Here is a 461,373-nt window from a genome sequence, read left to right as displayed (position 1 = left end):
CTGCAGCGAACAATCCGAACAACATCTGCCCGCCGGTGTATCGCCAGGCGATGGCACCCGTCCCCGTTCCGCCGCTGCCCGCATCGGCACCTGTCGGCGGGGGCGGCGCATCGCGGTCGATTGCCGGCGGAAGCGGCGGCGGCGGCTTCGGTGGTGGTTTCGGCGGCGGCTTCTTCGGCGGCTTCTTCTCCGGATCGAGCGGCGGCGGCAGCGTGATCGTCAATTCGACCACCAGCGGCGGCGAGCCTCCGGTGGTGAATGTCGACGTGTCGACGACCAGTTCGACCGGTGGATCCTCGACTTCGACCTCGACCGGCGGCACCTCCACCTCGACCGGTGAAGTCTCGACGACGACGAGTTCCAGTTCGAGCACGGGCGAAGTCTCCACTTCCACCGGTTCGGTCAGCACCTCGACGGGCGAAGTCTCCACCTCGACGGGTTCGGTCAGCACCTCCACTGGCGAAGTTTCGACCTCGAGCGGCAACGTCACCACCAGCACCAGTTCGTCGTCCTCGACGAGCACGTCGAGCTCGACTTCCACGTCGTCCTCGACTTCGACATCAAGCTCGACCTCGACCTCGACCTCGTCCTCGTCCTCGACCAGCTCGTCGACCTCAGGCAGCAGCAGCGGCACCGATGTGCCCGCCCCGCCGATGATGGCGCTGTTCGGCATGGCCGCGGCCGCAATTCTCGGGCGGCGCAAGTTCCGGATCAAGCGGGCGGCCTGAGCGCCGATAGCGGCAGCGGTCAGTCGCGCCCGCGCAGGCTCCATTCGCCCTGCCGGTACCACTGGGTAACGACGTATTTGACGCCTGCTTCGACCGGCAGCGCGGCATGCAGTGTCGCGCGATTGGGGCGGCCCTTGCGATCCATATTGTCCCACACAACCAGCATCCCCGGTTCGGGCACAATGGTCAGGTCCAGCGCGGGAAACGCGGTCGCACCGCCGGCCTCGGGTGTGTTCAGATAGACCATCGCGGTCCAGCTTCGCTGGCCACCGCGATGTCGTTCGGTTTGCCAGTGCGGGCGATCGAGCAGGAAATGGTCGCGGTGGTGCCGGTATTCCTCGCCCCGGCGATAGCGTTGCCCCTGCAGCGGTTCGGCATTGGGTAGGCCTATCCCCGTAACCGCGGCAATCCGCTCCGCCAGCGCACGTGTCTCGGGCATTTCCTTGGCGAAGAAATGCGTCGAACTCGTCCGTCCGCGCGGTGAAGCCTTGTCAGTAAACAGTACGGAGGGCTGAATACGGCTGTCGATGATTGCGATCAGCCGGCGGCACTCCGCTTCGTCGAGAAAACCGCGCAGGAGGAACAGGTCGGCTTTTTTGCCGCCACGCGGTTCGATGCGGGGGTCGGCCCGCAGCTTCCGGCGGACGCTGTCGCCGATCCCGCGCATGATGGCGGGATCGGCTTCAGGTTCGGTTGGGGTTCGCCCCAGAAACCGCGACAGGCGACCGATAAGCGTCATCGGCGCCTACCGCTTCCGGTCGGACGGAGTCAGGCCGCCGCGAGCTTGCGCAGAACGTAGTGGAGGATGCCGCCGTTGCGGTAATATTCCATCTCGTTCGCAGTATCGATGCGGCACAGCGCGGTGAAGCTGAAGGTCGAACCGTCCTCGCGGGTCACCTCGACTTCGACGTCCTGGCTCGGGCTGAGATCAGCGAGGCCCTTGATCGTGAAGCTGTCGCTTCCCGTCAGGCCGAGGCTGTTGCGCGTATCGCCATCCTTGAACTGCAGCGGCAGCACGCCCATGCCGATCAGGTTCGAGCGGTGGATACGCTCGTAGCTTTCGACGATCACGGCCTTGACGCCAAGCAGGATGGTGCCCTTAGCGGCCCAGTCGCGGCTCGAACCCGTGCCATATTCCTTGCCGGCAACGACCACCAGCGGGGTGCCGTCTTCCTTGTGCTTCATTGCCGCATCGTAGATCGGCATCTGTTCGCCATTGTAGGTCGTCACGCCGCCTTCGACGCCGGGGACCATCTCGTTCTTGATGCGGATATTGGCGAAGGTGCCGCGCATCATCACGTCGTGGTTGCCGCGGCGCGAGCCGTAGGAGTTGAAGTCCTGCTTGGCGACTTGGTGGCTTTGCAGATAGGAACCCGCAGGGCTGTCTTCCTTGATCGAACCGGCGGGCGAGATGTGGTCCGTGGTGACCGAATCGCCAAGGATCGCCAGCGGCTTTGCGTCGGTGATGTCGGTCACCGGGGCAGGCGTCATTTCCATGCCTTCGAAGAAGGGCGGGCTGGCGACATAGGTGCTGGTCGGGTTCCAGCGATAGGTGTCGCTGGCCTCGACCTTGATCCCCTGCCAGTGCTCATCGCCCTTGTAGACGTCGGCGTAGCGGGTTTCGAACATCTGGCGGTCGATATTGGCCGCGCGGTGCTGGGCGATTTCCTCGTTGGTCGGCCAGACATCGGCAAGCATCACGTCATTGCCCTGCTGATCCTGGCCGAGCGGGGTTTCGGTGATGTCCTTCGTGACCGTGCCAAGGATGGAGTAGGCCACCACGAGCGGCGGGCTTGCAAGGAAGTTGGCGCGCACATCGGGCGATACGCGGCCTTCGAAATTGCGGTTGCCCGACAGCACCGAGGCAGCGACGATGTCATTGCCATTGATGGCCTTGGAAATCGGCGGCGCGAGCGGGCCCGAGTTGCCGATGCAGGTGGTGCAGCCATAGCCGACGAGATCGAAGCCCATGGCGTTGAGATCGTCCTGGAGGCCCGACTTGACGAGATAGTCGGTCACGACCTGGCTGCCGGGAGCGAGGCTGGTCTTGACCCACGGCTTGGGCTTGAGGCCCTTTTCATGCGCCTTCTTGGCGACCAGGCCGGCAGCGATCAGCACATCGGGGTTCGACGTGTTGGTGCAGCTGGTGATGGCGGCAATCACGACGTCGCCGTCGCCGACATCGTGATGCGTGTCTTCGACGTCGACGCGCAGCGGCTTGTCCTTGCCGTAGATCGACTTGAGGTCGGTGTTGAACAGCTCGTCGACCTCGGGCAGCGCGACGCGGTCCTGCGGACGCTTGGGACCGGCGAGGCTCGGTACGACCTTCGACAGGTCGAGCTCGAGCGTCTTGGTGAAGACGGGCTCGGCCTCGGGGGTGAACCACATGCCCTGTTCTTTCGAATAGGCTTCGACCAGCGCGATGGTTTCCTCGTCGCGGCCGGTGAGGCGCATGTATTCGAGCGTCTTGTCGTCGATGCCGAAGAAGCCGCAGGTTGCGCCGTATTCGGGCGCCATGTTGGCAATGGTCGCACGGTCGGCGAGGGTCAGCCCCGCAACGCCTTCGCCGTAGAATTCGACGAACCGGCCAACCACGCCGACTTCGCGCAGCATTTGCACGCAGGTCAGCACGAGGTCGGTGGCGGTCACGCCTTCGGCCATCGCGCCGGTCAGCTTGAATCCGACCACTTCGGGGATCAGCATCGAGATCGGCTGGCCGAGCATTGCGGCTTCGGCCTCGATCCCGCCGACACCCCAGCCCAGCACGCCGAGGCCGTTGATCATGGTGGTGTGGCTGTCGGTGCCGACGCAGGTGTCGGGATAGGCGACCACTTCGCCTTCGGGGTCATTGGTCGACCACACGCCCTTGCCGATATATTCCAGGTTCACCTGGTGGCAGATGCCGGTGCCCGGAGGCACGGCGGAGAAGTTCTCGAAGCTCTTCGAACCCCATTTGAGGAAGTCGTAACGCTCCGCATTGCGGGCATATTCGAGTTCGACGTTCTTTTCGAAAGCCTTGGGGTGGCCGAATTCATCGACCATGACCGAGTGGTCGATCACGAGGTTCACGGGAACCTGCGGGTTGATCTTGGCGGTATCGCCGCCGAGCTTGCTGATCGCATCGCGCATGGCAGCAAGATCGACCACGCAGGGCACGCCGGTGAAATCCTGCAGGAGCACGCGCGCCGGGCGGTACTGGATTTCCTTGCCCGTGGCCGGGTTCTTCTGCCAGTCGACGATCGCCTGGGCATCGTCGGTGCTGACGGTGAAACCACCGTCTTCGAAACGCAGCATGTTCTCCAGCAGCACCTTGAGGCTGAAAGGCAGTTTCGAAACATCGCCCAGCTTTTCCGCCGCCTTGGCGAAGGAGTAATAGGCGTAGTCCTTGCCGTTCACTGTCAGAGTGGAGCGGGTTCCGAGCGTGTCCTTGCCGACCTGGGTCATGCGCGCGTTGATCCTTTCGTTTGTAAGCCGTTACCCGACCAATGGGCGGGGCAGCAGAATGTGCCGCGCCCCTGCGCCGGAACGGGGAAAAATCAAGTGTGCGGCATTGCGGCAAGCGTCGATCGGCGGCGCGGGCTTCGCCTGCCGCTACGGTTTCGTGCATCCGCGCCAGCCTGCATGCCTGGCGGTTCGACAGATCGTTCAGATCGTATCGGGCGGCTGGGCCGGGCGCCTGCCGCGCGCCGCCAGCCAGCACGCGCCCACGATGATCGCGGTGCCCGCCAGGGTCGGCAGGGTCAGCCGTTCGGCGAAGAACAGCCAGCCGAACACCGAAGCCCACAGGAAGCCCGAATATTCGAGCGGGACCAGCACCTGCGCCTCGGCGCGGGCGTAGGCCCAGGCGAAAGCCATCGCCCCGATAACCGTGAGCACCGCCGCCACGGCGAGGTCGCGCAGCGTGTCGCTGTCCGGCATCTCGAACAGGAAGGGGGCTGCGATGCCGAGCAGCAGCACCGACACGCCCGAATGAAAGGTCGCGATCTCGGCCGGGCCGGCAACCTGAGATTGCCGCCGGATCAGGATGAAGCTGTAGGCGTAGAGCATGGCGGAAGTCAGGATCGCGGCCAGCCCGAGCGCGGTATCGCGGTCGAATTCGGCCTGGCCCACCTTGCCACCGATGATCACCAGCGTGCCGGTGAAACCCAGCAGCGAAGCGGCGATCGCCTCGCGACGAATGATCTCGCCCAGCATCGGCCGCGCGAGATAGAGCGCGATCAGCGGCGCGACGAAACTGATGGCGATGGCTTCGGCCAGCGGCAGCTTGGTAATCGCATAGAAGAAGGTCAGTGCCATGAAAGTCGCCACGACCGAGCGTTGCAGATGCAGCGTGAGCACTGCTCGCTGCGGCCAGCGCCCGCCGCGCGCCAGCCACAGCGGCAGCGCGATTCCCGTGGCGATCAGCGAGCGTAGCCAGGCCGCGCTCAGCGCGCCCACGGCCAGCGCCGCGCTTTTCATGTAAGCGTCCATCAAGGCCAGGCTGGCGACGGCCAGAGCTGCCATCAGCATGGGCAAGAGGGCGTGATCGGTGCGCACTGCCAATTCCTATCCGGGGGCAAGCGAGCCGTCACGGACAATTCAGCCTCGTGAAAGCCGGGATATTGGATTAGCTTGGGGCATTGGGCAATTATCAAGCCACACGCGCCGCACCGGTGCGTGGGCGCATCTGGTAGGACATATGACACGTTTTCGTCTGATTATCGGTTCCGCAATGGGCGCCGCGCTGTGCGCGACCTCGGTCTTCGCGCAGGACAGTGCGCCCGAAGACCTGCTGCCGCCGGAACCGGCCCGGGTTACCGAGCCACTGCCCGATTATACCCGTGACGCGCCGCAACCCGCCGCGCAGCCCAGCGTAGAGGAAAGTTTCGACGATATTCGCATGTCGTCGGGCGAAGTGGTCCAGCAATTGCCCGTGCTTGAACGCGAGTGGACGCTCGCGCAGGCGGAGAAGCTGCTCGCCTTCATTCCCACGGTGGCCGACGAAGGGCTGGTCCCCGGTGACTACCGCGCCGAAGCGCTGGCCGCCGCAATCGCGCAGGGCCGGGGCCCGGCGCTCGACGCTGTGGCGAGCGAGATTTTCATCTGGCTGGTCGAGGATCTGCGCGATGGGCGCACGCCGATGGATGCACGGCGCCAGTGGTTCGTGGTCGATCCCGACCCGGACGTGCTGCCCTCGCACCGCCTGCTGGAGACGGCCGTCGAGACGGGCGACATCGCCGGAACGCTGCGCGCGCTCAATCCGGTTTCGCCCGATTACGCGCGTTTGAAGGAAGAGCTCGCCCGCGCGAGCGACCCCGCCAAGCGCAAGCTGATCCGCGCCAATATGGACCGGTGGCGCTGGCTTGCTCGGGATCTCGGCAAGCAATATCTGCTTGCCAATGTGCCCGAATACCAGCTCCGGCTGACGGTCAACGACAAGATCATCAAGCACTACCGCGTAGTGGTGGGCAAGCCCGGCCGCACGGCGACGCCGCAGCTTTCCGAAATGGTCGAGGCGGTGATCTTCAACCCGACCTGGACCGTGCCGCAATCGATCGTGAAGGGCGAAGGGCTGGGCGCGAAAGTGCTCAACAATCCCGGCTGGGCGCGTGCCAACAACTACACGGCGACCAAGGGCGCCAACGGCTGGATCACCGTGGTCCAGCAGCCCGGGCCGGGCAATTCGCTCGGCCTGATGAAGCTCGACATGCCCAACCCGCACGCGATCTTCTTCCACGACACGCCCGCGAAGTCGCTGTTCGCGCGTGACGTCCGCGCGCTCAGCCATGGGTGCATTCGTGTCCAGGGTGCCCGCGAACTGGCGATGACGATGGCCATGCTCGGCAATGCGGAGAGCCGCGAGGATCTGCCTGCGATCCAGCAGGAGGTTTCCGAAATCACCGCGTCGGGCAAGTACACGCGCTACCCGATGGAAAAGCAGTGGCCCGCCTACATCACCTATTTCACCTACGGTGTGGATGTGAACGGCGAGCTGCGCCAGTTCGACGACATCTATGGCCGCGACGCCCCCGTACTGGCCGCGCTCGATGCGCCGCGCCAGGACGACCGGGCCCGCGAGACGAGCGAGGAAGCGGTCGAGATCGTCGACGATCTGCAGACGAGCTGAGGTCGCCCGACCGGGCGTGCGTCAGTAAGCGCTCGGGCTGGTGCGGCTGAACGTCGTTCCGTCCGGGCGGCGCAGCAGGTCGTATTGGGCGATCGGCGGGCTGACGGCGCTGCCGTCCTGCGCGATCCCGTAGCTGCCCGAAACCAGCAGGCGCCCACCCGACAGGTCGATCAGCGCGCGGTCGAACTGTTCGGGCCCCATGGCGAAGCAGCCGTTCGAGCGGCCGAGCCGGCCCCAGCGATCGACATGTCCGGGCGTGGCATAGCTCGCCGGGTGCATCACGATGGCGCGGGGCAGGGCGTTGGAATTGGTTGAATCGAGCCCGTCCAGCCGCAGCGAAGTGCCATAGCGCCCGACATACCAGCTGCGGGTCATGAAGGCCCCGCGGCTGGACGCTTCGCTCCCCTCGATATTCGAATAGCGCTTGAGCCAGCCATCGTGTTCGCCGTCCGAACCCGTACCATGGCTGACGTGATAGCTGGTTACCCGTTCGTTCTCGAGATCGACGAAGTGAAACCGCTTCTGCGAAGAATGCAGGCCGAAATCCGCGATGCCGACAATGTCCCTGCGCCAGATGCTGGTACCCGCCCGGGCCAGTTCGTCGCGCGCGATCACCATCAGCTTCGCATCGCGGGCGGCGGTGGGATTGACCTGCGCGAACAGGCGGGCGGGCAGGGCGGCGGCAGCGGTCGCTGCCAATGAGCCCTTGATAAGATCGCGGCGATTCATGCGCGGGAACCTAACAGTGCGGTGCGGCAGGCGACAACGGGATTGCGGCGGACCGCGCGGTTCATTCGCCCAACACCATCCGGTCCTGCTCGATCCGGACCGGTTGCACCGAGGCAAGAAAGCTCTGGCCGAGCAGCGATACGCCGAGTCCTTCCGGCACGATGATCGCGCGAACGTTGCGCGCTTCGTGACCGCCAAGCGTAACCTGGTCGAGTGTGATGGCCATTCCCGCCACGGGACCGGAAGCGCCCTGCGCTATCGGCCGGATATCGGCGGCGGACCACATCAACCCCGCTGCGCGCGCATCGGCACCGGTCAGCGCCACCACGCTGGCCCCGGTGTCCACCAGCATGTCGATCTGTGCGCCGTTGACCTGCGTTTCGGCGTAGAAATGCCCGTCGGCAGCGCGGGGAAGTTCGGTGGTCCCGGCGACCCATGCCGCGTAGCTGTCGCTGGATCCACCGGAGGTTTCCGCCTTCACCGGCTGTGGGGCATGCGGTCCGTCATCACCGGTTGCTGGCTCGGGCGCGTCGCCGGGCACCAGCGTTGCGCCGAGGAAGGCTGCCACGGCTATGGCAAGGAGAACCGCGATGCGCATCGCAGCACCGTGCGCCGCTTTGGCTTAAAACGGCGTAAAGGCGCTATTCGGCGGCCTGCGCAGGAGCGGCATGCGGATCGAAGGCCACTGCCTCGCCCGCTTCGATCTGGGCGGCCTTGGCTTCGACCAGCGCAACGATATGGTCGAGCATGTCTCCGCTCTGCACGTGGTGATCGGTCACCCCCGACAGATAGACCATGTGCTTGCCATTGCCGCCGCCGGTGATGCCGATGTCGGTCTCGCGCGCCTCGCCGGGGCCATTGACCACGCAGCCGAGCACCGAGAGGCTCATCGGGGTCTTGATGTGCTCGAGCCGTTTCTCGAGCGTTTCGACCGTGCGAATGACGTCGAAACCCTGGCGCGAACAACTCGGGCACGACACGACGCGGACACCGCGGGTGCGCAGGCCGAGCGCCTTGAGCATCTCGTAACCGACCTTCACTTCCTGTTCGGGCTCGGCCGACAGCGACACGCGAATGGTGTCGCCGATACCGGCCCACAACAGGCTGCCCATGCCGATCGAGCTCTTGACCGTACCGCCGATCAATCCGCCCGCTTCGGTGATGCCCAGATGCAGCGGGCAATCCACCGCATCGGCGAGGCCGTGATAGGCCGCGACGGCAAGGAACACGTCGCTTGCCTTCACTGCCACCTTGTATTCGTGAAAGTCGTGGTCCTGCAGCAGCTTGATATGGTCGAGCGCGCTCTCGATCAGCGCCTCGGGGCAGGGCTCGCCGTATTTTTCGAGCAGATCCTTCTCGAGACTGCCCGCATTGACCCCGATCCGGATCGCGCAGCCGTTCGCCTTGGCGGCGCGGACCACTTCGGCCACGCGCTGGCTGCTGCCGATGTTGCCCGGGTTGATGCGCAGGCAGGCCGCGCCCTTGTCCGCCGCTTCGAGCGCGCGTTTGTAATGGAAGTGGATGTCGGCGACGATCGGGACATTCGCTGCCTTGGTGATACGGTCGAAATGTTCGGTCGCCTCGGCGGTGGGGCACGACACGCGAATGATGTCCGCGCCCGCGTCCTCGCAGCGACGGATCTGGTCGATCGTCGCACCGACATCCTCGGTCGGCGTGTTGGTCATGGTCTGGACGGTTATCGGCGCATCGCCGCCGACGGGGACGTTGCCGACCATGATCTGTCGGGACGGGCGGCGCTCGATCGTGCGCCAGGGACGGATGGAAGACATGCCCGGCGATATAGAGCCCTTGGGTTGAAGGGGCAATGACGCGCTGCGGCAGGCGGCATCCGCTTTCTCTACGAGCGGGCGGGCCCCGGCAAGCCGGATCGCCCACGAAAAAGGCGCGGGGAGGATGCCCCCCGCGCCCCTTCCGGCGAATTCGCCTGCTGCGGGGCCTAGGCGCCCGGCGGCAGCGGGTCGGTCGATTTGGCGGCAGCGCCGCGCTTGGGTTTCGGCGTGGGTGCTGCGGTCCCGCCGAGATCGCTGTCCATCTGTTCGAGCTTGCGTGCCGCCCAGTCGCGGCCGCCGAGACCGAAGGCAAGCGCGCCCGCCACCGCGACGCCGGCGATCAGGATCGTCAGCGCATTGGCCGGGATCATCCCGCCGATACCGGTGAACTGCAGGCCCATGAACACGAACAGGATGATCGTCGCCCAGCGCACGATAGTGCCCGCGGTCGACCCGCCCGCATCGCCTGCGATCAGCCGCGCGAGCAGGTTGGCGATCAGGAAACCGAAGGCGATCACCACCGCGCCGAAGATCACCCGGCCGCCCAGTTCGAGCAATTGGTCGAGGATCGCGGTCAGTTCGGGAAACCCGAGCAGCCTCGTCGCGGCAATCGCGAAGAACAGGATGATGGCCACCTGCGCGACGCGGGCGATGATGCCCGACACGGTCGTGCCTTCGGTGACCAGCCCGCTTTCGGCCATGGCGCGATCGACGCCCAGGCCGGGCAGGATTTCCTTGACGATCTGCACCACGAAGCGGCTGATGAGATAGCCGATCCCCAGCAGCACGGCCGCGGCAATGATGTTCGGGATCGCGGCAAAGATCATCCGCAGCATTTCGCTGGCCGGTGCGCTGATCGAATCGATGCCCAGCTGTTCGAGCGCGGCGATCGCCACCGGGATCGCGATCAGAACGTAGACGATGGTGCCGATGGTCCGGCTGATGGTGCTGTTTCCGGTGACGCTGTTGACCCCGCCGCGATTGGCCCATTTATCCAGATCGACCGTCTGCAGCGTGGTGACGACAAGGTCGCGCACGATCCGTGCCACCATCATGCCGATGAAGAAGATCAGGCCCGCCCACAGCAGATTGGGCAGGAATGCGACGACGTTTTCGAGCAGGCTGTCGATCGGCCCGGCGACCCCGCCGAGTTCGAGAATGTTGAGAATGATCAGCAGGCCGAACAGCCAGATCAGCAGGCTGACGATCTTACCCAGCGATTCGCCCAGCGATTGCCCGCTGCCGGTCCCCCGCTTGAAGAAGTCGACGGCATCGACGAGTTTGGCGAAGGCCCATTTGGCAGCGCGCGCGATGAGCCAGGTCACGATCAGCGCGACGATTGCCAGAAGTATCTTTTCCCCCAGCTCCATCGCCACCTGTTCATTGAAACGATAACGGTCGAAAATCACGAAACCTCTCCCCATTGGTTTACGTTACGGAAGGGCTACCATGCATGGCGCGAATCCACAAAATGCTTTCCCGGGTGAAGTGGATAAGCAGCCGTGCTACCGCTCTGGCATGAGAGGATTTTTCGCCCCCATAGCCACCGCGTCGGTTGCGCTTCTCGCGCTGTTCGCGGCCCCTGCAACCGCTCAGGACGCGCCCGGCTGGTCGATCGCCATCCATGGTGGCGCGGGCACGATCGCGCGCGAGAACATGACGCCCGAACAGGATGCCGCCTATCGCGCGGCGCTGCAGCGCGCGCTCGATGCAGGTGCGGCAGTGCTGCGCGACGGGGGCAGCGCGATGGATGCGATCCAGGCGGCGATCGAACCGATGGAAGACGACGCGCTGTTCAATGCCGGGCGGGGTGCCGTGCTGACCTGGGACGGCGATATCGAACTCGACGCATCGATCATGGACGGGCGGACGCGCGATGCAGGTGCGGTGGCCGGCGTAACCGGTATCCGCCATCCGATCGATCTGGCGCGCAAGGTCATGACCGACAGTCCGCATGTGATGCTGGCCGGCACCGGGGCGGAAGCCTTTGCCGCCAGCCACCAGCTTGAAACGATGCCGCCCGAATGGTTCGAAACCACGCGCCGCAGGGAAGCGCTGGAGCGGATGAAAGCCGAACAGCTCAGCGCGCTCGACGTCGACATCAAGTTCGGCACGGTCGGTGCGGTGGCGCTCGACGCCGACGGGAACATGGCGGCGGGCACGTCGACCGGCGGGATGACCGGCAAGCGCTGGGGCCGGATCGGCGATGCGCCGATCATCGGTGCCGGCACCTATGCCGACAATCGCAGCTGCGCGGTTTCCGCCACCGGGTGGGGAGAATTCTTCATCCGGGTCGGTGTCGCGCAGGAAATCTGCACCCGGCTGCGCTATCGCTTCCGTGCTGAGATCGACGCTGCCCAGGCGCGGGTACCGCTCGATGAGGAAGGCATTCCGACCTATCTCGTCCATGCCAGCGAATTCGGTCTAGAAGCAGCGCAGGCGCAGGAAGAGATCGATGCGGTCATCGCGGATGTCGGCAGTCTCGGCGGCGATGGCGGGGTGATCGTCGTCACGCGCGAAGGCCATCCGTTGTTCAGCATGAACACCTCCGGCATGTACCGCGGGCGTGCAACCAGTGCTGGGATGAACGAAGTCGCGATCTACGACGACGAATAGGCGAGCGCCCCCGGCCGGCGGCGTTGCGCGGTCCCGATCCGGTCAGCCGCGGCGGCGGGCTTGCGCGTAGCTGCCGAGCAGCCGTACGCCATTGGTCTGGAAGGCCAGTTCCTCCAGCGCCAGGTCCACGCGGGCATCCCCCGGCGCGCCCTCGATATCGGCGAAGAACTGCGTTGCCGCGAAGCTTGCCCCCTTCTGGTAGCTTTCCAGCTTGGTCATGTTCACGCCATTGGTCGCGAAGCAGCCCAGCGCCTTGTACAGCGCGGCGGGAATGTTCTTCACTTCGAAGATGAAGGTGGTCATAGCCCGCGACCCTTCGAGCAGCGCGGGGTCGAGCGGGTCTTTCGCCAGCACCACGAAGCGGGTGGTGTTGTCGGGCGCATCCTCCACCTCGCGTTCGATGATTTCGAGCCCGTAGAGATCCGCGGCCAGCGCCGGCGCGATGGCGGCGATGTCGGGCTTGCCGCTTTCCGCGACGAAGGCGGCGGCCCCTGCGGTATCGGCATGGCTCAGCCCCACGATCCCGCGCTCACCCAGAAAGCGGTGCGACTGGCCGAGCGCCTGCGGATGGCTGTAGGCGGCTTCGAACGGGCCCGGCCCCAAGGCCATCAGGCAATGCGTGATGCGCATGAAATGCTCGGCCACGATTGACAGCCCGCTGGCCGGAAGCAGGAAGTGGATGTCGGCCACGCGGCCGTGCTGGCTGTTCTCGATCGGGATCATTGCACAGCCCGCCGCGCCGCTTTCGACCGCGGCCAGCGCATCTTCGAAACTGAAGCACGGCAGCGGCAGCGCTTCGGGCGCGAACTGCATCGCGGCCTGGTGCGAATTGGATCCGGGGGCGCCGCCGAACGCGATCGCCCGCGCCGGGTCGGCGGCCGCGGCCGCGCGCATCGAATCGACAAGGGCGAGGGCAGGTTTGGCGAACTGGCGCATGGTCTGCGGGCGTTACGGTCGCGTTCGCGCGGCATCAAGCGCTATTGCGGCCTGCACCCTTGCGAAAGGCGGCGCTGCGCACTAGAGCGGCGCGCAACCATCTGACCAACCGATTTTCGCCGGGTATTTTACGCAATGGACGATCGTTTCAACACCGCTGCTGGCTGGGTCCTTGGCGCTGCTATCGTGGCGCTGGGCGCCTCCATCGTTTCGGGCATGTATTTCCATGCCGATAGCGCCGAGCATCCCGAAGAAGCTGGTTATTTCATCGAGGGCGCAGCCGAGGAAGGCGGCGCCGACGAGGGTCCGGATCTCGGCACGCTGCTGGCCAGCGCCGATGCCGCGGCCGGCGAAAAGGTCTTCGCCAAATGCACCGCGTGCCACACGATCGATCAGGGCGGGGCCAATGGCATCGGTCCGAATCTCTACGGCGTGATGGGCGCGTCGATCGGCGCGCATGCCGCGGGCTTCGCCTACAGCTCGGCCCTGTCCGAGAAGGGCGGCGACTGGACCTGGGAAGCGATGGACGAATGGCTGACCAGCCCGCGCGCTTTTGCCAGCGGCACCAAGATGAGCTTTGCCGGTCTCAGCAAGCCTGAAGACCGCGCCAATGTGATGGAATTCATGTCGACCTATGGCGGGGCCCCGGCCAAGCCCGAACCGGCTCCGGCTGAAACCGAAGAAGTCAGCGAAGACTTCCCCGGCGACGGCCTCGGCCCGGTCGAGGGTGCCGAAGCCGGCGCTGCGGAATCGGCCGCTGGCATGAGCGCCGACCAGCCGGTCGCTGCTGCAAATGCCGCCACCAACACCGATGGCGCGACCAAGGTCGACGAATAAGCCGTCCGGCAGGCTGACTGCTTCAGGAAAGCCCCGCTTCGGCGGGGCTTTTTCGTGGGCCGATCAGCCCTTGAAACCCTGCGCAATCACATACCACTCGCTTGAATCCTTGCGGCTCGCGGGCGGCTTGGCATGTTTCACGGTGCGGAAATGCTGCTTGAGCAGCGTGAGCAGGTCGGTGTCGGTACCCCCCGCCAGGACCTTGGCGAGATAGGTGCCCCCCGGCGCGAGGTTTTCAATGGCGAACCAGGCGCCTGCTTCCACTAGACCCATCGTGCGCAGATGGTCGGTCTGCTTGTGACCGACCGTATTGGCGGCCATGTCGCTGAGCACCAGTTCGGCCTTGCCGCCCAGCGCTTCCTCGAGCGCCCGCGGCGCGTCGTCGGCCATGAAATCCATTTGCAGGATCGTGACGCCTTCGATCGGTTCGACCTCGAGCAGGTCGATTCCCACGACATGCGCCCTGGGCTTGCGCTTGCGCACTACCTGGCTCCACCCGCCTGGCGCTATGCCGAGGTCGACGACCCGGGTGACGCCGTTGAGCAGGCTGAATTTCTCGTCCAGCTCGATCAGCTTGTAGGCGGCGCGGCTGCGGTATCCATCGGCCTTGGCCTGCTTCACATAGGGATCGTTGAGCTGGCGCTGCAGCCAGCGGGTCGAACTGGCCGTCCGCTTCTTCGACGTGCGCACGCGCGTATCGCGATCCTTGCCCGAACGTGACATTATTTATTCCTCAATGCGTTCGGTGCTGGACTGACGGGGCCGCCGCCTCGTTCGCACGCGTGGATCTGGTCAGACATCCTGTTCTCGCATGCGCTGGAGCGCCGCGCGGCTGCGTTCGCCTTCGGCATCCGCAGCGATCAGGCTGCGCAGGATGCCTTCGCGGATTCCGCGATCGGCCACACCCAGCTGTTCCGCGGGCCAGATGTCGAGAATCGATTCGAGGATCGCGCAGCCGGCAATCACCAGGTTGGCGCGGTCGTCACCGATGCACGGCAGGCACTTGCGATCGCCGGCGGACATCCGCGACAGGCGGGTGGAGATGTCGCGCATGGCCTGAGAAGGCACGATCAGCCCGTCGACCGCGCGCCGGTCGTATTGCGGCAGTTCGAGATGCAGGCTGGCCAGCGTGGTTACGGTGCCGCTGGTGCCCAGCAGGCGGATCGGTTCGCGCGATTGCGTGTGCTTGCGGATCCGCTCGGCGAATTCGGCAAAGCTCGCGCTTACGGTTTGCCGCATGGCCGCGTAACGTTCGAGCCGGCTGGCCTCGCTGGCGTCCGAACCCTGCACCGTATCGGTCAGCGATACGACGCCCCACGGCACGCTGAGCCAGTCGACGATCCGCGGGACCTTGTCGCCCGGCTGGACCAGGACCAGTTCGGTCGATCCGCCACCGATGTCGAAGATGATTGCCGGCCCGTCGCCCTCTTCGAGCAAGATATGGCAGCCCAGCACCGCCAGCCGCGCTTCCTCCTGCGCGGAGATGATGTCGAGCATGATCCCCGTCTCGCGGCGGACGCGCTCGATAAAGGCCGGGCCGTTGCAGGCGCGGCGGCACGCTTCGGTAGCGACAGATCGCGCCAGCCGGACGTTGCGCCGCCGCAGTTTCTCGGCGCAGACATGCAGCGCTGCCAGTGTGCGTTCCATGGATTCGTCGGACAGGCGCCCGCTTGCCGCCAGCCCTTCGCCAAGGCGGACCACGCGGCTGAATGCGTCGATGACAGTGAAATTCTCGCCCGAGGGGCGGGCAATCAGCAGGCGGCAATTGTTGGTGCCGAGATCGAGCGCGGCATAGGCCTGCCGGTGCGGCTGCGGGCTATGCGTCGCGGAAACCGCTGGCGCCCGCGCCGCGAAGCCTGCCTCGCGACGGGGCGGATTGCGCCTGTCGCTGCGCTTGCCATCGGGCCTGGAGGGGCGTTTGTAGCGGAAATCGGCTACCTTGCCGGACTTGCCGCCCCGTTTCTTCCCAGGCCCCCTTTTGGTGTCCGGCGGAGGATGATCCGCCATAACTGGAGCTTTCTTTTGTTCTTCCTCCCGCGCAAACCGTTGTGCACGGGGACTTGGCGCCAACGCTAGCCGCGTTGCGCAGACGGGGCAAGTGGCGCTGCCGGCTGCGGGGTTGACCTTGCCTCCACACGAAACTAGATGCGCGGCCTCTCTTCCGGCGCAGCCCGCGATTCTCGCCTGCCCGGACAGCTGATGCCCCGTCGTCTAATGGTAAGACTGCGGACTCTGACTCCGTCAATTGAGGTTCGAATCCTCACGGGGCATCCATTCTCCCAACACCCGTTGCCAAAGCGCGCGATGCGCGGCAAATAGGTTGCAATGGGAGACGGACATTTGAGCGAGACCTTTCCGGAAATCCGCGAAGCGGTGCGGCGTTTGTGCGCGCGCTTCCCCGGCGAATACTGGCGCGAACTCGATCGCGAGCGCGCCTATCCGAGCGAATTCGTCGCCGCGCTGACCGAGGCAGGCTTCCTCTCGGTCCTCATTCCTGAAGAATATGACGGCTCGGGCCTGGGGCTGGAGGCGGCCTGCGCCGTGCTCGAGGAAATTCACCGGTCGGGTTCCAACGGCGGTGCCTGCCATGCGCAGATGTACACCATGGGCACGCTGCTGAAGCACGGATCGGACCAGCAGAAGCGCGAATACCTGCCCAAGATCGCCAGCGGTGAATTACGGCTGCAGGCCTTTGGCGTAACCGAACCCGGTGCGGGCACCGATACGACGCGGATCAGCACCTTCGCCAGGCGCGACGGCGACGATTACGTGGTCAACGGTCAGAAGATCTGGATCAGCCGCGCGGAGCATTCGGACCTGATGGTGCTGTTGTGCCGCACGACCCCGCGCGAGGAATGCGCCAAGCCGTCCGACGGGATGAGCGTGCTGCTGGTCGACATGCGCGAAGCGGTGGGCAACGGGCTGACCATCCGGCCGGTGCGCACCATGCTCAACCATGCGACCACCGAACTGTTCTTCGATGACTTGCGCGTGCCCGCCAGCGCGCTGATCGGCGAGGAGGGCAAGGGGTTCCGCTACATCCTTTCGGGGATGAATGCCGAGCGCATCCTGATCGCCAGCGAATGCATCGGCGACGGACGTTTCTTCATCGACCGCGCTGCCGCCTATGCCGCCGAGCGCAATGTCTTCGGGCGCGCCATCGGCGAGAACCAGGGCGTGCAGTTCCCCATCGCGCGCGCCTATGTCCAGTTGTCGGCCGCGGCCGAAATGGTGACTAAGGCGGCGCGCATGTTCGATGCGGGCGAGACTGCCGGTACCGAAGCGAACATGGCCAAGATGCTGGCCAGCGAAGCCAGCTGGGCGGCCGCCGACATGTGCATCCAGACACATGGCGGGTTCGGCTTTGCCGAGGAATACGACATCGAGCGAAAGTTCCGCGAAACCCGGCTCTACCAGGTCGCGCCGATCAGCACGAACCTGATCCTGAGCCATGTCGCCACGCATGTCCTCGACTTGCCCAAGAGCTTCTAGAACATATAAATTTTCCGAGGAGAGAGAAATGTCGAACGGTCCGCTGACCGGCCTCAGGGTCGTCGAATTCCAGGGCATCGGCCCGGGCCCGCATGTCTGCATGATGCTGGCCGATATGGGCGCGGAGGTCGTGCGCATCGAACGCGCCGGTCACCAGCCGATGAACCCGGTGGTCGAACGCGCCCGGCACCGCGCGGAAGTCGATCTCAAGAGCGCCGAAGGCCAGGCATTCGTCAAGCAGGCGCTGGCGCATGCCGATGTGCTGGTCGAAGGCTTTCGTCCGGGCGTGATGGAGCGTCTGGGTCTGGGCCCGCAGGAATTGCTCGAGGCCAATCCGCGGCTGGTCTACGCGCGGATGACCGGCTGGGGGCAGGAAGGACCGCTGGCCCAGGCCGCAGGACACGATCTCAACTATATCGCCATCACCGGCGCGCTCGACGCGATCGGCAAGCGCGGCGAACTGCCCGTGCCGCCGCAGAACCTGGTCGGCGATTTCGGCGGCGGGTCGATGTATTGCGCGATGGGGATCCTCGCTGCGCTGTTCGAACGCCAGACGAGCGGCAAGGGTCAGGTCGTTGACGCGGCGATCGTCGACGGCGTGACCAGCCTGATGAGCTTTTTCTACGGCCAGCCGCATAGCGCGCTGCGCACGGTCGAACGCGGCGCGGGCCTGCTTGGCGGTGCGGCGCATTTCTATCGCTGCTATACCTGCAAGGACGGCAAGGAAGTCAGCGTCGGTGCGATCGAACCGCAATTCTACGCCGAATTGCTGCAACGCGCCGACGCGCCCGAGCACTTGCGCGAAGCACAGATGGATCCGGGCAGGTGGGACAGCTACGCCGACGATCTGGCGGCGCTTTTCGCAACCAAGACCCAGGCCGAATGGTGCGAATTGCTCGAGGGAACCGATGCCTGTTTTGCACCCGTGATTCCGCTCGATGAGGCAAAGGATCATCCGCACATGAAAGCGCGCGGGGCCTATGTCGAACAGGATGGCCGCTGGCACACCGCGCCCGCGCCGCGCTTCGATCGCACGCCCAATACCGTTCGCGAGAGCGCCCAGGATGGCGAAGAGGTGGTGGCGCGCTGGCGACAGGAGGGCTAGAGGCGCGCGCAAAGGAGAGTTTCCGATGCGCGATTGCACCCAGTTCTACATCGACGGCCAGTGGGTCGACCCGCTCACCGAAAACACGGTAGCGGTCGAAAACCCCGCCACGGAAGAAACGATCGGTCACATCAGCTTCGGCACCGCAGCCGATGTCGACAAGGCCGTCGCCGCCGCGCGGCGTGCCTTCGAGAGTTTCAGCCAGACCAGCAAGGAAGAGCGGCTGACGCTGCTGCGCGCGATCCAAGCCGAGATCGAGAACCGCAAGGAAGAGCTCGCGACCGCGGTCAGCGACGAGATGGGTGCGCCGCTCAGCCTCGCGAACGGGCCGCATGTCGGGCTGCTCGCCGGGCATTGCCAGAAGGCGATCGAGATCCTCGAAGGCTTCGCTTTCGAACGGCAGGATGGGCCGACGCTGCATGTGTGGGAGCCGGTTGGCGTGGTCGGCATGATCACCCCGTGGAACTGGCCACTCAACCAGATCGCCTGCAAGGTCTTCCCCGCGCTGGCGACGGGCAATACCATGGTGCTCAAGCCGAGCGAGATCGCGCCCTTCAATGCCTATATCTTTGCCGAGATCATGCATGCGGCGGGTGTCCCCGCGGGCGTGTTCAACCTGCTCAATGGCGACGGGCCGGGCGTCGGCGAAGCGATAAGCGGCCATCCCGATATCGACATGATCAGCTTCACCGGTTCGACCCGCGCGGGCATCGCGATCGCCAAGAATGCCGCCGATACCGTCAAGCGCGTGGCGCAGGAACTGGGCGGCAAGAGCCCCAATATCGTGCTCGACGATTCCGCTTTCACCAAGTCGGTTGCCAAGGGCACGGTGGCGATGATGGGCAATTCGGGCCAGACCTGCACCGCGCCCAGCCGAATGCTGGTGCCGCATGCACGGATGGCGGAAGCCAAGGCCGCAGCGAAGGAAGCTGCCGAAGGCGTCATTCCCGGCGATCCGAAAGGCAATGCGGCGATCGGCCCGGTCGTCAGCCGTGCGCAATGGGACAAGATCCAAGGCCTGATCGAGAAGGGCGTCGAGGAAGGCGCGACGCTGGTTGCGGGCGGCCCGGGCAAACCCGAGGGGCTGGAGACCGGTCACTACGTCAAGCCCACCGTCTTTGCCGATGTCACCAACGACATGACCATCGCGCGCGAGGAAATCTTCGGCCCGGTGCTGTGTATCCTCGGCTATGAGGATTACGACGACGCCATCCGCATCGCCAATGACACCGAATACGGCCTCGCCAGCGCGATCACCGGCGAGGACATCGAACTCGCCCGCAGCCTTGCCAAGCGCATTCGCGCGGGCCGCGTGGCGATCAATGGCGGCTACGATCTCGGCGCTGCCTTCGGTGGCTACAAGAAGTCGGGCAATGGCCGCGAATGGGGCGAATGGGGCTTCCACGACTTCCTCGAGGTCAAAGCCGTGATGGGGCACGGCTGATGGCGGGGAAGTATTTCGACGAATGGCAGGTCGGCGATACGCTGACGCACGACATCCGCCGGACGGTGACCGAGACCGACAATCTGCTCTTCACCACCATGACGCACAATCCGCAGCCGCTCCATCTCGACGCGGAAGCGGCCAAGGCAAGCGAGTTCGGGCAGATCCTCGTCAACGGGACCTTCACCTTCTCGCTGATGGTGGGGCTCAGTGTCGGTGACACCACTCTGGGTACCCTTGTGGCCAACCTCGGTTACGACAAGCTGGTCATGCCCAAGCCCGTCTTCATCGGCGATACGCTGCATGCGACGAGCGAGGTGATCGGCCTGCGCGAAAGCAAGTCGCGCCCCGATGCGGGCATCGTCACCTTCCTGCACGAAGCGGTGAACCAGCGCGGCGAAGTGGTGTGCCGCTGCGAACGCTCGGCGCTGCTCAAGAAGAAGGCGGGGTGACCGGCGCAGGACCGGTATCCCGCGCCGCGTAACCTTTCGGCTCTCCGTGCGTTTGGCCGCCAAGGGAGATGTCTGCAGTGTCACATGAACCCCACAGCATGGGCGATGTCCTCGGCGAACTCGACGAGCTTGCGGCCAATCACGACGAAGTGCGTGTCGCCGATGTGCTCGACGATTTCGGTGCACGCAGCTTCGGCCCGTTCATCATGATCCCCGCCGTGCTCGAGATCACGCCGGTCGGCGGCATCCCGGGCGTCCCCACCGTGCTCGCGCTGTTCATCGCGCTGATCGCGGTCCAGCTGCTCATCGGCCGCGACCATGTCTGGATGCCGCAATTCGTCCAGCGGCGTGCGGTCGGTTCGAAAAAGCTGCACAAGGCGGTGGGCAAGCTCAAGGGAATGGCGAATTTTCTCGACCGGCACAGCAAGGGCCGGCTCGAAGGGCTGACCAGGGGCACTGCGATCAAGCTGGTCGCGGCGGTCATCATTGCCCTGTGCTGCACGGTTCCGCCGCTCGAATTCCTGCCTTTCGCCAGTACCATCCCGATGCTGGCGATCGCTGTCCTGGGGCTGGCGCTGACGGTTCGCGACGGCGCCTTGCTGCTCGGATCACTGCTGTTCGCCGGTCTGGCCACGGCGCTCGGCCTTGCAACCTACTTCGGCTCGTCGGGCGAAGGCAGCGCGATCCCCTTCCTCTAGCGCGTCGCAAATACCCTGAGGCCTTGACCCCGCCCGGCATGTCGCAGACATTCGGTTGCAATTGGCAATCGGGAGGGGAGAGCCGATGACGAAGACCTTGGGGTGCTGGGTCGCACTGGCGGCCCTGGCGCTGTCGGGCTGCGATTCCATGGATACGGGCGAGCCGACCGAAGACCAGCGCGGTGACGGGACCGCGACGATCGAACTCGCCGAATTTCCCGACCGGCCCTATTGGGGCGATACGCATCTGCACACCGACCTTTCGGTCGACGCCTTCGGCTTCGGCGTCAGGCTGGGCGCGGAAGAGGCGCTCAAATTTGCACGCGGCGACCGGGTGCGTTCGACGATGGGGATGGATGCGCAGCTCGACCGCCCGCTCGATTTCCTCGTCATCTCGGACCATTCGGATGCCATGGGCGCCACGCGCCGGCTCTACGACACGCCGCGGATCCTGGTGCGCGATCCCACGCTTCGGCGCTGGTACGACATGATGCACGAAAGCACGAACCAGTCGTCCATGGCGGTGGCCGAACTCATCACTGCGGCGGCCAATGACACGATCCCCGAAGCGCTGATGGACCCCGAGCGGCAGGCTGTCGCCACACGTGAATTGTGGGACAGCCATCTCGCCCTGCTGGACCGGTACAACCGCCCGGGTGAATTCACAGCCTTTGCGGGTTTCGAATGGAGCTTGATGCCCGATGGCAACAATTTGCACCGGGTCGTCATGTTCCGGGACGGCAGCGTCAAGACCGGTCAGGTGGTGCCGTTTCCCGGTATCGATACGCAGCCCGAGCAGCTGTGGGATTACATGGCCGCCTACGAGGCCAACACCGGCGGACGCGTGCTGGCGATCCCGCACAATTCGAACCTGTCGAATGGGATGATGTTCGATCTGGTCGGGCCCGATGGCGGCGCGATGAGCGCGGATTACGCCCGCCAGCGAGCGCGCTTCGAGCCGGTGGTCGAAGCCACCCAGGTCAAGGGCGACAGCGAGACCCACCCCTTCCTCTCGCCGAATGACGAATTCGCTGAATTCGGCGTGGCCGGGTGGGAGCTGGGCAATCTGCCGCTGACGCGCGAAGCAACGCCCGACATGTATGCCGGTAGCTATGTTCGCAGCGCCTTGCTGCGCGGCCTGACGCTCGAACAGCAGATGGGCGTCAATCCCTATGCTTTCGGCCTGATCGGCTCCACCGACAGCCACACCGCGTTGGCGACGGGGGACGAGGACAATTTCTTCGGCAAGCAGACCAATGTCGAACCGCGTGCCGGACGCGCGCTCGCGTCGCAGAACCTCGGCACGCGCCAGGGGCGCTTCGGCTGGCACTATCTCGCCGGGGGCTATGCGGCTGCTTGGGCAAGGGGCAATACGCGCGCCGAGATCTTCGATGCCTTCATGCGGCGCGAAGTCTACGCCACCACCGGTCCGCGCATGGTGCTGCGGCTGTTTGCCGGGCATGATTTTGCAGCCAGCGATTGGGACGGCGACTGGGTACGCGCCGGTTATGCCCGCGGGGTCCCGATGGGCGGTGATCTGGTCGATCGCGGCCGCGCGCCCGTGTTCCTGGTTTCCGCACTCAAGGATCCCGAAGGCGCCAATCTCGACCGGATCCAGATAGTCAAGGGCTGGGTCGATGCGAATGGCGTCGCACGCGAACGTATCTATGATCTCGCATGGTCGGACATGGCTGGGACACGCCGCCGCGTGGGCGGCGCGATACCCGCAGTGGGCGACACGGTAGTACGGCGCGAGGCGAGCTACACCAATACGATCGGCGCACCCGAATTGCGAGCGACCTGGCGCGATCCCGATTACCGTCCGGGCCAGCGCGCCTTCTATTATGTCCGCGCGATCGAAATCCCCACGCCGAGCTGGGTCCTGTTCGATGCAAAACGCTTCGGAATCGACCTGCCGGCAAAGGTTGTCGAAGCGAATGTAATCCAGGAACGCGCCTATTCCTCTCCGGTCTGGCTGAAGCCGGGCCGATCGTCCGGCGCTGCGGCGTCTCCGGCGGGGCGTGAATGATCCGGCATTGGCTGCGCGACCCGCTGGCGCATTTCCTGATCGCCGGTGCGGTGATCTGGGCAGGGCTGGCACTGGCGGGCGAACCGGTCGATCCGGCCAGCCGGGCGATCGAACTCTCGCGCGAGCGGCAGGCCGGTATCGCTTTCGGTTTCGAGAGAATGATGGGCCGCGCACCCACCGATGCCGAAATGGACAGTGCGATCGAGCGCTGGGTGCGCGAAGAGGTCCTCTACCGCGAAGCGCTGCGTCTGGGGCTCGACGAAGGCGACGCGGTCGTCCGGCGGCGCCTGGCCACCAAGATGGACGAACTCGCTGGCGCGGAGGCCGCCTTGGCCCGACCGAGCGAAGCGGACCTCGAGCGCTGGCTCGCCTCGCATCCGGATAAATACCGCGAGGGCGACAGGTTGACCTTCAGGCAGGTCTATTACTCCAGCGAATCCGCTGCCGCCCGCGCTCTGGCATCGCGCGATCCGGTGGGCGAGCCGATCAGCCTGCCCGCCGAGGCGGTCGCCGTGCCGCTCGCGCAGATACGCGGCACCTATGGCGAGGCGTTCACCGCGCGGCTGGCCGAGCTTGAACCCTCGAGCAAATGGCAGGGACCGGTTGCGTCGGGCTATGGCTGGCACCTCGTCAGCTTGGAAACCCGTAACGCGGGCAAGACACCGCAATTGAGCGCGGTCCGCGACCGGATCGAGGCCGACTGGCGAGCGGCCACCATCGCCGAGCGGCGCCAGCGGGCCTACGCGTTGCTGCGCGGGGCCTATACGGTCGCAATCGAATGATCCGGCTGATTGCGGCGCTGGCCCTGCTGCTGGCGGCCAGCCCCGCGCTGGCCGACGAAATGCGTCCCGTCGCGATCCAGTTCGAGCAGCTCAACGAGACGAACTGGCGGCTCGGCTGGCGGCAGCCGATCGCAAGCGCGGCCGACGAACGCGGCGCCGTGCCGCAGCTGCCCGCCGCTTGTGCGCTGGCGGGGCCGGTAGAGCGCGACATGGCTCCGCTTGCCGTGGTCGGCCGTGCACCGGTGGTCTGCACCGGCAGCGTTGCGGGGCAGCGGCTCGGCTGGCCGGCCTTTCCCGGGCAGGGCGAGGCGATTCTGCGCGTCGCCCCGCGCGAACGGCCGGTACAGGTCCACCGCCTCACGCCGGAAGAGCCCTATGCGACGATCACGGCCAGGCCGGGCGCGGTGCAGGTGTGGCGCAGCTATTTCGCGATCGGGGTGGATCACATCCTGGCCGGATGGGACCACCTGCTGTTCGTCATCGCGCTGGTCCTGCTGGTCAGGCGGCCGTGGCCGGTGGTCAAGGCCGCCACGGCCTTCACGCTCGCGCATTCGCTGACGCTGGCGGCGGTCACTTTGGGCTTTGCCGGGATTCGGCAGGATGTCGTGGAGGCGTTGATTGCCCTGTCGATCGTGTTCCTCGCGGTCGAAATCGCCCGGGGGGCGCGCGGCACGCTGACCCAGCGCCTGCCCTGGCTCGTGGCATTCGCCTTCGGCCTGCTGCACGGTTTCGGATTCGCTGGCGCCCTGCGCGAAATCGGGCTGCCCGAAGGCGAGGTGCCCGCCGCGCTGGTCAGCTTCAACATCGGCGTGGAAGCCGGGCAATTGCTGGTCGTCACGGCGGTGCTCGCCGCCCTCGCGCTGCTGCGCCGTATCCGGCCGGCGGACGAACCGCTGGTCCTGCGCGCCGCCGCCTATCCGGTCGGCATCGTCGGGGCCTATTGGCTGATCGAGCGAATTGCTGCCTGATAGCGGAAATTCCGCGCATCGGGTCAACTTGCCATTCACCCGCGGCATCCTACATTGGCCGGGATGAAAGGAACCCGCGCATGAGCGACCAGAATTCTCCGCCCGAGCCCGAGGGCAACGGCCCCAACCCCTGGGTGAAGAGCCTGATGATCTGGGGCGGGATTTTCCTTGCACTGCTGATGGTTGTGTCGCTGTTCGGGGGCGGATCGAGCGCTCCCGGCGCACAGATCCTCTATTCCGATTTCCGCGACAAGGTTGCCGAAGGCTCGGTCGCCAGCGTCGAGATTTCCGAATCGTCGATCGTCGGCGAGATGAAGAATGGCGAGCAGTTCTCGACCATCCCTGTCGCCAACGACACCACTTTGCCGCAGCTGCTTGAAGACAATGGCGTGCGCTATTCGGGCGTGGAAGCCGACAATGGCAACATCCTCCTCTATGCGCTGATCCAGATGCTGCCGTTCGTGCTGATCCTCGGCATCGCCTTCTTCGCCCTGCGGCAGGTCCAGAAAGGCGGCGGTGCGGGCGGCGCGATGGGCTTCGGCAAGTCGAAGGCCAAGCTGCTGACCGAGCGGCAGGGCAAGGTGACGTTCGACGATGTCGCCGGGATCGACGAAGCGCGCGAAGAGCTCGAGGAAATCGTCGAATTCCTCAAGGACCCGCAGCGCTTCTCCAAGCTTGGCGGCCAGATCCCCAAGGGCGCGCTGCTGGTCGGTTCGCCTGGTACGGGTAAGACCCTGCTCGCGCGGGCAATCGCCGGCGAAGCGGGCGTACCCTTCTTCACCATCTCGGGTTCGGACTTCGTCGAGATGTTCGTCGGTGTCGGCGCCAGCCGCGTGCGCGACATGTTCGAACAGGCGAAGAAGAACGCGCCGTGCATCCTGTTCATCGACGAAATCGATGCCGTCGGGCGCAGCCGTGGCCACGGGCTGGGCAATTCGAACGACGAGCGCGAGCAGACGCTCAACCAGCTGCTGGTCGAGATGGACGGCTTCGAAGCCAATGAAGGCATCATTATCATCGCGGCGACCAACCGCCCCGACGTTCTCGACCCCGCGCTGCTGCGTCCGGGCCGGTTCGACCGTCAGGTCGTGGTCCCCGTGCCCGATATCGACGGGCGCGAGAAAATCCTCGCAGTGCACATGAAGAAGCTGCCGCTGGCGCCCGACGTCAACCCGCGCACCATCGCGCGCGGCACGCCGGGCTTCTCGGGCGCGGATCTGGCGAACCTGTGCAACGAGGCCGCCCTGCTGGCGGCGCGCCGCAACAAGCGCCTGGTCGCGATGCAGGAATTCGAAGACGCCAAGGACAAGGTCATGATGGGTGCCGAACGGCGCAGCATGGTCATGACCGAGGACGAGAAGAAGATGACTGCCTATCACGAAGCGGGCCACGCGCTGGTCAGCCTCAATGAGCCGGCGTCGGACCCGATCCACAAGGCGACCATCATTCCGCGCGGTCGCGCGCTGGGCATGGTGATGCGCCTGCCCGAACGCGACAGCTATTCCTACCACCGCGACAAGATGCATGCGAACCTCGCGGTTGCGATGGGCGGCCGCGTGGCGGAGGAAATCATCTTCGGGCACGACAAGGTTTCGAGCGGGGCGTCGGGCGATATCCAGTATGCCACCGATCTCGCGCGCAACATGGTCACCAAATGGGGCATGAGCGACAAGCTGGGCCCGCTGCAGTACGAGGAAAGCCAGGAAGGCTATCTCGGCATGGGCCAAACCGCGCGCACCATGGGCGGCGCGGAAACCAACAAGCTGATCGACGCCGAAATCAAGGAACTGGTCGAAGGCGGGCTCAAGCGCGCGCAGGACATCCTCAGCGAGCAGGAGGACAAGCTCCACCTGCTGGCACAGGCGATGCTCGAATACGAAACGCTGACCGGTGAAGAGATCAACCAGTTGATGAAGGACGGCAAGATCGACCGGCCGGACGAGCCCAAGGGCCCGGTCGCGGTCAAGCCGGCGTCGGGTGTCGCTGTCCCCAAGGCAGGGCGCAAGCTCGGCGGAGGCCCAGCACCGCAAGGCGCCTGACGCAGGCGAAACCCATCCGCACACAAGGGGCCGTCCGGTATGACCGGGCGGCCCTTTTCGTTTCTCAGGACAGGCCGAGCAGCATCAGCAACATGGCGAACAATCCGAGGATGACGACGATCAGGAAGCTCATCACCCCCAGCCGCCACAGGGCCGAGAAGCGCGACAGCGCGTAAGTGCCGCGCAAGTGCTTGTAGATATGGATCGGCGGGATCAGCAGCGATGCCAGCGCGACATAGCCGGGCGACAGACCAGCCATGCCGGCAAGCGCGATCGCTAGGATCAGCATCGTCATGAAGCTGAGCGAATAGGTGACGAAAATGGCATGGTCATACGCGCGGAAACCGCGCTTCCAGGCGAAGATGAGCCATACGAACGGGATCGACAGCGGGATCAGCAACCAGCTGAACTTGTAGAAATTGGTCTGCAACTTGTAGAGCATCAGGCCCGGGTTCTTGCGCCACTTTTCGACCCCCGCCCGGAACCAGTCGGTGTTCTCCAGATCGCCTTCCCAATTGCGGATGTCGCTTGCATCCACGGCGATTTCCGCGTCCCTCTCGCTGCCGGGGGTCTCGTTCGCAACTTCCTCCGAACCCGCCTCGGCGCCGGTTCGTTCGGTCCCGTCAGCCAGGAAAGGCAGTTCGGTGCGGGCCTGCTCCAGCGCTTCGAGCTGCGCTTCGACTTCGGCCAGCGCCTCTTCGGCGCGATTGCGCTGCGCTTCGGTGGCGTCCGGGTCCGCCGCCCGCTCGGCCAGCGTGTCGCGCCGGGATTCGAGCCGCTCGGCCTGTTCTTCGGTGAGCTCGCTCAGCTGCAGGCTCTTGTCGCCGGTGAGATCGGTAGGGGCGCTGATCCCCGCGATCTGGAATACGGCGAACATCAGGAAAATGGTGAACAGGAACAGCGCCATCGGGCTGACGAATCGGGTTCGCTCGCCATCGATATAGCGGCGCGTCAGCTCGCCCGGCTTGAACACCAGCATCGGCAGCGTCCGCCAGGTCTTGCCGTCGAAATGGATCGCCCCATGCGCGATATCGTGGGCGAAGGCGCTCAGCGTCCGGTGGAGATGGGCCTGCTGGCCGCATTGATGGCAATGGCTGCCCACCAACTGCGTGCCGCAATTGAGGCACGCCCCTTCGGCGAAATGGCCCTTGGCGGTCGGCGCTTCGCCACCCGTGCGGGGCGATACCGCCCTGGCGAACAGACCCCCTTCGACCCCGGTTCCCACGCCTTCAACCACGTCGCTCATCACGCCTCCTGTCGCGGCGCAGGCTACAGGCGGCACAAGCCATGCCGCAACGCAAAAAGGCCGCCCCCGGGGCGGCCTTTCCACAATTCGCCAATACTGCCAGCGTGTCAGCCCTCGTAATCGGCCCCGATCGAGGTCGAACGCGTCGGCGCCGACGCGGTGATCCGCAGCGCTTCGGCCGACTGGCTGAGCGAACCGACTTCGTCCATCTCGTCATCGTCGTCGGGCAGGATCTTCTGCAGATTGGTAACCGCAGCTTCGTGCAGTTCCTTCGGCTTGACCGTCTGCTCGGCGATTTCGCGCAGCGCGACGACCGGGTTCTTGTCGCGATCGCGATCGACAGTCAGTTCCGCACCGCCGGAAATCTCGCGGGCCCGCTGGGCAGCCAGCAGGACGAGGTCGAAACGGTTGGGGACCTTGTCTACGCAGTCTTCGACAGTAACGCGCGCCATGGGGCACTCCGATGCAAATCAAGTGATTCCGGGAAAGCGCGGCTCTTAGGCTTTTGCCTGCCGGCAGTCAAGGATTTGCGCCGACCGCCGGGCGCGCTAAGGCGCATCCCCAATGGCTGAGGCAAGCGTTCCCGAAACCACGGCGGTCTATCGCGATCCGGAGCCGTTTGCGCTCGAGGCGCAGGGACATTCGCTGGTGTTCTATCCCGGCGGCGACGACCGCCGCCGCGCGCTGATGGATCTCGTCGGCTCGGCCACCACCACGCTCGATATCTGCTTCTACATCTTCGCCGAAGACGAGGTTTCGTCCGAGCTGCGCGATGCGCTGTGTGCGGCGGCGCGGCGCGGGGTGGCGGTCACGCTCATCCTCGACAGCTTCGGCGCGTCGGCATCGGACCGCTTCCTCCAGCCGCTGGTCGATGCCGGGGGACGCTATTTCTGCTTCAGCCCGCGGATCGGGCTGCGCTATCTCATCCGCAACCATCAGAAGATGGTGATCGCCGATGGCGAGCGCGCGCTGTTCGGCGGTTTCAATATCGAGGACGACTATTTCGCCCCGCCCGAACAGAACGGGTGGAACGATCTTGCCATCGCGCTCGAAGGGGACGCGGTTGCCGGCCTCAACGACTGGTTTGCGCGGCTGGTCGACTGGACCGATGACGACGCGCCGCATTTCCGCGCCATTCGCCGGGCGGTTTCGCAATGGGAATGGCGTGACGGGGAGGGGGCCGTCCGCTGGCTGGTCGGTGGGCCCACGCGCGGGCTGTCGAGCTGGGCCCGCAGCGTCACCCGCGACCTTTCTCAGGCGCGGAAGCTGGACATCTTCATGGCCTATTTCTCGCCGCCCTACACGCTGCTGCGGCGGATCGCGCGGGTCGCGAAGACGGGGCGGGCGCGGCTGCTGATGGCGGCCAAGAGCGACAATGGCGCGACGCTGGGCGCAACCCGTTCGCTGTATCGCTACCTGCTCAAGCGCAAGGCGCGGATCTGGGAATTTTCCCCCTGCAAGCTGCACACCAAGCTGCTGGTACTGGACGATGCGGTTTACCTTGGCAGCGCCAATTTCGACATGCGCAGCCTCTACCTCAATCTGGAAATCATGCTGCGGATCGAAGACGCCGCGCTGGCCGAACGGATGCGCGAATTCATAGCGCACCAGATCGCCGCTTCCGAGGAGATCACGCCCGCGCTGCACGCCCAGCGCAGCACGCTGTTCAACCGCATTCGCTGGGGCGCGGGCTGGGTGCTCGTGTCGGTCCTGGACTATACCGTGACCCGGCGGCTCAACCTCGGGATCTGATCTACTCGTAATCCTCGTAGTGACGGATCTCGGGGCTGGAGAACTTGGTGAACTCGCTGTGGAACAGCAGCGGGACATTCCCGGTCGAGCCATGCCGCTGTTTGGCCACGATCAGCGTCGCCTTGTTGACCAGTTCCAGGTGCCGGGCTTCCCATTCGGCATATTTCATCCGCACTTCTTCCGACGATGTTTCGTCGGGCGTGTCGGGCTTGAGCGCGTTGTGATAATATTCGGCACGGAAGATGAACCACACCATGTCGGCATCCTGCTCGATCGATCCCGACTCGCGCAGATCGGACAGCTGCGGACGCTTGTCGTCGCGCTGCTCGACCTGACGGCTGAGCTGCGACAGCGCGATGACGGGGACGTGCAGTTCCTTCGCCAGCGTCTTCAGGCCCCGGCTGATTTCCGAGATTTCGTTCACGCGGTTGTCGCTGGCGCGGCCCGAACCCTGCAGCAATTGCAGATAGTCGACGATGACCAGCCCGATGTCGTGCCGCCGTTTGAGCCGCCGGGCGCGCGTGCGCAGCGCGCCGATGGTCAGCGCGGGGGTGTCGTCGATATACAGCGGAAGGTCGGTCAGTTCCTGGCTGGCAAAGCTGAGACGCTGGAACTCTTCGCGGCTGAGCTTGCCCGAACGCAGCTTCTCGCTCGAGATCTCGGCCTGTTCGGCAAGGATACGCGTCGCCAGCTGGTCGGCGCTCATTTCGAGGCTGAAGAAGGCGACGCCCGCGCCGGGCGACTTGCCCACCTCGATACCCGCCTTCTGGTCGTCCATCAGCCGGCGTGCGGCGTTAAAGGCGATGTTGGTGGCGAGCGAGGTCTTGCCCATCGCGGGACGCCCGGCAAGGATCACAAGGTCCGAATTGTGCAGGCCCGAGGTCTTGTCGTTGATCGTGTCGAGCCCAGTGGTCTTGCCCGAAAACCGTCCGCCCGAATTCATCGCCGCCTGCACGACTTCGAGCGCGCCGAAGGCCGCCTTGCGGAACGACTGCGCTTCGCTGCCGGTGGTGGCGCCTTCCGCCACCCGGTAGAGATCGGCTTCGGCCTGCTCGATCTTGCGCAGCGGCTCGACTTCGTCCGAGGTATCGAGCGCGCCTTCGACCAGATTGCGCCCCACGCTGACCAATTGCCGTAGCAGCGCGAGGTCGTAGATCTGCTCGGCCAGTTCGCGCGGATGCAGCAGGCCCTGCCCGTCGGCGGTCAGCTGCGCGAGATAGGTCACCCCGCCGAGCTGCTTGAGCGCTTCGTCGCTTTCGAAATAGGGCTTGAGCGTAACCGGAGTGGCCACCGAATTGCGATCGAGCAGCCGTAGCACGCGTTCGTAGATGCGCTGGTGGACAGGTTCGTGGAAATGCTCCGCCATGAGCGGCGTGGTCAGTTCCTCGATCACCTTGTTGTCGATCAGCACCGCCCCGAGGAACGCGGCTTCGGCTTCGAGGTTGGCGGGCAGGACGGGGCCCTTCGCCGGTTTCGTGTCAGTCGAATCGTCGGCGGGGAAAAGAAGATCGGTTTCGGCCATCGCCCCCTGATGCATGGCCGCGCACCCTGCTGGCAAGTTGCAAAGGGGTCACGGCGGCTGTGGATAGTGGGGACACTGCGCCAACCCCTTGCCGCACCCCGCCTATCTCTGCGAAAGCGGGTGCAAGCATGACCGATTCCGCACCCTCTCCGGACACTCATCGCATCGCGCATATCGAGCTCGATGAGGAAACGATCATCTGGCGCAATGCCGATATCGAGCAGGAACGCCGGATTGCGATCTTCGACCTGATCGAGGAAAACAGCTTCAAGCCGCTGCGCGCGGTCGAGCGCGGGGCCAGCGGGCCCTATCGCCTCAAGCTGGCCGTGCGCGACGGCCGCCTGCTGATGGAAATCGCCGATGAGGAGGAGCGCCTGGTGGAGGAGCTGCTGCTTGGCCTCGCCCGTTTCCGCCGGCCGATCCGCGAATATTTCGCGATCTGCGACAGCTATTACCAGGCGATCCGCAAGGCGACCCCGGCGGAAATCGAAACCATCGATATGGCCCGCCGCGGGGTCCACAACAGCGCCGCAGAACTGCTGATCGAACGGCTGGAGGGCAAGATCGAGACCGATTTCGCCACCGCGCGGCGGTTGTTCACGCTAATCTGCGTCCTGCATATCAAGGGCTGAGGGATGGCGGTGGGCAAATCCCCGCGCCGGCGCCGTTCGCCGCGCAGGTCCCGCGGGTTTTCCGGTGCTGGCAAGGCGTGGCTGGTCGCGCTGCTGGTCGCGGCAATCGCAGCCGGCTATGCGTGGTACGAAGCGCGCAGCTGGCGTCCCGACGAGAGCGCCTGGCCCGACCAGGGTGCGCTGGTCAGCGCAGGCGACGGGGCGGTGGATTTCGACACTCTGGCGGGTCTGGGCGCGCGGTTCGTCTATCTCGAGGCGAGCGATGGGGCGGGGCGGGGCGATATCGCCTTCGCACAGAACTTCGCCCGCGCGCGTAATGCCGGCCTGGCGGTCGGCGCGGCGCATCGTTTCGACCCCTGTACCGTGGCCGACGGGCAATCGGCCAATTTCGTCACCATGGTGCCGCGCGACGGCGATCTGCTGCCTCCCGCGATCCTGTTGGAGACGACCGCGGAGGACTGTCCGGCGCGCGTTTCGGACGCGGCGGTGCAGAGCGAGCTGACGACGCTGGTCAACCAGATCGAAGCGCACAGCGGGAAGCCGGCGATCCTCGGCCCGGACGAGGAATTCGAGCAGGCCTATGCGCCCTCGCGGAGGTTCGACCGGCAATTGTGGCTCACCCGCAGCTGGTTCGAACCCGACTATGCGATGCGACCGTGGCTGATGTGGACGGCCAACCGCTGGTACAAGACCGAGGCCGCGCAGCAGCCGCTGCGCTGGGTGATCGTGCGGCCATGAGGATGACGAGATGACCGACGACGACCTGATCGCAGCCGCACGCGCAGCCGCGCGCCATTCCTATTCCCCCTATTCCGGTTTCGCGGTGGGCGCCGCGCTGCGGTTTGCCGATGGCAGCGTGGTCACCGGGACCAATGTCGAGAATGCCAGCTATGGCCTGGCGCTGTGCGCCGAAACCATCGCGGTATCGAAAGCGATGGCCGACGGGCTGCGCGGCGGGCTTCAGGCAGTCGCGGTGACCGGCCCTGCGGCAGACCCGATCACGCCCTGCGGGCGCTGCCGGCAAGTGCTCAACGAACTGGCGCAGCTGGGCGGGACCGACCCCGACATTCTGTGCGTGGGCGCCGACGAGGTGGTGCGGGTGAAACTGTCTGCCCTGCTGCCGCATGCTTTCGGCCCCGCCAGCCTGACATGATCGGACGGCGCGGCGCGCTCGGCCTGCTCGGCGGACTCGCGGGAACGGCACTGATGCCATCGGGACTGGCGGCGCGAGCCAGCGCCATGCCGCCCCGGCTGCGGCCGGGAGATACGGTCGGCCTGGTCGCCCCGGCTAGCGCGGTCACATTGCCCGCAGAACTCGACCGGGCCGTTCACTGGATCTCCGGCATGGGGCTGGTTCCCAAACTCGCCAGCCATGTGGGCGACCAGCATGGCTATCTGGCCGGGACCGACGCCGACCGTGCCGCGGATCTCGATACGATGTTCGCCGACGCGGAGGTGCGCGCGATCTTCGCGGTGCGTGGCGGCTGGGGCGGGGCGCGGATCCTGCCGCTGCTGGACTGGGCGACCATTCGCGCCAATCCGAAACTGCTGATCGGGTATAGCGACACGACGGCGCTGCACATGGCGATTGCCGCGCGCGCCGGGTTTGCGACGCTCCATGGCCCCAATGCGGCGAGCCGGTGGGACCGCGCAAGCTGGGAGAGCCTGTGGCGGATCGCCTTTGCGGGCACGGCGCCCGTGCTCGGCGGCGCGGCGGCCGAGGATGCCGCGGGCCGGCCCGCCCGCTCGCTCGTCCCCGGGGTCGCCCGGGGCCGGCTGCTCGGCGGCAATCTCACCATCCTGTCGACCATGATGGGTACCGGCTGGCTGCCTGACTTCGACGGGGCGATCCTGTTTCTCGAAGACATCAACGAAGAACCCTACCGGATCGACCGCATGCTTCAGCAATTGCAGCTGGCAGGCGTGCTGGACCGGCTGGCGGGTGTCGTGTTCGGCCAATGCACCCGCTGCAGCGCGGGCGATGCCGATGCGCGGACGTTCACGCTGGACGACGTGCTTGGCGCTCATCTCGCCCCGCTGGGCATCCCGGTGGTGACCGGCTTCAACAGCGGTCACGTGCGCAACCAGCTGTGCCTGCCGGTCAATGTCCCGGTCGAACTGGATGCCGGCGCGCGGACGCTGCGGATGCTCGAGCCTGCCGTGGCCTGACACGCTCGGCTTAACTCGGCGCTGCCGCCTAAGCCCCTGCGCCGAGAGAGATTTTCAAGACCGGAAGCATGTTGCGACGCGCAGGAATGACGGCAGGCGCCGCGCATTGCGAGCCGCGAGGTTCGCTAGCGCCCGCCGTCCAGCATTCTGGTCAGGCGTCGGGCGTGTCGAGATATTCGAGCAGTGCCGCGAGGCAATCGCGCGCCAGCATCTTGCACCGTTCGGGGCTCCAGCCCTGTTCGGGTTCGGGGTTGGCCTTGTTGTCCTTGTAGGGCATCTCGAGCGTCATCGCGGTGGCGCCGAAGCGTTCGGCGACCTGGTTGGTGCTCATCGCCAGATTGGCCTTTCCGCGCGGGGCCTTGGTATAACCCAGCTCGGTCTGGAAGTCGGGCGTGCGCCGGTCGAGGATCGCCTCGTAGCGATAATAGCGGTCGCCCTGCGCATCGGTCCAGCTGGGGATGCCCTCGTAGCCGGCGAGAAAGGCGACCGGGATCGCTTCGTCGCCATGGACGTCCATCGCGAAATCGACGCCGGTTTCGTCCATCCGGTTGCGGATGGCGAGCACTTCGGGCGACTTTTCGAGGGTCGGGTTGTCCCATTCGCGGTTGAGGTTGGTGCCCGCTGCATTGACACGCAGATTGCCCCGCTTCGATCCATCGGGGTTGCAGTTGGGGACGAGGTGCAGGCGGCACCGCTTGCGCAGTTCGCGGCCGACGCTGTCGGCGGGATCGGTCAGCACTTCGAGCGCGCCTTCCATCCACCATTCGGCCTGCGTTTCGCCCGGGTGCTGGCGCGCGTAGAACCACACCTTGGTGTCGCCCTCGCCCATTTCGAGGCAGTCGATCGGCTGGCCATCGAGCGTGGTGCCGAGATGCACGTGATCGACGCCTTCGGCGGCGGCCGCCTCGGACACCAGATCGTGATGGCGTTCCATCGAATAGGGCGCGAAATAGGCAAACCAGGCGATATCGCTGGCGGGGGTGTAGCGAATGGTCAGCGTGCCGCCGCCGATGTCCTTGTCATAGGACGACGATGCACGGCCCCAGTAATCGCGGTCTTCCGAAACGCAGGCGTCGTAATCGGGCCAGCCGCCGGGGTAGGCGCTGTCTTCCAGTCCGGTGATCCGCAGCTCGAGCTCGCGGCCCGCAGCGCCCGCGACGCGAAAGTGGAACCACTGCTTGAATTCGCTGTTCGTGTCCTTCGGGATCGCCAGCATGGCGCTGGCGCCGCTCACCGACAGCACTTCGATATTGCCACTGTCGAAGGCGGAATCGATCCGGATATCGCTCACTCGGTAACCTCTACTTCTATCGTTTCGCCATTGTTGCCGGGGAATTCCCTGAACAAGGCAGAGGCGACCGTCTGGGCGTTCGCCGTTCCGCGTGCAAGGGGGGAATCCTCGGGTGGCTGGAAATCGGCGCGGCCCTCCCACAGGCTGGTGCCGCTCGCCGCATCGGTGATCGCAACCGACAGTTCGGTGCCGAGCCGGTCTTTCGCGCCGCCGCCCAGATTGATGCCGATGCCCAGCCCCACACCCGAACCGTAGCTGCCCGTCGAACCGCCGACGCCGACGCTTACCGGGCTGCGCTTACCGCCGCTGCCGACCAGGTACCGCACCAGCGACACCCGCGCGATCTGGCCGGCGCCCGCGCGGTCGCTTTCGCTATAGCCGAGCCGGCGCAGTTCCTCGGCAACCGCAGCCTTGTAGGGGGCGAGCGCCAGGCTGTCGCTTTCGCCGCCCGGGGCGCTTTCGACGAAGATCGGTCCGCTGCCCAGTTCGGTCACGCGGTCGGGTGCGACGAAGCGGGTCACTTCGACGGGGCCGGACGGGGTGGTGCAGGCCGCAAGCGACAGGGCGGACGCCATGGCCAGGGCTAGGGGGTGGCTTTCATCGTGTGCGATCCTCTGCGACTTTCGAGTATGTCTGACTGGAGCTGCAACGCATGGCACGGCGGATTTGCACCATCGCTGCCGAATTTCCGCAGAACTTGCCCTTCGCGCGCGAAAATCTGCGGCGTTGCCGTAACCGGCGGGTGTGCTAGTCCTTCGCTCCATGAACGAGACGACGAAGGTCCCCGTGCTGGTCACCGGTGGGGCAGGCTATATCGGCAGTCATGCAGTGCTCGCGCTACGCGATGCCGGGTGGCCGGTGGCCGTGATCGACAACCTGTCGACCGGCTTTGCCTTCGCCGTACCCGAGGATGTTCCGCTGTACGAAGGCGATATTTCCGATTCCATCCTGCTCGAACAGATCTTCGCCGAGCAGGGCACCGAAGCGATCATGCATTTTGCCGGATCGATCGTCGTCCCGGAATCGGTCGAGGACCCGCTGGGCTATTACGACAACAACACGGTCAAGAGCCGCGCGCTGATCGAGGCGGCGGTGGAAGGCGGTGTCGCGCATTTCATCTTCAGCTCGACCGCGGCGACTTACGGCACGCCCGAACATTCGCCGGTGACCGAGGACAGCCCCAAGCAGCCGATCAATCCGTATGGCTGGTCCAAGCTGATGACCGAACAGATGCTGGCCGACGCCAGCGCGGCGCACGGCTTCAATTTCTGCGCCCTGCGCTATTTCAATGTCGCGGGCGCCGATCCGCAGGCGCGCACGGGCCAGTCGACCGCGGGTGCTACGCATCTGATCAAGGTCGCCTGCGAGGCAGCCACGGGCAAACGTGACGGCGTGGCCGTTTTCGGCACCGATTACGATACGCCCGACGGCACCGGCGTGCGCGACTACATCCACGTCAGCGATCTGGCACAGGCGCACCTGCTCGCGCTCGAGGCGCTGATCGAACAGCCGGGCCGGTCACTGACGATGAACTGCGGCTATGGCCGCGGCTTTTCGGTCACCGAGGTGCTCGACGCGGTCGACCGGGTGACCAACCAGACCATCACGCGCCGGCTCGAACCGCGCCGCGCGGGCGACCCGGCGGAGCTGGTGTCCGATCCCTCGCGGATAAGGGAAACGCTGCCATGGCAGCCGCGCCATGCCGACCTGGAGCAGATCATCGCGCATGCATTGCAATGGGAACGCAAGCTGTCCGATCTGCGCGGCGAGTGACAGGCGTCCCGCTGGTCGCTCGAAAAGGTCGGCTCGTCGTTCTGGATTGCCCGGCCATCGGCGCCTCGTCTAAAGGGCGCGCTTGACCATGACCTTGCCCTCCTTCCCCGATGGAACGCTCGACGCCGGCCGGCACTTCTATGCGGTGCGTGTCTATTACGAAGACACGGACCTGTCGGGGATCACGTATCACGCCAACTACCTGCGCTGGTTCGAACGCGCGCGCAGCGATTTGCTGCGCCAGCTGAAGATCGACCAGCGGGCAGCGATCGAAACCGCGGGCGGCGCCTATGCGGTCTCCGAGGTCAATCTGAAATACCTGCGGCCCGCCAGGCTCGACGACGATGTGCTGATCGAAACGCGCTGCACCGAACTCAAAGCGGCATCGTGCCGGATGCACCAGCTTGCGTTCAGGTTGGCGGATGAAAAGCGCGAACTTCTGGCCGAAGCACATTTGCGCGTCGGCTTCGTTTCACCCGAGGGCCGGCCCAAGCGCCAGCCCGAAGAATGGCGCGCGGCTTTCGCGCATTTTGTCGAGCAAGGGGACTCATGAGCTCGCTTACTTTTCTCGCCGCCGCGGCACCGACCCGGCTAGACCCGATCCGCCTGTTCCTCGATGCTGACATCGTCGTGCAGCTGGTCATGGCCGGTCTGCTGCTGGCCAGCATCTGGGTGTGGATGATCATCGTCAGCTTCAGCCTGCGCATGCGCAAGCTGCGTAGCCGCACGATCGAGTATGAAAGCGAGTTCTGGCAGGCGGAGAGCTTCGACCGCTTCACGTCCGAGCGCGGCAGCAAGGACATCCCCGCAGCGCGCGTCGCGCAGGCGGCGGTGTCCGAATATCGCCGTTCGACCAAGACCGCGGTGCGCGATCCCGAAGCCCTGCGCGGGCGGATCGCGGTGGCGATGGACAGCCAGATCGCGCTCGAGGCGGACGATATCGCCGAACGCCTCAACTTCCTTGCTACGGTCGGTTCGGTGGCGCCCTTCGTCGGCCTGTTCGGTACCGTTTGGGGCATCATGAACAGCTTCTTCCAGATCGGCGCGCAGGAAAGCTCCTCGCTCGCCGTTGTCGCACCGGGTATCTCCGAAGCGCTCTTCGCCACTGCGATCGGCCTGTTCGCGGCGATCCCCGCGGTCATCGCCTACAACCGCTTCGGCCACCGCGTGGATCGCTACGAAGCGCGGCTGCAGCGTTTCGCCGACAAGCTGAACGCGACCTTCAGCCGCCAGCTGGAAACCCGCTGATGGCGATGGGTCTTGCCTCTGCGCGTGGCGGCGGGCGGCGCGGCCGCGGTTCTCGCCGCCGGCCGATGAGCGAGATCAACGTTACCCCCTTCGTCGATGTCATGCTGGTGCTGCTGATCATTTTCATGGTCACCGCGCCGCTGATGACCGCAGGGGTGCCGATCGACCTGCCCGACAGCCGCGCGGCGCAGCTGCCGAACGAACAGCAGCAGGTCACGATCAGCATCGATCAGGCGGGCTATGTCTATATCGACGATGTCGAAGTCCCGCTGGGGGGCTGCCGCAGGCGCTGGAGAGTCTTCCGCGCGCCGGCGGTGAAGGACCCGACATCACGCTGCGCGCCGACCGTGCGCTCGATTACGGCCGCGTGATGGCGGTCATGGGCGAACTCAACCGGGCCGGGCTCAATCGCATTTCGCTGATTACGAACAGCGCGGCGCCGGCGCCGGTCAACGCCGGTTCATCGGAAGCGGAATAGCCGCACGTCATGGAGAGAACGGCAATCAGGGTAGAGGAGCGGACCGGGCTGGCGGTCGCGGTCATCCTGCACCTCGCGCTGTTCGCCATGCTGTTCGTCCAGGGGCTGTTCCCCGCGCCCACCATCGATCCGCCGCAGCGCATGACGGTCAGCCTCGCCGAAGATGTCGGCATGCAGGCAACCGCGCCCGACCCGGTTACCGAGAGCCGGGCATCGGCAGCACCCACGCTCGACATGGATCCCGCGCCCGCGCCGGCACAGGAGCTGCCGGTCCCGCCGCAGGTCGAACGGCCGGTTCCGCCCGCGCGCACGCAGGCCGCGCAACCGGCTGCGCGTCCTCAGGCGCGGCCCGAACCCCGCCCGGCGACGCGGCCCGATCCGCCGCGCACGCAAAGCCAGCCGCAAGCCAGTCAGCGCAGCGGGGCTCGCGCCTCGGCGACAATTTCCTCGAAGGTTCTGGCGACAGCACGCGCACCAATGAAACGCGGGTGCCCGCGTCGCAGATCGGCGCGAGCGCCAAGGCCTCGCTGTTCCAGGCCGTGGCGCGGCAATTGCGACCGCACTGGCGGCCCGTCGATGGCGCGGACCGCGAAAAGCTGGTTTCGAAAATCCGTTTCCGGCTCAATCCCGATGGAACGCTGGCGGGGGCACCCAGCCTCGTCGGCCAGCGGGGCGAGACCGAAGCCAACCGCGCGCAGGCGCCGCGGCATGCCGAAAATGCTATCAGGGCGGTCCAACTCGCCGCCCCCTTCGACCTCCCGCCCGAATATTACGAGGCGTGGAAGACCGTAACCGTCGATTTCGATTGGAACCTGTCCCGATGAAGCAACCCGCCCTGTTCGTCCTCGCGCTCATGATCGCCTCGCCGCTCGCGGCCCAGAACCAGGATTTGGGGCAGCCCGTGCCCGAAGGAGGCGAGGTCGAGACGATCGACGAAGGCGAAGGCCTTTCGGGGACCGTGAGTTTCGACGGCAATCTCGACGATCTCGGGATCGCCATCCCCGGCTTCGCCACCGACCGCGATGTCGCAACGCCGGCGAACTCCTCGGGCACTGCCGCGCTGGGCAAGGAACTTGCCCGGGTTATCACGGCCGACCTGCGCAACAACGGCCTGTTCAAGCCGACCGGCCCCGACGCATTGCCGCAGCCCAGCTTTGGCGAGATCACTGCACCCAACTGGCCGACCTGGTCGAACCGCGGCGCCGAGATGCTCGTTCATGGTTATGTCCGCGCGCGCAGCGACGACCGGCTGACGGTCGGCTGCTACCTCTACGACATGGCGTTGCAGCAGGAACTGGTCCGCGAAGGCTGGGTCGTGCCGCCGGCGGACTGGCGCCGCGCCGCGCACAAATGCGCCGATATCGTCTATTCGCGGCTGACCGGCGAAAGCCCGTTCTTCGATAGCCGGATCGCCTATATCGCCGAAACCGGGCCCAAGGATAACCGGACCAAGCGGCTCGCGATCATGGACAGCGACGGGGCCAATCACCGGTTCATCACCACGGGGCGGTCGACCGCGCTGACGCCGCGCTATTCACCCGATTACAAGCAGCTGGTCTACCTCAGCTATGTCGACGGCAATCCGCGCATCTATGTCTACGACATCGGTACCGGCCGGCAGACGCTGATCAGCCAGAGCAGCAATCCGACCTTTGCGCCGCGCTGGAGCCCCGACGGGCGCTGGATTCTCTATTCGATGGCCGTGGGCGGCAACACCGATATCTACCGCGTATCGGCCAGCGGCGGCGAAAGCATCCGGCTGACCGATACACCCGGTATCGACATCGGCGGATCCTATTCGCCCGATGGCAGCCAGATCGTGTTCGAGAGCGACCGTTCGGGCAGCCAGCAGATCTACATCATGAACGCCGATGGCACCGGCCAGCGCCGATTGTCCTTCTTCGGTGGCCGCGCAGCGACGCCCGAATGGAGCCCGCGCGGCGATCAGATCGCGTTCACGCATATTGCCGGCGACTTCAATGTCGCGGTGATGAGCCCCAACGGCCGCAACATGCGCACGCTGACCAATGGCTGGCAGGACGAAGCGCCCACCTGGGCACCCAACGGCCGCATCCTCCAGTTCTTCCGCACCGAACGCAACAGCGGCAAGACCGGCCTGTGGCAGGTCGACCTGACGGGTGAGAACCTGCGCCGCCTGCCGACGCCGGTCGATGCCTCGGACCCGGCCTGGGGACCGATCCTGCCCTGACTGCATTGATTAGGAACAAGGATCGCTTTTCGGCGACGAAAACGACTTCACCACGCTGTTTATAAGGGGACAGCCTATGAATACTCGTATTGCTACCGGCCTGATGCTCGCATCGACCATTGCGCTTGCCGCGTGCCAGAAGAAGGCGCCCGAGGAACTGCCGCCGCCGCCGACGGCCACGCCCGCGCCGGCGCCCGCGCCGACCGGCCCCACGGTTGGCTCGCAGCAGCACTTCGTCGACGCCGTCGGGCAGGAAAACACGGTCGTCTATTTCGATACCGACCGCTTCAACATCGATGCCGAAGACCAGGCGAAGCTGCAGCGCCAGGCGCAGTACTTCAACCAGTATTCTGGCGTGACCTTCACCGTCGAAGGGCATTGCGACGAACGCGGCACGCGCGACTACAACCTCGCGCTGGGCGAACGCCGCGCCAATGCCGCGAAAAACTATCTCGTCTCGATCGGTATTCCGGCCAACCGGATCCGGACAGTGAGCTACGGGAAGGAACGCCCGGTCGCGCTGGGTTCGAACGAAGCGGCGTGGGCGCAGAACCGCCGCGCTGCGACCGTGACTATCGGTTGAACCGTACCAGAGGGCTCCCGCCAGGCGGGGGCCCTTTCCCTATGGGGCATTGACGATGGTCAGCGCGCGGCGCTGATGCTCGCGAAAGGCATGCCCGGGCTGATCTGCCCGCCGCGCCCGGCATCGAACCCGCCATGGTCGGCGGCAATCGCGAACGACGCCATCGTCAGGACTGCGACGCAGGCGGAGAAGGTCAGCTGTTTGCTCATCTCAGGTCTCATGCATGGCGCTCTACGGCCAAAGGGTTTAGCGAACGTTGCAATGCAACATTTCGTATTGAAACCTGTTCCCGGCGGTTGCACCTTTTGCCAGCGCGCCTAGATTAACCGCGATGTTTTCCCGACAATCGACTTTTTCGCCCCGTGGCTAAGGCGCGCCGTTCGAACGACTGGGGCTTCCCCGCTGGCGTGGCTACGGTTCCTCGCGCGAGGCGACGACCGTGCGCCTGTGCGACCGACACGGCTGCGAAGAGCCCGGCGAATGCCCCGCGCCCAAGGCGCCGAACAGCCCCGAGCGGTGGATGTTCTGCCAGAAGCATGCGGCCGAATACAATCGCAAGTGGGACTATTTCGAAGGGCTCGACAAGGCCGAGAAGGAAGCCCGCGCGTCGGCCGAACGCAGCGAGAATGCCGGTTACGCAGAGGCGCAGCATTACGGCTGGAGCGGTAGCGGCGACGGCTCGCGCAGCGCCGACGAAATGCGCGCGCTGGAAGTGCTTGAACTGGACGCCGGCGCCGATTTCACGGCGATCAAGAAGGCCTGGCGCGACAAGGCCAAGACGGTGCATCCCGACGTCAAGCCGGGCGACAAGGAAGCCGCAGCCGAGTTCCAGAAGCTGCAACTTGCCTATGAAGTGCTCAAGGCCGCCGAAGACCGGCGCGAATGGCGCGGGTAGGGCGTCCCGCTGAAGGACGAGGGCGCCCGGAACGATAGGGGACGGCCCTAGCTTCCGCTCGGCAACCTTGCGCGCACGGCGCGCGCTACCAATTCGCCCAGATTGTCCGCTTGCTCGGGGTAGAGATAGGGTTCGATCAACTCGGCTTCCATCACCGCCAGCGTGCCCGATGGCAGCCGCACCATGTCGATCCGGGCGTAGAGCAGCGGTTCGAACGGCAGCGCCGCCACCACCGCCTGCGCCGCGGCCAGGTCACCCGCGTCGGGCTTATAGGGGGTCTCGTATCCGCCGTAGAGCGACTGGATCCGGTAATCGTCCGGCCCGGCACGCTTGCAGACGCCGTGGCTGAAGGCGCCGTCGATGAAGACATAGCTGAACTCGCCTTCCTCCACCACGCTGGGCAGGAAGGGCTGGACCATGCAGGGGCAGCCCATGGTCCAGCTGTCGTCGGGCAGCGAATCGCGCGCAAAGCTGTGTTGCCCGATGCCGCCTGCGCCGACCTGCCGTTTCACCACCACGCGATCGGCCGCGAAATGCGCCATCGCGTCCTGCACACCGGCGCGGCCGAGGTCCCTGCGCCACAGCGTCGGGACGATCGCGGCCCCCTGCTGCGCCAATTCGTCGAGATAGCGCTTGTCCGCGTTCCACCGCACCACGGCGGGCGGATTGCAGACGGTCACGCCGCGCTCCTCGATCGCCGCCAGCTTGGCGATGAATTCGTCGGGATAGTCCTGATAGTCCCACGCCGTGCCCAGCATCACCAGCGCTATGCCGTCGAAGGCAGCGATCGGCGCGCGCCAGTCGATCTCTTCCAGTTCGAGGCCCTGCGCCGCCAGCGCCGGTCGCAGCGCGGCGACTTCGAGATCGTGTTCGAACGCGTCTCCCCGGCGCGGGCCATCGCCGGGGAGCGTGTCGGCACAGGCGAGAAAGCCGATCCGGGTCAGACTGTCTCCAGTGCTTGCGTGAAGTCGGCGATCAGATCGTCGGGATCCTCGATACCGATCGAGATGCGCACCAGATTGTCGGAAATGCCCAGTTCCGCGCGGCGTCCCTCGGCCACCGACAGGTGCGTCATCGAGGCGGGATGGCTGGCCAACGTCTCGGTCCCGCCGAGGCTGACCGCCAGCTTGGCGATCTTGAGCGCGTCGAGGAAGCGGAAGCATTCGGCCTCGCCGCCTTTGAGCAGCAGCGAAAAGGTGCTGCCCGCGCCCTTGCAGTGACGATCGTAGATGTCCTGCTGGCGCGCATCCTTGATCATGCCGAGATAGCCGAGCCCTTCGACCTTGGGATGCTGCGCCAGGAATTCGCAGACCTTGGCGGCGTTCTCGCCCGCGCGGTTCATCCGCAGTTCGACCGTCTCGAGGCTGCGCATCAGCATCCATGCGGTGTTCGGATCGCAAATGCCGCCCATGGTGTTGCGCAGCATGCGCACCGGTTCCATCCATTTCTTCGGCCCGGCAATGCTGCCCGCGACGAGGTCCGAATGGCCGCCGACATATTTGGTCAGCGAATAGACGACGATATCCGCGCCCTGGTCGAGCGGGCGCTGCCACAGCGGACCGAGGAAGGTGTTGTCGATCGCGATCGGGCAATCGAGCTGCGCCGCATCGACCGACGCGCGGACCGCTTCGATGTCGACCAGCGCATTGGTCGGGTTACCCGGGCTTTCGAGATAGACCATGCAGACCTTGCCGCCCTGCTCGTCGGCCTGCGCCTGCGCCTTCTCGATCACGGCGTCGATCTCCTCGCGCGTGGCACCGGCGGGGAAGTCGACGTAGGTGACGCCGAACTTGGCGAGCACCTTGGCGACGAAGCCTTCGGAGGCGGCGTAGAGCGGGCCCGAGTGGACGATCACGTCGTTCTGGCTGGCATAGGCGAGCATCAGCACGCAGATCGCGGTCATCCCGCTGGAGAAGCTGAGCGCGTCTTCGGCGCCGTCCCACACCGAGAGGCGATCTTCGAGGATCTCCTGGTTGGGAGCGTTGAAGCGCGAATAGACGAGACCGTCCGCGCCGCCCGGGCGCTTGCCGGTGATGCCTTCGAAATGGCGCTTGCCGTCGGCGGCGCTGGGGAAGGCGAAGGTCGAGGTGAGGAAGATCGGCGGCTTGAGGCTGCCTTCGGACAGCACCGGGTCATAGCCATAGCCCATCATCAGCGTGCTGGGCTTGAGTTCGCGCCCGTCGATCTTGGTGACTTCGGGCTTGGGTGCCATGCGCGGCGAGGTAGGGTCGATATCGTGGTCGCTCATCGGCGAACCTCCTTCCTGATCAGCGCTCCCAGGAAGGCGGGAGCCAAGGCGGATGGTCCGCGGCGCCCGTTCCTAACCTCCGCAGGAACGCTTCTCCGCCGACCGCCGCTGTCGGTTCAATCCTTATGGTGGACCGCTGTTGGTTTCAACTGCGACGAGTCCCGCAAGGTGCGACACATGGACCGCGGCCCTACCGACAAAATGCACCAGAACGCGGAATGGGTGCAGTGCGGCCCGAGTTTTGCGGTGCGGCGGTCGTCACCCGGGTCCCGGCGTGCCGCGCGCGGCGGAGTGCCTGCCTTCTAGACCAGCCCGGCCATTCCCCACACCACGGCGACGATCATGAATATGCCGGCTATGTCCAGCAGCAGCCCCGCCTTGACCATGCGGTCGATGCGGATGTGCCCGGTCGACCAGGCGATCGCATTGGGGCCGGTGCCCGCGGGCAGCATGAACCCCCAGCTCGCGGCAAGCGCGGCGGGCATAGTGAGCAGGATCGGATCGACGCCCAGCGCCACCACCAGCGCGGCGATCACCGGGATGATCCCGGTGGCGGTGGCGACATTGCTGGCAAACTCGGTGATCAGCACCACCATCGCCACCACCGCCAGCGCCACCAGCAGCAGCGGGAAAGCCTCCAGCGGGAGGAGGGCGTTGCCCAGCCAGTCGGCCAGCCCGCTCGCGCTCATCCCTGCTGCCAGCGCCAGCCCGCCGCCGAACATCATGATGACACCCCACGGCGCGCGGTTGGCCTCTTCCCACACCAGCAGCGGCCGCCCGGTGCCATCGGGCAGCAGGAACAGCGCCAGGCTGGCGATGATGGCGATGGTGCCATCGGTCCACGACCCTTCCGGCAGGTAGGGTCCCAGTACCAGCCGCGTCATCCAGGCGGCAAAGGTCAGCGCGACGACGATCATCAGCCGCCGTTCGGCGGGGCCCATCGGCCGTCCATTGGCCACCGCGGCGCGCGCCGCAGCGACATCGAAGGGATGCGCCGAGACGCGCTGGACCCGCGCGACGAGGAAAGCCGCGAGCGGAACGCCGAGCAGCACGATGGGGAAGCCGTAGAACGACCATTCGGCAAAGCTGATCTGCGTACCGATCATCGTGTCCAGCAGCCCCACCGAGATCGCGTTGGTCGGCGATCCGACCAGCGTGCCGAGCCCGCCGATGCTGGCCGCAAACGCGATCCCCATGGGCAGAGCGCCCGCCAGCCCGTCGCGGTCCCCGGCCAGCACCCCGCCGCCCGCGAGGACGGCCACCGCCATGGGCATCATGATGAGGGTGGTGGAAGTGTTCGAAATCAGCATCGACAGGATCGCGGCGGCGATCATGAAGGCCAGCAGCAGGCCGGCCTGTCCGCCGCGCCCGCCAAGCAGGCTGAGGATCCCCAGCGCAAGGCGCCGGTGAAGGCCGGTGCGTTCGATCGCCAGCGCGATGAAGCCGCCGCCCAGCAGCAGGAACAGGATGTCGGAATAATAAGCGCTGGCGGTTTCCTTGGCGCTCATCACCCCGGCAAAGGGCAGCACGACGAACGGCATTAGCGCGGTCGCGGTCAGCGGCAGCGCCTCGGTCATCCACCAGGCGGCCATCAGCACCACCAGCCCGGCGACGATGAATGCCTCGCGCTGCATGCCCGCGGGCGTGGGCAGGAAAATGCTGGCCAGCAGCGCCGCAGCGCCCACCAGCAATCCGATATGTCTGGCCGCCATGTGCTGCGATCTCCCCTTGGCGCGAACTGCTAACAGCGGCCCGCGGGCGGGGCAACGCGCCAAGCGCATGGATGCCCGATACGAAAAGGGCGGCCCCGAAGCGCCGCCCTTTCGCAATGCAGTGTGGCGTGCGCCTTACTTGGGCGCGAGCACCATGATCATCTGACGCCCTTCGAGGCGCGGGAAGGCTTCGACCTTGGCGATTTCCTCGACATCGTCGCGGACGCGGTTGAGGAGATCCATGCCGAGCTGCTGGTGCGCCATTTCGCGGCCGCGGAACCGCAGCGTGCACTTCACCTTGTCGCCGTTCTCGAGGAACTTGACGACATTGCGCATCTTCACCTCGTAATCGTGGGTGTCGATGTTCGGGCGCATCTTGACCTCTTTGATTTCCTGGGTCTTCTGCGTCTTGCGGGCGAGGTTGGCTTTTTTCTGCGCCTCGTAGCGGTGCTTGCCGACATCGAGGAACTTGCACACCGGCGGGTCCGCATTGGGGGACACTTCGACGAGGTTGAGACCAAGTTCATTGGCCTGCTCGACCGCTTCGCGGGTGAACATAACGCCGATGTTTTCGCCTTCGTGGTCGATCACGCGGACTTTCGGCACATTGATCATGTTATCGTAGCGCGGGCCGCTTTTCACGGGCATTTGCATGCTGCGCCGGGGTGGACGGGCTATGGGGCACTCTCCTTTGGTGGCCGTATTCGGAACTGGTTGCGGTAATTGGAAAGCCAGCATGTAGGCATTGTTCCGGGGATTCGGAAGTGTGTTATGCGAATGGGGCGCATATTTGCGCGCTGTTGTTGCCCTCAGGCAGCGCGGTTCCACAGGTTGAAGCGCGCCAGCTGGCCCTTTGCCGGGACCACCGCATCGATCCGCTGCGCTGGCTGGAGCGCCTTCAGGATCGCCGGATCGGCCGCATCCATCCCCCCGGTAAAGGCGCCGAAGGCGGGCAGGATCATACGTCCGCCCGGCTTGCCGCCGGGGCCATCGTTTGCGCTGACCACCGCGCAGGGACGGCGGATATGGCGCTGGCGCACCTTGAGCTGGAGGCGGGGGTGGTAGTGGCCCGACAGTTCCGGGCGGATTTCGCCTGCCTTTGCGCGGTGGCGCAGGATCAGTCCGCCGAGCTCGAGTTCTTCCGCCAGCGTGCCGCCGCAGCGGGCTTCCATTTCAGGATCGTGATTGCCGGTGATCCAGACCCAGTCGACCGTGCGGGTCAGCGCGTGGAGCATCCCCGCGGCATGCTCTTCGAGCCGGGTGGACCCGGCCGAATCGTGGAAATTGTCGCCCAGCGTGATGACCCGGCGCGCGCCCGTTTCGCGGATCGCCAGCGCCACGCGTTCCAGCGTTTCGCGGCTGTCATAGGGCGGAATCAGCTGCCCGTGCCGCGCGAAGAAACTGCCTTTTTCCAGATGCAGGTCGGCCACCAGCAGCGCGCGTTCGCGCGGCCAGTACAGCGCGCGGCCTTCGGTGAGGAGCCATTCCTCGCCTGCGAACGAAAGGGGAACCATGGCTCGCTATTGCCGTAGCGAAGTGGGGATGGCAAGGCTTTTGCCATGACCGACTGGACCCAGCAGACCGAGACCGCCCGCACCTGGTTCGAAAGCCTGCGCGACCGCATCTGCGCCGAATTCGAAGCCATCGAGCGCGAAGCGGGCAGCGATGCCGGCTTCCAGTACGACAGCTGGAACCGCGAAGAGGAAGGCAATGCCGATCCCGGCGGCGGGACGCGCGGCTTGATGAAGGGCAAGGTGTTCGAAAAGGTCGGCGTCAACGTCTCGACCGTGCGCGGCAATTTCGCGAAGGAATTCGCCGCCACGATCAATGGCGCCAGCGCGGACAGCCCGGGCTTTACTGCCACCGGCATCAGCCTGGTCGCGCATATGACCAATCCGCATGTGCCCGCCGTGCATATGAACACGCGGTTCCTGACCACCGGCAAGGCGTGGTTCGGCGGCGGGGCCGATCTCAATCCGCCGATCCCCTATGCCGAGGACACGGACGAATTCCACGCCTGTTTCCGCGCGGCCTGCGCGGCGCACAACCCGACCTATTACGAACGCTTCAAGAAGTGGGCCGACGACTATTTCTACATCCCCCACCGCGGCGTGCACCGCGGGGTGGGCGGGATCTTCTACGACCACCTCGAATGCGAGGATCCCGCCGTCGACGAAGGGGCCGCGTTCGACCGCAACCTCGCTTTCACGAAGGACGTGGGGGAGGCTTTCCTCGACATCTTCCCGCGGCTGGTGCGCCGCCGGATGGACAGCGCGTTCACGGCACAGGACAAGCAGACCCAGCTCGAATGGCGCGGGCGCTATGCCGAGTTCAACCTGGTCTACGACCGTGGCACGCTGTTCGGCCTCAAGACCGGCGGCAATATCGACGCGATCCTGATGAGCCTGCCGCCCGAGGCGGTCTGGAGCTGAACCGGCCACCCGTCCAAGCCGCTGCAATAACAGACAGATAGCCGGGTCGCGTATCCGGCCCTTCACGGAGACCTTTCATGCGTAAATTCGCCGCACCGCTCGCCTTGTTGCTCACCAGTACCGCCTGTACCACGATGGAAGCGGCGCCCGCGCCGGTCGCTGCGGCAGCGGACCGCATGGTCTCGCCGATCCTGACCTCGCCCGAGGCAGTCGACACGCTGACCCATGCGCAGCCCCAGGTCGCGCGGGTCACGCATGTCGCGCTCGATCTCGACCTCGATTTCGACGCCAAGCGTGTCGGCGGGACGGCGGAACTGAGCGTGCTGGCCGCGCCGGGGGCCGAGGAAATCGTGCTCGACACCAACGGGCTCGAGATCGCGCAGGTCACCGACGGGCAGGGCCGCGCGCTGTCCCATACGGTGGGCGAGCCGGTGGCCGAAGGCGGCAAGGGCGCGCCGCTGACGATCCGCCTCGACGGCGCGGAGACGCTGCGCATCGCCTATCGCGCGCCCGCCGATGCCAGTGCGCTGCAATGGCTCAGCCCCGAACAGACCAAGGGCGGGGTGCAACCCTTCCTCTTCAGCCAGGGACAGGCGATCCTCAATCGCAGCTGGATCCCGACGCAGGACAGCCCCGGCATCCGGCAGACATGGGAAGCGCGCATCACCGCGCCCGAGCCGCTCGACGTGGTGATGAGCGGCGTGCGCCAGGGTGAGCCCGAGGATCTCGGCAACGGCCGCCGTGCCTTCACCTTCGTGATGGACAAGCCGGTGCCGCCCTATCTCATCGCGATCGCGGCGGGCGATATCGATTTCCGCGCGATCGGCCCGCGCACCGGCGTCTGGGCCGAACCCGCCACGCTCGACCAGGCATGGCGCGAAGTGAACGACACCGAGGAAATGGTCGTCGCGGCGGAGGAGCTCTACGGCGAATACCGCTGGGGCCGCTACGACATGATCGTGCTGCCGCCCGCCTTCCCCTATGGCGGGATGGAAAACCCGGTGATGACCTTCCTCACCCCGACCTTCATAGCGGGCGACCGGTCGAACAACGGCCTCGTGGCGCACGAACTGGCGCACAGCTGGTCGGGCAATCTCGTCACCAATGCGGTGTGGGGCGACAGCTGGCTCAACGAGGGCGTCACCACCTATTTCGAGAACCGCATCGTCGAGGCGGTCTATGGTAAGCAGCGCGCCGAGCAGGAAGCCGCGCTGATGTTCGCCAATATCCAGGAAACGCTGGCCGAGGTCGGCGAGGATGCCCCCGGCACCGCGCTGAGCACCGATGGCGGTTACCAGCTCGGCAGCGCGATTGCCTATGACAAGGGCGCGTTCTTCCTGCGCACGGTCGAAAGCGTGGTCGGCCGCGACCGTTTCGACGCCTGGCTGCGCCAGTGGTTCGACAACCATGCCTTCCAGCCCGCCACCAGCGAGCTGTTCCTCGCGGACATGATGGAAAACCTGGTGCGGGGCGAAGCCGAGGCCGATGCGCTGATGCTGCGCGAATGGATCTTCGAGCCGGGCCTGCCCGCGAATGTGGCCAAGCCCGACCCGGCGGCATTCGCCGCGGTCGATGCCGCGGTGTCGGCCTATGCCGCCGAGGGCACGATCCCGGCGGGCTATGCGCAGTGGAGCAGCGCCGAGCGCCAGCGCTTCCTCGACAATATTCCCAAACAGCGCACTGCCGGGCAACTCGCCGTGCTGAACGAGGCGCTGGGCCTGTCGGGCACGGGCAATAACGAGGAGCTGTTCCTGTGGCTCGAACTGGCGCTCGCCAATCGCTACGAACCCGCGGTGCCGCAGGCGGAGGAATTCCTCGCCGAGGTCGGCCGCGCGAAATTCGTGCGCCCGCTGTTCCAGGTGCTGTGGGACCAGGACGAATGGGGCCGGCCGATCGCGCAGCGCATCTATGCCGAGACCCGCGGCAGCTACCACGCGGTAACGCGCGGCGGGGTCGACCGCATTCTCGGGACCGAGGGCTAGGTCACACCATATCGGCGGGGCGGACGAGGCGGTCGAAGGTCGGCTCGTCCACCAGCCCCAGCTCGAGGCCCGCCTGCTTGAGCGTCTGGCCGGTCTGGTGTGCATGCTTGGCAATCTTAGCGGCATTGTCGTAGCCGATCTCGGGCGCCAATGCCGTCACCAGCATCAAGGACCGTTCGACCAGCGCGGCGATCTGTTCAGTGTTCGCCTCGATCCCCTCGACGCAGCGGGTGGCAAAACCTTCCATCCCGATTGCGAGCAATTCGACCGAGCGGATCACGTTCGACCCGATCAGCGGCATGAACACGTTGAGCTCGAAATGGCCCTGCATTCCGCCCACCGTCACTGCCTGGTGATTGCCGATCACCTGACCCGCGACCATCGTCAGCATCTCGCACTGGGTCGGGTTGACCTTGCCCGGCATGATCGAGCTGCCCGGTTCGTTCGCGGGTAGCGACAGTTCGCCAAGGCCCGAGCGCGGACCCGATGCGAGGAAGCGGATATCGTTGGCGATCTTGTTGAGCGCCACTGCGAGCGTGTTGAGCGCGCCCGAGAAGGACACCAGCCCGTCCTTCGCAGCGAGCTGTTCAAAGGTGTTGGGCGCAGGCTCGAAGGCGAAGTCGGTGATGTCGCTGATCGCGCGGGCCATATCCGCGGCCCAGCCATCGGGCGCATTGAGCCCGGTGCCGACCGCGGTGCCGCCGATCGCGAGCTTGCGGATGTCGTTCTCCAATGCGCTTTCGATCCGCGCCCGGCATCTCTTCAGCTGCCCGACATAGCCGGAAAATTCCTGGCCCAGCGTCAGCGGGGTGGCGTCCTGCGTATGCGTGCGGCCGATCTTGACGATATCGGCAAAGGCCCGCGCCTTCGCGTCAAGCGCTGCCACCAGCCGGTCGAGTGCGGGCAGCAGCGCATCGCGCGACGCCAGCGCGGCGGCGACATGCAGCGCGGTGGGGAAGCTGTCGTTCGAGCTTTGCGAGCGGTTTACATGGTCGTTTGGATGGACCGGCTCCTTGCCGCCGCGCGTGCCCGCCAGCGCTTCATTGGCGATTCCGGCGATCACTTCGTTGACGTTCATATTGGTCTGCGTGCCGCTGCCCGTCTGGAAGATGGTCAGCGGGAACTGGTCGTCATATTCGCCAGCCCGGATCGCGGTGGCGGCACTTTCGATCGCCTCGGCGAGCGGTGCCTCCAGTCCGTGCTGGCGGTTGATCCGCGCCGCCGCCTGCTTGACCGCCGCCTGCGCGTGGACGATCTGGATCGGCATGCGCTGGTGCGCGGGGAAGGGGAAGTTGGTCAGGCTGCGCTGCGTCTGCGCGCCCCAATAGGCGTCGGCAGGGACTTCGATGGGGCCGATGGAATCGGTTTCGGTGCGCGTCTGGGTCATGGCCTGTCTCTCTCCGGATGATGTGATGCCACAGGTAGGTTCGCTGCACGGCGCATGCCACCCGCAGCGGCCCTGCGTGAAGATTCCATCTGTTCAGGCGGGTGAAGCGCACCTATCTCGAACACATGCTGCGCCAGTACGAACTCGTTGAACGGGTCAAGGAATACGATCCCGACGCCGACGAAGCGATGCTCAACCGCGCCTATGTCTATACCGTGCAGAAGCACGGCACGCAGACCCGCGCCAGTGGCGATCCCTATTTCAGCCACCCGGTCGAAGTCGCCGGCCTGATGACCGATCTCAAGCTCGACCAGGAAACCATCGCCACCGCGCTGCTGCACGACACGGTCGAAGACACGCTGGCGACGATCGACGATATCGAGCAGCATTTCGGCAAGGATGTCGCGCGGCTGGTCGACGGGGTGACCAAGCTGTCGAAGATCGAGCAGATGCCCGAGAACGAGCGCGCGGCGGAAAACCTGCGCAAGTTCCTTCTGGCGATGAGCGAGGATATCCGCGTGCTGCTGGTCAAGCTGGGCGACCGGCTGCACAACATGCGCACGCTGCATTTCATCAAGAAGCCCGAGAAGCGCCAGCGGATCGCGCGCGAGACGATGGATATCTACGCCCCGCTGGCCGAGCGCATCGGGCTGTATGAATATATGCGCGAAATGCAGATGCTCGCCTTCGAGCAGATCGAGCCCGAAGCCTTCGCCACCATCACCCAGCGGCTCGACCAGATCCGCAGCGAGGATGGCGGGCAGGTCGATGCGATCGCGCTCGACATGAAACACGCCTTGCTCGAAGCCGGCATAACCACCGAGGTTTCGGGCCGTGAAAAGCACCCCTATTCGATCTGGCGCAAGATGGCCGAACGCCATGTCTCGTTCGAACAGGTCACTGACATCATGGCCTTTCGCATCATCTGCGAGGACGTGGCCGACTGCTACCGCGCGCTAGGGGTGCTGCACACGACGTGGCAGTTTCTCCCGGGCAAGTTCAAGGATTACATCTCCACTCCGAAGAACAACGGTTACCGCTCGCTCCACACTTCGCTGATCTACGGCAAGTCGATGCGCGTCGAAGTGCAAATCCGCACGCGCGAGATGCACCGGGTGAACGAATTCGGCTTCGCCGCGCACTGGGCCTACAAGCAGGATGGCCGGCCCGACGGGCAGGTCGGCTGGCTGCGCGACCTGATCGAGATCGTCGATGCCAGCCACGATCCCGAAGAGCTGCTCGAGCACACGCGGATGGCGATCTACCAGGATCGCATCTTTGCCTTCACTCCCAAGGGGGCGCTGTTCCAGCTGCCCAAGGGCGCCACCCCGGTTGATTTCGCCTTTGCCGTGCACACCGATCTGGGGGCGCAGACGGTGGGGGCGAAGATCAACGGGCGGCACATGCCGCTGCGCACGCAGCTCAACAATGGCGACGTGGTCGAGATCATCAAGAGCGACAATGCCGATCCGCAGCTGTCGTGGCTGGGCTTTGTCGTGACCGGCAAGGCGCGCGCTTCGATCCGCCGCGCGGTGCGGCTCAAGGAACGCGCCGAAGTGGCGGAAATCGGGCAGAAGCTGTTCGACGAGATCGCGCTGCGCGTGCCCGCGAAGATCGGCAAGAAGGCGCTGCGCGAAGCGATCAAGCGGCTCGAGATGGAGGACGAGGAAGACCTCTATTACGCAATCGGATCGGCCAAGATCGAGGATCGCGCGGTGATGGAGGCGCTGGTCCCTGGCTGCACCGCAGAGCTCGAGAACGAGCCCGACTGGGCCAAGAGCGGCAAGGCGCTGTCGATCCGCGGCCTGACGCCCGGCATGGGCTTCCAGCTGGCCCATTGCTGCCACCCGGTTCCGGGCGACCGGATCGTCGGCGTGCGGCGGCCCAACGAAGGGGTCGAAGTGCACACGATCGACTGCGCACATCTTGCCAACGGGATCGATAGCGACTGGCTGGATCTGTCCTGGGGCAAGCGTTCGCGCGGGGCAGTCGGCCGCATGCGCGTCACGCTCTATGATCGGCCCGGGACGCTCGCGGAAATGGCAGGCATCTTCGCGCAGAACCACGTGAATGTGACGAGCCTCGACCAGACCCAGCTCGATCACCCGTTCACCACTTACGAGATCGACCTGGAAGTGCAGGACGTGCCCCATCTGTCGCGCATCCTCAGCGCCCTGCGGGCCAGCGATTCGATCGCCCAGGCCGAACGGGTGTGAGCGCGCCGCTGGGCATCGACCATGTCCAGCTGGCGATGCCAGAGGGCGGCGAAGACCGGGCCCGCGCCTTCTACACCGCTCTGCTCGGCATGCGTAAAGTGGCCAAGCCGTCCAACCTTTCCCCGGCCGGGTGCTGGTTCGAATGCGGCGCGCTGCAGTTGCACCTGGGGGTCGACCCCGATTTCCGCCCGGCGCGCAAGGCGCATCCGGCGTTGCTGGTCGCCGATCTGGCAGAATTTCGCGCCAGGCTTGCGCAAGCGGGAGCAATCGTCAGGGAAGACAAGCCGATCGCGGGGTATCACCGCTGCTTCACCGAAGACCCTTTCGGCAACCGTATCGAGTTGATGCAGAAGCTCTAGACGGGTCGCAGCGTGACCGCGACCGGGTCGCCCTCGGCGAGTTTCTCGGTCTTGCGCACCGGTGCCTTGACCGGCAACATCCAGCCGCCCTCGTCGCGGGGAAAGCAGGATGTCTGCCAGACGGTTTCACCGATGCATGCCTCGACCTTGAGCGAGCGGAACCCGCGTTTGCCGCCTAGTTCGAGCCGCCACATCGCTTCGGTTGCCGACAGGCTCTCGCCCGCTTCGCCCTCGATTGTCACGAAGAACCAGCTGACGCCGTTCTTCGCGGTCCAGCGCCAGAGCGGCGCGGTGACGGATACGCTCTCGCTCAATCGGCCACCCGGCGCACGGGCACCGGGATGTTGCAGATATCCGCGCCGCCTGCGGGATGGATGAAGAACGGGTCGCGGCGGTTCGCGCGCGCTTCGGCATAGCGCGTGAAGGTTTCGCCTTCGGTGGACAGGTATTCGAACGCAGGCCGCTCACTATCGGGCAGGTCGCTGGCGACGCGCACCGAGACGATGGGCGTGCGCTTGTCCGCTTCCTTGGTAGTGTAGAAGCCCAGCGCGCCCGAACCGCGCGGCAGCGAAGACAAGTGCTCCATCCCTTCCACCACGCGCCCGACCAGCGCGATGTTGCGGTCGAGGTGGCGCGGTGCATGGCCGATAACGGTATAAAGCTCTGCGCCGCTGCCCGTATCGGGCGAATAGCCACGTCCGACGCCGACCATGCCATAGCAATGGACCGGCCAGGCGACCGGTTCGTCATCCGTCATCGCGATCGGCCAGCCGTCGAAAAAGGCATGTGCCCTCGCATAGGGATCGGCCCGGTAGAGGGTGGTGGGGTCGCTGGGTGCCACGCGGGAAGCAGTGGTTTCGAAATAGGTGCGGATCTTAGCGATCGCGGGTTCGTCCAGCCTCGCCGAATACTCGTTTTCGGGCACGGCGGCGAGGTTGGCCGGCACAGCTTTCGCCTCGCCCCCGGCCTCGGGATTGTCGTAGTTCGGATCGCCCCATTGGACGACATAATTGTCCTGCACGCGGTTGACCGTTGTGCCATCGTACCATTCGGCGCGGGCGAGCGTGCGGATGTTCCCGACCCAGCCTTGGCTGAAAGGCGCGGGCATCAGCTGGATCACCACCTTGCGCGCGGTGCCGTCTGGCGCTGAGGCCAGCGTCATCACCAGCAAATCTTCCGGGGCAATGGTGGTCCATTCCGCCGCAGGTGCCTGCGCGACGATTTCGCCCGGCGAAGGCGGCGGGGCCTGGTCCTGCGCCTGCGCAGGAGCAGCGAGCGCGAGCAGCGCGGCGAACGGAAAAAGCGATTTGGTCATCTGCAGGGGAGTGCCACCCGCTCCGGCAAAACGAAAGCCCCCTCTCGCGCATTGTACGGACGGGAGGGGGCCTCGTGGCGGTGTTCGCAGGGGATGCCTGATCCGCGCAGCACCGTCGCGCATGTGGATCATAGCACGAAATCGGGCCTTGGCGCCATACTGCCCGCGCATTGGCTTGCGATTCGCATCGGGCGCCGCTAGACGCGCGGCTCTTTTGCGGCGCTACCGCGCTGTGCGCTTGAGCGCCGATCGGGTTTTGCCCATCGTCCTCGAGCAGCGAAGCGGTAGGGTAGCCAAGGAGAATGCGGAGCAGTGGCCGAGTGGTCGAAGGCGCACGCCTGGAAAGTGTGTATACGGTAACCCCGTATCGAGGGTTCGAATCCCTCCTGCTCCGCCACCCACTTTTTCGAGCGGAATGGCGCCCAGTGGTGCCGATCAGCCGCAGTTCGGCAGGACAATCGGGGAAATTCCGCCTCGGTGATTGCATTCGCTCCGTATCTGTTAACTAGAAGCGGCGCGGGGTCGCTGCGCGTCGTTCGGCGTCTGGATCGCCGCGTTGGCTTTGGTTCGGGGGGCGGAATGAAGGCAGGGCTGGGCAGTCTGCGGCGCACGCTATGGGTCATGGCGGTGGCCTGCGCCCTGATCGCGGGACCCCGCCTGGCCGCGCAGCCACCGGCCGGCACCTGCTTCGCCGTCACTTCTTCGGTCGCCGCGCCCGATCGGTCCGATCTGCAGTGCGCCGGGGCGCCGGCCGGCTATCGCGGCAGCGTCCTGTGGCTGCGGCTGCCGGTTCCCGCCAGCCAGTCCCGCGATGCGTCGCTGGCGATGCACACCACGCGGTTCGAGCGAATGAGCGTGATGTTCGAATATGCCGATACGCTCGGTCCGCGGCAGGCGATCGGCCGGGGGGATTTCGCCGACAGCTGGCATATTGGCGGGCAGGTCGCTTTTCGCGCGCGCGGCGACCGGCCCGCATCGGCGGTCTGGCTGCGGATCGCGGGGCTGGAGGATTACAACCTGCTGTCGCTGCGCATAGTGTCCGCGCAGGCCGCCCAGCGTCAGTTCGAGCTGACGGCATTTGCCATCGGCGCAGCGTTGGCGCTGCTGGGCATAGCCGCCCTGTTCAACATGGGCCTCGCAGCCAGCATGCGGCGCAGCTTCTTCCTGTGGCATGGCGGCTGGGCTGCGACCGTGATGGTCTGGGGCCTGGTCTGGTCCCAGGCCGGACTGGCGGTCTTTCCTGCAGCCGCGGGCACGGTGTCGGCGCGGCTGGCAACGGTGCTTGCCTGCCTGGCGATCATGTTCGCGACCTTCGCCACCGCATCCGCCTTGCGCGACTCGCTGCCCCGCTGGCCGCTGCGTCTGCTGGGTGCGCTCGGGGTGCTTGTCCTCGCGGCAGGCGTCGCCAGCGGTCTGCCCGGCGTCGATATCGGCCAATTCGCGCCGGTGCTGATGATCGGCACATTGTCATCGCTTGCTCTGGCCACCGCCTGTATTGCCGCGGGGTGGAGGAAGGGCCACGGCGCCGCCCGCGACTTGGCGATCAGCTGGGCGATCCCCATGGTGACGCTGGCGATGACCCAGATCGTCGATCTCGACGCGATCCTGTGGGGCGGGGGCGACAAGGTCCTGATGCTGTATGCTTCGGCGCTGCAGGTCGTGTGCCTGACCGGTTTCGCGACCGTGCGGCTGCGCGCGCTGCGGATGCAGCGCGACCGGGCGGTGGAGATCGGCAAGGCCCTGGCCGAACTTGCCGAACGCGATCCGCTTACCGGCCTGCTGAACCGCAGAGGCTTCCTCGGCAAATACGCCGAGGCATTCGGCGGCGGGGCGAGCAGGCCAGTCGGCCTGCTGCTCATCGACGTGGACAAGTTCAAGGCCGTCAACGACGAGTTCGGGCATCAGGCGGGCGACGAGGTGCTCGTGACGCTCGGGCGCCGGCTGGCATCGTTCGAGGAGCGTTTCGGCTGCCGCGCGGGCAGGCTGGGCGGTGAGGAATTCGTTCTGGGGGTGAGCGGGGTTGCCGATGGCGGGCTGGTCGAGCTTGCGGAAACGGTCCGGTCCGAACTGGCCGAATGCGATTTCGGCGCAACCGCGCCGGGGCATCGGATCAGCGTCAGCATCGGCGTGGCGCAGGGCGCGGCCGACCGGCCGTTCCAGGCGCTGTACCGGAAAGCCGACGAAGCACTCTATGCCGCCAAGCGCGAAGGCCGCAACCGGGTGGTCTGCGCCGATCGCGATATCGAGAGCGACCAGGCACCGGCGTTGCAGCAGGTGTCCTGACTGGTTTTTCAGCGCGCGGCTGCACTGGCTCAAGCGTGTGGTAGTCCTGCGGCGACGTCCAAACCGCTACGGCCTCTGCGCTACTCGGGAGCCTGCGCGGCGAGCATATCCATCATGGTGCGCGCGGCATCGCGGTCGGCGGGGTCTTCGAAGGCGACGTCCAGATCGGGTGCGGCATCGAGCATGTAGAGCAGGGTCCACAGCGCGAAGCGGTGGCCGCGATCGCGTTCGAGCCCGAAATCGACGCGCATTCGCTCGACCCCGGCGGGGAGCGCGGCCGGATCGACCTCGGCCAGGTCCTGGGTGCCGAAATAGCGCTGCAGCAGGTCTTCCATCTTCATCCCACCGCGCTAGCGGACCGGGCGGATCGTGCAAGGCGCTTGCACCGCGCTGCACGGCGGCAGAATTGCTTTGGGGAACGGCAATAGGCTGTTAGGGGTCGCGCATGCTTACCATCGACGGTGTCACAGTGCGGCTTGGCGGCCGGACCATTCTCGATCGCGCCAGCGCTGCCGTGCCGGTGGGCGCGCGCGTCGGGCTGATCGGGCGCAACGGCGCCGGCAAGTCGACGCTGATGAAAGCGCTGATCGGCGAAATCGAACCCGACGAGGGCGAGATCGCCAAACCGTCGCGCGCGCGGATCGGCTATATCGCGCAGGAAGCCCCCAGCGGGACGATGACACCCGAGGAAGTGGTACTGGCTTCAGCCACCGAACGCGCCGAACTGCTGGCCGAACTGGAAACCTGCACCGATATGTACCGGATGGGTGATGTCCATGATCGCCTGCTCGCCATCGATGCCTACAGCGCGCCGGCGCGCGCAGCGAAGATCCTGAACGGGCTAGGCTTCGACGAGGAGATGCAGCAACGTCCGGTGGAAAGCTTTTCCGGCGGCTGGAAGATGCGCATCGCGCTCGGCGCGCTGCTGTTTTCCGAACCCGATATCCTGCTGCTCGACGAACCGTCGAACCACCTCGATCTCGAAGCGACCTTGTGGCTCGAGAACTTCCTCAAATCCTATCCTGCCACGCTACTGGTGATCAGCCACGAACGCGACCTGCTGAACAAGGTGGTCGACCATATCCTGCACCTGCAGGGCGGGGCGCTGACGCTGTACAATGGCGGATACGACGCGTTCGAAAAGCAGCGCGCCGAGCGGGCGGCCCAGCTGGCGGCGGCCAAGGCTTCGCAGGATGCACAGCGCGCGCGATTGCAGGATTACGTCGCCCGCAACAGCGCGCGTGCATCGACTGCCAAACAGGCGCAGTCGCGTGCCAAGATGCTGGCCAAGATGCAGCCCGTCGCCGCGATGATGGAAGACCCCACGCTCACTTTCGGATTTCCCGATCCGGCGGAACTCAAATCCCCCATGATCACGCTTGAACAGGCGGCCGTGGGCTATGGCGATGCCCCGCCGATCCTGAAGCGGCTGAATTTCCGGATCGATGCCGACGATCGCATCGCGCTGCTGGGCCGCAACGGCAACGGCAAGACCACGCTGGCCCGGCTGCTGGCTTCGCAGCTCGACCCGGTGGAAGGCGAAGTGAACGCCCCGGGGCGGCTGAAGGTAGGCTATTTCACCCAGTACCAGGTCGAGGAACTGGCCGGTGAGGATACGCCGCTCGACCTGATGAACCGCGCGATGGAGGGTGCGGCGCAGGGCGCCGTTCGCGCGCAGCTGGGGCGGTTCGGCTTTTCGGGCGCGCGGGCGCAGACGCGGGTCGACAAGCTGTCGGGCGGCGAACGGGCGCGTCTGGCACTGGCCCTGATCACCCGCGATGCGCCGCATCTGCTGATCCTGGACGAGCCGACCAACCACCTCGATGTCGATGCGCGCGAAGCCTTGATCCAGGCGCTGAACGATTACTCGGGCGCGGTCATCCTCATCAGCCATGACCGCCACATGGTCGAACTGACGGCGGACCGTCTGGTGCTGGTGGATGACGGCACCGCGCGCGAATATTCCGGTAGCATGGAAGATTACATCGATCTGGTGCTGGGCCGCAAGCCGGCGAAGAACGGCCGCGGCGATGCGGCCAGCAAGGCGCGCGGCAGCAATGGCACCAATATTATTGCCCGGACGCGCATGGCCAAGGCGGAACTGGCGAAGGCCGAACAGGCGATGGCGCGGCTGACCGCCGATGTCGAGCGGCTCGACAGTGCCATCCTCGAACAGGGGACGGCCGGGGCGAGACTGGGCGGCGGGGCGAGCATCGAAAGCCTCCTCGCCCAGCGCGCCGAAGCGGCCGATGCGCTCGCCGAAGCCGAAGCGGCATGGCTGGCCGCCGGGACCGAACTGGAAGCCATCGAACAGGGCTGACACAGAAGCGCTTCCCCCCGAGGCCTTATTCGTTACCTGCGCAGCGTGTCCGCCGCGTCTTTCCGTACAATGGCTTGCGCCGCACTGCTGCTTGTCACCGCCTGCGGTGAAGCAGAACGCGATCCTGCGCGCGAGGCAGTGCCGGTCGTTGCGCAGGACATCAGCGTGCTTCCCGAACAGATCGAGATCGAAGCCATCGGCTCGGCCCGTGCGGCAACATCGGCGGAGATTTTTGCCGAAACGGCGGGGCGAGTGACCGCAGTGCTGTTCGCGGCGGGCGATTTCGTGCGCAAGGGCGAAGCGCTGGTCCGGCTCGACGCGCGGCAGGAACGCCTCGCGGTCGAAGCGGCACGGGTGCAGGTACAGGAAGCCGACCAGTTGCTGGGCCGGTATCGCCGCATCGAGGATACCGGTGCGCTTTCCGAAAGCCAGATCGAAGCCGGCGTGACCGCGCTCGCTTCGGCGCGCGTGGCGCTGGAACAGGCGCAGACGGCGCTGGCCGACCGGACAGTGCGCGCGCCGTTCTCGGGCCACGTCGGCCTGACCGAAGTCGATCCCGGCGACCGCGTCAACGATTCCACGCCGATCACGCAGATCGACCAGCGCGGCACGCTCTATGTCGATTTCCCCGCGCCTGAATCGGTCTTCAATGCGCTGCGTCCCGGCCAGGTCGTCCAGGTCGTGCCTTTTTCCGATACGACGCGGACCATCGACGCCCGCGTGGTGGCGACCGACAACCGGATATCGCAGGACAGCCGCGATTTCATCGTGCGCACCGCCATCCCCAACGAGGGCGACCGCCTGCGCCCCGGGATGAGCTTCCGCGTGGCCTTCACCCGCAATGGCGAAGCACGTCCGGTGGTCCCCGAGGAGGCCATCGTATGGGGCGGGGATGGATCGCACCTGTTCGTCATTCGCGAAGGCGCAGCCAGGCGCGTCCCGGTGACGATCACCTCGCGGCGCGAAGGCGAGGTCTTCGTGGATGGCGAATTCGAGCGGACCGACCGGGTGATCGTCGAAGGGGTGCAGAAGGTGCGCGACGGGCAGGCCATCCGCGTGGTGGGCAGCGGGAATGCGGACCGGCAGGATGTCGAGGTCCGCCAGCCCCGATCGGGCGCTGCTGCAGCCGCCGATGAAGGATAGGGCCGACCTCCCCATGCTGGCGGTGAAGCGGCCGCTGCTGATCGGCGTGCTCAACCTGCTGATCGTGATTGCCGGTATCGCTGCGCTGATGGGCGTCGAGGTTCGCGAGCTCCCCAATGTCGACCGGCCGGTCGTGTCGGTCACCGCCAGCCTGCCCGGCACCGATCTCGATACCGCTGCCTCCGACGTGCGCGAGGCGGTCAGCCGGACGACCCGCGACCTGCCCGAGCGCGTCGAGCAGGTGACGGTGGTCAAGGCGGACCAGGACGCGCAGCCGATCATGACGCTGGCCGTGCTGTCGGACAGCTACGACCAGGCCTCGCTGACGCGGCTGGTGGAAAACGACATCGTGCCCGAATTGCTCGCCGCCGAAGGGGTCGCCAGCATCGAACAGTTCGGCACCCGCGCCCGGCAGATGCGCGTGTCGGTCGACCCGGCACGGCTCAACCGCTTCGGGCTGACGATGACCGATGTCGCCGCGGCACTGCGGGGGCCCCCTTCGACGTGCCGGTCGGCTCGTTCCGGTCGGACGCGCAGGAACTGGTAGTGCGGGCCGAAGCCAGCGCGGTCGATCCAGCGCAGATCGAGAATGTCGTCATTTCGGGCACCACTCGCGTCGGCGATGTCGCGCAGGCGGATTTCGCCCCCGCCAATGCGACCAACTTCGTCCGCCTCGACGGACAGCCGATCGTCGGGCTGGGCGTGGTGCGGCAGGCCAGCTCGAACACGATCGAGATATCCAGCGCCATTCGCGCGGATGTCGAACGCCTGAACGCGCGGTTCGACGATGTCCGGATCGACGTGGTGTCGGCCGATGCCCAATTCATCCGCATTTCGGTCCGCGAAGTGCTGATCACGCTGGCCTTCACCATCGCTGTGGTCATTGGCACCATGCTGGTGTTCTTCCGCGCCTGGCGACCCACCGTCGTGCCCAGCGCCACCATCCCGGTCGCGCTGGTCGGGGTGATCGCGGGCATCTGGCTGATGGGCTTTTCGATCAACTTGCTCACGCTGCTTGCGCTGGTGCTGGCGACCGGGCTGATCGTCGACGATGCCATCGTGGTACTCGAAAACGCGCAGCGGTTGCAGAACAAGGGGCTGGGCCGGCGCGCGGCGGCGGTGCTGGGTACGCGGCAGGTCTTCTTCGCCGTCGTGGCGACCACGGCAGTGCTTGTTTCGGTTTTCGTCCCGATCAGCTTCCTGCCGTCCGAAGCGGGGCGGCTGTTTCGCGAATTCGGCTTCGTGCTGGCCGTGTCGGTGATCATTTCCAGTTTCGTCGCGCTGTCGCTGGTCCCGGCACTGGCGGCGAAATTCGACCTGGCGACTGACGACAGCGCGCCGGGCAGGTTAGCTGGCTGGGGTCATGCGGCGAACCACCGCTATGAAAGCGCGCTGCGCCGGTGTCTCGACCGGCCCAAGCTGGTTGGAGCGGTGTCGGTCGCGCTCGCGGCGCTGGCGGCGCTGCTTTACACCCAGCTCGATAACGAACTGGTCCCCGACGAGGATCGCGGCGTCATCACGATCGATGCGACGGGCCCCGACGGGGTCGGCATCGATTTCATGGATGGCGAGCTCGACGAGGTGGAGCAGGTCATCGCGCCGTATCTTGCCAGCGGCGAGATCGAAAGCACCTTCTCGATCGTCGGCCGCTACGATCCCAATCGCGTCCGGGTGACTGCACAACTCGCCGATTGGAGCGAGCGCGACCGCAGCCAGACCGAGATTGTCGAGGAACTCAACCCGCCGCTGCAGGAAATTCCCGGATCGCGCACCAATGCCCGGGGCCGCGGCACGCTGAGTTTCGGCGGTGGGGGCGACGGTATCGAGGTGGCGCTGACCGGCGCCGAATACCCGACGATCTACGCGTCCGCGCAGGCGCTTGCCACGGCGATCGACACCCGCTCCGAAATCCTCTCCAATCCCGACATTTCCTACCAGCCGACACAGCCGCAGCTCTCGGTACAGATCGATCGCCAGCGCGCTTCGGATCTCGGCGTCGAGTTGGACGATCTGGCGCAGACGCTGCGCGCGATGGTCGGCGGCGACGATCTGGTGGATCTCAACGTCGGCGACCAGGCAGTCCCGATCTTCCTCACCGCCCAGGCCGTGAGTGTCACCAATCCGTCGGACCTGCGCAATCTCTACGTCCGCGGGTCGGGCGGGGCGTTGATCCCGCTGTCCAGCGTCACCGTGATCGAAGAGCAGGGTATCGCCGCCGAACTCGACCGCACCGAACAACGGCGTGCAATCGAGGTCTCCGCGGATATTGCAGCCGGTACGCCGCTGCGCGATGCGGTCGACGAGATCGAGCGGTTGGGCGAGGAAGCGCTGGGGCCGGGGATCGACATGCTGCTGCAGGGCGATGCGGCGAGCCTCGAGGAAGCGTCGAGCGATCTGCTGCTGACCTATATCTTCGCGCTGGTGATCGTGTTCCTGGTGCTGGTGGCGCAATTCGAAAGCGTGACCAGCGCATTGGTGGTACTGCTGACCATTCCCTTCGCGCTTGCCGCGGCAGTATTCGCGCTGTTCCTGTCGGGGGTCTCGCTGAACATCTATTCGCAGATCGGGCTGGTGATGCTGATCGGGCTGATGGCGAAGAACGGCATCCTGATCGTCGAATTCGCCGACCAGTTGCGGCACCAGGGGCGCAGCGTCCGCGAAGCGGTGGAGGAAGCCGCCGCGATCCGCCTGCGGCCGATCGTGATGACGCTGATCTCGACCGTGTTGGGCGCCCTGCCGTTGATCCTCGCCAGCGGCGCGGGTTCCGAAGCACGCCAGTCGATCGGCTGGGTGATTTTCGGCGGACTGGGTATCGCGGGCATCTTCACGCTGTTCCTGACCCCGGTCATCTATCTGGCCATCGCGCGCTACGGGAACCCGCGCAATGTCGACCTCGCCCGCCTGCACAAGGAAATCGACGAGGTCGACGAGGATCTTTCCGTGGCGCAGGTATGAAGCACCCCGGTGCCATTCTGCACGTCGCGCTGGCGATGTCCGGCTGCGCCGGTAGCGAACCGGTCGCAATCGCGCCGCCCATCGCTGCTCCGGCTGTCTATGCGACCGATCTGCCCGCTGCCGGGTTGCAGGAAGAATGGTGGCTCGGCTTCGGTGACCCGGTGCTCGACCGGCTGGTCCGGCGCGGTCTGGAAGCCAATCTCGATATCGATGCCGCGTCCGGACGGCTTGCCGCCGCGGCCGCCCTGTTGCGCGCGGAACGGGCGGACCGGCTGCCGGGGCTCGACGGATCGGCCGAAATCGGAACCACGCTGGTGGGCGAGGGAGAGGATACGGCGGTGGCCGGCCTGTTCGCCCTGTTCGACTCCGATCTGAATGGGCGGCTGGCAGCCGAGGTGCGCGCCGCCGTGGCCGATTACGCCGAGACGAACTATCTGCTGGCCGAGCAGCGCCGGCTGGTCGCTGCTGCGATCGCCAGCCAGTATATCGAATACCGCCGGACCCAGACGCAACTCGACCTGCTCGAACAATCGACCGATCTGCAGGACCAGACGCTGCGCATCGTCACCCTGCGGTTCGAGGCCGGGCTGGCTGCCAATCTGGACGTGCGCCGCGCGGCAGCGGACCTCGCCCAGACCCGGGCTCGCCGGGGATTGGTCGAGATTGCTCGCGCCAATGCGCTCAGCGCGCTCGCGATCCTGCTGGCAGAGCCCCCGGGGCCTTCGCGATCGAGCCGCTCGCCGATGGCTCTCAAATACCCGGATATGGCGCGGGACCGCCAGCGGGCGTGCCCGCCGACCTGCTTCGCCGGCGGACCGATATCCTCGCTGCCGAAGCGCGGCTCGCGCGGGCGGCCGCCGAGATCGGAATCGAACAGGCGGATCTGCGCCCGTCGCTGACGATACCCGGTGAAATCGGCATCGGCGACGGGCTGCTGAGCGGGCTATTCGGCGATTTCCTAGTCGGGATAGCCGCCGCGATCGATATTCCGATCTTCGACGGCGGACGCCGCCGCGCCGAAGTCGCTGCGGCCGAGGCCGTGGCCGAGGCGCGCGTGGCCGAATATCGCGCCACGTTCCTCAACGCGCTGGGCCAGGTCGAGAATGCGCTGGTATCGATCGAGGCCTATCGCCAGCGCAATGCCGCGCTTACCGAAGCGATCGACCAGAGCGAGACCGCGCTCGCACAGTCGAACGCGCTGTACCGCGAGGGCCTGGCCTCCCTGTTCGATGTGCTCGATGCGCAGCGCCAGCTTATCGCCAGCAGGCAGGCGCTGATCGACAGCGAGGCGGCACTGGCCAGTTCCTTCGTCGCTTTTCATTCGGCTATCGGATCGCAGTAAACGCCGCCCGCATTACTCGCGCTGCGGCTGCCGTATCCTAAATCCCCCGCGTCCTTAAAATCACCGGGTTGGAGCCACCGTGTTCGGTGAAGAAATTCTCTTTCGGAACGAACGGCTTGGCTGCTCGCTGATAGACTGCGCTCATCCCGCGCAGGCAACAGGAGGAAAATTATGGCTGAAATTCCAGTCGAGAAGAAATCATCGATGACGTGGCTCTGGCTGCTACTGGCAGCAATACTCGCAGCGTTGCTGATCTGGTGGATCACCGCCGACGAAGACGATGCCGATCCCGTGCTCGCCGAGACCGCCATCGAAGCTGACGCCGACGCTGATGCCGACCCCATGGCGATGACGCTGGCCGCCATCCTGGCCGATCCCCAGTCGTATATCGGACAGGAATTCGCAGGCGAGGTGAGCGTTGCCGGACCGCTGACCGACCGGGGCTTCTGGGTTGAGAACGACGGCGCGCGGATGTTCGCGTTGATCATCGACGAACCCCGCGAAGTCGAGATCGACATCAATCCCGGACAGGAACTGCGCATTTCGGACGGCATGATCCGCGAAGGCGGCGAAGTCTCCGATGTCGAAGGTGTTCCGCTCGATGACGACACTCTCGCGGTTCTTGCCGATCAGGACGTGTTCCTGATTGTCGACGAGGACAATGTCGAGATCCTCGAGCGTCCGTAAGACTAGAAAGGACCTATTATGAAGAACGATGATCGCTTCGGCGAACTCGAAGCCCTCGATTCCTGGCAACTCGTCCATGACGAGCAGGACATCCGTGGTTGTACCGTGGCCTCGGTCACGGGGACGCATTACGGAACGATCGAGGATATGCTGGTGGACAAGGAAAAGGAACATGTCGCAGCCGTACGGCTCGACGATGGCCGGATTGTTGCCGCCGACAATCTCGAAATCAGGGGCCGGGACGTGATCTATCACGACGACCTTGCCGCGTCCCGGGTGAATTACACCAAGGTACGCCGGCCGGCCGTCTGATTTTCCGGCCGCACAGCGGGGGATCGCGATGCGCGGTTCCCCCGTTCCCGGACCCGCCAGAAGGTCGAGCCATCCCGATTGCTCGGCACGCTTGAAGACCCCCGTCCGCCAGGATGGGGGTCTTCGCGTTCAGGCTTTGCGGAGAACAGACTGCCCGAAAGATATCTGCCTTGTGCGCGGTCCCGATCAGCGCGGGAGGCCGCCACCCAGCGCGACGAACAGCGTCGCGCCGTTCTGCAGATAGGCCCGCTGCGTGGTGAGCAATTGCTGCTGGGCGGAGAACAGATTGCGCTCGGCATCGAGCACTTCGAGATAATCGGCCACGCCCTCGCGGTAGCGCAGCCGGGCGAGCCGCGCGATGCGTTCCTGCGCGGCGACCCCCTGCTCCTGCGCGGCGACCTGCTGGGCCAGCCAGCGCCGCCCGGCGAGGCCGTCGGACACTTCGCGGAATGCCGTCTGGACCGCTTTTTCGTACAGTGCGACCTGTTCGGTCTCCCGCGCCCGGGCCAGATCGAGATCTGCCTCGCGCGCTCCCCAATCGAAGATGGGTAGCGAAAGCGATGGGCCGAAAGACCATGTGAACCCGTCCGAACCGAACAGGTTAGCCAGGTCGCTGGAGGCGAAACCCGCATTGCCGGTGAGCGAGATCGTCGGGAAAAAGGCCGCCCGGGCGGCACCGATGTCGGCGCGCGCGGCGCGCAGCTGTTCTTCGGCGGCGGTAATGTCGGGGCGCACCAGCAGCAGGTCCGACGGCAGCCCGGCGTCGAGCATCATGGCATCGTCCTGCGCCTGCATCGCAAGCGGCTGCGGCAGGTTTGCGGGAACGGCGCCGCCCACCAGCACGGCAAGCTGGTTGTTCAGCCGTGCCCGGTCGAGACGCTGCGCTGCCAGCTGCTGTTCCGCTGTCGTCAGCAGCGTTTCGGCCTGACGGTAGGGCAGGGCCGAGGTGACCCCGGCATCGAGCCGCAACCGCGCGATCCGCAGCCCTTCCTGGCGGCTCTCCAGCGTCGCCTGTGCCAGGTCTATCTGCGCATCGGTTTCGAGGATTTCGAAATAGGTCGAGGCGACATCGGCGACGAGCGAAAGATAGAACGCCCGCTGGTTCGCTTCGGTCGCAAGATAACGGGCGCGCGCGGCTTCGGAAAGATTGGCCACCCGGCCCCAGAAATCGAGTTCGAACGAGGTCACGCCCACGCCGACTTCGAAACGGTCCGCCGTCACGGTCGGCGCTGCGCCGGCTATTGCCGCCCCGGTCGGGGTGCGGCTGCGTCCGGCAGCGGCACTGGCCACGGGGGCGGGCAACCTTCGGCTATCCTGGACCCGGTATTGGGCGCGCGCCTGTTCGATGCGCGCGGTCGCCGCCACCAGGTCGCGATTGTTGGCAACCGCAGTATCGATCAGCGCGACCAGCCGGGCGTCGTCGAACCATTCGCCGTAAGACAGCGTGCTGGCGACCACAGTCCCATCGGGACGGTACTCGCCGTCATAGGCAGGAGCGCTCGCCAGCGGCGGACGCTCGTGCGCGGGTGCCATGTTCACGCAGCCGGCAAGGGCCAGCGCCAGCATGCTGGCGGATAGCGGACGCATCATGCGGGTTCTCCTTCGGCTTCGCCGGGCGGAGTGGGCTTGCCCTTCGCCAGTCGGGTTCGGACCAGCAGGTAAAGCAGCGGGATGGCGAAGATGCCGATTGCCGTGGCCGCGATCATGCCGCCCATCACGCCCGTGCCGACCGCGATGCGGCTGGCGGCGCCGGCGCCCGAGGACAGAACCAGCGGAACCATGCCCAGAATGAAGGCGAGCGAGGTCATGATGATCGGCCGCAACCGCAGGCGCGCGGCGGCCTTTACCGCCTCGAGCGGGCTCTTGCCTTCGGCCTCCTGCTCGATCGCGAATTCGACGATGAGGATGGCGTTCTTCGCTGCCAGGCCGATGATCGTGATCAGCCCGACGTTGAAGTAGATGTCGGCGGACAGGCCGCGCAGCATGGTGAAGAGCACGGCTCCCAGCACGCCCATCGGCACGATCAGCAGCACCGACAGCGGCACCGACCAGCTTTCGTACAAGGCAGCAAGCACGAGGAAGACGATCACCACCGACAGTCCGAGCAGCAGCCCGATCTGGCCGCCGGCCTGTTTTTCTTCGTAGCTGATGCCGGTCCATTCGAAGCCGATGCCGTCGGGCAGCTGGCTCGCGAACCGTTCCATTTCTTCGAGCGCGGCGCCCGAGGATTCGCCCGGAGCCGCAGTGCCCGACAAGGTCATCGCCGGATAGCCATTGTAGCGCGACAGGCTGGGCGGACCCGCGGTCCATTCGGCAGTGGCGAAGGAACTGAACGGAACCAGCCCGCCCTGCGCATTGGGGATCCGCAGCGACAGCACGTCCTCCGGCTCCATCCGGTGGGGTGCGTCGGCCTGGACGAGGACCTGCAGCACGCGGCCCTGGCGGTTGAAGTCGTTGGCATAGGCAGAGCCGAAATTGATCGACAGCGCGTTGTTCACATCGTCCATCGACAGGCCCATCGCACGCGCCTGGACGCGGTCGACCTCGACATGCAATTGCGGGGCCGGCGGCTGGTCCTCGGGTCGCAAATTGGCCAGCAGCGGGCTTTGCGACGCCATGCCGAGCAATTGGTTGCGTGCATCGACCAGCGCGTCGCGGCCCACGCCGCCGCGGTCCTGCAGCTTCATCGTGAAACCACTGGCCTGGCCGAGCGACTGGATGGCGGGCGGCTGGATGGCAAAGGCCAGCGCATTGTCCAGCCCCATGAAAGTGCCCATGGCCTGTCCGACCAGGGCACCGGCCGAACTTTCCGGGGCGCTGCGTTCGCTCCAGTCCTCGAGCGGGGTGAACATCATCGCGTTGTTCTGACCCTGGCCGAAGAAGCTGAAGCCGCGCACGACCACCGTCCGTGCGACCTCTTCGCGCGACTGCCAGAAGCCTTCGACGGGTTCGATTGCCTCTTCCAGCCGTTCGCGGGTCGACCCGGCGGGCGACTGGACCACGGTGATGACATAACCCTGGTCCTCGGTGGGCAGGAACCCGCCCGGCAGGCGCGCGAACAGCAGGCCGGTGATCGCGGCCAGCAGGAGGAACACCGCCAGCCCGCGGATCGGCCGGGCAAGGATCGCCTCGTTGGTGCGACCGTACTTCTCGGTCATCCGCGCAAACCACTGATTGAAGCGGTGGAAGAACCGCCCCGATACCGCGCGGGCCCGATCCAGCTGTCCGCGCCAGCCATCGCGCAGCGGACGATCGGCATCGTCGGGCGCGGCTGCACCGTCGTGATCCTGGACGTCTTCCTTCCGCAGGAAGGTGGCGCACAGCGCCGGGGTCAGCGACAGGGCCAGTACGGCAGAGAAGAAAATCGAAATGGCCAGCGTGACCGAGAACTGGCGATAGATCCCGCCGGTCGATCCGGGGAAGAAGGCCATCGGCACGAACACCGCGATCAGCACCAGCGTGATGCCCACGATCGCGCCGGTGATCTGGTCCATTGCCTTGCGCGTCGCCTCGAGCGGACCGAGCCCTTCCTCGCGCATGATCCGCTCGACATTCTCGATCACGACAATGGCGTCGTCGACGAGGATCCCGATTGCGAGGACCATGCCGAACAGCGACAGCACGTTGATCGAGAAGCCGAACAGCCACAGGCCGAGGCACGCCCCCGCCAGCGCGATCGGCACGACCAGCGTCGGGATCAGCGTCGCGCGCCAGTTCTGCAGGAACAGGAACATGACGAGGAAGACCAGCGCCATGGCTTCGACCAGCGTCTTGACCACTTCCTCGACCGAAACCTCGACGAAGGGAGTGGTGTCGTAGGGGATCGACCAGGCGACATCCTGCGGCAGGCCGGCACCGAGTTCCTCCATCCGCAGCTCGATCCCTTCGGCCGTTGCCAGCGCGTTGGCGCCGGTGGCCAGCTGGACCGCCATGCCGGCCATCGGCTGGCCATCGAGCGTGGTCGAGGTGGCATAGGTCTGCGCGCCGATCTCGACGCGGGCGACATCGCCCAGCCGGACGCTTGCCCCGCCTTCGTCCGCGCGCAGGATCACCCGCCGGAATTCCTCCTCGGTCTCGAAGCGGTTGGCAGTGGTGATGGTGGCCGTGATCTGCTGGCCTTCCTGCAGCGGAAGGGCGCCCAGCGAACCGCCTGCAGTCTGCGCATTCTGTTCGCGGATCGCGGCGACGACGGCGCTGGGGGAAAGGTTGTAGGAAGCCAGCTTGTCCGGATCGAGCCAGATACGCATGGCGTATTCCGAACCGAACAGCGTGACGTCGCCCACACCCGCCACGCGGCGCAATTCGTCGATCACCTGCGTCGAGGCGATATTGCCGAGGTCGGTCGAATCCAGCGCGCCCGATTTCGACGTCAGCGCCACGATCATCAGGAAGCCGGCATTGGCCTGCCGGACGGTGATGCCCTGGCGTCTGACTTCCTCGGGCAGGCGGGCTTCGACCGTGCTCAGCCGGTTCTGCACTTCGGTCTGCGCGATATCGATATCGGTCCCGGCCTCGAAGGTCAGCGTGATCGACGCCGTGCCGTTGGAGAGGCTGGAGGAGGACATGTAAAGAAAGCCCTCGACCCCGTTGAGCTGCTGCTCGATCACCTGCGTGACATTGGTCTCGAGCGTGGCGGCGTCGGCGCCGGGATAGACGACGCTGATCGCCAGCGAAGGCGGCGCGACTTCCGGATATTGCTCGATCGGCAGCGCGCGCAGCGAGATGAAACCGGCGAGCAGGATGCCGAGCGAGACGACCCATGCGAAGATGGGCCGATCGATGAAAAAGCGAGCCATGATCAGTCAGCCTTCGCGGCGGGTGCGGCAGGAGCGACGGCGCGGCCATTGGGAGTGTTGGCGATCTGCACCGGCATGCCCGGCTGCAACTTTTGCAGGTTCGACACGATGACCCTGTCGCCCGGCTGGAGGCCGCTTTCCACGACCCATTTGTCACCCACCAGCCGGCCCAGCTTGATCGGCCGCAGCGCGGCCTTGCCGTCCTTGTCGACGATCATCACCGTACCACCGGAATCGGCCACGGTAACCGCCGCCTGCGGGATCGCGATGACGTCGGTCGCCTTGCCCGCATAAATACGCGCATTGACGAATTCGCCCGACAGCAGCAGCCCGTCGGGATTGGGGAATTCGGCGCGCAATTCGATGGTGCCGGTGGCTTCGTCGACGGTAAAGTCGAGGAATTCGATCAGCCCGGGAATCTCGTATTCGGTCCCGTCGGGGAACACCAGCCGGACCTCGACGGCGTCATCGGCCGACAGTGCCAGCTCGCCAGCGGCAATCGCGCGGCGGATCTGCAGCACTTCGGTAGCGGACTGCGAAAAGGATACGTAGATCGGCGAAACCTGCTCGATCCGCGTCATCAGCGTGCCTTCGGGCTGCGAGACGAGCGCGCCTTCGGTCACTGCGGCACGCCCCGCGCGTCCGGCGATCGGCGCGCGCACGGTGGTGTAGCCCAGTTGGAGCGATGCCGATTTCAGCTGGGCCTGGATCTGCGCGACATTGGCATTCGCCTCGCGCGCGGCGGCCTGTGCGGCGTCGAATTCCTGGCCGCTGATGGCGTTTTCCTCGACCAGCGGGCGATAGCGCTGCACTACGGCATTGGCATTGGCCGCCGTAGCCTTCGCACGTTCGAGGCTGGCCTGCGTCTGCGCGTAGCTGGCGCGCAATTCGGCCGGATCGATGCGGAACAGTGGCTGTCCCTGTCCGACGTCGGTGCCTTCTTCATACAGGCGCTGCTGGACGATGCCGGTGACGCGCGCACGCACTTCGGCGACGCGGACCGGTTCCACCCGGCCGGGCAGTTCGAGGACATTGTCGATATCCGCCTCCGCAACGGTGATGGTGCGGACCGGGATTGCCTGGCCCTGCGGCGACTGATCGGGTGACGAGCATGCGGCGGCGGCCAGACCGAGAACGAACAGGAGCAGAGTGCGAAGGTGCGTCATTGGAATTCCTTACATGCGAATCACCCTGCGACGGCGTTCGGCTACTGGCGCGTTTTTACATTTTAGGTACAACTGTAAATTGACATTTTTGCATTGGATGTCGAAATAACCTGCATGGAAGAGAGAGCCTGCAAAATCGCGGCGGCGGGATACGCCGTCATAAGCCAATATGGTGTCCGCCGTGCGACAATGAGCGACATCGCCGCAGCGGCGGGGGTTTCGCGCCAGACAATATACAATATCTTCCCCAACCGCGAGGCGTTGCTGGTCGCGGTGTCGCGGTATCACTTCGCGTCGAAATGGAACGCGATCCGGGAAGGCTGCGACGACGCCGCGCCCCGCGACGCCCGGTTCCGGCTCTTGCTCGAGAAGCTGGTTCTGGAATCGTGGGAATCGATCCAGGCGATGCCGCATGCCGATGAGCTCGAGCTCGAACTGGCCACGACGCTCAAGCAGGAACTGACCGAGGTCCACCTCGGCGCGCGGCGCAATCTGTGTGAATTCCTGCTGCCTTACGAGGCCGATCTCGAACGCCGTTCGATCACCCCGCGCGGCCTTGGCGAGATGCTGCACCATTCGATCGTGGGCCTGAAACTCAGTACGACGACGCGCGCGGAAATCGAATCCGTCGTCGCCACGATGCATGCCTGTCTGATGGCCTTGACCGCCCCCGTTCAGCCTGCGTGACCTCGTCCAGCGGGCTGCGCTCCGGAACGCATAGGGGAATGGAGCGCTGTTTCGCCTGAAGGGAAGGCACATGGCAGCACGCGCATATTGGCAGGGGCAGATCAGGCTGGCGCTGGTTTCGATCCCGGTCGAAATCTACTCGGCGACCAAATCGGGGGCGAAGATCCGGTTCAACCAGATCCACGAACCCAGCGGCAAGCGCATCTCTTACGAGAAAGTCGTGCCCGGGATCGGACCTGTCGACCGCGACGAGATCATCAAGGGCTACGAGGTTTCGAAGGGCAATTACGTCCTGCTCGACGAGGACGAGATCGACGCGGTCAGGATCGAGAGCAAGCGGACGCTGGAACTGGTGCAGTTCGTCGATGCGTGCGAAATCGACCCGCTCTATTTCGAGAAGCCCTATTACGTCGCGCCGCAGGACGAACTTGCCGAAGAAGCCTTCATCGTGCTGCGCGAGGCCCTGCGCAAGGCGAAGAAGGTCGCGCTGGGCCAGCTGTCGGTGCGCGGCAGCGAGAAACTGGTCGCGGTGAAGCCATGCGGCAAGGGACTGCTGCTCGAAACGCTGCGCTATGCCGATGAAGTGCGCGCAGGGCAGGCGTTCTTCGACGATATCGACGATGCCAAGCCGAAGAAGGAACTGCTCGAGCTGGCGAACACGCTGATCGAGCAGAAGAGCGCGCCCTTCGATGCGAGTGAATTCGAGGATCGCTATGGTCAGGCGCTGCGCAAGCTGATCGACAAGAAGGCGAAGTCGAAGAGCAAGACCGCGGTGATCGAGGATGTCGACGATCCCGATGCCGGTGGCGGCTCCAACGTCATCGACCTGATGGCAGCGCTCAAGAAGTCGGTCGGGGAGGAGAAGCCCAAGAAGACCTCGCGGCGTAAGAAGTCCGCCTAGGCTATGGCTGCGCGCAAGAACCCCCTGGCCGAATACAACGCCAAGCGGGATTTCTCGCTGACCCCCGAACCGGCGGGCGAGCCGCTCGCCAGCGAGACCGGCAACCGCTTCATCGTCCAGAAACATGATGCGACCCGCCTGCACTGGGACTTGCGGCTCGAGGTCGATGGCGTGCTCAAGAGCTGGGCGGTGACCAAGGGGCCCTCCCCCGATCCCGATATCAAGCGGCTGGCGGTGCGGACCGAAGACCACCCTATGTCCTATGCCGATTTCGAAGGCGTGATCCCCAAGGGCGAATATGGCGGCGGCACGGTGATGCTGTGGGACCGCGGGACGTGGCAGCCGATCGAGGGCAAGAGCGCGAGCGACCTGGAGGAAGGGCATTTGCACTTCTGTCTCGAAGGCGAGCGGATGAAGGGCGAATGGCTGCTGATCCGGCTCAAGCAGAAACCCGGCGAGAAACGCGAGAACTGGCTGCTGCGCAAACTGCAGGACGACAATGCCGAAGCGGGCGACGGGCTGGTCCAGCGCGAATTGACCAGCGTGCTGACCGGGCGTTCGATGGCTGAGATCGCCAGCGACAAGCAGGGCGAATACCCGCTGGCTGGAAAGAAGGATGATGCCTTCCTTGCGCAGATGCAGAAAGCCTCTGCGCGCAATGCCGGCAAATCCAGGCCCAAACGCCGCAAGGCGGCCCCGCTGCCCGATTACCGCAAGCCGCAGCTCGCGACGCTGGTCGACGACGTGCCCGCCGGCAATCGCTGGATGCACGAGATCAAATTCGACGGCTATCGCACGTTGGTGGCGGTCAAGGGCGATACCGTCCGCGTGTTCACCCGCAACGGCAAGGACTGGACCGACAAGTTCGGCCCGCTGGTCGAGGCGATTGCCGCGCTCGACCTGCCATCGTGCCTGATCGACGGCGAAGTCGTCGCTTACGACGGCAAGGGCAATCCCGATTTCTCCACCCTGCAACAGGTGCTCAAGCGCGGGCACGGATCGCAGGGCAAGGAGGACAAGCTTGCCCTGCATGCCTTCGACCTGCTCGAACTCGATGGCGAGGATCTGACCGGCCTGCCCAATATCGAACGCAAGGAACGGCTCGAAGCGCTGCTCGATTCCGCCGATCCGCCGATCCACGTCGCCGAACATGTGCTGGGCGCGGGCGAACATCTGTACCGCGCGATGTGCGATGCGGGACAGGAAGGGATTATTTCCAAGACCGTCGATGGCAAATATGCCGGGCGCCGCAGCAAGGCCTGGGTGAAGGTCAAATGCACGCGGCGACAGGAATTCGTGATCATCGGGTGGAAGAAGTCGAGCGCGAAGGGGCGCCCGTTCGCTTCGCTGCTAGTCGCGCAGCATGAGGGCGACGACCTTGTTTACAAGGGCAATGTCGGCACCGGCTTTTCCGCCGACGATCTCGACGAACTGGCGGGCAAGATGAAGCGACTGGCGCGCAAGACCCCGCCGGCGGAAGTCGACCGGGCCTCGTCGCGCGGGGTCACTTGGGTCACGCCGAAGCTGGTCGCTGAAATCGCCTTTGCCGAATTTACCGCCGACGGGAATGTCCGCCACGGCAGCTATCTGGGGCTGCGCGGTGACAAGGATGCGAGCAGCGTGCAGCCGGAAACGCCGGCCAAACCGGCCGAAGCCAGCGATGCGGTCAAGATTTCCAGCCGCGACCGGGTGATCTTTCCCGACAGCGGCCAGACGAAGGGCGCGCTGGCGGACTATTACGAAGCGGTGGCGGCGATCATGCTGCCCTTCGCCGCGCGGCGCCCGATCAGCCTGGTGCGCTGTCCTTCGGGCCGGGCGAAGAAATGTTTCTTCCAGAAGCATGACAGCGGCAGCTTCGGCGATGCGGTGCACCCCGTGCCGATCCGCGAGAAGGACGGCGGGCACGAGGATTACCTGTTCATCGACGATGCGCGCGGACTGCTCCAATGCGTGCAGATGGGGACGATCGAATTTCACGCCTGGTGCGCGCGTTCGGATGCGGTCGAACGGCCCGACCGGATGATCTTCGATCTCGATCCCGACGAGGGGCTGGGGTTCGACGAGGTCAAACAGGCGGCGCGCGACATCCGCGCCCAGTTGGCCGATCTCGGCCTGACCAGCTTTGCCATGCTGACGGGCGGCAAGGGCGTGCATGTGGTGGTGCCGCTGACCGCGGCCCATTCCTGGGATGCGCACAAGGATTTCGCCCGCCGCTTCTCCGAGGCGCTAAGCATGGCCGAACCCGAGCGCTTCACCGCCACGATGAGCAAGGCGAAGCGCAAGGGGCGGATCTTCATCGACTGGCTGCGCAACCAGCGCGGGGCGACGGCAGTGGTGCCCTATTCGGCGCGAGCGCGCTCGGGTGCGCCGGTGGCCATTCCGCTGGCCTGGAACGAGCTCAAGGCGATGGAGAACGCACATCCCTATTCGATCGATGATGCCAAGACCCTGCTCGACCGGGCAGCTTCTAAATCATTGCAGGGATGGGGTTTTGCGGAGCAGCGGCTGCCCGATCTTTAGTTGCAGTGCTTTGTGCGCGGCAGAAATGCGGGCACCTTTCGCAGTTTGGGGCTTTGTCGGATAAAAGGAGGCCTTCTTGGGCGAGACCATTTCCGTAAACGGAACCCAGCGTTCCCTTCCCGACGATCCGCGGATCACCCTGCTCGATTTCCTGCGCCGCGATCTCGGCCTGACCGGCTCGAAAAAGGGCTGCGACCACGGGCAGTGCGGGGCCTGTACGGTGATCGTCAACGGCATCCGCATCAACAGCTGCCTGACGCTGGCGGCGATGCACGAAGGTGATAGCGTGACGACGATTGAAGGGCTTGGCACGCCCGAGGATCCATCGCCGTTGCAGCGTGCCTTCGTGGACCATGACGGCTTCCAGTGCGGTTATTGCACGCCCGGTCAGATCTGTTCCGCCACCGCCATGCTCGAAGAACTCGCCAATGACTGGCCGAGCGATGCGAGCGACGATCTCGAAGGAAAAATCGAGATATCGGGCGAGGAAATCCGCGAGCGGATGAGCGGCAATCTGTGCCGCTGCGGTGCCTATGCCAACATTGTCGCTGCGATCCGCGACGCGGCGACGGAGACGAGCGCATGAGGCCCTTCCAGTACGAACGTGCCCGCACCTTGGGCGATGCCGCCAGGCTGGTCGCCGGGGCAGATGCGATGGCGATTGCGGGCGGCACCAACCTGCTCGACCTGATGAAGCTGCAGGTCGAAACCCCCGGCGAACTCGTCGATATCAACCGCGCCGGATTTGCCGAAATCGAAGATACCGACGATGGCGGCCTACGGATCGGCGCACTTGCCACCAACACTGCGACTGCGGTTCACCCGCGCGTGCGGTCCGACTATCCGGTGCTGGCGTGGGCGATCCTTGCCGGTGCGACCCAGCAATTGCGGAACAAGGCGACCACCGGCGGCAATCTGTGCCAGCGCACCCGCTGCTTCTATTTCCTGAATATCGACCAGCCCTGCAACAAGCGCGAACCGGGCAGCGGCTGCGGCGCGATCGACGGGGTGGCCAAGCTGCACGCCGTGCTCGGCACCAGCGACGAATGCATTGCCACCTATCCGGGTGATATGGCGGTCGCGCTCGGTGCGCTCGATGCGACGGTGCAGATCGCTTCGGTCGATGGCGCCGAACGTTCGGTCCCCGTCCGCGATTTCCATTGCCTGCCGGGCGATACCCCGTGGCGCGAAAACGTGCTCGAGGACGGTGAAGTCATTACTGCAGTCACGCTGCCGGCTCCGGTCGCGCGCGTGCAGCTCTATCGCAAGGTGCGCGAACGCTCGTCCTATGCCTTTGCGCTCGTATCGATTGCAGCGATCGTCGAAATGCGTGACGGGGTGATTGCCCGCGCGGACCTTTCCTTCGGCGGCCTGGCGCACAAGCCTTGGCACGATCCGCGGATCAGCGATTTGCTCGAAGGTGCCGCCCCGTCGGCACAGCTTTACGACGCGGCCGCCGACCTGCTGCTCGAAGATGCCCGCGGTTATGGCGAGAACGATTTCAAGATTCCGCTGGCGCGCCGTACGCTCCACGCGGTGCTGGCCCGGGCGGTGGAGGACGCGGCATGACGGTGCATCTCAAGCAGGACGAACCCGACACCTCGAACCGCCTCGACGGGATGAAGCAGGGCGTGATCGGGCAGCCGATTTCGCGTGTCGAAGGCCTCGCCAAGGTTACCGGTACGGCGCCCTATGCGGCCGAATACCCGATCGAAGGCTGCGTCGAAGGCGTCCTTGCCACAGCGACGATCACGCGCGGCGAAATCCTGAAAATCGACAAGGACAGCGTCCTCGGCATGCCCGGGGTCATCGCGGTCATAGACGATCCGCGGCTGACCACGCGCGCGGCGCAGGGCACTGCCAACGAAGCCCCGCAGCAGTCGCCACGCACGGTTTGCTACTGGGGGCAGCCGATCGCACTCGTGGTCGCGGAAACCTTCGAACAGGCGCGCGATGCGGCCAAGCACCTGGCAGTGGAATACCGCCCCGACGATGGCGCGCCGCTGTCGCCGGACGCAGTCCAGCCCGAGGAACAGGAAGACGAAACCGTCCGGCAGGGCGATCTCGTTCATGCAATGAGCGAAGCTGCGCACAGCGTCGATGTCACTTTCACGACCAAGGGCCACGCCTCGGCGGCGATGGAGCCGCATGCCGCGATCGCGCAGTGGGACGGCGATCAACTGACGGTTCATGCGTCGCTGCAAATGCTCAATTACAATATCTCGGAACTGGCCGATGCGATCGACCTGCCCGAAGAAAAGGTGCGGCTGGTGTCGCGTTTCGTCGGCGGCGGGTTCGGATCGAAGCTGGGCGTGAGCGAGGAAACCGTCGCCGCGGCCATCGCCGCCATGCAGCTTGAACGGCCGGTGCGCGTGGTGATGTCGCGCCAGCAGGTATTCCAGTGCATCATGCGTCGGTCCGAAACCACGCAGCGGCTGCGTCTCGCCGCCGACCAGAAAGGCCGGCTCACCGGTTTCGGCCACGAGGCGCTGGTTTCGAATCTGCCCGGCGAAACCTTCGCCGAGCCGGTGCTGCAGTCCTCGCACTTCCTGTATGCAGCGCAAAACCGCAAGCTGATGCTCGAAGTCGCGCGGATCCACCGTATGACCGCTGGCTCGGTCCGTGCGCCCGGTGAAGCGGTGGGCATGCCCGCGCTCGAAGGCGCCATGGATGTCCTCGCCGAACGGGCTGGCATTGATCCGGTCGAATTGCGCCTGCGCAACATACCCAAGGAAAACCCCGAAGAAGGCTTGCCGTTCTCCTCGCACAAGCTGGCCGAATGCCTGCGCGAAGGGGCGGAGGCGTTCGGCTGGGATAGCGGCCCGCGCAAACCGCGGCAGAAGCGCGAAGGCGAATGGTGGGTCGGGACCGGGATGGCCAGCGCTGCCCGGGTTCACAATGTCGGCGAAGCCAAGGCGCGCGTTACGCTCAAGCCCGATGGCACCGCACTGGTCGAAACCGACATGACCGATATCGGCACCGGGACCTATACGATCCTCGCACAGATCGCGGGCGAAATGCTCGGACTCGATCCCGAAAACGTGCTGGTCGATCTGGGTGACACGCGCCATCCGCTTGGTCCCGGTTCGGGCGGTAGCTGGGGCGCATCGTCCAGCGGCTCGGCGGTTTACGTCGCGTGCAAGGCGCTGCGTGAAGAGCTGGCCGATCGGGTCGGCGTTACCGAAACCGAGCTCGATGTTGCCGACGGCAAGGTCGTGGGCGGACAATCGCTGGCGCAGGTGCTGGCGGGTGAACCGCTGGCGCGCGAAGGGCATTACGAGCCCGGCGCCATCGCCGACGATTTCACCGCAGCGGGCTTCGGAGCATTCTTTGCCCAGGTCCGCGTCAACCACTTCACTGGCGAGAGCCGGGTCGACCGGATGCTGGGCGCATTCGGCTTCGGCCGCGTGCTCAACCGCAAGACGGCGCGTTCGCAGTGCCTCGGCGGGATTACCTGGAGCATCGGCGCCGCGCTGACCGAGGCGCTCGAATTCGATCCGCGCGATGGGCATTTGGTGAACTGCGATCTTGCCGAATACCATGTCCCGGTGCACCGCGACGTGCCCGATCTGGAAGTGATCATGGTCGAGGAACGCGATCCTGCGGCCAGCCCGATCCAGGCCAAGGGGATCGGCGAATTGGGGATGTGCGGCGGCGCCGCGGCGATCGGCAATGCGATCTACAACGCCTGCGGTGCGCGGCTTTTCGATTACCCGATGACGCCCGACCGCGTGCTGGCGTGCATGCCCGATTGATGCTGGCCGACCCGGCTCTCTATCCTTCTGCCGACGAGGACCATGCCGCGCTTTACGCCGCGTGCGAACCGGGAACAGCCTTGTGTACGATCGTAGGGATCGAAGGCGGTTTTTCGCGGCGCGTGGGGGCGCAGCTGGCAATTCGCGCCGACGGTTCCACTGTCGGAAGCCTTTCGGACGGATGTCTCGAAGCGCAGCTGGCGACGGATGTATCCGCGCTGCATTCCCCCGAAGTGGTCCGCTATGGACGCGGATCGCCGAAGATCGATTTCCGCCTGCCGTGCGGCGGGGGGCTCGATATACTGCTCGATCCCGCGCCCGACCGGAACGCCATCCGTGCCGCGGTGGATGCTCTGGAGCAGCGCGACCCCGCCTCCCTGGTCCTGCCCGCAACATCGCCGCTGGCACGCCGTACCTATATTCCGTGCATGCAGCTCAACGCACTGGGTGAAGGCCCGGAACTTGCCGCCGTCACGCGGCTCTGCGCTGCGATGGGCGTGCGGTGCCGGCCATTCAGCCGCGCCGATCTGGTAATTGGGCAAGCTGCGCGCGGACTGACGGGCGACCGCTGGACCGCGGGTTTGCTGCTGTTCCACGACCACGAATGGGAAGCGGCGCTGCTCGAGCAGGCACTTGCTTCGCAAATGTTCTACATTGGCGCGCAGGGGGGCGAGAATGCCCGGATCGAACGCGCCATGGCTCTGGCGGCAAGGGGCGTGAGCGAAGAAGACCGTGCCCGCATCCGCAGCCCGATCGGACTCATTCCCGGCTGCAAGAATCCCACTGCGCTCGCGCTTTCGGCACTTGCGGAAATCGTCGGCGAGTACGAGCAGTTGCGTGCCGCCGCTTGATCGAGGGATCGGCATCATCCTGCTCGCTGCCGGGCGCGGTACGCGTTTCGGCGGCGACAAGCTCTCCCGGGACCTGCGCGGCAAGCCGCTGTGGAACTGGGCGGCCCTGGCCGCCGAAAAGGCGGGTTTCTCTCAGCGTTATCTCGTGTGCCGGCCGGATTCGTCGCTGTGCTCGCGCGCGGGGTGGGAGGCAGTGATTAACCACCATGCCGATGAAGGCATGGGCAGTTCGATCGCGGCCGGCGTCGCCGCTGCGGCACCGAAGTGCGAACGCTTGGTGATTGCCCTTGCAGACATGCCGCTGGTCGAACCCGGTCACCTTCGTGATCTTGCCCGGCTTAGGGGAACCGTGTTCACGCGCTATGACGACGGGGCGGAAGGGCCTCCGGCGGCATTCCCCAAGAAAGCATTCGCCGCGCTGCAGACGCTTACCGGCGAACGCGGTGCCAGGCATCTCGACTTGGGCGAAACCGCCACGCTGGTGCCTGCGAATGGTCACATGCTGGCCGATGTCGACACGCCTGCTGCACTCGACGCGCTTTCCCGATAGCCACGCGCCGTTCGCGGCATCGGCAAACACCCGGCCGCCGCTGCGTATCCAGCATAAACATTGGTTGGTTGGGGGACCCGGACTGCACCGCGACCGTTAGGCACGCAGGGTCATTAAGGAACGTGTTGTGCATATTGTATCGGTCGCGCTTGGTGGCTGCCTGAAGGGTGAACCCGTTCGCTATGGGGTCACCGAGGATACTGGTGGACATATCACCTACATCCTTGGCGAGATGGAAGCGCTGGCGCGCCGCGACGATGTCGAAATGGCCGAAATCGTCACGCGGCGGTTCGACGATCCTCGTCTAGGGACGGCGCATGCGCAGCCGGAAGAATGGCTGGGTGCCAAGCTCGTCATCCGGCGAATCGACAGCGGCGACCGCCGGTACCTCGCCAAGGAAGCGCTCAGCGCGGACCGCGACGCTTTTGCCGAAGCGCTGATTGCCGAACTTGCGCAGCGCGAGCGGCTTCCCGACCTCATCCATGCGCATTTCGCCGACGCTGCCGATGTCGCGCGGCGAGTGGAAGATGCCTTGGGCATACCGTTCGTCTACACGGCGCATTCGCTCGGCATGGACAAGCGCCGCGCTCTTGCCAGCCCAAGCGCTGCGATCGATGCGAGGATCGAGGAGGAAGACCGTGCGATCGCGCATGCACGTGCGGTCATCGGTTCGTCGCGCGATGAATGCGAACGGCAGCTGACCGCCTATCCCTCTTCCCGCATCGGCAAGATCCATCGGCTGGTTCCCGGCGTCTCGCGACGCGGCGGCTATGACGATACCCCGGCGCGCGAACTCGTCTCGCCGTTCCTGCGCGATCCGTCCAAGCCGATCGTGCTGGCGATCGCGCGCCCGGTGCACAAGAAGAACCTCGTCCGGCTGATCGATTCCTTCGGTACCAATGCGGTGCTGCGTGAGCGCTGCAACCTGGTGGTCCTCGCGGGCCTGCGCGACGACCTGTCATCGGGCGAGGCCGAGCAGCAGCAGGTGCTGCAGGGCCTTGTCGACGCGATCGACCGGCACGATCTGTACGGCCGGGTCGCCTATCCCAAAGCGCATACGCGCGAACAGGTCGGCGCGCTTTACGAACTCGCCGCGCGGACGGGCGGGGTCTTCGTCAATCCGGCGCTGATGGAGCCCTATGGGCTTACGCTGGTGGAAGCTGCGGCGCATGGCCTTCCGGTCGTGGCGACCAAGATCGGCGGCCCGCAGGATATCATCGGCGAACTCGAGCATGGACTGCTGGTCGACCCGCAGGACGAGACGGCGATCGGAGGAGCGATCGAGCGACTGGTCACCGACACCGCGCTGTGGAAGCGCTGCGCTCGCAACGCGCGGACCAACAGTCTCGGCGTGAACTGGGATGCCTATGCCGCGGGTTTTCTCGCGATTGCGCGCGATATCGTCGCAGCGACGCCCGCCCGCTGCATCGCGCCGGCCAGCCTGCTGGTCAGCGATCTCGACAACACTCTGACCGGTTGCGATCACGGGGTGACCCGGATCGGGCAGTTTTTCCGGCGGCAGCGGGACTTCGGTTTCGTGATTGCCACCGGGCGTTCGATCGTGGAAGCGCGGCGGCTGGTGCGCGATTGGAAACTGCCGCTGCCGCTGGCATGGATCACCGCGGTCGGCACCGAGATCTATGTCGAACGCGATGGCGAACTGGCGCTCGACCAGGGTTTCGCCGAGCGGATCCGGCACCAATGGCATCCCGGCGCGATCGAACGCGCGCTGGCCGGGCTGCCTGGCCTCGTGCCCCAGCCCGATTATGACCAGCGGGCATACAAGCGCAGCTATTATGCCGAGTGTCCGGGCCTCGCCAAGCGGGTCGAGGAACGGCTGCGGCAATGCGACATCCCGGCGCGGGTGGTGTTCAGCCATGACCGTTTGCTCGACATCATGCCTCGGCAGGCGGGCAAGGCGGCAGCCATGCGCCATGTCGCGGCGATGCTGGGTATTCCGCTCGACCGTGTCTTCGCTGCCGGCGACAGCGGCAATGATGCCGATATGCTGACCGCGTGCCGCAACGCCATCCTCGTCGGCAATCATGCCGAGGAAGTCGCGGCGCTCGCATCGCGGCCCAATGTCTACCTTGCGCGGCGAAGCCACGCGTCGGGGACGCTGGAAGGGATACTCGCGCATCACCGGGCGCAGCGCGTCCGTGGACGCCAGGCGGGGAGGGTGCCGGCATGAGCGAGCACGGCCCGATCGGATATTTCGTTCACCATCAGGGGCGGGGCCACGCCGAACGCGCGGCCGCGATTGCCAACGCGTTGATCGAAACGCGCGGCGTGACTTTGTTCTGCGCCCGGGACGACATCTTCGCCGCGCTCGACGAGCGTATAGTGGTGCAAACCATTCCATCGCTGTTCGAACCCACCGGGCAGGAGGCACCGGCCATGGCCGCACTGCCGGCCCCCGATACCGTCCACTGCGCGCCGCTCGGCTGGCCATCGATAACGCAGGCCTTCGCCGCAATCGCGCAATGGTTCGCGGAAGCTCAGCCGGCGCTGTTCATTACTGACGTGTCTGCCGAACTCGGCCAGCTCGCGCGATTGTGCTCGGTCCCGCATGTCGCGGTTCTGCAGCATGGCGAGCGCAGCGATCCCGGGCACATGGCGGCTTATGACAGTGCCGTCGGCCTGTTGGCGCCTTATTCGGAGCGGCTCGAGCAGCATGATCGTCCGGCGGCCATGCGCCGCAAGACGCATTATGCTTCGGGAGTGGGAATCGATTGTTTCGGTTTTCCCGATCGGGCGGAGGCGCGCGCGAAACTGGGCATCGATCTGCAGGAGGATCTCGTGCTCGTGCTTGCCGGCGGCGGCGGGGAGGGCACACCCTCTGCACCGCTGACGCTGGGCGCGCGCGCTGAGCCGGGGAGCCGCTGGATCAGCATCGGCCAGGTGCGCAGCGAATGGCATGAGACGTCGCCCGGTAATCTCGAGCATCGCGGCTGGGTCGACAATCCGCGCGACTGGATCGCGGCTGCCGACCGCGTCGTGTCGTCCTGCGGGAACACCACGGTGCAGATGGTCCTGGCTGCCGGCAAACCATGGGTCGTCATTCCCGAGTGGCGGTATTTCGACGAACAGTTCTGCAAGGCGGAAGTGCTCGACCGCGAAGGGCTGGCGGCGGTTTCGCGCCACTGGCCCTCGCATCCCGCTGCATGGGAGCGCCTCTGGGCCGCGGCGCGCATGATCGATGTCGAAAACCAGCGCTCGATCATCGCTACCAACCCTGCCGAAGAAGCGGCCGAATGGCTCGACGGGCTCGTTCGCGAGCTGTGGCAGGGCACTGAAAACCGCCCCGCGCTGGAGATAGTGGCATGAAGATTTCCGTTTGTACGCTCGCGCATGGGCGCGAAGACCATTTGTGCAACCTCGTTCGCGGTCTCAACCGGTCCCATCGCCCGCCTTGCGAACTGGTGGTCGCGGTAATGCAGGACCAGCGATACGAACTGCCCGAAACGGGGTTTCCCGTTCGGCAGGTGATGCTGGGCAGCGGCGACATCTGCCTGGCAGAGGCGCGGAACACTGCCGCCGAGCATGCAAACGGCGAACTGCTGGTGTTCCTCGATGTCGACTGCATCCCCGCGCCTTCGCTGATCGAGGATTATGCGGCCGCTGCCGAGGCCAACGACGGCGTGCTGATGGGGGAGGTCGGCTATCTGCCAAAAGGCGCAACCGCGTCAGGCATCGATTACGAAGCGTTCGAACGGCTTGCCGTCAAACACGCCGACCGGGCCGGGCCGCCGCGCGACATGGTCGGGCGCTGCGGCGATTACCGTTGCTTCTGGTCGCTCAATTTCGCGCTTTCTGCCCGGACCTTCCAAGAGGTGGGCGGGTTCGACCCGCATTATGTCGGCTATGGCGGCGAAGATACCGATTTTGGTCGGACGGTCGCCGCCCATGACTTGCCGCTGTGGTGGGTGCGCGGCGCGAAGGCCTATCACCAGTATCACAAGCACCACATGCCCCCGGTCCATCACCTCGACAGCGTCCTCGCCAATGCGCAGGTCTTCGCCGACAAATGGGGTGAGCCGACGATGCAGCACTGGCTGCGCGCGTTCCGCCTGATGGGACTGATCGAGCCCGATCCGGCGGGCGGCTGGACCAAGCTGCAGGATCCCGATGAAAGCCACCTGGCGCTGACCCGCCAGCAGGAACATCAACCCTATGCCAGCAGCTCGCTGGTCCTCGAACAGCTTGAATCCCAGGCCAGGCGCGGAAGCGACGCCAGCCGGGCTCCGGCGATGGCGCCTGCATAGCAGCGCTCGTAACCGGCGATCATCGCCGCAATCGACAGCTTCTCGACCGCGCGTGCACGGCAGGCCGCGCGATCGATCCTGCGTACCTTGCGGATAGCGTGCGCCAGCGCGCCGATATCGCCGCCGGGCACCAGAACGCCGCAGTCGCCGACCACTTCGGATAGCGCACCGCGATCGAAACCGGCGATCGGCGTGCCGCAGGCCAGCGCCTCGGCCGCGACCAGTCCGAAGGGCTCGTCCCACAGCGGGGTTACCAGCGCTGCTTGCGCCCCGGCCACTTCGGCGCGCAGGCGATCGCCCGAACGGTGCCCGTGAAATTCGATCCCCTCGTTAAGGAAGGGCTCGACCTTTTCGGTGAAATAGCCGGCATCTTCGACCGGTCCGAAGATCCTCAGCCTGACGCGCGCCTTGCGCGCGGCCTGGATCGCTTCGGCCAGTCCCTTGTTCGGCACGATGCGGCCGACCCAGGTCAGATAATCCTGCGGCTCGCCAAGGGGCGCCCAGCGATCCGTGTCGATCCCGTTCGGGACGACGTCGAGCCCCGCGCAGCCGCGATCGGCCCACAGCGCCTGCTGGTCCTGCGAGGTTACGGTGAACCCGATATTCGGCCGTTCGCGCGTGGCGGCGACCGCGTCGAACATCGCCCCGAACGGGGGGACATGCTGCGACGTCACGCAGGGGATCCCCGCCCGAGCGCACCATTCGATCATTTCCGGAAACAGCGAATTGTTGTGCACCACGTCATAGGCGCCCGCGCCGACGGCGAGCAGGACGCGCTCGAAGGCGTCGCGTTGATAGGCGGCCAGTTCGCTGGTCCCGCGGAACACGCGCCATGGGAGTACTTCGTCATAAGGGGCGGCACAGATCGGCACGAGGCTTTCGTCCTGCGAACCATCGGCGGCAAAAAGGTCGACCTGGTGGCCCGCGGCCCGCAGCCCCCGGCACAGCATGTCGCAATGCGCTTCCATTCCACCTCCGAAGGGTTCGGCGATGGCATGGCGAATATGGGCGAGAACGGCGATTTTCATGAGTGGGGGACCCTGGAGATATATCCTCGAGAAACGCGCGGGTGCGGGCCTGTTCCCGAAAGCTAACATTAATGCAAAGCATGGCCGGAACGCCCGGTTGCGAATTGCATTTGTTTTCGCAGGAGGACGTGATGGCGTTCAGCGCAGAGTTCGATCGCTATCCCCTGACGGGGCGGTTTCTTGCCGGACGGCTACGGCATGAACTGACCGAAGCCGAGAAGACCGAACTGGAGCAGCTGGTCGTGCGGACCAGCACGCTGGAGGATGGCGAACGGCTGATCGCGCGCGGCGATGCCTGCGAGTGGTCGACCATCCTGATCGACGGTTTCGTCCTGCGGACGCTCGACAGTGGCGAGCGGCGCTATGCGGTCAGTTTCCACGTGCCGGGCGATTTCGTCGATCTGCATTGTTTCGCGCTGAAGCGACTCGATCACAATATCGATTGCGTCGGCCGGGCCACGATCGGCCAGGTTCCGCATTCGGAGATCACGCGGGTGATGGCCGAACGGCCGCATCTCGCACGCCTGTTCTGGTTCTCCACCCTCCTGGATGCGGCGATGCACCGCGAATGGATCATGAAGCTTGAACAATTGACCGCGCCCAAGCGCATTGCGCATGTCTTCGCCGAAATCTGGCGAAGGCTCGACATGGTCGGCCTGGGTTACCCCGACGGCTTCGAAACGCCGCTGCGGCAGACCGACATCGCGGAAATGTGCGGCGCCACCGCCATTCACACCAATCGCGCGCTGGCGGACCTGCGGCGCAACGGCCTCGCCGATTTCCAGCGCGGCAAGGTCCGCATCGCGGATCGCAGGAAGCTCGAAGCCTACGCCGATTTCGATCCTGCCTACCTCTATTCCGATGGCGCGCTGGCGTTGAGAAAGACCGGATGAGCCCGCCGCGCAGCCGTTTCGTATTCGTTGCCGGGCTGCATCGGACCGGCACCAGCCTGCTCGCCCGCATCATCGCCGCGCATCCCGCCATCAGCGCGATAGAGAACGCTCCCGTGCCGGAGAACGAGGGCTGCTATCTCCAGGGTGCGATCCCGCACACCGCGCTGGACGGCCGGCCGGGACACTATGCCACCGATCCCCTGCAGCACCACACCGAACAATCGCCGTGGAACACGCTCGAGACGCAGCGCCGCCTCCTGTCGGACTGGGGCGGATGGTTCGACCCGGACAAGCCCTGGTGGCTCGAAAAGTCGCCAGTCAACCTCACCCGCATGCGCCTGTACCAGCAACTCTTCCCGACCGCGCAGTTCATCGTCATCCTGCGCCACCCGCAGTTGATGGCCGCAGCACTCGGCAAATGGGTCACGGACGAACCAGCGGCGCTCCTGCGGTACGGCATCGACGCCTACGACACGGTGGCGCAGGACCTCCCCATGCTCCATGCGTCGCTGGTCCTGCACTACGAGGATCTGGTGTCGCGCCCCGACGCGGTGCGCCGGGCGGTGTTCGCTTTCCTGTCGCTGGAAGACCACGATCCGCAGATCGAACTGCGTGACGGCAATCGCGACTACCGGGTCGGCCAACCGGCGGAGGAAGACGCGGTCCGCCGCATGGCGCGCTGGGGGTATGCGCCGGGCGGGGAGGTGCACGATTTCGCGCTGCGCATTGCGCACCCGCTGCGCAGCGTGCGCGATGCGATATCGGCTGCGCTGGAGCAAGAATTGGAAAGCGAACAGAAAGAACAGAAAGCTAACATCCGTCAATAGACGCGTTCTGATCGGCTTGCTTAACTGTCGGCCATGACTCTGACTGCAAGTTCGGAGGCTCCAGCGTTCCCCCTGACCGGCGATTTTCTTGCCGGGCGCCTGCGGCAGAACCTCAGCCTCGATGATCTGAAATATATCGAAGGGCTGGTCGATACGGTCGCCGAATATGGCGATACCGCGCGCCTGCTTGCGCGGGGCACGAAAACCGACCGCAGCACGATCCTGATCGAAGGCTATATCTTCCGCACGATCGAAAGCGCGGGCAAGCGGTTCATAACCGGGATCCACGTCCCCGGGGATTTCGTCGATCTGCACGGGTTCGCACTGAAGCGGCTCGATCACAATATCGATGCTGCGGGCCGGGTAACGGTGGGTTCGGTCAGCCACGACACGCTGCGCAGGGTCATGCGCGACCGCCCCGGCGTCGCGCGGGCCATGTGGTTTGCGACGCTGCTCGACGCGGCAATTCACCGCAAGTGGATCCAGATGCTCGAACAGCTCGACGCGCCGCGGCGGATCGCGCATCTCTATGCCGAACTGCACACGCGGCTGGAACTGGTGGGCCGTAATGTCTCGCGCGCCCTGCGCACGCCCTTCACGCAGTTCGACATGGCCGACATGTGCGGTGTCAGTGCGATCCATGCCAACCGGGCGGTGGGCAAGCTGCGCGAGCTGGGAATTGCCGAAATCCGCCGCGGCGATCTCTACACCGCCGACTGGGCGGCGCTGAAGCGCTATGCGCAATTTGACCCGGACTACCTCTACGGCGACGGTCCGCTAAAAGTCGAAGAGGACTGGGACTAGCCGTTCAGTTCTTTCGGAGCGTGGACATCGGACAGCGCCTCGGCTTCGGCCCAGGCGACGTCCTGCCGCGGGATGACCGACAGCTGGCCATTGGTCTCCAGCACGACCCAGTTGGCATCGGCGTTGTGCGTGATCCCGTTCTGCCGCAGCGCGGACTTGATCTCTTCTTCGGAAATGCGCGTGCGTAGCATGGCATCGCGCAGATATTCCCCCTTGTGCGTCAGCAAGGTGGGTTCAGCCTTGACGATATTGGCGATGGTCCGGCTGCGCTGGACGAGCTTGGTCGTGATGTACTGGCAGGCTGCGAGGACCACGATCGCGGCGATCGCATCGGCGGTGGCGACATTGCGCAGCAGAACGCCGCTGGCCGCCAAGCTGCCGATCATCACGTTGATGATCCAGTCGAAATTGTTGAGCTCGCTAGTGGTGCGTTTGCCCACCATCCGAACCATGACGATAATCAGCGCATAGAACAGGAAGGCATTGCCGGCGACTTCGACGATCCGCGGCCATCCGGACCAGATATTCAGCACCTCGGCCAACTCAATTCACCTCGTAATCGATCGGCTTGAAGGTTCCACCGTTCGAATCGTAGGCGGAACAGGCGGTCAGCCCGATCACCAGATCCATTTCGCCGCGCAGCACGATCCGGTCGCCCGGCCGGCTTTCCGGCGGCTTCACCGCGATCAGCCCGCTGTCGCCATCAACGGGCACGTTCATGAAGATGTTGAACGCCGTGGGAATGGCATCGGGTTCGATGCCGAAAGGCTTCAGCGCTTCGGCCAGATTGCCGAAACACCCGCGGTGCACGGGCTTGTCGGCGTAGAAATGGCGGAATGTGTCTTCGGAACACGGGGTCAGCAGGAAGTCGTGCTGCTTCACCGTATCCTCGATGATCGTCAGCATCGGGTTCGACCGGTTGGACCACAGCCGGTTGCCCTTGCCCAGCCGCAAGGTTTCCTCGTAATCGAAGGTGCGGCCGTTCGAGATCACTTCGCGTACGTCCTGCGCATTGTACGCCAGCAGGTCCGAAACCTGACGGCCCTCGGGATCGCAGACGGTCAGTTCGGCGCCCCTGGGCAGCTCGAAAGCTACGCCGCTGCGCGGTTCTATACGGTTCATTTTTCCTCCAGTCGGGGATCGCGGAAGGGGCATTCCCAGCCCTCGTCGACCGCGCGGCCACTGTACTGCCGCGCTTCGCTGCTTTCGCCGTGGCGGGCGAGCATGGGGTTGATGTCGCCGGCAAGGTCGCGGTCGCGCTCGAGAATGGCATCGCGCATGCGTTCGTAGCGCCCGTCCTCGCGCAGCGTTTCGAACTGGTCGTGCAGGTTGAAGACCATCGTGGGATAGGCGAAACGGCGGGCCGGTCGTGAGGCAGACGGGTTGAGCCCGACCACGAAATAGGCTTCGCCGCCGAAGCTCAACGAGAAATGCGGGTCGGTCGGATCCGCGCTGACGCTGGTATCGTAGGACTGGCCCAGCCAGTTGTCCTTTTCGGCAAAGGATTGCAGGCGTTGCCATAGCAGCCGTTCGAAGGTCGGCTCGTCGATCTCGTCTGGCTGCTGGAAAATCACCGCCAAGCTGCGCAGCCCTTCAGGGTCGTTGCGATAGCGATCGGCCCATTCAAGGAGGCGGTCGTGAATCCGCAAATCGTCCCATCCGCTGCGCATGTCGTGGGCGATGACCACGTCGAGCATATTGCGGGCCTGTGCTGACTTGGCGCCCACGCAGGGGAAATCCGCATGCGCGACATGCGCCCGGAATTGTTCGGTGATGTCTGCCGACTTCGCTTCGTCGACGGCGAGGAGACCCGGTTTCATTGCGTCGCCCCCCTCTCGGCGCTGCAGACGAGAGCGCTGTCAGGTACGCGGCCCATCGACCAGTTCGCCTGCATGCGGACCTTCGGGTTTGGCGCACACCATATCTCGCCCGACTGGTCGAGCGCGGTGACCCAGAGCAGATTGTGTTCCGCGCCATAGTCGATGACTGCGAAAGCCATGCCGGTGCCCTTGTCGGTCACCAGAACCGGGAGCGGAGGATTGAGTTGCGTGAACACAGAGAAACCTCGCGATAGGGCCGAAACGGATTGCAATGCGGACCGTCATGGTCGGCTGTGCAATGAACGACGCACGCAGTCGGAGCTGCACGCGTCGGTCGGGGAGAGAACGCGGAGCCGATACGATAGTTTCCCGACTGACATCGGTTAGCTTGGCGCATGCGGCGCGGCTCGGTTGCGGGGCTTGCGGACGGCTTGCGCGGCCCCTGATTGACATCGCTCCCGCTGCGCGACATCGCCTGCATCATGCCGAAAGCCTCGCCAACCATAGTGCTCGTCGGGGGCGGGCACGCGCACCTCGGGGTGCTGGCGGACTGGATACGGCGCGGGTCGCCGGAAGCGCGGACGATCATGCTCTCTCTCCAGCGCCAGACGCGGTATTCGGGCATGATCCCCGGCACCCTCGCGGGTGAATATGGCCGGGAAGAAGGATTGATCGATGTCGCGGCGTTGGCAGGGCGCGCCGGGGCCGAATTCGTCGAGGACCGATGCGTCGCGCTAGATCCCGCCGGGCGCACTCTCGCCACCGCGTCGGGGCAGCGCATCGCATTCGATTACTGCTCGATCGACTCGGGCGGCGTGGGGCAGGCGACCGGCACCATCGGCGAAGACCCGCGGATTGTCGATGTGCGACCGATCGGCACGTTCCTGGCGCGAATTGACGAACGGATCGCCGGTGTGGCGCACCGCCCGCGCCATCTGGCGGTCGTCGGCGGCGGCGCGGGAGGGGTCGAGCTCGCTTTCGCGCTGAGACGGCGCTTCGGCAGCGCGCCGCGGATTACGCTGGTAACCGGCGCAGATGGCGCCTTGCCCGGTTTCGGCAACCGTGCCCGTGCGTTGCTGGAACGCGAGCTTGCACGACATGCTATCGGCGCACTGGCGGAAGATGCGAGGGTTGAAGGGGGCACGTTCTACGCCGGCGGCCAGTCCCTCGAACCGCTCGACATCGTGATTACTTCGCTTGGCGCTGCTGCGCCCGAATGGCCTGCGCAAGGCGGGCTGGCGGTCGATCCAGACGGCTTTATTGCGGTCGATCGCCACCAGCGATCCTTGTCGCACCCGCATGTGCTCGCGGCAGGCGATGTGGCCTCGCGGCAGGACATGCCGGTCGCGCGTTCGGGGGTCCATGCCGTGCACAGCGGGAAGGCTCTGGCGGCCAATCTGCGCCATCTGGCGACGGGGCGGGGGCGATTGCGCTCCTATCGTCCGCGGCCCGCGAGTCTTTACCTGTTGTCGACCGGCCCCCGCACGGCCATCGCTATCTATGGTCCGATCGCCTTGCGCGGGCGATGGCCGGGTACACTCAAGCGCTGGATCGACCGGCGCTGGGTCGAAAGCTTCGCAAAGCTGGCGCAGTCGGTGTAACCGGCTGCGGACAGGCGGCGATCCGGCGCACGATACAGGGACATCATGAAAAAGCTTCTCATCATACTGGCGTTGGCGGCCCTGATCGCAGCCTATGTGTTCTTCGGGGTCGGAGACTATCTGACCGTCGACGGGATCAAGCGCGTCGCGGGCGAGGTCGATGGCTATTACCAGCGTCATCCCGTCCAGGTCATCGGGCTGTTCTTCCTGACCTATGTTGCGGTGACTGCGGCCTCGCTGCCCGGTGCGGCGGTGATGACGCTTGCGGCGGGCGCGCTGTTCGGGGTGCTACTCGGTACGGTCGTGGTGTCCTTCGCCTCAACGCTGGGCGCCACGCTGGCGTTTCTTGCCTCGCGCTACGTCCTGCGCGACGCGATCGAAACGCGCTTCGGCGAACGGCTGCGCACGGTCAATGCCGGGCTCGAACGCGACGGGGCGTTCTACCTTTTCACCATTCGCATGATCCCGCTGTTCCCTTTCTTCGTGGTCAATCTGGTGATGGGACTGACGCGGATCAGGCTGTGGACCTACGCCTGGGTCAGCCAGGTGGGCATGCTGCTGGGGACGATCGTCTATGTGAATGCGGGCACCCAGCTGGCGCAGATCGACAGCCTGGCGGGGATCGCGTCGCCGGCCGTGCTGGTGTCCTTCGCATTGCTTGGAATCGCACCGTGGATCGCCAAGGCGATCATCGGCTGGATCAAGCGGCGCAAGGTCTATTCCGGGTTCATCCGGCCCAAATCCTTCGACCGCAATCTTGTGGTGATCGGGGCGGGATCGGCCGGGCTGGTGTCCGCACTGATCGCGGCGACGGTGAAGGCCAAGGTCACGCTGGTCGAAGCGAACAAGATGGGGGGCGATTGCCTCAACACCGGCTGCGTGCCGTCCAAGGCGCTGATCAAGAGCGCCAAGGTTGCCGAGCAGATGCGCCATGCCGATAGATATGGTTTGAAACCGGTCGAACCCGAAGTGCCGTTTCGCGAGACGATCGAACGCGTGATGGGCGCGATCCGGACAATCGAGCCGCATGACAGCGTCGAACGCTACACCGGGCTCGGTGTCGATGTGGTCGAAGGCTACGGCCGGGTGGTCGATCCATGGACCGTCGAAATCGCGCGCAAGGATGGCGGCGTGCAGCGGCTGACCACGCGCGCGATCGTGATCGCCGCGGGTGCCGGTCCGCTGATCCCGTCGATCCCGGGGCTGGAAGCCAGCGGCTATCTGACCAGCGACACGATGTGGGACGCGCTTGCGACAATGGACCGTGCCCCGGCGCGCGTCGCGGTGCTGGGCGGCGGGCCGATCGGGTGCGAACTGTCGCAGGCGCTTGCCCGGCTCGGTTCGCAGGTGACGCAGGTCGAAATGGCCGATCGCGTTCTCGGGCGCGAGGACCCCGACGTGTCGCTCGAGGCGCAGGCGGCGCTTGAAAGCTCGGGAGTGAACGTGCTGACCGCTCACCGCGCACTGCGGGTCGAGACTGGCAAGCTGATCGCCGAGCATGGCGGCGCGGAAGTCGAGATTGCCTTCGATACGCTGATCGTCGCCGTGGGCCGTGCGGCGCGCCTCTCGGGCTACGGACTGGAGGATATCGGGATCGACACGGCCAAGACCGTGGTGACCGATGAATTCCTCGCGACCAAATTTCCGAACATTTACGCCGCGGGGGATGTCGCCGGCCCGTTCCAGTTCACGCATACGGCCAGTCACCAGGCCTGGTTTGCCAGCGTGAATGCCCTGTTCGGCCAGTTCAAGCGGTTCAAGGCGGATTACCGCGTGATCCCAGCCGTGACGTTCCTCGATCCCGAAATCGCCCGAGTGGGCTTGAACGAAGCCGAGGCGGAAGCGCAGGGCGTGGCCTACGAGGTCACGCGCTACGAGCTTGGCGGGCTGGACCGCGCTATCGCCGAGAGCGAGACGCAGGGCTTCGTCAAGGTGCTGACCCCGCCGGGCAAGGACACCATTCTCGGCGCGACGATCGTCGGTGCGCATGCCGGCGAACTGCTTGCCGAATACGTCCTAGCGATGAAGCACAAGCTCGGGCTCAACAAGATCCTCGGCACGATCCACTCCTATCCGACGCTGGCGGAAGCGAACAAATTCGCCGCGGGCGAATGGAAGAAGAAGCACAAGCCCGAAACGCTGCTATCGCTGGTGGAGAGGTATCACACCTGGCGTCGTGGCTAGCGCCGGGGCGGGTTCCCGCTGCGCGCTGCGGCGCTCTTGCGCTGCCGACCTTTCGCGAACATGACAGGCGGATGCTGGGCTCGCTGCCGGGCCGCACGGGCTGAAGCCCAACGGGGAAGCGCATGGAGTTTTTCGACCAGTTTCGCGGGCTGCTAGGCATTGCGCTGATGGTGCTGCTCGCCTGGGCCATTTCGGAAGACCGCAGCGCAAGGCCGACATGGCGCTGGATCGCTGGCGCGCTGGCGCTGCAGGCGGGCCTCGCACTGCTGATCGTCCGCGTACCGTTCGTCTGGGATGCCGTGACGCTGGCCAACGAGGCGGTCGCCGCGATCGAACGCGCAGCGCTCGACGGGTCGTCCTACATGTTCGGCTATCTCGGGGGTGCGCCGCTGCCCTTCGACTTGGCGCAGGGCGCGGAGGCGCCGGTGATCATCGCCTTCCAGATTCTCCCGCTGGTCATCGTCTTTTCGGCGCTGGCCGCGCTGCTGTGGCACTGGGGGGTGCTGCGCTGGCTGGTCGATGGCCTGTCCTTCCTGCTGCGGCGCACGCTTAGGGTCAGCGGCGTGGTCGGTCTGTCGGGCGGGGCGAACATGTTTCTCGGCGTGGTGGAAAGCCCGCTGGTGGTGCGCGCCTATTTCGCGCAAATGAGCCGTGCTGACCTGTTCCAGGTGATGGTGCTGGCCATGGCGACGATCAGCGGTGCGATTCTGATCCTCTACGCCACCACCCTGTCGCGCACGGTGCCCGATGCAGTGGGGCACATGATTTCCGCCTCGCTGATATCGCTTCCCGCAGCCCTGCTGATCGCCAAGCTGATGGTGCCCGGCGAAGCGAGCGCGGAAGGCGAGGAGCCCGATGCCGGCAGCCAGGGCCTCAAGTTCGAATCGAGCATCGATGCGATCATCAAGGGGACGATGGACGGCATGCAGCTGTTCCTTGCCGTGATCGCAGTGATCATCGTGGTGTTTGCGCTGGTGTCGCTTGCCGACCAACTGCTGGCGCTGCTGCCCATGGTCGATGGCGAGCCGCTGAGCCTGAAGCGGACCTTCGGCTGGCTGTTTTCGCCGCTGATGTGGCTGATCGGCGTACCCTGGGCCGAAGCGCAGGCCGCCGGCAGCCTGATGGGCACCAAGGCGATCCTCAACGAATATGTCGCCTATCTCGAGCTTGCCGCACTGCCGTCCAGCACATTCGCCCCGCGCAGCCTGCTGATCGTCACCTATGCGCTGTGCGGGGTCGCGAACCTCGCCAGCATTGGGCTGCTGGTGTCGACCATCGGCACGCTGTGCCCCGAACGGCGTGCCGAAGTCGCGGGAATGGGTGTGCGCAGCTGGATCGCCGGCAATATGGCGACGGCGATGACCGGCGCATGGATCGGGCTGATCACCTGGGTTTGAGCGGATAGGATACGGCCATGTTCGATGCAAAACTGCGCCCGCTGATCGACCCGCCGCTCAACCGGTTGGGCAGCGCGCTGGCGCGGCGGGGGGTGACTGCCAACGCGATCACCTTTCTCGGCCTTGCACTGGGGCTGGCCGGCGCGGCGGCGATTTCCGGCGGCTACTTCGGCGCCGGATTGGGTCTCATCCTCGCCAACCGTCTGCTCGACGGGCTCGACGGCGCGGTCGCGCGGGCGAACGGCCCGACCGCGCTGGGCGGTTATTTCGATATCGTCGCTGATTTCGCCTTCTACGTGTCGGTGCCGCTCGGCTTCGGGCTGGTCGATCCGGCCAACACGCAGGCTGCACTGGTGCTGGTTGCCAGCTTCGTCCTGACCGGCGTCAGCTTCCTCGCCTACGCCGTGATCGCGGCGGAACGCGGCGCGCGGACCGATGCGCATGGCAGGAAGAGCTTCTTTTATTCGACCGGGCTGGCCGAAGGCGGCGAAACAATCGCCATCTTCATCGCCTTCGCGCTGTTTCCTGCGTGGTTCGTCCCGCTGGCCTACGCATATGCCGCGCTATGCGTGCTGACCGTGTTCCAGCGTAGCGCGCTGGCGATCGTCCAATTCAGCGATTGAGCCGTTCGGCAATGGCATCGCGCAAGGCGGCAATGCGCGCCGCATTCGCACCCAGATCGCTCACGCCCACGCGAGAAACCGAGCGAAAATCGATCGCACCATCGGCAATCCGCACGACCATATCGTCCTTGAAGCCGAACCAGAATGTTTCCGCGACCCCTTCGATCCGGCCGGTTTCGGCATCGGCGGTCACTTGGGCGAAACCCATTTCCTCCATCGCGGATACCACCAGTTCCGCGGCTTCGGCCGGGCTGGTCGAACCCAGGGGCAGCGGCGCGAGATCGGGATAGGCGGCGGCAATAACCTGCGCATGCGACCGATCGGCCAGCGGCGACTCGGATTCCGACCAGATTTCGAGCTCGCCCAGCGGCGTGGCGTAGTCATTCAGTGGATTGGCACCCGCAGCGGCACGTTGACCGAGCACGGTTTGCGAGAAGACAGGCGGGTTGGCGGTATCGGTCGCAATGTCGTGGATCGGCGGGATGTCGGCCGCCTGGCTGCGAATGGCGCCCAGAACGGCAAAGATACCGACCGGGACCAGCAGCGCGATCAGCGACAGCAGCCAGCCCTTGCGGGGCTTTCGCAGCAGCACGACGATCAGCGAGATCAGGCCGATAAGCGCCACGATGCCCAGCAGGATCGGCCCGGCCTTGATGGTAAGGGTAAGCAGTCCGGTCCGCCAATCCCACAGGCCGAACTTGGTCCCCAGCGCGGCGATGGCGAAATACACCGGGAGTGCGAGCGCAAGGGCGAAGGCGAGGCGGCTGTGCCAGGGCGTTTTGATCATGCCGCATCGTAGCGCCAAGTCGCGGCGCTGCAATCATGCTAATCGCTGGATATGCAACTGCACCGCGGCAATGGCGTCATGGAAGGCGCGCGCTGGCGTAGGGCGGGCGCGTGTCAGCCGCCCGTCACGCTCATGTGGCGCGCCAGGGCAGGTTCGCTTTGCGCGGCATCGAAGGCATGGCGCAGCGGCTTGCCCGCGAGCAGGCGTTCGAGCGCCTCGTCGAGCGCGGCTTCGCCACCGACGCGCACGATATCACGCAGTTCGACCTTCTGGTCATGGCCCAGGCAGCCATAGACGGTCCCGGTCGCGGAAATACGGATGCGATTGCACCCGGCGCAGAAATTGTTGCTGAGCGGAGTGATGAGCCCGATCCGCGTGCCCGTCTCTGCGACGTCGAAATACCGTGCGGGCCCGCCGGTGCGGTGGAGCGAGGGGACGAGCGTGAAATGGCGCTCGAGTTCCTCGCGCACAGCGTCGAGCGGCAGGTGCGCGGCGGGACGATCGACCGAGACCTCGCCCAGCGGCATGGCTTCGATGAGCGCGAGGTCGAGCCCCCGCGCGCCGCACCATGCAAGCAAGTCGCGCATCTCGTCGTCATTCGTACCGCGCATCGCCACGGCGTTGATGCGCACTGCCAGGCCGGCATCGCGCGCCGCGTCGATGCCGCTAACCACCCGCTCGAACTCGTCGCGGCGGGTGAGCTCGGCAAACCGGTCGCGCCTGAGCGTGTCGAGACTGATGTTGATACGCCGCACGCCGGCATCGAACAGGTCCTGCGCCATTTCGGGCAGGCGCGTCCCATTGGTGGTGAGCGTGAGTTCGTTGAGCCCGTGCGTGCGCAACCGTGCCAGCCGCTCGACAAGTTCGAGCACACCCTTGCGCACCAGCGGTTCACCGCCGGTCAGGCGGATCCGGCGAATGCCGCGGACCACCAGATGACGCGCCAGCGTTTCGATTTCCTCGAATGTGAGAAGGTCGCGGCGCGGGAGGAATTCCATCTCCTCGGCCATGCAATAGGTGCAGCGAAGGTTGCAGCGGTCGGTGACCGAGAGGCGGATATAGTCAATCTGACGGCCGTGGGCGTCGCGCATGCGGGCCCCCTACACGAGGCGGGGCGAGGCCCAAACCGAAATCGGGCGTCGTGCCGGCAGGCGGTCAGCCCGCGTTGCGCAAGCGGCCGAACAGCGCGGGCAGGGGTTCGGAAGAAAGCGCCCGCTCCATGGTCCGGGCAAGCGTGGTCGATACGGTGATCTTCGAAACATGCGCGCGATCGTCGCTGAGGCCGACCGCGATCTCGTAAGTGCCTGCTTCGATCACGAAACTCCCGTCGGATCTGAAGTGGCCCAGCTGGTTGCCGCCGACTTCGAACAGCAGGCTGCGCGTTTCGCCTGCCATCAGCGAGACGCGCTGGAAGTCGGCCAATCGGCGCGCCTGCGCACCGTTCTGTCCCGGGCTGCGCACATAGAGCTGCGCCGTCTCGGTGCCTTCGCGTTTGCCGACATTGTACAGCGTGGCGCTGACGATGATCCGGTCGTGGCTCAGTTCGACCGCGGTTTCGCCGAGGCCGAAATCGGAATAGCCCAGCCCGTGTCCCAAGGTGAAACCCGCTTGCCCCTTCTCCGTCAGCGGCAGTGGCAGGCGGCCCCGCGGCGCGAATTCGCCGGTCAGCACTTCGGCCAGCGCATGGCCCGACATGGTGCCGAGTTGGCCGGCATGCAGCACGCAAGGCAGCTTGGTCCCGCGCGCGTCGGGGTCGAGCGGCTGCGAGCCGAGGCTGATCAGGACGATGTTCGGATTGACCGCATGGAGCGAATCAAGGAGCGTTTGTTCCGCTTCTCCCACACGCTCGCAGTCGCCGAGCGTGACGATCACCGTGCCCACCCGCCGCGCGGCATTGCAGGCCATGCCGATTGCCATGTGATCGGCGTCGAGCAGTCCGGCGGGTCTGGCATCGGCGCGGACCGCCAGGCCGGGGACGAAACTGTGCGCGAGGCCCAGTGCGTCGAACCCGTCGAGCAGGTTGGCGGCGTCACCATGCGCTCCGCCAGTCGGAAGCGCCCGGTCGGTTGCGGCATGCCCGACAACGAGGATTTCGCCCGATGCGATATCGAGCGGCAGCAGCGCGGGATCGTTGCGCAGCAGGACGATCGCGTGGCGCGCAGTGTCCAGCGCGACGGTTCGCGCGTGATCCGCCGACCAGTCGGTGGCGGGGGCGATATCGCGCAGATCGGCGCGGAACAGGCCCAGATCGTATTTCGCGCCGAGTACCTTGCGCACCGCGTCGTCGAGCTGGCGCATGCCGACCCGCCCGTCGCCCACCGCTTTCACGATGCTGTCCACTGCCAGCATTTGGTAAGGCGTTTCACCGGCCTCCTGTCCCGCAGACCGGCCGATCGCGACCCATTCGGCCAGGTCGATCCCGTCGAAGCTGGCGGGGCCGCCGATCGACGGGGCGCCATCCGCAGTCTCGCCGCGGTCATGCACTGTCTGCGCGAGTAGACCCAGCGCGATGCTCGCCGGGGGCGATCTCGCGCAGCACGCCGGCCACCAGCCGGAGCTTGTCGGTCAGTATGTCGGGATCGCGCCGCTCGATCCAGCCAGGCGCGTCGGTGCGCAGGCAAGCCAGCACGCCGTCGCCATCCTGCCCCTCGAATTGCAGGCCGCGCACGGTGGCCGCGGCCAGGGCGCGCGCCAGATGTACTGAAGTGCCCCAGCTTTCAGCCAGTTCCTCCGTTTCGGTATCGCTCGTCAGGACGACCTGGGGCCCCATGAGCCAGTTCATCCCGTGCGCTCGCGCTTCCCCCGCCACGATCTGGGCTGCGCTTTCCACGATGTGCGGCGACCATGTCGCGGCCAGTGCGAGCGGGGCGGGCATGGTGACCGAGGTGCCGCGGCCGGGAACATTGGCCATCAGCAGCGGAATGCCGAGCCGCGTTTCCTCGACGGCCAGGCGTTGCAAGGCAGCCAGCTGGTCTGCGGCGCCCGAACCGAGAAGCCCGCCTACACGGCCCTGCAACATTTCTGCGCGCAGCGGGGCACCTTCGCTATCGCCGCCGGCTTCCGGAATGGGCAACAGGACAAGCTGCCCGGCCTTCTCCGCCGCTGACATGATGGCGAGCAGGTCTTCGACGAAACGCTCGCGTTCGGCGGCGTGATCGGGCGGATGGCGGACCATTTGGGCGGTAGCGTGGTCCTTAGAGGTAAACATCCGGTGTGGATGCGCCGATTGGTCCGGCGCTGTTGCCGAACTGCACCGCAAGGCGGATTTACAGATATAAAAATATCTTTATATCCCCTTCACAATGCGAACCGAACATCTCTTCCGCGCCCTTGCCGATCCGACCCGGCTCAGGATCATGCGCCTGCTTGGCTCGATGGAGCTGGCGGTGGGTGAAGTCGCGCAGGTGCTGGGGCAGAGCCAACCGCGCGTGTCGCGGCACATCGGCATCCTGTGCGACGCGGGTCTGGCCGAACGACGGCGCGAAGGCAGCTGGGTATTCCTGCGCGCCTGCGCCGATTCGAGCGAGGCGCCGCCGCTTTGCGCGGCTATCGGCGATCTGCTGGTCGATGCGGAGGCTGCCGACGCGGCCTTTGCGGAACAGTGCGAGCAGGACCGACGCAAGCTGGCCGCGATCCGTCAGCACCGCGAAACCGAGGCGCAGGCCTATTTCTCGGCGCATGCGGACGATTGGGACGAATTGCGCCGGCTGCATTCCTCGGACGAGGCCGTGGAGGCCGAACTGGCGCGTGCGCTGGGGCCCGAACCGCTTGGGCGCCTGCTCGATATCGGCACCGGCACGGGGCGCATGGCCGAACTGTTTGCCGAGCGGGCAGAGCGGATCGTTGCACTCGACAAGAGCCTGGCGATGCTGCGGGTTGCACGCGCCAAGCTGCAGCACCTCCCGACCGAGCGAGTGGAACTGGTGCAGGGCGACTTCGGGGCGCTGCCGTTTGCCGCGGCGAGTTTCGACAGCGTGCTGTTCCACCAGGTGCTGCATTTCGCGCAGATGCCCGGTGCCGCGCTGGCGGAGGCCGCCCGCGTGCTGCGTCCGGGCGGACGGATCGCAATCGTCGATTTCGCGGCGCATCAGCGCGAGGAACTGCGCAATCGCCATGCGCATGCCCGGCTGGGGTTCGACGATGCACAGATGATGGGTCTGCTCAGCGATGCCGGGTTCGACCCGGCCGCGCCGACGGCACTGGAAGATGGAGAACTGGTGGTGAAGATCTGGATCGCGCCGCGGCGCGTCGATGACCGGAAGGCGGCGTCATGAGCCCGACGATGGACCAGATGCGCGAAGCGCAGCGCGCACTCGAAGCGCCGCTGTTTTCAGGGCTCCCGGGCGATATCGACGTCAGCTTCGAATTCTTCCCGCCCAAGAATGCGACCATGAACGAGACGCTGTGGCAAAGCGTCGAGACGCTGGCCCCGCTCGGGCCGCGTTTTGCCAGCGTCACATATGGCGCGGGCGGGTCGACCCGCGAGCGGACGCACCAGCAGGTCGTTCGCATCCAGAACGAAGCGCGCATTCCTGCTGCCGCGCACCTGACCTGCGTCGAGGCGACCCGCGAAGAGGTCGACGAGGTGGCGCGCCATTACTGGGATGAGGGCATCCGCCATATCGTGGCCCTGCGCGGCGACGCGCCCGACGGGCAATCGCAATATGCGCCGCATCCGGGCGGCTATGCCAACGCAGTCGAGCTGATCGCGGGACTGAAGAGGGTCGCCGATTTCGAGATATCGGTCGCCGCCTATCCCGAGGTCCATCCCGATCTCGCCCGATCGCCAGGCCGATCTGGACAATCTCAAGGCCAAGTTCGACGCCGGGGCGACCCGGGCGATCACGCAGTTCTTCTTCGATCCGCAATGTTTCTTCGACTTTCGCGACCGGGCCGCAGCGGCGGGAATTGACGGCGAGATCGTGCCCGGGATCATGCCCGTGCTCAGCTTCGCGGCGGTGCGCCGGATGTCGGGGCTGTGCGGCACAGCCATCCCGCCGTGGATGGAAGGTCTGTTCGACGGGCTCGACGATCGCCCCGCCGCGCGCCAGCTCGTCAGCGCGACCATCGCGGCCGAACTGTGTCGCCGGCTATATGCGGGCGGGGTACGGCAATTCCATTTCTACACTCTCAACCGCGCCGAACTGAGCTTTGCAATCTGCCATATGCTCGGGCTGCGCGCGAAGGCAGGCCGATGACCAAGCGCGAAGAATTCGAAGCCGCCGCAGCCCAGCGGATCCTGATCAAGGACGGCCCCTACGGTACCGCGATCCAGCAGGCCGGGCTAACGGCCGAAGACTATGCCGCGGGCACCGATCTCGCGCAGGAGCAGAAGGGCAATAACGACCTCGTCAATCTGACGCAGCCGCAGGTTATCCGCCGGATCTGTGACAGCTATATCGATGCAGGCGCGCATATCCTCGCCACCAACACCTTCAACGCCAATCGCATCAGCCAGGCCGATTACGGCGCCGAACACCTGGTCCATGAGATCAATGTCGCCGCGGCGCGGATCATCCGTGAAGCGGTCGATGCGCGGAACGACGGCATTCCGCGGTTCGTGGCGGGCGCTGTCGGGCCGACCAACAAGACGCTGTCACTTTCGCCCGATGTCGAAGACCCTGGGTTTCGCGAAGTGACATTTGACGAAATCGTCGCCGTCTATGTCGAACAATGCCGCGCGCTTGTCGCTGGCGGGGCCGATTTCATCCTGGTCGAGACGGTGTTCGACACGCTCAACTGCAAGGCCGCTATCATGGCCGTGAAGCAGCTGGCGCGCGAACTTGACCGCGACATACCGCTGATGATCTCGCTGACGCTGACCGACCTTTCGGGCCGCAATCTGTCGGGCCATACGGTGGAGGCGTTCTGGTACACCGTGCGCCATGCCAGGCCGCTGACGATCGGCCTCAACTGCAGCTTCGGTGCCGAACAGCTGCGTCCGCATGTGCAATTGCTGTCCGATATCGCCGATACCTGGCTGATGGCCTATCCCAATGCCGGCCTGCCCAACGATCTCGGCGAGTATGACGAACAGCCGGAAACGACTGCGTCGCTGACGCAGGTCTGGGCGCAGAATGGCCGGATCAACGCGCTGGGCGGCTGCTGCGGCTCGACGCCCGCGCATATCGCCGCGATGGCCAAGGCGGTCGAAAACTGCGCGCCGCGTGTGCTGCCCAAGCCTGACCCGGACATGCATCTGGCGGGGCTCGAACCGTTCACGATCGCGGCATGAGCGGCGGGGGCCTCCATGGGGCGGTAATCCGCGAGGCGGAGGCAGCGGACGTGCGCGCGCTCGCGCTGGTGTCGGATGCCACTTTCCTCGAGACCTTCGCCGGGATGATCAGCGGCGAGGCGCTCGTCGCGCATTGCGCGGCCAAGCATGCACCCGATCATCTCGCCGGGCTGCTGGCTGCTGGTGCCCGTGCCTGGCTTGCCGAAATCGACCGGGCGCCGATCGGCTACGCGCTGCTCACCCGGCCCGAACTCGATGCCGCGCAGGACGGCGATATCGAGCTCAAGAAGATCTACCTGCTGTCACGCTTCCACGGCAGCGGTATCGCCGCCGCGCTGTTCGATGCCGTATTGTGCGGGGCGCAGAGCCATCGCCGGCTGCTGCTGGGCGTGAAAGACGACAACCACCGCGCCATCGCCTTCTATACCAAACAGGGTTTCCGGCAGATCGCCACCCGCCGCTTCGATGTCGGCGGAACCCTCTATGACGATGTCGTGCTGGCGCGCGACCTCGACCGGAACTGAATTCATGAGCAATCTGACCACCGCCCGCTTCGTCAATATCGGCGAGCGCACCAATGTGACCGGCTCGGCGCGGTTCAAGAAACTGATCATGGCGGACGATTACGACACCGCGGTCGAAGTCGCGCGCCAGCAGGTCGAAAACGGCGCGCAGGTAATCGACGTCAACATGGACGAAGGCCTGCTCGATGCCGAGCATGCCATGACCACTTTCCTCAAGCTGATCGCGGCCGAACCCGACATCGCGCGTGTCCCGGTGATGATCGACAGTTCCAAATGGGAGGTCATCGAGGCCGGCCTCAAATGCGTTTCGGGCAAGCCGATCGTCAATTCGATCAGCATGAAGGAAGGCGAGGACGCCTTTCTCGATCATGCGCGCAAATGCATGGATTACGGCGCCGCGGTGGTGGTCATGGCGTTCGACGAGACCGGGCAGGCGGACACCAAGGAGCGCAAGGTCGAAATCTGCAAGCGTGCCTATGCATTGCTGACCGGGATCGGCTTCCCGCCCGAGGATATCATCTTCGACCCCAATATCTTCGCGGTGGCGACGGGGATCGAGGAACACGATCGCTATGGTCTCGATTTCATCGAGGCGGTGGCGGAGATCAAGGCGGCGTGTCCGCAGGCGAAGACCAGCGGCGGCCTGTCCAACCTCAGCTTCAGCTTCCGCGGCAATGAAACTGTGCGCCGCGCGATGCATTCGATCTTCCTCTATCACACGATCCCCGCGGGGCTCGACATGGCGATCGTCAACGCCGGCCAGCTCGACGTTTACGACCAGATCGATCCGCAGCTGCGCGAAGCCTGCGAAGACGTGATCCTGATGCGGCGGCCGGATGCCACCGAGCGGCTGATCGACCTTGCCGAAAGCTACAAGGGCAAGAGTGCGGCCGACGAAAAGGCCGCCGAGGAATGGCGCGGCTGGGACGTGCGCCGCCGGCTCGAACACGCGCTGGTCAAGGGCATCGACGCGCATGTCGTGGCCGACACCGAAGAGGCGCGCCAGCAGTTCGACCGCCCGATCGAGGTCATTGAAGGCCCGCTGATGGATGGCATGAACGTTGTCGGCGACCTGTTCGGCAGCGGCAAGATGTTCCTGCCGCAGGTGGTCAAGTCCGCACGCGTCATGAAAAAGGCGGTCGCCCACCTGATCCCCTACATCGAGGCCCAGAAGGAAGCGGGCGCCCGCGCGAAGGGCAAGATCGTGATGGCCACCGTGAAGGGCGACGTCCACGACATCGGCAAGAACATCGTCGGGGTGGTGCTGCAATGCAATGGCTACGAGGTGATCGATCTCGGGGTCATGGTGCCGTGGTCGAAAATCCTCGAAGCCGCGAACGAGAACGATGCCGACATCATCGGCCTGTCGGGCCTGATCACGCCCTCGCTCGATGAAATGGTCACCGTTGCCGAAGAGATGAAAACCGCCGGGATGACCATGCCGCTGCTGATCGGCGGGGCGACGACCAGCAAGGTCCATACGGCGCTGCGGATCGACCCTGCCTATGACGGGCCGGTTATCCACGTGCTCGATGCCAGCCGGGCGGTGGGCGTCGCCAGCCGCCTGCTGTCCGACACGCAGCGCGATGAATTCGTCGACCGGACCGCGGCGGAATATGTCCAGGTCCGCGACACGCGCGCTGGCAAGGGGCAGAGCGAACTGATGCCGTTGGCCGATGCGCGCGCGAACGGTTTCGTGGCCAGCATGGCCGAAAAGCCCGCCGCGCCGCTGCAGCCCGGGCTGCATGTGTTCGATGGCTGGGACCTCGCGGAACTGCGTGAATATATCGACTGGACACCGTTCTTCCGGGCGTGGGAACTGCACGGCACCTATCCCAAGATCCTCGATGACGAGGTCGTCGGCGAAAGCGCCCGCAGCCTCAAGGCGGATGCCGACGCCATGCTCGACGGGATCGTCGCCGAACAATGGTTCACCGCGCGCGGAGTGGCCGGGCTGTGGCCCTGCACCCGTGACGGCGACGATGTCGTGATCGCCGATCCGGCGGGCGCATCGCCTACGGTGATGGCGTTCCTGCGCCAGCAGGTGAAGAAATCGCGCAGCCGCCCCAATATGTGCCTGGCCGATTTCATCGATCCGGCGGGCGACTGGCTGGGTGGCTTCGCCGTGGGCATTCACGGTATCGAGGAACATTCGCGACGCTTCCTCGCCGACAAGGACGATTATTCGGACATCCTGCTCAAGGCGCTGGCGGACCGCTTCGCCGAGGCCTTCGCCGAACGGCTGCACCAGCACGTGCGCACCGATCTGTGGGGCTACGCGCCGCAGGAACAGCTGACGAATGCCGCGCTGATCAAGGAAGAATACCGCGGCATCCGTCCCGCGCCCGGCTACCCCGCCTGTCCCGACCACAGCCTCAAGCCGATCCTGTTCGACCTGCTCGACGCCGAAGCCAACACCGGGATCACGCTGACCGAAAGCTTCGCCATGTATCCCACCGCTGCCGTGAGCGGGTTCTATTTCGGCCACCCGCAGGCGGAGTATTTCGGCGTGGCGCGTGTCGGACGCGACCAGCTCGAGGATTATGCCACGCGTCGCAATGTGGATATTGCCACTGCCGAACGCTGGCTGCGCCCGAACCTGGATTGACCGGGCGGCGCTTATCGCGCAGGGCACTCACGTCGGCTGGGGAAGCGATTCTGCGGCAGGCGCGCACGGGAGAGTTCGGGTGGCGGCGTCCACCCGGCGCCGAAGGAGCAACCGCCCCGGAAACTCTCAGGCTAAACGGACCGTGCGCTCCATCGGCACTCTGGAAAGCGTCGCGCGCCTGCGCGTGGCCACCGAAGGGGTAAGCGCACCCATCCGTGCGCCAGTCTCTCAGGTTTCCCGACAGAGGGGGCATGGGTTTTCGGCGCACCGCGAAGGGGCGCCCCCATGCTTGCGAAGGACGGGACTTGAGCGACGACACCGAAGACACGATTGCCGAAACCGAAACGCTGCCGCTCGATGCGTGGCATCGCCGCAAGGGCGCGCGGATGGTGCCCTTTGCGGGGTACCACATGCCGATTCAGTACGAAGGCATCGTCACCGAACACAACTGGACGCGCAACCAGGCGGGCCTGTTCGATGTCAGCCATATGGGCCAGCTCATGGTCACCGGCGACAAGGCTGCGGCCGAGCTCGAGAAACTGCTCCCCGGGGCGATCGCTTCGCTCAAGCCGGGCAAGGTGCGCTATTCGCTGCTGCTCGACGATGACGGCGGTATCCTCGACGATCTCATGGTCACCAATGCCACGCCGTGGATCGAGGGCGACGAGGAAGCCGGCACCGAAGGGCAATGGGGCGAACCGGCCTATTACCTCGTCGTCAACGGTGCGATGAAATGGGACGATATCGCCCATCTGCGCGAGCATCTCGACGATGATGTCACGCTGACGCACATGGACGAACACGCGCTGATCGCGCTGCAAGGCCCCAGCGCGGCGACCGCGCTCAACCGCGTGATGCGCAACGTCATCGACGACATGGTCTTCATGGAAAGCGTGGTCCATGACTTCGGCGAATGGCCGCTGCGCATCACCCGCGCCGGCTATACCGGCGAAGACGGGTTCGAAATCTCGCTGCCGGCCGAATTCGCGGAAAGCTTTGCCGACCGCCTGTGCGCCGAAATCGAAGTGCGTCCCGTCGGCTTGGGGGCACGCGACAGCCTGCGGCTCGAAGCGGGCCTGCCGCTCTATGGCCACGACATCACCACCGAAACCGATCCGGTGTCTGCCGATCTCGGCTTTGCGCTGACCAAGCGGCGGCGCGAGGAAGGCGGCTGGATGGGCCATGCGCCGGTAATGCAGGCGTTCGCCGAGGGACCCGCGCAGAAACGCGTGGGCATTTCCATCGACGGCCGGATGCCCGCCCGCGAAGGCGCGCTCGTCTATTCGGGCGATACGCAGGTCGGCCGCATCACCAGCGGCGGCTTCTCGCCCACGCTCGAACGGCCCATCGCCATGGGCTATGTCGACACCGCGCTTGCCGCCGAAGGCACCGAACTCGAAGTCGAGGTGCGGAAGAAAAGGCTGCCCGGCACGGTCGCCTTGCTCCCCTTCGTCCCCCATCGCTACCACAGAGGGAAATGATAGAAATGGCCCGCTATTTTACCGATGAACATGAATGGATCGACGTCGAGGGCGACACCGCCACCGTCGGGATCACCGATTTCGCGCAAGGCCAGCTGGGCGACATCGTCTTCGTCGAGCTGCCCGATGTCGGCAGCGTGATCGACAAGGGCAAGGACGCTGCCGTGGTCGAAAGCGTCAAGGCGGCGAGCGACGTCTACGCGCCGATCAGCGGCGAGATCATGGAAACCAACGAGGCGCTGGAAGACGACCCGGCGCTGGTGAACACCTCGCCCGAAGAAGACGGCTGGTTCTTCAAGATGACCATCGGCGACAAGTCGCAGTTCGACGGTCTGATGGACCAGGCCGCTTACAAGAGCTTCTGCGACGGGCTTTGATTTTCTGACGCCCTGCGGGGCCTGAAGGAACCAAGATGCGTTACCTACCCCTGACCGATACCGACCGTTCGGACATGCTCGATACGATCGGCGCGCCCGATATCGATGCGCTGTTCGCCGATGTACCCGAGGCAGCGCGGCTTTCCGGCCCGATCGAAGGCCTGCCGATGCATGCCAGCGAAATGGCGGTCGAAAAGCATATGCGACGGCTGAGCAAGAAGAATCTTGCCGCATCCGATGCGGCGTTCTTTCTTGGGGCAGGGGCATACAAGCACCATATCCCGGCCAGTGTCGATCACATCATCCAGCGCGGCGAGTTCCTGACCGCCTATACGCCCTACCAGCCCGAAATCGCGCAGGGCACGCTCCAGATGCTGTTCGAATTCCAGACGCAGGTCGCGCGGCTCTATGGCTGCGCGGTCGCCAATGCGTCGATGTACGACGGCTCGACCGCGTGCTGGGAAGCGGTGGCCATGGCGGGCCGGGTCGCCCGTGGGAAGAAGCGCAAGGTCGTGCTCTCGGGCGCGCTGCACCCGCATTATGCCGAAGTGGTGCGGACGATGGCCAAGTTCACCGACGACGAGATCGCCGGTGCGCCGCCCAGCCTGACCGCCAGGCCCGACGATGACGGGCTGATTGCGCGGATCGACGGGGACACCAGCTGCGTCGTGGTGCAATATCCCGATATCCTCGGCCGCCTGCCCGACCTCGCGAAAATCGCCGAGGCCGCGCATGACAAGGGTGCGCTGCTGATCGCGGTCAACACCGAACCCGTGGCGCTGGGCGCGATCGCATCGCCGGGTGAGCTGGGGGCGGATATCGTCGTCGGCGAAGGCCAGTCGATCGGCGTCGGCCTGCAATTCGGCGGCCCCTATCTCGGCCTGTTCGCCGTACGCGATGAAAAGCACGTGCGGATGATGCCGGGCCGCCTGTGCGGCGAGACGGTCGATGCCGGGGGCAAGCGCGGCTTCGTGCTGACGCTGTCGACGCGCGAACAGCATATCCGCCGCGAAAAGGCGACCTCGAACATCTGCACCAATTCGGGGCTCTGCGCGCTGGCGTTCAATGTCCATATGACGCTGCTCGGCGAGAAAGGGCTGCGCCGGCTGGCGATGGAGAACCACCGGCTTGCGTGCTTTGCCGCCGACCGCTTGGCCAAGGTGCCGGGCGTGAAGCTGCTCAACGACGCGTTCTTCAACGAATTCACGCTGCTGCTCGATGGCGATGCCCGCAGCATCGTGCGCGAGCTGACGCAGCAGGATATCCTCGCGGGCGTATCGCTCGCACGGCTGTTCCCCGGCCATGATGCGCTGTCCAACGGGCTGCTCGTCGCGGTTACCGAAACCACTACCGAGGAGGACGTGGAAACGCTCGCCTCCGCACTCGAGGAGGTGCTGGCATGAACGCTCCCAACGCTTCAGGCTGGAAGCCCGGCACCCCCGTCGAAGGACACAATGCGATGAGCGGCCCCGACACCGCCACCGGCAACCGTGCACTGATGCTCGAGGAACCGCTGCTGTTCGAGATCGGCCATGCCGAAACCACCGGGGTGGACCTGCCCGAACCGCAGGCGGGCGCCAATCGCCTCGGCGGGTTCGACCGCAAGGATCCGATCGGCTTGCCCGGCCTGTCCGAGCCTGAGACCGTGCGCCACTACACGCGCCTGAGCCGGCAGAACTACGCAATCGATCTTGGCCTGTTCCCGCTCGGTTCGTGCACGATGAAGCATAATCCGCGGCTCAACGAAAAGGTCGCGCGCATGCCCGGCTTCGCCGATGTCCATCCGCTGCAGCCGGTCGATACGGTGCGCGGCGCGCTGGAAGTGATCAACGAACTGGCGCACTGGCTGATCGAGCTTACCGGCATGCAGGGCGTTGCCATGAGCCCCAAGGCCGGGGCGCATGGCGAGTTATGCGGCATCCTGTGCATCCGCGCCGCGCTCGAAGCGCGCGGCGATGCGCGCGAGGTCATCCTCGTCCCCGAAAGCGCGCATGGCACCAACCCAGCCACCGCGGCCTTCGCCGGCTACCGGGTCGAAGACATTCCGGCCAATTCCGACGGGAGGGTCGATCTCGAAGCGCTGAAAGCACGTCTCGGCCCCGATGTCGCGGGGGTGATGATCACCAATCCCAACACCTGCGGCCTGTTCGAACGCGACATGAAGGCGATTTCCGACGCGGTCCACGAGGCCGGCGGCTTCGTCTATTGCGACGGCGCGAATTTCAACGCCATCGTCGGCAAGGTGCGCCCCGGCGACCTCGGCGTCGACGCGATGCATATCAACCTGCACAAGACCTTCTCCACCCCGCATGGCGGCGGCGGCCCGGGTTCGGGCCCGGTCGTGCTGTCCGAAGCGCTCTGCCCCTATGGCCCGCTGCCGTTTACCGCGCGGACCAGGGATGGCGTGGTCCACCTGGTCGAGGAAGAAAACGCCGCCGAATTCGACCACACCAAGGCCTTCGGCCGGATGACCGCGTTCCACGGTCAGATGGGGATGTTCACCCGCGCGCTGGCCTATATCCTCAGCCACGGTGCCGATGGCCTCAAACAAGTGTCCGAAGACGCCGTGCTTAATGCCAATTACATCCTGCGCAGCCTCGAAGACGTGCTCGATGCACCCTTCGGCCACAGCGGGCCGTGCATGCATGAAGCGCTGTTCAGCGACAAAGGCTTCGCCGACGATGTCTCGACGCTCGATCTGGCCAAGGCGCTGATCGACGAGGGCTATCACCCGATGACGATGTATTTCCCGCTGGTGGTGCACGGCGCGATGCTGGTCGAACCGACCGAGACCGAAAGCAAGGCGGCGCTCGACCAGTTCATCCTCGCGCTGCGCAGCGTGGCCGAACGGGCGATTGCGGGCGACGAGACACTCAAGGCCGCGCCCTATTACGCGCCGCGCCAGCGGCTCGACGAAACGCAGGCCGCGCGCAAGCCCGTGCTGGCCTGGAACGACGCCAATCTGACCTGATCCGGCATGCTGTCTGCCGACCCGGCCGGGGTGCACCAGCGCCTCGCCGGGTCGGACCTGCGGTCCGGTGCCCGCGCTAGCGTTCGGGTGGCACCTCGGGTTTGGGTTTGACCGTGATCGTGATCTGCGACAGCGAGATGATCGCGACCCAGAAGCCCAGCACCGACAGGGCGGATGCGCCCATGACCGTGAAGGCTGCGCCCTTCAGCCCGTTCCAGCCCATCGCCACTTCGAGCAGCGAGAGCCCGATCACGGTCGGGATCGCGCGGATCAAAAAGGCGGTGCCCGCGCGGCCCGCGCTGACCAGCAGGGATTCGAGGCTGGCCCCGACCAGCTCTATCGCCCCTGCAATCGCCAGGATCACCATCGTCCAGAACACCCGGAATTCGGGGCCCGCGATCAATGCCAGCGCCGGCCGCCCCAGGAACAGCGTGCCGAGCACGGCCAGGACGCCGGCGATCAGCGCGATATTTGCCATTCGCCGGGCCATGGCGTGGGCCGTTTCCTTGGCGTGGACCAGTTCGGGATAGATCGCCTTGGACACGGTTTGTGCAAGGCTGACGAGCGCCTGCCCCAGCTGGCTCGCGACGCGATAGCCGCCCGCGGCGGTTTCGCCCCCGATGGCGCCGATCAGCAGGATCAGCACCTGCTTGGATCCGACATTGAGGCTGCCCGACAGATTGGTCGACCAGACGAAGCGCCAGGCACCTGGGTGCGCCCGCGGAATATGGCGCAGGCTGATCCGCGACAGGTTGATGCGTTCCAGCCGTCCGGCGGCAATCCACAGCGCGGCGGCGACCGCTACTTCCGCCGCCGCCCAGGCGAGGATGAAGCCGGTCACCGTCGGCATGGCAATGGCTGCTGCTGCGGCGCCTGCGGCCCGGACCACCGGCTGCACCGCTTCGGCGGCGGTCGTGCGGGCATAGGCAAACCGCAGGCGCAGCAGGCCGGTCGGTGTGGTACGGATGGCGAGCAGCGAAACGACGCAATAGCCGAAGGCGACGGGGAGCAGCTCGTCGGGCAGCGGGAGCCATAGCGGCGCGGTGCCGACCAGCACGGCGGCCAGCACCAGGCCGAGCGCAATCGACAGCAAGTCGAGCGCGATGGCGAAACCGGTCGCATCGGCCGGCCCGTCGCCATCGGCGCCCCACCGCACGACGAATTGCCAGGTCTGGAAGTTGGCTATGCCGGTGACCGTCTGGCCCAGCGCGAGGATGATCGCGAAATAGCCGAAATTGTCGAGTCCGAGCGTGCGCGTGGCGAGCGCGAGGTAGACGAGGCTCAGCAGGGCGTTGAGACCGCGCCCCGTCAGGAGCCAGCCGATATTGCGCAGCAGACGATGCATCGTGCGGCCGGTGTCAGGCGGCTGCGAGCCGCTTCGCCAGCAGCTTTTCGGTAACCTGGAACGTGCGCTCGTTGTCGACGTCGATGGCGCAGTGGCCATGGCTCATCTCGATCGGCACCATCGAGAACCCGAAGCGGCGCGAAACCTGCGCGAAGAGCTTTTCCTTCGTTCCCCAGCCGAGGAAGAAGCGGATCAGGTTGATCACGCCGAACGCCTTGGCAATCCGGCGCGGGAATTTCACGAACTGCCCGCCGCCGCGCATGATTTCGGCTGCCGCGAGCGCCTGCGGGGTACCGATCCAATAGGCATTGCAGTTCGAATATCCGCCATCGGAAAATTCGTAGAACCGCGACTGGCCCTGCGGATCGGCGGCACGGACGTCTTCCTTATGCGCCAGTGCAGCCGCAGCGCCTGCCTTGCTGGCAATCGCCTTATCGGCAAACTCGGTGAAGTCCTCGGGCAGCCACAGGCAGTTGTCCGCGGTAGTGATCAACAGCGGATAGTCCGCGCCCTCTGCCCCGGCAAAGACGCTGTCGACCAGATTGAACGCGCCGGGCTTGAACACCAGCCGGCCCTCGGCCTGGAGCTTGGCGATCGAGGGGATGGCGGCGATCTCGTCAGCCTCATGCGCCACGACGCGGATCTCGCCGATGCGCGGGCTGGCGGCGACATTCATCACAACGCGTTCGATCATCGGCATGCCGCCGACGGGAACGACGCATTTCTGCGCGACACCAGCGCGCTCGGCGAGCGGGTCGAGCACGCCCGAACGCTTGCCTGCCATGATGAGCGCGGTGACCTTGCCATTGTTGTCGTGTGTCATGGGCGCGCAAATAGGGCCGAATGGCGCGGTTGTCACTGCCGTGCGCTTAAGGCACGGGGTTGGCGTGCGAATTATCTTCTCTCGCAAGGGTTTCGACAGCGCTTCGGGCGGCGGCGCGTCGCCGATCGTGGAGAGTCGGCCGGTCAGCCTGCCGATCCCGGCCGGTACCGCCTCGCGCACGACCTATGGCGATCTCGGGCTGGGCGAACATGCCGCGCTTGCCAGCCGGGGGCGGGTCGATGCGGGCACGCTGTGCCACCACGACCCGATGTTCCTCGCCGATGGCACCTGCCTGTTCGGCCAATGCGGTGCGGCGCAGACGCATCTGGCGAACCGGGGCGTGGGGCTGGGGGACGTGTTCCTGTTCTTCGGCCTCTTCCGCGAGGAAGGCGGCGATCTCCACCACCGGATTTTCGGCTATCTCGAAGTCGCGGAGATCGTCGATCTTACACGTGCCGCACCCGACTATCTGGTCGAGCGCGGCCATCCGCATGCGCTGGCGCTCCACGCGCGCAACGACGTGATCTATGCGGGTCCCGGCGTGGAAGCCCGGCGGGCGAGCAATGCGCTGCGGCTGACGGTGCCCGAGGGACCGCCCTCGCTATGGCGGCGTCCCGCTTGGCTCAAACACGGCGGGCTGAGCTATCACGACCGCGCCGACCGCTGGCTGCGCGGCGGTCGGCTCAAGAGCGTGGCGCGCGGGCAGGAATTCGTTGCCGATATCGACCGCCGCACGGCCCCGCGCGAATGGCTCGCGCGGGTGCTGGAAGAGGTCAGAGCGTCTTGATGATCGCGCTGAAATCGAGCCCCGCATTATCCTCGGCGAATTGCTCGTAAAGCTCCTTCGCGTGGCGACCGAGCGGGGTCGAGGCATCGGCGGTCTCGGCGGCTTCCATCGCCAGCTTGAGATCCTTGAGCATCAGGCCGGTGGCGAAACCGCCCTGGTAATCCTTGTCCGCCGGGCTTTCGGCGCCGACGCCGGGCAGGGGGTGTAGGCATTCAAGGACCAGCAATAGCCCGAGGACTGCGAACTGATCTCGTAGAACTTCTGCGGATCGAGCCCGAGCTTCTCGGCCATCTTCATTGCCTCGGCGGTGCCGATCATCGAGATGGCGAGCAGCATGTTGTTGCAGATCTTGGCGGTCTGGCCGGCGCCTGCGTCGCCCGCGTGGATCACGGCCTTGCCCATGGCCTGCAGCACCTCCTCGGCGCGGGCGAAGGCCTTTTCGGTGCCACCGACCATGAAGGTCAGCGTGCCGCCATTCGCGGCCGCGATCCCGCCCGAAACGGGGGCGTCGACCATGTCGTAACCGGCGGCCTCGGCCTTGGCGATAACCTCCTTGGCTGTGGCGACATCGATGGTCGAGCAGTCGAGCAGCACCGCACCTGCGGGCGCCTTGCCGATCACGCTGCCTTCATAGACCGACTTCACGATCCCGCCATTGGGCAGCATCGAGACGACTGCGTCGACACCCTGCACGGCCTTGGAAGCATCGGTGAAGGTCGTGCAGCCGCTGTCCTTGGCGGTCGCGAGTGCTCCCTCCGCAAGGTCGAAGGCATTCACGGCATGCCCGGCCTTCACGAGGTTCGCAGCCATCCCGCCGCCCATATTGCCGAGGCCGATGAAGGCGATTTTCATGTTCTCTCTCCGCGTGTTCTTTTCTCGTGGCAGTAAAGGATTATCTCCCCTTCCATTTGCCCTCGCGCTTCTCGACGAAGGCGGCCATGCCCTCGGCCTTGTCCTCGCTCGCGGCCAGGATCTGGAAGATGCGCCGTTCAATGATCAGGCCCTGATCGAGGCTGGTTTCGAAGGCCGCATTGACCATTTCCTTGTTCGCGATCGCGGCCATCGGCGGCATGCTGGCGATCTGCGCGGCGGCCTTGAGCGCTTCGTCGAGCAGCGTGTCATGCGGCACGACGCGCGCGACCAGGTTGCTGCGCTCGGCTTCCGCGGCATCCATCATCCGGCCGGTCAGGCACATTTCCATCGCCTTGGACTTGCCCACCGCCCTGGTCAGGCGCTGCGAGCCGCCCATGCCGGGCGCAACGCCGAGCTTGATCTCGGGCTGGCCGAACTTGGCGTTTTCGCTGGCGATGATGAAATCGGCCATCATGGCGAGCTCGCAGCCGCCGCCCAGCGCGAAGCCGTTGACCGCCGCGATCCACGGCTTGCGCGTCTTCTTGACGATCTCGCTGGTCCAGGGGCTGAAGAAATCCTCGAGGTAGAAATCGGCTGCGGCCTTCTCGCTCATTTCCTTGATGTCCGCGCCCGCGGCAAAGGCCTTGTCGCCCGAACCGGTCAGGACTGCGCAGAGCTGGCACTTGTCCGCTTCATAGGCGGCGAAGGCCTCGGTCAATTCCGCAAGGATCGTGCTGTTGAGCGCGTTGAGCGCCTTGGGACGGTTGAGCGTAATCAGCGTGACCGCGTCACGTTGTTCGACGGTGATGGTTTCGTAAGCCAATGTTCTCTCCACGTCGCTCCTGCGTAGGCAGGAGCCTAGATGACTTGTCGGCCGCGCGGAACCGCAACGGCGTATGGGCCCCTGCCTGCGCAGGGGCGACGGATATCACCGTTCGAGCGGCGTCCATTCCTCGCCCTGGGGAAGCGGGGCGAAGATGCTGTCGATCAGTTCTTCGCTGACGTCCTCGGGCGCTGCGGGGTCCCATTGCGGGTCGTTCGTCTTGTCGACGATCACCGCGCGCACGCCCTCGGCGAAATCGGGCCGGGTCAGCACGCGGCTGGCGATGCGATATTCCATGCGCATGTTGTCGGCAAAGCTGCCGAGCTGTTCGCTCTCGCTCAGCTGGCGCAGCGCGACCTTGCAGGTCTGCGGGCTCTTGCCGCGTAGCGTGGCGAGCTCCTTCGCCGCCCATTCGCTGTCGTCTGCCTCGAGGCTGGCGAGGATGTCCTCGTAGCGGTCCGAGGCGAAGTGCTTCTTGATCAGCGCCGCATTCTCTTCCAGCCGCGCGGGGGCGGGGTGATCGAAAGTTCGGACAGGATACCGCCGATCCGCTCGGGATGCTCGATAATCCGCGCCTTGGCTTGGGCGAGTTTCTCGGCCGGCAGGTAATGCGTGGCGATACCCGCCCAGACGCATTCCGCGCCGTCGAGCCGCGCACCGGTCAGCGCTAGGAACTGGCCGAGCCGCCCGCCCAGCCGCGACAAGTGCCAGCCGCCGCCCACGTCGGGGAACAGGCCGATGCCGCTTTCGGGCATGGCAAAGCGCGTGTTCTCGGTCGCGACGCGATATTTGCACGGCAGCGCGATACCGACGCCGCCACCCATGGTGATGCCATCCATGAATGCGACGATCGGCTTGCCGTATTCGAACATCTGGTGGTTGAGCCGGTATTCGTCGTGGAAGAATTCGCGGCCGCTTTTCCCGCCATCGTTGAGCGCGGAATGGCGCAGCAGATTGATGTCGCCCCCCGCGCAGAAGCCGCGCCCTTCGGCGTGGTCGAGGATGACGGCCTCGACCGCGTCGTCTTCGGCCCAGCCTGCCAGCGCGGCGCTTATGCCATGGCACATGTCGAGCGTCAGCGCATGCAGCGCCTTGGGGCGGTTGAGCGAGATATGGCCGGTGCGGCCATGCGCGTGGATGTTGAGGTTCTCAGTCATGGGGTCTTCTCATTCTGCCGCCGGTCGCGGTCACTGGCGCAGCAAATCGCGGCCCACGATCATGCGCATGACCTGGTTGGTGCCTTCGAGGATCGAATGCACGCGCAGATCGCGCCAGAAGCGTTCGATCGGATATTCCTTGAGATAGCCATAGCCGCCGAACAGCTGCAGCGCATCGTTGACGATCTTGCTGCCATTGTCGGTCGCGAGCCGTTTGGCCATCGCGGAAAAACGCGACTTGTCGGGTGCGTTGTCGGTCACCTTGGCCGCTGCGAGATACAGCAGCGCGCGAGCCGCTTCGAGGTCGGTTGCCATGTCGGCAAGCATGAACTGCGTGTTCTGGAAATCCGCAATGGGCGTGTCGAACTGCTTGCGGTCCTTGGTGTAGGCCACCGCTTCGTCGAGGCAGCGCTGCGCCCCGCCCAGCGAACAGGCCCCGATGTTGAGCCGGCCGCCGTCGAGGCCCATCATCGCAAAGCGGAATCCCTCGCCTTCGTCGCCAACCCGATTGGCAACCGGCACGCGCGCATCCTCGAAAATGACCTGTGCGGTGGGGGAGGCGTTCCAGCCGAGCTTCTTCTCCGGCTTGCCGAAGGAAACGCCCGGCGTGTCCTTGTCGATGACGAGGCAGGTGATGCCCTTGGTCTTGTGTTCTCCCGTGCGGACCATGGTGACGTAGACATCGTTGACGCCCCCGCCCGAAATGAACTGCTTGGTCCCGTTGAGAACGTAGTGATCGCCGTCGCGCACCGCGTTGGCCTTGAGGCCTGCGGCATCCGAACCGCTGCCCGGTTCGGTCAGGCAGTAGCTGGCGATCTTGTCCATGCTGACGAGGTCGGGAAGATAACGGTCCTTCACGTCCTGGCTGCCGAAACTGTCGATCATCCAGCTGGCCATGTTGTGGATCGAGATGAAGGCGCTGGTGGTGGGGCAGCCATAGGCCATCGCCTCCATGATGAGCGCAGCCTCCAGCCGGCCGAGCCCGATCCCGCCGCTTTCTTCCGAAACGTAGATCGCGCCAAAACCGAGTTCGGCCGTGCTCTTGATCACGTCGCGCGGGAAATGCGATTTCTTGTCCCATTCGCCCGCATGCGGAGTGATGTTGTCGGCGGTGAAGCGCTGCGCCACTTCCTGGATCGCGAGCTGCTCTTCGGTAAGCTGAAATTGTCCTGTCATGGCGGGTGACCTAGCGGTGGTGGGGGGAGGTGAAAAGGGCTGCGGCGGTCAGCCTTCGATGATTGCTTCGGCCTCGATCTCGACTTTCCATTCCGGTCGGCAGAGCCAGGCCACGCCTGCCATCGTTGCGGCGGGGCGGGCCTCGCCGAAGAACCGCGCGTGGACTTCGCCGATCGCCTGCTGGTCGGCCGGATCAGTCAGCAGCATGCGCGTGCGCACGACATCCTTCGCGCTGCCGCCCAGGTCTTCGACGGCGCGCAGGATCAGCGTGAAGCAGCGTTCGGCCTGAGCCGCGGCATTGCCCGGTGTCGAGGTGCCGTCATCCTCGATCGGGCCGGTGCCGGCGACCATGATGCGATCGCCTTGGCGCACCGCGCGGGCGAAGCCGAACTGCGCTTCGAAGGGCGATCCGCTGGAGGCGTGGCGGCGCTTCACCCGCAGGTGATCTCGGTGATCTGCCGCGCCTCGTCATAGCGCACGTTCACGCGGTCGGTGCGGTAGTCCATCGTCCAGGCCGAGTTCGGCGGCCCCCAGCGGAGCACCTCGGCGCCGCTTTCGGCAAGGATGGCTGCCCCGGTCCGCTCGGTCGCCTGCTGGCCGACATGGGCCTGTGCCGGTTCGGCATTGCAGCTGCCGCGCATCGCATCGCCGGGATCCGACGGGGAGGGCGCGGGTTCGGAATACCCCGCGCAGGCGGCCAGCGGCAGCGCCAGGACGGAAAGGGCCAGGATACGCATGGGGGGCAACACTCCTATTCGCATTTCTTGAGCGGCATGGGCTCGAACTGGTCGTCGCCAACTGCCGCCGGGGTCAGCCTGCGCCCGTCGTCGGACAGCGTGAAGCGGCGCGCCATCTCCCATGTCTCGCCTTCACCTTCCATCGCCAGCGAAACGACGATGTCCTGCGGGCCTGCGACTTCGATCCGTGTCACTTCGCCGAACGATTCGTAGAACTGCATGGTCTCGGGCCCGATCTCGACGCGCAGGTCGGAAGCCGGATCGCAGCTGCCCTCGACATAGTCCCAAACGCCCCGGAACGCGGCGGGAATGGTTTCGGCAGTGACGGGGCCCGGCGGTCCGGCGCCGTCACCAATCCCGCCATCGGGTTCGACCGGCATCATCGTTTCGGCCGGCTCGGGCGCAGCCGCCTCGTCCGGCCCGTCCGAACAGGCGGCAGCCAGCAGTGCCAGCGGCAGGGCGGCGGTAAGCAGTGATCGTTTCATCGTGTCTCTCTCCCTACCGCCTGCCGCGGCATTCAACCCATCGTCGGTATGACGAAGGCGTTCGATCCGTCGCCGCCACCATCGGGCCAGCGCTGGGTGACCTTCTTGGCCTTGGTCCAGAACTTCAGGCCTTCCTGGCCGTACTGGTCGGTGTCGCCGAAGCCCGAACGCTTCCACCCGCCGAAGCTGTGATAGCTGACGGGGACGGGAATCGGAACGTTGATCCCGACCATACCGACATTCACGCGGTGGGCGAATTCGCGCGCCGCATGGCCGTTGCGCGTGAAGATGGCGACGCCATTGCCATATTGGTGCTCGCTCGGCAGCCGCAGTGCATGCTCGAAATCGTCAGCGCGCACGATTTGCAGGACCGGCCCGAAGATTTCCTCGCGGTAGCTTTCCATGTCGGGGGTCACGCGGTCGAGCAGCGTCGGGCCGACGAAGAAGCCCTTCTCGTGCCCCTGCAGCGTGAAACCGCGGCCATCGATGACCACTTCGGCGCCTTCCTGTTCGGCAGTGTCGATCCACTGTTCGATCCGCGCCTTGTGCTCGGGCGTGACGACGGGGCCGTAATGCGCGTCGGGATCGGTCGAAACGCCGATGCGCAGCGCATTGATCGCGGGGATCAGCTTTTCGCGCAGCCTCTCGGCGGTGTCTTCGCCCACGGGCACGACCACTGGCAGCGCCATGCAGCGTTCACCTGCGGAACCGAAGGCGGCGCCGGCGAGATCGCCCACCACCTGGTCGAGATCGGCATCGGGCATGACGATGCCGTGATTCTTCGCGCCGCCCATCGCCTGGACGCGCTTGCCCGCAGCGACGCCGCGCTTGTAGACGTAATGCGCGATATCGCTCGACCCGACGAAGCTAACCGCGGCGATATCCTCATGATCGAGGATGGCATCGACCATTTCCTTGTCGCCGTGGACCACCTGCAGCAGCCCCTCGGGCGCGCCGGCTTCGACGAACAGTTCGGCCAGCCGGATCGGCACGCTGGGATCGCGTTCGGACGGCTTGAGGATAAAGGCGTTGCCCACCGCGATCGCCATGCCGAACATCCACATCGGGATCATGGCGGGGAAGTTGAACGGGGTGATGCCCGCGCCGATGCCCAGCGGCTGGCGCATCGAATAGACATCGATGCCGGGGCCCGCGCCTTGCGAATATTCGCCCTTCAGGGCCTGCGGGATGCCGCAGGCATATTCGATGACCTCGAGCCCGCGCTGCACGTCGCCGTGCGCATCGTCCACGACCTTGCCGTGTTCGCTGGCGAGCAGTTCGGCCAGTTCCTGCTTGTTGGCTTCGACCAGCCGTTTGAATTCGAACATCACCCGCGCGCGGCGCTGCGGATTGGTGGCCGCCCATTCGGGCTGGACCTTCTTTGCGGCGGCGACCGCGCGGTCGAGCAAGGCGGCATCGCCCAGTGGAACCTCGGCCTGGACTTCGCCCGTCGAGGGGTTCCAGATCTTGTGGGTGCGGGCCGCGGGAGCGCTCGCTCCGCCGACGATGAAATGGTCAAGCTGACGCATGAAAGTTCCTCTCTTTTCTTTGCAACGGCCCATACGCGCGCAAGGTCCGAAAGCAACCGGTATCGGGTGAAACCTTTGCCGCGCGCGGCTAGCCGACCGCCGCCATCATCTGCGCGCACAGGATCGCGCCATAGGTCCCCAGTGCATAGCCCAGCACGGCCAGCAGCACGCCGACGGGGGCAAGCGCGGGGTGGAACGCCGCCGCCACCACCGGCGCCGACGCCGCGCCGCCGATATTCGCCTTGCTGCCCACCGCGACGAAGAAGAACGGCGCCTTGATGATCTTGGCCACGCTCAGCAGCAGGATGACGTGGAACAGCATCCAGATGAAGCCGATCGCCATGAAAGCGGGCGCATCGGCAATCTTGGTCACGTCCATCCGCGTGCCGATCACCGCCACCAGCAGGAAGATGAACAACACGCCGAACTTGCTCGCGCCAATACCTTCCAGCTCGCGTGCACGGGTGAAGCTGGCGGTCAGTCCCGCGGTGGTGGCGATGACCACGACCCAGAAGAACTCGCTCGCCAGCGTAGCGTCCTCGCCCTGCATCGCGGCGAACCAGCCGCCCAGCCAGCCGCCGAGCAGATGCGCGAGACCAACGATGGCGAAGGTGACGCCGAACAGCAGGACATAGTCATTGGCCTTGGCGACGCGTTCGATGCTCGCGGTGTAATCGGCCATCGTGTCGCGCAGCCGGGCGATCGACGAACTGTCCGCGCCCAGCCATTTGTCGACGCGCTCGTGCGCGCCCGCGCCATAGAGCAGGAACACCATCCAGATTTCCGCCACGATGATGTCGACCGCCAGCAGCGCGGCAAAGCCTTCGAGCGGGTAGCCATAAACTTCGAGCATCGCGGTCTGGTTGGCGCCGCCGCCGATCCAGCTTCCCGCCAGCGTCGCCAGCCCGCGCCAGGCGGCCGTATCGCCCGAACCGATAATCGAAGGTTCGAACTGCGCCACGATCCACAGTGCCAGCGGCCCGCCGAGGACGATGCCCACCGTGGCGGTCAGGAACATGACGATCGCCTTGCTGCCGAGGCCGAGGATCCCCTTGATGTCGATCGACAGTGTCATCAGGAACAGCGCGGCGGGCAGGAAATAATCCTTCGCTACCGGCCACAGATTGCTTTCGGATACGTCGATCAGCCCGAAAGTCGTCATCAGGCTGGGGACGAGATAGCAGACCAGGATGATCGGCACGAAGACGTAGAAACGCTGCCAGCCGGGGCGGTCGCGCGTGGCGAATACGAAACCGAGCACCAGGGCAAGCAGCCCGAGAATAATCCTATCGTCGCTGATCATGTGATGCGGCAGCCCTTGTTCTGGAGATGCAGTGTCTAGCCGGCGAAGCGGCCGGTTTCGAAGAAGTCCGAGATCGCCTGTCGCGGCGCCGCGACGTCGAGGTCGCGCGCCGCCAGCCAATCCGCGTCGAAGATGGTGTCGGCATACCGCGCGCCGTCGTCGCACAGGATCGACACGATTGAGCCCGTTTCGCCGCGCGCGGCCATTTCGGCGGCGATGCGCGCGCAGGCCCACACATTGGTCCCGGTCGAACCCCCGCAGCGCCGCCCCAGGCGGGCGCTGACTTCATGGGCGGCGGCGATCGAGGCGGCATCTGCCACCACTTCCATCCGGTCGACGATATCGGGCAGGAAACTGGGTTCGACCCGCTGCCGGCCGATGCCCTCGATCAGTCCGGCAGAGTGGTCCACGCGCGCAACGCTGCGCTCGGCCCAGTGGCGGTGGAAGACCGATCCCGCGGGATCGGCGACGCAGACGCCGGTGTCATGGCGATTGTAGCGCGCAAAGCGGCCGATGGTGGCGGAGGTGCCGCCCGTTCCCGCACCGCAGACGATCCAGCGCGGTACCGGATGCGGCTCGCGCGCCATCTGCGCGAAAATCGATTCGGCGATATTGTTGTTGCTGCGCCAGTCGGTGGCGCGTTCGGCATAGGTGAACTGGTCGATATAATGGCCGCCCAATTCGTCGGCGAGCGACTGCGCCGCTGCGTAGACTTCGCCGGGCGCGCCGACGAAATGGCATTCGCCGCCGTAGAATGCGATGGCGTCGATCTTGGCCTGCGCGGTGCTGCGCGGCACCACGGCGATGAAACGCAGCCCCAGCATGCGCGCAAAATAGGCTTCGGAAACCGCGGTCGATCCGCTCGATGCCTCGACCACTGGGGTGTTCTCGCAGATCCAGCCATTGCACAGGCCATAGAGAAACAGCGATCGCGCCAGCCGGTGCTTGAGGCTGCCGGTCGGATGGCTCGATTCGTCCTTCAGATAGATCGCGATATCAGGCAGCGCGGGGACCGGCAGCGGGATCAGATGCGTGTCGGCCGAACGGTTGAAGTCGGCCTCTATCCGGCCGATCGCCCAGTTCACCCATGCGCGCTTGTTCGTCATGCGGGCCTTGTAGGGCGTGCTGCCCGCGGGGGAAGGGCGCGCACGCCGTTTTCCGCCGTGGCCGCCGGTTTGTATTGACCGCCACGCGCGTTCCGTGGCAAGCGCCGCGCCGCCTCGCGGGTGTAGCTCAATGGTAGAGCAGCAGCTTCCCAAGCTGACGACGAGGGTTCGATTCCCTTCACCCGCTCCACAATTCTGAATTAGCCGCAGAAAACCGCCGTTCCGGAGGCGGTAGTGCGCACACCTTCACCCATAGTTTCTCACACGGCTTCTCACATCACGGCCGTCGCGGCGATGGCCATACCGAACGCGTTCGGCGTACGAGTTCGCTAGTATGCGGCAGAACAGCTACCTTGTTCGCCGCGGCGCGCGATATCACTTCCGCCGCAGAAATCCGGCCGTTTTCCCTTGCAACCGTCCTATAAGTATCGCGCTGGGCACAGCTGACCCGGTCGAGGCGCGTCGCCTTGTCCGTAGGCTGGCCGCGAGATGGGACGAGTTACTTATGTTGATGATGCCGAAAATCGAGCGCGGTCATCTGACGATTGATGAACAGGAAGCTCTCTTCCGAAAAGGGCTGAAGGATGAGCTCGCAAGAGCGACCGCGCATTTCACGGCCCCCATCGCTGCCGAACAACCTCACGCAGGGACGCACAAGATCATGGAAGCGGCCTATCGCATCGTGGCCCGAGTGCCACATGATGCCGCTGTCATCGATCTAGAGACCTTCGAAGCCGAGGTTGACGACAGCTGGACAGAGAATGAAATCCTGTTGCTCTGGAAGACGCTGCATATGCTCGTCACGCCGATGAGCATTAGTCGCACCGAAGCATTGGAGGCGGTGGGCGACCTAGGTGGTCCGCTCAACGATGGCACAGCGAAGGAAGCACGTGCACAGCTGTTGCGTGGACATGCCGAAGCGCACCGCCGTGCATCCCTGATTGACAGCGACGAGGTGAGATCATCTGGCCGGGGGATCGTGGCTCTTCTCGATGACGACATCATCGGGCGGGCTTGGTCGGCTCAGAGTAAGCCTGGTAAGCCAGACGACTGTGCCGGTGAAGCCGTAAGGCCGGATGCCCCATCCATGACCGAGCCGGTGCAGGATAGCATCTACGCGTTCCCGAGCGATCTACGCTTCAGCGAGGTGATGAAGGACGTTCTTGCGGAGCTGATGGAAGAAAAGGGGTGGGAGAAAGACAATGGCCAGCGCGAAGCGGTATGTGAACGTGCCGCATGGATATGCGGTGATAAACGGCTAAAGGACTGGAGCGCGGCCGATGCGAAATACTTTGCAAAAACCGTCGCCAGATTCCCCAACAAATTTTCGTGGGGTAAGCTGAACAAATCAGGGGCAATGGCCGTCCCATTCTGCGAGGATGCCATTCCTTCAAACAAGGGAATGAAGCGCAGTCCGAGGACAATAAACCGCGACCTGAGCATTCTCCAGAACGTGTCGAAACGGCTGGCCAAAACGCACTGGCGCCTGAAATACGGCGACAGGCTCGAAGTTGATTTTCTCGAGTATACGATCCGCGTCGAGGACGACCCCGAAAATCCCGATCGGATGCCATGGACGCCAGACCATCTGAAAACGCTTTACTCGCTGCCTCTTTGGCAGGGTGGCGGCGGAAGCATCGAACGTCTCAAGCCCAGCGGCCGGCCGATGGTTTACATGGACGCGGCATACTGGCTCCCGCTCATTGCGACTTATACGGGCATCTGTCGCGAAGAAGGTTCCGGGCTCGAAATCGATGATTTCAATTTCGCTTGCGAGGTGCCTTACCTGGTCGTCAAGAAGAACAGCCTTCGCCGCCTGAAGACCATGGCACGCGCCCGAGTGATGCCGCTGCATCCTCAGCTTCTTGAGCTGGGATTGCAGAGGTATGTCGAGGCAATCGCGAAGGAACAGGGTCATCAGGTGGGCACATGCACCCCGATTTTCCCTGAGCTATGGTGCAAAGAGGCGAAATATCGCGGAGACGGTAAGAAGGTCCCGGCAATTGGAGGCCGTCGTTTCTACGCTATTGCGTGGCGCTATGCGGCCGACGCTACGCACGGCGTAATGCCGCTGCCTGAAACGAGTGACGGCAAGAAGGCCGATTTTCATTCGCAGCGGACCTACAACCAGAGCGTTCTTGCTGCTCCAGACGTCGCCGAGAAAATTCTGGCCATGCACATGGGGCACGCGCGTAAGGGCACCGGGTCGAAAAAATATGATCGTCGGTCGCTGGCGCTCGGCGAAGTCAAAGAGCTGCGTGAGCGGCTCGATATCATGGTGCGTGAAATGCCGAATGTGACATCGCATATCCCGCGACAGGATCGCGTCAATCTGCTGCACCTCCGGAAGCGATCACGCGTGGGTTCCGCGCCGGGACGTGATGCACAGCGTAAGTTCTGCCAGTAATGCGGGAGATATTGCGATCATGATCATTCCAGGGCCACCCACGAGGCACCATTTGAGGCATGGCCTCGCCAACGACCTGCTGCCATGCGAGCTCATCTATGCAAGCCCACGACGCGAGCGAGTGCCAAGGGTGTTAGTCTTCCGTTCCCGAACCAGAAGCGAATTCATTACCCGGGTCGATATGCAGATGCCCGAGATCGCAAAAGTGGGTTTCCGAGATCGACTAATCACCGATCTGATTCAAATAACCGAGTTGGCGAACTCTGCGTGGGCAAGTTCGCGGATAACGCGGACTGAAGAAAAACCGATCCTGAGGATTGGGCCGAAACCGAAAAGAAAGCCGGCGCCACCGCCACTGGGGTTCAGGACCTTCATCTATTCCCTCTAGAGCCATTGTATCTGGCGGACTTGACAAGCTGCTGATAGTGACTGGGGAAAGAGGGAAGTTCATGAATCAGCAGTCTTTGTCGTCCTTCATCTGGTCGATCGCCGACCTATTGCGCGGGGCATACAAGCGCGCCGACTTCGGCAAGGTCATTCTGCCCTTTACCGTCCTACGCCGCCTCGACCTCGTGCTGGCGGACACGCGCGGGGCCGTTCTGGCCGAGAAGGCGAAGTGGGAGGGCAAGGACATGGACCCCGACGCGTTCATGCGCCGGGCGTCCGGGTTCGGCTTCTACAACGCATCGAAGCTGGACCTGCAGGGCATCCTGGGTGACCCTTCCAACATTGCCAGCAACCTGCACAGCTACATCGATGCATTCAGCCCCGAAGTGCGGGACATCTTCGAGAAGTTCGAATTCCACGCTCAGGTCGACAAGCTGGAAGAGAAGGACCTGATCTTCCAGGTTCTCGAGCGGTTCCTCGATCCGCGCGTCGATCTTCACCCGGACAATCTGACTTCCGCGCAGATGGGCGATGCCTTCGAGGAGCTGATCCGCAAATTCGCCGAGGATTCGAACGAGACGGCCGGTGAGCACTTCACCCCGCGCGATGTCATCCGCCTGATGGTGGAGCTTGTCTTCATTGAGGACGACGCGGTGCTTGGCGGCAGGGAAGGCCTCATTCGCCGCATATACGATCCGACGGTTGGCACGGGCGGTATGTTGTCCGTTGCCGACGAATTCCTGCGCGATGGAAATTACGGCGTCCAGCTGGTGATGAGCGGACAGGAACTGAACGCAGAGTCCTACGCCATCTGCAAGGCGGACATGCTCATCAAGGGGCAGGACGTGAACAACATCGTCTACGGCAACACGCTGTCGGACGATGGGCACGAGGGCAAGACATTCGACTACATGCTCGCCAACCCGCCGTTCGGTGTGGACTGGAAGGGCATCCGCCGTGTGGTGGAGAAGGAGCACAAGGAGCAGGGCTATGCTGGCCGCTTTGGTCCCGGCATGCCGCGCGTGTCCGATGGGTCGCTGCTGTTTCTGCTGCATATGCTGTCCAAGATGCAACCCGAGGCGGACGGCGGTTGCCGCTTCGGCATCGTGCTCAACGGCTCGCCCCTGTTCACCGGCGGCGCTGGTGGCGGGGAGAGCGAGATCCGCCGATACCTGCTGGAGAACGATTTGGTGGAGGCGATCGTCGCCCTGCCGACCGATATGTTCTTCAACACCGGCATCGCGACCTATGTCTGGGTCGTCTCCAACCGAAAGCCGAAGGCGCGCAAGGGCAAGACGCAGCTGATCGATGGAAGCGCTTTCTTCCGCAAGATGCGCAAGTCGCTGGGATCGAAGCGGCGCGAGATCGGCGAGCAGGACCGTGAGACGCTGGTCAAGCTGTTCGGCGACGGCGAGCCGATGGATCTGGTCACGCTACTGAACGCGGACGGCAAGGAGATCGATCGCAAGGTCATCGCTCCCGATGCAGTGACCCCAGATGCACCCACCGGCGGGAAGGCGAAGCGTGCGCCGGTATCGCTCGTGCTTCCGAACGAGGCTTTTGGATATCACCAGGTGACGGTCGAGCGCCCGCTACTGAACGAGTACGGTGAACCGGTTCTGGCGTCGCGCGGCAAGAATAAGGGCGAGTCACAACCGGACACTGCCCTACGCGATACCGAGACAGTGCCGCTAACCGAGGCGATCGAAGAATACTTCGAACGCGAGGTGCTGCCGCACGTGCCCGACGCTTGGATCGACGAGAGCAAAACAAAGGTCGGCTACGAAATCCCCTTCAACCGGTATTTCTACGTTTTTGAACCGCCGCGTCCTCTGGCCGAGATCGACGAGGAGCTGGCCGAGGTGACGGCGGACATTCAGAGCATGCTACGAGAGATGGCGGCGTGAGCTTTCCCGCCTACCCGGAATATAAGGACAGCGGTGTTGGTTGGCTTGGCGAAATCCCGGCTGGCTGGGAGCCGAGAAAATTCCGCTTCTTGTTCGCGGAGAGCGCTGAAAAGATCGACGATACCGTAGTCGGACCAATGCTTGCGGTGTCAGGTTACCGGGGGATCGAGGTCAAGGAATATGAGGATGATAATCAGCGGCGTTCGGATGATGATCTAGTCGGCTATCGCATTGTTCGCCCTGGCCAGCTTGTCGTCAATACGATGTGGCTCAATTACACTGGCCTTGGGGTAAGCGAGCACGAAGGACACGTAAGTCCAGCCTACCGAAGTTACGATATTTCGGAATCTCTTGACCGACGCTTCGTCCATTACATCATGCGCAGCTCAATTCACGTCGATGCTTATACCAGGCTTCTTCAAGGTATTCGGCCGAATTCCCTACAGATGAGCCGAGCAGATTTGATGGACTTCCCGGTGCTAGTCCCCCCAGCAGATGACCAACGCGCTATCGCTGCCTTTCTCGACCGCGAGACGGCGAAGATCGATGCGGCGGTGGCGGCGCAGGAGCGGTTAATCGCGCTGCTCGCCGAAAAGCGCGCCGCGACCATCTCACACGCCGTCACCAAGGGTCTCGACCCCGACGCCCCCATGAAAGACAGCGGCATCGAATGGCTCGGCCAGATCCCGGCCCACTGGAGCACCCCTGCAATTAGTCACGTTTGCGACGAGATTGGCAGCGGAACCACGCCCAGCACAAATGACGAACAGGCTTATGGTGGCGAAGTTTGTTGGGTAACTACCGGCGAACTGCGCGAAACGGGGATCTACTCTACTCGGAAGCGTTTAACTGAGGCGGCCCTGGCTAATTATTCGGCGCTTAAAAAATTCTCACCGGGAACTCTGCTTATTGCAATGTATGGTGCAACCATTGGTCGTTTAGGCTGGCTGGAGTGCGAAGCTGCGACCAATCAGGCTTGCTGCGCTATGCGAACAAGCGAGCCTGATTTAGGCAGGTTTCTTTTTTATGTTTTGCAGGGCGGAAAGCCAGCGCTGATTTTGCTAGGAAGCGGAGGAGGTCAACCGAACATAAGTCAGGAAAAAGTCCGGCAGTTCCGTTTTGCTCTGCCTTCCCACGAGGAACAGAAAACTATTATCGCCTATCTCGATAATGCGTGCAGTCGAATAGATGCCCTTAAAGCGAAGGCGCTTTCGAGCATTCGCCTTCTTAAAGAACGCCGCGCCGCCCTCATTTCCGCCGCCGTCACTGGGAAAATTGACGTGCGCGGCGACGTCGATGAATAGGAACAGGAGGCTGCATGAACGTCGATCCGCTGATCGCTAGCCTGCCGGCAAAGTCCGACAATGAGCGCCGCACAATCCGGGCCCGCGCCGAGGACTGGGTGGCCGACGGCTCTGCCGAACAGCAGGAAGCAGGCCGCAAGGTCCTGGATGCTTTTGCCAAGCTGCAAGAGCGCGAGTCCGCGTCCGATCCGGTCAGCAAGGTTGAGAACGCCTTCGCACGAATGCCGCCGAGCGATCTTGAAGTTTCGCTCATGCAGGTGTTGCTCGATAACCCGGGCGCTACCTCCACCGCGCTGACTGAAGCGATCGGCTGGCAGGACAAAGCCTGGCAGCTACATTTTGGAAAGATCGGCTGGGACAGGCAAAACTACCTATGGCCAGCGCCATGGTCAAAGGCGCGGAACGAACCCTTCAAGGCCGGCATTCTCGCTGACTTCGATGAAGAGACTTCCGGCTTCACCATGAAGCCGGAAGTAGTCGAGGGGCTTGAGCGAATTGGCGTGAAGGGGAAGCAGCGATGACGGGTCAATCGCTCGAGCTGTTCTACGTCGATGGCCGCCCGGATGGCATCGTCACGGCGGAAATGTTCAACTGGACTGGCAGCGTTCTCTTGGCTCCACGCACCGAGCTGTCGCGTATGATCGAGAGCCATGAACAGGCGCGGCATTCCGGCATCTATCTGCTCATCGGGGAAGACAGCGATGGCGCACCGCTCGCTTATATCGGCCAAGCCGAGGACATAGCCCGGCGGATCAAGAAGCACGACGTCGAGAAAGACTGGTGGACGCAGATCGCCATTGTGACGGCGGCCGAAAACCGGCTGAACCCGGCCCATATCCGCTATCTTGAAGCGCGGCTGGTGCAGAAGGCCAAAGAAGTCGGCCGCATTCCGCTGGATAACGGCAACAGCCCCACGCTGCCCAGCCTCAGCCTGGCGGACGTGTCCAAGATGGAGGAGTTCCTCGGCTTTCTCCTGATTGTCTTGCCGGCCTTGCGTATCGATATGTTCGTTGAGCGGAAGCGCCGGGCTCCCGATACAAGGGGCGCGGAGGCGTCGGAATCCTCAGCCGTTGATCCGGCTCTCGACGCTCCCCTATTCACCCTCGAAAATCGTAAGCATGGCCTGAATGCTAAGGCCGTTCTCGACGACGGGGAGTTTATCGTTCTGAAGGGTTCGCTATCTCGCATGAGCTGGAGCGAGGGGTCCGCTGGGCACAGCTACTCCGAAATGCACGAGGAACTGTGCAGAGCGGGCGTGCTGGCAGTTGAAGGCGATCACCGGGTGTTCACCGAAAGCTACGCCTTCAAGAGCCCCAGCGCCGCGGCAGCAATGGTTCACGGACGTCCCGCGAATGGGACTCTGGATTGGCATGAAACGGAAAGCGGCCTGACCTACAAGGATTGGGAGGCTCGACGTCTTGAGACGATCGATGATTTGCTCTGATGGCTAAGCTCCACGAAGAAGCCACCATGGAAGGCGAGATCTGCGGCACCCTGCAGACGAAGGGCTGGCTCTACGATTTCGGAGCCGACATTGACTACGACCGCCAGCGCGCACTTTATGCGCCAGACCTGATTGCCTGGGTCCAGCAAACACAGCCCGAGGTTTGGGGAACGCTGGAAAAGCGGCACGGTGAAGACGGAGCCAGGGACAAACTTCTCGATCGCGTGCGCAAGGTGCTGGACGAGAAGGGCACTCTCGCAACTCTACGCTCTGGCATGGAGATGGTCGGCATCCGCCGCACCATCCGTCTGGCGCAGTTCAAGCCCGCCAGCGGTCTCAACCCGGAAATCACCAATCGCTACAGCGCCAACCGCTTACGCGTGGTTCAGCAAGTCCGCTATCGCCTCGACAGCGAGCATTCGATCGACCTAGTCCTCTTCCTGAATGGCATTCCCACTGCGACCATCGAGCTGAAAACCGACTTCACGCAGAGCGTCGAAGATGCGGTCGAGCAGTATCGCAAGGATCGAGAGCCCCACCCCAAGGGCGGCCGACTGGAGCCATTGCTCTCTTTCCCTGGCGGCGCTCTGGTGCATTTCGCGGTATCCAGCAGTCTCGTCCGGATGACGACCAAGTTGGCAGGTAAGGCCACCCGATTTTTACCCTTCGACCGGGGCAATAAGGGCGGCGCTGGGAACGAACCGTACCCGTACGGTGCTGCAACCTCATACCTTTGGGAACACGTTCTCGCGCAGGACAGCTGGCTCGATATTCTTGGGCGCTACATGGTCGCCAAGCGCGACAAGAAGGGCAATCTGTCGGCCCTGTTCTTCCCGCGCTACCACCAGCTCGATGCGACCCGGAAACTGGTAAAGCAGGTGCGCGATGAGGGCGCGGGCGGTGCCTACCTTATCCAGCACTCAGCGGGCAGCGGCAAGACCGCGTCGATCGCGTGGACCGCGCATTTTCTTTCAGAACTGCACGATGCTGACGACAACAAGATGTTCTCGACGGTCATCGTCGTGTCGGATCGGCGCGTAATCGACGGCCAGCTCCAGGATGCGCTGTTTGATTTCGAGCGCACGGCTGGCGTGGTTGAGACTATCAAGAACAGCGGTGGGGCAAAGAGCGGTCAGCTCGCCGAGGCTCTGGCTGCGGGCAAGAAGATCATCGTCTGCACCATCCAGACCTTTCCTTACGCGCTCGAGGCGGTGCGGGAAAAGGCCGCCACTGACGGTAAGACCTTCGCAGTGATCGCGGATGAGGCCCACAGCAGCCAAGCAGGAATGGCTGCCGCGACGCTGCGCCAGCTCCTGGCGAGTGATGCAGCGGCCAATTTGCAGGATGAAGGCGAGGTTGACATCGAGGACCTGTTGGCCGCGCAGATGAAGGCTCGGGCCGATGACCGCGGCATCACCTACATCGCTTTTACGGCGACGCCGAAGAACAAGACTCTCGAGCTGTTCGGCAGGTTGAAGGATCCGTCCGCGCCGCCTTCCGACGCGAATGGATACGAGGCATTTCACGTATATTCGATGCGCCAGGCGATCGAAGAGGGCTTTATCCTCGACGTGCTGCGCAATTACACGCCCTATGCAACGGCGTTCAAGCTCGCCCAGCAGGGCAAGGATGGCTTGAAAGAGATTGACGACAAGGAGGTCGAACGCTCCGCTGCCACGAAGAAGATCATGCGATGGGTTCGCCTTCATCCGCACAACATTGCGCAGAAGGTCCAGATCACCGTCGAGCATTTCCGTGAAAACGTCGCGCCCCTGCTTGAAGGGCAGGCGAAAGCGATGGTGGTTCTCGGTAGCCGGAAGGAAGCGGTGCGCTGGAAAGTTGCGCTGGACAAATACCTCGCCGACAACGGTTACACGAAGCTCAAGGCACTGGTCGCGTTCTCCGGAGAGGTAAACGACCCGGAGAGTTTTCCGGAACCGGTCACAGAGACGAGCGCGGATCTGAATCCGACGCTACACGGACGCGATATACGTGACGCTTTCGACGACGAGAACGCGCGCCTGCTGTTGGTCGCGAACAAATTCCAGACCGGGTTCGACGAACCCAAGCTATGTGGGATGTATGTGGACCGTAAGTTGGCCGGTGTGCAGGCGGTCCAGACCCTGTCGCGGTTGAACCGTTCGCATCCAGGCAAAGATACCACCTATGTCCTCGACTTCGTGAACAGCTCCGATGCGGTGCTGGAAGCGTTCCGAACCTATTACGAGACCGCTGAACTGGACGGCACGACTGCTCCAGAGATGATCTTCACCCTGAAGGACAAGCTCGATGGAGGGGGCTGGTATGACACGCCTGAGGTGGAACGGGTCATTGAGGTCATTACCTCACCGGGCGCGTCGCAGGGGAAACTGTCGGCTGCTCTACAGCCTGTAGCGCAGAGATTGGTGAAGCGCTTCGCTGAGGCCAGAGATGCCCTGCATTCGGCGAAAGAGGGCGAACAGGACCAAGCTGCGGCTGAAGCGAAAGACCGCATCGACGCGCTGACGCTCATGAAAGGCGACATGCAGCAATACATGCGGCTGTATTCGTATCTCAGCCAGATGATCGATTACGGCCATACGGGGGTAGAGAAGCGCTACTGGTTCTACCGCTATCTGGTGCCGCTTCTGGATTTCGAACGAGAGAACGCCGAGGTCGATCTATCGCAGGTCACCCTCACCCACCATGCGGTGCGCGCGCTTAATCAGGCCGTGATGGATTTGGGAGAGGGGGAGGCCGAACCCTTGAAGCCGATCACTGCTGCTGGATCTGGCTCTGTGCAGGACAAGGACAAGGCAGCGCTTTCGCAGATCATCGCCAAGGTGAATGCGCTCTTCGAGGGCGATTTGACCGACGGGGATCAGCTGAGCTTTGTCCGCAGCGTGAAGGACAAGCTGATGGAATCAGAAACGCTGCGTGCGCAGGCACGAGCCAACAGCGAGGCACAATTTAAGGCGTCGCCAACGATTGATCCCGAAATGCTCGAAGCTGCGATCGCGGCGATGGAGGCCCACGAATCTATGGGTGTCCAAGTGATCAATTCCGCGCGCGTCAGGGCGGGGCTGAAGAACCTGCTACTGAACAATCTCGATTTATACGGCGACCTCCGGGCCGAGGTTGCAGCCGAAGGCTAATGACGCCGCTACCAGCGTAGCGGCGTCATCTTCTTACGCTGCCTCCGCAGGAATTAATACGGTCCTGGCTTCATTGGCGAAGCGCCGAAGCAGGGGCGCACAGATTGCCCGTGGACGCTGGCGGAGAAACGCCTCGCTTAGCGCAACATGCATACCAGCAATAGTGGATGGGACCTGCCCCTCCAACCTCAGCAGGGCAGCCAGCGCAAGCCCGGTGAACAACACGTCCCGCTCGCAGTGATCCTGCAAGTCGCTCCAGCGAATTTCCGACTGCCGGACGCCTGGATCGGCTTTGCCAAGCATCAGTCCTACTGGCACGCCCAGCCGTTCCCGGTAGTTCCTCATAGGACGCGGAACGGCGGCGTCGGTATCGCTCTTGATGTTCGAGAGAGGACGGTCGGCATCCGAGCGCATAAGTGTGGCGGTGCAACAGGCAGCGGACATGCGCTGCTGGTGCTCGCCAGTCGCCGTCCGGCTCGAAAGTGACGTGGGTCGATGCGAACCGGGCCTCATCGTCACTCGTTCGCTCGACCGAGAATGTGGCGAGACAGACAATCGGTCCGGCGGGATCTTCAATTTCGGTGGCGCTGGCTATCCGCACGGTCGAAATTGCCAATGTGTGGTTTGGGTGTTCTAGCATGGGTGTCTCCCCCATGCGCCGCGGGCGGCATCTCCAGAGAGACACCGCCCGCATGCGCCTGAGTTTCAAGATGGGGTTGTGGGTTACGCGGCCATGCTGTCAGGGCCGGTCTGGAAGATCACGACCTGAGGATCCCACGCGGCATGATCGCCGAGCGTGTCCGCCAAGGCAGCATCGTAACGTGCCTGTGCTGCCGCGATGGCCTTCGGAAGCTTCGCCGCCGATGGAACCCGTGTCTCCTGGAGAAGCCACCGGCTATCGAGGCGGAAGCAGCGCGTGCGATCCGTAGTGATCAGCTGCAGGGGCTTTGCCGTGCTGCGTTGGACGATCTCCACTGGCAGCAGCTCTGCCCCGTTCGCTGTTCGCAGCACCAGGACGGTCAAGAGCGGATCGGTGGATGCGATGCTGGAATAGCAATGGATCAGCGTATCCTGCCGATCGGCGATGGCCTTCTGAGCTATTGCGCATAGGATCGCATCGTTGGGCTCATCCACCGCTGCAAATGCCAGCCCGGTTGTGATTGGCGCCTCCTTGGGGAAGCCGAGTTCCTTGCGCAGCGCCATCATGCGGCGCTTGCGATGCTGCACGCCGCGGTCATCCAAGCTGGTGGGGCTGCGCGATGACCACTGGTTTTAGTGTTTGTGGATCGTGGGGAATTTGCACGATCGCCCTAGCGCTCGGCCACGAGCCTCTTTGCAATCGCATCCGTCTGTTCAACCGAAATCTCGGTAACAGGTCCAAACTCGGTGCCGCCACCTTCGAGTGTTCCCGCGACATGAAAATGGACATGATTGATAGCTTGGCCGGCAGGAACACCGTTGTTCTGCCAAATCGCGATGCCTGGCTTTGAGTAAGCATCGTTGATCAAAATGGCTGCGTCGCGAACCGCGATAGCGACGGCGGCGGCCTCGGCGTCTGTCATCTCTAAGATTGTAGGCACGTGGCGAACTGGAAGCACAAGTAAATGCGGATGACCACGTTGCTCGCGCGTGACGAAGGTCGCCGTCTCACCGTTGCGCTTTAGGATGGTATATGGCCGCTCTCCCCGAAGATAGGCGCAGAAAGCGCATCCGCGCTCCTCAGCTGGGGGCTCAATACTCGAGCCTATCATTAAGATGCCCTCAGGGATGACAAGAATGACTGGAGCTCTAATCGATCCAGCTTCTTGTAGTCTTCTGGTCTCACTACAATCCGAAGTTCGTCACAAATTTTGTTGGCTCTCGACGCGATTATAAATGATAGAATAGTGAACCGGATTGCGTCTTGCGCTGGCAACAGATTGGAAAGGCGCGCCTGCCCCCCACCAATCACTGGAATCGATACCGCATCCCCGTTTGCACGTATTGAAATCTCCTCCCAAAGAAGTCTCAGACTATGCCAAAAATTATCGGGGCTCGAATAAGCCTTATTGCTCGCGTCCATCTCGCAATAAGCCAAAAAGAAAATCAAGCGTGCCGCGCTCTTGACAGTAGCAACAGTGCCAACGCCATATTTATTCTGCTTACCATCCTTATGGATCGTATCGACAACGTCTTTGTCGTTCAAAGCTTGTGAGAGTCTGTCGTCAAGTTCTTTCAGGTCACCGCCGAATAGATTCTCAAGAGCTTGGCCTTGGAGGCTGTTTTTGGCTATAATAACTGGTGTTTCGGTATCAAATGTGTCGACCGTGCCAATAACTAGATGTGTGTCTTGCGTAAGCAAGTCGCCCCTTACAATCGATATTTTTGTTTTCGGAGAATCATACTCCTCTTGTATCGGCCTGGGCCAAGACCAAAAAAGACCCGATACTAACGAAATAATTGCCAGCGCGAGCAATACTCCATAACCTTGAAAAATCGTAGATTCGGGGTCGATTATAGAATTTGTTTGGACAACGACAGCGATGCCACCAAAAATAGCAAATGACTTTGTTAGGTAGTGGCGCCAAAACCTACCTGTGCGAAGATCCTGAGTGATCGACATTTACAATCCGAGCTCTTCGTATTTTGATGCAGGATATTGGTGCGGTCCCTTCGAAATATTGCCAGCAAAATACGCTGGATAATTGTCCAAGGCATACATGATAATTTTTGGCTGAAACGACGTCGAAAGGGTGTAGTAATTAGCATCCAAGAGCAGGTTGGGAATGAAGGCTCGATCAACCTTTCGGTCGCCGTCAAGGTTGGCAACGACAATAGGCAATTCTAGCTCTTTGATTACTTCAACCTCGTGCGCCAAAAAGGACACGCCATCGTCGCCTTTGCGCTTGGCATCCTTGCTGCCCAATAGCACCACCTGTTTAGCATTGCCGAGGCGTGAGCGCAGATTCTTCTTGATTGTCTCAGGTTTGCTTGTGTCCCGCGAGATATACAAATCGTGCGCATCATAGAAGTTGAAATCGATCTTCTCGTTGTCGCGCCAGGCTTCCATAAGGCGATAGCGGCCAATGTCTTCACTAGCGAATGCGACATAAGTCTTATTACGGTATGCCAAAGTCACCCCCCTGTATTCTTGGTGTGCACCGACATGCGAGCGTCGAGCAAGGACGGCTATCCCGAGGCCTAGCGGTATTGCAAGTGAAACCGAATTCAACCCGCTGGAATATCGGTGGTTGCCGGTCCGATTTAGTCCAGGATACGCGAGCGTATTCCTGTCTTTGGACCCGGCAGACTGGCAGCAGACATTCTGGCCGAACACGTTCGGTCTTGGCCTCTTTGCGACGAACTCTTGATCTTCTCACACGCTGGGATACATAGCTTCTCACCTTATCGAAAACCCTAGGTTTTCTGCGGTATTCAGGAGGCCGGGAATGAGGATTGGATTCCCTTCACCCGCTCCACCGTCACGTTCGGCATCTATCGCGGTGGCATCCTTATGGCGCCGTCGAGCCGGAACTGATGCGCGTTGATATAGCTGTTGCGGGCGATCTCGCAGATCAGCGAGGCGAATTCCTCCGGATGGCCGAGCCGCTTGGGGAAGGGCACGCTGGCGTTGAGCTGGTCCCACATCTGCGGGTTGCGATCCTTCATCCCGAGCATCAGCGGGGTGGCGAAGATACCGGGCATCACCGAATTGATCCGGATGCCGAGATCCATCAGGTCGCGCGCCATCGGCAGCACCAGCCCGTTCACCCCGGCCTTGCAACTGCCGTAGATGGTCTGGCCGATCTGCCCGTCCTGCGCCGCGACGCTGGCGGTCAGCGTGATGCAGCCGCGTTCGCCATCCTCGTTGACCGGCTGGGCATTGGCCATGCCCAGCGCGGACAGGCTGGCCACGCGGTAGGACGAGACGAGAATACCCTCGGCCCCGAAGGCGTAGTCCTCGGTCGACAGCCGCTTGTAGCAATTGTTCTGCTTGTCCCAGCCGAGCGTCTTGCCGCGCCGGCTGGTCATCGCGCAGTGGACGGTCACGCGTTCCTGCCCATGCGCGGCGCGCGCTGCGGCAAACCCGTCGACGACCGATTGCTCGTCGGTGATATCGACACGGGCGAAGGTCCCGCCGATGGCCTGCGCATGCGCTTCGCCGGCTTCCTCGTTGACGTCGAAGATAGTGACCTTGAGGCCGAGGTCGGCCAGCGCCTGCGCGCTCGCCTTGCCCAGGCCCGAAGCGCCGCCCGTGACAACGGCTGCCATACCCTGCGTGAGTTCCATGTCTGCTCTCCCCCTGTGTTTCGTTGCGGCGCGTGCTATCGCAAGCCGCGAAGCTTAGGAAGGGGGAGGGCACCGCGCCGTGACACCGCTACTGTTTGCCATGGTCGCCAGCTTTCTGGCGGCGACCGGCGCGCGCGACCAGATCCTCGTCGCACGGTTGGCGGGCAGTCTCGGCGCTTCGCCCGCGCTCCTCGTCGTGGCGCTTGCCAGTTCCGCGCTGACTGCAGGCATTGCCGCGTGGTTCGGCGCGCAACTGGCGCAGACGATGTCGGTGAACGCCGCGACCATGTTCGTGGCCATCGCGCTGTTGCTGGCCAGTTTCGAATGCGGCTGGCCCAACCGCGAGAAAACGCCCCGCGAACCGACCCGTTCGCTGGGGGCGATCGCTATCGTCCTGTTCGTCCGGCAATTGACCGATGCCTCGCGGTTCCTGGTCGCGGCCTTTGCGGTGGTTTTCGCATCCTGGCCGCTCGCCGGCATGGGCGGCGCGCTGGGCGGCGGGGCTGCGGTAGCGCTGGGCTGGATGCTGGGGGCGCAGCTGGACGAACGGCTGCCGCTGCGCGGTATCCGGATCGCGCTGGCCATCATCCTGTTCGTCCTGGCGGCGATCACGGGATTGAGCGCCCGCGGGATAATCGGATGAAGCGATTAGTCTGGTCGGCTATAATCGAGAAACCCTACAGCATCTCGCGTGTTGGTGTAGTGAACATCCCAATCGGGTCGATATCATCTCAGCAAAAGGGGTTAATCTTATGGCCGAAGCAGGCGACAATTCGAAAGCCGGTCTCGTCAGCGCACTCAACGGGGCGCTTGCCGACACCGTGGCACTCTATTTTAAGACCAAGAACTTCCACTGGCATGTGGCGGGCCCGCGGTTCCGCGATCTCCACGTGCTGTTCGACGAGCAGGCCGCGCAGCTGGTCGGCACGGTCGACGATCTGGGCGAGCGCGTGCGCAAGAACGATGAATACACGCTCACGTCGATCGGCAGTGTTGCCAAGGCGACCCGTATCAAGGACCAGGACGATGTGTCGCTGACCGCCGATGCGATGGTCAAGGAACTGCGCGACGACAACAAGACGCTGCACGGGCGTCTGCTCGAAGTGAAGGAAGCCGCCGAAGAAGCGGGCGACAACGCCACCAGTGGTGTCGTCGACGACTGGATCGACGAGTGCGAGGAGCGTGTCTGGTTCCTCAACCAGACGAGCAAGTAACCGCGCCAACGTTGACCCAGTAACGGGCACATGATCGGGCCGCCTTTCCTGTTGGGGAAGGGCGGCCTTGGTGTATCAGGGGGGCATGAACACTCCCACGATCATCGAAGGGCGCAGCGACGCCGCCATTGCCGACTGGATTGCAGCGCGCCTGAGCGAGGCGATGGAAGCACAAGGTGGCCCCGTCACGATCACCGTGCCAGGCGGGTCGACCCCGTTCCCGATCATGGCCGCGCTGCTGAAACACGATCTCGACTGGACGCGGCTGGTCGTCTGGCCGGGTGATGACCGCGTGGTTCCCGAAGACCATGCTGCGTCCAACACCGGCAAGCTGCGCGACCTTTTCGAACCGGCAGGTGCCGAAGTGGTCACGCTGACCGAGATGGAAGCCGTGCCGCATTTCGCGCTCGCATGGCTGGGGATGGGCACCGACGGGCACATCGCCTCGCTGTTCCCCAACACCGATCCACAGGTGGACGATCCGCGGCAAGTCGTCCGGCTGACCCCCGATCCGCTGCCGCCCGAAGCACCGTTCGACCGGATCAGCCTGACGCTGCCGGCACTGCTTGCCAGCGCTGCGCTGGTGTTCGTAATACGCGGCGACGAAAAGCGCGCAATTCTTAACCAAGCTATTGCAGGAACACATGATTTTCCGGTTGCGCGGCTGCTGCGCGCAGCTACACAGCCGGTCACATGCTTTACCTGATCCCCAAGCCGTTACACCGGCAGGCGCTGAAAATCGGGCACCGTCTGCGCCACCACTGGCGCCGGGTCAGCGGACGGACGGGAGTGGGGGTGAGCATCGTTGCCCGCGATCTCAACGGGCGGGTGCTGCTGGTGCGCCACAGTTACGGCCCCGAGGGGTGGTACTTCCCCGGCGGCGGCAAGCGGCGCAGCGAAACGCCCGAACAGGCGGCCTTGCGCGAGATAAAAGAGGAAACCGGCTGCACGGTGTCGGGCCTGGTGGCGGTCGGGATCATCGACGAGGAACTTGCCGGTGCGCCTAACCGAACGCACCTTTTCGACGGAGTGGTCGATGCCGTGCCGCAGCCCGACGGGCGCGAGATCGTCGAGGCGCGTTTCTTCCCGACGCATTCGCTGCCCGAACCGCTGAGCAAGCGGACCCGGGCGCGCTTCGCGCTGTGGCAGGCGCGCAGCTGCTAGAGCAGCGATAGCTGCGCGTCGGGACGGGCGGGCTGCGTCTTGCCGCCCTGCTGCTCGAGCTTGGACAAGGTCAGCCCCATCAGCCGGATCGGCATGGGCAGCGGCAGAACCTCTTCCAGCAGCGCGCGCGCAAGCGCTGCGAACTGGGCCTTCTCGGCAATTGCGACATCGACCGTTTTCGCCCGGCTGAAGATCTGGAAATCGGTGTATTTCAGCTTGAGCGTGACCGTCCGGCCGCGGGCCTCCGCGCGTTCGATCGAGGTCCACACGATGTCGATGATGTCCTCCAGCGTTTCGCGCAGTTCGCCGCCCGACGACAGGTCGCGGCTGAAGGTCCGTTCGCCGCCCACCGACTTGCGGATGCGGCTGGAGCGCACCGGGCGCAGGTCGATCCCCCGCGCCGCGCGGAACAGATATTCGGCAAAGCTGCCGAAATGCGCGCGGAGCCAGGCGATATCCCTGGCGGCCAGATCGCCGCCGGTCTCGATACCCAGCCGGGCCATCTTTTCCGCGCCCTTCGGACCCACGCCGTGGAACCGTCGGATCGGCAGCTCGGCCACGAAGCGCGCGCCTTCGCCGGGCCGGATCACGCACAGCCCGTCGGGCTTGTTCTGATCGCTGGCGATCTTGGCGAGGAATTTGTTGTAGCTCACCCCGGCACTCGCGGTCAGCCGGGTCTTGGCGCGGATTTCCTGCCGGATTAGCTCGGCAATGCGCGTGGCGCTGCCGATGCCGAGCTTGTCCTCGGTCACGTCGAGATAGGCTTCGTCGAGGCTGAGCGGTTCGACCAGGTCGGTGTGGTGGCGGAAGATCGCGCGGATCTGCTGGCTGACCTCGCGATAGACGTCGAAGCGGCTCTTGCAGAAGATCAGGTCGGGGCACAGCCGTTTGGCGGTGACGCTGGGCATCGCGCTGCGTACGCCGAACCGGCGCGCTTCGTAACTGGCGGCAGCAACCACGCCGCGGCCGCTGGAACCGCCCACTGCCACCGGCTTGCCGCGCAATTCGGGATTGTCGCGCTGCTCGACGCTGGCGAAAAACGCATCCATGTCGACATGGATGATCTTGCGCAGGCCGTCGGCCTCGCCCGCTGTGTCATCCGTACCCGCTTCGCCTTCGCTCATGCGCGATTAGATAGCCCTGCGGGTTGCAAAGCGGAACCTTGTCCGCCACCTGACATTTTGTGCAGATGCGAAGCGATCCCCTTGCCGGCGGCGAACGCCCGATAGCCGGGGCGGCCCCGGTAAAACGCATCGGCGAGCGTGAACTTATCGCGATGATGGCCTTACTGATGGCCTGCAATGCCTTCGGCATCGATGCGATCCTCCCCGCGCTAGACGATCTCGCCCTGTCATTGGGCGCCGTGGGCAACGATCGCCAGTTCATCGTCGGGGTCTATTTGCTCGCGGCCGGCATCGGGACGCTGATTCCGGGGGCCTTCGCCGACCGCTTCGGTCGCCGGCCGGTGCTGTTTACCGCGCTGGGCTTCTACATCGTGCTGTCGCTCGGCTGCGCGCTGGTCACCGATTTCACCTCCATGATCGCGCTGCGTGCGCTGCAGGGCTTCTTCGCTGCGGGCATCATCGCGTTGCCGCCGGCCATCATTCGCGACCGCGTCGGCGGCGACAAGATGGCCCGGATGATGAGCCTGATCTTCGTCATCTTCCTGCTGGTTCCCGCTGTCGCGCCGAGCATCGGGCAGGGTGTGCTGCTACTGCTGGGCGACTGGCGCTGGATCTTCGTGACGATGGCGGCCTTCGGTTCGCTGATGTCGGTCTGGGTCTATGTCCGCCTGCCCGAAACGCTGCATGAAAGCGACCGGCAGCGGATCGATATTGCGGTCATCGCGCGCAACATGCGCAGCGCTGTCACGTTGCGCTCGACCATGGGCTACACGCTGGCAAGTGCACTGGTGTTCGGCGGGTTGTTCGGCTTCATCAACTCCTCGCAGCAGCTCATCGGCGAGGCTTTCGGGGCGGGCGACATGTTCCCGCTGCTGTTCGCGCTGTGTGCGGGCTGCATGGCGCTGGCGAACTGGTCGAACAGCCGCATCGTCGAACGGCTTGGCGCACGCCGCGTCAGCCATACCGCGCTGTTCGTGTTCATCTTCGTCGCCGGCCTGCAATTGTGGTTCGCCTATCAGCCGAACGAAAGCCTGTGGACCTTCATTCCGCTGATGGCGGCGAACATGAGCCTGCTCGGCTTTATCGGGGCCAATTTCGGTTCGATCGCGATGCAGCCGTTCCCGCACATTGCGGGCGCCGCGTCGAGTGCACAGAGCTTCCTGCGCATGACCACCGGGGCGTTGCTGGGTGCGGGTATCGGCTATGCCTATGACGGCACCGCGCGTCCGCTGGCGCTGGCGCTGCTGGTCACCGCCACCGTCAGCCTGCTGCTGGTGCTCTTTTCGGAACGCGGTGCGCTGTTCGGGCCGCCCGATCCGGATGTCGAGGAAACCTAGGCTTCGCTGGCCAGCCTGCGCCACGCAAGCTCGGCATACTCACACAGCAACGGACGGGTGTCGCGCGGGTCGATGATGTCCTCGACATTGAAGCGTTCGGCGCTGCGGAAGGGCGAGGTCACCTGGTCGAGCCGCGCGCGAATTGCAGCGAGTTCGGCTTCCGGGTCGGCGGCGGCTTCGAGCTCGGATTTATAGGCCACTTCCAGACCGCCCGCGATGGGCAGGCTGCCCCAGTCACCCGACGGCCAGCAGAACCGGTACTGGTAGGTCTCGGCATTCGACATGGCGCTGCCCGCAATCCCGTAGGCGCGGCGCAGGACCACCGAGGCGAGCGGGACGCTGGCCTTGTAGACCGCGTTCATCGCCTGCACCCCGTAACGGATCGTCCCCGCCATTTCCGCTTCGCGCCCGATCATGAAGCCGGGATTGTCGACCAGATGGACGATCGGCAGGCGGAACTGGTCCGCCAGCTTGACGAAGCGCTCGACCTTCTCGCTCGATTTCGCATCCCATGACCCGCCGAGATAGGACGGGTCGCTGGCAAGCACCGCCACCGGCCAGCCGTCGAGCCGGGCGAGCGCGGTGATGCAGGCGCGGCCCCACATGCGGCCGATTTCGAACACGGTGCCTTGGTCGAACACCATCTCCATGCAGCGGCGCATCGAATAGACCGCCTTGGGATCGCGCGGGACGAGGTCCAGCAGCGCCTCCTCGCGCCGGTGGACCGGATCGGTGCAATTGGACCGGCGGGCAAGCTGGCCGACATGTTCGGGCATGAAGGCGAGGAAATGCCGGGCGCGCGCGAAGGCCTCGGCCTCGCTGGCAACCTCGTCGTCGACCACGCCGTTGCGCGTATGGATGCCGCTGCCGCCGAGGTCTTCCTTGGCCTGCTGGTGGTCGGCCGATCCCTTGTAACCTTCGCCGAGCCCATCGACCACCGCGGGGCCGGCCGCGAAGATCTGGCTGAGGCCCTTGACCATGACCGAATAATGGCTCGCCACCACGCGCGCCGCACCCAGACCCGCGGTGGGTCCGAGAGCAAGCGCGACCACCGGCACGGTGTCGAGATTGGTCACCACGTCGCCCCAGCCGGGGACCGCGGGGATATAGGTCGCGCCGATCTGTTCGAGCGTCTTGACCGACCCGCCGCCGCCCGTGCCGTCGATCATGCGGATGATCGGCAGCTTGAGCTCGTGCGCCATCTTCTCGGCCTGCACCATCTTGCGGCTGATCCCGGCATCCGCCGCGCCGCCGCGAATGGTGAAATCATCGGCGGTGGCAACCACCGGGCGGCCGTTGATCTGCGCCTTGCCGAACAGGAAGGGGGCAGGAAGGACGGCTTCGAGATTGCCGTCTTCGTCGTAGCTGGCCTTGCCCGCGATCTTGCCGATTTCGCGGAAGGTGCCATCATCACAGAGCGCGGCGAGCCGGGCGCGGGCATCCATCTTGCCCCGGCCATGCTGGCGAGCGACCTTGTCGGGTCCGCCCATCTGCTCGGCCAACGCCTCGCGCCGGCGCAGTTCCTCGAGTTCTTTTTCCCATCCCATGCGCGACGCATACCCAAGCCGTCGCCCCAGCGAAAGCTGGGACCGCTATCATTTTCGTGCTTGTGGAGGGCGATCCCAGCTTTCGCTGGGATGACGATTATTCCTCTGCGGGCGCGACAACTGCCAGCACGGCCTCGACCTGCACCTGTCCGCCGGTCGCGGTCGAAAGCTCGGTCACGGTGCCGTCGAACGGCGCGGTCAGCGCGTGTTCCATCTTCATCGCCTCGAGCACCATCAGCCGCTGTCCCGCCGCCACCCGGTCGCCTTCGGCCACATCGACCGCGATGACCTTGCCCGGCATGGGGGCGAGGATAGCACCGCTACCGGCCGCCGCCGCGCCGCTGCCGCGGCTTTCCAGCGCGAACTCGAAACTCTGGCCATCGGCAAAGACCACCGTGCGCGCATCTTCGACGAAACCTGTGGCATGCGCGGCGCCGCGTTCGCCGATGACGTCGACCGTGCGGCTTTCGCCTTTGTGGAACAGGGTCGCGGCGACCCGCGGATCCGCATTGAGCCGGAAACCGATCGGGCGGGGGCGTTCTCCTCGATCGCGTCGAGGACCGTAAAGTCGGCGGCAGCCTGCCAGATCGCATCATCGGGCGCATCGTCGCCGACCAGCCGGTCGAGCTTGCGTTCGATGAATCCGGTGTCGAGCTGGGCTTCGACGAAATCGTCTTCCAGCAGGGCGTTGGCGAGGAAGGCGGCGTTGGTCTTCACCGGCCAGACCTCGACGCTTTCGGCGATATCGGCCAGGGCCTCGATCGCGTCCGCCCGGGTCTTTTCCCATACGACCAGCTTGGCGACCATGGGATCGTAATGCGGTGAGATCATATCGCCTTCGGCGACACCGGTCTCGATCCGTCCGGCGCTGCCGAGGTCGAAATGGTCGAGCGGGCCGGTCGAAGGCAGAAAGCCGCTGGCCGGGTCTTCGGCATAAAGCCGCGCTTCGATGGCGTGGCCGTCGATGCGCAGTTCTTCCTGCTTGAGCGGGATCGGCTCGCCGCTTGCCACGCGCAGCTGCCACTCGACCAGATCGACCCCGGTGATCTCCTCGGTCACCGGATGCTCCACCTGAAGCCGTGTGTTCATTTCCATGAAGAAGATACGGTCGGCGCGCAGGCCTTCGCTGGCATCGGCGATGAATTCGATCGTGCCCGCGCCTTCGTAATCGACGGCCTTCGCGGCGCGCACGGCGGCGGCGCAGATTTCCTCGCGCGTCACCTCGTCCATGCCGGGGGCGGGGGCTTCCTCGATCACCTTCTGGTGGCGGCGCTGGAGGCTGCAATCGCGCTCGAACAGGTGGACGACATTGCCATGGGCATCGCCGAAGACCTGCACCTCGATATGGCGGGGCGAGGTGATCCACTTTTCCAGCAGCACTTCGTCGTTGGAGAAGCTGGCCTTGGCTTCGCGGCGGCAACTCTGCAGGTCGGCCTCGAAGTCTTCGGCCTTGTCGACCTTGCGCATACCCTTGCCGCCGCCGCCTGCAACCGCCTTGATCAGCACGGGGTAACCGATGGCGTCGGCTTCCTTCTTCAGCCGTTCGGCCGACTGGTCTGCGCCCAGATAGCCGGGCGTAACCGGGACGCCCGCTTCCATCATCAGCGTCTTGGCAGCATCCTTGCGCCCCATCGCCTCGATGCTCGACGGCTTGGGACCCACCCAGATCAGCCCGGCATCAATCACGGCCTGCGCGAAACCGGCATTTTCGGACAGGAAGCCGTAGCCCGGGTGGATGGCTTCCGCCCCAGTCTGCTTGGCCGCAGCGATGATCTTTTCGCCGACAAGATAGCTTTCGGCGGCGGGTGAGGGGCCGATATGCACCGCCTCATCGGCTTGCCGCACGTGCAGTGCGCGGGCGTCGGCGTCCGAATAGACCGCGACCGTGGCAATACCCATTGCGCGCGCGGTGCGGATGATGCGGCAGGCGATTTCGCCGCGATTGGCGATGAGGAGCTTTGCAATCATGCGGCGGGGACTAGCTTCCGCCGGGGGAAAAGGAAACTCCCGTCACTGCCTATTGGCAAGGACGAGCGGTGGCCTCTACCAGCCGGCCAGCGGCTTGAAGTCGTGCCGGCTCCAGGTGATCGGCTCCGCGGGCGGGGGCGGGCGGTTGCGGACCGCTTCGAAGAACGCGGCGACCATGTGCCAGGTCTTTTCGGGGGCCGAAACGCGCGTGCGAGTATCCCACGCCAGCTGGCCCCGGTTCAGGACTTTGCGGCCGATCGCGCCGTAGATCCGCGCGGCGGACAGCACCGCCCAGCGCTGGCGGAAGCGCAATTTCCGCGCGCCGAGCTTGGCCGCCGCCTCGTGCTTCTCCATCAGGGCGATCAGGCGCGGCATCAGGCTGGCGAGGCGAAAGCGGTTTTCGGGCAGGGCGTGTTCGCCCTGTTGCCAGCCCATTTCCTCGAGCCATTTTTGCGGCAGGTAACAGCGATCGGCTTCTGCATCTTCGACGATGTCGCGCGCGATATTGGCCATCTGGAAAGCAAGGCCGAGGTCGCAGGCCCGGTCCAGCGTTTCGCCATCGTCGGGATGCACCCCCATGATCCGCGCCATCATGATGCCGACCGCACCCGCGACATGGTAGCAATATCGCAGCATGTCCGCTTCGGTGTTCGGGGTCCAGCGCGTTGCATCGAGCGCGAAGCCGGCGATTACGTCGTTGGCTTCGGCCAGCGTCAGGCCGCATTCGTCGGCGACCAGACCGAACGCGTCGAAAGCGGCATCGGCGGTGGGCTGTTCCTCGAATGCGCGCTTGGTCAGCACGCGCAGGGCCTGCACGCGGTCTTCCGCATCCTTCATGTTGCCCTGGTCGCCCAGTGGCCCGCCCTTGTCCTGATTGTCCGCGATGTCGTCGCACCGGCGGCACCAGGCGTACAGCAGCCAGCTGCGTTCGCGGGTTGCCTTGTCGAACAGTTTCGAAGCTGCGGCAAAGCTGTGCGAACCCTGTTCGATCGATTCGAGCGACTTGTCGACGAGGATCGCGCGATCGCGGCCGCCGCCCGCGCGGGTCGGGGTGGGCCGCAGGTACCGCGACTGGACCAGGGTGCGGGGTTTGCTCAGAGGTCGTCAGCCTTCATCTGGAAGATCGGCGTATGCGGTTCATAGGCTGCCATTCTGTCGAGCAATCCGTCCAGAGTGTCGTCGTGCACGAGGATGTTCTGGTGCACTGGGCGGACGAAACCGACTTCCGCCATCTTCCGGTTGAAGGCGATCAGCTCGTCGTAAAAGCCGAAGGCATTGAGCAGGCCGACCGGGTTGTCGTGATAGCCAAGCTGCGCCCAGCTCATCGCCTCCCACAGTTCGTCCATCGTCCCGACGCCACCGGGGATCGTGATGAAGCCGTCCGACAGGTCGGTGAACCGCTGCTTGCGCTCGTGCATGCCGCCCACGGTGTAAAGTTCGGTGCAATCGTGATTGGCGACTTCCGAACTGGCCAGTGCCTCGGGAATGACGCCAATCACTTCGCCGCCGGCCTCCAGCGCACCACGCGCGGTGGCGCCCATCAGGCCGAGGCGGCCACCGCCATAGACCACGCCGATACCGCGTTCGGCGAGGCGCTTGCCCACATCGTAGGCGAGCTGGATATAGCGCGGATCGTCGGGCGAGGCGGAGCCGCAATAGATGGCGAGACGGTTCATCCCGCGCGTCATACTGCCAAATCTTCCAGCATCAATCCGGCAGTTGCCTTGGCGCTGCCGACCACCCCCGGAATTCCCGCCCCGGGATGCGTGCCCGCACCGACAAGGTAGAAATTGTCGAGCACATCGTCGCGATTGTGCCCGCGGAACCACGCGCTTTGCGTCAGCACCGGCTCGAGGCTGAAGGCGCTGCCCATATGGGCGTTAAGGTCGGCGGCGAAATCGCGCGGGGCGTAATGGAACTTGGTCACGATGCGCGAATGGATGTCGGGGATCAGGCGCCGGCCGAGTTCGTCGAGAATGCGCTTCTCGAGTACCGGTCCCATTTCCTCCCAGTCGACGGCCAGCTTGCCCATATGGGCCACCGGCACCAGCGCATAGAAAGTGCTCATCCCCTCGGGCGCCATGCTGTCGTCACTGACGCTGGGGTGGTGCAGATAGATCGAGAAATCCTCGGGCAGGACGCCGTGATCGTAAATGTCCTCGAGCAGGCCTTTGTAGCGCGGACCGAACAGGATCATGTGATGCGGAATACCCGGCCAGCTTCCCTCGATGCCGAAGTGGACGACGAACAGACTGGGGCTGAAGCTCTTGCGCGACAGGCTCTTGGCGTAATCCTTGCCGCGCTTCGATCCGGCCAGCAGGTCCTTGTAGCTGTGCATGATGTCGGCATTGCTCGCGATCGCGTCGAACCGCTGGCGCCAGCCGGACTGCGTCTCGATCTCGGTCACCTGCTTGCCCAGCGTGTGCACCTGCGCCACCGGATCGCCCAGCCGCACGGTGCCGCCGATGCGCTCGAAATGCGCGACCATGCCGGCGATCAGGCGATTGGTGCCGCCCTTGGCCCACCATACGCCGCCGTCCTTTTCGAGCTTGTGGATCAGCGCATAGATGCTGCTGGTCTTCATCGGATTGCCGCCGACCAGCAGCGTATGGAAGCTCAGCGCCTCGCGCAGCTTTTCGTTTTCGACATAGCTCGACACCATCGAATAGACGCTGCGCCATGCCTGCTGCTTGGCCAGTGCGGGAGCCGCCTTGAGCATGGACTTGAAATCGAGGAACGGCACATGGCCAAGCTTGACGTAGCCTTCCTCGTAGACCGCTTCGGAATATTCGAGGAACCGCTGGTAGCCGGCAACATCGGCGGGATTGAGCTGGGCTATTTCGCGGAACAGCTGTTCCTCGTCGTTCGAATAATCGAACTGCGTGCCGTCGGGCCAGGCGAGCCGGTAGAAGGGCATGACCGGCATCAGCTCGACATCCCGAGCGATGTCGTGACCGGTCAGCGCCCACAATTCCTTGAGGCAATCGGGATCGGTGATGACGGTCGGGCCCGCATCGAAGGTGAAACCGTCGCGCTCCCAGTAATAGGCCCGCCCTCCGGGCTTGTCGCGCGCTTCGACGACGGTCGTGGTGATGCCTGCCGATTGCAGGCGAATGGCGAGCGCAAGGCCGCCGAAGCCTGCACCGACGACGCAGGCCGTGCGGCCGGTGGGGGCGGGGACGAACGGCTCGGTGCTGTCGCTCGGGGTAACGGGAATGGCAGTTTCGGTGTTCATTGCGACCTCTCTTGGACCAGCGGGCTGCCCTTGCCAAGCAAGGCGCGAATGGCGGCAGGGACAGATACGGGCGGCTTGCCCGAGAGGATGCGCAGCTTGTCGGCCGTGCTCGAATTTCCAGCGTAGAATCGTTCGATCAGGGGTTCGCGCAGGCGATAGAACCGCTCGAACACCCGGTAGCGTTCCTCCGGCTCGGCAGCGTCGAACAGCATCCTGCCGAGGCTGCGATAGAACCGCGTCGCCTGCCAGTGCCGCTGCGCCCGGTCTTCGAACAGCGCGGCAAGCTGGTCGCCCGGCAGCCGCGCGTGGCGGGCCAGGGCGAGAGCATTGGCCACGGCGAAGGGCAGGGTGTAGCTGGTCAGCGGGTGAACGAAGCCACCGCGCGCGCCCGACCGAACCACGCCCGCACCTCCGAGCGCCGCCTGGTAGGCTGCGAAATCGCCTCCGGTAATAACCGGCAACACGCCGGTTTCGCCGCCGAGCCGATCGCCGTGCCAGCCCATCGCCGTACAATAGCGGTCGATGCGCGCCTCCAGCGCCGCGCGATCGAGCGCGGGTTCGTCGGCGTAATAGGTGTCCTCGACGAACAGCTCGTTCGGGCCTAGCGGCAGGGTGTAGACGAAGCGGTAGGCCCCGTGCTGGGCCACGCGCGTGTCCATGACGATAGGATCGGCGACGCCATGCGCGGTCCGTGTCCGCAAATGCCGTCCCACGAAGACCTGCCACCCGCCGCGCAGCTGGGCCGAGGGGGTGAAATCGCGGCAATCGATCACGCAGCGCGCGGCGATGTGCTCACCGCTGGCCAGCGTGACGCCGCCGGCAGCCAGTTTTGCCGCGCGTGCCTGCGTGCGGATGGCGGCTGCGGGCAGTTCGCTGCGCAGCGCAGCATCGAAATCCCGGCTGGCGAGCGAACGATAGGGCGAAGACAAGTGGCGCGTATGGCCCGGAAAGGCGACATCGTAGCCGCCGGACCACTCGGTCGTGGCAAAGCCAGCCATGAGCTGCGTCCCGGGAGCGTCGAGATCGCTGGCGAACCAGCTCCAGCGGTGGTTGCCGCCCAGGCTGTCGCCCGCCTCGAAGATCGCTACGTTCAGCTCGGGATGGGCGCGGCGCACTGCCAGCGCGGCCAATCCGCCCGCCAGGCCGCCGCCGACCACGGCCATATCGATCATGCGCCCGTCCATCGCCCGTGGGCTTAGAAGCGAAGCGGCCCAGCGGCAATCGCTTTGGAATTCCTGCCGGGCAGGGTTACGGGAACGTCACACTCCCGTGCGAGTTGAACGGCAAAGACATATATCGAGGGAATCCGCATGAAGTTACTGCTCGCCGCAACCGGATCGCTGGCGCTCGCCTGCGCCGCACCCGCAATGGCCCAGAATGTCGAGGCATTGCCCGACGGACCTGACGGCGAAGCGACCGTATTCGATGGCAACTGGTTCTCGATCGGTGCGGGCGCGGTCTATTCCGCCAGCTACGATGGGTCGGACGACTATGTCGTATCGCCGATCCCTATCGTACAGGGCAAGATCGGCGGTGTGCGCATCAGCCCCCGGGCGGGTGGTGCCGCACTCGATTTCGTCAATGACGACAGCGATGGCGCCAAGATTTCGGCCGGCGTTGCTGCGCGGCTCAACCGCAACCGCGCCTCGCAGATCGAGGATCCCGTGGTCCTGTCCTATGGCGAACTCGACACCGCCTTCGAAGTCGGTCCCTCGGTGGGGATCAGCCTTCCCGGCCTGCTCAATCCCTATGACAGCCTGAGCTTCAACATCGAGACGCTGTTCGATGTCGCCGGCGCGCATGACGGTGCGCTGGTCAGCCCGGGCGTGACCTATTTCACACCCGTCAGCCGCGGCGCAGCGATCTCGCTGTCGGTCAGTGGTTCGTATGTCGACGACGATTATGCCGATTATTACTATTCGGTGCCGGCCGGCGGCGCACTGCCGGCCTACCAGGCGGATGGCGGCTGGGACCGGGTGGGTGTCAACCTGCTCACCGGGGTCGATCTCGACGGCAATCTTGCCAACGGCGGGCTCGCGCTCATCGCCATGGGCGGATATTCGCGGATGCTAGGCGATGGCAAGCGTACGCCGTTCACCTCCATTCGCGGTGATGCAGACCAGTGGATGGGCGCACTCGGGATCGGCTATACCTTCTAGCGCCGCTTTTGCTTGATACGCCGGCCGCTGGCGGGCATCCCCTTGGGCAACCAAGGGGATAGAGAATGAAGATTGCCGCATTCATCGCGCTGGCGGGGGCGATGTGCGCCGCGCCGGCGCTGGCCGATACCACTGTCATTCACGCGGGCGCGCTTGTCGTCGATGCCGAAAGCCAGCCGCGTGGGCCATCCACGATAACGGTCACCGACGGGAAGATCGTCAGCGTTGCCGACGGCTTCACTGCAGCCCCTGCACAGGCGGTCACGGTCGATCTGAAAGACAAGACCGTGGTACCCGGAATGGTCGACCTGCATGTCCACCTGACCGGCGATCCGGGCGGCGATTTCTGGAAGGACGCAGTCGAACCCGATGAATGGGATGTCGTCGTCGGCGCCAAGAATGCGCGCCTGACGGCGCTTGCCGGGTTTACGACCGTGCGCGAAGCGGGCAGTGGCCCCGCCAGCGCCTTCTCGCTGCGCCGCGGAACCGCGGAAGGTTTCATCGACGGCCCGCGCATCGTGGCAGCCGGCCCCTCGCTCGCAATCGTGGGTGGGCACGGCGATGTCAGCGGCTTCCGCCCCGAAGTCAACGAGCTGCTCGACAGTGGGTTCACCTGCACCGGGGCGGTCGAATGCGCCGAAAAAGTCCGGCTCGCGAGCCAGAACGGCGCCGATATCATCAAGATTACCGCCACGGGCGGCGTGCTCAGCCAGCAAGGGCGCGGGCTCGAAGCGCATTTCACCAGCGCCGAGATGAAGAGCATTGCCGATACTGCGCATTCGCTCGGTCTGAAGGTCATGGCGCATGCGCATGGCGCGCGCGGGATCGAGGCCGCGGCGCGCGCCGGCATCGATTCGATCGAGCACGGGACCTATCTGGACGAGGCGGCCGCCCGTGCGATGAAGGACAACGGTACCGTGCTGGTGCCCACGCTGATGGCGTTCAAGGGCGTTACCGAACGGCTTGGACAGGGCGTCTACACACCGGTCGTCGAGGACAAGATCCGCGATGTGGCCGAAACCGCGCGCGTCTTCATGGGCAAGGCGCTGCGCTGGGGCGTGCCGATCGCTTTCGGGACCGATGCCGGCGTTTTCGGTCACGGCCGCAATGCGGGCGAATTCGCGCTGATGGTCGAACAGGGCATGAGCCACCGGGATGCTTTCGCGGCGGCGACTACCCGCGCCGCACGCGTGCTGGGACTGGAAAACGAGATCGGCCGGATCGCGCCCGGCTATTCGGCGGATCTGATTGCGGTCGAAGCCAACCCGCTCGACGATACGTCGACGCTGGAGAATGTCGATTGGGTGATGGTGCGCGGCCGCGTGATCGATTGATCGCAGCATTGCCGGCGCCATGCGGAACAGGGCACTGCATGGCGCCGGTCGAGCGACATATGCCTTCGATCGTATGGCGTGCTTGTGCGCTCAGGCAAATGCCTGTCCTATCGCTGCACTACAATTACCAGGGGAACCTCCATGAAACTCGTCCGTCACGCCCTCGCTTCGGGTGCCGCCCTTTCGCTTGTTCTGGCAGCGAACCCGGCCATCGCCCGCGATCACCATGCAGCAACCGATGCTGCGAGCGAAATCAGCGAACACGACAAGCTCTTCGCGCTGTTCGCGGATGCCGATGAACGCAGCCTCAAGCTCAATCCGGTCGGCGCGCTGTTTCGCGGCGACATGCGCTACGCGGACCGCCTGGGCGATTACCTGACCGACGAGCATCTTGCCGCAAGCAAGGCGGACAATGCCGAAAACCTCGCGAAGCTGGCCGAAATCGACCGCAGCAAGCTGTCGCCCACCGACCAGCTCGCCTACGATGTCTTTGCCTACAACCAGCAGCGTGAGCAGGAGGGCTATGCCCCCGCGATCCTCGCGGCGAGCGAAGTGCGTCCGGTGAACCATTTCTCAGGCTTCCACACGTTCTATCCCAACTTCGCCAGCGGGCAGAGCGCCGCCCCCTTCAAGACGGTCGAGGACTACGAGAACAACCTCAAGCGGCACGAGGATTACATCGCCATCACCGACCGCGCGATCGGCAAGTTCCGCGAAGGCATGGAAACCGGCGTGTACGAAACCAAGCTGACGATCGGCAACGTCGTCAGCCAGCTCGACACGCAGTTGGCGATGCCGGTCGAGGAATCGCCCTTCTTCATGCCGGTGAAGAACTTCCCCGAGGAATTTTCCGCCGAAGAGAAGGCGCGGCTGACGACTGAATACACTGCGGCCACCAAGGAAATCTACGCGGCGCACGAGCGGATGCGAGATTTCCTTCGCGACGAATACATGGCCGTGGCACGCGACAGCGTGGGACTGTCCCAGATGAAGGGCGGCGCGGAGTTGTACAGGCACATGGTGGAAGGCACGACGACGCTTCCGCTCGAGCCCGATTACCTGCACGAACTAGGCCTGTCCGAAGTGGCGCGGATCAAGAATGGCCTCGAGCAGATCAAGCAGGAAGTCGGCTTCGAGGGGACGCTCAACGAGTTCTTCGACTACGTGCGCACCGACGAGCAGTTCAAGCCGGAGAGCCGCGAGGCATTGACGCAGAGCTATTACGATATCGGCGAACAGGTCGATGAGAAGATCGGCGAATATTTCTCGCTGGTCCCCAAGACCCCGCTCGAGATCAAGCCCTACGAGGAGTATCGCGAGAAGTTCGAAGCGGGTGGTTCGTACAATTCGGGCGCGCCGGACGGTTCGCGGCCGGGGACATTTTATTTCAACGCCTATGACCTGCCCAGCCGGCTGACGACGGGCAATGTGACGCTCTACCTGCACGAAGGCGCACCGGGGCATCATTTCCAGATCAGCCTCGCGCAGGAAAACACCGATCTTCCGGCATTCATGCGCTTCGGCGGCAACACGGCCTATGTCGAAGGCTGGGCGCTCTATTCGGAGACGCTGGGCTATGAGATGGGCTTCTTCGACGATCCATGGAACCGTTACGGTACGCTGCAGGACGAGCAATTGCGCGCGATGCGGCTGGTGGTCGATACCGGGCTGCATGCCAAGGGGTGGACGCGCGAGCAGGCGATCGACTTCATGCTCGAGAATTCGGGCATGACGCGCACCGAAGTGGTCGCCGAGGTCGAGCGCTATATCGCCATTCCCTCGCAGGCGCTGGCGTACAAGGTCGGGGCCATCAAGATCCAGGAACTGCGCAAGCGCGCCGAAGATCAGCTGGGCGAGGATTTCGACATCCGCGAATTCCACGCCGAGGTGCTCGACACGGGCAGCCTGCCGATGCCGGTGCTGGAGAACAAGATCGACCGCTGGATCGCTTCCAAGGCAAGCTGACCGATCGGCGCGGGCGGGGATTTGGCCCCGCGCTCGCGCTGGTTAGCGCAGCCGCGGCACGCTAATCCCGTTCGTGCATGACACGAGCGAGAGGAGAATAGGGCGATGGACTGGTTGCGCCGGGCCGACTGGCTCACCCATGAGCGCGTGCGCGGTTACGCCTTGCTGCTGGCGCTGGCGAGCCTGGGGCTTGTCGCCATATCCTTCTGGCGCGCTATGCCGCCGGGGACGACTGACTTCCTGGCTTTCTGGGGCGCGGGGCAGGTCACCGCCGCTGGCGAACCTGCAGCCGCCTACGATCTGGCGGCGCAGCAGCAGGTCCAGACCTCGACGGGAAGCCCGGGATGGTTCGCTTTCGTCAATCCGCCACCGTTCCTGTTCGCGCTCGTGCCACTCGGGCTATTGCCGCTGCCGATCGCATGGATTGTCTGGGTGGCTTCGACATGGGGTGCGTGGGCCTGGGTCAGCGTCCGGGCGTTCCCGCGGTTGTGGCCACTGGTGCTGGCCTATCCGGGAGCACTGATCGCGGCGGGACATGCACAGACCGGTTTGCTCACTGGCGCGCTTCTGGTGCTGGCGGCGCATGAATTGCCGCGGCGGCAGGTGGTGGCCGGTGCGGCGGTAGGTGCTCTCGTTATCAAGCCGCATCTCGCTCTCCTCGCCCCGTTCTGGCTCAGTGCAGGCGGCAAATGGCGGGCATTCGTTGCGGCCGGGCTGGTGGTCGCGGCGCTGCTGGGGGCGGCATGGCTGATCTTCGGCAGCGATACTCTGCTGGCCTATACCGGAAGCTGGAGCGCCAGCCGCCAGCTTATCGAGAGGCCTGATCCGGACTTCATGTTGCGGATGAGCACGATCTTTTCCCAGTTGCGGCCACACCTCGGCGATTTTGTCGCGCTTGCAGGGGCTGCATGTTCTGCCGTGTTGGCCCTTGCAGTCGCCCTGTTCGCACCGCGGCGTTTCGGCGACGATGCCTCAGGAGCTTCTGCTGCAGTCCTGGCGGCTACTGCGCTCGCATCGCCCTATCTGTTCAGTTACGATCTGCCGTTCCTCGTGTTTCCGACGCTCTGGCTGGTCATTCAGGGGCTCGAGCGCGGGTTTCGTCCTTACGAGAAGCTCGGCCTCACGCTGCTCTATTTCGCTCCCTATGCCACACGCGCGGCGGCGTTCCCCCTCGGCGTCAATTTGATGCCGCTTGCCGCACTCGCGCTGCTTGGGCTTGTCTGGACGCGCACCCCTGCGGGAACCCGAAAGCACTGCTGAGGGTTTATCGGCAAGCAATGGCATTCATGGAGGTACCCCATGTCGAGCATGTCTTTCCGCAGCAGCCGCCCAGATCGTTGGGCACAGCCCAGGCCCTACAGCGACAGTTCGCTGCGCTATCGTATGCATGGCAAGATCCAGCCGATGGAGGAGCCAGGGTTCCTCGCGCGCCTGTTTGGACGCCGCTGATCTCCCGCTGACAAGAAAGGGGCCGGAAAGCGTTCGCTCTCCGGCCCCTTTGCCATTCAGTCGCAGAAGTCTCAGTATTCTTCGGGCTCTTCCGGCGTTGCCTCGCGGTATTCTTTGCCGGCCGTGCGATCGCCGCGGGCCAGCTTGAACACCACGCCGCTGAGCAGCGCGAGCGCCAGGAGGTTGGGCAGAACCATGGTGGCATTGGAGATATCGCCAAGCCGCCAGACCAGCTCGCTCGGCTGTGCCGCGCCGATGAAGATCACCACGCACCACAGCACGCGCCACACCATGTGCAGCCGCCGCTCGCCCTCGCGCGTCGAGCCTTTCATCCGGTCGTAGAGGAAGGTGATCGCGCGCTCGCCATAATAGCTCCACGTCAGCAGCGTGGTGAAGACGAACAGCAACAGCGCGATGCTGGCGATCAGCGTTCCGATCGGGATCGAGGCGATCTCGACCGGGAAGGCCGCTGCGAAGGCGCCGCTGGTCATCTCGAAACCGACGCGGTCCGATTGCCAGGCATGCGCCACCGCTTCGCCGCCCGCGGTGAAATCACCGCGCACGGTCAGGATGACCAGTGCGGTCATGGTGCAGATGACGACCGTATCGATGAACGTGCCCAGCATCGCCATGCGGCCCTGCTGTTCGGGATCGTCGGTCTGCGCCACAGCATGGGCGATCGGGGTCGAACCCTGGCCCGCCTCGTTCGAGAACAGGCCGCGCGCCACGCCGGCGCGGATCGCCATGATGATCGCCGCGCCGGTGAAGCCGCCCACCGCGCTTTGCGGGTTGAAGGCACCGTCGAAAATCAGCGCGAAGGTTTCACCCAGATCGGCGAAATTGAGCGCCAGCGCGATTACGGCCATCACCAGGTAAGCGGCTGCCATGAACGGCACCACGCTTTCGGCAACGCGACCGATCGACTTGATCCCGCCGATGATGACCACGAATACCAGCACGGCCACGATCAGCCCGCCGAGCCATTCCTCGATCCCGAACAGCTCGTTCAGGCCATCGGCCACGGCGTTCGCCTGGATCGAGTTGCCCGTTACCAGCGCGCTGAACAGCGTGCCCAGGCAGAAGACGACCGCCAGCCAGGTCCATTTCGGCCCCAGGCCCATCATGATGTAGGTCATCGGCCCGCCGCGCTTGACCCCATCGCTGGTGGTTTCGCGGTAGCGAATCGCGAGCGACCCTTCGGCAAAGGCCAGTGCCATGCCGAACAGCGCGGTGACCCACATCCAGAAAATCGCCCCGGGACCGCCCAGCGCGATCGCGGTGGCGACCCCGGCCAGGTTGCCCGTGCCGACCTGACCCGAAAGCGCGGTCGACAGCGCGGCGAAGGGGCTGATTTCGCCCGCGCCTTCGCCCTTGCGCCCGGCAAACAGTCCCTTGGCCGCGGCCCCGAGCTTGGTGATCGGGTAGAACCGCAGGCCGGCCATGAACCACAGGCCGACACCCAGGAGGATGATGGCCAGCGGGGGGAAGGGGATGACCGCTTCGCCGTTCCACAGGCCGGCCCAGATGAAATCGGAAATGTTGGTAACCGGCTGTACCAGCCGATCGCCCAGACTTGGTGTCTGGCCTAGTGCCATCGCGAGTATTCCCCTCATGCGTCCCGGAAAACTGAAAGCGTGCACGCTAGGGCCGCCGGCGCGACTTGCAAAGGGTGAAAGAGACGCACGTCCACCGCTTGCCTTTTGACCGATGCGGCGGTAGATGCAGCGCCGTCTTCCGACATTGGGATCGCAGAAAAGCCCCTCCCGGACTTGAACCGGGACGGCGAAAGACCCTACCTGAAAGGGACGTGGCGGAAGGCGGCACGATTTTTACGCGAGAGACGTGGAACATGGCAGATCAGAAGAAAACCAGCCCGGCGGAATTCCTCCGGCAGGTGCAGACCGAAGGGCGCAAGGTCGTATGGCCGACGCGCGAGGAAACGGTGCGCACCGCTATCTTCGTGTTCATCCTCACGGTGATCCTCTCGCTTTTCTTCCTCGGCATCGATTCGCTGTTCAGCGCCGTGGTGCGCTGGCTGCTGACGCTGGCCTGATTTTCCTGGCCTGAGCCGCATTTCGACAGGGTAACGAGTACACATGGCACGCTGGTACATCATCCACGCCTATTCGGGTTTCGAGAACAAGGTCCGCGATGCAATCATCGCCGAGGCCGAGCGTCTGGGCCTGTCCGAAGGCGTCGAGGAGGTCGAGGTTCCGACCGAGACGATCACCGAGGTCAAGCGCGGCAAGAAGGTCCAGGTCGAACGCAAGTTCATGCCGGGCTACGTGCTGGCGAAGCTGAACATGACCGACGATGTCTACCACCTGGTCAAGAACACCCCCAAGGTTACCGGCTTCCTCGGCAACAACAACAAGCCGCAGCCGATTTCCGAAAAGGAAGCGGCCCGGTATTTCGGCGGCGTGGAAGAAGCGCGTTCGGCGCCCAAGACCGAAATCAGCGTCGATTACGAGATCGGCGACCAGGTCAAGGTGCTCGACGGTCCCTTCGCCAGCTTCAACGGGCTGGTCGAGGAACTCGATTTCGACAAGCAGAAGGTCAAGGTCTCGGTCTCGATCTTCGGCCGCGCAACGCCGGTCGAACTCGATTTCGAGCAGGTCGAACTGGCCAAGTAAGCCGCAGCCTCGTGCCGGCTTTTTGAAAAGGCCCCGCCCGGACGATCCGGGCGGGGCCTTTCCGCTTTAGAAGGTCTTGCCGAGCGAGACCGAGAGACGCCAGTCCTCGGGCAGCTGGATGCCGTTCAGATTCTGATACACGGGGATGCCGGCCTCGATCCCCAATTGCGGGCGATCGGGCCCGGCAAGCGGCAGCGCCACGTTGGCGCCGAGCCCGGCAAGCACCTTGTCACCGCCATAGTTGGCCTGGATGTCGGCCGGCGTGTGATGCTTGTGCGGACCGTCGTAATGGCCTTCGATCCGGCCTTCGTGTTCCCACGTGAGACGACTGGTTAGGCTGAAACCGTCATCCACGAGATAGCTGAGCCAGCCAGTCGCCTGCGCCTTGTCGCCAAAGGCGAAGCCGCTCTTGTTGGCGTCTTCCGTCCGCCAGCGGTAGCTCGCCTGCGCGCCCCAGCCGACCATGCCCGCCTGGCCGGACACGGTCACCGAGGGTTCGATGTCCCACGTCCCGCTGCCCGACTGCATCATGTAGTGGACGAAGGTGCCGTCGCTGTTCTTGCGGTCGACCTTGCCGGTCGGTGACCACAGGCCGAGCGTGGCATGCGCCTTGAACCGCGGCTGGTGCGCGAGCCGGTAGCTGGCCGATACCAGCGTATCGCCAATCCCCTGGGTCGCATGGGTCATGGTTTGGCCGAAAGCCATCCCGCTATGGCCGTGGTCCATATCGCCCATGGGCATGCCGCCCATCGCCATATCGCCCATGCCGGTATTGCCGGGGTCGATCCCGACCATGGTCATCGTGTGCCGCATCCAGTGGGGCATGACCATCAGCGTCAGCTTGTCATTGGGAGCATACATCACATCGAGCATGACCATGTCCATGACCATGTCAGACCCGCGTACGGAGTAGCCGGCAGCGAACACCTCCGCGTCGCTCAGCGTTCTGGTGCCTGCGCGATTGGCGCCTGAATAGCTGCTGCGGGTGTAACGCAGGCCGATCATGAACTCGCCGCCGTCATGCGTGTGTTCGTTCATCAGCCCCGCCGCGGGATGCAGCGTCACGGGCGTAACGACAATAACCTCGCCAGCGGGATCGGAACTTTCGGGATTGTCCTGCGCCTGGGCCGGGTAGGCGGCGAGTAGCGGAAGCAACGCCAGAGCGGCGCGCACGAAACCGTGTTTCATTGTGTATTCCTGTCATGAATTGGGAAAAGCCGTGGTTGCGGCGCCTCCCGGAATGACGGGAAACGCCGGTCAGGGGGCGACAGGTGGAGCGCGACCGGGCGGGAGGAGGTAGGCCGTGCGTGCGAGCTGCAGCGCGGCCAGAACCGCCACGCCGCGCTGCTCTGCGAGGATCGCCGCGGTGACCACCAGCGGGCTGCCGCCGAGCGGGGCGTCACTGGCGAAACCGGCAAACAGGCAAGGCGCGCTGTGCTGGGCAGCGCTGTCGTCGGGCACCCGCTCGCGGCCGAGCGGGATGGTCACGGTCATCGCCGAATTGCACATCTTGGCCACGATCGCGTCGCTGCGATCGACATCGGGCATCCAGCCCGCAGGGACCAGTGCACGCAGCAACAGCGTTGCCGCAAGCAGCAGCCAGATCGCATGGGTGGGGCGCGTGCGGTCCATCGTCCGGCGCGTCTAGAAAACGACCCCGTAAGGCGCAAGCGCGCACTGGCCGCGCCACTGGCGCGGGTCAGCTACAGGCCCGCTCGTCACTCGTGCGGATACGCGATGCCCGGGTGGAAGTTCGCATGGTAATCGCTGCGTGATGGCATTTGCGCAGCTGGAAGCGGACCTTGCGATCCGCGAAATCCAGCGACACCCGGCGAAAGTTTTCCATCAGGTCGGTGCCCAGCAGCAAAGACGGCTTTTCATCGAGCCCGAAGACTGCAAAGGGCGGAATGTCGGCAAAGGCCATGGGTACGTTCTGCAGCGTGATGGAACCGAGGCGGAGGTTCTTGACCACCGTGAACTCGAGCTCCAGCGCCGCCCCGGTGACCCCGTAGACGGTCACCGTGTCGAAACCGCGCGAACGCTTGCGAACCAGGCGGTTACGCAGCGCGAGGTTGCCGATGGTGATCTCGGAGCCTGTGTCGACCACGGCTTCGACCCGTTCGCGGCCGGCAGCGACTTCGGTCAGGATCAACTGTCCGCGCTGCAGGCGCCCGGTCACAACGATCACCCCATCGGTCATCGCTTCGTCCTTCTCCCGCGCATCGTCCACGGTGATGATGCGCTCGTCGAAATCCATCATCAATCGCTGGTTGACCAGCGCGTCGAGCCCGATCATCCCGTCGCCGCCCATGTCGCGTTCGTCGAGCACGGGGGTCTCGAGACCCATGGTCACGGTGTTGCCGAGACGCAGTTCGTCCACCCATACGCGGTCCACGATCTTGCTCTCGGTAATGCCGTGGAGCAGGGCGGGTTCCGTTTCGGGCAGCGCCAGCTTTCCCGCCAGCGCCGAGCCGACCGCCGAAGTGTCGGCGCCGCTGTCGACCACGAAATCATACGGGCCGGCGCCGTTGACCAATACTCCCACGGTCATCCGGCTGCGCAGCTTGTGCGCCGCGATTTCCTCGCCGCCGATTGCCAGCGACTGGTCGATTTCGGCGGCTGGCAATTCGGGCATGCGGACAGTGTCGACGGGGGCTTCGGGCTGCTGCGCCGATGCGGGTGCGCCCGCGCATAGCAGCACGGCCGCGACAAGCGGGTGGCGGAATGGCAGGGGCAGGGGATTGGGCATCGTCCGCAGCCTATGCCCTTCAATTGTGGCGCGCGAGCGGCCTTCGATGAAGGTGTCATCCGACGCGATCGGGGCAGGGCGAATCGCTTGCAATCCGGTGCCAAACCGCTATGTGCGCGCCTTCCCAAGACATCCTCGGGAACCCGTGCGGGAGGTCGCTTGTGCGGACCGCTTGACCGCTTACCATGAGCCCCGGTTCGAAAGTGCCGCGGCAACAGTGAGAAAGGAGGCCATTCATGGCCAAGAAGATCGACGGCTATATCAAGCTGCAGGTGCCTGCGGGCACCGCCAATCCCTCGCCCCCCATCGGCCCTGCGCTGGGTCAGCGCGGCGTGAACATCATGGAATTCTGCAAGGCCTTCAATGCCGCCACCGGCGACATGGAAAAGGGCATGCCGATTCCGACGACGATCACCGTCTATGCGGACCGTTCGTTCACCTTCGTGACCAAGACCCCGCCGGCCAGCTTCCTGATCAAGAAGGCCGCCAAGCTCAAGTCGGGCTCGAAGGAGCCGGGCAAGGTTTCGGCCGGATCCATCAAGCGTTCGGCACTTGCCGAAATCGCCGAACAGAAGATGGCCGATTTGAACGCAAACGACATCGAACAGGCCACCAAAATCATCGAAGGCAGCGCGCGTTCGATGGGCCTCGACGTGGTGGAGGGCTAAGATCATGGCTAAGCAGACCAAGAAGCAGCAGCTCGTCGCCAAGCTCGACAGCGAAAAGACCTACAGCGTCGACGAAGCTCTCGCCACGCTGCGCGAACACAAGGCGAAGTTCGACGAAACCGTCGAAGTCGCGATGAACCTCGGCGTCGATCCGCGCCACGCAGACCAGATGGTCCGCGGCATGGTGTCGCTCCCCAGCGGAACCGGCAAGGAAGTCAAGGTCGCCGTCTTCGCCAAGGGCGACAACGCCGAGAAGGCCAAGGCCGCTGGTGCGGACGTGGTCGGTGCCGAAGATCTCATGGAAGACATGCAGAACGGCAATCTCGACTATGACCGCGTCATCGCCACGCCCGACATGATGGGTGTCGTCGGCCGTCTCGGCAAGGTGCTGGGCCCCAAGGGCCTGATGCCGAACCCGAAGCTCGGCACTGTGACGCCGAACGTGGAACAGGCCGTGAAGGACGCCAAGGGCGGCCAGGTCGAATTCCGCGTCGAGAAGCAGGGCATCATCCACAGCGGCATCGGCAAGCTGTCGTTCGACGACGCCGACCTGAAGAAGAACTTCGCGGCGCTGACCGACGCGATCGTCAAGGCGAAGCCTTCGGGTGCCAAGGGCAAGTATGTCCAGAAGATCACGCTGACTTCGTCGATGGGGCCGGGCCTCAAGGTCGACCTCGCGGAGGTGGAAGGAGCCTAAGCTTCTTTCGCATTGCGACAACGAAACAGCAGGGGCCGGCGGATGCAGATCCGCCGGCCCTTTTCGTTTGGCTGGGCCATGTCTGGCTGGAAGCGCAAGGAAGGACCGGAAAGATAACCGCCGGCACGCGTTCCATTCACGAGACCCCCAGTCAGGAGACTTTCGTGGATACCATTCTATTTTTCGCCCGCAGCGTCGGGCCTTTCGTACTTCTCGCGCTGCTGGTCGGCGCTTGGCTCTATACGCGCCGGTCGAGCAAGAGAACCGATCAGCGGGCCGAACGCGGCGCGCGCGAATTGCGCGAAGAGCTGTCGGAACGGCGGGAGAAGGACGTCGATCTCTAGCGTAGGCGCTTGCGCAGGGTCGCGGCGAACCCGGACCGCTCGGCCAGTTGCTTGGCACCTGCCACACCCGCTTCGAACAGCCCATGCGCGTTCAGGAGCGCCCGGTTCGCCCAGCTCGGCCGCAGCATCAGGAAGCTGGCACAGGGCACACTGCCGGTGCGGAACAGTTTCTTGTGCGCGCCATCGCCTTCGGTGAAATCGAAGAACTGGAACCGGTCCTCGGCGAACAACCGTTCGAGCGCAGCCATCTGGAGCACCGTTCCGGGTGACAGCTCGGCATAATCCGGTTCGTATCCAAGATGCGCGTAAACCAGCGTGTGACCGGCGACGGGCAGGTAGAGATACGCGATCGGCTGCTGGTCGAGGAACAGGATATAGGCCCGCACCCGGTCATCCGCGGCGAGCTCGCGCATCTCGGCCCTGGCGTCTTTGTCATCGGGCAGGCCCGCGTCGAGCAATCGGGCCTGGTAGGTGCGCCGTGACAGCGGGATCGCCAGCTGCAGGAATTCGTCCATCTCGGCCGGCGTGAGATAGGTCCGCATGTCGAGATCGCCGCCCTCGGCCTGTTCGACCTTGCGCCGCTTGCGCCGCAGCGTCGACCGGGTCTTTCCCGAGAAACGTGCGAGATAGTCCTCGTAGCTGCCCGACATCGCGATATAGCTGCGCTCGTAATCCTCGCGTGCGCCGATAAGGAAGCCGGGCATCGCTTCGCGGAGACGCTTTTCCGCATGAGCGGGCGCCGACAGCACGCGGTAGCCTTCACCGTGACCGATGGCGGGGACACCTGGCAAACGGCCGCTCAGAATATCCTCCAACGTAAAGGCTATCGGCGCCACCTCGCGCTCGACCGCAAGCAGGCGGCGCGAACCGATGGTGAAGGGCAGGGGATAGGGAGTAGCGACCACCGTGGCTCTCACCCGCCGCCGTAGAGCCGGTTGGCCCACAGCTGTTCGGCCATCCGTGCGCCGGTGCGCAGCGGATTGTGCGGCATGGTCCCCGCGCCGGTCTGATCGCCGATAGCGGGAGGCCGGCTGGTGAACGTGGCACTGCGCGCCCCTTGGGTCTCGGCAATCGTCTGGCAGAACCGCGCGAAACGGTCGCGCACGATCGCATTTATCTGCAACCGGTCGCGGCTCATCAGTTCGAAACTGTGGCTGACGATGTTGAGCTTCTCGACGCCTGCGCGCACGCAGAACTGCAGCGCCGCAGCCATTTCCCAATGCGACAGGGCAGTGATCTGCGCATGACGCAGCCCGCCGAAGCTGCGGATTGCGCTTACCGGGACCTCTATCGTGCCTTCGTGAAGAATAACCGCACGGTCCGCGGCGCCGAGCGAGATCTGGCAGTCCGAGCCGGCGATACCCGGGACATGGCTGCTGTCATAGCGGATGCCGAGACGTCGCAGCGCGCGGAGCGTGGCGTCGTCGGCGCCGTAATTGCCCGCGCGAAATGCGGTGGGTGCAGGCGCCCCCGCTTCGACGAGAAAGGCGCGCGCCAGCTCGATCAGTTCGACCTGCTCGTCTTCGCTGAAGGCGTTGAGGTTGCGCCCGGTCCGCCCCTTGAGCGGATTGGCGTCGCCTGCGAGTTCGAGCCATTCGGGATGCAGGTGCAACTGAACCTCGTGCCCGCGCGCGAGGATCGGTTCGACCACTGCTGCGACGGCTTCGACACCCCAGACCAGCGCGGGCATGGGATCCACGAAGAAGAGGCCCGCAATTCCATGCGCGTCCATCACGTCCATCTGATAATCGATACCCACATCGCCCGCAGCAGTGCGGCCGGCGATCGAACGGGCATAGACCTCTGCGCGGGCATGGCGGCCCAGCTCGACGGCAAGACCCGCCGAATATTCGGTGTCGATCGTGATATAGACCGCGGTCATCGGGGGCACTGTATCACGCGGTGGTTAACAGTGCGATTACCCTGGTCGCCGGTCAGATTCCCCCGGGGGTGAAATCGAAGCCGGCGGTGGCCAGCCCGTCGCACAGGCTGTCGACACAGCTCCTGAGATCTTCGCTACTGGTCGAACGAACCACGAAATTCGCGCCGACCCGGCCTTCGCGGAAGAACGGATAGCTGCCGATCTGGCAGGTTTCATGCGCTTGTTCGACCTGCCGCAGGATGTCGGCGATCTCGCTCTCCGGGGTCCAGCAGCCGACGGTTTCGGATTGCAGCGGAGCCCCGCCTTCGAGCGTGCCCGTCAGCGCATCGAGCATGCCCGCGGTGATGTGCGGCACCCCTGCCATAAGGTGGATATTGCCAAGCTTGATCCCCGGCGCGCCCGACATGCGGTTGGGGATCAGTTCGGCGCCTTCCGGCGCGCGGGCCATGCGAAGCCGCGCCTCGGTCAGCTCCTTGCCGATGCTGGCGTAATAGCGCTCAAGGATCGCTCTCGCCTCGGGATGGACGATCACCGGAACGCCCAGCGCTTCGGCCACGGCATCGACGGTGATGTCGTCGTGGGTCGGGCCGATCCCGCCGGTGGTGAACAGGTAATCGTACGCTTCGCGCAGCGCATTCACCGCTTCGACGATCCGTTCGACGACATCGGGCACCACGCGGACTTCGGACAGGCGAATGCCCTGGACCTGCAGCCAGCTGGCGATTTGCGCGATATTCTTGTCATGCGTGCGGCCCGAGAGAATTTCGTCGCCGATCACGACGAGGCCCGCGGTGTAGATGCGTTCGGTCATGGGTGCTGGCGTAACGCGGTCCGCGCGCGAAAGCTACTCCGCAGCTTCGAGCTGTTCGCCAGCGCCGCGCGCATTGGCTCCGTGCCGCCGGAAGTCGAGCAGACCGTCGTCGACCGGGTCTTCTTTCATCCGCTTGCGATCGGCGACATATTCCTGGTTCAATCGCCAGGGGTAGGCCACCGCGTTCTTGGGCATGATCGCCTTGCCGCGCTGGATATAACCCGACGAGAAATCGAAGATGTCGTCTTCGACGATAGCCGCTTCCGCTGCGGGGGTCAGCACCGGTTCGACGATGTCCGCGCCGCGCTGCCGGCTTTCCTGCAGCACGCGGCAGATGAAGTCCGAGTTGATATCGGCGCGCAGCGTCCAGCTGGCGTTGAGATAGCCGAACACTGCCGCCAGATTGGGCACGTTCGAGAACATGCAGCCCTTGTAGTAATAGTGCTGCGCCAGGTCGATCTTCCGGCCTTCGCGCGACAACGCGATCTTGCCGGCGATCGCCAATTTGAGCCCGGTTGCGGTGACGACGATATCAGCCGGGATGAACTGGTCGTCGGTCAAACGGACACCGCCCTTTTCGAAAGCCTTGATATGGCCGGTCACGATTTCCGCATTGCCGCTCTTCAACGCTTCGAACAGGTCGTCGTCGGGGACCAGGCACAGCCGCTGGTCCCACGGATTGTATGGCGGCGTGAACGGCGCAAGATCGCAATCGTCGCCCAGCGACTTGCGGATACGCTTGTGCAGCGCTTCGCCCATCTTCTGCGGCTTGGCACGGGCCCGCTTGAAACCCAGATCCTGCAGCGTGATGTTCTTCCAGCGGGTGATCCTGTAAGCGGTCTTCTCGGGCAGGATCTTGCGCAGGAAATTGGCCAGTGCATCCTTGGCCGGCCGGCTGAACATCCAGGTCGGCGTGCGCTGCAGCATGGTCACCTTGGCGGCCTTGTCGCTCATCGAGGGGACGATGGTGACCGCAGTGGCGCCTGATCCGATGACGACCACGTTCTTGCCCCTGTAATCGAGGTCCTTCGGCCAGAATTGCGGATGCACGACTTCGCCTGCGAATTCGCCCAGATCGAAGCCGGGATCATAGGCTTCGTCGTAATCGTAATAGCCCGCGCCGAGATAGAGCCAGTTGGCGGTCAGATGCTTGCGTTCGCCCTGCGCGGTTTCGAGCGTGACGTGCCAGCGCGCTTCGCTGTCGCGCCAGTCCGCGGACAGCACCTTGTGGCCGAAGCGGATGTGCTTGCGGATATCGCGTTCGTCGACGATGCGGTCGAGATAGTCGAGGATGGCGGGGCCGTCGGCGATCGATTTCTCGTGCGTCCAGGGTTCGAAATCGAAGCCCAGCGTATGCATGTCGCTGTCCGACCGGATGCCGGGATAGCGGAAGAGGTCCCAGGTTCCCCCCAGATTGTCACGGCGTTCGACGATCGCGAAACTGTGACCGGGCGCCTTGTCCTTCATATGCGCCGCCATGCCGATGCCGGAGATGCCCGCACCCACGATCAGAACGTCGAAATCGGTCGCCGTATTCTTCATCTGTCTCTCCCAAGTGGCATGAGCCTACCCGATGCCGGGCCCGTGCGCCAGTCTCAGTTGCAGGGCGCAACTTAATCGCTGGTTTCAAACAGATCGTGCGCTTGCGCCGCTTGCCTCTCGCTTTCGCCAATTCGCTGGGTTAGGGCAGGCGGAAAGGGGAGAGCCTTTCGCGCATGTCCAGCAGTGACAAGACCAGGCCGCGCCCGGTCACCTCGATCGACGTGGCCGAACGCGCGGGCGTCAGCCAGTCGACCGTCAGCCGCGCCCTGTCGGGTTCCGAAACGATCACCGAAGCCACCCGCCGCCGCGTCGAACTGGCGGCGGAGGAACTGGGCTACCAGGTCAATGCGCGTGCGGCCGGGCTGCGGCGCGGCGAAACCGGGACCATCGCCATTGTCGTGATCGGCCGCGACGGGCAGGGTCCGGCGGCGATCAACCCGTTCTATTACAGCCTGCTCGGCAGCACCTGCGCAGCGGCGGCCGAGCGCGGCTACGAGGCGCTGGTATCCTTCCAGGCGCAGCCCGAGGAATTCTTTGGCCACTATGTCGCCCGGCGGCAGGCCGATGGCGTCGTGGTGATCGGTACGGCGACGAACCAGGCGGCGTGGGACTATTTCACCGCCTGCGCCAAGACCGCTGGCAGGATGGCGTTCTGGGGATCGCCTTTCGACGACAGTGTCTGGGTGCGCTCGGACAATCGCGATGGCGGCAGGCTGGCGGTGGAACGGCTGGTGCAGGGCGGCGCGCAGCATATCGTCTTCGTCGGGGATCCCGCATCGTCGCAGCGCCAGTTCCGCGAACGCTACGAAGGCTATCTTGCCGCGATGGAAGCGGTGGGCCTGAAAGCGGGTGAGGCGGTGGTCAGCAGCGGCGCGGACCGCGTGTCGCAAGGCCGCAATGCGATCGCCCAGCTGGCCGACGCCGATGCCAGGTTCGATGGCCTGTTTTTCGCCTGCGACGCCATGGCGCTGGGCGCGCTGGAAGAACTGACCGCGCGCGGCATCGCCGTGCCGGACGACGTCGGCGTGATCGGGTTCGACGGGCTCGGCTCGGGCGAATTCAGTGCGCCGCCGCTCACCACGGTCGAACCCGATTTCGCGCGCGCCGGGCAATTGCTCGTCGAGACCGCGCTCGCGTCCGAAGGCGAACGGCCCGCGCGGCGCGTCCCCGTCCATCTGATCGAACGCGCCAGCGTGCGCTGACCACATTTTCCCAACCGGAGAGCATCATGAAAACCAGCATCGCATCCGTCCTTGCCGTCCTGTTCGCCGGCCAGGCGGCTTACGCGCAGGACAACCCGCCCAGCCCCAATCCGGTGGAGGAACAGGAGGTTGATGCATCGGCGGAAACGGGTCCTGCCGAAGGCAGCGGGATTGCGGTCGATGCCGCTCCCGCCAGTGCCAACCCGGCTGCCGCCGACAGCGTGGAGAAATGGGACGTTACCGCTCCGCGCGGCGCGACGATCCGGCAGGTGCCGATACGGACGGACGAAGGCACGTGGATGGATGTGGATGTCTCGCCCGACGGGCGCATGCTGGCTTTCGCGCTGCTGGGCGACATCTACACCATGCCGATCGCCGGCGGCACGCCGACGCGGATCGCCGAAGGGCTGGCATGGGAAGTGCAGCCGCGCTTCTCGCCCGATGGCCGCCGGATCGCTTTCACCAGCGACCGCGGCGGCGGCGACAACATCTGGATCATGAACTCCGACGGATCGGACAAGCGCCAGCTCACCAAGGAGGAGTTCCGCCTGCTGAACCAGGCAAGCTGGTCGCCCGATGGCAATTACATCGTCGCCAAGAAGCATTTCACCACGCAGCGTTCGCTCGGTACCGGTGAGATCTGGCTTTATCACGTGTCGGGCGGCGGCGGCGTCAAGCTGGTCGCGCGCGCCAACGAAGCACTGCAGAAGGAGCTGGGTGAACCCGTTTACGCGCCTGACGGCAGCGCGGTCTATTATTCGCGCAATGTCACCCCGGGGCCGATCTTCGAATATGCTCAGGATTCGACGCAGGGCACCTTTGCCATCGAACGCTACGATCTGGCGACCGGCGAGGTCACCACCGCGGTCAGCGGCTATGGCGGTGCGGTCCGCCCACAGCCTTCGCCCGATGGCAGGAGCCTGGCCTTCATCCGCCGCGACAAGGACCAGACCGAGCTGTGGATCAAGGACCTCGCCAGCGGCGAGCAGCGGATGATCTATGGCGATCTCGATATGGACATGCAGGAAACCTGGGCGGTCCACGGGTTCTACCCGCTGATCGACTGGACGCCCGACGGCAATGCGCTGGTGCTGTGGGCTGGTGGCAAGCTGCGGCGCGTGGCTGCCGATGGCAGCGGCGACAGCGTGATACCTTTCACCGTCAACGACACGCGCGGAGTCGCCGATGCGCCGCACCCGGTCATCCCGGTGTCGCCCGACAGTTTCACCGCGAAAATACCGCGTTTCGCCAGCGTTTCGCCCGATGGCCGCACCGTGGTCTTCGAAAGTCTCGGCAAGCTTTACACCAAGCCGGTTGCGGGCGGCACGGCCCAGCGGCTCACTTCGGGCAATGACGAAGCGCTCGAGCTGTGGCCCTCGTGGTCGCGCGACGGGCGGCGGCTCACCTATATCCGCTGGACCGACGAAGGGCTTGGCCAGGTAATGAGCGCCAATGCAAACGGCTCCGGTGCCCGCGCGGTCACCCGCATGCCCGGTCATTATGCGCAGCCCCGGTTCTCGCCCGACGGCAATACGATCGTTTTCGAAAAGCGTTCGGGCGGCTATCTGACCTCTCCCGATTATTCGGAGAACGAAGGCATCTACCGCGTAAGCGCGGCCGGCGGCACCGCCGAACTGGTGGCACGCGACACGTCGAACCCGCAGTTCGGCGCGGATAGCGACCGGGTGTTCATGCTCGGGCGCAAGGACGGCAAGCTGCAGCTGCTCTCGGCCGATCTCGACGGTGAAGCGCGGCAGGTCCATGCCGAGGGCGAGCTGGCCACCGAATACCACGTCAGCCCGCGCGGCGATTTCGTTGCCTTCCGCGAGAATTACGAGGTCTTCGCCACACCGCTGATGCCCGGCGGGCAGGCGGTGACCGTGGGCGAAAAGGCCAGTTCGCTACCGGTGGTGCGCGCGTCCAAGGGCGGGGCGGACTACATCGGTTGGACCCAGGGCGGCGACATGCTGACCTGGACGATGGGGCCGGTGCTGTACCGCGCCAGCCTCGATACGATGTTCGCCGATGCACCGAAGGAAAAGGACGCCCCGGCCTTCGTGCCGCCGACCAGCGGTACCTCGCTCGAACGCACCGTCGCGGCTGCCAAGCCGAGCGGTACGGTGGCGATTACCGGGGCGAAGATCCTGACGATGGCGGGGGATGGTGCCGGCGCAATCGCCAATGGCACGATCGTGATCACGGGCGATCGCATTGCGGCGATCGGCCCGGCCGATCAAATTGCCGTGCCGCAGGGCGCATCGGTGATCGACGCTGCGGGCAAGACGATCATGCCGGGGCTGGTCGACGCGCATGCCCACGGGCCGCAGGGCGTCGACGATCTCGTTCCGCAGCAGAACTGGTCGCTGGTGCAGAACCTCGCCATGGGGACCACCACGCTGCACGATCCTTCGTCGAGGGCGAGCATGATCTTCTCCGCTGCGGAGCGTCAGCGCGCCGGCACCCTGCTGGCGCCGCGGATATTCTCCACCGCCGAGATCGTCTACGGGGCCAAGGCGCCCAGCGTCTATGCGCGCATCGACAGCTATGACGATGCGCTGGCGCACATTCGCCGGATCAAGGCGCAGGGCGGCATCTCGATCAAGAACTACAACCAGCCGCGGCGCGAACAGCGCCAGCAGGTCGTCGCGGCCGCCCGTGAAGAGGACATGCTGGTGGTGGCCGAGGGCGGTTCGCTGTTCGGGATGGACATGAACCTGATTGCCGATGGCAATTCGACCATCGAACACAATGTCCCGGGCGAAGTGTTCTACGAGGACGTGCTGCAGTTCTGGGAAGGGTCGCAATCGAATTATACGCCGACGCTCGTCGTGACCTATGGCGGCCTGGCTGCCGACCCCTACTGGCGCCAGGCTACCGACGTGTTCGACAATCCGCTGATGGTCCACACGCCGCCGCGCCAGTTGATCGCGCAAACCGCACGCCGCGTTACCGCTCCCGACTGGGCTTTTGTCGATGACGAAGCCGCGCGCGAGGCGAAGAAACTCGCCGACCGCGGGGTGAAGGTCAGCATCGGGGCGCATGGCCAGCAGGCAGGTGTCGCCGCGCACTGGGAACTGTGGAGTTTCGCTCGCGGCGGAATGAGCCCGGTCGAGGCGCTGCGAGCCGGGACGATCGAACCGGCCCGTTCGCTGGGGATGGAGCGCGACATCGGCAGTCTCGAAGTGGGCAAGCTGGCCGATCTGCTTGTTCTTTCGGCCGATCCCAGCGAAAACATCCGCAATTCGGACAAGATCGACCGCGTCATGCTGGGCGGCCGGCTGTACGATGCGCGGACGATGAACGAGGTCGAGACCGGCTCTACCCGGCGCCTGCCCTATTGGTGGGAATGATGGAGAGTGCGGCGGCGGGGATTTGCCTCGCTGCCGCCGTCTCCCGATTGTCCTCGGTGCGGGCCTCTCAGGTCCCGCGGATATGGTTGAGGAATTCTTCCACGCTGCTTTTCAGCGCACCGGCCTGACCTTCGAGCTCGCTGGCTGAATTGAGAACCTGGCTGGCCGCCGAACCGGTGGCGATGCTGGTTTCGCGGAACTGGTCGATATGCGCGGAAACCTCGTCGGTCGACCGCGCCGCCAGATCGATGCTGCGCGCGAGGTCCTGTCCGGCGACCGATTGCTGGTCCACCGCGCTGGCGATCGAGGTCGCAGTGGATTCGAGTTCCTTGATCTGGCCGGCGATCGACCGCAGCGCGCCGACGCTGGCCCCGGTCGAATTCTGCATGGCCTTGATCTGGTCCGCGACTTCCTCGGTCGCCCGGCTCGTCTGTGCGGCCAGTTCCTTCACCTCGCTCGCCACGACCGCGAAGCCGCGGCCTGCCTCGCCGCCGCGGGCGGCTTCGATCGAGGCGTTGAGCGCCAGCAGGTTGGTGCGCTGGGCGATCGACTGGATCAGTTCGACGATCTGCCCGACCTGATCGGCCGAATTGGCCAGCGCGGAAATGGTTTCGTCGGCGCCATTCGCCGCATCGGTGGCCTTGCGCGCCAGTTCGGCGGAGTGGGCGGCCTGCCGGCTGATCTCGCCGATCGACATGGCGAATTCGTCGGATGCCGCGGCTGCGGCAGTCACGCCGCCCGCGGCCTGTTCCATCGTTTCGGTAACGCTTTGTGACTGGCGCGCAGCCTGTTCGGCAGTGGCAGCCATGCCCGAAGCGGTCGAATTGAGCTGACTGGCCGCAGTGGCGACACCGCTGACGACATCACCCACGCCGGTTTCGAAATCGCGCGCCATGCGGATGATTTCGGCCTTGCGTTCCTCGGCCGCTTTCTTGCGCCCGGCAAACAGTTCGTCGAGCTTGTGCCCCGAGCGCAGGAAAACGGAAAATGAGCGCGCCAGATCGCCGATTTCATCGACGCGGTGCGTATCGGTCACCTGGATGTCGCGTTCGCCCTGGGCAAGCCGGGCCATGTCGTCCTTGAGCTTGATATAGGGATCGATAACGTGTCGCAGGACGAAACGCAGGCTGGCGAGGCCGCCGAGCAGGGCGACTGCCAGGACGATCAATGTGAGTACCTGTGCGGTGCCGGCAAAGGACGGGAACAGAAAGCCCGCCTGTGCGATCGCAGTCACGAGCGTCAGCCCGCCCAGCGAGAAAATCGATGCGATCCTGGCTTTCGCAGCCAGCGGCCGTGCCATGAACCAGGCGCCTACCGCGCCGCGATGATGATCTTCCGCGGCATCGATGATTTCGATTTCCGCGATTTCGCGGGCCAATTCGTCCGCGATGATCGTGCTATGTGCGTTCATCCCCAAGCATCCCCCTCTTAAGGCCGTATCAACCCTGAGCGAGAATGCTTGAAATCACGTTAAGCCGCGCGAACGTGCTCCACGAACTGCGCGACATGCGATTTCAGCGTGGTGGCCTGAGCCTCCAGTTCGGTCGAGGAATTGAGCACCTGGCTGGCGGCCGCGCCGGTCGCGAGACTGGTTTCGCGGACCTGGCCGACATTGCTCGACACGTCGTCGGTCGACCGCGCTGCCAGATCGATGCTGCGGGCGAGATCCTGTCCGGCCACCGACTGCTGATCCACCGCGCTGGCAATCGAAATGGCCGCGCCCTCCAGTTCCTTGATCTGTTCCGCGATCGAGCGCAGCGCGCCGACGCTGGCGCCGGTGGAATTCTGCATGGTACGGATCTGTTCGGCGACTTCTTCAGTCGCACGGCTGGTCTGCGCGGCGAGTTCCTTCACTTCGCTTGCCACGACCGCGAAGCCGCGGCCGGCTTCGCCCCCGCGGGCCGCCTCGATCGAGGCGTTGAGCGCAAGCAGATTGGTCCGCTTCGCGATCGACTGGATAAGCTCGACGATCTGTCCGACCTGTTCGGCCGAAACGGCAAGCGTGGAAATCGTATCGTCCGCATTGCCGGCCATGGCGGTGGCCTTGCGGGCGAGTTCGGCCGAATGCGAGGCCTGACGGCTGATCTCGCCGATCGACATGGCGAATTCGTCCGACGCGGCCGCAGCCGCGGTAACCCCGCTGGCGGCCTGTTCCATCGATGCCGTGACATGCGTGGTCTGCGTGGTGGCCTGTTCGGCGGCGGCCGCCATCGAACCAGCGGTCAGCTTGAGCTGCGCGGAAGCGGTGGCGACGCCATTGACCACTTCGCCCACGGTGGTTTCGAACCGCTCGGCGAAGCGGACCATTTCCGCGCCGCGCTCGTTGCGCAGCGCTTCGCGTTCCTGCGCCATCCGCTCGACTTCCCAGGCGGCCTGCAGGAAGACTTCGAGGGCGCGCGCAAGGTCGCCGATCTCGTCGCGGCGCTCGGTCGCGGGAATGTGAATGTCCTTCTCGCCATCGGCGAGCCGCGATGCCACATGCGTCATCCGGCGCAGCGTGCCCGATACGTCGCGCCCGATGTAACGCGCGCTGAGCCAAGCAATCCCCAGACCAATGACCGCCACGCCGAAGAACGACGCGAACAGCCACCCGATCAGCGTCTGCGACGCTGCATCCGACGTCTCGCCTGTGGCTTCGATGCTTTCGCGCGCCGCTATGGCGAGGTCGACAACCTCCTGGCTTTCGCCATAGACGCTGTCCGAAAATTCTTGCCACTGGCGCTGCGTCCCGCGCGAATTCTGTGCGGCAACCACGCGCGTACGCAGCGCCGCCAGTCTGGTGTCGAGCTGTTCGATCTGCGGGAGTACCTGCGGCGCGACTTCGGCTGCACGGGCTTCGACGCGGCCAAGATTGCGATCGGTCTGGTCGAAGGCCGCCTTGGCGGCGACCAGGTCGTTGCCGTCGCCCGAAATGGCGTAACGCTGGACGAACAGCCGGCCCTCGTTGATATCGGCGACCATCCGTTCGGCCATTACGGAAGCGGCGGAAATCGCCATGCGTTCGGAGCGCGCCTGCAAAGCGAAGAAGCCGCCCAGGCACGTGGCAAACAGGCAGAGTAGGACAACGGCGATATTGGCCGCCGAGATGGCCCGCAGTTTCTCCCCGACCGACTTGTCGGCGAGCCAGCCGTTCATACCGCTCGAATCCGTATGGTCCGGCTGTTCATGAGCGGCGCCGCGGTAGTGCGGGGCCCCGGTATATTCCTGCGGCCGCTGGGTGGGCGAAGCCTCGCCCTCGGCAACCATGCCGCCAACCATATCCTGCAACGCACTCATGCAATCTGTTCTTTCCTGTTGGCCTTCGACCGGCGCAGCCCGACGGGCTTGCCGAGATACTGGCCGATTTCTTCGGGCGGCATGGCTTTGAAATAGAGCCAGCCCTGGATCTGATCGCACCCGGCGGCGCGAACCATGGCTGCTTGTTCTTCGGTTTCGACGCCTTCGGCCGCGACGCTCATTTTCATCGCGCGGGCGACGGTAATGCTCGACAGCATCATTGCGCGGCTGCCGTCGTCTTCGCTGGCCTGGACCACCAGGCTGCGGTCGAGCTTGAGCTTTTCGAAGCGGAACTGGCGCAGGAAGCCGATCGATGCATAGCCGGTACCGAAATCGTCGAGCGAGATCTTGACCCCGAAGCTGCGCACGACCGACAGGCTGCGCTCCGCCACCACCGGATCGAGCACGAGACAGGTTTCGGTAATCTCGAGTTCGAGACGCTCCGGATCAAAGCCGGTCTCTTCGAGGATATGGCCAAGCTGGATGGGAAATTCGGGATTGCGCAGCTGCGCCGCCGAGATGTTGACCGACAGCGCGATATCGCCCCACTGCAACGCGTCGCGGCAGGCCTGGCGCAAAACCCACAGGCCGATCGCATTGATCAGCCCGCTTTCTTCGGCGACCGGGATGAAGGTGCTGGGCCCGATGCATGCGCCATCGGGCCGTTCCCAGCGCAGCAGGCATTCGACCGCATTGATCGTCCGGGTGCTGGAATCGACCAGCGGCTGATAGTGCAGCCGGAACTGCCCTTCAGCCAGCGATCGCCGCAACTCGTCGTCCATTTCCTGCAGTTTTTCGCGGCTGCGGTCGAGCGCCGAACTGAACCAGGTGCAGCGCATCTTGCCGCCGCGCTTCGCCGCATACATCGCAATATCCGCGCGGCGCAGCAGTTCGGAGGAAGGGACGAAGTCCTGCGTGGTGCTGCGCGCCAAGCCGATGGACGCGCCCAGGGTCAGGCGCCGGTCTTCGACATGGATCGGCTTGGCCAGCCGTTCGATGATGCGTCGGCACAGGCCTTCGAGCAGTGTCCCGGCCACCGGACCGCCGATCATCATGGCGTATTCGTCACCGCCCAGCCGGTAGATGCCGGCTTCGCCATCCGAGATGTCGCCGAAGATGCGGGCGCATTCGCGGATCGCCGCGTCGCCGACGAAATGGCCGTAATGGTCGTTGATCAGCTTGAAGCCGTCGAGGTCGATCATCGCCAGCGCGACTTCGTGGCCCTGCCGGTATTCGCGCTGGATATCGAAGTGCAGCGCGCGGCGATTGGGCAGACGGGTCAGGCTGTCGCTACGCGAGAGATGCTCCACCCGGCGCAGGTGCCGCCGTCCGACATAGGCGCACACGACGGTGGCCAGGCCGAAGGCCAGCGCACCCATCGAAAGAATGGTGGAGGGCGAGGAAAAGCCGAGATAGCGATTGGCGATCGTGGTCGACCACGTCAGCGCGAAAATCGTAGCGAGCACAGCCATGGGACCAAAGACGATCGCCCATGCGCTTTCGCTTTCGCGATACCCGTACGAACTGCTCATCATCCCTGAATCGCGCCTTTTCTCGTCTTACCCTAAGGGTTTACGCGGTATTCGCTAAGGAAGCGTAAATGGTCGGTTTACCCTTTGGGGCGGCGTCGGCGGCGGCTCAGGAGACCGCGGCGCGCAGCGGCGGCCGGTTGGCCGCGGCGAGGTCCTCATAGACCGGACTGTAAAGCGACGAGCCGAAAGCGGCGGGCTTGAACCGTTCGGTCTGGCCCACCACGGTCTCGCCCGCACCGAGCATCAGCCAGCCATCGCGGGCAATCCCGCCCGCGAGCCGGTCGAACGCGGCGGCGCGCGTTTCCGGATCGAAATACAGCAGCACATTGCGGCACATCACCAGATCGAACCGTCCGGGGGACGGCGGATAATCGAGGATATTGTGCTGCTGGAAGCGCGTCATCGAACGGATCCTGTCGGCGGCCTGCCAGTGGCCGTCGCAGTCGGTGAAGAAGTTCAGCATCTGCGCGACGCTGATCCCGCGCTGGATCTCGAACTGCGTATACTGCCCGCTGCGCGCCGTCGCGATTGCCTTGTTCGAAACGTCGGTTCCGAGAATTTCGATCGTCCAGTCCTTCCACCGCCCCGGCTGTTCGGCGAAGATCATTGCCAGGCTCAGCGCTTCCTGGCCGGTCGAGCAACCGGCCGACCAGATCGACAGCCGTTTGGTGGCGGCCCGTTTCTGCGCAAGATCGGGCAGGACCTGGTTGGCGAGGACGGAAAAATAAGCGTTGTCGCGGAAGAAATAGGTTTCGTTGTTCAGCAGGGCCTCGACCACGCGGGTTGCCAGCTGCTGTTCGCCGGGTCGCTCGAGCATGCACGCCAGCTGGTCGACATTCTCGATCCCGCATTCGCGGAACAGGCCAGCCAATGCACTGGAAACCCGCCAGCGGCGTCCTTCCGTCAGTTGCTGTCCCGTACGCTGTGCAAGCAGGTCGCCGATGATGCGGTGCGAAGCATCGTCTACCGCCATGCATCGGCTCCCGCATTGGCCAGCAAGGCGTCGGCCAATTCGGCGGGCGGCAGGACCGCAGCAGCCAGGCCCATTTCGGTGACCGCGCGCGGCATGCCCCACACCGCGCAGGTTTCCGCATTCTGGGCATACATGGTGCCGCCGGCGGCCAGCAGCGAATGGGCGCCGTCGGTGCCGTCGCGGCCCATCCCCGAAAGCAGGACCCCGGCGACATGGCCGTCATACACTTCGGCCAGTGTTTCGAACATCGGATCGACCGAGGGCATGCAGCCGCTCTTCACCGGATGATAGGCCAGGCCGAGAACCCGGCGGCCGCCCGACTTGCGGACCACCAGATGTCCGTGGCCAGGCGCGATGTAGATCTTCCCGCGCTCGATCATCGTCCCTTCGTCGGCGAGGATCGCCGGGCGTTCGGCGGCCATTTCCAGCTGCTGCGCGAATACGGGAATGAAGCTGGGCGGAAGGTGCTGCGTAACCAGGATCGGCAGGTCGAAATTCTTCGGGACCTGCCGCAGGAACAGGTTCAATGCATGGATGCCGCCGGTCGAGGCGCCGATGGCGACGATCTGCGGCGGTTTGCCGACGCGCTGCACCTCGGCAGGCGCGGCGACGCCGTCCGCGGCAGCCGCTGCGTCGCTGGCCGAAGGGCCCTTGAGTGCGCGGATCTTGCCAAGCAGGCTCGACTTGTAGTCCTCGTTGAACCCGCCCGGGCGGGGCTTGAGCATGGTGTCCGCCGCGCCCAGCGACAGCGCCTTGACGGTTGCCTCGGCGCCATCGGCCGTCAGCGAGGAGATCACCAGCACCTTGGTTTGCGGAGCCGCCTGCCTGATCCGGGGCAACGCCTCGAGCCCGCCCATGCCGGGCATTTCCAGATCCAGCAGCATCACGTCGGGTGCGGCCTTGGCGAGTTCCGCGAGGCCGCTCTCGGCGCTGTTCGCAGTCGCCAGGATCGACATGTCGCGTTCCTGCTTGATCATGCGCGAGAACACCGTGCGCACGGTCAGCGAATCATCGACGATCATCACGCGAACCGGATCGGGGCAGAATCCCCCGGTGCCGGCCGGTTTCAGTATTTCGGAACGGAGGGGCGCGCCCATGTCAGATCCTTCAGGCCATGCCGACAAGCTGGAGCTTGATCTGCAGCGTCTCGTGATCGAACGGTTTCATGACATATTCGTCGGCCCCGGCGTTGATCGCCTCGCGAATGTGCGCGACATCGTTTTCCGTGGTGCAGAATACGACCTTGGGCTTGTCGCCACCTTCGCGCTGGCGCAGCTGAGTGATGAATTCGATGCCCGTCATGACCGGCATGTTCCAATCGAGCAGGACGACGTCGGGCATGCTCTCGGCACACTTGTCCAGTCCCTCCTGACCGTTTTCGGCCTCCTCGACCTGGAAGCCGAGCGTCTCGAGGATATGCCTCGAAACCTTGCGGATGACGCGCGAATCATCGACGATTAGGCAGGATTTCATTTCAATGACCTCTGGTGTTTGCCAGCCATCCGTAGCGGCCGAGGGTAACCAATCGCTTAAGCCGCCTGCGAAACCGGGCCGGACACGAGCGCTTCGACATCGATCAGCAGCGTGGGACCGCCATCGGTTTCGACCATGCCGCGCGTTGCCGCCTGCCACCCGGCGCCGAACCCGCCGGGCACCTCGATCGGATCGCTCAGCGCTTCGCCGACATCGTACGCCGCATCGACCAGCAGGGCATAGAGATGGCCGTCGATCTCGACGACCGCAGCCCGCTGGTCGGGCGGCGCCTGGGCGGTTTCAAAACCCAGCGCGACCGAGCAATCGATCACGGTCAGCGCCTGGCTCCGCAGCGCGGTCAGGCCGCGGATGAAAGCGGGGGCCCCGGGAATCGGCGTGATGTCCTCGATCTCGATGACCGACTGGACGCGTATCGCGGGGATCGCCGCCCGGCGCCCCGCGACCATGCACATGAGCAGCAGGTCGTTCATGCTGTTTCTCCCATCCGGGCCTGTTTGAGCGCGTTCAAGAGCGCTTCGCGATCATAGCGGTAGATACTGTCCGCCCCGTCGCCGGGTGCATCGGGTTCGTGGCGCAGGCGGATGACGCGTCGCGCCGGTCCCGCGGCCACCGCCGGGGCTTCGGCCAGCTCGATCGCGACGTCGCTTTCTTCATCCCCGTCACCGGCAATGCGATAGCCAGCGGCTTCGACCAGCGGCTCGAGTATGGTGCGCGCCCAGTCGCTGTCCGCGGGCAGGCGGCACGACAGGGGCGGGGCCTTGCGCTGGCCCCCGCTGTGGCGCGCGAACAGCGCATGGCCGTCGATGACCGGCACGGGCCGCTCGTCGATCAGCGCGACGCCTTCGATCATGGCATCGGCATCCGATGGGATGACCTCGCCCTCGAGTTCGGCAGCATCGAGAACCTCGCGGACCGCGTAGACGATTTCGCTGTCGCCATCGGACAGGCGCAGCAGGCGGCACCTGTCCGCGGTGAGTTCACCATGTTCGAGGCCGGCAAGCGGGTAGATCGCGCCGTCGATGACCGCCTGCACGCGCGAGCCCTCGATATCGATCGCCTCGCGGGCGATGGTGTCGATGCGGCGGACCAGTTCGAGCCGTACGGCGCGCCGGCGACCGTCGAGCCCGGTGAAGAGCATGATCGGCTGGGCCTTGCGCTGCTCGGCCGTCTCTTCCTCGGGCACGCGGGTGGCGCTGCGCATCTCATTCACGAGCTCGTGCTTCTGCGCGATGCTGGGCAGGTCGAGCAGCATCATCGGGCGGCCGTCGTCGAGCAGGGTAGTGCCAGCGTAGAGTCCGGTGTCCATGATCGCGGGTGCGATCGGTTTGACCACCACGTCTTCGTGATCGTAGACCCGATCGACGGCGAGCGCGAAGATATCGTCGCTGGCAAGGCGCACCAGCACCAGCGTGCTGGCTTCCCAGTCCATTGCATCGTCGGCCTGAGTGCCGAGGATCTCGGCCAGCGAAAGGCAGGGCACGCGTTTCCCGCGGAAGGTGATGAGACGACGATCGCCCGCTTCGGCGAAGTCGATATGGTCGCTCGACCCGAACACGATCTCTTCGACATAGCTGCGCGGAATGGCGTAGCGTTGCCCGTCGCTGCCTACGGTCAGCGCGGCGATGATACTGAGCGTGAGCGGAAGCTTGAGATAGAAGCTCGTGCCCTCGCCGGGTTTGCTGGCGACGTCGATCGACCCGCCCACGCGTTCGATGTTTGCGCGCACGACGTCCATGCCCACGCCCCGGCCCGACACCGAACTAACCTCGTCGGCCGTCGACAGGCCGGGTTCGAAGATCAGGTAATGCTTGCGCCGCTGCGACATGGCATCGACTTCGGCCTGGCTGTAGATGCCCGCCGCGACAGCCTTTGCTGCCAGGCGTTCGACATTGATGCCGCGCCCGTCGTCGCTGATCGTCAGCGTGATCCGGTTGCCCGACTGGCGTGCGGCGAATTTGAGCAGGCCGATCTCGCGCTTGTCGGCCTTGATGCGTTCGCCTGGCCCTTCGAGCCCGTGGTCGATCGCGTTGCGGATGATGTGCGTCAGCGGATCGCGGACCATTTCGACCATTTCGCGGTCGAGCTCCACTTCGCCGCCTTCGAAATCGACCATGACCTGCTTGCCCAGCTCGTTCGAGAGATCGCGGACCAGCCGTGGGAGCGAGCCGAACAGGTGTTCAAGCCGCTGCATGCGCATGCGGGTGATTGCATTGCGAACATCGGCGAGGATCGCGCTGAGCCTATCGAAGGGGCCGTCGATCGTCGGTTGCTCGCCCGCCTCGCGCAGGCGCCGCGCCAGATCGTTGCGCGCCAGGACCATGTCTGACACGCCCTTCATCACCTCGTCGAGCAATTCGGTCGGCAGGCGGATCGACCGCTGGACGCCATTGCTGCGCGCGGCCTTGGGCGCGGCATCGTCTTCGCCGGCGGCGGGTTCCGCCTGCTGCGGCGCCGCGGCCTTGGGTTCGCCGACGACGCTGGTGATCTCGCCGGGTTGCAGCGCGGCGATCAAGTCCTCGTCGCCTTCGGCTGAACATTCCTCGCCAGCCTCGATCGAATCGGTCATCACGCCGATCCGGTCGATTATCGCGAGCACTGCCGATACCAGCGCACGGTCGGGTTCGCGGCGTCCGCTGCGGCATTCGGACAGGGCATCCTCCGCCGCATGGCTGAGCTTCTCGAGCTGCGGGAAGTCGAAGAAGCCGCAGTTTCCCTTAACCGTGTGGACGAAACGGAAAATGGTATCGAGCCGCGCCGTATCGGACGGATCGGCTTCCCACGCGACGATTTCGCCGCTGCTGGCTTCCAGCATCTCGCGAGTTTCGGCGACGAAGTCCGCCAGCAGGTCATCCATGTATCATTGCCCCTCGTACGATCGGAAGGGCTATGGACCATGATGGTTAAGTATTGGTTTGAGCCTGACGCCCTCGATCGGGGCCTGCCCGCAGCACGCGCCAGACGATGAAAGCGGCCAGCGCGCCGCCGGCGAGATTGGCGACCAGCTCCGCTGCGTAGATCGCCGAGGAACCCCAGCCGGAGCGCAGCACCCAGCCGAACGGCAGCATGACCAGGAAGACCCGCGCCGCGCTTTGCGCCAGCGCAAGTCCGGCCTTGTCGACCGCATTGAGCGCGCCATTGGCCACGATCAGCAGGCCGAAGCCGGCATAGCCCCATACCGAAATCGCCAGATAGCGCGAGAACTCCTCGATCACGGCCGGATCGTCGGTAAAGATATCCGCGAACCAGTCGCCGGTGAAGAACAGCACCACGGCGATTGCGAGGCCGTAGCCGATGCAGAACAGACCCGACCACCACATGGCGCGGCGTGCGCGGTCGGCGTGGCCTGCGCCCCAGTTCTGCCCGACAATCGCCCCGATCGATCCCGACAGCGCCAGCAGGGGCACCACTGCGAAGCTTTGCAACCGCCCTGCCGCGCCGAACCCGGCGACTGCGGCCTCGCCCTGGCTGGCCAGCAGCGCGGTGAGTACCGAGAGGCCGATCGGGTTGATCGCGTTGGAAAACGCCGCCGGGCCGGCAACCGAGAGGATGGCCTTGCTCGATTCCGCGACGTTGCAGTCGCGGATCGCTGCGGGGTTGATCTGCAGGCGCGCGCCCTTGATCAGCCACAGGGCGACAAGGATCGCGATGAAGAACCCGGCGATCGTCGCATAGGCCGCTCCCGCCACGCCGAAGCCCCCGATCCCGAAAGCGCCCGTTATCAGGATCGGGTCGAGCGCCCAGTTGGCCACCGAATAGGTCAGCGAGACATAGCTGGTCTTGCGCGCCTCGCCCTGGCCGCGCAGCACGCCGTTCAGCCCCATCTGGAGCAGCATGACTGGCAGGCCGAGCGCATAGGGGCGCATGTATTCGCCGATCAGCGGCAGCAATTCGTCGGATGCCTGCATCAGCCGGAACAGCGGATCGAGCAGCAGGTAAAGGATCGCGCCCAGCGCCACCCCGGTCGCAAGCGCGAACACCGCGCCGAAATTGGCCCGCCGGCCGGCGCGTTCGGCATCGCCTTCGCCGAGTGCGCGCGCGATCACCGAATTGATGCCGACCATGACCCCGACGCCGAGGCTCGAAAGCGCGATTGTGATCGGGAAGATGAAACTCACCGCAGCGAGTTCCTGCGCGCCGAGCTGGCCGATGAAATAGGCGTCGATCAGGCCGACCGACATGATTGCCGCAACGCCGAAGACCATCGGCAGCGTCTGTCCCACCAGATGGCCGCGGATACTGCCGCTGGCTAATTTGGCCATCTCGCTCATCGCTGCGGGCGTTAGCGCCCGCTCGCGCGCTTGCCTAGCGCGAACTCTTCCCGCTCGCGTAGAAGCCTTCGGGCGCTTGCGAAGAAGCCTTCGGGCGTGCGATACAGGTCTTCAAACGAAACCGCTTACGGAGAGAGCGAGCCATGGCCACCCAGATGAAAACCCGCGATTTCGAATGCAGCGATGCCGAATGGCAGGCGCGGCAGGACCTGGCGGCCTGTTACCGCATCTTCGATCACCTCGGCTGGGGCGAGAGCATCTACAACCATATCTCGGTTGCCGTCCCGGGTGAGGAAAACGTCTTCCTCATCAACCCCTTCGGCCTGCTTTACGACGAAGTTACCGCGTCGAACCTGGTCAAGATCGATGTCGAGGGCAACAATGTCGGCCCGTCGCAATACATGGTCAACAAGGCGGGCTTCACGCAGCATGCCTATTTCCACGAGAAGCTGGGCGCGCGGGCCAATGCGATCTGTCATGTCCACACCACCGCGACGATGGCGGTGTGCAGCCACAAGAATGGATTGCTGCCGACCAATTTCTATGCCTGCAATTTCCAGGGGCAGATCGGCTATCACGATTTCGAAGGCGTCACCGTTCGCGCCGAGGAAGGCGAACGGCTGGTCCAGAACCTCGGCAACAATTCGATCCTGATGCTGCGCAATCACGGGCCGGTGGTCATGGACAAGACCATCCAGGGCATGTTCGTGAAAATGTGGGCGCTGCAACGCGCCTGCGAAATCCAGGTCGCCACGCTGAGCCAGGGTGAAGCCAATGTCATCTCGCAGGAAGTCGTCGATGTGCACCAGCGCGATCTGTCGGTGATGCAATCGCAGGGCGGCGCGGGCGTGTTCGACTTCGAAGCGTGGAAGCGCCGCGTGTCGAAGATCGACGACAGCTGGAAACACTGAAGCCTCACTAGGCCGCGCCGCGCATGACCAGCATGACCGTGAACGGGAAGCCGATGCGCTTCCTGATGGATCCCGATACCCCCCTGTTGTGGGCTTTGCGCGATGCGGCCAATCTGACCGGCACCAAATATGGCTGCGGCGAGGGGGATTGCGGCGCCTGCATGGTGCATGTCGATGGCGAGGCGCTGCGATCGTGCCTGATCACCATTTCCGAGGCCGAAGGGCGTTTCATCACCACGATCGAGGGGCTCAGCCGTGATCGGTCGCATCCGGTGCAGCAGGCGCTGGTGGCCGAGCAGGCGATCCAGTGCGGCTATTGCACGCCCGGCATCGCGATGGCCGCCAGCGCGCTGCTGGCCAAGACCGCCGCGCCGAGTGAAGCGGAAATAAAGGCGGCCATCCCCAATCTGTGCCGCTGCGGGGTCTATCCGCGGCTGGTTCGAGCGATCGAGCGGGCCGGCCGGGTGGCCCGGCGGGCGGAGACGATCAGCGCCGCGCCCGCGCCCGGCATCGATGCCCGGGACGCCGCGCGGGAAGTTCCCGCGATCAGCGCCCCGGCGACGCGCGACTAGAGCGCGAAGCGCACGCCGATCCGCGCGCTGAAGGGTTCGGCGGGCTGGATGTTGTTGTTGCCGTGCGCGCTCGGGTAATAGGTTTCGTCGAACAGGTTTTCGATGTTGAGCTGCAGGCTCAGGCGATCGCTGACCGTGTAGAACGCCGCGGCATCGACCCGCCAGTAGCCCGGCAGTTCGACCGTGTTCGAGAAACTCGCGAACTGGTCGGACTGGTGGATCACACCGAAGCCGAAGCCCAGTTGTTCGGTAACATCGAAGCGGTTCCACGCGGCGATCTGGTGCTTGGGCGTCTGCTGCAGGCGCTGGCCCGCGGGGCCGAAGCTGCTCGCCGTGCGCAGTTCGCCGTCGAGATGGGTGTAGCCGATGTTGGCTTTCCAGAAGTCGGTGATTTCGCCCACCGCGCCGATCTCGAACCCTTCGACGCGGCTTTCACCGGTCAGGGTGGTTACGCCGGTGCTGTCGGTGAAGGGGGTCTTGCTGCGGTCGAGGCGGAACACCGCGGCAGTCACCAGGACCTTTGCCAGCGGCGCCCATTTCACGCCCAGTTCGTAATTGGTGAACTTTTCCGGTTCGAACTGCGCCGAGGTCGGGCTGAGCACGAGAAACTGGTCGCCCGCCTGCGGCAGGAAGCTTTCCGCATAGGAAGCGTAGATCGACAGGTCGCGGTTGGGCTTCACGATCACGCCGAAGCGCGGGCTGACCTTCTCGTCGACCCGGTCCCCCGCAACGCCGCCCACCAGATCGAGCGTGTCGAGGTCGAAACGGTCCCACCGAAGACCGCCGACCAGTTCGACGTGGTCACCGATCTGGAGCTGCTCCTGCAAATAGAAACTCAGTGTTTCCAGCTGCAGAATCGCGCAGCCGCGCACCTGCGTCGAGCGTGTAGGGCGGGATGAAGATCGTCTCGCCAAGGGGCGTCTCGTTCGGAGCCAGCCCGCCGGTTCCAGGGGCGCGGGTGAAGCTGACCGTATCGCGTCCGTTGCGCGTGTCCTGCCGGCTGACCTCGAAACCCAGCAGCAGCGTGGATTCAAGCGTATCCCCGCCCGCCTGCCAGACCAGATTGCCCTGGCCGATCCAGTTTTCGCGGTCGGTATAGTCCCGATAGCCGCCGAGGAACACGGTATCGGCCGTGCTGTCGAGCCCGCTCGGCAGGATGTTGGCATAGACCTTGTCGTAATCGGCATACTGGATCGTGCCATTGGCGCTGAGCCCGCCGCCGAATTCGTGTTCGATCCGGACGCGGCCTATATGCACTTGCGCTTCGGCCTGGTTGAAGCCGGGATCGCCGAAGAAGGTTTCGTCATAGCCGCGCAGCGGGCCAGTCCCGGCGACCGAGGGCACGCCCCGATCGGTCACGCGGTGGTCGTCGTCATAGGTGTAGCTGGCGACCAGCGTGGTCTGCGGGCCGAGCTCGGCCGTCAGGGTCGGCGAGATGCCGAAGAAGCGGCCTTCGTAGAAGTCGCGGTGGCTGTCGAATTCCTCATAGGTGGCATTGAGCCGGAGCGCGGCGCTGCCGGACAGCGGCTGGTTGACATCGGCCAGCAGCGCGAAGGCACCGAAGCTGTCGATGCTGGCTTCGCCCGACACTGCCTGGCCGTTCAGTTCCGCGCGCTTGGCGACGCGGTTGATCGCCCCGCCGCCGGCGCCGCGGCCGAAGATCAGCGCATTGGCGCCCTTAAGCACTTCGACGCGTTCGATGTTGTAGAGCGAGCGGTAGTATTGCGCATCGTCGCGCAGCCCGTCGATGTAGAAATCGGCGGTGCTTTCCTGCCCGCGGATGAACACCTCGTCGCGATGGCCTTCACCGGTCTCCATGCTGATGCCGGGGACATAACGCAGCGCTTCGTTCAGCTGGCGGATCGACTGGTCTTCCAGCTGGTCCTCGGTGATATAGCTGACGCCCTGCGGTACGTCGATCAGCGGGGTCGGGGTCTTGGTCGCGCTCGATCCGTTCTGCGTGCCGTAATCCGACTCGCCATTGCCCGTGACCACGATATCGGTCGGCAGGTAACTGCGCTCGGGCTGCACGGCTTCGTCGGCGTGGGCCACGGCGGGGAAGAGCAGGGCGGCCCCGGCAAGCAGGGCGGCGCGGCGGTGAAGATGGGGCATCCGGATCTCGCAAGTGATAAAGGTCTCAATTGCCCCGGTCAGCTATTGAGAAGTATTCGCACTTGCAAGGGCAGTCGGGGATATCCCGTAGTCTTCGCGCAGGGTGACACGGCTTTCCCCGTGCCGCCCTGCGATAGTGTTGCCTCAGCGCATCAGTATCCGGCTGCGGTTGCCGCATGCGCCGCAGCCGCAGCCCCCGGGGCCGTCGCCGTGCGAATCAATTCGCGCGCTTCGGCAATCGCTGCCGCTTCGCCGAGATCGCCCGACCGGATCTCGTTCGCGATGGTCAGCAGGCGGCCGCTGATCACCGTCCCGGTCTGCGCTTCCTCGGCGATGGTGATGCCGCCGCGCGCCTGCGCCACCGCATCCCATTCGGCGCGAACCGCTTTCCAGTAGCTTGCAGTGTCCGCCCAATAGGCATCCGCCGCTGCGACGTTGTAGTCGTCGAAGGCGTCATAGGTGTTGAGGACATATTCCTGAACCACCGGCGTGAGGCCATCCGCGGCGGAGCCATCGGGCATCATCTTGGTGTTGTCCTGCCAATGGATCCAGCCGGTGGGGGTCAGCTGGTGTCGGTTGATCGAGGCATAGCGATCGTAGACCGGGTCGCGCACTGCATCGCGGCGGGCGAGCGGGCGCCAGGTCCAGTTCGAACGCCAGCGGCGAATGCCCTGGCTGTCCTGCCATTCGCCCCACCCGGCATAGCGCGGGCTGTCGTCGACCTGATAGACCGTCTGCGACCAGCGCCCATTCCGCAGCCGTTCGGGCATTTCGACCCATTCCCATTTGTTGGGGCCGGTATAGGCGAGGATTTTCTCGGGCTCGTATTCCCAGTCCTGGCGCCAGTGCTTGATGACGAATTCCTCGCCTTCGGACCCGACCACCAGCAGATGCTGAAGGATGATCCTGGTGCCGGTATCTTCGACCACACGGACCGATTCGTGCCCGCCCGAAATCTTGCGGTCGAGTGGTTCGTAGCCCCTCATCCACGGGGTCGATTCCTGCATGTCGAAGCGGACCTTGTAATCGCCTGCCATGCTCAGGATGGTTTCGCGATCGCGCTCGAAATGGGCGTTCTCGACCGCTTCGCCGCGGTCCGCGATCGGTCCGTCGGCCAGTGCGGGGGCGGCGACGAGCGCGGTGGCGAGAAGGGCGGTGCGGAAGAAAGTTCGTACGTTGGTCATGGTGTCCTCCCTCAGAACTGGAAGCTGAGCGAAACGCTCGCATTGCGGCCGGGCCGGGTATAGGCATCGGTCGTGGTGGATGTGGCCGAGAGACCCCTGACGTCCTGCCAGTAGGCGTATTTCTCGTCGAAGATGTTGAAGATGCCCGCCCGCAGTTTGAGCGCGTCGGTTACGGCGAAGAAAGCCGTGGCGTCGAGGATGGTGAAGGCATCGGGGCGATAGCCGCCGTCGGTTTCGTCGAGCGGTTTGCGTGCGTGATGCGTTGCAATCAGCTCGCCGCCGAAGCGCCCTTGCGGCTGGCGATAGCCGATTCCCAGAACCAGGTTGAGCGGGTCGATCGTGTCGAGCGGGGCGGGGGCCTGACCCGGCGAGAGAATGTCGCCATCGGCATAGGCAATCGCGAAGCGGCTGTAGAAGCCGTTGCCCATGCGGAAATTCGCCTTGGCCTCGACGCCATCGATGGCGACCGCATCGTAATTGACGAACTGGTACTGTGCCGGATCCATCGGGGTGAACGACCCGCCGACCACCTGCTGGCTGATGAAGTCGTCATAGTCGGCAGTGAAGGCGGCAAGCTGCAGCGACACTGCCTCGGTCGAGAACTTGATCCCGCCCTCCCAGCTCTCGCTGGTCTCGGGGCCCAGGTCCGGATTGGGCAGCGAGGTGTAGCCATAGGCCAGGTTCTCGAAGAAGTTGTTCACCTGGTACGGCGTCGGCGCGCGGAAGCCCTGCGCGTAATTGGCGTAGAGCAGGACGTCGTCCGCCAGCTTGACCGTCACGCCCAGCTTGGGCGACAGGCGATCATCGCTTTGCGCCGATCCCGCGAATTCGGGCAGCAGCGGATCGTCGGTCGGGTCGAGATCGTAGAAATCGTACCGCAGCGCGGGAAATACCGTCAGCGCGCCGTCGAAAAAGGTGAATTCGCTCGCCAGGAACAGCCCGCCCAACATGAAGTCGGTCGCGGGGAAGGCGCGGGTCGGGAAGACTTCGCCGAAGGGCGGTTCGGTGCCGTCGCGCAGGCCTTCCTGCCGGGTCCAGCTGATATCGCCGCCGAAGGCCAGCGTGGTGCGGAAGGCGTCGTTGCGGAAGACGCTGCGCGCTTCTGCCGAGGCGCCGTAGACTTCGTTCTCGAACGTGTTCAGCCGCTCGCGATCGGGGCGCGGGGTGGCGCCGACGGGCGAGCGGTCCTCATCGGTGAACTGCACGTCCTGCCCGTCCTGATAATAGGCCGCGGCATGCGCGTAATCGATCACGCCTTCACCGGCATAGGTCCAGTCGAGCGAGACGCGACCGCGTTCGGTGGTGTCGAGCGCGGTCAGATCGTCGACGATCCAGCTGGGGAAGGGGCCGAAGAGGAACGCCGGACCCTGCCCGGAGAGGACATCGGTGGCGACTTCGGTTTCGAGATATTCGCCCGTCAGCCGCACCCGGTGCGCGCCGGTGTCCCACACCAGCTTGCCCAGGACGGCGTTCGAATTGCCGTCCTGCGGATTGGGCAGCGTGCGTGAGCTGCCGAGGCCGCCGATTTCGCCGCGGTTTTCCAGTTCCTGGAAGTCGCGCCGGGTGTAGGACAGCATCGCCGAGACATCGCCGAAGATGCCGGCAAGCGCCGCGGTCTCGGTGAACTCCTCATCGGCGCTCGAATAGGAGGCACGGACAAATCCGCCGAACCGGCTGCCGGGTTCGATGAGATCGACCGGGTCGCTGGTGGTGAAGCTGATCGCGCCGGCCAGCCCGTCGCTGCCGTAAAGTGCGGAAGCCGGACCGCGCAGGATCTCGACCGACTTGACGAGGCTTACATCGGTGTACCCGCCGCGCCCCGCATCCTGCGCGCCAAAGGAAAAGCCCTGCGGGCTGCGGATGCCATCGACCTGGATGAGCACGCGGTTCCCGCCGATCCCGCGGATGATGAAGTCTTCGTTCCGGGCACGCCCGGTCGCGCCGAGCGCGGCACCGAAGCGGGCCGGTGCGCGGCGCACCGAAACGCCGGGTTCGTAGCGCACGAGGTCCTTGATGTCGGTGGCGAGTTCGTCGGCGATCTGCTCGTCGTCGATCACGGTTACCGTCGCCGGGGCGTCCGCAATCTGCAGCGGAATGCGCGTAGCCGTGACAACGATCTGTTCGTCATTTTCCGTGACTGCCTCATCCGCCGCCAGCGCCGCTGCGGGCGTGCAGGCAGCAGCCAGTGCGGCGAGGGCCGATCCCGTTTTCCAGCCAGCGCTGCGGTTCCTGACGGGCGCGCCGAAAACGCGCGTGGCCGGTTCGAGTGTCGATCTCATCATATCCCCTGTGGTGTCCGTTGGTATGCGGCGAGCTGATATTGCGAATCACTCTCATTCGCAAGACGGAAAATGAGGCGGGATCGGTTTTGTGCCCTTTTCTCCCCCGCGCAGCTCGATTAGCCAGCTGCGCGAAAAGGAGATCCATTCGATGAAAGCGACAATCTGGCACAACCCGAAATGCGGCACCTCGCGCAAGACGCTGGCCATCCTGGAGAATCTGTCCCGGCTAGAGGTGGAAGTGATCGAGTATCTCAAGCACCCGCCCACTGCGGACAAGCTGCGGCAGCTCTATCGCGATGCCGGCATCACTCCCAACGAAGGCCTGCGCACACGCGGGACCGATGCGCAGGAACGCGGGCTGGTCGATGCACCTGCCGAGGATGTTCTGGCGGCGATGGCAGCCGAACCGAGCCTGATCGAACGCCCGCTGGTCGAAACCGAGAAGGGTGCGCGGCTGTGCCGGCCGCAGGACCGGGTGCTGGAAATCCTCTAGCGGCGTTCGCTGGTGAGCGCGGCGTCCGGCTGCAGGGCCAGCCAGCCATAGGCGAAAACGATGGCGCACAGGCTGACGATCAAACCGAAGCCCAGCCAATCCGAATGGTTGTACAGCCACACGCCGAGCGCGGGGGCATAGATGAAGCTCGCCCCCGCAACGGAAGCGGTCACCCCGCCAGCCTGCCCCTGTTCGGCGCGGCTGACGGCCAACGAAGTGCCCGAGGTGTTCCCCGGACGGAACAGCCCGAAGCCGAGCGAGGCGATCGAATAGCCCAGCGCGATGGTGTGGATCGTCTGTCCGAGGCCGAGCACCACAGTCCCCACCGCAGCGATGGCAATGCCCCATAACGATGCGGCGCGCGGGCCGAGGTCAAGACGCGGGATCAGGCCCCATTGCGCCAGCAGCGTGGCAATGGCACCGGCCATCAGCACCAGCCCCACGGGGCCCGCCCCCGCAGCGGGGTCGCCGCGCAGGCCCAGGCGGTCGAGCACGAGAAAGCCCGCGATCCCGAGTACCATTGCCTGGGCATGGCCGCCGAGAAGGCCCGATACGACCCACGGCCGCAGCCGCGGTTCGAACCAGCGCAGCTTGCCCGGCTCGGCCCCGACCGCATCGTCTTCGTCGCTCTCGTCCTTGCCGACCTCGTTGGGCGGACTGCCCGAATGGGGCGATTCGTAGGCGGTGCCGCGCGCCGGGAATTGCGGCTCGTCATTGGGCAGCCGCCACCGCACGGCGACCAGTGTGATCGCGCCGATCAGCGCAAACACCAGGAACGGCCCGGCCAGCCCGACCACGGGCAGGACCATCAATGGGGCAAGGGCAGGGCCGATGACCGTGCCCAGCCCGAAACTCGACGCAATCAGCGACAGCGCCTGCGTGCGTTCGGCGCGCGGCGTCCGGCTGGCGACATAGGCCTGCACTGCCGGCGGGGCGGCGCTGCCGAAACCGCCATAGAGGCTGCGCGCCGCAGCAAACAGCAGGAGGCACCAGAGCGCGGGGAAGATGCCCGCCAGGCCCAGCCACAGGATCAATCCGCACAGGACGAAGCTGGCGATGAAACCGAGCATCCCGAGCGCCATCATCGCCTTGCGTCCGCGCTGGTCCGATTTCCGCGCCCAGAACGGTGCGCACACCACCCACAGCAGCGCCGACCAGCTGTAGGCCAGGCTGATCCAAACGTCGTCCACGCCCAGCGATGTGCCGATCGAAGGCATCACCGACTGCATCGCCGTATTGCCAGCAGCGGTGGTCAGCATCACGGCGAACAGCAACGCCATACGTCCCCGCGGGATGGCGCGCGCGCGTTCGGCAGGCGGCTCCGTCAGGGGGCGGGCGGGATCGATATCGGCCATCGGTACAGCGGTAGGCGCGCGCCCGCATCCTTGCAATGGACTAGCGGGACTGGCAAACCGGCGGCTTCATCGAACTGTCATAGGGTTGGCAATTTTGACCGGACATCAGGGCGCTGGCGTGATCGCGCGGCCGAACATGCGCAAACGGCTCGCGCGGGCTTTCGGCCAGTGGGGCGTGTTCTTTCGCGGGTTCATCGAAGAACCGCGGATGGTCGGGTCGATCATTCCCTCTTCGCGCTTCACCATCCGCAAGATGCTGGCGCCGGTCGACTGGGACCGCTGCGAGGTGTTTGTCGAATACGGCCCGGGAGTGGGCACCTTCTGCCAACCCGTGCTCGACCGCTTGCGGCGCGATGGCACGCTGATCGTGATCGACACCAACCCGCTGTACATCGACTATCTGCGCAAGCACTTCCGCGACAGCCGTTTCCACGCGGTGCACGGCTCGGCGGCCGACGTGGTCGAAATCGTCAGGGCGCACGGCCATGACGGCGCCGACTATGTCCTTTCCGGCCTGCCGTTCTCGACCCTGCCCGATGGCGTCGGACCTGCAATCGCCAAGGCCACCCATGACGTGATCCGCCCGGGCGGGGCGTTCCTCGTCTATCAGTTCTCGGCCAAGGCACGCGATTTCATGGCCAAGCATTTCCGCCGGATCGATCGCGGGTTCGAATTCTGGAATGTCCTGCCGTGCCAGCTGTTCTGGGGCTGGAAAGACCGCGCCGACTAGCCGTCGGCTGACGGCGTCCGTTCATGGCCCAGCCGGGCCAGCTGCGTGTGCACCGCGGCCAGCACGCAGACTGCCACCACCACCATCACGGCATTTACCAGCCCCGAAAGCACGCCTTCGCCGAGCAGCGCGGCCTGTTCCCCGGCCAGCGCGAAGGGCAGGCCCAGCACCAGCGTGATGACCACAGACAGAACCATGAAGGCGACCAGCAGCAGCAGGTAGAACAGGAACAGGCGGAAGCTTTGCCCGCGGGTAAGCGTCCAGGACCGCCTGAGCGCCCGGACCGGATTGCGTTCCCCCTCGATCGCGATGACCGGCGCGACCAGCGACAGCTTGACCACGATATAGCAAGTGACGACGAAGGCGACGATACCGCCAAGCACCGCGAGCGCCTGCAACCCGGTCAATGCGCCGATCGCGGTCAGCAGGACGGCGACGAAGACGATCAGCGCCACCTGCAGCAGTTGCGCGGCAATATAGCTGAGCACTGACCGCCCGCCTGCGGCCAGCGCCTCGCCCACCGTGGGATTGGCGCGCTGCCGGACCAGCGCGAGCATGGCCAGCAGGCCGATCCCCTGGATGATCGCGAGGATCAGGAACAGCCACCAATAGCTGGCGTACAGATCGCTTGCGGCTGCTGCCATCAGGTCGAAATTGCCGCTGGCCTGCGCGGCCTGCAGATCGCCCATCTCGGGCAGGGCCATGGCGACACCGGCATAGGGCAGGAAGAAGAAGACCCCGGCGACGACCGCCAGCAGCCCCAGGTTGCGCGACAGCAATCGCGAGGCGTCCTTCCAGGCGGTATCGAGGTTGAATTTCATGCAGCGCTACTCCCGTTTGCCCCTTGATAAGCGTTCCGCCAGTCGCCACGCAATCGCCTATGTCCACTGCTTCACCCGAAACCGTCGAATGGCGCGCCGAGCCGGGCCGGATCGACTACCGCGCCGCGCTCGACAGCATGACTGCGCGCAATCATGCGGTCGCCGAAGGCGTAGCGGGCGAACTGGTCTGGCTGCTCGAACATCCCCCGGTCTATACGGCCGGGACCAGTGCCGATGGCGCCGAACTGCTCGATCCGCGGTTCGATGTCGTCGAGGCGGGGCGCGGGGGACGGTACACCTATCACGGTCCGGGCCAGCGTATCGGATATGTCATGCTCGACCTGAAACAACGCGGCCGCGACGTGCGCTGTTTCGTCCATTCGCTCGAAGGCTGGGTGATCGCCACGCTGGCGGACATCGGCGTCGACAGCTGGCGCAGCGAAGGCCGGATCGGCATCTGGACGCGCGATATCGATGGGCGCGAGGCGAAGATCGGAGCCATCGGCGTGCGCGTGCGGCGCTGGGTGACGATGCACGGCTTCTCGGTAAACCTGGCCCCCGATCTTGCCCATTTCGGCGGCATCGTGCCCTGCGGCATCGAGGATTTCGGCGTAACCAGTCTCGAGCGTTTGGGAATCGCGCTTGCGCCTGCGGCATTCGATGAGGCATTGCACCGGCGCTTCGGTGATTTCCTCGAAGCGCTCGAAGGGAAGGGCTCCGCGCTGCCATGAGATTTCGTTCGATGGTCCTGCTCGTCGCTGGCCCGCTCGCCCTGTCGGCCTGTCAGGACGAGGCCCCGCTCGAGGAAAACGCCGACGAGGCCGACCGCGCCGCCAAGGGCGAGGTGCTCGGCGGGACGATCAGCGACGACATGATCCCGCTCGACCGGCTGCGTTCGCAATCGCCTCCGGTGGCCGATGCGCCTGCCGCTTCGCAGGCCGCGGGCGCGGCGGATCAAGCTCCGAGCGCGCCTGCCGTGGCCGAACGGAATGACAATGCGGACGATGTGCCGGCGCAGCCCGACGATGCAGGGCAGGATAGCCCCGAGGGCTAGTCTTCGCCGAGCAACCGCCTCGCGCGTTGCAACTCGGACCGTTCGACCCGGCGGTCTCCCACCACCAGGAACGGCGCATCGGGATCGGCGCGGAAGGCGGCAACGATCCTGAAGGCTTCGGATAGCTCGCTTTCCAGCGGAGCGAAGGCGGAATTGATCCAGGGAACCTGCGCGGGATGGACCGCGACCATGCCGGTGAAGCCGTCGGCCCGCGCTGTTTCCGCCACCCGGCGGCCGGTATCGGCGTCCTGCGCGTCGCGGAAGGGATGTTCGATCGCATCGATGCCGCGGGCATGCGCGATCAGGACCACCTGCGCCCGGACATGGGCCAGCGGGTCGCTCCAGCGTCCGCCGGGGCCGCGCAGGCGCCGCGCGCCGATCGCCCGGGCGAGGCCGATCGCATCCCATGTCAGCCCGGACACGCGCGGGTGCAGATCGTCCGCCAGACGGCCGATCGCCAGCGCATCGACCGGACGCGATCCGAGCTGGGGGATTATCCGCGTGATGTTGGCGGCCAGCCCCAGCCGGTCTTCCATTTCGTAGAGCACCGAGGCCAGCTGGCGGATGTCCTCGGCACCGCGGCAATTGGCGAGCACGATGCCATGCGGGGACCCTTCCATCGCGGCGCCGAGCGCCTCGCGCCAATCCGCCGTATCGAGCCCCGGAATGCGCGCCCACCGTTCAAACCGGCGTTCGGCGACCACCTGTTCGCGATGCGCGCGCAGCCATGCGCTCGCCGCCATCCGGGCCGCAGCCTGCAAGCCGGGCGCCAGCGGACGGGCGAGGTCGATGACGATGGCACCCGCACCCGATCCGGCGGCCGCAGCGATAGCCTTGTCATTCTCTGCCGGGATCAGGATCCACGATCGCATTGAACCTCCAGACTATCGCCAAGGGCAAATCAGCCCACTGCAGCTTGATCCTCATCGGTTAGTTTAGGGTAATCGATGTATCCGTGTGGACCCTTACCATACCAGCTGCGCGGGACATCCACATTGGGGGCGATGTCCGCCCCCAGCTTGAAGCGCTCGGGCAGGTCGGGATTGGCAATGAAATCGCGGCCCCAGCTGATCGCATCGGCGCGGCCCGCATCGATGTCGGCCACCGCCTCTGCGGCCGAATAGTCGCTGTTGAGAACGAGGGTGCCCGAGTAGATCTTGCGGATCAGCGGGCTCTGCTTGGGCACGTCGGTGCTGCCGAAAGTGCCGTCGGGTCCGGGCTCGCGCAGTTCGAGAAAGGCCACGCCGAGTTCCTCGACGACCTTGGCGGCCGCGCCGAAGGTGGTTGCCGGATCGCTATCGTCGCAGCCCTGCGTTTCGCCATTGGGCGACAGCCGGACGCCGACCCGGTCCTTGCCCCACACATCGATCAGCGCGGTCAGCACTTCGCGCAGGATCCGGGTGCGGTTTTCGGCGCTGCCGCCATATTCGTCTTCGCGCAGATTGGTGCTGTCGCGCAGGAACTGGTCGATCAGATAGCCATTGGCGGCGTGAAGCTGGACCCCGTCGAAGCCGGCCTTCTTCGCATTCTCGGCCGCCTTGCGGTAATCCTCGACGATGCGCGCGATGTCCTCGACGGTGGCCGCTCTTGCCTGTTCATAGTCCTTGCGGCCTTCGAATGTGTGCGCGTGGCCCGGCGCGGTCGTCGCGCTGGCGGAAACCGGCGGATTGCCGCCGAGGAAATCGGGATGCACCAGCCGGCCCATGTGCCACATCTGCAGCACGATCAGCCCGCCTTCATCGTGGACCGCCTGGGTCACCTGCTTCCAGCCCTCGACCTGTTCATCGCTCCAGATACCGGGGGCGGCGGGCCAGCCCAGTCCTTCGACGCTGATCCCCGTGGCTTCGGAGATGATCAGCCCGGCACTTGCCCGCTGCCGGTAATATGTCGCCATCATCTCGTTGGGCACCGATCCCGGCTGGGTCGAACGCCCCCGCGTGAGCGGTGCCATGAAAATCCGGTTCGGGGTTTCGAGGGCACCCATGGTGAGCGGCTGGAATAGGCTTTCGTGCATGCAGGGCAATCCTTCTTGCTGACGCGTTTGGATCAAAGAGCTAGGGGCGGCCAATGACCAGCGCAACCGCTCCCCGCGACAAGAATGGCTATCAGGCGAGCGCATGGCACTTCGCGGCGCTGATCGCCGGCAATGTCGCGCTGGCGCTGGGGCCCTGGCTCGTGCGGCTGGCCGACACCGGGCCGGTGTCGGCCGGATTCTGGCGCCTGCTGCTGCCGATCCCGCTGCTCGCCCTGCTGGCGTGGCGGGGGCGTTCACCGCTGGCGCTCGATCGCGGCCTGGCGCTGCTCTGCCTGCTGGCAGGCGCGTTCTTCGCAGTCGATCTTGCCAGCTGGCATGTCGGGATCGAGCAGACCCGGCTCGCCAACGCGACGCTGTTCGGCAATTCGGGCAGCGTGATCCTGATGATCTGGGGCCTGATCGCGGCGCGGCGGGCGCCGACGGGCCAGGAAGGCATCGGTGTGTTTGCCGCATTGGCTGGGGCCGGCATACTGTTGGGCCGCAGCCTCGAGATCTCGCCGACCAGCTTCGCGGGCGATTTGTTCTGCCTGCTTGCGGGCGTGTTCTACGCTTTCTACCTGCTCCCGGCCCAGCGCGCGCGGGCGCAGCTGGGGCAGTGGACGGTCCTGCTCTTGGTCAGCCTCGCCGCGGCACCGATACTGCTCGGAATTGCGCTCGTGGCAGGTGAGCCGGTGTGGCCGGGCACGGCGGGTTGGGGCCCCGTGCTGATCCTAGCGCTGAGCAGCCAGATCGTCGGGCAGGGCCTGCTGGTCTTCGCGCTGGGTCATTTTCCGCCGCTGATCATCGGCATGGCCTTGCTGACCCAGCCCGCGCTGGCTGCCCTCGTCGGCTGGCTCGTTTTCGGCGAAACGCTGGTGCCGCTCGATGTGGTCGGCATGGTGCTTGTCGGTACGGCGCTGGTGCTGGCGAGGGTGAAGCGCAAGCCGCGCATGCGCTAGCGCTCGATATCCTGGAGGAAGCGCTGATAGCGTGCCTCCACCATGTCGAGCTCGGGGCCGACCAGATGCTCGCGCGCCTGCAGCATCAGCAGGTTGCCTTCGCGGGCGAGGGTTTCGCGCCGCGTTTCGTCATCGAGCGTGGACGCCGCATCGACCATCGCCTCGAACGCGACCTGGGCGGCGATCCGGTTGTTGGCCAGCCCGCCGCGCATCGCGCCGAAACCGCGGCTGACGAAATGTTCGAAATCGTCCTCGAGCAGGACCACGCGCGGCTCTTCGCCATTGCTGGCATAGCTGCGCGTGAGGTCCCGCCGTCCCAGTTCGGCCGTCGCCGCGCCGAGCCAGTGGACCGCGGTAACGGCAGTGAAGGGATCGTTGATCCCGGGCGAGAGCGCGCGCAAGCCGATTTCCACCAATTCGTCGATCAGGAACTGCATGTCCTGGCTCGGCGTACGCATGCTGCCCAGCGTGAAGCATTCGCGGACATCCGCGTCGGGGCAATCCTCGACCACATCCATGTCCGCCCAATAGGCGATCACGACCTTGGGGTGGACGAAGTCCCCCGTGCGGACGGCCAGCTTGAGCTTGCCGTTCTCGCGTTGCGCGATCCGTTCGAGCCGCGAGAAGGAAATCGCTTGTACGTATCCCGTTTCGCGCGCGGTTATCGGGCTGCCGTCGGGCGCCGTCCCGGCGCGCTGGCCGGTGTTGGGATCGGGAAACCGCGCCTCGATATCGGTCAGCAGGCGCGCGCCGATGTCCTTCAGGACCGTGTTGATGCGGATCGAGGCAGGAATGTGGTTGAGGAAATAGACGAGTACCGCGACCGAAAGCGCCATCAGGCCGAAGGCGACCAGCAGCGACAGCTGCGGGACGAAGCCCGGCAGCGCGGTTGCGGCGGCGTCTTCCAGATTGGTCGCCACCTCGTCTTCCGCCCGCACGCTGCGCAGCACGGTGATGGCGTAGACAAATGTGCCGATGAAGGTCGCCAGGCTGAACTGGTTGCCGCGGTCTTCCATGAAATTGGTCAGCAGGCGCGGGCCGTAATTGCCGCTGGCATAGGCGACTGCGGCGATGGTGATCGAGAACACGGTCGATGCGACCCCGATCATTGACCCGGCGATGACCGTCAGGATGTTGCTGGCCCCGTCGGGGCGCGCCGGTTCGAGCCAATCCACGTCGTTGAGGAAATCGGCCCATCCGCTGCGGTCGAGCCAGATCGTACCAAGCGCCAGTGCCACGCAGACGATCGAAAAGAGCGCCGGCAGGAACCAGTAGCTGGCATTGATGTCGTGCCAGAATTTGCGCAGCCGTGCGATCATGCTTCGCCGGCTACCGCAAGCAGGCACTTGTCGAAAGCACGATCGATGTCCGCCCGGTCGGAATCGTGTTCGGCATTGGCGCGGGCATGGGCATGCATTTCCGCTGCGCATGTCTGGAAGAACTGCAGCAGCGCGCCCGGGCAGTCCTGTCCGGCCAGCAGCGTTCTCAACCGCGCGAGATTTTCGATGATCCGTATCGAGACCGAAGGATAATCGGCGGCGGCCTGGCGAAACGCCTTGAGGGGGCCTTCGAACAGCCCGCGGAAATCCTGCCCCGGCAGTTCGAACCGGGAATCGTGTTCGTACACTGCGACCAGCCCATCATCGACCCAGGTTTGCGCATGGCCCGCCATCGCGGCGGCGAGCTGGTCCGCGCAGGCCAGCGCGGTGTAGAAATCGTTGATTCCGGGCGAGAGGGCGCGGCTGGCCACTTCGACCAGCAGCCGGACCTGATAGACCGTCGACTGAACGCTGGAACGAAAATCGCCGATTGCCACGGTGCGCAGGACGGGTTTGGTCTTGCGGGGTTCGTATTCGAACTGGACCAGCGGTTCGCCCTTCAGGACATGCTGGCCCGGGGCCGCGCAGAAGCGGACCTGCCCTTCGTGCGTGGCCAGGCGCTTGCGCAACCGCTCGAGGTCCATTCCCTCGACATAGCCTTCGCGCGGGGCGGGCAGGGCGAAACGCCATTCGCCCGCGAAAGGTTCTGCCGCCACGACCGGGATGGCAATGCTCGACGCTTCGGTACCAAGATGCGCGATCGAGCGGTCGACGAACATCGTACGCCCCAGATCGTGGATTGCCACGCCCAGCATGGCGATGTTGACCAGTTCGAGCGCGAACAGCACCGCCAGCGCGAAATGCGGCAATTCGGCAAGGCTTGCTTCGGGATCGATCCGCGACAGCACCACGATCGAGAAGACGAGGCAGAAGGTCAGCCCGGCAACCGAGACGCGGGTAAGCACCTTGTCGAGCCAGCGATCGACCAGCCGTACGCCCAGATTGGCCGTGGCCAGCGTCAACACGATCAGTGTGACCGACCAGTAGAGCGTAAGCAGCGCCGCGTTCACCCCGACAATAGCAATGGCGAGGTCCTGCGCCGCATCGCCGGCGACGAGCAGGGTGACTCCGCGCTCGAACAGCCAACCCCCGGCAAAGGCGCGGTCCGCCCACAGGACCGCCGCACCCAGCAGCGGGGCTGCGAACACGGCGATCAGCGGCAGCGACCAGTAATTGGCCACCAGCCGGTGGATCACATATTGCGAGATGCCGCGAAGCGGGCCCTTGGCGGCCAAATGCCGTTCCTTCTCATAGCCGACGCCCCTATACTAAAGGACAGGGACAGTAACGCGCCAGCCCGGAATGCGTGCCTTACTGCGCGCCCGTCCCGATCTCGCGATTGAGATAGGCGAGCAGCAATGCGGCGCGCTTCGCGTCTTCTTCATGGTCCGATCCGACCGAATGGCCGCCCTCGCGGTACTCGTGATAATAGAAGGTCTGGCCCCAGGCTTCGTGCTTGGCCGCCGCCTTGCGCGCATGGCCGGGGTGCACGCGGTCGTCGAGCGTCGAAAGATAGTAGAACGCAGCGGGGACGTCCGGCGTATCGCGCATGTTCTGGTAGGGCGACCATTCGCGCATGAAGGCCCAGTCCGATGGTACGTCGGGATTGCCGTATTCGGCCATCCACGATGCGCCCGCGAGCAGCTTGTTGTAGCGCTTCATGTCGATCAGCGGGCTGCCGCTGATGATCGCGCCGTAGAGATCGGGGCGCTGGTTCGCGACCGCGCCGACCAGCACGCCGCCGTTCGAGCGGCCCGAAGCGGCGATGCGGCCCGGACTGGCCAACCGGTTGGCGACGAGATCGTCGGCCACCGCATGGAAATCGTCGAAGCTGTTCTGGCGCTTCTCGCGCAGCGCGTCTTCGTGCCAGCGCGGCCCGTATTCGCCGCCGCCGCGGATATTGGCGAGGACATAAGCATTCCCGCTTTCGACCCAGAACAGACCCAGCGGACCGCTGCGATAGGGTTCGGCGGTAAGGTATTTGGGCGTCTGCGCCGCGCGGAAGCCGCCATAGGCGTGGATCAGCGTGGGCAGCGGCCCTTCGGCGCCTGCGGGACGGACGAGGTAGTAGGGCACCTTGGTACCGTCTTTCGACGTGGCGAACTTCTGCTCGACGCTGAACTTGCTCGCATCGAACTGTGCCGGCTCGCTGGCGATCGCGACGGGCTCGCCCTTGCTCGGCACGGCATAGAGCGTGGGCGGGGTCAGCATGCTCTCGACCGTGACGAAGGCGGTGTCGCCCTTGCCGCTGGTCTCGGCGATCTGGATCGTGCTGTTGGCAGGCATGTCCATGGTACGCTGGGCCCAGCCCTCGGCGCCCGGCGTCAGCTCAATCAGTTTGCCGGACACATCGTCCAGCACCTTGACCCACAGCTTGGTTTCCGAGGCCGCGACATCTTCGACCGCCTGCGTTTCGCTCGGTCTGAAAATCACGGTCGGCGCAACGCTGCGGCCGGCTGCGATATCCGCAAGCGACCAGGCGACCAACGCGCCCATCGGCGCGCTCCACCCGGCGCTCGATACCTGCGGCGAGTTCATCTTGGCAATCACATGGCCGTCGAGCACGGCCTCGAAGCCCGCGTCCCGAGGCAGCGGCAGGGCGATCAGCGATCCGTCTTCGGCGACGAGGCTGTATTCGCCCGTCCAGAAATCGGGGCCCCGGCGGACGAACCGCCACCGCGTTTCACCATCGAGCACCGAGAAGCCGCTCATGCTGATATCGGTCTGTTCGCCCTCGGCAATCAGCCGGGCTTGCGCAAAATCGGTTCCGCGCTCCCATAGCTTCACAAGGCGCGGATAGCCCGAATCGGTCAACGTTCCGGCGCCTTCGTCGGTGCCGACGAACAGCTTGTTCTCGTCATACCAGGCGACATTGGACTTGGCTTCGGGAAGCGTGAACCCGCCTTCGACAAAAGCGCCGGTCGCGATGTCGAACTCGCGGACCACGTCGGCATCGGTGCCGCCCGGGCTGAGCGAGACAAGGCAGCGGGTGTATTCGGGCGCAAGGCAATTGGCGCCGTGCCAGACCCAGCTCTGGCCCTCGTCCTCACCCAACTGGTCGACATCGATGAGTGTGCGCCATTCGGGTGAGCCCGCCAGATAGCTGTCGAGCGTCGCGGTGCGCCACAGCCCGCGCGGATTGTCCGCATCGCGCCACAGGTTCGTGACCTGATCGCCCATGATCGCATCGGGCATGGCGATCTGCCGCGTATCGTCGAGGATCTGCCTGGCCCAGGCCTTTGCCAGGGGATATTCCGCCTGCGCGGTCAGCACCGCCTCGGTATCGGCATTCCACTGGTCAACCTTGGCCAGCGCGCGCTCGCCCTGGATTTCCTCGAGCCAGATATACGGATCCTCCGCACCGCTCTCCTGCGCCGCAATCGGAGCGGCGGCGAAAACGAGCGCGGCGGCCAGCGCCAGGCGTGCGACCATCAATTCTCTCCCTGTGGTGTGTTCAGACCTTGCCCAGATCGCCTTGGCCGATCGTGCCGCTGGCCATTTCGAGCATGCGGTCGAGGCTCTGCTTGGCCTTGAGGCGCAACCCTTCCTCGATCTCGATCCGCGGTTCGAGATCACGCAGGCAGGCGTAGAGCTTTTCCATCGTGTTGAGCGCCATGTACGGACAGATGTTGCAGCTGCAGTTGCCGTCCGCACCGGGCGCGCCGATGAAGGTCTTGTTGGGCAGCGCCTTTTCCATCTGGTGCATGATGTGAGGCTCGGTCGCCACGATCAGCGTGTCGCCTTCGAAGGTCTCCGCGAACTGCAATATGCCGCTGGTCGAACCGACATAATCGGCATGATCGACGATGGTCGGCGGGCATTCGGGGTGCGCGGCGACCGGGGCGTCGGGATGCTGCGCCTTGAGCTTCAGAAGCTCGGTCTCGCTGAACGCCTCGTGCACGATGCACACGCCCGGCCACAGCAGCATCTCGCGGTTGAACTTGCGGCTCATATAGCCGCCCAGATGCCGGTCGGGGCCGAAGATGATCTTCTGGTCCTCGGGGATCTGGCTGATGATCGTTTCCGCGCTGGAGCTGGTGACGATCACGTCGCTGAGCGCCTTCACCTCGGTCGAGCAATTGATGTAGGTCAGCGCGATATGGTCGGGATGCGCTTCGCGGAACGCCCTGAACTTGTCCGGCGGGCAGCTGTCCTCGAGGCTGCAGCCCGCGTCCATGTCGGGCAGCACCACGATCTTTTCGGGGCTGAGGATCTTGGCCGTATCGGCCATGAACTTCACGCCGCAGAAGACGATGACATCGGCATCGGTTTCGGCGGCCTTCTTGCTCAGTTCCAGACTGTCGCCAACGAAATCGGCAAGGTCCTGGATATCGGCAGTCTGGTAGTAATGCGCGAGAATGATCGCGTTCTTCTCCTTGCGGAGGCGATTGATCTCGGCGAGCAGGTCCTGGCCGGTCGGCAGGTCGGTCTGTGCGGTCATGTGGGGTCCCGTCTGCTACGTTTGGGGCGTTTATAGACCGAACGGCCCGGAAGGCGAGGGCGTTCCTACATTGTGAAGCCGGGTGGCAGAAACGCCTCCATCGGACGCAGTTCGCCCGGCGTGTCCGCGATCACGCTGCGGGTAATCGCCATCCCCGTCTCCGAACGGGCCAGCACCAGCGACAGGACGAACACGACGGCGTAGATGCCGAGGCCCCACAGATAGGCAGGGTGCACGCGTCCCGTCGCGCGCTTGTCGGCGATCATGCCGATTACGGGAAACACCATCGTAGCCAGCGTGGTGATCGTCCATGCATGCGGGATCATCAGCGGCAGGGGCAGGATCCGGCCGAGACCGGGTCCAGTCAGGATCGCCATGGCGCACAGCATCAATCGCCTGTGCCAACCGGTGTAGCGCCGCCGGCGCAGCGCCCAGAAGGCGAGGCCGCCGAAGCACCACAGCAGCATCATGTTGCTCCATAGGAACTCGCTTACGTGGAAAAAGAACGGCCCGCCGGTGCGCCGCGCGACCACCACCATCAGCACGCTGCCGAAGACCAGCATCAGCGGGATCCAGAGATAGGCGATCCGGCCAAAACCGGCATGCAATGCCCATTGCCCGCGCAGCGCGGTGACGTGCTGCATCAGATAGATCCCGATCCAGCCCATGAAGACCGCGGCATGCAGGTGATAGGCGGCAGGGACTGCGAAACTGGACCGGCCCATCGCCAGCTGGAGGGTGAAGCCGCCCACGATCACCAGCGTCATGACCAAAGCCATGACAAAGAAAAACCGCGTCTGTTCGCGCGGCGCTGCGACATGCGGCGGGTGAATGGTCGCCATGATCCCGTATCTCCTCCAAAAACGCGACCTGGCTATTTTTGGAGGAAGCTACCCGGCGGTTCGGGGAGCGTCAATTTCCGGGAGGGGCTTCCCCGTCGAACCGCACTGCGACCGTCACATCGCCATAGCCGGCAATCTGTAACGGAATGGCGAGGTTCTGCCGTACCGCATCCTTTGCCGCCTGCCGTGCCAGCGCGAGGACTTCGGGGTTCTTGGCGAAGGCGGCAGCCTTACGCTCCGCTTGCTGCGAATTGTTGCGCGCGAGGTCTGTGCTGGCATCACGAGTGACATAGGTGCCTTCGGTGAAGGTTGTCTGCGCCGCTTCGTCGAGATTGGGCCGCGAGATGCGCAGCGCCGGCAGCACCACCGAAAGAGTCTCGCTTCCCGCGTCCCACGCGAACCGGTCGCGGTCCATGCTCGACAGGTCGAGACGGTATTCGACCGTCGCGGGAATGATCGCCGCCTGCCGGCTTTCGAGTAGGTCGATGTTGAGCACGCCGCGCCGATCGACGCTCTCGGCAACGACCTCGAAGCGGCTGGAAAAGACGGTCAGCGAATTCTGCTTCTCGAACGCCAGCATCGCGCTGCCCACCGGGTCGCCTTCTTCTTGGAAGAAAAACGCGCGCCAGCCGAGCCAGGCAACTGCCGCGAGCAGAACGATGACGATCAGCCACGGCACCGCCTGGACACGCGCCAGCGGGCGGTCCTGCTGGACTTCAGGTGCGACCGTGCGCTCGCTTCGTTTCAGATCGTCTGCCATGTATTGCCCGAACGGGCGACGAGGCCGCGCTGTTCCAGATCGATCAGATGCGCGGTTACCGACATCTCGGCGGCCTTGTGCAGCTTGGGGTCGAGCCCCTTGTACATCTTGGGCACGAAGTCGCTCGCTTCATGCGGCCCCTCGCCCAGCAGCCGGACGATCTGGTTCTCGCGCTGGCGGCGGTGGCCAATCATCCCACGCACCAGCTGGCGCGGCTTTTCGACCGCCTCGCCATGCGCGGGGTAGAACACCCGGTCCTCGCGCGCGTAGAGCTTGTCGAGGCTCTTCATGTAATCGCCCATGTCGCCATCGGGCGGGATCACGACGCTGGTCGACCAGCCCATGATATGGTCGCCGGTGAACAGCGCGCCGCTTTCCTCTAGCGCGAAGCAGAGGTGGTTCGACACGTGTCCGGGCGTGGCGACCGCGGTCAGCGTCCAGCCGGGGCCGGTCATCTGTTCGCCATCTTCCATGACCCTGTCGGGTTCATAGGTGCGGTCGAACGAGGCATCGGCGCGCGGGCCGCTATCGTCGAGCACCAGCGGGGCGCAGCCGACGATCGGCGCGCCCGTGCGCGCGGCGAGCGTCTTCGCTGCGGGCGAATGGTCGCGGTGGGTATGCGTGCACATGATCGCGCAGACGTGTTCCTCGCCGATCGCGGCATCGAGCGCGAGCAGGTGGTCCTTCTCGTCCGGGCCGGGATCGATCACCGCGCAGCCATCGCCGATACCGACGATGTAGGACTGCGTCCCGGTGTAGGTGTAGGGCGAGGGGTTGGGGGCGAGCACGCGGCGCACCAGCGGTTCGAGCTGCATCGCCTGCCCGGTGGGCCATGGTTTGGGAGGAGGTCCTGCCATGGCCTTGCATATGGGGGTTTGCTTGCGCCATGTCACCACCCGCCATTCGCAAGGGAGAGAGCATGGCCGATCGCATTCTCGTCCTCGACGCGGGGACCACCTCCACCCGCGCGATGATTTTCGCACCCGACGGGACGATGGAAGCGGTCGCCCAGGAGGAACTGACCCAGCATTATCCGCGCCCCGCATGGGTCGAACACGATGCGTCCGAGATATGGACCAAGACGCTTGCCTGCGCGCGGCAAGTCACTGGCGAGGCGGCCGGTGCGATCGCAGCGATCGGAATCACCAACCAGCGCGAAACGGTCGTCGCGTGGGACCGCCATACGGGCGAGCCACTGGCCCGCGCCATCGTGTGGCAGGACCGCCGGACCGCGCAGTTCTGCGCCGACATGAAAGACTATGGCCATGAAGCTGCCGTGCAGCAGCGCACCGGCCTGCTGCTCGACCCCTATTTTTCGGGCACCAAGATGCGCTGGATGCTCGACCATGACGAAACCGTCCAGGCCGCGGCGCAGAACGGGGCGCTCGCCTTCGGCACGGTGGAAAGCTGGCTGGTCTACAAACTGTCGGGCGGCGCGCATCTGAGCGATGCGAGCAATGCCAGCCGGACGCAGTTGCTGGCGCTCGACGGGGCGCAGTTCGACGAGGATTTGTGTGAACTGTTCGGCGTGCCGCGTGCAGCGCTGCCCGAGGTCGTCGATACGCACGGATCATTGGCGACGAGCGAGCCCGAATGGCTCGGCAGGGCGATACCCATCTGCGGCCTGGCGGGCGATCAGCAAGCGGCCACGATCGGGCAAGGCTGCCTCGGTTTCGGCGAAACCAAGGCTACCTACGGCACCGGCGCTTTCGTACTGACCAATATGGGGCAGGCGATTCCGCGGTCGGACCACCGCCTGCTGGGTACCGTGCTCTACCAGCAGAATGGCATAAGGACCTATGCGATCGAGGGGTCGTGTTTCGTCGCGGGCAGTTTGGTCCAGTACCTGCGCGACCAGCTCGGGCTGATCGGCAGCGCTGCGGAAACAGAGGAGCTGGCCCGTTCGATCGAGGATAGCGGCGAGGTAGTGATCGTGCCCGCTCTGGCCGGGCTGGGCGCTCCGCACTGGAAGCCCGATGCGCGCGGCGTGATTTCGGGGCTCAGCTTCGCCAGCGGGAGGGCGCAGATCGCGCGCGCGGCGCTCGAGGCGATGGCGCACCAGACGCATGATCTGGCAAGCGCCTTTGCGGCCGATGGGGCGCCCTGGTGCCGGCTCAACATCGATGGCGGCATGAGCGTTAACGACTGGATGGCACAGGACCTGGCGAATATCCTCGACCTGCCCGTCGAACGGCCCGATTTCGTCGAGACCACGGCGCTTGGCGCGGCGATCCTTGCAGCGGTCGGCTGCGGATTGTTCGCCACGCTCGATGACGCGGCGCCGGCGATGCGCGGCGGCACGCGGTGCTTTGCTGCCAAAATGGCGAAGGATGTGCGCGAAGCGCGGCTGGGGCGCTATTCCAAGGCGCTGGCCGCGGCCTGATCAGCCGCGCGCGAAGGCCGCGGTGATGCGGCCGCGCAGTTCTTCCACCGGCGGCTCGCCGGCGTTTGCGCGCCATTCGCGGTCGAGTCGGGCAACGCGTGCATGCAGCGCCTCGCCCTCTTCGATCAGCGCCCGCGTGGCGGGCTCTAGCAGCGCGAGATTGTCCGCATCTGCTTGGGGCTCGTCGGGCAGCCGCCCGCTGCGGGCCAGCTGGCCTGCAGACAGTTCGCCCGAGCGATAGGCCCGCTGGTTGAGCAGCCAGGCAAGCACATGCATCAACCGCGTGGTCGTGCGCAGGCCCTCGATCGACAGCGCGACGCGCGTCAGATCGTCGGGCTGGACCGCGGTGTCGGTCCGCCGCAGATCGAACACGGTGCGCGCGTCATCGGCAAGCACGAGCGCTTGCGAATACAGTTCTTCGATAATTTCGCAGTTGATGTCGCGTGTGGGCATGGATGCACTCTACGCCCCGGCCGGGGGGCTCGCCACTGCGTTTACCATGGCAGTCCTGCGATGGGACGCCTTGCGGCGAAGTCGTTGTGATCAGGCGATTATATCGGGGATCAGCACGTCCTCGATCGCCGCGATGCGGTCCCTCAGAGCCAGTTTGCGCTTTTTAAGGCGGGCCATTTGCAGCTGGTCGACGAAGCCGCTCTGCGCGCCGGTCTGGATCAGCGCCGCAATCGCGACGTCGAGATCGCGGTGCTCGCTGCGGAGCAGGGCCAGCCGTTTGCGCAGTTCCTGTTCGTTCACGCGAACCTTTCCCGGATGATCGCCCTTCGCGACCGTTTCGCCGCATGGCCCCAACTCTGCGTTTTGTAAATCGGCAATCCTGTGGTTTGATACTCCCCTGCGGCGCGTGCCGCGCAAGCGCACGAGTCGCTCCAGAGGTCGCACAACCGTCTAGGAGACAATTCGATGCACTCATCCCATGTCGACGCGCTCAAAGCCAAGCACGCCGGGCTCGAGGCTCGCCTGCACGAAGAAGAAATCCGGCCTGCGCCTGACATTGCGATGATCCGCCAGATCAAGAAGCAGAAGCTGCGGATCAAGGAAGAGATCGCGTCGAGCTGATCGGATCTTTCGGGAAGCGGGGATTGGCATCCCGCTTCCGCCCTCCCATCAATTTGCTATAGGCTGCAGCCATGACAGCTGCAGCCTCCGCCCGCCAGATCCTTACCCGCCTGCACGAGGTGATGGCCGGGCGCACGCATGCGCAGTACAAGCTCGACCGGGTGGTCGAGATCATCGCCGAAAGCCTGTCGAGCGAGGTCTGCTCGATCTACCTGCTGCGCGAAGGTGCGCTGGAGCTTTATGCGACGCAGGGACTCAATCCCGAAGCAGTGCATGTGACGCGGCTGGCCGTGGGCGAGGGGCTCACCGGCACGATCGCGAACAATATCGAGACGCTCAATCTGGCCGAGGCCAAGGCGCATCCCGATTTCGCCTACCGCCCCGAAACGGGCGAGGAACAGTTCCACTCCTTCGCGGGTGTCCCGATCGTCTACCGCGAACGGGCGGTCGGTGTCCTGTGCGTCCAGCATGTCGATCCGCGGCGCTATGAAGATGTCGAGATCGAAGCTCTGCAGACCACCGCAATGGTGCTGTCGGAACTGATCGCACACAAGGAACTGGTCGACGGCGAAAGCGTGATCGACCTCGAGATATCGCATGTCGAAAACGACATCCTCGAAGGACTGCCGCTGGTCAAAGGACTCGCGGCGGGGCAGGCGGTTTTTCACCAGCCGCGGATCGAGATCGACCAGGTCGTGGCGGAGGATGTCGAGGCGGAACGCCAGCGTGTGTACCGCGCCTTCGACAAGATGCGCGACCAGATCGATGCGCTGGCGCGCGAGCCCGAATTCGGCAAGGGCGGCGAACATGTCGAGGTGCTCGAGACCTACAAGATGTTCGCCTATGACGAGGGTTGGAGCCGGCGCATCAACGAGGCGATCGACAGCGGGCTGACAGCCGAGGCGGCGATCGAACGGGTACAGCAGCGTACGCGGATGCGCATGCGCGAGATCGACGATCCGCTGCTGGCCGATCGCATGCACGATCTCGAGGATCTGTCGAACCGGTTGCTGCGGATCGTCTCGGGACAGCTGGGCACGGCGGCGACGCAGGGTCTGCGGCGCGACACGGTGCTGTTCGCACGCAATCTGGGGCCGGCGGAACTGCTCGAATATGACCGGCGCCGGCTCAAGGGCGTGGTGCTGGAGGAAGGTTCGCTCACCGCGCATGTCGTGATCGTGGCGCGTGCGATGGGGGTGCCCGTGCTCGGCCGCGTATCGGGACTGCGCACCCGCGTGGCCGAAGGCGACGAGGTGATCCTCGATGCCGATCACGGCACGGTCACGCTCAGGCCAAACCAGCAGGTGCTCGAGGCGTTCGAAACGCGCTTCGCCCGCTCGCGCGAGAAGCAGGCCGCCTATGCCGAACTGCGCGATGTCGAACCCTTCACGCGCGATGGAACCCGGATCACGGTGATGATGAATGCGGGGCTGCGCGACGACATGAGCGCGCTCGCGATGAGCGGGGCCGACGGGGTCGGCCTGTTCCGGACCGAGTTCCAGTTCCTGGTGTCCTCCACGCTGCCGCAGCGCGACCGCCAGATGCGGCTCTACCGCGACGTGCTCGACGCGGCGGGAGACAAGCCGGTGATCTTCCGCACCGTTGATATCGGCGGCGATAAGGCGGTCCCCTATCTCGACACGGCGGTGGCCGAACGCGACGAGAACCCCGCGATGGGCTGGCGCGCGCTGCGCCTGTCGCTCGAGCGCGAGGGCCTGCTCAAGGCTCAGGCCCGCGCGCTGCTCGAAGCTGCGGCGGGGCGGTCGCTGTCGGTGATGTTCCCGATGGTCAGCGAACCGTGGGAATTCGATGCGGGCAAGAAAGTGTTCGAAGACCAGCTCGCGTTCCAGCGCGACAGGCGCAGGCAGGTCCCCGAAACGATTCGCTATGGCTGCATGCTCGAGGTGCCGGCGCTCGCCGATATGCTCGACGTGCTGCTGCCGAAGCTGTCCTTCGTGTCGGTGGGCACCAACGACCTGACCCAGTTCCTCTTTGCGGCGGATCGCGCCAATCCCAAGCTGGCGGAGCGTTACGACTGGCTGAGTCCGGCGATCCTGCGCTTTCTTGCCCGGGTGTCGCGATCCTTCGTCGGCCACGATGTCCAGCTTGGCGTGTGCGGCGAGATGGGCGGACGTCGGCTCGAAGCGCTGGCGCTGCTGGGTATCGGCTATCGCCGGCTTTCGATCACTCCGGCCGCGGTCGGTCCGATCAAGGAACTGGTGCGCAAGGTCGATCTGGGCGAGCTTACTGCGCAGATGAGCCGCTGGCTTGCCGCCCCGCCGCCGGATATGCGCGGCGCCTTGCAGCAATGGGCCGGTGAACGGGATATCGAGGTTGAATGATTTCACCGCGAAAGCGGCTCTTTTCGTCGGTCGTGCGCATCTGTGCTATGATGCGTGCTTGACAGGGCTGCCCGCGCTTCGCTTTGCCTGCGTCAAGACAACATGCGGGTAAACCGCAGGTTCGCATTATCGGGGATCGCATGAGCGACGAAGAATACCTTGAAGAGAAAGTGGTTACGCACACCGGTGTCGGCGCACGGCTCAAGGCCGCGCGCGAAGAGCGGGGGCTCGATCTGACACAGGTGGCCGCGGAGACCCGGATTCCGCAGCGCCACCTGCTCACCATCGAAAATGGTGCGCTGTCGGACTTGCCCGCGCGCACCTACGCCGTGGGTTTTTCGCGCACCTATGCGCGGCTCGTCGGGCTCGACGAACGCGAGATCGTCGATCAGGCGCGCATGGAACTCGCCGAAGACGAAGAACGCACCGCTTCGCCAGACAAGTTCGAGCCGGGCGATCCGGCACGGGTGCCGGGCCGCGGGCTGGCGTGGTTCGCGCTGTTCGCGGGGATCCTGCTGATTGGCGGGATATACGCCTTCTACAGCAGTTATTTCGCTCCGGGCCTCGGCCCGGCACCCCTCGAGGCGCCCGAAGACCGCACAGCATCCGCCGCACAAGAGAATGATGCTGCGCCGCGCCAGGCGGCAGCGCCCGCTGCATCGGGGCCGGTCGTCTTCACCAGCGAAATGGACGGGACCTGGGTCAAGTTCTACGATGCCAACGGAGAACGTCTCTACGAAGCGCAGATGGATGCCGGCGACAGCTTCACGGTGCCCAGCGATGCCGAAGGGCCGCAAGTGTGGACGGGGCGTCCCTATGCCCTGGCGATCACGGTCGGCGGCCGGTCGGTGCCCAAGCTTTCCGAAGAGGACGAAGTGATCAAGGACGCACCGATCACCGCCAAAGCGTTGCTGGCACGTGGCCAAGACGGTGCTGCACCCGCGCAGCCCGCCGCAGCCGCGGCTGGCGAGGGTTAACGGACCCTGCTTTGTTAAGGGGATAAGCGCGCCTCGCGCCCTCGACAGCGACGCGGCGCTAGGGCAGTTTTCTTCCGCTACCGATTTTCCACCAGGAGCCCTCGATGACTTTCGCATCGCTCGCCCGTAACCTGTCGTTCTTCGGGGCCGGTTTCGCCCTGCTTGCCACGGCCACACCCGCCTTGCCGCAGGACGGCAACGACGAAGCGCGCCTGCGCCGGCTGGAAGCCGAAGTGCGCGCCCTACAGCGCACGGTATTCCCGGGCGGCGACGGCCGTTTCTTCGAGCCCGAGATCAGCGCCCAGCCGGCGACCCGCCCAAGCACCACCGGGGCATCGACCACTGCAGTGACCGATATCCTCGCCCGGCTCGACGCGCTTGAAGCGCAGCTCCAGCGGCAGACCGCGCAGAACGAGGAAAACGCCAATGCGCTGCGTCAGTTGACCGAACGCATCGACGCTCTGGAAGCCTCGGGTACCCGTACCACGGCGAGCGCACCGGCCGGTGGCATGGCCGCGACGACGGGCAGCGCTGGCGCCGCGCGAACGGTCGCGGCGACACAGGCGTCGGGCCCCAGCGCGGAACGGCTGGCCGCAGTGCAGGCGATTGCCAAGCCGCAGACCGAGGATCCGGCAGACGACGAATACTCCTACGGTTTCCGTCTGTGGGATGCCGGCTTTTTCCCCGAAGCGCAGCAGCAGCTGACCATGTTCGTCGAACAGCACCCGGATCACTGGCGCACGACCTATGGCCGCAACCTGCTCGGGCGCGCCTATCTGGACGACGGCAAGGCCAAGGAAGCCGCGCCCTGGTTCCTCAAGAACTATCAGGAAGACAAGACGGGCGCCCGCGCCGGTGACAGCCTGCTGTATCTGGCCAAGGCGATGATCGCGCTCGACGACACCCGCCGCGCCTGCATCGCGCTGGCCGAATTTTCCGAAACCTATCCCGCACTGGCCGCCGGACGGCTGCAGGGTCAGTATGAAGCCAATCGCGCCAAGGTGACCTGCGATTGACCCGGCGATCGACCCGCCGCTGCTAGCACGCTTCAGGGCCGATCTTGCCGCCATTCGCCCGGAAGGCAAACTGGGGCTGGCGGTGTCCGGTGGTCCCGACAGCATGGCCTTGCTGGGTCTTGCAGCCGCGAGCTTCGATGGGGCGGTCGAGGTCGCGACCGTGGATCACGGCCTGCGGAAAGAGGCTGCCGAGGAGTGCGCGCTGGTCGAGCGCGTATGCGCAGAGCGGTCGATCCCGTGTACGACGCTGCGAATCACCGTGGCAGAAGGCAATCGCCAGGACCGCGCGCGCGCGGCGCGTTACGCAGCGCTGGGCCGCTGGGCAGGCCAATGCGGCCTTGCTGCCATCGCGACCGCGCATCATGCGGACGACCAGGTCGAAACGCTGTTGATGCGGCTCAACCGGGGGAGCGGGCTGGCCGGGCTCGCGGGCATTCGCGCGCGAGCGGAAATCGAGGGCTGTCCCGTCCCCGTCTTGCGCCCCCTGCTGGGCTTCACGAAGGGTGAGCTGCAAACCGTCGTGGGCTGTCTAAGCCTGCCCGTGGTTCAGGACCCGAGCAATCGCGACGACCGATACGACCGGGTGCGGATCAGGCAACAGATCGCCGGAGTGGACTGGATCGACCGCAAGGCATTTGCCCGCAGCGCCGCACACCTGTCCGAAGCGGAGCAGACCCTGGAGTCACTGGCCGAAGAACTCTGGAATGCCGCGGCTGTCGAAAGCGGGCAGAAGGTCGAAATTCCCGTCCCCTCACAGCCCGATCTTGCCGCGAGGCTGATCGCAAGGGCAGTGCGGACCCTGGGCGGGACGGTTTCCACGGGGGAGGCGCAGGCGTTCCTCAAAACGATGGGTACGCGCGGCAACATCGGCGGCGTGCTGATCGAACGACGCTCGGACCGGTACGTCTGTACCCCCGAGCCGCCGCGTCGCGGCGGGTAGCGCGATCAGATGATGGCGTCGCCCAGGCCCAGCCGTGCGCCGTCGGTGATCACGATCTTGTCGCCCTCTTTCGCAATCGCGAAAAGCCGCTCGGCGATGGGATCGGGCACGCCGATGCATCCGTGGCTGGCGTATCCGTTTTCGACTTCGCTGCCGCCGTGGATAGCCACGCCGTCGCTCGTCAGGAACATGCTCCACGGCATCGGTGCGTTGCCGTATTTCTCCGACACGTTGTGGCGCTGCTTCCACAGGATCGGGAAGACACCGGTGGGCGTGGGATGCTCATCGGTACCCAGCAGCACGGCGGCGGCACCGATTTCGTAGCCGCCACGGAAGATCGAAATGACCCGCGCCTGCAGGTCGACCGTCACCAGCAGCGGGCCTTCGGGCACGCCTTCGTCGTCCCAGTGCCACTCGCCATAGCGGATCGGACCGTCGATCGGCAGCACCCGGCGCACGGTGTAGAGGCGTTTCGCATCGGCGACAGCCTTGGCTGCAATCGCGCCATGCGGGGCAAGCGGCTTGGCGACAGGCTGCGGCGCATCCCGTTCGGTCGTCACGACCTCGCGCTCCGCGGTCGCGCTGCCGCCGATGGCGATACCGGAAAGCACCAGCGCAGCCGCAACTGTGCCCCCGCCGATCCATTTCAGAATGACATCCATGCGCACCTTATGCGCATAAAGAGGTGAATTTTCCACCTATGCCTGCCGCCGCGTGCCGTTTTCGCACACTCGGCACCGAACCCTTAACGCGAGAGGTCGGCAGCTTCGCGGGCGAGGTGGGATACATTGGTTTCGTCCACCGGCCCCGCGCGGGCGACCCAGCTGCCCCCGACACACAGCACCGGATCGAACGCCAGCCATTCGGGCGCATTGGCGAGTGTGATCCCTCCGGTCGGGCAGAAGCGGCACTGGCCGAAGGGAGCTGCCAGCGCCTTGAGCGCGGGCAGGCCGCCAGCGGCCATCGCGGGAAAGAACTTGAAGTGGGTCAGGCCGAAATCGAGCCCGCGCATGACGTCGCCTGCAGTCGCTACGCCGGGCAGGAAGGGAATGTCTTCGCGAATCGCGGCCTTGCCCAGCGGTTCGGTCAGTCCGGGCGATACGATGAATTCGCTCCCTGCCGCGATCGCGTCGGCCAGCTCCTGCTGGTTGGTCACCGTACCGGCGCCCACGATCGCGCCGTCGACTTCGCGCATGGCGCTGATAGCGCCGAGCGCTGCCGGGGTGCGCAGCGTGACTTCGAGCACGCGCAGCCCGCCCGCGACAAGCGCGCGCGCAAGCGGTCGCGCCTGCTCGATTTCGTCCACGACGATCACCGGAATGACCGGTGCAGTCTGCATGATATCGGCAATGGTCATCGCAGGTTCCTGGCAAAGGCAGCTGCCGCGCCAAACAGGCCGGGCTGGGGGTGGGTGATCAATTTTACGGGAATGGTCGCCATGAGTTCGCCGAAGCGGCCCTTGGCGCGAAACCGCTGGGCGAAGCCGGATTTGGGCAGATGGTCGCGCAGGCGATACCCAAGACCGCCGGCGATCACGACGCCCCCGAAACCGCCCTGCGCCAGCGCGATATCGCCGGCCACGCTACCCAGCGACAGGCAGAACCGGTCGAGCGCCGCGGCGGCCAGGCCTTCGCCATCCTCCAGGGCGCGGGTCCAGATCGCAATGTCGTCCTCTTCGCGCGTCTTGCGATTTTCCATCGCCGCAAGCGTTTCGTAGATGTCGACAATGGCCGGACCAGAAACGACGCGTTCGACCGACACCCGCCGATGGCGTTTGCGCAGCCGCGCGAGGATCGCGTCCTCGATAGTGTCGAGCGGGGCGAAATCGATATGGCCGCCCTCGGTCGCCTGGACGCGGTATTCGCCAGATGACCGCCAGAGATGCGCGACGCCGAGCCCGGTACCCGGGCCCATTACGCTGATCGTGCCGTCGTCCGTCAATGGCTGGTCGGGGCCCGCGAGGTGGAGGAACTGGTCCTCGGGCGCGCGCGCGACTGCGTGGGCCACCGCTTCGAAATCGTTGACGATGCAGTAATCGTCCACGCCCAGTTTCTGGCGGACCAGCGCCGGGCGGATGATCCATGGATTGTTGGTGAACCGAATGACATCGTCGCCGACCGGTCCGGCAATCGCCATGGCGATGCGCGGCGGCAGCGTCCCGCCCATGCGCTTGCGGAAGTCCTCCCAGGCGGTCTGGAAGCTGGCATGGTCTTCGGTGTGCAGCGTCTCGGGTTCGCCCAGCGTGATCGCGCCATCTTCACCGATCGTGGCGATAGCGAAGCGCGCATGCGTTCCGCCGATATCGACAGTGACGAGGTCGGTGCTCACAGGCCCGCCATCGCCAGCATGGCCGAAGCGCCCTGTTCGGCGCCGTCGGCGCCGGCACGGAACATGGCGAACAATTCGCGGCCCATGCCGGTCTCGGGCGGCGGCGCCTCGGCAGGCTCGCGGCTGGAGAGATCGGCGGTGGTGGACAGCTCGCCGGTGGCGGCGGAAATGCGGATGACATCTTCGTCCCGCAATTTGGCGAGCGGCCCGCCGCCAAGCGCTTCCGGAGTGCAATGGATGGCCGCCGGCACCTTGCCCGATGCCCCCGACATGCGGCCATCGGTGACCAGGGCGACGCGGTAGCCGCGATCCTGCAACACGCCGAGCGCGGGGGTCAGCTTGTGCAGCTCGGGCATGCCATTGGCGCGCGGCCCCTGGAAGCGGACCACGACGATCACGTCGCGATCGAGTTCACCTCTCGTGAAGGCCTCATTGACGGCGCGCTGGGTGTCGAACACGCGGCACGGCGCCTCGATGGTCCACCGTTCGCGTTCGACGGCCGAGGATTTGAAACAGGCGCGGCCCAACGTGCCTTCGACCAGCCGCATCCCGCCGTCGGCCTGGAACGGTGCCGAGGCCGGGCGAAGCATGTCGCTGTCGCCGGACGGCCCGGGGTCGCGCCAGACCAGCGTGTCGCCGTCGCCATCGACGCCCGGTTCGCGGCTGTAGCTTTCGAATCCGCCATCCCACACGGTGAGGATATCGGCATGCGCCAGTCCTTCCTCGAGCAGCGTGCCGACGACGAAACCCATTCCCCCGGCTTCGTGGAAGTGGTTCACATCGCCCGCGCCGTTGGGATAGACGCGCGCAACCAGCGGGACTGCAGACGATAGTTCCGACAGGTCGGTCCAGTCGAAACGGATGCCCGCCGCCCGCGCCATGGCCGGGATGTGGATCGCGTGATTGGTCGACCCGCCCGTGGCCAGCAAGCCGACCGCCGCATTCACGATTGCCTTTTCGTCGACCACGCGGCTCAGCGGACGAAAATCATCGCCCGCCTGGCCGATGGCGGCCAGCCGATGCGTGGCAGCGCGGCTGAGTTGCTGCCGCAGTTTCGCCCCCGGCTGGATGAACGCCGCTCCGGGGACATGGAGACCCATCATCTCCATCATCATCTGGTTGGAATTGGCAGTGCCGTAGAAAGTGCACGTGCCGGGCGAATGGTAGCTGCCCATTTCGCTGGCAAGCAATTCCTCGCGCGTCGCCTTGCCCTCGGCATAAAGCTGGCGCACGCGCTGCTTTTCCTTGTTCGAGATACCCGTCCCCATCGGGCCCGAGGGCACGAAAATGGCAGGCAGATGGCCAAAGCGCAGCGCGCCCATCAGCAGGCCGGGGACGATCTTGTCGCAGATGCCGAGCAGCGCGACCCCATCGTACATCGCATGGCTGAGCGCGACAGTGGTCGACAGGGCAATCGTGTCGCGGCTGAACAGCGACAGTTCCATGCCCGCTTCGCCCTGCGTCACACCGTCGCACATGGCCGGCGTGCCGCCGGCGACCTGCGCAGTGGCGCCGACTTCGCGCGCCCAGATCTTCATGCGTTCGGGATAGCGGTGATAGGGCTGATGCGCCGACAGCATGTCGTTGTAGGCGGTGACAATACCCAGGTTCGGGCCCTTGGCTGCCATGATGGCCGCCTGGTCTTCCTCGGCCCCGGCAAATGCGTGGGCGAGGTTGGAGCAGGACAGCGACGTCCGATCGACCTGCCGCTCGCTCTCGCGGTCCATCAGGTCGAGATAGGCGGCGCGGCTGTCGCGTGAATTGGCGATGACGCGCTGGGTCACGCGGTGGATCGTGTCGTTGAGCGGCTTATTCGTCATGCCAGCTTACTCCGTCGCGTTCGGCAAGGGCGATGGCGGCGCTGGGACCCCAGCTGCCCGCACCATAGGCTTTCGGCTTGATGTCCTCGCGCTCCCACAGGGTGCGAATGGCGTCGATCCATTCCCATTGCGCTTCGACCTCGTCGCGGCGCACGAACAGCGTCTGGTCGCCCTCGATCAGGTCGAGCAGCAACCGTTCGTAGGCGATCCTGCGGACCGTACCCGAAAACGCGTCGGGCATGGCGATATCGAGAGGGATCTGCCGCAGCCGGATACCGTCGCGGTCCAGCCCGGGGACCTTGGCCATCATCGACAGCTGGACATTCTCTTCGGGCTGGATCCCGATCACCAGCCGATTGGGCTTGGTGCTGGCGCCGCGTCCTTCGAATATGGAATGCGGAACGCAGCGGAACTGGACGACGATTTCGGTCACGCGCTCGGGCAGCCGTTTGCCCGTCCGCAGGTAGAAGGGAACGCCCTTCCAGCGCCAGTTGTCGACATGCGCCTTCAAGGCCACAAAGGTCTCGGTATCGCTGTCCTTCCCAAGTTCCTCGTCATAGCCGGGCACGGCGGTGCCTTCGACGGCACCGGCGCGGTATTGCCCGGTAACGGTCTCCTCCCGCGCGATCGGGCGCAGCGCGCGCAGCACCTTTACCTTCTCGTCGCGGACCGCTGTTGCATCGAAGCTGGTCGGCGGTTCCATCGCGACAAGCGCCAGCAGTTGCAGCATGTGGTTCTGCACCATGTCCCGCAGCGCGCCGCTGTCGTCGTAATAGGCCACCCGCGATTCGAGGCCGACCGTCTCGGCAACGGTGATCTGCACATGGTCGATATATGTCGCATTCCAGACCGGCTCGAACAGCATGTTGGCAAAGCGCAGGGCGAGCAGGTTCTGGACCGTTTCCTTGCCAAGGTAATGGTCGATACGGAAAATGCGGTCTTCGCTGAACGCCTTGGCGACGGCGTCGTTGATCTCCTCGCTCGAGGCGAGGTCGGTTCCCAGCGGCTTTTCGAGCCCGATGCGAACATTGCCCTGCGTCAGGCCGGCGTGGACGAGACCCTCGATCGTGGGTTCGAACAGGCTGGGCGCGGTCGAAAGGAAGATGGCCAGCCCCTTGTCATATGCGCCGACTTCGGTCGCCAAGGCATCGTATCCCTCGCGCGTGGTGGCATCGACGGGGACATAGCTCAGCCGGTTGAGGAATTCGGCAACCCCGCCGCGGCGGTGATCGGGAAGGTATTTCTCCAGCGCGGCGCGCGCAAAGTCGCGATAGTCGCGTGTCGACATTTCGGAACGTGCCGTGGCGACGATCTTGAGATCGTTGTCGAGCAAGCCGTCGGCGTCGAGCGCACAGAGCGAGGGGGCAGCATGCGCTGGGCGAGGTCCCCGGTGGCGCCGAACAGCAGCAAGCGATCTGCAGGCAGGTTCATGCGAAGGACCGGGGGATCATGCAGCGATATCCATTGCTGCAGCGGTTATCAGTGCAGGAGCCGGCATGCCAGTCGGCTGCATTCCTATTCTTCGGAGTAAAGATCGTACGAGTGTTTCCACCAGGGCAGAACAGCGAAGCACAGGGGCGGATTGGCGGCATTATCAATCAACGAGCTGCCGGGAGCTTCGTTTCCACGAGCAAGCCGCTGCGGCGCGACCACGAAAAAGGGCCCCGGAAAGGGGCCCTTCGTAATTCTAGTCGTGTTCGATCAACCGTCGAACAGCCATTCCCAGATATTCCACATGATCACAACTCCTGATTGCTCAAGAGTTAAGTGCCATTAACCATGTATGTTTGTAAAGTCTAAACTATGTTTGATAACGTTTGCTCGGGGGCAAGCTCCTGATATTCAAGCAAATTGGATAATGAGAGGGGGCGCGAGAACGCGAACCCCTGAACCTGTTGGCAACCGGCTTCCTGCAGCATTGGGATATCCTGCGGGTTCTCGAGCCCTTCGGCGACGACAGTGATTCGGGCTCCGCGCCCCATGGCAGCGATACTGGCCACGATAGCGCGGGCCTTGGGATCCTTCGCAATATTCGCGACGAACATGCGGTCGATCTTGATCTCGTCGAACGGCAGCTCGTAAAAGGCTTCGTAATTCGCGGCTCCAACGCCAAAGTCATCCATCGAGATGCGCACGCCGATAGAGCGTAATTCGTTGAGAATGGTCGCAGCTACTTCATGGTCCGAAATGCGCGCGGTCTCGGTAATTTCCAATGTCAGAAAACAGGGATCGAAACGGGTGGCCTGCAGCACATTTCGCACGAGGCCGACCACTCGCATGTCGCTGAGCAGGGTGGCCGAAATATTGACCGACATGGAAATCATATGCCCGCGGAAATGCAGGAGTTGTCCGGCGGAACATGCGCTCTGCAGCACGTAGCGCGTGAGATGTTCCATCCGTCCGGCTTTTTCGCACTGCTGAATGAAATGCATTGGCGAGATAAAGCCGCGTGCCGGATCGTGCCAGCGGACCAGTGCCTCCACCCCGACGACTGCGTTTGACTGAAGGTCGATCTTGGGCTGATAGACGCAGTAAATCTCGCCTGCTTCCATCGCATCGTCGATGCGCGCCCGCAGCGAAATGTCCCACAGCAGGTCGGTTTGCGAACCGGTTTCGGCAATCGCAATCGGATTGTGCGCTTCGGAGGTTTCCTCTGCTGCAGCAACCGCAGCCGCCAATCGGGCAGAAGGGTCGCCTTCGACACCGGCGATGCCGAATGTGATGCCGACATCGACCGAAAATCCACCTACCTGGATCGGGGCGGCAAATATGGCGCGAAGCCCTTCGAGGTGCTCGACCACTGCATCGGTGTCGTCGTTTGCGACATGCCAGCCGAGATGGTGGCCGTCGCTGTAAACGACCAAATTGCTATCGGCAGCGCGCAGCCGATCGACGAGTTTGAGCACGTAGCTGCCCTTGTCATCGGCCCTCAGTGTCTTAAGCACGCGCTCGTAGTTCTGAATCTTGGCGATGACGATGTGGCCATTGGTCACCGAGTCACGAATGAGCCGGGCTTCCAAAGCGCGCAGCTTCGCCAGCCCGGTTTCCTGATTGACCATTTCGACCCGACGTTTCCATCGCATTCTCGAGCGCAAAGCTGCATAGATCGCCAGAAAAGTCAGCGCGTACGAAAGCTCGAGACGAATGCCGATCTTCGCTGCCGCGTACAAAAGCGCCGGGGCAACGAGCACGGTCGCGGAATAGGCGACCCAGCGCTGTCTCCGAGCTCGGCTAAAGACTATTGAAATCAATAGAAGTGCCGCGAAGAAAGAGAGTACGATAGGCCCTCTCAAGCTTCCGGTATGTCCTGCCTTAAGCGATTCGCCCGCGTATATGTCAACGTAACTGACGGCCGCATCCATCTTGCGGGGCATTGGCTGCTGGCTACCAGCCACCAAGCCTGAGTGTCCGATTACGACAGTTTTTCCAGTAACTTCTGCGGCGAGCTCTGACAGGCTTCTAGCGTTACCCGACAGCTCATCGAGTTGAAGCGTGGGGATGCGATCGACGGCGAACCCGTAGTCCACCGAGAATGTTTCATTCGGGTTGCCTTCCACCCCTGCGATAGCGGCCCCAAGGGATCGTGTTACCCGCCCGTCGTTTTGATACGCATAATGCAGTCGCCATGCGAAACCGTACCAGTCGCGATCGGTTTGGTCAGAGACTACTCGGGTCGCGGGGCCAGCGATTGTCGGTGAAGTAGTACGACGAATTCTCTCGCCGGTCGGGCCCTCTAGTATCCGATCGACGAGGGATATCCGAGGACCCAAATCTGCAATCGCTCGAGCCAAGCGAGCGTCGGCGGCCGCGTTTTCTGAAGTGGAGAATGGAATGTCGAGAAAGACTTTCCCCACGCCCTGGCGATCGAGTTCGTCCAAAGCTGCTGCGACCTGAAAACGCGTCTGCGGGTTGTCGGTATCGTTCAGGGCTTCATTCGAAGAAACGAAGACAACGTCGCCAGTTGGGTTCCGGTCCGCTACGCGAGATTGGAAAAGCCATAAAAACTGGTCGATTGGTTGGAGCAGAAACACAGCGTAGAGCGCCAGACTGATCAGCGCCGCCCACAGGACGTGACGCAAGCGCTCGAACAGGCGACCGCTGAAAAGCGATCGTCCGCGGACGAGCACTGGCGCTGCCAGTCTTGAGATGCGTGTTTCACCCATTGAGCGCCCTTATGCCGCTCTTAGGTTTAAGAAAGATTTGATGCCGCAGCCGCGAAACCACGGCAAGCCAGCTTGCCAGCCGGTTGCGAAAGTAAATGAAACTCGAACGAGCGCCGTTAACGCTTTGCGGGGCAATAAGCCGCCGTCAGCCCGCGCGCGCAGAACTTATCGTTTAATCCGAAAGGTTTCCGCGCTTGCCGCCGCGCAGAAGCACGCGCGTCTAGCGGCGCCGCCGCGTTATCAGGCTACCGCGCCGAACAGGTCGTGCGCGTCACTGTCCTCAATTGAGACAGTTGCAATATCGCCCGCCGCGAGGCTCTGCGGGACGTTGCGCAAATAGACCGCGCCATCGATCTCGGGGGCGTCCGCCTGGCTGCGGCCGGTTGCCCCGATATCGCCATCCTCATCGGGTTCGCCGACTTCGTCGATAATCACGGGAATGCGCGTCCCGACCTTGGCGGCCAGCTTGGCAGCGCTGATCCGCTCGGTAACTTCCATCACCCTTGCGTAACGCTCTTCCTTGACGGCCTCGGGCACCGGGTTGGGCAGGGTGTTGGCCCGCGCGCCATCGACCGGTTCGAAGCGGAACGCGCCAACCCGGTCGAGCTGCGCCTCTTCGAGCCAGTCGAGCAGATATTTGAAATCGTCCTCGGTCTCGCCGGGGAAGCCGACCACGAAGCTGGAGCGGATCGCGATCTCGGGACAGATCTCGCGCCAGCCCTTCAGCCGTTCGAGCACCTTGGCTTCGTTTGCGGGGCGCCGCATAGCGCGCAGCACCTTGGGGCTCGCGTGCTGGAAGGGAATGTCGAGATAGGGCGTCAGCAGGCCTTCTGCCATCAACGGGATGACCGCGTCGACATGCGGATAGGGATAGACATAGTGCAGCCGCACCCAGGGCGGGGTGCCGCCGCCGATGTCGAGCTGGCCCAGTTCGCGCGCGAGGTCGGTCATATGCGCGCGGACGGGGTGGCCCTTCCACAGCCGTTCCTCGTGCCGCGTATCGACACCGTAGGCGCTGGTGTCCTGGCTGATGACCAGCAGTTCCTTCGTGCCCGCGGCAACGAGTTTCTCGGCTTCGCGCAGCACTGCGTCGATCCGCCGGCTGGCCAGCTTCCCGCGCAGGTCAGGAATGATGCAGAAGGCGCAGGAATGGTTGCAGCCCTCCGAAATCTTCAGATAGCTGTAGTGGCGCGGGGTCAGCTTGATGTCGGGCTGCGGGATCAGGTCGACATAGGGCCCCTGACTGGGCGGGGCGTGCGTATGCACTGCATCGACGACCTGTTCGTACTGATGCGCGCCGGTCACTGCCAGTACCTGCGGATGCGCGGCTCGGATCGCGTCGGCTTCTTCGCCCATGCAGCCGGTCACGATGACGCGGCCGTTCTCCGCGATCGCCTCGCCGATCGCCTGCAGGCTCTCTTCCTTGGCGGAATCGAGGAAGCCGCAGGTGTTGACCAGCACCACGTCGGCCCCGGCATAATCGGCGCTCATCGCATAGCCGTCGGCGCGCAACCGCGTGAGGATGCGCTCGCTGTCGACCAGTGCCTTGGGACAGCCGAGGGATACCATGCCGACCTTCTTCTGGTCGGGGATTGCGGTGGTGGTCGTGCTCATGATTGCGCGCGCCCCTACACGCGTAAGCCGATTTACGCTAGCTTCCTGCGCATCGAAAGGCGCGAGGGATACGGGACATGGGCGAAATCAACTGGTTGGCGGTTCTGCTTGGGGCGCTCGCATTCTTCGCGGTCGGCGCGCTCTGGTACGGGGTGCTGTTCGCCAAGGCCTGGCAAAAGGCTGCCAGCCTCAGCGACGAAAAGATCCGCAGCGGCAATCTCCCGCTGATCTTCGGGCTGACCTTCCTTGCCGAACTGGTGATAGCATTGACGCTGTGGCACGGGATCGCGCGCAGCGGCGCAAGCGACCGGGCCGTGATGATGATGGCGATCGGCTTCGGCGCCACGGTCATGGCCCCGGCGCTGGGGATAAATTACCTCTACTTGCGCAAGACGCTGCGCCATTTCCTGATCGACGCGGGCCATTTCATCGTCGGCATGGCCGCGATGGGCGGGGTGTTCCTGCTCTTCCGCTAGGGCTCAGTCGTCGCCCTGGTCGTCCCGGTCGTGGCCATCGCCCTTGGTTTCGCCATTGGTGGTCGGCACGATTTCTACCACGATGTCGCCGGTCTGCAGTTTTTGGCATTCGGCTTCCCAGAAGCCCAGCGCCTTGCCGTCGCGATAGACGCGCAGGCCGCGCCCGCCCGTGTTCAGCTCGCCGATCGCCTTGCCGCACTCGGCCGCGGTGACCTCGCGCTCGACCAGCTGGACACGCCCCGACACACTGGCAAGATCGGCGAGGTAGTCGGCGATATGTTCGCCCTTGGCGCTGCCGGCAAGCAGCAGCCCGGTAAAGCGGACCGGGTTGATGACATTGTTCGCGCCCGCCTGCCGCGCGAGCGATTCGTTGTCGTCGGCGCGGACCACCGCGCTGATCGGAACATGCGGTGCGAGCGCGCGCACGGTCAGCGTGATCAGGATCGTGGTATCGTCGCGTCCTGCGGACACCAGCACGTTCTGCGCCTTGGCGATGCGAACCGCCTTCAGCGTCTGGTCGCGGGTGGCGTCCGCGGCCATGATGTTGCAGCCGAGCGCTTCGGCCTCGTGCAACCGGTCCTCGCTGGGGTCGATGACCACGATGCAGCTCGGGTCAGTGCCGCGTTCGATCAGCTCGCCGACCGCTTCCGAGCCGGAGATGCCGTAGCCGAGGACCACGATGTGATCCGATAGCTGTTCCTGGATGCGGGCCATCCGCCATTTCTCCCAGCTGCGTTTGATGATGAAGTTATAGGCCGTGCCGACGAAAATGAAGAACACCGCAAACCGGATCGGTGTCACGATCACTGCTTCGACCAGCCGTGCGCGATCCGAAATCGGGGCGATGTCGCCGAACCCCGTGGTGGTGATCGAGATCATGGTGAAATAGACCACGTCGAGGAAGCTGACCTCGCCGTCGAGATTGTCGACCAGCCCTTCGCGGTCCCACCAATGGACCATGATCACGATGAAGATGAGGAACAGCGCCGCGCCCAGCCGGATGCCGAGATCGCCCCATACGGGCAGTTTCACTGCACGGCGAAGGGGCTGGAAACGGGGCCCCCGATAAGTCCGCACCCGCGTGCTTGCGGCGATCCGGTCGACCTGTTTGTCGCTCCTCATGCCCGGCCTAGGTGCGCGCGGAAATCCGCAGGGTCAATAGCATAGCGTGCACTCAGCTCTCGTACCGGGCTGCCAGCGCGCCCAGCGACGAATGGTGGGTCAGGTCGAGCTGGAGCGGGGTCACTGCAATATAGCCATCGTCGATCGCTTCGAGATCGGTGCCATGGTCGAGCGTATGTTCGATCGCCTCGAGCCCGAACCAGTAGTACTGGAAGCCGCGCGGGTCGCGGCCTTCGACGACCGTGCCGCGCGAATAGTCGTGGAACCCCTGCCGCACCGCGCGAATACCCTTGACCGCATCGGGCGCGATCGGGGGGAAGTTCACATTGACCAGCGTACGCTTGGGCAGCGGCGTGTCGAGCAGCGGGCCCAGCACCTTGGCGCCCCATTCGGTCGCAGCGGCGAAGGCGGAATCGCTGTTGCGGGTTTCCTTGGTATAGACCTGGCTCATCGCGATCGAGCGCACCCCCGCCAGCGCGCCCTCGATCGCCGCCGAGACCGTGCCCGAATAGGTAATGTCGTCGGCCAGGTTCGCGCCGCGATTGACGCCGGACAGGATCACGTCGGGCTGCGCCTCGATTACCTTGCGCAGGCCCATGGTTACTGCATCGGTCGGCGTGCCGGTCACCGAGAAGCGGCGTTCGCCATGTTTGCGCAGGCGCACGGGCCGGGTGAGGGTGAGCGCATGGCCCATGCCCGACTGTTCCTCGTCGGGCGCGCAGATCCAGATATCGTCGGAGAACTGCCGCGCGATTTTCTCGAGCACGGCGAGGCCCGGGGCGTGGATGCCGTCGTCATTGGTCAGAAGGATACGCATCAGGCTGCAGGCTCCAGTTTGGTGACACCGCCCATATAGGGGGCCAGCGCTTCGGGCACGGCGACGCTGCCATCGGCCTGCTGGTAGTTTTCCATCACCGCGACCAGCGTCCGGCCGACCGCGAGGCCCGAGCCGTTGAGCGTATGGACGAAAGCGGTCTTCTTCTCGCCTTCGGGGCGATAGCGCGCATTCATCCGGCGCGCCTGGAAATCGCCCGTGTTCGAGCAGGAGGAAATCTCGCGATAGGCACCCTGCCCGGGCAGCCAGACTTCGAGGTCGTAGGTCTTGCGCGCGCCGAAGCCCATGTCGCCCGTACACAGCAGCATCCGGCGATAGGGCAGGTCCAGCGCCTCGAGGATGCCCTCGGCGCATTTGGTCATGCGCTCATGCTCCGCATCGCTGTCCTCGGGGAGGCAGATGCTGACCATCTCGACCTTTTCGAACTGGTGCTGGCGAATGAAGCCGCGCGTGTCGCGGCCCGCCGATCCCGCTTCGGAGCGGAAGCACAGCGTATGCGCGGTCAGGCGGATCGGCTGCGCGAGATCTGGAAGGATGTCGCCTGCGACCGAATAGGTCAGCGGGACTTCGGAGGTCGGGACCAGCCAGCGATCATCGGTGGTACGGAAACTGTCCTCGGCGAACTTCGGCAGCTTGTCGGTGCCGTACATCGCCTCGTCACCCACCAGCACGGGCGGGTTGCATTCGGTATAGCCGTTCTCGCGGGTCTGCTTGTCGAGCATGAACTGCGCCAGCGCACGGTGCAGCCGCGCGATGTCGCCGCGCAGGAAGGTGAAGCGCGCGCCAGACAGCTTGGTGCCGGTCTCGAAATCCATTCCGAGCGCGGGGCCGATATCGGCGTGTTCGCGGGGTTCGAAATCGAAGCTGCGCTTCTCGCCCCATTGCGCCAATTCGACATTGTCGCTCTCGTTCGCGCCGTCGGGCACATCGGCCGCGGGGAGGTTGGGCAAAGTCGCCAGCAGATGGTCGAGCTCTGCCGCCGCAGCGCGTTCGGCCTCTTCCCATTCGGGCATCGACGCCTTGATCTCCGCGACTTCGGCCTTGAGCGCTTCGGCCTTGTCCTTGTCGCCCTGACCCATCGCCTGGCCGATCGCTTTCGACGCTTCGTTGCGGCGGCTCTGCGCCTGCTGGACCCTGGTCGTCGCCTCGCGCTTGTGCGCGTCGAGCGCAACGATGCGGTCGGCCACCGGTTCGGCCCCGCGGCGGGCGAGGGCGGCGTCGAATTCCTGCGGATTGCTGCGGATGTAAGCGATGTCGTGCATGGCCCGGCCTATGCCTTTTCGCTTCCCGCTTGGCCAGCCACTTCCCGCGGGGCGACCTTGTCCTTTTGCGGGCACCGCATTAGGCCCCGGACGTTCAGGGGGACATCGAAGAGCTTGAAAGGGCTGCCAGCTTGAACGACCAGCCGATCCAGCCGCCGCGCCGCACGCGCTTTATCGATATTGCGGACGGGGTGATCCGGGGCGGACGCAAACTGGGGCTGATGGACCCGGCGCGGCTGGAAAAGGACTTCCTTATGGAAGAGGCCGTACAGGCCACCGGGCTCGACGATTTCGGCGATCGCTGGTTCGAACGCCCCCTGGAAGTCCTGCTCGACAGCGTGAAACGCGAAGCCCAGCTCAACGCGGCGGGCGAATTTTCCGCCATGAAGATGTTTCACCACGTGCTGCGCGACCGGCTCTACACGCAGATGTGGTTCAAGCGGCACCCGGAAATCCTCGCCCGGCCGCTCAAGAACCCGGTGGTTATCGTCGGCCCGATGCGATCGGGTACCACGCGGCTTCACCGCCTGCTCGCGGCCGACCAGCGCTTTGCCCACCTGCGCAGTTTCGAAACCATCAGCCCGGTGCCGCGGCCCGGGTTCGAGCAGGTCCTAGCCGGCGAGGCGGAGGACTTCCGGCCCAAGCTGGCCGCGCGCATCCTCAAGGTCGCGCGGCTCGCCAACCCGCGCACGCTGTCGATCCATCCGACCGGCCCTTACGAACCCGAGGAGGAACTCGGCCTCGTTGCCGCGTCGATGTACGGCATGAAGTGGGAAGCGCAGTGGAACGTGCCGTCCTATGCCGAATGGTGCCACGAGGAGAGCGCCATTCCCGCATACCGGCACATGGCCAACCTGCTGCGCCTGATCGGCTGGTCGCAGCAGGAAAGTTCGCTGCGCCCGTGGATCCTCAAGACCCCGCAGCACATGCTCGACCTGCCCGCACTGCTCGAGGTCTTCCCCGATGCACGGCTGATCTTCACCCACCGCGATCCCAAGCAGGTGGTCGGCAGCGCCGCCTCGCTCGCCTGGAACCAGACCATCATCTATTCGGATCACAACGATCCCGCGCAGACCGGCCGCGACTGGCTGGGCAAGACCGCGACCATGGTCGCCCGGATGCGCGCCGCGCGCGACGCGATCCCGCGCGAACGGATGATCGACGTCCAGTACGAGGACATGGAAACCGACTGGCGCGGCACGATGGAGCGCGTCTACCGCTTCCTCGATCTCGAGATGGAACCCGCTGTCGCGGGGATGGAAGACTATCTCGACCGTTCGGCCCGGCTCAAGCGGCACCCGCATCGCTACAGCCTGGCCGAGTTCGGCCTGCGCGAAGACGAGGTGAACGAACGGTTCGCCGATTACACCGAAACCTTCGGCATACCGGTCGGCGCACCCACCGCGGCGGCGCGCACGCGGCTCGCCAAATAGCCATGCGAAAGGGGCGGGGTACGCAGACCCCGCCCCTCTTGGAATTGCGGCCGCTCAGTAGTTGAAGGTGAGCGTGGCGAAAACCTGCCGCGGGTTGCCGTAGAACGCCGTCAGCGTGCCTTCTGGCCCGAGCGTCGGGACGGGAAAACCGTTGGCGCCATTGACGATGTCGCCGGTGACCGGATCGGTCGCGACGAAGGTATAGCCGCTGGTCTTGTATTCCTTGTCGAGCAGGTTCTTCCCGTAAACGCCCACGCTCCAGCGATCGTCGGGGGCACTGTAGACGATGCTCGCATCGAGCAGCGCGTAGCCGCCCTGGTCGAGATAGGGGTTGGGGATTTCGAACTGGCTGGTCTTGCTGCGATAGGACAGCGTCGTTCCCAGATAGAGATCGCCCGGTCCCACGGGCGTATCGTAGCTGGCCGTGATGCTGCCGGTTACCTCTGGCGTGTTCTGGACGACGCGGAATGCGGCGACATCGGTCGGGGTGTTGCCGATATTGGTGATGTATTCGTCGTATTGCGCATCGATATAGCCCAGCGAACCGGCAAGGCCGAAGCCGCCGCCGAAACGGGCGCTGGCTTCCAGTTCGAGCCCCTTGAACGTCGCCTTGCCGGCATTCGACACCACGCCGCAGAAGCTGGGCAGGCCGCCCACTTCGCACGCGACGGAACCCGGAATCTGTACGTCGGTGTAGTCGGCATAGAAGGCTGCGGCAGCGATGTTGAAAATGCCGAGACTGCCCTTGTAGCCGATCTCGTAGCTGTCGACCTCTTCGGGGGCGAAGCTGAGGAAGGCGGCGACTTCCGCATCGGTTGGTGCGCCCGGTGTGGCTGCCGGGGCGTTGGTGCCGACCCCGCGGGGGTCGAAGCCGCCGCCCTTGAAGCCCTTCGAATAGCTGGCGTAGATATTGTGGTCGGGCGTCGGCATGAAACTGAGCGAGGCCCGCGGGGTGAATTTCTTGAACTGCCGGCTACCCTGAAAATCGGTGCTTGCCGCTCCGAAGGGCACACCCGCGCCGCCGAATTCGGGCGAACCGCCGCCGAGATAGTTCTGCCGCAGGATTTCGGCGCTGCGTTCATCCCAAGTGTAACGACCGCCGAGAGACAGGCTGAGCTGATCGGTCAGATCGTAGGTGAGATCGCCGAAGATGGCATAGGTTTCGGTGTCGACATTTGCCTGTGTGAACGCGGTCAGCCCGGCGAAAGTGGTGAAGATGCGGACATCGAACAGCGTGTCCGCCTTCGCGTCGAGATAGTAGAATCCGAGCAGGCCGGCGAACGCGCCGCCATCGTCCCACAGCAGCTGGAATTCCTGGCTGATCTGCTCGTTGAGGTAAGCGCCGGGCACATCGAGATCGACCGCCGGAAGCGCATCGAAATCAATCGGCGAATAGCTGTCGTCCTTGCGCCAGGCGGATATCGACCGCAGCGTCAGCGCGCTGCTCAGCTCGACTTCTGCGTGCATCGCCAGCCCGTAGGATTCCACTTCCTGTTCGGGATCGTTGAGCGCTCCGCGCGTGTCGAAGACATTGTCGAGCACGGGCGCGCCGGATACCAGCCCGGGGATCAACCGGTGGCCACCACGCGGATCGCTGCTGTCCTTGGTATAGTCCCCCTGGATCCGGATGAAGGCAGGTTCGCCATAGCCGCCCACCTCCAGGCTCATACGGCCGCCCCAGATATCCTTGTTGTAGTTTTCGAGGCCCGTGGTGAGATTGTCGCCGAAACCGCCCCGCGAAAGCCGCGCAACCGAGCCGCCGACGCGGACCAGGTCGCTGATCGGTGCCGAAGCGGTGATCACGCCTTCGGCCTGGTCGTAAGTGCCGTAGGTAGCGCGAACGCGCACCGAGGGATCCTGCGGCAGGCGGCGCGTGACGTATTTTACGGCCCCGCCGATCGTGTTGCGGCCATAGAGCGTGCCCTGCGGCCCGCGCAGCACCTCGATGCGCTCGACATCGTAGATATCCAGCACCGCAGCCTGCGGCCGGTTGAGATAGACGTCGTCGAGATAGATGCCGACGCCCTGCTCGAACCCCGAAACGGGGTCCTGTTGGCCGATGCCGCGGATAAAGGCCGACAGCGTCGAATTGGTGGCTCGGCTGGCCTCCAGCGTGACGTTGGGTACGCTCTGCCCGACATCGGTGATGTCCAGCGCGCCGCGCCGTGAAAGCTCTTCGCCGCTGATCGCGGTGACCGCCACCGGCACCTCCACCAGTCGCTCCTCACGCCGGCGTGCGGTGACGATGATGACATCCTCTGCAGCCGTCGCCGGCGCAGCCTCCAGCGGCTCCGTGTCGGCGGACTGAGCCTGCGCAGGAGCCGCGGCAAGTGCCGCGGTCGCCGCGCCGCACAGCAGGCTGGCGGTAAGAATCTGTGTCGGACGCATTTCGGTTTCTCCCTCCCGATTGTCTTATGCAGCAAGCTGATACTGAAACCTGAACCACCTTTCAAGTTTGTTGTTGCGCGGAGGATGCGATTTGCTAGGCAAGCAATCTATTCGAAGGGGGCGAACAGTGGCCGCAACGCACAGCCAGGGCGACAAGACGCCGCGTACCGAGCGGGGCCGAAAGACCTTGCGCAAACTGCTCGATGCGGCTGCGACCGAATTCGCCGAGAAGGGATTTCACGAAGCCTCGATCAGCGGAATAACCCGCAGTGCAGGCGTCGCCCTTGGCACTTTCTATACCTATTTCGACAGCAAGGATGCGGTCTTCCGTGCGCTCGTATCGGATATGAGCGCGGGTGTCGGGAAGGCTGCGCGCGAGGCGCTCGACCCATCGATGGGGGCGCTGGAGATCGAGCGAGTGGCACTGCGCGCCTTTCTCGAGTTCGCTGCCGAGCATAAGGAGATCTACCGGATTATCGACGAGGCCGAATTCGTCGATCCGGACAGCTACCGCGCGCATTACGAGACCATCGGCTCGAGGATCGAAGAGCGCCTGAAGCTGGGCGGTGAGAGCGGCGAGTTCGCGCCGGGGCTGGGGACGCCCGAGGCCTGGGCCGTGATGGGCATGAACGTTTTCCTGGGCCTGCGCTACGTCATCTGGGGCCGCGAAGGCGATCCGGACTTCGAAGAAATCGCGCGCCGGGCCAACATGTTGCTGACCCGGGGCATCGCCAGCTAGCTCCTGCGATCGCGGAACCGCGGGCGTGCGGGGCCGTTGGTCTGGCAAAGGAGATACGATATGATCGGCAAGGTAATCGGAGCATTCGTCGGCGACAGGCTCGCCAAGCAGACCGGCGGCATTGGCGGCGCCAGCGGCGCGGCACTGGGTGTCGTCGCCACCACAGTCCTGCGGCGCATGAGCCTGCCCGCAATGCTGGCCCTGGGCGTCGGCGGCTATGTCGCCAAGCGCGTCCTCGACAAGCGCGAGGAGGGCAGCGACAGTGCTTCCCCGCCTAAGACTTCGACGGCTCCGGCGACCAAGGCCGCTTAGGCCAAGGTCGCAGCGAAGCGCGCAAAAGGGCTGTCCCGCAAGGGGCAGCCCTTTTGCTATCAGGGGAACAACGGGTTTGCATATCGCCGAACCCTTTCTATGGTCGGTCCAGGGATTCCCCCAAAAAGTCAGACAAAATCGCGCCGCACCCCGGTGCGCTTGCGCAGGAGACGACATGCCAGCAGAGCCCGATCATCCAATCGATCCTCCGCTGATAGACTTACCCATCAAGACCGCGTCGCGCGGCTTTTACGACGGCTTCAGCCGCGAGGTCACGATCCCGTCGAAGGTGATCGTCTCCCTCCTGATCATGTGGGCGATCTTCTTCCCGGTCAGCGCCAGCGAAACGCTGTCTGCGGCCAATTCGAGCATCATCGCCACCTTCTCCGGCTGGTACGTCTACCTCGTCGCTTTCCTGATGTTCACCTGCTTCGTGCTCGCGCTGTTCCCTCAATCGGGTACGCTGCGGATAGGCAATCCGGGTGAAAAGCCCGAGTTCGGTCGCTTCTCCTGGTTCGCCATGCTGTTCGGCGCGGGCATCGGGATCGGCATGCTCACCTATTCGACCGGCGAACCGCTGGCGCACTTCTCGAACAATCCGGACATCATCCGCGGCCTGGTGGACGCGCGGACCGCCGAAGCGGTGCGTCCGGCCTATATCTACACCTTTCTCCACTGGGGCTTTGCAGCCTGGGGTACCTATGCGCTGGTCGGCCTGGCGATTGGCTATGTCGCCTATCGCCGCAATCTGCCGCTGACGATCCGTTCGGCGCTCGCGCCGCTGTTCGGCCTGCGCCTGTCGGGCGTCTGGGGGCACCTGGTCGATATCGTGGCCGTAGTGGCGACAATCTTGGGCGTCGCGGTTACCATGGGGATCGGCGTGGAGCAGTTCGTCATGGGTCTCGCCCGGCTGGGTGTGGGCGACTGGCTGCTGGATCCGGACGGTTCTTCCTCGATCGCGGCGGTCATCCTGTCGCTGCTGGTTCTCGTCGGGGCTTCGACGATAAGCGCGCTTTCGGGCGTGGGCCGCGGGATCAAATGGCTCTCGAACCTCAATATGGGGCTGTCTTTCGCCTTGCTTGCCCTGTTCGCAATCGTCGGCTCGGCGTTCGGCGGCCTCAAGTTGCTGGGTGTGGGCGTGTGGGATTACCTGCGCACGCTGGTGCCCAACTCGCTGACGCTGTTCGACGCAGGCGGCGAATTCGGGGATGCGCTGGTGCAATGGCAGCTCGACTGGTCGGTGTTCTACTGGGCCTGGTGGATTGCCTTCGCCCCCTTCGTCGGCATGTTCATCGCGCGCATTTCGCGCGGGCGCACCATCCGCGAATATGTGTTCGGCGTGGTGCTGGTGCCGTCGCTGATGTGTTTCTTCTGGATGGCCATGGTCGGGGGAACCGCGATCGATCTCGAGCTAAGCGGCGCAGCGCAGGGGAGCATCGTCAACGCAGCGATGTCGGACCAGCTCTTCGCGACGCTGGCAGTCCTGCTCGATCCGGCTGTCGCCGCTGTCGTGTCGGGCCTCGTCGTCCTTCTGTTGATGACCTATCTCATCACCTCCGCCGACAGCGCGATCCTCATCGTCAACACGATCAATGGGGCGGGGGAAAGCGAAAGCGAACGCAACCATCACATCCTGTTCTGGGGTGTGGCGCTGGCCTTCGTCGTCGGCAGCATGCTGATCCTCGGGGGCATCGATGCGATCCGCATAACAATGATCATCGGGGCGCTGCCATTCAGCTTTGTCGTCGCCATCATGGGGGTCGCGATCCTCAAGGCGGTGATTTACGACCTGTTCCGCAAGCACCATGGCGTGCCGACCACGGCCCAGGGATGCGCGGAAGCGGCCGAGGGCAAGTAACGCGAGCACTAATGCGCCGCCTTCTTGGCGGAGCCCAGCAGTGCAGTCTGGCCGTCATTTGAATTGCACTTGGTCATCCAATAGTACCGTGAGAACTGCATTTGAATAGAACAAGTCCAAAAAATGAATATTTGCTTCATACATGGACTGTTCTCAAAGTAACGCGGGACGAAGATTTGAATGTTGTTTTGATGCAACAGCCCTGCGGTTGATCTTGCGCAGCGGCCCGCTGGACGGTGGCCGCCTTTCCTTTGCCTTGTTATTGGCTCCCGAGGCGACGGTTCTCCAGTGAATTCGCGCCCGTCTTTTTGCCAGCCGGACCCTGGTCTGTGAGCCGGCACCCGAGCATTAATCGAGAATGAGGGAATCCCCGACATGAAATATCTCGTCAGCGGCGCGTCGCTTGGCGCGCTGGCTATCGCAACCGCAGCGCCCGTGGCCGCGCAGGACGTGGCTCCTGCAGCCGAACAGCGGCAGGGCGGCGTCAACGTCATCATCGTGACCGCGCAAAAGCGCAGCGAAGACCTGCAGGATGTTCCCGTGTCGGTTTCGGCGATCGGTGAAGAAGGGCTCGAAGAGCTCGCCATCGACACCTTCGAGGATTACCTCGAACAGCTGCCGACCGTGACAGCAGGCGGCAGCGGGCCGGGCCAGAACACCATCTACATCCGCGGCCTGGCCTCGACCACGCCCAATCTAACCACCGCCGGTGTCGCCGGCCTCGCGCCCAACGTCGCGATGTATCTCGACGAACAGCCGCTCGCACAGCCGGGCCGCAACCTCGACGTCTATGCCGCCGACCTTGCGCGGATCGAAGTGCTGTCGGGACCGCAGGGTACGCTGTTCGGTGCCAGTTCGCAGGCGGGCGTCGTTCGCCTGATCACCAACAAGCCCGATCTCGGCGGCTTCGATGCGGGCGTGAATGCCGGCGTGTCCTTCACCAAGGGCGGCGAAACCAGCTACAAGGCCGATGCGATGATCAACGTGCCGGTCACCGACACATTCGGTCTGCGCGGGGTCTTCTATCTCGACGACCAGGGCGGTTACATCGACAATGTCGCCGGCACCCGCAACGCCAGCGAAAGCGCGCGCTTCCGCCCGGCCGGGACCGTCCGTTCGAACGGCGTGCCCGTCAGCCCGCTGCGCGGCGGCATCCAGACCGGCGCCGACCTGTCGAACGTGAACTTCATCAATGCCGACAACGCCGGCATGGTCGAAGACGATTTCAACGACACGCAATATGCCGGCTTCCGTGCGACCGCGCTGTGGGAAGTCACGCCCGACTGGACGGTGACGGTCGCGCATTCGCGCCAGAGCGTCGAAAGCGATGGCGTGTTCTTCGCCGATCCCGAACTCGGTGGTCTCGATGACCTCGAGATCCAGCGCTACGAGGAAGACCGCCTCGAAGACGATTTCTCGAACACCAGCTGGACGGTCGAAGGCCGCCTGGCGATGCTCGATGTCGTCTATACCGGCGCCTACACCAACCGCGAAACCGAACAGCGCGTCGACTATTCCGACTATCTCTTCGTCGGTCAGTATCTGCCCTATTACATCTGTGACGGCAGCGTCAGCTATCCCGGCGCGGCCGATCCGAGCGGGACCTGCCAGGCGCCCAATCTCTATGTGACCTCGGCCAGCAAGACGACCGTGTTCACGCAGGAACTGCGCTTCAGCACGCCGGCGGAAAACCGCTGGCGCGTGACCGCAGGCGGGTTCTATTCGGACCTCGAGCTGAAGGAACGTAATGACTTCGCCTATCCGGGCAATGTCCTTGCGCAGCCCTTCGGCCCGTTCGCGCCGAACTTCCCGCAGGAAGGGTTCACCACCGATCCCGGCCCGTTCCCCGCCGACACGATCTTCCGCAACGACATCCGTCGTACCGATGAACAGTTCGGCATTTTCGGCGAAGCCAGCTTCGACATCGTACCCGACTTGCTGACAGTCACGCTCGGCGCGCGGTATTACGACATCGAAGTCGATTTCGAAGGCAGCGCGAACGGCAGCTTCTGCAACAGCGGCGCGGCTACCGATGCCAACGCCTTCGGCACCGATCTCAACGATCTGTACGACGGTGACGGCGAATACACCTTCATCGGTTCGTGCGACGCTTCGCTGCGCCAGACCTTCACTCTCGATAATTCGCTCGCGGACATTCGGGCGGCTCTTGCTCCTCTGGACAATGCAAACACTGCCGTGGATGAAGCTGCAGTCGCTGCTCAGCAGGTGTTCAATGCGGTTCGGGCGCCTGACGCTGCCAAGACCGACGGGGTCATTTACAAGGCCACGGCGACCCTGACCCCGACGCAGGACCTGCTGTTCTACGCGACCTATTCGGAAGGTTTCCGTCCGGGCCTGCTCAACCGTCCGGGCGGCGCGACCAATGGTGCCGGCTTCACCGTCCCGTTCGAACTCGAGACCGACGAGGTCAAGAACTACGAACTGGGCTGGAAGCTCGATCTCGCCGATGGTCAGGTGCGTTTCAACGGCAGCGCCTTCTATGTCGACATCAGCCGACTGCAGACCACCATCTTCGACCCCTCGATCACCAATCTGTTCTTCTCGGCCAACGCCGCGGATGCAGAGATCAAGGGCGTGGAAGCGGACTTCACCTTCGCGCCCTATTCGGCGCCGGGTCTGACCGTTGCAGGGGCATTCTCGATCCTCGACACCGAGATCACCGAAGTGCTGATCCCGACCAACGACGTCGTCGCGGGTTCGGACCTCGCATTCGCCCCGTCCTTCCAGGGCAATTTGCGCGTACGCTACGAATGGGACCTGTCCGATACGCTGGAAGCCTATGTCCAGCCGCAGGTCAGCTATTCGGCGTCGAAATTCACCGATGTGGTCGAAATCAACAAGCTCGAGCTCGACAGCTACACCGTCGTGGATTTCGCTGCCGGCGTCATGTCGAACAACTGGAAGTTCGAAGTCTTCGGCGACAATCTGTTCGACGAGCGCGCGCAGATCTCGGGCAATTACGTCAACGACCGTGCGCGGATCACCACCAACCGTCCGCTGACGGTCGGTTTCCGGGTCGGCTACGACTACTGATCCGGTTCACCGGGAAACAGGACGGCGGGGGCGAACACGGGTTCGCCTCCGCCGTTTCTCTTTGTAAGGGTCGCAGGCAATGACGACACGCGACGACAGATTGGCGCAGGCGCAGAAGGCGCTGCAGGCAGGCTACTTCGAGAAAGGAATGGCGCTCGCTGCCGCGCTGGTGGACGAGGATCCGGGCGACAGCGAAGCGCTCTACATGGCCGCCGTCGCCGCGCGCTATCTCAAGCGCTTCGTCGAGGCCGAACGGCACCTTGCGGCGTTGCACGCGGCGATGCCCGAATACGGGCGCGCATGGCAGGAGGCAGGGCATCTCGCCCGTGCGCAGGGCGACAGGGCCGCTGCAATTGCGGCCTTCGGCCGTGCCAAACGGTTCAATCCCGCGCTCGAAGCCAGCTGGCGTGCGCTGGCCGAGCTGGAACAGGCGGCCGGTCGGCCAACCGCCGCCGAGGCGGCGCGCGCACAGGCCGAGCGTGTTGCCCGCCTGCCGCGCGAACTGGTCGCGGTGATGCACCATCTTCACGAGGGCCGACTGCTGCGCGCGGAAGAGATCTGCCGCCATTTCCTGCGCGCCAACCCGCGCAATGTCGAAGGCATGCGATTGCTGGCCCAGATCGGCATCAAGCTGGGCATTCTCGATGACGCCGAATTCCTGCTCGACAGCGCCAAGGCTTTCGAGCCCGACAACATCCAGGTCCGGCTCGACTATATCGACGCGCTGCGGCGCCGCCAGAAATTTGCTCAGGCGCGGACCGAGGCCGAAGCCCTTCATGCGCGCGATCCCGAAAACCCGCTGTTCCAGTCGCATCTGGCGATCGAGAGCATGCAGACGAGCGACTACGACCGGGCCTTCGAATTGTTCGACGCCATTCTTGCCAAGCTACCCGGCGATCCGGCGACGCTCACCAGCAAGGGCCACGCGCTCAAGACCACCGGGGCGCAGGAAAACGCGGTGGCCAGCTATCAGGCCGCCATTGCTGCCAAGCCCGACCATGGCGATGCGTGGTACGCACTGGCGAACCTCAAGACCTATCGCTTCACCGACGATGAAATCGTGCGCATGCGCGAACAGGCCGGGCGGCCCGACCTTGCCTTCATGGACCGCGTCCACCTGTCTTTCGCGCTGGGCAAGGCGCTGGAAGATCGTGCCGACTACGCCGACAGTTTCGCGCATTATGAACGCGGCAATACGCTGAAACGGGCGCAGACCCGGTACAGCGCCGACGCCATGACAGCGGAGCTGGCGAAGCAGCGCGAGCTGTGCACCGCCGATCTCTTCGCCAAGCATGCCGGCAGTGGGCACGATGCGCCCGATCCGATCTTCATCGTGGGTCTCCCACGCGCGGGATCGACCTTGCTCGAACAGATCCTCGCCAGTCACAGCCAGGTGGACGGTACGCTGGAACTGCCCAATATCCTCGCGCTGGCGCACCGCCTGCGCGGGCGCAAGGCGGGCCAGTCACGCTATCCCGAAATCCTGCACGAGCTCGGCAGCGACCAGCTCGCTGCCTTTGGCGCGAAGTTCATCGAGGATACGCGGGTGCACCGGCAGAACGCGCCGTTCTTCATCGACAAGATGCCGAACAATTTCCGCCACATCGGCCTGATCCATCTGATCCTCCCCAATGCCAAGATCATCGACGCGCGCCGCGCGCCGCTCGACTGCTGTTTCTCGGGCTTCAAGCAACTCTTCGCCGAGGGGCAGGAGTTCACCTACGGCCTCGCCGAGGTGGGACGCTATTACGCCGATTATGTCGACCTGATGGATCACTGGGACACGGTGCTGCCGAGAAAGGTACTGCGGGTGCAGCACGAAGACGTGCTTGATGACCTCGAAGGCCAGACCCGGCGGATGCTCGATTACCTCGGCCTGCCGTTCGAGGAGCAGTGTCTCGAGTTCCACAAGACCCGCCGGGCAGTGCGCACGGCAAGCAGCGAACAGGTCCGCCGACCCATCAACCGCAGCGGGCAGGACGCCTGGAAGCCCTACGATCCATGGCTCGCACCGCTACGCGAAGCGCTGGGCCAGCACGGCTGAGCCGGATTTGCGGCGGGGATCGATCCGAGAGCGTCTGGCGGAAATGGTGGGCGCGGCAAGGATTGAACTTGCGACCCCACCCGTGTGAAGGGTGTGCTCTACCACTGAGCTACGCGCCCGCCCGGTGCTGTCCGCGGCGTTCGCAGCGGAAGGGCAGGGGCGCGCCTTTACTGTGCGAATCGCCGCGTGGCAAGCGCTCTAGCCGAACACCAGCTGCACAATCCGCGCGAGCCAGCCGGTGGCGGCCCGGTCCTGCGTTGCAGCGGGCTGCGGGGCGGGGCAAGCAAGGCAATAGGCCTGGACGCCCCGCGTTCCCAGCAAGCGATCCGCATCCGCCGCGATGCGGGCGACAAACGCCGACCGGCTCTGCGTCATGCGGGCAATCACATCGCCGCCCGAGCCGGCCTCTTCCCCGTCGCCGATCAGCCATTGCCGCAGCAGCGTGTCGTAGGTCGACGGCGCTTCGCCCAGATAGAGCACGTGCCAGTCGCTGCCGAGTTCGGCGCGTTCGGCGGTCCATGCCAGCGCTTCCTCGATACCGCCATATTCGTCGACCAGCCGTAGCTGCCGGGCGGTACCGCCATCCCATACCCGGCCCTGGCCGACCGCATCGGCCTGTTCGCGCGTCAGGCTGCGCGCCTCGCCCACGCGGTCGAGGAAATCCTCGTATCCGTCTTCGATGAAGGCCTGCAGGATAGCATCGGTTTCGGGAGTGAACCCGGCGATCAGATCGGGCTGACCCGACAGCGGCGTGGTGCGCACGCCGTCGCTGGTGACACCCGCCATCGCCGCGGTTTCCTCGAACGTCGGGATCACTGCGAAAATGCCGATCGAACCGGTAATGGTCTCGGGTTCGGCGAAAATGCGATCGGCGGGCGTGGACACCCAGTAACCGCCGCTGGCTGCCACATTGGCCATCGACACCGCGATGGGAATGTCGCGCGCCTTGTGCCGCAGGATCGCATCGCGGATCAGCTCGCTGGCGAGCACCGACCCCCCGGCGAATCGACCCGCACGACCAGCCCGGCAAGCTCTTGCTCGAGCGCGTCGTCGAGCAGCCCGGCGATCCGGTCGCCGCCCGCGGTGCCGGGTCCTGCATCGCCATCGACGATTTCGCCCGCCACCGTGATCACCCCGATGGGCCGCCCGGCATCGGGCAGCGGATTGTCCTCGAGCCAGGCGTTGAGTTCGGTGTGGGGGTAGGCGTTGGGACCCTCCGCCCAGTCGTCTTCGCCGACGAGTTCGACCACACGTTGTTCGAAATCGGCGCGAGTGCCAAGTTTGTCGACAAGCCCCGCCTGCAAGGCGGCGGTAGCCAGATCGCCGCCCGCCGCTTCGATCCACGCGACCGGCTGGTCGGTGATCCGCGCGACATCGGCGGCGGGGCGGGCCTTCTTGAGATTGGCGCGGTATTCTTCCCACAGCGTCTCATACAGCGCTCGGGCATTCTCGCGCGCGGGGTCGGACATGCCGGCCCGGCTGTAGGGTTCGACCGCGCTCTTGTATTCGCCGACCTTGTAGACGCGTGCGTTCACCTTGAGCTTGTCGAGCAGGCCCGCGTAATAGAGCCGCTCGCCCCCGGGCCCGGCAATCACTGCGCCGCCCAGCGGGTTGACCCAAACCTCGCTGGCATGCGCGGCGAGCAGCATCCCGTCGTCGGTATAGGCGGTGGCATAGGCCAGCACGGGCTTTTCCGCGGCGCGCACCCGGTCGAGCGCTTCGCCGATCGCCTGCATATGCACCTGTCCGCCGCCGAGGAAACGGTCGAGATCGAGCACCACGGCCGAAATCCGTTCGTCTCCGGCAGCTTCGTCAAGCGCGTGGATCACGTCGCGGGCCTGGTATTCGCCGACCGGCGCGGTGCCAGAAAGCAGGGCGGCGATCGGGTCGATCTCGGTCCGCTCCTCGACGACGACGCCGCTCAGATCGAGCAGCAAGGCGCCATCGCGCACGGCGGCCGGGCTGGGGCGCGCAGTCAGCACGGCAAACAGGGCGGTAAAGAACAGCAGCATGAAGACGAGCACCAGCCCGTCCTTGATGCCAACCAAAAGCCGCCAGACCTTACCAGCAAACTGCATGCGTCAAATCTCCTGTTGGAAATCGAACTAGGGCAGCGCTGCGGCCAATGCCACTGGAAAGCGCTTGAGCGCCCCACGCAGCTCGACTAAGGGCGTGGTCTCAATGACATCGACGGAAACCTCGCCTCACGCCGCCCGCTATCCCGCGGGCGCGCTCGCTTTCCCGCATCGCGACCTGATCGGGATCGGCCAGCTCGAACGGCACGAGATCCTGTTCCTGCTCGACGAGGCGGAGCAGTGGGTTGCGCTCAACCGGCAGGCGACCAAGCGCGAGAACCGGCTGGCCGGGCTGACGGTGATCAACGCCTTCTTCGAGAATTCCACGCGCACGCTGCTGAGCTTCGAGATCGCGGGCAAGCGGCTGGGGGCGGATGTCGTCAACATGCATGCCGCCCAGTCGTCGGTGAAAAAGGGCGAGACGCTGATCGATACCGCGATCACCCTCAACGCGATGCGCGCCGACGCGATCGTCATCCGCCACGGTTCGAGCGGGGCAACCCAGCTGATCGCCGACAAGGTCGGCTGCCCCGTGCTCAATGCGGGCGACGGGCAGCACGAGCATCCGACCCAGGCGTTGCTCGATGCGCTGGCGCTGCGCCATGCGCTGCGCGACAGGGGCGAGGCGGCGGACGATTTCACCGGACTGAAGATCGTGATCTGCGGCGACATCCTGCACAGCCGGGTCGCGCGCTCCAACCTGCTGTGCCTGCAGGCGCTGGGGGCCACCGTGCGGCTATGCGCCCCGCCGGCGCTCATGCCCGCCGGCATCGAAGCGATGGGCGCGGAGGTCTATCACGATTTCGAAGCGGCGCTGGACGGTGCCGATGTGGTCATGATGCTGCGCCTCCAGAACGAAAGGATGAGCGGCCAGTTCATTCCTTCCGCGCGCGAATACCACCATCTCTACGGGTTAACGAAGACCCGGCTCAGGCAGGCATCGCGAGACGCGCTGGTCATGCATCCGGGGCCGATGAACCGCGGGGTGGAGATCGACAGCGAGGTGGCCGACATGATCGACCGCTCGATCATCACCCGGCAGGTGGAAATGGGAGTTGCGATCCGCATGGCTGCGCTCGACGTGCTGACACGCCGTTCACGCGGTGTCCCCGGGTGGGGAGACGCGGCATGAAGCAGCAACGACCGCTGACGATAGAAGGTGGCCGGCTGGTCACGCCCGCTGGCGTGCAGGGCGGCGCGCTCCGGCTGGTCGACGGTTGCATCGACGGCGTCGGCACGGCCGCGCAGGACGGTGACGAAGTGATCGATGCGGGGGGCGCACTGGTCGCTCCCGGGCTGGTCGATCTCGGCGTCTTCGCGATCGACAAGCCGGCCTTCCATTTCGGCGGGATTACCCGCGCTGCGTTGATGCCCGATCAATCACCGCGCCTCGATCTGCCGAGCCGTGTTTCCTATATTGCGAAGAGCGGCAAGCCCGATTTCTGGGTCCACCCGCTCGCCGCCGCCACGCGCGATCTGGCGGGGGCCGAAATCGCCGAACTGGGCCTGATGCGCGAAGCCGGGGCGCGCGGCGTGGCAACCGGCCGACAGTGGATCGCGAATTCGGGCACCATGCTGCGATTGCTGCAATATGCCGCCATGCTCGACCTGTTGGTGGTCGCGCATCCCGAGGACGCCGCGCTGGCCGGCAACGCTGTCGCCACGGCAGGCGAAGTGGCCACCCGCCGCGGCTTGCCCAGCGCCCCTGCCGAAGCCGAATCCATCGCGCTGACCCGCGATATCGCACTGGCGGAAATGGCCGGCGCGCGGATCCACTTCCGTCAGGTGACCACCCGCGCCGGGCTCGAGATTGTGCGCCGGGCCAAGGCGCGCGGCGTGTCGGTGACCTGCGGGGTGACCCCGGCCCATTTCATGCTGTCCGATCTGGCCACGGTCGATTTTCGCACCTTTGCCCGCCTGTCGCCGCCGCTACGCAGCGAAGACGACCGCCAGGCGGTCCGCGAGGCGATCGGCGACGGTACGGTGGACGTGATCGCGAGCGGCCACGATCCACGCGGGCCCGAAGACAAGCGGCTCCCCTTCTCCGATGCGGAACCGGGCATGGCGGGGGCGGAAACGCTGCTCGCGATGACCCTGTCGCTGGTGCGCGACGAGGTCATCGATATCGGGCGCGCGTTCGAACTGGTCGCGACGAAGCCCGCTGAAATCCTGGGCGTCCCGGCGGGCGCGATTGCTCCCGGGCTCGAAGCCGATGTCGCCATCATCGATCCGGACAGGCCGTGGATCATCCAGAGCGCGAAGATGGAAGCCACTGCGGGCAATACGCCGTTCGACGGCCAGCCGACGCAGGGGCGGGTGCTGCATCTCTACAAGGGCGGCGTGCCGATCAGGCACTAGGCCAGCGAAAACCCCGCCCGGATCTTGTCCGGACGGGGCCTCTCGGTGGTTTGGTAAACTGATGGATTAGCGGGAAGCGACCCGAACGCCCGCATCGACCACGGCGATTGCTCCCGGAAGCTTGCGGCTGGCAGCGTAGGCAATGCAGCCATCGCCGCGGCTCTTGACCGTCCGGCACATCGAATCGGCCGAGGTCTTGGCGAAGCCGGCGGCCGCGACGCGGTAATAGATCTTGCCGTTGACGCGGGCCTTGGTGATCACGCGCTCGGAACTGGCAAGTTCGGGATAGCGTTTCTGGAACTGCTTCCACGCCTCATTGGCATCCGACATCGAGAAGAACGAGCCGAGCTGGACATTGTAATCGCCGCTGCTGCTGCTGCTGCGCGGAGCGGCGCTCGCCGGAGCGGCTGCGCGGGCGTTGCGCGGAGCAGCCGGCCTAGCAGCCTGGATCGGCGTATCCTGCACCACTTCGCGACCGACAAAGCGGATGCCGCCTGCCGGGGCAAGCCCGGCGTCGGCCAATGCGACATCGGCGCCATCGTCTACCGCGGGCGCGGCTTCGACCGGCGGCAGTTCTTCGGCGAAAGCAAAGTCGCCGCGCGGTGCTGCGACCGGTTCGGCTTCGCCGCTCGCTGCAAGCATATCGACACTGGGATGATTGGACAGGGCCAGCATCTGCGGCTGGCCGGGATCGGCTTGCGGCTGGACCCCCAGAACGGTGGCGACGCGTCCGGTGAAGGCTTCGGGGCGCGCCAGGGCCGCCCATTCGGCCATGCGGTCGCCGACCTCGCCCGCGGGGACATCTTCCGCGGCCATGAGGCGAGCGGCGCGCCAGTTGCCCTGCATGGCATAGGCATAGGCGAGGTTCTGCCGCACCTTGGGCGTGTTCTGCCCGCCGCGCAGCGCGTTGCCGAGGACATTGACGCCGTGGTCGGGCCGGCCGGCCAGCGCCATGGCGAGCCCGTAATCGGCTGCATCGAGCTTGTCTTCGAAACGACTGAGTGTGCCCAGCGCGCCCATCTGGTCGCCTATCGCTACCTGCGCGAGGGCATGGCTGATCACTGTTCGCGGGGCGGTATCACCCAGTTCGATCGCTTCGGCAAAGGTCGTCGCGGCTGACGCGAAACGCCCATCGGTCAGATAGGCGTTGGCGAGCAGCGTGCGCGTATAGGCGTCGCGCGGGCTGGCCAGTACGGCGGCTTCGGCATGGCGCACGGCTTTCGAAGCGTTCCCCTTGGTCAGCGCCTGTTCGGCATGCGCGGCCGAATAGGAATGGCTGGGGGCAGTCTTGCCCGTACACGCCGTAAGCGCAGTGGTCGCCAGCGCCGTGGTGACGGCGAGCTGGACGAACCGCTTGTTCCTGGCTTTCGTCTCGATGCTCATTCTTCCCCCCTTTGAAGGCGATTCCGCGTCGTTCGAGTTCATTTTTCGCTGCGCTGCACCTGGGCAGCGAGGCTTGCGATTTCGGGCATTTCGGCGAGCAACGCGTCGAGCGCGTCGGTCACCAGTTGCTGTGCGCTGCGTCCGCGAACGGTACAGGCAAGGCGCAGCATGAGATGGCGTTCCTGGTCGAGCCGCAGCGTGAATGCGGCCCGCTTGCCCTGCGCTGTGGCAGGGCGCCGTACGATCGGCTTGCGCGGAGCGGGTTCGTCGAGCTGCGCCTGGATCTTGTTCAGCGAAGCGCGCACCTGGTTGGGTGCATCGGTTTCCTTCGCCGCTTGAGGCGATAGCGGCACGACGTTCTCCGGCACCGGCTCCAGCCGCGGCCGGGGCCGCGCATCGGTTTCATCACTGGCGCTGTCGCCCATGTCGTTCCAGCCGAGATCCTCGAGATTGGCCGCGGCTTCCTTGCCATCGACCGGTCCGACGATGCCCGATTGCGGACGCATGGCCGGTTTCGCCCCACCCTTGCGTGCAAGCAGGGTGGACGAGAGAGAGGCGAAGTTGGCGTCAGACATTCGGCAGCCCGCCTTCCGCTACTACTGGGCCACACGGCGGCCGAAGCCGCCGGCGGGACGATGAACGCCGGACATCGCGGACTGCGAATTGGGCGCGGCGAAGACCGTGCGCCGGAAGTTCTTTTCCAGCCGGTCGGCGATGTATTTCCACAGCGCGGTGACTTCGGCAGCGGACCGGCTTTCGGGGTCCACTTCCATGACCGTGCGGCCGTCGATCATCGAGGCGGCAAAGTCGGTGCGGTGGTGCAGCGTGATCGGGGCCACAGTGCCGTGCTGCGATAGCGCAACGGCGGCTTCCGACGTGATCTTGGCTTTCGGGGTCGCCGCGTTGACGACGAAGACCAGCGGCTTGCCCGCACGTTCGCACAGGTCGACGGTGGCGCCCACGGCGCGCAGGTCATGCGGGCTGGGGCGAGTCGGGACGACAATCAGTTCCGCGACCGAGATCACCGACTGGATCGCCATGGTGATCGCGGGCGGGGTATCGATTACCGCCAGCTTGAACCCCTGCTGTCGCAGGATCGCCAGATCGGTGGCCAGCCGTGCAACGGTGGTCTGGGCGAAGGCGGGATATTCGTCGGCGCGCTCGTTCCACCAATCGGCAAGCGATCCTTGCGGATCGATGTCGATCAGGACGACAGGACCCGCACCGGCGCGCTGCGCCTGAACGGCCATATGTCCCGAGAGGGTGGTCTTGCCCGATCCGCCCTTCTGCGATGCCAATGCCAGTACACGCAAGACTTGGTCCCCCTGGGTTGCGCCTGTAATCTACTCACTCGTGCTGCAATCGTCCGCAGCGATCTTGTCATGGAGATCGCAGACTACCCCTAATTTTGGGTTAACCGGATGGCGGTTTGACATGGGCCCAAGGCCGCAAAATCCCTGGCAACACTTTGCTAACGGTCGATTTACTATAGGATGTCGCCAATCGGGCGCGTTTCGCGGGCCCCGCAATGCGAAAGGGATAGGATGCGACATTCGGCAAAAGCAGCTTGGATGGCCGGAATGCTGACGCTGGCGGGCCTGGCCGCGGTGCCTGCCCATGCCGACGTCAAGGCCGGGGTCGATGCCTGGACCGCAGGAGACTTTGCCGGGGCCGTGCGCGAGTGGGCCGGGCCCGCCGCACAGGGTGATCCCGACGCGCAATTCAATATGGGGCAGGCCTACCGGCTTGGCCGCGGGGTCGAAACCGATGTCGAACAGGCCGAAGCGCTCTATGCCAAGGCTGCGGCGCAGGGCCATGTGAAGGCGGCCGACAATTATGGCCTGCTGCTGTTCCAGCGCGGCGCCCGCGAGGAAGCCTTGCCCTATATCTCCGCCGCGTCGATGCGCGGCGATCCCCGCGCCCAGTACTTACTGGGAATCGCCCATTTCAACGGCGATCTGGTCAAGAAGGACTGGCGCCGCGCCTATGCGCTGCTGACGCTGGCGAATTCCTCGGGCCTGCCGCAGGCGCGCGGCGCCCTGGCCCAGATGGACCAGTATATCTCGATCGAAGACCGTCAGGCAGCGCAGCCACTGGCCGCCTCGCTCAAGGCCGAAGCCGAGGCGGCGCGTTCGCGCCAGCTTGCTGCGGCAGACCTCGGACTGGCAACCGATGCGCCCAGCGGACCCGTGGTCACGGCCAGCGCTCCCCAGACCGCGGCGACGCGTCCGGTAGTCCTGCCGCCGGCGACTGCTGAAGCGCCCGCTCCGCAGACTGCAGGCGCGGATTACTCACTCCCTGCTGCACCGGCGCCCACCGTGGTCGCGCGGCAAGAGGACGAGGCGCTATCCCGCGAAGTGGTGGCGGTGGCTGCCAGTCCGACGGTGCCGCCCGCAGTATCGAGCGCCCCTGCCGCCGTACCTTCTTCCACGCCCACCCGGACAAGCGCGACGCGCGTCGCGCCGGCCGCAACGGGCCCGTGGAAAGTCCAGCTTGGCGCCTTCGGCGTACCCGGCAATGCGCAGCGCTTGTGGGGCCAGCTCGCGGGCCGGTCGGAGATCGCCGGGCGCGAGCAGATACTGCTCAAATCGGGCAATCTCACGCGCCTGCTGGCGGCCGGATATGCCACGCGCGGCGAAGCCGCCGCAGCCTGCGCCTCGCTCAAGCGCAGCGGGCAGGAATGCCTCGTCACGCGCTAGCCATTCCGTGATCGCGCTTTCCCCGGCCACCGCACCGCGATAGACGCTCGCCCCCACGGCCCATATTAAGGGCGGCCAAGGGGGAATGCATGGATCCGACCGACACTCGCAGCGACGCTGCACCCGACCAGGCGGTGCCGCGCGCGATGGCGGGAAACCGGATCGCCAGCCTCGACTTCATTCGCGGCATCGCGGTGATGGGAATTCTCGCCGCCAATATCATCGCCTTCGGCCAGCCTTTCGCCGCCTATATGTATCCCGACGCCTTCCTCGTGCCGCACAACGAGGCCGAGGAATGGATGTGGATCGCGCAATTCGTGGTGATCGACGGCAAGATGCGCGGCCTGTTCACGCTGCTGTTCGGCGCCGGCCTGTATCTGTTCATGGAAAAGGCTTGGTCGCGCGGAGAAGGGCGGGCGTTGCAGGCGCGCCGGCTGGGCTGGCTGCTGCTGTTCGGCCTCGGGCATTTCTTCCTTATCTGGCGCGGAGATATCCTCACTTTCTATGCACTGTTCGGTCTTGTCTCCCTCGCCGCGATCCGCTGGGCGGCCAAAACGCAGCTGGTCGTCGGGCTGCTCGGCTATGCCGCAGGCGTGGTGCTGGTCGGCAGCTTCATGCTGTCGCCCTATGTGATCGCCGAGACCGAATTCGGCGAGCAGCCGGCCTATGCCGAAATGCGCGAGCAACTGGCAGCCGACAAGGGCCGTGCACTCGATCACGAAATGGTCGAATACCGCATCATCTCCGAGGGTTCCTATGGCGATTTCGTCGCGCACAACGTGACCGACCATAAGGGCGACCTGCCGTTCAATATCTTCGTGTTCGGGTTCGAAACGCTGCCGCTGATGCTGATCGGCATGGCGCTGTACCGGTTCGGCCTGTTCAGCGGCGCTTTGAATATCGGCAGGATGCTGCGCTGGGGCAGTGCGGGTATTGTTATCGGCAGCGGGGTTACCCTGCTGGTGGCGCTGTGGGTGAGGGATGCGGGATTTTCCTATTGGAGCACGCTGGCTGCATTCATGAGCCTGTCGGCACTGCCCCGCCTGCCCGTGGTGCTCGGGCTGGCAGCGGTCCTGGCGGTGGTCGGTGCGCGTGCCTCGGGCTGGCTGGCGAAGCGGGTTTCCGCTGCGGGGCGGGCCGCTTTCACCAATTACCTCGGCACATCGGTGCTGATGCTGTTTGTCTTCCACGGTTGGGGTGGCGGATTGTTCGGCGCTCTGGGGCGTACCGAGCTGTACCTCGTCATGGCGGCGAGCTGGCTCGTCATGCTCGCCTGGTCGAAGCCCTGGCTCGACCGGTTCCGCTTCGGTCCGCTCGAATGGCTCTGGCGGTGCCTGACCTATTGGCGGCTGTTTCCCCTGCGGCGGCGATGAGAGGGGTTGCTACTGAGAACGACTCTCACTAGAAGTGCTCCTGCGAGTCAATCGCAGGAGTGTTCGAGTGTACGTCTGCATCTGTAACGCAATCCGGGAAAGCGACCTGCGGCGCGCAGCGCGCCATGTCTCGGGCGATGCCGAAATCTGCTATGCCGCGCTTGGCAAGCCGGCTTGCTGCGGCACCTGCCTCGAGGAGGCTGACGAGATCCTCCAGGAAGAACGCGAGATGGGATGCGTGGCCGCCGCGGCGTGATCGCCGGCTAACGCAAATCGCTTGCAACTGGCGGAATTCCGCCGATTTTATCCCTTTCTACCCTTGCCATAAGCCCCGCCCGGGGCGCATAGGAAGCGCCGTTCAGCAGGCAAGGAGGCAGCGCCATGAAAGGCGATCCGAAGGTCATCGAGTTCCTTAACAAGGCGCTCACCAACGAATTGACCGCAATCAACCAGTACTGGCTCCATTACCGGGTGCTCGCCGACTGGGGCGTCAGCCGTCTGGCCGAATACGAGCGGCACGAATCGATCGACGAGATGAAGCACGCCGACATCCTCGCCGAGCGCATCCTGTTTCTGAACGGACTTCCCAACTTCCAGGCGATCCACAAGCTGAAGGTGGGCGAGACGGTCGAGGAAATCCTCAAGGCCGACCTGGCGATGGAGATGGAGGCGATCCCTCTGCTCAAGGAAGCCGCGGAATATTGCCAGAGCGTTCGCGACTTCGCCACCGGGCAGATCTTCGAAGACATCCTGGCGAGCGAGGAAGAGCATGTCGACTTCCTCGAAACCCAGTTCGACATGATCGCGCGCATGGGGCTGGAAAACTATGTCCAGCTCAACAGCAAGCCGGCAGGCGAAAGCGAGGGCGGCTGATCGCGTTGCGGGGCCGCCTGCGGGCGGCTCTGCGATGCTAAGCGAGCATGATCGGCTTCAGTCCGATGCGGCGTTCCGGCGTTCGCGCATGCGTTCGCGGTTGCGCTTCGCCGCGGTGCGGGTTTCCATCAGAAACGAACCGAGCCCTGCGACCAGCAGGCCCATGCAGATCACCCATGTCGTCGCGACCAGAGTGCCCAGTGCGGTCCTGACAAATGCGCTGATGAACAGCAGTACGATCACGACACTGATGGCAAGCGCCGACGCGGTGCTGAACATGACCGCGCGCTGCGCGTAGATGCGCCGCATTTCGAGCGCGGGCAACTCGGCCCGCATGGCTTTGACGTCGCCATCTTCCCCCGCGTTGAGGATACGCTCGATCTTGTTGGCAACCCAGATCAGCCGGTTGGTCATGACATTCATGACCGCGCCGATCCCCGCAAGCAGGAAGGCCGGCGCGAGGCTGAGCTGGACGACCTGCTGCACGCGCAGGGTCGAACTGGTCCGCTCGATGAGGTCGAAGGCGCCGATGCCTGCCAGGAGATCGAGCGTCACCGGTGTTACTCCTTTTGGAAGGGGTTCTTGGGGCTCTTGAGCACCACGCGCACCGGCACTGCATCGAACCCCAGCTTGTCGCGAATGCCGTTCACCAGATAACGTTCATAGCTCTTGGGCAGCATGTCGAGCCGGGTGCCGAACACCACGAAACGCGGCGGACGGATGCTGGCCTGGGTGATATAGCGCAGCTTGATCCGCTTGCCCTTGGGGGCGGGCGGCGGATTGGCTTCGAGCGCATCGTCGAACCAGCGGTTGAGCGCGGCGGTGGGCACGCGGCGGCTCCATGCTTCGCGCAGGTCGAACGCCGCCCCCAGCATCTGGTCGATACCCTTGCCGGTTTTCGCGCTTACTGCGAACAGCGGCACTCCGCGAACCTGGGCGAGACCCTCGTTGAGCGCTTCGCGGATACCGTTGAACAGCGCGCTGGCACCTTCGGCGACATCCCACTTGTTGATTGCGATCATCAGCGCGCGCCCTTCCTCGAGCACCATGCTGGCAATCTTGAGATCCTGCGATTCGAGCCCGCGGGTGGCGTCCAGCAGGAGCACCACGACTTCGGCAAAATCGACCGCGCGGCGCGCATCGGCCACGGAAAGCCGTTCGAGCTTGTCGACGACCTGCGCCTTCTTGCGCATTCCGGCCGTGTCGATCAGCCGGATTTCCCGCTCTTCCCCGCTGCGCGGGTCGCGCCATTCCCAATCGACCGCGATCGAATCGCGTGTAATCCCGGCTTCGGGACCGGTCAGCAGCCGGTCCTCGCCCAGCATGCGGTTGATCAGCGTCGACTTGCCGGCGTTTGGCCGGCCGACAATGGCCAGTTTCAGCGGTCCGGCGAGCAGCGCCTCTTCATCTTCCTCGCTCAGTTCGAGGGTTTCGGCCGCAGCTTCTGCCTTCTCGCCTATGATCGGCCAGAGGCGTTCGAACAGGTCGCCGATCCCTTCGCCATGTTCGGCGCTGATTCCGGCCGGTTCGCCGAAACCGAGTGAAAAGCTCTCGTAGATCCCGGCATCGCCCTGTTTGCCTTCGGCCTTGTTGGCGACCAGGACCACGGGCACGGCCTGTCCGCGCAGCCAGCGGGCAATTTCCTCATCGAGCGGAGTCAGCCCGACGCGTGCGTCGAACACGAACATCGCCGCATCGGCGCCCTCGAGGCTGACTTCTGTCTGCATGCGCATCCGCCCGGGCAGGCTGGCCGGGTCTTCGTCTTCCCAACCGGCGGTATCGACCACCTGGAATTCGAGCCCCGCGATCTCCGCGTCTCCGAAGCGGCGGTCGCGCGTGACTCCGGGCTGGTCGTCGACCAGCGCAAGGCGCTTGCCGACCAACCGGTTGAACAATGTCGATTTGCCGACGTTGGGCCGCCCGATGATGATCACCGTGGGCTTCGAGGAATTGGGCACCATGATGGCGCGGGAAGTGGCGCTTTGCGCTCCGCTTTGCAAGCTCCGGCGCAGGCGAGGGTTAATATCGGTTAACCTTAACGCGAAGGATGTCGGCAAGGATAAGCGGCATACCTCTGCCGGCATGAGGAAAAAACTTGCCGCTTTCGCCCTGCTTGCCTGTGCCACGCCCGCCGCGGCGGACGATTTCGGTGCGTTCGATAATCGGAATGCCGAACTGGATGCTTATCTCCAGTGCGTACCCTACGCACGAGAAGTGTCGGGGATCCAGATCTACGGCGATGCCCATACCTGGTGGGAGCAGGCGCAGGGGCGCTATGCCACCGGTACGGCGCCGCGTCCGGGGGCCGTCATGGCCTTCCGTCCGCATCGCAGCATGCAATTGGGTCATGTGGCAACGGTGAGCCGCGTTCTCGACACGCGGCGGGTCTTGCTCGATCATGCCAACTGGTCGCCGATCAACGGGCGCCGGGGGCAGGTCGAAAAGGACGTGCTGGCGATTGACGTATCGCCGGCCAACGACTGGAGCGCAGTGCGCGTGTGGTACGCCCCGCTCGGGGAAGTCGGCACGACCGCATGGCCGGTCGCAGGCTTCATCTATGGAGAGGGCCGGCCGCAGGCGCGCCAGCAGCTTGCCATGGCGCCGGCGCGCAAACAGACCTCGAAGCGCTTTCTCAGCGCCTTCGCCAGTTTTTCCGACTGATCAGTCGGCCTTGGCGACCGGCGCATCCTCGCCGAGATCTTCGTACCAGGCTTCGACCGGGCCATTCAGCTTGATGGTCAGCGGATTGCCCTTGCGATCGACGGTCTTGCCCGCCTGAACCCGCACCCAGCCGCCCGAGATCGAATATTCCTCGATATCGGTGCGCTGCTTGCCCTTGAAACGGATACCCACTCCGCGCTTGAGCACAACCACCTGGAAGTGCTCGCTCTTGGGGTTGACCGAAAGATGGTCGGGCGGGGTCTGGCTGGTGGTTTCTTCGCTCATGGCGCGCGCCGATACTGCGCGGCGCGCCCGCGGGCAAGATCAATCGGCCACGGGCAAGATCAATCGGGAGGAGGCGGCGTTTCCAGCGGGCCGCGATCGGGGGTGTCGATGTCGGGCTGCGGCGGTTCGAAGCCCGGCGGTTCTTCCATCGGCGCCTCGTTCGGCGGACTTGCCGGTGGCATTTCGTCGGGAGAGCCGGGATTGATCGTATCGGGATTGGGATCGGGTTGGGTCGCCATGGTAATGTTCCTCAATCGCGGGAGGGGTGATCGAGCGCGGCCTCGCCCGCTCCGTCGCGGCCACCCTCCTGTGCCGGCGCCAGTGCTTGTTCTGCAGCACCGGGCGGGCTGCCGGCCGGCCGGTTGCCTGATGGTGCTTCCTCGCTGTCGTCCTGGCCGGAATCGTGCGAATTTTCCTGTTTGGTACCGGGATTGATCACGGGCGGAGTGTCTTCGGGTTTCTTCGGGGTGTCGTAGTCACACATGCCTGTTGAACGGGCCAACACCCCGCAGCGTTCCTTCATCGGTCGCCACGCTTGCGCAATTGGTCGCATCCGACTAGAGGCACGCGCCTATACGCGAAGGACTAGCGCCTCGCGCAGCTTCGTTCGGGTTAGCGGGCGTGGCGGAACTGGTAGACGCGCTGGTTTTAGGTACCAGTATCGAAAGATGTGGGGGTTCGAGTCCCTTCGCCCGCACCAGTGCCGCCGCCGTCGTGATACCCCCTGCACCTATCGCTTTTGGAAAGTTACGAGTTTCAACCCATGCAGATCAAAGAGACCGCCAACGAGGGCCTCAAGCGCGCCTACACCATCACGATTCCCGCCAAGGAAATCGACGAGCGCGTTACCGGCGAAGTGAAGAAGATCGCTCCGCAGGTGAAAATGCCCGGCTTCCGCCCCGGCAAGGTGCCCGCCAACCTCGTGCGCAAGATGCACGGCGAGCAGGTCCACGCGCAGACGGTCAACGACTTGATCCGCGAATCGGTCGACAAGGTCATGGCAGAGAACAAGCTGCGTCCTGCGATGCAGCCCAAGGTCGAGCTCGACGAAGGCTATGAAGAAGGCAAGGACGCGACGCTGAACGTCGACGTCGAGATCCTGCCCGAAATCGAAGCGCCCGAAGTGGAGGGCCTCAAGCTCGAACGCCTGACCGTTCCGGTGACCGACGAACAGGTCGACGAAGCGGTCGAGCGCATCGCGTCGAACAACAAGAGCTACAAGGACGCCGCCAAGACCAAGAAGGCTGGCGACGGCGACCAGCTGATCATCGATTTCGTCGGCCGCGTCGACGGCGTCGAATTCGAAGGCGGCAAGGCGGAGAATACGCCGCTGGTCATCGGTTCGGGCCAGTTCATTCCCGGCTTCGAAGAACAGCTGACGGGCGTGAAGACCGGCGATGAAAAGACCATCACCGTGACCTTCCCCGAAGATTATCCGGCTGAAAACCTGAAGGGCAAGGACGCGGAATTCGACGTCACGGTCCAGCAGGTAAAGGTCCCCACCGACACCGCGATCGACGACGAGTTCGCCAAGAATCTCGGCCTCGAGAACCTCGACAAGCTCAAGGAACTGCTGCGCGGCCAGCTCGAGCAGGAAACCGCGGGCCTGACCCGCACGCAGATGAAGCGCCAGCTTCTCGACACGCTGGCAGCCGGTCACGACTTCGCCGTGCCGCAGGGCATGGTCGATGCCGAGTTCGAACAGATCTGGGGCCAGCTGCAGCAGGAAGCCGCGCAGTCGGACGATGCCGAAGCCATGCTCAAGGAAATGGACGACGAGAAGGACGATTATCGCAAGATCGCCGAACGCCGCGTCCGCCTGGGCCTGCTGCTGTCCGAAATCGGCCAGAAGAACGGTGTCGAGGTCAATGCCAACGAGATGAACATGCTCATCCAGCAGGCGGCCCAGCAGTATCGTGCCGAGGACCGCGAGCGGTTCGTCCAGTATGTCCAGTCCGAACCCATGGCGGCCGCCCAGCTGCGCGCGCCCCTGTATGAGGACAAGGTCGTCGACTTCCTGTTCGACAAGGCCGAGATTACCGACCGCGAAGTGACGCGTGAAGAGCTCGAAGCCGCGATCGAGGCGGAAGAAAGCACCGAGGAAAAGCCGAAGAAGAAGGCGGCAGCCAAGAAAAAGGCTCCTGCCAAGAAGGCGGCCGATAAGGATGCGGACGACAAGCCCGCAGCCAAGAAGGCGCCGGCCAAGAAAGCCGCAGCGAAGAAGCCTGCCGCCAAGAAGGCCGATGACAAGCAGGCCGACGACAAGGCTACGGCGAAGAAGCCGGCAGCCAAGAAGCCTGCTGCCAAGAAAGCCGCGCCCAAGAAGTAAGTCCGTTCATACGGATCGCTTGAGGGGCGGCGGACTGCGGTTCGCCGCCCCTTGTCGTTTGGGGCGCCGTTCCGCGGCGTTTCAGTCCGCCTTCGAGCGCCGCCTCGGGGCATCGGGCGATAGCGCGGCCATGCTGGTATCCTGCCCGGCGTGGACATGAGCGCGGCGATCTTCGACATGGCGGATGAGCGGGCCCGAAACCACGCCGTGCACGATGATGGAAACCAGGATCGCGAAACTCACGGTCGCCCATAGCAGGTCGATCTGCGCGAAATTGGCGTTGTTCTGGCCATAGGCAAGGTAATAGATCGAACCCATCCCGCGCACGCCCAGGAAGGCAACGGCGAGCTTGCCGATCATCGGCAGGTCGCAATTGGCCTCCGCCAGCAAGCCGGAAATCGGCCGGATGACGAAGATCAGCGCCAGTCCCACCAGCGCTGCGGGCCAAGTGAGTGCCGAGAGCACGCCGCTGGCAAGCATCGCGCCGAAGCCGAACAGGACCGCCACCAGTACGATCTGCTCGATCTGGTCGATGAAATGGTGGCTGATCTTGTGATAGCGGCTGCGGTTTTCGCGTTGCCGCGCGGTCACTGCCCCGACGAACACCGCCAGGAATCCATAGCCCTCGGCCAATTCGGCAAGTCCGTACGCGAGCAACAGCGTACCCAGCACGATCAGGCCTTCGCTGGTCGAATAGCTGGGATTGTCCGCCTCGTCGCTGGCCTCATCGATGTCCTCTATCGGCGCGTCGGCTTCGCGTTCGAAGACATACCACGCGCCGATGCGGCCGACCGCATAGCCGACGGCGCAGCCGGCGACGATCCGCCAGACGAGGTCCAGCGCCGCCCATTCCAGTGTCCAGTCACCCAGAGCGGTCATCCCGACCGCGGCGATCGCGAGATAGGTGAAGGGAAAGGCGAAGCCGTCGTTGAGCCCGGCCTCGACCGTCAGGCTGAAGCGCACATCGTGTCGCTGATCTTCCCCGGGCGGGCCAACCTGGACGCTGCGCGCAAGGACCGGATCGGTCGGAGCCAATGCGGCACCCAGCAGGATGGCGCTGGCCGGTGCGAGACCCAGAGCCCACCAGCCGAGCAGCGCGACTGCGGCGATGGTCAGCGGCATGGCGATCAGCAGCAGTGGCCAGATCTGCCGCCAATTGGCCCAGCTAACGGGGCGATCGATCGCAATCCCCGCAGCCATCAACGAGGCGATGACGATGAATTCGGTGGCATATTCGAGCGTGATGGCATCGAAGCCGTCGACGGTCGGATTAAAGTGCGGCAGGCCCAGCGGCAGCGACCAAACGGCAAAACCGACGGCCACATAGAGGATCGGCAGCGACAGCCAGTAGCGGGCCAGCCAACGTTCGAGCGTGACGGCAAGCGTCAGCCCCGCGCCGAAGACGACGAACATCAGGATACGCGGATCGAATTCCAAGGTGATCTCCCTCGCTTGCCTAACGCGCAAGCGCGGGTGCGGGTCCGCGCGAGTCAGAAATCTCCGCTGACGACCAGCCGGAAGATCGGCCCGATCCGCCGATCACGGAATTCGGTGAAGCGGATGCCGGCGTCGGGGCGCGGTCCGTCATAGACCGTCCGCCGGAAGTAATCGCGTGCCCCCAGCAGGTTTCTCGCCTGTGCCTGGATAGTGAGGCCGAAGAGATCCTTGTGCTCGACGAACACCGCACCGAACACCGACCCTTCCCACTCGCGCCCGTTCTCGTAGCGGCGCGAATACGGCGCCTGGTCGAAATGGTTCAGATTGACGCCCCAGGCCCAGTCGGTCGCGGGAATGTCATGGCGGAAGTCGATGTCGAAGCTGCCCTCGGAATCGTAAGAGAACGGCCGGGACAGCCCGGTGAAGGGATCGGTCACATCCATGAACCGCTTGACCACTTCCACGTCGAGGCGCGCGCCCGCGAACCCGAACGGATCGAGATTGAGCGTGGCATTGGCCTGCAGGTGCAACCGTTCGGCATCGCCGATATTGCCGCGGGCCTCGCCGCCATTGGCGAGCGGGAACCAGTCGATGAAATCCTCGAACCAGGCACGCTTCGCCTGCAGCTGGATCGATCCCCACGAGCCCAGGGTCTTGTTGGCCTCGAGCTCGATGTTCCAGCTCTGGTAGGGGACCAGTTCGTTGTTGCCGCCGTTCTGGTTGTCGTCGTTGAGCGAAACCGAGGCGAGAAAGTCGCCGAAGGAAAGCTGGCTGACGCGTTTGGCGAAGGTGATCGAGATGTCGAAATCCTCGCGCGGTTTCCAGGTTGCAGCAAACGAACCTTTCGGCCGCTTGAAGCTGCGCGAATTGGCTGCGAAGCCGGTCTGCTCGATGGTGGAGAATTCCATCGCCCCGATCAGCTGGAGCGACAGGGTGCGCGATAGCGAGCGCGACATGCTCAGGCTGGTTTCGTAGCGGTCTTCGCGGACTTCGCCATTGCCCTGCGGGAAGGACAGCTGGACGAACTCGCCCCCGGGCGCGAGCTCGAACAGGCGCGAGCGCCGTTCGAGCCGGTTGAAGGCCGCTTCTCCCGACAGCTGCCAATCGGCATTCCACAGCTTCCAGTCGTATTCGAACCGCCCGATCCGCTCGCCGGCGGCATTGGTCTGCTGGAAGCGCGATCCGGTTGTAATGCTGTCGTCGGAAAAGCTGTCGATCAGCGTGGACGTGTAATTGTCGCGCTCGAACCGTTCGAGACCGATCAGCTTGAGCCTGCCCGGTCCCAAGGGAAGCTGGATATCACCGCCCAGTTCGTATTCGGGGCCGTCCTCGTCCACCCGGACATCGCGAAACCGCACCGGGCCCTGCGCCCGCGTGGCGGTTTCGGGTTCGCGGCGGACGTAGAAGTCTTCGCCGTAGCTGAGATTGAGGTTACCGACGACATTCCCGCCGAAATCGTAGGCGAAAGCGGTCGACAGGCGGGGGTTGTCGAACTTGCCCGAAAACTTGCTGTACTGCTGCTCGAGCGGAATACCTTCGCTATCGGCGATCGCCACGGGCCCATCGGCACCGAAGCGATCGTTGTCGTTGGAAAGCGACACGGTGTAATCCAGTGCGCCGCTGCTGCCGATGACGGATATCTCGCCGCCATAAAGCTGTGCCGCAGTATTGTGCGGGCGAAACCCGGCGGTCCAGCTGAACTGGCCGGATGCTCCGGTGCTGGTATAGACGACATTCGCAACCTGGCCGGTAAGGCCGGGAATACTGGTCGCATTGCCATCGAGGATTTCGATCCGCACGACATCGGTGGCCGGGATGCGCCGCAATTGGTCGCTGACGCTTTCTGACTTGCTCGACAGGCGTTCGCCATTGACGATCACATTCTGCGTTGCCTGTCCCAGTCCGCGCTGGCCCTGGTTATTTCCACCGCTGATCGAGAATCCGGGAATCCGGTCGACCATGTCGAGCGCGTTGCGGGGTGCGAACTGCGCGAAATAGGGTGGTTCGAAAACCTGCGCCCCTGCGGTGACAGCGGGCGGTGTGGCTGCGGGTGCCGCGGCATCCTGCGCCTGCGCCGGGGCATGGACCCAAGCGCATAACGCCGCGAGCGAAGCGCCCAGAAGCCTTGATGTCGATGACTTGAAAACGGCAGCCTCCCACTGTCCTGTTCTTGCTTTCCGGCACTTCGTCTACGTTTGTAACCGTCAAGGCCAACGGACGCTCGACCGGCGTCGTTCGGCAGCCGACAAACGGAATCTTCCGTGTCGGCTCTGGGCCGGGGCGGGGGAAGCGCGGAGGAAAGCGCCCCGTTCTTGGGCAAGGGCCACATATCCGTGCCTTTCGTGGGTTAAGGCCCTTGAACATCGCTCGCACCATGGCGACATAGGCGACCGATTCACCCGACAAGAGGAATACTCATGATCGACCTGCTCGGCAGCGACGCCCACGGCACCCAGGGCCAGTTCACCCGCGATCCGCTTACCGGCGCGCTGGTGCCGGTCGTGGTGGAACAGACCAGCCGCGGCGAGCGCAGCTTCGACATCTTCAGCCGCCTGCTTCGCGAACGCATCGTGTTCGTGACGGGGCAGGTCGAAGACGGCATGGCTTCGCTGATCACCGCGCAGCTGCTCTTCCTCGAAAGCGAAAATCCCTCGAAGCCGATCAGCATGTATATCAACTCGCCCGGCGGCGTGGTGACTGCCGGCATGGCGATCCACGACACGATGCAGTACATCAAGCCGCGCGTCTCGACCGTCTGCATGGGCCAGGCCGCCTCGATGGGCAGCTTCCTGCTGGCGGCAGGCGAACCCGGCATGCGCATCGCGCTGCCGAATGCCCGGATCATGGTGCACCAGCCTTCGGGCGGCGCACGCGGCATGGCCTCGGACATCGAGATCCAGGCCCGCGAGATCCTGCGCATCAAGAAGCGCATGAACGATCTCTATGTGAAATATACCGGCCAGAGCCTCGACGATATCGAGAAGGCGATGGACCGCGATACCTTCCTTGAAGCCGATGAAGCGATGAAGTTCGGCATCGTCGACAAGGTATTCGAAACCCGGCCCGAAAACGACGGCGGCGATGCCGAAGGTTCGGGCGGCGCGCCCGAGTAATTCGGGTGGCAAATCCCCGCACGGGCACGATGCGCATGCGGGAATGGTGCGAGAATGTCGAAGGGTTTTGGCAACCCTGACACTTCAGCCTGTAGCAAGGGCAGTGTGGTACCTACGATATTGACCCAAATCCCATGGTCCCTACAGTCGGCCTTCGGCCGGCGGGGCGTGGGAAAGACGTTAGGATATGACCAAGTTGAGCGGAACCGACAGCAAATCGACCCTGTATTGCAGCTTTTGCGGCAAGTCGCAGCACGAGGTGAGGAAGCTCATCGCGGGCCCGACGGTGTTCATCTGCGATGAGTGCGTCGAACTGTGCAATGACATCATCCGCGAGGAAACCAAGGCGGGACTGACCGGCAAGAAGGAAGGCGACGTTCCCACGCCCGCCGAAATCTGCGCCACGCTCGCCGATTACGTGATCGGGCAGGATCGCGCCAAGCGCGTGCTCTCGGTCGCGGTGCACAACCACTACAAGCGGTTGAAGCATGGCGCGAAAGCCGGCGATGTCGAACTGGCGAAGTCGAACATCCTGCTCGTCGGTCCGACCGGTTCGGGCAAGACGCTGCTGGCGCAGACGCTGGCGCGCACCTTCGACGTGCCGTTCACCATGGCCGACGCCACCACGCTGACCGAAGCGGGTTACGTGGGCGAAGATGTCGAGAACATCATTCTCAAGCTGCTTCAGGCCAGCGACTACAATGTCGAGAAAGCCCAGCACGGCATCGTCTACATCGACGAGATCGACAAGATCACGCGCAAGGCGGAAAACCCCTCGATCACGCGCGACGTATCGGGCGAGGGTGTCCAGCAGGCGCTGCTCAAGCTGATGGAAGGGACCACCGCTTCGGTCCCGCCGCAGGGCGGGCGCAAGCACCCTCAGCAGGAATTCCTGCAGGTGGACACGACCAATATCCTGTTCATTTGCGGTGGCGCCTTCGCCGGGCTCGACAAGATCATCGGCGACCGCCTGCAGAAGCGCTCGATCGGCTTTGGCGCACATGTCGCCGACCCGGACAAGCGCCGCGTTGGTGAACTGCTCGAGAAGAGCGAGCCGGAAGACCTGCTCAAATTCGGCCTGATCCCCGAATTCGTCGGCCGCCTGCCGGTCATCGCCACGCTGCACGATCTCGATGTCGATGCGCTGGTGACGATCCTGCAGGAGCCCAAGAACGCCATCGCCAAGCAGTATCACAAGCTGTTCGAGCTCGAGGACGTCGAACTGACGTTCACCGACGAAGCGCTGCGCGCGATCGCCGAACGGGCAATCATGCGCAAGACCGGGGCCCGCGGCCTGCGGTCGATCGTCGAAGGTATCCTGCTCGATACGATGTTCGACCTTCCCGATCTCGACGGGGTGACGGAAATCGTCATCGACAAGGATGTGGTCGAAGGCAAGAAGGAGCCGGTCCAGGTCCATGGCGGCAAGAAGGACGACAAGAAGGAAGAAGCCGCCTGAACAGGCCGTCCTTCGTAGCGAACACAAAGCGCGCCGTCTGACCGGGTCAGGCGGCGCGCTTCTGGTTTCGGGTCAAAAAAACCCCGCCCGGCCTCTGCGGAGCGCCAGACGGGGGACAGGAGGATGCCGTGCCAGATGGGTCGTTACACGGCATCCGGGGGGATCGATCAGCCGGGGAGGAAGACCCCGTCGGTCACATGGATCACGCCATTGCTGGTGTTAACATCGGCCTTGACCACATTCGTCGTGCGACCGGCTTCGTCGGTAACCACGATGGTCTGACCGTCGAACGACGCGCTCAGCGTGTTGCCGGCCAGGGTCTGGAATTCGTAAGTGCCGCCAGCGTCGGTGATCGCCTGCGCGAGCGCGGATGCGGGAACGCGCCCGGCCACTGCGTGATAGGTGAGAATGCTGGTCAGCTGGCCCTTGTTCTCGGGCTGGAGCAGCGTGTCGACCGTGCCGGCGGGCAGTGCAGCAAAGGCATCATCGGTCGGCGCAAAGACAGTGTACGGCCCCGGAGCGGCCAGCGTGTCTACCAGTCCGGCAGCCTTTACAGCTGCCACCAGTGTCTCGTGCATTCCCGTGCCCATCGCGGTCTCGACGATGTTCGCCTGGCTCATTTCGGCTTTCTTGCCGTGATGGTCGGCCAGCGCCGGGCTCCCGGTAGCGAGTGCGAAAGCGCCCATTGCCGCGATCGAAGCAAGGGCCGAAGCCTTCAGTGAGGTAGAAAACGCCATATTGTAACTCTCCTTTGCGTCAGGCCCCGTCCTGCCTGTGCGAAGAGTTACGAGGGCTGCGTCCTTGCGGATGCATGCCGGGTCAAAAAAATCAGATCGTGGCGAATTCGGCCTCGGCGACAACCGGACCGGCTGCGGAATCCTCTGGCTTGCCGCCGAGCGGTTCGCGTGTCAGCAGCAACTGCGAACCATCGTGCAAGGTGCGGGCGACGCTTTCCGGCACGCTGTGCGCCACGACCTCGCCGGGCGTCACCACGCCGAGCGAGACCAGCTCGCCTTCGGGCGGAACGAACCAGATTTCGTGATCGTGCACGCCATCTGCTTCGAGGCCGACCGCGCCGACCAGCAAGCTGCGGTCGTCCGGCAGATAGGTAAAATCGAGATTGAGCGGGGTACCGCCTATCGGCATGGTTGCCGCCATCGGTGCCCGGGCCATGCGTTCGGCGGCCGGGTCCGGGCGGGTCTCCCCGGCGGGGCCGATCAATTGCGGCAGCGCGAGGAAGGCGAGCGCAATCGCCGCCGCCGCGCTGAAACCGCCGGCCCATTGCCAACGGCGCAGGCTGCGCCGCGAGCGCGACGACCTGCGCGTTGCCGCTATCGGCACCAAGTTCGGCTTCGATGCGTTGCCACACCTCTTCGCGGGGCATGCGGGGGTCGATATCGTCGGCCAGCGGAGCGAGGCGCTCCTGCCACTCTGCGACATCTCGTGCGAAAGCGGGATCGGCGGATTCGCGTGCCCGAGCGGCGAGCAGATCCTCGCCCTCCAGCAGGCCAAGCGCATATTCGGCCGCAAGCAGTTGGTCGGCGGTCACTCGCCCATCTCCATGCAACCCTTGAGTTTCGCGAGTCCGCGGCGGATCCAGCTTTTCATCGTCCCCAGGGGCACATCCATCCGCTCGGCCAGTTCCGCATAGGTGCGGCCTTCGAAAAAGGCGGTGCGGATCGCCTCCCGCGGGGTTTCGTCCAGAGTTTCGAGGCAGGTATGGACGCGCGCTTCGCGTTCGGAATCGATCATCATCGCTTCGGCAAGGGGGCGATCGTCGGGAACGGGCGCAGCCTGGTCCTCGGGGACTGCGGCCAGCCGGACTTTCCCTGCGCGCAACCGGTCGATCGCGCGGTTTCGCGCAAAAGTGGCCAGCCACGATATCGGGCTGGCGCGCTCGGGATCGTAGCGATCCGCGCGCCGCCACAGCGTCAGGTAAACGTCCTGCAATGCGTCCTCGGCTTCTTTCTCATCGCCCAAGATACGGTAGCAGATGCCGAATAGTTTCGCCGATGTGGCGCGGTAGACCTCTTCGAGAGCCGACCGTTCGCCGGCGGCCAGGCGGCGCATCGCCGCCTTCAACATTTCGCGGGCCTGGGGCGTGGACCGGCGCATCAGCAACCCGTCCCGCACGCCGCGCGGCTGGTTTCGATCTGGATGGTGGGATGTCCGATGCGGTGGTGGCGATCCAGTTCGCCCGCCAGTCGCCGGAGGAACCCGTCGCCTGGGTGGCCCGCGGGCATGACCAGATGCGCGGTCAGCGCGGTCTCGGTCGTGCTCATCGGCCAGATATGCAGGTCGTGCACCGCGTCGACCCCTGGCAGGCCGGACAGATAGGCGCGCACCTTGTTCTCCGAAATACCCTTGGGCACGCCAAGCATGCTCATGGCGACGCTGTCCTTCAGCAGGCCCCAGGTCCCCCAGCCGATGACGGCCACGATAACGAGGCTGACCGCGGGATCGATCCAGCGTTCACCGGTCCAGATGATTGCCAGCCCTGCGATGACCACGCCCAGGCTGACCAGCGCATCGGCCGCCATGTGCAGGAACGCCCCCGGATATTGATATCGTGCTGTCCGCGCAGGAACAGCGCAGCGGTGCCGGCATTCACGAGGATGCCAATGCCCGCGACGATCGCCATCGTTTCCCCCTGGACCGGTGCCGGTTCGGCCATGCGGTGCAGCGTCTCGAACAGGATCGCGCCGATCGCGACCAGCAGCAATCCGGCATTGGCCAGCGCTGCAAGAATCGTGGAACTCTTGAAGCCATAAGTGAAACGTTCGCAAGCGGGGCGCCTGGCCGCGACGCTTGCCCCCCATGCGAGCAGCAGCGCGAGGACGTCGGACAGATTGTGCCCGGCATCGGCGATCAGCGCCATCGATCCGGAAATCCAGCCATAGGCTGCTTCGACGATGACGAATGCGGTGTTGAGAATGATGCCGATCAGGAAGGCGTTGCCGAAATCGGCGGGGGCATGGCTGTGCCCGTGCCCGTCATCATGCGAATGGCTGTGGCCAGCTCCCATCGTCGTTATCGATAGACGCAGGAATCGAGGCCGTCACGGGCTACCGAACCGATGCGCGCAGAAATCGTGTTGCCATGGCGCGCCAGCCAGCCGCTCGGGTTCCTGACGGCGCGCTGCTTGGGCTGCGGCAATGCGGCGGCCATCCGGGCAGCTTCGAGCGGAGTCAGCGAAGCGGCGGACTTGCCGAAGTAGCGCTGCGCCCCGGCCTCCACACCATAGGTGCCCAGGCCCGTTTCAGCGACGTTGAGATAGACTTCCATGATCCGCCGCTTGCCCCAGATCTGTTCGATCAGCACGGTAAACCACGCTTCGAAGCCTTTGCGGACATAGCCACCGCCCTGCCACAGGAAGACGTTCTTCGCCGTTTGCTGGCTGATCGTCGACCCGCCGCGGATCCTGCCGCCCTGGTGGTTGTTCTCGAGCGCGTCCTCGATCGCTTCACGATCGAAACCCTCGTGGCTGCAGAACTTGCCGTCTTCCGCGGCAATCACCGCGCGGACCATGGTGCGGTCGATATTCGAAAGCGCGGTCCAGTCCTTGGTGATGCCGTTGGAATCCATCAGCATGGTGGCGGTTACCGGTACCGGGATGAATTTGAACACCAGCACCAGGGCCAGGCTCAGACCCAGGAAGCCGATCAGGGCCTTGAAAAGGAAGCGGATCACCCAGCGCATTCCCGGGCATCTAGCTGGCCGGGCGGGCGGGCGCAATCAGCCTGCTTGCGACCGGCGACCATGCATGCTTACCTGCCCCTTCGGCCATGGGGAGCCGTGAGGGAGTATCTATGCGCAAAGCGATTTTCGGATTGGCCGCTTCGGCCTTGGCCCTGTCCTTGGGTGCCACACCCGCCGCCGCCGATCCGGCACAGGTAAAACAGGCGGTGGCCGCGGATTACGACAGCCATCTCGAAGATCTGTTCGAGCATTTTCACGCCAATCCCGAACTGTCCTTCCTCGAAACGGAGACCGCAAAGCGGATGGCTGCCGAATTGCGGGCTGCCGGGCTCGACGTGACCGAAGGCGTCGGCGGGACTGGGGTCGTCGCCATGGCCCGCAACGGCGAAGGCCCGCTGATCCTGCTGCGTGCCGATATGGATGGCCTGCCGATGCCCGAGAAGACCGGGCTCGATTACGCATCGACGGCGACGCAGGTTGGTCAGGACGGCACGGAATACCCTGTCATGCATGCCTGCGGCCACGATGTGCATATCACCGCGATGGTCGGCACCGCGCGGCGCCTGATGGCCATGAAGGACCAATGGTCGGGAACGCTCATGTTCGTGGTGCAGCCGGCGGAAGAGCGGGTCGGCGGCGCGGCTGCGATGCTGGAAGACGGCCTCTACGACCGGTTCGGCACGCCCGACTACGCGCTGGCGTTCCATGTTGCCTCGATCCTGCCGGCGGGCAAGATTTCGGCCTCGGAAAGCATCCAGTATTCGAGCGCGGATTCGGTCGATATCATCGTGCCGGGCGTCGGCGCGCATGGGGCCAGCCCACACATGGGCCGCGATCCGGTCTATATTGCCTCGCAGATCGTCACGGCGCTGCAATCGATCGTCAGCCGCGAGATCGAGCCGTTGTCGCCCGCGGTGATCACCGTGGGGGCGTTCCATTCGGGTACCAAGCACAACATTATCTCGGACCGGGCGGATCTGCAGCTCACGGTGCGCGCCAATGACGAGGACACGCGTGCGCAGCTGCTCGCCGCGATCGAGCGCATAGCCGTCAATACGGGCAGGGCGCATGGACTTCCTGAAGAGATGCCAGTCCAGGTCGCGGTTTCGGAAGGAACCCCCGTAACCAACAACGACCCTGCACTCGCGCGGCGACTCAACGCGGCGCTGCAGCGCGATCTGGGTGAGGAAGTGCTCATCCCATGGCAGCAGCGCGGGATGGGTGCGGAAGATTTCGCCTATTTCGTAGCTGAGGAATATGGCGTCCCCGGCTACTACTTCGCTGTCGGGGGCACACCGCAGGCGGCGTTCGATGCAGCTGCAGCCGGCGGTCCACCGGTGCCTTCGCACCATTCGCCCCTGTTCAAGATCGCCCCGCGCGAGTCGGTAACGCTGGGCACCGAGGCGATGGTGGCGGCTGTGCTGGAACTGGCACCCGCCAGCTAGGCCGTTCGAAATGAAGAAGGCCGCCGACACCCGGAGGTGTCGGCGGCCTTTTCATAGGGTTTGACGAAGCGATGTCCGGTCAGGCCACGCCGGCCAGCAGCTTCTCGCCGGCGATGGCCTTCATTGCCTTCTGCACCTTCTCGAACGCGCGAACTTCGATCTGGCGGATGCGTTCGCGGCTGACGTCGTAGACCTGGCTGAGTTCCTCCAGCGTCTGGGGGTTCTCGGTCAGGCGGCGTTCGGTGAGAATGTGCTTCTCGCGCTCGTTCAGCCCGTCCATCGCCTCGATCAGCATGTCGTGGCGGACTTCCGATTCCTGGGCATTGGCGACGAGCTCGTCCTGCAACGGACCATCGTCCTTGAGCCAGTCCATCCATTCGCCCGAACCGTCTTCGCCGTTGCGCATCGGCACGTTGAGCGACCCGTCGCCGCCCATCATCATGCGGCGGTTCATATTGACCACTTCCTGCTCGGGCACGCCGAGATCGGTAGCGATCTTGTTCACATCCTCGGGATGGAGGTCGGTGTCCTCGTAAGCGTCGAGGTTCTTCTTCATCCGGCGCAGGTTGAAGAACAGCTTCTTCTGCGCGGCGGTGGTGCCCATTTTGACGAGGCTCCACGAGCGCAGGATATATTCCTGGATGCTCGCCTTGATCCACCACATGGCATAGGTCGCGAGGCGGAAGCCGCGATCGGCCTCGAACTTCTTGACGCCCTGCATCAGGCCGACATTGCCTTCGGAGATGAGATCCGACACCGGCAGGCCGTAGCCGCGGTAGCCCATGGCGATTTTCGACACCAGCCGCAGGTGCGAGGTGACGAGCTGCGCCGCAGCTTCGGGATCGTCATGTTCCTCATAGCGCTTCGCGAGCATGTATTCCTGCTCCTGCGTCAGCACCGGGAATTTCTTGATTTCGGAAAGATAGCGGTTGAGGCTTTGCTCGCCGCCGAGTGCCGGGACACTCAAAGATTTGGTATTGCTCACTTGTACCCTGACCTTTCTTGCGTCGACCTCGCTCGCCGGACCCCTGACGGGCATCCAACCTTCGGGCCACTAGGTTTACGTATAGCGGACACGGCCCAAATTGCACACGCGTTTCATCGATTTCAACGTGCGGTTTCGTCGATGAGTTCCCGCATATCTGCTGGCAGTTCGGCGCGGAAATCCAAGGTTTCAGCGCTGATAGGATGGCTGAAGCCCAGCCGTGCCGCGTGCAGCGCCTGGCGGTGGAACCCGAGTGATTCGAGCACCTGCCGCAAGGGCTTGGGGGTCCGACCGTATACTGGATCCCCCAATAGCGCATGACCGATTGACGCGCAGTGAACGCGGACCTGGTGCGTGCGCCCGGTTTCAAGACGGCATTCGAGCAGTGCCGCGTGATTGAGGCGGCGCACCGTTTCGAAATGCGTGACAGCGTGCTTCCCGCGCGTCGTATCGTCGGGCAACACCGCCATCTTCTTGCGGTCGTGAACCGAACGCCCGATCCGGCCCGCGATGGTGCCTGCCGGCGGCGCGGGGTGTCCGGCGCAGACCGCCAGATACCGGCGCGTGATCGAATGATCGGCGAACTGCCGCGCCAGGCCTTCATGCGCGGCGTCCGACTTGGCGACCACCAAGAGCCCCGACGTGTCCTTGTCGATACGGTGGACGATACCGGGGCGGGCAATGCCGTTGATCCCCGACAGGCGGCCCGCGCAATGGTGGAGCAGCGCATTGACCAGCGTACCGTCCTGATTGCCCGCTGCCGGGTGCACCACCATTCCCGCGGGCTTGTCGACCACCAGCAGGTGGGCATCCTCGAACACGATATCGAGCGGTATGTCCTGCGCCAGTGCGGCCAGCGGTTCGGGCGGGGGCAGCGCGATGGCAAAACGCTCTTCGCCCTGCACCTTCGCCGATGCGCTGCGGGCCAGCGTCTTGCCGATGGTGACGGCCCCCGCAGCGATCAGGCCCTTGATCCGTTCGCGCGACAATTCGGTCGCGTCAGCCAGCGCCTTGTCGAGGCGGCCGCCGCTGGCCAGCTTTCCGGTGATGATATCGGCTTCGGCCATGCTAGGGCCATGCGCGATGCCGTTCGAACTCTCAAGTGATGTCGTCGCCTGCATGCTTGCAGAAGCACAGCGTGCGCACCCGCTGGAATGCTGCGGGGTGCTGCTGGGGTCGGCGGATGGCGTCACCGGGTCGCTGCCGGCGCGCAATGTCCATCCCGATCCCGCGCGGCATTTCGAAATCGATCCGCAGGTATTGATCGACGCGCACCGCGCGGCGCGTTCGGGCGGCCCGCGCGTTGTCGGCTACTACCACTCGCACCCCAATGGACTGGCCCGGCCGTCCGCGACCGACAACGCGCTGGCAGCGAACGACGGGGCGATCTGGGCAATAATCGCGGTGGGCCGAATCACGCTGTGGCGTTCGGGGGATGCCGGTTTCGAAGCGCTTCCCTATGAGGTCACCCCTCGCTAAGACCCTCATGAATTCTTCACCAATCGGGACCTCAATGGACGACCGCCAATCGATCGATCTCGCCGCAATGCTGTGTTCGCGGCTGTGCCATGACATGCTCAGCCCCGTGGGTGCGCTGTCCAACGGGCTCGAGCTGCTGGCGATGGAAACCGATCCCGAAATGCGGGCCAATGTGGTCGAACTGCTCGAACAGAGTGCGCATGTCAGCACCAGCAAGCTCAAGTTCTTCCGGCTCGCTTTCGGGGCCGCCGGGGGGTTCGGCGACCGCGTCGAAGTGACCGAACCGCAGGCGCTGATCGAGGCGCTGGTGACCGATAACGGCAAGATCAGCCTCAATTGGGCGCTGGCCGATGCCACGCTGGCCAAGCCGGCGGTGAAGGTCCTGCTGAACTTCGCCCAGATTGCCATCGATGCGCTGGTGCGTGGCGGTACGCTCGACATCGGGGCCGAACGCCGCGACGGAGCCTGCGAGATCGTGGTGCGCGCCGCCGGGCCCAAGATCGCCTTCGATGAAACCATCGGCAGGGCGCTCGACGGATCGCTCGATCGGTCCGACCTCACCAGCCGCACTGCCGCCGCGCACATGATCCACCTGCTTGCCAGCGAAAGTGGCGGCGGGCTGCAGTATCACCGCGGTGACGATGCGCTGGTGCTCGGCGCGGTCCTGCCCGAAGCTGAAGGGCTGATCGGTTGAGTTCGGATTTCGGCACGCCCGGGGAAAAGCTGCCCGTAAGCGAAGACGAACTGGTCGACCGCGAAGTGCTGTCGCCGAACCACAACGAACGCACCATGCCCATCCAGATGGTGGTGATCCATTACACCGAGATGCAGGACAAGGGCTTCGCGATCGAACGGTTGTGCGATCCCGAAGCGCAGGTTTCCGCGCATTACCTGATCGGTGAACAGGGCGAGGTCGTCCGGCTGGTGCCCGAGGAAAAGCGCGCCTGGCACGCCGGGGTCGCATATTGGCGCGGACACAAGGACGTGAATTCGGCGAGCATAGGTATCGAACTCGACCACCCCGGTCACAAATACGGTTACCGCGAATTCAACGAGGCCCAGTTCCAGGCATTGGTCCCGCTGGTGGCGCGGATCGTTAAGCGGTACGATATCCCGCGGGCCAATGTGATCGGCCATTCGGACGTTGCACCGGCGCGCAAGATCGATCCCGGCGAACTCTTCCCATGGGACCGGCTGGCGGAATACGGCCTGTGCCTGCCGCGGCCCCAGAAGCTCGAACGGGGCGACCCGTTCGACAATGACGCGGCCTTCTATCTCGCACTCGAGCGGTTCGGATACGATGTAACCGATGGCCACAAGGCGGTCGAAGCCTTCCAGCGCCGCTGGCGGCCCGAAAAGATTAATGGCGAAATCGACGGCGAGGTGCGCGCCATCCTGTTCCAGCTGCTGCTCGACCGCGACCGCGGCCACACGCGTTAGGCCGGGTTTCGGCCCGCCTCACGCAGCCCCGCGGCAGGCTGGTCCTAGCTGTCGATATCCTCATACGATATGAGCGTTTCGTACATTCGTTCGACCGCGGCGCGCGCGTTCACGCCCAGCAGGTAGCGAATGTTCTTCAAATCGTCGTCGAGCATCGATTCGGGATCCGCGCCTTCGCATAACCGCGCCATGTGCCAGCGCGCGAACATCCGCTGCCTGACCGGGATGAGGTCGATCAGCTTGATCTGCGCGTGGCGGAAATCGCAGCAGATGCGTTCGAAGACTTCCTCGACCACGGCGCTCTCGCCCTCGAGGACCTGGATGAACTGCTCTTCGACATAAACGAGCACGCCGGTGATTCCCGCTTCCTCGTTGAGCAGCGCGGCTTCCCCGGCCAGTCGGCACAGTTGCTTGTCGATCGTCTGCGGGCCCGGTTCGAGGCGGGCGGAGCTGGTATAGAGCAGCCTGCTGATCGGCATGTGTCGCTTCCTTCCTAGGCTTCGACGTTTTCGGCCTGGTGGCCGGTAAGGACCAGGAAATCGGCGAGGGCAATGGGGCGCCCGGTAAGGAAGCCCTGCACCTCGTCGCACCCGTGTTCCTTGATGAAGGACAGCTGCGAATCGGTTTCGATACCTTCGGCGGTGATTTTCATGCTGAGACTTGAACCAAGCTGGGCGATTGCCCGAACGATCGAAGCGCTCCCGACGTCGTCAGGCAGCTTCTGGACGAAGCTCTTGTCGATCTTGATGCGGCTGATCGGGAAACGGTGAAGGTAGCTGAGCGAGGAATAGCCCGTGCCAAAATCGTCCAGCGAAATGCGGACGCCGAGATCGCGGATCTGCGTCAGCGTGCGCAGCGCTGCCTCGTCATTGTTGAGCAGTGCGGTTTCGGTGATTTCGAGTTCGAGGCGGGACGGGGACAGGCCCGAATCGGCCAGCGCCTGCGCAACGGTTTGCGGCAGTCGCGGGTCGAGTAGCTGGACCGGTGATACGTTGACCGCGAGGTCGATGTGGGCAGGCCATGAGGCGGCGTCCTTGCAGGCTTTGCGCAGGACATCCGCGCCGATGCGTGCAACCAGCCCGAGTTCTTCGGCAATGGGAATGAATTCGGTCGGCGAAATTTCGCCATGCTCGGGGCAGGTCCAGCGCAGCAGCGCTTCGGCACCGGTAATCTCACCCTTCGCCGAGCAGAACACCGGTTGATACACGATGCGGAATTCGTCGCGCATCGAGGCGCGACGCAGCGCGGCCTCGAGCGAGCGCTGGCGCTGGATCACCTCCATCAACTGCGGTTCGAATACCCGGTAGGTCTGCTTGCCATGATGTTTGGCCGAATACAGCGCAATGTCGGCGTGCTGGACGAGCGCGTCGGGCTCGGTGCCATGGTCGGGCGCCAGCGCCACGCCCACGCTGCCGCTGATTTCCACGACATTTCCATCGATGACCATCGGACGCGAAAGCACTTCGACGACGCGTTCGGCGATTTCCGCCGCAGTCGCGACTCCCGTGACCCCGAATGCGATGATCGCGAATTCGTCGCCCCCGATCCGCGCAACGATGTCACCACTGCGCGCTGCCAACTTGAGCCGATTGGCGATACGTTGCAGCACGAGGTCGCCGGCGAAATGTCCGAGTGTGTCGTTGATCGGCTTGAAACGATCGAGATCGACCATCATCAGCGCGAACGGTTGACCCCCGCTATCGATGGCATTGCATTCACCCGCTAGTGCTTCGGTGAACTGTCGGCGATTGGCCAGGTTCGTCAGTGCATCGTGCATGGCGATATGCGCGATGCGGTTCTCTCCGTCCGCGCTGGCCTTGCGTTCGACCAGATAGGTGGAGATGCCGGTGCCCACGATCAGCAGCGCGACCATGCCGATGGCCGCAGCCAGGGCAGCGAAGGCATCGCTGTCGCCGTTTTGCGAATAGCCAGCCATCGCGGTCACCGAAAATGCTGCCATGCCGCTGAAATGCAGGCCGATTATAGCCAAGGCGAGCAACATTCCGGCCTGCCATACGCGATGTCCGTTGTCCTGATCGCGCAGCAGATGGATGGCGGAGCCAGCGCAGACCATGGCGATTGCGAGAGAGGCGAGGACGTAGCGCCAGTCCCAGCTGACGATCCCGTCGACGCGATAGGCAAACATGCCGACGTAGTGCATCGCGCTGATCGCGAAGCCGATGGTTGCCCCCCGCCCAGAACCGCAATGCGCGCGGAAGTCGATGAAGCGAGGACCAGGCCCAGGCCGATGCCGCCCGCAGCGATGAGCGCGGAGATAACGGTCAGCACGCCGTCGAGCGAGACCGGGGCGGTGGTCTGATAGCCAAGCATGGCGATGAAATGCGTCGCCCAGGTAGCCGCCCCGGCGGTTACGGCAGAAAGGAAACACCAATGGACCCACGCTGGACCCTCTTCAGCCATCGTCCGGCGAAAGAGCGTGGCGGATACCATCGATCCTGCAACGCACATGATCGCGGCGATCAGCACGAACCACAGATTGTGGTCTTCGACGATGCAGCCAATGATTCGCATGAAGCTTCTGAAATTCCCCCTGCATCCATTCGCAGAACGTGGGGCGCCTAAGCGGGAAAGGTTAAGGAAATCGAATGATTTGGAGGGGGCGGGGGAGCAAAGAAGCCCGCGCGTCCGATGTGCCGGACCGGCGAACGGGCACAGGGCCAATGGCGGGCTTGGCGCCACACCCGGTTTGCCCTATCGCGCGTACCGCCAGGGGGCCGGGCAGCCGCGTGCCGCAAGGTACGAGGAAAGTCCGGGCTCCACGAAACAAGGGTGGCGGGTAACGCCCGCCCGGTCGCTGTCTTCGGATGGCGGCCGAGGGAAAGTGCCACAGAGAGCAAACCGCCGATGGCCTGCTTGCAGGTCCAGGCAAGGGTGAAAGGGTGCGGTAAGAGCGCACCGGGGCTTCGGCAACGCGGCCCGCATGGCAAACCCCACCCGGAGCAAGGCCGAATAGGGGCGGCGCGCCCGCGCGAGCGGGCAGGTGCGTTTCGCACCGACCGCCCGGGTTGGCTGCTTGAGCTTCGGAGCAATCCGAAGCCTAGACGAATGGCTGCCCCCGCGTGGCTGGTGTGCAAGCATACCGCGCGCGGGACAGAACCCGGCTTACAGGCCCCCTGGCAATTTTCTCGAAAAAGCGGAGAGCGTGGTCGGCTATCCTTGCACAGCGGTCACGCCGTCAGCCGAACGCCAGACTCTCGGTCGTGATCGTGCCATCGGTTTCGAGTGCCCGGATCAGGCGCCGCTCGTCGTTTTCCAGCACCAGTGCGGTCAGGTTGCCGGTACGAAAGGCGCCAGTGTCGATACCGATGCGGTAGTCGGTGTGTTCGACGTCTTCAAAGATCGTGTGGCCGTGAACCACGACATGGCTAAGCGGCTCGCGGTGCTTGAGAAACCGGTCACGGATCCAGCGCATGTCGGAGCTTTTCTGGTCCTCGATGCTGCGCTTGGGATCGATTCCCGCGTGGACGAAGACATAATCGCCCGCGATCATGATATCTTCCATCGCGGCCAGGAAGTTGCGGTGCTCTGCGGGTACGAGCTTGTGCAGTTCGGCCTGCAGTTCCTTCAACGATAGTTCGTTATAACGCTTTTTCTTGATCCCGTAGCTGAGCACGGTTTCACGCCCGCCGTGTTTGAGGAAATGGCGTAGCATCTCCTTGTCCTCGAAGCTTTCGAGGAACATTTCCTCGTGATTGCCCGCGATATAGCGGACGCTGCGCCGCTCGCCCCATTGCATGGCTGTCTCTATCACGCGGGCACTTTCGGGCCCGCGGTCGACGAGGTCGCCCAGAAGGACCACCGTCGTTTGCGCAGGCCCTGCGCGGCGATCGTCGTCTTCGATCGCGACAATCAGTTCGTCGAACAGGTCGCAGCGCCCGTGAATGTCGCCGATGACGTAGTAGCGCTCGCCCTCGGGCACTTTCGGCAAAACCTTTGCCGATTTGCCTTTGCTGAACAGTCTGGCGAGTTTGATCATGGTGAAAATCGTTGGTTTTCTGCGGGTTCTTGAAAGGGGACGCTCCAGATAGGCGCTTGCCGTGACGGGGGCAACAAATGCCCGGATTGCGCCGTGTTGCCGTTGCGAGAAAACCACAGCTTTTGTTGCATATGCGAAAACTGGCCGGCGTGATCTTGCGCAAACGCGCAGCTACGTGCAGGTTTGTAACTGTATCCGGATGAGAGGCCTAATAAAATGGCCCCGGCGGATTCGCAGGTGGGACGAAGCGACACTCGTACAGGAGTTTGTAATGCTCACGTCCTTTCGCGGCCTCATGGCCGTTTCTCTCGCCACGGCGGGCCTTTCCCTTGCAACGCCGGCGATGGCGCAGTCCGAAGACAGCGGCTTCACCACATCCGCCAATGTTGCCCTGACCACCGACTACCGCTTCCGCGGGGTCTCGCTCTCGGGCGGCGATCCGGCGATCCAGGGCGGTTTCGATGTCGAACACGATAGCGGTTTCTACATCGGCACCTGGGCCAGCTCGATCAAGGGCGGCCCGTCCTATGGCGATGTTGAATTCGATCTCTACGCCGGGTGGAGCGGTGCACTGAGCGATGCGGTCGGCATCGACGTCGGGGTGCTCTATTATATCTATCCGACCGAGGACCTCGGGCTCGATACCGACTATATCGAACCCTATGCCTCGATCAGTGCGAACCTGGGCCCGGCGGAAGCCACGCTGGGTGTTGCCTATGCGCCCGAACAGGATTCGCTCGGCGGCGACGACAACCTCTACATCTATACCGATGTGGGTTTCGGAATTGCCGATTCGCCGTTCAGCGTGACCGGCCACCTCGGCTATACCGACGGCGCGCTGGCTCCGCCGCTGCTCGCGGGTGCGGCCGACGATACCGGGCTCGACTGGGCGCTCGGCCTGGCGGTAGCGCAAGGCAATTTCGAAGTCGGCGTCTCCTATGTCGGGGTCGAAGGCCCGTCGGTCGACGGCTTCACCGACGATGCCATCGTGGGGACCATCTCCGCCAGTTTCTAAGGAACCACCGGGCGGGAAAGCGGGGGCGTGCCAGCAATGGCGCGCCCCTTCTGGTATGAGCTATCCGCTATGTGCCTCTCGCGGTGTCCGGCGGGCGACCGCGACATCGTTGATGGCGCATTGCATATCGCCGGCTCGATGTGGCAGGGCGCGGCTAGATGCCGGTCGCCGGTCGCCGTTGCGCGATCACAGCCCCACCGGTTGGTAACGAACGGAGTGTCCCTTGACCAAATTCCTGCACAGCATGATCCGCGTGACCGATGCGGATGCCACGCTGGCCTTCTTCAAGCTGATCGGCGTGGAAGAAACGCGGCGCTTCGACGTCGAGGCCGGCCGGTTCACGCTGATCTTCCTGGCCGCCCCGGGGCAGGAGGGCGTCGCCGAGGTCGAACTGACCTACAACTGGCCCCCCGAGGACGGCAGTGACCCCGAGGAATACACTGGCGGGCGCAACTTCGGCCACCTCGCCTACCGGGTCGAGAACATCTACGAGACCTGCCAGGCGATCATGGACGCCGGACACATCATTCATCGTCCGCCGCGCGATGGGCACATGGCTTTCGTGAAGACGCCCGACGGAATCTCGATCGAATTGCTGCAGGACGGGTATCTGGAGCCGCAGGAACCCTGGGCGAGCATGGAGAACAGCGGGAGCTGGTAAGCTCCCGCCGCGCCCTCGTCATGCGACCCAGGGGTCAGTCGATATAGGGTGAGCGCACATCGTCGGGATGTTTGGCCGACATCCGGATGATGGCGTATCCGGCGAGCGCCGAAATCAGCGAGCCCAGCAGGATACCGATCTTCGCTTCGTTGATGAGCAGCTGCTGCCCGGCGAAGGCCAGTCCGCTGATGAACAGAGACATGGTAAAACCGATTCCGCAGAGGATCGATACGCCCCAGATCTCGGGCCAGGTCGCCTGGTCGGGACGCGGCGCGAAGCCGATCCGGTCGGCCACGAAGATGGCCGCGAAGATGCCGACCTGCTTGCCCAGGAACAGGCCCGCCGCGATGGCCAGCGGCAGGGGGCAAGCAGCTGATCCACGCCCATGCCCGCCAGCGGCACCCCGGCATTGGCGAAGCCGAATACCGGTACGACCAGATAAGCGCTCCACGGGGCAAGACCATGTTCCATCCGTTCGACCATGGTCTGATCGTCGGGGCCGACCATCGGAATGCACAGCGCTGCGACGACGCCGGCGATAGTGGCATGGATGCCCGAATTGAGCACGAAGTACCACAGCACCAGCGCGAGTAGGATATAGGGCCAGTAGCGCGCGACGCGCATCTTGTTGAGCACCATCATGGCAATCACCACCGCGCCCGATGCGGCCAGCCAGCCCAGCTTGATGTTGGCGGTGTAGAACAGCGCAATCACCAGCACCGCCCCGATGTCGTCGACGATTGCCACGGTCAGCAGGAACAGGCGGAGCGAGGCGGGGCAGCGATTGCCCAGCAGCCCGAGAACGCCCATCGCGAAAGCGATGTCGGTCGCTGCGGGAATGGCCCAGCCACGCAGCAGTTCGGCATCGCCGCCCACCACGCCGACATAGACCAGTGCAGGCACGGCCATCCCGGCAATGGCCGCGAGAATCGGCAGTCGCCGCGATTGGGCGGTCGACAATTGTCCTTCGATCCATTCGCGCTTCACTTCGAGCCCGACGACGAAGAAGAACACCGCCATCAGACCGTCGTTGATCCACAGGTGAAGATCGTCGAGCTTCGGGATCGGCGTCCACGCCAGTTCGCCATAGAACAATTGTTCGTATTCGCCCGCGAGCGGGGAGTTGGCTGCCAGCATGGCCGCCGCCGCAACGAGGATGAGCAGGATGCCAGCCGACGCATCGCTCACGAAGAGCGCGCGGACGGGGGCAAAAACGAGGCGGAAAGCTGAAGGACGTTCGGTCATCTCGGGCATGCTCTCTTTCGCAAAGCTGTCTGCGTTGCAAGTGTTGAAAGTCGCGGGTATCGAGAAAGGCGGGGGGTAAAGGGTTGCTTTTCGCGTCTTTCACAGCGGCCGAATGGTTTTTGCTGGTGCAGCACGAATTGCTGCTGTTCGCGGCGGCCTTCTTCGCGCTGGGGATGATCGACGAATTCGCCCTTGATTGCACGTATCTCTGGTGCCGCATCACGGGCCGTATCCGGACCCCGCGAATCGATGAGCGGGAGCTGGATCAGCTTGAAGGCCTGGCAGGGCCGGCGGCCGTCTTCATTCCGACCTGGCAGGAGGCCGAGGTCATCGGCTCGACGCTGACGCATATGCTGGATGCATGGGCCTATGCGCAGCTCACCGTCTATATCGGGTGCTATCGCAATGACGCCGCCACCATCGCCTCGGTCATCGCGGCAACGCGCGGCGACCCGCGGGTCCGGCTCGTCGTGCACGGGAAGGATGGACCGACGTCAAAGGCGGATTGCCTCAACCGTCTCTACGATGCGCTGGAGGAGGATGAACAGCGAACGGGCGTCACCGCTCGGCTGATCGTGTTGCACGATGCGGAAGACATGGTCGACCCGGCCGCGCTGCCACTGCTCGACCGGGCCCTGTGGCAGGCGGATTTCGTGCAGCTACCGGTTCTTGCGCTGCCCCAGCCGGACTCCCGCTGGATCGGCTCGCATTACTCCGACGAATTCGCGGAGGCGCATGGAAAGGCATTGGTCGTGCGCGATGCGCTGGGCGCAGCCATTCCGGGCGCGGGCGTTGGTTGCGCGATTGCGCGCGGTTCACTCGCCCAACTGGCTCGCGCCAGCCAGGGCAAACCCTTTGCCGAAGAATCGCTGACCGAGGATTACGAACTCGGGCTCAAGATCGCCCAGGCAGGCGGGAAGGGACGGTTCCTGCGCGTCCGTACTGCCGAAGGACGGTTGGTTGCGACGCGCGCGTTCTTCCCCGCGCTGCTCGATCAGGCGGTGCGCCAGAAAACGCGTTGGATGCACGGTATCGCGCTCCAGGGATGGGACCGGCTCGGTTGGGGCCGGCAGCCAGTCGATCTGTGGATGCAACTGCGCGACCGCCGCGGGCCGCTCGCCGCCATCCTGCTGGTGATCGCTTACGTGCTGGTGTGCATGATCGCCGTGCGCCTGGTGCTCGAACAGATCGGTATCGCACAGGCACCGCCCGCTTCGCCTCTCTTGCAGGCGTTGCTGTGGCTCAACCTGACCGGTCTGATGCTGCGGTTCATGGTGCGGTTCTGCTGCACGGCGCGTGAATATGGCTGGCGGCAGGGGGTGCTCGCCATCCCGCGGACCTTCGTCTCGAACATCATTGCAATCATCGCCGGCCGCCGGGCTTTTGCCGCCTATATCGGCACGCTGCGCGGTGCGCCCATCGTGTGGGACAAGACCGAACACCGCGATCATCCTGCTCTCGTTCAGCGGGACGGGCAGGTCGCATGAGCGATGTGATCGCCCGGCGGCAGGGGCAGCCTGTGCTGTTTCTGGGATTGCTGCTCGCCGGCTGGTGCCTCGCGCGGCTCCTGTTGTGGGAAAGCCCGTGGCCGCAAACGCTTCGCCTGTCCGAGACGTTGCGGTTCGCCGGGGCAAATCTGCCGGTTGCTGAACCGCGGCCCGCCACACGCAGCATTCCGCTGCCAGCGCGTGCCCCCGAAGCTGGCGCGCGGCTTCCTGATGTACCAGGATATCTTGCGGACCGAACAGCCATGCGCGCAAGTTACCGGGACATCGCCGCGCAGTTCCCTGACCCAACCGCACGGCAACGCGCTTTCGATACGCATCGCCGCGCTGCAGGCCACGCGCTGCTCTTCAGTGCCGGCATGGCGGCCTTGCCGCTGCCGCGCAGCGTGGCGACCGCGCTCGACAACGCCGGATCGGCGCCGCGCGACCCCTTCTCGCCGCAGATCGCCGGCTCCGCCTGGCGGATCGACAGCTGGGTGGTGTTGCGGCAAGGCGATACGGGGTCTCTGGTGGGTGGCGTGCGTCCGGCAAGCTATGGCGCCAGCCAGATGGGCGCAGTCCTGTCGTACCGACTCGCTCCGGGCACGGCGCATGATCCAGGCGCCTATGCACGCGCCACCACGGCGCTCATGGAGGATGGGGAGACCGAAGCCGCCGTTGGGCTTCGCCTGCGCCCGTTCGCGCGCGTTCCGCTTGCCGTCCATGCCGAGGTTCGGGCCACGTACAGGCCTGGGCAGGCTGCCGAGTTCAGACCGGCCGCATTCGTTGCCGGCGGGTTCGAGCGGCGCGGGTTGCCTGCAGGATTGAATGCACGCGGATATGGGCAGGCCGGTTTCGTCGGCGGCAGTTTCGCGACACCGTTCGCCGATGGCGCGCTGGTAGTGGAACGCGACGTCGCTGCATTCGACCTCGGCGATGTCGCGCTTGGCGCAACCGCGCGGGGCGGGGCGCAGAAGGGGGCCGCACGCTTGGATGTGGGGCCTAAGGTCAGCTTTCGCCTGACGGTGGGGCAGGCGCCGGCGCGGATCGAAGCCGATTACCTGTGGCGCGTCGCGGGCAATGCTGCTCCGGGCAACGGCGGCCTGATCACGCTTTCAACCGGCTTCTGACATCGTTCAGCTTTTATCCGTCACGCCGCTGCGATAGGGCGCAGGCATGGACGTCTACCTCCCTATCGCGAACCTGTCCGTCAACGGGCTATGGATCGTCGCGCTGGGGGGGCTAACAGGTGTGCTCTCGGGCTTGTTCGGAGTGGGGGAGGCTTCCTCACGACTCCGCTGCTGATCTTCTACGGAATTCCTCCGACCGTCGCTGCGGCCTCGGCTTCGACCCAGGTCACCGGGGCAAGCGTTACCGGCGTGCTGGCGCATGGCGGGCGCGGCGGCGTGGATTACCGGATGGGTATGGTGATGGTCGCCGGCGGCGTTATCGGTTCGGGCTTCGGCGCGCTATTGTTCCGCTTTTTCCGGTCGATCGGGCAGATCGATGTGGTCATTAGCGCGCTTTACGTGATCCTGCTGGGGACGATCGGCCTGCTGATGGCCCGGGAATCGGTCCAGACGCTGCGCGGGAAGGGCAATGCCCAGGCAGCGCGGCGGCGCCACCATCCCTTGGTCGCGAGCCTGCCGATGCGTTGGCGCTTCTATCGCTCGGGCCTCTATATCTCCCCGCTGGCTCCGCTGGTCGTCGGCATCGCGGTGGGCATCCTGACGATGCTGATGGGGGTCGGTGGCGGGTTCATCCTTGTGCCGGCGATGCTGTACATCCTCGGGATGAGCGCGAATGTCGTGGTGGGCACTTCGCTCTACAACATCCTGTTCGTCACCATGGCGACCACGATGATGCATTCGCTCACCACCAAGGCAGTCGATATCGTGCTGGTCTTCCTGCTGCTGGTCGGTTCGGTCACCGGGGCGCAGTTCGGTTCGCAGCTTGCGGTCAAGGCGAAGCCCGAAATACTGCGCCTGATCCTCGCCGCCATCGTGCTGATGGTGGCCTTTCGCATGTTCCTCGGTCTGTTCTACCAGCCCGATGAAATCTACACGATCTACCCGCTATGAGAGCGCTGCTGCTCCTTGCTTTCGCTTTCGCGCTGATGGGCCAGCGCGATCCCATATTGGTGCCCGAGGTCAGCCAGCACGAAGTGCAGGTGCGGCAGGGCTTTACCGGCACCGAGCTGCTGCTGTTCGGGGCGGTGCTCGATCCGCAGGGTCGCGCGGCGGGCAGCGACTACGATATCGTCGTCGTGCTCAAGGGACCGTCCGAACCCGTGCGGCTGCGCGAGAAGGAACGCTTCGCCGGAGTGTGGGTCAACGCTGCCAGCAGCGATTTCCGCTCGGTCCCGTCCTATTTCGCGGTCGCATCCTCCAAGCCGATCGCCGATATCGTCGATGAGAAAACCGCGGCGATCTACGAATTCGGCACCGCCTATATCCAGCTATCGCCCAGCGGTGTCATCGAACCCGAGGAACAGGCGCGCTTCAAGGCCGGACTGGTCGATCTCAAGACGCGGCAAGACCTCTACAAGCAGGATTTTCAGGGCGTCCAGATCAGCGAACAGGTGCTTTACCAGTCGCGTATCTCGCTGCCTTCCAATGTGTCGACGGGGACCTATACCGCCGAGACCTTCGCCGTGCGCGATGGCCGCGTGATCGCTTCGGCGCAGGCCGAGGTCGAAGTGCGCAAGGTCGGTTTCGAACGGCTGGTGGCCCGCTATTCGCAGGAATGGTCGCTGGTTTACGGGCTATTGGCGGTGATGCTGTCGGTCGGAATGGGCTGGGCGGCCGGGCGCCTGTTCGCGCTTATCTGACGCGCAAGCGCGGTTTTGCGTTGACCACATCTTAAGCACTTTCGGTCAGGCATGCTGCGTGCGCGATGGGCGCATTCAACGCAGGATACCGCCGGATCGATGACCGATATGGGCAAGCCGATTTACCGTACGTTCGACCCGTCGAAGGAAACCGGGGCCGAGCCGCCGGAAAAGCATAGGCGGTCGCTGCGCGACCGGATCATGCGTGGCGGCGATGCGGCTGCGCCTGCCCCCGCCCCATCGCCGTCGGGCTATGTACACCAGCCGCCGGAAAGGACCGAAAGCCAGCCGCCCGAAACGCAGGCGGATGACCGGCCCCAGCCAGTGCAGCCGGCACCGCCTTCAGCGACCGCAGACGAACCGGCCGCCCCGGCGCAGGAACAGGCGCGGAGCGACGGTACGGCAGCCGACGAGGCAGCCGCCCCGAGCCGAGCGGCTTCGCAGGCGCCCGCACCGACGGCCAGCGAGAACGCCGACCAGCCGATCGGCGTGGTGCTGGAAATCTCGGGCGCGGGTTCGCAGGTGGCGATCGATCTTGTGCGGCTCAATAAATGCGCGGCCGATGCCGATCCCTCGATCGCCATGGCCGGGCAGGTCGGATCGCAGATCAAGATCCGTGTCGGCAACAGCTGGCTGCTTGCGAGCGTGCGGAACCAGAAGCAGGACCGCAAGGCGGGGTCGATCCTCGCCAATATCGATTTCCTCGGCGAAGGCGCGGAAGAGAAGCTGACCGGCAAGCTGCACGCTTTCCGCCGCGGCGTGACCCGCTATCCGGTACCCGGCGCGATGGTCTATCCTGCGACCACGGCCGACCTGCGGCAGGTCTATGCCAGCGACGGACGCAGCGCGATCACCATCGGCAAGGTCTATCCGACCAAGGACATTCGCGCCGGCATCTATGTCGACGCGATGCTGGGCAAGCATTTCGCGCTGCTTGGCTCGACCGGTACGGGTAAATCGACCAGCGCGGCGCTGATCCTCCACCGGATCTGCGAAGCTGCGCCCGATGGCCATATCGTGATGGTCGACCCGCATGGCGAATATGCCTCGGCCTTCCGCAACACTGGCATGATCCTCGATGTGTCGAACCTGCAGATGCCGTACTGGATCATGAACTTCGAAGAGCATTGCGAAGTGCTGCTGACCAGCAATGGCAACGAGCGGCAGGTCGATGCGGATATTCTGGCCAAGTGCCTGCTCAAGTCGCGCCAGAAGAGCCGGCTGGCGGAGAACATGAGCAAGATCACCGTCGATTCTGCCGATCCCTTACCTGCTCTCCGATCTCTCGAACGAGTTGCAGGATGCGATGGGCAAGCTCGACAAGGCGACCAACTCCGCGCCCTACATGCGGATCAAGAACAAGCTCGACGAGATCAAGAGCGATCCGCGCTACCAGTTCATGTTCTCGGGCATGCTGGTGGCCGACACGATGAACGACTTCATCGCCAAGATCTTCCGGATGCCCTCGAACGGCAAGCCGATCTCGATCATCGACGTTTCCGGTGTGCCGTCGGACATCACCGCGACCGTGGTCGCAGTGCTCAGCCGGCTGGTGTTCGACTTCGCCATCTGGAGCCGCGACGAACGCACCTCGCCGATCCTGCTGGTGTGCGAGGAGGCGCACCGGTACGTCCCCAACGAACAGAATGCCGACGGCAATTCGGTGGGCACCATCCTGTCGCGGATCGCCAAGGAAGGCCGCAAGTACGGCATCAGCCTTGGCCTCATCACGCAGCGTCCGTCCGACCTTGCCGAAGGCGTGCTGTCGCAGTGCGGCACGATCCTGTCGATGCGGCTCAACAACGACCGCGACCAGGACTTCGTCCGCGCGGCGATGCCCGAAGGTGCGCGCGGCTTCCTCGATGCCATCCCCGCGCTGCGCAACCGGGAATGCATCATCTGCGGCGAAGGCGTGGCAATCCCGATCCGCATGAGCTTCGACAATCTCGAGGAATCCAAGCGGCCCGCATCGGAGGACCCCAGCTTCATCGAACTGTGGAACCAGACCGGCGGCGAGGAAGAGATCGTCGAGCGCACCGTCCAGCGCTGGCGCTCGCAGGGCTAGGTCCCGCGCGTATCGCCGAACAAATGGATATGCAGCCGGTCGCTCATCCTGAAGCCGTGTTCGACGCATAGCGGCGCGAGCCACTGCTCGCGTTCGCGCAGCGTCTCGCTGTCGGTGCCCTCGGGCATCAGGAAGACGTGGTCGGGCTTGAACCGGTAGCGATCGCGCAGCGCCAGCACCTCGTCGAGGTCCGCCGGCGCAGCGATCACGAATTTGAACCAGGCGCGCGGGTCGGTGGCATAGGCGTCGAGCCGCTCGGGGATGAGCGCCAGTTCCGCAGGATTGCCGCTATGCGCCAGCTTGGGGCTGACGTTGAACTGGTCGATGCGGATGTGGAGCGCGGGGCTCGCCCTGGTCGTGCCGTTGGTCTCGATCTCCACCGTGACGTCGGGCAGGTGGCCCAGCAGCCGCGCCAGCGCGGGCGCCTGCAACAAGGGTTCGCCGCCGGTGATCACCAGGCGCTTCTGGCCCAGCGCGGTGATCCGCGCGGCAACCTCTTCCTCGTCCAGCGTGAGCTGGTTGGCCGTGCGGTCGAATTCGACCCCGTCGCGGTGCGGCCGCTCGTCGCCCGCGAAGTGCCAGGTATAGGCGGTGTCGCACCACACGCAGGCGAGATTGCAGCGCGACAGCCGCAGGAAGGTGCAGGGCATGCCTGCACTCGGCCCTTCGCCCTGCACGCTGGCGAAGATCTCCGGCTCACCCGGAGCCTGGGTGGCGAGGGCTAGCGGCATCGGGCAGGCTCACTCGGTTCGTCGTGCGCGGCGCACACATGGACCGCATGGACCAAGGTCCAGGCGCAAAAATCGAACCGATCAGTCATGCGGGGTTTGATCGATGCACTCGATTGAACATGCGCTTCGCAAGCGGGGGTAGGATCGTAGGCCATTGCCGCGTTCATGACACAATCGGGGCGCGTAGGAAATCGCCGCCCTCGTTCACCCCATCCGCCACCCCGGCCTCCGAGCCGGGGTTGGGCTGTTCCTCGTTGCGGGCACAAGGCCGAGCGAAGAAGCCTGACCCCGGATCAAGTCCGGGGTGACGAGAGGGGTAGGCGTGTTTTCTCAGCCGAGCCGCGCGAGGGCGGCTTCGAGCCGCGCGACTTCGGCGGTGTGGTGCGCATGGTCGGCGCGCGCCTTCTCGACCGCTTCGGGCTTGGCGCGTTCGATGAAGTTCGCGTTCGACAGCCGGCCTTCGAGCGACTTGGCTTCCTTGGCGGAGGCCTCGATTGCCTTGGACAATCGCACTTTCTCAGCACCGATATCGATGATTCCCTCAAGTGCGGCGAAGGAATGAAGGTGGGGAACGGTTATCTGCATCGAGCCGGAAGTCATCTGTTCCGCTATCTCATCGATATAGTCGTCCCACTCAGAGTCTGAGCGCGGCATGTCACCGGGAAACGGTGCCAGTCCAGAAAATCTGACCCGACCGAGTCGCTCAATAGCGGACTTGTTTCGTACAACTCGGTCTAGGCCTTTACCTTCGCTGGAGTGGCCAAAGACGAAATCTAGAATAGCACCAGCAGGGACATTCAGCTCCATTCTACCAGAACGGATCTTCGATATGAGGTCGATTACCCAATCGATTTCCCCTTTCGCTTCCATGTCGATGGCTACGCTGGGTTCGGGCCATTTCGCAGTGATCAGCGGATAATCGGCGCGGTCGCCCTGCTTGGACCACAGTTCTTCGGTGATGAAGGGCATGAACGGGTGCAGCATCACGAGGATCTGGTCGAGTGCCCAGCCGGCGACCGCCCTGGTTTCCTCGTCGAAATTGCCTTTGACCAGTTCGATATACCAGTCGCAGAACCGGTCCCACACGAAATGATAGATCGTATTTGCCGCCGCATCGAAACGCAGATCGGCCAGCGCAGTGTCGAGCGCCTGTTTGGTCTGGACAACCTCGCCGATGATCCAGCGGTTGACCGCATGGGTGGCCTTGGGCGCCGCGATGCTGGTGCTCGCGCCGATGCCGTTCGACTGGCAGAAGCGCGTCGCGTTCCACAGCTTGGTCGCGAAGTTGCGGTATCCCTCGATCCGCTTATCATCCATCTTGATGTCGCGGCCCTGGCTTTCCATCGCCGCCATGAAGAAGCGCAGCGCATCGGCGCCGTACTGGTCGATCAGCCCCAGCGGGTCGACGACATTGCCCTTCGACTTGGACATCTTCTGCCCATCCGCCGCGCGGACGAGGCCGTGCAGATACAGCTTGGGCCACGGGTTCTGCCCGGTGGTGTACTGCCCCATCATCATCATGCGGGCATCCCAGAAGAACAGGATGTCGAAGCCGCTGACCAAAAGGTCGTTGGGATAGTGCTTGGCGACAAGGTCGATCTGCTCGGGCCAGCCGAGCGTGGCGAAGGGCCACAGCGCAGAGGAGAACCACGTGTCGAGCACGTCTTCGTCGCGGGTCAATGCGGCGCCTTCGCCTGCCTGCGCCTGCGCTTCCTCCTCGGTCAGTGCGACATAGGCCTTGCCTTCAGCATCGTACCACGCCGGGATCCGGTGCCCCCACCACAGCTGGCGGCTGACGCACCATGGCTGAATGTTTTCCATCCAGTTGAAGAAGGTCTTCTCCCAGCTCTTCGGAACGATCTCGACCTCGCCGTTCTTCACTGCCTCGATCGGCTTTACCGCCAGCTTCTCGGCATCGACATACCACTGGTCGGTCAGCCAGGGTTCGATCACCACGCCGCCACGGTCGCCGAAAGGCGTCGCGATGGTGCGCGGCTCGGCGTCGAGATCGATGACCTCGTCTTCCCCGCCCTTGACCTCCTTGGTCACGGTATAGGGGATCAGGCAGCCGCATTCCTTGAGCCGCTGGACCACCAGTTCGCGCGCTCCGTCGACCCCGTCACGCTTGAAGCGGTGCAGGCCGAGGAATTCCTCGGGCACCAGATCGTCGGCGGTCTGGCAGACATTGGCTTCCCCATCGAGCATGTTGAGCATCTCGGCGGGCTTGAACCCGGCGCGCTTGCCGACTTCGAAATCGTTGAAATCGTGCCCGGGGGTGATCTTCACCGCGCCGCTGCCCAGTTCGGGATCGGCATGTTCGTCGGCGACGATCGGCACGCGGCGGCCGGTGATCGGCAGCACGACATGCTTGCCGACCACGCTGGCATAGCGCTCGTCCTCGGGATGCACCGCCACCGCCATGTCGGCCAGCATGGTTTCGGGGCGCGTAGTCGCAACCTCGATATAGTCGCGTCCGTCGGCCAGCGTGACGCCGTCTTCAAGCGGATAGCGGAAGTGCCAGAACGAACCCTTCACATCCTGCGTTTCAACCTCGAGATCGCTGATCGCGGTCTTGAGCTTGGGGTCCCAGTTGACCAGCCGCTTGTCACGGTAGATCAGCCCGTCGTTATAAAGATCGACGAAGGTCTTGGTCACCGCCGCGCTGAAATGCGGGTCCATGGTGAACTGTTCGCGTGACCAGTCCATCGAGCAGCCGAGGCGGCGCAACTGGCGCGTGATCGTGCCGCCGCTTTCCTCTTTCCATTCCCACACCTTGGCCACGAAATCCTCGCGGCTGTAATTGGTGCGCTTGTCCTGCTTCGCCTCCAACTGGCGTTCGACGACCATCTGCGTGGCAATGCCCGCATGGTCGGTGCCAACCACCCACAGCGCGTCCTTGCCGCGCAGCCGTTCGTAGCGGATCATGATGTCCTGCAGCGTGTTGTCGAGCGCATGGCCGATATGCAGGCTGCCGGTGACGTTGGGCGGCGGATTGACGATCGTGTAAGGCTGCGCATCGGGGCGTTCGGGGCGGAAGAGGCCTTCCTGTTCCCAATGCGCGTACCAGCGCGCCTCGATTGCGGCCGGGTCGAAGGTCGTGGGTAGCTCGGTGCTCATGGTTTCCTGTTCGTAGACGCTCTCGTCCCGCGCCTGCCCGTACGCCCCCGGGAAGTCGCAGCCAAATGGTGAGCACCGCCTTTGCCAGCGCGCTTGTTGCGATGCAACGTTGCAGGTGACACCCGGCGATCGCCGCTTGGCAAGCGGCGGATTTGCTCGCATACCGCGCGGCAATGGGTGGTTTCGCCGAATACGATCTGAGCGAAGATGGCGATGGGGGCAATGTGCTTGCCCTGTCGGGGCCCTATCTCGTGTCCACCGTCGGCGCGATCGATCAGGATCTGCGTGCACTGGATGGCCCGATCGCCCGGATCGATCTGGCCGATGTGACCGAGATCGACACCGTCGGTGCCTGGATCGCCTGCAGCCTGGCGCGCGAACACGAGGCCGAGATTTCCGGCGCGAGCGAGCGCGCCGAACGCCTGATGGGCGCGCTGAAAGGGACCGGGTCGGAAGAGCAGATCGCCGCTCCGCGCCTGCCCGTATGGGAACGTGTGCCCACGGTGATGGGCGAGAAGATATACGCTGCGCGCCGCGGGATCTACGGTGTGGTCGGCTTCCTCGGCGCGCTGTTGCTGTCGATGGGCAGCCTGATCCGCCACCCCCGGCGGTTCCGCTGGCTGGCGCTGGTCCGCCAGCTCGAGCTGGTGGGCGTCTCGGCGCTGCCGATCATCGGCTTGATGAGCTTCCTTATCGGCGTGGTCATCGCGCAGCAGGGCGCGGTCCAGCTGGCGCAGTTCGGGGCGGAGACGCTGACCGTCAATCTGGTCGGGCGGATCACCTTGCGCGAACTGGGCGTGCTGATGACCGCGATCATGGTCGCCGGCCGGTCGGGCAGTGCCTTCGCCGCGCAGATCGGTACGATGCGGCTGACCGAGGAAGTCGATGCGATGCAGACCATCGGCATATCGCCGATGGAAGCGCTGGTCATTCCCCGCGTCATGGCCGCCGTGCTGATGATGCCGCTGCTGGGCTTCTATGCCGCGGGTGTCGCCATCGTCGGCGGTGCGGTGGTCGGGCAGTTCATGCTGGGCATTCCGTTCTGGACCTTCCTCACCCGGATCCAGGACGTGGTCCCGATCTACGATTTGTGGGTCGGGCTGCTGAAGGCGCCGGTCTTCGGGCTGATCGTGGCGCTGGCAGGCTGCTATCACGGCATGCAGGTCAAGGGTAATTCGGAAGAAGTCGGCCGGCGCACCACCATGGCCGTGGTCACGGGGATCTTCGCAGTGATCGTCATCGACGCCTTCTTTGCAGTCTTCTTCACCAAGATCGGGTGGGGCTGATGGCGCAGGACGAAGCCGGGCGCGAACTGGGCCGCCACGAACGTTATCGCGGCGATTACCCGATCGTCGTCGAAGGGCTGACCAATGCCTTTGGCGACCAGGTCGTCCATCAGGATCTCGATCTCAAGGTCCGGCGCGGCGAAATCCTCGGCGTGGTCGGCGGTTCGGGCACTGGCAAAAGCGTGCTGATGCGCTCGATCATCGGGCTGCAGCATCCCACCGCGGGCGACATCAGCGTGTTCGGCCGCTCGACCATCGACAGCGATCCCGAGGTCGATATCGGCGTGCGCAACCGCTGGGGCGTGCTGTTCCAGGGCGGGGCGCTGTTCTCGACCCTGACCGTGGGCGAGAATGTCGAGGTTCCGCTCAAGCAGTTCTACCCCGAGATCGAGCCCGAACTGCGCCACGAGATCGCCCGCTACAAGGTCGTGCTGTCGGGCCTGCCCGAAGAAGCGGTGGGCAAATACCCTTCCGAACTGTCGGGCGGCATGAAGAAGCGGGCCGGGCTGGCGCGCGCGCTGGCGCTCGATCCCGAGCTGCTGTTCCTCGACGAACCCACCGCCGGGCTCGATCCGATCGGCGCGGCCGCGTTCGACCAGCTGACGCTGGAACTGAAGGAGACGCTCGGGCTGACCGTGTTCCTCATCACCCACGATCTCGATACGCTGCACGAGATCTGCGACCGCGTCGCCGTGATCGCGGACAAGAAGGTCATCGCGGTCGACACGGTGCCGAACCTGCTCGATCTCGATCACGAGTGGATCCAGCAATATTTCAACGGTCCGCGCGGGCGCGCGGCGCTGACCGCGCAGGCGCTCGACGAATTGCGCCGGCACATGGACGAACCGGTCGCTGCGCATGCGGTCAAAGCGTTGGACAAACCGCCTGCGGGCAAGGCATAGGGCGAACCAATGGAAACGCGGGCAAATCACGTTTGGGTAGGGGCGGTTACGCTGCTGATCCTTGGCGCGCTCGCGCTGTTCATCGTGTGGCTCGCGCGGCTCGGCGGCGGGGACCAGAACGAATACGACATCTTCTTCAAGCAGTCGGTCGCGGGTCTTGCCAATGGCAGCTCGGTCGATTTCGCCGGCGTGCCGGTGGGGCAGGTCAACCAGATCGAATTGTGGGACAAGGACCCCGAATTCGTCCGCGTGCGGATCAAGGTCAAGGAAAGCGTGCCCATCCTCGTCGGCACCACCGCGACGATCCAGGGAAGTTTCACCGGCGTGTCGACGATCACGCTCGACGGCGCGCGCAGCGGTGCGCCGCCGATATCGTGCGAGACCACCGCCTGCACCGAAGGCGTGCCGATCATTCCGCCCACCACTGGCGGCGGGTTCGGCGCGGTGCTGGCCAGCGCCCCGCTCCTGCTCGAGCGGCTGGCCACGCTGACCGAGCGGCTGACCGTCCTGCTGAGCGATCGCAACCAGGAAGAAATCTCGCAGATCCTCGCCAACACCAATGCCGCCAGCGCGGGCTTCGCCGCTGCCGCGCCGCAGCTCGAACGCACGATGGCCGAACTGCAGGTGACGCTGCGCGAAGCCAGCGAGGCGCTCGACCAGTTCGAACAGGTCACCGCCTCGACCGATCGCATCATCAACCAGGAAGGCGAGGCGATTGCCCGCGACCTGCGCTCGACGCTGAAATCGGCTAGCGGCGCTGCGCGCGCGCTCGAAGACACGCTCAACGAGGCGCGGCCTGCGACCAAGCAGCTGACCGAAAGCACGCTGCCCGCCGCTGAAGCCACGCTGCGCGACCTGCGCGCGACCAGCAAGGCGCTGCGCGACGTGACCGAAACGATCGACGAAAAGGGCGCCGGCGCGCTGCTTTCCAGCCAGCCGCTGCCCGATTACAAGCCGTAAGGGGCACCAGCATGACACGCATGACCAAACTTGCTGCGCTGGCTCCCGCCCTGCTGCTGGGCGGCTGCCTGAGCTTTGGCGGCGAGGCGCCCGACAGCCTGCTGACCCTGACCCCCGCTGCCACCGCCCCCGCCGGCGAAAGCGCCGCGAGCGACCGGGGCACGGCCTTGGCGATCGTCCCTTTCGAGGCGACCAAGGCGCTCGATGTCACGCGGGTCCCGGTGCAGGTCACCGACACCGAGCTGGCCTATCTGCAGGATGCGTTCTGGGTCGACCGGCCCGCCCGCCTGTTCGGCCAGCTGGTGGCCGAGACGATCCGCTCGCAAAATGGCCGCGTGGTGGTCGATGGCGACGATCCCGGCCTGAACGCGGCGGACCGCCTTCACGGTTCGCTGCGCGCGTTCGGCTACGATGCGCGGACGCGCGAAGTGGTGGTGGTGTTCGACGCGGTGCGCAATGGCGCGGGCGCAAGCGCAATCAGCCGCCGCTTCGAGGCGCGCGTGCCCGTCGCCGCACCCGAGACCGAGTTCGTCGGTCCGGCGCTCAACCAGGCGGCCAACCAGGTCGCCGGTGAAATCGCCGACTGGCTGAACTGAGCGGGGCGCTGCGGCTCCCGCCGTGTCGCCAGTCGAAGGAGGGGCGACCGTCGTCGGGGACGACTTGGCCAGTCATGACTTCGCCGTGCAGATATGAGATCATGTTCACTCGGGGAGGGTGATTATGAACTCGAAACTTGCCGGGATCATCCTGCTGACGCTGGGCGCAGCGAGCGCGTACGCTCTGGCAGGGGAAGGCGAGGGGCATATCGAACGCCCCTATCTGGGCCAGGAACCGCCCGGATCGGCGCCCGAACCCTTCGCGCTCGGCATCATTACCACCAAGGGCTGGGAATACGGCGGCGTTTTCTCGCCCGACATGCGCGAGTTCTACGTCCTCAAGCGCGACGAAAACGAGACCACTTGGCAGCACGTCTACCGCTACCGGGAAGGCGAGTGGCACGATGAGGTGTTGTGGGAGCGACAGGGCACCCCGTTCATCGCCCCCGATGGGCAGACCATGCATATCGGGCGCGCGTACAAGGTCCGCGATGCCGATGGCTGGTCGGAGACGAAGCGGCTCGGTGAGGCTTTCGAACCGTTCAGGATCATGCGCCTTACCGCATCGGCGCGGAACACTTACTATTTCGACGAGGTCGGATCGGCCGGCGATGGCCGCATCCGCTATTCACGCATTGTCGATGGCGAACGCCAGGCGCCCGAGCTTGCCAGCGCGGCGATCAATACCGGCACATGGCTGGCCCATCCCTTCATCGCGCCGGACGAATCCTACCTTCTGTTCGATGGGCGCAGGGAGGGCGGCTATGGCGATTCCGACATATACGTCAGCTTCCGGCAGGCCGACGGGAGCTGGGGGAAGCCATCAATCTGGGCGAAACCGTGAACACCGCACGCTGGGAAGCGTCGGCCACGGTGACCCCCGATGGCAAATATCTGTTCTTCCATCGCACCGTCGGCGAAGGGGACAACGACATCTTCTGGATGGATGCCGCCATCATCGAGCGCCTGCGGCGCAGGCAGGCGGGCCGGAACTAGAGCAGCCGTACGAAGGCCATCGCCTTGAGGAATGCCTCCAGCCGCTTCGCGCGGCGCGCGGCGGCTTCCTCGTCCGCGCCCCATTGTTCGATCTGCCAGTCTTCCTCGAGATTGGCCGCTGCCCACAGCGCTTCGCCATCTGCATCGTGGCCGAGCGCGGCCAGGCCGACGCACAAGGATGCGGAGAGCGCAGTCAGCTGTTCGAGCGCAGCGAGGGTGAAATCATCCAGGCTTTCCACCCGGGCTTTCAGCCGGTCCATCGTGGCCGGGGCGTGCGGTTTCGCCACCACCCCGCTGACGCGTTCCAGCACGATGCCTTCGCGGGCCTCGAGCGTTTCGACCAGCGGGTCCCACATGTCGCGCTGGCGATGCCACAGCGGCTCGTCCGGATCGGCGCGATAGCAAAGCGTGTCGGTTTCGGCATAGCGCAGCAGCTTGGCGATTGCCGCGGCGCGGCCTTCGGGCAGCGTGTCGAGCGCGTAATCGGCCATGTCGCGATAGGCAAAGCGTGCCGGATCGATCGTCTCGCCCTGTCCATCCCATTCGCTTGCGAGCGCTTCTGCCAGCGCAAGCGAATCGACGACCTGCTGCCGCCCGCCCTGCGTTTTCAGCGGCCGCCCGTCGAGGAACACCTGATGGCCGGAAGCTGCGCGTTCGACATGGACGCGCGTATAGAACCGCTTCACTGGCCGCTTCTCCAGCGCTTGGCGAGCACGATCGGGAGGATGAATATCTCGGCCACGCCCAATGCGACGAGGATATAGCCGGCAATCTCGGGCAGGGGCAGGATGCCGCCCAGCACCAGCGCGCCCAGCACCGCCGTCACGACCCCCGACAATCGCACTGCCTGGATCGTCAGGAACCGCGCCTTGGCCGGGTCATGGTCAGTTTGTCCCACGGATCAGGTCTCCCAATTGCTGTGCGGTTTCGGCCACCGCGCTGGCCCCGGCGTCGAGCAGTTCGCGCGGTTCGTGATAGCCCCAGGCCACGCCGATCGCGCGGACGCCGGCTGCCTGCGCCATTTCCATGTCGAAACTGGTATCGCCGATCATCACGGCGTCGGCAGGCGCCACGCCGGCATCGCCCAGCGCGGCTTCGAGCATGGCGGGATGCGGCTTGGAGGGATGGCGGTCGGCGGTCTGCAGCGAAACGAAGCGATGCTTGATCCCATGCGTGTCGAGGCACGCGTGGAGCCCGCGGTCGCTTTTGCCGGTGGCGACGCCCAGCAGGCGGCCTTCGGCATCGAGTTCGTCGATCAGCGCGGCGATGCCGGCATACAGCGGTTCGCGCAGCGCGCCCGAGAGGCGGAGCTCGCGGTAACCCGCCTTATAGGCCTCGACCACGGCATGGCGTTCGTCGTCGGTGGCATCGGGGGCCAGTTCGCGCAGCGCAAAGGGCAGGCTCAACCCGACGATCCGGCGAACCTTGTTGCGTTCGGGCGCGGCCAGGCCGGTATTGCGGAAGGCCAGTTCCATCGTCTCGCAGATCGCCGCCTGCCCATCGACCAGCGTGCCGTCGCAATCGAAGACGACCAGCCGGCTCACTTGCGCGGGCCCTTCGGCTTGCCTTTCGCCATCGCGCCCCGCGCCCGGCGCGGCGAGCGCTGCGACTTGCGGAAGTTCTTCGCATGCTGGCGGGCCTGCTGCTTCTTCTCCTCGCGCGTCTTGGGCGGCGGATCGTCGCGCATCGGGGCGGCATCGGACAGGTTCACGTCGAACCCGAGCTGCTCCATCGAGGCGGCGAAGTGTTCGGGCAGGTCGGCGGTCACGTCGAGCTTGCCGCCGTCGGGGCTGTCGATGATCAGGCGCCGCGCATGGAGGTGCATCTTGCGGCTGATCGAGCCGGTCAGGAACGCTTCCTTGCCGCCATATTTGCCGTCGCCCACGATCGGGTGGTCCATCGCCGCGCAGTGCACGCGGAGCTGGTGCGTGCGGCCGGTCAGCGGCTGCAGTTCGAGCCAGGCGGCTTTCTTGCCCACCGCGTCGACGACCCGGTACTTGGTCTTGGCCGGCTGGCCGCCCTCGTGGTCGACATGCATTTTCTCGCCGCCCGATCCGGGCTGCTTGGCAAGCGGCGCCTCGATCACGCCTTCCTTCACATCGGGCACGCCGATTACCAGCGCCCAGTAGATCTTCTTCGCCGACCGGCCCGAGAAGCGCCTGGAGAAATAGGCCGCGCTGCCGGGCGTGCGCGCCACCAGCAACACGCCGCTGGTGTCCTTGTCGAGCCGGTGAACCAGCCGCGGGCGCGGATCGTCCTCGCCTTCGACATATGCGTCGAGCAGGCCGTCGACATGGTTGAACGTGTTCGTCCCGCCCTGCGTCGCAAGGCCCGGCGGCTTGTTCAGCACCAACGCGCCCTTGGTCCGCTCGATCAGCATGGCCTGCGCCTGCTCGATCTCGGCGGGCTTGAGCTCGCGCTTCGCCTTGGGCTGCTTGTGCGGCGCATCGCCCCCGGGGGCACGCGGATCTGCTGCCCCTCGGCCAGCCGGTCGTCGGGCTTGACCCGCTTGCCGTCGACCCGGACCTGGCCGGTGCGCGCCCATTTGCTGACCGTGCCGAAGCCGACCTGCGGCAGGTGCCGCTTGAACCACCGGTCCACCCGGATGCCGTCGTCATCCGCCTCGACGGTGAAATTGCGTACTTCGTCGGAGGTATTCATCCTGCCATCCTCATCACGCCGAGACCGACCATCAGCCCGGTGATGCCCAATGCAATCGACAGCACTGCATAGAGCAGGGCGAAAAGATATTGTCCGCGTTCGATCAGCAGCACCATTTCAAGGCTGAACGCGCTGAATGTGGTGAAGCCGCCCAGCAGCCCTACACCCAGCAGCAACCGCAATTGCTCGCCTTCCCCGCTGCCGTGGCGTGCCAGCCAGCCGGCCAGCAATCCCATCGCGAGACTGCCCGCGGCGTTGGCCGCCAGCGTGGCGAAGGGAAAGGCGGTCACGACCGGCGCGCCGAGCCAGCCGGTCATCGCGCGGCCGAGCTGCCAGCGCAGCACCGCGCCGAACCCGCCGCCGATAAAGACGTGCAGCGCGGCAACGAAAGGAGAGAAGGTGGACATCGCCGCTGCCCTTAGCCGCCAATTGCCCCTGCGTCATCCCGATGCTGCAGCATGCGACAAAGACTTGCCTTCGGCTGCGAGAATCCGTATGTGCGCACCCGTTCGAGCCGGTCCGGAACGGATTCGGCGCGCTTTTCGTTGAACAAGCGAAACCCCAATTCAGGAGGCATACCCCGCTTTTGCGCGGGCTCTGGCCCGCAAAGTCGAGGTATTGAAGTTTATGCAGATCATGGTTCGCGATAACAATGTCGACCAGGCCCTCCGCGCGCTCAAGAAGAAGCTGCAGCGTGAAGGCGTGTATCGCGAAATGAAGCTGCGCCGCCACTACGAGAAGCCCAGCGAAAAGCGCGCCCGCGAAAAGGCGGCTGCGGTCCGCCGCGCGCGCAAGCTCGAGCGCAAGCGGCTGGAGCGCGACGGCGCCAAGTAAGTCGCTATTGCGACTGCTACCAAGCTAAGCCATGAGGGCGCGGAGCAATCCGCGCCCTTTGCGTATCCGCCGTTGCGAATCCGGAAGAGACTTTCATGACCGAGATCACCCGCGTTCCCCTCCAGCCCATCAAGAAGGGCTCGCTGACCAAATTATGGCTCGGCGTGCTGCTTGCCGTCCTCGTCGCCGCGGGTCTTGCCTGGGCCGCCATGCCGCGCGGGCTCGATGTCGAAACGGTAACCGCGGGCTCTGGCGATTCGCCGCAGCTCGGCGATGTCGTGTTCGTCAATTATGTCGGCACGCTGGCCGACGGGACCGAATTCGACCGGTCGCAGCCGCTGCCGGTGCCGCCGGGCCTGTTCCCCGAAGGCAATCCGCTGCTGCTCGAGGAAGGCGCGATCATCGACGGCTTCATCGAGGGGCTGCAGCAGATGCAGAAGGGCGGCAGCTACGTGCTGACGATCCCCGCCGATCAGGCCTATGGCGCCGAACCGCCGCCGGGCTCGCCGATCCCCGCCAATGCTGATCTGGTGTTCGAAGTGGAAGTGGTCGACTTCATGAGCCGCGACGACTTCCAGGCGCGCGCCGCTGCCCTCCAGCAGATGATGGGGCAGCAGGGCGCCGACGGCCAGGCGGGACCCCCGCCGGCGCAATAGGCCGGCCGCCGGGGGAGGGCGCATGATCGAGGCAACCGCCGTTCACGCGCCCGCAGCCCATGCCGACTGGCCGCTGCGGCCCTGGGCGCTCGCCGTCCTGCTGGGCCTCGCCGGGCTCGCCGTCCACCTGCTGTCCGACTGGAACGCGGCCGACATGCCGCCGTGGCGGGCCGCGCTCGCCGCCGCTTTCGTCTTCGGTCCGCTGGCGCTGGCCTTCACCGTCGAGCGTATCCGCTGGCAGGAGCCGCTGGTCTTCGCCGGGCTGGTCGCGCTGGTCATGGCGGGAATCGCCTGGCGGGTGACGAGCGCGGGCGACCGCTATGCCGACGAGCCTTTCTGGGTCGCCGCCGGGCTGGTCGCGATAACGCTGGCCCTGCCGCTGTTCCAGGCGGGGTTCCACCGGCTGCGCTGGCGGACGGCCTACGACCAGACCCACTTCCACGTATGGACCGATGCGATCAGCGGCGTCGGGGCGCTCGCCTTCACCGGCGTATCGTGGCTGCTGGCGGTGCTGCTCGCCGCGCTCTTCTCCGCCATCGATATCGACGTGGTCGAGAACGTGGTCGACGAGGCCTGGTTCGGCTGGATCTTCTCGGGTTCGGCATTCGGCGCCGCCTTGGGCGTGCTGCGCAACCAGTTGAAGATCATCGGCACGCTGCAATCGGTGGTGATGCTGGTGTTCTCGATTATCGCCGTGCCGCTGGCGGCCGCGCTGGCGATCTTCCTGCTGGCCGTGCTGGCAAGCGGTATTGCGGTGCTGTGGAATGCGACCGAAAGCCCCACGCCGCTGCTGCTGTCGGTGGCGGTGGCGGGCTTCGTCCTGGTCAATGCGGTGATTCGCAACGCCGATCACGAAGTCAGCGCAAATCGCGTCTTGCGCTGGGCCGCTTTGGTGCTGGCGCTGGCGATCTTCCCGCTGGCGCTGCTGGCGGCAGTCTCGACCGGAACGCGGGTCGCCGAATACGGGCTCAGCCCCGAACGGCTCTGGGGCATCGTCGCGGTGGCGGTCGCGGTCGCTTACGGCATGGCCTATTTCATTGCACCGATCCGCGGACGACTGATCGGCTGGATGGACCGCGTCCGCACCGCGAACATGCATCTCGCGGTGGCGACCTGCGGGCTGGCCTTCATCCTCGCGCTGCCGCTGTTCGATTTCGGTGCGATATCGGCGAAGAACCAGATCGCCCGGCTCGAAAGCGGCAGGGTTGCGGTGGACGACTTCGACTTCGACGCGCTGCGCTGGGAATTCGGCGAGGCCGGGCGCGAAGGACTGGCGCAGCTGGCGAAGGGCAGTGATGCCGAGGTGGCAGAACTCGCTGCCGGTGCCCTCGCGCAGGAAGCCCGCACCTATCGGGATGTCGAGAGAGGCACCGAGCGCAACGAGCGGCTCGCGAATTTGCGGATGCAGTTCGAGGACGAGACGCTGCGCCGCCACGTCGAGAACCATGTGCGCGCCTCGCCGTGGCGCTGCGACAACCCTTGCGTGGCGCTGGATGCCGGGGCTGGGGACAATGGGCGGCGCAGGGTCGCCCTGGTCGAGGACGGGCGCATCGCCTGGGAAGAGTTCGATCTTGCCGGGCCCGCCGATCAGACAGCTGTAACGGCAGCCCGCGAAGCCGCGATCAGGGCGGAGTTCGACGCTCCGGATCAGCGCGCGGGATCGCAGGTGGAAATCCGCGAATGGACCGGGCGGCGGGTCTATATCGACGGTCAGCCCGCAGGCGATCCCTTCGAATAGCATTGCGCTGCAGCATCGCTGCTTGAAGCGGGCCGCGCGCGCGGCTAACGCGCGAGCATGTCAGTCACACGCGAAGAAGTGGCCAAGATCGCCTCGCTCGCCCGCATCAAGATGGGCGATGACGAACTCGATACGATGGTCCCCGAACTCAACAATATCCTCAACTGGGTCGAACAGCTGGGCGAGGTCGATACCAGCGGCGTCGAGCCGATGACCGCGGTCATCCCCAACACGCTGCGCCTGCGCGACGATGTCGTCGACGCCGACCCGCTGACCGCTGGCGGACGGCGCGAGGATGTGCTGGCCAATGCCCCCGCCGCCGAACACGGCTTCTTCGGCGTGCCCAAGGTGATCGAATAATGAGCGAATTGACCGATCTCGGCGTCAAGGCGATCCGCGATGGCGTGGCGGGCGGCAGCTTCACCGCGCGCGAAGTGGCGGAAGCCTTCAACGCCGCCGTGGCCGAAGCGGCCGACCTCAATGCCTTCATCGTGACCACGCCGGACCATGCGCTGGCGGCGGCCGATGCCGCCGATGCCAAGCGCGCCAAGGGCGAGGATCTGGGCATCATGGGCGGCGTGCCGATCGGCATGAAGGACCTGTTCGCCACGAGGGGCGTGCAGACCACCGCTGCGAGCCATATTCTCGAAGGCTTCACGCCGCAGTACGAAAGCACTGTCAGCCAGAAGCTGTGGGATGCGGGTGCGGGCATGCTGGGCAAGCTCAATCTCGACCAGTTCGCGATGGGTTCGTCGAACGAGACCAGCTATTTCGGCAATGTCTCCTCGCCGTGGAAGAAGAACGGCACCAATGCCGCGATGAGCCCGGGCGGTTCGTCGGGCGGTTCGTCCAGCGCGGTCGCCGCGCGGATCGCGCCCGCTGCCACCGGCACCGATACCGGCGGTTCGATCCGCCAGCCCGCCGCCTTCACCGGTATCTGCGGGATCAAGCCGACCTATGGCCGCTGCAGCCGCTGGGGCGTGGTCGCCTTCGCTTCCAGCCTCGACCAGGCGGGCCCGATGGCACGCAGCGTCGAAGACTGCGCGATCATGCTCGAGGCCATGGCCGGTTTCGATCCCAAGGACGCGACCAGCCTCAAGCTGGACGTGCCGCAGTGGGAAGCGGGCCTGTCGGCAGACCTCAAGGGCAAGAAGATCGGTATCCCGAAGGAATACCGGATGGACGGCACCGATGAGGCCATTCTCAAGAGTTGGGAACAGGGCAAGGAATGGCTGCGCGATGCGGGCGCCGAGATCGTCGATATCTCGCTGCCGCATACCAAATACGCGCTGCCCGCATATTACATCGTCGCGCCCGCCGAGGCATCGAGCAATCTCGCGCGCTATGACGGCGTGCGCTATGGCCTGCGTGACCTGCCTGACGGGGCGGGCCTGCAGGACATGTATGCCGCCACCCGCGCCGCCGGTTTCGGCGACGAGGTCAAGCGCCGTATCCTGATCGGCACCTATGTGCTGAGCGCCGGCTTCTACGATGCCTATTACACGCAGGCGCAGAAGATCCGCACGCTGGTGAGCCGGGACTTCGAGCAGGCGTTCGGCCAGTGCGACGCGATCCTCGCGCCCACCACTCCGACCGCCAGCTTCCCGCTGGGTTCGCTCAATGAAGACCCACTGACGATGTATCTCAACGATGTCTTCGCCGTGCCGGCATCGCTGGCCGGCCTGCCCGCGATGAGCGTACCTGCCATGGTCAATGACGACGGCCTGCCGCTCGGGCTGCAGATCGTGGGCAAGCCCTTCGACGAACAGGGTGTGCTCAACACCGGACTCGCGATCCAGCAGCGCGCCGGGTTCGACGCGCAGCCGGAGAAATGGTGGTGAACGAGGCCATCTTCACGCTGGTCGCCGCGGTGGCGGTGCTGGGCGTGATGGCGCTGCCCGCGATCCTGTCCAAGCGGATCAACCACGGCGAGGCGCGGTTCAAGAGTGACAATGGAAAGCCTAAAGACGATGAGTAACTACCGCATCCAGGGCGCAACGGGCGAATGGGAGGTCGTGATCGGCCTCGAGGTCCATGCGCAGGTCACCTCCAACGCCAAGCTGTTCAGCGGCGCGTCGACTGCCTTCGGTGCCGAGCCCAATACGCAGGTCAGCCTCGTCGATGCGGCAATGCCCGGCATGCTGCCCGTGCCCAATCGCGAGTGCATTCGCCAGGCGGTGCGCACCGGCATGGCGATCGAGGCGCAGATCAACCAGTGGTCGCGGTTCGACCGCAAGAACTACTTCTATGCCGATTTGCCGCAGGGCTACCAGATCAGCCAGCTCTACCACCCGCTGGTGGGTGAAGGGCAGCTGCTGATCGATGCCGACGAGAAGGCCGGCATTCCCGAGGACAAGGTCATCGGGATCGAACGGATCCATGTCGAACAGGATGCGGGCAAGCTGATGCACGACCAGCATCCGACCATGTCCTATGTCGACCTCAACCGCAGCGGCGTGGCGCTGATGGAAATCGTATCGATGCCCGACATGCGCAGCCCCGCCGAAGCGGGCGCCTATGTCCGCAAGCTGCGTTCGATCCTGCGCTATGTCGGTTCGTGCGACGGCAATATGGAAGAGGGCTCGATGCGCGCCGACGTCAATGTCAGCGTGCGCAAGCCCGGCGGCGAGCTGGGCACCCGGACCGAGACGAAGAACGTCAACTCGGTGCGCTTCGTGATGCAGGTCATCGAATATGAAGCCAACCGCCAGGTCGACGTGATCGAGAATGGCGGCAGCGTGGACCAGGAAACGCGGCTGTTCGATCCCGGCACCGGCACCACCCGGACCATGCGCAGCAAGGAAGATGCGCATGACTACCGCTATTTCCCCGATCCGGACCTGCTCCCGCTCGAACTGGAGGACAGCTTCCTCGAGGAATGCCGCGCCTCGCTGCCCGAACTGCCCGACGCCAAGCGCAAGCGGTACGAAAGCGAACTGGGCCTGACGCCTTACAACGCGCGCGAACTCACAGCCGAGGTGGAAACCTTCGCACGGTTCGAAACGCTTCTTGCGGCGACCGCGGCCAAGATCGGCAAGAGCGAGGCCGAGGTCGCCACGCAGGTCGCCAACTGGGCGCTTTCGGTCGCGCCGGGCGTGGTCAAGTCGCTGGGCGATGAAGCCGATATGGCCAATGCCACTGCCGCAGCGCAGGCCAGCATCCTGGCGATGCAGGACAAGGGCGAGATTTCCGGCGGACAGGCCAAGGAAATCTACGAAATCGTCCTCAAGGTTGGCGGCGAGCCCGAGACGATCGCCGACGAAAAGGGCCTCAAGCAGGTGTCCGATACGGGGGCGATCGAGGCCGCCATCGAGGAGATCCTTGCCAACAATGAGGACAAGGTCGAGCAATATCGCGGCGGCAAGGACAAGCTGTTCGGTTTCTTCGTCGGCCAGACGATGAAGGCGATGCAGGGCAAGGCCAATCCCGCGGTGGTCAACCAGATCCTCAAGGACAAGCTGGGCTGAACCGTCCCGGCGCCTGACCAAGGCAATGCCCGGGGTCCGCTAGGCCGGGCCGCAGTCACGAACACGGGCTGTCGGAGCGATCCGGCAGCCCAATTTCGTCAGGCGCTGCCGCCCGCAAGGTAGGGGCGTACCAGTTCGCGCACGTCGACCCGCGCTGCAAGCCGGGCTGCGAGCAGCGCGGTGCCGCTGATCTTGCGCTGGACGAACAGCGTCTCGACCGGGGGGATGTGCCAGGTCGACCGGTCGGCGGCCATTTCCATCCCCTGTTCGCGCAGCACTTCGATGAAGCCGCGATCGCCGAAGTCGAACGGGCCGGGCCGGTTCATCTCGGTCACCACGATGTCGATCATCCGGTCGACCAGCGGGCGGTGACGGGCAATGGCTGCCTCGCCCAGGAAGCCCGCTGCCTGCGCAGCTTCGCGCACCGCGTCGCGGTCGCCTGCGAGCCCGGCGGCAAGCAGCGTGCGATAGCCTTCCGCGGTCGCGGGATCGACATCGCGCGTCGCCCCGAAATCGAGCAACACCAAGCGCCGGGTGTCGGGCTGGAAGCGGTAGTTGGCGAAATTCGGATCGGTCTGCATCGCGCCGAATTCGAACAGTTCGCGCAGCACCAGCGCGATCAGGTCGCGCATCGCCGCATCGCGCGTCTCCTGCGGTGCTTCGCCCAGCGCCTCGATCGGCTGGCCGTCGATGAAATCCATCGCCAGCACGCGCGCGGTGGTCAGTTCGTGCAGCGGGCGCGGCACGATGTAATCGGGATGTCCGTCCAGCCAGTCGGCAAAGCGCGTCATCTGCGCCGCCTCGCGTTCGTAATCGGCTTCCTCGTGCAACTGCCGCTTGGCTTCGCCCAGCAACGGCGCAAGGTCGAGCTCGCGCGGCAGTACGCCCGATACGCGCAACAGGGTCGCGACATTGTCGACATCGGAATCGATGCTTTCGCGAATGCCGGGATACTGGACCTTGATTGCCACTTCGCGCCCGTCGGGCAGCGCCGCGCGGTGCACTTGGCCGATCGATGCCGCGGCAATCGGGGTGGCGTTGAAGCGCGCGAAGCGGCGGCGCCAGTCGGGCCCCCATTCCGCGGCGAGCACGCTGCGCAATTGCTGCGGCGGCATGCGATAGGCCTGCGAACGCAATTGCGCGAGAATGGCAGTGAGTTCGGCGGGCAGCATGTCGCCCGCATCCATCGAGATCATCTGGCCGAGCTTCATTGCCGCACCGCGCAGGTGCGACAGGCGATCGGCCAGGCGGCCGACATTGCCCGGGGTCAGCAGCAGGTCGCGCATCCGCGGGCGCTCGCCGCGGGCCAGCCGCCGGGCGCCTTCGCCCAGCATGCCCCCGGCAACCCCGCCGGCGAGCCGCCCGAAGGTGCCCAGCCGCGCCGCGCGGCTGCTGGGAATCGCGCGGTGCCGCGGCTTGGGAGGGTCGCTGTCGTCCATGCTGTCCTTTTTCCAAGCCCCGGTGCGGGTGGAAGTTCCGTCCGCTGGCTCAAGCAGGCCAAAGAAAAGGGCGCCGGGATCGCTCCCGACGCCCCTTGCGTCACGGACCGGGCCGATCAGCCCTGGCGTTCGCCGGTCAGCGGCATGTCGCCGAAAGCGCCCGCATTGACGGTGCCGGTCATCTGGTCGCCATTGACGGTGGCGGTGCAGTTGAGCGTCATCGGCATGGGGACGGTCATGTCCATCTTCCACTTGAGCGTATCGCCTTCGATCGTGCCGTCGGTGATGTCCATCGAGCCCATGCCACCGGCCATCGAGCCGGTGAAGCTGTTGCCGTCGTCGCTCGGCACGACCGTCAGCGTGCCCTTCTGGTCGCCCATCGGGCTCTTCACGACGGTATCGTAGGTACCTGCTACGGACATGGAAATTCCTCTCTTCGCTTGGGGGTTCAAAGTCCCATTTCAATCGGGCCTGCTGACACGAATGTCAATTAGTCGGTTCCCGCCATTTCGATGCGTTCGACTGCCAGGCCGAGCTGTTCGAGTTGCGGTTCGACGACCGTTGCATCGCCCACCACGACCCAGACGAAACGGTCGGGGTCGATCGCTGCGCGGGCTGCGGCATCGAGGCTGTCGGTGGTTTGCGCGCGGAAACGATCGGCGATCACTTCGTAGTAATCGTCGGGCCGCCCGTAGAGCGCATTGGACTGCATCGCGCCGAGGATCGCGCCCGAGGTTTCGAACTGGCCGGGCAGTTCGCCGATCTCGGCCGTGACGATCCGGGTCAGCTCCTCGTCGGTGACGCCGCGCGTATCGAGGAATTCGCCGGTTTCGCGGATCAGTTCGGCCAGCGCATCGCCGGTGCGGTCGGCCTGGACGGGCGCGCGCACGGTATAGGCGACCGCGTTCTCATTGGTCAGCGGGGCGCCGCGTACGCCATAGCTCCAGCCCTTGGTCTCGCGCAGGTTCATGTTGAGCCGGGCGAGGAAGTTGCCGCCCAGCGCGTTGTTGGCGTTGAGGAAGTCGACATAGGTTTCGCCGCGCGGATCGACCGGGGTCAGCTGCCCGCCATAGATATAGCTCTGCGGCGAATTGGGCCGGTGGACCAGCACGATCCGGCTTTCGGTGGCTGCCTCGGGCGCGTCGGCGAAGCTCTTGGTGCCCTTGGCCGCGGCGGGGGCTTCCCAGTCGCCGAACACGCCGTTCAGCGCGCCCACGATTTCAGCCAGCGGCCGGTCCGACACCACGAAGATTTCGCCATTGTCGGGGCGGATCCAGCGGTCCTTGAAGGCGGTAATGTCCTCGCGCGTGATCGCGGTCAGCGATGCAACGGTCCCGCTGTCGGGGCCGGCATAGGGGCTGTCGGCGCCGTAGATCAGCGGTGCCGCAGTGCGCGCGGCAATGGCCGCGGGCGTGCGCAGTTCCTGTTCGACGCTGGTGATGCGCTGCGCGCGGACCCGGTCGATTTCGGCCGGGTCGAACGCGGGATTGCGCACCATGTCGGACAGCAGTTCGAGCGAGGGGACGAGATTGGCCGACAATGCGGACAGCGTGAAGCTGGACCGGTCGGCGCCGCCACCGAGCGAGATGTTCGCGCCCAGCCGTTCGCTGGTCTCGGCGATCTCGCGCGAACTCATGCTGGTGGTGCCTTCCTCGAACAGGCTGAGTGAGAGGCCTTCGAGCCCGCGCATGTCCGCCGGATCGGCGCTGCTGCCGGCATCGAAGGACAGCGTGACATAGGTGGCGGGAATGGCGTCGCGCTGCGCGTAATGCAGCGTCATGCCGTTCGCCAGCGCGGTGTGTTGCACCTCGGGGAAGTCGAGCTCGGCAACCGATTCAATCGGCGGCGCGGGGCGGACTTCGGTCACGGTCAGGGCATCCGGCGCGCCAGCTTCCGCGGCGGCCTCGGTTTCGGCGACGCTCGCCGCCTCTTCGTAGGACCCGTCGCGCTCGCCCGGTTCGAGCACCAGCGTGAAGGACGGCCGCGTCAGCCAGCGCTGCATGGCCGCTTGCACTTCGGCGGGCGTCAGCGTGGCGAGGATTTCGAACTGGCGGGCGTAGAAGGCAGGATCGTCGGCCAGCACTTCGCCCGATGCCAGCGTCACGGCCTTGCCGCCGAAGCCGCCGACCTGTTCGAGCCCGCGGATCGTGTCGGCAACCGTGCTGGTCGCCGCACGGCGCACTTCGTCTTCGGTCGGGCCTTCGGCGATGAACTGGGCAACCAGTTCGTTGAGCCGGCGTTCGACCTCGGCTTCCTCGACGCCGGGACGCGCGGTCGCGGAGACGTTGAGGATGCCGACGCGCTGCCAGGCGTAGTTGCCGGCCGAAACGCTCACCGCCAGCTGCTCGTCGCGCACCAGCGTGTTGTCGAGCCGGCTCGACGACAGCCCGCCAAGGATCTGCGCGCCCACGGTCAGCGCCGTCAGTTCGCGGTCGGTGATGCCCGGTGCGGTCCAGTACTTGTCGATGCTGACCGCTGCGACCTGGTCGCGCATTACCGTGCGGACGTCTTCGGCAAGCTCGGGGATGGCGGCTTCGGCCGGGTCGTTGACCGGGCCGCGCGCGATCGGGCCGAAATATTTCTCGACCAGCGGCCGCGCTTCTTCAGCCGACACGTCGCCCGCCAGCACCACGGTGGCGTTGTTGGGACCGTATTTGTCGCGGAACCAGCTGCGGACGTCGTCCATGCTGGCGCTGTCGAGGTCGGCCATCGAGCCGATCGGCGTGTGGTCGTAGGGATGCGGCGCGGGGAACAGCGCCTTGACGATCTCGTAGAACACGAGGCCGCCGGGCTGGTTGTCACCCTGGCGTTTCTCGTTCTGCACGACGCCGCGCTGGTTATCGAGCTTCTGCTGCGTGACCGCGCCGAGCAGATAGCCCATGCGATCGCTTTCCAGCCACAGCGCGCGTTCGAGCGCGGGGCGGGGCACGGTCTGGAAATAATTGGTGCGGTCGAAATTGGTCGTGCCGTTGTAATCGGTCGCGCCCATTTCCTGCAGGTACTGGAAATAGTCCTGCGGCGCGTTCTCGCTGCCGTTGAACATCAGATGTTCGAACAGGTGCGCGAAGCCGGACTTGCCTTCGGGTTCGTCCTTCGATCCGACATTGTACCACACCGCGACGGCCACGATGGGAGCCTTGCGGTCGGTGTGGACGATGACGTCGAGCCCGTTGTCGAGCGTGAACTTCTCGAACGGGATGTCGACCTGGTCGACCAGCGCGGTCAGTTCGGCGGGCGCGGCGGTATCGGCTGCGGCAATGGGGGCATTGGCCTGCGCGGTGGCGGCAATCGCTGGGGCCGCGGTGCCCAGCGCGAGGGCGAGGGCGCTTACGGTGAGGAGGGGCTTGATTTGCATGGTACCTCGATCGGGTTTTTGAATCTCGTCAATGCGAGCAGGCTAACGGGTCAGCGGCGATTGGTCACGGTTTTCCGCGACGCCGCATTGGCCAGGACGTCCTCGCGCCAGAAGTGGACGGGCTTCAAGCGATGCTGGACGAACAGCGTAGACTGATCTGCATAATGCGGGGAAGCTGGCCGGGTGGTGGCCGAACCGAACGGCTGGATCGAACGTGAGGCGACCCGCTCGCCGGGCATCCATTCGACCCACTGGATGAAGCTGTCGCCATGCCGCACCGAAAGGCGTCCATCGTCGTCGATGTCCCACAGCGTCGAGGCGCGCAGCGTGTCGGACCCGCCGTCGAGAGGCAGGTCGACGTCGCCCTGGCGCAGGCGCAGCAGCTCGCCCATCGACGGGTCGATGCGGCCGAAGTGGCGCAGCAGGTGGTCCACCGAGCGCTGCAGCTCCGCTTCGGCATCGGGCCAGGGGTCGTTGCTGTAGCTCGACCCCATGAAGGGGCGGATCATCAGCAGCGCGAGGCTGTCGCCCCGGCCGATGTTATCCGCGTTCAGGTCCCATTCGCCGAGCAGGCGCTGGGCGGCTAGCAGGTCCGGATCATCGGTCCGTATCGCCGCGACGTCGCGCAGCATTTGGGCGATATAGCCGCTGTTCTCATAGGCGGTGTCGTATTTGATCCGCTCCAGCGCGGCGCGGTCGAGCACCTCGGCCTCGGCCATCAACTTCGCCCCGCGCGTACCGCGATTGGTGTCCTTGAGCTCGATCCCGAGTTCGGGCGGGAAGTCCCCGGGCGACAGATTGCTGCCCGCTCCCGCATCGAGGAAGGGGTTGTTGTTGGCTTCCACCAACCAGCCGCTGGCGGGGTTCACATAGCGCGGCAACTGGTCGTAGCTGACCGATCCGCGGGTGATGAGGTCGCTGCGGTCGCCCGGCAGGATGCCGCGCCAGTCGATCCGTTCGCCGCCGACGGTGGCCGGGCGGGCGGGGATCGCGGCATTGTAGATATTGGCGATATTGCCCGCCTTGTCGGCATAGATGAAATTGGTCGAGGGGATGTCCATCCGCGCGAGGATGCCCTGCCATTCGTCGAGCGATGCCGCCTTGTTCAGCCGGTAATAGGCATCCAGCTGCCCGAGATTGCCCATCCCGCCGTAGCGGATGGCGAAAGCGCCCTTGTCGTTCTTGATCACCGGGCCGTGCGCGCTGCGGTAGATGTCGCGGCGGATGGGCAGCACCACGGGGCCGAGACGCACCGGCAGCGTTACCGTGCGCTGTTCCAGCTCGCGCCATTCGCCGTCGAGGCGGTAGCGCGTGCCGCTGTCGTCCAGCACCAGCTGATAGACATCGACCATGTCGGGCGTGTTGACGGTGTTGGTCCACCCGAGGTCGGCATTGTGTCCGAGGAAGGGGAAGGGGCTGCCGGGGAAGTTCGCTCCGGCGAAATGCCAGCCCTCGCCGCTTTCGACGACCAGTTCGTACCATGCGACGCCGCCGCGCCAGGGCTGGTGCGAATTGGAAATCAGCGTCGTGGGACCGCCCGATTTCTTGGGCGTCACGGCAAAGGCGTTCGATCCCGAGAACGCGGCCTCGTCAGCGTAGGGCAGCGGGGCGGGGTTGCGGGTACGCGGCGTATGGCTGGTGCGAACGACCGGCGCGGCATCCTCGCCGGGCGCGGGCTGCCCGGCACCGGGTATCGCCGGCCCCTGTTCGCGCTTCAGCGGCGTGCCAGAAACCAGCGGTTCGATGACATTGCCGAGGCCGAAGAAGAACGGCTGGCGCAGGGCGAAGCCGGCCGCCACGTCGACGCCGTCGACGGGGAAGAGATTGGCCAGCTTGCGCTCGCCCGGATGCGCGGCGGCGAAATCGTTGAGGCCCGCAGCATAGGCGTCGAACACCGCGCGCGTGTCTTCGGGCAGCTGCGGGTAGTCGCGCTCGGCGAGGCCGCGCGCGTCGAGCAGGTGATAGGCATAGTCGAACGCCGCCCCGTCCTGCCCGGCGATCGCGCCATAGCGCCCGCGGCTCATCGCGATAACGTCCTGCAGGGTGGAGAAATCGTCCTCCGAATGCGCGATGGCGACGCCATAGGCGACATCCGCGTCGGTATCGCCGTAGATGTGCGGAACGCCGAATTCGTCGCGGATGATTTCCGCGGTATAGGTGCGGTCGGCCAGCGCCAGGGCGTCGCGCTTGGCCCAGAAGGGTTCCCACGTCGCCAGCGCGATGAATATTGCAAGCACCAGCACGAGCAGCGCAATGCCCGTGCGTCCCAGCCATTTTTTCATAGAAATGCGTCCTCTCTTGCAACTCGGTTAGCGAGCAGGACGGGCGGACGCAATGCGATTGGGCAAAACCTTCCCGCGGCTGTTCCCCGTTCCAGATTCGGCCCGCTAACCAGCGCGCAGTGACAGCACAGATCACCATCGGACACGATTCTTCCGGCAAGCCGGCCGAATTCGATATCGAGGAACTCCTCGCCACCCGTCTGCTCGTCCAGGGCAATTCGGGCAGCGGCAAGTCGCACCTGCTGCGGCGCCTGCTCGAAGAGAGCGCGGGCATGGTGCAGCAGGTGGTGATCGACCCGGAAGGCGATTTCCCCTCGCTGGCGGACAAGTTCGGCCATGTGGTGATCGACGGGGCGGCCTATTCGCCGGGTGAGATCGAGGCGCTTGCCCGCCGCATCCGCGAACACCGCGCCAGCGTGGTGCTCGATCTCGACGGGCTCGAGGTCGAGCAGCAGATCCGCTGCGCCGCGCAATTCCTCACCGCGCTGTTCGATGCGCCGCGCGAGCATTGGTATCCCGCGCTGGTGGTGGTCGACGAAGCGCAGATGTTCGCCCCTGCCGCGGCGGGCGAGGTGGCGGAAGACACGCGGCGGATGACCATGACCGCGATGACCAACCTGATGTGCCGCGGGCGCAAGCGCGGGCTGGCCGGGATCGTCGCCACCCAGCGGCTGGCGAAGCTCGCCAAGAACGTGGCGGCCGAGGCCTCGAACTTCCTGATGGGGCGGACCTTTCTCGACATCGACATGATCCGTGCGGCCGACCTGCTGGGGATGGAACGGCGCCAGGCCGAACGGATCCGCGAGCTCGAGCGCGGACATTTCCTTGCGCTGGGCCCCGCCATCACGCGCGTTCCGCTGGCAGTGAAGATCGGTCCGGTGCAGACCGGCCAGCAGGCCCGCAGCGAAGGGCTGATGGCGCTGCCCGACACCGCGCCCGAAGACATGGCGGCGCTGCTCACCACCGACCTCGCCAGCGATGTCGCCAAGGCGCCGCCGCCGCCCGCGCCGCCGCCGGCCCCGCCGGTGGACGAGATCGAAACCAGCATCGCCGCGGCGGAGGAACGCCAGGTCGCTCCGCGCGGCGAGCCGGTCGATAACACTGCGGTGGCCACGCGGATCGCCGAGATCATCGCCGAGCTGGCGTGCGAGGAAGGGATCGCCTTCCAGTCGGCCAGCGCGCAATACCAGACCTTCCTCACCCGTTGCCGCCGTGAGCGGCTGATCGGGCCGATGCCCGACATGCGCGCCTTCCGCCGCCGGTTCGCCGTGGCCGGCGCCGGGCTGGCCGAGCTAGACGAAGCGCTGCAGGCGCGGATCATGCAGCTGGCCGGTGCGGTGGAAGAAGACCTGCTCGGCCCGTTCCTCGTGATCGCCAAGGCCGCGCATGCGGGCGAGACGCAGGTCGACGAAGCGGCGCTCGCGCGTGCCTATGGCACCAGCTCGCCCGGCCGTATCCGGCGCCTGCTCGATCATCTCGAGCGGCAGGGCCTGGTAGTGGTGCGCGAGGATTTCGGCGGCGACCGCACGATCATGGTCCCCGGGCTGGAACCGCTTGCCGACGGTTGATGCCGCGCCGCGGTCTGCATAGACCGGGACGATGGACTATGCCGATTTCGCACATTTCGCCGCGCTCGACATCCGTGCGGGCACCGTGACCCGCGCCGAACCCTTCCCCGAAGCCCGCCGCCCGGCAATCAAGCTATGGGTCGATTGCGGCCCCGACATCGGCGAACGCAAGAGCTCCGCGCAGATTACCGAACATTACACCCCCGAAGGCCTCGTCGGGCAGCGGGTGATGGCAGTGGTCAACTTCGCGCCGCGCCAGATCGGTCCGGTGATGTCCGAGATCCTCGTGCTGGGCTTTCCCGACGCCGAGGGGGCGATCGTGCTGGCGCAGCCCGGAGCGGGCATTCCCGACGGCGCCCGCCTAGCCTGAATTTGTCGCCCGGCGGCTTCACAAGCTGCGCGGCACCCCTATATCCGACTAACACACCTCGTTTATTTGCAGCGAGGTCTTGTGTTGCATAATCGCAACACCATATTCGGACGGTAATTTGTGATTGGGGTGTTTGCATGAATCTCGAAAAGTTCACCGACCGCGCCAAGGGTTTCCTGCAGGCCGCGCAGACCGTTGCCATCCGCTTGAACCACCAGCGGATTTCGCCGTCGCACCTGCTCAAGGCGCTGCTCGACGACGAACAGGGCATGGCCGCGCAGCTGATCCAGCGTGCGGGCGGCAATCCGGGCGTGGCGATTACCGAAGTCGACAACGCGCTGGCCAAGGTGCCGGCGGTTTCGGGCGGTGGGGCGCAGGCGACCCCGGGGCTCGACAATGACGCGGTGCGCGCGCTCGACAGCGCCGAACAGCTGGCGGAAAAGGCCGGCGACAGCTTCGTCCCCGTCCAGCGGTTGCTGCAGGCGCTTGCACTGGCCGACAATGACGCCGGTAAGGCGCTGAAAGCGGCAGGGATCGACGCCAAGGCGCTCGAGGCCGCGATCCAGGAAGTGACCGGCGGCCGCACCGCCGACAGCGCGGGCGCGGAAGAAAGCTACGACGCGATGAAGAAATACGCCCGCGACCTGACGCAGGCAGCGCGCGACGGCAAGCTCGACCCGGTCATCGGCCGCGACGAGGAAATCCGCCGCACCGTGCAGATCCTCGCGCGCCGGACCAAGAACAATCCCGCGCTGATCGGCGAACCCGGCACCGGCAAGACCGCGATCGCCGAAGGCCTCGCGCTGCGTATCGCCAATGGCGATGTCCCCGACAGCCTCAAGGGCCGCACTCTGATGGCGCTCGACATGGGCTCGCTCATCGCCGGCGCGAAGTACCGCGGCGAGTTCGAGGAACGGCTCAAGGCGGTGCTCGACGAAGTGAAGGGCGCCGAGGGGCAGATCATCCTGTTCATCGACGAAATGCACACGCTGATCGGTGCCGGCGCAAGCGAGGGCAGCATGGATGCGGGCAATCTGCTCAAGCCCGCGCTCAGCCGCGGCGAACTGCATTGCATCGGCGCGACCACGCTCGACGAATACCAGAAATATGTCGAGAAGGACCCCGCGCTGCAGCGGCGCTTCCAGCCGGTTTTCATCGACGAGCCCAGCGTCGAGGACACGGTATCGATCCTGCGCGGGATCAAGGACAAGTACGAACTGCACCACGGTGTGCGCATCACCGATGGCGCGATCGTCGCTGCGGCGCAGCTGTCCAACCGCTATATCCAGAACCGCTTCCTGCCCGACAAGGCGATCGACCTGATGGACGAGGCCGCCAGCCGCATCCGCATGGAAGTTGAAAGCAAGCCCGAGGAAATCGAGAACCTCGACCGCCGCATCATCCAGCTGCGGATCGAGGAACAGGCGCTGCAGAAGGAAACCGACACCGCGTCGAAGGACCGGCTCGAAAACCTGCGCAAGGAACTGTCCGAACTCGAACAGCAATCGAGCGAGCTGACCACGCGCTGGCAGAACGAACGCGACAAGATCCACGCCGAAGCGCGGATCAAGGAAGACCTCGACCAGGCGCGGATCGAACTCGAACAGGCGCAGCGCGGCGGCGACCTGCAGAAGGCGGGCGAGCTGCAATACGGGCGAATCCCCGAGCTGGAGAAGAAGCTCGCGGAAGCCTCGGGCCACACCGATAATGCGCTGCTCAAGGAAGAGGTCACCGAAGACGATATCGCCGGTGTCGTCAGCCGCTGGACCGGTATTCCGGTCGACCGGATGATGGAAGGCGAGCGCGAGAAGTTGCTCGACATGGAGAACATCCTCGCCAAGCGGGTGATCGGCCAGAGCCAGGCGATCGACGCGGTGTCCAAGGCCGCGCGCCGCGCGCGCGCGGGCCTCCAGGATCCGGGGCGCCCGCTGGGCAGCTTCCTGTTCCTCGGGCCGACCGGCGTGGGCAAGACCGAACTGACCAAGGCGCTTGCCGGCTTCCTGTTCGACGACGACAGCGCGATGGTGCGCATCGACATGAGCGAGTTCATGGAGAAGCACGCGGTTGCCCGGCTGATCGGCGCGCCTCCAGGCTATGTCGGTTACGAGGAAGGCGGCGTGCTGACCGAAGCGGTGCGCCGGCGCCCCTACCAGGTGGTGCTGTTCGACGAAGTCGAGAAGGCGCATAGCGACGTCTTCAACGTGCTGCTGCAGGTGCTCGACGACGGGCGGCTGACCGACGGGCAGGGCCGCGTGGTCGATTTCAGCAACACGCTGATCATCCTGACCTCGAACCTCGGCAGCCAGTATCTCGCCAATATGGACGACGGCCAGAAGGTCGAGGATGTCGAACCGCAGGTGATGGACGTGGTGCGCGGGCATTTCCGCCCCGAGTTCCTCAACCGGCTGGACGAGATCATCCTGTTCCACCGGCTTGCGCATGAGCACATGGCGCCGATCGTCGATATCCAGGTCGCGCGGGTGCAGAAGCTCCTGAAGGATCGCAAGATCGTGCTCGACCTGACCGAGGCGGCGAAGAAATGGCTCGGCCGCGTGGGTTACGACCCGGTCTATGGCGCGCGCCCTCTCAAGCGCGCGGTGCAGCGCTACGTGCAGGACCCGCTGGCGGACATGATCCTCGCCGGCAAGGTGCCCGATGGCGCAAAGGTCGCGATCGACGAAGGCGACGGCGAACTGGCGATGACGATCACCTGACCGCGTCGGACCCGATGCGGAAACGAAAAAGGGCCCCGGTTTCCCGGGGCCCTTTCTTTTAGGATTCCGATCTGGATCAGAAGCCGAATGTTGCGGCTACCTTGAAGTAGCGACCCATGATCCCGTCGAAATAGGTGGTCAGGCCACCACCGGTCGGCGCCGGGTAGGGCGCGCTACGGTCGAACAGGTTCTCGACGATGAAGCGGAAGGTGAAGTCGTTTTCGGTGCGGAAGCTGATGCCAGCGTCCATGTAAACGATCTCGTCGCGCTCGAAGAACTGGTACGAGGTCGGTGCCGCATCCGGATCAACGACGTTTTCGCCGATGTACTGGATCTGCGTGAATGCGCCGAAACCGTTGTTCTCGTAAGTCACGCCGACGGTAGCCTGGTGCTTCGAATAGCCCGGGCTTCCACGGAACGTCGAGAGATCGCCCGTCCCGACCTGCTGCTCGAGCTTGTCGATGTACTGGTACGAACCACGCAGGCTGATGCGGCTGTCAGCGCCGAGGAACGGCGTTGCCTCGGTCCAGCGCAGGTCCGCAATCACACCCTGATAGTCATAGGATGCGACATTGAGGTAGCCGGTGCGGATGAATTCGACCTGGCCCGCCCCGTCGCGATCGATGCGATCGCAAGCCGAGTTGGGGAAGTCGTTGGCATCGTAGCATGCTTCCAGCGTGCCTTCGGCGTTCACACTCTGGATCGCGCCTTCGAGAGCGATATCGACCCAGTCGACCGACAGGGTCAGGCCCGGAGCGAAGGTCGGTGTGAAAACCGCACCGATGGTCCAGCTGTCGGCCGTTTCATTCTCGAGTTCGGTGTTGCCCGAAAGCGAACCGCGCGTCGTGAAGTCGACGATGTTCGAGGTGAAATTGGCCGGCAGTCCGTCCGCAGCACAGTTCGCCGCACGCTGGGCCGGGTTCGGTCCAGCGTTGATGAAACGTGCATCGCACGGATCGTCCGCGGTGGTGAAGATCGCGCTGTTCGGGTTGAACAGTTCGGTGATCGCAGGTGCGCGGATCGAACGGGTGAAGTTGCCGCGGATCGCGAAATCTTCAACCGGCTTCCAGCGCCCGCCGGCCGTCCAGGTGATATCCCCGCCGGTGAGCGAGTTATCGACGTAACGAATGGCGCCCTTGGCTTCGAGCAGGTTGACGAACGGAACGTCCATCGTCGGCGAAACAAGCGGGATCTGGAGTTCGCCGAACACTTCGTCGGTGTTGTACGAACCCGAGACCGGATCGATCGGGATCGAGCGACCGAACTGGGTGCGCGGTGCATCCGGGTCGGCCGGGTCGGGCTGGCCGAAGAAGAACGCACCCGGATCGAAGTCCGCCGATTCGTCACGGTGCTCGTAACCGATCGAGAAACCGACCGGGCCGCTCCAGATATTGAACAGGTCGCCGCCGATGGTGGCGATGAAATCATACTGTTCGTTGGTCGCGGTCGGGTTGGCGATAGTCGTGACGTAATCCGCCACGGCCTGCGTGTTCTGGTTGCCGAACGGGTTGAACGGGGCGCAGATGTCGCTGATCGTCGCGATCGGCGAACTGTCTGCTCCAGCCGGGCAGCCAGCCAGGGCGTTCTCGAAGTTCTGCTGCACCAGTTCGCGGCTGCGACCTTCGGTACGCGAACGACCGTAGAGGCCCGAGACTTCCCAGTTCAGATTGCGCGAACCGAGGTAGAAATCGCCACGCAGACCGGCGACAACACGATAGACTTCGACTTCCGACGAGCCTTCACCGGCGATCAGGTCGGTGTTGGCGCGGCCGAGGTAGAAGAAGTCCTGGCCCGCGGGAAGCTGCGCGCCAATGGTTGCACGGGCTTCGTCCGACAGGAACGGGTTGCTCAACGGCACGATCAGATTGCCGTCGGGCGTGCCCGCATCGTCGAACAGCCAGGTGTTGTAAACCGGCTGCGAGCGCAGTTCGGTACCCTTCGAATTGGCGTACTGTCCTTCGAGGAAGGCCGTGATCGAATCGGTTACGTCGTAGGTAGCGGTGAGCGCGCCGAGATAGCGCTCGACCGGCGAGAGCAGGTTCGAGACCGGGAGAAGGCTGAAGCCGTTGCCGCCGGCGGAGTTCACCACACCGTAGCGTTCGCCGAAGTCCAGCGGCGTGAGGTTGCCATTGGCATCGAACACCAGCGTGTTGCCGCTGCCGTCGGTGATGTCGAAGCCGAAGCCGGGGACGATATCGGCAGTCGTCGGAGCGCCGAATTCGCTGAGGATCGGGATACGGCGATCGCTGATGACGACGTTGTCGAACGGCGAGTTCGGATCATTGGGAGCGGCGTAGAACAGCCCCTGTGCCGTGCGTTCACGATCGGTGTACAGCAGGCCTTCGGTGTTGTTGTACTCGACCGCTGCAACCACGTTGCCGCGACCATCGGCGAAGCTGGTGCCAACCATTGCACCCAGACGGTATTCTTGCGCATCGCCTTCCTCGGCAATGCCCATCTGCGCGTCGAAGCGGACGCCTTCGAAGCGGTCCTTGAGGATGATGTTCACGGTGCCGGCGATGGCATCGGCACCGTAAATCGGTGCGCCGCCGACGGCGATGGTTTCAAGACGGTCGACCATCAGCGTGGGGATCGTGTTGAGATCGACCTGCGAACCGGCTGCCACGGGGCCGAAGATCGAAGCGGTGTTCGAGCTGACGTAGCGGCGGCTGTTGACCAGCGTCAGCGTGCGCTGCGAGCCCAGACCGAAGAAGTTGATGAAGCTCTGGCCCGAACCGAAGGAACCCGACTGGCCGCCGACCGCGCTGCTGGCGGGCGGACCGAAAGCGGGCTGTTCGTTGAGCACTTCGCCGACATTGGTCAGACCGCGTTCTTCGATCTGGTCGGCGTTGACGACGATCGAGGGCTCGAGCGTGTCGCGGTTGGGGCGGCGGATACGCGAACCCGTCACGACGATGGCATTATCGGCCTCGGGAGCGGCTGCGGCCTGTTCGTCGACGATGGTGTCGTCGGCATCCTGCGCGAAGGCAGGTGTCGAAACGGCCAGGGCGGCGATACCCGCGCTCGTGAAGAGCGCAAGCCGCCGGCCCCGTGCGAACGGGGGGTGGAGGTCATGTTGTGGTTCCCTGATTGCGACCGTGCATGATTGCACGCGTGCATGAGAACCAAAACTTCCGAACGTGGCAATGCTTTAGCTTCCGTAAGGGAAAACTCGCATGAGGTTTGCCCCGAACTGCAATGAAAATGACACATCATTTGCTACAGAGGCATCCATCTGCACGACAATCACCGGTCCCGACCGTGCGCCGCGGCTTGTCGGCGGGCTGCGATCTGATAGTCTCGTGGCGGTTCTGACGCCCACGCTTTCTAGGAAATCAATGCATGCTGCTTCGTCCTGATCGTCTGGCCTCATCACGCGCAGGTTCGCGCACGATGGGCAATCGCTCCTGGTGCATGGGCGCGGCTTCCGCCGGGCTTGCAGCGATATGCACCCTGGCGTTCCCGGCAGTGACGTCGGCGCAGGACGCGCCCTCCGAGGCACTGCTCGACTGCCGCGCCATCGGCAGCGATGACGAGCGGCTGGCGTGCTACGACCAGGCGCTCGACACGCAGTACGGGGTGGACGAGGAGTTGCAGGAAAAGCGCCGGCAATACCGGCGCGAACGGTTCGGCCTTCCGGTGGATTCCTCGGGGTCCCGGATGGCCGAACTCACCGCGACGATCGCGGCGGTGGATGCGAACCTGCGGACCGGGCAAACGACGATCGCGCTCGACAACGGACAGGTCTGGCAGGTGCTCTCGAGCGGCGGTCTGCGGGCGCGCTTCCGCGTCGGGTTGGAGGTGACGATCAGCGAAAGCGCTACCGGCGGATATCGCGTGCGAATTGCGGACAAGACGGGGTTCAAGGGCGTGACCCGCATCCGCTGAGGGCAGGCCCACCGCACCATGATCACAGATCAGGATATCCTGCAGGATGCGGAATGGCTGCCGCATCGTTATGACGAGACGAACGGCAGCTTCCGCTTTCGGCATGTCCCGCGCGACGTGCAACGCGAGGCCGCGTTCCTGACCGACGAGCATCTGCCGGATACCGGAGCGGAACGCGTCATACCGCTTGAACGGATCGACCGGCGGGCCCTGCCCGCAGCTCCGATCCACTTCGTGTTCCATTCGGCCTATTGCTGTTCGACCCTGGTGGCACGCATGTTCGATGCCCCCGGCTATTCGATGGGGCTGGTCGAGCCGGTGGTGCTCAACGACGTCGTCGGTTGGCGGCGGCGAGGGGCTCAGCCGGAAAAGATCGCCGCGGTACTCGATGTGGCGCTTGCGCTGCTCGCGCGGCCGTTCGGCGATGACCGCGCGGTCGTGGTCAAACCCTCTAATATCGTGAACTCACTCGCGCCTGCCATCATGGGTCTGCGCGCGGATGCACATGCGATCCTGCTCTATGCGCCGATCGAAGATTTCCTCGCGTCGATCGCGGTAAAGGGCCTGTGGGGACGCCGCTGGGTGCGACAGGCAATGATCGGCCAGATGCAGGATGGCGTTCTGGCGCAGCAATTTGCGCCCGATGAGATGTTCGAACTGACCGATCTGCAGGTCGCCGGCCTGGGGTGGCTTTCGCACCATTCAATTTACCGGAAAATGCAGGACCGGTTCGGCGCCGGGCGTCTCGGGATCTGCGACAGCCGCAGCCTGTTGGCGGAACCGGCCGAGACGGTTGCGAAATTCTACGCTCGCTTCGAATTGCACCCTGACCCCGAAGATAGCGCGGCGATCGCAGCCGGACCGGCTTTCACGCGAAACTCGAAGGAATCGACGTCCTATTCCCGCAGCGACCGCGAGCGGCAAATCGCCGCGACGCGCGAGGCCAACAGCGACGAGATCGCCAAGGTCGCCGAATGGGTGAGGGTGGTGGCGGACGGCATCGGACTCGATGTCGCGCCGGTGTCCTCCGCCTTGCGCTGAGACGCAGGGCTCAGGTGGCGCCATCGTCGCGGTCCAGGACATCCCACTGGCCACTCGCCGCACCCCTCACGATCGAGCGTGCGAGACCATTGCCCTGACGAGCTGCGGCAAGCCACTGCTTCTTCGTCATGCAAACTTCGTTCTTGATTGCACGCGAACGAACGCTGCGGACAGTCTTGCAGATCATCCTGTCGCTAGTCTTGGCTTTCTGTTCGGTCACCGCTTCCGCTTCGGGGGACTGATCCTGCGTCTCGCCTCCCTGGGCCGCGAGGCCAGCACCAAAGGGCAGCACAAGCGCTCCGAGCACCATCGTTGCTTTCTGGAAAGGCAGTCTCGTCATAGATAGGTCCTCCTGCTCGCATCTTGCCGGCCAAACCGGATTGGCTCATCATAAGAGTCCGGGGAGCCTTCGCTCAGGCTCACGCCGCTCGCCATGCACGGTGAGAGCCCAAAATTCAGTTCGTGATCAGCCCGGAAGAATTCTTCTCCGCCATAGCGCTCGCCAGGCTTCGGCCTTCGCGTGCGACGCGTGCCCATTCCCGATTGGTCAGGCAGACACGGCGTTTCTTGGCGCGCGAGCCGATGACAGATTCGGTCCGGCAGACCGTATAATCGGGATGTTGTTTGTCGGTGATCTGTGCCTCGCCTTCTTCCTGGCTCGATGTCTCGCCCGCCTCCTGCGCAGCCGCAGGCGCGGCCAGTACGGCGAGCGGAACCAGTGTAACGGCCATTAACTTGCGCAAACTTACCTCCCATCAAGATTGACGGTAACGTAACACAGCAAGCAGGTAAGTCAAAACCCGTAGCAGGCCGGTGCGTTCGCACGGATATTGTCGTCCCGGCCGATCGGCGAAGTCGAATACGGCCCGGACAAACAAATGGGGGCGGCGCCATCGGCACCGCCCCCACTCATTTCATCGTGTCGATGCGACTAGAAGCGAAGCTTCACGGCAGCCGCGTAACGACGGCCGAGGGCGTCGTAGGTCGACGGGTAGATGTTACCCGAGTTGTACGCGGTCGAACCGATGTCCGAGCCAACGATGGTCGGCTTGTTGTCGAGCAGGTTCTGCACGGTGACGACGAACTCGAAGTTCTCGGCAGCCGCCCAGCGCAGGCTCAGGTCGAAGTAGCTTTCGGCACCGATGGTGTTGAAGTCCACTTCCTGACCAGCAACCGGACCAGCGCTTTCGTCAAGAACGCCGACGAAAGCGTCGCCGCTTTCCGCACGCTGAAGGGGTTCGTACTCGACACCGTCGAGGTAGCGCCACAGCAGCGAGACATCCAGCTCGTCGTAGAACGAGAAGGTTGCGCGGGTGTTGAACACGAACTCAGGCTGGATCGAGCCACAGTTCACCGAGTAGTAGCTCACGCACTCACGGTTGACCGAGGTCGGGGTTGCCTGGAATTCGTTGCGGTTCGTCCACGTGCCGTCGGTCGAGAACCGGAAGCCGATATCGTCGGTCAGGCTCGTGCGATAACGCATGCTGACGTCGATACCATCCGTCTTGATCGTGCCGAGGTTCGACAGGCTGAGCAGCAGCCCGGGAACTTCGTTCGGCGAACCGTCGAGACCACCGGTAGTCGCGCTACGAAGGATGAGCGAGCAGAACGGATTGCTTGCGCTCGGTGCATCGTAACACCCACCGACAAGGTCGTTGACCGTCGGCGTGGTGATCGCGTCTTCAACCTTGATGTTGAAGTAGTCGATCGTGAACGAGAGGTTGTACATCGGTTCGAACACCGCACCCACCGTCCAGGTGGTGGCCGTTTCAACGCCAACATTGGGGTTGCCGCCCGTGGTGATGTTGATCTGGCCGGCTGCCGGCTGGAGGATGTTGCCGATCAGGCTCTGCGCTGCCGCCTGGCTCGCGCCACCAGCCACGATCTGCGAAACGCAGGCCGCAGTCAGTGCAGCATTGCCAACCGGGTTGGTACCTGCACAGGGGTCGACAGCAAGGTTCGACAGCTGGGTGACGACCGGCGTGAAGAGTTCACCGATGTTCGGTGCACGCGACGAACGCTGGTAGTTACCGCGATAGGTGATGCCATCGATGGGGGTCAGCGTACCGCCGACCTTCCAGGTGAACTCACCGCCTGCAGTCGAGTAGTCCGAATAACGGCCACCGGCTTCGAGGGTCAGATCGCGAACGAACGAATCTTCGATGACGGGGATGGCGACTTCACCGAAGAAGTCCTTGACGTTGTACGAACCGTTGATGTCCGGAGCGGCACCGCCGCCGCCGACAACTGCACCCGGGGTCTGCGAAGCTTCGTCCGACAGGCGGGTTGCGGTGTACTTGCGGTATTCGGCACCGAGCGCGAACGAGATCGGGCTAGCCGAAATGCCGAAGCCGAGGTCGCCGTCGATGATCGCCTGCGCCTGCGTCAGGCTGGCCTGGGTGATCACCTGCTGCGTCAGGTTGAAGACGTAGTCGATGGCTTCCTGCGAGCCGAGATCGCCGAGCGGACCGAACAGGTTGATCGGCGCACAGCCGCCAGCCGGATCGACGCACTGGACGCCACCGGCACCGTCGGGAATGGCCAGAAGCGACTGCTCGAGGCGCTGCAAACGGGCGAAACCGCCCTGGCGCTGGATGCGTTCGCTTTCACCGTATCCGCCCGAAACTTCCCAGCCGATCGAATCGGTGATGTCGCCGCGGAGGCCGCCCACGAGATTGAACAGCGTTGTGGTGAAGTCCGAAGTACGCGTGCCAGCTTCCGGCGTACGACGACGGATCGAGCTGGTGACCAGGACATAATCCGGGTTCGCCGTGCCGTCAGCCAAGGTCGGGCCGAACTGGCTGTTCCGGGCTGCAGCGTATTCTGCTGCGGTCAGGCCAAGGTTGTCACCGTACAGCTGTGCGAGCGACTCGGGGATGTACGGGTTGTTCAGGTTCACCTGATAGGTGTTGAAGAACGAACCGCCCGGAGCGATGATCGTCGAAACGGTGTTCTTCGAGAACGCCGCCTGGGTGAACACTTCGACAGCGTCCGACACTTCGTAGTTCGCCGAACCATAGACGTTGAAACGTTCGAACGGCGTCAGGAAGATATTGAACGGGTTGAAGTTGAACGGGCGATCGAAACCGCAGAAGTTCACGCCGTCGTCACAGATCTGACCGACAACACCGGCAGTACCGGCATCGGGACCATCGGGTGCGACGATGACCGCGGGAACTGCGTTCGAAGAGCCGCTGCCCGTGCCGGAGAACGAACCGATGTTGAACAGCGAGAAGTCACGGTCGCCCTGGTAAACGGCGTCCTGGTTCTGGTAGCCGATGCTCAGGACTGCGTTACCGCGGCCATCGTCGAAGTTGGCACCCAGGGTGACGTCGGCACGGAAAACGTTGCCGTCGCCTTCTTCGGTGATCTGCTGCGAAGCGGTTGCCTCGAGGCCTTCGAAGTCGGTCTTGGTGACGAAGTTGACAACACCGCCGATTGCGTCGGCACCGTAGGTGGTGCTTGCGCCGCCGGTCAGGATTTCCGTGCGCTCGATCACTGCCAGCGGAATGTTGTTGAGGTCGACGCGGCCGGTGGTGTCGGCCGGCGTGAAGCGGCGGCCGTCGAGCAGGACGAGGTTACGCTCGGAGCCGATGCCGCGCAGGTTGACGAAGCTCGAGCCGCCGTTGCCGTTGTTGACGGCCGAACCGACGCTCGGAACCGCCGAGGGCAGTTCGCGCAGGAATTCTTCTGCAACGTTGGTCTGGGCGAGTTCGAGGTCGTCGCTGCTGACGACGCTGACCGGGCTGGCCAGTTCGAGGTTGGGGTTCGAGATACGCGAACCGGTAACGACGATTGCTTCCGAAGGCACGACGGGAGCGGCAGTTTCTTCCGCTTCCGTTGCAACCTGTGCCATCGCCGGCTGCGCGAGAAGCGCAAGACCGAGAGCGGCAGGTGCCGCGCTGGCTTTGAAGTAGGTTTGGAGTTTCACTCTGATAATCCCTCTATTGATCGACCGACCCCTGAGGTCGGATCTCCAAGGAACCCCTGGGAGGAATAGAGAAAATGCACGAACTTAACGCCCATGCAGATGCAGGATCCCTCCAGTGGAACGTCGCATGTGCCTTTAGGGACGCGGTGAATGCAAAGCTTTTGTTACATTTTGGCCGGTTTGGCGTAGCGGGTGTGACGCCGATGTCACACCCGCCGGCCCGCCCGGTTTTCGTGCGTCCGGGCCGGCGGAGCAATCGCGGAAACATTCGGTCCCGCGCTGCTTGACGTTTACGTAACCCCGGCTTACCCAATTGGTCCCATTTGAAAACCTATAATGAGGATGTCGATGCCCGAAGCCTATATCGTCGAAGCCGTCCGTACCGCCGGGGGGCGCCGCGGGGGCCGTCTTGCCGGGGTGCACCCGGTCGATCTCGCCGCCACATCGCTCGATGCGGTCATGGAGCGCAGCGGTCTCGAGGCCAAGGCTGTTGATGACGTGGTGATGGGCTGCGTCAGCCAGGGCGGCGAGCAGGCCATGCAGGTCGGTCGCAATGCCGTGCTGGCGAGCAAGCATCTGGGCGAGGGCGTCCCCGCGGTCACGATCGACCGCCAGTGCGGCTCCAGCCAGCAGGCGATTCAGTTCGCCGCGCAGGCGGTGATGAGCGGCACGCAAGACGTCGTCATCGCCGCGGGTGTCGAGAGCATGAGCCGCGTGCCGATGGGCTCGACCGCGATGTTCCACATGAAGGAAGGTCTAGGCAATTATAAGTCGCCCGGCCTCGAGGAGAAATATCCCGGCATCCAGTGGAGCCAGTTCATGGGCGCGGAAATGATCGCGCAGAAGCACGGCTTCTCGAAGGACGACCTCGACCGCTTTGCGCTGGCGAGCCACCAGAAGGCGATCGAAGCGACCAAGTCGGGCGCCTTCGAAAACGAAATCGTCGGCGTCGAGATCGAAACCCCCGAAGGCGAGGAATGCCATACGGTCGACGAGGGCATTCGCTTCGACGCCACGCTGGACAGCATCGCGGGCGTCAAGCTGCTCAGCCCCGAAGGCAAGATCACCGCAGCCAGCAGCAGCCAGATCTGCGACGGGTCGAGCGCGGTACTGGTGGTCAGCGAACAGGCGCTGAAGGACTACGGCCTCACCCCGCTGGCGCGGATCCACAATCTGACGGTGACCGCGGGCGATCCGGTGATCATGCTCGAAGAACCGCTGTTCGCCACCGATCGTGCGCTCCAGCGCGCGGGCATGAACATCGGCGATATCGACCTGTATGAGGTGAACGAGGCGTTCGCGCCGGTGCCGCTGGCATGGCTCAAGCACCTCGATGCCGATCCCGCCAAGCTCAACGTCAATGGCGGCGCGATCGCGCTGGGCCACCCGCTTGGTGCGTCGGGCACCAAGCTGATGGCCACGCTGGTCCACGCGCTCAAGGCGCGCGGCAAGAAATACGGCCTGCAGACGATGTGCGAAGGCGGCGGCGTCGCCAATGTCACCATCGTCGAGGCGCTCTAATTCACTTGAAATCTGAGAGGACAATCCATGGAAGTAAGTAGCAAAACCCCCGCCGTCGTCACCGGCGGTGCATCGGGTCTCGGCGAAGCGACTGCGCGTGCGCTGGCCGCCAAGGGCGCCAAGGTCGCCATCTTCGACATGAACGAAGAGAAGGGCGAAGCCGTCGCCAAGGACATCGGCGGCATCTTCTGCAAGGTCAATGTGACCAGCGACGAGGACGTCGATGCCGGTTTCGCCAAGGCGCGCGAAGCGCATGGCCAGGAACGCATTCTCGTCAATTGCGCAGGCATCGGCAATGCGATCAAGACCGCCAGCCGCGACAAGCAGAGCGGCGAGATCAAGCATTTCCCGCTGTCGGCCTTCGATTTCGTCATCCAGGTCAACCTGATCGGCACCTTCCGCTGCATCGCCAAGTCGGCCGCCGGCATGATGACGCTCGACCCGCTGACCGAGGAAGGCAATCGCGGTGCGATCGTCAATACCGCCTCGGTCGCGGCCGAGGACGGCCAGATGGGCCAGGCGGCCTATTCGGCATCGAAGGGCGGCGTCGTCGGCATGACCCTGCCGATCGCGCGCGACCTGATGAAGGAAGGCATCCGCGTGAACACCATCCTGCCGGGCATTTTCGAAACCCCGCTGATGAATGCCGCGCCGCCGCAGGTGAAGGAAGCGCTCGCAGCCAGCGTGCCGTTCCCCAAGCGTCTCGGCCTGCCGGGCGAATACGCCAAGCTTGCAATGTGCATGATCGAGACCGGCTACTTCAACGGCGAAGACGTGCGCCTCGACGGTGCCATCCGCATGGCGCCGCGGTGATCGCCAGACGACTTTCCCATTGCAGGCGGGAGACCTAGTCTTGCCTGCATGATTTATTCCAGCGCCCCCGTCCGCATGCCGAAAACGGCGCGGGCGGGGGCGCTTTGCATTTGACCCTCGGGACCGCGTTCCATGCGTTCCGTCCTGACGGGATGACCGGAGAGGAAAACCAACCCATGTCCTACAGCCAGATCAAGCTCGACATCGCCGACGGCATCGCCACCGTGACGCTGCACCGGCCCGACAAGATGAACGCCTTCACCCGCACGATGATGGCCGACTTCATCGATGCGCTCGACACGACCGACGCCGATGACAGCGTGCGCGCGGTCGTAGTGACCGGACATGGCGACAGGGCGTTCTGCGCCGGGGCGGATCTCACGCCCGATGACGGGGGGCATGTCTTCTCCGATCCCAATCCGGTCGACGACCTGTCCGACGAGCGCGTGCGCGACGGGGGCGGACGGCTGACCCTGCGCCTGTTCGATTCCAAGAAACCCTTGATCGGCGCGTGCAACGGGGTGGCGGTGGGCGTCGGCGCGACGATGCAATTGCCGTTCGACATCCGCCTGGCGAGCGACACGGCGCGCTTCGGCTTCGTCTTCGCGCGGCGGGGAATCACGCCCGAAGCCGCCTCGAGCTGGTTCCTGCCGCGGCTGGTTGGCATGCAGACCGCGCTCGAATGGTGCATGACCGGGCGCATATTCGATGCGCAGGAGGCGCTCGATCGCGGCCTCGTCCGGTCGCTCCATCCGCAGGGCGAATTGCTCGATGCTGCGATGGGGATCGCGCGCGAGATTGCCGACAACACCTCGGCCGTGTCGGTGGCGATGACCCGCGCGATGCTGTGGCGGATGGGCGCGGGCGGACATCCGATGGATGCGCACCGGATCGACAGCCGCGCGATATACCGGCTCAGCCGCAGCGAGGATGCCAAGGAAGGCATCGCCAGCTTCCTCGAGAAGCGCGCGCCGGCCTATCCCGACACGGTCGGCAGCGACATGCCCGATTTCTACCCCTGGTGGGACCAGCCCGAATATCGCTGAGCCGCCGCGCCGGAAGTGAAGGTTACATCGGCAACGGCCTTGCCATGCGAGGGCCGTCCTATAAACGTAGCACCATGCCGAAACACCAGCCCGCCCAACGCCTTGCAGAGTTCCTGCCCTACCAGCTGTCGATCGCATCGAACGCGGTTTCGACGCGGATTGCGGAACAATATCGCAAGCGCTTCGCGCTGAAGACCACCGAGTGGCGGATCATGGCCGTGCTGGGTGATCACGGTGCGCTGACGCAGCGCCAGCTTTCGCAGCAGACGCTGATGGACAAGGTACCCGTGAACCGGGCCTGCAAGCGGCTGGAAGACCGCGGTCTGGTGCAGCGATCGCCCAATGCCAGCGACGGGCGGTCGCACCTGCTCGAACTGACCTCGGAAGGGCGCGCGGTCCACGCGGGTATCATGCCGCTGGCGCTCAAGATCGAAGGCCAGCTGTTCTCGGTCCTGAGCGAAGAGGAACGCGCCAGCCTGCTGGACATGCTCGTCCGCGTGCGCGACCAGGCCGGAGACTTCGACGCGGAAAGCCTGGCCGACTAGGCGTCGGCCAGGCTTTCGGGTCGCATCTGCCGCGGGAGCGTGCGGTCTAGCCGATCCCGCCGCTGAAAGCGTCGGCGATCGAACAGGCCGCCGGGCCGAGAATGACGATGAACAGCACCGGCAGGATGAACAGGATGAGCGGCACGGTCATGATGGCCGGAAGCCGTGCTGCCTTCTCTTCGGCGCGCATCATGCGTTCGTTGCGGAATTCTGCCGACAGGACACGCAGCGCGGATGCCAGCGGCGTACCGTAGCGTTCGGTCTGGATCATGGTCGTGACCACGCCCTTCACCGCGTCGAGATCGACACGGTAGGCAAGGTTGTCGAACGCCTTCTTGCGCTCGTTGAGGAACGACAATTCGATCGCGGTCAGCGCGAATTCGTCACCCAGTTCGGGATAGGCGCGGCCGAGTTCCTTGGCCACGCGGTTGAAGGCGGCGTCGACGGTCAGGCCGGCTTCGGCGCAGATGACCAGCAGGTCGAGCGCGTCGGGCAGCCCCTTCCGGATCGCATCCGAACGCTTCTTGGCGATGTTGCTGATATAGAGTTCGGGGCCCTTGTAGCCAATGAACAGGGCGAGGGCGAGCGCTCCGACGCGCTTCATCTGCCAGTCGGGGTAGACTTCGACCAGATACAGCATGACGAAGGCGAAACCGCCCAGGAGGATCGGCAGCACGGCGCGCAGGCCGATGATGACGATGGCCAGTTCCTTGTTGCGGAAACCGGCCTGCGCCAGCTTTTGCTGAACGACTTCGACCTGGCTTTGCTGCAGCACTTTCATGCTGCCGAGCGTGTCCTTGATCCGGTCTGTGGTGTCGGTCTTGCGGACGAGGCTCTGGCGCTTCTTCGTGCTTGCCGTGACGAGCCCCATCTTGAGCTCTTCGCGGCGGCCTTCGAGCGCCTTGACGCGCTTGCTCATCGGATCCTTGATCGTCAGCGCCGTATAAATGGCGAAAACGACGGCCAAGGCGGCGATGCCTGCCATGATCGAGCCGACGATGTAAACGTCGAAACCAAGCAGTGTGGGGCCGGTTGCGGGATCCATTGCGCTTATCCTTCCCCGATCAGATTTCGAAGTTGACCATTTTGGCCATGATGAAGGCGCCGATGCTCATCCACACCAAGCCGCCGAGCCCGGTGACAATCAACCGGTCGTCTTCGAAGAACCCGCCGATGTAGGACGGATTGATCCACAGGATCATGCCGAAAACGATGAAGGGAAGCGCCCCGACGATATAGGCGGAAGCTTTGGATTCCGAGCTCATCGCCTTGATCTTGAGCTTCATCTGCGCGCGCTTGCGCAGCACGTCGGACAGGTTCGACAGCGTTTCGGCAAGATTGCCCCCCGTCTCACGCTGGATTGCCAGCGTGATGCAGAAAAAGTTGAACTCTGGAATGTCGAGCCGATCGGCGGTTTGCTGGAGTGCTTCCTCCATCGTCCGCCCGATCTTGATGCGCTCGACCACGCCCTTGAATTCCTCGCCGACCGGGCCGGGTACCTCCTGCGCCACCACGGCAAGCGTTTCGGTGACGGGAAGGCCGGAACGCAGGCCGCGCACCAGCAGTTCGATGGCATCGGGAAATTTGGCATTGAACTGGGCCGTGCGTTTCTTGATCGCACGCGAGACAATAAAATGCGGCAGGCCCGCGCCGACAAAGACACCGATGGCCAGCGCCAGACCGACAGAGCCGCTGCGCAGATACAGCAGGATGGCAGCGCCGATCCCGAGGCCGATCGAGGCGTAGGCATACTGGCTCAGCGTCCAACCCTTGCCCGTGCGGTCAAGCCGGTTAGCGAGGGCCTCGACGCGTGACGTCGATCCGGCAACCCGGTGCATCTTGGGGCGCCGGGCCGCGATAGCCTTCTTGAACTGCGATTCGACCTTGGCATCGGTGCTCTGCGAATGGCGATAGCGAAGCTGTTCGAGCCGCCGCTGGCTGGCCTTGCTCGCATTCGGTCCGGACAGCAGCATGTACCCGATCGCCAGTAGGGCAAAAACCCCGATGGTCAGCAGCGCGAGCTGGGTAATGTTCATGCTTGGTCTCCGTTTGCCTGCTGGCAGAACCGGGTTGGCCCCCGGGCGGCGTTATTGCGCGGGTTCTGCCACCGGGTCGGTCTTTTTCTTCGCGAGCAGCTGCTTGAAATCGAGTGCGCCGAGCAGCGATTTCTTCGCCCCCCGCCATCGCTTTCGTCGAGGTCGCCTTCGGCCGCGCCGATAACCAGCGAGGCAAGCTGATTGATCGCGGCACTGGCTTTCGATCCGCCATTCGCGTCGACGAAGGTCTTGCCCAACTTGGCCGCATTGGTCGCCGCCTTCTGGTCGAACGGGATGGAGATATCGATCTTGCGTTCGATCGAGGCCTCGAAATCGGTCTTGCTGATCTCCGCCATGCCTGGCTGCACCTTGTTGGCGACGACGATGACCTGCGAATGCGGGGCGTTCGTTTTTAGCCAGGACAGGATCCGGATCGTGTCCCGCGCCGAGGCAAGCGACATCTCAGCCGCCAGCACGATCGCATTCACTTCATTGAGCAGATGCGGGAAATTGATCAGCATGTTGCGCGGCATGTCGAGCACGGTCATTTCGAACTGGTGCTTGAACTCTTCCTGCAGCTGCAGGAATGCGGCGCCATCGGTCATCAGCGGCTGGTTGATCGGCGCTTCGGCCGACAGGATGGCGAGGTTCTCGTTCGCACGGATCATCGCGCGTTCGATGAACAGCCCGTCGATGCGGCCGGGATTGTCGATCGCGTCGGTAAGACCGCGGCCCGGTTCCAGGTCGAGCGTCAGCGCGCCGGTGCCAAAATGCACATCGAGATCGAGCAGTGCGGTCGGCATACGCTTCTCGGCCGAGAACAGCCATGCGAGCGAAGTGACCAGCGTCGAGGCACCGACTCCGCCGCGCGTGCCGATCACGGCAGTCGAAATATGGCGTTTGACGCCTTCGTCATCGCCCGCCTTGGGGGCCATGAACACTGCCTGCGCCTGGGTCAGCGAATCGCGCAGCATGTTGGCGGACAGCGGCTTGAGCAGGTAATCGTGGATCCCGCTGGCCAGCAGGTCGCGATAGAGCCGCACGTCGTTGACCTGGCCGATCGCGATGACCACCGTGCCGGGTTCGCAGACTTCGGCCAGTGCGTTGATGTCGTTGAGCGGATCGCCGCTTTCGGACAGGTCGACCATCAGGATGTTCGGGCTTGCCGACACCGAAAGCGACTGGATCGCGTTGCGCAGACCGCCCTTGTTGCATTTCTCGGGAGGCCAGCCGAGCTCGATCACGACCGGGCGCAGCACGTCGAGGGCGTTCTCGTCGCAGATATAGGCTGCAAAGGCATCGCGGTTGCCGGGCAGGCCCGATTTGAGTGAAGCGCTCATGGCTGCTTAGCCTCCTTCTGTGCTGCTGACTTCGGCAAGATCGCCCGTGCCGGTCGGTTCCTTGTCGCGGTAGGCCTTGATGGCCTTGGTCGAGGTCGTGACGATCGTCTCGCCAGTGCCCGCCTGCCCGCTGATCAGGTCTTCGGGATTGGCAACCATGGCAGCGAGATTGCCGTTCACGGCACATCCGTATCCCGGGTAGGTCGCGTTATATTCGTTGCCCTCGGCATTGGCCGACCAATTGGGACAGTCGGGAACGCTGGCCGTCGACCGGGTGATGACGATCCGCGCCTGTCCCGGGGCGACGTAACCGGCAGTCACTGGCGATCCATCGCTGACCAGCAAGCCGTGCCGCTCTGCCAGTGCGGCAAGGTCTTCCGAAACCGCCGGGTTGGCCGTGGGGTCGTCGAGCGAAATGCGATCGCCATACCCGAGGCCCATCGCGTCGAACCATCCTGCGATCCGCTGCTGTTCAGCCACCGGCAGGCCCTGGCCGCCGGTCTGGACATCGAGCGTGAAATTGGTGCGTTCGACGACCGGCTGGCGGGCGCTGTAAAGCGACTTGTTCTCGGTCGGGAAGCCGCCGCATGCGCCCAGCGCGAGGCCGAGCGATAGTGCGAGCGAGCCGGCGAACTTGCGTTTGATTGCCTTGGCCATTCTACTCTTCCCCTTATTCGAAGCTGAAGCCGGGCTGCGCCGAAGCGCGGCGTGCCTCGCTCTCGCGCTTGGGTTGCTGTTCGCCGTCATCGGCGGGCAGACCCTGCGATACCGACGGCGCGGCGGGCGTACTCTCGACAGCACGCGGCTTGGGCCGCTCGGCACCAGTGACGCCATCGCTCTGCTGGAAACCCAGCAGGCGCTGGAACTCGGACGGCTTGCGGAAGCCGTCGGTCGGCAGCTTGATATCGTTGCCGTCCACCGGCTTCACCAGGTACGGCGTCACCACGATTACCAGCTCGGTCTCTCCCTTGCGGTAGGTGGTCGAGCGGAACAGGTTGCCGAGGATCGGTATGTCACCGAGGCCGGGTGCCTTGTCGATCGTGTTGGTGGCCGAGTTCGACAGCAGCCCCGCGATCATGAAGCTTTGCCCCGACCCGAGTTCGATCGTGGTTTCGGCGCGGCGAGTGGTAAGCGCGGGGACCTCGAACCCGTTGAGCGTGATCGCCCCCTGGCTCGACAGCTCCGATACTTCGGGACGGACGCGCATCGAGATGCGGCCATTGGCGAGAACCGTCGGCGTATAGGCCAGGCTCACCCCGTAGTTCTTGTATTCGATCGTGGTCGTGCCAAGGCCCTGGGCGAGGGGAATCGGAAACTCTCCGCCCGCGAGGAATTCGGCAGTCTCGCCCGACAGGGCGGTCAGATTGGGCTGCGACAGCGTGGTGACGAGCCCCTGCGTCTCCGCAAGATCCAGCGCGGCACCGATATCGAGACCGAGGAACTTGCCGAACGCGCCCAGCGTGCTGCCGGAGGAACCCTGATTGACAATGTTGTAGAGATCGCCCTCGAGGTCGCTCCCCACCGCGACCGGTCCGCCCGGCGAAACCTGCGTGAAGGGAGAGCGGCCCTGGCCGATCCCGAACTTGAAGCCGCCGGTCGCATCCACGCTGGTGAGATTGACACCCAGCGCACGCACCACGCTGCGGCTGACCTCGGCAATGCGAACCTGCAGGTTGACCTGTAGCGGTGTCGCCATGCGCAGGCGGCTGATGACATTCGCGTCCGTACCGACATAGGCCTCGACGAGGCGCTGTGCTTCGGCGGCGTCTTCGGGCGCTGCGACCGTGCCGGTCAGCAGGATGACATTTGACCCCATGGTGGCGACCGATATCTTCGCCTGCGGCATGGCCATGGCGAGCAACTGGTCGATGCTGCCGATGTTCGAGCCCACGCGGATATTGGCGGACCAGATGATGTCGCCCGCCGCATTGCTGGCGTAGATCGTGGTTTCGCCGCCGGACTTGCCCATCACGAACAGCTGGCGCTGCGACTTGATCTGCACGTCGGCGATCTCTTCGTTGGCGACGAAGACGTCGGCCATGGTGCCGGGCACATTGACCAGTTCGCCGCGGCCGATCGACAGGACGACTTCCGATGTCGGGCGCACGACCGACTGCGCCGTCGCGACGCTTGTCGGTGCAGCTGCCAGCGGCGCGATCGCCAGGCTGGCCAGCAGCAGTTTGGATGTAAGACGACGTTTCATGGCTTGGCCCCCTGAATGGCGTACCTTGTTCTGTTTTCCGCTCATCGACCGCCCACCGGTACCTGCGTGGTTTCCTTGCCGCGCGTGACGCGGACCGTGGGGCCCGAATAGGTGAGCGCTTCGGGACCGGCGGTCGGCATTGCGGCCTGCTGCGGGGCGGTCGAGCCCTGCGGCGGAACCGTCCGGCGCTGGAAGCGCGAGACGTCGCCGCCCGTGACAAAACTTGCCTTGCCGTCGATCGGGCGCGACATCGCCTGGCGCAGGATGCGTTCTTCCTCTTCGGACGTGGCGTCATCGGGGATCGTCACATCACCCGAAGCGATCGCGCGTTCGAGTTCGGTCTGGTTGTCGGCCAGCGAGCGCAGCGACAGGCTGAGCACGCCGATGGTCTGCGCGACGGCGACCTTTTCGGCGATCACCGGAGTGACTTCGAGCGTCACCGTGCGGAACTCCTTCACCACGGTCGAGCCGTCCTCGTTCTTTTCAGACACGGTGGACTGATCGGTGGCCAGAACACGAAGGTTACGAAGGATGGTTTCCGACGCCTTCAGATTCGCACCCTCGGTGCCATCGACCTCCTGCGTCAGGACCATGTCGACGCGGTCACCCGGGAAGACGAAGCCGGCCACGCCCGACTGGGCGGTCACGGGAACGGTGATGGCGCGCATGCCCGGTGCCAGAGCGGCGGCGAGGAAGCCGCGATCGCCCGGCGCGACCAGCGTGCCCTGCGTGACGGGTTCGCCGGCCGTGATCGGGTGGCGTACCACCGTGCCCAGCAGCTTGCTCATATCGGCTTCGCCGTCGAGGAAATAGGCGTCCTGGACCAGCTCTTCGGGCCACAGCTGGAAGCCGATTGCATCGGCCGTTATGATCGTGCCGACCGGCAGCGCGCGCTGGGCAACCAGGACCTTGGGGCCCTGCGCTTCGACCCGCGCCGCGGCATCGGCCTGCGGTGCGCTTGCGCCGGCGAACATGCTGCGCGCAATCAGCGCCGTACCAACCGCGATTACCAGCGCGGCGATCAGCAGAACCAGCTTCTTCCTATCCATGGCTGTCTAGCCCCCTAATTCGGCCCGCCGGTCAAAGGTGCGGGCAAGTATGGTTTCGTGCCTTACGGGCGAATTGGTTAAGAACGGGTTCTCAACCGCCTGCGACGGGCCCCGCCTGCGCCAGCAACTGTCCGCTGGCGACGATCCAGATGCCCGCGAGCGAGATCGCCGGGCCGTAGGGGACCCACAGGTCCCGTTCGTGCCGGCGAATGATCCGGATCGATCCGAACGTGACGATCAGCAGGACTGCGAACGGTGCTGCAACGAGCGCGATGGCGGCTGATGCGCTGCTCGCCGCAGCCGCGATCAGCGCTTCGGGCACTGGCAATTGCGGCCCGCCCAGGACCGCGCTCGCGAAGAGGGCCGCGATGAGCGTTCCCACCAATAGCATTGCGGTATCGCGCGCCGGACGGGTCCTGATCGTGGTCGAATGCGCCACCCGCCACGCAGCAATCCCCATCGTCAGCACCCAGCCGAGCATCGCCATCGCGATCAGCAGCAAGGTAAATTGCGAGGGCGGGATCCACAGCGCCAGCGCGGTCAGCAGCTTGACGTCGCCGCCGCCCATCTGGCGAATGGCGAACAGCACGCAGCAGGTTGCGAAGACCAGCAGGGCCAGTCCGATCTGGAAGCCGATGCCGGGCCAGAGCGGCAATCCGATCGACAGCCAGTACAGCGGCGCACCAAGCGCAACGGTCAGCGTCAGCCGGTTGCTGATCGTCCGGTGCCTGAGGTCGGTCACGATTACCCAGAGCAGTGCGATTGCCAATCCGGCAAGCAATACGTAGGTGAAAATCTGGTTTTGCATGACGCTCCGCAAGCTCTGCTTCGGACGGCAGTGATAGCGCAGCGTGCTTACCAAAAAGTAACCATAGAGGAGGCCGCGGACACCGGCATGCCAGCGCCACAGGAAACCTTCGACCGCCGCGCCATTCCCGCGTCCGCGACCGAATCGCGTTTCGTCCTGCCCGATGGACATGCGATCAGGCGGATCGACTGGCCGGGATCGGGCGGCGGCAAACGGGGATCGATCCTGTTCCTTTCCGGGCGCGGCGACTTCTACGAAAAATATCTCGAAACGCTCGATCACTGGCATGGCGAAGGCTGGCGCGTGACCGCCGCCGACTGGCGCGGCCAGGCCGGTTCGGGGCGGCTCGGCGGCGACGCGGTGACCGGCCACATCGCGGATTTCACCGACTGGACCGCCGATCTCGCGCAGCTGTGGCGTGCGTGGAAGGAAGACACCCCCGGGCCGCATGTCCTGGCCGGCCATTCGATGGGCGGGCACTTGGTGATGCGCGCGTTGGTCGACGGCCAGGTCGATCCCGATGCGGCGGTCCTCAGCGCACCGATGATCGGCATGGCGGGGCCCCCGCTGCCGCTGGGCCTGCTGCACACGGTGGCGCGCTTGATGACGCGGATCGGCGACCCCCGGCGCCAGGCTTGGAAATGGAGCGAGAAACCGGGCGAAATGCCGGCTGACCGCAACGCCCTGCTGACCCATGACGGCGGGCGCTATGCCGACGAGCTTTGGTGGCGCGAACAGCGCCCCGAACTGGTCATGGGCCCCGGCAGTTGGGGCTGGGTCGAACGGGCCTATGCCTCGGTGCGGCACCTTGCCCGCAAGGGCATGCTCGAAACGGTCCGCGTGCCGGTGCTGGTGCTGAGCACTGCAGCGGACCGGCTGGTGAGCCATGCCGCCGCGGTCCGCGCGGCCGAGCGCTTGCCGCAGGGCGAACTGATCGCCTTCGGCGACGAGGCGCGCCATGAGATCCTGCGCGAGGTTGATCCGGTGCGGGCGCGGGCGCTGGCCGGGATCGCCGAATTCCTCGACCGCGTCGCGCCGGCGGGAGCTAGGCCATGACCGCCGATTTCGCGATCGTCGGCGCCGGCATTGCGGGTGCCAGCCTGGCCGCCGAACTGGCCGAGGGCGGCGCCAGCGTGCTGGTGCTCGAGGCGGAGGATGAACCCGGCTACCACGCGACCGGACGATCCGCCGCATTCTGGGAGGAATGCTATGGCGGGCCCGAGATCGTGCCGCTGACGCTGGCATCGGGGCCGTTCCTGCGCGACGGCGGTTTCCTGCATCAGCGCGGCGCCCTCTACATCGCGCGCGAGGGCGACGAGGAGCTGGTGACCGACTTCATGCAGCGTTTCGTCCCGACTGGTGCGACGATCCAGCACCTGGGACGCGCCGACCTGCAAAAGCGGCTTCCCGGAGTCCGTCACGAATGGTCCGATGCGATCTGGGAGCCGGTCTGCGCCGATATCGACGTGGCTGCACTGCACGCGCATTATCTGGCGCGCATGCGTGCCGCCGGGGCGCAGCTGGAATGCCGTGCACGGGTGTCGGGGCTCAAACGCGACGGCGGACGCTGGGAGATCGCGACCGACCGCGGCGCCGCCCACCATGCAGCGACCATCGTCAACGCCGCCGGCGCCTGGGCCGACGAGCTGGCGGCGATGGCAGGTGCGCAGCCCGCCGGGATCGAACCCTATCGCCGCACGGTGGCACAGTTGCGGATCGATCCGCCCGTGTCGAACGATCTTCCGCTGGTGCTCGACATTCGCGGCCGGTTCTATTTCAAGCCCGAATCCGGGCGTCTGTGGGTCAGCCCGCACGACGAAGTGCCGAGCGAGGCGTGCGATGCCGCGCCTGAAGAGATGGCTGTCGCCGAGGCGATCGCGCGGCTCGAGGAAGTGGTCGACTGGCGGGTGGAAGCGGTCGAGCACAAGTGGGCTGGGCTGCGCAGCTTCGCCAAGGACCGCCGACCGGTCTACGGTTACGATCCCGCAGTCGAAGGCTTCGCCTGGTTCGCGGGGCAGGGCGGCTTCGGTATCCAGACATCGCCGGCTGCCGCGCGCCTCGGCCGCCAATTGCTGCTGGGCGAGGCACGCGACGCCCTGACCGAAACGCTCGATGCCGAGCTTTATTCACCGGCGCGCTTCGCCTAGCCAAAAATGCGCCGGGCGCTAGGATGCGCCGGGTCACGCCAGCTATTCAGGAAGGGAAAACATGGCTCATCACTTCGAAATCTACCGCGACAAGGCCGATGAATACCGCGTGCGGTTCAAGTACAATTCGGAGGTGATGTTCTCGACCGAAGGCTATGCCTCGAAGGCGAGCGCGCAAAACGCCATCGATTCGATCAAGAAGAACGGACCCGACGCGGAGATCGTCGACAACAGCTGATCAGGCGGTGCGCGCGATCCGTTCCGCCTCGTCGCTGGCGAGGCGGTCCACCCGCTCGTTCTCGGGATGGCCCGCGTGGCCCTTGACCCAGTGCCATGCGACGCGGTGATGCGCGGTCAGCTCGATCAGGTCGTGCCATAGATCGGCGTTGCGGACCGGCTTCTTGCTGGCATTGACCCAGCCGCGTTTCTTCCAGCCGTGGACCCACTTGGTGATCCCGTCGATCAGGTACTTGCTGTCGGTATAGAGATCGACCTCGCAGGGTTCGATCAATGCACCCAGCGCCTTGATCGCGGCGATCATCTCCATGCGGTTGTTGGTGGTGTCGGGATCGCCGCCGACCAGTTCCTTTTCATGCGGCCCCATGCGCAGCAGCGCGCCCCAGCCGCCGGGACCGGGATTGCCCTTGCAGGCCCCGTCGGTGAATATTTCGACTTGCTTCATGCGAAGGCGCTCTGGCCGCTGGCGCGGTAGAATTCCAGCCGCCTGACGAAATCCATCGGGTCCTTGCGGTGGACAAGCGCATCGTCGGGCGTGTCGAGCCAGTCCTGCGCGCGGCTGGCGATGAACCGCAGGCAGGCGCCCTCGGCCAGCAGCGGCAGCGCGGCCCGTTCGTCATGGCCGAGGGGGCGCAAAGTTTCATATCCCTCGATCAGCGCCCGGCCGAGCGCGCGATTACAGCGGGCGCCGGTCCCGTCGAAGCACCAGGCGGCATGGGTCACGGCGAGATCGTACGCCATCGACCCGGTGCAGGCGAAATAGAAATCGATCATTCCGGTTACGCGGTCGCCAAGCATCAGGACGTTGTCGGGAAACAGGTCCGAATGGATGATCGACCGGGGCAGGGCGCGGGGCCATTCGTGCACGATCGCCTCGCCCGTCTCGAGGATCGGGGGCAGATCCGGATCGATCGTGCCCAGCGCTGCCGCGCCGCATTGCTTGAGGATATCCAGAGTGTCGCCCGGCTCGAGCGTGCTGGTGCGCGATTGCGGGAAGTCGCGCGCGGCGAGATGGATCTGCGCCAGTGCGCTGCCCACCGCTCGGGCCTGCCCGGGCGTCGGGGCGCTGGGCGAAAGACCGGGAAGGAATTCGATCAATGCCACGGCCTTGCCGTCCACCATCCTCCAGGCCGCGCCGTCGCGGTCGTGAATGGTGCGCGGCACGGGGCAGCCGCTTGCCGAAAGGTGATCGAGCAGACCGAGGAAGAAGGGCAGGTCGGCGGTCTCGATGCGCCTTTCGTACATCGTCAGGATAAACCGGCCCCGCGTGGTTTCCAGCAGCCAGTTGGAATTCGAGACGCCTTCGGCGATGCCCTTGAAGGAAACCAGCCGGCCGACGTCGTAGTGATCCATCAGCCGAGCGAGATCTTCGGCCCCGAGATGGGTATAGACCGCCACGTCAGTCGGTGAGTTGGCGCGGCAGCTTGAAGATCATGTTCTCTTCGGTGGCGGCGATCACCTCTTCCTCGACCAGCCGCCAGTCGGAGAGCCGGTCGACCACTTCGCGGACGAGCTTTTCGGGTGCCGAAGCCCCTGCCGTCAGGCCGATCGTGCCTATGCCCTCGAGCCAGGCCGGATCCATTTCGTCGGCACGCTGGATGAGATAGGCGGTGGTGCCCAGCCGTTCGGCCACTTCCACCAGCCGCAGCGAGTTGGAGGAATTGGGCGCACCGATAACCAGCACCAGGTCGCAGTTCGCCGCGATCTGCTTGACCGCCGCCTGCCGGTTGCTGGTGGCATAGCAGATGTCTTCCGCCTTGGGCGCAACGATCTGCGGGAAACGCGCTTCGAGCGCCGCGATGATGTCGCGCGTATCGTCGACCGAGAGCGTGGTCTGCGAGAGGTAGGAGAGATCGTCATCGGGACCGAAGTCGAGCTCAGCGACGTCGTCGATCGTCTCGACCAGCGTGATCCTCCCCTCGGGCACCTGGCCCATCGTGCCAATCACTTCCGGGTGACCCGCATGACCGATGAACAGGATGTGCTGGCCCTTTTCGATCTGCCGTTCGGCCTGGCGGTGAACCTTACTCACCAATGGGCAGGTGGCGTCGACATACAGCATCTTGCGCCGTTCGGCTTCTGCCGGGATCGCTTTGGGCACTCCATGCGCGCTGAACACGACCGGTGCGTCGTCAGGCACCTCGTCGAGTTCCTCGACGAAGATCGCGCCCTTCGCCTTCAAGCTGTCGACGACATAGCGATTGTGCACGATTTCATGCCGGACATAGACCGGGGCACCGTATTTCTGCAGCGCACGCTCGACGATCTCGATGGCGCGATCGACCCCTGCACAGAAGCCGCGCGGCGCCGCGATCAGGAGCTTGAGGGGCAGGCGCGGATCGTTTCCGCTGGTGCCGGGCGTGGATGGAAAGGGGGCATTCATGTCCCGCCCTCTAGCGCTTTCGCGCAGGCCAAGCTAGGGCGTCCCGCAGCCAGAGGGGCTACGAATTCGAATGACCGCAAAAGGGAAATTAGCCGCATGACCATCCGCACCCGTCTGCTGCCCGCACTCGCTGCCGGTCTTGCGCTTGCCGGCTGTTCTACGGAAGGCGATCTGGTTCTCAACCAGGGGGTCGGCATTTCGGCGGTCCGCTCGACCTGCCCGGCGGTCGGTATTCCCGACTACACCGGCGATATCACCACCTTCCGTGCCCCGGGTGCGACGACGCAGGCGGATCTCGATGTCACGGCGGCAATCACCAACCTGCGTTCGAACTGCAACGAAGAAGCGGGCGACCGGGTCTATACCGAAGCCAGTTTCGACGTCGTTGCCCGCCGCAGCGACACCACTGGCAGCCGCACGGTCACGCTGCCCTATTTCTCCACCGTGCTGCGCGGCGGTTCCTCGGTGGTCAGCAAGCGGGTCGGCAATGTCACCCTGCAGTTCGCCGACGGGCAGGAACGTGCGCAGGCCAGCGGCACGGCGGCCGCCTATGTCGATCGCGCTGCCGCGACGCTGCCCGAGGATATCCGCGAGCAGATCACCCGCAAGCGCGAACCGGGCGATCCCGACGCTGCGCTCGATCCGCTGGCCGATCCCGCGGTGCGGGCCGCAGTGCAGCGCGCCACCTTCGAACTGCTGGTGGGTTTCCAGCTGACCGAAGCGCAGCTGCGCTACAACGCCACTCGCTAGGGCGCTGCGGGGCACGCCTCGCATCTTGCCATTTCGCGCCGATACGCTAGGCGCGCGCCATGGCTGATTTGCACACTCTTCACGCGGCTTTCGCCGCCCGGATCGACGCGGTTTTGAACGCTCTCGAGATGGAGGGCGTGCTGCCTGCCGATACGCCCCGCGGCAATGTCGCGGTCGAGCCGCCGCGCGATCCCTCGCACGGGGACCTGGCGACGAATGCCGCGATGGTGCTGGCCAAGCCGGCCAAGACCAATCCGCGCGCGCTGGCGGAAAAGATCGTCGAGCATCTGCAGCGCGAACCCGACATCGACGCTGCCGATATTGCCGGACCCGGCTTCATCAACCTGCGCCTTTCGCCCGACGCCTGGCGCCGCGAGCTGCTGGCGATCGCCGAGCTGGGCGACGACTATGGCCGTTCCGCCCTGGGTGACGGGCAGACGGTCAATGTCGAATATGTCTCCGCCAACCCGACCGGTCCGATGCACATGGGCCACTGCCGCGGCGCGGTGGTGGGCGATGCGCTGTGCGGTCTGCTCGAATGGGCGGGGTACCGGGTCGTGCGCGAATATTACGTCAACGATGCCGGCGGGCAGGTCGACGTGCTCGCGCGCTCGGCGCATATGCGTTATCGCGAGGCGCTGGGCGAGGATATCGGCGCCATTCCCGAAGGGCTGTATCCGGGCGACTACCTCAAGCCGGTGGGCGAGCGGCTCGCGCAGGAATTCGGCGACGCCTACAAGGACGCCGACGAAAGCGAATGGCTCGAGCTGTTCCGTCACCGTTCGGTCGCCGCGATGATGGAAATGATCCGCGCCGATCTCGCGCTGCTGGGCATTCATCACGACCTGTTCTCCTCCGAAGCCGAATTGCAGGCAGCGAAGAAGCCCGAAGCCGCCGAGGCGTGGCTGCGCGAAAAGGGCCTGGTCTACGACGGCGTGCTCGAGGCGCCCAAGGGCAAGGCACCGCCCGAGGACTGGGAGCCGGTCGAACTGCCGCTGTTCCGGTCGACCGAATTCGGCGACGACCAGGACCGTCCGATCAAGAAGTCGAACGGGGCGTGGACCTATTTCGGTGCCGATCTCGCCTACCACTTCCAGAAGGCCGAGAATGCCGATGCGCTGATCGACATCTGGGGTGCGGACCATGCCGGTACGGTCAAGCGGATCAGGGCCGCGGTCGCTGCGCTGACCAAGGGTGCCGGGCGCGATGTGCCCTTCGACGTCAAACTGGTGCAGATGGTCAAGCTGCTGCGCGACGGCGAACCGGTTAAGATGTCCAAGCGTTCGGGCACTTTCGTGACCTTGGCCGAGGTCGTCGAAGAGGTCGGCAAGGACGTCGTGCGCTTTACCATGCTCACCCGCAAACCCGATGCGCAGATGGAATTCGACTTCGCCAAGGTGGTCGAAGCATCGAAGGACAACCCGGTCTTCTATCTTCAATATGCCCATGCGCGCATCCATTCCACGCTGCGCAAGGCGGGCGTTGAGCCCGGCAGCGACAATCTCGACCGCCTGGGCGCGGACGAGCTGGCGCTGGTCCGCGAGGCGGCCCAGTTCCCGCGCGTGGTCGAAGCGGCCGCCAAGGCGCGCGAACCGCACCGGATCGCTTTCTTCCTCGGCGACCTCGCCGCTGCCTTCCACAGTTTCTGGAACGCGGGTAACGATGATCCCGCAATGCGGATCATCCAGGAAAGCGACCCCGAGCTTACGGCGGCGCGGCTGTTCCTGGCATCGCAGGTCGCGCAGGTGATCCGCAACGGGCTCGCCATTCTTGGGGTCGAGGCAGTGGAGGAGATGTGAGCATGACGGGGGCGAGCGCTTACGGCAGTGGCGGCGAGTGGGAGAACGAGGACCAGCTCGACCTCGCCGATGACGAGAGCCTTCCCTGGCTCGAGGCGGGCGAGGACGAGGAGCAGGCCGCGGGTTTTGACACCTCGCGGTTGATCCTGCTGGGCGTACTGGCGCTGATCGTGCTGGCCCTCGTGGTCGGGGCGATCTGGTTCGTGGCCAACCAGACGTCCGACGAGCCCGAAGCCGATGGCAGCGTGATCGCCGCCCCGGACGAGCCCTACAAGAGCAAGCCCGAAGACCCGGGAGGCAAGACCTTTGCCGGCACGGGCGATACCAGTTTCGCCGTGGGTGAGGGGCAGACGCGTGAAGGCCGGCTGGCCGAACCGACCACGACGCCGGCCGCCGCGGCTGACGACAGCGATGGTTCGGACGCGGGCAATGCTGCGGCGCCGGGCACGCCTTCGGGTACGGCGGTCCAGGTCGGTGCCTATCCGCGACGCGAAGATGCCGAGGCCGCGTGGTCCAACCTGATGCGGCAGACCGAAGCGCTCAACGGCGTCCGCCACCGGGTGGTGGAGGCACAGGTCGATATCGGACAGGTCTACCGGCTGCAGGCGCTCGCGGGCGACCGGGCCTCCGCCAATCGGCTCTGTGCGGCGCTGAAGGCCGACGGCCTCGCCTGCTTCGTCAAATAGAGCGGCCTCGCATCCGGTATCCACACCTGCCGCGCGCCGCGAACTTGCGGGAACGCGCGCCGCGGCGCATTTTCAGCAGATGACACCCGCCATTTTCGGCATCGCCGGGACCGCACTGGGCGCCGACGAGCGCGCCTTCTTCAAGGACGCCGACCCGGCGGGCTACATCCTCTTTGCGCGCAATTGCGAGAGCAAGGACCAGCTGCGCGCGCTGACCGACGAACTGCGCGCGATCCACGGACGCGATCGGCTGGTCATCTCGATCGATCAGGAAGGCGGACGGGTCGCCCGGATGAAACCGCCCGTGTGGCAGACTTATCCCGCGGGTGAAGCATTCGCTGCCCTGTGGGACGTCGCCCCCGCTTCGGCGATCGAGGCCGCCCGCGCCAATGCCGAAGCCATGGGCCGCGAACTGGCCACCATGGGGGTCACCGTCGATTTCCATGCGCCATTCGATGTCCGGCGCCCCGAAACCGACGATGTCATCGGGGATCGTGCACTGGGCAGCGATCCGTTGCAGGTCGCCGCGCTCGGCCGGGCGGTGCTCGACGGGCTGGGCCGGGCGGGGGTCGTTGGCTGTCTCAAGCATATGCCGGGCCATGGCCGCGCCACTTGCGATTCGCACAAGGAGCTGCCGCATGTCGCCGCCAGCGATGCCGAACTCGAAGTGGATATCGAGCCGTTCCGCACGCTCGCTGCGCATCCGCTGGGGATGAGCGCGCATATCGTTTTCGAAGCCTGGGATGCCACGGTGCCGGCAACGCTTTCCGAGACGGTCGTGCGGGACATAATCCGCGGCCGGATCGGGTTCGACGGGCTGTTGCTGACCGACGATATCGACATGCAGGCGCTCGACGGCACCATTGCCGAACGCTCGCGCCGCGCACTCGCCGCCGGATGCGACATCGTGCTCAATTGCTGGGCCAGAATGGAGGACCAGCAGGCGATCGCCGATTTGGGGAAGACGATGTCCGACCAGTCGGCGCGCCGGCTTGAAAGGGTGCATGCGGCGATGCATCCGCCTTCCGATGGCCCCGATACGGACGAGTTGCTGGCCAAGCGCGATGCATTGCTCGCGCTGGCGGAAAAGCGCGCGCGGCGTGACCGACAGCGGCCTGCTGTTCCCCGAGGACGATACCGCGCCGCAGGAGGATTGGGACGGCATCGCGGCAGAGGCGGCAGTCGATGAGAATGCGCTCTATCTCGAGCTCGATGGCTGGGAGGGTCCGCTCGACCTGCTGCTCGACCTCGCGCGGCGGCAGAAGGTCGATTTGCGGTCGATCTCGATCCTAGCTCTGGTCGACCAATATCTCGACTACATCGACCATGCCGAGGCGCTGAAGCTCGAACTGGCGGCCGATTATCTCGTGATGGCCGCCTGGCTCGCCTATCTCAAATCGGCCATGCTGCTTCCGAAGGACGAGGAAGAAGCCCCCGGGCCCGAAGAACTCGCCCTCAGGCTGCAACTGCGCCTGCAGCGGCTTGGCGCGATGCGCGATGCGGCGGCCCGGCTGATGGGCGGCAACCGGATCGGCCGCGATGTTTTCCTGCGCGGCGCGCCCGAAGGGCTCGAGATCGAACGCAAGACGCGTTGGCGCTGCGACCAGTTCGCGCTGATCGAGGCCTATGGGCGCGTGAAGGCGCGGACTGCCCCGGCGATCCACATGGTGCGCGAACGACCGGTGATGACGCTAGAATCGGCGCTCGACCGGGTATCCAACATGCTCGGCGTGACGCTCGACTGGATCGAACTGCGCGATTTCCTGCCCCCGCACGCGGAGCCCCGCCTGCGCAAGTCGGCGCTCGCCTCGAGCTTCGTCGCCGCGCTGGAACTGGCGCGGCTGGGCAAGGCCGAATTGCAGCAGGACGATACGTTCGGACCGCTCCGGTTGCGGCGGGTCACCGGCTGATGGACGATCTCGCCCGCGCCGTCGAAGCCGCGCTGTTTGCAGCGGAAGAGCCGATGACTGCCGAAGCGCTCGCCGGTTTCCTGGGCGACGCGGCGGTCGGCGACGTGCGCCAGGCGCTGCGCAGCGTGGCGCAGGATTACGAACCGCGCGGCATCCATCTGGTCGAGCGAAGCAAACGCTGGCATTTCGAAACCGCGCCCGATCTCGCGCACCTCCTGCGCCGCGAGCAAGAGCAGATCAGGCGGCTGAGCCGCGCGGCCACCGAAGTGCTGGCGATCATTGCCTATCACGAACCGGTCAGCCGCGCGGAAATCAGAATCGATCCGCGGGGTGCAGACCAGCGGCGGGACGCTCGACGTGCTGATGGAAGCGGGATGGGTCAGGATCGCGGGCCGCCGAGAGGTGCCGGGTAGGCCGACGATCTATGCTACGACGCCCGAATTCCTCGAGCATTTCGGCCTGTCGAGCCGGCGCGACCTGCCCGGAATCGCGGAATTGCGCGCCACCGGCCTGCTCGACCCGGTCGACGATGCCTATGACGAGTTGATGGGAGAGGCCGCGGGCGAGGATGGGGCGGACGATACCGAGCGAAGCGACGATCCCGAAGAGAGCTGACTGGCGCTAAGCCCGCGCAACGCCTATATTCGCATCCAAGCAATGTGAAAGAGAAGGTCCCATGGGTCTCAGTGTCTGGCAGCTCGCCATTATCGCCGTCGTCGTGCTCGTCCTGTTCGGTCGCGGGCGGATTTCCGAAATGATGGGCGATTTCGGCAAGGGCATCAAAAGCTTCAAACAGGGCATGAACGAAGACGACGCGCCCGCCAAGCAGCTCGGCCATGAAGCCAAGCCCGCCGACGAGGCACTCAAGCCCGACCAGGTCAAACAGACCACCGACACCAAGTGATCCGCTAGCGGGCGGAGGCAGGCCATGTTCGATATCGGCGCCAGCGAATTGCTGGTGATCGTCATTGTGGCGATCCTCGTGATCGGCCCCAAGGACATGCCCAAGGCGCTGCGCCACGCGGGCCGCTGGATCGGCAAGCTGCGCCGCATGTCCAACCATTTCCGCGCCGGGCTCGACGAAGTCGTCCGCCAGGCCGAGATCGAGGAGATGGAAGACAAGTGGGCCGCGCGGAACAAGGAAATCATGGCCAAGTATCCCGACGGTTCCTCGCCGGAAGGGGGCGCGCCGGAGAACCTCCTGCCCGACCAGCCGATGGAACCGCTGGCTGCGGCAGGCGAGGTGCCCGATGCCGATGCCGCGGCGGAAGCCGCGATCAAGCGTGCCGCCCCGGTCAAGGCGGCCGAACATTCGGACGAACCTACCCTGCCGCTCGACCCTCCGCCCCCGGGCAAGGATAGCTGACATGGCAGTGATCAAGGACATCGACGAAAGCCAGGCCCCGCTGCTCGATCACCTGATCGAACTGCGCGGACGGCTGGTGCGCTGCGTGCTGGCGCTGGCGCTTGCCTTTGGCGTGTGCCTCTACTTCGCCGATCCGATCCTCGGCTTCCTCATCCAGCCGCTGAAGAATGCCTTTCCCGTGGGCGAAGGCCAGCTGATCTTCACCAAGCTCTACGAGGTCTTCTTCGTCGAGCTGAAGGTCGCCCTGTTCGCCGGCTTCTGCCTGAGCTTCCCGATCATCGCCAACCAGCTGTGGGCGTTCATCGCACCGGGGCTCTACGCCAAGGAAAAGCGGGCCTTCCTGCCGTTCCTGCTGGCAACGCCGATCCTGTTCGGGATGGGTGCGGCGCTGGCGTATTACGTCGTCATGCCCACCGCCTTCCGCTGGTTCCTCGGCTTCGAGGGAACCGCGGGCGGGATGGAGATCCAGGCGCTGCCGACCGCCAACGAATACCTCGGCCTGGTCATGCAGTTCATCCTCGCTTTCGGGATGAGCTTCCTGCTGCCTGTGCTGCTGCTGTTGCTGCATCGCGCGGGTCTCGTCACGCGCGACCAGCTGGTGTCCGCCCGGCGCTATGTGATCGTGCTGATCGTGGCGCTTGCAGCGATCATCACGCCGCCGGACCCCGGTTCGCAATTGCTGCTCGCGGTTCCGCTGCTGCTGCTGTTCGAAGGTTCGCTGGTGCTGATGCGGCTGACCGATCGGCGCCGCCGTACTGACAGCGACGGTACCGACGAGGCTCAGTCCGCTTCGTAGACCTTGCGCCCGCCGACCCAGGTTTCCAGCACCTTGGTCGCCCGCAATTCGGCAGGCGAGGCAAGCAGCGGATCGCGGTCGATCAACACGAAATCTGCGCGTTCACCGGGCAGCAGCCGGCCGAACCGGCCTTCGGCGAACCCGGCATAGGCCGCTGCGCTGGTAAAGCCGGCCAGCGCCTGTTCGCGATTGACGCGTTCCTCGGGCCGCCAGCCGCCGAACGGTTCGCCATTCGCATCCATCCGCGTGGTTGCTGCGGCGAGGCCGGCGAAGGGATCGGGCGATTCGACCGGCGCGTCCGAGCCGAAGGCCAGTCGCCCGCCAAGCTGCAGGATGCTGTTCCAGGCATAGGCGCCGTCGAGCCGATCCGGCCCCAGCCGCGCTTCGGCCATCGAGCGGTCGCTGGTCTGGTGAACCGGCTGCATCGAGGCGATGACGCCGTTCTGGCCGAAACCGGACAGGTCCGCCGGATCGATGATCTGCGCGTGTTCGATCCGCCAGCGCCGGTCGCCGGGGAAGCTTTCGCTCAGCTCGGCGATCGCGGCCAGCGCGTCGGCATTGGCGGCAGTCCCGATCGCGTGGATCGCGGGCTGGAAATTGCCCTGCGCGGCGCGGACCAGGATGTTGCGCAGCTTGGCCGGGCCGGTCAGCGGCAGGCCGGTGTTGCCGGGATCGTCCGCATAGGGCTGCTTGAGCCATGCACCGCGGCTGCCCAGCGCGCCGTCGAGGTAGATCTTGATCCCGTTCATGCGCAGCTTGTCGCCATACAGCCACGGCGTGGGGCGGGCGCCGGCAATCAGTTCCATCTCGTCCGGACCGGCGGCATAGGCCATGATCCGCAGTGTCAGAGCATCCTTGTCGCCCGCGCGGCGGAAGGTCTGCCAATCCTCGATCGTCGTGCCCATGTCGGCCACGGCGGTAATGCCGTTGCGGTGGAGGACCTCCTGTGCCTTGGCGAAGGCAAGGTCGCGCTCGGTCGGGCGCGGGGCGGGAATGGCGCGGGTCATCAGGCTTTCGGCGGCATCGACGAAGACCCCCGACGGGGCCTGCGAACCGGGCATGCGTTCGACCCGCCCCCCGGCAGGGCTTTCTGTCGTCGCGGTGATCCCTGCGGCTTCCATTGCCATCGTATTGGCCCAGCCGGCGTGCCCGTCGACGCGCTGCAGGTACACCGGACGATCGGCGACCGCGCTGTCGAGCTCGGCCGCGGTGGGGAACCTGCCGAGGCCCCATTTTTCCTGGTTCCAGCCGCGGCCGAGAATCCAGGGCCGGGCCTCGTTTTCGGCAGCGAAGCGGCGGATCTTGTCGAGCGCTTCCTCGAGCGAATTCGTATCGGACAGGTCGAGCGTGAGCGCGCCGATGCCGATGCCCATGACATGCGCGTGCGCATCGATCAGCCCGGGGATCATGACTGCACCGTCGCCGTCTTCGCGGAAGTCGGTCTGCGGCACTTCGTCCCGCGCGGTCAGGATCTGCGCGACCTTGCCCTCGTCGTCGATCACCAGCGCGGTGAACCGCTTGAGCTTGCCATCCTCGCCGATCGTAAGACCCTCGACATTGTCGACCAGCACGTCCGCCGCGGCGGGCGTGGCGAGCGCAAGAGCCAGGGTTGATACGAGGAATTTGAATGACATGTCAGGCAGTCCCGTCTCGGTTAAGCGCGCCCAGCGATAAGGCATAGCTTGGTAGAGGCAAACCCTTTCGGCGATTGCGCCGCGCCCCAGCGCGCCGTAGGGGCGCAGACCATGACCCAAGCATCCTCCGCGCATGCCGACGCCCCCAAGGCGACCGACCAGCTGACCCTCGCCGATGTCCGCGCGGCCGCCGCGCGCATCGCTGGTGCGGTGGTCCGGACGCCGATGCTGCGTTCGCAGACGCTGTCGGACATCGCCGGTGCGGATATCTGGCTAAAATTCGAAAACCACCAGTTCACTGCCGCCTATAAGGAACGCGGCGCACTGAATGCGCTGCTGCAGCTGAGCGCCGAACAGCGCGCGCGCGGCGTCATCGCGGCTTCGGCGGGGAACCACTCGCAGGGTCTGAGCTACCACGGACGCCGGCTGGGCGTGCCGGTGACCATCGTCATGCCGCAGACCACGCCGAGCGTTAAGGTGATGCAGACCGAAAGCGTCGGCGGCCAGGTCGAGCTGGTGGGCGAGACCTTCGATGAAGCCTATGCTCATGCGCGCGAGCTCGAGCGCGAACGCGGACTTACCTTCGTCCATCCCTTCGATGATCCGCAGGTCGCGGCAGGGCAGGGCACCGTCGCGCTCGAGATGCTGGAGGAAAAGGACGATTTCGACTGCCTGGTCGTGCCGATCGGCGGCGGCGGGCTGATGAGCGGCATGGCCACCGTGGCCCGGGCGCTCAAACCCGAAATCGAAATGGTCGGGGTCCAGGCTGAACTGTTCCCTTCGATGTACTCGGCCGTGACCGGGGACGAGCGCCCCTGCGGGGGCGATACGCTGGCCGAAGGCATTGCCGTGAAGGCCCCGGGCCAGTTCACGCGCCAGATCATTGCCGAGCTGGTCGACGAAGTGCTGCTGGTCAAGGAATCGACGCTCGAACATTCGGTCTCGCTGCTGTTGCAGATCGAGAAGACCGTGGTCGAAGGGGCAGGCGCTGCCGGGCTCGCCGCGGTGCTGTCCAATCCCGAAAGGTTCGCCGGCAAGACCGTGGGACTGGTGCTGTGCGGCGGCAATATCGACACCCGCCTGCTGGCCAACGTGTTGCTGCGCGACCTGGCGCGTTCGGGCCGCCTCGCACGGTTGCAGGTGGTGTTGCAGGACCGCCCCGGCGCGCTGTTCAAGGTCATGCGCGAATTCAACGCGCATGACGTCAACATCATCGAAATCTACCACCAGCGGATCTTCACCACGCTGCCGGCCAAGGGTCTGACCGCCGAGATCGAGTGCGAAGCCCGCGATGGCGGCCAGATCGATCGGCTGGTCGAAAACCTGCGCGCCAAGGGCTATGTCGTCGAACTGGCCGAACTGGCCTGAACCGGGGCCTCGATGACGCCGCCCGGCGGAAGAACGGGGCCGTTTGGCGAGGGGTGGTGGCTTTTCATGGTAAAGAGGGTTTTAACAAAGGACCCGCTCTGGCATTGATAGGCGCAGCAGGTAATTGTCCCCGCCGCCAAAAGGACGTCGCCGAAAGTGACCGCACCGATACGCTTCCCCCGCTTTTTCGTGACCAGCCCCGCGCCGTGTCCGTACCTGCCGGGCAAGAGCGAGCGGAAGGTGTTCACCGAACTGCGCGGCGACAATGCCGACGAATTGAACGAAGCGCTCGGCCGGATCGGGTTTCGCCGCAGCCAGACCGTGGCCTACCGCCCCTCGTGCCTCGATTGCCATGCCTGCGTATCGGTGCGGGTCGTGGCGAAGGAATTCCGCCCGTCCTCGTCGCAGAAGCGCACGCTCAAGGCGAATGACGATCTGATCGCGACCGAATGCCGCCCCTGGGCGACGGCAGAACAGTTCGAACTGCTGCAGAAGTACCTCGCTACGCGGCACCCCGGTGGGGGCATGACGCAGATGGAGGAAAGCGACTTTGCAGATATGGTGGAACACACCAGTGTTACCAGCTATGTGATTGAATATCGGGAGCCGGGCATCGGCACCGAACCGGGGCGTCTCGTGGGGGCGTGCCTAACTGACTATCAGGGTGACGGGCTGTCGATGATCTACAGCTTCTATGACCCTGAACATGGGGATCGCGCCGGTCTTGGGAACTACATCATTCTCGACCACATTCGCCGTGCGGCCGACAATGGGCTGCCTTTCGTCTACCTCGGCTATTGGGTCGAAGGGGCCGAGCGAATGCAGTACAAGGTCCGCTACCGCCCGCTCGAACGGCTCACCCGCGGTGGGTGGGAGCGCATGCCCGATGCGGAACAGAAGCAGCTTATCGCCGCTGCAACCGCGCCGCGAGCCAAGCGCCGCGACGATCCGCTTCCTGCGAAAGACGGGCTTGCTGCAGAGTATAAGGTCGACGACTGAGGTCGCGCGCGGCGCGCTTGCGACCTGTCTTGCCCTCGCGGCGTTTGCGGGTGCGCAGCCAGCAGTTGCGCAGGATACATCCGCGCCGGCGTCTCTTGAGGACCTGATCCCCGACAGCGCGGTCGATAATCCCGAAGCCTGGGCACAGCAGGGCACCGATGAGGGTATGACCAGCGCCGAACCCGTGCTGGCGGCCGAAACGCCGATCGCCGATCTGCCCGCCATGCCCGTCGCATGGCCCGACGATGTCGAGATCGAACCGCTCGAGCCGCTCGAACCGGAAGGCGATATCCAGTTCGCGGACCTGCTCGAGGATGCGCCGCAAATCGCTTTCGAAGACGCGGAAATCGAGACGCTGTCCGATCTGCTGGTGCTCGGCTTTCCGCAGAAGGAGCCGCCTTTCACTGAGCGCGGCGACTTCGTCGACCGGTTCGAAGCGCTTTCGACGATCGAAGAACTCGACAATGGCGATGAGAACGTCGCCCAGCTGGCGGCACGCGCGCGCGAGGACGAGGAACTGCTGGCGACGCTGCTGCGAGTCTATGGCTATTACGATGGCGAAATCGTCCGCACGATCGCCACGCGTGACGCCGGCGAGGATAGCGCCGACCAGAATCCCCGCGTCCGTTTCGATGTCATTCCCGGGCCGCGCTATACCTATGGCGCGATAGACCTAGGCGAGCTCGACACGGCGACCGATGCGGCAGAGCTGCGCGATTCCTTCGACATCCAGCCGGGCGAATATTTGCAGTCCGACACGATCCTGGCCGAACAGTTCGACCTCGACCGTGCGCTGGGCGAAACCGGCTATGCCTTCGCCGAAATCGATGAACCCGAATTGCTCATCGATCACGATCGGGTCGAGGGCGACCTGACGATGCCGGTGCGCCCGAATGGCAAATATGTCTTTGGCGGCGTCGTAAGCGACGACGAGGCGTTTCTTTCAAGCCGCCATCTCGAGCGTATCGCCCGTTTCGAACCGGGCGATGTCTACCAGCGCAGCCTCGAGTTCGACCTGCGCCGCGCGATAACCGCGACGGGGCTGGTCTCCAGCGCCAGCGTCGAAGCCCGCGAAATCGAGGCCCCGCAGGGCGACGAGCCGGGCGTGGTGGCCATGGACGTGAGCATGGAACGCGCCGAGCTGCGCACTATCGCCGGGGCGATCGGTTACGGTTCGGAAGAAGGCGTCCGCATCCAGGCGAGCTGGGAGCATCGCAACCTCTTCCCGCCCGAAGGCGCGTTGCGGCTGCGCGGCATCCTCGGCACGCGCGAACAATTGGCGGGTGTCACCTTCCGCAAGAACAATTTCGGCGGCCGCGACAAGGTGCTCACCGTCGATGCCTATGCCTCGAGCATCGACACCAGCGCCTATGATGCGCGCACGGTTGCGCTGACGGGCACGTATGAACGCACCTCGACATTGCTGTTCCAGAAGCCGCTGGCCTGGGCGCTGGGCGGCGAGATCCTCGCCACCGACGAGCGCAATCGCATCGTCGATGGGGTGGCCCGCCCGCGCCAGACCTATTTCATCGCTTCGCTGTTCGGCCGTGCGACGATCGACACCAGCGACTCGCTGCTCGATCCGACCCGCGGTTTCCGCGTCACCGGGTTCCTCGCCCCTGAAACCTCGCGCACCGAGGGCGAGCAGTACTATTACCTGCGGAACCGCGTCGATGCGGCCTATTACCAGTCGGTGGGCGAACGCACGGTGATCGCGGCGCGCGCGGCCTTCGCCAGCATTCAGGGCGCCGATCTCGTCGGCATCGCGCCTTCGCGGCGGCTTTATGCGGGTGGCGGCGGATCGGTGCGCGGCTATGGCTACCAGTCGATCGGTCCGAAGAACCAGTTCATGGAACCGATCGGCGGGCGCAGCCTCGTCGAAGCCTCGCTCGAAGCGCGCATCGGGACTGGGTTCTTCGACGGGGCGGTTTCGGTCGTGCCGTTCTTCGACCTGGGCAGCGTGTCGACATCGACCACGCCCGATTTCGACGAGATCAAGATGGGGGCCGGTGTGGGCCTGCGCTATGCGACCGGCTTCGGCCCGATCCGCGTTGATGTAGGCGTGCCGCTCAACCCCGAACCCGAAGATTCCCCGGTCGCGGTCTACATCTCGCTGGGGCAGGCTTTCTGATGCCCGAAGAGCGCGCGACCGCCCCCGAGGCATCGGTTTCGAGCCGCAGCGCATCCGGGCGCGGGGGCCGCAAATGGCTGCTGGGCCTGGCCGCGGGCCTCGTGCTGCTGGTGGTCGGTGCGCTGGCGCTGTTGAACACACCGATTGGCGAGCGTTTCCTCGCCAATCGGATTGCCGAACGCACCTTCCCCAACGGGCTCAACATCCAGATCGGCCGGATCGAGGGCAATCTCTACGGCGCGGCAGTGTTGCACGATGTGCGTGTCTCCGATCCGCAGGGCGTGTTCCTGACGATTCCCCGCGCGGAAGTGGACTGGAACCCGGGTGCATGGCTGTCCAACCGGCTCGAGATCGACAGCTTCGCGGCGCGCAGGGGACAATTGTCGCGCCTGCCCGAGTTTCTGCCGAGCGAGGAGGAGGGGCCGATATTACCGGGCTTCGACATTTCGGTCGAGGAACTGGTGATCGACGATCTCACGCTGGCCGGCGGCATCGCCGGAGAAAACGCGCAGCGGGTCAACATCACCGGGAGCGCTCAGGTCGATGACCGCAGGCTGTTGCTCGATCTTGACGGGCGTTTGGGCGCGCGTGACCGGATGGTGCTGCTGGTCGACGCCGAACCCGATGGCGACGATTTCGATCTTGCGCTGGATGCCTCCGCCGCGGCGGACGGGCCGATTGCCGCGCTCGCCGGGCTCGATGCTCCGCTCGACATGCGCGTGCGCGGCGATGGCACCTGGACGCAGTGGGACGGCGCATTGCTCGTCCGCAGCGAAGACGAACGGGTCGCCGCCCTGCAACTGACCAACCGCGCTGGCCGGTTCGGCTTGCTGGGAACGGTCGACCCTACCGTATTCCTGACCGGCCTGCCAGCCGAAGCACTTGGCGACAAGGTGGCGCTCAAGGGCGATATCGCCATCGACAACCGGGTGTTCGACGGGACGGCCATAGTGGCTGGCCGCAAAGTCAGCCTTTCGGCCGAAGGGCTGGTCGATCTGGCCGACAATCGGGCGGACGACCTCGAGATGGTGGTGCGGGTGCGCGATCCGGCGGTGCTGGGCGATGGTATTGCGCTGCGCGATACGCGGCTGACCGCCACGCTCGACGGATCGTTCGACGATCTCGCCATCGCCCACAAGGCGCGCGTGGGCGAACTGGACATCGGCGGAACCGTGCTCACCCGCCTGAGGCAGGAAGGCACCGCGCGCTATGATGGCACGCGTTGGACCCTGCCGCTGGATCTGACGGTCGCCCGGATTGCCAGCGGCAATGCGATGGTCGATCCAAGACTTGTCGACGGCACCGGCCGCGGCACCTTGGTACTGACGGGTTCGACATTGCTGGCGGACGATTTGCGGCTGTCTTTCCCCAGCGCGGCAGCCAACCTCGCGCTGCGCGGCGATCTCGCCCGTGGAAGCTACAGGATTCGCGGACCGGTGCGCGCGCAGGGCCTGGCGCTGGACGATATCGGCACCGCGGGCGGCACGGCCGTGATCGATTTCGCGCTTGCCCCGGGCGCCCCTTGGCGTCTTTCGGCCGAGCTCGACGCGCGCATTGCACCGGTCACCAACGCCACCCTGGCCAATCTTGCCGGCACGCCGATCCGTGTACGCGGCGGAGTTGCGGTGGGCGGAAACGCACCGCTCGATTTCAATCGCCTGCGCGTCAACTCGAACAAGCTCGCTCTCTCGGTCGATGGCAGCATCCGCGCGGGCACCACGCAGGTCGCGGGCAGCGGCAGGCATGTCGATTACGGTCCCTTCACGGTCGAGGCGAGCGTCACCGATGCCGGGCCCAGCGCCGCGCTGGTGTTCGCCCAGCCGGTGACGGGGCTCGAGAATGTTCGCCTCGCGATAGCGCCAACCGAGGATGGGTTTGCGATCGACACCGATGGCGAATCGGTCGGTGCTGGGGCCCTTCGCCGGCCAGTTGGCACTGGTCGCCCCGGAAGCCGGCCCTACGCGGATATCCATCGAAACCATGCAGCTGTCGGATACGCAGTTGACCGGCGCGCTGACCCTGGTCGATGGCGGCGTCGATGGCACGATCGCTCTGGCAGGCGGCGGCCTGGATGGCACAGTAGCGCTCGCGCCGCGCGGCGCGGGGCAGGGCGTCGATGTCGATCTGCAGGCACGCAACGCCCGGTTCGGCGGGGACACCGTCCTGCGTGTCGCGCGCGCGGATGTCGAAGCAAGCGGATTGCTGGCCGACGGACGGACCACTTTCACCGGTTCGGCCACGGCGGCAGGCCTGTCCTATGGCACCCTGTTTATCGGGCGCCTGGCCGCCGAGGGCGAACTGGACAATGGGGTGGGACGGGTCGATGCCTCGCTTTCCGGGCGGAGAAGCGGGCGCTTCGTACTCGACCTCAACGCGGCGATCCGCCCCGAACGGATCGCAGTCGCAGCGCAGGGGGAATTCGCCGGGCGGTCGATATCGATGCCGCGCCGCGCCGTGCTGACCAGCCTCGACAATGGCGGCTGGCAACTTGCACCGACGCAGCTGTCCTATGGCGACGGCGCGATGGTCGCTGCCGGCAGCTTCGGCGGCGGCAATCTCGATTTCGATTTCAAGCTGGCGCGCATGCCATTGTCGCTGATCGATGTGGTGCGCCCCGATACGGGGCTGGGCGGGACGGTTTCGGGTACGGTCGATTACCGCGCCGGTGCCAATGGCCTGCCATCGGGCGAAGCCAAGGTGAAGATCGAGCAATTGACCCGTTCGGGTCTGGTGCTGACCTCGCGGCCCGTCGATGTCGCATTGGTAGCGCAGCTGACCGATACCGAACTTGCCGCCCGGGCCCAGCTTGCAAATGCGGATATCCAGCGTGGCCGGATCCAGGCCCGGATCACGGGGCTGCCTGCACAGGGCATGCTGCTCGACCGGATGCGCGAAGGCAGCCTGTTCGCGCAATTGCGCTACCGCGGGGCGGCAGAAAGCCTGTGGCGGCTGGCCGCGCTCGATACGTTCGATATCACCGGTCCGATCGCGATCGCCGCCGATGCCAGCGGAAGCCTGCGCGACCCGACCGTGCGCGGCTCGATTTCCGGCGAAGCGCTCCAGCTGCGCAGTTCTCTGTCGGGTACCAATATCCGCGATATTGCGCTGCGCGGACAGTTCCGCGGTTCGCGGCTGCAACTGACGCGGTTTGCCGGCACCCCGGTCAATGGCGGAAGCGTGATGGGAAGCGGGATCGTCGACCTGCGGACCCTCGGCGAGGCGGTGGAAGGCCGCATACTCGAGATTCGCGGCCCGACGATCGATCTGCGCATCGCAGCCGATAATGCCCAATTGCTTGATACGGGCGGCTTGAGTGCCACGGTCACCGGACCCTTGCGCATCGTATCCAACGGCCTTGGCGGCACCATTGCGGGCCGCGTACGCGTCAACCGCGCCAGCTGGACGCTGGGAACTGCATCGGATGATCTGCGGATTCCGCAAATCGCCACGCGCGAGATCAATGCCCCGGCCAACCGGGCCCCGCAGGCAGCCCCGTCGCGCCCCTGGCGTTATCTGATCGACGCACGGGCAACCAGCCGCATCGATGTCGACGGGATGGGCCTCGACAGCGAATGGTCCGCCGATGTCATCCTGCGCGGAACCACCGATGACCCGCGGATTGGCGGCAGCGCCGAAGTCGTGCGCGGCGATTACACCTTCGCCGGAACGCGGTTCGAACTCACTCGCGGCGAAATCGAATTCGATGCCAATCTGCCGGTCGACCCGCGGCTCGACATCCGGGCCGAAACCGAGCGCGACGGACTGACTGTCGAAGCGACGGTACAGGGCAGCGCGACCCAGCCGGAAATCGCCTTCAACTCGAATCCCTCGTTGCCCGAGGAAGAACTGCTGGCCCGACTGCTGTTCGGCGGGTCGGTCACCAGCCTGTCGGCCACCGACGCGTTGCAGCTTGGCGCTGCGGTTGCCAGCCTGCGCGGCGGTGGGGGGCTCGACCCGATCAACCAGCTACGCAGCGCGATCGGCCTCGACCGGCTGCGGATCGTCAGCGCGGATCCGGCGCTGGGGCGCGGCACGGGTGTGGCGCTGGGTAAGAATTTCGGACGGCGCTTCTACGCCGAAATCATCACCGATGGCCGCGGATACAGCGCGACCGAGCTGGAGTTCCGGGTGACCAGCTGGCTGTCTCTGCTTGCTGCGGTGTCCACTGTCGGACGCGAAAGCCTGGTGGCTGAAATCAGCCGTGACTACTGATCCGCGGCGTTGCGCGGATCGGGTGCCAGGATCGTGTCGATCGGAATGACGACCCCGTTGTTCACCGCGGTGGCGCTATCGACCAGTGCGGCGCGGGTGTCGCCTAACGAAACATACAGCTTCCTTTCCGATCTTGAAAAATAGACCAGCGTTCGGCCGAGCGTCGTCATCGCGACGGGCCCGCCTTCGCGGTCGATCGCTGCGTCGATGGCTTCGGGTGTGAGGTGCCCCGGCAGAAGGTGGTTGCGCAGGATCGCGATCAGGACGGGACGGTGCTCCGGTTCGAGCAATGGCATGGCGCGATCGTTCACCGCTTCGAACGCTGCGTTGGTCGGGGCGAGAAGCGTGTAGCTGGCCGGGCCGTCGAGCACGGTAGTGAGTTGCGATTTCTCGATGGCGTCCTGCGCTGCGCTGAGATCCGGGTCGGAGCCAAGTGCAGCAGCGACCGTAAGCGCGCCGGCATCCTCGGTAAGGACGGGATCGTCGTCGTCGGGCTGAGGTTCGCTGCCGCAGGAGGATAGCAGCGCCAACGCAAACAACGGCAGCACGGCATGCCCTGCGCGCCGGGCGAGGGACGAGGGGGGTGTCATACCAAGAGATCGATCGCTGCGGTGACCCGCCGGGTCCGCGGATCGACCCGGTACACATAGCCATCGACATAGCGGTACCAGACCGTGGGCGTATCCTGGTAACGCGTGCGATAGGAATAGGGGACGTTGTAGACGTCGTAGCCAGCGGGCATTTCCTGTCCGATGACGAATTCGTCCCCTGTCAGCAGCGCGGCCACTCCGGTGATCGAAGCGTCTTCGGGATCTACCCGGTAGAGAACATTTTCGGCAAAGCGATAGGACGCTGCGGAACCGAGATCGAAATAGTCGACATAATAGGCCGGAGCGGCTGCACTCTCGATCCGTTCGGGCCAGGTCTTGCCCAAGGCGAGGGCGCCGCCGAGAAGGCCTGCCCTTGTGCGATAGCCGTCGAGCCACTGTTTCATCCGGGCGGTGCGATCGGTTTGCAGGCACGCAGCATTGCCCACCGCAGATCCGGACAAGCATTCCGCCCCCGATACCGCTTCGCCGGCAAAAGCGGTCATTTCGGATCCATTTGCGGCATTCGTAGCCGGTGCGGCGCGTGCACCGATCGATACGAGCGCCATGACTGCCGCGGCTGCGACCACCCTACGCATTAAGAATACTCCTTCGTCCTTGCAACGGCGGCGCGGGCCCTACGGTTCCATGTCGTTCGACGAGTGGAATGGGAGGAGTTCTGCGGCGTTCACTGCGAGCGGTAGAGCGCAGCCTCGGCCTTGCGGCGGCGGACCAGACCCTTGAGGATGCGGCCGCCGGCGCGGTTCCACCGCGCAAATTCGGCAGCGGCTTCACCATATTTTCCTGTCCGGTGAAGGCGCAGCAAAGTCGAACGGGCAATCGCGCCCGTATTGTAATGAAAGCTGACGAGGGCATCGAATTGCGCCTGCGTCGTTTGCGCATTGCCCAGCGCGGTCGCGACATCGCGCGCGTGACGGGCGACATCCTCCTCCAGCCGGTTGTCGCATTGCTCCTGCGTCCAGACCGTTCCGGGACCGATGCCTGGCCCGGTAGCGCCCCAGCCAATCGTCCATGGATCGGCTCCGGTGCCCGGGTCGGGATAGGCCTCGACCAGGCCATCCTGCCGGATTCGCGCGCAGCCTTCGAAATCGCGGATCAGCCGCAGCCCGCGCTCGCTGACGCCGCGCCCTTGGAACAATTCACCCGAGGGTGAGGTTGCGGCGCTGACAGCGTCGATTGCCGCGTCAAGCCGGTCGACCTCGGACTGGCGGAACCCGCGGCCCAGAATTTTGCGGATCGTATCGAAGAGCGGTTTGCGGTTCATAGTGTGGCCTCCCGGGGAAACGAGGCCGCTTTGCTAGGCACCAACCGGCAGAGTAGGAAAATGCTTTCGCGCATCGAAAAGGCCGCCCGGTTGCCCGGACGGCCCTTTCTTGCCGAACCCTAAGGTCCGGTACGGATTGGCTCAGAACTTGAACGTTGCCGAAGCGCGATAGGTCTGCGCGTTGGCATTGTTGCGGGCGATCGTCGTGTCCACACCGATACCGAACTGCGCGGGACCGCTGTTGAACTTGGCGGAAATGCCCGCTTCGGCCCAGAACTTGTCCTGGCTGTTTACCGGGAAAAGCACACCGGGGCCGGTGCCGTTGGCGAACTGTGCCGAAACGGCGAACGGTCCGTCTTCGTATTCATGCACGAAGTCGACATTGGCATCGAGCTGAAGACCGGTGGTGACCTTCTGGTAGTCGAAACCGATCCGGCCCTGGAGGCTTTCGAAGTCCTCGCGGTCGATGCGCAGTGCAAGCGGGCCGCCGGTTTCCTCGATCACGTCGAGCGAATGGTCGACATAGCGCACTTCGATACCGGGCGAGATCGTGCCGAACGCGCCCTCGATGTCGTAGGAAATCCCCAGCGCTGCGCCGAGGCCGCCATCGCCGCTGTCGCTGGTAAGCGTCTGCGTACCGCCGCCGAAGGCGATGGTGCGCGTCGTGTCCAGATCGACATCGGTAACCGTCAGCTGGCCATCGACCACGAAGCCGTCGACGGTCTTCACGCTGCCGTAGAGCGACAGGGCGAGGGTCGTCGACTCGGTCTCATTACCGAGCGAAACTTCGGAATCGAGATCGGAATACTGCGCCGAGATGCCGATCATCGAGTTCTCGCCGGGGAAGTACTCGATACCGCCGCCGAAGAAATAGCCATCGACGTCGGTGTCACCCCCGGTTCCGGGCATGGCCGCGCCGCTGCCCTGCATCAGGCCACCTGCGAGATAGATGGCGACATCTTCGCGAAGCCCGCTTTCACGCACACGCGTCGGTTCGTCGGCCTGGTCGAGACCCATGGCCACTGCCGAGATCGGCTGACTTCCCCGCGAGACGCTGAGCCCGGCCGTACGGATCGGGTTGCCCAGCGTCGCGATGGTGCCGCCCGAACTCGCCAGCGTCGATTCCCGCAGCCGAGAAGCGTTGAACGACTGGACCTGGTTGTAGGACTGCGCGACCATTTGCAGCGCGGCCGTCTCAGTCGTCGGTGCCCAGCTTTCGAAGGCGCTCTGGATCGCCGACTGGTCGGCGAAATCGAGCACGTTGTACAGCGCTGCCAGAGCCGCATTGCCGCGGTTCTGATCGAGCAGCTGCGCATAGCCGCGCTGGACGGCATCGTTCCGATCGACCACCGACCCATAGCTGCGAGCCAGGATTTCCATCAGCACCGCAGTGTCGGTGTAGGTGAAGTTCTGGTACAGGATCGCGGAAAGATCACCGGCGTTGAAGGTGCCGCTCAGGCCGCCATCGGCGGTCAGGATGGTGAACTCCTGCCCCAGGCCGACACCCGGTTCCAGGACGCCTGCACCCACGGCCACGACGCCGCCAAGCGACGCTTCGCCGGTGATTGCAAGCAGGTCGGACGTGTTGTTCGGCCCGACATCGATCATCAGGGTCGAGCCCGACGAAAGTACGGCCGAACCATCGATGGTCAGCGTATCGATCCCGCCGACCGTGCCGGGCGAGATGGCTCCCATGACATTGGTGACGAACGGCGCGGTAACCGTTCCGCCGCCCTGCAGGGCGCCGCCGAAGATGGTGTAGTCACCGACCGAGTTCAGTGCGCCATCGACAGTGATGGTGCCGCCAAACTGGCTGATGTCGATCAGTGCAGTCAGGCTGCCGTCCGCGGTGATGTTCAGGCCGGCAGAACTGCGGACCGTCAGACGGTCGATCGTCACATCGCTGCTCAGCGTGGTCGTGCCGGCATTAGCCAGCGTCACATCGAAATAGCGCGGGTCGACATTGACGTCGGCGTCGCTGCTGACCACCGGATCGATGTTGTCGGGTACGAAGCCGGTCGCACCGGGCAGGCCGTTGTCCAGCGTCGGGTCGGGAAGCGCGGCGTCCGAGAATTCGGGCGTGCCGCCGTCGCTCGCGTGGGGGGCGTTTTCGGCGAACTCGGGCCCCTGGTTCTGCGCCTCGTTGGCATTGATCAGGCCCCCGCGGCCGACCGCCGAAGCATCGACGGCATCGGGATTGGCACCCTTTGCGCCACCACCAACGAGTGCATCGAGCATGTCGGCATCGGCTTGGCCGATGCCCGACGAGATGGAACCATCGGAGTTGCGGACCGGGGGCGTATCTTCACCGGTCGCCAGATCCTGGCAGCCTTCACCCGGACCGTCGCCTTGCGGGTCGAAGCAGACTTCGCCCCACTCGGGCGAGTCGCCGGTGATGCCAGCCCCAGGCGAGGTAGGCAGGCCGTTAACGACCTCGCCATCTTCGTTGATGACGCGATAGACGGGATCCAGCGTGGTTTCCCAGTGCGAGGCGTCTTCCCAGTTGCCGTCGCCATCCTTCGCCGTGACGTAGCGGTAGGGATTGGTAGCAACGATGTAATCCCAAAACAGATACAGCGGCTGGTAAAAGCTCTCGGTGCCATAGCTGGAGAAGACCTGCGGTCCGAAGAAACGCGAACCACCGGAAAGAACACCGATGACGAGGTCTTCGTCGCTCAGCGTATTGTTGGCCGCGTCGAGAATCAGCGGACCACCCGAATCGCCGCCAGCGGTGGTGCCTTCGCGCTCGCGCGCTTCATCCTTGTAAAGGTTGAAATCGAACGGATTGGTCTTGTTCGGATCGTCAAAGTCGAGACGATAGAGGTTCTGCGGCAGGTTGGAAGGGCCGCCAAACAGGAACGTGTTGCGTGAATCGAATGAGGTGAGCGCACCGATCATGTTCTCGGCCGACTTGCGTCGCCAATCGATCCCCAGGTTCGAACCGGTGGAACCCGAGCCGGTAGCGCCGTAGCCGGTGATGTTCACGTGATACCCGGTCCCGTCCGCATCGTCGATTGCCTCGGGCGTCGGCAGCGGCGAGAACAGCAGCGACCAGGTCGGCAGGTTCGCGGCTGGATCGGACAGGCTGGCGACGGCAATATCAGCCTCGAGGAAGCCGACTGCTTCGGGGCGCTGCAGCGACCGCGCATCGTAGTAGATGCGATTGACGTCGAAGACAGCGAGGTCGGGATTGCTGGCGAAGCCATTGCCAATCCAGTCGCGGAAGCCGGGGAGGGCATCGACATTGAAGGAGAAAGCCGAGCGAACCGTCGTGTCGTAATCGGTTTCTGGACGATCGTTCACGCAGTGAGCAGCGAACAGCACGGTACGCGGATTGATAAGCGTCCCGGTGCAAACGAAGCCGTCGTTGCGGAAGAACATGCCGACGCCGCTGAACTCTTCGTCGGTATCGACAATGTCGTCGGGAGTATAGTTGTCGTTCGGTACGATGGCGTGAGCGGGGGTGCTCAGCGCGACGGTCGACAAGGCAATGGTGGCGGCGCCGGCCAACAGGCGGCTGCCGTTACGATTGAACGTGGATTTCATGACGAAGGTCCCTCCAGGAATATTTCGCATAGTGGCGCGCCCCAAGTCGCGCATATGGTTACGTTTGACCCCAGTTGGACGAAAAGGAAAGACCGGTAACGTCCTCGGTTGAACCATTTTGTATGCCTGTGTTGCGCGAAGGACCCACCTTTTGATTGCGCATGAAAAAAGGGCGCCCGGATCGCTCCGGCCGCCCCTCTTCTATCCATTTGCTATCTAACGCCGATTAGGCGTCAGGCACTGTAGTACATGTCGAATTCTGCGGGGCAGGGCGTCGTTTCCACGCGCAGGACTTCGTCCCACTTCAATTCGCAATACGCGTCGATCTGGTCCTTGGTGAAGACATCGCCCTTGAGCAGGAATTCATGGTCCGCCTCGAGCGCTTCGAGCGCTTCGCGCAGGCTGCCGCAGACCGTGGGCACGTCCGCCAGTTCGGCGGGCGGCAGATCGTAGAGGTTCTTGTCCATGGCTTCGCCCGGATGGATCTTGTTCTGGATCCCGTCGAGTCCGGCCATGAGCAGTGCCGAATAGGCGAGGTAGGGGTTGGCCATCGCATCGGGGAAGCGGAATTCCACGCGCTTGGCCTTGTCGCCCGCACCATAGGGGATGCGGCAGGCGGCCGAACGGTTGCGCGCCGAATAGGCGAGCAGCACGGGCGCCTCGAAGCCCGGTACCAGCCGCTTGTAGCTGTTGGTGGTCGGGTTGGTGAAGGCGTTCAGCGCCTTGGCGTGCTTGATGACACCGCCGATGTAGTACAGGCAGTTTTCGCTGAGGCCGCCATACTGGTTGCCCGCGAAGGTCGGCTTGCCGCCGTCCCAGATCGACATGTGCGTGTGCATGCCGGACCCGTTGTCGTCCTTGATCGGCTTGGGCATGAAGGTCGCGGTCTTGCCGTAGATATGGGCGACCTGCTGCACGACATACTTGTAGATCTGCAAATTGTCGGCGGTTTCGACGAGCGTTCCGAAGGTCACGCCCAGCTCGTGCTGAGCGGCGGCGACTTCGTGGTGATGCTTGTCGCAGGGCAGGCCCATCTCGATCATGGTCGAGACCATTTCGCCGCGGATATCGACTGCGCTGTCGACCGGGGCCACGGGGAAATACCCGCCCTTGGCGCGCGGACGGTGCGCCAGATTGCCGCTCTCATATTCCTTGCCGGTGTTGGTCGGCAGCTCGATGTCGTCGATGGCATAGCCCGAACCGGCATAGCCATCCTCGAACCGGACATCGTCGAACATGAAGAATTCGGCTTCCATGCCGACGTAGATCGTGTCGCCCAGGCCGGTGCTCTTGACGAAGGCTTCGGCGCGCTTGGCGGTCGACCGCGGGTCGCGTGCGTACAGCTCGCCGGTCGAAGGTTCGACGATGTCGCAGAAGACGATCATCATCGGTTCGGCGCTGAAGGGGTCGGTATAGACGCGATCGAGGTCGGGCTTCAGGATCATGTCACTTTCGTTGATGACCTTCCAGCCGGCGATCGACGAACCGTCGAACATCAGACCGTCTTCGAGCTCGTCTTCGCCCAGAACGCCCGCGACCATGGTCAGGTGCTGCCATTTGCCCTTGGGGTCGGTGAAGCGCAGATCGACCCATTCGATGCCTTCGTCCTTGATCTGTTTCAGGACGTCGCTTGCACTTGCCATTGGTATTGCCTCCGATTGAACAGGATTGGGTTGATGCGGGACTGGCGCCCCCGTTTTTTCAGATCGCGTCGTCGTCTTTCTCGCCGGTGCGGATGCGCAAGGCACCCTCGATCGACGAGATGAAGATCTTGCCGTCGCCGATCCGGCCCGTTTGGGCGGCGGCGGCGATAGCTTCGACCGTGCGGTCGGCGATGCCGGCGGGCACCACGACTTCGAGTTTTACCTTGGGCAGGAAGTCGACGACATATTCTGCCCCGCGGTAGAGTTCGGTGTGGCCCTTCTGCCGGCCGAAGCCCTTCGCTTCGGTCACGGTGATGCCGGACACGCCGATTTCGTGCAGCGCCTCCTTCACCTCGTCCAGCTTGAACGGCTTGATGATCGCTTCGATCTTTTTCACCTGGTGGTGTCCCCCGAGAATTCTTTGGCCCGTAGCTCACGAGGTTTACGCGCCGCGTCCGCACGTGTTCCAAGAACCGTGCCAAACGTGCGCAACGCGTATTTGCGTGAATCGGGGCGGTGGAAGTGGCTGTCGGTGCCCGAAGCACAGACAGGCAGTGCCTGTTTTTTAGGCAAGTGTCAGGCGCAGCCCTGCCGTTTCGGGCAGGCCGCACATCAGGTTGAGATTTTGCACGGCGGCGCCGCTGGCGCCTTTCCCGAGGTTGTCGAGCCGGGCGACGAGCCGCGCATGCGATCCGTCATCATTGCCGAACACGAACAGTTCGAGCGCGTCCGACGCGGGTGCATCATTGTCGAGCAGGAGTTCGGCGACCGGTGCCTTGTCGCGGACCGTAACGACGGCCGAGCTTTCGTAAAACCGACCGAGCGAGTCACGCAGGCTGTCGGCGTGCGGATTGTCGGCCATCGCTCCGAGATGCAGCGGGACTTCCACGATCATGCCGCGATAGGTCGACGCGACTGACGGTGCGAACAGCACCGGATGCGCAAGTCCCGCGTGGGCTTTCATTTCGGGCAGGTGCTTGTGCGCCATGCCATAGCCGTAAGCCATGTAGGCGGGTGCCCCGGCGGCTTCGAAACGCTCGATAAGGGCTTTTCCGCCTCCCGAATACCCGCTCACCGCATTGACGGTATAGGGCCAGTCGGCGGGCAGCAGCCCTTCGCGTACCAATGGCGCTACCAGGGCGAGGAAGCCGGTGGGATAGCAGCCCGGGTTGCTCACCCGGCGCGCCTCGGAAACGCGCTCGCGTCCGACCAGTTCGGGCAGGCCGTAGCACCAGCCTTCCGCAGTGCGGTGCGCGCTGGAGGCGTCGATAACCCGCGTGGCGCTGGTACTGTCGATCAGCTCGACTGCCTCGCGGGCGGCGTCGTCGGGCAGGCAGAGGATCGCGATATCGGCCTCGTTGAGCGCCTCGCGCCGCGCCGCGCTGTCCTTGCGCTTGGCATCGTCGAGCGCCAGCAGTTCGAATTCGGACCGGCCGGCAAGCCGTTCGGCGATTTCGAGCCCGGTTGTTCCGGCTGCCCCGTCGATGAAAACCTTATGCATCGATGACCGGTGCGAGCTGCCCGAGCCGGACATAGCCGCTGGGGCCTTCGGGGCCGCAGGTGATCCACGCCCAGTCGCCTGCGCAGTCGAGCAATTCTATCTCCTGTCCGGCGGGCAGGGTCGTGCCGTCTTCGGCATCGTCGCGCATGTTCAGCTTGAGCGTCGCGGGCGCCGCCCCGACAGCGCGCGGCTGCGGGATGACATAGTGTGCAGCGAGATAGGATTGCGCCAGCGCGATATGCGCCAGATCGCCGCGCAGGGGCAGCGTGCCCGGCGCAGGCTTGTCGACCGGGCCGTTCAATCCGACGACGCCTTCGGGAAGGGAATAACGGTCTGGGGCAGTCACGCTGTGTGCTAATTCCGGTTGTGAACGTTGCGGGCGCTTAGCCGCGCCGGCGCTTTCCCGCAAGCGGGCGGCCTTCAGCCTCCCCCGAAACGGGCCTCCAGCATGTGCCATGCGGCGCGCAATCCGTAGGCTTCGCCGCCCTTGGGACGGCCCGGTTTAGCCTGCGGGCGCCAGGCGAATGTGTCGAAATGCGCCCAGTCGATCCCTTCGCCCACGAACTTGTCGAGGAACAGCCCCGCCACGCTGGCACCGGCAAAGGCATTGCCATGCGCGTTGTTGGTGTCGGCAATGTCCGAGGCGAGCCATTCGCGATAGACATCGGGCAAGGGCAGGCGCCAGGGTTCGTCGTCATGCGCCTTGCCGGCAGCGATCAGCGCCGCGGCGGTTTCGTCGCGGCGCGTCATCAGCGCCGGGTATTCGGGGCCGAGCGCCACCCGGGCTGCGCCGGTCAGCGTGGCGAAATCGAGGATTAACTCGGGGTTCTCTTCGCTGGCCCGCTGCAAGGCGTCGCCGAGGATCAGCCGGCCTTCGGCATCGGTGTTGCCGATTTCGACAGTCAGTCCCTTGCGGGTTTGCAGCACGTCGCCGGGCCGGAAGCTGTTGGAACTGATCGCGTTTTCCACCGCAGGTACCAGCAGGTGCAGACGCACGGGCAGATGTGCGGCCATCACCAGTCCGGCCAGCGCGATCGCATGTGCGGCGCCGCCCATGTCCTTCTTCATCAACAGCATGCCGCTGCTGCTTTTGACATCGAGCCCCCCGCTGTCGAAGCATACCCCCTTGCCGACGATCGCGAGCACAGGGTCGCTTTCCTTGCCCCAGGTCAGGTGCATGATCCGCGGCGCATGATGGCGCGCGGCGGCGCGGCCCACCGCATGCACCATGGGATATTCCTGTTCCAGCGTATCGCCCCTGGTTACCTCCAGCCTGGCCGCATGGGTCTTGGCCAGCGCTTCGCATTGCTCTTCGAGCGCGGCTGGGCCCATGTCCTCGGCGGGCGTGTTGACCAGATCGCGGATCAGGCACACCGCCTGCGCCTCGGCTAGCGCGCCGTCGATGGCCTTGACGTCCTTGGTAAGCAGCACCCGCGGACCGACGGGGCGTTCGGGTTTCTTGTAGCGATCGAACACATATTGGCCGGTCTGCCAGCCGTGCAGCGCTGGGCCGGGTTCGCCCCCGGCACGGCGATAGGTTCCTTCGGGAAGGCTTTCGGCCAGTTTCGCCATGCACCAGCTCGACAACTCGTCCGGATTGGCAACGCCGCCGACTGCGAACCAGCCATCGCCATCGGGGACGATGCCGACCTGATAGCCGCCACCATCGAATTTCTGCGCATCCAGTGCTGCGCGCTGGCTGGCGGACAGGGACTTCTTCCATTCGGGGAAACCATCGCGATTGACGAGGTGGATGGAAATAGCGTCCTGGCCCCGGTCGGGCTGGATTAGCGGTTGCTTGTCGGCCATATTGTTGGTGCCCCAGATCAATTCGTTCTTCGCATAAGGAAACCGCGATGCGTGCGCCCCTGTTCCTGATTTCGTTCGCGCTGTCGAGTGCGGCCTGTTCCGGGACCGCCGGCGATCCCGGACAGGGCGCGGCGAGCCAGGACGAAAGCGCGGCTGCCGCCGAGGGTGCGGGTGACGCTGCAGTGCCAGCCGAGGATTACGCGGAGGAAGAGGAAACCGAGCGTTATGTTTTCGAATATTCCTGGCCGGCCGCGGTTGCTGCCGAGGCAGGACTGGTCGAGGTGCTCGGGGACAGGGCACAGGGCATGAAGGCCGAAGTCGCCGCGCGCGCCGACGAGGATTGGGAGGCGGCAGGCGAGGGCGACTGGACGCCGCGCCAGCACAGCCTGTCCGAAGAATGGAAAGTAGTCGCCGACCTGCCGCGCTATCTCAGCCTGTCGGGCCATCTGGCCACCTATTCGGGCGGCGCCCATGGCATGTACGGCATGCGTTCGCTGGTGTGGGACCGCGAAGCGAAGCAGGCGATGAAAGGCATTGCGCTGTTCAATTCGCCCGTTGCGCTGGAGCAAGGTCTCGGCCAGCGATTGTGCGATACGCTCAACGCCGAGCGGGCGAAACGGCGCGGCAGCCCTGTCGAACCCGGCAGCGGCGACACGTTCGACGATTGCCCGGGGCTGGACGAAGCCAGCGTGTTGCTGGGATCGTCCAACGGCAAGACGTTCGACCGGTTGAGTGTCTATTTCGGTCCCTATGTCGCGGGCCCCTATGCCGAAGGCGATTACGAGCTCGATTTCCCCGTCACCGCCTCGGTGCTCGATGCGGTCAAGCCGCATTACGCCGACGCCTTCAGCGTAAAGCGCTAGTCCTCTCGCAATTCCGGCCACAACCGCCTATGTGGGCCGCATGACCGAATATCAGGTAATCGAGGCGGATGAGACCGTCTATCGCGACGGCACGATCAAGCTGCACGGCGAAGCCGGCTTCGAAGGTATGCGCAAGGCCGGGCGGCTGGCCGCGGAAATCCTCGACGAGCTGACCGACTTCGTCCAGCCGGGTGTTACCACCGGTGCGATCGACGACAAGGCGCGCACCATGATGCTCGATGCGGGCGCAGTCCCGGCAACCATGGGCTATCGCGGCTATACGCACAGCTGCTGCACCTCGATCAACCATGTCATCTGTCACGGCATTCCCTCGGACAAGGCGCTGAAGGAAGGCGACATCGTCAATATCGACGTGACCCCGCTGCTCGACGGTTGGCACGGCGATACCAGCCGCATGTTCTTTGCCGGTGAACCGTCCATCAAGGCGCGGCGGCTGGTCGATGTGACCTATGAATGCCTTATGCTCGGCATCGAAGCGGCAGGACGGCCCGGCGCGCGGCTGGGCGATATCGGCGCGGCGATCGAGGCGCATGCCCGCCAGTATCGCTACGGCGTGGTGCAGGAATTCTGCGGACACGGCCTCGGCCGGCTGTTCCACGACGCGCCCGAGGTGATCCACGCGGCGCGTGCCGGAACCGGTCCGGAAATGAAACCGGGCATGTTCTTCACCATCGAACCGATGATCAATGGCGGTCGCCCGCATGCCAAGATCCTGCGCGATGGCTGGACGGCGGTCACGCGCGACAAGTCGCTTTCGGCCCAGTTCGAACACTCGATCGGGATCACCGAAGACGGGGTCGAAATCTTCACCGAGAGCCCCAAGGGCCTGCACAAGCCGCCGTATTAGGCCTCGCGCGCTGCGCGCAGCGCGGCGCCAGCGATGAAGGGCGTAACCGCGCAGAGGCCGAGGCTGATTGCCGCGGTGAGCAACAGCGCCGCAGGGTCAGGACGGCCGAGCGCGCCGGCCCCGAAAATCAGGATCGGCACGGCCAGCGGGATTACCATCAGCCCGGCAAGCGCCGCGCCGCCGCGCAGGCTGGCGGTGAGCGCCGCCACCGCGAGGCCCACGGCGGCGAGCCCTGGCGTACCAGCGAGCAGGCCGAGCAGGACTGTCCGGGTGGTGTCCGCGTCCAAGCCGAGCAATGCGGCGGCGGGCAATGTCGCCAGCAGCAGCAGCGGGACGAAGGCCAGCCAGTGCGCCAGCAGGCGCGAGGCCATAGCCCATTCCTCGCTGATCCCGCGCAAGTGCAATTGGTCGAACACCCCCGCTTCGAGATCGCCCGCCACCAGCTTTTCGAGCGGGAGGATTGCTGCCAGCAGCGCCGCGACCCAGATGACACCGCCGCCGGTCCGTGCAAGCAGCTGGGCGTCGGGGCCGACCGCGAAGGGATAAAGCATCGCCACGGCGAGGAAGAACAGCAGCGGCAGGATGCCCCCGCCGCCGCGGCCGCCCGGCACCAGCAATCCGAGGTCGCGTCTGAGCAGCGCCGCTATCATGCCGCATACTCGGCGAGATCGATGATCGCGGGCGCAGGCAGCGCAATCGGCTGGTGCGACGCGGTAATGGCTACTCCGCCGGCCGCGCAATGCCGGGCGATAAGCGTTTCGAAGGCCGTCTGCGCCTGACTGTCGAGCCCGTTGAGGGGTTCGTCGAGCAACCAGATCGGGCAATCGCGATTGAGCAGCCGTGCCAGCGCCGCACGTTTCTTCTGGCCGGTCGAAAGGTAGCGCACCGGGACATCCATCAGCGGCTCGAGCTGCAACAGTTCGAGCGCGCGGCCCGGATCGCGGCATCCGTCGATCCGTTCCCAGAATGCGAGTGCCTGGCCCAGCGCGAGATTGGTGTCGAGTGCCAGGCGTTCGTCGACCAGACCCGCAGCGCCGGTCCGTTCGACCGCTCCTGCGAAGGGACGCAGAAGGCCTGCCAGGATACGGATCAGGCTCGATTTTCCCACACCGTTGGCACCCACCACGTGGACAGCTTCCCCGGCTTCGCATGCGAAGGAGAGGCGCCGGAACAGCAACCGCTCGCCGCGACGGCAGGCGATATCCTTTGCGACGAGGCGAGCTTGCATGGGCGAGGGCGATAGGCAAAAGCCGCGCCAGCGACAAGCCGGAGGAGATTCGCACGCCATGACCGTCGAGCAGCTAAGCGAAGAAGAGCGCAAGACCTGGCTCAGCGCCTTGCCCGAGTGGTCGCTGTGCCGCGACGGGAACGCGATCGAGCGCACGTTCGAATTCGGCGATTTCTCCGCGGCCTTCGCCTTCATGACGCGCGTCGCGTTGATCGCGGAAAAGCGCGATCACCATCCCGAATGGCTCAATGTCTACAACCGGGTGGAAATCACCCTGACCACGCATGACGCCGGCGGTCTTTCGCTGCGCGACGTTAAGATGGCGCGCAAGATCGACGCGCTGTCTGCCTGATATTCGGGGCGCGGGCGCAGATCTTTGCGCCCGGTGGATTATTTGCCCATCGGCCGGATCGATGAGCGCGTCTGCTTGCGCACCCTGCCGGGAAGCCAGCGTGCGGCAAAGGCCATGGTTTTCGCCGTCTTTCCGACCGTCGTGTGCAGCCGGTCGCCGTGCACGGCCTCCCAGGCCGCCGCGGCCACGTCCGCCACGGGGGTTATCTCGAGCCCGGCATCGGTGACGCGCTGACGAATGCCCTCGTTCGCGCCGGCGTGCGGGGTATGGTCGAGCAGCGGCGTTTCGATGAAGCTGGGCATCAGCGAAGCCACCTTGATCCCATCGGCCGACCATTCGCCGTCGAGACTTTCGGTGACCGCCCGCACCCCGAATTTCGTTGCCGAATACACGCTTGCGCCGGGCGTGCCGTAGATCCCGGCAGCGCTTGCGGTGTTGAGCAGGCAGGATCCCGGGGCGGTTTTCTTCAGATGGGGATGGGCCGCCTGAGCGCCGAACAGAACGCCTTTCAGATTGATGTCGAGACAGCGTTCGATTTCCTCGGCGCTGTTCTCGATCAGCGATCCGCCCAGCGGGATGCCGGCATTGTTGAACACCACGTCGATCCGTCCGCCGCTCGCCACCGAGAACGCCTCGAGCGCCTCGTCCCAGGCAGCGCGGTCGCGCACGTCGAAGACATGCGAATAGACGAAGCCGTTGCCGACCAATTCGGCCGTCTCGTGCAGGCCGGACTTGTCGATATCACCGAGCCCGACGAACCACCCGCGTTCGGCGAAATGCAATGCGACCGCGCGTCCGATGCCCGAACCGCCCCCGGTAATGAAGATCGCCTTGCGATCGCCCATGCTCTGTCTCCCTCGGTGCGCGCTAGAGCGCGGCATTGGTGTATGCGTGCCAGGTGAAGATGGCCATTGCGCCGCGATGCGGCCGCCAAGCTTCGCCGATGGTACGGGTTTCCTTTTCGCTCGGCCGCTCTGCCAGTTCGAGCATGCGTCCGACCGCTTCCTGGACCGCCAGGTCGCCGGCCGGCCAGATGTCGCCGCGCCCCTCGGCGAAAAGCAGGTAGATTTCCGCCGACCAGCGCCCGATCCCCTTGATCCGGGTGAGTTCGGCGATGGCTTCCTCGTCGTCGCGCGGAAGGTCGGCAAGGTCCAGTTCGCCGCTGGCCACCAGTTCGCACAGGCTACGCGCATAGCCCTGTTTCTGCCGCGACAGGCCGCAGGCCCGCAGCGTATCGAAATCGCGCGCCAGCAATTCGTGCGCGGGCATGGCTTCGCCCAGTTCTGCTTCGAGCTTGGCCCACACCGCATCCGCCGATGCGACGCTGACCTGTTGGCCGACGATCGTCCGCAGCAGCGTGCGGTAACCGGCGGGGCGCATGCGTTCCTCGGGATAACCGCAACGCTCCAACGCGCCGGCAACCACGGGGTCGGCCGCCGCCACCCGATCGAGGTCAGCGCGCAATCGTGCATTGGTCAGCCCCATGGCGAGTGCGCTTGCCTTCCCCGTCGCGATTGAATAGCAGCGCGACGCATAGGGTCGACCAGTGGCCCTTTGCAACCGAGGAAACACGCAATGCCGAAACTGACCGTGACCACCCGCGAAGGCGAAACCAGCGAGATCGACGTCGCCGACGGCCTGACCGTGATGGAAGCGATCCGTGACAATGGCTTCGACGAGCTGCTGGCGCTGTGCGGCGGGTGCTGTTCCTGCGCGACCTGCCATGTGCATATCGATCCGGCGTTCACCGACAAGCTCCCCGAAATGAGCGAAGACGAGGACGATCTGCTCGAATCCACCGATCACCGCCAGCCGACTTCGCGCCTGTCGTGCCAGATTCCCTTCACCGCCGAACTCGACGGGCTGAAGGTTACTATCGCGCCTGAAGACTGATGTTGTTTGCAGCGTCGGGTCGGCAAGCCTAATTCGGGTCTCATGACTGCAATCCCCGTACGCGAGCATACGCTCGATCTTATCGGCAACACGCCGCTGGTCCGCCTCGAGGGACCGAGCGCCGAAGCCGGCTGCGACATCTTCGGCAAGTGTGAGTTTGCCAATCCGGGCGCCAGCGTGAAGGACCGCGCGGCGCTCTACATCATACGCGATGCGGAAGAGCGCGGCGAACTCAAGCCCGGCGGTACGGTGGTCGAAGGGACTGCAGGGAATACCGGAATCGGCATCGCGCTGGTGGCCAATGCGTTGGGCTATCGCACGATTATCGTGATGCCCGACAACCAGTCGAAGGAAAAGATGGACACGCTCCGCGCGCTGGGTGCGGAACTGGTCACCGTTCCGCCGACCAAGTATGCCGACTCCAACCATTTCCAGCACGTCTCGCGCCGCATGGCGGAAGAACTCGACGGCGCGGTCTGGGCCGGCCAGTTCGACAACACCGCCAATCGCAAGGCCCATATCGAAACCACCGCCAGGGAACTGTGGGACCAGCTCGAGGGCCGGATCGACGGCTTTACCTGCGCGGCGGGCACCGGCGGCACGATCGCGGGTGTCGGAATGGGGCTGAAGGAACTGGACGAAACCGTCACCATCGCGCTGACCGACCCGCATGGCGCGGCGCTGTACAACTACTTCGCGAATGGCGAGCTGAAGGCCGAAGGGTCTTCGGTTGCCGAAGGCATCGGGCAGGGGCGCATCACCGGCAATCTCGAAGGTGCGCCGATCGATACGCAGTTCCGCATTTCGGACGAGGAAGGCCTGACATGGGTCGCTCGCCTGCTTCGCGAAGAAGGTCTGTGTCTCGGCCTGTCCTCGGGCATCAATGTCGCCGGCGCGATTGCGCTGGGCAAGCAATTGGTGGCCGAAGGGCGCGAGAACCCACGCGTCGCCACCATCCTGTGCGACACCGGCTTCCGCTATCTCTCGACGCTCTACAGCGCCGAATGGCTGGCCGCGAAGGGCCTGCCGGTGTTCGATTGGTTGCAAAGCGGCGATTGACTGTTGCCCGGGCGTGCCTAGGTTCGGGGCGTGCACCAATTCTTCGACATGAGCCGCAAGCCGCCAATGGGCGAGTTGCCCGACGTTCCGGGCAAGGATGCCCGGCGTGAACGGTCGATGCAGCGCCTGCAGATCGGCACGACCGGTATCGTCATGATGATCCTGCTGGTGGGCCTCGCCAGCGTCATCCAGAACCGCGCGGCCGAAACCGACGCGACGACCGTACCCGCGGCCGCGTCGACGACCGAACCGACCTCCGCCCCGGCCCGCAACGACCCGCTGGTCGAAGCCGGTGTCGTGCCGGACCTGCCCGCCCAGCCCTCGGCGACGCCCAGCGCATCACCGACACTCGACCCCCCGATGCCCAGCGATGCGCTTCCGCCGGCGAACTAGCCTGTCGGTAGCGCTGGCGCTGCTGATTGCCGCCTGCTCGGCGGGGCCCGCGGAGGAGACGGCCCCGGCCAAGCCGCGCCTCGGCCTGTTCTCGACACTGCCGATCTATTGGGGCGAAGGCGATGTCGCCGCGCTCATCGATTCCGGGGCGGAGCCGGACTGGGTGCGAGTCGAACTGGAATCGCGCTACGATCTGGTGCCGCTCGACACGCTCGAACCCGACGCACTGGCAGGGATAGACCGGGTGATCCTGGCGCAGCCGCGTGCCCTGGCGCCGTCGGAGAACGTCTCGTTCGACCAGTGGCTGACCGCTGGCGGGGAGGCGCTGATATTCGCCGATCCCATGCTGACACGCCATTCGGAATACCCAATCGGCGATCGCCGCCGGCCGCAGGACGTGGTGCTGCTCTCGCCGCTGTTCGACCATTGGGGGCTGGAGCTGACTTTCGACGAAACGCAATCGGGCGAGGAGCGGGTGTTGCCAGTCGCTGGCCTGCCCGTACCCGTGCGGCTGCATGGCCGCTTCGTGCGCAACGATAGCGGCGCGGAAGAGCGCACATGCACCACGCATGACGAGGGCCTTGTCGCACGCTGCGCCGTGGGGCAGGGCACGGCATTGGTGCTGGCCGATGCGGCGCTGCTCGACTGGGATGGCAGCGCACCCGTTCCCGCCCGGCGCAAGGACGCGCTGCAGGCGCTGCTCGGCGGGTTCGGCGCGCAGGAATCGCTTTCGCGCGATTGAGCGGGATTTTACGGGAATACTGCGGGGAAAGGCGGGGATGATGCTCATTCTCGCCGGAAATGCGTGCGCTTACAGCGTGTTCGTTAGCGATTTGGTAACGAATTCGAACCCTCCCGCCGACGAAATTAGTTCAATAAAACAGGTTCTTGTCGGCTTATCCCGTAAAATCCCGCAAATTTCCCTTCCATCCCCGCCGTACCCGCGATAAACCGCAATCACATCGGACACCACTGTCACTGCGCGTTTCGCCGGCAGGCGATGCGTCTCGCCCATGCGTTCGGGCGGGCCGGGAAAGTTTTGTCCGATGAGGAGGTAAGCGAAACCGCAATCGAGGTTCGGGGAAAGTGTCATTCGGAGGGTATAGCGGTCAGGCTTATTCGCCCGCGGGCGACAAGGGCCGCTTTGTGCTTCCTCCCCTTTTCCGCAAGGCCGTGAAGGACAGCAGCGACGGTCGCGTCCTGTGTCTCTCCAAGCACGCCAGCTGGAATTGCCTCGTCGGCTTCGGCCTTTCGCGCAAACCCGAACTGGAAGCGCAGCTCGACCGCGAGGAAGAGCTTGCCGTCCGCCTGGGCCGTGAATTCGATCGCGATACCCGCTCGAGCCAGCTGTTCGGTTTCCAGGAGCTGCCCTTCGACGACAGCGGCCGCTTCGTCATGCCCGATCACCTGCGCATCCTCGGCAAGATCGAAGACGGGCTCTATTTCCAGGGCGGCGGACGGTTCTTCACGCTGTGGAACCCCGTGGAACTGGCCCAGATGGGCGACGATTGGGCGGGCGCGAAGGCGGCCTGCGCCAGCTTCCTTGCCGATGCGAAGGCCAAGGGCAAATGACCGGTGCCCCGCACATTCCCGTCCTGCTGGACGAAGTGATCGCCGCGCTCGATCCGCAGCCCGGCGATGTCGTGATCGACGCCACCTTCGGCGCCGGCGGTTATACGCGTGCGCTGCTCGAACGCGGCGCGACGGTTCATGCTTTCGACCGCGATCCCGATGCGATCGCGGCGGGCGAGGCATGGCCCGAGACGAAGGTCGATCCGCCGCGGCTGGTGCTGCACCCGCACCGCTTTTCGGAAATGGCGGAAGTCATGACGGCTGCCGGCGTCGCTCGGGTCGACGGGATCGTGATGGATATCGGTGTCTCGTCCATGCAGCTCGACCAGGCGCATCGCGGCTTTGCCTTTTCATCCGACGGCCCGCTCGACATGCGGATGAGCCAGGATGGCGAGAGCGCGGCCGATTTCCTCAACACGGCCGACGAAAAGTCCATTGCCGATGTGCTCTACCTCTACGGCGAAGAGCGCCAGTCGCGCCGCGTGGCCCGCGCCATAGTGGCCGCGCGGCCGCTGGAGACGACCGGCGAACTCGCGCGCATCGTGCGCAAAGCGCTGGGGTACAAGCCGCACGACAAGAAGGATCCGGCCACCCGGACCTTCCAGGCGGTGCGCATTCACATCAACGGCGAGCTCGACGAACTGTCGCACGGACTGTCGGCCGCCGAACGCTTGTTGTGTGAAGGAGGCCGCCTTGCGGTGGTCAGCTTCCACAGCCTCGAAGACCGGATCGTCAAGCGCTTCCTGCGCGAGGCATCCTCAACCCCGAGCGCCTCGCGGCACGTCCCATTGGCGGCGCAGGACGATCCGGTCTTTTTGCAGGTCAGCAAGGCAATCAAGCCGGGCGAGGCCGAGATCGAGCGCAATTTCCGCGCACGCTCTTCGGTGCTGCGCCACGCCACGCGCACCGCCGTGCCCGCGCGGGAGGCCGCGTGATGGTCGGCGGTTCGCGCATTCGCCAGATCGGCTGGGCGCTGGTGCTGGCCGTGTGTTTCGCGCTGCTGCTCGCGCTGACCTTCAAGGTCAACGCGGTGAAGAGCGACGTGCGGCTTGCCGAGAGGCAGATCATCGCGGCGCAGCGCGCCAAGCTGATGCTCGAAACCGAGTTCGAAACCCGCGCCAGCCAGCAGCAATTGTCCGACTGGAATGCGGTTGAGTTCGGCTACGCCGCGCCGCGCGCGGATCAGTATCTCGAAAGCGAGCGCCAGCTTGCCGCGCTGGGTTCGCCGCGCGGGATCGATGCGCCAGAGCCGGTGCGGGTGGCGCTCAACCGGCCCGCTCCCGAAAGCGACGGCCTGCTGGCCGAATGGATCACGGGTGAAGAAGGCGATGCCGCGCCCGAACGGGCGGAGCGCTCCGAAAGGCATGACCTGATCGCCACCGGCGGGATTGCCGAACGGCTGGCGAGCCCCGTGGCCGGAATGGCCAGCGTCGCCGAGGCGGGCCAATGAACGCCTTTTCCGGCTTCGGCCCTGCAATCGCCGCGGGCAGAAGCGGATATGGTGCGGTGAGCATGGCCGTGGCCTCGGGCCGCGTGCAGCTGGTTACCATCCGGCAGGAATCGCTCTCGCTGGCACGCTGGCGCCTGCTGTGGGTCGCGCTCGGCTTCGTCTTCGTGACGCTGCTTGCGCTGGTGCGCATCGGCTATCTCGGGGCGTCGGACAATGGCGCGCGCGGCACTTCGCTCGAAGAAGCGCTGCTGCCGCCTCGCGGCGAGATATCCGATCGCAACGGCGTGCCGCTGGCGCGCGCCTTCCCCGCCTATGCGCTGTGGTTCAATCCCACTGCGCTGGGTGAAGACGGTGCGCCTTTGGTCCGTGATCCGGCGGTGGTCGCGGGCAAGCTGAAGGACATTTTCCCGGATCTCGATCAAGCGGCGGTCACAGCGCAGCTGGCAGCGGGCAAGCAGGGCTATATCCGCCGGCGGGTGCTGCCCGAGGATGCCAACCGGGTGCAGGACATCGGCGAACTCGCGCTCGAGATGCCGATGGAGAACGACCGCCACTATCCGCAAGGCTCGATGGCGGCGCATGTGCTCGGCTATGTCGCGGCGGATGGAACGGGCCGCGTGGGGATGGAGCAGGTTCTCGACGCGCATCTGTCCGATCCGGCGACGCGCGGCACCCCGATCGCCCTGTCGATCGATTCCCGCGTCCAGGGCGCGCTCGAGGACGAGCTGCGCCGCGGGATGAAACTGGTGCAGGCGCAGGGCGGTGCGGGCATCGTGCTCGATGTCGACACGGGCGAAGTGCTGGCGCTGGCTTCCCTGCCCGAATTCGATCCCAACAAGATCGATGCGCGCGGCCAGAAACTGATGTTCAACCGCGTAACCAATCAGGTCTACGAACTCGGTTCGACCTTCAAGCCGCTGTCGGTCGCGGCCGCGATCGATGCCGGCGTGGTGCGCAATCTCGGCCGCCGGTGGGATGCGAGCCCGGTCAAGGTCGGCCGCTTCGCGATCAAGGACAGCCACCCGATGGGGCCCGATCTCAACGTGGTCGAGGCGCTGATCCATTCGTCGAACACCGTGACCGCGCGGCTGGCGGACGAGCTCGGCCCCGAACGCATGCGCCGCACGATGATCGATCTCGGCATGAACGAGCGGCCCTATATCGAACTGCCCGCCAAGGGCTTCCCGATCTGGCCGGGCAAGAAGTGGCCGCGCCTGCGTTCGATGACGGTCGGCTATGGCCACGGTATCGCCGTTACCCCGCTGCATCTCGCAAGCGCCTATGCGGCAATGGTCAATGGCGGCATCTGGCGCCCCGCGACACTCAGGAAGCTGGGGCCGGGCGAAGCGCCCAAGGGTCGCCGCGTGTTCAAGGCGTCGACTTCCAGCCGGATGCGCCAGCTGCTGCGCGCGATCGCCGTATACGGCACGGGCAAGAACGCCGATGCGCCGGGTTACCGCGTGGGCGGCAAGACCGGCTCGGCCGAAAAGCCCGGCGGCAGTGCCGGCTATCGCAAGACCGCGCTGGTTTCGACCTTCGCCGCCGCCTTCCCGATGGACCGTCCCCGCTATGTCGTGATTGCCATGCTGGACGAACCCCGCGGCACGCTGGCCAGCTCCTACCAGCGTACCGCCGCGTGGAATGCCGCCCCGATCGTCAAGCGCCTGGTGCCGCGCATCGGCCCGCTGATCGGCGTGCGCCCCGACGATACGCGCGATGTCGATATTTCCGATCTCAAGCCGCTCATCCCGGAGGCGAACAAGTGAAGCTTGCCAAACTCTGCGCCGCGGCGGGATTCGCCTGCGATGGCGATGCCAACGTGACCGGCTTCGCAATCGACAATCGCAAGGTCGCACCCGGCACCGTCTTCGGTGCGTTCCAGGGTACGCAGATAAACGGCGAGGACTTCATTGCCGCGGCGATCGAAAGCGGAGCCATCGCGGTGGTGGCGCGGCCCGAAGCGGCAGTCGAAGGCGCGGTCCATATCGCCGATCCGGAGCCGCGCCGCGCTTTCGCGGCCCTCGCAGCGCAGTTCTTCACCCCCGTGCCCGACCATATCGTCGCGGTGACCGGCACCAACGGCAAGACCTCCACCGTCGAGATGACCCGTCAGATCTGGCGCATGGCGGGGGAACGCGCGGCAAGCATCGGCACGCTCGGCGTCACAACGCCCGACGAAAGCGTTTCGACCGGACTGACCACGCCCGATATCGTGACCTTCCTGTCCAACCTCAGCGGCCTGGCGCGCGAGGGCGTTACGCATGTCGCCTATGAAGCGTCGAGCCACGGACTGGCGCAATTCCGCAATGAAGGCGTGCCCGTGATGGCCGCCGGCTTCACGAACTTCAGCCGCGATCACCTCGATTACCATGCCGACATGGAAGACTATTTCGCGGCCAAGATGCGGCTGTTCGATGAAGTCGTAACCGATGGTGCAGCGGCAGTGATCTGGATGGGGTCGGGCGACAGCGGCTGGAATGCCCGCGTGGTCGAGCATGCGCGCACCCGCGGGCTCGCCGTGATGACCGTCGGCGAACAGGGCGAAGCGATCCGCCTCGTCAATCGCGAGCCGACCCAGCTCGGGCAGTCGCTGACCGTCGAACATGCCGGGCAGGAGCGGACAATCGATCTGCCGCTGATCGGTGCCTATCAGGTGTCCAATGCGCTGACGGCGGCGGGCCTTGCGCTTGCCACCGGGACCGAAGCCAACCGGGTCTGGGATGCGGTCGCGCGGCTCCAGCCGGTTCGCGGACGGCTCGAGCGTGCGGCGATCGCGCCTTCGGGTGCACCGATCTATGTCGATTACGCGCATACGCCCGATGCGATCGCGGCCGCGGTTGCCGCGCTGCGCCCGCATGTGTCGGGCAGGCTGATTGCCGTTTTCGGCGCGGGCGGCGACCGCGATCACGGCAAGCGTGCACCGATGGGTGCTGCCGCCGCCAAGGCGAGCGATGTCGTCATCGTCACCGACGATAATCCGCGCGGCGAAGATCCTGCGGATATCCGCCGGCAGGTGCTTGAGGGTGCGCCGCAAGCGCGCGAGATAGGCGGGCGTCGCGAAGCCATTCTCGCAGCCATCGCCGAAGCGGGCGCGGAGGACATCGTCCTCGTCGCCGGCAAGGGACATGAAACGGGTCAGATCATCGGATCGGGAGATAACATGCGAGTGCTGCCCTTCGACGATGTCGATGTCGCGCGCGAATGCGTCGCGGAAATTGCCAGGGGTGCCGCATGAGCGCCGCCATCCTGCGTCATCCGGCCTATATCGAATGGCCCGCCGACCCGCGTGACCGGCTGCCGCTGACCCTGTGGGATGCGCGCAGCATCGCCGAAGCGGTGGGCGGCATCGCCAGCCATGATTTCCAGGTCGCAGGCGTCGAGATGGACAGCCGCGATGTCATCAATGGCGATCTTTTCATTGCCCTGAAGGGGGAGGCGATGGACGGCCACCGTTTCCTCGACAAGGCCTTCGCCAATGGCGCAGCGGGAGCGATCGTCGATCGCGCTGTCGATTGGCCGCACATTCTCGTCGAGGATACCACTGCCGCGCTCGAAGCGCTGGCACGCGCCGCGCGCAGCCGGGTCGAGGCTACGATTATCGGGGTGACCGGTTCGGTCGGCAAGACCGGGGTCAAGGAAGCGATCTTCGCCAGCCTCGAACGTGCCAGCCGCGGCGCGGCGCATCGGTCGACGCGTAGCTACAACAACCATGTCGGGGTTCCGCTCAGCCTGGCGCGCATGCCCGCGCGCAGCCGGTTCGCCATTTTCGAAATGGGCATGAACCACGCGGGCGAGATCGCGGATCTCACCGCGCAGGTCCGACCGCATGTCGCCGTCATCACGACGATCGCACCCGCGCATATCGAGAACCTCGGCAGCATGGATGCCATTGCTGCGGCCAAGGCGGAAATTTTCGCCGGGCTCGAGCCGGGCGGAACGGCAGTCATCCCCGCCGACAGCGAACATAGCGCGGCGCTCGAACGCGCCGCCAGGAATGTCGGCGCGCGCGTGGTCAGCTTCGGCCGTGCCCGCTCTGCCGATGTCCGCTTGCTCGACGCGATCCCCAGCGCCAATGGCGGCAGCCTGGTGACCTGCGAATTTCCCGAAGGCCGGCTGTGCTACACCGTGGCCGAACCCGGCGATCACTGGGTGATCAACTCGCTCGCGGTGATGGCTGCAGTCCGGGCCGCGGGCGGCGACATGGCCGCTGCCGGACTGGCGCTGGCGGAAATGGGCGGGCTCAAGGGCCGCGGCGCCCGGCACGGCATTGCGGTGCCCGGCGGCAAGGCCCTGCTGATCGACGAAAGCTACAACGCCAATCCCGCCAGCATGCGCGCGACGCTCGCCCAATTGGGGCAGACGCCCTCCGGACGCCGGATCGCCGTGCTCGGGTCGATGAAGGAGCTGGGCGATTTCGGTCCGCAGTTCCATGCCGCGCTGTCCGAACCCATCCTCGCCGCCGATGTCGACTACGCCTTGCTCGTCGGCGATGAGATGGCCGCGCTGGCGCAGGAACTGGGGAAACCGCAAAGCCCCGTTCTTGGCAAGCCGTTCGCCTGGGCGCATTGCCAGACCGCCGACGAGGCGATCGGGTTGCTCGAGGACTTCGGCGTAGTCGCGGGCGACGCCGTGCTGGTCAAGGGCTCCAACTCGGTCGGACTTGGCCGGCTCGTGGATCATTTCACCCGCGCCAGCTAGGCGCGACGAGAGGCTCGATTGCTTTATTTGCTCGCCGAATGGTTGAATTTCGAAGGCGTCTTCAACCTCGTGCGGTACCAGACATTCCGCGCCGGCGCGACGTTGATGACCGCCCTGTTCATCGGTCTCGTCATCGGTCCGCGGTTCATCGACATGCTGCGCGTGCGGCAGGGCAAGGGGCAGCCGATCCGCGAGGATGGCCCGCAGAGCCACCTCGCCAAGCGCGGCACGCCGACCATGGGCGGGCTGATGATCCTGATCAGCCTCAGCCTGGCGGTGCTGATCTGGATGGATCTGAGCAATCCGTTCATCTGGGCCTGCCTGGCGGTCACGCTGGGTTTCGGGCTGATCGGGTTTCTCGACGATTACGACAAGGTTTCCAAGGCCAGCCACAAGGGCGTTTCGGGCAAGGTCCGGTTGCTCCTGGAATTCGCGATCGCGGGCGTCGCCAGCTATCTGATCGTCGGCCAGATCAACACTTTCCTCTACGTCCCCTTCGTCAACGATTTCGGGATCGAACTGGGCTATTTCTACTTCGTGTTCGCGGCTTTCGTGATCGTGGGGGCGGGCAATGCGGTCAATCTGACCGATGGGCTCGACGGGCTTGCGACCATGCCGGTGATCATCGCGGCAGGCACCTTTGCGCTGATCGCCTATCTGGTCGGCCGCGTGGACTATTCCGAATATCTCGGCATCCCGCACGTGGCGGGCGCGGGGGAACTGGCGATCTTCTGCGCCGCGATCATGGGCGCGGGGCTCGCCTTTCTGTGGTTCAACGCGCCGCCCGCTGCCGTGTTCATGGGTGACACCGGCTCGCTCGCGCTCGGCGGCGCGCTGGGCGCGATCGCCGTCGCCACGCACCACGAGGTCGTACTGGCAATAGTGGGGGGATTGTTCGTCTTCGAGGCGTTGTCGGTCATCATTCAGGTGTTCTGGTTCAAGCGTACGGGGAAAAGGGTCTTCCGCATGGCTCCCATCCACCACCATTTCGAACAGCTCGGCTGGTCGGAGAGCAAGGTCGTGATCCGCTTCTGGATCGTCGCCATCGTGCTCGCACTCATGGGGCTCGCGACGCTCAAGCTACGATGATCACTTCGCCCGCCTGGAAGGACAAGAAATACGCCGTTCTCGGACTGGCGCGGTCCGGCCGGGCAACGGCCGAAGCGCTGCTGGCGGCGGGTGCCGACGTGCTGGTGTGGGACGACCGCGCCGAAGCGCGCGCGGCCTTCGCCGGGCGCTGCGCGGTCGCTGACCCGCTGGAAGCGGACCTTGCCGGCTATGCGGGAATGGTGGTCAGTCCCGGCGTTCCGCTCAACACCCATCCGATCAAGCCGCATGCCAACAGTTCCGGCGTGCCGGTGATCGGCGATATCGAACTCTTTGCGCAGGCGCGCGCCGCGCTGCCGCGGCACAAGGTCGTCGGCATCACCGGCACCAATGGCAAGTCGACAACCACGGCGCTGGTTCACCACATGCTGAAAAAGGCGGGCGTGCCGGCCACTATGGGCGGCAATATCGGCCTGCCGATCCTCGAGCAGGAGCCGCTGCCCGAAGGCGGGGTTTATGTGCTCGAACTGTCGAGCTACCAGATCGACCTGACCTATTCGCTCGCTTGCGACGTGGCGGTGCTGCTCAACATCACCCCCGACCATCTCGACCGCTATGACGGCGATTTCGCCAAATACGCTGCCAGCAAGTCGCGCCTGCTGGCAATGCAGACGCGCGGCCAGAACGCGATCGCCCGGTTCACCGATGCGCGGGTGCTGGGGCAGTTCGCCGAAGGTTCGATCGCAAGCATTCTCGAGGATGTGCTGCAGAACCGGGGAATCGCGCCGGGCGAGCAGGCCGAGTGGCCGTCGCTGCAAGGTCCGCACAACCGCGAAAATGCCGCAGCGGCCATTGAAGCCTGCGATATCCTGGGCATCCCGACCGCGCAGATCCGCGCCGCGCTCAAGAGCTATCCCGGCCTGCCGCACCGCATGGAGCGCGTCGCGGAAATCTCCGGCGTTGCCTATGTCAACGACAGCAAGGGCACCAACACCGCCGCTTCGGCGCCCGCGCTGGCCGCGTTCGAGAACATTCACTGGATCGTCGGCGGGCTCGGCAAGGAGCCGGGACTGGGCGAGTGCGAGGCCGAACTGGGCCGCGTCAAGGCGGCCTATACCATTGGCAGGGCCGGACCCGACTTCGCCGCACTGCTCGAAGGCCGCGTCCCGGTCGAGCAGTGCGAAACGCTCGACCGCGCGGTGGCCAGTGCCGCTGCGAAGGCCGCGGCGGGCGATACGGTCCTGCTCAGCCCCGCCTGCGCCAGCTTCGACCAATATGCCGACTTCGAGAAGCGCGGCGACCATTTCCGCGCGCTGGTGGAGCGGCTGGCGTGAACACGATGCAGCCCTACGTTCCCGGCAAGCGCCAGCCCGCGCATATGCCCAAGGGCAAGCTGTCGCGCTGGTCCGAGCTCAAGATCTGGTGGCGCGAGATCGACCGCGTGCTGCTGCTGCTCGTGCTGCTGCTGATGAGCTTCGGCACGATCGCGGTGGCTGCCGCCAGCCCTGCCAGCGCCGATCGTCTCTCCACTTCCAGCCAGACGCTCGATCCGCTGTATTTCTTCTACCGCCACCTTGCCTGGCAGATGCTTGCGCTGGGCACGCTGTTCGGCGTGTCGATGCTGACCCGCGACAGCGCGCGGCGGTTCGGGCTGCTGCTGGCCGCGGGCATGACCGGGCTGCTGTTCCTCGTCCCGCTGGTGGGCGCGGAAATCAACGGCGCACGGCGGTGGATCAATCTGGGGATGCAGTTCCAGCCGTCGGAATTCCTCAAGCCCGGCTTCGCCATCGCCACGGCCTGGATCCTGTCGTGGCGGATGCGCGATCCCAACATGCCGGTGGCGGGCATCGCCACCGCCTATGTCGCGCTGATCGCCGCGCTGATGATGATGCAGCCCGATTTCGGCGGCACGATCCTGTTTGCGGGCGTGTGGTTCGTCGCGATGATCCTGTCGGGCATCGACATGAAGCGGATGGGGGCAGTGATCGGCGGCGTGATCATTGCGCTGACCGCGACCTATTTCCTCTATGACAACGCCCGCCACCGCATCGACAGCTTCATCGGCGGGGGGACCGCCTACGACCAGGTGGATCTGGGAGCACGCACGCTGACGGCGGGCGGCTGGACGGGCGCGGGTTACGGCCTCGGCATCCGCAAGATGAGCCTGCCCGAAGCGCATACCGATTACATCTTCAGCGTCATCGGCGAGGAATTCGGCCTGATTGCCTGCGCGATGATCGTGCTGGTCTATCTCGCCATTGTCGGGCGCGTGCTGATGCGCCTGCTCGACGAAGAAGACCTGTTCGCGCTGCTGGCCGGGGCTGGCCTGATCGCGCTGCTCGGCGGACAGGCGTTCATCAATATCTTGGTCAACCTGCAGCTTTTCCCGTCGAAGGGGATGACCTTGCCGCTGGTCAGCTATGGCGGATCGTCGACCATTGCGATCTGCCTCAATGTCGGTCTGCTGCTGGCGATAACGCGGCGCAATCCGTTCCTGAAAAGCCGGACCATTGGGCTTGGCGACAGGCTCGGCTTCGGGCAGACGGCCCCGATGAAAGACACCGCGCCTTCCCCGCACCGCGAGATCCACCCATGACCGGTGCCAGCCGCCATTATGTCCTTGCCGCCGGGGGGACGGGCGGACATCTGTTGCCCGCCTTCGCGCTGGCCACCGAACTCGAACGGCGCGGCCATCACGTCGCGCTGATCACCGATACGCGCGGCGCGCAAATCCCGGGCAAACCCGATTTTCTGCCCGCCCATGTCATTCCCGCGGGCCGGTTCGGCAAGAACCCGCTCAGCTGGATCAAGGGCATCCGCGCGGTGCTGCAGGGCCGGCGCATGGCGCTGCGCCTGTTCGACAGTTTCCAGCCCAGCGCGGTGGTCGGGTTCGGCGGTTACCCGTCGCTGCCGACCGTGCTGGCAGCAAAGAGCGCGGGCGTGCCCACCGTGGTGCATGAACAGAACGCGGTGCTGGGCCGGGTGAACCGGCTGTTTGCGCGGCATGTCGATGCGATCGCCACTGCCTATCCTGAAGTCGAACGGCTCGATCCCAAACATTCCCGGAAAGTGCATCTGGTCGGCAATCCGGTACGCGCGGGCGTATTGTCGCTGCGCGACGAACCCTTCCCGCCACTGGGCGAGGAAGGCCTGCTGCGGGTGCTGGTGACCGGCGGCAGCCAGGGCGCCCGCGTCTTGTCCGAAGTGGTGCCCGACGGGCTGTCGATGCTTCCCCCGCGCTGCGCCAGCGGTTGCAGGTCACCCAGCAATGCCGGCCCGAAGATCTCGACGCTGTGCGCGAGCGGTATCGCAACCATGCCATACCCGCCGAACTGGCGACCTATTTCGAGGACATGTCCGCGCGGCTGGCCGATGCGCATTTGTTCATCGGCCGCGCCGGGGCATCGACCATTGCCGAACTTACTGCCGTCGGGCGGCCGGCGATCCTCATTCCGTTGCCGATCGCGACCGATGATCACCAGGCCGCCAACGCCCGCGAACTGGCGAAAGCCGGCGGCGCGCGCGTGATCCGCCAGGAACGCTTCAATGCCAAGGAACTGGCCAAGCAGATCAAGGCACTGGCGGACAACCCGCAAGGGCTCGGCCGCGCGGCGCATGCCGCCTGGAATTGCGGCCGTCCGCGGGCGGTCGAGGATCTCGCCGATCTCGTCGAAAGCTTCGGCGGAGCAGATATGATGGATGTAATTCGCGTCGGCGGCAACAACGCCCGGGGCGCTTCGCAGGGCCTGCCGGCCGGACAGGGTGCAGTGCGGGAGAGTGCGGAATGAGGGGCGTTCCAACCGATATCGGGACCGTTCATTTCGTCGGCATCGGCGGCATCGGCATGTCCGGGATTGCCGAGGTGATGAACAATCTCGGCTATACCGTGCAGGGTTCCGACATGAAGGAAAGCGCGACCGTGGAACGGTTGCGCCAGCGCGGGATCGAAGTGGTGATCGGCCACGCCCCCGAAAACGTCGCAAGCGCGGCGGTCGTCGTGACTTCGACCGCGGTCAAGCGGACCAATCCCGAAGTCGCCTATGCGCTGGAAAACCGCATTCCCGTGGTCCGCCGTGCGGAGATGCTGGCCGAACTGATGCGGCTGAAATCCACTGTCGCGGTCGCCGGGACGCACGGCAAGACCACCACCACCAGCATGATCGCCGCGCTGCTCGATGCCGGCAAGATCGATCCCACCGTGATCAATGGCGGGATCATCGAACAATATGGTTCGAACGCACGGCTGGGCGACAGCGAATGGATGGTGGTGGAGGCCGACGAGAGCGACGGCAGCTTCCTGCGGCTCGACGGGACCATCGCGGTGGTCACCAATATCGATCCCGAGCACCTCGACCATTACGGCGATTTCGACGGGGTGAAGGACGCCTTCGTCGAGTTCATCCACAACGTCCCGTTCTATGGCGCGGCGATCCTGTGCATCGATCACCCCGAAGTACAGGCAGTGATCGGCAAGGTGCGCGACCGCAATGTCGTGACCTACGGCTTCAACCTGCAGGCGGATATCTGCGGGGTGAACATCCGCCCCGATGCGGGCGGCAATGTGTTCGACGTGATCGTGCGCCGCCGCGGGCAGGAGGATCGCCGGATCGAAGGCGTGCGCCTGCCGATGCCGGGACGCCACAATGTCCAGAACGCGCTCGCCGCGATTGCGGTGGCGATAGAGATGGGCTGCCCCGACGAGGTCATCTGTAACGGCTTTTCGGCCTTTGGCGGTGTCCGGCGCCGCTTCACCAAGGTTGGCGAAGTGCCCAGCGGCGCAGGCGTGGCGACGATCATCGACGATTACGGCCATCACCCGGTCGAAATTCGCGCGGTGCTGGGGGCGGCGCGCGAAAGCGCCGGGACGGGGCGCGTCATCGCCGTGGTCCAGCCGCATCGCTACACCCGCCTGCGCGACCTGATGGATGAATTCCAGAGCTGCTTCAACGAGGCCGACCAGGTCTATGTGACCCCGGTCTATGCGGCGGGCGAAGATCCGATCGAGGGCGCCGATGCCGAGGCACTGGTCGCCGGACTCAAGGCGCGCGGCCACCGCGCGGTGCAGAGCGTTGAGGACGAGGACGATCTGGCCGCGAAGCTGGCGGACGATCTCGCGGCGGGCGATTTCGTCGTCTGCCTGGGCGCGGGCGATATCACCTATTGGGCGGCGGGGCTCGCCAACGGGATTGCCAAGGCCAGTTCGGCATGAGCGCAGGGGCTGCCCCTATCGACACGCAGGGCCTGCGCGGCAAGCTGACTCCCGATGCGCCGCTGGCGAAACTGGTGTGGTTCAAGGCCGGCGGCGCGGCCGACTGGCTGTTCGAGCCGGCCGATCGCGCGGATCTCGAGCTGTTCCTCCAGCGGCTGGGCGGGCGCCTGCCGCTGATGGCGCTCGGGCTGGGGTCCAATCTCATCGTGCGCGATGGCGGGGTCGCAGGCGTGGTGATCAAGCTGGGCAAGCCCTTTGCCGGGATCGACGTCGAGGACGGGCACGTGCTTTCCTGCGGTGCGGGCGCGCATGGCATATTGGTGGCATCGACTGCCCGCGATGCGGGCATTGCCGGGACCGAATTCATGCGCGGCATTCCCGGGACGGTGGGCGGCTTCGTGCGGATGAACGGCGGCGCCTACGGCCGCGAGGTTGCCGATGTGTTGATCGATTGCGATGTCGTGATGCCCGATGGCGCGCTGGTCACCCTGGCTGCGGCTGACCTGCGTTACAGCTATCGCCATTCGCAGCTGCCCGAAGGCGCCGTGGTGGTCGGCGCACGTTTCCAGGGGCAGCCGGGCGACCCGGCCGAAATTGGCGCGAAGATGGACGCAATCGGCGATGCGCGCGAGAATTCGCAGCCGCTGCGCACCAAGACGGGGGCTCGACCTTCAAGAACCCTCCCGGCCAGAAGGCGTGGGAACTGGTCGATGCCGCCGGCTGCCGCGGCTTGCGCCTGGGCGGCGCGCAGGTCAGCGAAAAACACACCAATTTCCTCATCAATGTCGATGATGCGACCAGCGCTGATATCGAAGCGCTGGGTGAAGAAGTGAAGCGCCGTGTCCACGCGCATTCGGGGGTCGAACTCGAATGGGAAATCCAGCGCGTCGGGCGGCAGCAGGACAGGTCATGACCGAACTACCCAAGCTCCATATCGCCGTGCTGATGGGCGGCTGGGCCAATGAACGCCCCGTCAGCCTGATGTCGGGCGAGGGCATCGCCAAGGCGCTCGAGGAGCGCGGCCACCGGGTCACGCGCATCGACATGGACCGGCAGGTCGCGGCACGCATCGTCGAGGCCGCGCCCGATGTCGTGTTCAACGCATTGCACGGCGTGCCCGGCGAAGACGGCACGGTGCAGGGCATGCTCGACCTGATGGGCGTACCCTATACGCATTCGGGCCTCGCCACGTCGGTGATCGCGATCGACAAGCAGCTGACCAAGCAGGCGCTGGTGCCGCAGGGGATCCCGATGCCCGGCGGGCGGATCGTCAGAAGCGCCGATCTGCACGAGCGCGATCCGCTGCCGCGGCCCTATGTGCTGAAGCCCGTCAACGAAGGCAGCTCGGTCGGGGTGGCGATCGTCACCGATGATGGCGATTACGGCAATCCCATCGCGCGCACCGCCAAGGGGCCGTGGCAGGACTTTCCGCAGCTGCTTGCGGAGCCCTTCATCAAGGGCCGCGAGATGACCAGTGCGGTCGTCGATTTCGCCGATGGTCCGCGCGCGCTCGCAGTGACCGAGCTGAAACCCAAGAGCGGGTTCTACGATTTCGACGCCAAATACACCGACGGGCGGACCGATCACATGTGCCCCGCCGATATCCCGCAGGCGATCACCGACCTGTGCCTCGAATACGCGCTGAAGGCGCACCGGGTGCTGGGCTGCAAGGGCACCAGCCGGACCGATTTCCGCTGGGACGAGGAACAGGGCGAAGACGGGCTGTTCATCCTCGAAACCAACACCCAGCCGGGGATGACCCCGCTCAGCCTGGTGCCCGAACAGGCGCGCTTCGCGGGCATCGAATATGGCGAATTGTGCGAATTGATCGTGGCCGCCGCGCTGCGCGACCATGCCGGTACGGCGGGCGGCGGCGATGGCTAAGGTCAGGCGCAAGCCGACCGGCGTGCGCCGGTCCGCCGCGGCGCGCAATCGCAGCCAGAAGGCGCATGCCGCGCGCAAGCACACCAGCGGCCTGCTCGACCGGGTGATGGCGGCGCTGCCCTTTTCCGAAGAGCAGTGGCACAGGTTTTTCCTGACCGTCATCGTGGCGGCGGGGCTGGGCATCGCCTGGACCATTGCGAGCTTCGCGGGCGTTCCCGAACTGGCGCGGACCGAACTGGCGAAATCGGCTTCGCGGTCGGGCTTCGAGGTCAGCCGCGTGCAGGTATCGGGCGTCGAGCGGATGAACGAGCAACTCGTCTACGAACGCGTGCTGTCCGAGCAGGACCGCCCGATGCCGCTGGTCGACCTCGCCCAGGTACGCGAACGGCTGCTCGAACTGCCGTGGGTCGCCGATGCGCGCGTCTCGCGCCAGCTACCCGATACGCTCAAGATCAATATCGTCGAGCGCGTCCCGCACGCTGTGCTGCGCAAGCCCGACCGGCTGATGCTGATCGACCCGCAGGGGCACGAGCTCGAACCGGTGAGCGCAAAGGAGGCCGAAGGCAAGCTGCTGATCGAAGGGCCAGGAGCCGCGCGCCAGGTTCAGGAGCTGGGCCGCCTGCTCGATGCCGCGCCCGCGCTTAAGCCGCAGATCGCCTCGGCCGAATGGGTCGGCAATCGCCGCTGGAACCTGACCTTCAATTCGGGCCAGCTCCTGGCGCTGCCCGAAGGCGACCTCGGCGCCCCCGCGCTGGTCAAGTTTGCCCAGCTCGACGGGATGCACCGGCTGATCGGCGGGAAGCCCATCGCCATCGACATGCGCGTGCCCGACCGCGCCTATCTGCGCTGCGACGACGGGCCGTGCCCGAAGCAGATGTCGCTCAATGGCAGGAGCGACTGATGGCGACCCAGCAGCCCCGCATCGCCCGCGTCTTCGGCGCGGTGAATATCGGGTCCTTCCGCGTTTCCGCGATGATCATGGGGCAGGCCGAAGACGGCGCCATGATCGTGCTGGGTTCGAGCCACCGGGCGAGCGACGGGATCAAGCGCGGCTATGTCACCGACATGCGCACGGCGAGCCACGCCATCCGCACCGCGGTGGAAAAGGCCGAGGCCAACGCCAACACCTCGATCCAGAGCGTGTGGATCGGCTGCGCGGGCGCCGGGCTGTCGAGCAGGATTTCCAGCGTCGAGATCGCCATCGGCGGACGCCGGATCGAAGAGGACGATATCGAACACCTCCTCTACGCCGCGCGCGATCATCTGCATCCCGACGGGCGGATGGTGCTGCATGCGCAGCCGGCGCATTACACGCTCGACGGTGCGCACGGCGTCGCCAATCCCAAGGGGCTGCACGCCGAGGCGCTGGGCGTCGACGTCCATGTGACGCTGGCCGAAGGCGCGCCGGTGCGCAATCTGATCGAGGCGGTGCAGACCGCGCATCTCGATGTCGAAGGCGTCGTCGCAAGTCCGCTGGCCGCCGCGCATGCGTGCCTGACCGGCGAAGAACGCGACCTCGGCGTCGCGCTGGTCGAAATCGGCGCGCAGGTCACCAATGTCTCGGTGCATGCGGCGGGCATGCTGCTGGGGCTCAAGTCGATCCCCATCGGGTCGAACGACATCACCGATGCCATCGCGTCCTCGCTCGGCATTCGCCGCAGCCAGGCCGAACGGCTCAAATGCGTTTCGGGCTCGGCGATCGCCACCCCGACCGACCACCGAGAGATGATCCCGGTCAATGGCCCGGGCGAAGAACCGGGCGGACCGCTGGCGCGCGGGGCGGACGAACACAATCGCATCGCGCGCGCCGAACTGGTCGCGATCGTCACCGACCGGCTGGGCATCGCCACCGCCGAGATCGGCAAGGCGCTCAAGAGCATGGGCTTCACCGGCGCGCAGGGCGGGCAGGTCGTGCTGACCGGCGGCGGGGCCGAACTGCACGGGGTCGCAGAATTCATGCAGGGCGCGCTTGGCCGGCCGGTGCGGATCGGCAAGCCGCCCGTCCTGCAGGGCCTCCCCGAAGCGCACGCGACGCCGGGTTTTGCCACGCTCGCCGGGCTGTGCCTCTACGCCGCCGACGATCCCGTCGATATCCGTTCGGTCGGGCCACGCTACCAGCCGACCAAGCGTTATCGGGGCATGGGTCTGGTCAACCGTGTTTTTCAAGCGGTGCGTGAGTACTTCTGAGGCTTGATGCGGAGCCGGATTCCGCCTTTAGGCCTTGTGGATAAGGCTGGCGCGGCTTCGATCTGCGATTCGCTTTGTGCCAGTGTTGTGACATAAAGCCAGCACGTGACTTTCGAATACCCAGGGGACTCTTGATGAGTATCAATATCGGACCGGCATCGGACGACGATCTTCGTCCCAAGATCATGGTCGTCGGCGTCGGCGGTGCGGGCGGCAACGCCATCGCCAACATGATGGAAGCGAAGATCGAAGGCGTCGATTTCATCGTCGCCAACACCGATGCGCAGGCGCTCAGCACGTCCCCTTCCGAAAAGCGCATCCAGCTCGGTCCGGATATCACCGGCGGGCTCGGCGCAGGCGCCCGCCCCGAAGTGGGCAAGGCCGCAGCCGAGGAAACCGTGCAGGATATCGAGGACGCGCTCGACGGGGTGAACATGGTGTTCATCGCGGCGGGCATGGGCGGCGGCACCGGCACCGGTGCGGCCCCGGTCATCGCCGAGGCGGCGCGCAAGCGCGGCGTGCTCACCGTGGGCGTGGTTACCAAGCCGTTCCTGTTCGAAGGGACGCGCCGCATGCGCGCGGCCGAAGCGGGCATCGACGAGCTGCAGAAGCATGTCGACACGCTGATCGTCATTCCCAACCAGAACCTGTTCCTGGTCGCCAAGGCGGAAACCACCTTCAAGGAAGCGTTCCAGCTCGCCGACGAAGTGCTGCAGCAGGGCGTGCGCTCGATCACCGACCTGATGGTCATGCCGGGCCTGATCAACCTCGACTTCGCCGACGTGCGTTCGGTGATGAGCGAGATGGGCAAGGCGATGATGGGCACCGGCGAAGGCGAGGGCGACAACCGCGCGCTGGAAGCGGCCGAGCACGCGATCGCCAACCCGCTGCTCGACGGCGTGAGCATGGCCGGGGCCAAGGGCGTCATCATCTCGATCATCGGCGGCGAGGACATGAAGCTGCTCGAAGTCGACGAGGCGGCCAACCATATTCGCGAACTGGTCGACGAAGACGCCAACATCATCTGGGGTTCGGCGTTCAATCCCGATCTCGAAGGCAAGATCCGTGTGTCGGTCGTCGCCACCGGGATCGAGCCCGACGGTTCGGTTGCCGCTGCCCCCATGAGCAGCTTCGCCCCGCGCGAAAGCAGCGCGCCGCGGCGTCCGGTGCTCGACCTGCCAAGCGAAAGCGAAGCCGAAGACGAGCCGTTCGAACTCAACGAAGGTCTTTCCGCCGATCCCGAACCGGAAGCGCCGCGCGGTTTCGACCCGGCCCCGCAATCGCAGTCGCAGGCGTCTCCGCATGCCGATGCGGACGATGCCGATGCGCTTGACCTGACCGACGAAGCCGAAGAGGACGACGCGCCGCGCCCGTTCGGGTTGTCGCCCGCGACGTCGGGTTCCTCGGCGGAGCGCGACGAAGATGGCTATGACGACGTCGACGATATCGTCGACCCGCTGGCCGGGCTGCGCAACGAACAGACCGAACGTTTCGACAGCGACGATGACACCGGCGCGCCTGCTGCAGGCGGACATGGTTCGGAAGCCGAGCAGGGCCAGGCGGGTGAGTCCGCTGGCCGCGCTCCGCTCGACCTGTCGGGCGACATGCGCGAACCGTCGGCGTCGCAGGATGAATTCGAACTGGGCGACGAACAGGGCGCCAGCCCGCTGGCGAGCAAGCCGGTCCGCCGCCAGCCGATCGTGCCGGGTGACAGCCCGGCACCGGCCGCGCCGAGTGCTCCCGCCAGCGGCGCGGGTGCAGGGTCGGGATCGCTGCCCGGCAACACGCTGTTCGAGCGGATGGCCAATCTCTCGCGCGGTGCCAGTACCAGCGAAGAGGAAGACGAGGACGACGATGCCGATGGCGGCAATGGCGGCGGGTTGAACATCCCGCGTTTCCTCGGACGCCAGAACAACCAGTAAGCAGCCGTTTCAGCGCGGGTTAACGCCCGCGCTGCAAAGGATAGGACATGATTTCGACCCGGCGTCTTGCTGCTGCCACTGTACTGCTTGCCATGGCGGTGCAGGGCGCACCTGCGTCGGCCCAGCGCGAGATCGTGCAGCCCCTGCCGGGTGCGGGGGAGCAAAAACTGAGCGATGCGCTGTCGCGGCTGGCGCGCAACTCGCAGGACGTGACCGCGCTGCTCGACGCTGGCGAAGCCGCGCTTGAACTCGACGACATCGATGCGGCGATCGGCTTTTTCGGCCGTGCGAACGAATTGTCGCCCGGCAATCCGCGCACCAGCGTCGGTCTGGCGCGCGCCTATACGCGCTCGCACCGCCCGATCGAAGCGCTGCGCCTGTTCGCCGAGGCCGAGCGGGCAGGGGTGCCCGATACGCGGATGGCGCAGGATCGCGGCCTGGCCTTCGATCTCGTCGGCGATGCGGCCAGCGCGCAGCAGCTTTACCGTCTGGCACTGGACAATGGTGCGGGTGCGGAAACAGTGCGGCGGCTGGCGCTCAGCCAGGCGATCTCGGGCGACCGCGAAGCGTTCGAAGCCACGCTTTTGCCGCTGCTTCGCGACGGCGATGTCCCCGCGTTCCGCACGCGCGCTTTCGGCCTTGCGGTGCTCGGCGATGCGGAAGAGGCGAAGGATATCGCCAACACCGTGCTGCCTGCAGGGCTTGGCGCGCGGATGGCCGCCTATCTCGATTACATGCCCCGCCTGACCCGCGCGCAGCAGGCCGCCGCGGGCAATCTCGGCGTGTTCCCGCGCACCTCCAGCATCGGTACCGACGAAGCGGCGATCGCCGCCTATGCACCGCGCCCGGTGCAGTTGGCGCAGGCGGCACCGGCGGCTGCGCCGCAGGCACCGGGTACTCCCGCAAGTGCAGGGGCCAAAACGCCGGCTCCGGCACGCGGTCAACCGGCGCGACCGGGTGCGGGCAGTATGCCTCCCGAGCCGGCCGATCGGCTGCCTCAGGACACGGACGTCGCCGCCCCTGCAGAAGCATCCGCCGCGACCCCGGCCCCGACATCGAACCCTGTTCCGGCCCCAAGGACGCCCGCGCCTTCGCTCGCAGCGCCTCCCGCACGGCAGGCGGCCGCGCCGGAGCCGGCCGACCCGCCGGCAGGCCCCCGGATAGTCGCTGCCGTGCCGGACGACCCCGTACCCGCACGATCCGACCGGCCCGAGCCCACTGTGATCGCGCGCGTCGATCCGACGGCATCCGCGCAGCCGGTGGACACGGCAACCGCCTCAGCGTCACCGGCTTCGGGCACCGCCAGCGCGGGCGCAGCGGTGGGCAGATCGCTCGAGGATGCCTTCGACGGCTTCACGCTCGCGCCGCCGGCTCCGCCTCCGTCTGCCCCCGGCGCGGTCGACATCACGCGCATCGCCATCCCGCGCGAAAAGGTCAGGCCCAAGCCGCCACCGCCGCCCGCGCATCCCGCGCGCCACTGGGTGCAGGTGGCCACCGGCAAGGACCGCGCCGCACTCAAGTTCGACTGGCGCCGCATCACCCGCAGCGCCGAGGGCAAGCTCGACGGCACGGGCCCCTTCGTGACCCCGTGGGTCGAAGCCAACCGCCTGCTGTCCGGCCCCTACGACAGCGCCGCCGAGGCTCGTGAAATGGTCAACGAACTGAAGAAGATAGGCGTCGACTCCTTCCCCTTCACCAGCGCCGCGGGCGAAGCGGTCGAACCGCTGTGATTGCAATGAATTGTCCAATATCAACGCGTTGGGTGAGGATACTTGCGAATCTCTGCGATAGAGAGGCTGCATGTTACAAAGAATAATGAAACATTCTCGAGGTTGGAGATTTGTATGAACAGGTAGTATGTGTCAGATCGAATTTCGCTACCCGCTCCATCATCCGGCCAAACCCGCAGAAAATCGCCGTATTTGAGGCGGTTTAGCCGTATTTATACCCCTTACTGACACACATAGCTTCTCACGCGAGCGTTCACACCGCGTGTTGCGCCTCGCTCCAGCGCGAAGGTCTTTGACCCATCCGCAAGCAAACCTATTTGATCCGCTGGCGGTCGGGGGATGCGACGAGTTTGTCGGCGGTCGTATGCTCTAGGTCCGCCAGATTTAGGCCCATTGCTGAAGCGCGGCGCGATGCCTTGGGACGCCGATCGCGTACTCAACGAATTCAGATTCAAGATGGGACGTTTGAAATGGCCGATCTCTCCGGGCTTGATATCGGACGTCCCAGCGAAAACCTATGGTACTGGTAATGAGTTGCCTCATGTTCTGGTTTGCGGGGGTATCCTCTCGTCCTTTGCCCCCGCTGGCATTGTCGGAAAAACCTCGTGGTGCTCTTTCTGCAGCAGTGTGACACGTCTACGCCTTCTACATGCGGGCGCGAATTGAAATTGGCAGGAATGCGGACGGGCAAGGCGTGCCCATCGACATAGAGGAATTGCGGCACGCGTCTGCCCGTGCAGGGCAATTCGGGCTCGGGAAAATCGCACCTGCTGCGCCGTTTGCTGGAACAGAGCGCGGGCCTCGTCCAGCAGGCGGTGATCGACCCCGAGGGCGATTTCAGCAGCCTTGCGGACGAGTTCGACCATATCATTATCTATGGAGCGGCGCATTCGCCGGGCGAGATCGAAGCGCTGGCGCGTCAGGTGCGGCAGCACCGCGCCTCGGCCGTGCTGGCGCTCGAGGAACTCGAGGTGAAGCAGCAGATTCGCTGCGTCGCGCTGTTCCTCACCGCGCTGTTCGACGCCCCGCGCGAGCACTGGTATCCCGCGCTGGTGGTGGTGGACGAGGCGCAGATATTCGCCCCGCCGCGGCGGGCGAGATGGCCGAGGACACGCGCCGCGACTCGCCAAGCTGGCGAAGAACGTTGCCGCCGAGGCGTCCAATTTCCTGATGGGCCGCACCCTCCTCGATATCGACATGCAGCGCGCTGCCGGTCTCCTCGAAATGGACCGCAAGCAGGCGGAGCGCATCCGCGATCTCCAGCGCGGCCAGTTCCTGGGACTGGGACCGGTGATGAGCCGACGTCCTGTCGCGGTGCAGGTTGGCGCCACGCAGACCGGAGGCAAGAATGCCGGGCAGGGTCTGATGCGGCTACCCGAAACCGGAGGCGACGAGCTCGAGGCGCTGCTGCATGGGGAACTGGCGCAGGAAGCGCAGGTGAACGCGCCGCGTGTCGCCGCTCCCAAGCGCAAGACGATAAGCGAAGTCGAGCAGACGATCGTGCACCGCGCCAGCTTGCCTCTACCACCCCGGCCGGTCGAAGCGGAAGAGGCCCTGACACCACCGATCGCCTCCAAGGCCGCCCCGATGGAGGAGACCGAAACCGATACCGTCGACGAGCCTGCCCAGGTGAGCGTCGAGCGGATCGTCGAGGATCTGGCGCGGCAGGAGGGTGCAACCTTCCGTTCGACCGGCACACTGTTCCGAGAATTCCTGACCGCCTGCCGTCAGCATGGCGTGGGCAGCGCGCCTATCGACATGGGCGAATTTCGCCGGCTGTTCGCCTTCGCGCTTTCCGGCACTGGCAAGCTGTCGCCTGCGGCGCGCGCGACGATCGAGCGGCTGACCGAGGGTATGGAGGAGGATGTGCTCGCGCCCTACCTCACGATCGCGGTGGCCGCTTCACGGCCGCAACCGCCCCGACGAGGACGAGCTGGCGCGGGTATACGGCCGCTCATCGCCGGGTCGCATCCGCCGGCTGCTCGAGCATCTGGAGCGTAGCAACATGATTGCAGTTCGCCAGGATTTCGGTGGGGTACGGACGATCACCGTGCTGGGCCTCGAAGGCGTTCCCGCCGCTTGAAAACCACCGGGGGCCGGGGCTGCCGAGTTTTGCGACAGCTATTCGGTTTGCTCCGGGCCGGGAATTGGTTATTCGCGGCGCATGTCTCGTCATTCCGCTGCCTCCGATCGCGCATCGACCCTGTCCTTCTGGTTGCTCGTTGCCTTCCTCGTCATTCTCTGGGTAGCCGGCGGGGCCTCGCGCGCCGATGTTCTCGGGCAGGCGGTCGTACGGTTCTTCGCCTGGTCGATCCTGGTGGTGGCGATTTTCACGCTCCCGCGGGTGGACTGGCGTGTGGTCAAGGAGCCGGCCATCATCCTGGGTGCAGCAGCCCTGCTGGTCGCCCTGCAACTGGTTCCCCTGCCACCCTCGATCTGGACCGAGCTCCCCGGCCGCGCGATCTTCATGGAAGCGGCGGTGCTGACCGGAGCGGAACAGCCCTGGCGGCCACTTTCGATCTCGCCGAGCGGCACATCCAATGCACTGGCCTCGCTGATCGTGCCCGCGGTAGTCTTGCTGCTCGTGGCCAACCTGACCCGCGAACAGCATTGGCGGATCGCGATTCTGGTGCTGGGCTTGGTGGTTGCTGGGGCGGTTCTCGGGGTGCTGCAGTTCTCGGGGGCGAATTATGATAACCCGTTGATCAACACTGTGTCCGGCGCCGTGGCCGGCAATTTCGCCAACCGCAATCACTTTGCCCTGTTCTTGGCGATCGGAGTGGTTCTGGCGATGGCTTGGGCCTTTCGCGACGAGACCCTGCCCTGGAAAATCGCCGTGGCATTCGGGATGGTTGTTCTCTTCATCCTCATGGTTCTCGCAACAGGATCGCGAAGCGGCGTTATTGTCGGATTGGCAGGAATTGTGTTGACCTTCCTTGCCTTCCGCCGACGGGCAGCACAGCAATTCAAAGCCATTCCGCGCAAGATCGCGGTGCCTATTGTTTTCGTAGCAATCGCGGTTCTGATCGGCGCCATTTGGTTGAGCGTCGGTCTGGATCGCGCGGTTTCGGTTGATCGGGCGACGATGCTTGACGGTCAAGCCGATTTGCGGTCGCAGATCTGGCCGATCGTGCTGGAGATGAGCCAGCGATACTTCCCCGCCGGAACTGGCTTCGGGACTTTCGACCCGGTGTTTCGCATTGCCGAGCCCGATGGCCTGTTGAGCCCGCAATACATCAATCTGGCGCACAATGATTGGCTGCAGCTCTTCCTCGAAGGCGGTCTCGTCGCTGGCATCTTAATCGCAGCCGTCTTGGTATGGTATCTGTTGAAAAGCCTTCGCGCCTGGTCTGCGGCGGACGCGAACAGGGGGGCTCGGGTGCTTGCCAAAGTGGGCACGATCTTGATCGCCCTCATACTCGCAGCAAGTGTTACGGATTATCCGTCACGCACGCCCATGGTGATGGCCATACTGATGCTCGCGTCGGCCTGGCTTGTTGCACCGGGATCGAAGAAAGCCGATACCGTCCCGACTCAGCCAAGCAGTTCCTGATCGGTCGAAGGTCTGAGAACTGCCGGTTCAACGGTCGAATGCTTTCGTTTGAAGGGCTCCAAATAGCCTCAGGGGTTGGGCTCTTGCGCACGCCGGAATTCGTGCTTCATGAGTGTAGGCGGCCGGCTCTCGAAAACCGATGGGGGTTACCACACGCTTGGCTCGGCCGGTCTATAAAACCGTGGTGGTCGGCGAGCGGCTCAAGGTTCACCTGATCGGTTCGAGGATCTTTGTGTTGCGCGTCGGCAGCGGGGCCGAGGAACTTATCTTCGATATTACCGAAACCCGGCTTATAAGCGAAACGATCCATGGCGTCCGGCTCAACGGGGGTGGGTCCGTCGACAAATTCCGGGTCCTTTCGCGGGAGGCCATCTGATGCGCGTTGCCGAGTAAGTTTCCGTCCGGCCCCGTGACTAGCACCTGCCCGTGAGCTCGCTGGCGTCGCGGTTCTGTTCGATCGAGGCGTAGGTCCTTGAGTTCGAACGCAGCGCCGAAAACTGCGCCACCTTGGCTACCGACTATTTCCGGCGCGAGACCAGGGTCTACCAATATTACAGCGTCGATGCCGAGGGCTTCGCCGACTCGCTGGCCGCGGTCGAGACCTGACCGAGAGGGCAGGGGCATCGGTGAGGAGCCTTTCAGACTTCGTCTTCGGGTTCAGCCAGGCCGAGCCCATTCAAGCATTGGGCAATTCGAATGCAAGCAACATCTTGCGTGCAACCGCTTAGGCAAGGCAAAAAAAGCCCAAGAAATTCAACCCACTCGCGCTATAGTATCGCGCAGACTGCTGTCCCACTTCGGCGCTGTATAGTCGAACATCTCATGGAACCGGGTGCAGTCCAATCGCGAGTTTGCCGGTCGTATTGCCTTGGTGGGGTAATCGGCCGTCGCGATGCCGTTGACCGTGCAACTAGGGCCGCCTCGCTTGGCACTCTCGGAAAAAATGGCTCGGGCGAAATCGGCCCAATTGGTCGTTCCGCGCCCTGCGACGTGATAAACCGCGTTTGCGCCATGTTCGGGTGCATCATGCCAACGGTTCACCACCGTCATCAACGCATCGGCGATGTCGAGTGCGCTGGTTGGATTGCCATATTGGTCAGCGACCACGTTGAGTTCTTCGCGGGTTTCTGCAAGCCGCAGCATCGTCTTGACGAAGTTGCTACCGAAGGGGCTGTAGACCCAGGCGGTACGCATGATCGCATAGGGCGCACCCGAAGAAGCAAGAGCTTCCTCTCCGGCCAACTTGCTCTTGCCATAGATTCCGATCGGCCCAGTCGGATCGGTCTCGGCCCAAGCCCGTTCGCCGCTGCCGTCGAAGACATAGTCGGTCGAGAGGTGCAACACCGGCGCACCGACCTTGGCCGCTGCGCGACCGATCACCCCGGGTGCCTCGCCATTGGCGGCCATCGCCAGTTCTGGTTCGTCTTCGGCTTGGTCGACCGCGGTATAGGCCGCTGCGGAAATAATCAGATCGGGCTGGACCTCGGCGATGGTTGCTTCGATGCTCGCCGGGTCGAGCAGGTCGAAACCGGGACGCGCGGCGAAGACGAGCTTATGCGAACCCGCGCGTTCGGCCAGCGACTGCGCGACCTGTCCCGCTCGACCCGTGACGAGGATCTTCACTTCTTGTCGGCGCCCAGGCGTTCGCCGGCATAATTGCCCGAGCGGATGGGACCCCACCACCATTCATTGTCGAGATACCAGTCGATCGTCTTAGCCAGACCGCTGTCGAAGCTTTCCTGCGGAGCCCAGCCGAGTTCTCGTTCGATCTTGCTGGCATCGATGGCATAGCGGCGGTCGTGGCCGGGGCGATCGGTGACAAAGGTGATAAGATGGCGGCGTTTGCCGCCGCTCTCGAGCGGGCGGCGCTCGTCGAGTGCATCGCAGATCGCCTCGACCACCGCGAGATTGGTGCGCTCCTGATTGCCGCCGATGTTGTAGCTTTCGCCCACCGCGCCTTGGGTCAGCACCTTGATCAGCGCGGTGGCGTGGTCCTGGACGTAGAGCCAGTCTCGAACGTTGTCGCCCTTGCCGTATACCGGCAGCGGCTTGCCCTCGAGCGCGTTGAGAATGACCAGCGGTATGAGCTTTTCGGGGAAATGGTAGGGCCCGTAATTGTTCGAGCAGTTCGACAGCACCACCGGCAGGCCATAGGTCTCGTGCCAGGCGCGGACGAAATGGTCGCTCGCCGCCTTCGAAGCCGAATAGGGCGAGGAGGGCGCGTAGGGGGTTTCCTCGGTGAACATCGAACCGTCGAAGGGCAGGTCGCCGAAGACCTCGTCGGTCGAGATATGGTGGAAGCGGAAGGCTTGCTTCTGTTCGCCCTCCAGCCCGCGCCAATATTCGAGCGCGGCATCGAGCAGGCGGAAGGTGCCGACCACATTGGTCTCGACGAAGGCGCCCGGCCCGTCGATCGAGCGGTCGACATGGCTTTCGGCGGCGAGATGCATGATCCCCTCGACCCGTTCTTCGCGCAGCAGCGCCAGCACCATTTCCCCATCGAGGACATCGCCTTCGACTAGCCGGTGGTTTGTCGCTTTGGCGATGGTCTTGAGGCTCTCGGGATTGCCGGCATAGGTCAGCTTGTCGAGATTGACGACGCGCTTGCCGTCGCGGACCAACTGCCGCACTACCGCCGAGCCGATAAAACCGGCTCCGCCGGTAACGAGAATGGTGTCCATAAATCTAGTCAGCCTTGATAGGTAAACGGAGAGTCGAATTCTTCCAGCAGTGGAGCGGTTTTGTCTTTTTCGGACAGGGTTGGCTCGACCCCGAGATCGGGCCATTCGATACCCAATGCCGGATCATTCCAGCGAATTGCGCCTTCGAGCTCCTTGGAATAGGGGGCGCTGACTTTGTAGAGTACTTCGGTGCAGGGCTCGAGGGTCATGAAGCAATGCGCGAACCCGACGGGGACGAACAACTGGTTCCACTTCTCGGCCGAGAGCTCTACGGCCACCCACTCCCCATAGGTGGGCGAGCCCTTACGGATATCGACCGCCACGTCGTAGATCGCTCCTCGCAACACGCGCACCAGCTTGCTTTGTGCCATCGGAGGGGATTGGAAATGCAGTCCGCGGACCGTGCCGGCCGCAGCGGAGTGGGACTGGTTGTCCTGTATCCAATCGGCGATCAGCCCGACATCTTGAAAATCAGCCCTTTTGTATACTTCCGAAAAAAAGCCGCGATGATCGCCATGCTTGATGGGCCGCACCTCGACGAGGTCCGGTAGTCTGTGCCGGATGAATTCAGTCACTTGCGGAGATCCACAAGCTTTTTCAGATAAGCGCCGTAGCCGGCCTTGCCCAAGATTGCGGCGCGTTCGAGCACGGCTTCTTCACCGAGCCAGCCATTGCCAAGCGCGATCTCTTCGGGACATGCTATTTTGATCCCGGTGCGGTGCTCGATCGTGCGGACAAAGCTCGACGCTTCGTGCAGGCTCTCGTGCGTACCGGTGTCGAGCCACGCATAGCCGCGTCCGAGCCTAGTAATATGCAGGTCGCCACGCTCCAAATAGGCACGGTTGACATCAGTGATCTCGAGCTCGCCTCGCCAGCTAGGCTTAACGCCTTTGGCGATCTCGACGACATCCCTGTCGTAGAAATAAAGCCCGGTGACTGCCCAGTTCGATTTCGGGTTCTCGGGCTTCTCTTCGATACTGGTTGCCCGTCCGGTCTCCGGATCGAAGGCCGCCACACCGTAGCGCTCGGGATCGTCAACATGATAGACGAACAGATTAGCGCCGCCCCTGGCGGCTTCGGCAGCCGCAGCCTTGCATTTCTCCCCGATCTTATCTCCATGGTAAATGTTATCACCTAGAATAAGAGCACTCGGTTTACCGTCGACAAAATCAGCACCAATGACGAAAGCCTCTGCGAGCCCGTTAGGTTTGTGTTGCTCAGCAAAGCTAAGATCCATTCCGAAGCCTGAGCCATCACCCAATAGCTGGCGAAAAAGCGGAAGATCGCGGGGGGTCGAAATGATTAAAACCTCGCGAATGCCCGCGAGCATTAGTACAGACAGCGGGTAATAAATCATCGGTTTATCAAAAACCGGCAGCAACTGTTTAGAGATCGACAAAGTAGCCGGGTAAAGTCGTGTGCCGCTACCACCGGCAAGAATGATGCCTTTCACGTATGGTAATCCTTCAATAGTTCAAAGTTCGGCAAACCGCTTAGCTTTTGGGTCAGGCGGTGTCACCCGCTTTCGTCGGTGGCACACGTATCTCGGCGTTGCCTGCCGAATCTAGGCACTATGTAGAGCATGATAGCGCACGGTGTCAGTGCTTAAAAATGCAGGATATCGAGCAAGCGAAAGGTGCTTGCACGCAGTAACTCCACACGACTGTTGCTCAGATAAATCGACAGCGGCACGTTTGCTATTTGCATCACGCTTTCAAAATCCAACTAAATAGCGAATTATGCTGCGTAGGTGCCATCCCAAGTGGCGCGGATTCCGATGGCTGGCTCGTTGCGCGGCGTGCACCACCTTTATGTTCGGCACTAAATTTACCGACCAGCCCTGTCGCCGGAGCCTGCGACAAATATCCGCATCCTCCATATACATAAAATATCGCTCATCGAATCCACCGACGTCTTGAAAAGCCTCCCGACGAAAGAGTACGAACATCCCGGCGAGCCAGTCAACTCGTATGGGTTCATGACCAGCAACGTAATCAGGATCCCGACTGCCTAGTATTCGCCGCTTAAAAAGACGGAAGAAGGTCGGATCCCGCCTTGCACTGTCCTCAAGTGCGTTATCGTCCCCAACCACAGCCGGCCCAACCGCACCAACACTCCCCTCAAAGTAAAGTGGAAGTCGAAGAAACGCGCTATCCGCGAGACGGACATCCGGATTGACGATACAAAAAAAATCAGTTCGACTTTGAAGAAAAGCCTGATTGTGATTCGCTCCAAACCCCAGCGGTCTTTTATTTTCTATAATCCGAAGTGGTAGGTCGTGAAATGGCGCGAGGAACGTTCGAGGTTCGTAAATATTAAGCGTTAAGATAATCTCAACTTGGGACAGATTAAACGCTTCGAGGCTTCTTAGAAGGCTAACAATAAGTTCGCCTTGGCCATGACTAACCACAGATATAGTTATGCTCGGCTTCGCAACCCCGGCGGCGGGTTTCGACATTACAGGATCCCGCATCGCGCGAGAACGTCATGACGATTAGTGGTGGCATCTAAGCCCTCACGGAAAATCCGTATAGAGGTTGCTCGTTGACGGCTTAGTTCCTGATCATTGGATAAAAGCATAACCACTCTATTCAAGATAGTATGGACGTCTAAAGATAGTGGCATAATATTGGTCTCTAGTTCTGCCCGCATATAAGCACGAACGCCGCCCGCATCTCGACATAATGGAACGCATCCAGCGCCCATCGACTCAAGTGGCGGAAGGCCAAATCCTTCATGGTCGGAGAGAAGTAAGAATATTTTGCTCCGTTCATAGATGTCGCGCATCACCGGGAGTTCTGGGCGTATAAAAACCCGCGTGACAGAATTTGTTGTAAAATTTTGTGCCAGATGATCATCGGGAGTGATGACGATTATGTTCATCTCCGGGAATTGGATGTCCCGCGCCGCGATGAAAGCCTTAACCAGATCAGCTCGTTTGTGGCTACCAGTTCGCATCATCAGGACAACATCGACATCACGAATTCGATCGAGTTTGCCTAAAAAGGCCTTGTCCGCCCAAATTGCCGCGGTTGTGATGACGGGTACTCCAAAATCATGCAATTTTGTGCCGAGATAGTCGTTTGCTACTAACACGCGCCCTTGCCTCAACCGACCCAATATCGCCCAACGCAGGAGGGGGCGAAACAAGGTTGGAACGAAGTTCCACTCCAAGTCCTGAACAAAAAACCAACGGTTACTGCGGGAAATCATGGGAGTTAAGCTATAAGTAAGGTAGTGACCTAGAACCCAGTTCGCCCGACCAATCTCTGCGACGAGCTTCCTAAATGAAACAAGAGCACTAAGCAGACCAAAGAAGACTTGTACGCGACTTATCTTCGCATCATTGAGGTAAAAAACCGGGATCCTACCAGAAGCAACTTCATTCTCGGTTTTCCACATTGCCACAATGCGGACATCATCCGCGCCTGCGCTAACTAGATCTTGTGCTAGTCTGACCAGTTCCTTGTTTCCCCCGGTCGTCTTCAAGGACGGAGTCAGGATACAGATAGTGCTCATTTGCCAGGAACCGCCAATCGTAACCTGAGAACCTTTATTCTATTGAGAAGCTTTAATGCAAACCATCGGAGCCCCCTAGCGTGTTTGTCAATAAATACATCGTCAGCTAGATATTTCCGCTTGAGCGCGTCCCTTTCAGACCATCGGCCTTCGGTCGATGCGCCGCCAAGATGGGTCAGCACGAACGTCGGCTCATATAGGAGTTCAATTTTTTGGCGCCTCGCGCGGTAACTCCAATCCATGTCCTCCCCGTAAAGCGAATAATCGCAATCCAACAGGCCGACACGAGCAAAAACGGCGCGGGTTGTCAGCATAAAAGCCATGATTCCTGCGCTAATCTGGGTTCTCTCGGTGAGACTTGAATAATCCGGCGTTCGTCGAAACGCACGACGAAGGCTCACCGGTTCTCCCACGCAATCTTGGTGGCTGCCATCTGGATTTAGCAACTTAACGAATGTGACCTTTTCTTGCACCTCTCTTGCTATATAGTCTATAGTACGATCCCAAAATTCCTCCGTAAAACCAAAGACATCAGGGTTCAACAAAAGTAGGTTATTCGACTTTGCTCGAAGTATTAACTCGTTATTGGCGTACGAGAAACCGAGGTTCCGTGGGTCATGCCAGTAATCATCCGTGTCTACGATCAACCGGAGCGAATCCGTGGGCGAATTATCGTAAAACAAAATCTCGTAACCATGGAAACAAGCGAGAGACTGGCGAAGCTCATGTAAAAATCGGTCAACGACAGATTCGGAACGATAAAGAACAATACAAATCGATAGGTCGAGAAGTTTCATGTAAGCATCCGGTTGCCAATAAGAGGGTCGTCGGCAAAAAACACAAGACGAAGGCCAACAAGCACGTATAAGGCAGCACTAAGTTTAAAAATTATACCGATGTGCCACATTCGTGCGATCAATATTAAGTAGAAGGGCATTAGGAGTTCCATCGTGCGGAACGCAAATACAGGTGTCGCGCTCAGAACATAAAATGATGAGAAACTCACGATGGTAAAATAAAGTTCCTGCCGTTCGTTTTTGGGGATCATCTTGATGTGATAAATTGCAGCGCACGTCGAAAGAGCCATGATGATCGGCATCAAACTAGTTATATTTATCGCGGTGAACTGCCCCTGAATCAGAAGGTCTTGATATTGCTGCGCGCGGCTCAACAAGTCGTTTATCAGTCCCTGTGTCGCGGCGATTGCGAGGAATGTGCCTCCGATCACGGCGGCTGCAATCGGACGCCTCAAGCCAAGCGAAAAAAGAAAATACAGCCCCACAACTAATAAAAACGTATTATGAATAAGTACGGCACACATAAAGAGTGGGTACTTAAACTTATCAGTCCCGTATAAAGCAAACAAGCCCAATGCCATTGAGAAAGCAATACGAATTTGAATGTACTCGTGAACCCAAAACAAATATGAAAAGTATAGGCTGAAAAGTACAATTCTATTTGCTTTCGGCACTTGCGATAGTGCTGAAAACTTGAACGCGCACGTCAGGAGCGCGAGTATTAACGTAAAGCCATCGAATGTTAGACCGAAACTTGAGATAAATTTAGACAGTCCGTGATAAAGCGGGTCCGTGTCAAGTAAGATCCAAGCCCATGGGGTTGCAGCCGCGCTATAGTAGAGGTAGAAATAATTTAAATGGTCTGCGGCTAAGCCTAGGGCTTTCGAGCCGGCCATCGTTCCAGCCAAAGCGATGGCTACTAAAAGAGCGAGCCTTTGCGCGATGTTGCCTTCTGCAACGTTGAGAAATGCGATTGGCTTTGTCAAATAGCCCGCCATCTTTATGATCCAATTTTGGTGAATTCAAGAAACTAGCGTGGGGAAGGTAAGGCAAGCGCCTCAATAAATATATTCTCCAACCGTTTGGCGATTAGGGGCCAGGCGAACTCATTTGCTGCGCTTCTAGCGAGTGCTATCTTTTCCTCCAGCTTGTCGTCGCTAATCACCGAGGTGATCTTGGAAACTAAGTTGTCGACATCTTTTGCCGCGTATATCCACGAATTCTTTTCGGTGCCGGGCAAATAGCCGGTGCTCACGGTCGGGATGCCGCACGCCATTGCTTCGAGAACTGGATAGTGAGGGCTATCATTTTGCCCATAGGTTCCTGCTACAAGGATATCCAGTGAACGGTAAAAATCGGCCAATTTAACGTCGTTGTCTATCGGGACAATCTCAGCTGCAGGATGGGACCAATCGGTTGGAAGGTTGCCAAAAGCTACGCGCAGGCGATATCGCGAGTCGGTTTGATAAAGGCGTTCAAATGCCTCGAGCACATAACGCGTTCCCTTCCATGGCTCTGTTCGACCTATTGTGCCCAAGATTATGGGGTGGTCGTGTGAGAAATCAAAGCGCCGTTTCGTCGGGTAGAAAATATTAAGATCAATTCCGCACGGTACAACGGGGCGGTCTTCTAGCCCAGGGTAAACGCTTGCGTTGACAATCTGAGTCAGTGGGAGATGGTAAGATAGCCTTGCCAACAAGTAACGCGTCGGAGCCAAGGGATCGAGGCAGAAAGTTGGTTCGTAGGCTTGGATATAGTAGAATCGAGAGCGCCGGGGAACCCGGGCCAGCCAGGTCGCCCAAGCCGTCAGATTGTGGTTCGCAAGGATGATATCATAGTTGGGGCCAATTTTTGATAGACCTGCGCAAAGTGCTAAATTATTATAAATGCCGCTTCTGACAGTATGTCTTGGACCAGTCGCGTTAAGAACCGTGCCACGCAGATCGGTACGCAAAAGACGCGCTGTCGTAGGGAAGTAGGGCTGGCCTGCTGTACGAGGGACGAGCATGTCGACATGGTTACCAGCCGCCGTCCAAGCCGTCGCTAGCTCGGAAAGAACACGCGCACCTCCGGAAGTCCCAAAATGAGGTTGGGGAATAAGTATTTTCATGAACGTCGCTGCACCTGTTCCTGAACAAACATGGCAGCGCGCTGTTTAGGCGTCGCTATGGTTAGGGCCGCAACCAGACAAAAGTATACCATGTATGTAATAAAATGCGCAATAGCAACGCCCTCAAAGCCGTAAACTCGTGTCGCATAAATCGTTGCCAACCAGAAGACGATCCCGGCAATAATCTCTGTCACGACAAAGCTACCTATCATCCCTCTCCCTACCATCAAGAACGCCAATAGCCACGAAGCTATCTTCACAACGTCCCCAATTAGTTGCCAGGGAAAGAGGGTGCGCATAGGGAAAAAGTCAGAAGAGAAAAGTACACTCACGATTATATCACGGCATAGAAATATGGCAAACGACGCACCGATTACAAACGGGATTACGATTGAATATACGTGTATGAGTTCAATGCGCATCTCCGGCCAGTTCTTAATTTCAGCGATTCGAGGCAGATAGTAAAGAGAAAGTGAACTCGTGACTAATAAAAGATAAAGTGAACTAATACGCCACATGGCGTCCCAGTAACCTGCATATTGCAAACCAAACTGGTCAGTCAAAGCAGAGCGAACGAAGATCTGACTTAAGGGGGAGACAATCGCGGTGGTAAGCGCCATGATAACGAAGCCGGAGAGCTTCCGAAGTTCCAGCGTATCAATGCGACCAAATATAAACTTCGACTGAAACCAGGTTGTCTTCGTAGCCTGTTGAAGGGTCACAAATAAGACTACCCCTTGGCTCAAAGTCAGAGCGGTTAATGCGCCGTACAAGCCAAAGCGCCAAGCTAAGAGGCCAGTGAGTACAAGCGAAATTATCGATCCAACGATATTGCTAATTATGTAACGGCGGATTTCCTTTCGGCCGTTCATAATGGCTAAAAGCAGGGCATTGAACGCAATGAGCGGCAGACAGATGGCGACCCAGGCGAAGATACTAGAATACCCCGAATCGTAAAGGAAAATAACCGCAAGTCGCTGTCGAAGCAGAAAGATTATAACCCCGCCGATTAAAGTGGTAGCGCAAACTATCGTTGCAGCAGTTTGCCAAAGCCGCCGTTGCCGGTGCTGATTCTCTCCATATTCCGCCGTAAGTTTAACAATGCCATTTCCGGTGGAGCCTGTTGCGAAAGCGGCTACCATAGCAAGTACATTCTGGAACTGTCCGACGATCGCATAACCTGACGGTCCGACGTAAACCGCTAAAATCTTATTTATGAAAAGAGCTACGACGATGCGTACCCCAACGGCAATGCCGTTCAGAGCGCTCGTTTTTAGCAATGACACTAGGATGCTCTTCTAAGCGCAGCGCAGCGTCGCTGCGATGACGCGCTCAACATCGAAGTCCGACATGCTAGGATCCATGGGCAAACTCAACACCTCACGATGCAATTTCTCAGAGATCGGAAAGGAGCCCGGCTTCAGTCCAGCATCCTTATAGGCCGGTTGGAGATGCGGGGGTACGGGGTAATGTATCATCGTTGCGATTCCTTCCGCCCTCAACTGATTAGCTAAGCGATCACGATCGTGGTGACGGATGACGAAAAGGTGCCAAACTGGGTCAGCCCAATCCGGAACGGTTGGTCCAACTATATTACTATCTTCGAATGCCTTTAGGTATGCTGATGCAATCTCTCTTCGACGATCATTCTGGCCATCAAGGTGCTGAAGCTTTACACACAATATTGCTGCTTGAAGCTCGTCGAGCCTGCTATTGAACCCAATCACGTCGTTGTGGTACTTAATGCTCGAGCCGTAGTTCCGTAGAATCGCAATGTTATTGGCGAGATCGGCATCGTGCGTAGTCACACCGCCAGCGTCGCCAAGAGCGCCGAGATTTTTACCAGGATAGAAGCTCCACGCTACTAACGATCCATTTGCGCCTATCGGAGAGCCACGATAACGTGCTCCGTGCGCTTGCGCGCCATCCTCCAATACATGCAACCCATGTTGGGTAGCAATGTGCTTTATTGGGTCCAAGTCAGCTGGCTGGCCATAGAGGTGTACCGGTAAGATCACTCGCGTTCTCTCGGTTATGGCTTCCTCTATCCGTGTAGGATCGATATTATATGTTTCAGGACTAGGCTCAACGGGCACGGGCGTCCCGCCCACGTGGCTCACTGCTAGCCAAGTGGCAATATAGGTGTTCGCTGGAACAATAACCTCATCTCCCGCGCCAACGCCCAAACCTCGCAGCGAAAGCGATAGTGCATCCAGGCCATTACCCACTCCAACACAATGTGGCGCTAAGCAATAAGATGCGAATTCGCTTTCGAACGCAGCCACCTCTTTGCCGAGTACAAACCAGCCAGCGTCAATTACGCGTTCAGCCGCGTTCAGCAATTCCTCGCGCTGGGATGCAGCACCCAACTTAAGGTTTAAAAATGGAACAGCTGCGACCATGTCTATATGTCCAAAGCTTCGAGGAATTCAGCATAATCTCTAATATAATCATCGGGGTCGTAAACATCCGAGGCGTATACAAGGAGTACTGCGTCTGAGGAATACCGGTACTGCGTTCCCCAAACCATCGGCGGCATGTAAAGCCCTTTACTGTTTGAATCGAGCAGAAATTCTTGGCGCGAGGTGCCGTCATCTGCGACCGCGACGCACTTTCCTTTTACACAGATAAGGAATTGATGACATTTTTTGTGGGCGTGTTCGCCACGGGTTTCCCGACTCGGAACATCGTAGACAATAAAATATCTCTTAGGATGAAAAGGCACATCTGCTCCAAACTCCCCGACGCTCAGTTTCCCCCGGAGGTCTGCTGCAACCTTCATCTGCCTAAGAGTCACTCCCGGAACAATACTTTCAAAACCATCGACGCTTATGAGCTTTTCGTTCAAAGGGGCGGCGTTGTACTTAGCATTGGTGTTTGTATAACCTATTATTGTTGCCGGGTTGCCAGCTACAATCGCGTAGTCCGAGACTGGCCGCGTAACAACGGCTCCAGCTCCAACCATCGCATGCCGCCCTATCGTCACCCCAGGAAGAATAGTTGCGTTAGCGCCAATAGAGGCGCCTTCACGGACAATTATGCGCTCAAACGTTTCTAGAAACTGTTTAGACTTAGGCATTCGATCATTTGTGAACGAGGCGTTTGGGCCAACGAACACGCCACTCTCGAGCGTGACACCATCCCATAGTTGGACGCCGCATTTAATAGTCACGTCATCACCAATAACCACATCGTTTTCGATAAAACAATGCGAACAAACATTACAATTATTACCGATAACTGCTTCGCCTAGAACGACACAGAATTGCCAAATCTTTGTCTCAAATCCAATGCTGGAGCTTAGCACATCAGAGGTAGGGTGAATGAAGGGGCGATCCAAAAAATTTTCTCCAACAAACTCTCAATATGCGCTCATTGAGCGCTTTTTAGAAATGGCCCCACCCGCCTCTCTTCCGGGAGGCAGTAGCTAGCCGGAAGTTCGCAGGTATGCAACACATGGACACGTTAGTGAACTTAGTCACGCAGTGCCATCCGCGCAGCCTAAAGATCGCGTTGATGGGCTGGGTATTTATCGCTCATCTCGAGATCGAACACCGAACGTTGTGAATGACATTTTGACGCTGATTAGCTTAGGAAAGCCTATTTCCTGTCTGGCCGCTGGCCCATCAGCCCTAAGCTTCAACAAGGCCGCGCCAAAATTTGGGAGCAGAAATGAGGCAATGTGCCCCGTCGTAGAGCCAGCGAGACCTACTTGGTTCCGTAGCGAGCCAAAGCGAGCAGAGACAAACCTGTAATAATTTTTGCAGGTGCGAAAGGCATGGGCCTTATGGAGCAGAGATGCGGGTCGGTGGTCGTCGCAATTCCCGCGCAAAAGCGTGAGGGGAAAAGGCGACAATCGCTGAAATTTAACGCCTAGTTGGGGGGGGGGGGCTACGATTGAAATGGGGCTCGATCTCAACTCGCGCGCTGACGTCGCGGCTTCACCTCCCCCTAGCTATCGAAAAATCAGCAATGTCTTGCCATTACCTCAAGCGACCATTCCAAGAGTAACCCATGTTGGAAGCCCATTCGGTTAAGGGCAAAGGGGCGCTTGTTTATCATTGCAGAGCAAGGCACTCCTACTCGCTTCTCATTGGGCCGACTTGCCCGTGTTTATCGAGGACCACGGCCAGCTCTTCGTAGCTCGCCCGGGCCGCGCCGCGTCTCATATCTATGGTTGCTCAACCCAATTCCTCTTGCGATGGTGACGCTGACAACGGCCGACTGCATTTCGTATAATCCATTCCAGCCCTTTCTTCCGGCTGCAGCCCCGCAACCGCGCGGAACACTGGATCGCCCTCGGCAGCTCATGGCACTCTTGCTGTGAATTGATCCCTGCTCGTCAGCACAGTTGTTCGCCACCTTGCATTCAACTCTGAAGCCCATATACGTGACTCAATGAAGAGGGGTGCTCTATAAATAAGAACGAGATGGTCGCAGCGATACTCGCGAAGCTTGAAGCCGACGCCGAGGATATTTCTCGCGATTGGAATGCTGTCGTTCCTGGAACAGAGACGCGCTTCTGTGCCATCGACAATCTTTTGCCTACCCCGACAGCGGACGAAATATGTGCCGCATTCCCCCAAAACGCTGAGGGTTTTTATAGCCGCGCCAGCTTCTGCGAGCACAAGCGAACTTCGAGCGACTTTGACTCTCTTCCTCGCGTTCTCGGCGACATTACGTTCGCGATGCAGGCCCCGGCGCTAGTGCAAAAGATCGGTGAGCTAACCGGGATGGAACAACTTAAGCCCGAAACGAGCCTCTATGCTGGGGGGCTATCGATGATGTTTAAGGACGAGTTCCTCACCCACATATCGATAACAATCACGAGGAACCCGGACGAAATATCGTCGGCTGAACCTGCTCTATTATGTCACTCCGGATTGGGCTGAGAAAGCCGGTGGTAATTTGGATCTCTGGGACGACAGCGTCAGCGAGCCGGTTACGATACCTTCCACCTTCAACCGTCTGGTCCTGATTGAAACGAACCCACGGTCCTGGCATTCGGTTAGCCCAGCGGGGAGGGCCCGCGCTGCTGCGTATCGAACTACTACTTCTCTGAACTATCACCCACGGGTGATGACTTTTACCATGTCACGTCATTTGCAGGGCGGCCAGAGCAAAAGGCCCGCCGCGCCCTCGGTGTGCCGGACAATGCCGCCCGCAACGCCGCGCGCCATCTTGGGGCAAAGCGGAAAACCGACAAGATCGTTTACGAAGGAGATATGGCGAACACGGATTGACGGGCCGGGGTGCCATCGATCCAGAACGGTCAGCGCCTTCCGAAAGAGACGATACCGTCGTACTTATCGACGACTCTCGACCATGTCGTCTTAGCCGTGGACATTCATCATCCCGGGCGGCGCGGGGTCAATCACCCACGGATCTCAGGCTTAGCGACTATGAAGGACTCTGATGCTGGGGAGCGCATTTACCTCGTTACATCGTTGTCGAGTCCATCCGGCCTGAAGAAACCGTGTTGCCGGATGAAGTCTTCGCGTAGCGGCGGGGGAACCCGCCAAGGTGGCGCGCCTGTTTGGTCCGATCGCGGGCCGCCCGGGCAATTTTGGCAGCGAGGTCTACCCATGCTATGCTGGCTTGGTCGGGGCCGACAGTGAGGCGCGCAGCATGGTCTGGCTCCTCTCGCACCCTGAAACCACGAAAACCGGCGAGCCGCTCAGTTCTAAGCTCACGCGCGCCGAAAAACTCGAAAGCCTCATGTGGCGCTATAACGTCGCCGAGAGGCGATGCCTCATTACGGAGACACAATTCGCCGAGACCGAGGACGAGAAACGCAGAGGCTTGTGAACATGTCCCGAACGCTTATTACGCATGCCGGTGGTACTGCAGGGCAAAAATTGGGCGCGGTGGCCGGACGACTGCCAAAAGATGCTCGATTTCTCTGCCAGCCCTATCCTGCGCCGATGATGGCGAACGGCACAAGCGAAACGTCGAAGCGCCGCCGAGTCTGTTCGTTGAGAGCGGGCCCTTTCAACAGATCGCGGGTCCGTCGGTGCCTCGACGAGAGGGACAACCATGATGAAGCTCGCCGTCCTTCAGAGCTCGGATACGCTGGTAATAAATATTATCAACCAACGCCGAGAGGAGCAGGTGCCGTGTTGCAAGCACAACGCCGAACGTTGTTGCAGGTGGATCGCTACGCGCCGAGGCCGCTCTCCCATTTTCGGTGGCGTACTCTGCAAGTCGATGACCCCGAGGATAAAGCCTGATGCTGCGTCAGCACTAGGAGAAATCCCAAGCTAGCCGGACTCTGGTGCCCTAACCTATGGACGAGGCGGGGTTACGTTACACCGAGGCGGCAAGTTCGCGCCTAATCGTCGCTTGGAAAAACGCAAAGATTAGCAAAAATCATAATCCAGGCATTTCGGGTAATCGATCGAAGAACTGACAATGAAATTTGGTCTTCCCTTTGTATTCTCGAACGCTCGCCAGACATAGTTGCCGATGACCCCTAACCCGAGGCAATTAAAGGCGCCAAAGAAGGTGACGGTCAAAATAGTTGCCGTATAACCCGGAAGAGTGATGCCGCCGGTAGGGTGAGAGTAAAGTACAAAGGCTTCAAGTATGAGGCTAAATAAGACTCAAAAAAATCCGACGCGCATTAATGGTCGCACCGTCAGATCGGTAAGTCTATAAATACTATCCGTCTTATACCTGAGTTTTCTAGTGAACGTCCAAGCAGACTGTCCTATTTCTCGCACTCGACACACGTAGGGCACACGAACTCTACGAAAACCGGACCAAAGCAAGAGCCCGACGAGCAATCTAACCCCACTATTTTCGCAGCCGCAGTCAAAAGTAAAATTTACTTTCGGGAGATGGGTTTAGTGGCCCTCAGAATTATCATTCAGCCGTATTTCACTGGCGATCTACTAAGGTGGTCAACGGATTATAGACTCTTTGGTAGGTTTCGCCTCAGATATAACGTCGCGAGATAGAATTATATGACAATAAAATCACAGGCCGACTTTCGCGCAAAATACGCGTCAACCTTTGAGCACATCTTGAGGGATTCCTGCCGGAGGACTCTAGTGACGCGAAGATCTGGTTATATGTCAAAATAAGCCTAAGGTTGATAACCCAGCGGGGAAACTTTCAAATCAGTAAACTGAGGGGCAACGTAGGATATTACTGAAGAAACGGCTGATTGACGGGAGGCAACCTGATAATTCTAAGCTCGGTCGGAAGAATTTCTTCAACGTCGCCATGCGGGCCATTATTTTGCGCCAATGCCCATAAACACTACCTTAAAAGTGCGAAGAAAGATCAATACGTCCAGCCAGCCAGAAAAGTATTTGATATAATAAAAGTCGTACTGTAGCTTTTCTCCAATCTCAACAAGATCGGTTACGTGGCCCTGGTTGACTTGCGCCCATCCCGTTACACCAGGCCGAACTATGTGGCGATAGGAATAGAAAGGGATCTCCCGTTCGTACCATCTCGATAGATTCAGTGCCTCAGGCCTGGGACCGATCCAGCTCATTTGGCCAGCAATAATATTAAATATTTGTGGAAGCTCATCTATCCGAGTTCGCCGGAGAAACGATCCAACACGAGTTATACGGGGATCGTTCTCGCTAGTCATAGAGCTAAGTCGTAGATCTTCGCTTGTTATCGTTATGTCTGTACTCGACATCATCGTACGAAATTTTACCACGCGGAATATCTTGCCTTTATAGCCAAAGCGCTCTTGAAAAAACAGGACAGGGCCTGGAGAGTCTATCTTGATCAATACCGAAACGACAAGAAAAGGTATAATTAAAAAGGGAACGGCTAGGATGGCAATGCAAGTATCGACTACCCGCTTCATCCGAATGTAAGACATATTCGGAATTAGCGCTCCGAAGCTATTTTCGGAAAGGTGTTCAATCCGAACCTTGCCTGTCGCGGCTTCATAAAGTTGTTTATAATGAAATACGGGGATTCCTCGAATCGCAGCTTCCGCAAGCATGCGCTCCCAATAATGCTCCATATCTCGATGCAAATCGGCGACTATGATTGAACGTTCAGTCGCAGGAAGTGCTGGCTCAGATAAGGGGGTGGATGCGATCCCAAATTCCTTCAACCGAGTGACTTTGCCTCCGGGTACGGTATAATAGCGGCTCTTGTCCGCGCGAACCGCATGCACCACTAACAACACATAAACTGCAGAAGAGCAGAGTAAATTTATTAATAGAAGGGACACTGAATATTCTAATCTAGCCGCTAGAATTATCAGCGCTACGATGCCATAGGCGAAGCAGAAACCAGGTACAACAGAGCCTAACTGTCGTACGCCCGGGTACTGATTAACTTTACTTGTGAATACAATGCCACCGGCAATGGATATCGCTGAAGCTAATAAGGTGATAAGGGCAGGTCTATTTCCAAACAGTTGGTGCAAATCCCCGAGAAAATAGAGGGCCGAGGGGGCGAGGGCTCCAAAAGTCACGCAGAGGATTGTCTGCACAATGAGTGAGCGCGACCAATTCCGATTGTGAGCATAAAAGGAGATTTGAGGGGGCATGAACGATGATAAACTCTGGCCTGTTCGTCGGGTGGCGATGCGCCGTATCAGCCCTGCAGCGGCCGAACAATAGTGATTACGGCATTCTCGAGAGGCGTTGTAAAGCGTTTTGAATTTGAGGCTGGGACGGTTGGTTTAGCATCGGGCGCGATATTGTAGCACGCGCAGCTACCACAACGTCTAAATCTCGGTAGGTCCGGGGGCTTTCTAGGGAAGCTTCCGGTTCAATTGAGAGGGGTGTTAGTGGTCAGGATCTTGGATGCTTTTGTTTTCCTGAGGCCTTAGCGGGGCCGTAATTGGACGAGAGGTATTTTTTGGTTACCACGTGAGTTCTGGGGTCAGATCGAACCGAACCGCTTTGTTAGGCTGCTGGTATTCTAAGGCCCAGTGGCATGCAGGTGCTCTTTGGGAAAGGCCTCGTTGCTGGGTCGTATGTGAATATATCTGCGGTCGGAAAGCACGCGTTGAAGCCAATTCCGTTGTCGGACCGAGCGCTGCGTGACGAACCCGTGGGTTCTAGCCTCGCTGGTGTCGTGCACTGCCAGGAGGCGGTGCATCGATCATTCCCGTATCGAGGACGATCGTATCGCGGACGCGAACGAACGAGGGCTAGGCTCATCGTTTGGCCATAAGCTAAGGCGGGTGGCCAAAGGTCGTCGGGCGATCAAGGCGGGGCCTACCGTAATCAGTACTTCGATTGCGGCATAAATTGTGAGATCATTCGAGCTAGAGAACCCACGATATTGCTCGGGCGATCTGGTCTCAACTTTACACCCCACGTATTCTTCGGCAGCGCGACTGCACTGGCAGGGCCGCAGCTCTTGCCGAGGTTTTCAGTTCATATGCCCACAAAATGAGCGCGCTGCTCTACACCGAGGTCGACGGCAATTTTCCCAACCACCATCCCGACCCCACGGTGGAGGCCAATCTAGAGGATCTGCGCGCGCTGGTCGCCGAGAAGCGGCTCGATTTCGGGATTGCCTTCGATGGCCCCGGCGACAGGATCGGCGCGATCGACGGCGAGGGCCGGGTCATCTGGGGCGACCAGCTGCTGATGATCTACGCCGAGGATGCTCTGTCGCGTCATAAGGGCGTCACCGTGATTGCCAATGTCAAAGCCAGTCGTGCGCTCTTCGAACGCATCGCGCAATACGGCGGCGTGCCGTTGATGTGGAAGACCGGCCACTCGCTGATCAAGTCCAAGATGAAGGAGTTCGGCAGCCCGCTGGCGGGTGAGATGAGCGGCCATGTGTTCTTCGCCGACGATTATTACGGCTATGACGATGCGCTTTACGCCGGGGTCAGGCTGATTGCCGCCAGCGCGCGGCTGGGGCGCTCGATGACGCAATTGCGCGGTGCGATGCCGGCCATGATCAACACCCCCGAAATGCGCTTCCAGGTCGATGAGAGCCGCAAGTTCGCCGCCATTGACGGGGTCCAAGGCGCGGCTCGCGAACAGCCCAGCCGAGGTCGATTCCACCGATGGCGTGCAGGTGACCAGCGCCGACGGCTGGTGGCTGCTGCGCGCCTCGAACCCGCAGGACGTTCTTGTGGCGCGCGCGGAAAGCGACGGCCAGGAGGGCCTCGACCGCCTGCTCGCGCAGATCGACGAGCAATTGGCGCTCTCGGGGCTCGAGCGCGGGGCGAGCGGGGGGCACTGAGGGCGGCGTCGATAAAAGGCCTTTGAGGCAATCCCATTAGCGGGAGAGGCCTGCAGCGGAATTGTAGTGCTCGCGTCAATCATTCGCTTCATCAGGGTTGTGCGCAAAAAGAGCCTGGAACGGGTTCGGCGAATAAACCCTTTCCGGCGTATGACATGCTCGTTCAGCAACGGCAGAGGAAGCGTTTCGTAAGGCTGTGAGGTGAGAAAGACAAAGGCCTTTTTGATCGGAACGCTCCTCGCCCTCGCCGGGTTAGCAGCCTTGGCTACACCATGGGCGAATGAGTGGACGATCGGCCCGATCATCCGCGGTAAGAACTATTCGGTCAACATGCCGTTACAGCCAGAGCCCACACGAAGTGGATGGGCGTTTGATTTTCCCTATCCGAGCCGCTCTTCCGGACATGTCCATTACGTCTCGTTTGACCCGGGTTCTCTGGCAGATAAGTCGAGAATCGTCGTCGATTATCGCGTTACCGCCGACCGCCGGACCCGGTTCGTTCACCAAGAGCACCCGCAACTTGCTGGGACTGTCTCACTCGTCATACAGCGGCGGGGAGATAGCTGGAACGCAAGGGGGCGTTACGAGCACTATCGCTGGTATTCGCCTAATGAGCATGTGCACGAAATCACCCCGGGCGTGCGCCGCATGGTAATCGAACTCGACAACCTCGGATGGATATCAGTCCTAGGTCAACGGGCAAACGAGAACCCAAGGGCCTTCAGAGAGTCGCTTGCTCAGGCAGGACAAGTCGGCTTGGTGTTCGGCTCTGCCGCCGCACGCGGGCATGGAGTATTCGCCACCGCTCCGGCCAGCTTTGAGCTGCTAAGTTTCGAGACAGAGTAGCTTTGGCAGCTGGGGTGTCATTCAACGCGCTCGTTTAATGTGGGTCGCGGAGAGCGCCCTGCCGGCGAGAACGCACAGCTGCAGTTCCCCCTGCAGCTGCAAATCCCTCACAGACGGAAGGTAAGCAGAGCTAATTTGCTGACTGTCACGGCTGATCCCACATCCCGAGATTTCCGAGATAACCGCCTGCTGATGTCCTCTGGCATCAGAGCGATAGAGCTCGATGGTATGGTCATTGATCGCGGATAGGTGGTGTCGCAGCGATTTTATGACGACGCTCGCACACCGCAAAAATTCTCACAAGGATTTCAACGGGGCTTCGGGGTGTTGAGCTGCCGCAACATTGACCTTCCCACATAGCGGGCTACATAGGATTTCACGCAATCAGAAACCCACGGTTTTCTGCGGCGTTCGGCGTGTGCGAGAAGCGGATCAGAATCCCGCTATCGGCTCGAGGAACCATTAGGTAATTAGCGTTTGTTAAGGCTTAGCATCGAAGGTGGCTCAAGACCTTTACGGTATGGTCCTCCCCATCTATAGCTCATCAAATAACATACCACGGAACTTATTCCCATGCGTCAATATTTCGCTTTGTCGGCGGCTGCGCTCGCTCTCGTTGGATGCGCAGGTCGGGTGCCAATACATTCTACCCCAGAGCTCACCGTGTTCGAAGGGCGGACGGAGATGCCTACACCCGGTCGCGGTGACCTTGTCGCTGAGGACCGCCTGGCGCTGGTCGGACCGCTCGATACGATATCGGTCAGTGTTTACGGCGTTCCTGAACTCAGTCGCGAAATGCAGGTCGACGCAGGCGGTCGTATCGCGATGCCGCTGATCGGCGCCATAGATGCAGGCGGGAAAACCGCTGCCGAGTTGGCTCTCGATATCGAGCAGCAATTGTCGGGTCGCTACGTACGCAATCCGAACGTTACGGTGAACATTGTTAGTTCGGTTAGTCAGGTCGTTACCATCGATGGTCAGGTGGTCGAGCCTGGGCTCTACCCCGTGACCAACCAAATGACCTTGTTGCGAGCGGTTGCGTCTGCTCGCGGCCTGTCCGAATTTGCGGATGAGGATGATGTCGTCGTCTTGCGCACGGTGCAGGGGCAGCGCATCGCAGGTTTGTATAATATCGAGGCGATCCGCCGTGGCCTCTACGATGATCCGCCGATCTACGCCAATGATCTCGTAGTGGTTGGTGACAGCCCTCAGCGGCGCCTGTTCCGCGATTTCATCAGCTTGGCGCCGCTGCTTGCCGCGCCGATAGTTGCTGTCCTGCAAAGATAGATCGGACCAATGAATATTCTTTCTTCCCATCCCGACCGCAGGCAGCAGGTCGATGCCCCTCGTGAACCTAACTTCGGAGGGACAGTTAATAGCGGGCCTTCGATTTTGGAGCACTACCTTCGTGTCGCTCGGCGATGGCGCTGGGTAATCGCCGGCGCGATTTTGGGTTCTGTTTTGTTGGGTGTGGTTGTTACACTGCTCATGACCCCGCAATACACGGCCGTATCGACTATCGAGATTTCGCGTGAAGCCGATCAAGTTACGAATATTGAGGGGGTAGAGCGCGAGACGAGTGTTGCCGATCAGGAATTCTACCAAACGCAATATGGGTTGTTGCGGGCGCGTTCGCTGGCAGAGCGCGTGGCGGCTGAACTGGGGGTAGTCGACCGCCCCGAATTTTTCGAAATGTTCCGATCTGATGGGGCCGATGATCCGGCATTCGAAATTTCCAATGGCCGATATCGTGCTGAAGGTCGCGCAGAGCGGCAACGCGAAGCGGCTAAAATTCTGCTCGACCAGGTCGGCATTGAGCCCACTCGGCTGTCTCGCCTCGTCGATATCAGCTTCACGAGTCCAGACGCTCAATTCTCTGCTCAGGTTGCGAACGCATGGGCAGAGAATTTCATCGAGATAAACCTTGAGCGCAAGGTTCAGTCAACATCATACGGTCGCACTGCGCTTCAGCGCCAGTTGGCGGAGTACAAGGACAGGCTCGACGAATCCCAGCGCCAGCTCGTCACATACGCGTCCAATCAAGAAATCATTAATTTGCCATCGCAGGCCGTAGGGGATGGTTCGACCACTCAGGAACGCTCGATCGTGGTTGACAACTTGGCTGCACTCAATTCAGCATTGAACGAGGCCACCGCGGATCGAATTGCTGCAGAGGCTCGATTCCGCCAGGCCGGCGGAAGCGGCAGTTCCGCTGAAGCCTTGAGCAACTACGCCATTAACAATTTGCGACAGAAGCGCGCGGAACTCGAATCTGAATATCAGGAGCTGATGGTACGGTTTGAGCCTGGCTACCCTCAAGCCCAGTCGCTTCAGTCGCGCATAGGCGAGCTTAGCCGTGCTATTGAGCGCGAAGAATCTCGCGTTTCGGCTTCAGTGCAGGCAGAGTATCGTCAGGCTCTGGCTAGGGAACAAGCGCTGCAGCAGCGTGTCAGCGCACTGAAAAGTGACTACCTCGACCTCCGCCGGCGTTCTATCCAGTATAACATTTTCCAGCAGGAGGTCGACACTAACCGAGCGCTGTATGATGGCTTGTTGCAGCGGTTCAAAGAAATAGGCGTTGCGGCGGGGGTTGGCGTGAACAACGTCGCCATCGTCGATACCGCTGCCGTGCCCGAATTTCCGTCCAGTCCGCAATTGCTCCTCAATCTCGCAATTTCAATCCTGGCAGGTTTCGGCCTTGGTGCAGCCCTGGCCTTCGCTCTGGAACAGCTGGACGAAGCAATCGCGGATCCATCCGAGGTAGAGCACCGGTTGGGCCTTCCATTGCTCGGCTCAGTACCCAAAGTCGACGATGGTGGAACGCCCCGCGATGCTTTGCTTGATCGCAAATCGGAACTGGTCGACGCATACATTGCTGTCCAGACCAATTTGGCTTTCACGACCGAACGCGGAGTTCCCCGCTCGTTCTCGGTGACTTCTACGCGGCCGGCCGAAGGCAAATCGACCACCTCGCTGGCTCTCGCGACCATGTTGGCGCGGTCTGGGAAGCGCGTCATCCTGATAGATGGGGACATGCGTTCGCCTTCGGTCCACCATTTGGGCAACGTGGGCCACGATCATGGGGTGAGCAACTTCCTGGCTGGCGACGACAACTACGAGCCATCCATTTTCCACATGGATGACCTTAATCTGGATGCGATGAGCGCTGGCCCGATCCCGCCGAACGCAGCAGAGTTGTTGACCGGCACCCGGATGCGCCAGTTGATTGATCGTCTTCATGAAAACTACGATCATGTGGTTGTCGATTCCCCGCCTGTGATGGGGCTTGCGGACGCTCCGCTCATCGCCGGCCATGTTGACGGCGTCATCTATGCGGTGGAATCGCACGGGATACGTTCGAGCCAAGTGAAGACCGCTCTCAGCCGCCTCGCTGCGGTGCGGACACGGATTTGCGGCGCCGTGCTGACCAAGTTCGAGGCTCGCAAGGCTCACTATGGTTATGGCTATGAGTATGGGTATGGCTACGGGCGCGACGTGGAGACCGAGACAGCCTGATGGGCCGGCGAAGGCGGAAGCGGGGGCTGAAGTCCGAAATTGCTCGGCGTTCGAGACGCGAATGGTCGATTCTGCATTGGCTTGGCGTTCGGCGCTCTTGTCTTGGGCTATTTCAGTACAGCCCATAGTCTGGCCAGTGCCATCGCCAAAGTGGACCCAGCGACCGCCTATGCGATAGCGCCCGGTAACGGAGTTATTGCTGCCAAATACGCGCAGGAAGCTTTCACGATCGCCCCCACTATGGAGGCAAACTCAAAGCCTGCTGACCTTGCACGCCGCGCTCTGCTAGCCGATCCGACCGCGGTAGAAGCATTAACAGTGTTGGGGTTTCAGGCACAACTGCGTGGCGAAGTCGCACGTGCGGATCGCATATTTTCGTATTCTACCGCACTATCCCGGCGCGAACTGCGGCCACGCATATGGGCGATCGAAAAGGCTGTTGATCGAGGCGACGTGGCCGATGCACTTCGCAATTACGACATCGCATTACGTACATCGAACAGCGCGGCAAGAGATTTGTACCCCACGCTTGCAGCGGCGTTGTCCGAGCCCCGAATTCGCGCGGACCTGCTGACGATCTTGGCAGATGACCCGGTCTGGGGTGACAGCTTCCTTGCCTATGCGGCGACCAGTGGAGTTGAGCCGGAAGGTGCCGTTGCTTTGTTCCGCGAAGGACGGAAGGTCGGTTTAGAAGTGGGTGATGACCTGGGCTCCGCTCTTGTCAATGTCTTGGTGTCGCAGAATAAATTCGAGAATGCCTGGGCCTATTACAAAAGCTTTCGCCCTCAGGCGCAACGCAATCGGTCTCGCGATCCCGGCTTTGCCATGCAAGCAAATGATAGAGCGGCGTTTGACTGGAGAGTGGGTCACGACGCCCGGCTTGGGGCTGCAATCTTGCGCAACGGGAAGGACGGCCTCCTCGATTTTGCGGTTCCACCTAGCACGGGCGGCCAGCTGGTAAGTCAAACTCAGTTGTTGCCTGCCGGTAAATATCGTCTGGTGGGCCGCAGCAGCGGTTTGGACCAACCCCGAACATCACGGCCTTATTGGGTACTTACCTGTTCCGACGGCCGCGAGATGGGGCGTTTCTCAATGCCCAACTCGGACGAGAGAGGTGGCCGTTTTGCTGGGCAATTTACGGTTGCGCAAGACTGTGACGCCCAAACCTTGTCTTTGGTTGCCCGTGCGTCAGACGACATCATGGGTGTGACCGGACAAATTTTACAGGCGCAACTGGTGCCGGCGCAGTTGCCGGAGGGGAGCCAACCGTGAACCACTTGACTTCCGCCAAGCAGATCATGGCATTCACGATTTCGGCGCTGAGCGTACCCTTAGCGGCACAAAATGTGCCCATCGATCCGAATGTGCGTCAAACCGAGGAACCCGCGCAGAACCAAAACGATGGTCTTGGCGACACCGGTCGGACAGCGGATACTGGTGTAGGTGAGGTGGGCCAGCGGCAAATCCGGCGTGGTACGCCGGAGGCAGTTTCGCCTCTGGGGCGTATCAACAATCGCGTCGAAAACCGCGTGCAGAACCGTATTCGGAACCGGATCGATCGCAACTACGACCCCACGGCCAATGCCACAGCACCGTTCGAGCGTGCGGAGCGTCGCGCACAAACGGTAAAGCAGCGACCGACAGCAGGGCCTCAATAGGCTGCTTCGCTAGATCCGTTCGTCGCAGTACGATCAGAATTGAGGTCATTCATACAAGATCTCGTAGACATCCCATCGCGAACCGTGCGCGGTCTTTTGTTTCGGGATAGGCTGCTTCGACGTCGCTTCGTGTCTTTTCGCGCTCTTCGGTCGTCAGGCCCACACCAGCACGGTTCTGGTAAATGGCTTTTGCCTTTTCGAAGACCTCGATTTGCTCTGACGTTAACAGATCGGTGTTCTCCAACCGCTCACCAATTGCTTCCAGTGCGAGGTTGCAGAGCATGGCTTCGTATTGGGGCGTCGCGTCAGCGCGCTCGACGTTGCGACCGATCGATAGCGCTTGGGCCACTCGTTTGTCCTCGGCACTAAACTCGGCCTGCGAAGGCTGCTGCTCCTCCACATTGGTCGCAGCAGAGCAAGCGGTAAGCATCAAAGTCGCAGCGGAAGCCAAGCTGGCACGTAAGACGGATTGGATCATGCGGCTTCCATACGAAGAATCTGGGGTCCCGCCAAGCGACCTAACCGGTCCGAGCCCATTGCCAGAAAAAACTTGCGTGACCTCGGCGCCGCCATGGCAACTTGTGAAGCAGTCCAGAGGTTCGCTGTGACAAACCCGCATGGTTAACGCGTCGTGCCGGCTTGTTCACAGGCTTTGCACAGGCGTTAACGGTTCTCCCCAGCGTGGATCGCTGCGCGGATTGCCAAGCCGGGTCCCGGTTCTGCATTCCGTACCCATGACGGCCACGGGACAGCTTCGATGAGGGCAGCGGAAGAGCGCTACGAGACGGATCAGGACGCAGCGCCGCTCGACATGCTGGCTGCGCTGTTCCGGGCGCGCGGCTGGCCGTGCGAAACGACGGCGAACGAGCTGTGCGGCGAGATCCAGGGAAGCTGGACCAATTACCAGCTGCGCGGCATCTGGCGCCCCGAGGACCTCGTCCTCCAAATCCTCTGCCTGCCCGACATCCGCATCGGCAAGGACAAGCGCACGCAGGCGCAGGAGCTGGTCAGCCTGGTGAACGAGCAGATGTGGCTCGGCCATTTCGACATCTGGTCGAATGGCGGCGTGCTGCTCTACCGCAATGGCACGATGCTGGGCGACGACGGCATGCTCAGTCTCGACCAGGCGCAGGCCCTGGTCGAAATCGCGGTCGAGGAATGCGACCGGTTCTACCCGGCGTTCCAGTTCGTGCTGTGGGGCGGGCGCACGCCGGCTGAAGCGCTCGAAGCGGCAATGGTGGATGCCGCCGGGGAGGCGTAAGGCGCTGGGGTTCGGGGTTAATCCGAATTAGCCGTGCGAATTCCGGTTTCGCTTGAAATCGCGCGCCAAAGTGCCGATATTCCTCCCAGGAGCAGCGCGTATCACCGCGCCGCCAAAAGGAGTTGCAGACACATGGCCAATTGGAACGACACCGACCAGAGGCAGGGCTTCGGCTCGGTGCCGCGCGCTGGCGACGCCGTTGCCAGGCAGGAAACCTTCGATGCGGGCCTGCGCGCCCACATGCTCAAGATTTACAATTATATGGCTTCGGGCGTGTTGCTGACCGGACTGGTCGCCATGCTGACCGCGCGCAGCGGCTTGGCGCTGACCTTCGCCAGCGGTCCGCTGATGTGGATCGTCGCGCTGGCGCCGCTGGGCTTCGTCTTCGCGATGAGCTTCGGCGTGAACAAGTTCAGCCAGGCTACGCTGCAGCTGATGTTCTGGGCCTTCGCCACGGTGATGGGCCTGTCGCTGTCGACGATCTTCCTCGTCTATACGGGCGAAAGCATCGCCGCGACCTTCTTCGCCACGGCAGGCGCCTTCGCCGGTCTCAGCCTGTTCGGCTACACCACCAAGAAGAACCTGCAGGGCATGGGGACATTCCTGGTCATGGGCGTGATCGGTCTGATCATTGCCAGCGTGATCAACATTTTCCTGCAGTCGAGCACGCTGACGCTCGCCGTGAGCTTCATCGGCGTGCTGATCTTCGCCGGCCTTACCGCCTATGACACGCAGCGCCTGAAGCGCGAATATCAGTACCTGCGCGGTACCGAATTTGCCGGCAAGGCCGTGATCATGGGCGCGCTGAGCCTGTATCTCGACTTCATCAACATGTTCCTGTTCCTGCTACGCTTCATGGGCAGCCGCGAATAAACCATTCGTCGCAAACAGGAATCGTTTGAACGTGCCCGGGGCGTAACCAGCGCCCCGGGCATTTTCTTTGCCATTGCCAAACGCTAGGCAGTTTTTCTTCATCCCCCGTCAACCGATGACGAGGCAGGATGATCGCCTTATTTTCCGAGGAGGGTCACGCGTCATGAACCGCGGTTCGAACATCACCATTCGCATGGCGGCCGTGGCTGCCGGCATCGCCGTCCTGGGCGCCTGCGCCACCCCGCCGCCGCCGCCGCCCCCGCCCCCGCCGGTGGTGGAAGCGGTCCCGATCCGTCCGCAGCCCCCGGGCCAGGCGTCCTATGTGATGACCATCCCCCGCGTGAACTCGCTCGGTCAGCGCGAGACGGTGCACCTGGGAATTTCGGACGACGAGAAGGTGTGGCACTTCCGTTCGGCCTGGAATGTCGCGGCGCTCAACTGTCTCGATCCGCAGTACCAGCCGATCCTCGACGCCTACAGCAGCTATATCTCGGACCATGCGCGCCCGCTCAAGCGCGTGAACGATCGGATCGATGCCGAATACCGGCAGGAACACGGCGCCCGCCGCGCCGGTATCCAGGCGCGCGAAAGCCAGATGACGATGGTCTACAACTATTTCGCGCTGCCGCCCGCACGGGCGGATTTCTGCCGCACCGCACTGGGCGTGTCGCAACAGTATCTGGCGGCCGAACAGATCGATCCGATCGCCTTTGCGCTGGCCAACTTCCAGACGTTCGAAGGCCCGTTCGAGCGGTTCTTCGTGGCCTATGAGGAATACCAGCGGGAATCGGCGGCATGGGATGCGCGCTACGGCGATCGCTATGGTTCTTCCCAGCCGGGATACGTCGCGGTCAAGAACGCCTATGGCTACCAGGCGCCGCAGCCGGGTTCGGATCCCGCGACGCTGACCGCCACGCCGCTGCAGGAAACCAAGGTCGTCGATCCCGATACAGGGGCGCAGATCCCCGTAGCGCCGGTCGACGAAACGCGTTCGTCGCTGCCGGTCGTGCAACCCATTCCCAGCGACGACAATTCGAACTAGTTTCCGCCAAGATGATCCCGCGAGGCGCGCCGTTCCCCGGTGAACGGCGCGCCTTCGTTCGTATTGGCAGGCACCGCCTTGCGCTCGCGCCTGCGCCCATCACCGCCAGCAATGTTTGCCCCTGGCGCCGGCCGCGCCTATCGGCACCGCGATGGACCTGCAGACAATCGTTACCGAGACATGGAATGCGCTGGCCGATGATCGCGGCAGCGGCAATCCTGCACGCTATATCCCCGCGCTGGCGGCGGTCGATCCGCGCAAGTTCGGCATAGCCATCGCTACGCCCGACGGGCGCGTGGCTGCCGCAGGCGATGTCGACGAAGCCTTCTCGATCCAGTCGATTTCAAAGGTCTTCGCACTGGCGCTCGCGCTCGAGCGCGAAGGATCGGCGCTATGGGACGCGGTCGGCCGCGAACCGTCGGGCGATGCCTTCAATTCGATCGTCCAGCTCGAGAAGGAAAAGGGCATTCCGCGCAACCCCTTCATCAATTCGGGCGCCATCGTGACGACGGACCGGTTCATCGGCAACCGCGGCGTCGACGCAGCGGTGCGCGACCTGCTCGATCGGCTGCGCCGCATGGGCCGCAACCCGGCGATCACGTTTGATGAGGACGTGGCGCGCAGCGAGAGCGAGGCGGGCGAACGCAATCGCGCGCTGGCGTGGTTCCTCGCCGATTTCGGACGCCTGCTGAACCCGGTGGAAGAGGTGCTGTCGGTCTATTTCCGCCAGTGCGCCCTGTCGATGAGCTGCCGCCAGCTGGCCGAAAGCGCGTTATTTCTCGCCTTCGATGGCAGCGACCCGGTGACCGGCCAGCGGATGTGTTCGGCCAGCCGGGCGCGCCGCATCAATGCGCTGATGCTGCTGTGCGGCCATTACGACAATTCGGGGCAATTCGCTTTCGAGGTCGGCTTCCCGGGCAAATCGGGGGTTGGCGGCGGGATTCTCGCCAGCGTCCCGGGCCGCGCCGCGATTGCCGTGTGGTCGCCCGGGCTGAACCGCGCGGGCACCAGCCTGCTGGGCGCGCGGGCGCTTGCCGAGATTGCCCAGCGGACCGGCTGGTCGGTCTTCAGCGGACCGCTTCCCGAGGACTAGAGCGCGCCGAAGGTCCAGCCTTCGGTGCGGGCGATATCCCGCGTCAGCCCCGCAGGCGTCCAGCGCGCCCGATCGCTTGCGACGCGGCGAAGCCATGCGGCGGTGAGCAGCGCGTCGGACGAATGGTCCTCGATCGCGCCCTGTCCGGCCACGGGCGGGCTGCCGAGCCCGGCCAGCGCGGCATTGAGGTCTTCGAAGCTGCGCATCTTGGCCTTTGCCGCGCTGCGCCCGGATTCCAACGCAGCGAGGCTGGTGTAGATTTCGACGACCAGTGAGCCGTGTCCCGGATCCAGATCGACCGGCCAGACGGGCAGGTGCCCGCGCAGCCGGTGCAGCAAGCGCATTCCCGTCAGGCTGGACTTGCCCACCTGCGCCGCCCCGACGAGATTGAAATTCGAATAGGGCTTGCAGCCCATCTCCGCCTGAGCCTGTTCGGTGACCCGGAACCGCCCGCGTCCATGCGCGGCGCCGTCACAACCGAAATGCACGCCCGTATCCCGGCCATTGCGAAAATAGGGCGCGAACTCGGGATGGTCGACAAAGCTTTGCGCGCCCAGATTGGGATCGCCGGCGCAGATATCGTCGATCAGCGCCCATAGCGACGGGGCATCGGGCAACAGCACGTCGCGGCGGGGAAAATAGGCCCCGCAATCGGCGAAGGGCAGCGCAATCCCCAGATCCATCCCGACCAGCGTATCGTCGGGCAGGTCCTCGCGCAGCAGCGCCAGCACGTCGCCGCGCGACCAGCCGCGGCCCCGTTCGACCAACACGGGCGGGCCCCCACCGGCATCGGCCAGCGCCAGCGCGATGCCCTTCTGTACCGGCCCTTTTGCGCCCGACCAGTCGATCGCCAGGAAGTGCCTAAAGCTGCGCACGGTCGCGCCGCAGCTTGTCCCAGTAATCGAGCCGCTTCTTCACCTCGCGTTCGAAACCGCGTTCGACCGGTTGGTAATAGCTTTGCGGCTCCATTTCCTCGGGCCAGTAATCGTCGCCCGAGAAGCCTTCGTCGGCATCGTGATCATAGGTGTAGCCCGAACCATAGCCGATGTCCTTCATCAGCTTGGTGGGCGCGTTGAGGATGTTTTGCGGGGGCATCAGGCTGCCCGTTTCCTTCGCCGATCTGAAGGATGCCTTCTGCGCCTTGTAGGCGGCGTTCGACTTGGGCGCGGTTGCGAGATAGATGCAGGATTGGACCAGCGCCAGTTCGCCTTCGGGACTGCCAAGAAATTCGTAGGCGTCCTTGGCGGCCAGGCATTGCACCAGCGCCTGCGGGTCGGCCATGCCGATGTCCTCCACCGCCATGCGGACCAGCCGCCGTGCGAGGAACCGCGGTTCCTCCCCCGCGGTCAGCATGCGCGCGAGGTAATAGAGCGAGGCCTGCACATCGGACCCGCGCACCGCCTTGTGTAGCGCCGAAATGAGATTGTAATGGCCTTCCCGGTCCTTGTCGTAGACCGCGACGCGGCGCTGGAGAAATGCCCCCAGTGCCGCGGGATCGAGCGGTTCGGGGAGCTGGGCGTTATACAGCGTTTCGGCCTGGTTGAGCAGGAACCGGCCATCGCCATCGGCGCTGGCGACCAGCGCATCGCGCGCCTCGGGGGTCAGCGGCAAGGGCCCCTCGAGCGTTTCGCCGCGGTCGAGCAACAGGCCCAGCGCTTCCCGGTCGAGCCGCTGCAGGATCAGTACCTGCGTCCGGCTGAGCAGAGCGGCGTTGAGGGCGAAGCTGGGATTCTCGGTCGTCGCGCCGACCAGCGTCACCGTCCCGCGTTCGACGAACGGCAGGAAGCCATCCTGCTGCGCACGGTTGAAGCGGTGAATCTCGTCCACGAACAACAGCGTGCGCTGGCCGGCCTGCGCAGCCTTGTCGGCAGCCGCGAAGGCTTTCTTAAGATCGGCCACGCCGCTGAACACGGCGCTGACGCTTTCGAAGCGCATGCCCACGCTGTCGGCCAGCAGCCGTGCGATGGTGGTCTTGCCCGTACCCGGCGGGCCCCACAGGATCATGCTCGACAGGCGCCCGGCGGCGACCATCCGGCCGATCGCGCCCTCGGGACCGGTGAGGTGATCCTGTCCAATCACTTCGCCCAGAGTGGCGGGCCGCAGGCGATCGGCCAGCGGTGCATCTTCGCGCGGCGCTTCCGGCGATGCACTGTGCGGGAGGTCTTCAGGAAAGAGATCGGCCATTGGTCGGCTGACATAGGGTGTTCGCCGGAAAATTGCAGGGGCGACTTGCATGGTGCCTTTAAAGATATATCTTAGAGCTATCGAAGATAAGGCAAGGATAGCGATATGCACAAGGCACACAGGCGCCACGGCGCGCGCAGGCGCGGCTGGCCGTTCATCGCGGCGATGATGGCCGGGGCGGAAGCGCAAAGCGGGTTCGGTGCATCGGCGCGCTTCGGCGGCTCCGACTGGGGATTCGATTTCGGTCCGCGCAAGGGCGGACGCCGCCGGCGCATGTTCGGACCGGGTGAGCTCAGGCTGGTGCTGCTCAAGCTCGTCGCCGACGAGCCGCGCCATGGTTATGAGCTGATCAAGGCGATCGAGGAACTGACCGAAGGGGCGTATGCCCCGAGCCCGGGGACGATCTATCCGACGCTGTCGCTGCTCGAGGACGAGGGCGCGATCGCGCCGGCTCCCGGAGACGAGACCCGCAAGGCCTACCAGGCCACCGATGCGGGGCGGTCCGAACTGGCGGAACGCGCGGATGAAGTGACGGCGCTGTTCGAGCGGCTGTCGGGTCATGGCAGTCATCGCCGCGCCTATGCCACGCCCGAAATGTTCCGCGCGGTCGGCAATCTCGCCAGCGTGCTCAAGAACCGGGCGCGTTCGGGAAAGCTGGACGAGGACACGGTGCGCGAGATCGTCGATCTGGTCGACGATTTGGCCAAGAAGATCGAGCGGCTCTGACCCCTGCCATTTGGCGATCCGCGGGAGACGGGCTAGGCTGCGCCCGCGGGTCGCGATGGGGGAGGGTTCGGACATGACGGACACCACACACACGCCCTGGCACCTCTGGGTGGTGGGCATAGCGACGCTGCTGTTCAATGCGATCGGCTGTTACAGCTATCTGATGACACAAACGGGCAGCCTGGCCGAACTGGGTATGACGCCCGAACAGATCGGATATTTCGACACCTTCCCGGCCTGGGCCGATGCGGCCTGGGCGCTGGGCGTTTGGGGCGCGCTGCTCGGGTCGATCCTGTTGCTGCTGCGCCGCAAGCTGGCCTTCGCCGCGTTCGCCGTGGCGACCGTGGGGCTGATCGCGACGACCTATTTCGAACTGCTGGTCTCGCAGATCCCCGACAGCCTGCAGAACCCGCTGCTGATGGCGGCGATCTGGATCTCGACGCTGTTTTCGCTGTGGTATTCGCGCTGGATGAGCGCAGCAGGCGTGCTGCGCTAGCGGGCGGCGGCGCGTGTTTCGATCAGCCGCAGATAGGTGTCGACCACCGCCTGGTTGATCGCGTCCCACGTATAGGCGCGCGCGACCTGTTCGCCATTGGCACCATGCAGCAGGCGCAGGTCGTCATCGGTGCAATAGGGCGCCAGCGCCTCGGCGCAGGCGGGGGCGAAGACATCGGGCTTGCCCGGCGCGACCAGACGGCCCGTGCGCCCGTCGTCGACCAGGCTCGCCGCACCGGTGGCCCCGGCGGCCACCACCGGCAATCCGCAGGCCATTGCCTCCAGCGTGACATTGCCGAAAGTCTCGGTGATCGACGGATTGAAGAAGATATCGCCGCTCGCCAGCGCCTTGCCCAGATCCCTGCCGGTCTGGAAGCCGGCGAAAATGCCGCCGGGCAACGCCTTTTCGAACCATTCGCGCGCGGGCCCGTCGCCGATTACCAGAACCTTGTGCGGGACCTGGCGCTTGCGCAATTGCACGATCGTTTCGGCAAAGACGTCGAGCCCCTTTTCCATCACCAGGCGGCCGAGGAACACGATTGCCACATCGTCATCGGCCAGGCCGTGCGCGCGGCGCCATGCATGATCGCGCTTGGACGGATCGAAGACCGTGCGGTCGACCCCGCGCGACCAGATCGAAATGTCGTCATGCATTGCCTGCGCGGTGAGTTCGGCGATCTGGCTTTGCGATGGCGCCACCAGCGCATCGCAGCGCTGGTAGAAGCGGCGCAGCATGCCTTCGACCAGCGGTTCGAGGAAACCGAGACCGTAATAGCGCGGGTAGGTCTCGAACCGCGTATGGACCGACGCCAGCACCGGGATATCCTTCGCGCGCGCCCATTTGAGCGCGCCGTGCGCGGCCGGATCGGGCGATGACAGATGGACCACATTGGGTGCGAATTCGGCCAGATCGGCGCGCACGCGGTCGTCGATGCGCAGCGGCAGGCGGTATTCGCCGCGACCCTTCACCGGCATTCGGACGTTGGGAATGTCGACCAGGTCGCCGGTCGCGGGGAAATCGGGTTCGGCCACGACCGGGGCATAGACGCGCAGCGCCGCGCCCTGCCTGAGCAGGAAGCCCGCCAGGCGGTTGAGCGCCTGGTTCGCGCCATCGCGAGTGTAATTGTAGTTCCCGCTGAACAGCGCGATGCGAAGATCGGTCACATCCATTGCGCGGCGCTTTAGGGAAGATGGCCGATGCCGTCCATCGGCTTGCAGCGTGATTGTAACCGCAGGGATTTTTCGCATTCCACGATCATGCCTTCGCGGCTGTCGCCTGTCGTGTCGTAGCTACGCTTTATCGCACTACCGGTATTTCACATTGACTCGCTGCGGCGCAACATTAGTGCGGGCGGCGGGCCACGCGGTCCCAACGCCGCGCGAGCTCTCTGCAAGGAGAGAATACATGACTGCCGAACCGAAGCTCAAACCCGAGCGCCCTTTCTTTTCGTCCGGACCGACCGTCAAACACAAGGGCTGGTCTGCCGCCAATCTCAAAACCGAATCGCTCGGCCGCTCGCATCGCAGCGCGCTCGGCAAGTCGCGGCTGAAATATGCCATCGACCTGTCGAAGGAAATGCTCGGCGTGCCCGAGGATTACCTCGTCGGCATCATGCCGGCATCGGATACCGGCGCGCTCGAATGCGCGATGTGGACCATGCTGCGCCCCGATCGCCCGGCCACCGTCGCGGCATGGGAAAGCTTTGGCAATGTCTGGATCCAGGACGCGGTCAAGCAGCTCAAGCTGCCGCAACTTACGGTCATGGACGCCGATTACGGCGAAATCCCCGATCTGGCGAGCATCCCGCAGGACAACGACGTCGTCTTCACCTGGAACGGCACCACTTCGGGCGCCAAGATCCCGAACACCGACTGGCTGGCCCCGGGCCGCGAAGGCGTGACGATCAACGATGCCACCAGCGCCGTTTTCGCGATGGAGATGGACTGGGCCAAGCTCGATGCCACGACCTACAGCTGGCAGAAGGTGATGGGCAGCGAAGCGCAGCACGGCATGCTCATCCTCAGCCCCAAGGCGGTACAGCGGATCGAGGAATACGACCCCGAATGGCCGCTGCCCAAGCTCTTCCGCCTCAAGAAGGGCGGCAAGATCAACACCGGCATATTCGAGGGCGCGACGATCAACACACCCTCGCTGCTGGCGACCGAAGACTATATCGACGCGCTCGAATGGGCGCAGGCGATGGGCGGGCGCAAGGCGATGTTCGAACGCGCCGATGCCAATGCCAAGATCGTGCTCGACTGGATCGAGGCGACCCCCTGGCTGCGCAACATGGTCGCCGACCCGGCTAAGCGGACCAACACCGGCGTGTGCTTCGTCTTCCAGGGCGAGTGGTACGATCAGCTTCCCGATGACGAGAAGGCGGCGGTGCCGAAGAAGATCGTCAAGCTGCTCGAGGACCGCGATGTCGGTTACGACTTCAACGGCTATCGCGACGCCCCGCCGAGCCTGCGCATCTGGTGCGGCGGCACGGTCGAGCAGGAAGACCTCAAGCGTCTCCTGCCGTGGATCGAGTGGGCCTACGAACAGGTGAAAGCGGCATAATCGGCGTCGTCCCAGCGAAAGCTGGGACCGCTATCCGCTCGCTCCGACCAAATCGAAAGCGATCCCAGCTTTCGCTGGGATGACGAGAGAAAAATCATGAACAAACCCAAAGTCCTTATTTCGGACAAAATGGACCCGAACGCCGCGCGCATTTTCGAAGAGCGCGGCTGCGATGTCGACGTGAAGCCGGGCATGACGCCCGATGAACTCAAGGCGGTGATCGGCCAGTACGATGGCCTCGCCATCCGCAGCGCGACCAAGGTCACGCCCGAAATCCTCGATGCGGCGACCAATCTCAAGGTCATTGGCCGCGCCGGTATCGGCGTCGACAATGTCGATATCCCCTACGCCAGCGGCAAGGGCGTGGTGGTGATGAACACGCCGTTCGGCAATTCGATCACCACGGCCGAACACGCCATCGCGATGATGTTTGCGCTGGCGCGGCAGATCCCCGCCGCCAATGTCCGCACGCAGGCGGGCGAATGGCCCAAGAACGACTTCATGGGCGTCGAAGTGACGGGCAAGACGCTGGGCCTGATCGGCGCGGGCAATATCGGCAGCATCGTCGCCAGCCGCGCGCTGGGCCTGCGCATGAAGGTCGTTGCCTACGATCCCTTCCTGACCGAGGAACGCGCGGTCGAAATCGGGGTCGAGAAAGCCGATCTCGACACGCTGCTGGCCAAGGCCGATTTCATCACGCTCCACACGCCGCTGACCGACGAGACGCGCAATATCCTGTCGGCGGAAAACCTCGCCAAGGCCAAGCAGGGCGTGCGGATCGTCAACTGTGCGCGCGGCGGCCTGATCGACGAGGCGGCGCTGGCCGATGCGCTCGACAGCGGGCAGGTTGCCGGGGCCGCGCTCGACGTGTTCCAGAGCGAACCGGCCAAGGACAGCCCACTGTTCGGCAAGCCCAACTTCGTGTGTACGCCGCACCTCGGTGCCAGCACCACCGAAGCGCAGGTCAATGTCGCGCTGCAGGTGGCCGAACAGATGGCGGATTATCTCGTCAGCGGCGGCGTCACCAATGCGCTCAACATGCCCAGCCTCAGCGCCGAGGAAGCACCCAAGCTGCGCCCCTATATGGGTCTGGCCGAAGACCTCGGCAGCCTGGTGGGCCAGCTGGCGCATGGCAATCTGACCAAGATTTCGATCGAGCGCGAAGGCGCGGCAGCCGAACTGTCGGGCAAGCCGATCGAAGGCGCGGTGCTGGCCGGGCTGATGCGCCAGTATTCGGACACGGTGAACATGGTCAACGCGCCCTATCTGGCGAAGGAACGCGGGCTCGACATCCGCTCGATCCGCCACGAGAAGGAAGGCGTCTACAACACGCTGATCCGCGTGACGGTGGGCACCGACCAGGGCGACCGTTCGGTGGCGGGCACGCTGTTCGGAGCCGATGCCCCGCGGCTGGTCGAGCTGTTCGGCGTGCGGATCGAGGCCGAACTCGACGGCCACATGCTCTATATCGTCAACGAAGACGCGCCCGGTTTCATCGGCCGGATCGGTTCGTTGCTCGGGCAGTCGGGCATCAATATCGGCACCTTCCACCTCGGACGGCGGCAGGCCGGGGGCGAAGCCACCGTGCTGCTCAGCGTCGATGCGCCGATCCCGCCCGAAGTGGTCGAGCAGGCCTGCGCGCTGGAAGGCGTCAAGGTCGTGATGCCGCTGGCATTCTGACAAACGATAGGGCAGGGGGCGCGGCGCGATGACCAATCAAGACGACCTCCTGCCCATCGGCCTCGAAGACGCGCTGCCGGCGCGCGCCCGCGCGATCACCACTGCCAAGCGCGCGATGCTCGATGCGATGGACAGCCATGGCTACGATCGCGTGCGTCCGCCGCTGGTCGAATTCGAACACTCGCTGGCAGGCCGGATGGATGGTGTCGCGACGCGCCGGATGGTGCGCTTCACCGACCCCGAAAGCCTGCGCACGCTGGCGCTGCGGAGCGACATCACGGTGCAGGTGGGCCGCATCGCCGCGACCGTCATGGCGGCTGCCCCGCGTCCGCTGCGGCTGTGCTATGCCGGCGATGTCGCGTTGCTCAGCGCCGACCAGCTCGACCCCGCGCGCCAGCGCCTACAGATGGGCGCCGAACTCATCGGCACCGACAGCGTGGCTGCCGCCAGCGAAGCGGTTTCTGTGGCGATCGACGCGCTCAGCGCCGCGGGCGTGACCAATATCTCGATCGATTTCACGCTCCCCGACGTCGTCGATACGCTGGCGCAAGAAGCCATGCCGCTCGGTGCGGAGCAGCGCGACGCGGTCCGGCGCGAGCTCGACACCAAGGATGCCGGCGGCCTGCGCGATGCGGGCGGCGAAGCCTATCTCCCGCTGCTTTACGCCACCGGGCCTTTCGACACGGCGATTGCCAAGCTGGCCGCGATCGATGCGGGCGGCGCGCTGGCCAGCCGGATTGCCGGCTTGCGCGAAATCGCCGCGACGATCGGCGACCGCGCGCGGGTTACGCTCGACCCGACCGAACGCCACGGGTTCGAATACCAGAGCTGGTTCGGCTTCACGCTGTACGGCGAAGGCGCGCGGCGCGCGCTGGGCCGCGGCGGGACCTATACGATCAAGGGCAGCGACGAGGCCGCCACCGGCTTCTCGCTCTACATGGACCCGCTGCTCGATGCGCTTGGCGCGGCGAATGCCGACCGGCGCGAGACGCTGTTCCTGCCGCTGGGCCATGACCGCGCCAATGCAGCGCGGCTGCGTGCCATCGGCTGGCGCACGGTGGCGGCAGTGTCGGCCAGCGACGATCCGCGCGCGCTCGGTTGCTCGCACGTCCTCGACGATAGCGACGTCAAACCGCTCTAGGCGGCCTTCCATTGGGCGTGCTTGGTCATGATGCCCGTAAACAGCTCGGATCCGACGAGCCCAGCCAGCCAGGCCTGGAGGTGGGGCAGCGCCTGACCGTCGAACCAGTCGCGGTCGGTGTTGGCGAACTGGCGGATGAAGGGAAAGATCGCGATGTCGGCAAAGCCGCGCGTCTCGCCCCGCAGATAGGCTGACTCCGAAAGCCGCTCGTCCAGCCTGCGCAGGATGTCCAGCGCGGCGGCGCGATGCTGCGCCGGATCGACATCGTCGTACCGGGTGGCGTATTTGTAGCGGTCGAGATGGTGCTTGAACGGCCCGTCATTGGTTTCGACCAACTCCGGATCGTCGCGCTCGAGCCAGCCTTCGGGATCGCTGCGCACCAGCGCCCAGCGCATGATGTCGCGGCTTTCCTCGATCACCTCGGCCGGTCCGGCAACCAGCACCGGCACCGTGCCCTTGGGCGACACCTCGAGCATTTCCGCGGGCTTGTCGCGCAGGACGACCTCGCGGTGTTCGTAGGATGCCCCGCCGATCCGCAGCGCCATGCGCGCGCGCATTGCATATGGGCAGCGGCGAAAGCTGTAGAGGACCGGTTCAGCCATCGCGCTCTGCTTCGCTGCGCCGGCCGATGTGTTCTTCGCCGCGTTCGCGTGCGAGCCGCGCCTGTCGGTTGCGCTCGGCATAACGCGCGCGCTGCTCGTCGCTGCGCTCGTCATAACAACGCGGGCAGGACACGCCCTCGCTGAAATGGTCATGCGCCATGTCCGCCTCGCTCAGCGGCCTGCGGCAGGCGCGGCACAGGCCGTGGGTGCCCGCCGCCAGTCCGTGGCCGACGCTGACCCGTTCGTCGAAGACGAAGCATTCGCCGCGCCACAGGCTGTCCTGCTCGGGCACGTGTTCGAGATAATTGAGGATGCCGCCCTTGAGATGATAGACCTCGTCCACCCCCTCGGCGCGCGCGAAGGCGGTCGATTTCTCGCAGCGGATCCCGCCGGTACAGAACATGGCGATTTTGGGTTTGCGCCCCTCGGCCTCCAGTTCGGCGCGCTTGGCGCGAAACCATTCGGGAAATTCGCCGAAGCTGGCGGTTTGCGGATCGATCGCGCCTTCGAAGGTGCCGATCTGCACTTCGTAATCGTTGCGCGTGTCGATCACGATCGTCTCCGGATCCGAAATCAGCGCGTTCCAGTCCTCGGGCGCGACATAGGTGCCAACCCCGGCAAGCGGATCGAGATCGGGCTGGCCCATGGTCACGATCTCTTTCTTCAGCCGCACCTTGGTGCGGTGGAAGGGCATGATCGCGGCGCGCGATTCCTTGATCTCGATCTCGGCGCAGCCGGGCAGCGCGCGGATATGGTCGAGCGCCGCTTCGACACCCTTATCACTTCCGGCGATCGTGCCGTTGATGCCTTCCTTCGCCAGCAGCAAAGTTCCGCGCACGGCATTCGCTTCGCATACCGCAAGCAGCGGCGCGCGCAGCGCACGCGGATCGTCGAAACGCGCGAACTGGTACAGCGCGGCAATGCGGATGGGGTCGTCGGTCATGGTCACGGGTGCGCCATTAGCAGCCTTGCCGCCGTGGCGCACCCCGCCGATATTACCCTTCGAAATCGCTCGGATCGGGCCCGATCCGGCCTTCGGGATCGTCAAGCGCGTCGATGCGCGACATCTGGTCGTCCGTGAGGGTGAACTTGAGCGCTGCAAAATTGGCTTCGATGTGATCGCGGCTCGATGCCTTGGGGATCGGGCACAGGCCATGCTGCATGTGCCAGCGCAGGATCACGGCGCTGGCAGGCTGGCCGGTTTCCTCGGCGATGGCGGCGATGGTCTCGTTTTCGATCCCCGCACCCTGGCCCAGCGGCGACCAGCACTGCGTGACGATGCCCAGTTCGTCGTGCAGTTTGCGCAGTTCGCGCTGCTGGAAGGTGGGGTGCAGTTCGATCTGGTTGAGCGCGGGCGTGACGCCGGTTTCGTCGATGATGCGGCGCAGGTCCTGCTCGCGGAAGTTCGATACGCCGATCGACTTTGCCTTGCCTTCGTCGCGCAGTTCGATGAACGCTTTCCACGTTTCCACGAACAGGTCCTTTTCGGGGCAGGGCCAGTGGATCAGCAGCATGTCGACATGGTCGCGGCCGAGCCGTTCGAGGCATTTGTCGGCGGCCTTCTTGGTCCGCTCGTAGCCCTGGCTTTCGTTCCAGATCTTGGTCTGCAGGAAGATGTCGGACCAGTCGCCAACACCTTTGCCGACGCCGCGTTCGTTCTGGTAGATGGCCGCGGTGTCGACCAGCCAGTAGCCGACATCGAGCGCGGTCTTGACCGCTTCGGGTGCATCGTCCTCGTCGATCTTGTAGGTGCCGAAGCCGAGCTGCGGGATCTGGCGGTCGTCATTCAGCGAAAGCGTGGGGTAATCGGTCATGAAATCTCCTGTGCCCATACAATGGTGCAGACGGCGCATGTTTCCGGCAATTCGCCTTGCCCCGTGCCATAGATCAGCCTAACGCCCGCGGCGTTTGATTTCCTTACATTTGCGAGAACTATCGAATGGCCAACGTCACCGTGATCGGCGCCCAATGGGGCGATGAGGGCAAGGGCAAGATCGTCGACTGGCTGGCCAGCCGCGCCGATGCCGTGGTGCGCTTCCAAGGCGGCCACAATGCGGGCCACACGTTGGTCATCGACGGGACCACCTACAAGCTCTCGCTGCTGCCCAGCGGCATCGTATCGGGCACGCTCAGCGTGATCGGCAATGGCGTGGTGCTCGACCCGTGGGCGCTCAAGGCCGAGATCGAGAAACTCGAAGCGCAGGGTGTCACCATCAATGACGACAACCTCGCGGTGGCCGACAATTGTCCGCTGATCCTGCCGATCCACCGCGATCTCGACGGGCTGCGCGAAGCCGCCGCCGGATCGGGCAAGATCGGCACCACCGGGCGCGGCATCGGTCCGGCTTACGAGGACAAGGTCGGCCGCCGCGCGATCCGCGTATGCGACCTGGCGCATCTCGACGCGCTCGAACCGCAGCTCGACCGGCTGTGCGCGCATCACGATGCCCTGCGCGCTGGGTTCGAGCAGGAGCCGGTCGACCGCGAGCAATTGCTCGCCGAACTGCGCGAGATCGCGCCCTTCGTGCTCAAATATGCGCAGCCGGTGTGGAAACGGCTGAAGAAGGTTCGCAAGGCGGGCGCCAAGATCCTGTTCGAAGGCGCGCAGGGCGTCCTGCTCGACATCGACCACGGGACCTATCCCTTCGTCACCAGCTCGAACACGGTCAGTGGCACGGCCGCGGCAGGCAGCGGGCTGGGCCCCAACGCCACCGGCTTCGTGCTGGGCATCGTCAAGGCCTACACCACCCGCGTCGGCAGCGGTCCCTTCCCGACCGAGCTGGATGACGAGGTGGGCAAGGGCATCGGCGAGCGCGGCCATGAATTCGGCACCGTCACCGGGCGCCAGCGCCGGGTCGGCTGGTTCGATGCCGTGCTGGTGCGCCAGACCTGCGCGATCAGCGGCGTGACCGGGATCGCGCTGACCAAGATCGATGTGCTCGACGGTCTGGACGAGGTGAAGATCTGCACCGGCTACCGGTTGCGGAACAATGTCTATGACTATTTCCCCAGCCACGCCGCCGACCAGGCTGCGGTCGAGCCGATCTACGAAAGCATGGAAGGCTGGCAGGAATCGACCGCGGGCGCGCGCAGCTATGCCGACCTGCCCGCCAATGCGGTCAAATACATCCAGCGCGTGCAGGAACTGATCGAAACGCCGGTGGCGCTGGTTTCCACCAGTCCCGAGCGCGACGATACGATCCTGATGCGCGATCCGTTCATGGACTGATGCGGAATGCGCGCTAGGATGCTTGCGTAATGCGCGCTTTCCTCGCCTTTTTCGCAGCGCTCGGTGCACTGTGCGCCGCGCCGCTGCAGGCGCAGCAGGCCCGGGCTGGGGAACGGGCGGATTTCATCCTGATCGACAAGTCCGAGCGCACGCTGCTGGTCTATCAGGACGACCGCGTGATCCGCCGCTATACGGGCCTGCAATATGGCGATGCGCCGGTCGGCCACAAGCGTTTCCAGGGCGACGAGCGCACGCCCGAGGGGCGCTACACCATCACCTATGGCAACCCCCAGTCGAGCTATTACCTCAGCCTGCACATCGATTATCCCAATGCGCAGGACCGCGCCTATGCGCGTAGCCGCGGCCGGTCGCCGGGCGGGCTGATCTTCATTCACGGACAGCCCAACGGGCTTCCTTACGATGCGCGCGTACCGGGTGACTGGACCGACGGCTGCATCGCACTGTCGAATGCCGAGATCGCCGAACTGTGGAGCCTGATCCCCGACGGTACGCCGATCGAGATCCGGCCCTAGCCGCGATCCTCCTGCAGCATGGCGACCTGCAATTGCAGCCGTTTGACCTCGGTCAGCACGGCCAGCATGTTCATCCGCGCGAACATCCATTCCTTGAGGAAACCCTGCATCACCAGCAGCGCGAGGCCGGCAAGGCCCCAGCCGATCAGCGCTTCGAGGCTGTCGAAGGTCAGCGCGCGGTACAGGCAATAGGCCAGCGCCAGCCCGATCACGATGGCCAGCGCGAAGCTGAATTTCATCCATCCACCGAGCGGACCATGCATGCTGTCGCCGATCTGGCGGAACATGCCGCGATCGGGCCCGAGGCTGGCGAGGAATTCCCTGTCGTCCGCGTCGAGCGCGCTGCGAATACGGGCATCTGTGTCGGTCATGGGTCGTCTCCGGATAGAGCCGCCTTCAGCTTGCGGCGGGCATGGAACAGGCGGGTCTTGGCGGTACCCAGCGGTACGGCCTGGACCTCGGCGATTTCGGCGAGCGTCAGCCCCTCGCCGAAGAACAATTGCGCGGCGAGCCGCTGGTCCGCCGGCAGCGCGGCAAAGGCCTGGCGGATGGCCATGCCCTCCGAAGCCGCGGCGGCGATTGCCACCGGCGCGGCATCGCCTGTGCCTTGATGGCGGCGCTCGCGCTGCGCCGATCGCACCCGGTCCGCGCAGCGCCGCCGGAGGATCCCGAAGGCCCAGGGTGCGAAGCGGGCGGGGTCGCGCAGGCCGCCGATCCCGCGCAGGATCGCGATCCAGCTGTCCTGCACCGCAACCAGCGCGCTGTCGGTGTCGCCGAGCAGGCGCCGCGCGGTGCGCAGCAGCCGCGGGTGCCAGCGCCGGGCCAGCCGTTCCCCGGCTTCGCGGTCACCCGCTTGCACCAGCGTGACGAGCCATTCGTCATAGCGCCGACCGGCTTCCGATTGGGCCGGTGGGGGAGGAGCGGTCTTGCTGCCAGTCACATGGGGATAGTCGCAGCAGCCGCGCGAATGGTTCAGTCGTGCGCGCGATTTGTACCCCGCTTCTTGACCTGATCCGCTTTTGTTCTCACCATGTTCTGCATCTGCAGTGAGGGAGCGCGAGTCGATGCAAGCCAATTTCGATTACGAGCCGGTGCGCGATGCTGCCGGATGCCAGCTGTCGGTCACCGTCCTGGCCGACCGCGACCATATCCGCGCGGAAATGCGCGAAGATGCGCTCGCGGCGGGTTTCCGGGTGCGCGAATGCTGCAGCCTCGAAGAATATGCGCAGGGGCCGCTCGCGGCGCTGGGCGATCTCGTGATGGTCGATTGCGCGGTAGCGAGCGCGGATGCGCTGGCGCTGCTCTCGCGGCTCGACATGCGCGGGGGAAAGGCCGGCGCGCAGTTGGTGGTATCGACCACCATGGCCGCGCTCGATAGCGTGTTCGGCTGCTTTTCGCTCTCGGCCCCGCAGATCCTGGTCGATCCGGGCCGCGCCGAACGGATCATCGCGATCGGCCGCGTGCTGGCGCGCGTGCCCAACCTGCGGTTGCGCGAAATGGGCGAAGAGGACCGGCTGATGCTGTTGCGACTGACCGAACAGGTCGGCCGGATCGCCGAACGGCTGGAGAAACTTTCGCCCGGGCAGCGCGAGGGCGGGGGCGCCTTCCGCTTCGAATCCCCCGCGCAGGCATGGCGGGCGCAGGGCGAAGACCAGCGGTCCGCGCGCGAAGAGGAACAGCGGCCGCGCCTGCCCGAAGCGGCCGTGCTGCGGCGGATCATCAAGGCCCGCCAAGCGCGCATGCGCCATTTCGACGCCGACCTGTTCGCCGATCCGGCGTGGGATATCCTGCTCGATCTCGCCGCAGCACGCGCCGAACGCCAGCAGGTTTCGGTTACGTCGCTCTGCATCGCCGCCGGGGTCCCGGCAACCACGGCATTGCGTTGGATCGGGCAGATGGTCGATGCCGACCTGCTGGTCCGCGTGTCCGACCCGCACGACCGCCGCCGCGCCTATATCGCGCTGTCCGACAACACGGCCGACGCGCTGGCCCGTTATTTCAGCGAAATCGGCGTCACCGACCTGGCGGTGGTCTAGCTGCGTCGCAGGATGACCGTGAGGCCGCTTGCAGGAGTCTCTGCGGGAAGGGGCGCGCGGGTGGCGTCGGCGCGGGCGCGGATCAGGATGGTCTCGGGAACCTGCGGGTCGTGCAGCACGGTGTCGGCGCGGCCCAGCGCGCGCGCCTGGCGGATCGTCAGGTCCTCCGGATCGTCGCTGGCAAGCGTGACGTCGACGACCTGCGCCCCATCGTCAGCCCGGATCCGATCGAGCCAGCCGTCGACCCCCTCGGCACTCGCGGGTTCGAACGGGTCGAGCCGGCCGCCTTCCTGCAGCGCGGCGTCGATCGCTCGGCGGCGGGTATCGCCATCGGGATAGCGCGCCCGGATCCGGTCGCGCGCGGCGCTCAGCCCGCTCGCCAGCGCGCCCAGCGATTGCGGCAGGATGGCCTCGAGCCGCAGCCGCAGGTGTTTCGCCAATCCGGCCGATGCGCCGCCGGTGCTTACCGCGACCAGCACAGGGTCGCGGTCGAGCACGCTGGGGAGCGTGAAATCGCACAGTTCGGGACGGTCCGCGACATTGACCAGCAAGCCCATGCGCTTGAGGCGCAGTGCGGCGATCTGGGCGGCATGTCCGTCTTCCAGCGCCACGAATGCCAGCCTGGCGTAATGCGCTTCTGTCTCGGGGCAGGGGATGCCCCCTGCGCGTTCCACCAGCCGCGCCTTGGCCGCTGCCATTTCGCCTTCGCCGACAACGACGACATGCGCGCCGGCGATCCGGTGGAAGAGCGGCAGGCTATGCATCGCGCCGCTGCATCAGGTGAGCCATTCGGGAACGCGTTCGGCATCCATGATCGCCGCTGCCGCGATCCGGTCGGCAACCACGGCATAGCGGTCGCCGTCGACCAGCGCTTCAGCCACGAAACCGCGCGAGTTGTAGGATGAGGCCATCGTCGCGCCATAGGCGCCTGCGGTGCGAAATACGGCGAGGTCGCCCGCCACCAGCGCATCGCATTCGCGGTCCATCGCGAAGGTATCGCCCGTCTCGCAGATCGGTCCGACGATATGCGCGGTCATGCGGTCGCCGGTCGGCGCGACCGCGTCGAAATCGTGCCATGCGCCATACATCGCCGGGCGGGCAAGGTCGTTCATCGCCGCATCGACGACGACGAACGGGGGGCCGTTGCCGCTGCGCTTGGCGCGGATCACCCGCGTCAGCAGCACGCCGGCATTGCCCGCGATCACGCGCCCGGGTTCGAACATCAGCTGCACCCCCAGTCGCGCGTCACCCGCGCGACCATTGCGCCGTATTCGGCGGGGGAGGGCAGGCTTTCACCTGCCTTGTAGGGCACCCCCAGTCCGCCGCCGAGATCGGCATGCGTCACCGTGCATCCCGCGGCGCGCAATTCCGCAATCAGCGCGCCGACCTTGCCGAAGGCGGTCTCCAGCGGCTCGAGCGTCGAGAGCTGGCTGCCGATGTGCACTGCCACGCCGCGCATATCGAGGCCGTCCTCCTGCGCCAGCCGGCCATAGATATCTGCCGCCCGGTCGAGCGGGACGCCGAACTTGTTCTCGCGCTTGCCGGTCGAGATTTTCTCATGCGTGCGCGCATCGACATCGGGGTTGACCCGCAGCGCGCAGGCGGCGCGCTTGCCGTGTCGTGCGGCAATCGCGGCCAACTCGTAGCCTTCCTCTTCGCTCTCGATGTTGAACTGGCCGATGTCCGCCTCGAGACCCTGCACCAGTTCGGCATGCGTCTTGCCGACGCCCGAGAAAACGATATCCGCGGGTTTCATGCCCGCTGCCAGCGCCCGGGCCAGTTCCCCGCCCGAAACGACATCGGCGCCATAGCCCTCGCTGGCGAGGATCTTGAGCACCGCCAGGTTGGGATTGGCCTTCACCGCAAAGGCGATGTGCGGGTTGTCGACCCCTGCCAGCGCTTCGCGAAACACGCGTGCGTGCCGCGCGAGCGTGGCGCGCGAATAGATGTAGACGGGCGTCCCGACTTCTTCCGCAATGCGCGGCAGCGGAACGTCCTCGGCGTGAAGCACGCCGTCTTTCAGCTCGAAATGGTCCATGGCAGGCCCCTGCCCAAAGGCATTCTCTTTGTCGAGCAAGCCTTGCTTGCCCGATTGAAATTCACTCGGGCGGCAGATCGAAAGGATCGTCCTCGCGCTCTTCCGAACGGGTCCGCAGCTCGACGCTGCGCGCGGGGGCGGCCTCGGGATCGAGCACCAGCAGTTCATCGGCGGTGGGCTGCACATCCGCGCCATAGGGGGCGGGCGGCAGCGCTGCGCCTTCTACCGGTTCGAGCGCGGATTTCTGCCCGCAGGCAGCAAGCATCAGCAGCGCGGCAAGGGCGATCCGGTGGCGCATCAATCCTCCATGCCGAGACGCTGTTTCGCCGCGGCCACCTGCTGCCTTACGCGCTGCGGCGCCGTCCCGCCATAGGAAGCGCGCGCCGCGACCGAGGCATCGACCGACAGCGCATCGAACACGCGCTCGTCGATGCGTTCGTCGATAGCCTTGAGATCGTCGATCGACAGCCCATCGAGCGCGACGCCCTGCTCGTCGGCCAGCTTCACGGCCGCCCCGGTAATGTGGTGCGCTTCGCGGAACGGAATGTCCGCCTGCCGCACCAGCCAGTCGGCCAGGTCGGTCGCGGTGGCGTGGCCGGCTTCGGCCGCACGGCGCATGCGCGCGGTGTCGAAGCCGCTGTCGGCCACCATCCCCGCCATGGCGGCAAGGCTGAGATCGATCAGGCCCGCAGCCTCGAACACCGGCGGCTTGTCGTCCTGCATGTCCTTCGAATAGGCGAGCGGCAGGCCCTTCATCGTGATCATCAGCGATGTCGCGCAGCCGATCACGCGGCCGGCATGCCCGCGCACCAGCTCGGCGGCATCGGGATTGCGCTTCTGCGGCATGATCGAACTGCCCGTCGACAGCGTATCGGGCAGCTTGACGAAGCCGAAGGGCTGGCTGGCCCAGATGATGAATTCCTCCGCCAGCCGCGACAGGTGCAGCGAACACTGGCTCGCCGCGGTCAGGTAATCGAGCGCGAAATCGCGGTCCGATACGGCATCGAGGCTGTTGCGCGTGGGCTGTGCGAAGCCAAGCGCCTCGGCGGTCATGTCGCGGTCGAGGTCGAAGCCGGTGCCCGCCAGCGCCGCCGAGCCCAGCGGGCATTCGTCCATCCGCACCAGTGCATCGGCGAAGCGCGAACGATCCCGCATCAGCATTTCGAAATAGGCCAGCAGGTGATGGCCCAGCGTCACCGGCTGCGCGGTCTGCAAATGCGTGAAGCCGGGCATGATCGTGCCGGCATGCTCCTCGGCGCGGGCGACCAGCGCGGCCAGCACCGCTTCGATGCCCGCGATGGCGCGCCGGTTGGCGGTGCGCACCCACATGCGGAAGTCGGTCGCCACCTGGTCGTTGCGGCTGCGCGCGGTGTGCAGCCGCCCAGCGACCGGACCGACGATTTCGGTCAGGCGGGCCTCCACGGTCATGTGGATGTCTTCCAGGTCCCAGTCCTCGGGGACCCCGTCGCGCTCGTACTCCGCGGCGATCTGCTGCAATCCTCGATCGATGGTGCCCGCATCTTCGGCCGAGACGATACCCTGCCGGGCGAGCATGGCGACATGCGCCCGGCTGCCTTCGATATCCTCGCGCCACAGGATCTTGTCGAACGGAATGGAGGCGTTGATTTCGCGCATGATCGCGCTAGGTCCTTCGGCGAACCTGCCGCCCCACATGCTGTTGGAGCCCTGAGTGTCCCGCTTGTCGTTCACGCTTGCCATCATCCTCGGTCTTGCAGTCGCGGGCTGCGATAGGGGTGCACCCGATGCGGCGCAAGAAAGCAGCGCTTCGTCCGCCCTAACCGGACAGATCGACGACAGCGCGGCGGGCGAACTGATGCCGGCTCTGAATGTGACCGATCCGGCAGGGCGCTCGCTCAATCTCGGTGCGCTGCAGGGCACGCCCGTCCTGCTCAATCTCTGGGCAACCTGGTGTGCGCCGTGTGTCGAGGAGATGCCGCTGCTCGATACGCTTGCCGGCGAATACGAAGGTCGCCTGCGGGTGCTGACCGTGAGCCAGGACATGCAAGGCGCAGAAGTGGTCGGCCCGTTCTTCGCTCAGGGCGGCTATGCGAGGCTCGAGCCATGGATGGATACCGAAAGTGCAATCGGCTTCGCGGTTGGCGGGGGGAGCATGCCCACCACCGTGCTATACGATGCCGCGGGGCAGGAGATCTGGCGGGTGCAGGGCGGTTACGACTGGACCAGCGAGGAAGCGCGCGCCGCGATAGACCGCGCTATTGCGGAGTAGGCGGCAAGCGGCGCCGAGCGGGTGCCACGATCGCGGCACCGGCGGAAATGGTGGGCGATGACGGGCTCGAACCGCCGACCCTCTCGGTGTAAACGAGATGCTCTACCAACTGAGCTAATCGCCCGCTCCGTTTCAGCGGTGCGCTGCACATAGCGCCCAATTCGGCAAAATCAATTGCCGAGATCGCGCGTGGCCCGCTAGGCGGCGGGCATGACCACCAAGCTTACCGTCCTCGCCACCGGCGGCACGATTGCCGGGATCGCCGGTTCCGCGATTACTCCGGGATACCGTTCGGGCGAGATCGGGATCGAGGACTATCTCGAAAAGGTCGGCGGGCTGGGGCTCGAGGCCGAGCTTTCGGGCAAGCAGATCGCCAATATCGATTCGGCCGACATCGGACCGATGGTGTGGACCCCGCTCCACCAGGCTGCGCAGGCGGCGCTGGCGGACCCGGCGTGTCAGGGTGTTATCGTCACCCACGGCACCGATACGCTGGAAGAAACCGCGTTCCTGCTCGACCAGACGCTGCCGGCGGACAAGCCCGTGGTGGTGGTCGGCGCGATGCGGCCCGCCGATGCGGTGGGCTATGACGGGCTGCGCAATTTCGCCAATGCCGTACGCGTGGCGAGCGATCCCGATGCTGCGGGGCGCGGGGTGCTGGTGGTGATGGGCGACCGGATCTTTGCCGCGCGCGACGTCTACAAGGTCCGCACGCGCGGGACCGAGGCCTTTCGCGGGTTCCCGCGCAGAATCGGTCGGACTGGTAACGCCCGCTTCGCTCGAATGGTTCGGCGCACCCTGGCGGACCGGGGGCGGGGCGGCCTTCGGCTGGCCAAAGAGTTTCCCCGGGGTGGCCATCGTCTACGCCTATGCCGGTCTCGATGCGGCCGACCTGAACCGGCAGGTGAGCGATACCACGCGCGGCATCGTGCTGGCTGGTGTTGGCGAAGGGAACATGCCAGATGGCGTCCGTCAGGAACTGGCGAGGCTTGCTTCGCGCGGGGTCTGCGTCATCCGCGCCAGCCGGGCTGACGAGGGACTGGTCGACCGCGAGGACCAGGACGATGGCAACGGTTTCGTCGCGGCCCGCGCGCTCAATCCGCAAAAGGCGCGGATTCTCCTGCAATTGCTGCTGGCCGCGGGTGAAAGCGATCCCGCCACGATCCAGCGGGCTTTCGACATGAGGTAGGCAGGGACGCTGTCCCCGCCCGCATCGCTGTGCGGACGGGGAAGCATTCGGGTCGCGCCTAGCCGTGCGGCATCACGAGATATTTCTCGCCGGTCTTCATCTGGCGATAATCGAGGATCGCATCTTTGGTCAGCATGCCTTCGAGATCGACCTTGGTCTTGTAGCCGCTGGCGAAGGTGGTGGTGAGGTTGTCGAGCACACGCTTGCGCATGCGCATCACCGTTTCCATTCCCGCGGTTTGCAGGAACGGCGTCAGCAGCCAGCCCGAGAGCGTCCAGCCGAACCCGTAGCTGGGGGTCAGCGTGGTCGGCCCGAAGTCGAGGCGGCCATAGATGAACATCCGCTTCTGCTGGTTCGAGCCATAGCGCGAATATTCGGTCATCTTGCCGACCGCGACCTGTTCCATTGCCTTGAAGCAGGTGTCGACCATCTTGCCGCCGCCGATCGGATCGAAGCCGTAGAAAGCATCGGTATCGTCGATCGCCGCCTTGAGCTGGTCGAGGAAATCGTCGTCGGAGGAATTCACGACATGCGTCGCGCCCTGATCCTTGAGCAGCTTGGCCTGCTCGTCCTTGCGTACGATATTGACGAGGCCCATGCCGTCCTCGAGGCAGATGCGGTTGAGCATCTGGCCGAGATTGGATGCGCCGACGGTGTGCAGGATCGCCTTGTGACCATCCATCCGGGCGTTCTCGACGAAGCCGAGTGCGGTCATCGGATTGACGAAGCTCGACGCACCGGCTTCAGCGCTGTGATCGCCCAGCGGCAGGCACATGGCGGCATCGGCAATCGCGTATTCGCTGTAGGCGGTGCCCGGCACGCAGGCGACCCGCTGGCCCATCAGCGCCTTGGCCATGTCGCTGTCGCCGGTTGCGATGACCGTGCCTGCGCCTTCGTTGCCTGCGGGCAGGCGCTGCCCATGGCGGGCTTTCTGACCCGAGTTGAACGGCTCGGGCATCTTGGCGACGACCTTGCCGGGCGAATAGTCGGCATTCTCGAAATCGGCCGCGCCGGTCAGGATCGCGAGGTCCGACGGGTTGATCGGTGCCGCTTCCATCTTGACCAGCACCTGATTGCCGGTGGGATCGGGAAATTCGCTCTGCGCGATCTCGACGGTCAGCGTACCGTCGCTTTCAAGAGTGGTGAAAAGCTGCTTTCCGGTGGTGGTCATCTGCATTCTCCCAATTCAATTCTGGACCTAACCGGCCTATCGCTAGGCGCGCTCGTGGCGCTTGGCTAGGGTGACGTTGGGTCAACTATCCGCGGGGTAGCTCGCCGATACGAAATACAGGCCGTGCGGCGGCGCGTTCAATCCCAGTTCCTGCCGGTCGCGCGCGGCCAGCGCTTCGGCCATGCGCACTTCGGGCCAGCGGCCCATCCCGACCAGCGCGAGGCAGCCGACCATCGAGCGGACCTGGTGATGGAGGAAGCTGCGCGCGGCGGCATGCACGCGGACTTCCGTGCCCATCGGGGTCGCCACCTGCTCGACATCGAGCCGATCGAGCGTTTTCACCGGACTGTCCGACTGGCAATGCACCGAGCGGAAGGTGGTGAAATCATGCAGCCCGACCAGCGCTTGCGCCGCGCGGTGCATGGCCTGCGCATCGAGTTCCTGCGGCACCTGCCACAGCCGGCCGCGTTCCAGCGTCAGCGGCGCGCGGCGGTTGGCAATCCGGTAGACATAGGACCGCCCGGTGCAGGAAAAGCGCGCATGCCAGTCGTCGGGGACGATCGCGCAATGCGTCACCGCGACGGGATCGGGGCGGAGGTGCGCATTGAGCGCCTCCATCAGGCGGTAAGGCTTGATGTCCTTCTCGGCATCCAGATGGCTGCGCATCGCGATCGCGTGCACGCCCGCATCGGTCCGGCCGGCGCTGTGCAACCGCACCTCCTTGCCCAGCACGCGAAACGCCGCTTCCTCGACCGCCTGCTGGACGCTGGGCCCGTCCTTCTGCCGCTGGAGGCCGAAGAAGGGCGTCCCGTCGAATTCGAGAGTAAGCGCGAAGCGGGTCATCGGCGGCCGATACTCCCCATACCCGTCACCCCCGCGCAGGCGGGAATCCAGCTAACCTTGCGCACTGGCGAGAGGGTATCTGGGCCCCCGCCTTCGCGGGGGTGACGGATAAAGTCAGCAGTCATTCGAGAATGACACCCTTGGCCACCGCATTGCCGCGCAGGAAAGTGTCCAGGTCCATCTTCGGCTTGCCCGCGCGTTGCAGTTCGAGCGGACGGATCGCCCCCTCGCTGCATGCGATCGCCAGCCGCTCGTCGAGCACTTCGCCGGGCGCGCCCGCCCCCTCGACCACCTCGGCGCGCAGCAGTTTCACCCGCTGGCCATCGAGTTCGAACCAGGCCCCGGGAAAGGGCGAGAGACCGTGGATATGCCGGACCACCTCCACTGCCGGACGGTCCCAGTCGATCCGCGCCTCGGCCTTGTCGATCTTGGCGGCGTAAGTCGCATCGGCATCGTCCTGCGCGATCGGCACATGGATTTTGAGGTCGCGCAAGGTGCCGACCATCAGTTGCGCGCCGAGTTCGGCCAGTTCCTCGGTAAGCTCGCCGGTGGTCTTGCCCTCGATCGGGGTACGCGCCATCGCCAGCATCGGGCCGGTATCGAGCCCGGCCTCCATCTGCATGATCGTGACGCCGGTGACAGTGTCGCCGGCCATGACCGCGCGGTGGATCGGGGCTGCGCCGCGCCAGCGCGGCAGGATCGAGGCATGCACGTTGAGGCAGCCATTGGCAGGTGCATCGAGCACCGCCTGCGGCAAGATCAACCCATAGGCAGCGACCACTGCGACGTCGGCGTGGAGTGCGGCGAAGGCTTGCTGCTCCTCTGTAGATTTCAGCGACTTGGGATGGCGGACCTCGATCCCCAGATCGCTGGCGCGCTGGTGCACCGGGGTGGGGGTCAGTTCCTTGCCGCGCCGGCCACCGGGGCGCGGCGGCTGGGTGTAGACGCACACCACCTCATGCGCCGCATCGACCAGCGCCTGCAGCGTCGGCACTGCGAAATCGGGCGTTCCCATGAAGATTATGCGCATGATTGGACGGTTGGCCTTTCTCTGTTTGGCTGCGGCCCCTATCTGTCGCCCCATGGCATCGCAAGAGATCGAAACCCTCGCCGCCGCGCTGGCGCGCCTGCCCGGGCTCGGACCGCGCAGCGCCCGGCGCGCGGTGCTGTGGCTGGTCAAGCGCCGCGAAAGCGCGCTGCCCGCACTGCTCGAAGCGCTCGCCACGGTGGGCGAAGCGCTGGTTGAATGCGACACCTGCGGCAATGTCGACACCACCAACCCGTGCGGGATCTGCCGCGATCCGCGGCGCGACCTGAAATCGCTCTGCGTGGTCGAGGATGTCGCCGACCTGTGGGCGCTCGACCGCGCGAAGCTGTTCACCGGGAAATACCACGTGCTCGGCGGCAAGCTGTCCGCGCTCGACGGTGTGCGGCCCGAAGACCTCAATATCGCGCAATTGCTGGCGCGCGTGGAGGCGGGCGGGGTGGACGAAGTGGTGCTGGCGATGAACGCCACGCTCGAAGGGCAGACGACCGCGCATTACCTTGCCGAACGGCTCGAGGAGCATCCCGTGCGCATCACGCAGCTCGCGCACGGCCTGCCGGTGGGCGGCGAGCTCGATTATCTCGACGAAGGCACGCTCGCCCAGGCGCTACGCGCGCGGCGGCCGCTGGGGTAGGTTTTTGATGCGTGCGGGAAGCGCGTCCGCGCTTCCCTTGCGGCTGTGCCATCCCACGCCCCCTCCCGGCCACCCACGGCACGGTATTCTATGGGGGGCCGGGAGGGGGCGTGGGCTGGTACAGCAAGAGCCGGACGGAAGTCCGGCGCGCACGCAACGAACAATTGAAGAATCCGCATGGCGCGACTATCTGGCAACCCATGGCTATCCGTGAAATCCTCGAAGTGCCGGATCCCCGGCTCAAAACCGTGTCCGAACCCGTCACCGAATTCGGTGACGAGCTGAACGAACTCGTCTCCGACATGTTCGAAACCATGTATGCCGCGCCCGGTATCGGCCTGGCCGCGATCCAGGTCGGCGTGCCCAAGCGCGTGCTGGTGATCGACCTCCAGCCCGAGGATACCGACGCCGAGCCCGAGCCGTGCAATCACGACGGGCACGAACACGTCCACTATCCGACGAAGAAGGAACCGCGGGTGTTCATCAACCCCGAAATCCTCGATCCCGCGGAAGACCTCGCCAGCTACCAGGAAGGCTGCCTCTCGGTCCCCGACATCTTCGCCGATGTTGACCGCCCGGCGACCTGCCGCGTGCGCTATCAGGACCTCGAGGGCGAAACGCATGAAGAGGACATGGAAGGCCTGATGGCCACCTGCATCCAGCACGAGATGGACCATCTCGAAGGCATCCTGTTCATCGACCACCTCAGCCGCCTCAAGCGCAACATGGCGCTCAAGAAGCTGAAGAAGCTGCGCGAAGCGGCGTAAGCGTTTCCCACACAATTGCGTCATCCCCGCGCAGGCGGGGATCCAGCCAAGCTATCGTCTTCGCGACAGGGCATCTGAACCCCTGCCTGCGCAGGGGCGACGCATGTGTTGATTGTGGCGATCTGCACCTAGCGTTCTCTCTCCGTTCCGCGTAGGATCGCGCCATGGATCCGACCCTCATAGCCATCATCGTGCTCGTCCTCGGCCTCGCGCTGGGATATTTCCTCGGTCACCGCTTCGGCTCCGCGCCGGTCAAGGACTGGCAGGCCCGCCATGGCGAGCGTGATGCGGAGGCGAAGGAACTCGATGCGAAGTTCCGCAAGGCGATCGTCGATCTTGAAAATGCCACGGTCCGCGCCGAGCGGGCCGACGCGCTCGACGGCGAATTGCGCGAAACGCGCCGCCAGCACGAGGCGGTGCTAGAAGAAATGCGCCGCAATAACGGGGCGCTCAGCGCCGAGCTTGCGACGCTGAAGGAAAAGACCGCCAATTTCGACGAGCAGAAACGCCTGCTGATCGAAGCGCGCGAGGAAATGCTCAAGGAATTCCAGAACACCGGTTCGGCGGTGCTGACCAAGGCGCAGGATGCGTTTCTCGAACGCGCGACCGAGCGGCTGGGGCATTCGGAGAAAACCTCCGAAGCGAAGATTCGCGAATTGCTGCAGCCGGTGGGCGACCGGCTCAAGAAATACGAGGACCAGGTCGCCGCGCTGGAGGAAAAGCGCACCAATGCGTTCTCCTCGCTCGCAGCGCAGATTGAACAGATGCGGCTGGGCCAGGAAGAGGTCCGGCGCGAGGCGCAGCGGCTCGGCAACAGCCTCACCAACGCGCCCAAGGCGCGCGGCCGCTGGGGCGAACGCGCGCTGCAGAACGTGCTCGAACAATGCGGCCTGTCCGAACATACCGATTTTATTCTCGAACATTCGATCGAGACCGACGAGGGGCGTCTGCGTCCCGATGCGGTGGTCCATGTGCCAGGCCAGAAGAAGCTGGTAATCGACGCCAAGGTTTCCTTGAACGCCTATCAGGCCGCGTTCGAGGCCGATGACGAGGGTGAACGCGTGCGCCATCTCGACCTGCACGCGAAATCGATGCGCGGGCATGTCCAGACGCTCGGTTCGAAAAGTTACCAGAGCCAGTTCGACGACACGCCCGACTATGTCGTCATGTTCGTCCCCGGCGAGCATTTCGTCGCCGCTGCGCTCGAACACGATCCCGAATTGTGGGACTTCGCCTTCCGCAACAAGGTGCTGCTCGCGACGCCCACCAATCTCGTCGCGATCGCGCGCACCGTCGCGCAGGTCTGGCGGCAGGACAAGATGGCGGACGAGGCGCGCGCGATCGGTGCGATGGGGGCGGAGCTTTACGATCGCCTGCGCGCCGCTTCGGAACATCTCAAGCGGGTCGGCGGCGGGCTCGAAAGCGCGGTGAACAATTACAACAAGTTCGTCGGCAGCTTCGAGCGCAACGTGCTGTCCTCGGGGCGCCGGATGGCCGAGAAGGGGGTCGAGATCGGCAAGGCCGAAATCCCCGATGTCCCGCTGGTCGAGGCGACCCCGCGCTACAATGCCGAGGATGCCGCACAGATCGGAAGCGCGGGAACGCCGAAGTCCACGGCGGCCGATTAGGGCGGAAACCTTCGTCCGTGATCGACGTTGGTCGCAAAACGGGTTCGTCTGCAGGACGTGTTTCGCCCGTAGAAGCAGATCGAGGACTTTCTCATGCAACGCGGTGATGGTGGAGGCGAACGTGCCACCTTCGACCAGTCCCAGCAGGCTGGCCGGACCTTCAGCCCCGATTCGGACAATTTCGCCGGCGCCACCGGGCTGCTGTTCGAGCAGGCCATGGCACAGACGCGGATGGCGGTGTGCCTGACCGATCCGCACCAGCAAGACCAGCCCATCGTATTCTGCAACAAGGCGTTCGAGAAACTGACCGGGTACCGGCAGGATGAGATCATCGGCCGCAACTGCCGTTTCCTCCAGGGCCCGAAGACCAGTTCCGAGCAGATCGCCAAGCTTCGGCATGCGGTGGACAATGAAGACGTGCTGGTGGTCGAGCTGCTCAACTATCGCAAGGACGGATCGACCTTCTGGAACGCGCTCCACCTCGGCCCGATTTACGATGAAGATGGCGAACTGCGCTATTTCTTCGGCAGCCAGTGGGATGTCAGCGATATCCATCTGGCGCGCGCCGAGGAAAAGCACGCCAAGGTCATGGCGCGCGAAGTGTCGCACCGGCTCAAGAACGTCTTTGCGGTCATCGGCGGTATCGTGAACATCACCGGCCGCGCGATGAATGCGCGCGAACTGGCGAGCAAGATCAACGAACGGATCAAGGCGCTTGGCCGCGCATACGAGCCCACTCTCGACGAAGCCTCGTTCGGCACGATCGAGGTGGGGCAGGCGATCCGCTCGGTGCTGGCCCCCTACGATCCCGAGGGCGACCGGATCGTCTTCGACGGGGACAGCGCGCGGACCGAACCCAATGCAGTGTCGGCGCTGGGGCTGACGCTGCACGAATTCGCGACCAATGCATCGAAATACGGGGCGCTGTCGAACGGTGGCGGGACTATCACCGTATCGTGGCGCCACGATGAAGACCGCCATGGCCGCCAGTCGCTGGTGATCGATTGGGTGGAACGCGGCGGCCCGCCGATCCACAGCAAACCCGAGGAAACCGGGACCGGTTTCGATATTGCCGAGCGGCTGCTGTCCTATTCGCGCGGCACGCTCGACCGAGCCTGGGAGGAAGACGGCTTGCACGCGACCATTTCATTGCCGCTGACATCATGAAATCCATCCTGATCCTGGAAGACGAGCCCTTCATCGCGCTCGACCTGCAACTCGCCTTCGAAGATGATGGTGCGCGCGCGGTCGTGGCGGTCAATTGCGACGAAGCTTTCGAGCTGCTGCGGACCACCGAGATCGATGGCGCGGTACTCGACGTGAACCTGGGCCGCAGCGAAACCTGCGAACCCGTGGCGGTGGAGTTGAAGAAACGCGGCGTACCCTTCCTGCTACACACGGGCGACCTCGACCGTACGGGCGAAGCGCTGCGCGAACTCAATGCGCCGATCATGGCCAAGCCCAGCGGGGCCGAGGAAGTGGTGGCGAAGCTGTTCGGGTTGCACGGTTCCTGCGAGCCGGCCTGAGCGCCGCGACCCCGGCAGACACGAAGTCAGCCCTCGAGTCTGGCGAGAACCTCGTATCCCAGAACCGCCGCGGCTACGGCAGCATTGAGGCTGTCGGCGCGGCCCTTCATCGGCATGGTCACGCGCAAGTCGCAGGCCATTTCGTACGGTTCCGGCAATCCGCGCGATTCGTTGCCCACCATGACGAAGCAGGGTGCGGCATAAGGCGCCCCGCGATACGGCTGCGCATCGCGCAGGCTAGCCGCGACCAGCTGGCCGCGCGCGCCGCGCAACCAGGGTTCGAATTCGTCCCACCGCGCCTGCGCGACCCGCTGCGTAAAGATCGCGCCCATGCTGGCACGGACCGCTTCGACGCTGAAGGGATCGGCGCAATCGTCGATCAGGATCAACCCGCCGGCGCCGATCGCATCGCCGGTGCGCAGCATGGTGCCCAGATTGCCGGGATCGCGCAGCGCCTGCGCCACCAGCCAGATCTCTGCCGTCTCCCGCTCGATCGCTTCCAGCGCAGTGCCGAATTCGGCAAACACCCCGGCCACGGCCTGCGGGTTGTCCTTGCCGGTGATCTTGGCGAGGATGTCGGGCGTGGTCTCGATGATCTCGCCGCCCGCTGCGGCGACCGAGGCCTCGAGTGCGGCGAGCAGCGGGTGCGGTTCGCGGCGGTCGGCCAGCACCAGCACTTCGGGTACATGGCCGCATTCGCGGGCGTCGGTCAGCAACCGCAGCCCTTCGGCAAGGAACCGGCCCGCGGCCTTGCGATGTTTCTTCTCGCGCAGTGCGCGCAAAGCCTTGACGGTGGGATTGGAAAAGCCGGTGATGTGGCGACGCTCTACCGTCACGTCACGGTTCCCCGAAACCATCCTCGACCATGGCGGCGAGGTTCTCGATCACCGGTTCGGCATCCTCGCCGGTCACGATGATCTCGATCATATCGCCCTTGGCGGCGCCCAGCATCATCAGGCCGAGGATCGATCCGCCGGCAGCCTCGTGCTCGCCCTTGGCAACACGGACCGAACAGCCCTCGGGCAGCTCGGCGACCGCATTGACGAACTTCGCGCTCGCGCGGGCGTGCAGCCCGCGCTGGTTGACCACCTCGACGCTGCGGCGCTGCTCGCTCAACAGGCTTTCCGCGCGCTGGCGAGGTCCTGGCCGAGGAACTCGCTGGCCACCGTGATGTAATTGCGCCCGGCGGTCTGCGCGGCGTTGACCGCATCGACCACATTCATGCTCTTGCGCGCGCCGGCCAGGCGGATGAGCATCGGCAGGTTGATCCCCGCAATCACTTCGACGCGCCCGGTGTCGAGCAGCGAAATCGCGAGGTTGGACGGGGTGCCGCCGAACAGGTCGGTCAGGATGATCGCGCCCTGGCCCTGGTCGACCGTGCGAATGGCATCGGCGATATCGGCGCGGCGTTGCTCCATATCGTCATTGGGACCGATACAGATCGTGGCGACGCCTTCCTGCTTGCCCACCACATGCTCCATCGCATCGATGAAATGGTCAGCCAGGCGGCCGTGGGTGACGAGGATCATGCCGATCATGCAGCTTCAGTTCCGTTTGCGATGCCCGAAATTGTATCTGCGAGGCGCTTAACCATTCCTTGGCCCCCGGTCTATCCGCGTTCGAGCGGGTCGGCCGGGCGTGAACCAAGATTGCGGTGTATAACCGTGGGCGAAAATCCGGCTTCGCGCAAGACCGCGGCCGCGCGTTCCGCACTGAAGACGGACCGGTGTCTCCCCCGGTACAGCCGAAGGCGATGTTGAGGTAGCTGCGCCCCTGGCTCGCATAATGCGGCAGCGCTTCGAGCAGCAGGTCGATGATCCGGCTGAAAACGGGTTCAAAGGCAGGATCGGCGAGGATGTGTTCGCCCACCGGGGCATCGAGCCCGGTCTGTTCGCGCAGCCCCGGGGCCCAGTGGGGATTGTCGAGGAACCGCATGTCGAACAGCAGGTCGGCCAGCGGCGGGATCCCGCGCGAGAAGCCGAAGCTGGTCATGGTCACGGCCATCGTCTGATCCGCCCGGTCGGCGAACCGTTCGCGCACGACCTGCTGCAGGTGGTTGGTCGAATAGTCGGTTGTGTCGATCACCATATCGGCCCAGCGGCGCAGCGGTTCGAGCAGTTCGCGTTCGGCCTTGATGCCGTCCATCGCGGTGCGGCCGCGCGCCATCGGGTGCGGGCGGCGTGTCTCGTTGTAGCGCCGTTCGAGTTCGCCGCTGCCGCAGTCGACGAACATGGTGGTCACTTCGACGTCGTCGCGCTCGTCGAACTTCTTGAACTGTTCGATGACCTTCGACGGCACGAAACCGCGGGTCCGCGAATCGACACCGATCGCGAGGCGCGAATTGTCCGCCTTGGCGCCGACCAGCCGGCCGAGCAGCCGGATGGGAAAATTGTCGATCGTTTCCCAGCCGAGATCCTCGAGCACCTGCAGCGCGGTCGATTTCCCCGCGCCCGAAACGCCGGTGACGAGGAGGATGTGCTGCACGGGAAGCGATTCGTCGGCCATGGGCGCCGTGCCTATGCGCTTTCGCCGGGTTTGGGGAGGGGGAGACCGTGTTCGCGCAGCGCGTGTTCGGCGCGCAGGGCCTGCGCCGCATCGCCCGGCGCGAAGGGCAGCACGGGGATTGCGACGCCTGCGATCGTGCGCGTGGCGATTTC

At 64.4% G+C, this 461,373-nt stretch carries 408 protein-coding genes, 6 tRNA genes, 1 other RNA gene, 20 pseudogenes and 1 riboswitch (2 of these 436 running past the window's edge); of the genes and pseudogenes, 227 read left to right on the top strand and 208 right to left on the bottom strand.

Annotated features, from left to right (window positions below):
• From WKH79_RS09060 to WKH79_RS09045, 4 genes are all read right to left on the bottom strand, one after another.
• Positions 1-772, bottom strand: partial view of a hypothetical protein gene (locus WKH79_RS09060; RefSeq protein ID WP_341858672.1) — the 5' portion only. It extends 314 nt beyond the left edge of the window; the window shows 772 of its 1,086 coding nt (coding positions 1-772); it begins with the start codon at positions 770-772; its stop codon lies beyond the left edge, outside the window.
• The gene (locus WKH79_RS09055; protein WP_341858671.1) at positions 748-1,467 is read right to left on the bottom strand and encodes a 2OG-Fe(II) oxygenase; all 720 of its coding nucleotides are present in this window, start codon (positions 1,465-1,467) and stop codon (positions 748-750) included. Before WKH79_RS09055 ends, WKH79_RS09060 begins: the two co-directional genes overlap by 25 nt.
• A gap of 29 nt (positions 1,468-1,496) precedes the next feature.
• The gene (acnA, locus tag WKH79_RS09050; RefSeq protein WP_341858670.1) at positions 1,497-4,172 is read right to left on the bottom strand and encodes an aconitate hydratase AcnA; all 2,676 of its coding nucleotides are present in this window, start codon (positions 4,170-4,172) and stop codon (positions 1,497-1,499) included.
• Between the two features lie 201 nt (positions 4,173-4,373).
• Positions 4,374-5,231 carry a DMT family transporter gene (locus tag WKH79_RS09045; RefSeq protein WP_341858669.1) on the bottom strand — a complete coding sequence of 286 codons (858 nt, stop codon included), beginning with the start codon at positions 5,229-5,231 and terminating at the stop codon, positions 4,374-4,376.
• Positions 5,232-5,406: 175 nt separating this feature from the next.
• Here WKH79_RS09045 and WKH79_RS09040 point away from each other — a divergent pair, with 175 nt between their 5' ends.
• Positions 5,407-6,834, top strand: coding sequence for a L,D-transpeptidase family protein (locus WKH79_RS09040; protein ID WP_341858668.1), 1,428 nt, complete (start codon positions 5,407-5,409; stop codon positions 6,832-6,834).
• A 21-nt stretch (positions 6,835-6,855) separates the two neighbouring features.
• Here WKH79_RS09040 and WKH79_RS09035 read toward each other — a convergent pair whose 3' ends face one another.
• From WKH79_RS09035 to WKH79_RS09020, 4 genes are all read right to left on the bottom strand, one after another.
• Positions 6,856-7,563, bottom strand: a complete 708-nt coding sequence (locus tag WKH79_RS09035; protein WP_341858667.1) for a murein L,D-transpeptidase catalytic domain-containing protein — start codon at positions 7,561-7,563, stop codon at positions 6,856-6,858.
• Positions 7,564-7,624: 61 nt separating this feature from the next.
• Positions 7,625-8,131 carry a TIGR02281 family clan AA aspartic protease gene (locus tag WKH79_RS09030; RefSeq protein WP_341858666.1) on the bottom strand — a complete coding sequence of 169 codons (507 nt, stop codon included), beginning with the start codon at positions 8,129-8,131 and terminating at the stop codon, positions 7,625-7,627.
• Positions 8,132-8,204: 73 nt separating this feature from the next.
• Complete coding sequence (gene ispG / locus WKH79_RS09025) at positions 8,205-9,353, bottom strand: flavodoxin-dependent (E)-4-hydroxy-3-methylbut-2-enyl-diphosphate synthase (RefSeq protein WP_063505071.1); 1,149 nt, start codon at positions 9,351-9,353, stop codon at positions 8,205-8,207.
• Between the two features lie 167 nt (positions 9,354-9,520).
• Positions 9,521-10,762, bottom strand: a complete 1,242-nt coding sequence (locus WKH79_RS09020) for a mechanosensitive ion channel (RefSeq protein WP_341858665.1) — start codon at positions 10,760-10,762, stop codon at positions 9,521-9,523.
• Between the two features lie 109 nt (positions 10,763-10,871).
• On the opposite strand from WKH79_RS09020, the gene WKH79_RS09015 reads away from it, so the two are divergent.
• Entirely contained in the window at positions 10,872-11,969 is a 1,098-nt protein-coding gene (locus WKH79_RS09015; RefSeq protein WP_341858664.1) for an isoaspartyl peptidase/L-asparaginase, read from the top strand.
• 42 nt (positions 11,970-12,011) lie between these two features.
• On the opposite strand, the gene WKH79_RS09010 is transcribed toward WKH79_RS09015, so the two are convergent.
• Positions 12,012-12,905, bottom strand: a complete 894-nt coding sequence (locus WKH79_RS09010; protein ID WP_050599449.1) for a prephenate dehydratase — start codon at positions 12,903-12,905, stop codon at positions 12,012-12,014.
• Between the two features lie 135 nt (positions 12,906-13,040).
• On the opposite strand from WKH79_RS09010, the gene WKH79_RS09005 reads away from it, so the two are divergent.
• Complete coding sequence (locus WKH79_RS09005) at positions 13,041-13,742, top strand: cytochrome c family protein (protein WP_050599448.1); 702 nt, start codon at positions 13,041-13,043, stop codon at positions 13,740-13,742.
• 63 nt (positions 13,743-13,805) lie between these two features.
• On the opposite strand, the gene WKH79_RS09000 is transcribed toward WKH79_RS09005, so the two are convergent.
• A complete protein-coding gene (locus WKH79_RS09000) occupies positions 13,806-14,465 on the bottom strand; it encodes an RlmE family RNA methyltransferase (RefSeq protein ID WP_050599447.1) in 660 nt (219 codons plus the stop codon).
• A 69-nt stretch (positions 14,466-14,534) separates the two neighbouring features.
• Positions 14,535-15,749 (bottom strand): Ppx/GppA phosphatase family protein, encoded by a 1,215-nt coding sequence (locus WKH79_RS08995; RefSeq protein WP_230832380.1) that lies wholly within the window; start codon positions 15,747-15,749, stop codon positions 14,535-14,537.
• Positions 15,750-15,942: 193 nt separating this feature from the next.
• On the opposite strand from WKH79_RS08995, the gene WKH79_RS08990 reads away from it, so the two are divergent.
• The 10 genes from WKH79_RS08990 to ftsH all read left to right on the top strand — a co-directional run bounded on the left by WKH79_RS08990 (position 15,943) and on the right by ftsH (position 26,751).
• A tRNA-Gln gene (locus tag WKH79_RS08990) sits at positions 15,943-16,016 on the top strand.
• Positions 16,017-16,067: 51 nt separating this feature from the next.
• Positions 16,068-17,234: an acyl-CoA dehydrogenase family protein gene (locus tag WKH79_RS08985; protein WP_341858663.1), complete on the top strand. Its 1,167-nt coding sequence runs from the start codon at positions 16,068-16,070 to the stop codon at positions 17,232-17,234.
• Between the two features lie 28 nt (positions 17,235-17,262).
• Complete coding sequence (locus tag WKH79_RS08980) at positions 17,263-18,339, top strand: CaiB/BaiF CoA-transferase family protein (RefSeq protein WP_341858662.1); 1,077 nt, start codon at positions 17,263-17,265, stop codon at positions 18,337-18,339.
• 25 nt (positions 18,340-18,364) lie between these two features.
• The gene (locus WKH79_RS08975) at positions 18,365-19,783 is read left to right on the top strand and encodes an aldehyde dehydrogenase family protein (RefSeq protein ID WP_341858661.1); all 1,419 of its coding nucleotides are present in this window, start codon (positions 18,365-18,367) and stop codon (positions 19,781-19,783) included.
• The gene (locus tag WKH79_RS08970) at positions 19,783-20,235 is read left to right on the top strand and encodes a MaoC family dehydratase (protein ID WP_050599425.1); all 453 of its coding nucleotides are present in this window, start codon (positions 19,783-19,785) and stop codon (positions 20,233-20,235) included. Before WKH79_RS08975 ends, WKH79_RS08970 begins: the two co-directional genes overlap by 1 nt.
• A gap of 68 nt (positions 20,236-20,303) precedes the next feature.
• Positions 20,304-20,933, top strand: a complete 630-nt coding sequence (locus WKH79_RS08965) for an exopolysaccharide biosynthesis protein (protein WP_341858660.1) — start codon at positions 20,304-20,306, stop codon at positions 20,931-20,933.
• An 85-nt stretch (positions 20,934-21,018) separates the two neighbouring features.
• Positions 21,019-22,962 (top strand): DUF3604 domain-containing protein, encoded by a 1,944-nt coding sequence (locus WKH79_RS08960; RefSeq protein ID WP_341858659.1) that lies wholly within the window; start codon positions 21,019-21,021, stop codon positions 22,960-22,962.
• Entirely contained in the window at positions 22,959-23,744 is a 786-nt protein-coding gene (locus WKH79_RS08955; protein ID WP_341858658.1) for a peptidylprolyl isomerase, read from the top strand. The genes WKH79_RS08960 and WKH79_RS08955 overlap by 4 nt, the downstream gene beginning before the upstream one ends.
• Positions 23,741-24,712, top strand: coding sequence for a HupE/UreJ family protein (locus tag WKH79_RS08950; protein ID WP_341858657.1), 972 nt, complete (start codon positions 23,741-23,743; stop codon positions 24,710-24,712). The genes WKH79_RS08955 and WKH79_RS08950 overlap by 4 nt, the downstream gene beginning before the upstream one ends.
• Before the next feature lie 80 nt (positions 24,713-24,792).
• Positions 24,793-26,751, top strand: coding sequence for an ATP-dependent zinc metalloprotease FtsH (gene ftsH / locus WKH79_RS08945; protein ID WP_050599420.1), 1,959 nt, complete (start codon positions 24,793-24,795; stop codon positions 26,749-26,751).
• Between the two features lie 64 nt (positions 26,752-26,815).
• On the opposite strand, the gene WKH79_RS08940 is transcribed toward ftsH, so the two are convergent.
• Complete coding sequence (locus WKH79_RS08940) at positions 26,816-27,997, bottom strand: DUF3667 domain-containing protein (protein WP_341858656.1); 1,182 nt, start codon at positions 27,995-27,997, stop codon at positions 26,816-26,818.
• Positions 27,998-28,104: 107 nt separating this feature from the next.
• Entirely contained in the window at positions 28,105-28,449 is a 345-nt protein-coding gene (gene rpoZ / locus WKH79_RS08935) for a DNA-directed RNA polymerase subunit omega (protein WP_050599418.1), read from the bottom strand.
• Positions 28,450-28,561: 112 nt separating this feature from the next.
• Here rpoZ and WKH79_RS08930 point away from each other — a divergent pair, with 112 nt between their 5' ends.
• On the top strand, positions 28,562-29,749 hold the full coding sequence (locus WKH79_RS08930) for a cardiolipin synthase B (RefSeq protein WP_341858655.1): 1,188 nt from the start codon (positions 28,562-28,564) through the stop codon (positions 29,747-29,749).
• 1 nt (position 29,750) lies between these two features.
• Here WKH79_RS08930 and WKH79_RS08925 read toward each other — a convergent pair whose 3' ends face one another.
• Positions 29,751-31,271 carry a replicative DNA helicase gene (locus tag WKH79_RS08925; protein WP_050599513.1) on the bottom strand — a complete coding sequence of 507 codons (1,521 nt, stop codon included), beginning with the start codon at positions 31,269-31,271 and terminating at the stop codon, positions 29,751-29,753.
• Between the two features lie 128 nt (positions 31,272-31,399).
• Between WKH79_RS08925 and WKH79_RS08920 the strand changes: the two genes are divergently transcribed.
• From WKH79_RS08920 to WKH79_RS08905, 4 genes are read left to right on the top strand one after another with little or no spacing between them, the layout of a single operon-like run.
• The gene (locus WKH79_RS08920; RefSeq protein ID WP_050599416.1) at positions 31,400-31,903 is read left to right on the top strand and encodes a UPF0262 family protein; all 504 of its coding nucleotides are present in this window, start codon (positions 31,400-31,402) and stop codon (positions 31,901-31,903) included.
• Positions 31,904-31,912: 9 nt separating this feature from the next.
• Positions 31,913-32,641 carry a glycoside hydrolase family 25 protein gene (locus WKH79_RS08915; protein ID WP_341858654.1) on the top strand — a complete coding sequence of 243 codons (729 nt, stop codon included), beginning with the start codon at positions 31,913-31,915 and terminating at the stop codon, positions 32,639-32,641.
• A 10-nt stretch (positions 32,642-32,651) separates the two neighbouring features.
• The gene (locus WKH79_RS08910) at positions 32,652-33,056 is read left to right on the top strand and encodes a cytidine deaminase (protein ID WP_050599414.1); all 405 of its coding nucleotides are present in this window, start codon (positions 32,652-32,654) and stop codon (positions 33,054-33,056) included.
• On the top strand, positions 33,053-34,072 hold the full coding sequence (locus WKH79_RS08905) for an LD-carboxypeptidase (protein WP_063505949.1): 1,020 nt from the start codon (positions 33,053-33,055) through the stop codon (positions 34,070-34,072). Before WKH79_RS08910 ends, WKH79_RS08905 begins: the two co-directional genes overlap by 4 nt.
• A 151-nt stretch (positions 34,073-34,223) precedes the next feature.
• On the opposite strand, the gene WKH79_RS08900 is transcribed toward WKH79_RS08905, so the two are convergent.
• Positions 34,224-35,363 carry a M14-type cytosolic carboxypeptidase gene (locus WKH79_RS08900; protein ID WP_050599412.1) on the bottom strand — a complete coding sequence of 380 codons (1,140 nt, stop codon included), beginning with the start codon at positions 35,361-35,363 and terminating at the stop codon, positions 34,224-34,226.
• Positions 35,360-35,938: a DUF4136 domain-containing protein gene (locus tag WKH79_RS08895; RefSeq protein WP_341858653.1), complete on the bottom strand. Its 579-nt coding sequence runs from the start codon at positions 35,936-35,938 to the stop codon at positions 35,360-35,362. Before WKH79_RS08895 ends, WKH79_RS08900 begins: the two co-directional genes overlap by 4 nt.
• A 187-nt stretch (positions 35,939-36,125) precedes the next feature.
• On the opposite strand from WKH79_RS08895, the gene galE reads away from it, so the two are divergent.
• The 7 genes and pseudogenes from galE (at position 36,126) to pal (ending at position 41,654) form a co-directional block, all read left to right on the top strand.
• Positions 36,126-37,136 carry a UDP-glucose 4-epimerase GalE gene (gene galE / locus WKH79_RS08890; RefSeq protein WP_050599410.1) on the top strand — a complete coding sequence of 337 codons (1,011 nt, stop codon included), beginning with the start codon at positions 36,126-36,128 and terminating at the stop codon, positions 37,134-37,136.
• Between the two features lie 88 nt (positions 37,137-37,224).
• Complete coding sequence (locus tag WKH79_RS08885; protein ID WP_341858652.1) at positions 37,225-37,689, top strand: YbgC/FadM family acyl-CoA thioesterase; 465 nt, start codon at positions 37,225-37,227, stop codon at positions 37,687-37,689.
• Positions 37,686-38,384, top strand: a complete 699-nt coding sequence (gene tolQ, locus WKH79_RS08880; protein ID WP_050599409.1) for a protein TolQ — start codon at positions 37,686-37,688, stop codon at positions 38,382-38,384. Before WKH79_RS08885 ends, tolQ begins: the two co-directional genes overlap by 4 nt.
• Positions 38,384-38,862: pseudogene (locus WKH79_RS08875) on the top strand (ExbD/TolR family protein). Before tolQ ends, WKH79_RS08875 begins: the two are co-directional and overlap by 1 nt.
• A 488-nt stretch (positions 38,863-39,350) precedes the next feature.
• Positions 39,351-39,686: a hypothetical protein gene (locus WKH79_RS08870; RefSeq protein ID WP_341858651.1), complete on the top strand. Its 336-nt coding sequence runs from the start codon at positions 39,351-39,353 to the stop codon at positions 39,684-39,686.
• Positions 39,683-41,071 carry a Tol-Pal system beta propeller repeat protein TolB gene (gene tolB / locus WKH79_RS08865; RefSeq protein WP_050600991.1) on the top strand — a complete coding sequence of 463 codons (1,389 nt, stop codon included), beginning with the start codon at positions 39,683-39,685 and terminating at the stop codon, positions 41,069-41,071. Before WKH79_RS08870 ends, tolB begins: the two co-directional genes overlap by 4 nt.
• A 76-nt stretch (positions 41,072-41,147) precedes the next feature.
• Positions 41,148-41,654, top strand: coding sequence for a peptidoglycan-associated lipoprotein Pal (gene pal / locus WKH79_RS08860; RefSeq protein ID WP_341858650.1), 507 nt, complete (start codon positions 41,148-41,150; stop codon positions 41,652-41,654).
• A gap of 59 nt (positions 41,655-41,713) precedes the next feature.
• On the opposite strand, the gene WKH79_RS08855 is transcribed toward pal, so the two are convergent.
• On the bottom strand, positions 41,714-41,863 hold the full coding sequence (locus WKH79_RS08855; protein WP_341858649.1) for a hypothetical protein: 150 nt from the start codon (positions 41,861-41,863) through the stop codon (positions 41,714-41,716).
• Between the two features lie 153 nt (positions 41,864-42,016).
• Here WKH79_RS08855 and WKH79_RS08850 point away from each other — a divergent pair.
• A pseudogene (locus tag WKH79_RS08850) lies at positions 42,017-42,549 on the top strand (DnaJ domain-containing protein).
• A gap of 47 nt (positions 42,550-42,596) precedes the next feature.
• Here WKH79_RS08850 and WKH79_RS08845 read toward each other — a convergent pair.
• The 5 genes from WKH79_RS08845 to pdeM all read right to left on the bottom strand — a co-directional run bounded on the left by WKH79_RS08845 (position 42,597) and on the right by pdeM (position 48,023).
• Positions 42,597-43,307, bottom strand: a complete 711-nt coding sequence (locus WKH79_RS08845; protein WP_341858648.1) for a hypothetical protein — start codon at positions 43,305-43,307, stop codon at positions 42,597-42,599.
• 182 nt (positions 43,308-43,489) lie between these two features.
• Positions 43,490-44,797, bottom strand: a complete 1,308-nt coding sequence (locus tag WKH79_RS08840; RefSeq protein WP_341858647.1) for a cystathionine gamma-synthase family protein — start codon at positions 44,795-44,797, stop codon at positions 43,490-43,492.
• A 302-nt stretch (positions 44,798-45,099) separates the two neighbouring features.
• Positions 45,100-46,509 (bottom strand): DASS family sodium-coupled anion symporter, encoded by a 1,410-nt coding sequence (locus WKH79_RS08835; RefSeq protein ID WP_341858646.1) that lies wholly within the window; start codon positions 46,507-46,509, stop codon positions 45,100-45,102.
• Positions 46,510-46,644: 135 nt separating this feature from the next.
• Positions 46,645-47,163, bottom strand: coding sequence for a translation initiation factor IF-3 (infC, locus tag WKH79_RS08830; RefSeq protein ID WP_082835772.1), 519 nt, complete (start codon positions 47,161-47,163; stop codon positions 46,645-46,647).
• Positions 47,164-47,318: 155 nt separating this feature from the next.
• A complete protein-coding gene (gene pdeM, locus WKH79_RS08825) occupies positions 47,319-48,023 on the bottom strand; it encodes a ligase-associated DNA damage response endonuclease PdeM (RefSeq protein ID WP_063535019.1) in 705 nt (234 codons plus the stop codon).
• Between the two features lie 45 nt (positions 48,024-48,068).
• Here pdeM and hemF point away from each other — a divergent pair, with 45 nt between their 5' ends.
• A complete protein-coding gene (gene hemF, locus WKH79_RS08820; protein ID WP_341858645.1) occupies positions 48,069-48,941 on the top strand; it encodes an oxygen-dependent coproporphyrinogen oxidase in 873 nt (290 codons plus the stop codon).
• Positions 48,942-49,018: 77 nt separating this feature from the next.
• Positions 49,019-50,923, top strand: a complete 1,905-nt coding sequence (locus WKH79_RS08815) for a M1 family metallopeptidase (protein WP_341858644.1) — start codon at positions 49,019-49,021, stop codon at positions 50,921-50,923.
• A 1-nt stretch (position 50,924) separates the two neighbouring features.
• Here WKH79_RS08815 and fumC read toward each other — a convergent pair whose 3' ends face one another.
• Complete coding sequence (gene fumC, locus WKH79_RS08810) at positions 50,925-52,310, bottom strand: class II fumarate hydratase (RefSeq protein ID WP_341858643.1); 1,386 nt, start codon at positions 52,308-52,310, stop codon at positions 50,925-50,927.
• Between the two features lie 125 nt (positions 52,311-52,435).
• Between fumC and WKH79_RS08805 the strand changes: the two genes are divergently transcribed.
• Complete coding sequence (locus tag WKH79_RS08805) at positions 52,436-54,526, top strand: bifunctional (p)ppGpp synthetase/guanosine-3',5'-bis(diphosphate) 3'-pyrophosphohydrolase (protein WP_063512120.1); 2,091 nt, start codon at positions 52,436-52,438, stop codon at positions 54,524-54,526.
• Positions 54,523-54,885, top strand: coding sequence for a VOC family protein (locus tag WKH79_RS08800; RefSeq protein ID WP_341858642.1), 363 nt, complete (start codon positions 54,523-54,525; stop codon positions 54,883-54,885). The genes WKH79_RS08805 and WKH79_RS08800 overlap by 4 nt, the downstream gene beginning before the upstream one ends.
• Here WKH79_RS08800 and WKH79_RS08795 read toward each other — a convergent pair.
• Both WKH79_RS08795 and WKH79_RS08790 read right to left on the bottom strand, forming a co-directional pair.
• Positions 54,882-55,199, bottom strand: a complete 318-nt coding sequence (locus WKH79_RS08795; protein WP_341858641.1) for a DUF1905 domain-containing protein — start codon at positions 55,197-55,199, stop codon at positions 54,882-54,884. The two genes, WKH79_RS08800 and WKH79_RS08795, sit on opposite strands and share 4 nt — an antisense overlap.
• Positions 55,196-56,200, bottom strand: a complete 1,005-nt coding sequence (locus tag WKH79_RS08790; RefSeq protein WP_341858640.1) for a peptidylprolyl isomerase — start codon at positions 56,198-56,200, stop codon at positions 55,196-55,198. Before WKH79_RS08790 ends, WKH79_RS08795 begins: the two co-directional genes overlap by 4 nt.
• Positions 56,201-56,506: 306 nt before the next feature.
• On the opposite strand from WKH79_RS08790, the gene WKH79_RS08785 reads away from it, so the two are divergent.
• A tRNA-Ser gene (locus WKH79_RS08785) sits at positions 56,507-56,597 on the top strand.
• A 182-nt stretch (positions 56,598-56,779) separates the two neighbouring features.
• On the top strand, positions 56,780-58,483 hold the full coding sequence (locus WKH79_RS08780) for a diguanylate cyclase (RefSeq protein ID WP_341858639.1): 1,704 nt from the start codon (positions 56,780-56,782) through the stop codon (positions 58,481-58,483).
• 80 nt (positions 58,484-58,563) lie between these two features.
• On the opposite strand, the gene WKH79_RS08775 is transcribed toward WKH79_RS08780, so the two are convergent.
• Complete coding sequence (locus WKH79_RS08775) at positions 58,564-58,824, bottom strand: hypothetical protein (protein WP_050600979.1); 261 nt, start codon at positions 58,822-58,824, stop codon at positions 58,564-58,566.
• 104 nt (positions 58,825-58,928) lie between these two features.
• On the opposite strand from WKH79_RS08775, the gene WKH79_RS08770 reads away from it, so the two are divergent.
• The 8 genes from WKH79_RS08770 to WKH79_RS08735 all read left to right on the top strand — a co-directional run bounded on the left by WKH79_RS08770 (position 58,929) and on the right by WKH79_RS08735 (position 67,242).
• Positions 58,929-60,803 (top strand): ABC-F family ATP-binding cassette domain-containing protein, encoded by a 1,875-nt coding sequence (locus tag WKH79_RS08770; protein ID WP_341858638.1) that lies wholly within the window; start codon positions 58,929-58,931, stop codon positions 60,801-60,803.
• A 69-nt stretch (positions 60,804-60,872) separates the two neighbouring features.
• A complete protein-coding gene (locus WKH79_RS08765; protein ID WP_269420648.1) occupies positions 60,873-61,946 on the top strand; it encodes an efflux RND transporter periplasmic adaptor subunit in 1,074 nt (357 codons plus the stop codon).
• Positions 61,936-62,493, top strand: coding sequence for an efflux RND transporter permease subunit (locus WKH79_RS08760; RefSeq protein WP_341858637.1), 558 nt, complete (start codon positions 61,936-61,938; stop codon positions 62,491-62,493). The genes WKH79_RS08765 and WKH79_RS08760 overlap by 11 nt, the downstream gene beginning before the upstream one ends.
• Positions 62,451-64,901: an efflux RND transporter permease subunit gene (locus tag WKH79_RS08755; RefSeq protein ID WP_341858636.1), complete on the top strand. Its 2,451-nt coding sequence runs from the start codon at positions 62,451-62,453 to the stop codon at positions 64,899-64,901. The genes WKH79_RS08760 and WKH79_RS08755 overlap by 43 nt, the downstream gene beginning before the upstream one ends.
• Positions 64,898-65,800, top strand: coding sequence for a TolC family protein (locus WKH79_RS08750; protein WP_341858635.1), 903 nt, complete (start codon positions 64,898-64,900; stop codon positions 65,798-65,800). Before WKH79_RS08755 ends, WKH79_RS08750 begins: the two co-directional genes overlap by 4 nt.
• Positions 65,689-66,243 carry a TolC family protein gene (locus WKH79_RS08745; protein WP_341858634.1) on the top strand — a complete coding sequence of 185 codons (555 nt, stop codon included), beginning with the start codon at positions 65,689-65,691 and terminating at the stop codon, positions 66,241-66,243. Before WKH79_RS08750 ends, WKH79_RS08745 begins: the two co-directional genes overlap by 112 nt.
• 171 nt (positions 66,244-66,414) lie before the next feature.
• Complete coding sequence (locus WKH79_RS08740; RefSeq protein ID WP_341858633.1) at positions 66,415-66,930, top strand: hypothetical protein; 516 nt, start codon at positions 66,415-66,417, stop codon at positions 66,928-66,930.
• Positions 66,931-66,948: 18 nt separating this feature from the next.
• Complete coding sequence (locus WKH79_RS08735; RefSeq protein WP_050600974.1) at positions 66,949-67,242, top strand: PRC-barrel domain-containing protein; 294 nt, start codon at positions 66,949-66,951, stop codon at positions 67,240-67,242.
• A gap of 186 nt (positions 67,243-67,428) precedes the next feature.
• Here WKH79_RS08735 and WKH79_RS08730 read toward each other — a convergent pair whose 3' ends face one another.
• From WKH79_RS08730 to WKH79_RS08720, 3 genes are read right to left on the bottom strand one after another with little or no spacing between them, the layout of a single operon-like run.
• On the bottom strand, positions 67,429-68,832 hold the full coding sequence (locus WKH79_RS08730) for an efflux transporter outer membrane subunit (protein WP_341858632.1): 1,404 nt from the start codon (positions 68,830-68,832) through the stop codon (positions 67,429-67,431).
• Positions 68,829-72,038, bottom strand: a complete 3,210-nt coding sequence (locus WKH79_RS08725) for an efflux RND transporter permease subunit (RefSeq protein WP_341858631.1) — start codon at positions 72,036-72,038, stop codon at positions 68,829-68,831. The genes WKH79_RS08730 and WKH79_RS08725 overlap by 4 nt, the downstream gene beginning before the upstream one ends.
• A gap of 2 nt (positions 72,039-72,040) precedes the next feature.
• Entirely contained in the window at positions 72,041-73,204 is a 1,164-nt protein-coding gene (locus WKH79_RS08720; protein ID WP_341858630.1) for an efflux RND transporter periplasmic adaptor subunit, read from the bottom strand.
• A 114-nt stretch (positions 73,205-73,318) separates the two neighbouring features.
• On the opposite strand from WKH79_RS08720, the gene WKH79_RS08715 reads away from it, so the two are divergent.
• The 11 genes from WKH79_RS08715 to WKH79_RS08665 all read left to right on the top strand — a co-directional run bounded on the left by WKH79_RS08715 (position 73,319) and on the right by WKH79_RS08665 (position 86,733).
• Positions 73,319-73,891, top strand: a complete 573-nt coding sequence (locus WKH79_RS08715; protein WP_083437384.1) for a TetR/AcrR family transcriptional regulator — start codon at positions 73,319-73,321, stop codon at positions 73,889-73,891.
• Positions 73,892-73,961: 70 nt separating this feature from the next.
• Positions 73,962-74,792: a Ku protein gene (locus WKH79_RS08710; RefSeq protein WP_063511279.1), complete on the top strand. Its 831-nt coding sequence runs from the start codon at positions 73,962-73,964 to the stop codon at positions 74,790-74,792.
• A 3-nt stretch (positions 74,793-74,795) separates the two neighbouring features.
• Positions 74,796-77,312, top strand: a complete 2,517-nt coding sequence (gene ligD / locus WKH79_RS08705) for a DNA ligase D (protein ID WP_341858629.1) — start codon at positions 74,796-74,798, stop codon at positions 77,310-77,312.
• Positions 77,313-77,388: 76 nt separating this feature from the next.
• Entirely contained in the window at positions 77,389-77,898 is a 510-nt protein-coding gene (locus WKH79_RS08700) for a 2Fe-2S iron-sulfur cluster-binding protein (RefSeq protein WP_050600968.1), read from the top strand.
• Positions 77,895-78,881 carry a xanthine dehydrogenase family protein subunit M gene (locus tag WKH79_RS08695; protein WP_341858628.1) on the top strand — a complete coding sequence of 329 codons (987 nt, stop codon included), beginning with the start codon at positions 77,895-77,897 and terminating at the stop codon, positions 78,879-78,881. Before WKH79_RS08700 ends, WKH79_RS08695 begins: the two co-directional genes overlap by 4 nt.
• Positions 78,878-81,067: a xanthine dehydrogenase family protein molybdopterin-binding subunit gene (locus WKH79_RS08690; RefSeq protein ID WP_341858627.1), complete on the top strand. Its 2,190-nt coding sequence runs from the start codon at positions 78,878-78,880 to the stop codon at positions 81,065-81,067. The genes WKH79_RS08695 and WKH79_RS08690 overlap by 4 nt, the downstream gene beginning before the upstream one ends.
• Complete coding sequence (locus WKH79_RS08685) at positions 81,067-81,918, top strand: XdhC family protein (protein WP_341858626.1); 852 nt, start codon at positions 81,067-81,069, stop codon at positions 81,916-81,918. Before WKH79_RS08690 ends, WKH79_RS08685 begins: the two co-directional genes overlap by 1 nt.
• Entirely contained in the window at positions 81,905-82,468 is a 564-nt protein-coding gene (locus tag WKH79_RS08680) for an NTP transferase domain-containing protein (protein ID WP_341858625.1), read from the top strand. The genes WKH79_RS08685 and WKH79_RS08680 overlap by 14 nt, the downstream gene beginning before the upstream one ends.
• Positions 82,469-82,595: 127 nt before the next feature.
• On the top strand, positions 82,596-84,659 hold the full coding sequence (locus WKH79_RS08675) for an HAD-IIB family hydrolase (RefSeq protein ID WP_341858624.1): 2,064 nt from the start codon (positions 82,596-82,598) through the stop codon (positions 84,657-84,659).
• Complete coding sequence (locus WKH79_RS08670; protein ID WP_341858623.1) at positions 84,656-85,795, top strand: hypothetical protein; 1,140 nt, start codon at positions 84,656-84,658, stop codon at positions 85,793-85,795. Before WKH79_RS08675 ends, WKH79_RS08670 begins: the two co-directional genes overlap by 4 nt.
• Positions 85,792-86,733: a glycosyltransferase family 2 protein gene (locus tag WKH79_RS08665; protein ID WP_341858622.1), complete on the top strand. Its 942-nt coding sequence runs from the start codon at positions 85,792-85,794 to the stop codon at positions 86,731-86,733. The genes WKH79_RS08670 and WKH79_RS08665 overlap by 4 nt, the downstream gene beginning before the upstream one ends.
• Here the strand turns inward: WKH79_RS08665 and WKH79_RS08660 are convergent.
• The gene (locus WKH79_RS08660) at positions 86,640-87,761 is read right to left on the bottom strand and encodes a glycosyltransferase family 4 protein (protein WP_341858621.1); all 1,122 of its coding nucleotides are present in this window, start codon (positions 87,759-87,761) and stop codon (positions 86,640-86,642) included. The two genes, WKH79_RS08665 and WKH79_RS08660, sit on opposite strands and share 94 nt — an antisense overlap.
• Before the next feature lie 131 nt (positions 87,762-87,892).
• Between WKH79_RS08660 and WKH79_RS08655 the strand changes: the two genes are divergently transcribed.
• From WKH79_RS08655 to WKH79_RS08645, 3 genes are read left to right on the top strand one after another with little or no spacing between them, the layout of a single operon-like run.
• The gene (locus WKH79_RS08655) at positions 87,893-88,654 is read left to right on the top strand and encodes a Crp/Fnr family transcriptional regulator (protein WP_341858620.1); all 762 of its coding nucleotides are present in this window, start codon (positions 87,893-87,895) and stop codon (positions 88,652-88,654) included.
• Positions 88,651-89,481 carry a sulfotransferase gene (locus WKH79_RS08650; protein ID WP_341858619.1) on the top strand — a complete coding sequence of 277 codons (831 nt, stop codon included), beginning with the start codon at positions 88,651-88,653 and terminating at the stop codon, positions 89,479-89,481. Before WKH79_RS08655 ends, WKH79_RS08650 begins: the two co-directional genes overlap by 4 nt.
• Positions 89,482-89,514: 33 nt before the next feature.
• Positions 89,515-90,285 (top strand): Crp/Fnr family transcriptional regulator, encoded by a 771-nt coding sequence (locus WKH79_RS08645; RefSeq protein ID WP_341858618.1) that lies wholly within the window; start codon positions 89,515-89,517, stop codon positions 90,283-90,285.
• Here the strand turns inward: WKH79_RS08645 and WKH79_RS08640 are convergent.
• The 4 genes from WKH79_RS08640 to WKH79_RS08625 are packed head-to-tail and all read right to left on the bottom strand — an operon-like array spanning position 90,282 to position 92,284.
• Positions 90,282-90,818, bottom strand: a complete 537-nt coding sequence (locus tag WKH79_RS08640) for a YetF domain-containing protein (protein ID WP_341860107.1) — start codon at positions 90,816-90,818, stop codon at positions 90,282-90,284. The genes WKH79_RS08645 and WKH79_RS08640 overlap by 4 nt on opposite strands.
• 10 nt (positions 90,819-90,828) lie before the next feature.
• Complete coding sequence (locus WKH79_RS08635) at positions 90,829-91,407, bottom strand: urea carboxylase-associated family protein (protein WP_083437381.1); 579 nt, start codon at positions 91,405-91,407, stop codon at positions 90,829-90,831.
• Positions 91,404-92,105 (bottom strand): guanitoxin biosynthesis heme-dependent pre-guanitoxin N-hydroxylase GntA, encoded by a 702-nt coding sequence (gene gntA / locus WKH79_RS08630; protein WP_160766006.1) that lies wholly within the window; start codon positions 92,103-92,105, stop codon positions 91,404-91,406. Before gntA ends, WKH79_RS08635 begins: the two co-directional genes overlap by 4 nt.
• A complete protein-coding gene (locus tag WKH79_RS08625; protein WP_050601024.1) occupies positions 92,102-92,284 on the bottom strand; it encodes a hypothetical protein in 183 nt (60 codons plus the stop codon). Before WKH79_RS08625 ends, gntA begins: the two co-directional genes overlap by 4 nt.
• Before the next feature lie 267 nt (positions 92,285-92,551).
• On the opposite strand from WKH79_RS08625, the gene WKH79_RS08620 reads away from it, so the two are divergent.
• The 4 genes from WKH79_RS08620 (at position 92,552) to WKH79_RS08605 (ending at position 97,910) form a co-directional block, all read left to right on the top strand.
• The gene (locus WKH79_RS08620; protein ID WP_341858617.1) at positions 92,552-93,706 is read left to right on the top strand and encodes an FAD-dependent oxidoreductase; all 1,155 of its coding nucleotides are present in this window, start codon (positions 92,552-92,554) and stop codon (positions 93,704-93,706) included.
• 45 nt (positions 93,707-93,751) lie between these two features.
• A complete protein-coding gene (locus WKH79_RS08615; protein WP_341858616.1) occupies positions 93,752-95,890 on the top strand; it encodes an FAD-dependent oxidoreductase in 2,139 nt (712 codons plus the stop codon).
• A 122-nt stretch (positions 95,891-96,012) separates the two neighbouring features.
• Positions 96,013-97,287, top strand: a complete 1,275-nt coding sequence (locus WKH79_RS08610; protein ID WP_341858615.1) for a nucleoside transporter C-terminal domain-containing protein — start codon at positions 96,013-96,015, stop codon at positions 97,285-97,287.
• Between the two features lie 17 nt (positions 97,288-97,304).
• Positions 97,305-97,910 carry a CDP-alcohol phosphatidyltransferase family protein gene (locus tag WKH79_RS08605; RefSeq protein WP_341858614.1) on the top strand — a complete coding sequence of 202 codons (606 nt, stop codon included), beginning with the start codon at positions 97,305-97,307 and terminating at the stop codon, positions 97,908-97,910.
• Here the strand turns inward: WKH79_RS08605 and WKH79_RS08600 are convergent.
• The 4 genes from WKH79_RS08600 to WKH79_RS08585 form a co-directional block, all read right to left on the bottom strand.
• Entirely contained in the window at positions 97,900-98,697 is a 798-nt protein-coding gene (locus tag WKH79_RS08600) for a DUF1499 domain-containing protein (RefSeq protein ID WP_341858613.1), read from the bottom strand. The two genes, WKH79_RS08605 and WKH79_RS08600, sit on opposite strands and share 11 nt — an antisense overlap.
• 113 nt (positions 98,698-98,810) lie before the next feature.
• Positions 98,811-99,788 (bottom strand): GTP 3',8-cyclase MoaA, encoded by a 978-nt coding sequence (gene moaA, locus WKH79_RS08595; protein ID WP_341858612.1) that lies wholly within the window; start codon positions 99,786-99,788, stop codon positions 98,811-98,813.
• A gap of 64 nt (positions 99,789-99,852) precedes the next feature.
• Positions 99,853-101,181 (bottom strand): glycoside hydrolase family 3 C-terminal domain-containing protein, encoded by a 1,329-nt coding sequence (locus WKH79_RS08590; RefSeq protein WP_341858611.1) that lies wholly within the window; start codon positions 101,179-101,181, stop codon positions 99,853-99,855.
• Positions 101,174-101,872 carry a glycoside hydrolase family 3 N-terminal domain-containing protein gene (locus WKH79_RS08585; RefSeq protein WP_341858610.1) on the bottom strand — a complete coding sequence of 233 codons (699 nt, stop codon included), beginning with the start codon at positions 101,870-101,872 and terminating at the stop codon, positions 101,174-101,176. The genes WKH79_RS08590 and WKH79_RS08585 overlap by 8 nt, the downstream gene beginning before the upstream one ends.
• Positions 101,873-101,999: 127 nt before the next feature.
• Between WKH79_RS08585 and WKH79_RS08580 the strand changes: the two genes are divergently transcribed.
• From WKH79_RS08580 to gcvPB, 9 genes and pseudogenes are all read left to right on the top strand, one after another.
• A complete protein-coding gene (locus WKH79_RS08580) occupies positions 102,000-102,971 on the top strand; it encodes a metalloregulator ArsR/SmtB family transcription factor (protein ID WP_341858609.1) in 972 nt (323 codons plus the stop codon).
• Positions 102,968-103,895 (top strand): annotated as a pseudogene (gene metF / locus WKH79_RS08575) (methylenetetrahydrofolate reductase [NAD(P)H]). The gene WKH79_RS08580 and the pseudogene metF overlap by 4 nt, the downstream one beginning before the upstream one ends.
• Positions 103,892-104,932: a homocysteine S-methyltransferase family protein gene (locus WKH79_RS08570; protein ID WP_341858608.1), complete on the top strand. Its 1,041-nt coding sequence runs from the start codon at positions 103,892-103,894 to the stop codon at positions 104,930-104,932. Before metF ends, WKH79_RS08570 begins: the two are co-directional and overlap by 4 nt.
• Complete coding sequence (locus WKH79_RS08565) at positions 104,929-105,456, top strand: GNAT family N-acetyltransferase (RefSeq protein WP_341858607.1); 528 nt, start codon at positions 104,929-104,931, stop codon at positions 105,454-105,456. Before WKH79_RS08570 ends, WKH79_RS08565 begins: the two co-directional genes overlap by 4 nt.
• A 4-nt stretch (positions 105,457-105,460) precedes the next feature.
• Positions 105,461-108,064 (top strand): methionine synthase, encoded by a 2,604-nt coding sequence (gene metH, locus WKH79_RS08560; protein WP_341858606.1) that lies wholly within the window; start codon positions 105,461-105,463, stop codon positions 108,062-108,064.
• Between the two features lie 56 nt (positions 108,065-108,120).
• A riboswitch (glycine riboswitch) is annotated at positions 108,121-108,217 on the top strand.
• A 152-nt stretch (positions 108,218-108,369) separates the two neighbouring features.
• The gene (gene gcvT / locus WKH79_RS08555; RefSeq protein ID WP_341858605.1) at positions 108,370-109,545 is read left to right on the top strand and encodes a glycine cleavage system aminomethyltransferase GcvT; all 1,176 of its coding nucleotides are present in this window, start codon (positions 108,370-108,372) and stop codon (positions 109,543-109,545) included.
• A 5-nt stretch (positions 109,546-109,550) separates the two neighbouring features.
• Positions 109,551-109,922 carry a glycine cleavage system protein GcvH gene (gcvH, locus tag WKH79_RS08550; RefSeq protein WP_050601021.1) on the top strand — a complete coding sequence of 124 codons (372 nt, stop codon included), beginning with the start codon at positions 109,551-109,553 and terminating at the stop codon, positions 109,920-109,922.
• Positions 109,923-109,957: 35 nt separating this feature from the next.
• On the top strand, positions 109,958-111,325 hold the full coding sequence (gene gcvPA, locus WKH79_RS08545) for an aminomethyl-transferring glycine dehydrogenase subunit GcvPA (protein WP_063510833.1): 1,368 nt from the start codon (positions 109,958-109,960) through the stop codon (positions 111,323-111,325).
• Positions 111,322-112,893: an aminomethyl-transferring glycine dehydrogenase subunit GcvPB gene (gcvPB, locus tag WKH79_RS08540; protein WP_050600942.1), complete on the top strand. Its 1,572-nt coding sequence runs from the start codon at positions 111,322-111,324 to the stop codon at positions 112,891-112,893. Before gcvPA ends, gcvPB begins: the two co-directional genes overlap by 4 nt.
• Before the next feature lie 76 nt (positions 112,894-112,969).
• Here the strand turns inward: gcvPB and WKH79_RS08535 are convergent, their stop codons facing one another.
• Both WKH79_RS08535 and WKH79_RS08530 read right to left on the bottom strand, forming a co-directional pair.
• Positions 112,970-114,238, bottom strand: a complete 1,269-nt coding sequence (locus WKH79_RS08535; RefSeq protein WP_160765992.1) for a lipopolysaccharide biosynthesis protein — start codon at positions 114,236-114,238, stop codon at positions 112,970-112,972.
• A gap of 13 nt (positions 114,239-114,251) precedes the next feature.
• Positions 114,252-115,061 carry an NTP transferase domain-containing protein gene (locus WKH79_RS08530; RefSeq protein ID WP_063506349.1) on the bottom strand — a complete coding sequence of 270 codons (810 nt, stop codon included), beginning with the start codon at positions 115,059-115,061 and terminating at the stop codon, positions 114,252-114,254.
• Positions 115,062-115,125: 64 nt separating this feature from the next.
• On the opposite strand from WKH79_RS08530, the gene WKH79_RS08525 reads away from it, so the two are divergent.
• On the top strand, positions 115,126-115,848 hold the full coding sequence (locus WKH79_RS08525; RefSeq protein WP_341858604.1) for a hypothetical protein: 723 nt from the start codon (positions 115,126-115,128) through the stop codon (positions 115,846-115,848).
• Here the strand turns inward: WKH79_RS08525 and mmsB are convergent.
• The 10 genes and pseudogenes from mmsB to WKH79_RS08475 all read right to left on the bottom strand — a co-directional run bounded on the left by mmsB (position 115,835) and on the right by WKH79_RS08475 (position 125,016).
• Positions 115,835-116,700 (bottom strand): annotated as a pseudogene (gene mmsB, locus WKH79_RS08520) (3-hydroxyisobutyrate dehydrogenase). The gene WKH79_RS08525 and the pseudogene mmsB sit on opposite strands and share 14 nt — an antisense overlap.
• A 40-nt stretch (positions 116,701-116,740) precedes the next feature.
• A complete protein-coding gene (locus tag WKH79_RS08515; RefSeq protein WP_341858603.1) occupies positions 116,741-117,523 on the bottom strand; it encodes an enoyl-CoA hydratase-related protein in 783 nt (260 codons plus the stop codon).
• Between the two features lie 105 nt (positions 117,524-117,628).
• Positions 117,629-118,680 (bottom strand): annotated as a pseudogene (locus WKH79_RS08510) (enoyl-CoA hydratase/isomerase family protein).
• 30 nt (positions 118,681-118,710) lie between these two features.
• Complete coding sequence (locus tag WKH79_RS08505; RefSeq protein WP_341858602.1) at positions 118,711-119,856, bottom strand: acyl-CoA dehydrogenase family protein; 1,146 nt, start codon at positions 119,854-119,856, stop codon at positions 118,711-118,713.
• A gap of 48 nt (positions 119,857-119,904) precedes the next feature.
• On the bottom strand, positions 119,905-120,291 hold the full coding sequence (locus WKH79_RS08500; RefSeq protein WP_341858601.1) for a RidA family protein: 387 nt from the start codon (positions 120,289-120,291) through the stop codon (positions 119,905-119,907).
• Positions 120,288-120,593, bottom strand: coding sequence for an I78 family peptidase inhibitor (locus tag WKH79_RS08495; protein WP_230832465.1), 306 nt, complete (start codon positions 120,591-120,593; stop codon positions 120,288-120,290). Before WKH79_RS08495 ends, WKH79_RS08500 begins: the two co-directional genes overlap by 4 nt.
• A 14-nt stretch (positions 120,594-120,607) precedes the next feature.
• The gene (locus tag WKH79_RS08490; RefSeq protein WP_050600933.1) at positions 120,608-121,078 is read right to left on the bottom strand and encodes a hypothetical protein; all 471 of its coding nucleotides are present in this window, start codon (positions 121,076-121,078) and stop codon (positions 120,608-120,610) included.
• Between the two features lie 32 nt (positions 121,079-121,110).
• Positions 121,111-122,607, bottom strand: coding sequence for a CoA-acylating methylmalonate-semialdehyde dehydrogenase (locus tag WKH79_RS08485; protein WP_341858600.1), 1,497 nt, complete (start codon positions 122,605-122,607; stop codon positions 121,111-121,113).
• Between the two features lie 88 nt (positions 122,608-122,695).
• The gene (locus WKH79_RS08480) at positions 122,696-123,910 is read right to left on the bottom strand and encodes a DUF819 family protein (protein WP_341858599.1); all 1,215 of its coding nucleotides are present in this window, start codon (positions 123,908-123,910) and stop codon (positions 122,696-122,698) included.
• A gap of 35 nt (positions 123,911-123,945) precedes the next feature.
• Positions 123,946-125,016, bottom strand: a complete 1,071-nt coding sequence (locus tag WKH79_RS08475) for a PLP-dependent cysteine synthase family protein (RefSeq protein ID WP_341858598.1) — start codon at positions 125,014-125,016, stop codon at positions 123,946-123,948.
• 116 nt (positions 125,017-125,132) lie between these two features.
• On the opposite strand from WKH79_RS08475, the gene WKH79_RS08470 reads away from it, so the two are divergent.
• From WKH79_RS08470 to WKH79_RS08440, 7 genes are all read left to right on the top strand, one after another.
• Positions 125,133-125,206 (top strand) — tRNA-Gly (locus tag WKH79_RS08470).
• A gap of 315 nt (positions 125,207-125,521) precedes the next feature.
• The gene (locus WKH79_RS08465; protein WP_341858597.1) at positions 125,522-127,423 is read left to right on the top strand and encodes a hypothetical protein; all 1,902 of its coding nucleotides are present in this window, start codon (positions 125,522-125,524) and stop codon (positions 127,421-127,423) included.
• Positions 127,424-127,848: 425 nt separating this feature from the next.
• Positions 127,849-129,717, top strand: a complete 1,869-nt coding sequence (locus WKH79_RS08460) for a class I SAM-dependent DNA methyltransferase (protein ID WP_341858596.1) — start codon at positions 127,849-127,851, stop codon at positions 129,715-129,717.
• On the top strand, positions 129,714-131,021 hold the full coding sequence (locus tag WKH79_RS08455; protein ID WP_341858595.1) for a restriction endonuclease subunit S: 1,308 nt from the start codon (positions 129,714-129,716) through the stop codon (positions 131,019-131,021). The genes WKH79_RS08460 and WKH79_RS08455 overlap by 4 nt, the downstream gene beginning before the upstream one ends.
• 14 nt (positions 131,022-131,035) lie before the next feature.
• A complete protein-coding gene (locus WKH79_RS08450) occupies positions 131,036-131,542 on the top strand; it encodes a hypothetical protein (RefSeq protein WP_341858594.1) in 507 nt (168 codons plus the stop codon).
• On the top strand, positions 131,539-132,465 hold the full coding sequence (locus WKH79_RS08445; RefSeq protein WP_341858593.1) for a GIY-YIG nuclease family protein: 927 nt from the start codon (positions 131,539-131,541) through the stop codon (positions 132,463-132,465). Before WKH79_RS08450 ends, WKH79_RS08445 begins: the two co-directional genes overlap by 4 nt.
• Positions 132,465-135,599, top strand: coding sequence for a type I restriction endonuclease (locus tag WKH79_RS08440; protein ID WP_341858592.1), 3,135 nt, complete (start codon positions 132,465-132,467; stop codon positions 135,597-135,599). Before WKH79_RS08445 ends, WKH79_RS08440 begins: the two co-directional genes overlap by 1 nt.
• A gap of 723 nt (positions 135,600-136,322) precedes the next feature.
• On the opposite strand, the gene WKH79_RS08435 is transcribed toward WKH79_RS08440, so the two are convergent.
• The 5 genes from WKH79_RS08435 to WKH79_RS08415 form a co-directional block, all read right to left on the bottom strand.
• Positions 136,323-136,841, bottom strand: coding sequence for a hypothetical protein (locus tag WKH79_RS08435; RefSeq protein WP_341858591.1), 519 nt, complete (start codon positions 136,839-136,841; stop codon positions 136,323-136,325).
• A 68-nt stretch (positions 136,842-136,909) separates the two neighbouring features.
• Positions 136,910-137,350, bottom strand: coding sequence for an HIT domain-containing protein (locus tag WKH79_RS08430; protein ID WP_341858590.1), 441 nt, complete (start codon positions 137,348-137,350; stop codon positions 136,910-136,912).
• Positions 137,350-138,201: a macro domain-containing protein gene (locus WKH79_RS08425; RefSeq protein ID WP_341858589.1), complete on the bottom strand. Its 852-nt coding sequence runs from the start codon at positions 138,199-138,201 to the stop codon at positions 137,350-137,352. The genes WKH79_RS08430 and WKH79_RS08425 overlap by 1 nt, the downstream gene beginning before the upstream one ends.
• Positions 138,202-138,711 (bottom strand): TIR domain-containing protein, encoded by a 510-nt coding sequence (locus tag WKH79_RS08420; protein ID WP_341858588.1) that lies wholly within the window; start codon positions 138,709-138,711, stop codon positions 138,202-138,204. It abuts the gene before it with no gap.
• 362 nt (positions 138,712-139,073) lie between these two features.
• Positions 139,074-139,868: an SDR family oxidoreductase gene (locus WKH79_RS08415; protein WP_050600929.1), complete on the bottom strand. Its 795-nt coding sequence runs from the start codon at positions 139,866-139,868 to the stop codon at positions 139,074-139,076.
• Between the two features lie 79 nt (positions 139,869-139,947).
• On the opposite strand from WKH79_RS08415, the gene WKH79_RS08410 reads away from it, so the two are divergent.
• From WKH79_RS08410 to WKH79_RS08395, 4 genes are all read left to right on the top strand, one after another.
• Positions 139,948-140,511 (top strand): hypothetical protein, encoded by a 564-nt coding sequence (locus WKH79_RS08410; RefSeq protein ID WP_341858587.1) that lies wholly within the window; start codon positions 139,948-139,950, stop codon positions 140,509-140,511.
• A gap of 109 nt (positions 140,512-140,620) precedes the next feature.
• Positions 140,621-141,082: a DNA starvation/stationary phase protection protein gene (locus tag WKH79_RS08405; protein WP_050600927.1), complete on the top strand. Its 462-nt coding sequence runs from the start codon at positions 140,621-140,623 to the stop codon at positions 141,080-141,082.
• Between the two features lie 85 nt (positions 141,083-141,167).
• Positions 141,168-141,788 (top strand): 6-phosphogluconolactonase, encoded by a 621-nt coding sequence (locus WKH79_RS08400; RefSeq protein ID WP_341858586.1) that lies wholly within the window; start codon positions 141,168-141,170, stop codon positions 141,786-141,788.
• The gene (locus WKH79_RS08395; RefSeq protein ID WP_341858585.1) at positions 141,776-142,246 is read left to right on the top strand and encodes an NUDIX domain-containing protein; all 471 of its coding nucleotides are present in this window, start codon (positions 141,776-141,778) and stop codon (positions 142,244-142,246) included. Before WKH79_RS08400 ends, WKH79_RS08395 begins: the two co-directional genes overlap by 13 nt.
• Here the strand turns inward: WKH79_RS08395 and dinB are convergent.
• The gene (gene dinB, locus WKH79_RS08390; RefSeq protein ID WP_341858584.1) at positions 142,243-143,370 is read right to left on the bottom strand and encodes a DNA polymerase IV; all 1,128 of its coding nucleotides are present in this window, start codon (positions 143,368-143,370) and stop codon (positions 142,243-142,245) included. The two genes, WKH79_RS08395 and dinB, sit on opposite strands and share 4 nt — an antisense overlap.
• Positions 143,371-143,435: 65 nt before the next feature.
• Here dinB and WKH79_RS08385 point away from each other — a divergent pair, with 65 nt between their 5' ends.
• Positions 143,436-144,707 (top strand): multidrug effflux MFS transporter, encoded by a 1,272-nt coding sequence (locus WKH79_RS08385; RefSeq protein ID WP_341858583.1) that lies wholly within the window; start codon positions 143,436-143,438, stop codon positions 144,705-144,707.
• Here the strand turns inward: WKH79_RS08385 and WKH79_RS08380 are convergent.
• From WKH79_RS08380 to crtY, 6 genes and pseudogenes are all read right to left on the bottom strand, one after another.
• Positions 144,704-146,254 carry a carboxyl transferase domain-containing protein gene (locus WKH79_RS08380; protein WP_341858582.1) on the bottom strand — a complete coding sequence of 517 codons (1,551 nt, stop codon included), beginning with the start codon at positions 146,252-146,254 and terminating at the stop codon, positions 144,704-144,706. The genes WKH79_RS08385 and WKH79_RS08380 overlap by 4 nt on opposite strands.
• Positions 146,255-146,351: 97 nt before the next feature.
• Positions 146,352-148,222: pseudogene (locus WKH79_RS08375) on the bottom strand (biotin carboxylase N-terminal domain-containing protein).
• A 75-nt stretch (positions 148,223-148,297) separates the two neighbouring features.
• Positions 148,298-149,212, bottom strand: coding sequence for a phytoene/squalene synthase family protein (locus WKH79_RS08370; protein WP_341860106.1), 915 nt, complete (start codon positions 149,210-149,212; stop codon positions 148,298-148,300).
• Positions 149,213-149,316: 104 nt separating this feature from the next.
• Positions 149,317-149,898 carry a TIGR00730 family Rossman fold protein gene (locus WKH79_RS08365; protein WP_050601018.1) on the bottom strand — a complete coding sequence of 194 codons (582 nt, stop codon included), beginning with the start codon at positions 149,896-149,898 and terminating at the stop codon, positions 149,317-149,319.
• A gap of 8 nt (positions 149,899-149,906) precedes the next feature.
• Complete coding sequence (locus WKH79_RS08360; RefSeq protein ID WP_082835615.1) at positions 149,907-151,457, bottom strand: phytoene desaturase; 1,551 nt, start codon at positions 151,455-151,457, stop codon at positions 149,907-149,909.
• Complete coding sequence (crtY, locus tag WKH79_RS08355) at positions 151,454-152,629, bottom strand: lycopene beta-cyclase CrtY (protein ID WP_341858581.1); 1,176 nt, start codon at positions 152,627-152,629, stop codon at positions 151,454-151,456. Before crtY ends, WKH79_RS08360 begins: the two co-directional genes overlap by 4 nt.
• A gap of 138 nt (positions 152,630-152,767) precedes the next feature.
• On the opposite strand from crtY, the gene WKH79_RS08350 reads away from it, so the two are divergent.
• The 4 genes from WKH79_RS08350 (at position 152,768) to WKH79_RS08335 (ending at position 158,175) form a co-directional block, all read left to right on the top strand.
• A complete protein-coding gene (locus WKH79_RS08350) occupies positions 152,768-153,616 on the top strand; it encodes a MipA/OmpV family protein (RefSeq protein WP_341858580.1) in 849 nt (282 codons plus the stop codon).
• Between the two features lie 65 nt (positions 153,617-153,681).
• Entirely contained in the window at positions 153,682-154,950 is a 1,269-nt protein-coding gene (locus WKH79_RS08345) for an amidohydrolase family protein (RefSeq protein ID WP_341858579.1), read from the top strand.
• 141 nt (positions 154,951-155,091) lie between these two features.
• Positions 155,092-156,915 carry a DUF885 domain-containing protein gene (locus tag WKH79_RS08340; protein ID WP_341858578.1) on the top strand — a complete coding sequence of 608 codons (1,824 nt, stop codon included), beginning with the start codon at positions 155,092-155,094 and terminating at the stop codon, positions 156,913-156,915.
• Between the two features lie 105 nt (positions 156,916-157,020).
• Positions 157,021-158,175 carry a glycosyltransferase family 87 protein gene (locus WKH79_RS08335; protein ID WP_050600917.1) on the top strand — a complete coding sequence of 385 codons (1,155 nt, stop codon included), beginning with the start codon at positions 157,021-157,023 and terminating at the stop codon, positions 158,173-158,175.
• Positions 158,176-158,435: 260 nt separating this feature from the next.
• Here the strand turns inward: WKH79_RS08335 and WKH79_RS08330 are convergent, their stop codons facing one another.
• Complete coding sequence (locus tag WKH79_RS08330) at positions 158,436-159,959, bottom strand: alanine/glycine:cation symporter family protein (RefSeq protein WP_050600916.1); 1,524 nt, start codon at positions 159,957-159,959, stop codon at positions 158,436-158,438.
• Positions 159,960-160,213: 254 nt separating this feature from the next.
• Between WKH79_RS08330 and secE the strand changes: the two genes are divergently transcribed.
• Together secE and nusG are read left to right on the top strand one after the other, a co-directional pair.
• Positions 160,214-160,417: a preprotein translocase subunit SecE gene (secE, locus tag WKH79_RS08325; protein ID WP_050600915.1), complete on the top strand. Its 204-nt coding sequence runs from the start codon at positions 160,214-160,216 to the stop codon at positions 160,415-160,417.
• Between the two features lie 43 nt (positions 160,418-160,460).
• The gene (gene nusG / locus WKH79_RS08320; protein ID WP_050600914.1) at positions 160,461-160,997 is read left to right on the top strand and encodes a transcription termination/antitermination protein NusG; all 537 of its coding nucleotides are present in this window, start codon (positions 160,461-160,463) and stop codon (positions 160,995-160,997) included.
• Between the two features lie 66 nt (positions 160,998-161,063).
• Here nusG and WKH79_RS08315 read toward each other — a convergent pair whose 3' ends face one another.
• From WKH79_RS08315 to WKH79_RS08305, 3 genes are all read right to left on the bottom strand, one after another.
• The gene (locus WKH79_RS08315) at positions 161,064-162,185 is read right to left on the bottom strand and encodes a hypothetical protein (protein ID WP_341858577.1); all 1,122 of its coding nucleotides are present in this window, start codon (positions 162,183-162,185) and stop codon (positions 161,064-161,066) included.
• A gap of 69 nt (positions 162,186-162,254) precedes the next feature.
• Positions 162,255-162,629, bottom strand: a complete 375-nt coding sequence (locus WKH79_RS08310; RefSeq protein ID WP_341858576.1) for a hypothetical protein — start codon at positions 162,627-162,629, stop codon at positions 162,255-162,257.
• Between the two features lie 67 nt (positions 162,630-162,696).
• Positions 162,697-163,746, bottom strand: coding sequence for a retroviral-like aspartic protease family protein (locus WKH79_RS08305; RefSeq protein WP_341858575.1), 1,050 nt, complete (start codon positions 163,744-163,746; stop codon positions 162,697-162,699).
• A 236-nt stretch (positions 163,747-163,982) separates the two neighbouring features.
• Here WKH79_RS08305 and rplK point away from each other — a divergent pair, with 236 nt between their 5' ends.
• The 3 genes from rplK (at position 163,983) to WKH79_RS08290 (ending at position 165,455) form a co-directional block, all read left to right on the top strand.
• A complete protein-coding gene (gene rplK / locus WKH79_RS08300; protein WP_050600910.1) occupies positions 163,983-164,414 on the top strand; it encodes a 50S ribosomal protein L11 in 432 nt (143 codons plus the stop codon).
• Between the two features lie 4 nt (positions 164,415-164,418).
• Complete coding sequence (rplA, locus tag WKH79_RS08295) at positions 164,419-165,111, top strand: 50S ribosomal protein L1 (RefSeq protein WP_063505297.1); 693 nt, start codon at positions 164,419-164,421, stop codon at positions 165,109-165,111.
• 164 nt (positions 165,112-165,275) lie between these two features.
• Positions 165,276-165,455 (top strand): hypothetical protein, encoded by a 180-nt coding sequence (locus WKH79_RS08290; RefSeq protein ID WP_063505296.1) that lies wholly within the window; start codon positions 165,276-165,278, stop codon positions 165,453-165,455.
• On the opposite strand, the gene WKH79_RS08285 is transcribed toward WKH79_RS08290, so the two are convergent.
• From WKH79_RS08285 to WKH79_RS08270, 4 genes are read right to left on the bottom strand one after another with little or no spacing between them, the layout of a single operon-like run.
• Positions 165,452-166,360, bottom strand: a complete 909-nt coding sequence (locus WKH79_RS08285) for a GNAT family N-acetyltransferase (protein WP_341858574.1) — start codon at positions 166,358-166,360, stop codon at positions 165,452-165,454. The genes WKH79_RS08290 and WKH79_RS08285 overlap by 4 nt on opposite strands.
• An 8-nt stretch (positions 166,361-166,368) precedes the next feature.
• Positions 166,369-167,337 (bottom strand): hypothetical protein, encoded by a 969-nt coding sequence (locus WKH79_RS08280; RefSeq protein ID WP_341858573.1) that lies wholly within the window; start codon positions 167,335-167,337, stop codon positions 166,369-166,371.
• A gap of 52 nt (positions 167,338-167,389) precedes the next feature.
• The gene (locus WKH79_RS08275) at positions 167,390-168,148 is read right to left on the bottom strand and encodes a molybdopterin-binding protein (protein WP_063512466.1); all 759 of its coding nucleotides are present in this window, start codon (positions 168,146-168,148) and stop codon (positions 167,390-167,392) included.
• Between the two features lie 33 nt (positions 168,149-168,181).
• A complete protein-coding gene (locus WKH79_RS08270) occupies positions 168,182-169,690 on the bottom strand; it encodes an NAD(P)/FAD-dependent oxidoreductase (RefSeq protein WP_341858572.1) in 1,509 nt (502 codons plus the stop codon).
• A 173-nt stretch (positions 169,691-169,863) separates the two neighbouring features.
• Here WKH79_RS08270 and WKH79_RS08265 point away from each other — a divergent pair, with 173 nt between their 5' ends.
• Together WKH79_RS08265 and WKH79_RS08260 are read left to right on the top strand one after the other, a co-directional pair.
• The gene (locus WKH79_RS08265; RefSeq protein ID WP_230832506.1) at positions 169,864-170,892 is read left to right on the top strand and encodes a LacI family DNA-binding transcriptional regulator; all 1,029 of its coding nucleotides are present in this window, start codon (positions 169,864-169,866) and stop codon (positions 170,890-170,892) included.
• A 26-nt stretch (positions 170,893-170,918) separates the two neighbouring features.
• Positions 170,919-174,242, top strand: a complete 3,324-nt coding sequence (locus WKH79_RS08260) for an amidohydrolase family protein (RefSeq protein ID WP_341858571.1) — start codon at positions 170,919-170,921, stop codon at positions 174,240-174,242.
• A 67-nt stretch (positions 174,243-174,309) separates the two neighbouring features.
• Here the strand turns inward: WKH79_RS08260 and WKH79_RS08255 are convergent, their stop codons facing one another.
• The 9 genes from WKH79_RS08255 to WKH79_RS08215 all read right to left on the bottom strand — a co-directional run bounded on the left by WKH79_RS08255 (position 174,310) and on the right by WKH79_RS08215 (position 185,776).
• Positions 174,310-175,653 carry a methyl-accepting chemotaxis protein gene (locus WKH79_RS08255; RefSeq protein ID WP_230832508.1) on the bottom strand — a complete coding sequence of 448 codons (1,344 nt, stop codon included), beginning with the start codon at positions 175,651-175,653 and terminating at the stop codon, positions 174,310-174,312.
• A 59-nt stretch (positions 175,654-175,712) separates the two neighbouring features.
• Positions 175,713-177,518, bottom strand: a complete 1,806-nt coding sequence (locus WKH79_RS08250) for a methyl-accepting chemotaxis protein (RefSeq protein ID WP_341858570.1) — start codon at positions 177,516-177,518, stop codon at positions 175,713-175,715.
• Positions 177,515-179,050 carry an EAL domain-containing protein gene (locus WKH79_RS08245; RefSeq protein ID WP_341858569.1) on the bottom strand — a complete coding sequence of 512 codons (1,536 nt, stop codon included), beginning with the start codon at positions 179,048-179,050 and terminating at the stop codon, positions 177,515-177,517. The genes WKH79_RS08250 and WKH79_RS08245 overlap by 4 nt, the downstream gene beginning before the upstream one ends.
• 106 nt (positions 179,051-179,156) lie before the next feature.
• Positions 179,157-180,023, bottom strand: coding sequence for a protein-glutamate O-methyltransferase CheR (locus WKH79_RS08240; RefSeq protein ID WP_063506456.1), 867 nt, complete (start codon positions 180,021-180,023; stop codon positions 179,157-179,159).
• Positions 180,014-181,120, bottom strand: a complete 1,107-nt coding sequence (gene cheB, locus WKH79_RS08235; protein ID WP_341858568.1) for a chemotaxis-specific protein-glutamate methyltransferase CheB — start codon at positions 181,118-181,120, stop codon at positions 180,014-180,016. Before cheB ends, WKH79_RS08240 begins: the two co-directional genes overlap by 10 nt.
• 10 nt (positions 181,121-181,130) lie before the next feature.
• A complete protein-coding gene (locus WKH79_RS08230; RefSeq protein WP_050600899.1) occupies positions 181,131-181,496 on the bottom strand; it encodes a response regulator in 366 nt (121 codons plus the stop codon).
• A 56-nt stretch (positions 181,497-181,552) separates the two neighbouring features.
• A complete protein-coding gene (locus tag WKH79_RS08225) occupies positions 181,553-181,987 on the bottom strand; it encodes a chemotaxis protein CheW (protein ID WP_050600898.1) in 435 nt (144 codons plus the stop codon).
• Positions 181,984-184,371 (bottom strand): chemotaxis protein CheW, encoded by a 2,388-nt coding sequence (locus WKH79_RS08220; RefSeq protein WP_341858567.1) that lies wholly within the window; start codon positions 184,369-184,371, stop codon positions 181,984-181,986. The genes WKH79_RS08225 and WKH79_RS08220 overlap by 4 nt, the downstream gene beginning before the upstream one ends.
• A gap of 46 nt (positions 184,372-184,417) precedes the next feature.
• Entirely contained in the window at positions 184,418-185,776 is a 1,359-nt protein-coding gene (locus tag WKH79_RS08215) for an MATE family efflux transporter (RefSeq protein WP_341858566.1), read from the bottom strand.
• Positions 185,777-185,928: 152 nt separating this feature from the next.
• Between WKH79_RS08215 and WKH79_RS08210 the strand changes: the two genes are divergently transcribed.
• Both WKH79_RS08210 and WKH79_RS08205 read left to right on the top strand, forming a co-directional pair.
• Positions 185,929-186,696, top strand: a complete 768-nt coding sequence (locus tag WKH79_RS08210) for a class II aldolase/adducin family protein (protein WP_341858565.1) — start codon at positions 185,929-185,931, stop codon at positions 186,694-186,696.
• A gap of 23 nt (positions 186,697-186,719) precedes the next feature.
• A complete protein-coding gene (locus WKH79_RS08205; protein WP_050600894.1) occupies positions 186,720-187,268 on the top strand; it encodes a (2Fe-2S)-binding protein in 549 nt (182 codons plus the stop codon).
• On the opposite strand, the gene WKH79_RS08200 is transcribed toward WKH79_RS08205, so the two are convergent.
• From WKH79_RS08200 to WKH79_RS08185, 4 genes are all read right to left on the bottom strand, one after another.
• Positions 187,265-188,095: a TonB-dependent receptor gene (locus tag WKH79_RS08200; RefSeq protein ID WP_341858564.1), complete on the bottom strand. Its 831-nt coding sequence runs from the start codon at positions 188,093-188,095 to the stop codon at positions 187,265-187,267. The genes WKH79_RS08205 and WKH79_RS08200 overlap by 4 nt on opposite strands.
• Positions 188,070-189,380 (bottom strand): TonB-dependent receptor plug domain-containing protein, encoded by a 1,311-nt coding sequence (locus tag WKH79_RS08195; RefSeq protein ID WP_341858563.1) that lies wholly within the window; start codon positions 189,378-189,380, stop codon positions 188,070-188,072. The genes WKH79_RS08200 and WKH79_RS08195 overlap by 26 nt, the downstream gene beginning before the upstream one ends.
• Positions 189,381-189,532: 152 nt before the next feature.
• Entirely contained in the window at positions 189,533-190,564 is a 1,032-nt protein-coding gene (locus WKH79_RS08190) for a DUF6607 family protein (protein ID WP_341858562.1), read from the bottom strand.
• An 11-nt stretch (positions 190,565-190,575) separates the two neighbouring features.
• Positions 190,576-192,843 (bottom strand): TonB-dependent hemoglobin/transferrin/lactoferrin family receptor, encoded by a 2,268-nt coding sequence (locus WKH79_RS08185; RefSeq protein WP_341858561.1) that lies wholly within the window; start codon positions 192,841-192,843, stop codon positions 190,576-190,578.
• 151 nt (positions 192,844-192,994) lie between these two features.
• Here WKH79_RS08185 and WKH79_RS08180 point away from each other — a divergent pair, with 151 nt between their 5' ends.
• Complete coding sequence (locus WKH79_RS08180; protein ID WP_050600891.1) at positions 192,995-193,339, top strand: arsenate reductase family protein; 345 nt, start codon at positions 192,995-192,997, stop codon at positions 193,337-193,339.
• On the opposite strand, the gene WKH79_RS08175 is transcribed toward WKH79_RS08180, so the two are convergent.
• Positions 193,336-194,694: an MFS transporter gene (locus WKH79_RS08175; protein WP_341858560.1), complete on the bottom strand. Its 1,359-nt coding sequence runs from the start codon at positions 194,692-194,694 to the stop codon at positions 193,336-193,338. The two genes, WKH79_RS08180 and WKH79_RS08175, sit on opposite strands and share 4 nt — an antisense overlap.
• Positions 194,695-194,830: 136 nt before the next feature.
• Here WKH79_RS08175 and WKH79_RS08170 point away from each other — a divergent pair, with 136 nt between their 5' ends.
• Positions 194,831-195,424 (top strand): methyltransferase, encoded by a 594-nt coding sequence (locus WKH79_RS08170; RefSeq protein WP_341860105.1) that lies wholly within the window; start codon positions 194,831-194,833, stop codon positions 195,422-195,424.
• On the opposite strand, the gene WKH79_RS08165 is transcribed toward WKH79_RS08170, so the two are convergent.
• A complete protein-coding gene (locus tag WKH79_RS08165; RefSeq protein ID WP_050600889.1) occupies positions 195,421-196,245 on the bottom strand; it encodes a glycerophosphoryl diester phosphodiesterase membrane domain-containing protein in 825 nt (274 codons plus the stop codon). The genes WKH79_RS08170 and WKH79_RS08165 overlap by 4 nt on opposite strands.
• Before the next feature lie 59 nt (positions 196,246-196,304).
• On the opposite strand from WKH79_RS08165, the gene lipB reads away from it, so the two are divergent.
• Both lipB and WKH79_RS08155 read left to right on the top strand, forming a co-directional pair.
• Positions 196,305-196,976, top strand: coding sequence for a lipoyl(octanoyl) transferase LipB (gene lipB, locus WKH79_RS08160; protein ID WP_341858559.1), 672 nt, complete (start codon positions 196,305-196,307; stop codon positions 196,974-196,976).
• Entirely contained in the window at positions 196,973-197,299 is a 327-nt protein-coding gene (locus tag WKH79_RS08155) for a hypothetical protein (protein ID WP_341858558.1), read from the top strand. The genes lipB and WKH79_RS08155 overlap by 4 nt, the downstream gene beginning before the upstream one ends.
• Here the strand turns inward: WKH79_RS08155 and WKH79_RS08150 are convergent.
• Positions 197,296-198,171, bottom strand: coding sequence for an aldolase/citrate lyase family protein (locus WKH79_RS08150; protein ID WP_050600886.1), 876 nt, complete (start codon positions 198,169-198,171; stop codon positions 197,296-197,298). The two genes, WKH79_RS08155 and WKH79_RS08150, sit on opposite strands and share 4 nt — an antisense overlap.
• A 29-nt stretch (positions 198,172-198,200) precedes the next feature.
• Entirely contained in the window at positions 198,201-199,313 is a 1,113-nt protein-coding gene (locus WKH79_RS08145) for an alkene reductase (protein ID WP_050600885.1), read from the bottom strand.
• Positions 199,314-199,366: 53 nt separating this feature from the next.
• On the opposite strand from WKH79_RS08145, the gene WKH79_RS08140 reads away from it, so the two are divergent.
• A complete protein-coding gene (locus WKH79_RS08140) occupies positions 199,367-200,272 on the top strand; it encodes a DMT family transporter (RefSeq protein WP_160765929.1) in 906 nt (301 codons plus the stop codon).
• On the opposite strand, the gene WKH79_RS08135 is transcribed toward WKH79_RS08140, so the two are convergent.
• The 7 genes from WKH79_RS08135 to WKH79_RS08105 form a co-directional block, all read right to left on the bottom strand.
• Positions 200,269-201,591 (bottom strand): DUF2254 domain-containing protein, encoded by a 1,323-nt coding sequence (locus WKH79_RS08135; protein ID WP_050600883.1) that lies wholly within the window; start codon positions 201,589-201,591, stop codon positions 200,269-200,271. The two genes, WKH79_RS08140 and WKH79_RS08135, sit on opposite strands and share 4 nt — an antisense overlap.
• Complete coding sequence (locus WKH79_RS08130) at positions 201,588-202,886, bottom strand: DUF2254 family protein (RefSeq protein ID WP_341858557.1); 1,299 nt, start codon at positions 202,884-202,886, stop codon at positions 201,588-201,590. Before WKH79_RS08130 ends, WKH79_RS08135 begins: the two co-directional genes overlap by 4 nt.
• A 76-nt stretch (positions 202,887-202,962) precedes the next feature.
• Positions 202,963-205,083 carry a prolyl oligopeptidase family serine peptidase gene (locus WKH79_RS08125; protein WP_341858556.1) on the bottom strand — a complete coding sequence of 707 codons (2,121 nt, stop codon included), beginning with the start codon at positions 205,081-205,083 and terminating at the stop codon, positions 202,963-202,965.
• 22 nt (positions 205,084-205,105) lie between these two features.
• Positions 205,106-206,092: a quinolinate synthase NadA gene (gene nadA / locus WKH79_RS08120; protein WP_341858555.1), complete on the bottom strand. Its 987-nt coding sequence runs from the start codon at positions 206,090-206,092 to the stop codon at positions 205,106-205,108.
• A gap of 65 nt (positions 206,093-206,157) precedes the next feature.
• Complete coding sequence (locus WKH79_RS08115) at positions 206,158-206,934, bottom strand: hypothetical protein (RefSeq protein ID WP_341858554.1); 777 nt, start codon at positions 206,932-206,934, stop codon at positions 206,158-206,160.
• Between the two features lie 70 nt (positions 206,935-207,004).
• Entirely contained in the window at positions 207,005-207,694 is a 690-nt protein-coding gene (locus tag WKH79_RS08110; protein WP_063510516.1) for a DUF4230 domain-containing protein, read from the bottom strand.
• A complete protein-coding gene (locus WKH79_RS08105) occupies positions 207,679-208,551 on the bottom strand; it encodes an MBL fold metallo-hydrolase (protein ID WP_341858553.1) in 873 nt (290 codons plus the stop codon). Before WKH79_RS08105 ends, WKH79_RS08110 begins: the two co-directional genes overlap by 16 nt.
• A 62-nt stretch (positions 208,552-208,613) precedes the next feature.
• Here WKH79_RS08105 and WKH79_RS08100 point away from each other — a divergent pair, with 62 nt between their 5' ends.
• Positions 208,614-210,077 carry a glycerol kinase gene (locus WKH79_RS08100; protein WP_341858552.1) on the top strand — a complete coding sequence of 488 codons (1,464 nt, stop codon included), beginning with the start codon at positions 208,614-208,616 and terminating at the stop codon, positions 210,075-210,077.
• On the opposite strand, the gene WKH79_RS08095 is transcribed toward WKH79_RS08100, so the two are convergent.
• A complete protein-coding gene (locus tag WKH79_RS08095) occupies positions 210,078-210,530 on the bottom strand; it encodes a DUF1465 family protein (RefSeq protein WP_341858551.1) in 453 nt (150 codons plus the stop codon).
• 90 nt (positions 210,531-210,620) lie between these two features.
• Complete coding sequence (locus WKH79_RS08090) at positions 210,621-210,830, bottom strand: DUF465 domain-containing protein (protein ID WP_050601010.1); 210 nt, start codon at positions 210,828-210,830, stop codon at positions 210,621-210,623.
• 165 nt (positions 210,831-210,995) lie between these two features.
• On the opposite strand from WKH79_RS08090, the gene WKH79_RS08085 reads away from it, so the two are divergent.
• The 5 genes from WKH79_RS08085 to tilS all read left to right on the top strand — a co-directional run bounded on the left by WKH79_RS08085 (position 210,996) and on the right by tilS (position 216,426).
• Positions 210,996-211,151: a YdcH family protein gene (locus WKH79_RS08085; RefSeq protein ID WP_082835760.1), complete on the top strand. Its 156-nt coding sequence runs from the start codon at positions 210,996-210,998 to the stop codon at positions 211,149-211,151.
• 71 nt (positions 211,152-211,222) lie between these two features.
• Positions 211,223-213,493: a phosphoenolpyruvate--protein phosphotransferase gene (gene ptsP / locus WKH79_RS08080; RefSeq protein WP_050600875.1), complete on the top strand. Its 2,271-nt coding sequence runs from the start codon at positions 211,223-211,225 to the stop codon at positions 213,491-213,493.
• 140 nt (positions 213,494-213,633) lie between these two features.
• Positions 213,634-214,470: a RodZ domain-containing protein gene (locus WKH79_RS08075; protein ID WP_341858550.1), complete on the top strand. Its 837-nt coding sequence runs from the start codon at positions 213,634-213,636 to the stop codon at positions 214,468-214,470.
• 104 nt (positions 214,471-214,574) lie between these two features.
• Positions 214,575-215,486 (top strand): hypothetical protein, encoded by a 912-nt coding sequence (locus WKH79_RS08070; RefSeq protein ID WP_341858549.1) that lies wholly within the window; start codon positions 214,575-214,577, stop codon positions 215,484-215,486.
• Between the two features lie 82 nt (positions 215,487-215,568).
• On the top strand, positions 215,569-216,426 hold the full coding sequence (tilS, locus tag WKH79_RS08065) for a tRNA lysidine(34) synthetase TilS (protein WP_341858548.1): 858 nt from the start codon (positions 215,569-215,571) through the stop codon (positions 216,424-216,426).
• A 5-nt stretch (positions 216,427-216,431) separates the two neighbouring features.
• On the opposite strand, the gene WKH79_RS08060 is transcribed toward tilS, so the two are convergent.
• The 7 genes and pseudogenes from WKH79_RS08060 to rimO form a co-directional block, all read right to left on the bottom strand.
• Positions 216,432-217,088: a L,D-transpeptidase family protein gene (locus WKH79_RS08060; RefSeq protein ID WP_341858547.1), complete on the bottom strand. Its 657-nt coding sequence runs from the start codon at positions 217,086-217,088 to the stop codon at positions 216,432-216,434.
• An 83-nt stretch (positions 217,089-217,171) separates the two neighbouring features.
• Positions 217,172-217,783, bottom strand: a complete 612-nt coding sequence (gene eda / locus WKH79_RS08055) for a bifunctional 4-hydroxy-2-oxoglutarate aldolase/2-dehydro-3-deoxy-phosphogluconate aldolase (protein WP_341858546.1) — start codon at positions 217,781-217,783, stop codon at positions 217,172-217,174.
• On the bottom strand, positions 217,780-218,754 hold the full coding sequence (glk, locus tag WKH79_RS08050) for a glucokinase (protein ID WP_050600869.1): 975 nt from the start codon (positions 218,752-218,754) through the stop codon (positions 217,780-217,782). Before glk ends, eda begins: the two co-directional genes overlap by 4 nt.
• Complete coding sequence (edd, locus tag WKH79_RS08045; protein ID WP_341858545.1) at positions 218,751-220,574, bottom strand: phosphogluconate dehydratase; 1,824 nt, start codon at positions 220,572-220,574, stop codon at positions 218,751-218,753. Before edd ends, glk begins: the two co-directional genes overlap by 4 nt.
• Positions 220,564-222,005: pseudogene (gene zwf / locus WKH79_RS08040) on the bottom strand (glucose-6-phosphate dehydrogenase). Before zwf ends, edd begins: the two are co-directional and overlap by 11 nt.
• 365 nt (positions 222,006-222,370) lie before the next feature.
• Positions 222,371-224,737, bottom strand: coding sequence for an EAL domain-containing protein (locus WKH79_RS08035; protein ID WP_341858544.1), 2,367 nt, complete (start codon positions 224,735-224,737; stop codon positions 222,371-222,373).
• 240 nt (positions 224,738-224,977) lie between these two features.
• A complete protein-coding gene (rimO, locus tag WKH79_RS08030; protein ID WP_341858543.1) occupies positions 224,978-226,351 on the bottom strand; it encodes a 30S ribosomal protein S12 methylthiotransferase RimO in 1,374 nt (457 codons plus the stop codon).
• A gap of 77 nt (positions 226,352-226,428) precedes the next feature.
• Here rimO and WKH79_RS08025 point away from each other — a divergent pair, with 77 nt between their 5' ends.
• The gene (locus WKH79_RS08025; protein WP_341858542.1) at positions 226,429-226,827 is read left to right on the top strand and encodes a DUF1761 domain-containing protein; all 399 of its coding nucleotides are present in this window, start codon (positions 226,429-226,431) and stop codon (positions 226,825-226,827) included.
• 3 nt (positions 226,828-226,830) lie between these two features.
• Here the strand turns inward: WKH79_RS08025 and WKH79_RS08020 are convergent, their stop codons facing one another.
• Genes WKH79_RS08020 through serS form a run of 3 tightly spaced genes read right to left on the bottom strand, consistent with a single transcriptional unit; the run spans position 226,831 to position 230,046 of the window.
• The gene (locus tag WKH79_RS08020) at positions 226,831-227,949 is read right to left on the bottom strand and encodes a potassium channel family protein (protein WP_082835757.1); all 1,119 of its coding nucleotides are present in this window, start codon (positions 227,947-227,949) and stop codon (positions 226,831-226,833) included.
• Between the two features lie 52 nt (positions 227,950-228,001).
• On the bottom strand, positions 228,002-228,766 hold the full coding sequence (surE, locus tag WKH79_RS08015; RefSeq protein ID WP_063506863.1) for a 5'/3'-nucleotidase SurE: 765 nt from the start codon (positions 228,764-228,766) through the stop codon (positions 228,002-228,004).
• Entirely contained in the window at positions 228,766-230,046 is a 1,281-nt protein-coding gene (gene serS / locus WKH79_RS08010; RefSeq protein ID WP_341858541.1) for a serine--tRNA ligase, read from the bottom strand. Before serS ends, surE begins: the two co-directional genes overlap by 1 nt.
• A 131-nt stretch (positions 230,047-230,177) precedes the next feature.
• Between serS and WKH79_RS08005 the strand changes: the two genes are divergently transcribed.
• Complete coding sequence (locus WKH79_RS08005; RefSeq protein WP_341858540.1) at positions 230,178-231,479, top strand: sulfotransferase; 1,302 nt, start codon at positions 230,178-230,180, stop codon at positions 231,477-231,479.
• Between the two features lie 54 nt (positions 231,480-231,533).
• Here WKH79_RS08005 and WKH79_RS08000 read toward each other — a convergent pair whose 3' ends face one another.
• A complete protein-coding gene (locus WKH79_RS08000; RefSeq protein ID WP_341858539.1) occupies positions 231,534-233,867 on the bottom strand; it encodes a TonB-dependent receptor in 2,334 nt (777 codons plus the stop codon).
• 127 nt (positions 233,868-233,994) lie between these two features.
• Between WKH79_RS08000 and WKH79_RS07995 the strand changes: the two genes are divergently transcribed.
• The 5 genes from WKH79_RS07995 (at position 233,995) to WKH79_RS07975 (ending at position 241,874) form a co-directional block, all read left to right on the top strand.
• Positions 233,995-234,606, top strand: a complete 612-nt coding sequence (locus WKH79_RS07995) for a TetR/AcrR family transcriptional regulator (protein ID WP_156494010.1) — start codon at positions 233,995-233,997, stop codon at positions 234,604-234,606.
• A 60-nt stretch (positions 234,607-234,666) separates the two neighbouring features.
• The gene (locus WKH79_RS07990; RefSeq protein ID WP_063506866.1) at positions 234,667-234,918 is read left to right on the top strand and encodes a hypothetical protein; all 252 of its coding nucleotides are present in this window, start codon (positions 234,667-234,669) and stop codon (positions 234,916-234,918) included.
• Between the two features lie 175 nt (positions 234,919-235,093).
• Positions 235,094-236,776, top strand: a complete 1,683-nt coding sequence (locus WKH79_RS07985) for a BCCT family transporter (RefSeq protein ID WP_050600858.1) — start codon at positions 235,094-235,096, stop codon at positions 236,774-236,776.
• A 375-nt stretch (positions 236,777-237,151) separates the two neighbouring features.
• Positions 237,152-239,830 (top strand): TonB-dependent receptor, encoded by a 2,679-nt coding sequence (locus WKH79_RS07980; protein WP_341858538.1) that lies wholly within the window; start codon positions 237,152-237,154, stop codon positions 239,828-239,830.
• A 79-nt stretch (positions 239,831-239,909) separates the two neighbouring features.
• Positions 239,910-241,874 (top strand): sulfotransferase, encoded by a 1,965-nt coding sequence (locus WKH79_RS07975; RefSeq protein ID WP_341858537.1) that lies wholly within the window; start codon positions 239,910-239,912, stop codon positions 241,872-241,874.
• 44 nt (positions 241,875-241,918) lie between these two features.
• Here the strand turns inward: WKH79_RS07975 and WKH79_RS07970 are convergent.
• The 3 genes from WKH79_RS07970 to WKH79_RS07960 form a co-directional block, all read right to left on the bottom strand.
• A tRNA-Val gene (locus tag WKH79_RS07970) sits at positions 241,919-241,993 on the bottom strand.
• A 79-nt stretch (positions 241,994-242,072) separates the two neighbouring features.
• Positions 242,073-242,864 (bottom strand): S49 family peptidase, encoded by a 792-nt coding sequence (locus WKH79_RS07965; RefSeq protein WP_341858536.1) that lies wholly within the window; start codon positions 242,862-242,864, stop codon positions 242,073-242,075.
• On the bottom strand, positions 242,846-243,952 hold the full coding sequence (locus WKH79_RS07960; protein ID WP_341858535.1) for a S49 family peptidase: 1,107 nt from the start codon (positions 243,950-243,952) through the stop codon (positions 242,846-242,848). Before WKH79_RS07960 ends, WKH79_RS07965 begins: the two co-directional genes overlap by 19 nt.
• 103 nt (positions 243,953-244,055) lie before the next feature.
• On the opposite strand from WKH79_RS07960, the gene WKH79_RS07955 reads away from it, so the two are divergent.
• Together WKH79_RS07955 and WKH79_RS07950 are read left to right on the top strand one after the other, a co-directional pair.
• Positions 244,056-245,081, top strand: a complete 1,026-nt coding sequence (locus tag WKH79_RS07955) for an aspartate carbamoyltransferase catalytic subunit (RefSeq protein ID WP_341858534.1) — start codon at positions 244,056-244,058, stop codon at positions 245,079-245,081.
• Positions 245,078-246,307 (top strand): dihydroorotase, encoded by a 1,230-nt coding sequence (locus tag WKH79_RS07950; RefSeq protein WP_341858533.1) that lies wholly within the window; start codon positions 245,078-245,080, stop codon positions 246,305-246,307. Before WKH79_RS07955 ends, WKH79_RS07950 begins: the two co-directional genes overlap by 4 nt.
• A 66-nt stretch (positions 246,308-246,373) precedes the next feature.
• Here the strand turns inward: WKH79_RS07950 and WKH79_RS07945 are convergent, their stop codons facing one another.
• From WKH79_RS07945 to WKH79_RS07935, 3 genes are read right to left on the bottom strand one after another with little or no spacing between them, the layout of a single operon-like run.
• Complete coding sequence (locus WKH79_RS07945) at positions 246,374-247,690, bottom strand: SPOR domain-containing protein (protein WP_341858532.1); 1,317 nt, start codon at positions 247,688-247,690, stop codon at positions 246,374-246,376.
• Positions 247,691-247,728: 38 nt separating this feature from the next.
• Positions 247,729-248,265, bottom strand: coding sequence for a hypothetical protein (locus WKH79_RS07940; protein WP_341858531.1), 537 nt, complete (start codon positions 248,263-248,265; stop codon positions 247,729-247,731).
• Between the two features lie 21 nt (positions 248,266-248,286).
• On the bottom strand, positions 248,287-249,003 hold the full coding sequence (locus WKH79_RS07935) for a ParA family protein (protein WP_050600850.1): 717 nt from the start codon (positions 249,001-249,003) through the stop codon (positions 248,287-248,289).
• A 258-nt stretch (positions 249,004-249,261) separates the two neighbouring features.
• Here WKH79_RS07935 and WKH79_RS07930 point away from each other — a divergent pair, with 258 nt between their 5' ends.
• From WKH79_RS07930 to bfr, 4 genes are all read left to right on the top strand, one after another.
• Positions 249,262-250,389 (top strand): SPOR domain-containing protein, encoded by a 1,128-nt coding sequence (locus tag WKH79_RS07930; protein WP_341858530.1) that lies wholly within the window; start codon positions 249,262-249,264, stop codon positions 250,387-250,389.
• Positions 250,390-250,478: 89 nt separating this feature from the next.
• Positions 250,479-251,762: a DUF418 domain-containing protein gene (locus WKH79_RS07925; RefSeq protein ID WP_341858529.1), complete on the top strand. Its 1,284-nt coding sequence runs from the start codon at positions 250,479-250,481 to the stop codon at positions 251,760-251,762.
• A gap of 67 nt (positions 251,763-251,829) precedes the next feature.
• Positions 251,830-252,018 carry a (2Fe-2S)-binding protein gene (locus WKH79_RS07920; RefSeq protein WP_341858528.1) on the top strand — a complete coding sequence of 63 codons (189 nt, stop codon included), beginning with the start codon at positions 251,830-251,832 and terminating at the stop codon, positions 252,016-252,018.
• Between the two features lie 125 nt (positions 252,019-252,143).
• Positions 252,144-252,635, top strand: coding sequence for a bacterioferritin (gene bfr, locus WKH79_RS07915; protein ID WP_341858527.1), 492 nt, complete (start codon positions 252,144-252,146; stop codon positions 252,633-252,635).
• Positions 252,636-252,692: 57 nt separating this feature from the next.
• Here bfr and WKH79_RS07910 read toward each other — a convergent pair whose 3' ends face one another.
• The gene (locus tag WKH79_RS07910) at positions 252,693-253,190 is read right to left on the bottom strand and encodes a DUF2721 domain-containing protein (protein ID WP_050600846.1); all 498 of its coding nucleotides are present in this window, start codon (positions 253,188-253,190) and stop codon (positions 252,693-252,695) included.
• Between the two features lie 5 nt (positions 253,191-253,195).
• The gene (gene der, locus WKH79_RS07905) at positions 253,196-254,593 is read right to left on the bottom strand and encodes a ribosome biogenesis GTPase Der (RefSeq protein WP_233997719.1); all 1,398 of its coding nucleotides are present in this window, start codon (positions 254,591-254,593) and stop codon (positions 253,196-253,198) included.
• A 124-nt stretch (positions 254,594-254,717) separates the two neighbouring features.
• Here der and WKH79_RS07900 point away from each other — a divergent pair, with 124 nt between their 5' ends.
• Positions 254,718-255,296, top strand: coding sequence for a CHAP domain-containing protein (locus WKH79_RS07900; protein WP_341860104.1), 579 nt, complete (start codon positions 254,718-254,720; stop codon positions 255,294-255,296).
• On the opposite strand, the gene WKH79_RS07895 is transcribed toward WKH79_RS07900, so the two are convergent.
• The 3 genes from WKH79_RS07895 to WKH79_RS07885 are packed head-to-tail and all read right to left on the bottom strand — an operon-like array spanning position 255,297 to position 256,104.
• Complete coding sequence (locus tag WKH79_RS07895; RefSeq protein ID WP_341858526.1) at positions 255,297-255,581, bottom strand: DUF3297 family protein; 285 nt, start codon at positions 255,579-255,581, stop codon at positions 255,297-255,299. It abuts the gene before it with no gap.
• A 59-nt stretch (positions 255,582-255,640) separates the two neighbouring features.
• On the bottom strand, positions 255,641-255,820 hold the full coding sequence (locus WKH79_RS07890) for a hypothetical protein (RefSeq protein ID WP_050600843.1): 180 nt from the start codon (positions 255,818-255,820) through the stop codon (positions 255,641-255,643).
• 11 nt (positions 255,821-255,831) lie between these two features.
• Positions 255,832-256,104, bottom strand: coding sequence for a hypothetical protein (locus WKH79_RS07885; protein WP_341858525.1), 273 nt, complete (start codon positions 256,102-256,104; stop codon positions 255,832-255,834).
• Between the two features lie 92 nt (positions 256,105-256,196).
• On the opposite strand from WKH79_RS07885, the gene WKH79_RS07880 reads away from it, so the two are divergent.
• Together WKH79_RS07880 and tig are read left to right on the top strand one after the other, a co-directional pair.
• Positions 256,197-256,281, top strand: a tRNA-Leu gene (locus WKH79_RS07880).
• Between the two features lie 63 nt (positions 256,282-256,344).
• On the top strand, positions 256,345-257,910 hold the full coding sequence (gene tig, locus WKH79_RS07875) for a trigger factor (RefSeq protein WP_341858524.1): 1,566 nt from the start codon (positions 256,345-256,347) through the stop codon (positions 257,908-257,910).
• Between the two features lie 81 nt (positions 257,911-257,991).
• Here the strand turns inward: tig and WKH79_RS07870 are convergent, their stop codons facing one another.
• Both WKH79_RS07870 and WKH79_RS07865 read right to left on the bottom strand, forming a co-directional pair.
• Positions 257,992-259,347: a cation:proton antiporter gene (locus WKH79_RS07870; protein WP_341858523.1), complete on the bottom strand. Its 1,356-nt coding sequence runs from the start codon at positions 259,345-259,347 to the stop codon at positions 257,992-257,994.
• 53 nt (positions 259,348-259,400) lie between these two features.
• On the bottom strand, positions 259,401-261,467 hold the full coding sequence (locus tag WKH79_RS07865; protein ID WP_341860103.1) for a TonB-dependent receptor: 2,067 nt from the start codon (positions 261,465-261,467) through the stop codon (positions 259,401-259,403).
• Positions 261,468-261,764: 297 nt separating this feature from the next.
• Between WKH79_RS07865 and WKH79_RS07860 the strand changes: the two genes are divergently transcribed.
• Together WKH79_RS07860 and clpX are read left to right on the top strand one after the other, a co-directional pair.
• Positions 261,765-262,460, top strand: coding sequence for an ATP-dependent Clp protease proteolytic subunit (locus WKH79_RS07860; protein ID WP_050600839.1), 696 nt, complete (start codon positions 261,765-261,767; stop codon positions 262,458-262,460).
• 187 nt (positions 262,461-262,647) lie between these two features.
• On the top strand, positions 262,648-263,919 hold the full coding sequence (gene clpX / locus WKH79_RS07855; RefSeq protein WP_050600838.1) for an ATP-dependent Clp protease ATP-binding subunit ClpX: 1,272 nt from the start codon (positions 262,648-262,650) through the stop codon (positions 263,917-263,919).
• Between the two features lie 167 nt (positions 263,920-264,086).
• Here the strand turns inward: clpX and WKH79_RS07850 are convergent, their stop codons facing one another.
• From WKH79_RS07850 to mtgA, 5 genes and pseudogenes are all read right to left on the bottom strand, one after another.
• Positions 264,087-264,656, bottom strand: a complete 570-nt coding sequence (locus WKH79_RS07850) for a fasciclin domain-containing protein (RefSeq protein WP_063505215.1) — start codon at positions 264,654-264,656, stop codon at positions 264,087-264,089.
• Positions 264,657-264,747: 91 nt separating this feature from the next.
• Positions 264,748-265,260, bottom strand: coding sequence for an anti-sigma factor (locus tag WKH79_RS07845; RefSeq protein WP_341858522.1), 513 nt, complete (start codon positions 265,258-265,260; stop codon positions 264,748-264,750).
• A gap of 204 nt (positions 265,261-265,464) precedes the next feature.
• Complete coding sequence (locus tag WKH79_RS07840; protein ID WP_341858521.1) at positions 265,465-266,034, bottom strand: sigma-70 family RNA polymerase sigma factor; 570 nt, start codon at positions 266,032-266,034, stop codon at positions 265,465-265,467.
• Positions 266,034-266,944, bottom strand: a pseudogene (locus WKH79_RS07835) (cation diffusion facilitator family transporter). Before WKH79_RS07835 ends, WKH79_RS07840 begins: the two are co-directional and overlap by 1 nt.
• A 5-nt stretch (positions 266,945-266,949) precedes the next feature.
• Positions 266,950-267,618, bottom strand: coding sequence for a monofunctional biosynthetic peptidoglycan transglycosylase (mtgA, locus tag WKH79_RS07830; protein ID WP_341858520.1), 669 nt, complete (start codon positions 267,616-267,618; stop codon positions 266,950-266,952).
• Positions 267,619-267,728: 110 nt separating this feature from the next.
• On the opposite strand from mtgA, the gene WKH79_RS07825 reads away from it, so the two are divergent.
• Positions 267,729-269,063 (top strand): amidohydrolase, encoded by a 1,335-nt coding sequence (locus WKH79_RS07825; protein ID WP_341858519.1) that lies wholly within the window; start codon positions 267,729-267,731, stop codon positions 269,061-269,063.
• A 79-nt stretch (positions 269,064-269,142) separates the two neighbouring features.
• Here WKH79_RS07825 and rpoH read toward each other — a convergent pair whose 3' ends face one another.
• Positions 269,143-270,048: an RNA polymerase sigma factor RpoH gene (gene rpoH / locus WKH79_RS07820; protein WP_197458241.1), complete on the bottom strand. Its 906-nt coding sequence runs from the start codon at positions 270,046-270,048 to the stop codon at positions 269,143-269,145.
• Between the two features lie 122 nt (positions 270,049-270,170).
• Positions 270,171-271,115: an RluA family pseudouridine synthase gene (locus WKH79_RS07815; RefSeq protein ID WP_341858518.1), complete on the bottom strand. Its 945-nt coding sequence runs from the start codon at positions 271,113-271,115 to the stop codon at positions 270,171-270,173.
• 16 nt (positions 271,116-271,131) lie between these two features.
• Between WKH79_RS07815 and WKH79_RS07810 the strand changes: the two genes are divergently transcribed.
• From WKH79_RS07810 to WKH79_RS07800, 3 genes are all read left to right on the top strand, one after another.
• Positions 271,132-271,527, top strand: coding sequence for a M67 family metallopeptidase (locus WKH79_RS07810; RefSeq protein ID WP_341858517.1), 396 nt, complete (start codon positions 271,132-271,134; stop codon positions 271,525-271,527).
• 34 nt (positions 271,528-271,561) lie between these two features.
• A complete protein-coding gene (locus WKH79_RS07805; RefSeq protein WP_050600829.1) occupies positions 271,562-272,221 on the top strand; it encodes a histidine phosphotransferase family protein in 660 nt (219 codons plus the stop codon).
• Positions 272,222-272,316: 95 nt separating this feature from the next.
• Positions 272,317-272,967, top strand: coding sequence for an N-acetylmuramoyl-L-alanine amidase (locus tag WKH79_RS07800; protein WP_050601003.1), 651 nt, complete (start codon positions 272,317-272,319; stop codon positions 272,965-272,967).
• Positions 272,968-273,011: 44 nt separating this feature from the next.
• Here the strand turns inward: WKH79_RS07800 and WKH79_RS07795 are convergent, their stop codons facing one another.
• Positions 273,012-273,446, bottom strand: a complete 435-nt coding sequence (locus WKH79_RS07795; protein ID WP_050600828.1) for a BLUF domain-containing protein — start codon at positions 273,444-273,446, stop codon at positions 273,012-273,014.
• A gap of 14 nt (positions 273,447-273,460) precedes the next feature.
• Positions 273,461-275,137, bottom strand: coding sequence for an EAL domain-containing protein (locus WKH79_RS07790; protein ID WP_341860102.1), 1,677 nt, complete (start codon positions 275,135-275,137; stop codon positions 273,461-273,463).
• A gap of 557 nt (positions 275,138-275,694) precedes the next feature.
• Here WKH79_RS07790 and rnpB point away from each other — a divergent pair.
• Positions 275,695-276,109, top strand: an RNA gene (gene rnpB, locus WKH79_RS07785) — RNase P RNA component class A.
• A gap of 54 nt (positions 276,110-276,163) precedes the next feature.
• Here the strand turns inward: rnpB and WKH79_RS07780 are convergent.
• Entirely contained in the window at positions 276,164-276,964 is an 801-nt protein-coding gene (locus tag WKH79_RS07780; RefSeq protein WP_050600826.1) for a metallophosphoesterase family protein, read from the bottom strand.
• Between the two features lie 271 nt (positions 276,965-277,235).
• Between WKH79_RS07780 and WKH79_RS07775 the strand changes: the two genes are divergently transcribed.
• Together WKH79_RS07775 and WKH79_RS07770 are read left to right on the top strand one after the other, a co-directional pair.
• Positions 277,236-277,979 carry a TorF family putative porin gene (locus WKH79_RS07775; RefSeq protein WP_341858516.1) on the top strand — a complete coding sequence of 248 codons (744 nt, stop codon included), beginning with the start codon at positions 277,236-277,238 and terminating at the stop codon, positions 277,977-277,979.
• A gap of 223 nt (positions 277,980-278,202) precedes the next feature.
• On the top strand, positions 278,203-278,640 hold the full coding sequence (locus WKH79_RS07770) for a VOC family protein (RefSeq protein WP_063510979.1): 438 nt from the start codon (positions 278,203-278,205) through the stop codon (positions 278,638-278,640).
• Positions 278,641-278,674: 34 nt separating this feature from the next.
• Here WKH79_RS07770 and nhaA read toward each other — a convergent pair.
• A pseudogene (gene nhaA / locus WKH79_RS07765) lies at positions 278,675-279,885 on the bottom strand (Na+/H+ antiporter NhaA).
• Positions 279,886-279,968: 83 nt separating this feature from the next.
• On the opposite strand from nhaA, the gene WKH79_RS07760 reads away from it, so the two are divergent.
• From WKH79_RS07760 to WKH79_RS07740, 5 genes and pseudogenes are all read left to right on the top strand, one after another.
• Complete coding sequence (locus WKH79_RS07760; RefSeq protein WP_050600823.1) at positions 279,969-281,372, top strand: glycosyl transferase family protein; 1,404 nt, start codon at positions 279,969-279,971, stop codon at positions 281,370-281,372.
• The gene (locus tag WKH79_RS07755; RefSeq protein WP_341858515.1) at positions 281,369-282,499 is read left to right on the top strand and encodes a hypothetical protein; all 1,131 of its coding nucleotides are present in this window, start codon (positions 281,369-281,371) and stop codon (positions 282,497-282,499) included. Before WKH79_RS07760 ends, WKH79_RS07755 begins: the two co-directional genes overlap by 4 nt.
• 46 nt (positions 282,500-282,545) lie before the next feature.
• Positions 282,546-283,450: pseudogene (locus WKH79_RS07750) on the top strand (sulfite exporter TauE/SafE family protein).
• Positions 283,447-284,199, top strand: a complete 753-nt coding sequence (locus WKH79_RS07745) for a TIGR02186 family protein (protein ID WP_050600820.1) — start codon at positions 283,447-283,449, stop codon at positions 284,197-284,199. Before WKH79_RS07750 ends, WKH79_RS07745 begins: the two are co-directional and overlap by 4 nt.
• 99 nt (positions 284,200-284,298) lie before the next feature.
• Positions 284,299-286,264 (top strand): annotated as a pseudogene (locus WKH79_RS07740) (DUF87 domain-containing protein).
• On the opposite strand, the gene WKH79_RS07735 reads toward WKH79_RS07740, so the two are convergent.
• Both WKH79_RS07735 and WKH79_RS07730 read right to left on the bottom strand, forming a co-directional pair.
• Positions 286,261-286,995: a 7-carboxy-7-deazaguanine synthase QueE gene (locus tag WKH79_RS07735; RefSeq protein ID WP_341858514.1), complete on the bottom strand. Its 735-nt coding sequence runs from the start codon at positions 286,993-286,995 to the stop codon at positions 286,261-286,263. The pseudogene WKH79_RS07740 and the gene WKH79_RS07735 overlap by 4 nt on opposite strands.
• 330 nt (positions 286,996-287,325) lie before the next feature.
• Positions 287,326-290,112, bottom strand: coding sequence for a valine--tRNA ligase (locus WKH79_RS07730; RefSeq protein ID WP_341858513.1), 2,787 nt, complete (start codon positions 290,110-290,112; stop codon positions 287,326-287,328).
• 173 nt (positions 290,113-290,285) lie between these two features.
• Here WKH79_RS07730 and WKH79_RS07725 point away from each other — a divergent pair, with 173 nt between their 5' ends.
• From WKH79_RS07725 to WKH79_RS07700, 6 genes are all read left to right on the top strand, one after another.
• Positions 290,286-291,398: an ABC transporter permease gene (locus WKH79_RS07725; protein WP_050600817.1), complete on the top strand. Its 1,113-nt coding sequence runs from the start codon at positions 290,286-290,288 to the stop codon at positions 291,396-291,398.
• On the top strand, positions 291,398-292,300 hold the full coding sequence (locus tag WKH79_RS07720) for an ATP-binding cassette domain-containing protein (RefSeq protein ID WP_050601000.1): 903 nt from the start codon (positions 291,398-291,400) through the stop codon (positions 292,298-292,300). The genes WKH79_RS07725 and WKH79_RS07720 overlap by 1 nt, the downstream gene beginning before the upstream one ends.
• Positions 292,301-292,309: 9 nt before the next feature.
• Entirely contained in the window at positions 292,310-293,260 is a 951-nt protein-coding gene (locus WKH79_RS07715) for an MlaD family protein (protein ID WP_050600816.1), read from the top strand.
• Positions 293,261-293,271: 11 nt separating this feature from the next.
• On the top strand, positions 293,272-293,856 hold the full coding sequence (locus WKH79_RS07710; protein ID WP_160765847.1) for an ABC-type transport auxiliary lipoprotein family protein: 585 nt from the start codon (positions 293,272-293,274) through the stop codon (positions 293,854-293,856).
• Between the two features lie 124 nt (positions 293,857-293,980).
• Positions 293,981-294,700, top strand: a complete 720-nt coding sequence (locus tag WKH79_RS07705) for a hypothetical protein (protein ID WP_341858512.1) — start codon at positions 293,981-293,983, stop codon at positions 294,698-294,700.
• Positions 294,697-294,852: a hypothetical protein gene (locus WKH79_RS07700; protein ID WP_341858511.1), complete on the top strand. Its 156-nt coding sequence runs from the start codon at positions 294,697-294,699 to the stop codon at positions 294,850-294,852. Before WKH79_RS07705 ends, WKH79_RS07700 begins: the two co-directional genes overlap by 4 nt.
• Here WKH79_RS07700 and WKH79_RS07695 read toward each other — a convergent pair.
• From WKH79_RS07695 to crcB, 5 genes and pseudogenes are all read right to left on the bottom strand, one after another.
• Entirely contained in the window at positions 294,849-295,538 is a 690-nt protein-coding gene (locus WKH79_RS07695; protein ID WP_341858510.1) for an ATP12 family protein, read from the bottom strand. The genes WKH79_RS07700 and WKH79_RS07695 overlap by 4 nt on opposite strands.
• A complete protein-coding gene (locus WKH79_RS07690; protein WP_050600812.1) occupies positions 295,535-295,750 on the bottom strand; it encodes a hypothetical protein in 216 nt (71 codons plus the stop codon). Before WKH79_RS07690 ends, WKH79_RS07695 begins: the two co-directional genes overlap by 4 nt.
• Entirely contained in the window at positions 295,737-296,396 is a 660-nt protein-coding gene (locus tag WKH79_RS07685; protein WP_050600811.1) for an HAD-IA family hydrolase, read from the bottom strand. The genes WKH79_RS07690 and WKH79_RS07685 overlap by 14 nt, the downstream gene beginning before the upstream one ends.
• Positions 296,393-297,513: pseudogene (locus WKH79_RS07680) on the bottom strand (RluA family pseudouridine synthase). Before WKH79_RS07680 ends, WKH79_RS07685 begins: the two are co-directional and overlap by 4 nt.
• Positions 297,510-297,920: a fluoride efflux transporter CrcB gene (gene crcB / locus WKH79_RS07675; protein ID WP_063511588.1), complete on the bottom strand. Its 411-nt coding sequence runs from the start codon at positions 297,918-297,920 to the stop codon at positions 297,510-297,512. Before crcB ends, WKH79_RS07680 begins: the two are co-directional and overlap by 4 nt.
• A gap of 220 nt (positions 297,921-298,140) precedes the next feature.
• Between crcB and rpsU the strand changes: the two genes are divergently transcribed.
• From rpsU to gatB, 7 genes are all read left to right on the top strand, one after another.
• On the top strand, positions 298,141-298,347 hold the full coding sequence (gene rpsU, locus WKH79_RS07670) for a 30S ribosomal protein S21 (protein ID WP_050600999.1): 207 nt from the start codon (positions 298,141-298,143) through the stop codon (positions 298,345-298,347).
• Positions 298,348-298,442: 95 nt separating this feature from the next.
• Entirely contained in the window at positions 298,443-299,003 is a 561-nt protein-coding gene (locus WKH79_RS07665; protein ID WP_050600808.1) for an FKBP-type peptidyl-prolyl cis-trans isomerase, read from the top strand.
• 22 nt (positions 299,004-299,025) lie between these two features.
• A complete protein-coding gene (locus tag WKH79_RS07660; RefSeq protein ID WP_341858509.1) occupies positions 299,026-300,741 on the top strand; it encodes a DUF4153 domain-containing protein in 1,716 nt (571 codons plus the stop codon).
• Positions 300,742-300,798: 57 nt separating this feature from the next.
• Entirely contained in the window at positions 300,799-301,101 is a 303-nt protein-coding gene (gene gatC, locus WKH79_RS07655; protein ID WP_063513054.1) for an Asp-tRNA(Asn)/Glu-tRNA(Gln) amidotransferase subunit GatC, read from the top strand.
• The gene (gatA, locus tag WKH79_RS07650; RefSeq protein WP_341858508.1) at positions 301,101-302,582 is read left to right on the top strand and encodes an Asp-tRNA(Asn)/Glu-tRNA(Gln) amidotransferase subunit GatA; all 1,482 of its coding nucleotides are present in this window, start codon (positions 301,101-301,103) and stop codon (positions 302,580-302,582) included. The genes gatC and gatA overlap by 1 nt, the downstream gene beginning before the upstream one ends.
• Positions 302,579-302,719, top strand: coding sequence for a hypothetical protein (locus WKH79_RS07645; protein WP_156488953.1), 141 nt, complete (start codon positions 302,579-302,581; stop codon positions 302,717-302,719). The genes gatA and WKH79_RS07645 overlap by 4 nt, the downstream gene beginning before the upstream one ends.
• Positions 302,712-304,208, top strand: coding sequence for an Asp-tRNA(Asn)/Glu-tRNA(Gln) amidotransferase subunit GatB (gene gatB / locus WKH79_RS07640; RefSeq protein ID WP_341858507.1), 1,497 nt, complete (start codon positions 302,712-302,714; stop codon positions 304,206-304,208). The genes WKH79_RS07645 and gatB overlap by 8 nt, the downstream gene beginning before the upstream one ends.
• Positions 304,209-304,306: 98 nt before the next feature.
• Here the strand turns inward: gatB and WKH79_RS07635 are convergent, their stop codons facing one another.
• The 4 genes from WKH79_RS07635 to WKH79_RS07620 all read right to left on the bottom strand — a co-directional run bounded on the left by WKH79_RS07635 (position 304,307) and on the right by WKH79_RS07620 (position 311,284).
• Positions 304,307-305,647 (bottom strand): AarF/ABC1/UbiB kinase family protein, encoded by a 1,341-nt coding sequence (locus WKH79_RS07635; protein ID WP_341858506.1) that lies wholly within the window; start codon positions 305,645-305,647, stop codon positions 304,307-304,309.
• Positions 305,648-305,763: 116 nt separating this feature from the next.
• On the bottom strand, positions 305,764-306,069 hold the full coding sequence (locus WKH79_RS07630) for a hypothetical protein (RefSeq protein WP_050600802.1): 306 nt from the start codon (positions 306,067-306,069) through the stop codon (positions 305,764-305,766).
• 68 nt (positions 306,070-306,137) lie between these two features.
• Positions 306,138-309,002, bottom strand: coding sequence for a pitrilysin family protein (locus tag WKH79_RS07625; RefSeq protein ID WP_341858505.1), 2,865 nt, complete (start codon positions 309,000-309,002; stop codon positions 306,138-306,140).
• A gap of 50 nt (positions 309,003-309,052) precedes the next feature.
• Entirely contained in the window at positions 309,053-311,284 is a 2,232-nt protein-coding gene (locus WKH79_RS07620; protein WP_341858504.1) for an acylase, read from the bottom strand.
• Positions 311,285-311,403: 119 nt separating this feature from the next.
• Between WKH79_RS07620 and WKH79_RS07615 the strand changes: the two genes are divergently transcribed.
• From WKH79_RS07615 to clpB, 3 genes are all read left to right on the top strand, one after another.
• The gene (locus WKH79_RS07615; protein WP_230832591.1) at positions 311,404-312,852 is read left to right on the top strand and encodes an ATP-binding protein; all 1,449 of its coding nucleotides are present in this window, start codon (positions 311,404-311,406) and stop codon (positions 312,850-312,852) included.
• A gap of 31 nt (positions 312,853-312,883) precedes the next feature.
• Positions 312,884-313,222, top strand: a complete 339-nt coding sequence (locus WKH79_RS07610; RefSeq protein ID WP_050600798.1) for a tRNA-binding protein — start codon at positions 312,884-312,886, stop codon at positions 313,220-313,222.
• A 137-nt stretch (positions 313,223-313,359) separates the two neighbouring features.
• Positions 313,360-315,936, top strand: a complete 2,577-nt coding sequence (gene clpB / locus WKH79_RS07605; protein ID WP_341858503.1) for an ATP-dependent chaperone ClpB — start codon at positions 313,360-313,362, stop codon at positions 315,934-315,936.
• Between the two features lie 76 nt (positions 315,937-316,012).
• Here clpB and WKH79_RS07600 read toward each other — a convergent pair whose 3' ends face one another.
• A complete protein-coding gene (locus tag WKH79_RS07600; protein WP_341858502.1) occupies positions 316,013-319,048 on the bottom strand; it encodes a TonB-dependent receptor in 3,036 nt (1,011 codons plus the stop codon).
• Between the two features lie 230 nt (positions 319,049-319,278).
• Between WKH79_RS07600 and WKH79_RS07595 the strand changes: the two genes are divergently transcribed.
• Both WKH79_RS07595 and WKH79_RS07590 read left to right on the top strand, forming a co-directional pair.
• The gene (locus tag WKH79_RS07595) at positions 319,279-319,824 is read left to right on the top strand and encodes a hypothetical protein (RefSeq protein ID WP_160765831.1); all 546 of its coding nucleotides are present in this window, start codon (positions 319,279-319,281) and stop codon (positions 319,822-319,824) included.
• A gap of 18 nt (positions 319,825-319,842) precedes the next feature.
• Positions 319,843-320,865, top strand: coding sequence for a hypothetical protein (locus WKH79_RS07590; RefSeq protein ID WP_341858501.1), 1,023 nt, complete (start codon positions 319,843-319,845; stop codon positions 320,863-320,865).
• Positions 320,866-320,875: 10 nt separating this feature from the next.
• Here the strand turns inward: WKH79_RS07590 and WKH79_RS07585 are convergent, their stop codons facing one another.
• The 3 genes from WKH79_RS07585 to WKH79_RS07575 form a co-directional block, all read right to left on the bottom strand.
• A complete protein-coding gene (locus tag WKH79_RS07585; RefSeq protein WP_341858500.1) occupies positions 320,876-321,205 on the bottom strand; it encodes a hypothetical protein in 330 nt (109 codons plus the stop codon).
• A gap of 115 nt (positions 321,206-321,320) precedes the next feature.
• The gene (locus tag WKH79_RS07580) at positions 321,321-321,596 is read right to left on the bottom strand and encodes a hypothetical protein (protein WP_341858499.1); all 276 of its coding nucleotides are present in this window, start codon (positions 321,594-321,596) and stop codon (positions 321,321-321,323) included.
• A 200-nt stretch (positions 321,597-321,796) separates the two neighbouring features.
• Entirely contained in the window at positions 321,797-324,796 is a 3,000-nt protein-coding gene (locus WKH79_RS07575) for a TonB-dependent receptor (protein WP_341858498.1), read from the bottom strand.
• 348 nt (positions 324,797-325,144) lie between these two features.
• Between WKH79_RS07575 and WKH79_RS07570 the strand changes: the two genes are divergently transcribed.
• The 4 genes from WKH79_RS07570 (at position 325,145) to WKH79_RS07555 (ending at position 328,721) form a co-directional block, all read left to right on the top strand.
• Positions 325,145-326,317 carry an acetyl-CoA C-acetyltransferase gene (locus WKH79_RS07570; RefSeq protein ID WP_341860101.1) on the top strand — a complete coding sequence of 391 codons (1,173 nt, stop codon included), beginning with the start codon at positions 325,145-325,147 and terminating at the stop codon, positions 326,315-326,317.
• Between the two features lie 27 nt (positions 326,318-326,344).
• The gene (locus WKH79_RS07565; protein WP_050600790.1) at positions 326,345-327,130 is read left to right on the top strand and encodes an SDR family NAD(P)-dependent oxidoreductase; all 786 of its coding nucleotides are present in this window, start codon (positions 326,345-326,347) and stop codon (positions 327,128-327,130) included.
• Positions 327,131-327,306: 176 nt separating this feature from the next.
• The gene (locus WKH79_RS07560; RefSeq protein WP_341860100.1) at positions 327,307-328,176 is read left to right on the top strand and encodes a crotonase/enoyl-CoA hydratase family protein; all 870 of its coding nucleotides are present in this window, start codon (positions 327,307-327,309) and stop codon (positions 328,174-328,176) included.
• 74 nt (positions 328,177-328,250) lie between these two features.
• Positions 328,251-328,721 (top strand): MarR family transcriptional regulator, encoded by a 471-nt coding sequence (locus WKH79_RS07555; RefSeq protein ID WP_050600789.1) that lies wholly within the window; start codon positions 328,251-328,253, stop codon positions 328,719-328,721.
• A 46-nt stretch (positions 328,722-328,767) separates the two neighbouring features.
• Here WKH79_RS07555 and WKH79_RS07550 read toward each other — a convergent pair whose 3' ends face one another.
• The 7 genes and pseudogenes from WKH79_RS07550 to WKH79_RS07520 all read right to left on the bottom strand — a co-directional run bounded on the left by WKH79_RS07550 (position 328,768) and on the right by WKH79_RS07520 (position 336,157).
• Positions 328,768-329,766 carry a type II secretion system F family protein gene (locus WKH79_RS07550; RefSeq protein ID WP_341858497.1) on the bottom strand — a complete coding sequence of 333 codons (999 nt, stop codon included), beginning with the start codon at positions 329,764-329,766 and terminating at the stop codon, positions 328,768-328,770.
• Between the two features lie 19 nt (positions 329,767-329,785).
• Complete coding sequence (locus WKH79_RS07545; protein ID WP_050600787.1) at positions 329,786-330,757, bottom strand: type II secretion system F family protein; 972 nt, start codon at positions 330,755-330,757, stop codon at positions 329,786-329,788.
• Positions 330,758-330,808: 51 nt separating this feature from the next.
• Positions 330,809-332,097: pseudogene (locus WKH79_RS07540) on the bottom strand (pilus assembly protein CpaE).
• Positions 332,098-332,103: 6 nt separating this feature from the next.
• The gene (locus tag WKH79_RS07535; RefSeq protein ID WP_063505429.1) at positions 332,104-332,754 is read right to left on the bottom strand and encodes a CpaD family pilus assembly protein; all 651 of its coding nucleotides are present in this window, start codon (positions 332,752-332,754) and stop codon (positions 332,104-332,106) included.
• A 13-nt stretch (positions 332,755-332,767) separates the two neighbouring features.
• On the bottom strand, positions 332,768-334,300 hold the full coding sequence (locus WKH79_RS07530; protein ID WP_082835570.1) for a type II and III secretion system protein family protein: 1,533 nt from the start codon (positions 334,298-334,300) through the stop codon (positions 332,768-332,770).
• A 41-nt stretch (positions 334,301-334,341) separates the two neighbouring features.
• The gene (cpaB, locus tag WKH79_RS07525) at positions 334,342-335,349 is read right to left on the bottom strand and encodes a Flp pilus assembly protein CpaB (protein WP_341858496.1); all 1,008 of its coding nucleotides are present in this window, start codon (positions 335,347-335,349) and stop codon (positions 334,342-334,344) included.
• A 91-nt stretch (positions 335,350-335,440) separates the two neighbouring features.
• A complete protein-coding gene (locus WKH79_RS07520) occupies positions 335,441-336,157 on the bottom strand; it encodes a prepilin peptidase (protein WP_160765825.1) in 717 nt (238 codons plus the stop codon).
• 87 nt (positions 336,158-336,244) lie between these two features.
• Between WKH79_RS07520 and WKH79_RS07515 the strand changes: the two genes are divergently transcribed.
• The 3 genes from WKH79_RS07515 to WKH79_RS07505 all read left to right on the top strand — a co-directional run bounded on the left by WKH79_RS07515 (position 336,245) and on the right by WKH79_RS07505 (position 338,542).
• A complete protein-coding gene (locus tag WKH79_RS07515; protein WP_341858495.1) occupies positions 336,245-337,213 on the top strand; it encodes an alpha/beta hydrolase in 969 nt (322 codons plus the stop codon).
• Positions 337,210-338,304: an FAD-dependent oxidoreductase gene (locus WKH79_RS07510; protein ID WP_269420681.1), complete on the top strand. Its 1,095-nt coding sequence runs from the start codon at positions 337,210-337,212 to the stop codon at positions 338,302-338,304. The genes WKH79_RS07515 and WKH79_RS07510 overlap by 4 nt, the downstream gene beginning before the upstream one ends.
• A 61-nt stretch (positions 338,305-338,365) precedes the next feature.
• Positions 338,366-338,542 (top strand): YegP family protein, encoded by a 177-nt coding sequence (locus WKH79_RS07505; RefSeq protein ID WP_082835446.1) that lies wholly within the window; start codon positions 338,366-338,368, stop codon positions 338,540-338,542.
• On the opposite strand, the gene rnhA is transcribed toward WKH79_RS07505, so the two are convergent.
• Genes rnhA through ispH form a run of 3 tightly spaced genes read right to left on the bottom strand, consistent with a single transcriptional unit; the run spans position 338,543 to position 340,924 of the window.
• The gene (gene rnhA / locus WKH79_RS07500; RefSeq protein WP_050600779.1) at positions 338,543-338,986 is read right to left on the bottom strand and encodes a ribonuclease HI; all 444 of its coding nucleotides are present in this window, start codon (positions 338,984-338,986) and stop codon (positions 338,543-338,545) included.
• Positions 338,983-339,939, bottom strand: a complete 957-nt coding sequence (gene thrB, locus WKH79_RS07495; RefSeq protein ID WP_341858494.1) for a homoserine kinase — start codon at positions 339,937-339,939, stop codon at positions 338,983-338,985. Before thrB ends, rnhA begins: the two co-directional genes overlap by 4 nt.
• A gap of 1 nt (position 339,940) precedes the next feature.
• Entirely contained in the window at positions 339,941-340,924 is a 984-nt protein-coding gene (gene ispH / locus WKH79_RS07490; protein WP_341858493.1) for a 4-hydroxy-3-methylbut-2-enyl diphosphate reductase, read from the bottom strand.
• Positions 340,925-341,020: 96 nt separating this feature from the next.
• Between ispH and WKH79_RS07485 the strand changes: the two genes are divergently transcribed.
• The 9 genes and pseudogenes from WKH79_RS07485 (at position 341,021) to tatC (ending at position 348,231) form a co-directional block, all read left to right on the top strand.
• Positions 341,021-341,674: a hypothetical protein gene (locus tag WKH79_RS07485; RefSeq protein ID WP_050600776.1), complete on the top strand. Its 654-nt coding sequence runs from the start codon at positions 341,021-341,023 to the stop codon at positions 341,672-341,674.
• Positions 341,675-341,733: 59 nt separating this feature from the next.
• On the top strand, positions 341,734-343,473 hold the full coding sequence (argS, locus tag WKH79_RS07480; protein ID WP_063512692.1) for an arginine--tRNA ligase: 1,740 nt from the start codon (positions 341,734-341,736) through the stop codon (positions 343,471-343,473).
• A 2-nt stretch (positions 343,474-343,475) separates the two neighbouring features.
• Positions 343,476-344,159, top strand: a complete 684-nt coding sequence (locus WKH79_RS07475; RefSeq protein ID WP_063512306.1) for an SPOR domain-containing protein — start codon at positions 343,476-343,478, stop codon at positions 344,157-344,159.
• Between the two features lie 79 nt (positions 344,160-344,238).
• Positions 344,239-345,348 carry a beta-N-acetylhexosaminidase gene (gene nagZ, locus WKH79_RS07470; protein WP_341858492.1) on the top strand — a complete coding sequence of 370 codons (1,110 nt, stop codon included), beginning with the start codon at positions 344,239-344,241 and terminating at the stop codon, positions 345,346-345,348.
• A complete protein-coding gene (locus WKH79_RS07465; RefSeq protein ID WP_234000784.1) occupies positions 345,323-346,069 on the top strand; it encodes a ScpA family protein in 747 nt (248 codons plus the stop codon). The genes nagZ and WKH79_RS07465 overlap by 26 nt, the downstream gene beginning before the upstream one ends.
• Positions 346,069-346,684 (top strand): annotated as a pseudogene (gene scpB, locus WKH79_RS07460) (SMC-Scp complex subunit ScpB). The gene WKH79_RS07465 and the pseudogene scpB overlap by 1 nt, the downstream one beginning before the upstream one ends.
• A gap of 61 nt (positions 346,685-346,745) precedes the next feature.
• Complete coding sequence (locus tag WKH79_RS07455; RefSeq protein WP_063506076.1) at positions 346,746-346,973, top strand: twin-arginine translocase TatA/TatE family subunit; 228 nt, start codon at positions 346,746-346,748, stop codon at positions 346,971-346,973.
• A 24-nt stretch (positions 346,974-346,997) separates the two neighbouring features.
• Positions 346,998-347,435 carry a Sec-independent protein translocase protein TatB gene (tatB, locus tag WKH79_RS07450; RefSeq protein ID WP_050600769.1) on the top strand — a complete coding sequence of 146 codons (438 nt, stop codon included), beginning with the start codon at positions 346,998-347,000 and terminating at the stop codon, positions 347,433-347,435.
• 1 nt (position 347,436) lies between these two features.
• Positions 347,437-348,231, top strand: a complete 795-nt coding sequence (gene tatC / locus WKH79_RS07445; protein WP_341858491.1) for a twin-arginine translocase subunit TatC — start codon at positions 347,437-347,439, stop codon at positions 348,229-348,231.
• On the opposite strand, the gene WKH79_RS07440 is transcribed toward tatC, so the two are convergent.
• On the bottom strand, positions 348,216-349,865 hold the full coding sequence (locus tag WKH79_RS07440) for an amidohydrolase family protein (RefSeq protein WP_341858490.1): 1,650 nt from the start codon (positions 349,863-349,865) through the stop codon (positions 348,216-348,218). The two genes, tatC and WKH79_RS07440, sit on opposite strands and share 16 nt — an antisense overlap.
• Before the next feature lie 111 nt (positions 349,866-349,976).
• Between WKH79_RS07440 and WKH79_RS07435 the strand changes: the two genes are divergently transcribed.
• The 3 genes from WKH79_RS07435 to WKH79_RS07425 all read left to right on the top strand — a co-directional run bounded on the left by WKH79_RS07435 (position 349,977) and on the right by WKH79_RS07425 (position 354,363).
• Complete coding sequence (locus tag WKH79_RS07435) at positions 349,977-351,233, top strand: threonine ammonia-lyase (RefSeq protein WP_341858489.1); 1,257 nt, start codon at positions 349,977-349,979, stop codon at positions 351,231-351,233.
• 156 nt (positions 351,234-351,389) lie between these two features.
• Entirely contained in the window at positions 351,390-352,232 is an 843-nt protein-coding gene (locus WKH79_RS07430; RefSeq protein ID WP_341858488.1) for an arginyltransferase, read from the top strand.
• Between the two features lie 166 nt (positions 352,233-352,398).
• The gene (locus WKH79_RS07425) at positions 352,399-354,363 is read left to right on the top strand and encodes a BamA/TamA family outer membrane protein (protein ID WP_341858487.1); all 1,965 of its coding nucleotides are present in this window, start codon (positions 352,399-352,401) and stop codon (positions 354,361-354,363) included.
• Between the two features lie 428 nt (positions 354,364-354,791).
• Here the strand turns inward: WKH79_RS07425 and WKH79_RS07420 are convergent, their stop codons facing one another.
• On the bottom strand, positions 354,792-356,336 hold the full coding sequence (locus tag WKH79_RS07420; protein ID WP_341858486.1) for a hypothetical protein: 1,545 nt from the start codon (positions 356,334-356,336) through the stop codon (positions 354,792-354,794).
• Here WKH79_RS07420 and WKH79_RS07415 point away from each other — a divergent pair.
• A complete protein-coding gene (locus tag WKH79_RS07415) occupies positions 356,254-358,575 on the top strand; it encodes a translocation/assembly module TamB domain-containing protein (RefSeq protein ID WP_341858485.1) in 2,322 nt (773 codons plus the stop codon). The genes WKH79_RS07420 and WKH79_RS07415 overlap by 83 nt on opposite strands.
• On the opposite strand, the gene WKH79_RS07410 is transcribed toward WKH79_RS07415, so the two are convergent.
• From WKH79_RS07410 to WKH79_RS07370, 9 genes are all read right to left on the bottom strand, one after another.
• The gene (locus WKH79_RS07410; protein WP_341858484.1) at positions 358,569-359,123 is read right to left on the bottom strand and encodes a fasciclin domain-containing protein; all 555 of its coding nucleotides are present in this window, start codon (positions 359,121-359,123) and stop codon (positions 358,569-358,571) included. The genes WKH79_RS07415 and WKH79_RS07410 overlap by 7 nt on opposite strands.
• 38 nt (positions 359,124-359,161) lie before the next feature.
• On the bottom strand, positions 359,162-359,761 hold the full coding sequence (locus WKH79_RS07405; RefSeq protein WP_341858483.1) for a hypothetical protein: 600 nt from the start codon (positions 359,759-359,761) through the stop codon (positions 359,162-359,164).
• Positions 359,762-359,850: 89 nt separating this feature from the next.
• On the bottom strand, positions 359,851-360,447 hold the full coding sequence (locus WKH79_RS07400) for a lysozyme (RefSeq protein ID WP_341858482.1): 597 nt from the start codon (positions 360,445-360,447) through the stop codon (positions 359,851-359,853).
• A gap of 141 nt (positions 360,448-360,588) precedes the next feature.
• Positions 360,589-363,993, bottom strand: a complete 3,405-nt coding sequence (locus tag WKH79_RS07395) for an autotransporter domain-containing protein (RefSeq protein WP_341858481.1) — start codon at positions 363,991-363,993, stop codon at positions 360,589-360,591.
• A gap of 233 nt (positions 363,994-364,226) precedes the next feature.
• Positions 364,227-365,636 (bottom strand): type I glutamate--ammonia ligase, encoded by a 1,410-nt coding sequence (gene glnA / locus WKH79_RS07390; RefSeq protein ID WP_050600761.1) that lies wholly within the window; start codon positions 365,634-365,636, stop codon positions 364,227-364,229.
• Between the two features lie 58 nt (positions 365,637-365,694).
• Positions 365,695-366,033: a P-II family nitrogen regulator gene (locus tag WKH79_RS07385; RefSeq protein WP_050600760.1), complete on the bottom strand. Its 339-nt coding sequence runs from the start codon at positions 366,031-366,033 to the stop codon at positions 365,695-365,697.
• A gap of 168 nt (positions 366,034-366,201) precedes the next feature.
• Positions 366,202-367,137: an N-acetyl-gamma-glutamyl-phosphate reductase gene (gene argC / locus WKH79_RS07380; protein WP_341858480.1), complete on the bottom strand. Its 936-nt coding sequence runs from the start codon at positions 367,135-367,137 to the stop codon at positions 366,202-366,204.
• Positions 367,130-367,483, bottom strand: coding sequence for a hypothetical protein (locus tag WKH79_RS07375; protein ID WP_063506824.1), 354 nt, complete (start codon positions 367,481-367,483; stop codon positions 367,130-367,132). The genes argC and WKH79_RS07375 overlap by 8 nt, the downstream gene beginning before the upstream one ends.
• A 74-nt stretch (positions 367,484-367,557) precedes the next feature.
• Positions 367,558-368,946: a leucyl aminopeptidase family protein gene (locus WKH79_RS07370; protein WP_341858479.1), complete on the bottom strand. Its 1,389-nt coding sequence runs from the start codon at positions 368,944-368,946 to the stop codon at positions 367,558-367,560.
• A gap of 47 nt (positions 368,947-368,993) precedes the next feature.
• Here WKH79_RS07370 and WKH79_RS07365 point away from each other — a divergent pair, with 47 nt between their 5' ends.
• A complete protein-coding gene (locus WKH79_RS07365; RefSeq protein WP_341858478.1) occupies positions 368,994-369,809 on the top strand; it encodes a DUF4163 domain-containing protein in 816 nt (271 codons plus the stop codon).
• 40 nt (positions 369,810-369,849) lie between these two features.
• Positions 369,850-370,677 (top strand): type I methionyl aminopeptidase, encoded by an 828-nt coding sequence (gene map / locus WKH79_RS07360; RefSeq protein WP_063512227.1) that lies wholly within the window; start codon positions 369,850-369,852, stop codon positions 370,675-370,677.
• Here the strand turns inward: map and WKH79_RS07355 are convergent.
• The gene (locus WKH79_RS07355; protein WP_341858477.1) at positions 370,674-371,327 is read right to left on the bottom strand and encodes a heme exporter protein CcmB; all 654 of its coding nucleotides are present in this window, start codon (positions 371,325-371,327) and stop codon (positions 370,674-370,676) included. The genes map and WKH79_RS07355 overlap by 4 nt on opposite strands.
• A complete protein-coding gene (ccmA, locus tag WKH79_RS07350; protein ID WP_341858476.1) occupies positions 371,324-371,905 on the bottom strand; it encodes a heme ABC exporter ATP-binding protein CcmA in 582 nt (193 codons plus the stop codon). The genes WKH79_RS07355 and ccmA overlap by 4 nt, the downstream gene beginning before the upstream one ends.
• A 58-nt stretch (positions 371,906-371,963) precedes the next feature.
• Here ccmA and WKH79_RS07345 point away from each other — a divergent pair, with 58 nt between their 5' ends.
• Positions 371,964-372,257: a 4a-hydroxytetrahydrobiopterin dehydratase gene (locus WKH79_RS07345; RefSeq protein WP_341858475.1), complete on the top strand. Its 294-nt coding sequence runs from the start codon at positions 371,964-371,966 to the stop codon at positions 372,255-372,257.
• A gap of 38 nt (positions 372,258-372,295) precedes the next feature.
• On the opposite strand, the gene WKH79_RS07340 is transcribed toward WKH79_RS07345, so the two are convergent.
• Positions 372,296-373,102: an SDR family oxidoreductase gene (locus WKH79_RS07340; protein ID WP_341858474.1), complete on the bottom strand. Its 807-nt coding sequence runs from the start codon at positions 373,100-373,102 to the stop codon at positions 372,296-372,298.
• 22 nt (positions 373,103-373,124) lie between these two features.
• Positions 373,125-373,742, bottom strand: coding sequence for a DNA-3-methyladenine glycosylase 2 family protein (locus tag WKH79_RS07335; RefSeq protein ID WP_341858473.1), 618 nt, complete (start codon positions 373,740-373,742; stop codon positions 373,125-373,127).
• Positions 373,743-373,832: 90 nt separating this feature from the next.
• Between WKH79_RS07335 and WKH79_RS07330 the strand changes: the two genes are divergently transcribed.
• Genes WKH79_RS07330 through WKH79_RS07315 form a run of 4 tightly spaced genes read left to right on the top strand, consistent with a single transcriptional unit; the run spans position 373,833 to position 376,344 of the window.
• On the top strand, positions 373,833-374,150 hold the full coding sequence (locus tag WKH79_RS07330) for a 2Fe-2S iron-sulfur cluster-binding protein (RefSeq protein WP_050600749.1): 318 nt from the start codon (positions 373,833-373,835) through the stop codon (positions 374,148-374,150).
• Positions 374,151-374,192: 42 nt separating this feature from the next.
• Positions 374,193-375,209, top strand: coding sequence for a cysteine synthase A (locus WKH79_RS07325; RefSeq protein ID WP_341858472.1), 1,017 nt, complete (start codon positions 374,193-374,195; stop codon positions 375,207-375,209).
• Positions 375,210-375,239: 30 nt separating this feature from the next.
• Complete coding sequence (locus WKH79_RS07320) at positions 375,240-375,602, top strand: hypothetical protein (protein WP_156488941.1); 363 nt, start codon at positions 375,240-375,242, stop codon at positions 375,600-375,602.
• On the top strand, positions 375,580-376,344 hold the full coding sequence (locus tag WKH79_RS07315) for an ABC transporter (RefSeq protein WP_341858471.1): 765 nt from the start codon (positions 375,580-375,582) through the stop codon (positions 376,342-376,344). Before WKH79_RS07320 ends, WKH79_RS07315 begins: the two co-directional genes overlap by 23 nt.
• A gap of 69 nt (positions 376,345-376,413) precedes the next feature.
• Here WKH79_RS07315 and WKH79_RS07310 read toward each other — a convergent pair whose 3' ends face one another.
• The gene (locus tag WKH79_RS07310; protein WP_341858470.1) at positions 376,414-376,695 is read right to left on the bottom strand and encodes a hypothetical protein; all 282 of its coding nucleotides are present in this window, start codon (positions 376,693-376,695) and stop codon (positions 376,414-376,416) included.
• Positions 376,696-376,748: 53 nt separating this feature from the next.
• Here WKH79_RS07310 and WKH79_RS07305 point away from each other — a divergent pair, with 53 nt between their 5' ends.
• The 17 genes and pseudogenes from WKH79_RS07305 (at position 376,749) to WKH79_RS07225 (ending at position 397,301) form a co-directional block, all read left to right on the top strand.
• On the top strand, positions 376,749-377,174 hold the full coding sequence (locus WKH79_RS07305; protein ID WP_228135272.1) for a division/cell wall cluster transcriptional repressor MraZ: 426 nt from the start codon (positions 376,749-376,751) through the stop codon (positions 377,172-377,174).
• Positions 377,171-378,109: a 16S rRNA (cytosine(1402)-N(4))-methyltransferase RsmH gene (rsmH, locus tag WKH79_RS07300; RefSeq protein ID WP_341858469.1), complete on the top strand. Its 939-nt coding sequence runs from the start codon at positions 377,171-377,173 to the stop codon at positions 378,107-378,109. The genes WKH79_RS07305 and rsmH overlap by 4 nt, the downstream gene beginning before the upstream one ends.
• Positions 378,109-378,624 (top strand): hypothetical protein, encoded by a 516-nt coding sequence (locus WKH79_RS07295; protein WP_341858468.1) that lies wholly within the window; start codon positions 378,109-378,111, stop codon positions 378,622-378,624. The genes rsmH and WKH79_RS07295 overlap by 1 nt, the downstream gene beginning before the upstream one ends.
• A 62-nt stretch (positions 378,625-378,686) precedes the next feature.
• Entirely contained in the window at positions 378,687-380,390 is a 1,704-nt protein-coding gene (locus WKH79_RS07290; RefSeq protein WP_157052149.1) for a penicillin-binding protein 2, read from the top strand.
• Positions 380,387-381,859, top strand: coding sequence for a UDP-N-acetylmuramoyl-L-alanyl-D-glutamate--2,6-diaminopimelate ligase (locus WKH79_RS07285; RefSeq protein ID WP_341858467.1), 1,473 nt, complete (start codon positions 380,387-380,389; stop codon positions 381,857-381,859). Before WKH79_RS07290 ends, WKH79_RS07285 begins: the two co-directional genes overlap by 4 nt.
• Positions 381,856-383,322 (top strand): UDP-N-acetylmuramoyl-tripeptide--D-alanyl-D-alanine ligase, encoded by a 1,467-nt coding sequence (murF, locus tag WKH79_RS07280; RefSeq protein ID WP_341858466.1) that lies wholly within the window; start codon positions 381,856-381,858, stop codon positions 383,320-383,322. Before WKH79_RS07285 ends, murF begins: the two co-directional genes overlap by 4 nt.
• A gap of 18 nt (positions 383,323-383,340) precedes the next feature.
• Complete coding sequence (mraY, locus tag WKH79_RS07275) at positions 383,341-384,411, top strand: phospho-N-acetylmuramoyl-pentapeptide-transferase (protein WP_050600740.1); 1,071 nt, start codon at positions 383,341-383,343, stop codon at positions 384,409-384,411.
• Positions 384,408-385,703, top strand: a complete 1,296-nt coding sequence (murD, locus tag WKH79_RS07270; RefSeq protein WP_341858465.1) for a UDP-N-acetylmuramoyl-L-alanine--D-glutamate ligase — start codon at positions 384,408-384,410, stop codon at positions 385,701-385,703. The genes mraY and murD overlap by 4 nt, the downstream gene beginning before the upstream one ends.
• Positions 385,704-385,708: 5 nt before the next feature.
• Complete coding sequence (locus tag WKH79_RS07265) at positions 385,709-386,965, top strand: putative peptidoglycan glycosyltransferase FtsW (protein WP_341860099.1); 1,257 nt, start codon at positions 385,709-385,711, stop codon at positions 386,963-386,965.
• Positions 386,962-388,157 (top strand): annotated as a pseudogene (gene murG, locus WKH79_RS07260) (undecaprenyldiphospho-muramoylpentapeptide beta-N-acetylglucosaminyltransferase). Before WKH79_RS07265 ends, murG begins: the two are co-directional and overlap by 4 nt.
• The gene (gene murC, locus WKH79_RS07255; protein WP_050600737.1) at positions 388,154-389,578 is read left to right on the top strand and encodes a UDP-N-acetylmuramate--L-alanine ligase; all 1,425 of its coding nucleotides are present in this window, start codon (positions 388,154-388,156) and stop codon (positions 389,576-389,578) included. The pseudogene murG and the gene murC overlap by 4 nt, the downstream one beginning before the upstream one ends.
• Positions 389,575-390,491: pseudogene (gene murB, locus WKH79_RS07250) on the top strand (UDP-N-acetylmuramate dehydrogenase). Before murC ends, murB begins: the two are co-directional and overlap by 4 nt.
• Complete coding sequence (locus tag WKH79_RS07245) at positions 390,488-391,462, top strand: D-alanine--D-alanine ligase (protein WP_341858464.1); 975 nt, start codon at positions 390,488-390,490, stop codon at positions 391,460-391,462. Before murB ends, WKH79_RS07245 begins: the two are co-directional and overlap by 4 nt.
• The gene (locus WKH79_RS07240) at positions 391,455-392,363 is read left to right on the top strand and encodes an FtsQ-type POTRA domain-containing protein (protein WP_341858463.1); all 909 of its coding nucleotides are present in this window, start codon (positions 391,455-391,457) and stop codon (positions 392,361-392,363) included. Before WKH79_RS07245 ends, WKH79_RS07240 begins: the two co-directional genes overlap by 8 nt.
• Positions 392,363-393,649, top strand: a complete 1,287-nt coding sequence (gene ftsA / locus WKH79_RS07235) for a cell division protein FtsA (RefSeq protein ID WP_341860072.1) — start codon at positions 392,363-392,365, stop codon at positions 393,647-393,649. Before WKH79_RS07240 ends, ftsA begins: the two co-directional genes overlap by 1 nt.
• Before the next feature lie 134 nt (positions 393,650-393,783).
• Positions 393,784-395,571, top strand: a complete 1,788-nt coding sequence (ftsZ, locus tag WKH79_RS07230) for a cell division protein FtsZ (protein ID WP_341860071.1) — start codon at positions 393,784-393,786, stop codon at positions 395,569-395,571.
• A gap of 47 nt (positions 395,572-395,618) precedes the next feature.
• Positions 395,619-397,301 (top strand): SPOR domain-containing protein, encoded by a 1,683-nt coding sequence (locus tag WKH79_RS07225; protein ID WP_341860069.1) that lies wholly within the window; start codon positions 395,619-395,621, stop codon positions 397,299-397,301.
• A 539-nt stretch (positions 397,302-397,840) separates the two neighbouring features.
• On the opposite strand, the gene WKH79_RS07220 is transcribed toward WKH79_RS07225, so the two are convergent.
• Positions 397,841-398,338, bottom strand: coding sequence for a hypothetical protein (locus tag WKH79_RS07220; RefSeq protein ID WP_341860068.1), 498 nt, complete (start codon positions 398,336-398,338; stop codon positions 397,841-397,843).
• Positions 398,339-398,471: 133 nt separating this feature from the next.
• Here WKH79_RS07220 and WKH79_RS07215 point away from each other — a divergent pair, with 133 nt between their 5' ends.
• The 3 genes from WKH79_RS07215 (at position 398,472) to WKH79_RS07205 (ending at position 401,230) form a co-directional block, all read left to right on the top strand.
• The gene (locus tag WKH79_RS07215) at positions 398,472-399,302 is read left to right on the top strand and encodes a hypothetical protein (protein WP_341860067.1); all 831 of its coding nucleotides are present in this window, start codon (positions 398,472-398,474) and stop codon (positions 399,300-399,302) included.
• Positions 399,303-399,465: 163 nt separating this feature from the next.
• Positions 399,466-400,854, top strand: coding sequence for an O-antigen ligase family protein (locus WKH79_RS07210; RefSeq protein WP_341860066.1), 1,389 nt, complete (start codon positions 399,466-399,468; stop codon positions 400,852-400,854).
• Between the two features lie 139 nt (positions 400,855-400,993).
• Complete coding sequence (locus WKH79_RS07205; RefSeq protein ID WP_341860065.1) at positions 400,994-401,230, top strand: hypothetical protein; 237 nt, start codon at positions 400,994-400,996, stop codon at positions 401,228-401,230.
• A 377-nt stretch (positions 401,231-401,607) separates the two neighbouring features.
• Here WKH79_RS07205 and rfbD read toward each other — a convergent pair whose 3' ends face one another.
• From rfbD to WKH79_RS07145, 12 genes are all read right to left on the bottom strand, one after another.
• Positions 401,608-402,477, bottom strand: a complete 870-nt coding sequence (gene rfbD / locus WKH79_RS07200; protein ID WP_341860064.1) for a dTDP-4-dehydrorhamnose reductase — start codon at positions 402,475-402,477, stop codon at positions 401,608-401,610.
• On the bottom strand, positions 402,474-403,535 hold the full coding sequence (rfbB, locus tag WKH79_RS07195) for a dTDP-glucose 4,6-dehydratase (RefSeq protein WP_341860063.1): 1,062 nt from the start codon (positions 403,533-403,535) through the stop codon (positions 402,474-402,476). Before rfbB ends, rfbD begins: the two co-directional genes overlap by 4 nt.
• An 8-nt stretch (positions 403,536-403,543) precedes the next feature.
• Positions 403,544-404,110, bottom strand: coding sequence for a dTDP-4-dehydrorhamnose 3,5-epimerase (rfbC, locus tag WKH79_RS07190; protein WP_341860062.1), 567 nt, complete (start codon positions 404,108-404,110; stop codon positions 403,544-403,546).
• Positions 404,107-404,988: a glucose-1-phosphate thymidylyltransferase RfbA gene (rfbA, locus tag WKH79_RS07185; RefSeq protein WP_341860061.1), complete on the bottom strand. Its 882-nt coding sequence runs from the start codon at positions 404,986-404,988 to the stop codon at positions 404,107-404,109. Before rfbA ends, rfbC begins: the two co-directional genes overlap by 4 nt.
• A gap of 261 nt (positions 404,989-405,249) precedes the next feature.
• Positions 405,250-405,993, bottom strand: coding sequence for a glycosyltransferase family 2 protein (locus tag WKH79_RS07180; RefSeq protein ID WP_341860060.1), 744 nt, complete (start codon positions 405,991-405,993; stop codon positions 405,250-405,252).
• Positions 405,993-407,024 (bottom strand): glycosyltransferase, encoded by a 1,032-nt coding sequence (locus WKH79_RS07175; RefSeq protein WP_341860059.1) that lies wholly within the window; start codon positions 407,022-407,024, stop codon positions 405,993-405,995. The genes WKH79_RS07180 and WKH79_RS07175 overlap by 1 nt, the downstream gene beginning before the upstream one ends.
• A 26-nt stretch (positions 407,025-407,050) precedes the next feature.
• Positions 407,051-407,851, bottom strand: a complete 801-nt coding sequence (locus WKH79_RS07170; RefSeq protein ID WP_341860058.1) for a glycosyltransferase — start codon at positions 407,849-407,851, stop codon at positions 407,051-407,053.
• Positions 407,848-408,849 (bottom strand): EpsG family protein, encoded by a 1,002-nt coding sequence (locus WKH79_RS07165; protein ID WP_341860057.1) that lies wholly within the window; start codon positions 408,847-408,849, stop codon positions 407,848-407,850. Before WKH79_RS07165 ends, WKH79_RS07170 begins: the two co-directional genes overlap by 4 nt.
• 32 nt (positions 408,850-408,881) lie before the next feature.
• Positions 408,882-409,961, bottom strand: coding sequence for a glycosyltransferase family 4 protein (locus tag WKH79_RS07160; RefSeq protein WP_341860056.1), 1,080 nt, complete (start codon positions 409,959-409,961; stop codon positions 408,882-408,884).
• A complete protein-coding gene (locus WKH79_RS07155; protein WP_341860055.1) occupies positions 409,958-411,247 on the bottom strand; it encodes an O-antigen translocase in 1,290 nt (429 codons plus the stop codon). The genes WKH79_RS07160 and WKH79_RS07155 overlap by 4 nt, the downstream gene beginning before the upstream one ends.
• A 12-nt stretch (positions 411,248-411,259) precedes the next feature.
• The gene (locus tag WKH79_RS07150) at positions 411,260-412,363 is read right to left on the bottom strand and encodes a DegT/DnrJ/EryC1/StrS family aminotransferase (protein WP_341860054.1); all 1,104 of its coding nucleotides are present in this window, start codon (positions 412,361-412,363) and stop codon (positions 411,260-411,262) included.
• Positions 412,364-412,365: 2 nt separating this feature from the next.
• Positions 412,366-413,301 carry a WxcM-like domain-containing protein gene (locus WKH79_RS07145; protein WP_341860053.1) on the bottom strand — a complete coding sequence of 312 codons (936 nt, stop codon included), beginning with the start codon at positions 413,299-413,301 and terminating at the stop codon, positions 412,366-412,368.
• Between the two features lie 1,090 nt (positions 413,302-414,391).
• Between WKH79_RS07145 and WKH79_RS07140 the strand changes: the two genes are divergently transcribed.
• Both WKH79_RS07140 and WKH79_RS07135 read left to right on the top strand, forming a co-directional pair.
• Positions 414,392-414,853 (top strand): hypothetical protein, encoded by a 462-nt coding sequence (locus tag WKH79_RS07140; protein WP_341860052.1) that lies wholly within the window; start codon positions 414,392-414,394, stop codon positions 414,851-414,853.
• A gap of 631 nt (positions 414,854-415,484) precedes the next feature.
• Entirely contained in the window at positions 415,485-415,769 is a 285-nt protein-coding gene (locus WKH79_RS07135) for a hypothetical protein (protein WP_341860051.1), read from the top strand.
• A 1,429-nt stretch (positions 415,770-417,198) separates the two neighbouring features.
• Here WKH79_RS07135 and WKH79_RS07130 read toward each other — a convergent pair.
• Positions 417,199-418,431: a sugar transferase gene (locus WKH79_RS07130; protein ID WP_341860050.1), complete on the bottom strand. Its 1,233-nt coding sequence runs from the start codon at positions 418,429-418,431 to the stop codon at positions 417,199-417,201.
• A 919-nt stretch (positions 418,432-419,350) separates the two neighbouring features.
• Between WKH79_RS07130 and WKH79_RS07125 the strand changes: the two are divergent.
• From WKH79_RS07125 to WKH79_RS07100, 6 genes and pseudogenes are all read left to right on the top strand, one after another.
• Positions 419,351-420,149: pseudogene (locus tag WKH79_RS07125) on the top strand (phosphomannomutase); the annotation flags it as partial.
• 201 nt (positions 420,150-420,350) lie between these two features.
• The gene (locus WKH79_RS07120; RefSeq protein ID WP_341860049.1) at positions 420,351-420,995 is read left to right on the top strand and encodes a hypothetical protein; all 645 of its coding nucleotides are present in this window, start codon (positions 420,351-420,353) and stop codon (positions 420,993-420,995) included.
• A gap of 684 nt (positions 420,996-421,679) precedes the next feature.
• Entirely contained in the window at positions 421,680-422,282 is a 603-nt protein-coding gene (locus WKH79_RS07115; protein WP_341860048.1) for a polysaccharide biosynthesis/export family protein, read from the top strand.
• A gap of 9 nt (positions 422,283-422,291) precedes the next feature.
• Positions 422,292-424,511, top strand: a complete 2,220-nt coding sequence (locus WKH79_RS07110; protein ID WP_341860047.1) for a polysaccharide biosynthesis tyrosine autokinase — start codon at positions 422,292-422,294, stop codon at positions 424,509-424,511.
• Positions 424,512-424,592: 81 nt separating this feature from the next.
• On the top strand, positions 424,593-425,783 hold the full coding sequence (locus WKH79_RS07105; protein WP_341860046.1) for a hypothetical protein: 1,191 nt from the start codon (positions 424,593-424,595) through the stop codon (positions 425,781-425,783).
• A complete protein-coding gene (locus WKH79_RS07100) occupies positions 425,780-426,169 on the top strand; it encodes a hypothetical protein (RefSeq protein WP_341860045.1) in 390 nt (129 codons plus the stop codon). Before WKH79_RS07105 ends, WKH79_RS07100 begins: the two co-directional genes overlap by 4 nt.
• A 49-nt stretch (positions 426,170-426,218) precedes the next feature.
• Here WKH79_RS07100 and WKH79_RS07095 read toward each other — a convergent pair whose 3' ends face one another.
• A complete protein-coding gene (locus WKH79_RS07095; protein WP_341860044.1) occupies positions 426,219-426,647 on the bottom strand; it encodes a hypothetical protein in 429 nt (142 codons plus the stop codon).
• A gap of 279 nt (positions 426,648-426,926) precedes the next feature.
• Between WKH79_RS07095 and WKH79_RS07090 the strand changes: the two genes are divergently transcribed.
• The 4 genes from WKH79_RS07090 to WKH79_RS07075 all read left to right on the top strand — a co-directional run bounded on the left by WKH79_RS07090 (position 426,927) and on the right by WKH79_RS07075 (position 430,438).
• Positions 426,927-427,430 (top strand): YbjN domain-containing protein, encoded by a 504-nt coding sequence (locus WKH79_RS07090; protein WP_230833823.1) that lies wholly within the window; start codon positions 426,927-426,929, stop codon positions 427,428-427,430.
• Positions 427,431-427,562: 132 nt separating this feature from the next.
• Positions 427,563-428,303 (top strand): Bax inhibitor-1/YccA family protein, encoded by a 741-nt coding sequence (locus tag WKH79_RS07085; protein WP_050599875.1) that lies wholly within the window; start codon positions 427,563-427,565, stop codon positions 428,301-428,303.
• A 163-nt stretch (positions 428,304-428,466) separates the two neighbouring features.
• On the top strand, positions 428,467-429,345 hold the full coding sequence (locus WKH79_RS07080) for a hypothetical protein (protein ID WP_228135226.1): 879 nt from the start codon (positions 428,467-428,469) through the stop codon (positions 429,343-429,345).
• Positions 429,346-429,496: 151 nt separating this feature from the next.
• Positions 429,497-430,438, top strand: a complete 942-nt coding sequence (locus WKH79_RS07075; RefSeq protein WP_063510565.1) for a glutaminase — start codon at positions 429,497-429,499, stop codon at positions 430,436-430,438.
• On the opposite strand, the gene WKH79_RS07070 is transcribed toward WKH79_RS07075, so the two are convergent.
• Both WKH79_RS07070 and WKH79_RS07065 read right to left on the bottom strand, forming a co-directional pair.
• Complete coding sequence (locus tag WKH79_RS07070) at positions 430,435-431,313, bottom strand: hypothetical protein (RefSeq protein WP_341860043.1); 879 nt, start codon at positions 431,311-431,313, stop codon at positions 430,435-430,437. The two genes, WKH79_RS07075 and WKH79_RS07070, sit on opposite strands and share 4 nt — an antisense overlap.
• Positions 431,300-432,622, bottom strand: a complete 1,323-nt coding sequence (locus tag WKH79_RS07065; RefSeq protein WP_341860042.1) for a replication-associated recombination protein A — start codon at positions 432,620-432,622, stop codon at positions 431,300-431,302. The genes WKH79_RS07070 and WKH79_RS07065 overlap by 14 nt, the downstream gene beginning before the upstream one ends.
• Before the next feature lie 105 nt (positions 432,623-432,727).
• Between WKH79_RS07065 and WKH79_RS07060 the strand changes: the two genes are divergently transcribed.
• Both WKH79_RS07060 and WKH79_RS07055 read left to right on the top strand, forming a co-directional pair.
• Entirely contained in the window at positions 432,728-433,348 is a 621-nt protein-coding gene (locus tag WKH79_RS07060; protein WP_341860041.1) for a PadR family transcriptional regulator, read from the top strand.
• Between the two features lie 73 nt (positions 433,349-433,421).
• Positions 433,422-433,844 (top strand): hypothetical protein, encoded by a 423-nt coding sequence (locus tag WKH79_RS07055; protein WP_063510562.1) that lies wholly within the window; start codon positions 433,422-433,424, stop codon positions 433,842-433,844.
• On the opposite strand, the gene WKH79_RS07050 is transcribed toward WKH79_RS07055, so the two are convergent.
• Complete coding sequence (locus tag WKH79_RS07050; RefSeq protein WP_341860040.1) at positions 433,841-435,013, bottom strand: glycosyltransferase family 1 protein; 1,173 nt, start codon at positions 435,011-435,013, stop codon at positions 433,841-433,843. The two genes, WKH79_RS07055 and WKH79_RS07050, sit on opposite strands and share 4 nt — an antisense overlap.
• Before the next feature lie 235 nt (positions 435,014-435,248).
• Between WKH79_RS07050 and WKH79_RS07045 the strand changes: the two genes are divergently transcribed.
• The 3 genes from WKH79_RS07045 to WKH79_RS07035 all read left to right on the top strand — a co-directional run bounded on the left by WKH79_RS07045 (position 435,249) and on the right by WKH79_RS07035 (position 439,227).
• Positions 435,249-436,406, top strand: a complete 1,158-nt coding sequence (locus WKH79_RS07045; protein WP_341860039.1) for a phosphoserine transaminase — start codon at positions 435,249-435,251, stop codon at positions 436,404-436,406.
• A gap of 96 nt (positions 436,407-436,502) precedes the next feature.
• Positions 436,503-438,086 (top strand): phosphoglycerate dehydrogenase, encoded by a 1,584-nt coding sequence (gene serA, locus WKH79_RS07040; RefSeq protein ID WP_050599869.1) that lies wholly within the window; start codon positions 436,503-436,505, stop codon positions 438,084-438,086.
• Between the two features lie 28 nt (positions 438,087-438,114).
• The gene (locus WKH79_RS07035; RefSeq protein ID WP_341860038.1) at positions 438,115-439,227 is read left to right on the top strand and encodes an ATP phosphoribosyltransferase regulatory subunit; all 1,113 of its coding nucleotides are present in this window, start codon (positions 438,115-438,117) and stop codon (positions 439,225-439,227) included.
• Here WKH79_RS07035 and WKH79_RS07030 read toward each other — a convergent pair.
• The 3 genes from WKH79_RS07030 to WKH79_RS07020 are packed head-to-tail and all read right to left on the bottom strand — an operon-like array spanning position 439,224 to position 441,643.
• On the bottom strand, positions 439,224-439,829 hold the full coding sequence (locus WKH79_RS07030) for a glutathione S-transferase (protein WP_341860037.1): 606 nt from the start codon (positions 439,827-439,829) through the stop codon (positions 439,224-439,226). The genes WKH79_RS07035 and WKH79_RS07030 overlap by 4 nt on opposite strands.
• Positions 439,822-440,772: a rhodanese-related sulfurtransferase gene (locus tag WKH79_RS07025; protein ID WP_341860036.1), complete on the bottom strand. Its 951-nt coding sequence runs from the start codon at positions 440,770-440,772 to the stop codon at positions 439,822-439,824. The genes WKH79_RS07030 and WKH79_RS07025 overlap by 8 nt, the downstream gene beginning before the upstream one ends.
• A 52-nt stretch (positions 440,773-440,824) precedes the next feature.
• Positions 440,825-441,643: an aldo/keto reductase gene (locus WKH79_RS07020; protein ID WP_341860035.1), complete on the bottom strand. Its 819-nt coding sequence runs from the start codon at positions 441,641-441,643 to the stop codon at positions 440,825-440,827.
• A gap of 125 nt (positions 441,644-441,768) precedes the next feature.
• On the opposite strand from WKH79_RS07020, the gene WKH79_RS07015 reads away from it, so the two are divergent.
• Together WKH79_RS07015 and WKH79_RS07010 are read left to right on the top strand one after the other, a co-directional pair.
• Positions 441,769-443,058: an adenylosuccinate synthase gene (locus WKH79_RS07015; RefSeq protein WP_063506993.1), complete on the top strand. Its 1,290-nt coding sequence runs from the start codon at positions 441,769-441,771 to the stop codon at positions 443,056-443,058.
• A gap of 29 nt (positions 443,059-443,087) precedes the next feature.
• Entirely contained in the window at positions 443,088-443,591 is a 504-nt protein-coding gene (locus WKH79_RS07010; RefSeq protein ID WP_341860034.1) for a L,D-transpeptidase family protein, read from the top strand.
• Here the strand turns inward: WKH79_RS07010 and WKH79_RS07005 are convergent.
• Together WKH79_RS07005 and WKH79_RS07000 are read right to left on the bottom strand one after the other, a co-directional pair.
• On the bottom strand, positions 443,588-443,962 hold the full coding sequence (locus WKH79_RS07005; RefSeq protein ID WP_063510940.1) for a DUF6768 family protein: 375 nt from the start codon (positions 443,960-443,962) through the stop codon (positions 443,588-443,590). The genes WKH79_RS07010 and WKH79_RS07005 overlap by 4 nt on opposite strands.
• The gene (locus WKH79_RS07000) at positions 443,959-444,531 is read right to left on the bottom strand and encodes an RNA polymerase sigma factor (RefSeq protein WP_341860033.1); all 573 of its coding nucleotides are present in this window, start codon (positions 444,529-444,531) and stop codon (positions 443,959-443,961) included. Before WKH79_RS07000 ends, WKH79_RS07005 begins: the two co-directional genes overlap by 4 nt.
• 124 nt (positions 444,532-444,655) lie before the next feature.
• On the opposite strand from WKH79_RS07000, the gene WKH79_RS06995 reads away from it, so the two are divergent.
• The gene (locus WKH79_RS06995) at positions 444,656-445,627 is read left to right on the top strand and encodes a MarR family transcriptional regulator (RefSeq protein WP_341860032.1); all 972 of its coding nucleotides are present in this window, start codon (positions 444,656-444,658) and stop codon (positions 445,625-445,627) included.
• Here the strand turns inward: WKH79_RS06995 and WKH79_RS06990 are convergent.
• The 4 genes and pseudogenes from WKH79_RS06990 to argH all read right to left on the bottom strand — a co-directional run bounded on the left by WKH79_RS06990 (position 445,624) and on the right by argH (position 449,339).
• Positions 445,624-446,391, bottom strand: a complete 768-nt coding sequence (locus tag WKH79_RS06990; RefSeq protein ID WP_341860031.1) for an NAD(P)-dependent oxidoreductase — start codon at positions 446,389-446,391, stop codon at positions 445,624-445,626. The two genes, WKH79_RS06995 and WKH79_RS06990, sit on opposite strands and share 4 nt — an antisense overlap.
• 12 nt (positions 446,392-446,403) lie before the next feature.
• A pseudogene (gene lysA / locus WKH79_RS06985) lies at positions 446,404-447,665 on the bottom strand (diaminopimelate decarboxylase).
• A 61-nt stretch (positions 447,666-447,726) separates the two neighbouring features.
• Positions 447,727-447,963, bottom strand: a complete 237-nt coding sequence (locus WKH79_RS06980) for a lipoprotein (RefSeq protein ID WP_050599860.1) — start codon at positions 447,961-447,963, stop codon at positions 447,727-447,729.
• Positions 447,963-449,339 (bottom strand): argininosuccinate lyase, encoded by a 1,377-nt coding sequence (gene argH, locus WKH79_RS06975; RefSeq protein ID WP_341860098.1) that lies wholly within the window; start codon positions 449,337-449,339, stop codon positions 447,963-447,965. Before argH ends, WKH79_RS06980 begins: the two co-directional genes overlap by 1 nt.
• Positions 449,340-449,355: 16 nt before the next feature.
• Between argH and WKH79_RS06970 the strand changes: the two genes are divergently transcribed.
• Positions 449,356-449,913: a TlpA disulfide reductase family protein gene (locus WKH79_RS06970; protein ID WP_050599858.1), complete on the top strand. Its 558-nt coding sequence runs from the start codon at positions 449,356-449,358 to the stop codon at positions 449,911-449,913.
• Positions 449,914-449,961: 48 nt separating this feature from the next.
• Here WKH79_RS06970 and WKH79_RS06965 read toward each other — a convergent pair.
• A tRNA-Val gene (locus WKH79_RS06965) sits at positions 449,962-450,037 on the bottom strand.
• A gap of 86 nt (positions 450,038-450,123) precedes the next feature.
• Here WKH79_RS06965 and WKH79_RS06960 point away from each other — a divergent pair.
• Both WKH79_RS06960 and WKH79_RS06955 read left to right on the top strand, forming a co-directional pair.
• Positions 450,124-450,594 (top strand): annotated as a pseudogene (locus WKH79_RS06960) (asparaginase domain-containing protein); the annotation flags it as partial.
• Positions 450,595-450,763: 169 nt separating this feature from the next.
• Positions 450,764-451,102: a hypothetical protein gene (locus WKH79_RS06955; RefSeq protein ID WP_341860030.1), complete on the top strand. Its 339-nt coding sequence runs from the start codon at positions 450,764-450,766 to the stop codon at positions 451,100-451,102.
• 58 nt (positions 451,103-451,160) lie between these two features.
• On the opposite strand, the gene WKH79_RS06950 is transcribed toward WKH79_RS06955, so the two are convergent.
• From WKH79_RS06950 to fmt, 3 genes are all read right to left on the bottom strand, one after another.
• The gene (locus WKH79_RS06950; protein ID WP_230833848.1) at positions 451,161-452,273 is read right to left on the bottom strand and encodes a zinc-binding dehydrogenase; all 1,113 of its coding nucleotides are present in this window, start codon (positions 452,271-452,273) and stop codon (positions 451,161-451,163) included.
• Positions 452,274-452,354: 81 nt separating this feature from the next.
• A complete protein-coding gene (truA, locus tag WKH79_RS06945) occupies positions 452,355-453,116 on the bottom strand; it encodes a tRNA pseudouridine(38-40) synthase TruA (RefSeq protein WP_341860029.1) in 762 nt (253 codons plus the stop codon).
• Between the two features lie 121 nt (positions 453,117-453,237).
• Complete coding sequence (gene fmt / locus WKH79_RS06940) at positions 453,238-454,146, bottom strand: methionyl-tRNA formyltransferase (RefSeq protein WP_341860028.1); 909 nt, start codon at positions 454,144-454,146, stop codon at positions 453,238-453,240.
• Between the two features lie 52 nt (positions 454,147-454,198).
• Between fmt and recR the strand changes: the two genes are divergently transcribed.
• From recR to WKH79_RS06915, 5 genes are all read left to right on the top strand, one after another.
• Positions 454,199-454,795, top strand: coding sequence for a recombination mediator RecR (gene recR, locus WKH79_RS06935; RefSeq protein ID WP_063506123.1), 597 nt, complete (start codon positions 454,199-454,201; stop codon positions 454,793-454,795).
• Between the two features lie 200 nt (positions 454,796-454,995).
• Positions 454,996-455,562, top strand: a complete 567-nt coding sequence (locus WKH79_RS06930) for a peptide deformylase (protein WP_269421010.1) — start codon at positions 454,996-454,998, stop codon at positions 455,560-455,562.
• Positions 455,563-455,726: 164 nt separating this feature from the next.
• Positions 455,727-457,190 (top strand): DNA recombination protein RmuC, encoded by a 1,464-nt coding sequence (rmuC, locus tag WKH79_RS06925; RefSeq protein WP_341860027.1) that lies wholly within the window; start codon positions 455,727-455,729, stop codon positions 457,188-457,190.
• Positions 457,191-457,283: 93 nt separating this feature from the next.
• Complete coding sequence (locus WKH79_RS06920; RefSeq protein ID WP_341860026.1) at positions 457,284-458,357, top strand: PAS domain-containing protein; 1,074 nt, start codon at positions 457,284-457,286, stop codon at positions 458,355-458,357.
• Positions 458,354-458,716 carry a response regulator gene (locus WKH79_RS06915; protein WP_063505769.1) on the top strand — a complete coding sequence of 121 codons (363 nt, stop codon included), beginning with the start codon at positions 458,354-458,356 and terminating at the stop codon, positions 458,714-458,716. The genes WKH79_RS06920 and WKH79_RS06915 overlap by 4 nt, the downstream gene beginning before the upstream one ends.
• A gap of 26 nt (positions 458,717-458,742) precedes the next feature.
• Here WKH79_RS06915 and WKH79_RS06910 read toward each other — a convergent pair whose 3' ends face one another.
• The 5 genes and pseudogenes from WKH79_RS06910 to WKH79_RS06890 form a co-directional block, all read right to left on the bottom strand.
• Positions 458,743-459,552: an RNA methyltransferase gene (locus WKH79_RS06910; protein WP_341860025.1), complete on the bottom strand. Its 810-nt coding sequence runs from the start codon at positions 459,550-459,552 to the stop codon at positions 458,743-458,745.
• 1 nt (position 459,553) lies between these two features.
• Positions 459,554-459,832 carry an HPr family phosphocarrier protein gene (locus tag WKH79_RS06905; protein WP_341860024.1) on the bottom strand — a complete coding sequence of 93 codons (279 nt, stop codon included), beginning with the start codon at positions 459,830-459,832 and terminating at the stop codon, positions 459,554-459,556.
• Positions 459,829-460,254: a PTS sugar transporter subunit IIA gene (locus WKH79_RS06900; protein ID WP_050599846.1), complete on the bottom strand. Its 426-nt coding sequence runs from the start codon at positions 460,252-460,254 to the stop codon at positions 459,829-459,831. Before WKH79_RS06900 ends, WKH79_RS06905 begins: the two co-directional genes overlap by 4 nt.
• Positions 460,255-460,325: 71 nt before the next feature.
• A pseudogene (gene rapZ, locus WKH79_RS06895) lies at positions 460,326-461,221 on the bottom strand (RNase adapter RapZ).
• A gap of 11 nt (positions 461,222-461,232) precedes the next feature.
• Positions 461,233-461,373, bottom strand: partial view of a serine kinase gene (locus WKH79_RS06890; RefSeq protein ID WP_341860023.1) — the final stretch only. 306 nt of this gene lie beyond the right edge of the window; only the last 141 of its 447 coding nucleotides appear in the window; its start codon lies off the right edge, out of view; the stop codon is at positions 461,233-461,235.

The organism is Qipengyuania sp. GPGPB31 (assembly GCF_038396345.1).
Classification (GTDB): domain Bacteria; phylum Pseudomonadota; class Alphaproteobacteria; order Sphingomonadales; family Sphingomonadaceae; genus Qipengyuania; species Qipengyuania citrea.
This window is presented reverse-complemented; position numbering and strand designations above follow the sequence as displayed.

Coding starts and splice junctions, on each gene's coding strand:
- WKH79_RS09055 (WP_341858671.1), bottom strand. CDS start 1,467: ATGACGCTTATCGGTCGCCTGTCGCGGTTTCTGGGGCGAACCCCAACC.
- acnA (WP_341858670.1), bottom strand. CDS start 4,172: ATGACCCAGGTCGGCAAGGACACGCTCGGAACCCGCTCCACTCTGACA.
- WKH79_RS09045 (WP_341858669.1), bottom strand. CDS start 5,231: ATGGCAGCTCTGGCCGTCGCCAGCCTGGCCTTGATGGACGCTTACATG.
- WKH79_RS09040 (WP_341858668.1), top strand. CDS start 5,407: ATGACACGTTTTCGTCTGATTATCGGTTCCGCAATGGGCGCCGCGCTG.
- WKH79_RS09035 (WP_341858667.1), bottom strand. CDS start 7,563: ATGAATCGCCGCGATCTTATCAAGGGCTCATTGGCAGCGACCGCTGCC.
- ispG (WP_063505071.1), bottom strand. CDS start 9,353: ATGTCTTCCATCCGTCCCTGGCGCACGATCGAGCGCCGCCCGTCCCGA.
- WKH79_RS09015 (WP_341858664.1), top strand. CDS start 10,872: ATGAGAGGATTTTTCGCCCCCATAGCCACCGCGTCGGTTGCGCTTCTC.
- WKH79_RS09010 (WP_050599449.1), bottom strand. CDS start 12,905: ATGCGCCAGTTCGCCAAACCTGCCCTCGCCCTTGTCGATTCGATGCGC.
- WKH79_RS09005 (WP_050599448.1), top strand. CDS start 13,041: ATGGACGATCGTTTCAACACCGCTGCTGGCTGGGTCCTTGGCGCTGCT.
- WKH79_RS09000 (WP_050599447.1), bottom strand. CDS start 14,465: ATGTCACGTTCGGGCAAGGATCGCGATACGCGCGTGCGCACGTCGAAG.
- WKH79_RS08995 (WP_230832380.1), bottom strand. CDS start 15,749: ATGGCGGATCATCCTCCGCCGGACACCAAAAGGGGGCCTGGGAAGAAA.
- WKH79_RS08985 (WP_341858663.1), top strand. CDS start 16,068: ATGGGAGACGGACATTTGAGCGAGACCTTTCCGGAAATCCGCGAAGCG.
- WKH79_RS08980 (WP_341858662.1), top strand. CDS start 17,263: ATGTCGAACGGTCCGCTGACCGGCCTCAGGGTCGTCGAATTCCAGGGC.
- WKH79_RS08975 (WP_341858661.1), top strand. CDS start 18,365: ATGCGCGATTGCACCCAGTTCTACATCGACGGCCAGTGGGTCGACCCG.
- WKH79_RS08970 (WP_050599425.1), top strand. CDS start 19,783: ATGGCGGGGAAGTATTTCGACGAATGGCAGGTCGGCGATACGCTGACG.
- WKH79_RS08965 (WP_341858660.1), top strand. CDS start 20,304: ATGTCTGCAGTGTCACATGAACCCCACAGCATGGGCGATGTCCTCGGC.
- WKH79_RS08960 (WP_341858659.1), top strand. CDS start 21,019: ATGACGAAGACCTTGGGGTGCTGGGTCGCACTGGCGGCCCTGGCGCTG.
- WKH79_RS08955 (WP_341858658.1), top strand. CDS start 22,959: ATGATCCGGCATTGGCTGCGCGACCCGCTGGCGCATTTCCTGATCGCC.
- WKH79_RS08950 (WP_341858657.1), top strand. CDS start 23,741: ATGATCCGGCTGATTGCGGCGCTGGCCCTGCTGCTGGCGGCCAGCCCC.
- ftsH (WP_050599420.1), top strand. CDS start 24,793: ATGAGCGACCAGAATTCTCCGCCCGAGCCCGAGGGCAACGGCCCCAAC.
- WKH79_RS08940 (WP_341858656.1), bottom strand. CDS start 27,997: ATGAGCGACGTGGTTGAAGGCGTGGGAACCGGGGTCGAAGGGGGTCTG.
- rpoZ (WP_050599418.1), bottom strand. CDS start 28,449: ATGGCGCGCGTTACTGTCGAAGACTGCGTAGACAAGGTCCCCAACCGT.
- WKH79_RS08930 (WP_341858655.1), top strand. CDS start 28,562: ATGGCTGAGGCAAGCGTTCCCGAAACCACGGCGGTCTATCGCGATCCG.
- WKH79_RS08925 (WP_050599513.1), bottom strand. CDS start 31,271: ATGGCCGAAACCGATCTTCTTTTCCCCGCCGACGATTCGACTGACACG.
- WKH79_RS08920 (WP_050599416.1), top strand. CDS start 31,400: ATGACCGATTCCGCACCCTCTCCGGACACTCATCGCATCGCGCATATC.
- WKH79_RS08910 (WP_050599414.1), top strand. CDS start 32,652: ATGACCGACGACGACCTGATCGCAGCCGCACGCGCAGCCGCGCGCCAT.
- WKH79_RS08905 (WP_063505949.1), top strand. CDS start 33,053: ATGATCGGACGGCGCGGCGCGCTCGGCCTGCTCGGCGGACTCGCGGGA.
- WKH79_RS08895 (WP_341858653.1), bottom strand. CDS start 35,938: ATGGCGTCCGCCCTGTCGCTTGCGGCCTGCACCACCCCGTCCGGCCCC.
- galE (WP_050599410.1), top strand. CDS start 36,126: ATGAACGAGACGACGAAGGTCCCCGTGCTGGTCACCGGTGGGGCAGGC.
- WKH79_RS08885 (WP_341858652.1), top strand. CDS start 37,225: ATGACCTTGCCCTCCTTCCCCGATGGAACGCTCGACGCCGGCCGGCAC.
- tolQ (WP_050599409.1), top strand. CDS start 37,686: ATGAGCTCGCTTACTTTTCTCGCCGCCGCGGCACCGACCCGGCTAGAC.
- tolB (WP_050600991.1), top strand. CDS start 39,683: ATGAAGCAACCCGCCCTGTTCGTCCTCGCGCTCATGATCGCCTCGCCG.
- pal (WP_341858650.1), top strand. CDS start 41,148: ATGAATACTCGTATTGCTACCGGCCTGATGCTCGCATCGACCATTGCG.
- WKH79_RS08855 (WP_341858649.1), bottom strand. CDS start 41,863: ATGAGCAAACAGCTGACCTTCTCCGCCTGCGTCGCAGTCCTGACGATG.
- WKH79_RS08845 (WP_341858648.1), bottom strand. CDS start 43,307: ATGCTGGGCACGGCGTGGGACTATCAGGACTATCCCGACGAATTCATC.
- WKH79_RS08840 (WP_341858647.1), bottom strand. CDS start 44,797: ATGAGCGACCACGATATCGACCCTACCTCGCCGCGCATGGCACCCAAG.
- WKH79_RS08835 (WP_341858646.1), bottom strand. CDS start 46,509: ATGGCGGCCAGACATATCGGATTGCTGGTGGGCGCTGCGGCGCTGCTG.
- infC (WP_082835772.1), bottom strand. CDS start 47,163: ATGCAAATGCCCGTGAAAAGCGGCCCGCGCTACGATAACATGATCAAT.
- pdeM (WP_063535019.1), bottom strand. CDS start 48,023: ATGGTTCCCCTTTCGTTCGCAGGCGAGGAATGGCTCCTCACCGAAGGC.
- hemF (WP_341858645.1), top strand. CDS start 48,069: ATGACCGACTGGACCCAGCAGACCGAGACCGCCCGCACCTGGTTCGAA.
- WKH79_RS08815 (WP_341858644.1), top strand. CDS start 49,019: ATGCGTAAATTCGCCGCACCGCTCGCCTTGTTGCTCACCAGTACCGCC.
- fumC (WP_341858643.1), bottom strand. CDS start 52,310: ATGACCCAGACGCGCACCGAAACCGATTCCATCGGCCCCATCGAAGTC.
- WKH79_RS08805 (WP_063512120.1), top strand. CDS start 52,436: ATGCTGCGCCAGTACGAACTCGTTGAACGGGTCAAGGAATACGATCCC.
- WKH79_RS08790 (WP_341858640.1), bottom strand. CDS start 56,200: ATGACCAAATCGCTTTTTCCGTTCGCCGCGCTGCTCGCGCTCGCTGCT.
- WKH79_RS08780 (WP_341858639.1), top strand. CDS start 56,780: ATGAAGGCAGGGCTGGGCAGTCTGCGGCGCACGCTATGGGTCATGGCG.
- WKH79_RS08775 (WP_050600979.1), bottom strand. CDS start 58,824: ATGAAGATGGAAGACCTGCTGCAGCGCTATTTCGGCACCCAGGACCTG.
- WKH79_RS08770 (WP_341858638.1), top strand. CDS start 58,929: ATGCTTACCATCGACGGTGTCACAGTGCGGCTTGGCGGCCGGACCATT.
- WKH79_RS08765 (WP_269420648.1), top strand. CDS start 60,873: ATGGCTTGCGCCGCACTGCTGCTTGTCACCGCCTGCGGTGAAGCAGAA.
- WKH79_RS08760 (WP_341858637.1), top strand. CDS start 61,936: ATGAAGGATAGGGCCGACCTCCCCATGCTGGCGGTGAAGCGGCCGCTG.
- WKH79_RS08750 (WP_341858635.1), top strand. CDS start 64,898: ATGAAGCACCCCGGTGCCATTCTGCACGTCGCGCTGGCGATGTCCGGC.
- WKH79_RS08740 (WP_341858633.1), top strand. CDS start 66,415: ATGGCTGAAATTCCAGTCGAGAAGAAATCATCGATGACGTGGCTCTGG.
- WKH79_RS08735 (WP_050600974.1), top strand. CDS start 66,949: ATGAAGAACGATGATCGCTTCGGCGAACTCGAAGCCCTCGATTCCTGG.
- WKH79_RS08730 (WP_341858632.1), bottom strand. CDS start 68,832: ATGATGCGTCCGCTATCCGCCAGCATGCTGGCGCTGGCCCTTGCCGGC.
- WKH79_RS08725 (WP_341858631.1), bottom strand. CDS start 72,038: ATGGCTCGCTTTTTCATCGATCGGCCCATCTTCGCATGGGTCGTCTCG.
- WKH79_RS08720 (WP_341858630.1), bottom strand. CDS start 73,204: ATGACGCACCTTCGCACTCTGCTCCTGTTCGTTCTCGGTCTGGCCGCC.
- WKH79_RS08715 (WP_083437384.1), top strand. CDS start 73,319: ATGGAAGAGAGAGCCTGCAAAATCGCGGCGGCGGGATACGCCGTCATA.
- WKH79_RS08710 (WP_063511279.1), top strand. CDS start 73,962: ATGGCAGCACGCGCATATTGGCAGGGGCAGATCAGGCTGGCGCTGGTT.
- ligD (WP_341858629.1), top strand. CDS start 74,796: ATGGCTGCGCGCAAGAACCCCCTGGCCGAATACAACGCCAAGCGGGAT.
- WKH79_RS08695 (WP_341858628.1), top strand. CDS start 77,895: ATGAGGCCCTTCCAGTACGAACGTGCCCGCACCTTGGGCGATGCCGCC.
- WKH79_RS08690 (WP_341858627.1), top strand. CDS start 78,878: ATGACGGTGCATCTCAAGCAGGACGAACCCGACACCTCGAACCGCCTC.
- WKH79_RS08685 (WP_341858626.1), top strand. CDS start 81,067: ATGCTGGCCGACCCGGCTCTCTATCCTTCTGCCGACGAGGACCATGCC.
- WKH79_RS08670 (WP_341858623.1), top strand. CDS start 84,656: ATGAGCGAGCACGGCCCGATCGGATATTTCGTTCACCATCAGGGGCGG.
- WKH79_RS08665 (WP_341858622.1), top strand. CDS start 85,792: ATGAAGATTTCCGTTTGTACGCTCGCGCATGGGCGCGAAGACCATTTG.
- WKH79_RS08660 (WP_341858621.1), bottom strand. CDS start 87,761: ATGAAAATCGCCGTTCTCGCCCATATTCGCCATGCCATCGCCGAACCC.
- WKH79_RS08655 (WP_341858620.1), top strand. CDS start 87,893: ATGGCGTTCAGCGCAGAGTTCGATCGCTATCCCCTGACGGGGCGGTTT.
- WKH79_RS08650 (WP_341858619.1), top strand. CDS start 88,651: ATGAGCCCGCCGCGCAGCCGTTTCGTATTCGTTGCCGGGCTGCATCGG.
- WKH79_RS08645 (WP_341858618.1), top strand. CDS start 89,515: ATGACTCTGACTGCAAGTTCGGAGGCTCCAGCGTTCCCCCTGACCGGC.
- WKH79_RS08635 (WP_083437381.1), bottom strand. CDS start 91,407: ATGAACCGTATAGAACCGCGCAGCGGCGTAGCTTTCGAGCTGCCCAGG.
- gntA (WP_160766006.1), bottom strand. CDS start 92,105: ATGAAACCGGGTCTCCTCGCCGTCGACGAAGCGAAGTCGGCAGACATC.
- WKH79_RS08625 (WP_050601024.1), bottom strand. CDS start 92,284: ATGGCTTTCGCAGTCATCGACTATGGCGCGGAACACAATCTGCTCTGG.
- WKH79_RS08615 (WP_341858616.1), top strand. CDS start 93,752: ATGAAAAAGCTTCTCATCATACTGGCGTTGGCGGCCCTGATCGCAGCC.
- WKH79_RS08610 (WP_341858615.1), top strand. CDS start 96,013: ATGGAGTTTTTCGACCAGTTTCGCGGGCTGCTAGGCATTGCGCTGATG.
- WKH79_RS08605 (WP_341858614.1), top strand. CDS start 97,305: ATGTTCGATGCAAAACTGCGCCCGCTGATCGACCCGCCGCTCAACCGG.
- WKH79_RS08600 (WP_341858613.1), bottom strand. CDS start 98,697: ATGATCAAAACGCCCTGGCACAGCCGCCTCGCCTTCGCCCTTGCGCTC.
- moaA (WP_341858612.1), bottom strand. CDS start 99,788: ATGCGCGACGCCCACGGCCGTCAGATTGACTATATCCGCCTCTCGGTC.
- WKH79_RS08585 (WP_341858610.1), bottom strand. CDS start 101,872: ATGGTCCGCCATCCGCCCGATCACGCCGCCGAACGCGAGCGTTTCGTC.
- WKH79_RS08580 (WP_341858609.1), top strand. CDS start 102,000: ATGCGAACCGAACATCTCTTCCGCGCCCTTGCCGATCCGACCCGGCTC.
- WKH79_RS08570 (WP_341858608.1), top strand. CDS start 103,892: ATGACCAAGCGCGAAGAATTCGAAGCCGCCGCAGCCCAGCGGATCCTG.
- WKH79_RS08565 (WP_341858607.1), top strand. CDS start 104,929: ATGAGCGGCGGGGGCCTCCATGGGGCGGTAATCCGCGAGGCGGAGGCA.
- metH (WP_341858606.1), top strand. CDS start 105,461: ATGAGCAATCTGACCACCGCCCGCTTCGTCAATATCGGCGAGCGCACC.
- gcvH (WP_050601021.1), top strand. CDS start 109,551: ATGGCCCGCTATTTTACCGATGAACATGAATGGATCGACGTCGAGGGC.
- gcvPA (WP_063510833.1), top strand. CDS start 109,958: ATGCGTTACCTACCCCTGACCGATACCGACCGTTCGGACATGCTCGAT.
- gcvPB (WP_050600942.1), top strand. CDS start 111,322: ATGAACGCTCCCAACGCTTCAGGCTGGAAGCCCGGCACCCCCGTCGAA.
- WKH79_RS08535 (WP_160765992.1), bottom strand. CDS start 114,238: ATGCATCGTCTGCTGCGCAATATCGGCTGGCTCCTGACGGGGCGCGGT.
- WKH79_RS08530 (WP_063506349.1), bottom strand. CDS start 115,061: ATGACACACGACAACAATGGCAAGGTCACCGCGCTCATCATGGCAGGC.
- WKH79_RS08505 (WP_341858602.1), bottom strand. CDS start 119,856: ATGACAGGACAATTTCAGCTTACCGAAGAGCAGCTCGCGATCCAGGAA.
- WKH79_RS08495 (WP_230832465.1), bottom strand. CDS start 120,593: ATGCGTATCCTGGCCCTTTCCGTCCTGGCGCTGCCGCTGGCCGCCTGC.
- WKH79_RS08490 (WP_050600933.1), bottom strand. CDS start 121,078: ATGAAACGATCACTGCTTACCGCCGCCCTGCCGCTGGCACTGCTGGCT.
- WKH79_RS08485 (WP_341858600.1), bottom strand. CDS start 122,607: ATGCGTCAGCTTGACCATTTCATCGTCGGCGGAGCGAGCGCTCCCGCG.
- WKH79_RS08480 (WP_341858599.1), bottom strand. CDS start 123,910: ATGATCAGCGACGATAGGATTATTCTCGGGCTGCTTGCCCTGGTGCTC.
- WKH79_RS08475 (WP_341858598.1), bottom strand. CDS start 125,016: ATGACGAACAAGCGCGCATGGGTGAACTGGGCGATCGGCCGGATAGAG.
- WKH79_RS08465 (WP_341858597.1), top strand. CDS start 125,522: ATGTTGATGATGCCGAAAATCGAGCGCGGTCATCTGACGATTGATGAA.
- WKH79_RS08450 (WP_341858594.1), top strand. CDS start 131,036: ATGAACGTCGATCCGCTGATCGCTAGCCTGCCGGCAAAGTCCGACAAT.
- WKH79_RS08445 (WP_341858593.1), top strand. CDS start 131,539: ATGACGGGTCAATCGCTCGAGCTGTTCTACGTCGATGGCCGCCCGGAT.
- WKH79_RS08440 (WP_341858592.1), top strand. CDS start 132,465: ATGGCTAAGCTCCACGAAGAAGCCACCATGGAAGGCGAGATCTGCGGC.
- WKH79_RS08430 (WP_341858590.1), bottom strand. CDS start 137,350: ATGATAGGCTCGAGTATTGAGCCCCCAGCTGAGGAGCGCGGATGCGCT.
- WKH79_RS08425 (WP_341858589.1), bottom strand. CDS start 138,201: ATGTCGATCACTCAGGATCTTCGCACAGGTAGGTTTTGGCGCCACTAC.
- WKH79_RS08415 (WP_050600929.1), bottom strand. CDS start 139,868: ATGGAACTCACGCAGGGTATGGCAGCCGTTGTCACGGGCGGCGCTTCG.
- WKH79_RS08405 (WP_050600927.1), top strand. CDS start 140,621: ATGGCCGAAGCAGGCGACAATTCGAAAGCCGGTCTCGTCAGCGCACTC.
- WKH79_RS08400 (WP_341858586.1), top strand. CDS start 141,168: ATGAACACTCCCACGATCATCGAAGGGCGCAGCGACGCCGCCATTGCC.
- WKH79_RS08395 (WP_341858585.1), top strand. CDS start 141,776: ATGCTTTACCTGATCCCCAAGCCGTTACACCGGCAGGCGCTGAAAATC.
- dinB (WP_341858584.1), bottom strand. CDS start 143,370: ATGAGCGAAGGCGAAGCGGGTACGGATGACACAGCGGGCGAGGCCGAC.
- WKH79_RS08385 (WP_341858583.1), top strand. CDS start 143,436: ATGCGAAGCGATCCCCTTGCCGGCGGCGAACGCCCGATAGCCGGGGCG.
- WKH79_RS08380 (WP_341858582.1), bottom strand. CDS start 146,254: ATGGGATGGGAAAAAGAACTCGAGGAACTGCGCCGGCGCGAGGCGTTG.
- WKH79_RS08365 (WP_050601018.1), bottom strand. CDS start 149,898: ATGAACCGTCTCGCCATCTATTGCGGCTCCGCCTCGCCCGACGATCCG.
- WKH79_RS08360 (WP_082835615.1), bottom strand. CDS start 151,457: ATGAACACCGAAACTGCCATTCCCGTTACCCCGAGCGACAGCACCGAG.
- crtY (WP_341858581.1), bottom strand. CDS start 152,629: ATGATCGATATGGCCGTGGTCGGCGGCGGCCTGGCGGGCGGATTGGCC.
- WKH79_RS08350 (WP_341858580.1), top strand. CDS start 152,768: ATGAAGTTACTGCTCGCCGCAACCGGATCGCTGGCGCTCGCCTGCGCC.
- WKH79_RS08345 (WP_341858579.1), top strand. CDS start 153,682: ATGAAGATTGCCGCATTCATCGCGCTGGCGGGGGCGATGTGCGCCGCG.
- WKH79_RS08340 (WP_341858578.1), top strand. CDS start 155,092: ATGAAACTCGTCCGTCACGCCCTCGCTTCGGGTGCCGCCCTTTCGCTT.
- WKH79_RS08335 (WP_050600917.1), top strand. CDS start 157,021: ATGGACTGGTTGCGCCGGGCCGACTGGCTCACCCATGAGCGCGTGCGC.
- WKH79_RS08330 (WP_050600916.1), bottom strand. CDS start 159,959: ATGGCACTAGGCCAGACACCAAGTCTGGGCGATCGGCTGGTACAGCCG.
- secE (WP_050600915.1), top strand. CDS start 160,214: ATGGCAGATCAGAAGAAAACCAGCCCGGCGGAATTCCTCCGGCAGGTG.
- nusG (WP_050600914.1), top strand. CDS start 160,461: ATGGCACGCTGGTACATCATCCACGCCTATTCGGGTTTCGAGAACAAG.
- WKH79_RS08315 (WP_341858577.1), bottom strand. CDS start 162,185: ATGAAACACGGTTTCGTGCGCGCCGCTCTGGCGTTGCTTCCGCTACTC.
- WKH79_RS08310 (WP_341858576.1), bottom strand. CDS start 162,629: ATGGACCGCACGCGCCCCACCCATGCGATCTGGCTGCTGCTTGCGGCA.
- WKH79_RS08305 (WP_341858575.1), bottom strand. CDS start 163,746: ATGCCCAATCCCCTGCCCCTGCCATTCCGCCACCCGCTTGTCGCGGCC.
- rplK (WP_050600910.1), top strand. CDS start 163,983: ATGGCCAAGAAGATCGACGGCTATATCAAGCTGCAGGTGCCTGCGGGC.
- rplA (WP_063505297.1), top strand. CDS start 164,419: ATGGCTAAGCAGACCAAGAAGCAGCAGCTCGTCGCCAAGCTCGACAGC.
- WKH79_RS08280 (WP_341858573.1), bottom strand. CDS start 167,337: ATGACCGCGGTCTATATCACGATCGACACCGAATATTCGGCGGGTCTT.
- WKH79_RS08275 (WP_063512466.1), bottom strand. CDS start 168,148: ATGACCGAACGCATCTACACCGCGGGCCTCGTCGTGATCGGCGACGAA.
- WKH79_RS08270 (WP_341858572.1), bottom strand. CDS start 169,690: ATGAAGAATACGGCGACCGATTTCGACGTTCTGATCGTGGGTGCGGGC.
- WKH79_RS08265 (WP_230832506.1), top strand. CDS start 169,864: ATGTCCAGCAGTGACAAGACCAGGCCGCGCCCGGTCACCTCGATCGAC.
- WKH79_RS08260 (WP_341858571.1), top strand. CDS start 170,919: ATGAAAACCAGCATCGCATCCGTCCTTGCCGTCCTGTTCGCCGGCCAG.
- WKH79_RS08255 (WP_230832508.1), bottom strand. CDS start 175,653: ATGAACGCACATAGCACGATCATCGCGGACGAATTGGCCCGCGAAATC.
- WKH79_RS08250 (WP_341858570.1), bottom strand. CDS start 177,518: ATGAGTGCGTTGCAGGATATGGTTGGCGGCATGGTTGCCGAGGGCGAG.
- WKH79_RS08245 (WP_341858569.1), bottom strand. CDS start 179,050: ATGAGCAGTTCGTACGGGTATCGCGAAAGCGAAAGCGCATGGGCGATC.
- WKH79_RS08240 (WP_063506456.1), bottom strand. CDS start 180,023: ATGGCGGTAGACGATGCTTCGCACCGCATCATCGGCGACCTGCTTGCA.
- cheB (WP_341858568.1), bottom strand. CDS start 181,120: ATGGGCGCGCCCCTCCGTTCCGAAATACTGAAACCGGCCGGCACCGGG.
- WKH79_RS08230 (WP_050600899.1), bottom strand. CDS start 181,496: ATGAAATCCTGCCTAATCGTCGATGATTCGCGCGTCATCCGCAAGGTT.
- WKH79_RS08225 (WP_050600898.1), bottom strand. CDS start 181,987: ATGAACGACCTGCTGCTCATGTGCATGGTCGCGGGGCGCCGGGCGGCG.
- WKH79_RS08220 (WP_341858567.1), bottom strand. CDS start 184,371: ATGGATGACCTGCTGGCGGACTTCGTCGCCGAAACTCGCGAGATGCTG.
- WKH79_RS08215 (WP_341858566.1), bottom strand. CDS start 185,776: ATGGCCAAATTAGCCAGCGGCAGTATCCGCGGCCATCTGGTGGGACAG.
- WKH79_RS08210 (WP_341858565.1), top strand. CDS start 185,929: ATGGCCACCCAGATGAAAACCCGCGATTTCGAATGCAGCGATGCCGAA.
- WKH79_RS08205 (WP_050600894.1), top strand. CDS start 186,720: ATGACCAGCATGACCGTGAACGGGAAGCCGATGCGCTTCCTGATGGAT.
- WKH79_RS08195 (WP_341858563.1), bottom strand. CDS start 189,380: ATGCCCCATCTTCACCGCCGCGCCGCCCTGCTTGCCGGGGCCGCCCTG.
- WKH79_RS08190 (WP_341858562.1), bottom strand. CDS start 190,564: ATGACCAACGTACGAACTTTCTTCCGCACCGCCCTTCTCGCCACCGCG.
- WKH79_RS08185 (WP_341858561.1), bottom strand. CDS start 192,843: ATGAGATCGACACTCGAACCGGCCACGCGCGTTTTCGGCGCGCCCGTC.
- WKH79_RS08180 (WP_050600891.1), top strand. CDS start 192,995: ATGAAAGCGACAATCTGGCACAACCCGAAATGCGGCACCTCGCGCAAG.
- WKH79_RS08175 (WP_341858560.1), bottom strand. CDS start 194,694: ATGGCCGATATCGATCCCGCCCGCCCCCTGACGGAGCCGCCTGCCGAA.
- WKH79_RS08170 (WP_341860105.1), top strand. CDS start 194,831: ATGCGCAAACGGCTCGCGCGGGCTTTCGGCCAGTGGGGCGTGTTCTTT.
- WKH79_RS08165 (WP_050600889.1), bottom strand. CDS start 196,245: ATGAAATTCAACCTCGATACCGCCTGGAAGGACGCCTCGCGATTGCTG.
- lipB (WP_341858559.1), top strand. CDS start 196,305: ATGTCCACTGCTTCACCCGAAACCGTCGAATGGCGCGCCGAGCCGGGC.
- WKH79_RS08155 (WP_341858558.1), top strand. CDS start 196,973: ATGAGATTTCGTTCGATGGTCCTGCTCGTCGCTGGCCCGCTCGCCCTG.
- WKH79_RS08150 (WP_050600886.1), bottom strand. CDS start 198,171: ATGCGATCGTGGATCCTGATCCCGGCAGAGAATGACAAGGCTATCGCT.
- WKH79_RS08145 (WP_050600885.1), bottom strand. CDS start 199,313: ATGCACGAAAGCCTATTCCAGCCGCTCACCATGGGTGCCCTCGAAACC.
- WKH79_RS08140 (WP_160765929.1), top strand. CDS start 199,367: ATGACCAGCGCAACCGCTCCCCGCGACAAGAATGGCTATCAGGCGAGC.
- WKH79_RS08135 (WP_050600883.1), bottom strand. CDS start 201,591: ATGATCGCACGGCTGCGCAAATTCTGGCACGACATCAATGCCAGCTAC.
- WKH79_RS08125 (WP_341858556.1), bottom strand. CDS start 205,083: ATGGTCGCACGCCTGGCGCTGGCCGCCGCGCTCGTTTTCGCCGCCGCT.
- nadA (WP_341858555.1), bottom strand. CDS start 206,092: ATGACCGCACAGACCGACCTGCCGACCGGCCAGGACCTGCTCGCCGAG.
- WKH79_RS08115 (WP_341858554.1), bottom strand. CDS start 206,934: ATGGCGACCATTCACCCGCCGCATGTCGCAGCGCCGCGCGAACAGACG.
- WKH79_RS08110 (WP_063510516.1), bottom strand. CDS start 207,694: ATGGCAGACGATCTGAAACGAAGCGAGCGCACGGTCGCACCTGAAGTC.
- WKH79_RS08105 (WP_341858553.1), bottom strand. CDS start 208,551: ATGGCAGGACCTCCTCCCAAACCATGGCCCACCGGGCAGGCGATGCAG.
- WKH79_RS08100 (WP_341858552.1), top strand. CDS start 208,614: ATGGCCGATCGCATTCTCGTCCTCGACGCGGGGACCACCTCCACCCGC.
- WKH79_RS08095 (WP_341858551.1), bottom strand. CDS start 210,530: ATGCCCACACGCGACATCAACTGCGAAATTATCGAAGAACTGTATTCG.
- WKH79_RS08085 (WP_082835760.1), top strand. CDS start 210,996: ATGCACTCATCCCATGTCGACGCGCTCAAAGCCAAGCACGCCGGGCTC.
- ptsP (WP_050600875.1), top strand. CDS start 211,223: ATGACAGCTGCAGCCTCCGCCCGCCAGATCCTTACCCGCCTGCACGAG.
- WKH79_RS08075 (WP_341858550.1), top strand. CDS start 213,634: ATGAGCGACGAAGAATACCTTGAAGAGAAAGTGGTTACGCACACCGGT.
- WKH79_RS08070 (WP_341858549.1), top strand. CDS start 214,575: ATGACTTTCGCATCGCTCGCCCGTAACCTGTCGTTCTTCGGGGCCGGT.
- WKH79_RS08060 (WP_341858547.1), bottom strand. CDS start 217,088: ATGGATGTCATTCTGAAATGGATCGGCGGGGGCACAGTTGCGGCTGCG.
- eda (WP_341858546.1), bottom strand. CDS start 217,783: ATGACCATTGCCGATATCATGCAGACTGCACCGGTCATTCCGGTGATC.
- edd (WP_341858545.1), bottom strand. CDS start 220,574: ATGACGAATAAGCCGCTCAACGACACGATCCACCGCGTGACCCAGCGC.
- WKH79_RS08035 (WP_341858544.1), bottom strand. CDS start 224,737: ATGGGTGAAACACGCATCTCAAGACTGGCAGCGCCAGTGCTCGTCCGC.
- rimO (WP_341858543.1), bottom strand. CDS start 226,351: ATGAGCACGACCACCACCGCAATCCCCGACCAGAAGAAGGTCGGCATG.
- WKH79_RS08025 (WP_341858542.1), top strand. CDS start 226,429: ATGGGCGAAATCAACTGGTTGGCGGTTCTGCTTGGGGCGCTCGCATTC.
- WKH79_RS08020 (WP_082835757.1), bottom strand. CDS start 227,949: ATGAGGAGCGACAAACAGGTCGACCGGATCGCCGCAAGCACGCGGGTG.
- surE (WP_063506863.1), bottom strand. CDS start 228,766: ATGCGTATCCTTCTGACCAATGACGACGGCATCCACGCCCCGGGCCTC.
- serS (WP_341858541.1), bottom strand. CDS start 230,046: ATGCACGACATCGCTTACATCCGCAGCAATCCGCAGGAATTCGACGCC.
- WKH79_RS08000 (WP_341858539.1), bottom strand. CDS start 233,867: ATGCGTCCGACACAGATTCTTACCGCCAGCCTGCTGTGCGGCGCGGCG.
- WKH79_RS07990 (WP_063506866.1), top strand. CDS start 234,667: ATGATCGGCAAGGTAATCGGAGCATTCGTCGGCGACAGGCTCGCCAAG.
- WKH79_RS07985 (WP_050600858.1), top strand. CDS start 235,094: ATGCCAGCAGAGCCCGATCATCCAATCGATCCTCCGCTGATAGACTTA.
- WKH79_RS07980 (WP_341858538.1), top strand. CDS start 237,152: ATGAAATATCTCGTCAGCGGCGCGTCGCTTGGCGCGCTGGCTATCGCA.
- WKH79_RS07975 (WP_341858537.1), top strand. CDS start 239,910: ATGACGACACGCGACGACAGATTGGCGCAGGCGCAGAAGGCGCTGCAG.
- WKH79_RS07960 (WP_341858535.1), bottom strand. CDS start 243,952: ATGCAGTTTGCTGGTAAGGTCTGGCGGCTTTTGGTTGGCATCAAGGAC.
- WKH79_RS07955 (WP_341858534.1), top strand. CDS start 244,056: ATGACATCGACGGAAACCTCGCCTCACGCCGCCCGCTATCCCGCGGGC.
- WKH79_RS07950 (WP_341858533.1), top strand. CDS start 245,078: ATGAAGCAGCAACGACCGCTGACGATAGAAGGTGGCCGGCTGGTCACG.
- WKH79_RS07945 (WP_341858532.1), bottom strand. CDS start 247,690: ATGAGCATCGAGACGAAAGCCAGGAACAAGCGGTTCGTCCAGCTCGCC.
- WKH79_RS07940 (WP_341858531.1), bottom strand. CDS start 248,265: ATGTCTGACGCCAACTTCGCCTCTCTCTCGTCCACCCTGCTTGCACGC.
- WKH79_RS07930 (WP_341858530.1), top strand. CDS start 249,262: ATGGCCGGAATGCTGACGCTGGCGGGCCTGGCCGCGGTGCCTGCCCAT.
- WKH79_RS07925 (WP_341858529.1), top strand. CDS start 250,479: ATGGATCCGACCGACACTCGCAGCGACGCTGCACCCGACCAGGCGGTG.
- bfr (WP_341858527.1), top strand. CDS start 252,144: ATGAAAGGCGATCCGAAGGTCATCGAGTTCCTTAACAAGGCGCTCACC.
- WKH79_RS07900 (WP_341860104.1), top strand. CDS start 254,718: ATGAGGAAAAAACTTGCCGCTTTCGCCCTGCTTGCCTGTGCCACGCCC.
- WKH79_RS07895 (WP_341858526.1), bottom strand. CDS start 255,581: ATGAGCGAAGAAACCACCAGCCAGACCCCGCCCGACCATCTTTCGGTC.
- WKH79_RS07890 (WP_050600843.1), bottom strand. CDS start 255,820: ATGGCGACCCAACCCGATCCCAATCCCGATACGATCAATCCCGGCTCT.
- WKH79_RS07885 (WP_341858525.1), bottom strand. CDS start 256,104: ATGAAGGAACGCTGCGGGGTGTTGGCCCGTTCAACAGGCATGTGTGAC.
- tig (WP_341858524.1), top strand. CDS start 256,345: ATGCAGATCAAAGAGACCGCCAACGAGGGCCTCAAGCGCGCCTACACC.
- WKH79_RS07860 (WP_050600839.1), top strand. CDS start 261,765: ATGATCGACCTGCTCGGCAGCGACGCCCACGGCACCCAGGGCCAGTTC.
- clpX (WP_050600838.1), top strand. CDS start 262,648: ATGACCAAGTTGAGCGGAACCGACAGCAAATCGACCCTGTATTGCAGC.
- WKH79_RS07850 (WP_063505215.1), bottom strand. CDS start 264,656: ATGGCGTTTTCTACCTCACTGAAGGCTTCGGCCCTTGCTTCGATCGCG.
- WKH79_RS07840 (WP_341858521.1), bottom strand. CDS start 266,034: ATGCGCCGGTCCACGCCCCAGGCCCGCGAAATGTTGAAGGCGGCGATG.
- mtgA (WP_341858520.1), bottom strand. CDS start 267,618: ATGCGCTGGGTGATCCGCTTCCTTTTCAAGGCCCTGATCGGCTTCCTG.
- WKH79_RS07825 (WP_341858519.1), top strand. CDS start 267,729: ATGCGCAAAGCGATTTTCGGATTGGCCGCTTCGGCCTTGGCCCTGTCC.
- WKH79_RS07815 (WP_341858518.1), bottom strand. CDS start 271,115: ATGGCCGAAGCCGATATCATCACCGGAAAGCTGGCCAGCGGCGGCCGC.
- WKH79_RS07810 (WP_341858517.1), top strand. CDS start 271,132: ATGCCGTTCGAACTCTCAAGTGATGTCGTCGCCTGCATGCTTGCAGAA.
- WKH79_RS07805 (WP_050600829.1), top strand. CDS start 271,562: ATGGACGACCGCCAATCGATCGATCTCGCCGCAATGCTGTGTTCGCGG.
- WKH79_RS07800 (WP_050601003.1), top strand. CDS start 272,317: ATGCCCATCCAGATGGTGGTGATCCATTACACCGAGATGCAGGACAAG.
- WKH79_RS07795 (WP_050600828.1), bottom strand. CDS start 273,446: ATGCCGATCAGCAGGCTGCTCTATACCAGCTCCGCCCGCCTCGAACCG.
- WKH79_RS07780 (WP_050600826.1), bottom strand. CDS start 276,964: ATGATCAAACTCGCCAGACTGTTCAGCAAAGGCAAATCGGCAAAGGTT.
- WKH79_RS07775 (WP_341858516.1), top strand. CDS start 277,236: ATGCTCACGTCCTTTCGCGGCCTCATGGCCGTTTCTCTCGCCACGGCG.
- WKH79_RS07755 (WP_341858515.1), top strand. CDS start 281,369: ATGAGCGATGTGATCGCCCGGCGGCAGGGGCAGCCTGTGCTGTTTCTG.
- WKH79_RS07745 (WP_050600820.1), top strand. CDS start 283,447: ATGAGAGCGCTGCTGCTCCTTGCTTTCGCTTTCGCGCTGATGGGCCAG.
- WKH79_RS07735 (WP_341858514.1), bottom strand. CDS start 286,995: ATGCCGCTAGCCCTCGCCACCCAGGCTCCGGGTGAGCCGGAGATCTTC.
- WKH79_RS07730 (WP_341858513.1), bottom strand. CDS start 290,112: ATGAGCACCGAGCTACCCACGACCTTCGACCCGGCCGCAATCGAGGCG.
- WKH79_RS07725 (WP_050600817.1), top strand. CDS start 290,286: ATGGGTGGTTTCGCCGAATACGATCTGAGCGAAGATGGCGATGGGGGC.
- WKH79_RS07720 (WP_050601000.1), top strand. CDS start 291,398: ATGGCGCAGGACGAAGCCGGGCGCGAACTGGGCCGCCACGAACGTTAT.
- WKH79_RS07715 (WP_050600816.1), top strand. CDS start 292,310: ATGGAAACGCGGGCAAATCACGTTTGGGTAGGGGCGGTTACGCTGCTG.
- WKH79_RS07710 (WP_160765847.1), top strand. CDS start 293,272: ATGACACGCATGACCAAACTTGCTGCGCTGGCTCCCGCCCTGCTGCTG.
- WKH79_RS07705 (WP_341858512.1), top strand. CDS start 293,981: ATGAACTCGAAACTTGCCGGGATCATCCTGCTGACGCTGGGCGCAGCG.
- crcB (WP_063511588.1), bottom strand. CDS start 297,920: ATGTCCACCTTCTCTCCTTTCGTTGCCGCGCTGCACGTCTTTATCGGC.
- rpsU (WP_050600999.1), top strand. CDS start 298,141: ATGCAGATCATGGTTCGCGATAACAATGTCGACCAGGCCCTCCGCGCG.
- WKH79_RS07665 (WP_050600808.1), top strand. CDS start 298,443: ATGACCGAGATCACCCGCGTTCCCCTCCAGCCCATCAAGAAGGGCTCG.
- WKH79_RS07660 (WP_341858509.1), top strand. CDS start 299,026: ATGATCGAGGCAACCGCCGTTCACGCGCCCGCAGCCCATGCCGACTGG.
- gatC (WP_063513054.1), top strand. CDS start 300,799: ATGTCAGTCACACGCGAAGAAGTGGCCAAGATCGCCTCGCTCGCCCGC.
- gatA (WP_341858508.1), top strand. CDS start 301,101: ATGAGCGAATTGACCGATCTCGGCGTCAAGGCGATCCGCGATGGCGTG.
- gatB (WP_341858507.1), top strand. CDS start 302,712: ATGAGTAACTACCGCATCCAGGGCGCAACGGGCGAATGGGAGGTCGTG.
- WKH79_RS07635 (WP_341858506.1), bottom strand. CDS start 305,647: ATGGACGACAGCGACCCTCCCAAGCCGCGGCACCGCGCGATTCCCAGC.
- WKH79_RS07630 (WP_050600802.1), bottom strand. CDS start 306,069: ATGTCCGTAGCAGGTACCTACGATACCGTCGTGAAGAGCCCGATGGGC.
- WKH79_RS07625 (WP_341858505.1), bottom strand. CDS start 309,002: ATGCAAATCAAGCCCCTCCTCACCGTAAGCGCCCTCGCCCTCGCGCTG.
- WKH79_RS07620 (WP_341858504.1), bottom strand. CDS start 311,284: ATGAAAAAATGGCTGGGACGCACGGGCATTGCGCTGCTCGTGCTGGTG.
- WKH79_RS07610 (WP_050600798.1), top strand. CDS start 312,884: ATGGACTATGCCGATTTCGCACATTTCGCCGCGCTCGACATCCGTGCG.
- clpB (WP_341858503.1), top strand. CDS start 313,360: ATGAATCTCGAAAAGTTCACCGACCGCGCCAAGGGTTTCCTGCAGGCC.
- WKH79_RS07595 (WP_160765831.1), top strand. CDS start 319,279: ATGCTGCTTCGTCCTGATCGTCTGGCCTCATCACGCGCAGGTTCGCGC.
- WKH79_RS07590 (WP_341858501.1), top strand. CDS start 319,843: ATGATCACAGATCAGGATATCCTGCAGGATGCGGAATGGCTGCCGCAT.
- WKH79_RS07585 (WP_341858500.1), bottom strand. CDS start 321,205: ATGACGAGACTGCCTTTCCAGAAAGCAACGATGGTGCTCGGAGCGCTT.
- WKH79_RS07580 (WP_341858499.1), bottom strand. CDS start 321,596: ATGGCCGTTACACTGGTTCCGCTCGCCGTACTGGCCGCGCCTGCGGCT.
- WKH79_RS07570 (WP_341860101.1), top strand. CDS start 325,145: ATGCCCGAAGCCTATATCGTCGAAGCCGTCCGTACCGCCGGGGGGCGC.
- WKH79_RS07565 (WP_050600790.1), top strand. CDS start 326,345: ATGGAAGTAAGTAGCAAAACCCCCGCCGTCGTCACCGGCGGTGCATCG.
- WKH79_RS07560 (WP_341860100.1), top strand. CDS start 327,307: ATGTCCTACAGCCAGATCAAGCTCGACATCGCCGACGGCATCGCCACC.
- WKH79_RS07555 (WP_050600789.1), top strand. CDS start 328,251: ATGCCGAAACACCAGCCCGCCCAACGCCTTGCAGAGTTCCTGCCCTAC.
- WKH79_RS07550 (WP_341858497.1), bottom strand. CDS start 329,766: ATGGATCCCGCAACCGGCCCCACACTGCTTGGTTTCGACGTTTACATC.
- WKH79_RS07545 (WP_050600787.1), bottom strand. CDS start 330,757: ATGAACATTACCCAGCTCGCGCTGCTGACCATCGGGGTTTTTGCCCTA.
- WKH79_RS07535 (WP_063505429.1), bottom strand. CDS start 332,754: ATGGCCAAGGCAATCAAACGCAAGTTCGCCGGCTCGCTCGCACTATCG.
- WKH79_RS07530 (WP_082835570.1), bottom strand. CDS start 334,300: ATGAAACGTCGTCTTACATCCAAACTGCTGCTGGCCAGCCTGGCGATC.
- cpaB (WP_341858496.1), bottom strand. CDS start 335,349: ATGGATAGGAAGAAGCTGGTTCTGCTGATCGCCGCGCTGGTAATCGCG.
- WKH79_RS07520 (WP_160765825.1), bottom strand. CDS start 336,157: ATGCAAAACCAGATTTTCACCTACGTATTGCTTGCCGGATTGGCAATC.
- WKH79_RS07515 (WP_341858495.1), top strand. CDS start 336,245: ATGCCAGCGCCACAGGAAACCTTCGACCGCCGCGCCATTCCCGCGTCC.
- WKH79_RS07510 (WP_269420681.1), top strand. CDS start 337,210: ATGACCGCCGATTTCGCGATCGTCGGCGCCGGCATTGCGGGTGCCAGC.
- WKH79_RS07505 (WP_082835446.1), top strand. CDS start 338,366: ATGGCTCATCACTTCGAAATCTACCGCGACAAGGCCGATGAATACCGC.
- rnhA (WP_050600779.1), bottom strand. CDS start 338,986: ATGAAGCAAGTCGAAATATTCACCGACGGGGCCTGCAAGGGCAATCCC.
- ispH (WP_341858493.1), bottom strand. CDS start 340,924: ATGAATGCCCCCTTTCCATCCACGCCCGGCACCAGCGGAAACGATCCG.
- WKH79_RS07485 (WP_050600776.1), top strand. CDS start 341,021: ATGACCATCCGCACCCGTCTGCTGCCCGCACTCGCTGCCGGTCTTGCG.
- argS (WP_063512692.1), top strand. CDS start 341,734: ATGGCTGATTTGCACACTCTTCACGCGGCTTTCGCCGCCCGGATCGAC.
- WKH79_RS07475 (WP_063512306.1), top strand. CDS start 343,476: ATGACGGGGGCGAGCGCTTACGGCAGTGGCGGCGAGTGGGAGAACGAG.
- nagZ (WP_341858492.1), top strand. CDS start 344,239: ATGACACCCGCCATTTTCGGCATCGCCGGGACCGCACTGGGCGCCGAC.
- WKH79_RS07455 (WP_063506076.1), top strand. CDS start 346,746: ATGGGTCTCAGTGTCTGGCAGCTCGCCATTATCGCCGTCGTCGTGCTC.
- tatB (WP_050600769.1), top strand. CDS start 346,998: ATGTTCGATATCGGCGCCAGCGAATTGCTGGTGATCGTCATTGTGGCG.
- tatC (WP_341858491.1), top strand. CDS start 347,437: ATGGCAGTGATCAAGGACATCGACGAAAGCCAGGCCCCGCTGCTCGAT.
- WKH79_RS07440 (WP_341858490.1), bottom strand. CDS start 349,865: ATGTCATTCAAATTCCTCGTATCAACCCTGGCTCTTGCGCTCGCCACG.
- WKH79_RS07435 (WP_341858489.1), top strand. CDS start 349,977: ATGACCCAAGCATCCTCCGCGCATGCCGACGCCCCCAAGGCGACCGAC.
- WKH79_RS07425 (WP_341858487.1), top strand. CDS start 352,399: ATGACCAGCGCCGAACCCGTGCTGGCGGCCGAAACGCCGATCGCCGAT.
- WKH79_RS07415 (WP_341858485.1), top strand. CDS start 356,254: ATGGCGAATCGGTCGGTGCTGGGGCCCTTCGCCGGCCAGTTGGCACTG.
- WKH79_RS07420 (WP_341858486.1), bottom strand. CDS start 356,336: ATGGATATCCGCGTAGGGCCGGCTTCCGGGGCGACCAGTGCCAACTGG.
- WKH79_RS07405 (WP_341858483.1), bottom strand. CDS start 359,761: ATGCGTAGGGTGGTCGCAGCCGCGGCAGTCATGGCGCTCGTATCGATC.
- WKH79_RS07400 (WP_341858482.1), bottom strand. CDS start 360,447: ATGAACCGCAAACCGCTCTTCGATACGATCCGCAAAATTCTGGGCCGC.
- WKH79_RS07395 (WP_341858481.1), bottom strand. CDS start 363,993: ATGAAATCCACGTTCAATCGTAACGGCAGCCGCCTGTTGGCCGGCGCC.
- glnA (WP_050600761.1), bottom strand. CDS start 365,636: ATGGCAAGTGCAAGCGACGTCCTGAAACAGATCAAGGACGAAGGCATC.
- argC (WP_341858480.1), bottom strand. CDS start 367,137: ATGCATAAGGTTTTCATCGACGGGGCAGCCGGAACAACCGGGCTCGAA.
- WKH79_RS07370 (WP_341858479.1), bottom strand. CDS start 368,946: ATGGCCGACAAGCAACCGCTAATCCAGCCCGACCGGGGCCAGGACGCT.
- WKH79_RS07365 (WP_341858478.1), top strand. CDS start 368,994: ATGCGTGCGCCCCTGTTCCTGATTTCGTTCGCGCTGTCGAGTGCGGCC.
- map (WP_063512227.1), top strand. CDS start 369,850: ATGACCGAATATCAGGTAATCGAGGCGGATGAGACCGTCTATCGCGAC.
- WKH79_RS07355 (WP_341858477.1), bottom strand. CDS start 371,327: ATGATAGCGGCGCTGCTCAGACGCGACCTCGGATTGCTGGTGCCGGGC.
- ccmA (WP_341858476.1), bottom strand. CDS start 371,905: ATGCAAGCTCGCCTCGTCGCAAAGGATATCGCCTGCCGTCGCGGCGAG.
- WKH79_RS07345 (WP_341858475.1), top strand. CDS start 371,964: ATGACCGTCGAGCAGCTAAGCGAAGAAGAGCGCAAGACCTGGCTCAGC.
- WKH79_RS07340 (WP_341858474.1), bottom strand. CDS start 373,102: ATGGGCGATCGCAAGGCGATCTTCATTACCGGGGGCGGTTCGGGCATC.
- WKH79_RS07335 (WP_341858473.1), bottom strand. CDS start 373,742: ATGGGGCTGACCAATGCACGATTGCGCGCTGACCTCGATCGGGTGGCG.
- WKH79_RS07330 (WP_050600749.1), top strand. CDS start 373,833: ATGCCGAAACTGACCGTGACCACCCGCGAAGGCGAAACCAGCGAGATC.
- WKH79_RS07325 (WP_341858472.1), top strand. CDS start 374,193: ATGACTGCAATCCCCGTACGCGAGCATACGCTCGATCTTATCGGCAAC.
- WKH79_RS07315 (WP_341858471.1), top strand. CDS start 375,580: ATGCGCTTCCGCCGGCGAACTAGCCTGTCGGTAGCGCTGGCGCTGCTG.
- WKH79_RS07310 (WP_341858470.1), bottom strand. CDS start 376,695: ATGACACTTTCCCCGAACCTCGATTGCGGTTTCGCTTACCTCCTCATC.
- rsmH (WP_341858469.1), top strand. CDS start 377,171: ATGACCGGTGCCCCGCACATTCCCGTCCTGCTGGACGAAGTGATCGCC.
- WKH79_RS07295 (WP_341858468.1), top strand. CDS start 378,109: ATGGTCGGCGGTTCGCGCATTCGCCAGATCGGCTGGGCGCTGGTGCTG.
- WKH79_RS07290 (WP_157052149.1), top strand. CDS start 378,687: ATGGCCGTGGCCTCGGGCCGCGTGCAGCTGGTTACCATCCGGCAGGAA.
- murF (WP_341858466.1), top strand. CDS start 381,856: ATGAGCGCCGCCATCCTGCGTCATCCGGCCTATATCGAATGGCCCGCC.
- murD (WP_341858465.1), top strand. CDS start 384,408: ATGATCACTTCGCCCGCCTGGAAGGACAAGAAATACGCCGTTCTCGGA.
- WKH79_RS07265 (WP_341860099.1), top strand. CDS start 385,709: ATGCAGCCCTACGTTCCCGGCAAGCGCCAGCCCGCGCATATGCCCAAG.
- murC (WP_050600737.1), top strand. CDS start 388,154: ATGAGGGGCGTTCCAACCGATATCGGGACCGTTCATTTCGTCGGCATC.
- WKH79_RS07245 (WP_341858464.1), top strand. CDS start 390,488: ATGACCGAACTACCCAAGCTCCATATCGCCGTGCTGATGGGCGGCTGG.
- WKH79_RS07240 (WP_341858463.1), top strand. CDS start 391,455: ATGGCTAAGGTCAGGCGCAAGCCGACCGGCGTGCGCCGGTCCGCCGCG.
- ftsA (WP_341860072.1), top strand. CDS start 392,363: ATGGCGACCCAGCAGCCCCGCATCGCCCGCGTCTTCGGCGCGGTGAAT.
- ftsZ (WP_341860071.1), top strand. CDS start 393,784: ATGAGTATCAATATCGGACCGGCATCGGACGACGATCTTCGTCCCAAG.
- WKH79_RS07225 (WP_341860069.1), top strand. CDS start 395,619: ATGATTTCGACCCGGCGTCTTGCTGCTGCCACTGTACTGCTTGCCATG.
- WKH79_RS07215 (WP_341860067.1), top strand. CDS start 398,472: ATGGGCCGCACCCTCCTCGATATCGACATGCAGCGCGCTGCCGGTCTC.
- WKH79_RS07210 (WP_341860066.1), top strand. CDS start 399,466: ATGTCTCGTCATTCCGCTGCCTCCGATCGCGCATCGACCCTGTCCTTC.
- WKH79_RS07205 (WP_341860065.1), top strand. CDS start 400,994: ATGGGGGTTACCACACGCTTGGCTCGGCCGGTCTATAAAACCGTGGTG.
- rfbB (WP_341860063.1), bottom strand. CDS start 403,535: ATGGACACCATTCTCGTTACCGGCGGAGCCGGTTTTATCGGCTCGGCG.
- WKH79_RS07180 (WP_341860060.1), bottom strand. CDS start 405,993: ATGTCGAAACCCGCCGCCGGGGTTGCGAAGCCGAGCATAACTATATCT.
- WKH79_RS07170 (WP_341860058.1), bottom strand. CDS start 407,851: ATGAAACTTCTCGACCTATCGATTTGTATTGTTCTTTATCGTTCCGAA.
- WKH79_RS07165 (WP_341860057.1), bottom strand. CDS start 408,849: ATGGCGGGCTATTTGACAAAGCCAATCGCATTTCTCAACGTTGCAGAA.
- WKH79_RS07160 (WP_341860056.1), bottom strand. CDS start 409,961: ATGAAAATACTTATTCCCCAACCTCATTTTGGGACTTCCGGAGGTGCG.
- WKH79_RS07150 (WP_341860054.1), bottom strand. CDS start 412,363: ATGGTCGCAGCTGTTCCATTTTTAAACCTTAAGTTGGGTGCTGCATCC.
- WKH79_RS07140 (WP_341860052.1), top strand. CDS start 414,392: ATGGTCGCAGCGATACTCGCGAAGCTTGAAGCCGACGCCGAGGATATT.
- WKH79_RS07115 (WP_341860048.1), top strand. CDS start 421,680: ATGCCTACACCCGGTCGCGGTGACCTTGTCGCTGAGGACCGCCTGGCG.
- WKH79_RS07110 (WP_341860047.1), top strand. CDS start 422,292: ATGAATATTCTTTCTTCCCATCCCGACCGCAGGCAGCAGGTCGATGCC.
- WKH79_RS07095 (WP_341860044.1), bottom strand. CDS start 426,647: ATGATCCAATCCGTCTTACGTGCCAGCTTGGCTTCCGCTGCGACTTTG.
- WKH79_RS07090 (WP_230833823.1), top strand. CDS start 426,927: ATGAGGGCAGCGGAAGAGCGCTACGAGACGGATCAGGACGCAGCGCCG.
- WKH79_RS07085 (WP_050599875.1), top strand. CDS start 427,563: ATGGCCAATTGGAACGACACCGACCAGAGGCAGGGCTTCGGCTCGGTG.
- WKH79_RS07080 (WP_228135226.1), top strand. CDS start 428,467: ATGAACCGCGGTTCGAACATCACCATTCGCATGGCGGCCGTGGCTGCC.
- WKH79_RS07075 (WP_063510565.1), top strand. CDS start 429,497: ATGGACCTGCAGACAATCGTTACCGAGACATGGAATGCGCTGGCCGAT.
- WKH79_RS07065 (WP_341860042.1), bottom strand. CDS start 432,622: ATGGCCGATCTCTTTCCTGAAGACCTCCCGCACAGTGCATCGCCGGAA.
- WKH79_RS07060 (WP_341860041.1), top strand. CDS start 432,728: ATGCACAAGGCACACAGGCGCCACGGCGCGCGCAGGCGCGGCTGGCCG.
- WKH79_RS07055 (WP_063510562.1), top strand. CDS start 433,422: ATGACGGACACCACACACACGCCCTGGCACCTCTGGGTGGTGGGCATA.
- WKH79_RS07050 (WP_341860040.1), bottom strand. CDS start 435,013: ATGGATGTGACCGATCTTCGCATCGCGCTGTTCAGCGGGAACTACAAT.
- WKH79_RS07045 (WP_341860039.1), top strand. CDS start 435,249: ATGACTGCCGAACCGAAGCTCAAACCCGAGCGCCCTTTCTTTTCGTCC.
- serA (WP_050599869.1), top strand. CDS start 436,503: ATGAACAAACCCAAAGTCCTTATTTCGGACAAAATGGACCCGAACGCC.
- WKH79_RS07035 (WP_341860038.1), top strand. CDS start 438,115: ATGACCAATCAAGACGACCTCCTGCCCATCGGCCTCGAAGACGCGCTG.
- WKH79_RS07030 (WP_341860037.1), bottom strand. CDS start 439,829: ATGGCTGAACCGGTCCTCTACAGCTTTCGCCGCTGCCCATATGCAATG.
- WKH79_RS07025 (WP_341860036.1), bottom strand. CDS start 440,772: ATGACCGACGACCCCATCCGCATTGCCGCGCTGTACCAGTTCGCGCGT.
- WKH79_RS07020 (WP_341860035.1), bottom strand. CDS start 441,643: ATGACCGATTACCCCACGCTTTCGCTGAATGACGACCGCCAGATCCCG.
- WKH79_RS07015 (WP_063506993.1), top strand. CDS start 441,769: ATGGCCAACGTCACCGTGATCGGCGCCCAATGGGGCGATGAGGGCAAG.
- WKH79_RS07010 (WP_341860034.1), top strand. CDS start 443,088: ATGCGCGCTTTCCTCGCCTTTTTCGCAGCGCTCGGTGCACTGTGCGCC.
- WKH79_RS07005 (WP_063510940.1), bottom strand. CDS start 443,962: ATGACCGACACAGATGCCCGTATTCGCAGCGCGCTCGACGCGGACGAC.
- WKH79_RS06995 (WP_341860032.1), top strand. CDS start 444,656: ATGCAAGCCAATTTCGATTACGAGCCGGTGCGCGATGCTGCCGGATGC.
- WKH79_RS06990 (WP_341860031.1), bottom strand. CDS start 446,391: ATGCATAGCCTGCCGCTCTTCCACCGGATCGCCGGCGCGCATGTCGTC.
- WKH79_RS06980 (WP_050599860.1), bottom strand. CDS start 447,963: ATGCGCCACCGGATCGCCCTTGCCGCGCTGCTGATGCTTGCTGCCTGC.
- argH (WP_341860098.1), bottom strand. CDS start 449,339: ATGTGGGGCGGCAGGTTCGCCGAAGGACCTAGCGCGATCATGCGCGAA.
- WKH79_RS06950 (WP_230833848.1), bottom strand. CDS start 452,273: ATGACCACCACCGGAAAGCAGCTTTTCACCACTCTTGAAAGCGACGGT.
- truA (WP_341860029.1), bottom strand. CDS start 453,116: ATGACCCGCTTCGCGCTTACTCTCGAATTCGACGGGACGCCCTTCTTC.
- fmt (WP_341860028.1), bottom strand. CDS start 454,146: ATGCGCATAATCTTCATGGGAACGCCCGATTTCGCAGTGCCGACGCTG.
- recR (WP_063506123.1), top strand. CDS start 454,199: ATGGCATCGCAAGAGATCGAAACCCTCGCCGCCGCGCTGGCGCGCCTG.
- WKH79_RS06930 (WP_269421010.1), top strand. CDS start 454,996: ATGGCTATCCGTGAAATCCTCGAAGTGCCGGATCCCCGGCTCAAAACC.
- rmuC (WP_341860027.1), top strand. CDS start 455,727: ATGGATCCGACCCTCATAGCCATCATCGTGCTCGTCCTCGGCCTCGCG.
- WKH79_RS06920 (WP_341860026.1), top strand. CDS start 457,284: ATGCAACGCGGTGATGGTGGAGGCGAACGTGCCACCTTCGACCAGTCC.
- WKH79_RS06915 (WP_063505769.1), top strand. CDS start 458,354: ATGAAATCCATCCTGATCCTGGAAGACGAGCCCTTCATCGCGCTCGAC.
- WKH79_RS06900 (WP_050599846.1), bottom strand. CDS start 460,254: ATGATCGGCATGATCCTCGTCACCCACGGCCGCCTGGCTGACCATTTC.